Source organism: Streptomyces sp. PL-29 (genome assembly GCF_058344425.1).
Genome location: NZ_CP136996.1, coordinates 2,660,001 through 3,115,117, shown reverse-complemented (window position 1 = coordinate 3,115,117; position 455,117 = coordinate 2,660,001). Strand labels below are relative to the sequence as shown.

At 72.7% G+C, this 455,117-nt stretch carries 396 protein-coding genes, 5 tRNA genes, 8 pseudogenes and 2 riboswitches (1 of these 411 only partly in view); of the genes and pseudogenes, 244 read left to right on the top strand and 165 right to left on the bottom strand.

Going from position 1 to position 455,117, the window contains the following annotated elements:
* The 3 genes from mshA to R4Z63_RS14155 all read left to right on the top strand — a co-directional run.
* Positions 1-1,282, top strand: partial view of a D-inositol-3-phosphate glycosyltransferase gene (gene mshA / locus R4Z63_RS14165; RefSeq protein ID WP_037924673.1) — the 3' portion only. The gene continues 104 nt to the left of window position 1, outside the view; the window shows 1,282 of its 1,386 coding nt (coding positions 105-1,386); the start codon falls outside the window, past its left edge; its stop codon occupies positions 1,280-1,282.
* Complete coding sequence (locus R4Z63_RS14160; protein ID WP_037924675.1) at positions 1,275-1,802, top strand: type III secretion system chaperone family protein; 528 nt, start codon at positions 1,275-1,277, stop codon at positions 1,800-1,802. The genes mshA and R4Z63_RS14160 overlap by 8 nt, the downstream gene beginning before the upstream one ends.
* Positions 1,803-1,875: 73 nt before the next feature.
* Entirely contained in the window at positions 1,876-2,730 is an 855-nt protein-coding gene (locus tag R4Z63_RS14155; protein ID WP_384450395.1) for a DUF4396 domain-containing protein, read from the top strand.
* A 149-nt stretch (positions 2,731-2,879) separates the two neighbouring features.
* Here the strand turns inward: R4Z63_RS14155 and R4Z63_RS14150 are convergent, their stop codons facing one another.
* A complete protein-coding gene (locus R4Z63_RS14150) occupies positions 2,880-4,277 on the bottom strand; it encodes an MDR family MFS transporter (RefSeq protein WP_384450398.1) in 1,398 nt (465 codons plus the stop codon).
* A gap of 152 nt (positions 4,278-4,429) precedes the next feature.
* On the opposite strand from R4Z63_RS14150, the gene R4Z63_RS14145 reads away from it, so the two are divergent.
* Complete coding sequence (locus R4Z63_RS14145; protein WP_030855401.1) at positions 4,430-5,188, top strand: phosphoglyceromutase; 759 nt, start codon at positions 4,430-4,432, stop codon at positions 5,186-5,188.
* 141 nt (positions 5,189-5,329) lie between these two features.
* Here the strand turns inward: R4Z63_RS14145 and R4Z63_RS14140 are convergent, their stop codons facing one another.
* The gene (locus R4Z63_RS14140) at positions 5,330-5,926 is read right to left on the bottom strand and encodes a DUF2867 domain-containing protein (RefSeq protein WP_384450401.1); all 597 of its coding nucleotides are present in this window, start codon (positions 5,924-5,926) and stop codon (positions 5,330-5,332) included.
* A 91-nt stretch (positions 5,927-6,017) separates the two neighbouring features.
* Between R4Z63_RS14140 and R4Z63_RS14135 the strand changes: the two genes are divergently transcribed.
* The gene (locus R4Z63_RS14135; protein ID WP_384450404.1) at positions 6,018-6,578 is read left to right on the top strand and encodes a TetR/AcrR family transcriptional regulator; all 561 of its coding nucleotides are present in this window, start codon (positions 6,018-6,020) and stop codon (positions 6,576-6,578) included.
* A gap of 369 nt (positions 6,579-6,947) precedes the next feature.
* On the opposite strand, the gene phoU is transcribed toward R4Z63_RS14135, so the two are convergent.
* Positions 6,948-7,697 (bottom strand): phosphate signaling complex protein PhoU, encoded by a 750-nt coding sequence (gene phoU / locus R4Z63_RS14130; RefSeq protein WP_491522546.1) that lies wholly within the window; start codon positions 7,695-7,697, stop codon positions 6,948-6,950.
* A 215-nt stretch (positions 7,698-7,912) separates the two neighbouring features.
* On the opposite strand from phoU, the pseudogene phoR reads away from it, so the two are divergent.
* Positions 7,913-9,094, top strand: a pseudogene (phoR, locus tag R4Z63_RS14125) (two-component system sensor histidine kinase PhoR); the annotation flags it as partial.
* 68 nt (positions 9,095-9,162) lie between these two features.
* On the top strand, positions 9,163-9,834 hold the full coding sequence (phoP, locus tag R4Z63_RS14120) for a two-component system response regulator PhoP (RefSeq protein ID WP_465270294.1): 672 nt from the start codon (positions 9,163-9,165) through the stop codon (positions 9,832-9,834).
* A 97-nt stretch (positions 9,835-9,931) separates the two neighbouring features.
* On the opposite strand, the gene R4Z63_RS14115 is transcribed toward phoP, so the two are convergent.
* The gene (locus R4Z63_RS14115; protein WP_037924688.1) at positions 9,932-10,597 is read right to left on the bottom strand and encodes a hypothetical protein; all 666 of its coding nucleotides are present in this window, start codon (positions 10,595-10,597) and stop codon (positions 9,932-9,934) included.
* Positions 10,598-11,220: 623 nt separating this feature from the next.
* Between R4Z63_RS14115 and R4Z63_RS14110 the strand changes: the two genes are divergently transcribed.
* The 6 genes from R4Z63_RS14110 to R4Z63_RS14085 all read left to right on the top strand — a co-directional run bounded on the left by R4Z63_RS14110 (position 11,221) and on the right by R4Z63_RS14085 (position 17,475).
* Positions 11,221-11,703: a CarD family transcriptional regulator gene (locus tag R4Z63_RS14110; protein WP_003953493.1), complete on the top strand. Its 483-nt coding sequence runs from the start codon at positions 11,221-11,223 to the stop codon at positions 11,701-11,703.
* A 310-nt stretch (positions 11,704-12,013) separates the two neighbouring features.
* A complete protein-coding gene (gene ispD, locus R4Z63_RS14105; RefSeq protein ID WP_037924690.1) occupies positions 12,014-12,760 on the top strand; it encodes a 2-C-methyl-D-erythritol 4-phosphate cytidylyltransferase in 747 nt (248 codons plus the stop codon).
* The gene (gene ispF / locus R4Z63_RS14100) at positions 12,750-13,253 is read left to right on the top strand and encodes a 2-C-methyl-D-erythritol 2,4-cyclodiphosphate synthase (RefSeq protein ID WP_037924693.1); all 504 of its coding nucleotides are present in this window, start codon (positions 12,750-12,752) and stop codon (positions 13,251-13,253) included. Before ispD ends, ispF begins: the two co-directional genes overlap by 11 nt.
* A gap of 93 nt (positions 13,254-13,346) precedes the next feature.
* Positions 13,347-14,747, top strand: coding sequence for a cysteine--tRNA ligase (cysS, locus tag R4Z63_RS14095; protein ID WP_384447887.1), 1,401 nt, complete (start codon positions 13,347-13,349; stop codon positions 14,745-14,747).
* A 102-nt stretch (positions 14,748-14,849) separates the two neighbouring features.
* Complete coding sequence (gene rlmB, locus R4Z63_RS14090) at positions 14,850-15,821, top strand: 23S rRNA (guanosine(2251)-2'-O)-methyltransferase RlmB (protein ID WP_384447884.1); 972 nt, start codon at positions 14,850-14,852, stop codon at positions 15,819-15,821.
* Between the two features lie 142 nt (positions 15,822-15,963).
* Complete coding sequence (locus tag R4Z63_RS14085) at positions 15,964-17,475, top strand: DoxX family protein (protein WP_037924698.1); 1,512 nt, start codon at positions 15,964-15,966, stop codon at positions 17,473-17,475.
* 171 nt (positions 17,476-17,646) lie between these two features.
* Here R4Z63_RS14085 and R4Z63_RS14080 read toward each other — a convergent pair whose 3' ends face one another.
* From R4Z63_RS14080 to R4Z63_RS14070, 3 genes are all read right to left on the bottom strand, one after another.
* Positions 17,647-18,405, bottom strand: coding sequence for a nucleotidyltransferase family protein (locus tag R4Z63_RS14080; protein ID WP_037924700.1), 759 nt, complete (start codon positions 18,403-18,405; stop codon positions 17,647-17,649).
* 28 nt (positions 18,406-18,433) lie between these two features.
* Positions 18,434-18,847, bottom strand: coding sequence for a hypothetical protein (locus R4Z63_RS14075; RefSeq protein WP_037924704.1), 414 nt, complete (start codon positions 18,845-18,847; stop codon positions 18,434-18,436).
* Between the two features lie 205 nt (positions 18,848-19,052).
* Positions 19,053-20,141 (bottom strand): ABC transporter ATP-binding protein, encoded by a 1,089-nt coding sequence (locus R4Z63_RS14070; RefSeq protein WP_384447879.1) that lies wholly within the window; start codon positions 20,139-20,141, stop codon positions 19,053-19,055.
* Positions 20,142-20,437: 296 nt separating this feature from the next.
* On the opposite strand from R4Z63_RS14070, the gene R4Z63_RS14065 reads away from it, so the two are divergent.
* Positions 20,438-20,513: transfer RNA gene (locus R4Z63_RS14065), tRNA-Thr, on the top strand.
* A gap of 59 nt (positions 20,514-20,572) precedes the next feature.
* On the opposite strand, the gene R4Z63_RS14060 is transcribed toward R4Z63_RS14065, so the two are convergent.
* On the bottom strand, positions 20,573-21,955 hold the full coding sequence (locus R4Z63_RS14060) for an NAD(P)/FAD-dependent oxidoreductase (protein WP_384447876.1): 1,383 nt from the start codon (positions 21,953-21,955) through the stop codon (positions 20,573-20,575).
* A 289-nt stretch (positions 21,956-22,244) separates the two neighbouring features.
* Between R4Z63_RS14060 and R4Z63_RS14055 the strand changes: the two genes are divergently transcribed.
* The 3 genes and pseudogenes from R4Z63_RS14055 to R4Z63_RS14045 form a co-directional block, all read left to right on the top strand.
* Positions 22,245-22,451, top strand: coding sequence for a hypothetical protein (locus R4Z63_RS14055; RefSeq protein ID WP_384447873.1), 207 nt, complete (start codon positions 22,245-22,247; stop codon positions 22,449-22,451).
* A 262-nt stretch (positions 22,452-22,713) separates the two neighbouring features.
* A complete protein-coding gene (locus R4Z63_RS14050) occupies positions 22,714-23,388 on the top strand; it encodes a pentapeptide repeat-containing protein (RefSeq protein WP_384447870.1) in 675 nt (224 codons plus the stop codon).
* Between the two features lie 216 nt (positions 23,389-23,604).
* A pseudogene (locus R4Z63_RS14045) lies at positions 23,605-24,603 on the top strand (glycoside hydrolase family 26 protein); the annotation flags it as partial.
* Positions 24,604-24,618: 15 nt separating this feature from the next.
* On the opposite strand, the gene R4Z63_RS14040 reads toward R4Z63_RS14045, so the two are convergent.
* From R4Z63_RS14040 to R4Z63_RS14030, 3 genes are read right to left on the bottom strand one after another with little or no spacing between them, the layout of a single operon-like run.
* Complete coding sequence (locus R4Z63_RS14040; protein WP_037924712.1) at positions 24,619-25,122, bottom strand: hypothetical protein; 504 nt, start codon at positions 25,120-25,122, stop codon at positions 24,619-24,621.
* Positions 25,123-25,166: 44 nt separating this feature from the next.
* Positions 25,167-25,790, bottom strand: a complete 624-nt coding sequence (locus R4Z63_RS14035) for a response regulator (RefSeq protein ID WP_037924714.1) — start codon at positions 25,788-25,790, stop codon at positions 25,167-25,169.
* On the bottom strand, positions 25,787-26,983 hold the full coding sequence (locus R4Z63_RS14030) for a sensor histidine kinase (protein ID WP_384447866.1): 1,197 nt from the start codon (positions 26,981-26,983) through the stop codon (positions 25,787-25,789). The genes R4Z63_RS14035 and R4Z63_RS14030 overlap by 4 nt, the downstream gene beginning before the upstream one ends.
* Positions 26,984-27,263: 280 nt before the next feature.
* Here R4Z63_RS14030 and R4Z63_RS14025 point away from each other — a divergent pair, with 280 nt between their 5' ends.
* Together R4Z63_RS14025 and R4Z63_RS14020 are read left to right on the top strand one after the other, a co-directional pair.
* Positions 27,264-27,824 carry a GlcG/HbpS family heme-binding protein gene (locus R4Z63_RS14025; RefSeq protein ID WP_037924715.1) on the top strand — a complete coding sequence of 187 codons (561 nt, stop codon included), beginning with the start codon at positions 27,264-27,266 and terminating at the stop codon, positions 27,822-27,824.
* A gap of 32 nt (positions 27,825-27,856) precedes the next feature.
* Positions 27,857-29,266: a M1 family metallopeptidase gene (locus R4Z63_RS14020; protein ID WP_037924716.1), complete on the top strand. Its 1,410-nt coding sequence runs from the start codon at positions 27,857-27,859 to the stop codon at positions 29,264-29,266.
* A 26-nt stretch (positions 29,267-29,292) separates the two neighbouring features.
* On the opposite strand, the gene R4Z63_RS14015 is transcribed toward R4Z63_RS14020, so the two are convergent.
* Both R4Z63_RS14015 and R4Z63_RS14010 read right to left on the bottom strand, forming a co-directional pair.
* On the bottom strand, positions 29,293-29,817 hold the full coding sequence (locus R4Z63_RS14015) for a GNAT family N-acetyltransferase (protein WP_384447861.1): 525 nt from the start codon (positions 29,815-29,817) through the stop codon (positions 29,293-29,295).
* Positions 29,818-29,905: 88 nt separating this feature from the next.
* Positions 29,906-30,481 carry a TerD family protein gene (locus R4Z63_RS14010; protein WP_037924720.1) on the bottom strand — a complete coding sequence of 192 codons (576 nt, stop codon included), beginning with the start codon at positions 30,479-30,481 and terminating at the stop codon, positions 29,906-29,908.
* Positions 30,482-30,638: 157 nt separating this feature from the next.
* Here R4Z63_RS14010 and arfB point away from each other — a divergent pair, with 157 nt between their 5' ends.
* A complete protein-coding gene (arfB, locus tag R4Z63_RS14005) occupies positions 30,639-31,064 on the top strand; it encodes an alternative ribosome rescue aminoacyl-tRNA hydrolase ArfB (protein WP_037924721.1) in 426 nt (141 codons plus the stop codon).
* Between the two features lie 75 nt (positions 31,065-31,139).
* On the opposite strand, the gene R4Z63_RS14000 is transcribed toward arfB, so the two are convergent.
* Complete coding sequence (locus R4Z63_RS14000; protein WP_384447857.1) at positions 31,140-31,706, bottom strand: flavin reductase family protein; 567 nt, start codon at positions 31,704-31,706, stop codon at positions 31,140-31,142.
* A 302-nt stretch (positions 31,707-32,008) separates the two neighbouring features.
* Between R4Z63_RS14000 and cdgB the strand changes: the two genes are divergently transcribed.
* Together cdgB and R4Z63_RS13990 are read left to right on the top strand one after the other, a co-directional pair.
* Positions 32,009-33,739, top strand: a complete 1,731-nt coding sequence (cdgB, locus tag R4Z63_RS13995) for a diguanylate cyclase CdgB (protein WP_037924724.1) — start codon at positions 32,009-32,011, stop codon at positions 33,737-33,739.
* 68 nt (positions 33,740-33,807) lie between these two features.
* Positions 33,808-34,848 (top strand): CBM35 domain-containing protein, encoded by a 1,041-nt coding sequence (locus R4Z63_RS13990; protein WP_384447853.1) that lies wholly within the window; start codon positions 33,808-33,810, stop codon positions 34,846-34,848.
* Positions 34,849-34,920: 72 nt separating this feature from the next.
* On the opposite strand, the gene R4Z63_RS13985 is transcribed toward R4Z63_RS13990, so the two are convergent.
* The 4 genes from R4Z63_RS13985 to R4Z63_RS13970 form a co-directional block, all read right to left on the bottom strand.
* Entirely contained in the window at positions 34,921-35,379 is a 459-nt protein-coding gene (locus R4Z63_RS13985; protein ID WP_384447851.1) for a hypothetical protein, read from the bottom strand.
* Positions 35,380-35,569: 190 nt separating this feature from the next.
* Complete coding sequence (locus R4Z63_RS13980) at positions 35,570-36,490, bottom strand: 1-phosphofructokinase family hexose kinase (protein WP_384447848.1); 921 nt, start codon at positions 36,488-36,490, stop codon at positions 35,570-35,572.
* A gap of 100 nt (positions 36,491-36,590) precedes the next feature.
* Positions 36,591-37,754 (bottom strand): N-acetylglucosamine-6-phosphate deacetylase, encoded by a 1,164-nt coding sequence (gene nagA, locus R4Z63_RS13975; RefSeq protein ID WP_037924727.1) that lies wholly within the window; start codon positions 37,752-37,754, stop codon positions 36,591-36,593.
* A complete protein-coding gene (locus R4Z63_RS13970) occupies positions 37,754-38,686 on the bottom strand; it encodes an ROK family protein (protein ID WP_384447900.1) in 933 nt (310 codons plus the stop codon). The genes nagA and R4Z63_RS13970 overlap by 1 nt, the downstream gene beginning before the upstream one ends.
* A gap of 176 nt (positions 38,687-38,862) precedes the next feature.
* Between R4Z63_RS13970 and R4Z63_RS13965 the strand changes: the two genes are divergently transcribed.
* From R4Z63_RS13965 to otsB, 3 genes are read left to right on the top strand one after another with little or no spacing between them, the layout of a single operon-like run.
* On the top strand, positions 38,863-40,158 hold the full coding sequence (locus tag R4Z63_RS13965) for an extracellular solute-binding protein (RefSeq protein ID WP_384447844.1): 1,296 nt from the start codon (positions 38,863-38,865) through the stop codon (positions 40,156-40,158).
* 47 nt (positions 40,159-40,205) lie between these two features.
* Positions 40,206-40,442 (top strand): DUF3263 domain-containing protein, encoded by a 237-nt coding sequence (locus R4Z63_RS13960; RefSeq protein WP_037924728.1) that lies wholly within the window; start codon positions 40,206-40,208, stop codon positions 40,440-40,442.
* Between the two features lie 39 nt (positions 40,443-40,481).
* Positions 40,482-41,330: a trehalose-phosphatase gene (gene otsB / locus R4Z63_RS13955; protein WP_037924729.1), complete on the top strand. Its 849-nt coding sequence runs from the start codon at positions 40,482-40,484 to the stop codon at positions 41,328-41,330.
* A 72-nt stretch (positions 41,331-41,402) separates the two neighbouring features.
* On the opposite strand, the gene R4Z63_RS13950 is transcribed toward otsB, so the two are convergent.
* Both R4Z63_RS13950 and R4Z63_RS13945 read right to left on the bottom strand, forming a co-directional pair.
* The gene (locus tag R4Z63_RS13950; RefSeq protein WP_384447841.1) at positions 41,403-42,761 is read right to left on the bottom strand and encodes an alpha,alpha-trehalose-phosphate synthase (UDP-forming); all 1,359 of its coding nucleotides are present in this window, start codon (positions 42,759-42,761) and stop codon (positions 41,403-41,405) included.
* Positions 42,762-42,808: 47 nt separating this feature from the next.
* Positions 42,809-43,786, bottom strand: coding sequence for a glucosyl-3-phosphoglycerate synthase (locus tag R4Z63_RS13945; RefSeq protein ID WP_384447838.1), 978 nt, complete (start codon positions 43,784-43,786; stop codon positions 42,809-42,811).
* A 184-nt stretch (positions 43,787-43,970) separates the two neighbouring features.
* A riboswitch (SAM riboswitch) is annotated at positions 43,971-44,128 on the top strand.
* Between R4Z63_RS13945 and thrC the strand changes: the two genes are divergently transcribed.
* From thrC to R4Z63_RS13910, 7 genes are all read left to right on the top strand, one after another.
* Positions 44,122-45,420, top strand: coding sequence for a threonine synthase (thrC, locus tag R4Z63_RS13940; RefSeq protein WP_384447835.1), 1,299 nt, complete (start codon positions 44,122-44,124; stop codon positions 45,418-45,420). (Overlaps the previous riboswitch by 7 nt.)
* 37 nt (positions 45,421-45,457) lie before the next feature.
* A complete protein-coding gene (locus R4Z63_RS13935) occupies positions 45,458-45,736 on the top strand; it encodes a MoaD/ThiS family protein (protein WP_030854668.1) in 279 nt (92 codons plus the stop codon).
* Positions 45,737-46,121: 385 nt separating this feature from the next.
* Positions 46,122-46,328 (top strand): cold-shock protein, encoded by a 207-nt coding sequence (locus R4Z63_RS13930; protein WP_030009783.1) that lies wholly within the window; start codon positions 46,122-46,124, stop codon positions 46,326-46,328.
* A 436-nt stretch (positions 46,329-46,764) separates the two neighbouring features.
* Positions 46,765-48,384 (top strand): chaperonin GroEL, encoded by a 1,620-nt coding sequence (gene groL, locus R4Z63_RS13925; RefSeq protein ID WP_037924737.1) that lies wholly within the window; start codon positions 46,765-46,767, stop codon positions 48,382-48,384.
* Positions 48,385-48,756: 372 nt separating this feature from the next.
* On the top strand, positions 48,757-49,320 hold the full coding sequence (locus R4Z63_RS13920; protein ID WP_384584685.1) for a hypothetical protein: 564 nt from the start codon (positions 48,757-48,759) through the stop codon (positions 49,318-49,320).
* An 84-nt stretch (positions 49,321-49,404) separates the two neighbouring features.
* Positions 49,405-50,004 carry a phosphoribosylanthranilate isomerase gene (locus R4Z63_RS13915; RefSeq protein ID WP_037924740.1) on the top strand — a complete coding sequence of 200 codons (600 nt, stop codon included), beginning with the start codon at positions 49,405-49,407 and terminating at the stop codon, positions 50,002-50,004.
* Between the two features lie 161 nt (positions 50,005-50,165).
* On the top strand, positions 50,166-50,372 hold the full coding sequence (locus tag R4Z63_RS13910) for a DUF8839 family protein (RefSeq protein ID WP_037924742.1): 207 nt from the start codon (positions 50,166-50,168) through the stop codon (positions 50,370-50,372).
* A 24-nt stretch (positions 50,373-50,396) separates the two neighbouring features.
* On the opposite strand, the gene R4Z63_RS13905 is transcribed toward R4Z63_RS13910, so the two are convergent.
* Both R4Z63_RS13905 and R4Z63_RS13900 read right to left on the bottom strand, forming a co-directional pair.
* Positions 50,397-52,052: a serine/threonine-protein kinase gene (locus tag R4Z63_RS13905; RefSeq protein ID WP_384447826.1), complete on the bottom strand. Its 1,656-nt coding sequence runs from the start codon at positions 52,050-52,052 to the stop codon at positions 50,397-50,399.
* A gap of 113 nt (positions 52,053-52,165) precedes the next feature.
* Entirely contained in the window at positions 52,166-52,519 is a 354-nt protein-coding gene (locus tag R4Z63_RS13900) for a protease inhibitor I9 family protein (RefSeq protein ID WP_384447823.1), read from the bottom strand.
* A 450-nt stretch (positions 52,520-52,969) separates the two neighbouring features.
* Here R4Z63_RS13900 and R4Z63_RS13895 point away from each other — a divergent pair, with 450 nt between their 5' ends.
* Together R4Z63_RS13895 and R4Z63_RS13890 are read left to right on the top strand one after the other, a co-directional pair.
* Positions 52,970-53,113: a hypothetical protein gene (locus tag R4Z63_RS13895; RefSeq protein WP_384447821.1), complete on the top strand. Its 144-nt coding sequence runs from the start codon at positions 52,970-52,972 to the stop codon at positions 53,111-53,113.
* An 87-nt stretch (positions 53,114-53,200) separates the two neighbouring features.
* Entirely contained in the window at positions 53,201-54,601 is a 1,401-nt protein-coding gene (locus R4Z63_RS13890) for an outer membrane protein assembly factor BamB family protein (protein WP_384447818.1), read from the top strand.
* On the opposite strand, the gene R4Z63_RS13885 is transcribed toward R4Z63_RS13890, so the two are convergent.
* Together R4Z63_RS13885 and R4Z63_RS13880 are read right to left on the bottom strand one after the other, a co-directional pair.
* A complete protein-coding gene (locus R4Z63_RS13885) occupies positions 54,588-54,842 on the bottom strand; it encodes a DUF397 domain-containing protein (protein ID WP_384447815.1) in 255 nt (84 codons plus the stop codon). The two genes, R4Z63_RS13890 and R4Z63_RS13885, sit on opposite strands and share 14 nt — an antisense overlap.
* Positions 54,826-55,215, bottom strand: coding sequence for a Scr1 family TA system antitoxin-like transcriptional regulator (locus R4Z63_RS13880; RefSeq protein ID WP_384447897.1), 390 nt, complete (start codon positions 55,213-55,215; stop codon positions 54,826-54,828). The genes R4Z63_RS13885 and R4Z63_RS13880 overlap by 17 nt, the downstream gene beginning before the upstream one ends.
* Before the next feature lie 271 nt (positions 55,216-55,486).
* Here R4Z63_RS13880 and R4Z63_RS13875 point away from each other — a divergent pair, with 271 nt between their 5' ends.
* The 4 genes and pseudogenes from R4Z63_RS13875 to R4Z63_RS13860 all read left to right on the top strand — a co-directional run bounded on the left by R4Z63_RS13875 (position 55,487) and on the right by R4Z63_RS13860 (position 56,609).
* Positions 55,487-55,705, top strand: coding sequence for a hypothetical protein (locus R4Z63_RS13875; protein WP_030854634.1), 219 nt, complete (start codon positions 55,487-55,489; stop codon positions 55,703-55,705).
* Entirely contained in the window at positions 55,702-55,965 is a 264-nt protein-coding gene (locus R4Z63_RS13870) for a hypothetical protein (protein WP_384447812.1), read from the top strand. The genes R4Z63_RS13875 and R4Z63_RS13870 overlap by 4 nt, the downstream gene beginning before the upstream one ends.
* A 26-nt stretch (positions 55,966-55,991) precedes the next feature.
* Positions 55,992-56,048 (top strand): annotated as a pseudogene (locus R4Z63_RS13865) (type II toxin-antitoxin system VapB family antitoxin); the annotation flags it as partial.
* Between the two features lie 147 nt (positions 56,049-56,195).
* Positions 56,196-56,609 (top strand): PIN domain nuclease, encoded by a 414-nt coding sequence (locus R4Z63_RS13860; protein WP_384447809.1) that lies wholly within the window; start codon positions 56,196-56,198, stop codon positions 56,607-56,609.
* Between the two features lie 45 nt (positions 56,610-56,654).
* Here the strand turns inward: R4Z63_RS13860 and R4Z63_RS13855 are convergent, their stop codons facing one another.
* From R4Z63_RS13855 to murQ, 3 genes are all read right to left on the bottom strand, one after another.
* Complete coding sequence (locus tag R4Z63_RS13855; RefSeq protein ID WP_384447806.1) at positions 56,655-57,242, bottom strand: GNAT family N-acetyltransferase; 588 nt, start codon at positions 57,240-57,242, stop codon at positions 56,655-56,657.
* Between the two features lie 142 nt (positions 57,243-57,384).
* Positions 57,385-58,944 (bottom strand): PTS transporter subunit EIIC, encoded by a 1,560-nt coding sequence (locus R4Z63_RS13850; protein WP_384447803.1) that lies wholly within the window; start codon positions 58,942-58,944, stop codon positions 57,385-57,387.
* Between the two features lie 30 nt (positions 58,945-58,974).
* Positions 58,975-59,904, bottom strand: a complete 930-nt coding sequence (murQ, locus tag R4Z63_RS13845) for an N-acetylmuramic acid 6-phosphate etherase (RefSeq protein WP_384447800.1) — start codon at positions 59,902-59,904, stop codon at positions 58,975-58,977.
* Between the two features lie 325 nt (positions 59,905-60,229).
* Between murQ and R4Z63_RS13840 the strand changes: the two genes are divergently transcribed.
* The 4 genes and pseudogenes from R4Z63_RS13840 (at position 60,230) to R4Z63_RS13825 (ending at position 62,915) form a co-directional block, all read left to right on the top strand.
* Positions 60,230-60,604 (top strand): DUF8819 family protein, encoded by a 375-nt coding sequence (locus tag R4Z63_RS13840; RefSeq protein ID WP_031158194.1) that lies wholly within the window; start codon positions 60,230-60,232, stop codon positions 60,602-60,604.
* A 7-nt stretch (positions 60,605-60,611) separates the two neighbouring features.
* A pseudogene (locus R4Z63_RS13835) lies at positions 60,612-60,875 on the top strand (DUF4031 domain-containing protein); the annotation flags it as partial.
* Positions 60,876-61,522: 647 nt separating this feature from the next.
* Positions 61,523-62,428: a helix-turn-helix domain-containing protein gene (locus R4Z63_RS13830; RefSeq protein ID WP_384447796.1), complete on the top strand. Its 906-nt coding sequence runs from the start codon at positions 61,523-61,525 to the stop codon at positions 62,426-62,428.
* Between the two features lie 133 nt (positions 62,429-62,561).
* Positions 62,562-62,915 (top strand): hypothetical protein, encoded by a 354-nt coding sequence (locus R4Z63_RS13825; RefSeq protein ID WP_384447793.1) that lies wholly within the window; start codon positions 62,562-62,564, stop codon positions 62,913-62,915.
* A 9-nt stretch (positions 62,916-62,924) separates the two neighbouring features.
* Here the strand turns inward: R4Z63_RS13825 and R4Z63_RS13820 are convergent, their stop codons facing one another.
* A complete protein-coding gene (locus R4Z63_RS13820; RefSeq protein WP_384447895.1) occupies positions 62,925-64,139 on the bottom strand; it encodes a Cmx/CmrA family chloramphenicol efflux MFS transporter in 1,215 nt (404 codons plus the stop codon).
* Positions 64,140-64,214: 75 nt separating this feature from the next.
* The gene (locus R4Z63_RS13815; protein WP_384447790.1) at positions 64,215-64,889 is read right to left on the bottom strand and encodes an HD domain-containing protein; all 675 of its coding nucleotides are present in this window, start codon (positions 64,887-64,889) and stop codon (positions 64,215-64,217) included.
* A 109-nt stretch (positions 64,890-64,998) separates the two neighbouring features.
* On the opposite strand from R4Z63_RS13815, the gene R4Z63_RS13810 reads away from it, so the two are divergent.
* On the top strand, positions 64,999-65,706 hold the full coding sequence (locus tag R4Z63_RS13810) for a copper homeostasis protein CutC (protein WP_384447787.1): 708 nt from the start codon (positions 64,999-65,001) through the stop codon (positions 65,704-65,706).
* A gap of 148 nt (positions 65,707-65,854) precedes the next feature.
* On the opposite strand, the gene R4Z63_RS13805 is transcribed toward R4Z63_RS13810, so the two are convergent.
* Positions 65,855-67,936: a HelD family protein gene (locus R4Z63_RS13805; protein ID WP_491522545.1), complete on the bottom strand. Its 2,082-nt coding sequence runs from the start codon at positions 67,934-67,936 to the stop codon at positions 65,855-65,857.
* Positions 67,937-68,246: 310 nt separating this feature from the next.
* On the opposite strand from R4Z63_RS13805, the gene R4Z63_RS13800 reads away from it, so the two are divergent.
* Entirely contained in the window at positions 68,247-68,432 is a 186-nt protein-coding gene (locus tag R4Z63_RS13800; RefSeq protein WP_037925395.1) for a hypothetical protein, read from the top strand.
* 56 nt (positions 68,433-68,488) lie between these two features.
* Here the strand turns inward: R4Z63_RS13800 and R4Z63_RS13795 are convergent, their stop codons facing one another.
* A complete protein-coding gene (locus tag R4Z63_RS13795) occupies positions 68,489-69,718 on the bottom strand; it encodes a serine hydrolase domain-containing protein (protein WP_384447784.1) in 1,230 nt (409 codons plus the stop codon).
* Between the two features lie 221 nt (positions 69,719-69,939).
* On the opposite strand from R4Z63_RS13795, the gene R4Z63_RS13790 reads away from it, so the two are divergent.
* Entirely contained in the window at positions 69,940-70,713 is a 774-nt protein-coding gene (locus R4Z63_RS13790; RefSeq protein WP_384447781.1) for a glycosyltransferase 87 family protein, read from the top strand.
* Here R4Z63_RS13790 and R4Z63_RS13785 read toward each other — a convergent pair.
* A complete protein-coding gene (locus R4Z63_RS13785) occupies positions 70,679-72,322 on the bottom strand; it encodes a DNA repair helicase XPB (protein ID WP_037924773.1) in 1,644 nt (547 codons plus the stop codon). The genes R4Z63_RS13790 and R4Z63_RS13785 overlap by 35 nt on opposite strands.
* A gap of 241 nt (positions 72,323-72,563) precedes the next feature.
* On the opposite strand from R4Z63_RS13785, the gene R4Z63_RS13780 reads away from it, so the two are divergent.
* Positions 72,564-73,106: a DoxX family membrane protein gene (locus R4Z63_RS13780; RefSeq protein WP_384447777.1), complete on the top strand. Its 543-nt coding sequence runs from the start codon at positions 72,564-72,566 to the stop codon at positions 73,104-73,106.
* A 43-nt stretch (positions 73,107-73,149) separates the two neighbouring features.
* Here R4Z63_RS13780 and R4Z63_RS13775 read toward each other — a convergent pair whose 3' ends face one another.
* Together R4Z63_RS13775 and R4Z63_RS13770 are read right to left on the bottom strand one after the other, a co-directional pair.
* The gene (locus tag R4Z63_RS13775; protein WP_037924777.1) at positions 73,150-73,749 is read right to left on the bottom strand and encodes a DUF4291 domain-containing protein; all 600 of its coding nucleotides are present in this window, start codon (positions 73,747-73,749) and stop codon (positions 73,150-73,152) included.
* Positions 73,750-73,865: 116 nt separating this feature from the next.
* Positions 73,866-76,301, bottom strand: a complete 2,436-nt coding sequence (locus tag R4Z63_RS13770; protein WP_384447774.1) for a helicase-associated domain-containing protein — start codon at positions 76,299-76,301, stop codon at positions 73,866-73,868.
* Positions 76,302-76,433: 132 nt separating this feature from the next.
* Between R4Z63_RS13770 and R4Z63_RS13765 the strand changes: the two genes are divergently transcribed.
* Both R4Z63_RS13765 and R4Z63_RS13760 read left to right on the top strand, forming a co-directional pair.
* Positions 76,434-77,450, top strand: a complete 1,017-nt coding sequence (locus tag R4Z63_RS13765) for a hypothetical protein (protein ID WP_384447771.1) — start codon at positions 76,434-76,436, stop codon at positions 77,448-77,450.
* Positions 77,451-77,646: 196 nt separating this feature from the next.
* Positions 77,647-78,273, top strand: a complete 627-nt coding sequence (locus tag R4Z63_RS13760; protein ID WP_037924785.1) for an HAD family hydrolase — start codon at positions 77,647-77,649, stop codon at positions 78,271-78,273.
* On the opposite strand, the gene R4Z63_RS13755 is transcribed toward R4Z63_RS13760, so the two are convergent.
* Positions 78,270-78,548 carry a hypothetical protein gene (locus tag R4Z63_RS13755; protein ID WP_384447768.1) on the bottom strand — a complete coding sequence of 93 codons (279 nt, stop codon included), beginning with the start codon at positions 78,546-78,548 and terminating at the stop codon, positions 78,270-78,272. The two genes, R4Z63_RS13760 and R4Z63_RS13755, sit on opposite strands and share 4 nt — an antisense overlap.
* 178 nt (positions 78,549-78,726) lie before the next feature.
* On the opposite strand from R4Z63_RS13755, the gene R4Z63_RS13750 reads away from it, so the two are divergent.
* The gene (locus R4Z63_RS13750) at positions 78,727-79,110 is read left to right on the top strand and encodes a cold-shock protein (protein WP_037924790.1); all 384 of its coding nucleotides are present in this window, start codon (positions 78,727-78,729) and stop codon (positions 79,108-79,110) included.
* An 82-nt stretch (positions 79,111-79,192) separates the two neighbouring features.
* Here R4Z63_RS13750 and R4Z63_RS13745 read toward each other — a convergent pair whose 3' ends face one another.
* The 4 genes from R4Z63_RS13745 to R4Z63_RS13730 form a co-directional block, all read right to left on the bottom strand.
* On the bottom strand, positions 79,193-80,062 hold the full coding sequence (locus R4Z63_RS13745; protein WP_384447764.1) for a 1,4-dihydroxy-6-naphtoate synthase: 870 nt from the start codon (positions 80,060-80,062) through the stop codon (positions 79,193-79,195).
* The gene (locus R4Z63_RS13740; RefSeq protein ID WP_384447761.1) at positions 80,031-80,801 is read right to left on the bottom strand and encodes a futalosine hydrolase; all 771 of its coding nucleotides are present in this window, start codon (positions 80,799-80,801) and stop codon (positions 80,031-80,033) included. Before R4Z63_RS13740 ends, R4Z63_RS13745 begins: the two co-directional genes overlap by 32 nt.
* A gap of 13 nt (positions 80,802-80,814) precedes the next feature.
* Positions 80,815-81,303, bottom strand: a complete 489-nt coding sequence (locus tag R4Z63_RS13735; RefSeq protein WP_037924792.1) for a hypothetical protein — start codon at positions 81,301-81,303, stop codon at positions 80,815-80,817.
* 252 nt (positions 81,304-81,555) lie between these two features.
* Complete coding sequence (locus R4Z63_RS13730; protein ID WP_384447758.1) at positions 81,556-82,932, bottom strand: MFS transporter; 1,377 nt, start codon at positions 82,930-82,932, stop codon at positions 81,556-81,558.
* Between the two features lie 328 nt (positions 82,933-83,260).
* On the opposite strand from R4Z63_RS13730, the gene R4Z63_RS13725 reads away from it, so the two are divergent.
* Positions 83,261-84,184 carry a DUF3027 domain-containing protein gene (locus R4Z63_RS13725; protein ID WP_384447755.1) on the top strand — a complete coding sequence of 308 codons (924 nt, stop codon included), beginning with the start codon at positions 83,261-83,263 and terminating at the stop codon, positions 84,182-84,184.
* A gap of 71 nt (positions 84,185-84,255) precedes the next feature.
* Here the strand turns inward: R4Z63_RS13725 and R4Z63_RS13720 are convergent, their stop codons facing one another.
* Positions 84,256-85,263 (bottom strand): hypothetical protein, encoded by a 1,008-nt coding sequence (locus R4Z63_RS13720; RefSeq protein WP_037924798.1) that lies wholly within the window; start codon positions 85,261-85,263, stop codon positions 84,256-84,258.
* A 76-nt stretch (positions 85,264-85,339) separates the two neighbouring features.
* Here R4Z63_RS13720 and R4Z63_RS13715 point away from each other — a divergent pair, with 76 nt between their 5' ends.
* Positions 85,340-86,044: a GDSL-type esterase/lipase family protein gene (locus R4Z63_RS13715; protein WP_037924799.1), complete on the top strand. Its 705-nt coding sequence runs from the start codon at positions 85,340-85,342 to the stop codon at positions 86,042-86,044.
* Between the two features lie 66 nt (positions 86,045-86,110).
* Here R4Z63_RS13715 and R4Z63_RS13710 read toward each other — a convergent pair whose 3' ends face one another.
* The 3 genes from R4Z63_RS13710 to R4Z63_RS13700 form a co-directional block, all read right to left on the bottom strand.
* A complete protein-coding gene (locus R4Z63_RS13710) occupies positions 86,111-87,100 on the bottom strand; it encodes an aldo/keto reductase (protein ID WP_037924803.1) in 990 nt (329 codons plus the stop codon).
* Between the two features lie 377 nt (positions 87,101-87,477).
* A complete protein-coding gene (locus R4Z63_RS13705; RefSeq protein WP_157840289.1) occupies positions 87,478-87,621 on the bottom strand; it encodes a hypothetical protein in 144 nt (47 codons plus the stop codon).
* Between the two features lie 193 nt (positions 87,622-87,814).
* Positions 87,815-88,120, bottom strand: a complete 306-nt coding sequence (locus R4Z63_RS13700; RefSeq protein ID WP_037924805.1) for a hypothetical protein — start codon at positions 88,118-88,120, stop codon at positions 87,815-87,817.
* Positions 88,121-88,258: 138 nt separating this feature from the next.
* Between R4Z63_RS13700 and R4Z63_RS13695 the strand changes: the two genes are divergently transcribed.
* The 4 genes from R4Z63_RS13695 to R4Z63_RS13680 all read left to right on the top strand — a co-directional run bounded on the left by R4Z63_RS13695 (position 88,259) and on the right by R4Z63_RS13680 (position 93,044).
* On the top strand, positions 88,259-89,251 hold the full coding sequence (locus R4Z63_RS13695; RefSeq protein WP_384447750.1) for a helix-turn-helix domain-containing protein: 993 nt from the start codon (positions 88,259-88,261) through the stop codon (positions 89,249-89,251).
* Positions 89,252-89,576: 325 nt separating this feature from the next.
* Entirely contained in the window at positions 89,577-89,753 is a 177-nt protein-coding gene (locus R4Z63_RS13690; RefSeq protein WP_384447747.1) for a hypothetical protein, read from the top strand.
* Positions 89,754-90,006: 253 nt separating this feature from the next.
* Positions 90,007-91,440, top strand: coding sequence for a C40 family peptidase (locus R4Z63_RS13685; protein WP_384447744.1), 1,434 nt, complete (start codon positions 90,007-90,009; stop codon positions 91,438-91,440).
* A gap of 95 nt (positions 91,441-91,535) precedes the next feature.
* A complete protein-coding gene (locus R4Z63_RS13680; protein WP_384447741.1) occupies positions 91,536-93,044 on the top strand; it encodes an FG-GAP-like repeat-containing protein in 1,509 nt (502 codons plus the stop codon).
* An 87-nt stretch (positions 93,045-93,131) separates the two neighbouring features.
* On the opposite strand, the gene thpR is transcribed toward R4Z63_RS13680, so the two are convergent.
* The 3 genes from thpR to R4Z63_RS13665 all read right to left on the bottom strand — a co-directional run bounded on the left by thpR (position 93,132) and on the right by R4Z63_RS13665 (position 95,630).
* Positions 93,132-93,716, bottom strand: coding sequence for an RNA 2',3'-cyclic phosphodiesterase (thpR, locus tag R4Z63_RS13675; protein WP_384447739.1), 585 nt, complete (start codon positions 93,714-93,716; stop codon positions 93,132-93,134).
* 88 nt (positions 93,717-93,804) lie between these two features.
* The gene (locus R4Z63_RS13670) at positions 93,805-95,166 is read right to left on the bottom strand and encodes an MFS transporter (RefSeq protein ID WP_384447736.1); all 1,362 of its coding nucleotides are present in this window, start codon (positions 95,164-95,166) and stop codon (positions 93,805-93,807) included.
* Between the two features lie 26 nt (positions 95,167-95,192).
* Positions 95,193-95,630 (bottom strand): MarR family winged helix-turn-helix transcriptional regulator, encoded by a 438-nt coding sequence (locus tag R4Z63_RS13665; protein ID WP_030662370.1) that lies wholly within the window; start codon positions 95,628-95,630, stop codon positions 95,193-95,195.
* Positions 95,631-95,780: 150 nt separating this feature from the next.
* On the opposite strand from R4Z63_RS13665, the gene R4Z63_RS13660 reads away from it, so the two are divergent.
* On the top strand, positions 95,781-95,963 hold the full coding sequence (locus R4Z63_RS13660) for a ribbon-helix-helix protein, CopG family (RefSeq protein WP_078556757.1): 183 nt from the start codon (positions 95,781-95,783) through the stop codon (positions 95,961-95,963).
* A gap of 13 nt (positions 95,964-95,976) precedes the next feature.
* On the opposite strand, the gene R4Z63_RS13655 is transcribed toward R4Z63_RS13660, so the two are convergent.
* A complete protein-coding gene (locus tag R4Z63_RS13655; RefSeq protein ID WP_384447732.1) occupies positions 95,977-97,437 on the bottom strand; it encodes an NCS2 family permease in 1,461 nt (486 codons plus the stop codon).
* A 175-nt stretch (positions 97,438-97,612) separates the two neighbouring features.
* Here R4Z63_RS13655 and R4Z63_RS13650 point away from each other — a divergent pair, with 175 nt between their 5' ends.
* Positions 97,613-97,948, top strand: a complete 336-nt coding sequence (locus tag R4Z63_RS13650; RefSeq protein ID WP_037924816.1) for a DUF2530 domain-containing protein — start codon at positions 97,613-97,615, stop codon at positions 97,946-97,948.
* Positions 97,949-98,054: 106 nt separating this feature from the next.
* On the top strand, positions 98,055-100,517 hold the full coding sequence (locus tag R4Z63_RS13645; RefSeq protein ID WP_384447729.1) for a cation-translocating P-type ATPase: 2,463 nt from the start codon (positions 98,055-98,057) through the stop codon (positions 100,515-100,517).
* 15 nt (positions 100,518-100,532) lie between these two features.
* On the opposite strand, the gene R4Z63_RS13640 is transcribed toward R4Z63_RS13645, so the two are convergent.
* The gene (locus R4Z63_RS13640; RefSeq protein ID WP_384447726.1) at positions 100,533-100,949 is read right to left on the bottom strand and encodes a nuclear transport factor 2 family protein; all 417 of its coding nucleotides are present in this window, start codon (positions 100,947-100,949) and stop codon (positions 100,533-100,535) included.
* 113 nt (positions 100,950-101,062) lie between these two features.
* Here R4Z63_RS13640 and R4Z63_RS13635 point away from each other — a divergent pair, with 113 nt between their 5' ends.
* On the top strand, positions 101,063-101,638 hold the full coding sequence (locus R4Z63_RS13635) for a PadR family transcriptional regulator (RefSeq protein WP_384447723.1): 576 nt from the start codon (positions 101,063-101,065) through the stop codon (positions 101,636-101,638).
* Complete coding sequence (locus R4Z63_RS13630; protein WP_037924823.1) at positions 101,625-102,419, top strand: SGNH/GDSL hydrolase family protein; 795 nt, start codon at positions 101,625-101,627, stop codon at positions 102,417-102,419. The genes R4Z63_RS13635 and R4Z63_RS13630 overlap by 14 nt, the downstream gene beginning before the upstream one ends.
* A gap of 37 nt (positions 102,420-102,456) precedes the next feature.
* On the opposite strand, the gene R4Z63_RS13625 is transcribed toward R4Z63_RS13630, so the two are convergent.
* Complete coding sequence (locus R4Z63_RS13625) at positions 102,457-105,585, bottom strand: sacsin N-terminal ATP-binding-like domain-containing protein (RefSeq protein WP_172671365.1); 3,129 nt, start codon at positions 105,583-105,585, stop codon at positions 102,457-102,459.
* Positions 105,586-105,749: 164 nt separating this feature from the next.
* The gene (gene serC / locus R4Z63_RS13620; RefSeq protein ID WP_037924827.1) at positions 105,750-106,868 is read right to left on the bottom strand and encodes a phosphoserine transaminase; all 1,119 of its coding nucleotides are present in this window, start codon (positions 106,866-106,868) and stop codon (positions 105,750-105,752) included.
* 85 nt (positions 106,869-106,953) lie between these two features.
* Between serC and R4Z63_RS13615 the strand changes: the two genes are divergently transcribed.
* Entirely contained in the window at positions 106,954-109,725 is a 2,772-nt protein-coding gene (locus tag R4Z63_RS13615; protein WP_384447718.1) for an FAD-binding and (Fe-S)-binding domain-containing protein, read from the top strand.
* 57 nt (positions 109,726-109,782) lie between these two features.
* Positions 109,783-110,718: an EamA family transporter gene (locus R4Z63_RS13610; protein ID WP_384447715.1), complete on the top strand. Its 936-nt coding sequence runs from the start codon at positions 109,783-109,785 to the stop codon at positions 110,716-110,718.
* Between the two features lie 184 nt (positions 110,719-110,902).
* Here R4Z63_RS13610 and R4Z63_RS13605 read toward each other — a convergent pair whose 3' ends face one another.
* On the bottom strand, positions 110,903-112,525 hold the full coding sequence (locus tag R4Z63_RS13605; RefSeq protein ID WP_384447712.1) for a CocE/NonD family hydrolase: 1,623 nt from the start codon (positions 112,523-112,525) through the stop codon (positions 110,903-110,905).
* 328 nt (positions 112,526-112,853) lie between these two features.
* Between R4Z63_RS13605 and R4Z63_RS13600 the strand changes: the two genes are divergently transcribed.
* The 7 genes from R4Z63_RS13600 to R4Z63_RS13570 all read left to right on the top strand — a co-directional run bounded on the left by R4Z63_RS13600 (position 112,854) and on the right by R4Z63_RS13570 (position 121,824).
* Positions 112,854-113,690, top strand: coding sequence for a TIGR03084 family metal-binding protein (locus tag R4Z63_RS13600; RefSeq protein WP_384447709.1), 837 nt, complete (start codon positions 112,854-112,856; stop codon positions 113,688-113,690).
* Entirely contained in the window at positions 113,690-115,450 is a 1,761-nt protein-coding gene (locus R4Z63_RS13595) for an acyclic terpene utilization AtuA family protein (RefSeq protein ID WP_384447706.1), read from the top strand. Before R4Z63_RS13600 ends, R4Z63_RS13595 begins: the two co-directional genes overlap by 1 nt.
* Positions 115,447-117,045, top strand: a complete 1,599-nt coding sequence (locus R4Z63_RS13590; RefSeq protein WP_384447703.1) for an acyl-CoA carboxylase subunit beta — start codon at positions 115,447-115,449, stop codon at positions 117,043-117,045. Before R4Z63_RS13595 ends, R4Z63_RS13590 begins: the two co-directional genes overlap by 4 nt.
* An 8-nt stretch (positions 117,046-117,053) precedes the next feature.
* Complete coding sequence (locus R4Z63_RS13585; RefSeq protein ID WP_384447700.1) at positions 117,054-118,964, top strand: ATP-binding protein; 1,911 nt, start codon at positions 117,054-117,056, stop codon at positions 118,962-118,964.
* Entirely contained in the window at positions 118,961-120,133 is a 1,173-nt protein-coding gene (locus tag R4Z63_RS13580; RefSeq protein ID WP_384447697.1) for an acyl-CoA dehydrogenase family protein, read from the top strand. The genes R4Z63_RS13585 and R4Z63_RS13580 overlap by 4 nt, the downstream gene beginning before the upstream one ends.
* A gap of 357 nt (positions 120,134-120,490) precedes the next feature.
* The gene (locus R4Z63_RS13575; RefSeq protein ID WP_384447694.1) at positions 120,491-121,228 is read left to right on the top strand and encodes an enoyl-CoA hydratase family protein; all 738 of its coding nucleotides are present in this window, start codon (positions 120,491-120,493) and stop codon (positions 121,226-121,228) included.
* Entirely contained in the window at positions 121,216-121,824 is a 609-nt protein-coding gene (locus tag R4Z63_RS13570) for a TetR/AcrR family transcriptional regulator (RefSeq protein ID WP_052031070.1), read from the top strand. Before R4Z63_RS13575 ends, R4Z63_RS13570 begins: the two co-directional genes overlap by 13 nt.
* A gap of 109 nt (positions 121,825-121,933) precedes the next feature.
* On the opposite strand, the gene R4Z63_RS13565 is transcribed toward R4Z63_RS13570, so the two are convergent.
* Positions 121,934-123,040 carry a citrate synthase 2 gene (locus R4Z63_RS13565; RefSeq protein WP_384452946.1) on the bottom strand — a complete coding sequence of 369 codons (1,107 nt, stop codon included), beginning with the start codon at positions 123,038-123,040 and terminating at the stop codon, positions 121,934-121,936.
* A gap of 200 nt (positions 123,041-123,240) precedes the next feature.
* Here R4Z63_RS13565 and pdxH point away from each other — a divergent pair, with 200 nt between their 5' ends.
* Together pdxH and R4Z63_RS13555 are read left to right on the top strand one after the other, a co-directional pair.
* The gene (gene pdxH, locus R4Z63_RS13560; protein ID WP_384452943.1) at positions 123,241-123,906 is read left to right on the top strand and encodes a pyridoxamine 5'-phosphate oxidase; all 666 of its coding nucleotides are present in this window, start codon (positions 123,241-123,243) and stop codon (positions 123,904-123,906) included.
* A 572-nt stretch (positions 123,907-124,478) separates the two neighbouring features.
* Positions 124,479-125,792, top strand: coding sequence for a PAS domain-containing protein (locus R4Z63_RS13555; protein ID WP_384452940.1), 1,314 nt, complete (start codon positions 124,479-124,481; stop codon positions 125,790-125,792).
* Between the two features lie 83 nt (positions 125,793-125,875).
* Here R4Z63_RS13555 and R4Z63_RS13550 read toward each other — a convergent pair whose 3' ends face one another.
* The gene (locus R4Z63_RS13550; protein ID WP_037924850.1) at positions 125,876-126,631 is read right to left on the bottom strand and encodes an SIS domain-containing protein; all 756 of its coding nucleotides are present in this window, start codon (positions 126,629-126,631) and stop codon (positions 125,876-125,878) included.
* A gap of 210 nt (positions 126,632-126,841) precedes the next feature.
* Here R4Z63_RS13550 and R4Z63_RS13545 point away from each other — a divergent pair, with 210 nt between their 5' ends.
* Positions 126,842-127,534, top strand: a complete 693-nt coding sequence (locus R4Z63_RS13545) for an iron-dependent transcriptional repressor DtxR (RefSeq protein WP_030665907.1) — start codon at positions 126,842-126,844, stop codon at positions 127,532-127,534.
* A 289-nt stretch (positions 127,535-127,823) separates the two neighbouring features.
* Positions 127,824-128,699: an alpha/beta fold hydrolase gene (locus tag R4Z63_RS13540; RefSeq protein ID WP_037924853.1), complete on the top strand. Its 876-nt coding sequence runs from the start codon at positions 127,824-127,826 to the stop codon at positions 128,697-128,699.
* 105 nt (positions 128,700-128,804) lie between these two features.
* On the opposite strand, the gene R4Z63_RS13535 is transcribed toward R4Z63_RS13540, so the two are convergent.
* The 3 genes from R4Z63_RS13535 to R4Z63_RS13525 all read right to left on the bottom strand — a co-directional run bounded on the left by R4Z63_RS13535 (position 128,805) and on the right by R4Z63_RS13525 (position 132,159).
* Complete coding sequence (locus tag R4Z63_RS13535; RefSeq protein WP_384452935.1) at positions 128,805-130,481, bottom strand: transporter; 1,677 nt, start codon at positions 130,479-130,481, stop codon at positions 128,805-128,807.
* On the bottom strand, positions 130,478-131,329 hold the full coding sequence (locus tag R4Z63_RS13530; protein WP_384452932.1) for an ABC transporter ATP-binding protein: 852 nt from the start codon (positions 131,327-131,329) through the stop codon (positions 130,478-130,480). The genes R4Z63_RS13535 and R4Z63_RS13530 overlap by 4 nt, the downstream gene beginning before the upstream one ends.
* A 161-nt stretch (positions 131,330-131,490) precedes the next feature.
* Entirely contained in the window at positions 131,491-132,159 is a 669-nt protein-coding gene (locus R4Z63_RS13525; protein ID WP_236647731.1) for a bifunctional DNA primase/polymerase, read from the bottom strand.
* Positions 132,160-132,394: 235 nt separating this feature from the next.
* Here R4Z63_RS13525 and R4Z63_RS13520 point away from each other — a divergent pair, with 235 nt between their 5' ends.
* Positions 132,395-133,765, top strand: a complete 1,371-nt coding sequence (locus tag R4Z63_RS13520) for an NsdA family TPR-like regulatory protein (RefSeq protein WP_037924863.1) — start codon at positions 132,395-132,397, stop codon at positions 133,763-133,765.
* 234 nt (positions 133,766-133,999) lie between these two features.
* Positions 134,000-135,271, top strand: a complete 1,272-nt coding sequence (locus R4Z63_RS13515) for a hypothetical protein (RefSeq protein ID WP_384452927.1) — start codon at positions 134,000-134,002, stop codon at positions 135,269-135,271.
* A gap of 81 nt (positions 135,272-135,352) precedes the next feature.
* Here the strand turns inward: R4Z63_RS13515 and R4Z63_RS13510 are convergent, their stop codons facing one another.
* Positions 135,353-136,660: an ABC transporter substrate-binding protein gene (locus R4Z63_RS13510; protein ID WP_384452924.1), complete on the bottom strand. Its 1,308-nt coding sequence runs from the start codon at positions 136,658-136,660 to the stop codon at positions 135,353-135,355.
* A gap of 196 nt (positions 136,661-136,856) precedes the next feature.
* On the opposite strand from R4Z63_RS13510, the gene R4Z63_RS13505 reads away from it, so the two are divergent.
* Together R4Z63_RS13505 and purU are read left to right on the top strand one after the other, a co-directional pair.
* Positions 136,857-137,303 carry an SCO4402 family protein gene (locus R4Z63_RS13505; protein ID WP_037924868.1) on the top strand — a complete coding sequence of 149 codons (447 nt, stop codon included), beginning with the start codon at positions 136,857-136,859 and terminating at the stop codon, positions 137,301-137,303.
* Between the two features lie 14 nt (positions 137,304-137,317).
* Positions 137,318-138,202, top strand: coding sequence for a formyltetrahydrofolate deformylase (purU, locus tag R4Z63_RS13500; protein ID WP_037924870.1), 885 nt, complete (start codon positions 137,318-137,320; stop codon positions 138,200-138,202).
* Positions 138,203-138,531: 329 nt separating this feature from the next.
* Here the strand turns inward: purU and R4Z63_RS13495 are convergent, their stop codons facing one another.
* Entirely contained in the window at positions 138,532-139,050 is a 519-nt protein-coding gene (locus R4Z63_RS13495; protein ID WP_037924872.1) for an EF-hand domain-containing protein, read from the bottom strand.
* 301 nt (positions 139,051-139,351) lie between these two features.
* On the opposite strand from R4Z63_RS13495, the gene R4Z63_RS13490 reads away from it, so the two are divergent.
* Both R4Z63_RS13490 and R4Z63_RS13485 read left to right on the top strand, forming a co-directional pair.
* On the top strand, positions 139,352-139,930 hold the full coding sequence (locus tag R4Z63_RS13490; protein WP_037924874.1) for a sigma-70 family RNA polymerase sigma factor: 579 nt from the start codon (positions 139,352-139,354) through the stop codon (positions 139,928-139,930).
* Positions 139,927-141,177 (top strand): maleylpyruvate isomerase N-terminal domain-containing protein, encoded by a 1,251-nt coding sequence (locus tag R4Z63_RS13485; RefSeq protein ID WP_384452919.1) that lies wholly within the window; start codon positions 139,927-139,929, stop codon positions 141,175-141,177. The genes R4Z63_RS13490 and R4Z63_RS13485 overlap by 4 nt, the downstream gene beginning before the upstream one ends.
* Positions 141,178-141,248: 71 nt before the next feature.
* On the opposite strand, the gene R4Z63_RS13480 is transcribed toward R4Z63_RS13485, so the two are convergent.
* Positions 141,249-142,802 carry a class I adenylate-forming enzyme family protein gene (locus tag R4Z63_RS13480; protein WP_384452916.1) on the bottom strand — a complete coding sequence of 518 codons (1,554 nt, stop codon included), beginning with the start codon at positions 142,800-142,802 and terminating at the stop codon, positions 141,249-141,251.
* Between the two features lie 173 nt (positions 142,803-142,975).
* Between R4Z63_RS13480 and R4Z63_RS13475 the strand changes: the two genes are divergently transcribed.
* The 4 genes from R4Z63_RS13475 to R4Z63_RS13460 all read left to right on the top strand — a co-directional run bounded on the left by R4Z63_RS13475 (position 142,976) and on the right by R4Z63_RS13460 (position 147,172).
* Positions 142,976-144,220, top strand: coding sequence for an amidohydrolase family protein (locus R4Z63_RS13475; protein ID WP_384452913.1), 1,245 nt, complete (start codon positions 142,976-142,978; stop codon positions 144,218-144,220).
* Positions 144,220-145,374, top strand: coding sequence for an acyl-CoA dehydrogenase family protein (locus tag R4Z63_RS13470; protein ID WP_384452910.1), 1,155 nt, complete (start codon positions 144,220-144,222; stop codon positions 145,372-145,374). Before R4Z63_RS13475 ends, R4Z63_RS13470 begins: the two co-directional genes overlap by 1 nt.
* A gap of 5 nt (positions 145,375-145,379) precedes the next feature.
* Positions 145,380-146,282, top strand: coding sequence for an acyl-CoA dehydrogenase family protein (locus R4Z63_RS13465; protein WP_384452907.1), 903 nt, complete (start codon positions 145,380-145,382; stop codon positions 146,280-146,282).
* 401 nt (positions 146,283-146,683) lie between these two features.
* A complete protein-coding gene (locus tag R4Z63_RS13460) occupies positions 146,684-147,172 on the top strand; it encodes an ATP-binding protein (protein WP_384452904.1) in 489 nt (162 codons plus the stop codon).
* A gap of 220 nt (positions 147,173-147,392) precedes the next feature.
* On the opposite strand, the gene R4Z63_RS13455 is transcribed toward R4Z63_RS13460, so the two are convergent.
* Both R4Z63_RS13455 and R4Z63_RS13450 read right to left on the bottom strand, forming a co-directional pair.
* Positions 147,393-148,175, bottom strand: coding sequence for a hypothetical protein (locus R4Z63_RS13455; RefSeq protein ID WP_384452901.1), 783 nt, complete (start codon positions 148,173-148,175; stop codon positions 147,393-147,395).
* Positions 148,176-148,252: 77 nt separating this feature from the next.
* A complete protein-coding gene (locus R4Z63_RS13450) occupies positions 148,253-149,179 on the bottom strand; it encodes a cyclase family protein (protein ID WP_384452897.1) in 927 nt (308 codons plus the stop codon).
* Between the two features lie 108 nt (positions 149,180-149,287).
* Between R4Z63_RS13450 and R4Z63_RS13445 the strand changes: the two genes are divergently transcribed.
* The 3 genes from R4Z63_RS13445 to R4Z63_RS13435 are packed head-to-tail and all read left to right on the top strand — an operon-like array spanning position 149,288 to position 152,485.
* Positions 149,288-150,208: an SDR family oxidoreductase gene (locus R4Z63_RS13445; RefSeq protein WP_384452895.1), complete on the top strand. Its 921-nt coding sequence runs from the start codon at positions 149,288-149,290 to the stop codon at positions 150,206-150,208.
* Positions 150,209-150,221: 13 nt separating this feature from the next.
* Entirely contained in the window at positions 150,222-151,421 is a 1,200-nt protein-coding gene (locus R4Z63_RS13440) for an acyl-CoA dehydrogenase family protein (protein WP_384452892.1), read from the top strand.
* The gene (locus R4Z63_RS13435) at positions 151,418-152,485 is read left to right on the top strand and encodes a Zn-dependent alcohol dehydrogenase (protein ID WP_384452889.1); all 1,068 of its coding nucleotides are present in this window, start codon (positions 151,418-151,420) and stop codon (positions 152,483-152,485) included. Before R4Z63_RS13440 ends, R4Z63_RS13435 begins: the two co-directional genes overlap by 4 nt.
* Positions 152,486-152,585: 100 nt before the next feature.
* On the opposite strand, the gene R4Z63_RS13430 is transcribed toward R4Z63_RS13435, so the two are convergent.
* Complete coding sequence (locus tag R4Z63_RS13430) at positions 152,586-153,266, bottom strand: flavin reductase family protein (protein ID WP_384452886.1); 681 nt, start codon at positions 153,264-153,266, stop codon at positions 152,586-152,588.
* A 203-nt stretch (positions 153,267-153,469) separates the two neighbouring features.
* Here R4Z63_RS13430 and R4Z63_RS13425 point away from each other — a divergent pair, with 203 nt between their 5' ends.
* Positions 153,470-154,264, top strand: coding sequence for a VOC family protein (locus R4Z63_RS13425; RefSeq protein ID WP_037924903.1), 795 nt, complete (start codon positions 153,470-153,472; stop codon positions 154,262-154,264).
* 109 nt (positions 154,265-154,373) lie between these two features.
* Here R4Z63_RS13425 and R4Z63_RS13420 read toward each other — a convergent pair whose 3' ends face one another.
* The 3 genes from R4Z63_RS13420 to R4Z63_RS13410 all read right to left on the bottom strand — a co-directional run bounded on the left by R4Z63_RS13420 (position 154,374) and on the right by R4Z63_RS13410 (position 158,868).
* Positions 154,374-155,177: an enoyl-CoA hydratase/isomerase family protein gene (locus R4Z63_RS13420; RefSeq protein WP_384452883.1), complete on the bottom strand. Its 804-nt coding sequence runs from the start codon at positions 155,175-155,177 to the stop codon at positions 154,374-154,376.
* A 43-nt stretch (positions 155,178-155,220) separates the two neighbouring features.
* Positions 155,221-157,455, bottom strand: a complete 2,235-nt coding sequence (locus R4Z63_RS13415; RefSeq protein WP_384452880.1) for an acetate--CoA ligase family protein — start codon at positions 157,453-157,455, stop codon at positions 155,221-155,223.
* Between the two features lie 231 nt (positions 157,456-157,686).
* Positions 157,687-158,868: a flavin-containing monooxygenase gene (locus R4Z63_RS13410; protein ID WP_384452877.1), complete on the bottom strand. Its 1,182-nt coding sequence runs from the start codon at positions 158,866-158,868 to the stop codon at positions 157,687-157,689.
* 193 nt (positions 158,869-159,061) lie between these two features.
* Between R4Z63_RS13410 and R4Z63_RS13405 the strand changes: the two genes are divergently transcribed.
* Both R4Z63_RS13405 and R4Z63_RS13400 read left to right on the top strand, forming a co-directional pair.
* The gene (locus R4Z63_RS13405; RefSeq protein WP_037925423.1) at positions 159,062-159,514 is read left to right on the top strand and encodes a DoxX family membrane protein; all 453 of its coding nucleotides are present in this window, start codon (positions 159,062-159,064) and stop codon (positions 159,512-159,514) included.
* 107 nt (positions 159,515-159,621) lie between these two features.
* Positions 159,622-160,074 carry a Zn-ribbon domain-containing OB-fold protein gene (locus R4Z63_RS13400; RefSeq protein ID WP_384452949.1) on the top strand — a complete coding sequence of 151 codons (453 nt, stop codon included), beginning with the start codon at positions 159,622-159,624 and terminating at the stop codon, positions 160,072-160,074.
* On the opposite strand, the gene R4Z63_RS13395 is transcribed toward R4Z63_RS13400, so the two are convergent.
* Positions 160,023-160,736 carry a pyridoxine/pyridoxamine 5'-phosphate oxidase gene (locus R4Z63_RS13395; protein ID WP_384452874.1) on the bottom strand — a complete coding sequence of 238 codons (714 nt, stop codon included), beginning with the start codon at positions 160,734-160,736 and terminating at the stop codon, positions 160,023-160,025. The genes R4Z63_RS13400 and R4Z63_RS13395 overlap by 52 nt on opposite strands.
* Positions 160,737-160,940: 204 nt before the next feature.
* Between R4Z63_RS13395 and R4Z63_RS13390 the strand changes: the two genes are divergently transcribed.
* Positions 160,941-161,147 (top strand): DUF4287 domain-containing protein, encoded by a 207-nt coding sequence (locus R4Z63_RS13390; RefSeq protein WP_384452871.1) that lies wholly within the window; start codon positions 160,941-160,943, stop codon positions 161,145-161,147.
* A 116-nt stretch (positions 161,148-161,263) separates the two neighbouring features.
* Here R4Z63_RS13390 and R4Z63_RS13385 read toward each other — a convergent pair whose 3' ends face one another.
* Complete coding sequence (locus tag R4Z63_RS13385) at positions 161,264-162,457, bottom strand: acetyl-CoA acetyltransferase (RefSeq protein WP_384452868.1); 1,194 nt, start codon at positions 162,455-162,457, stop codon at positions 161,264-161,266.
* 167 nt (positions 162,458-162,624) lie between these two features.
* Here R4Z63_RS13385 and R4Z63_RS13380 point away from each other — a divergent pair, with 167 nt between their 5' ends.
* Positions 162,625-163,878: an acyl-CoA dehydrogenase family protein gene (locus tag R4Z63_RS13380; protein ID WP_384452865.1), complete on the top strand. Its 1,254-nt coding sequence runs from the start codon at positions 162,625-162,627 to the stop codon at positions 163,876-163,878.
* Complete coding sequence (locus tag R4Z63_RS13375) at positions 163,878-164,360, top strand: nitroreductase family deazaflavin-dependent oxidoreductase (RefSeq protein ID WP_384452862.1); 483 nt, start codon at positions 163,878-163,880, stop codon at positions 164,358-164,360. Before R4Z63_RS13380 ends, R4Z63_RS13375 begins: the two co-directional genes overlap by 1 nt.
* A gap of 71 nt (positions 164,361-164,431) precedes the next feature.
* On the opposite strand, the gene R4Z63_RS13370 is transcribed toward R4Z63_RS13375, so the two are convergent.
* On the bottom strand, positions 164,432-165,079 hold the full coding sequence (locus R4Z63_RS13370; RefSeq protein WP_037924918.1) for a TetR family transcriptional regulator: 648 nt from the start codon (positions 165,077-165,079) through the stop codon (positions 164,432-164,434).
* Between the two features lie 296 nt (positions 165,080-165,375).
* Between R4Z63_RS13370 and R4Z63_RS13365 the strand changes: the two genes are divergently transcribed.
* The 3 genes from R4Z63_RS13365 (at position 165,376) to R4Z63_RS13355 (ending at position 169,346) form a co-directional block, all read left to right on the top strand.
* Complete coding sequence (locus R4Z63_RS13365; protein WP_037924920.1) at positions 165,376-166,170, top strand: VOC family protein; 795 nt, start codon at positions 165,376-165,378, stop codon at positions 166,168-166,170.
* A 208-nt stretch (positions 166,171-166,378) separates the two neighbouring features.
* Positions 166,379-168,784 carry a protein serine/threonine kinase AfsK gene (gene afsK, locus R4Z63_RS13360; protein WP_384452857.1) on the top strand — a complete coding sequence of 802 codons (2,406 nt, stop codon included), beginning with the start codon at positions 166,379-166,381 and terminating at the stop codon, positions 168,782-168,784.
* A 67-nt stretch (positions 168,785-168,851) separates the two neighbouring features.
* Positions 168,852-169,346, top strand: coding sequence for a peptidylprolyl isomerase (locus R4Z63_RS13355; RefSeq protein WP_037924924.1), 495 nt, complete (start codon positions 168,852-168,854; stop codon positions 169,344-169,346).
* A gap of 84 nt (positions 169,347-169,430) precedes the next feature.
* Here the strand turns inward: R4Z63_RS13355 and R4Z63_RS13350 are convergent, their stop codons facing one another.
* From R4Z63_RS13350 to R4Z63_RS13335, 4 genes are all read right to left on the bottom strand, one after another.
* Entirely contained in the window at positions 169,431-170,432 is a 1,002-nt protein-coding gene (locus tag R4Z63_RS13350; protein WP_384452854.1) for a DUF389 domain-containing protein, read from the bottom strand.
* 72 nt (positions 170,433-170,504) lie between these two features.
* Positions 170,505-171,281 (bottom strand): enoyl-CoA hydratase/isomerase family protein, encoded by a 777-nt coding sequence (locus tag R4Z63_RS13345; protein WP_384452851.1) that lies wholly within the window; start codon positions 171,279-171,281, stop codon positions 170,505-170,507.
* A complete protein-coding gene (locus tag R4Z63_RS13340; protein WP_384452848.1) occupies positions 171,278-171,742 on the bottom strand; it encodes a Zn-ribbon domain-containing OB-fold protein in 465 nt (154 codons plus the stop codon). The genes R4Z63_RS13345 and R4Z63_RS13340 overlap by 4 nt, the downstream gene beginning before the upstream one ends.
* Before the next feature lie 7 nt (positions 171,743-171,749).
* On the bottom strand, positions 171,750-172,901 hold the full coding sequence (locus R4Z63_RS13335; protein ID WP_037924930.1) for a lipid-transfer protein: 1,152 nt from the start codon (positions 172,899-172,901) through the stop codon (positions 171,750-171,752).
* A gap of 96 nt (positions 172,902-172,997) precedes the next feature.
* On the opposite strand from R4Z63_RS13335, the gene R4Z63_RS13330 reads away from it, so the two are divergent.
* Positions 172,998-174,662 carry a FadD3 family acyl-CoA ligase gene (locus R4Z63_RS13330; protein ID WP_078556767.1) on the top strand — a complete coding sequence of 555 codons (1,665 nt, stop codon included), beginning with the start codon at positions 172,998-173,000 and terminating at the stop codon, positions 174,660-174,662.
* A 34-nt stretch (positions 174,663-174,696) separates the two neighbouring features.
* Here R4Z63_RS13330 and R4Z63_RS13325 read toward each other — a convergent pair whose 3' ends face one another.
* From R4Z63_RS13325 to afsR, 4 genes are all read right to left on the bottom strand, one after another.
* Positions 174,697-175,485: an LppU/SCO3897 family protein gene (locus R4Z63_RS13325; RefSeq protein ID WP_384452844.1), complete on the bottom strand. Its 789-nt coding sequence runs from the start codon at positions 175,483-175,485 to the stop codon at positions 174,697-174,699.
* 98 nt (positions 175,486-175,583) lie between these two features.
* The gene (locus tag R4Z63_RS13320) at positions 175,584-176,312 is read right to left on the bottom strand and encodes a class I SAM-dependent methyltransferase (protein WP_384452840.1); all 729 of its coding nucleotides are present in this window, start codon (positions 176,310-176,312) and stop codon (positions 175,584-175,586) included.
* Positions 176,313-176,474: 162 nt separating this feature from the next.
* The gene (locus tag R4Z63_RS13315) at positions 176,475-176,666 is read right to left on the bottom strand and encodes a hypothetical protein (RefSeq protein ID WP_037924937.1); all 192 of its coding nucleotides are present in this window, start codon (positions 176,664-176,666) and stop codon (positions 176,475-176,477) included.
* Between the two features lie 173 nt (positions 176,667-176,839).
* The gene (gene afsR / locus R4Z63_RS13310; protein ID WP_384453210.1) at positions 176,840-179,962 is read right to left on the bottom strand and encodes an SARP-family global regulator AfsR; all 3,123 of its coding nucleotides are present in this window, start codon (positions 179,960-179,962) and stop codon (positions 176,840-176,842) included.
* A gap of 130 nt (positions 179,963-180,092) precedes the next feature.
* Here afsR and R4Z63_RS13305 point away from each other — a divergent pair, with 130 nt between their 5' ends.
* On the top strand, positions 180,093-181,325 hold the full coding sequence (locus R4Z63_RS13305; protein WP_037924942.1) for an amidohydrolase family protein: 1,233 nt from the start codon (positions 180,093-180,095) through the stop codon (positions 181,323-181,325).
* Positions 181,326-181,335: 10 nt separating this feature from the next.
* Here R4Z63_RS13305 and R4Z63_RS13300 read toward each other — a convergent pair whose 3' ends face one another.
* Positions 181,336-182,586, bottom strand: coding sequence for an MFS transporter (locus R4Z63_RS13300; RefSeq protein WP_384453206.1), 1,251 nt, complete (start codon positions 182,584-182,586; stop codon positions 181,336-181,338).
* Positions 182,587-182,766: 180 nt separating this feature from the next.
* Between R4Z63_RS13300 and R4Z63_RS13295 the strand changes: the two genes are divergently transcribed.
* Complete coding sequence (locus R4Z63_RS13295) at positions 182,767-183,636, top strand: trypsin-like serine peptidase (RefSeq protein WP_384453203.1); 870 nt, start codon at positions 182,767-182,769, stop codon at positions 183,634-183,636.
* Between the two features lie 8 nt (positions 183,637-183,644).
* Here R4Z63_RS13295 and R4Z63_RS13290 read toward each other — a convergent pair whose 3' ends face one another.
* A complete protein-coding gene (locus tag R4Z63_RS13290) occupies positions 183,645-184,088 on the bottom strand; it encodes an NUDIX hydrolase (RefSeq protein ID WP_304949887.1) in 444 nt (147 codons plus the stop codon).
* A gap of 321 nt (positions 184,089-184,409) precedes the next feature.
* Between R4Z63_RS13290 and R4Z63_RS13285 the strand changes: the two genes are divergently transcribed.
* Complete coding sequence (locus R4Z63_RS13285; protein ID WP_384453199.1) at positions 184,410-185,216, top strand: hypothetical protein; 807 nt, start codon at positions 184,410-184,412, stop codon at positions 185,214-185,216.
* Positions 185,217-185,241: 25 nt separating this feature from the next.
* Here R4Z63_RS13285 and R4Z63_RS13280 read toward each other — a convergent pair.
* Positions 185,242-185,606 (bottom strand): annotated as a pseudogene (locus R4Z63_RS13280) (hypothetical protein).
* Between the two features lie 405 nt (positions 185,607-186,011).
* Between R4Z63_RS13280 and R4Z63_RS13275 the strand changes: the two are divergent.
* From R4Z63_RS13275 to R4Z63_RS13255, 5 genes are all read left to right on the top strand, one after another.
* Positions 186,012-186,959 carry a TIGR03619 family F420-dependent LLM class oxidoreductase gene (locus R4Z63_RS13275; protein WP_384453197.1) on the top strand — a complete coding sequence of 316 codons (948 nt, stop codon included), beginning with the start codon at positions 186,012-186,014 and terminating at the stop codon, positions 186,957-186,959.
* 10 nt (positions 186,960-186,969) lie between these two features.
* Positions 186,970-187,755 (top strand): SDR family NAD(P)-dependent oxidoreductase, encoded by a 786-nt coding sequence (locus tag R4Z63_RS13270; RefSeq protein ID WP_384453195.1) that lies wholly within the window; start codon positions 186,970-186,972, stop codon positions 187,753-187,755.
* Positions 187,756-187,863: 108 nt separating this feature from the next.
* On the top strand, positions 187,864-188,985 hold the full coding sequence (locus R4Z63_RS13265) for an LLM class flavin-dependent oxidoreductase (protein ID WP_037924948.1): 1,122 nt from the start codon (positions 187,864-187,866) through the stop codon (positions 188,983-188,985).
* A gap of 172 nt (positions 188,986-189,157) precedes the next feature.
* Positions 189,158-190,897 (top strand): N-acyl-D-amino-acid deacylase family protein, encoded by a 1,740-nt coding sequence (locus R4Z63_RS13260; protein ID WP_384453192.1) that lies wholly within the window; start codon positions 189,158-189,160, stop codon positions 190,895-190,897.
* Complete coding sequence (locus tag R4Z63_RS13255; RefSeq protein WP_037924953.1) at positions 190,894-192,357, top strand: aldehyde dehydrogenase family protein; 1,464 nt, start codon at positions 190,894-190,896, stop codon at positions 192,355-192,357. The genes R4Z63_RS13260 and R4Z63_RS13255 overlap by 4 nt, the downstream gene beginning before the upstream one ends.
* A gap of 52 nt (positions 192,358-192,409) precedes the next feature.
* On the opposite strand, the gene R4Z63_RS13250 is transcribed toward R4Z63_RS13255, so the two are convergent.
* Together R4Z63_RS13250 and R4Z63_RS13245 are read right to left on the bottom strand one after the other, a co-directional pair.
* A complete protein-coding gene (locus R4Z63_RS13250) occupies positions 192,410-192,871 on the bottom strand; it encodes a hypothetical protein (protein ID WP_384453187.1) in 462 nt (153 codons plus the stop codon).
* Positions 192,872-192,925: 54 nt separating this feature from the next.
* Positions 192,926-194,014, bottom strand: coding sequence for a DNA alkylation repair protein (locus R4Z63_RS13245; protein WP_384453184.1), 1,089 nt, complete (start codon positions 194,012-194,014; stop codon positions 192,926-192,928).
* A gap of 367 nt (positions 194,015-194,381) precedes the next feature.
* On the opposite strand from R4Z63_RS13245, the gene R4Z63_RS13240 reads away from it, so the two are divergent.
* Both R4Z63_RS13240 and R4Z63_RS13235 read left to right on the top strand, forming a co-directional pair.
* Complete coding sequence (locus R4Z63_RS13240; RefSeq protein ID WP_037924959.1) at positions 194,382-195,932, top strand: APC family permease; 1,551 nt, start codon at positions 194,382-194,384, stop codon at positions 195,930-195,932.
* A 220-nt stretch (positions 195,933-196,152) separates the two neighbouring features.
* Complete coding sequence (locus tag R4Z63_RS13235; protein WP_236647736.1) at positions 196,153-196,434, top strand: hypothetical protein; 282 nt, start codon at positions 196,153-196,155, stop codon at positions 196,432-196,434.
* Positions 196,435-196,820: 386 nt separating this feature from the next.
* Here the strand turns inward: R4Z63_RS13235 and R4Z63_RS13230 are convergent, their stop codons facing one another.
* On the bottom strand, positions 196,821-197,336 hold the full coding sequence (locus tag R4Z63_RS13230) for a hypothetical protein (RefSeq protein WP_384453180.1): 516 nt from the start codon (positions 197,334-197,336) through the stop codon (positions 196,821-196,823).
* A 128-nt stretch (positions 197,337-197,464) separates the two neighbouring features.
* On the opposite strand from R4Z63_RS13230, the gene R4Z63_RS13225 reads away from it, so the two are divergent.
* The gene (locus R4Z63_RS13225; protein ID WP_384453178.1) at positions 197,465-198,082 is read left to right on the top strand and encodes a flavodoxin family protein; all 618 of its coding nucleotides are present in this window, start codon (positions 197,465-197,467) and stop codon (positions 198,080-198,082) included.
* Between the two features lie 12 nt (positions 198,083-198,094).
* Here the strand turns inward: R4Z63_RS13225 and R4Z63_RS13220 are convergent, their stop codons facing one another.
* Positions 198,095-198,343, bottom strand: coding sequence for a DUF397 domain-containing protein (locus R4Z63_RS13220; RefSeq protein WP_384453175.1), 249 nt, complete (start codon positions 198,341-198,343; stop codon positions 198,095-198,097).
* Positions 198,340-199,176 carry a helix-turn-helix domain-containing protein gene (locus tag R4Z63_RS13215; protein ID WP_384453172.1) on the bottom strand — a complete coding sequence of 279 codons (837 nt, stop codon included), beginning with the start codon at positions 199,174-199,176 and terminating at the stop codon, positions 198,340-198,342. Before R4Z63_RS13215 ends, R4Z63_RS13220 begins: the two co-directional genes overlap by 4 nt.
* A 136-nt stretch (positions 199,177-199,312) precedes the next feature.
* Here R4Z63_RS13215 and R4Z63_RS13210 point away from each other — a divergent pair, with 136 nt between their 5' ends.
* Positions 199,313-199,783, top strand: a complete 471-nt coding sequence (locus tag R4Z63_RS13210; protein ID WP_384453169.1) for an ATP-binding protein — start codon at positions 199,313-199,315, stop codon at positions 199,781-199,783.
* Between the two features lie 89 nt (positions 199,784-199,872).
* Positions 199,873-203,838: a hypothetical protein gene (locus R4Z63_RS13205; RefSeq protein ID WP_384453166.1), complete on the top strand. Its 3,966-nt coding sequence runs from the start codon at positions 199,873-199,875 to the stop codon at positions 203,836-203,838.
* Positions 203,839-203,937: 99 nt separating this feature from the next.
* Here R4Z63_RS13205 and R4Z63_RS13200 read toward each other — a convergent pair whose 3' ends face one another.
* Both R4Z63_RS13200 and R4Z63_RS13195 read right to left on the bottom strand, forming a co-directional pair.
* The gene (locus tag R4Z63_RS13200) at positions 203,938-204,798 is read right to left on the bottom strand and encodes a TIGR03619 family F420-dependent LLM class oxidoreductase (RefSeq protein WP_037924969.1); all 861 of its coding nucleotides are present in this window, start codon (positions 204,796-204,798) and stop codon (positions 203,938-203,940) included.
* 115 nt (positions 204,799-204,913) lie between these two features.
* Complete coding sequence (locus R4Z63_RS13195; RefSeq protein ID WP_384453213.1) at positions 204,914-206,041, bottom strand: ADP-ribosylglycohydrolase family protein; 1,128 nt, start codon at positions 206,039-206,041, stop codon at positions 204,914-204,916.
* Positions 206,042-206,540: 499 nt separating this feature from the next.
* On the opposite strand from R4Z63_RS13195, the gene R4Z63_RS13190 reads away from it, so the two are divergent.
* The gene (locus R4Z63_RS13190; protein ID WP_384453163.1) at positions 206,541-207,596 is read left to right on the top strand and encodes a tyrosine-protein phosphatase; all 1,056 of its coding nucleotides are present in this window, start codon (positions 206,541-206,543) and stop codon (positions 207,594-207,596) included.
* 57 nt (positions 207,597-207,653) lie between these two features.
* On the opposite strand, the gene R4Z63_RS13185 is transcribed toward R4Z63_RS13190, so the two are convergent.
* Together R4Z63_RS13185 and R4Z63_RS13180 are read right to left on the bottom strand one after the other, a co-directional pair.
* On the bottom strand, positions 207,654-210,242 hold the full coding sequence (locus R4Z63_RS13185; RefSeq protein WP_384453160.1) for a bifunctional FO biosynthesis protein CofGH: 2,589 nt from the start codon (positions 210,240-210,242) through the stop codon (positions 207,654-207,656).
* Positions 210,243-210,282: 40 nt separating this feature from the next.
* A complete protein-coding gene (locus tag R4Z63_RS13180) occupies positions 210,283-211,065 on the bottom strand; it encodes an SDR family oxidoreductase (RefSeq protein WP_384453157.1) in 783 nt (260 codons plus the stop codon).
* A 283-nt stretch (positions 211,066-211,348) separates the two neighbouring features.
* On the opposite strand from R4Z63_RS13180, the gene R4Z63_RS13175 reads away from it, so the two are divergent.
* The 3 genes from R4Z63_RS13175 to R4Z63_RS13165 all read left to right on the top strand — a co-directional run bounded on the left by R4Z63_RS13175 (position 211,349) and on the right by R4Z63_RS13165 (position 213,689).
* A complete protein-coding gene (locus R4Z63_RS13175; protein WP_384453154.1) occupies positions 211,349-212,671 on the top strand; it encodes a diacylglycerol/lipid kinase family protein in 1,323 nt (440 codons plus the stop codon).
* Between the two features lie 140 nt (positions 212,672-212,811).
* Positions 212,812-213,078 (top strand): hypothetical protein, encoded by a 267-nt coding sequence (locus tag R4Z63_RS13170; protein WP_384453152.1) that lies wholly within the window; start codon positions 212,812-212,814, stop codon positions 213,076-213,078.
* Positions 213,078-213,689: a hypothetical protein gene (locus R4Z63_RS13165; RefSeq protein ID WP_384453149.1), complete on the top strand. Its 612-nt coding sequence runs from the start codon at positions 213,078-213,080 to the stop codon at positions 213,687-213,689. Before R4Z63_RS13170 ends, R4Z63_RS13165 begins: the two co-directional genes overlap by 1 nt.
* Here the strand turns inward: R4Z63_RS13165 and R4Z63_RS13160 are convergent.
* Positions 213,667-214,938, bottom strand: a complete 1,272-nt coding sequence (locus tag R4Z63_RS13160; protein ID WP_384453146.1) for an aminotransferase-like domain-containing protein — start codon at positions 214,936-214,938, stop codon at positions 213,667-213,669. The genes R4Z63_RS13165 and R4Z63_RS13160 overlap by 23 nt on opposite strands.
* A gap of 150 nt (positions 214,939-215,088) precedes the next feature.
* Here R4Z63_RS13160 and R4Z63_RS13155 point away from each other — a divergent pair, with 150 nt between their 5' ends.
* Positions 215,089-215,946, top strand: coding sequence for a hypothetical protein (locus tag R4Z63_RS13155; protein ID WP_384453143.1), 858 nt, complete (start codon positions 215,089-215,091; stop codon positions 215,944-215,946).
* A gap of 98 nt (positions 215,947-216,044) precedes the next feature.
* On the opposite strand, the gene R4Z63_RS13150 is transcribed toward R4Z63_RS13155, so the two are convergent.
* From R4Z63_RS13150 to R4Z63_RS13140, 3 genes are all read right to left on the bottom strand, one after another.
* The gene (locus R4Z63_RS13150; protein WP_384453139.1) at positions 216,045-216,254 is read right to left on the bottom strand and encodes a DUF397 domain-containing protein; all 210 of its coding nucleotides are present in this window, start codon (positions 216,252-216,254) and stop codon (positions 216,045-216,047) included.
* 206 nt (positions 216,255-216,460) lie between these two features.
* On the bottom strand, positions 216,461-217,345 hold the full coding sequence (locus R4Z63_RS13145; protein WP_037924985.1) for a helix-turn-helix domain-containing protein: 885 nt from the start codon (positions 217,343-217,345) through the stop codon (positions 216,461-216,463).
* A 312-nt stretch (positions 217,346-217,657) separates the two neighbouring features.
* A complete protein-coding gene (locus R4Z63_RS13140) occupies positions 217,658-218,392 on the bottom strand; it encodes a GOLPH3/VPS74 family protein (RefSeq protein WP_037924988.1) in 735 nt (244 codons plus the stop codon).
* A gap of 749 nt (positions 218,393-219,141) precedes the next feature.
* Between R4Z63_RS13140 and R4Z63_RS13135 the strand changes: the two genes are divergently transcribed.
* The 4 genes from R4Z63_RS13135 to R4Z63_RS13120 all read left to right on the top strand — a co-directional run bounded on the left by R4Z63_RS13135 (position 219,142) and on the right by R4Z63_RS13120 (position 224,824).
* Positions 219,142-220,869, top strand: coding sequence for a D-alanyl-D-alanine carboxypeptidase family protein (locus R4Z63_RS13135; protein WP_384453135.1), 1,728 nt, complete (start codon positions 219,142-219,144; stop codon positions 220,867-220,869).
* Positions 220,870-221,098: 229 nt separating this feature from the next.
* Positions 221,099-222,988, top strand: a complete 1,890-nt coding sequence (locus tag R4Z63_RS13130; RefSeq protein ID WP_384453132.1) for a DUF8823 domain-containing protein — start codon at positions 221,099-221,101, stop codon at positions 222,986-222,988.
* Between the two features lie 108 nt (positions 222,989-223,096).
* Positions 223,097-223,300: a hypothetical protein gene (locus tag R4Z63_RS13125; protein ID WP_236647740.1), complete on the top strand. Its 204-nt coding sequence runs from the start codon at positions 223,097-223,099 to the stop codon at positions 223,298-223,300.
* Between the two features lie 168 nt (positions 223,301-223,468).
* Positions 223,469-224,824, top strand: coding sequence for an ATP-binding protein (locus R4Z63_RS13120; RefSeq protein WP_384453129.1), 1,356 nt, complete (start codon positions 223,469-223,471; stop codon positions 224,822-224,824).
* Positions 224,825-224,895: 71 nt separating this feature from the next.
* On the opposite strand, the gene R4Z63_RS13115 is transcribed toward R4Z63_RS13120, so the two are convergent.
* Positions 224,896-224,968 (bottom strand) — tRNA-Arg (locus R4Z63_RS13115).
* Positions 224,969-225,961: 993 nt separating this feature from the next.
* Here R4Z63_RS13115 and R4Z63_RS13110 point away from each other — a divergent pair.
* Entirely contained in the window at positions 225,962-226,153 is a 192-nt protein-coding gene (locus R4Z63_RS13110; protein ID WP_384453127.1) for a hypothetical protein, read from the top strand.
* Positions 226,150-226,923 carry an AAA family ATPase gene (locus tag R4Z63_RS13105; protein WP_384453124.1) on the top strand — a complete coding sequence of 258 codons (774 nt, stop codon included), beginning with the start codon at positions 226,150-226,152 and terminating at the stop codon, positions 226,921-226,923. The genes R4Z63_RS13110 and R4Z63_RS13105 overlap by 4 nt, the downstream gene beginning before the upstream one ends.
* Positions 226,924-227,103: 180 nt before the next feature.
* On the opposite strand, the gene R4Z63_RS13100 is transcribed toward R4Z63_RS13105, so the two are convergent.
* The gene (locus R4Z63_RS13100) at positions 227,104-228,285 is read right to left on the bottom strand and encodes a hypothetical protein (RefSeq protein WP_491522544.1); all 1,182 of its coding nucleotides are present in this window, start codon (positions 228,283-228,285) and stop codon (positions 227,104-227,106) included.
* 71 nt (positions 228,286-228,356) lie between these two features.
* Positions 228,357-228,764 carry a hypothetical protein gene (locus tag R4Z63_RS13095; RefSeq protein ID WP_491522543.1) on the bottom strand — a complete coding sequence of 136 codons (408 nt, stop codon included), beginning with the start codon at positions 228,762-228,764 and terminating at the stop codon, positions 228,357-228,359.
* 297 nt (positions 228,765-229,061) lie between these two features.
* On the opposite strand from R4Z63_RS13095, the gene R4Z63_RS13090 reads away from it, so the two are divergent.
* Both R4Z63_RS13090 and R4Z63_RS13085 read left to right on the top strand, forming a co-directional pair.
* Entirely contained in the window at positions 229,062-230,000 is a 939-nt protein-coding gene (locus R4Z63_RS13090; protein WP_037925039.1) for a beta-ketoacyl-ACP synthase III, read from the top strand.
* The gene (locus tag R4Z63_RS13085) at positions 229,997-230,770 is read left to right on the top strand and encodes a thioesterase II family protein (RefSeq protein ID WP_384455611.1); all 774 of its coding nucleotides are present in this window, start codon (positions 229,997-229,999) and stop codon (positions 230,768-230,770) included. Before R4Z63_RS13090 ends, R4Z63_RS13085 begins: the two co-directional genes overlap by 4 nt.
* 43 nt (positions 230,771-230,813) lie before the next feature.
* On the opposite strand, the gene R4Z63_RS13080 is transcribed toward R4Z63_RS13085, so the two are convergent.
* A complete protein-coding gene (locus R4Z63_RS13080) occupies positions 230,814-232,091 on the bottom strand; it encodes a M6 family metalloprotease domain-containing protein (protein WP_384455609.1) in 1,278 nt (425 codons plus the stop codon).
* A 274-nt stretch (positions 232,092-232,365) separates the two neighbouring features.
* Here R4Z63_RS13080 and R4Z63_RS13075 point away from each other — a divergent pair, with 274 nt between their 5' ends.
* From R4Z63_RS13075 to R4Z63_RS13065, 3 genes are all read left to right on the top strand, one after another.
* Positions 232,366-233,094 carry a TetR/AcrR family transcriptional regulator gene (locus R4Z63_RS13075; protein WP_384455606.1) on the top strand — a complete coding sequence of 243 codons (729 nt, stop codon included), beginning with the start codon at positions 232,366-232,368 and terminating at the stop codon, positions 233,092-233,094.
* A 62-nt stretch (positions 233,095-233,156) separates the two neighbouring features.
* A complete protein-coding gene (locus tag R4Z63_RS13070) occupies positions 233,157-234,695 on the top strand; it encodes an MFS transporter (protein WP_384455603.1) in 1,539 nt (512 codons plus the stop codon).
* Between the two features lie 170 nt (positions 234,696-234,865).
* Positions 234,866-235,633, top strand: coding sequence for a dioxygenase family protein (locus R4Z63_RS13065; protein WP_384682808.1), 768 nt, complete (start codon positions 234,866-234,868; stop codon positions 235,631-235,633).
* Between the two features lie 50 nt (positions 235,634-235,683).
* Here the strand turns inward: R4Z63_RS13065 and R4Z63_RS13060 are convergent, their stop codons facing one another.
* Positions 235,684-236,223 carry a GNAT family N-acetyltransferase gene (locus R4Z63_RS13060; RefSeq protein ID WP_384455597.1) on the bottom strand — a complete coding sequence of 180 codons (540 nt, stop codon included), beginning with the start codon at positions 236,221-236,223 and terminating at the stop codon, positions 235,684-235,686.
* Between the two features lie 195 nt (positions 236,224-236,418).
* Here R4Z63_RS13060 and R4Z63_RS13055 point away from each other — a divergent pair, with 195 nt between their 5' ends.
* The gene (locus tag R4Z63_RS13055) at positions 236,419-237,396 is read left to right on the top strand and encodes a sigma-70 family RNA polymerase sigma factor (protein WP_037925048.1); all 978 of its coding nucleotides are present in this window, start codon (positions 236,419-236,421) and stop codon (positions 237,394-237,396) included.
* Positions 237,397-237,493: 97 nt separating this feature from the next.
* Here the strand turns inward: R4Z63_RS13055 and R4Z63_RS13050 are convergent, their stop codons facing one another.
* On the bottom strand, positions 237,494-238,480 hold the full coding sequence (locus tag R4Z63_RS13050; protein WP_386505369.1) for a helix-turn-helix transcriptional regulator: 987 nt from the start codon (positions 238,478-238,480) through the stop codon (positions 237,494-237,496).
* 63 nt (positions 238,481-238,543) lie between these two features.
* Here R4Z63_RS13050 and R4Z63_RS13045 point away from each other — a divergent pair, with 63 nt between their 5' ends.
* Positions 238,544-240,115 carry an MFS transporter gene (locus R4Z63_RS13045; RefSeq protein ID WP_078556783.1) on the top strand — a complete coding sequence of 524 codons (1,572 nt, stop codon included), beginning with the start codon at positions 238,544-238,546 and terminating at the stop codon, positions 240,113-240,115.
* Between the two features lie 138 nt (positions 240,116-240,253).
* On the opposite strand, the gene R4Z63_RS13040 is transcribed toward R4Z63_RS13045, so the two are convergent.
* Positions 240,254-241,024 carry a DUF6227 family protein gene (locus tag R4Z63_RS13040; protein ID WP_037925051.1) on the bottom strand — a complete coding sequence of 257 codons (771 nt, stop codon included), beginning with the start codon at positions 241,022-241,024 and terminating at the stop codon, positions 240,254-240,256.
* A gap of 182 nt (positions 241,025-241,206) precedes the next feature.
* Between R4Z63_RS13040 and R4Z63_RS13035 the strand changes: the two genes are divergently transcribed.
* Positions 241,207-241,857, top strand: a complete 651-nt coding sequence (locus R4Z63_RS13035) for a vitamin K epoxide reductase family protein (RefSeq protein WP_384455590.1) — start codon at positions 241,207-241,209, stop codon at positions 241,855-241,857.
* A 115-nt stretch (positions 241,858-241,972) separates the two neighbouring features.
* On the opposite strand, the gene R4Z63_RS13030 is transcribed toward R4Z63_RS13035, so the two are convergent.
* Positions 241,973-242,383, bottom strand: a complete 411-nt coding sequence (locus tag R4Z63_RS13030) for a rodlin (RefSeq protein ID WP_037925054.1) — start codon at positions 242,381-242,383, stop codon at positions 241,973-241,975.
* A 284-nt stretch (positions 242,384-242,667) separates the two neighbouring features.
* Here R4Z63_RS13030 and R4Z63_RS13025 point away from each other — a divergent pair, with 284 nt between their 5' ends.
* Positions 242,668-243,159: a hypothetical protein gene (locus tag R4Z63_RS13025; protein ID WP_384455586.1), complete on the top strand. Its 492-nt coding sequence runs from the start codon at positions 242,668-242,670 to the stop codon at positions 243,157-243,159.
* Between the two features lie 145 nt (positions 243,160-243,304).
* Positions 243,305-243,544, top strand: coding sequence for a chaplin (locus R4Z63_RS13020; protein ID WP_037925056.1), 240 nt, complete (start codon positions 243,305-243,307; stop codon positions 243,542-243,544).
* Positions 243,545-243,617: 73 nt separating this feature from the next.
* Here R4Z63_RS13020 and R4Z63_RS13015 read toward each other — a convergent pair whose 3' ends face one another.
* The 5 genes from R4Z63_RS13015 to R4Z63_RS12995 form a co-directional block, all read right to left on the bottom strand.
* Entirely contained in the window at positions 243,618-243,965 is a 348-nt protein-coding gene (locus tag R4Z63_RS13015) for a hypothetical protein (RefSeq protein ID WP_037925059.1), read from the bottom strand.
* A gap of 179 nt (positions 243,966-244,144) precedes the next feature.
* Positions 244,145-245,305 (bottom strand): chaplin, encoded by a 1,161-nt coding sequence (locus R4Z63_RS13010; protein ID WP_384455583.1) that lies wholly within the window; start codon positions 245,303-245,305, stop codon positions 244,145-244,147.
* A gap of 121 nt (positions 245,306-245,426) precedes the next feature.
* Entirely contained in the window at positions 245,427-245,660 is a 234-nt protein-coding gene (locus R4Z63_RS13005) for a chaplin (RefSeq protein ID WP_037925062.1), read from the bottom strand.
* Between the two features lie 243 nt (positions 245,661-245,903).
* Positions 245,904-246,314 (bottom strand): rodlin, encoded by a 411-nt coding sequence (locus tag R4Z63_RS13000; RefSeq protein ID WP_030767099.1) that lies wholly within the window; start codon positions 246,312-246,314, stop codon positions 245,904-245,906.
* Positions 246,315-246,432: 118 nt separating this feature from the next.
* Positions 246,433-246,687, bottom strand: a complete 255-nt coding sequence (locus tag R4Z63_RS12995; RefSeq protein WP_384456519.1) for a chaplin — start codon at positions 246,685-246,687, stop codon at positions 246,433-246,435.
* 174 nt (positions 246,688-246,861) lie between these two features.
* Here R4Z63_RS12995 and R4Z63_RS12990 point away from each other — a divergent pair, with 174 nt between their 5' ends.
* The 9 genes from R4Z63_RS12990 (at position 246,862) to R4Z63_RS12950 (ending at position 258,325) form a co-directional block, all read left to right on the top strand.
* Entirely contained in the window at positions 246,862-247,953 is a 1,092-nt protein-coding gene (locus R4Z63_RS12990) for a DUF3344 domain-containing protein (protein WP_384456522.1), read from the top strand.
* Between the two features lie 19 nt (positions 247,954-247,972).
* Positions 247,973-249,160 carry a glycosyltransferase gene (locus tag R4Z63_RS12985; protein ID WP_384456525.1) on the top strand — a complete coding sequence of 396 codons (1,188 nt, stop codon included), beginning with the start codon at positions 247,973-247,975 and terminating at the stop codon, positions 249,158-249,160.
* Positions 249,157-250,692 carry an exopolysaccharide biosynthesis polyprenyl glycosylphosphotransferase gene (locus tag R4Z63_RS12980; RefSeq protein WP_370466508.1) on the top strand — a complete coding sequence of 512 codons (1,536 nt, stop codon included), beginning with the start codon at positions 249,157-249,159 and terminating at the stop codon, positions 250,690-250,692. Before R4Z63_RS12985 ends, R4Z63_RS12980 begins: the two co-directional genes overlap by 4 nt.
* Positions 250,692-252,077 carry an O-antigen ligase family protein gene (locus tag R4Z63_RS12975; protein WP_384456528.1) on the top strand — a complete coding sequence of 462 codons (1,386 nt, stop codon included), beginning with the start codon at positions 250,692-250,694 and terminating at the stop codon, positions 252,075-252,077. The genes R4Z63_RS12980 and R4Z63_RS12975 overlap by 1 nt, the downstream gene beginning before the upstream one ends.
* Positions 252,074-254,266, top strand: a complete 2,193-nt coding sequence (murJ, locus tag R4Z63_RS12970) for a murein biosynthesis integral membrane protein MurJ (protein ID WP_491522542.1) — start codon at positions 252,074-252,076, stop codon at positions 254,264-254,266. The genes R4Z63_RS12975 and murJ overlap by 4 nt, the downstream gene beginning before the upstream one ends.
* On the top strand, positions 254,256-255,032 hold the full coding sequence (locus R4Z63_RS12965) for a polysaccharide deacetylase family protein (protein ID WP_037925065.1): 777 nt from the start codon (positions 254,256-254,258) through the stop codon (positions 255,030-255,032). The genes murJ and R4Z63_RS12965 overlap by 11 nt, the downstream gene beginning before the upstream one ends.
* Positions 255,029-256,300 carry a glycosyltransferase gene (locus R4Z63_RS12960; protein ID WP_384450013.1) on the top strand — a complete coding sequence of 424 codons (1,272 nt, stop codon included), beginning with the start codon at positions 255,029-255,031 and terminating at the stop codon, positions 256,298-256,300. Before R4Z63_RS12965 ends, R4Z63_RS12960 begins: the two co-directional genes overlap by 4 nt.
* An 82-nt stretch (positions 256,301-256,382) precedes the next feature.
* On the top strand, positions 256,383-257,186 hold the full coding sequence (locus R4Z63_RS12955) for a YveK family protein (RefSeq protein ID WP_384450016.1): 804 nt from the start codon (positions 256,383-256,385) through the stop codon (positions 257,184-257,186).
* Entirely contained in the window at positions 257,183-258,325 is a 1,143-nt protein-coding gene (locus tag R4Z63_RS12950; protein ID WP_037925067.1) for a GNAT family N-acetyltransferase, read from the top strand. Before R4Z63_RS12955 ends, R4Z63_RS12950 begins: the two co-directional genes overlap by 4 nt.
* A gap of 5 nt (positions 258,326-258,330) precedes the next feature.
* Here the strand turns inward: R4Z63_RS12950 and R4Z63_RS12945 are convergent, their stop codons facing one another.
* Positions 258,331-259,902: a glycoside hydrolase family 26 protein gene (locus R4Z63_RS12945; RefSeq protein ID WP_384450019.1), complete on the bottom strand. Its 1,572-nt coding sequence runs from the start codon at positions 259,900-259,902 to the stop codon at positions 258,331-258,333.
* Between the two features lie 294 nt (positions 259,903-260,196).
* Here R4Z63_RS12945 and R4Z63_RS12940 point away from each other — a divergent pair, with 294 nt between their 5' ends.
* From R4Z63_RS12940 to R4Z63_RS12920, 5 genes are all read left to right on the top strand, one after another.
* Positions 260,197-261,450, top strand: a complete 1,254-nt coding sequence (locus R4Z63_RS12940) for a carboxylate--amine ligase (RefSeq protein ID WP_384450022.1) — start codon at positions 260,197-260,199, stop codon at positions 261,448-261,450.
* Positions 261,451-261,508: 58 nt separating this feature from the next.
* Positions 261,509-262,819, top strand: a complete 1,311-nt coding sequence (locus R4Z63_RS12935; protein WP_384450025.1) for an NAD(P)-binding domain-containing protein — start codon at positions 261,509-261,511, stop codon at positions 262,817-262,819.
* Between the two features lie 26 nt (positions 262,820-262,845).
* Positions 262,846-263,187, top strand: a complete 342-nt coding sequence (locus tag R4Z63_RS12930; protein ID WP_384450028.1) for a hypothetical protein — start codon at positions 262,846-262,848, stop codon at positions 263,185-263,187.
* 12 nt (positions 263,188-263,199) lie between these two features.
* Complete coding sequence (locus R4Z63_RS12925) at positions 263,200-265,287, top strand: SpoIIE family protein phosphatase (protein ID WP_384450031.1); 2,088 nt, start codon at positions 263,200-263,202, stop codon at positions 265,285-265,287.
* 71 nt (positions 265,288-265,358) lie between these two features.
* Positions 265,359-265,532 (top strand): hypothetical protein, encoded by a 174-nt coding sequence (locus R4Z63_RS12920; RefSeq protein WP_172671370.1) that lies wholly within the window; start codon positions 265,359-265,361, stop codon positions 265,530-265,532.
* A gap of 39 nt (positions 265,533-265,571) precedes the next feature.
* On the opposite strand, the gene R4Z63_RS12915 is transcribed toward R4Z63_RS12920, so the two are convergent.
* Entirely contained in the window at positions 265,572-266,009 is a 438-nt protein-coding gene (locus tag R4Z63_RS12915) for a DUF6299 family protein (RefSeq protein WP_384450035.1), read from the bottom strand.
* A 155-nt stretch (positions 266,010-266,164) separates the two neighbouring features.
* Here R4Z63_RS12915 and R4Z63_RS12910 point away from each other — a divergent pair, with 155 nt between their 5' ends.
* The gene (locus tag R4Z63_RS12910; protein WP_384450039.1) at positions 266,165-266,749 is read left to right on the top strand and encodes a DUF4352 domain-containing protein; all 585 of its coding nucleotides are present in this window, start codon (positions 266,165-266,167) and stop codon (positions 266,747-266,749) included.
* Between the two features lie 57 nt (positions 266,750-266,806).
* Entirely contained in the window at positions 266,807-267,301 is a 495-nt protein-coding gene (locus tag R4Z63_RS12905; RefSeq protein ID WP_037925080.1) for a DUF5949 family protein, read from the top strand.
* A gap of 123 nt (positions 267,302-267,424) precedes the next feature.
* Here the strand turns inward: R4Z63_RS12905 and R4Z63_RS12900 are convergent, their stop codons facing one another.
* The 3 genes and pseudogenes from R4Z63_RS12900 to R4Z63_RS12890 all read right to left on the bottom strand — a co-directional run bounded on the left by R4Z63_RS12900 (position 267,425) and on the right by R4Z63_RS12890 (position 270,730).
* Positions 267,425-268,672 (bottom strand): cytochrome P450, encoded by a 1,248-nt coding sequence (locus R4Z63_RS12900; RefSeq protein ID WP_384450044.1) that lies wholly within the window; start codon positions 268,670-268,672, stop codon positions 267,425-267,427.
* A 105-nt stretch (positions 268,673-268,777) separates the two neighbouring features.
* A pseudogene (locus R4Z63_RS12895) lies at positions 268,778-269,921 on the bottom strand (low temperature requirement protein A).
* A 140-nt stretch (positions 269,922-270,061) separates the two neighbouring features.
* Positions 270,062-270,730, bottom strand: a complete 669-nt coding sequence (locus tag R4Z63_RS12890) for a DUF4097 family beta strand repeat-containing protein (protein WP_037925087.1) — start codon at positions 270,728-270,730, stop codon at positions 270,062-270,064.
* A gap of 242 nt (positions 270,731-270,972) precedes the next feature.
* On the opposite strand from R4Z63_RS12890, the gene R4Z63_RS12885 reads away from it, so the two are divergent.
* Together R4Z63_RS12885 and R4Z63_RS12880 are read left to right on the top strand one after the other, a co-directional pair.
* A complete protein-coding gene (locus R4Z63_RS12885; protein WP_384450050.1) occupies positions 270,973-271,719 on the top strand; it encodes a helix-turn-helix domain-containing protein in 747 nt (248 codons plus the stop codon).
* 24 nt (positions 271,720-271,743) lie between these two features.
* A complete protein-coding gene (locus tag R4Z63_RS12880; RefSeq protein WP_491522541.1) occupies positions 271,744-272,100 on the top strand; it encodes a hypothetical protein in 357 nt (118 codons plus the stop codon).
* A gap of 31 nt (positions 272,101-272,131) precedes the next feature.
* Here the strand turns inward: R4Z63_RS12880 and mscL are convergent, their stop codons facing one another.
* The 7 genes from mscL to R4Z63_RS12845 form a co-directional block, all read right to left on the bottom strand.
* Positions 272,132-272,629 (bottom strand): large conductance mechanosensitive channel protein MscL, encoded by a 498-nt coding sequence (gene mscL, locus R4Z63_RS12875; RefSeq protein WP_037925088.1) that lies wholly within the window; start codon positions 272,627-272,629, stop codon positions 272,132-272,134.
* 123 nt (positions 272,630-272,752) lie between these two features.
* Complete coding sequence (locus R4Z63_RS12870; RefSeq protein WP_384450054.1) at positions 272,753-273,334, bottom strand: hypothetical protein; 582 nt, start codon at positions 273,332-273,334, stop codon at positions 272,753-272,755.
* 181 nt (positions 273,335-273,515) lie between these two features.
* The gene (locus R4Z63_RS12865; RefSeq protein WP_384450057.1) at positions 273,516-274,073 is read right to left on the bottom strand and encodes a carboxymuconolactone decarboxylase family protein; all 558 of its coding nucleotides are present in this window, start codon (positions 274,071-274,073) and stop codon (positions 273,516-273,518) included.
* A gap of 83 nt (positions 274,074-274,156) precedes the next feature.
* Entirely contained in the window at positions 274,157-274,990 is an 834-nt protein-coding gene (locus tag R4Z63_RS12860; RefSeq protein ID WP_384450060.1) for an S-methyl-5'-thioadenosine phosphorylase, read from the bottom strand.
* Positions 274,991-275,065: 75 nt separating this feature from the next.
* The gene (locus tag R4Z63_RS12855) at positions 275,066-275,383 is read right to left on the bottom strand and encodes an FmdB family zinc ribbon protein (RefSeq protein ID WP_384450063.1); all 318 of its coding nucleotides are present in this window, start codon (positions 275,381-275,383) and stop codon (positions 275,066-275,068) included.
* A gap of 67 nt (positions 275,384-275,450) precedes the next feature.
* A complete protein-coding gene (locus tag R4Z63_RS12850) occupies positions 275,451-276,869 on the bottom strand; it encodes an MFS transporter (RefSeq protein WP_384450066.1) in 1,419 nt (472 codons plus the stop codon).
* A gap of 446 nt (positions 276,870-277,315) precedes the next feature.
* Entirely contained in the window at positions 277,316-278,887 is a 1,572-nt protein-coding gene (locus R4Z63_RS12845; RefSeq protein WP_384450150.1) for a potassium/proton antiporter, read from the bottom strand.
* A 240-nt stretch (positions 278,888-279,127) separates the two neighbouring features.
* Between R4Z63_RS12845 and R4Z63_RS12840 the strand changes: the two genes are divergently transcribed.
* Complete coding sequence (locus tag R4Z63_RS12840; protein WP_384450069.1) at positions 279,128-282,046, top strand: penicillin acylase family protein; 2,919 nt, start codon at positions 279,128-279,130, stop codon at positions 282,044-282,046.
* Positions 282,047-282,052: 6 nt separating this feature from the next.
* Here R4Z63_RS12840 and R4Z63_RS12835 read toward each other — a convergent pair whose 3' ends face one another.
* Positions 282,053-282,667 (bottom strand): 5-formyltetrahydrofolate cyclo-ligase, encoded by a 615-nt coding sequence (locus tag R4Z63_RS12835; protein ID WP_384450071.1) that lies wholly within the window; start codon positions 282,665-282,667, stop codon positions 282,053-282,055.
* 91 nt (positions 282,668-282,758) lie between these two features.
* Between R4Z63_RS12835 and galU the strand changes: the two genes are divergently transcribed.
* From galU to R4Z63_RS12790, 9 genes are all read left to right on the top strand, one after another.
* Entirely contained in the window at positions 282,759-283,661 is a 903-nt protein-coding gene (galU, locus tag R4Z63_RS12830) for a UTP--glucose-1-phosphate uridylyltransferase GalU (RefSeq protein ID WP_037925115.1), read from the top strand.
* Positions 283,662-283,665: 4 nt separating this feature from the next.
* Entirely contained in the window at positions 283,666-285,036 is a 1,371-nt protein-coding gene (gene glp, locus R4Z63_RS12825; protein ID WP_052031117.1) for a molybdotransferase-like divisome protein Glp, read from the top strand.
* Positions 285,037-285,155: 119 nt separating this feature from the next.
* Positions 285,156-285,635, top strand: coding sequence for a cyclic pyranopterin monophosphate synthase MoaC (gene moaC, locus R4Z63_RS12820; RefSeq protein WP_037925117.1), 480 nt, complete (start codon positions 285,156-285,158; stop codon positions 285,633-285,635).
* A 77-nt stretch (positions 285,636-285,712) separates the two neighbouring features.
* Positions 285,713-286,216, top strand: coding sequence for a MogA/MoaB family molybdenum cofactor biosynthesis protein (locus tag R4Z63_RS12815; RefSeq protein ID WP_037925517.1), 504 nt, complete (start codon positions 285,713-285,715; stop codon positions 286,214-286,216).
* A gap of 17 nt (positions 286,217-286,233) precedes the next feature.
* The gene (locus tag R4Z63_RS12810; RefSeq protein ID WP_384450076.1) at positions 286,234-286,842 is read left to right on the top strand and encodes a GNAT family N-acetyltransferase; all 609 of its coding nucleotides are present in this window, start codon (positions 286,234-286,236) and stop codon (positions 286,840-286,842) included.
* Between the two features lie 187 nt (positions 286,843-287,029).
* The gene (gene sepX / locus R4Z63_RS12805; RefSeq protein ID WP_384450079.1) at positions 287,030-288,079 is read left to right on the top strand and encodes a divisome protein SepX/GlpR; all 1,050 of its coding nucleotides are present in this window, start codon (positions 287,030-287,032) and stop codon (positions 288,077-288,079) included.
* Between the two features lie 78 nt (positions 288,080-288,157).
* Positions 288,158-288,231, top strand: a tRNA-Ala gene (locus R4Z63_RS12800).
* Positions 288,232-288,835: 604 nt separating this feature from the next.
* Positions 288,836-289,648, top strand: a complete 813-nt coding sequence (locus tag R4Z63_RS12795) for a DUF4253 domain-containing protein (protein ID WP_384450082.1) — start codon at positions 288,836-288,838, stop codon at positions 289,646-289,648.
* Between the two features lie 213 nt (positions 289,649-289,861).
* Entirely contained in the window at positions 289,862-291,220 is a 1,359-nt protein-coding gene (locus R4Z63_RS12790) for a CoA transferase (RefSeq protein WP_384450085.1), read from the top strand.
* A gap of 9 nt (positions 291,221-291,229) precedes the next feature.
* Here the strand turns inward: R4Z63_RS12790 and R4Z63_RS12785 are convergent, their stop codons facing one another.
* Positions 291,230-291,736 carry a GNAT family N-acetyltransferase gene (locus R4Z63_RS12785; RefSeq protein ID WP_106967633.1) on the bottom strand — a complete coding sequence of 169 codons (507 nt, stop codon included), beginning with the start codon at positions 291,734-291,736 and terminating at the stop codon, positions 291,230-291,232.
* Positions 291,737-291,774: 38 nt separating this feature from the next.
* On the opposite strand from R4Z63_RS12785, the gene R4Z63_RS12780 reads away from it, so the two are divergent.
* Positions 291,775-292,578: an exodeoxyribonuclease III gene (locus tag R4Z63_RS12780; RefSeq protein WP_384450088.1), complete on the top strand. Its 804-nt coding sequence runs from the start codon at positions 291,775-291,777 to the stop codon at positions 292,576-292,578.
* Here the strand turns inward: R4Z63_RS12780 and R4Z63_RS12775 are convergent.
* Entirely contained in the window at positions 292,560-293,243 is a 684-nt protein-coding gene (locus R4Z63_RS12775) for a MerR family transcriptional regulator (protein WP_037925136.1), read from the bottom strand. The two genes, R4Z63_RS12780 and R4Z63_RS12775, sit on opposite strands and share 19 nt — an antisense overlap.
* A gap of 230 nt (positions 293,244-293,473) precedes the next feature.
* On the opposite strand from R4Z63_RS12775, the gene R4Z63_RS12770 reads away from it, so the two are divergent.
* The 3 genes from R4Z63_RS12770 to R4Z63_RS12760 are packed head-to-tail and all read left to right on the top strand — an operon-like array spanning position 293,474 to position 296,858.
* The gene (locus R4Z63_RS12770) at positions 293,474-295,045 is read left to right on the top strand and encodes a flavin-containing monooxygenase (RefSeq protein ID WP_491522540.1); all 1,572 of its coding nucleotides are present in this window, start codon (positions 293,474-293,476) and stop codon (positions 295,043-295,045) included.
* Entirely contained in the window at positions 295,042-295,977 is a 936-nt protein-coding gene (locus R4Z63_RS12765) for an alpha/beta fold hydrolase (protein ID WP_384450094.1), read from the top strand. Before R4Z63_RS12770 ends, R4Z63_RS12765 begins: the two co-directional genes overlap by 4 nt.
* Entirely contained in the window at positions 295,974-296,858 is an 885-nt protein-coding gene (locus R4Z63_RS12760) for an SDR family oxidoreductase (protein ID WP_037925140.1), read from the top strand. Before R4Z63_RS12765 ends, R4Z63_RS12760 begins: the two co-directional genes overlap by 4 nt.
* A gap of 85 nt (positions 296,859-296,943) precedes the next feature.
* On the opposite strand, the gene R4Z63_RS12755 is transcribed toward R4Z63_RS12760, so the two are convergent.
* Positions 296,944-300,213, bottom strand: a complete 3,270-nt coding sequence (locus R4Z63_RS12755; RefSeq protein ID WP_384450097.1) for a S41 family peptidase — start codon at positions 300,211-300,213, stop codon at positions 296,944-296,946.
* A 151-nt stretch (positions 300,214-300,364) separates the two neighbouring features.
* Here R4Z63_RS12755 and R4Z63_RS12750 point away from each other — a divergent pair, with 151 nt between their 5' ends.
* Together R4Z63_RS12750 and R4Z63_RS12745 are read left to right on the top strand one after the other, a co-directional pair.
* Positions 300,365-300,955, top strand: coding sequence for a TetR/AcrR family transcriptional regulator (locus tag R4Z63_RS12750; protein ID WP_172671371.1), 591 nt, complete (start codon positions 300,365-300,367; stop codon positions 300,953-300,955).
* A gap of 155 nt (positions 300,956-301,110) precedes the next feature.
* A complete protein-coding gene (locus R4Z63_RS12745; protein WP_037925146.1) occupies positions 301,111-303,309 on the top strand; it encodes an MMPL family transporter in 2,199 nt (732 codons plus the stop codon).
* 71 nt (positions 303,310-303,380) lie between these two features.
* Here R4Z63_RS12745 and R4Z63_RS12740 read toward each other — a convergent pair whose 3' ends face one another.
* Positions 303,381-303,788 carry an SsgA family sporulation/cell division regulator gene (locus R4Z63_RS12740; RefSeq protein WP_037925147.1) on the bottom strand — a complete coding sequence of 136 codons (408 nt, stop codon included), beginning with the start codon at positions 303,786-303,788 and terminating at the stop codon, positions 303,381-303,383.
* Positions 303,789-303,955: 167 nt separating this feature from the next.
* Between R4Z63_RS12740 and R4Z63_RS12735 the strand changes: the two genes are divergently transcribed.
* The 4 genes from R4Z63_RS12735 to R4Z63_RS12720 all read left to right on the top strand — a co-directional run bounded on the left by R4Z63_RS12735 (position 303,956) and on the right by R4Z63_RS12720 (position 307,853).
* Positions 303,956-305,017: an energy-coupling factor ABC transporter permease gene (locus R4Z63_RS12735; protein WP_384450102.1), complete on the top strand. Its 1,062-nt coding sequence runs from the start codon at positions 303,956-303,958 to the stop codon at positions 305,015-305,017.
* A gap of 1 nt (position 305,018) precedes the next feature.
* Positions 305,019-305,780, top strand: coding sequence for a cobalt ECF transporter T component CbiQ (gene cbiQ / locus R4Z63_RS12730; RefSeq protein ID WP_384450105.1), 762 nt, complete (start codon positions 305,019-305,021; stop codon positions 305,778-305,780).
* Positions 305,768-306,553, top strand: a complete 786-nt coding sequence (locus R4Z63_RS12725; protein WP_037925150.1) for an energy-coupling factor ABC transporter ATP-binding protein — start codon at positions 305,768-305,770, stop codon at positions 306,551-306,553. The genes cbiQ and R4Z63_RS12725 overlap by 13 nt, the downstream gene beginning before the upstream one ends.
* 142 nt (positions 306,554-306,695) lie before the next feature.
* Complete coding sequence (locus R4Z63_RS12720; protein WP_384450154.1) at positions 306,696-307,853, top strand: serine hydrolase domain-containing protein; 1,158 nt, start codon at positions 306,696-306,698, stop codon at positions 307,851-307,853.
* 130 nt (positions 307,854-307,983) lie between these two features.
* Here the strand turns inward: R4Z63_RS12720 and R4Z63_RS12715 are convergent, their stop codons facing one another.
* Entirely contained in the window at positions 307,984-309,618 is a 1,635-nt protein-coding gene (locus R4Z63_RS12715) for a penicillin-binding transpeptidase domain-containing protein (protein ID WP_384450109.1), read from the bottom strand.
* A 356-nt stretch (positions 309,619-309,974) separates the two neighbouring features.
* On the opposite strand from R4Z63_RS12715, the gene R4Z63_RS12710 reads away from it, so the two are divergent.
* Complete coding sequence (locus R4Z63_RS12710; RefSeq protein ID WP_384450112.1) at positions 309,975-310,238, top strand: hypothetical protein; 264 nt, start codon at positions 309,975-309,977, stop codon at positions 310,236-310,238.
* Positions 310,239-310,579: 341 nt separating this feature from the next.
* Positions 310,580-310,960, top strand: coding sequence for a TIGR03086 family metal-binding protein (locus R4Z63_RS12705; protein ID WP_384450115.1), 381 nt, complete (start codon positions 310,580-310,582; stop codon positions 310,958-310,960).
* Positions 310,961-311,025: 65 nt separating this feature from the next.
* On the opposite strand, the gene R4Z63_RS12700 is transcribed toward R4Z63_RS12705, so the two are convergent.
* Both R4Z63_RS12700 and R4Z63_RS12695 read right to left on the bottom strand, forming a co-directional pair.
* Positions 311,026-311,796 carry a hypothetical protein gene (locus R4Z63_RS12700; RefSeq protein ID WP_384450118.1) on the bottom strand — a complete coding sequence of 257 codons (771 nt, stop codon included), beginning with the start codon at positions 311,794-311,796 and terminating at the stop codon, positions 311,026-311,028.
* Between the two features lie 289 nt (positions 311,797-312,085).
* Complete coding sequence (locus R4Z63_RS12695; RefSeq protein ID WP_384450121.1) at positions 312,086-313,855, bottom strand: dolichyl-phosphate-mannose--protein mannosyltransferase; 1,770 nt, start codon at positions 313,853-313,855, stop codon at positions 312,086-312,088.
* Between the two features lie 77 nt (positions 313,856-313,932).
* Here R4Z63_RS12695 and rsmI point away from each other — a divergent pair, with 77 nt between their 5' ends.
* From rsmI to R4Z63_RS12630, 13 genes are all read left to right on the top strand, one after another.
* Positions 313,933-314,829: a 16S rRNA (cytidine(1402)-2'-O)-methyltransferase gene (rsmI, locus tag R4Z63_RS12690; RefSeq protein ID WP_052031118.1), complete on the top strand. Its 897-nt coding sequence runs from the start codon at positions 313,933-313,935 to the stop codon at positions 314,827-314,829.
* A 160-nt stretch (positions 314,830-314,989) separates the two neighbouring features.
* A complete protein-coding gene (locus tag R4Z63_RS12685; RefSeq protein ID WP_037925161.1) occupies positions 314,990-315,484 on the top strand; it encodes a hypothetical protein in 495 nt (164 codons plus the stop codon).
* Between the two features lie 9 nt (positions 315,485-315,493).
* Positions 315,494-316,375 (top strand): TatD family hydrolase, encoded by an 882-nt coding sequence (locus tag R4Z63_RS12680; RefSeq protein WP_037925164.1) that lies wholly within the window; start codon positions 315,494-315,496, stop codon positions 316,373-316,375.
* A gap of 363 nt (positions 316,376-316,738) precedes the next feature.
* The gene (locus R4Z63_RS12675) at positions 316,739-318,076 is read left to right on the top strand and encodes a resuscitation-promoting factor (protein ID WP_491522631.1); all 1,338 of its coding nucleotides are present in this window, start codon (positions 316,739-316,741) and stop codon (positions 318,074-318,076) included.
* A 35-nt stretch (positions 318,077-318,111) separates the two neighbouring features.
* Positions 318,112-319,023, top strand: a complete 912-nt coding sequence (rsmA, locus tag R4Z63_RS12670) for a 16S rRNA (adenine(1518)-N(6)/adenine(1519)-N(6))-dimethyltransferase RsmA (protein WP_037925167.1) — start codon at positions 318,112-318,114, stop codon at positions 319,021-319,023.
* Entirely contained in the window at positions 319,020-319,946 is a 927-nt protein-coding gene (locus R4Z63_RS12665; RefSeq protein WP_052031119.1) for a 4-(cytidine 5'-diphospho)-2-C-methyl-D-erythritol kinase, read from the top strand. Before rsmA ends, R4Z63_RS12665 begins: the two co-directional genes overlap by 4 nt.
* 120 nt (positions 319,947-320,066) lie before the next feature.
* Positions 320,067-321,398: an acyltransferase family protein gene (locus R4Z63_RS12660; RefSeq protein ID WP_384450130.1), complete on the top strand. Its 1,332-nt coding sequence runs from the start codon at positions 320,067-320,069 to the stop codon at positions 321,396-321,398.
* A 28-nt stretch (positions 321,399-321,426) separates the two neighbouring features.
* Positions 321,427-323,232, top strand: a complete 1,806-nt coding sequence (locus R4Z63_RS12655; protein ID WP_384450133.1) for an ABC-F family ATP-binding cassette domain-containing protein — start codon at positions 321,427-321,429, stop codon at positions 323,230-323,232.
* Between the two features lie 153 nt (positions 323,233-323,385).
* Complete coding sequence (locus tag R4Z63_RS12650) at positions 323,386-325,035, top strand: outer membrane protein assembly factor BamB family protein (protein ID WP_384450136.1); 1,650 nt, start codon at positions 323,386-323,388, stop codon at positions 325,033-325,035.
* A 43-nt stretch (positions 325,036-325,078) separates the two neighbouring features.
* Positions 325,079-326,761 carry an outer membrane protein assembly factor BamB family protein gene (locus tag R4Z63_RS12645; protein WP_384450139.1) on the top strand — a complete coding sequence of 561 codons (1,683 nt, stop codon included), beginning with the start codon at positions 325,079-325,081 and terminating at the stop codon, positions 326,759-326,761.
* 123 nt (positions 326,762-326,884) lie between these two features.
* Positions 326,885-327,577 carry a response regulator transcription factor gene (locus R4Z63_RS12640; RefSeq protein ID WP_037925180.1) on the top strand — a complete coding sequence of 231 codons (693 nt, stop codon included), beginning with the start codon at positions 326,885-326,887 and terminating at the stop codon, positions 327,575-327,577.
* Between the two features lie 112 nt (positions 327,578-327,689).
* Positions 327,690-328,649: a UDP-glucose 4-epimerase GalE gene (gene galE / locus R4Z63_RS12635; RefSeq protein WP_037925183.1), complete on the top strand. Its 960-nt coding sequence runs from the start codon at positions 327,690-327,692 to the stop codon at positions 328,647-328,649.
* A 569-nt stretch (positions 328,650-329,218) separates the two neighbouring features.
* Complete coding sequence (locus tag R4Z63_RS12630) at positions 329,219-329,986, top strand: LuxR C-terminal-related transcriptional regulator (RefSeq protein ID WP_037925185.1); 768 nt, start codon at positions 329,219-329,221, stop codon at positions 329,984-329,986.
* Here the strand turns inward: R4Z63_RS12630 and R4Z63_RS12625 are convergent.
* On the bottom strand, positions 329,945-330,442 hold the full coding sequence (locus R4Z63_RS12625) for a MarR family winged helix-turn-helix transcriptional regulator (protein WP_037925187.1): 498 nt from the start codon (positions 330,440-330,442) through the stop codon (positions 329,945-329,947). The genes R4Z63_RS12630 and R4Z63_RS12625 overlap by 42 nt on opposite strands.
* 161 nt (positions 330,443-330,603) lie before the next feature.
* Between R4Z63_RS12625 and R4Z63_RS12620 the strand changes: the two genes are divergently transcribed.
* On the top strand, positions 330,604-331,461 hold the full coding sequence (locus R4Z63_RS12620) for a trans-aconitate 2-methyltransferase (protein ID WP_384450144.1): 858 nt from the start codon (positions 330,604-330,606) through the stop codon (positions 331,459-331,461).
* Positions 331,462-331,463: 2 nt separating this feature from the next.
* Positions 331,464-331,853 carry a VOC family protein gene (locus R4Z63_RS12615; RefSeq protein ID WP_384450147.1) on the top strand — a complete coding sequence of 130 codons (390 nt, stop codon included), beginning with the start codon at positions 331,464-331,466 and terminating at the stop codon, positions 331,851-331,853.
* 124 nt (positions 331,854-331,977) lie between these two features.
* Here R4Z63_RS12615 and R4Z63_RS12610 read toward each other — a convergent pair whose 3' ends face one another.
* The gene (locus tag R4Z63_RS12610; protein WP_236647765.1) at positions 331,978-332,646 is read right to left on the bottom strand and encodes a TetR/AcrR family transcriptional regulator; all 669 of its coding nucleotides are present in this window, start codon (positions 332,644-332,646) and stop codon (positions 331,978-331,980) included.
* Positions 332,646-333,626 (bottom strand): acyl-CoA desaturase, encoded by a 981-nt coding sequence (locus R4Z63_RS12605; protein WP_384456590.1) that lies wholly within the window; start codon positions 333,624-333,626, stop codon positions 332,646-332,648. Before R4Z63_RS12605 ends, R4Z63_RS12610 begins: the two co-directional genes overlap by 1 nt.
* Positions 333,627-334,001: 375 nt before the next feature.
* Here R4Z63_RS12605 and ppc point away from each other — a divergent pair, with 375 nt between their 5' ends.
* Positions 334,002-336,770: a phosphoenolpyruvate carboxylase gene (gene ppc / locus R4Z63_RS12600; protein WP_052031121.1), complete on the top strand. Its 2,769-nt coding sequence runs from the start codon at positions 334,002-334,004 to the stop codon at positions 336,768-336,770.
* 85 nt (positions 336,771-336,855) lie between these two features.
* On the opposite strand, the gene R4Z63_RS12595 is transcribed toward ppc, so the two are convergent.
* The 6 genes from R4Z63_RS12595 to R4Z63_RS12570 form a co-directional block, all read right to left on the bottom strand.
* Positions 336,856-337,161 (bottom strand): LAVTG motif-containing sortase-dependent surface protein, encoded by a 306-nt coding sequence (locus tag R4Z63_RS12595; protein WP_384448049.1) that lies wholly within the window; start codon positions 337,159-337,161, stop codon positions 336,856-336,858.
* A 98-nt stretch (positions 337,162-337,259) separates the two neighbouring features.
* The gene (gene pth / locus R4Z63_RS12590; RefSeq protein ID WP_384448046.1) at positions 337,260-337,850 is read right to left on the bottom strand and encodes an aminoacyl-tRNA hydrolase; all 591 of its coding nucleotides are present in this window, start codon (positions 337,848-337,850) and stop codon (positions 337,260-337,262) included.
* A gap of 99 nt (positions 337,851-337,949) precedes the next feature.
* Complete coding sequence (locus tag R4Z63_RS12585) at positions 337,950-338,531, bottom strand: 50S ribosomal protein L25/general stress protein Ctc (RefSeq protein ID WP_384448044.1); 582 nt, start codon at positions 338,529-338,531, stop codon at positions 337,950-337,952.
* Positions 338,532-338,720: 189 nt separating this feature from the next.
* Complete coding sequence (locus R4Z63_RS12580) at positions 338,721-339,698, bottom strand: ribose-phosphate diphosphokinase (protein ID WP_037925196.1); 978 nt, start codon at positions 339,696-339,698, stop codon at positions 338,721-338,723.
* A gap of 133 nt (positions 339,699-339,831) precedes the next feature.
* A complete protein-coding gene (gene glmU / locus R4Z63_RS12575) occupies positions 339,832-341,277 on the bottom strand; it encodes a bifunctional UDP-N-acetylglucosamine diphosphorylase/glucosamine-1-phosphate N-acetyltransferase GlmU (protein ID WP_037925198.1) in 1,446 nt (481 codons plus the stop codon).
* A 107-nt stretch (positions 341,278-341,384) separates the two neighbouring features.
* Positions 341,385-341,459 (bottom strand) — tRNA-Gln (locus R4Z63_RS12570).
* A gap of 334 nt (positions 341,460-341,793) precedes the next feature.
* Here R4Z63_RS12570 and R4Z63_RS12565 point away from each other — a divergent pair.
* Positions 341,794-343,071, top strand: a complete 1,278-nt coding sequence (locus R4Z63_RS12565) for a sensor histidine kinase (protein ID WP_384448040.1) — start codon at positions 341,794-341,796, stop codon at positions 343,069-343,071.
* Between the two features lie 75 nt (positions 343,072-343,146).
* On the opposite strand, the gene R4Z63_RS12560 is transcribed toward R4Z63_RS12565, so the two are convergent.
* Positions 343,147-343,659, bottom strand: a complete 513-nt coding sequence (locus tag R4Z63_RS12560; RefSeq protein ID WP_384448037.1) for an SUKH-3 domain-containing protein — start codon at positions 343,657-343,659, stop codon at positions 343,147-343,149.
* A 2-nt stretch (positions 343,660-343,661) separates the two neighbouring features.
* Entirely contained in the window at positions 343,662-344,222 is a 561-nt protein-coding gene (locus R4Z63_RS12555; RefSeq protein WP_384448034.1) for a YwqJ-related putative deaminase, read from the bottom strand.
* Positions 344,223-344,452: 230 nt separating this feature from the next.
* On the opposite strand from R4Z63_RS12555, the gene R4Z63_RS12550 reads away from it, so the two are divergent.
* From R4Z63_RS12550 to R4Z63_RS12540, 3 genes are all read left to right on the top strand, one after another.
* A complete protein-coding gene (locus R4Z63_RS12550; RefSeq protein WP_078556797.1) occupies positions 344,453-345,448 on the top strand; it encodes an SMI1/KNR4 family protein in 996 nt (331 codons plus the stop codon).
* Positions 345,449-345,455: 7 nt separating this feature from the next.
* On the top strand, positions 345,456-348,044 hold the full coding sequence (locus tag R4Z63_RS12545; RefSeq protein WP_491522539.1) for an SUKH-4 family immunity protein: 2,589 nt from the start codon (positions 345,456-345,458) through the stop codon (positions 348,042-348,044).
* A gap of 154 nt (positions 348,045-348,198) precedes the next feature.
* The gene (locus R4Z63_RS12540) at positions 348,199-349,059 is read left to right on the top strand and encodes a DivIVA domain-containing protein (protein WP_384448028.1); all 861 of its coding nucleotides are present in this window, start codon (positions 348,199-348,201) and stop codon (positions 349,057-349,059) included.
* Positions 349,060-349,099: 40 nt separating this feature from the next.
* On the opposite strand, the gene R4Z63_RS12535 is transcribed toward R4Z63_RS12540, so the two are convergent.
* Positions 349,100-349,942, bottom strand: coding sequence for a hypothetical protein (locus R4Z63_RS12535; protein ID WP_384448025.1), 843 nt, complete (start codon positions 349,940-349,942; stop codon positions 349,100-349,102).
* A 72-nt stretch (positions 349,943-350,014) separates the two neighbouring features.
* Positions 350,015-351,628 carry an MFS transporter gene (locus tag R4Z63_RS12530; protein ID WP_384448022.1) on the bottom strand — a complete coding sequence of 538 codons (1,614 nt, stop codon included), beginning with the start codon at positions 351,626-351,628 and terminating at the stop codon, positions 350,015-350,017.
* 341 nt (positions 351,629-351,969) lie between these two features.
* Here R4Z63_RS12530 and R4Z63_RS12525 point away from each other — a divergent pair, with 341 nt between their 5' ends.
* Together R4Z63_RS12525 and R4Z63_RS12520 are read left to right on the top strand one after the other, a co-directional pair.
* On the top strand, positions 351,970-352,746 hold the full coding sequence (locus R4Z63_RS12525) for an ABC transporter ATP-binding protein (RefSeq protein WP_370466695.1): 777 nt from the start codon (positions 351,970-351,972) through the stop codon (positions 352,744-352,746).
* Positions 352,743-355,328, top strand: coding sequence for an ABC transporter permease (locus R4Z63_RS12520; RefSeq protein WP_384448019.1), 2,586 nt, complete (start codon positions 352,743-352,745; stop codon positions 355,326-355,328). The genes R4Z63_RS12525 and R4Z63_RS12520 overlap by 4 nt, the downstream gene beginning before the upstream one ends.
* Positions 355,329-355,421: 93 nt before the next feature.
* On the opposite strand, the gene R4Z63_RS12515 is transcribed toward R4Z63_RS12520, so the two are convergent.
* Positions 355,422-356,837 carry a DUF2079 domain-containing protein gene (locus R4Z63_RS12515; RefSeq protein WP_384448016.1) on the bottom strand — a complete coding sequence of 472 codons (1,416 nt, stop codon included), beginning with the start codon at positions 356,835-356,837 and terminating at the stop codon, positions 355,422-355,424.
* A 243-nt stretch (positions 356,838-357,080) separates the two neighbouring features.
* On the opposite strand from R4Z63_RS12515, the gene mfd reads away from it, so the two are divergent.
* The 3 genes from mfd (at position 357,081) to R4Z63_RS12500 (ending at position 363,011) form a co-directional block, all read left to right on the top strand.
* Positions 357,081-360,614 (top strand): transcription-repair coupling factor, encoded by a 3,534-nt coding sequence (gene mfd / locus R4Z63_RS12510; protein ID WP_384448012.1) that lies wholly within the window; start codon positions 357,081-357,083, stop codon positions 360,612-360,614.
* Between the two features lie 169 nt (positions 360,615-360,783).
* The gene (locus tag R4Z63_RS12505; RefSeq protein ID WP_384448009.1) at positions 360,784-361,413 is read left to right on the top strand and encodes a hypothetical protein; all 630 of its coding nucleotides are present in this window, start codon (positions 360,784-360,786) and stop codon (positions 361,411-361,413) included.
* Positions 361,414-361,469: 56 nt separating this feature from the next.
* Complete coding sequence (locus tag R4Z63_RS12500; protein WP_384448058.1) at positions 361,470-363,011, top strand: protein kinase domain-containing protein; 1,542 nt, start codon at positions 361,470-361,472, stop codon at positions 363,009-363,011.
* Between the two features lie 42 nt (positions 363,012-363,053).
* Here the strand turns inward: R4Z63_RS12500 and R4Z63_RS12495 are convergent, their stop codons facing one another.
* Positions 363,054-365,405, bottom strand: coding sequence for a YfhO family protein (locus R4Z63_RS12495; RefSeq protein ID WP_384448006.1), 2,352 nt, complete (start codon positions 365,403-365,405; stop codon positions 363,054-363,056).
* A gap of 193 nt (positions 365,406-365,598) precedes the next feature.
* Between R4Z63_RS12495 and R4Z63_RS12490 the strand changes: the two genes are divergently transcribed.
* Positions 365,599-366,219, top strand: a complete 621-nt coding sequence (locus R4Z63_RS12490; RefSeq protein ID WP_037925237.1) for a SurA N-terminal domain-containing protein — start codon at positions 365,599-365,601, stop codon at positions 366,217-366,219.
* Positions 366,220-366,247: 28 nt separating this feature from the next.
* Positions 366,248-367,288: a nucleoside triphosphate pyrophosphohydrolase gene (locus R4Z63_RS12485; protein ID WP_384448002.1), complete on the top strand. Its 1,041-nt coding sequence runs from the start codon at positions 366,248-366,250 to the stop codon at positions 367,286-367,288.
* Positions 367,289-367,300: 12 nt separating this feature from the next.
* Here the strand turns inward: R4Z63_RS12485 and R4Z63_RS12480 are convergent, their stop codons facing one another.
* Positions 367,301-368,485, bottom strand: a complete 1,185-nt coding sequence (locus R4Z63_RS12480) for a globin domain-containing protein (RefSeq protein WP_384447999.1) — start codon at positions 368,483-368,485, stop codon at positions 367,301-367,303.
* Between the two features lie 172 nt (positions 368,486-368,657).
* Between R4Z63_RS12480 and R4Z63_RS12475 the strand changes: the two genes are divergently transcribed.
* The 9 genes from R4Z63_RS12475 to R4Z63_RS12435 all read left to right on the top strand — a co-directional run bounded on the left by R4Z63_RS12475 (position 368,658) and on the right by R4Z63_RS12435 (position 379,369).
* Entirely contained in the window at positions 368,658-369,935 is a 1,278-nt protein-coding gene (locus tag R4Z63_RS12475; protein WP_384447996.1) for a cytochrome P450 family protein, read from the top strand.
* Between the two features lie 88 nt (positions 369,936-370,023).
* Positions 370,024-371,067: a LysM peptidoglycan-binding domain-containing protein gene (locus tag R4Z63_RS12470; RefSeq protein ID WP_384447993.1), complete on the top strand. Its 1,044-nt coding sequence runs from the start codon at positions 370,024-370,026 to the stop codon at positions 371,065-371,067.
* A 276-nt stretch (positions 371,068-371,343) separates the two neighbouring features.
* Positions 371,344-371,514, top strand: a riboswitch (cyclic di-AMP (ydaO/yuaA leader).
* 3 nt (positions 371,515-371,517) lie between these two features.
* The gene (locus R4Z63_RS12465; protein ID WP_037925246.1) at positions 371,518-372,225 is read left to right on the top strand and encodes a transglycosylase family protein; all 708 of its coding nucleotides are present in this window, start codon (positions 371,518-371,520) and stop codon (positions 372,223-372,225) included.
* Positions 372,226-372,499: 274 nt separating this feature from the next.
* Positions 372,500-373,786, top strand: coding sequence for a phosphopyruvate hydratase (gene eno / locus R4Z63_RS12460; protein ID WP_030028493.1), 1,287 nt, complete (start codon positions 372,500-372,502; stop codon positions 373,784-373,786).
* An 89-nt stretch (positions 373,787-373,875) separates the two neighbouring features.
* Positions 373,876-374,364 carry an FtsB family cell division protein gene (locus tag R4Z63_RS12455; RefSeq protein WP_037925248.1) on the top strand — a complete coding sequence of 163 codons (489 nt, stop codon included), beginning with the start codon at positions 373,876-373,878 and terminating at the stop codon, positions 374,362-374,364.
* A 49-nt stretch (positions 374,365-374,413) separates the two neighbouring features.
* Complete coding sequence (locus R4Z63_RS12450) at positions 374,414-374,959, top strand: DUF501 domain-containing protein (RefSeq protein WP_037925251.1); 546 nt, start codon at positions 374,414-374,416, stop codon at positions 374,957-374,959.
* Positions 374,956-375,927 carry a Ppx/GppA phosphatase family protein gene (locus R4Z63_RS12445; RefSeq protein ID WP_037925253.1) on the top strand — a complete coding sequence of 324 codons (972 nt, stop codon included), beginning with the start codon at positions 374,956-374,958 and terminating at the stop codon, positions 375,925-375,927. Before R4Z63_RS12450 ends, R4Z63_RS12445 begins: the two co-directional genes overlap by 4 nt.
* A 530-nt stretch (positions 375,928-376,457) precedes the next feature.
* Complete coding sequence (locus tag R4Z63_RS12440; protein ID WP_037925256.1) at positions 376,458-377,843, top strand: NAD(P)/FAD-dependent oxidoreductase; 1,386 nt, start codon at positions 376,458-376,460, stop codon at positions 377,841-377,843.
* Positions 377,844-377,989: 146 nt separating this feature from the next.
* Entirely contained in the window at positions 377,990-379,369 is a 1,380-nt protein-coding gene (locus tag R4Z63_RS12435; RefSeq protein ID WP_384447987.1) for a class I SAM-dependent methyltransferase, read from the top strand.
* Between the two features lie 108 nt (positions 379,370-379,477).
* Here the strand turns inward: R4Z63_RS12435 and R4Z63_RS12430 are convergent, their stop codons facing one another.
* Positions 379,478-382,027: an ABC transporter permease gene (locus R4Z63_RS12430; protein WP_384447984.1), complete on the bottom strand. Its 2,550-nt coding sequence runs from the start codon at positions 382,025-382,027 to the stop codon at positions 379,478-379,480.
* 58 nt (positions 382,028-382,085) lie between these two features.
* Positions 382,086-382,850, bottom strand: a complete 765-nt coding sequence (locus tag R4Z63_RS12425) for an ABC transporter ATP-binding protein (protein WP_106967647.1) — start codon at positions 382,848-382,850, stop codon at positions 382,086-382,088.
* A 430-nt stretch (positions 382,851-383,280) separates the two neighbouring features.
* Between R4Z63_RS12425 and R4Z63_RS12420 the strand changes: the two genes are divergently transcribed.
* Together R4Z63_RS12420 and R4Z63_RS12415 are read left to right on the top strand one after the other, a co-directional pair.
* A tRNA-Leu gene (locus tag R4Z63_RS12420) sits at positions 383,281-383,362 on the top strand.
* 168 nt (positions 383,363-383,530) lie between these two features.
* Complete coding sequence (locus tag R4Z63_RS12415; protein ID WP_384447981.1) at positions 383,531-384,379, top strand: Bax inhibitor-1/YccA family protein; 849 nt, start codon at positions 383,531-383,533, stop codon at positions 384,377-384,379.
* A gap of 120 nt (positions 384,380-384,499) precedes the next feature.
* On the opposite strand, the gene R4Z63_RS12410 is transcribed toward R4Z63_RS12415, so the two are convergent.
* Entirely contained in the window at positions 384,500-384,730 is a 231-nt protein-coding gene (locus R4Z63_RS12410) for a DUF4287 domain-containing protein (RefSeq protein ID WP_030716449.1), read from the bottom strand.
* Positions 384,731-384,830: 100 nt separating this feature from the next.
* Between R4Z63_RS12410 and R4Z63_RS12405 the strand changes: the two genes are divergently transcribed.
* A complete protein-coding gene (locus R4Z63_RS12405; RefSeq protein WP_037925267.1) occupies positions 384,831-385,175 on the top strand; it encodes a hypothetical protein in 345 nt (114 codons plus the stop codon).
* On the opposite strand, the gene R4Z63_RS12400 is transcribed toward R4Z63_RS12405, so the two are convergent.
* The 3 genes from R4Z63_RS12400 to R4Z63_RS12390 all read right to left on the bottom strand — a co-directional run bounded on the left by R4Z63_RS12400 (position 385,159) and on the right by R4Z63_RS12390 (position 389,124).
* Positions 385,159-385,974, bottom strand: coding sequence for a hypothetical protein (locus R4Z63_RS12400; protein WP_063890629.1), 816 nt, complete (start codon positions 385,972-385,974; stop codon positions 385,159-385,161). The genes R4Z63_RS12405 and R4Z63_RS12400 overlap by 17 nt on opposite strands.
* A 739-nt stretch (positions 385,975-386,713) precedes the next feature.
* On the bottom strand, positions 386,714-387,934 hold the full coding sequence (locus tag R4Z63_RS12395; RefSeq protein ID WP_384447977.1) for an acetyl-CoA C-acetyltransferase: 1,221 nt from the start codon (positions 387,932-387,934) through the stop codon (positions 386,714-386,716).
* 173 nt (positions 387,935-388,107) lie between these two features.
* Positions 388,108-389,124 (bottom strand): SGNH/GDSL hydrolase family protein, encoded by a 1,017-nt coding sequence (locus R4Z63_RS12390; protein ID WP_037925274.1) that lies wholly within the window; start codon positions 389,122-389,124, stop codon positions 388,108-388,110.
* 128 nt (positions 389,125-389,252) lie between these two features.
* Here R4Z63_RS12390 and R4Z63_RS12385 point away from each other — a divergent pair, with 128 nt between their 5' ends.
* Positions 389,253-390,638, top strand: coding sequence for a cystathionine beta-synthase (locus tag R4Z63_RS12385; RefSeq protein ID WP_384448055.1), 1,386 nt, complete (start codon positions 389,253-389,255; stop codon positions 390,636-390,638).
* Positions 390,639-391,159: 521 nt separating this feature from the next.
* On the opposite strand, the gene R4Z63_RS12380 is transcribed toward R4Z63_RS12385, so the two are convergent.
* The gene (locus tag R4Z63_RS12380) at positions 391,160-391,537 is read right to left on the bottom strand and encodes a hypothetical protein (protein WP_384447974.1); all 378 of its coding nucleotides are present in this window, start codon (positions 391,535-391,537) and stop codon (positions 391,160-391,162) included.
* Between the two features lie 142 nt (positions 391,538-391,679).
* Here R4Z63_RS12380 and R4Z63_RS12375 point away from each other — a divergent pair, with 142 nt between their 5' ends.
* Positions 391,680-392,522, top strand: a complete 843-nt coding sequence (locus R4Z63_RS12375; protein WP_037925278.1) for a MurR/RpiR family transcriptional regulator — start codon at positions 391,680-391,682, stop codon at positions 392,520-392,522.
* Between the two features lie 3 nt (positions 392,523-392,525).
* Here the strand turns inward: R4Z63_RS12375 and R4Z63_RS12370 are convergent, their stop codons facing one another.
* Entirely contained in the window at positions 392,526-393,698 is a 1,173-nt protein-coding gene (locus R4Z63_RS12370; protein WP_384447970.1) for an FAD-dependent oxidoreductase, read from the bottom strand.
* A 119-nt stretch (positions 393,699-393,817) separates the two neighbouring features.
* Between R4Z63_RS12370 and R4Z63_RS12365 the strand changes: the two genes are divergently transcribed.
* Positions 393,818-394,375 carry a TetR/AcrR family transcriptional regulator gene (locus tag R4Z63_RS12365; protein WP_037925280.1) on the top strand — a complete coding sequence of 186 codons (558 nt, stop codon included), beginning with the start codon at positions 393,818-393,820 and terminating at the stop codon, positions 394,373-394,375.
* 72 nt (positions 394,376-394,447) lie between these two features.
* Here R4Z63_RS12365 and R4Z63_RS12360 read toward each other — a convergent pair whose 3' ends face one another.
* On the bottom strand, positions 394,448-395,800 hold the full coding sequence (locus R4Z63_RS12360) for a type III PLP-dependent enzyme domain-containing protein (protein WP_037925557.1): 1,353 nt from the start codon (positions 395,798-395,800) through the stop codon (positions 394,448-394,450).
* Positions 395,801-395,905: 105 nt separating this feature from the next.
* Here R4Z63_RS12360 and hutU point away from each other — a divergent pair, with 105 nt between their 5' ends.
* From hutU to R4Z63_RS12320, 8 genes are all read left to right on the top strand, one after another.
* Positions 395,906-397,570, top strand: a complete 1,665-nt coding sequence (gene hutU, locus R4Z63_RS12355; RefSeq protein WP_037925282.1) for a urocanate hydratase — start codon at positions 395,906-395,908, stop codon at positions 397,568-397,570.
* 20 nt (positions 397,571-397,590) lie between these two features.
* The gene (locus R4Z63_RS12350; RefSeq protein WP_037925559.1) at positions 397,591-398,781 is read left to right on the top strand and encodes an allantoate amidohydrolase; all 1,191 of its coding nucleotides are present in this window, start codon (positions 397,591-397,593) and stop codon (positions 398,779-398,781) included.
* Positions 398,772-400,139 carry a formimidoylglutamate deiminase gene (locus R4Z63_RS12345; RefSeq protein WP_384447966.1) on the top strand — a complete coding sequence of 456 codons (1,368 nt, stop codon included), beginning with the start codon at positions 398,772-398,774 and terminating at the stop codon, positions 400,137-400,139. Before R4Z63_RS12350 ends, R4Z63_RS12345 begins: the two co-directional genes overlap by 10 nt.
* 83 nt (positions 400,140-400,222) lie before the next feature.
* Complete coding sequence (gene hutI / locus R4Z63_RS12340; protein ID WP_037925287.1) at positions 400,223-401,401, top strand: imidazolonepropionase; 1,179 nt, start codon at positions 400,223-400,225, stop codon at positions 401,399-401,401.
* 113 nt (positions 401,402-401,514) lie between these two features.
* Positions 401,515-402,192 (top strand): LPXTG cell wall anchor domain-containing protein, encoded by a 678-nt coding sequence (locus tag R4Z63_RS12335; protein WP_384447963.1) that lies wholly within the window; start codon positions 401,515-401,517, stop codon positions 402,190-402,192.
* A gap of 16 nt (positions 402,193-402,208) precedes the next feature.
* A complete protein-coding gene (locus tag R4Z63_RS12330; protein ID WP_384447960.1) occupies positions 402,209-403,237 on the top strand; it encodes a COG1470 family protein in 1,029 nt (342 codons plus the stop codon).
* Between the two features lie 5 nt (positions 403,238-403,242).
* A complete protein-coding gene (locus R4Z63_RS12325) occupies positions 403,243-404,367 on the top strand; it encodes a hypothetical protein (protein ID WP_384448052.1) in 1,125 nt (374 codons plus the stop codon).
* Positions 404,364-405,719 (top strand): hypothetical protein, encoded by a 1,356-nt coding sequence (locus tag R4Z63_RS12320; protein ID WP_384447957.1) that lies wholly within the window; start codon positions 404,364-404,366, stop codon positions 405,717-405,719. Before R4Z63_RS12325 ends, R4Z63_RS12320 begins: the two co-directional genes overlap by 4 nt.
* Positions 405,720-405,782: 63 nt before the next feature.
* Here the strand turns inward: R4Z63_RS12320 and R4Z63_RS12315 are convergent, their stop codons facing one another.
* On the bottom strand, positions 405,783-407,303 hold the full coding sequence (locus R4Z63_RS12315; RefSeq protein ID WP_037925292.1) for a peptide MFS transporter: 1,521 nt from the start codon (positions 407,301-407,303) through the stop codon (positions 405,783-405,785).
* Between the two features lie 495 nt (positions 407,304-407,798).
* Here R4Z63_RS12315 and R4Z63_RS12310 point away from each other — a divergent pair, with 495 nt between their 5' ends.
* Together R4Z63_RS12310 and R4Z63_RS12305 are read left to right on the top strand one after the other, a co-directional pair.
* Positions 407,799-408,476 (top strand): response regulator transcription factor, encoded by a 678-nt coding sequence (locus tag R4Z63_RS12310; RefSeq protein ID WP_030961403.1) that lies wholly within the window; start codon positions 407,799-407,801, stop codon positions 408,474-408,476.
* Between the two features lie 146 nt (positions 408,477-408,622).
* Positions 408,623-409,888, top strand: a complete 1,266-nt coding sequence (locus R4Z63_RS12305; protein WP_384447953.1) for an ATP-binding protein — start codon at positions 408,623-408,625, stop codon at positions 409,886-409,888.
* On the opposite strand, the gene R4Z63_RS12300 is transcribed toward R4Z63_RS12305, so the two are convergent.
* Complete coding sequence (locus R4Z63_RS12300; RefSeq protein ID WP_384447950.1) at positions 409,885-411,006, bottom strand: IS630 family transposase; 1,122 nt, start codon at positions 411,004-411,006, stop codon at positions 409,885-409,887. The genes R4Z63_RS12305 and R4Z63_RS12300 overlap by 4 nt on opposite strands.
* A gap of 48 nt (positions 411,007-411,054) precedes the next feature.
* On the bottom strand, positions 411,055-411,582 hold the full coding sequence (locus R4Z63_RS12295; RefSeq protein WP_052031125.1) for a GtrA family protein: 528 nt from the start codon (positions 411,580-411,582) through the stop codon (positions 411,055-411,057).
* Between the two features lie 197 nt (positions 411,583-411,779).
* On the opposite strand from R4Z63_RS12295, the gene R4Z63_RS12290 reads away from it, so the two are divergent.
* The 4 genes from R4Z63_RS12290 (at position 411,780) to R4Z63_RS12275 (ending at position 415,918) form a co-directional block, all read left to right on the top strand.
* Positions 411,780-412,919 (top strand): 5-(carboxyamino)imidazole ribonucleotide synthase, encoded by a 1,140-nt coding sequence (locus R4Z63_RS12290; RefSeq protein ID WP_078556799.1) that lies wholly within the window; start codon positions 411,780-411,782, stop codon positions 412,917-412,919.
* Positions 412,916-413,452: a 5-(carboxyamino)imidazole ribonucleotide mutase gene (gene purE / locus R4Z63_RS12285; RefSeq protein WP_037925298.1), complete on the top strand. Its 537-nt coding sequence runs from the start codon at positions 412,916-412,918 to the stop codon at positions 413,450-413,452. The genes R4Z63_RS12290 and purE overlap by 4 nt, the downstream gene beginning before the upstream one ends.
* Positions 413,449-414,627, top strand: coding sequence for a dipeptidase (locus R4Z63_RS12280; RefSeq protein ID WP_384447945.1), 1,179 nt, complete (start codon positions 413,449-413,451; stop codon positions 414,625-414,627). Before purE ends, R4Z63_RS12280 begins: the two co-directional genes overlap by 4 nt.
* 208 nt (positions 414,628-414,835) lie before the next feature.
* A complete protein-coding gene (locus tag R4Z63_RS12275; RefSeq protein ID WP_384447942.1) occupies positions 414,836-415,918 on the top strand; it encodes a membrane dipeptidase in 1,083 nt (360 codons plus the stop codon).
* A gap of 123 nt (positions 415,919-416,041) precedes the next feature.
* Here R4Z63_RS12275 and R4Z63_RS12270 read toward each other — a convergent pair whose 3' ends face one another.
* Complete coding sequence (locus R4Z63_RS12270; protein WP_037925304.1) at positions 416,042-417,385, bottom strand: UDP-glucose dehydrogenase family protein; 1,344 nt, start codon at positions 417,383-417,385, stop codon at positions 416,042-416,044.
* 202 nt (positions 417,386-417,587) lie between these two features.
* Between R4Z63_RS12270 and R4Z63_RS12265 the strand changes: the two genes are divergently transcribed.
* Both R4Z63_RS12265 and manB read left to right on the top strand, forming a co-directional pair.
* A complete protein-coding gene (locus R4Z63_RS12265) occupies positions 417,588-418,745 on the top strand; it encodes an acyl-CoA dehydrogenase family protein (RefSeq protein ID WP_037925307.1) in 1,158 nt (385 codons plus the stop codon).
* Positions 418,746-419,094: 349 nt separating this feature from the next.
* Positions 419,095-420,177, top strand: coding sequence for a mannose-1-phosphate guanylyltransferase (gene manB, locus R4Z63_RS12260; RefSeq protein WP_384447938.1), 1,083 nt, complete (start codon positions 419,095-419,097; stop codon positions 420,175-420,177).
* A 37-nt stretch (positions 420,178-420,214) separates the two neighbouring features.
* Here manB and R4Z63_RS12255 read toward each other — a convergent pair.
* Positions 420,215-421,530: pseudogene (locus R4Z63_RS12255) on the bottom strand (LCP family protein).
* Positions 421,531-421,635: 105 nt separating this feature from the next.
* Between R4Z63_RS12255 and R4Z63_RS12250 the strand changes: the two are divergent.
* The gene (locus R4Z63_RS12250) at positions 421,636-422,172 is read left to right on the top strand and encodes an acyl-CoA thioesterase (protein ID WP_037925311.1); all 537 of its coding nucleotides are present in this window, start codon (positions 421,636-421,638) and stop codon (positions 422,170-422,172) included.
* Between the two features lie 100 nt (positions 422,173-422,272).
* Here R4Z63_RS12250 and R4Z63_RS12245 read toward each other — a convergent pair whose 3' ends face one another.
* Positions 422,273-423,766 (bottom strand): LCP family protein, encoded by a 1,494-nt coding sequence (locus R4Z63_RS12245; RefSeq protein ID WP_483316549.1) that lies wholly within the window; start codon positions 423,764-423,766, stop codon positions 422,273-422,275.
* Between the two features lie 189 nt (positions 423,767-423,955).
* On the opposite strand from R4Z63_RS12245, the gene R4Z63_RS12240 reads away from it, so the two are divergent.
* Positions 423,956-424,981: a glycosyltransferase family 2 protein gene (locus R4Z63_RS12240; RefSeq protein ID WP_384447931.1), complete on the top strand. Its 1,026-nt coding sequence runs from the start codon at positions 423,956-423,958 to the stop codon at positions 424,979-424,981.
* A gap of 126 nt (positions 424,982-425,107) precedes the next feature.
* Here the strand turns inward: R4Z63_RS12240 and R4Z63_RS12235 are convergent, their stop codons facing one another.
* From R4Z63_RS12235 to R4Z63_RS12225, 3 genes are all read right to left on the bottom strand, one after another.
* A complete protein-coding gene (locus R4Z63_RS12235) occupies positions 425,108-428,605 on the bottom strand; it encodes an LCP family protein (RefSeq protein WP_491522538.1) in 3,498 nt (1,165 codons plus the stop codon).
* Between the two features lie 222 nt (positions 428,606-428,827).
* Positions 428,828-430,069, bottom strand: coding sequence for an LCP family protein (locus tag R4Z63_RS12230; protein WP_384447921.1), 1,242 nt, complete (start codon positions 430,067-430,069; stop codon positions 428,828-428,830).
* Positions 430,070-430,243: 174 nt separating this feature from the next.
* Complete coding sequence (locus R4Z63_RS12225; protein ID WP_037925319.1) at positions 430,244-430,993, bottom strand: TIGR03089 family protein; 750 nt, start codon at positions 430,991-430,993, stop codon at positions 430,244-430,246.
* A 140-nt stretch (positions 430,994-431,133) separates the two neighbouring features.
* Between R4Z63_RS12225 and R4Z63_RS12220 the strand changes: the two genes are divergently transcribed.
* Both R4Z63_RS12220 and R4Z63_RS12215 read left to right on the top strand, forming a co-directional pair.
* Positions 431,134-432,513, top strand: coding sequence for a peptidoglycan recognition protein family protein (locus R4Z63_RS12220; protein ID WP_384447918.1), 1,380 nt, complete (start codon positions 431,134-431,136; stop codon positions 432,511-432,513).
* Between the two features lie 197 nt (positions 432,514-432,710).
* The gene (locus tag R4Z63_RS12215) at positions 432,711-433,709 is read left to right on the top strand and encodes a DNA-3-methyladenine glycosylase family protein (RefSeq protein ID WP_384447916.1); all 999 of its coding nucleotides are present in this window, start codon (positions 432,711-432,713) and stop codon (positions 433,707-433,709) included.
* A 36-nt stretch (positions 433,710-433,745) separates the two neighbouring features.
* On the opposite strand, the gene R4Z63_RS12210 is transcribed toward R4Z63_RS12215, so the two are convergent.
* From R4Z63_RS12210 to R4Z63_RS12200, 3 genes are all read right to left on the bottom strand, one after another.
* Positions 433,746-435,044 carry a coenzyme F420-0:L-glutamate ligase gene (locus tag R4Z63_RS12210; protein ID WP_384447913.1) on the bottom strand — a complete coding sequence of 433 codons (1,299 nt, stop codon included), beginning with the start codon at positions 435,042-435,044 and terminating at the stop codon, positions 433,746-433,748.
* Positions 435,041-436,000 (bottom strand): 2-phospho-L-lactate transferase, encoded by a 960-nt coding sequence (gene cofD / locus R4Z63_RS12205; RefSeq protein ID WP_037925326.1) that lies wholly within the window; start codon positions 435,998-436,000, stop codon positions 435,041-435,043. Before cofD ends, R4Z63_RS12210 begins: the two co-directional genes overlap by 4 nt.
* 183 nt (positions 436,001-436,183) lie before the next feature.
* Positions 436,184-436,726, bottom strand: coding sequence for a cysteine dioxygenase (locus tag R4Z63_RS12200; RefSeq protein ID WP_384447910.1), 543 nt, complete (start codon positions 436,724-436,726; stop codon positions 436,184-436,186).
* A 630-nt stretch (positions 436,727-437,356) separates the two neighbouring features.
* Here R4Z63_RS12200 and R4Z63_RS12195 point away from each other — a divergent pair.
* The 3 genes from R4Z63_RS12195 (at position 437,357) to R4Z63_RS12185 (ending at position 442,972) form a co-directional block, all read left to right on the top strand.
* Positions 437,357-437,620 carry a WhiB family transcriptional regulator gene (locus R4Z63_RS12195; protein WP_003983763.1) on the top strand — a complete coding sequence of 88 codons (264 nt, stop codon included), beginning with the start codon at positions 437,357-437,359 and terminating at the stop codon, positions 437,618-437,620.
* A 238-nt stretch (positions 437,621-437,858) separates the two neighbouring features.
* Positions 437,859-441,491, top strand: coding sequence for a glycosyltransferase (locus R4Z63_RS12190; RefSeq protein WP_384447907.1), 3,633 nt, complete (start codon positions 437,859-437,861; stop codon positions 441,489-441,491).
* Complete coding sequence (locus R4Z63_RS12185; RefSeq protein WP_037925329.1) at positions 441,488-442,972, top strand: DUF5719 family protein; 1,485 nt, start codon at positions 441,488-441,490, stop codon at positions 442,970-442,972. The genes R4Z63_RS12190 and R4Z63_RS12185 overlap by 4 nt, the downstream gene beginning before the upstream one ends.
* A 26-nt stretch (positions 442,973-442,998) precedes the next feature.
* Here R4Z63_RS12185 and R4Z63_RS12180 read toward each other — a convergent pair whose 3' ends face one another.
* Positions 442,999-443,478 (bottom strand): metallopeptidase family protein, encoded by a 480-nt coding sequence (locus R4Z63_RS12180; protein ID WP_370466515.1) that lies wholly within the window; start codon positions 443,476-443,478, stop codon positions 442,999-443,001.
* Positions 443,479-443,568: 90 nt separating this feature from the next.
* On the opposite strand from R4Z63_RS12180, the gene R4Z63_RS12175 reads away from it, so the two are divergent.
* From R4Z63_RS12175 to R4Z63_RS12150, 6 genes and pseudogenes are all read left to right on the top strand, one after another.
* The gene (locus R4Z63_RS12175) at positions 443,569-443,952 is read left to right on the top strand and encodes a DUF3499 domain-containing protein (RefSeq protein ID WP_384447903.1); all 384 of its coding nucleotides are present in this window, start codon (positions 443,569-443,571) and stop codon (positions 443,950-443,952) included.
* A 78-nt stretch (positions 443,953-444,030) separates the two neighbouring features.
* Positions 444,031-445,394, top strand: a pseudogene (locus tag R4Z63_RS12170) (phosphomannomutase/phosphoglucomutase).
* 286 nt (positions 445,395-445,680) lie between these two features.
* Complete coding sequence (locus R4Z63_RS12165; protein ID WP_037925335.1) at positions 445,681-445,863, top strand: Trm112 family protein; 183 nt, start codon at positions 445,681-445,683, stop codon at positions 445,861-445,863.
* Positions 445,864-445,956: 93 nt separating this feature from the next.
* Complete coding sequence (locus R4Z63_RS12160; protein WP_384456440.1) at positions 445,957-447,090, top strand: SIS domain-containing protein; 1,134 nt, start codon at positions 445,957-445,959, stop codon at positions 447,088-447,090.
* 39 nt (positions 447,091-447,129) lie between these two features.
* Positions 447,130-448,290 (top strand): mannose-6-phosphate isomerase, class I, encoded by a 1,161-nt coding sequence (gene manA / locus R4Z63_RS12155; protein ID WP_384456438.1) that lies wholly within the window; start codon positions 447,130-447,132, stop codon positions 448,288-448,290.
* Between the two features lie 72 nt (positions 448,291-448,362).
* Positions 448,363-449,286, top strand: a complete 924-nt coding sequence (locus R4Z63_RS12150) for a cation diffusion facilitator family transporter (protein ID WP_037925340.1) — start codon at positions 448,363-448,365, stop codon at positions 449,284-449,286.
* Positions 449,287-449,361: 75 nt separating this feature from the next.
* On the opposite strand, the gene lepB is transcribed toward R4Z63_RS12150, so the two are convergent.
* Positions 449,362-450,048 carry a signal peptidase I gene (lepB, locus tag R4Z63_RS12145; RefSeq protein ID WP_384456434.1) on the bottom strand — a complete coding sequence of 229 codons (687 nt, stop codon included), beginning with the start codon at positions 450,046-450,048 and terminating at the stop codon, positions 449,362-449,364.
* A 313-nt stretch (positions 450,049-450,361) separates the two neighbouring features.
* On the opposite strand from lepB, the gene ahcY reads away from it, so the two are divergent.
* Positions 450,362-451,798, top strand: a complete 1,437-nt coding sequence (ahcY, locus tag R4Z63_RS12140; protein ID WP_037925342.1) for an adenosylhomocysteinase — start codon at positions 450,362-450,364, stop codon at positions 451,796-451,798.
* 97 nt (positions 451,799-451,895) lie between these two features.
* On the top strand, positions 451,896-452,513 hold the full coding sequence (locus R4Z63_RS12135) for a hypothetical protein (RefSeq protein ID WP_384456432.1): 618 nt from the start codon (positions 451,896-451,898) through the stop codon (positions 452,511-452,513).
* A gap of 14 nt (positions 452,514-452,527) precedes the next feature.
* On the opposite strand, the gene R4Z63_RS12130 is transcribed toward R4Z63_RS12135, so the two are convergent.
* Positions 452,528-453,454, bottom strand: coding sequence for an RDD family protein (locus R4Z63_RS12130; RefSeq protein ID WP_052031129.1), 927 nt, complete (start codon positions 453,452-453,454; stop codon positions 452,528-452,530).
* A 108-nt stretch (positions 453,455-453,562) separates the two neighbouring features.
* Here R4Z63_RS12130 and R4Z63_RS12125 point away from each other — a divergent pair, with 108 nt between their 5' ends.
* Positions 453,563-454,570, top strand: a complete 1,008-nt coding sequence (locus R4Z63_RS12125; RefSeq protein ID WP_037925346.1) for a stage II sporulation protein M — start codon at positions 453,563-453,565, stop codon at positions 454,568-454,570.
* Positions 454,571-455,117: the final 547 nt, after the last annotated feature.

The window sequence follows — 455,117 nt, the reverse complement described above, 5'->3', positions numbered from 1 at the left end:
CGGCCACCACCGCAAACCGCGCCGCGTGGCCATGCTCAGCGTGCACACCTCACCGCTGCACCAGCCCGGCACCGGCGACGCGGGCGGGATGAACGTCTACATCGTGGAGCTGGCCAGGCGGCTCGCCGCGATCAACATCGAGGTCGAGATCTTCACCCGGGCCACCACCGGCGGGCTGCCGCCCGTGGTCGAGCTGGCGCCCGGCGTGCTCGTACGACACGTGGACGCGGGCCCCTACGAGGGCCTCGCCAAGGAGGAGCTCCCGGCCCAGCTGTGCGCCTTCACCCACGGAGTGATGCAGGCCTGGGCCCGCCACCGGCCCGGCCACTACGACCTCGTCCACTCCCACTACTGGCTCTCCGGACACGTGGGCTGGCTCGCCGCCCAGCGCTGGGGCGTCCCCCTCGTGCACGCCATGCACACCATGGCCAAGGTCAAGAACGCGGCGCTGGCCGAGGGCGACAGCCCCGAGCCCGCCGCCCGGGTCATCGGCGAGACGCAGATCGTGTCCGCCGCCGACCGGCTCATCGCCAACACCGCCGAAGAGGCCGACGAGCTCGTGCGGTACTACGAGGCCGACCCCGCCAAGGTGGCCGTCGTGCACCCGGGCGTGAACCTCGACCGGTTCACCGTCGGCGACGGCCGGGCCGCCGCCCGCGCCCGCCTGGGCCTCCCGCAGGACGCCGTCATCCCCCTCTTCGCCGGGCGGATCCAGCCGCTGAAGGCCCCCGACATCCTGCTGCGCGCCGTCGCCGTCCTCGTCGACCGGGACCCCTCACTGCGCCGCCGCCTCTTCGTCCCCGTCGTCGGAGGCCCCAGCGGCAGCGGTCTCGCCAAGCCCGAGGGCCTGCAGAAGCTCGCCGCGAAGCTGGGCATAGCCGACCTCGTGCACTTCCACCCGCCGGTCGCCCAGGACGGGCTCGCGGACTGGTTCCGCGCGGCGTCCGTGCTGGTCATGCCCTCCTACAGCGAGTCCTTCGGGCTCGTCGCAATAGAGGCCCAGGCCACCGGCACCCCGGTGCTGGCCGCCGAGGTCGGCGGGCTGCCCGTCGCCGTCAACGACGGCGTCACCGGCATCCTCGTACCCGGGCACGACCCGGCGGACTACGCGAACCGGCTGCGCCGCTTCGTCGACGATCCCGGGCTCACGGATCGGATGGGCGCGGAGGCCGCGCGGCACGCGCAGTTCTTCGGCTGGGACACCGCGGCGAGCGGCACGGCCGACGTCTACACGGCGGCGATGCACGATCACCGCCGTCGCGTACGCTCCCACCATGGCTGACACCGCCGAGATCGCCGAGATCATCGAGAGCGCGCTGACCGGCGCGGAACTGAGCTGGGAGAGCCCGGCGCCGGGCGCCTACGTCGTCACGCTCCCCGGCACCCGCAAGCTGAGCACCACCTGCTCGATCCGGGTCGGCCGGCACTCCCTGTCGGTCAACGCCTTCGTGATCCGCCACCCCGACGAGAACGAGGCGGGCGTCCACCGCTGGCTGCTGGAGCGCAACCTCAAGCTGTACGGGATGGCGTACGCGGTCGACCGGCTCGGCGACATCTACCTGACGGCCCGCCTGCCGCTCGGGGTCGTCACCCCGGAGGAGCTCGACCGACTGCTCGGCACCGTGCTGGAGGCCGCGGACGGTTCGTTCAACACACTGCTGGAGTTGGGCTTCGCGAGCGCGATCCGGCGCGAGTACGACTGGCGCGTCTCGCGCGGCGAGCCGACCTTCAACCTCGACGCCTTCAAGCACCTGACGCGGCCGCAGGGCGATCAGGCCGGCCCCGGCACTCCGATCGGCTGACACGGAGCACCGAACGGCGGGGGGTGGCGTGTCGGCCCGCCCCGCCGGGGCCGGGCACCCGCACCGTGGCGGGATGAGCGGGAACACAGCCGAAGCACTCATGTACACCTGGTTCGCCCTGGTTCTCCTGTCCGCCGGCTACGTCGCCCACGACGCCTTCACCCGTAACCCCGAGCTCACGGTGATGAAGTGGGGCTGGGTGCTGGTGACCCTCTACATCGGCCCGGTGGGCGCCGCGCTCTACGTGCTGTCCTGCAAGGAACCGCGACCGTGGACCCACGAGCGGTTCGTGGCGCCGCTGTGGAAGCAGGCGCTCGGCTCCACGATCCACTGCGTGGCCGGCGACGCGACCGGCATCATGGTCGCGGCCGTCGTCGCCTCGCTGCTCGGCCTCCCGCCGTGGGCCGACGCCCTGCTTGAGTACGTGGTGGGCTTCGGCTTCGGGCTGCTCGTCTTCCAGGCCCTGTTCATGCGCGACATGCTCGGCGGCAGCTATCCGAGGGCCGTCCGGGCGACGGTGTACGCGGAGTGGCTCTCGATGAACTGCGTGATGGGCGCCATGGTCGCGGTGAACGTGATCGTGCGCAGCCACGTGCCGGGCGCGCAGGACGTCGGTGACGTGCGCTTCTGGGCGACGTTCTCGCTGTCGGTGCTGGCCGGCCTCGGCTTCGCGTACCCGGTCAACGTGTGGCTGGTCGCCAACCACCTCAAGCACGGGATGGGGACGGTACGGGCGCTCGGCGCCGGCGGCGAGCCGCTGCCGCAGCCGGCCGCGGAACGCCCCGACACGGCCATGGACATGGGCATGGACATGGCCATTCCGGAGGCCGGAGTGACGGCGGAGCAGAAGACGGCCATGGCGGTGCTGACGGTCCTCTTCCTCGCCGCCGGGACCCTGCTCGCCGCGATCTTCGGCCAGCTGGCCTGATCCCACCGGCCCTGGCCGATGGCCCCTGCTCGTCCTGCACGGGCCCGCGGCCCTGGGCCCGGCCCGCGGCGAACGGGCCCGTGGCCCGCGCCCGGCTCGCAGCGGCGGGCTCCCGCCCGGCCGCCGGTGCCGAGCGGGCCCGCGGCCGGTCAGCGTGCTCCGGCCCGGCCCCGGCGGTCCGCCCGCGCCGGCCCCGAGGCGGGGAGCGGCTCGGCCGGAGCCGGTGCGGCGTCGGCGGGCGGTGCTTCCGGCGGGGCAGTGGGGGCGCCGCCGGCCGCTGCCGGGGCCGTCCCCCTGTCCTCCTCGGAGAGCCCCCGCATCAGCAGCCAGTAGCCGACCGCCGCCACCGTGCCGAGGGCGCCGGTGGCCGCCCAGAGCCAGTCCGCCCCCCACCGGTCGATCATGAAGCCGGCCATCAGCGGCGCGACCAGCGCGGCCACCGCCCAGGACATCGTGTAGACGCCCTGGTAGCGCCCGCGCCCGTGCACCGGCGAGAGCCGTACGACCAGGCTCATCTGGGTCGGCGAGTTGACGATCTCGGCGAGCGTCCAGACGCACACCGTCAGCGCGTAGGCCCACACCGGTCCGGCGAAGGCCGTCAGCGCGAAGCCGTAGCCGGCCAGCAGTGCCGAGACCACCAGCAGCTTCTGCGGGTCGCGGTGCTCGATGAAGCGGGTGACGGGGATCTGCAGGACGACGATCAGGAAGCCGTTCACGGCGATCACGAGCCCGTAGTCCCAGGGCGAGAACCCGGCGGAGCCCATCGCGACGGGCAGGCCGACCGCCCCCTGCGTGAAGATCAGTGAGATCAGGAACGACAGTCCGACCACACCCATGAACCGCCCGTCCCGCAGCACGGTGCCGAGCCCGATCTCCGCTTCCGAGCCCCCCTTGTCCGAGGATCCGCCGGCTCCGGAGTCGCCGGACCCCGACCCGCCGGACCCGCCGCGCTCGGGCCGGGACTCGGGCAGCTTGGCGTACACCAGCACCGCGCAGGTCAGCGTGAGGGCCGCCTCGCCCAGGAAGCCGGCCAGGTAGCTGTACTCGGCGATCAGGCCGGCCGCGGTCGCACTGACGGCGAAGCCGAGGTTGATGGCCCAGTAGTTGAGCGCGAAGGCCCGTACGCGGTCCTCGGGGCGGACGATGTCGGCCATCATCGCCGCGACCGCCGGGCGGGAGGCGTTCGAGGTCATGCCGACCAGCAGGGCCACCGCGGCAATGGCCGCCGGGTGTTCCATGAAGCCCAGCAGCGCCACCGAGAAGGCGGTCGAGGCCTGGGCCGCCAGCAGCGTGGGGCGCCGCCCCAGCCGGTCGGTCATCACGCCCGCGACGAGCGAGGAGATCACGCCGCCCAGCCCGTGGAGGGCGACCACGAGTCCCGCGAAGGAGGCCGAGTAGCCCCGGTCCAGGGTCAGGTACAAGGTCATGAAGGTGGCGACGAAGGCCCCGAGCCGGTTCACCAGGGTGCTCGTCCACAGCCACCAGAACGCCCGGGGCAGACCCGAGACGCTCTCCCGGGCGGCACGTCTCAGACGGGCAGCGGACATAAGGGATCCCCCCGAGGGTGTAAGTGTCGCAATCGCGAGGTGCACGTTACGAGGGGGTGGGCTCCGGGCGCCAGTCAATTGACCCGCACCGTCAATCGGCGCCGCCGCGCACCGCGCGCGGGCGCGTGCGCGCGTCCATTAGGCTCGTACGCATGGCCGACGCACCGTACAAGCTGATCCTCCTCCGCCACGGCGAGAGCGAATGGAACGCGAAGAACCTGTTCACCGGCTGGGTGGACGTCAACCTCACCGAGAAGGGCGAGAAGGAGGCGGTCCGCGGCGGTGAGCTGCTCAAGGACGCCGGCCTGCTGCCCGACGTGCTGCACACATCCCTCCAGAAGCGCGCCATCCGCACCGCGCAGCTCGCGCTCGAGTCCGCGGACCGCCACTGGATCCCGGTGCACCGCTCCTGGCGCCTGAACGAGCGCCACTACGGCGCGCTGCAGGGCAAGGACAAGGCGCAGACCCTCGCGGAGTTCGGCGAGGAGCAGTTCATGCTGTGGCGCCGCTCCTATGACACCCCGCCGCCGGTGCTCGAGGACGGCACGGAGTTCTCGCAGTCCGAGGACCCGCGCTACGCGTCGATCCCGAACGAGCTGCGTCCGCGCACCGAGTGCCTCAAGGACGTCGTCGAGCGCATGCTGCCGTACTGGTACGACGGCATCGTCCCGGACCTGCTGGCGGGCCGCACGGTCCTGGTGGCCGCGCACGGCAACTCCCTGCGCGGTCTGGTCAAGCACCTCGACAGCATCTCGGACGAGGACATCACCGGCCTGAACATCCCCACCGGCATCCCGCTCGTCTACGAGCTGGACGCGGACTTCAAGCCCCTCAACCCGGGCGGCACCTACCTGGACCCGGCTGCTGCCGCGGCCGCCATCGAGGCCGTCAAGAACCAGGGCAAGAAGTAGCCCTCACGCACGCAACAGCCCCCTACCTGCTGCTTCCCAGCGGGTAGGGGGCTTCTCGGCGTCGTGGGGCCGTCCGGCGCGTCGCCGTACAGGCCGTCCCTGCGGATACGGGCCTTCCCTGCGGAAAGGCCGCTTCTCGGATCAGTCCGGGGCGGGCGCCGCGGATCTCTGCCACTCGGCGCCGATCGAGCGGATGAGGGCCGGGTAGACGCCCAGGTGACGGAAGGGCTTGATGGCCAGCATGTAGGCCGCGCCCAGCAGCCCGTTGGGCTTGACCAGGACGGCCATCTGGCCGCGGTGACCGCCGTTGCCGTCCGGGACCCAGCCGATGTGCATCACCCCGTGCATCGTCTTGTTGGCCGTCTCCGCCGCCCACTCGTCGTGTGTCTGGTAGACGGAGGTGAAGGGGAGCGAGGGGACGTCCGGTCCGCGCTCGCCCTCCCTGAGGTCCGCCGGCAGCCGGTCGCGCAGCGTCGGCACCCTGGAGCGGAGGCCGTCGGCCGGCGCGTCCCAGCCGAGCAGTGCCCCGAGCTTCCACCGGATCGCGAAGAGGGCGCGCCCCGCGCGGGAGGGGACGGGGTGCCCCGCGCCCTGCCGGGTGAACTGGCGCACCAGTCGCGCGAGGTCGTCCGGGCCGCCCGGCGTCGGCAGCGCCCACACGTCCTCGACCCGGAAGTCGCCGGTGATCTCGTGGATCCGCCAGGGTCGGGAGGTGTGGGCGGTGCGGGGGAGTCTCATGAGCAAGCCCCTTCTATACGATGCCGTATAGATCGAGGTTAGCACTCTTCTATACGGCACCGTATAGAAGGGGTGGCGAGGAGGGACCGGCATGGGTGCGACCCGCACACCGCGCGGCAAGTGGATCGAGGAGGGGCTGCGGGCGCTGGCCGCCGGCGGCCCGGAGGCCGTCCGCGTCGAGGTGCTCGCGCAGGCGCTCGGCGTCAGCAAGGGCGGCTTCTACGGGTACTTCGGCAGCCGGGGCGCGCTGCTCATCGAGATGCTCGACACCTGGGAGCGCGAGGTCACCGAGGCGGTGATCGAGCTGGTCGAGAGCGGCGGGGGAGACGCCAGGGCCAGGCTGGACCGGCTGTTCACGATCGTCGCCTCCTACGAGGAGGGGCCGGTGGTCGGCGTCGACGCCGACCTGGCGATCCGCGACTGGGCCCGGCGCGACGAGGCCGTCGCCGAGCGGCTGCGCCGCGCGGACAGCCGGCGTATGGAGTACTTGCGCTCGCTGTTCCGCGCGTTCTGCGCCGACGAGGACGACGTCGAGGTCCGCTCCCTGATCACCTTCTCCCTGCGGATCGGCTCCCACTTCATCGCCGCCGACCACGGCGGCCGCAGCCGCGCGGAGGTCATGGCGCTGACCCGGAAGTGGCTCCTGCGCTAGGGCCTGCCCGGCGGATCGGGGGCGGCCGGGCCCGGCGGCGCCGCCCGGAGGCGCGAAAAAGGCCCCCCGTCCGCGGAATGTCCACGGGCAGGGGGCCCTTGCGCGTGCCGGACCGGGTGGGCCCGGTCAGCCACCGCACTGGCAGGGGGCGCCGGACTGGCAGCCGCAGCCGCAGCCGGAGCCGCAGCCACAGGCCGCGAGCAGCGGGAGCCGGAGCGGCTCGGGCCTCGGCGGCTGCTCCTGCTCCGGGGTGATGGGGACGGGGGGAATCGGGCATGGTTCCTCCTCGGCGAGGCGGTGCCCCGCGGCATGCGGGACTCGTACGACTGACCGCACTCGCCCTCATTCATGCCCAGCTCTACCGGCGCGTCAACGGCGCACGGGGGCTCGAAGTGGCTCGGCGCCGTCGCACACCGCCCCACACCAGGGCGCCGTGCCGGGCTTCACGCCCTCGACCTGGGTCGGCTGCTGGAGCTCGTCGGCGTGCTCGCCCGTCACCAGATAGACCACCCGCTTGGCGACCGACACCGCGTGGTCGGCGAAGCGCTCGTAGTAGCGGCCGAGCAGCGTCACGTCCACCGCCGTCTCGATGCCGTGCTTCCAGCGGTCGTCCATCAGGTGCTGGAACAGCGTGCGGTGCAGCTGGTCCATCTCGTCGTCGTCCTGTTCCAGCTGGAGCGCCAGGTCGACGTCCTTCGTGATGATGACCTCGGCCGCCTTCGCCATCAGGCGCTGCGCCAGCTGCCCCATCTCCAGGATCGTGGCGTGCAGGTCCCGCGGGACGGCGCGGTCCGGGAAGCGCAGCCGGGCGAGCTTCGCCACGTGCTGGGCCAGGTCGCCGCTGCGCTCCAGGTCGGCGCTCATCCGCAGCGAGGTCACGACGATCCGCAGGTCCGTGGCGACGGGCTGCTGGCGGGCCAGCAGCGCGATGGCGCGGGCCTCCAGGTCGTGCTGGAGGTCGTCGACCTTCTGGTCCGCCGCGATGACGCTCTCGGCGAGCTTGAGGTCGGCGTCGAGCATGGACGTCGTGGCACGTCCGATCGCGGAACCGACGAGCCGGGCCATCTCGACCAGGCCCTCCCCGATCGAGTCCAGTTCCTCGTGGTACGCGTCGCGCATGTCTCGTGTCCCTCTCTCGACCTGTTACTGCGGTGATGCCCGGGGCGGGCCGGGGCGGCCTGCTGCCCACGGTGACACGGTGGGCCGCAAACGCGTCCGACTCCGGCACCGCAAGTGAATCAGCCCGGTCGCCAGGGTGAACTCTGGGCGACGACTGTTCGAGGCGCCACCCGAACGGCTGTGGAAGTCTCGTCGCGCCTGCTTAACCTGGATCCATGGACGTGAACGCGGCGGTCGCCGCAGCTGCAGCGATCGCCGGTCTGTGCACCGGCGTCATCGCGATGCTGGCGTTCCGCTGGAGCGAGCGCGACCAGGCCCGCCCCACCCGGAGCTCCATGCGCCCCGACATCAATGCGGTGCTCCCGCCCGGTGTGGACACCGTCCTGTCGGTGCTCCGCTCCTCCGCCGTGGTGCTCGACGAGGGAGACGCCGTCGTCAAGGCCTCGTCCGCCGCCTACGCCCTCGGGCTCGTGCGCGGCGGCAAGCTTGCCGTGGAGCCGATGCTCCACATGGCCCGTGACACCCGTCGCGACGGGGAGATACGCCAGGTCGAGCTGGACCTGCCACGCCGCGGTACCGGTCGGGGCGAGGCCCTCGCGGTGTCGGCGCGCGTCGCCCCGCTCGGCTCCCGCCTGGTGCTGCTCCTGGTCGAGGACCTCACCGAGGCCCGCCGCATCGAGGCCGTCCGCCGTGACTTCGTGGCCAACGTGTCCCACGAGCTGAAGACCCCGGTCGGGGCGATCTCCCTGCTGTCCGAGGCCGTCATGGACGCCGCGGACGACCCCGAGGCGGTCAGCCGCTTCGCCGGCCGCATGCAGATCGAGTCGACCCGGCTGATCAGCCTGGTGCAGGAGCTCATCGACCTGTCCCGGGTGCAGAACGACGACCCGCTGGAGGACGCCGAGCCCGTCCGCGTGGACACGCTGGTCGCCGAGGCCATCGACCGCTGCCGCCATACGGCGTCGTCCAAGCAGATCACCATGGCCGCGGGCGGCACCGCCGACCTGCGCGTCTGGGGCCACCGGGGGCAGCTCGCCGCCGCCCTCGGCAACCTGGTCGAGAACGCCGTCAACTACAGCCCCGCCCGTACCCGCGTCGGCATAGCCGCACGCAGGGTCACGGCCCCCGGAGGAGACCTGATCGAGATCGCCGTGACCGACCAGGGCATCGGCATCCCGGAGAAGGACCGCGAGCGGATCTTCGAGCGCTTCTACCGCGTGGACCCGGCCCGCTCCCGCGCCACGGGGGGCACCGGCCTCGGCCTTGCGATCGTGAAGCACGTGGCCGCCTCGCACGGCGGGGAGGTGTCGGTGTGGAGCTCGGAGGGCCAGGGCTCCACCTTCACCCTGCGGCTCCCCGAAGCGGCCGCGTCGTCCCCGGCGGCCGCGCCCCGCACCCACCCGACCCCAGCCTGAACCACTTCCGCTCCAGCCATCCCTGCCCCGGAGGTCCTTCCGTGACCCGAGTGCTCGTCGTCGAGGATGAGGAATCCTTCAGCGACGCCCTGTCCTACATGCTCCGCAAGGAGGGCTTCGAGGTCGCCATCGCGGCGACCGGCCCCGACGGGCTCGACGAGTTCGAGCGCAACGGCGCCGACCTCGTCCTCCTCGACCTGATGCTCCCCGGTCTGCCCGGCACCGAGGTGTGCCGGCAACTGCGCGGCCGCTCCAACGTGCCCGTGATCATGGTGACCGCTAAGGACAGCGAGATCGACAAGGTCGTCGGGCTGGAGATAGGAGCGGACGACTACGTCACCAAGCCCTTCTCCTCGCGGGAGCTGGTCGCCCGCATCCGCGCGGTCCTGCGCCGCCGCGGCGAGCCGGAGGAGGTCACCCCGGCGGCCCTGGAGGCCGGCCCGGTACGGATGGACGTCGACCGCCATGTGGTCACCGTCGCCGGCGGCAAGGTGGACCTCCCCCTGAAGGAGTTCGACCTGCTGGAGATGCTGCTGCGCAACGCGGGCCGCGTGCTGACCCGCATGCAGCTGATCGACCGGGTCTGGGGCGCCGACTACGTGGGCGACACCAAGACCCTCGACGTCCACGTCAAGCGCCTGCGCGCCAAGATCGAGCCGGACCCGGGAGCCCCGCGCTACCTGGTCACGGTCCGCGGCCTCGGCTACAAGTTCGAGCCGTAGGACGCCCCGCACGGAAACGGAAAGGGCCGCCGTCCGCTGGTGCGGACGGCGGCCCTTTCCGGGTGCGTACGGGTACGGCGTTACTCCGTGGCCCGGATCAGTGGCCCGCGGCGTGCGAGGCGGAGCCCGACGGCGACGCGCCCGCGGCGCCCGAGGGGGACCCGGACGGGGAACCGGAGGCGGCACCCGACGGGGAACCGGACGGCGTGCCCGAGGGGCTGCCGGACGGGCTGCCCGACGCGGCCGGGGCCCCGGACGGGCCGAAGCCCGCGTACATGCCGGCGGCCGGGACCACGAAGGCCTGGAGCTCGACGCCGCCCGTGCTGCTCAGCTGGAAGACGACCTTCTGCACGTCGCCGTTCTTGGCGGCCTCGGAGCCGTTCTCGATCACGGCGGAGGCGTTGTCCTTGCCGCCGAGCACCACGGAGCCGCCGGCCGGCACGGTGATCTTGCCGGAGCCCTCGGCCGGCTTCAGCACGACCTTGCCCTTGCCGTCCGCAAGGGTGATGCCGTCGAGCGTCTGCGCCTCGGTGCCGTTGTTGAAGACGGTCGCCGAGACGACGGCCGGGCCCTTCTGGTCCTTCTCGCCCTGGGTGATGACCAGTGCGTTCTGGATCTCGATGTCGCCCTTGGCGGCGGAGGCGTTGTCCGGCTTGATCTGGAGAGTCTGCGCGTCGTTGCCCGCACCGCATGCGGCCAGCGAGGCGATCGAGAACACGACGGCGGTGGCGGCGAGGGCGCCGCGTCGAAGGCTGCGGCTCACGGCGGCGGCAACTCCTTGGACGAACGGAACGGGTGGGCTCTCCCGGCAACCGCTGGGAGGTATCCCCGGAGCGGCCGGTGTGAAGCCGCTCTAAGGGTGTGTCAGCGGGCTTAGGTTACCGAGCCGCCGCCCCGCCCCCGCACCCGACCCTCCGCAGCGCGGCCGCGACCCCGGGGTTGTCCCCGATCTCGCATTCCGGCCGGTGTTCGCCTCGCCGTTCGCCTCGCCGATCATGGGCCGCTCGCATATCGTGCGGCCGGCGCCCGTTGATCAATTCCGGGATTCCTTCGAAACGCCACTTGGTGATCAATTTCGGATTGGGCCGGAACCGGCTCCCGCGCGCCTGCTCGCCAGCCGAACGGAGCAGTTCGGTTTCGCGACTCCCAACCCGGCAAAACGGGACGTACGTCACACTGATGGAGGTGTGCAGCGGGTGTAGCGTGGCCCTTTCGCCCGGTCCGCGCAGCGCCCCCGACCTGCGAATACCCCCTTCCGGAACCCTTCCGCAGCACGTTCCTGTTGCTGTTGTCAAGCCCCGAGATGTGCCCTGACCTGCGAAAACGCCATTCATAACAGTCAGTTCTCGTGTTACCCTGGATAGCCACGGAAGGGGTACCTGTCACATGACGTTCAAGGTTGGCGACACCGTGGTCTATCCCCATCACGGGGCCGCGCTGATCGAGGCCATTGAGACTCGTCAGATCAAAGGCGTGGACAAGACCTACTTGGTGCTCAAGGTCGCCCAGGGCGACCTGACGGTTCGTGTGCCTGCGGACAACGCGGAGTTCGTCGGCGTTCGCGACGTAGTCGGCCAGGACGGGCTGGACCGGGTCTTCGAGGTGCTTCGTGCACCGTACGCAGAAGAGCCGACGAACTGGTCCCGGCGCTACAAGGCGAATCTGGAGAAGCTCGCTTCTGGCGATGTCATCAAGGTCGCCGAAGTGGTGCGCGACCTGTGGCGTCGGGAGCGCGAGCGCGGGCTCTCCGCGGGCGAGAAGCGCATGCTCGCGAAGGCGCGCCAGATCCTGGTCAGCGAGCTCGCGCTCGCTGAGAACACGAACGAGGACAAGGCCGAGGCCCTCCTCGACGAGGTGCTCGCGTCCTGACGCGAAGCCTCGTGCACGGTGTGCACAGCTTGCCGCGGTGCCCGATGACAAGGTCCCTCCTCCACGAGAGACCTGTTGCCGGGCGCTGCGGCATGTCTGTATCCGTACCTCATCGCGTACCCCGTCTTGCGGTACGCGTACCCCTGACCGCCTGACTCCATCACTGGATCACTGGCGTGCCGGGTCCGGGCGGCCTGCTCGACCGGTCGTCACGGAAGGGGCGAGGGGCGTCGCACCCGGCACCCTTCAGGCCATACCCATGTCGGCCGAAGTCACAAACCTGGCTCGGAAACCTGGCTCGGAGCTACTGATGTCTGACGTAACGCGGCCCCGCCGCACCGCCGCGGTGATCCCGGCCGCCGGCCGCGGGGTACGCCTCGGCCCCGGGGCCCCCAAGGCCCTGCGGGCCCTCGGCGGCACCCCCATGCTCGTGCACGCCGTCCGCGCGATGGCCCGCTCCCGCGCGGTGTCCGTCGTGGTGGTCGTCGCCCCGGCCGGCGAGGCGGCCGAGGTGCGGCTGCTGCTCGGCGAGCAGGCGCTGCCCGAGCGGACCGAGGTCCTGGTCGTCCCCGGCGGGGAGACCCGCCAGGAGTCCGTACGCGCCGGCCTGGATGCGCTGCCGCAGGACGTCACCTCCGTACTCATCCACGACGCGGCCCGCCCGCTCGTCCCCGTGGACACCGTGGACGCCGTCGTCGAGGCCGTGGACCGGGGTGCCCGGGCCGTGGTGCCCGCGCTCCCGCTGGCCGACACCGTCAAGGAGGTCGAGCCCGGCGGACCGGGCGAGCCCGAGCCGGTCGTCGCGACGCCCGAGCGGGCCCGGCTGCGCGCCGTGCAGACCCCGCAGGGCTTCGACCTCGCCACGCTCCTGGAGGCGCACGCCGCCATCGCCGTCGCCGGCGAGGGCGCCACCGACGACGCCGGCATGGTGGAGCGCCTCGGCGTCCCCGTCGTCGTGATCCCGGGACACGAAGAGGCCTTCAAGGTCACCCGCCCGCTCGACCTGGTCCTCGCAGAGGCCGTACTCGCCCGCAGGAGGGCCACCGATGGGTTCTAGTCCCGACGCACCGCTGATCCCGCTCGTCGGGATCGGCACCGACGTGCACGCCTTCGAGGCCGGCCGCGAGCTGTGGTGCGCCGGGCTGCTCTGGGAGGGGGAGGACGGCCTCGCCGGGCACTCCGACGGCGATGTCGCCGCCCACGCCGCCTGTGACGCCCTCTTCTCGGCCGCCGGGGTCGGCGACCTGGGCGCGCACTTCGGCACCTCCCGCCCCGAGTGGTCCGGCGCTGCCGGCGTCACCCTGCTGGCCGAGGCCGCCCGGATCGTGCGTGCGGAGGGCTTCGAGATCGGCAACATCGCCATCCAGGTGATCGGCGTACGCCCGAAGATCGGAAAGCGGCGCGAAGAGGCACAGAAGGCGCTCGCCGCCGCCGCGGGCGCCCCCGTCTCCGTGTCGGGCACCACCACCGACGGACTGGGTCTCACCGGCCGGGCCGAGGGCCTCGCCGCGATCGCCACCGCCCTCGTGTACCGGACGAACCGGGCCTGAACGTCCGCGGAGACGGCACATCTTCGGCAACAAAGCGGCCCCGCGCCCGCAAAGGTCGCGGGGCACTGCTACAGGCCCACTACCCTGGATGCCGTGACTATTCGCCTGTACGACACCAGCGCCCGGCAGATCCGCGACTTCGTCCCGCTCGTTCCGGGCTGCGTCTCGATCTACCTCTGTGGCGCCACCGTGCAGGCGGCCCCGCACATCGGGCACATCCGGTCCTACCTGAACTTCGACGTGATGCGTCGCTGGTTCGCCCACCGCGGCTACGACGTCACCTTCATCCGCAACGTCACCGACATCGACGACAAGATCATCACGAAGTCCGCCGAGCAGGGCCGCCCCTGGTGGTCCATCGGCTACGACAACGAGCAGGCCTTCAACGACGGGTACGACGCCCTCGGCTGCCTGCGGCCCACCTACGAGCCGCGCGCCACCGGGCACGTCCCCGAGATGATCGAGATGATGCGCGGCCTGATCGAGCGCGGCCACGCCTACGAGGCCGACGGCAACGTCTACTTCGACGTGCGCTCGTTCCCCGGCTACCTGAGCCTGTCCAACCAGGAGCTCGACAACCTGCTCCAGCCCTCCGGCGAGGGCGAGACGGGCAAGCGCGACCCGCGCGACTTCGCCATGTGGAAGTCCGCCAAGCCGGGCGAGCCCTCCTGGGAGACCCCGTGGGGCCGCGGCCGTCCGGGCTGGCACCTCGAATGCTCCGCCATGGCGCACAAGTACCTCGGCGAGGCCTTCGACATCCACGGCGGCGGACTCGACCTGGTCTTCCCGCACCACGAGAACGAGATCGCCCAGGCCAAGGCCTTCGGCGACGCGTTCGCGAACTACTGGGTCCACAACGCCTGGGTCACCATGTCCGGCGAGAAGATGTCCAAGTCCCTCGGGAACTCGGTCCTCGTCTCCGAGATGGTGAAGCAGTGGCGCCCGATCGTCCTGCGCTACTACCTCGGCACCCCGCACTACCGGTCGATGATCGAGTACAGCGAGGAGGCGCTGCGCGAGGCCGAGTCCGCATTCGCGCGCATCGAGGGCTTCATCCAGCGCGTCGTGGAGAGGGCCGGCGGCCCCGTCGAGCCGGCGAAGGAGGTCCCGCCCGCCTTCGCCGAGGCCATGGACGACGACCTCGGTGTCCCGCAGGCGCTCGCCATCGTCCACACCACCGTCCGGCAGGGCAACAGCGCGCTCGCGGAGGACGACAAGGACGCGGCCGTCGCCCGTCTGGCCGAGGTGCGGGCCATGCTGGGCGTCCTCGGTCTGGACCCGCTCGACCCGCACTGGGCCGGCGAGGCCGACCGCGGCGAGGAACTCCACGGCGCCGTGGACGCCCTCGTGCGCCTCGTTCTGGAGCAGCGCGAGTCGGCCCGCGCCCGCAAGGACTGGGCGACCGCCGACGCCATCCGCGACCAGCTCCAGCAGTCCGGTCTGGTCATCGAGGACAGCCCGACGGGTCCGCGCTGGACGCTCGGCGCCCGCTGAGCCCCCGGCACCCCGGAGCAGTCCGACTGTGCCGCCCGGCCGTCCGGGCGGCACACTCTTCATACGTACATATCGCAGCACCAACGAAAACAGGTAGAGGTCATGGCCGGGAACAGCCAGCGCAGGAACCGCCGCACGTCCAACAAGAAGGGCGCCACGGTCGGCAGCGGTGGCCAGCGGCGCAGGGGCCTGGAAGGCAAGGGCCCCACGCCCAAGGCCGAGGACCGCAAGGGCCACAAGGCCTTCCGGGTCTCCAACGCCATGGCCCGCCAGGCCGCCAAGCGCCGTCCCGCCCCGCGCCGCGGCGGCCCCAAGGGCGCCAGCGAGATGGTCGTCGGCCGCAACCCGGTCTTCGAGGCGCTGCGCGACGGCGTCCCCGCCACCACCCTGTACGTCCAGCAGTTCATCGACAACGACGAGCGCGTCCGCGAGGCGCTCCAGCTCGCGGGCGAACGCGGCAACATCAACCTGATGGAGGCCCCGCGCCCCGAGCTCGACCGGATGACCAACGGGCTCAACCACCAGGGCCTGGTCCTCCAGGTCCCGCCGTACGAGTACGCGCACCCCGAGGACCTCACCGACGCCGCCTACGACAACGGCGAGGACCCGCTGATCGTCGCCCTCGACGGGGTCACCGACCCGCGCAACCTCGGCGCGATCGTCCGTTCCGTCTCCGCGTTCGGCGGCCACGGCGTGGTCATCCCGGAGCGCCGCGCCGCCGGCATGACCGCCGGTGCCTGGAAGACCTCGGCCGGCACCGCCGCCCGCACGCCGGTCTCCCGGGTCACCAACCTGACTCGCGCCCTGCAGGAGTACAAGAAGGCCGGCATCGCCGTCGTCGGCCTCGCGGCCGAGGGCACGCACGAGGTGCAGGACCTGGAGGCGCTCGCCGGCCCGGTCGTCATCGTCGTCGGCTCCGAGGGCAAGGGCCTGGGCCGCCTCGTCGGCGAGAACTGCGACTACCTCGTGCGCATCCCGATGCCGGGTGGCGCCGAGTCGCTCAATGCCGGTGTCGCCGCGGGCGTCGTGCTGTACGAGGCGGCCCGCCGCCGTGCCGCGCAGCCGCGCGCCTGATCGCCTTGATCCACTTGGCTCAGGGAACGTGACCCGTGAGCGTGCCACCCCGCCCGTTTCGGGCGGGGTGGCTTGATCTTGACGGGTCTCGGACAGATCCCTGATGTCAAGGCAGTGTCCTAAACACTGATCACTCGGTTAGATGAGTGTGGACACCAGAACGTCAGGGTTCGACGACCAGCCCGCGCTGAGCATGGTCAAGGTGCCGTGCGACCCCGCACAGGTCATCGTCAACCACGCCAGCTTCCGCGTGCGGCTCGCACCGAGCCCGAGCGCGCGTCCCAAGCCCGCGAAGGCCCCCGGCCGCGCACCCGTCCTGGGCGGCGCCGTGGTGGCCGCCGCCGGGGCCACCCGCCGCCGGGCCCCCGTGGTCTGGAGCGGCAAGTCCGACACAGGCGACGCCGCCGCGGCCATGGGCGGACTGCTCCAGGCCGTACGCGGCCACGACGCGCACGACGGTGGCGCCACCCAGGTCATCCCGCGCGTCGACCTGGACCACGATCTCGCCGAGGACACCCTGGCCACGCCGACCGTCATCGGCCAGCGCAGCTACGGGGACCCCGCCGAGACGCGCCCCCTGGCCGCCGTACGGGACCTCCCGTACGAGCAGCCGCAGGGACCGGCGGCCGGTCCCGGGCCGGAGTCCCGGCGTCCGGCGGGCGACAACCGCGGTCAGGCGTCCTACTACCCGGGCCGCCGGATGAACCTCGGCGTCGTGCTGCTCCCGCTGCGCGTCTTCCTCGGCTTCATCTCCATCTACGCCGGCATGGGCAAGCTGTGCGACCCCGTCTACTTCGACGGTGGCGAGCGCGGCTCCATGGTCACCTGGCTGCACACCCTGCACCCGTGGGCGCTGGCCGAGCCGCTGCGCGACTTCGCGCTCGCGCACCCGGTGGGGGCCGGCCTCAGCGTGGCCTTCATCCAGGTCATCGTCGGCGTCCTGACGGTCTTCGGCCTGTGGCAGCGACTGGCCGCGAGCTTCGGGGCGCTGCTGTCCGCCGCCCTGCTGATGACGGTGAGCTGGAAGACCGTCCCGGCCTACGACGCGCCCGACATCATCTACCTCGCCGCCTGGAGCCCGCTGATCATCGCGGGCGCCCCGGTCTACTCCCTCGACGGGCGTCTCGCCGGGGAGGCCTGGCGCACCCTCGGGCCGCGCTCCGAGATCTGGCGGCTGCGCCGCCGGGTGCTGCGGCGCGGGGCCATCATGGCGAGCGTCGTGTGTGGACTCACCCTGCTCGTCGGCTCGCTCCTGGGCGGCGCCGTCCGGTCCACCACGGTGGTCACCGTCCCCGGACCCGGCGAGGCCCCCAGCAACTACCTTCCGGGCCGCCCGCTGCCGCAGACGCCGGCCAGGCAGCAGCCCGCGCAGCAGCAGCCGACCCGGGCCGCGTCGCCGACGCCCTCCCCGTCCGAGACCTCGGCCAAGGCCGGGAAGACCGCTTCGGGGGCGCCCTCCCGGGCGACGACGGGCGCGGGTTCCGAGTCGCCCACCGCGACCCGGGGCACGACCGGCAAGCAGCAGACCCCGCGCAGCACTCCCCGCCAGTCGACGGCGCCGAAGTCGCCGTCCTCCTCGTCGGGCAGCAGCACCCGCGGTTCGGGCACCGCTCCGACCAAGCAGCCCGGCCTGATCGGCGGGCTCATCGGCTGAGCCCTCCGCCAGGGGCCGGCACACGGGAGCCCGGTACGCGTGAGCGTGCCGGGCTCCCGTGGCGTGTGCCGCGTGGCGTGTGCCGCGTGGCGTGTGCCGCGTGGCGTGTGCCGCGTGGCGTGTGCGGAGAAGGTGCCGGAGGGCCGGGCGCCGCGAGGGCGGTGCGGGCCCTCAGGAGCCCGTCTGCGCCGCCAACTCGCGTGCGGCCTCGGTGAGGTCCTTGGCCGTGTCGATCGCCCGCCAGTAGGCGCCCTGGGGCAGCGGGAAGCCCGCCAGCCGCCGCTCCCGCGCCAGCCGTGGGAAGGTGGTGCGTTCGTGGTCTCCCAAGTCCGGCAGTAGCGCGGCGAATTCGGGCCCGAAGACGTACACCCCGGCGTTCACCGGGTACGGCGACGGCGGGGCCTCGATGAAGTCCAGTACGTGGCCGTACGCGTTGGTCTCCACCACCCCCCACGGGATCCGCGGCCGGGCCAGTGCGAGCGTCGCGACCGCCCCGCGCTCGGCATGGAAGGCGGCCATTTCACGGAGCGAGAAGCGGGTCCAGACGTCGCCGTTCGTCGCGTACCAGGCCCCTCCGGGGTCCGGCAGGTGCCGTGCGGCGTACTTCAGGCCGCCCCCGCGGCCCAGCGGTTCCTCCTCGACCACCGTGGTCACGCGCAGCGGCAGCGGCGCCTCGGCCAGCCACTCCTGGAGCACCCCGGCGAGGTGCCCGCACGAGACGACGGCGTCGGTGACCCCCTCGGCCGCCAGCCAGGCCAGCTGGTGCCCGATGATCGGCAGCCCGGTCCCCGGGATCTCGACCATCGGCTTGGGGCGGTCGTCGGTGTACGGACGCAGCCGCGAACCCTGGCCGCCCGCCAGGACGACTGCCTGGGCGGGTGGGGCGGGGAACGCGGCTGCGGAGGAGGCGGATCGGGGGTCGTCGGTCATGACGGCCAGCGTAGGGACGCGGCGCGGGTCAGCCCATGGAGGCGACGCCGGCGGCGTACGAGGTGTCGCAGACGGGGCGGGCGAACGACTGGGCCTTCGTCGGGCCGTACGCCTCGACGGCGGCGCGTCCGAGCGCGCGGGCGATCCCCACGCAGTGCTCGGCGAGCGACGGCCGGCGGTTCACCTCCTGCTGCAGGTGGGTCAGGACGTCGTCCGGCCCCTGTCCCTGCTGCAGTTCGCCGACGAGCTGGGTGCGCAGCACCTCGTGGGCGGCGCGTGGCTTCGCGGGCGTCGAGACGCCTTCGGCGGACGCGGTCACGAGCTGGGAGGAGGACGTGTCCGCCCAGGGGACCATGGTGACCGCGAGGGTCCCGGACAGGACCAGGACGACGGGCAGGACCAGGGCGAGGGAACGGCCGATACGGCGGGCAGTGTGGGTCACGAGGGCGAGAGTAGCGCTCGGTGAAGATTTGGCGACATTTAGTCACCCTGTCGGGGGATGGTTCGACGTGGCTTTTCGAATTCCGGGTTGACGGGGCCGCCCGAATGGCCCGCTCTGCCGGGGTTCCTGAGGAGATCCCGTCGGCAACCGACGGCGGAGGGGCGCCCCTTGGCGGGACGCCCCTCCAACCCCCTTGCCGGTACGACTAGTCGGACAGTCGCTGACCGGAGGAGGTGGAGAAGACGTGGATCTCCCCGGCCCGCGGCACGATGTGCAGGCTGGAGCCCTTCTCCGGGACCTGGCGGCCGCCCACGCGGACGACGAGGTCCTGCGAGCCCTCGGCGGCCGAGGTGGAGCCGTAGACGTACCCGTCGGCGCCGAGTTCCTCGACGACGTTCACGGTGATCGTCAGGCCGCCGCTCTCGGCGACGTCGAAGTGCTCCGGGCGGACGCCGACCGTGACGGCCCGGTCGCCCGCGTCGGCCGCGGCGGACAGCGCGGCGCGCGACACCGGAACGACGCTGTCGCCGAACTTCACGCCGCCGTCGGTGATCGGGACCTCGACCAGGTTCATGGCCGGGGAGCCGATGAAGCCGGCGACGAAGAGGTTCGCGGGGCGGTCGTACATGTTGCGCGGGGTGTCGACCTGCTGGAGCAGACCGTCCTTGAGCACGGCCACCCGGTCGCCCATGGTCATGGCCTCGACCTGGTCGTGGGTGACGTAGACGGTGGTGATGCCGAGGTCGCGCTGGAGGGCGGCGATCTGCGTACGCGTCGACACGCGGAGCTTGGCGTCGAGGTTCGACAGCGGCTCGTCCATCAGGAACACCTGCGGCTTGCGCACGATCGCGCGACCCATGGCGACGCGCTGGCGCTGGCCGCCGGAGAGCGCCTTGGGCTTGCGGTCCAGGTACTGGGTGAGGTCGAGCATCTTCGCCGCGTCCTCCACCTTCCTGCGGATGGTGGCCTTGTCCTCGCCGGCGATCTTGAGCGCGAAGCCCATGTTGTCGGCGACGGTCATGTGCGGGTAGAGCGCGTAGTTCTGGAACACCATTGCGATGTCCCGGTCCTTGGGCGGCAGGTGGGTGACGTCGCGGTCACCGATGCGGATGGCGCCGCCGTTGACGTCCTCCAGGCCCGCGAGCATGCGCAGCGAGGTGGACTTGCCGCAGCCGGAGGGGCCGACGAGGACGAGGAACTCGCCGTCCTCGATCTCCAGCTCCAGCTGGTCGACGGCGGGCTTGTCGCCGCCCGGGTACAGACGGGTCGCCTTGTCGAAGGTGACAGAAGCCATGCTGATGAATCCCTTCTACCGGCAGGAACGTGCCGGACGATCCGAGTGGAAGGTCTAGTCCAGAATCCGGACTCCGCCCGACGCTACCCGCCGCCGCCCGTGCTGTCAGCACCGCTCCGCCGTGACTTCGAACTTTGTGCGATCTGTCGGACCCGCCTGCTTTCCTGCCCGCTCACACCCGGTCGGCGGGCGGCATGAGCGGTCACGGGTGCGGGTTCAATGTGATGGCTCGGGCAAACGGGCGCTGTGTAGAGTGATGGCGGCCCCACACGCTGTGCGTTCGGGGGTGGCCCTGTGCCGCCTTAGCTCAGTTGGTAGAGCAACGGCTTTGTAACCCGTAGGTCATCGGTTCGATTCCGATAGGCGGCTCCATTGCAGGTCAGAGGCCCCGGACAGGTCACCGTCCGGGGCCTTCAGCGTGTCTCGGGCCGTCAGTGGCGGCCCGAGACGCGGTCGGCCAGGCGGGCCAGGGGGGCCGTCGTCGAGGTGTGGGTGGCCGCCTCCCGACGGTCCGCCTCGCGGTACGCGGCGTAGAGGGCCTGCACCCCGAGCCAGCGGAAGGGCTCCGGCTCCCAGCGGCGGACCCGGTGATTCACCCACGGCAGACCGGTCAGCCCGGTGGACTCGCCGAGGACCAGGTCGCGCAGGGTGCGGGCGGCCAGGTTGGCGGTGGCGACACCCGAGCCGACGTACCCGCCCGCCCAGCCCACCCCCGTGGCACGGTCCAGGGTGACGGTGGCGCACCAGTCGCGCGGTACGCCGAGGACGCCCGACCACGCGTGGGTGATCTCCGTGCCGGTGAGCACCGGGAAGAAGGAGAAGAGCAGGTCGCGGAGCGAGTCGACGGTGGCCGGCCGGGTCCGGCCGTCGTTGTCGGTGCGCGAGCCGAAGCGGTACGGGACCCCGCGCCCGCCGATCGCGATCCGGTCGTCGGCGGTGCGCTGCGCGTACATGTACGCGTGGGCCATGTCGCCCAGGACCTCGCGGCCCGACCAGCCGAGCCGTGCCCAGGTCTCGGCCGACAGCGGGGCGGTGGCGATCATCGAGGAGTTCATCGGGAGCCACGACCGCTTCTGGCCCTTGAGAGCGGCGGTGAAGCCCTCCGTGCAGCGCAGGACGTGCGGGGCGCGGACCGTGCCGTAGGGGGTGACCGCCTTTCCCGCGGAGATCTCCGTGACCGGGGTGGATTCGTGGATCACCACGCCGAGGCGGTCGCAGGCCTCGGCCAGGCCCCTGACCAGTTTGAGGGGGTGGACGCGGGCGCCGTGCGGGCTCCAGCTGGAGCCGACGGCGTCGGCGATGCCGATGCGGGCGCGGGTGGCGGCGGCGTCGTGGAGCTCGCGGTCGGTCTCGCCGAAGGCGAGCTCGGCGGCGTGGAAGGCCTTCAGCCGGCCGAGCTGGGCGGGGGTGCGGGCGACTTCGAGGACGCCGCCGCGGTGGATGTCGGCGTCGATGCCCTCCCTGACGGCGACGTCGACGACCTCGGTGACGGTCTCGTTCATGGCCTGCTGGAGGCGCTGGGCGGCCTGCCGGCCGTGGAGGGCGGCGAAGCGGTCGCGGCCGGCGATGCCGTTGTAGAGCCAGCCGCCGTTGCGGCCGGAGGCGCCGTAGCCGCAGAACTTCTGCTCCAGGACGGTGACGCGCAGGTCGGGGGCGGCCCGCTTCAGGTAGTAGGCGGTCCACAGGCCGGTGTAGCCGCCGCCGACGATGACGACGTCGGCGGTGGCATGAGCGGTGAGGGGCGCGCGCGGTGGGGTGTCCGGGGTGCCGGGGAGGGTCGCGTACCAGAAGGAGATGCCGCCGTTGATCGTCATGGGGAGTTGCTATCCCTTTTCCCCGCGAGGTGCCAGGGACGGGATGTCGCGCCGCGGGGCGTGATGCGCGGCCCCCTGCCGCTTGCCCTGCGGGCGGCCCGGCCGTGTCTCCCGCAGGATGCTCGGGGCCCCGGGGGCCGGCCTGCGGTCCCGGACCGACCGGGCCGGGCGGGCGGCGTACCGCAGGGGACGCCGCCGAGCCGGGGCGCAGGGCGATAGCGTCGCCGCATGGTCGAGGTCGTGGAGATTCCGGACGGGCTGATCGAGGCCCAGATCGGGTACAACGGGGATGCCGGCCATCGTCAACAACTTCCGCGCGCAGGACGTGCGGTGGCGGTTCGACGTGCTGACCGAGGCGGCGGGCCTGGATCGGGCGCGGGCGCGGGCCTGGACGCTGGGCCGGGTGCGGCAGACCTGCCAGTGGGACGTGGAGGACGGTGAGGAGCGGCTGGACGAGGACCGGCTGGCGGTCGCCCGGCTGCTGCTGGGGCGGTGAACCCGCCGGGGTGGTGAACCCCTGGGGCGCTGCCGCGGTTCGTGGCGCCGAGGCCGGCGATGCCTGCGCCGGCCCGGCGGTGATCCGCGGGCGGCGTACGGGAAGCACGGCGCGAGGCGCGGGTCACGGTGCGCCGATGGACGGGGTTCTCGGCGGAGCCGAAGGCGCGGAGACGGACCGGGTTCCTGGCGGCGCGCGGGGCGGCGGCGGGCCCGGGCCCGGGCCGCGGGCCGATGTCAGTGCGGTCGGCCAGGATGGGGGCATGGTGCGAGACGGGCGGAAGCAGTCGGTGAAGGCAGCGCGGAGGCCGCAGCTGCGGCTGCCGGACCTGGTGCCCTGGCAGGGGCGGGAGCTGGAGACGGACGGGGACTACGAAGGGCTGGAGTTCGCGGACCTGGACCTGGCGGGGCAGGAGGGGGTCGGGGCCCGGTTCATGGACTGCGCGGTACGGCGCTGCACGCTGGACGAGGCGGGTCTGGCGAAGACACGCATCCTGGATTCGGTGCTGGAGGGGGTCCGCGGGGTGGGGACCGACCTGTCGGGGGCCTCGCTGCGGGACGTGGAGCTGGTGGACGCGCGGCTGGGCGGGGTGCAGCTGCACGGGGCCGGTCTGGAGCGGGTGGTGGTCCGGGGCGGCAAGATCGACTACCTGAACCTGCGGACGGCGCGGCTGCGCGACGTGGTCTTCGAGGGGTGCGTGCTGGTGGAGCCGGACTTCGCGGGCGCGGTACTGGAACGGGTGGAGTTCCGGGAGTGTTCGCTGCGCGGGGCGGACTTCAGCGGGGTCCGGATGGCTGAGGTGGATCTGCGGGAGGCCGCCGTACTGGAGATCGCGCGGGGGGTGGAGGCGCTGGCCGGGGCGGTGATCAGTCCGGCGCAGCTGTTCGACCTGGCCCCGGCGCTCGCCTCCCGGCTGGGGGTGCGGGTGGTGCCGTGACCGGGCCCGCGGTCCGGGTGCGGCGCCGTGACGGGGGAGGCGCTCCCGGCCTCCCCGGCTCCCGCCGGGAGGTGTCCGCGGACGGGGAGGCGGCGACGGCGGGGCGGAGGCTGTGGCGAATGGCCGAGCGACCGGGTGTCCGGGCGGGCGGTGCACCGGGGTGGGCGCCTAACGTCGCAGGCGGACACACCGGTGCCCGAGGCCTGTGGAGGTGTCATGTCCCACCGGAGCTGCCGGATCCGATGGCTGGTCGGAGCCTGCGTCAGTGCCGTCGCCGTCACCCTGCTCCTCGTGGTGCCCGCCCCCGGCCCCGGCCCGCGGCTGCCGCGGCAGGGCGCCGGGGGCGGTGCGGGGGCCACCGGGACGGCCCTGGGTGCCTACCTCCACTACGGGTCGCCGGGCGTCGAGCGGATGGCGGAACTCTCGCGCTGGCTCGGCGGTACCGAGCTGCGCGCCGGGCACACGTACCTGCCCGGCGACACCTGGACGAACATCGAGGGGGCGCCGGATTCCCTGCGCAGCTGGGCGCGCTGGCGCAGGGAGAGGGCCGACCGGCTCTTCGTCCTGAACGTGCCCATGCAGGAGGGCAACGAGGCCCGTGTCCCCGACGCCCGGGTCGCGGAGCTGATCCGCGCCGGTGCCCGCGGGGCGAACGACCACCATTTCCGGCGCCTGGCCGACCGGCTGGTCGGCCTCGGCTTGCCGGACGCGGTGATCGTGCTCGGCTGGGAGATGAACGGCTTCGACTACACCCACCGCTGCCGTCCCGACCCCGAGAACTGGAAGGCCTACTGGCGGCGCATCGTGACCGCCATGCGTGCGGTGCAGGGGCAGCGCTTCCGGTTCGACTACGCGCCCAACCGCGGAGCCGACGCGATCGCCTGGACCCGTTGCTATCCCGGTGACGACGTGGTCGACGTCATCGGCATGGACTCCTACGACCAGGAGCCCGGCCGCACCTTCGACGAGCAGGTCACCCAGCCCTACGGGCTCCGGCAGCAGGTCGACTTCGCGAAGGCGCACGGCAAGCGGATCTCGTACCCCGAATGGGGGCTGTTCCGGCACGGCGACAATCCCGAGTACGTGCGGCGCATGCTGGCCTGGTTCGCCGAGCACGAGCCGCTCTACCACAGCATCACCGACTACTGCCCGCACGGCGTGTGGCAGTGCGGGCAGAACCCGCGCTCTGCGCGGGTGTTCCGGGAGGTGCTGTCCGGCGGACGGCCCTGACTACCCGGGAACGCGGGGGAAGCGGGCCTGGAGGGTCCAGACGGCCGGGTTGTCGCCGAGCCCGTCGTGCATGTCGATCAGGTCCGCGAGCAGGTCGTGCAGGAAGTCGCGGGCCTCGCGGCGCAGCAGCCGGTGGCTGAAGGTCAGCGGGGCCTCCTCGGCCGGCATCCAGTCGGCCTCGACGTCGACCCAGCCGAAGCGGCGCTCGAAGAGCATGCGGTCCGTGGACTCGGTGAAGTCGATCTCGGCGTACTGGCGGTTGGCGGAGCGGCTGCCCCGCGGGTCCTGGTCGAGCCGCTCGACGATGTCGCACAGTGCCCAGGCGAAGTCCAGCACCGGAACCCATCCCCAGGCTGTGGATACTTCCCGGTCCGAGTCGGTGTCGGCGAGGTAGACGTCCCCGCAGAACAGGTCGTGGCGCAGCGCGTGGACGTCCGCCGAGCGGTAGTCGGTCTGCGGGGGGTCGGGGAAGCGCCGGGAGAGGGAGTAGCCGATGTCGAGCACGTACCCGATGGTGTCACGGGTGCGGAGGGGGCCCCACCCCGGCGTCAGGAGGGGAGGAGGCGCTGCTCCTTCGCGACCGAGACGGCGCCCGCACGGGTGTCGACGCCGAGCTTGTCGTAGATGCGCCCCAGGTGGGTCTTGACGGTGGCCTCGCTGATGAACAGGGCACGGGCGATGTCGCGGTTGCCGAGGCCGCGGGCCAGCTGCCCGAGGATGTCCAGTTCGCGGTCGGTCAGGGTGGGGCGGCCGCCCCGCATGTGGGCCATGACGCGGCTGGCGACCGGCGCGGAGAGGGTGGTGCGGCCCTGGCCGGCGGAGTGGATCGCGGCGAAGAGCTCCTCGGGGCGCTCGGCCTTGAGCAGGTAGCCGGTGGCGCCCGCGCCGATCGCCCGGGTGATGTCCGCGTCCGTGTCGTAGGTGGTGAGGACCAGGACGTGCGGGGGCCGCGGGAGCGCGGTGATGCGGCGGGTGGCCTCGACGCCGTCGATGCCCTCGCCGAGCTGGAGGTCCATGAGGACCACGTCGGGGCGGAGCCTGGACGCCAGGGCGACCGCCTCCTCGCCGCTGCCGGCCTCGCCGAGTACCTCGATGTCGGGTTCGCTGCCGAGGAGGGCCAGCAGGCCGGCGCGGACCACCACGTGGTCGTCGCAGAGCAGGATCGTCGTCATGGAGCGGGCTCCAGGGGGATGGCCGCGGACAGGACGGTGCCCTCGCCCGGCGTGGATTCGATGGTCAGGGTGCCGCCCAGCTGGCGGACGCGGGCCCGCATCGCCGGGAGGCCGTGTCCGCGCCCGTCGGCGGCGTCGGTGTCGGCGCGGGGCTGGGTGAAGCCGTGGCCGTCGTCGGCGACGTCGAGCACCACCTGGTCTCCGAGGAAGCTCAGCGTGAGCGCGGCCGTACGGGCGGCGGAGTGCTCGCGGACGTTGGCGAGGGCGCCCTGGGCTATCCGCAGCAGGGCCGACTGGACGCGGTCGGGCAGCGGGGCGGGGGCGCCTTCGAGGTGGAAGCGGACCTCGATGCCCGGTCCGGCGTCCAGGCGGCGCAGTGCCTGGGCGAGGCCGGCGCCGTCGGCGAGCTCGGAGGGGGCCAGGTCGTGGACCAGCCGCCGGGCCTCGGCGAGGCCGTGTGCGGCGATGTCGGTGGCGGTGCGGACGTGCGCGCGGGCGGTGGCGGGGTCGGTGTCCCAGGTGCGGTCCGCGGCCTGGAGCAGCATCTGCTGGCTGGACAGGTTCTGGGCGAGGGTGTCGTGGATCTCCATGGACAGCCGCTGGCGTTCCGCGAGGGTGCCTTCGCGGCGTTCGGTGGCGGCCAGTTCCCGGCGGGTCCGGATCAGGTCGTCGATCAGTGCCCGCTGGGCCCGGGCCTGGCGTTCCATGTGGACGAAGACGGCGGTGGCGAGGGCGGCGACGGCGGGCGGCGCCAGGAGCAGGTTGGGATCGAAGGACTTGGACAGCTGGAGCTGGGCGGTCACGACGAAGGCGGTGAGGAGGGCCACCAGGACGATGGCGGGGCGGGGCGGGAGGGTGCGCAGGGCCGTGAAGAAGAGCGGTACGGCGCACCAGGCGAAGCTGGGCGCGAGGACGACGAGGACCACCCAGGTGGTGACCACCAGGCCGAGCCAGAGGAGGCGCCGGCGGGTGGGGGCGGCGCCGAGCGCGGGGCCGAGCACATAGAGCAGGGCCAGGGTGACGCCGAGGGCGATGACCCATGGAGTGCGGGGTTCGCCGGGGTGGCGCAGCAGGAAGCGGGCCACGGAGGCGCCGAGGAGGAGGAAGAAGGCGGTGTGGGCGACCGTCGCCAGCGTGCGGGTGTCGTCGCGCGGCGCGGCGGGTGTCACGGGGTGCTCCTCGGTCGGGGGCATGCGTCCATTGTCGGCTGCGGCGCCGCTCCCCGGGCTCCGCCCCGGGCCCGGGTCACCCAGGTCACCCGGGTCCGACCAGGGAATACCGTGCCGGGGGCGGAGCGCATCGACCGATCGGACGACCCCCGGGTCAGCCGGTGCGGTGGGCGGGGCGAGCCGGTACGGGGACGGGGCGGAGGGGGGACCGGGCACAGGCTTGGAGCAGTGAAGGAGCCGGTCCGACCGGCCCGGAACGAGACCCGATGCCGTCACCGTGCCACCGTTCTCAGGAGCAGCAGAGATGAAGACCCGCACCCGCGTTCTCACCGGTACCGCCCTCGCCGTCGCCCTGGGCGCCGGCGCCTTCGGTGCTGTGAGCGCCAGCGCGAGCCCCGCCGCCACCACCGCCCAGGCCGCCGCCCTCGCGGCGAAGAAGGACGCTCCGAGCGACAAGAACTTCACCACGACGACCCACCTGACCGTCGACGCCGCCACCCGCGCCGCGCAGGCCGCCCTCCAGGCCGCCGCGGCGGAGAACCAGAAGGTGACCGTCGCGGTGGTGGACCGCAACGGCAACACCATCGTCACCCTGCGCGGCGACGGCGCCGGCCCGCAGTCCTACGAGTCGGCGCAGCGCAAGGCCTTCACCGCAGTGTCCTGGAACGCCCCGACCTCGGTGCTCGTGGGCCGGCTGGCCCAGGCCCCGAACCTGAAGGACATCCCCGGCACCCTCTTCCTCGGTGGCGGCACCCCGGTCCAGGCGAACGGCGCCCCCGTGGCCGGCATCGGCGTGGCCGGCGCCCCGAGCGGCGATCTGGACGAGAAGTTCGCGAAGGCCGGCGTGGACGCGCTGAGCAAGTAGGACGCGCGCCGTGGCCGCTTAGGATCGAAGGCGTGGAACACCGCGCGCTTCCCCGCCTCGCCGCCCCCGCCCTCGTCGCCCTGCTCACCGTCACCACGGCGTGCACGGGGGGCCCGGTGCAGGGGCGGCCGGGCGCTTCGGGGCTGCGCGACCCGTACTTCCCCAAGGCCGGCAACGGCGGCTACCAGGTCGAGCACTATGCGCTGGACCTGGACTACGACCCGGCGGACGGGGTGCTGCACGGCAGGGCCGTCATCACGGCGCGTGCCGGACAGGGGCTCAGTTCCTTCAACCTCGACCTGAGCGGCCTGCACGTCGAGGGCGTTGACGTGGACGGTGAGGGCGCCCGTTTCAACCGGACCGGCAACGAGCTGACGGTGCGCCCGGCCGACGACCTGGAGAAGGGCCAGGTCTTCCGGACGGAGGTCGCCTACAGCGGCAGGCCGAGGGCCCTGACGGACGTGGACGGCACCAGAGAGGGCTGGATCGCGGACGAGGACGGCGCGGTCGGCGTCGGTGAGCCGGTCGGCTCGATGACCTGGTTCCCCGGCAACCACCATCCGAGCGACAAGGCCTCGTACGACATCACGATCACCGTCCCGGGCGGCTACGAGGCGGTGTCGAACGGGGAGTTGCGCTCCCGCACCGAAGGCGCCGACGGGCGCACGCGGTTCGCGTGGCACAACCCGGAGCCGATGGCCAGCTACCTGGCCACCGCCGTCGTCGGCCCGTACCGGGTGACCACCGGGAAGACGCCTTCGGGGGTGTCCGTCTACAACGCGGTGTCGCCCGGGGAGGCGGCGGCGAGCGAGCCCGCGCTCAAGCTGCTGCCGGAGATGGTGGAGTGGGGCACCCGCCGGTTCGGCCCGTACCCCTTCGGCACGGCGGGCGCGGTGGTGCTGCCCGCCGGGACGCTCGACTACGCCCTGGAGACGCAGACCAAGCCGGTGTACCCGGGCGCACCCGAAGCCGGGCTGGTGCTGCACGAGTTGGCCCACCAGTGGTTCGGCAACTCCGTCTCGCCGAAGACCTGGAAGGACATGTGGCTCAACGAGGGCTTCGCGACCTATGCCGAGTGGCTGTGGGACGAGGACCACGGCGGGCCCACGGCGCAGCAGCACTTCGACGCCCTCCTGGCCGGTGACACGGACGTCGACGAGGCCGCCGACTCCGGCTGGGACGCCTTCCCGCCGGCCGATCCGCCCGGTCCGAAGGACATCTCCGCGAGCCCGGTGTACCAGCGCGGCGCGATGGTCCTGCACCGGATCCGGCAGGAGGTCGGCGACGAGGGGTTCTTCGCCCTGGTGCGCGGGTGGGCCGCCGACCACCGGCACGGGAACGCGAGCACCGCCGACTTCACCGCCTACGCGCAGGGGAAGACCGGCCATGACCTGACGGAGGTCTGGGACGTGTGGCTGTACGGGACGGCCCGCCCGAAGTAGGCCGTGGCCGGGCGGGAGCGACGCCGCTACGCCGTGCCGAGGGGCTTGCGCAGCACCGTGCAGTCGCGGCCCAGCTCGCGGTCCTTGGCCCGGCGCACGGGGGAGTACCCCTGGGACTGCCAGAACGCCAGGGCCTTGGGGTTGTTGTCCAGTACGGCGATCTGCACGCCGGTGCGTCCGGCGGCTCGGAAGCGGTCCTCGACCAGGGTGGCCACGGCGCGGCCGAATCCCTCGCGGTGCGCGGTGGCGTCGATGAGCAGCAGGCCGATCCACGGGTCGTCGTCCCCCGGGGCGGCGGCCGGGTTGCGGTCGAGGGTGGCGGCGAGGCCGACGAGGCGGCCGGCGCTGCGGGCGAGCAGGATCTCCGCGCTGGCGTGGGCCAGTTCGTCAGCGAGGGAGGCCGCGACCTGTTCGACCGTGATGCGGTTCGGGTCGGGGAAGTCGCCGCTGAGTTCGAAGAAGGCGTGGTTGGTCGAGTAGAGGGCGGCGATCTCGGTCAGGACCGGGCCGGGGAGGGCGCCGTCCACGGGGACCAGCGGTTGGAGGATCACGTGGGGAACGGTAGCGAAGCCCCCTCCCCGGACGGCCGGGAGGGGGCTTCGCCCGCGCTGGTGTCGGTCAGCGCCGGACCGGGCGGACTCAGACGTTGACGCCGAAGTCCTGGGCGATGCCGGTGAGGCCGGAGGCGTAGCCCTGGCCGACCGCGCGGAACTTCCACTCCGCGCCGTTGCGGTAGAGCTCGCCGAAGACCATGGCGGTCTCGGTCGCCGCGTCCTCGGAGAGGTCGTAGCGGGCGATCTCGGAGCCGCCGGCCTGGTTCACCACGCGGATGTAGGCGTTGCGGACCTGGCCGAAGTTCTGGCTGCGGCTCTCGGCGTCGTAGATGGAGACCGGGAAGACGATCTTGTCCACGTCGGCGGGCAGGCCCGCGAGGTTCACCTTGATGGCCTCGTCGTCGCCCGCGCCCTCGCCGGTGCGGTTGTCCCCGGTGTGGACGATGGTCTGGTCCGGGGTGGACTTGTTGTTGAAGAAGACGAAGTGGCCGTCGGAGACGACCTTGCCCATCGCGTTCACGGCGATGGCCGAGGCGTCGAGGTCGAAGTCCACACCGGTCGTGGTGCGGACGTCCCAGCCGAGACCGACCGTGACGGCGGCGAGGCCCGGGGCCTCCTTCGAGAGCGAGACGTTGCCGCCCTTGGACAGGCTGACAGCCATGGGAATGTCCCTTTCCTCATCCAACATGCACGTACAGGCGGTCAAGGTACCGCTGACCCCTATAACGCGACGAGAGGCCGCTCGGGTTCCCGCCGGGGATCGCGGGTCCTGGCAAATGCGGGTGACGCGGGCCGAGCGGGCGCGGATCATAGGGGACATGCCTGGTCCCTATGTCATCCGCGGTTCGGTCGTGCTCCCCGAGGGGGAGCTCTCCTGGCGTTTCTCGCGGTCCTCCGGGCCGGGCGGGCAGCACGTGAACACGTCCGACTCGCGCGTGGAGCTGCTGTTCGACCTGGCGGCGACCAAGGCGCTGCCCGAGGTCTGGAAGGAGCGCGCGCTGGAGCGCCTCGCGGGCCGGCTGGTGGGCGGGGTGGTGAGCGTGCGGGCCTCCGAGCACCGCTCGCAGCTGCGCAACCGGGAGATGGCGCTGGTCCGGTTGGCGTCGCTGCTGGCCGAGGCGACGGCGCCGCCGCCCAGGCAGCGCCGGCCGACGAAGATTCCGCGCGGGATCAACGAGCGGCGGCTGCGGGAGAAGAAGGCGCGGTCCGAGACCAAGCGGGGCCGGACCGGCCGGGACTGGTAGCCGCCGCGGGTCAGGGTCCGAGGACGCCGGCGGCGGGCCGGCGCGGCGCGGGGCCGGGCCGGGCGGGGCCGCGGATCAGCTCAGGTGCCGGTAGCGCCCGCGGAAGTAGGTCAGCGGCGCGGAGTCCGGGGACGGCAGGGCAGCCGTGAGCACCCGACCGATCACCAGGGTGTGGTCGCCCGCCTCGACGCGGTTCTCCGTACGGCATTCCAGGGTGGCGAGGGCGCCGCTGAGCAGGGGCGCGCCGGAGGCCTCGCCGCGCACGTGGGGCAGGTCCGCGAAGAGCAGTCGGTCGCTGATGCGGCCCTTCATGGCGAACCGGCCCGCGATCGGGAGCTGGTGGTCGGCGAGGACGGAGACCGCCCACAGCGGCTGCTCCGCCAGCAGGTCGTCCATGCGGGAGCCCTCGCGCAGGCTCACCAGGACCAGGGGCGGGTCCAGGGACACGGACATGAAGGCGGTCGCCGTCATGCCGATGTCCTCGCCGCGCGGTCCGCCGTCCGCCAGCGGGCTCTCGTGCGCGGTGATCAGGCACACGCCCGCGGCCAGCCGGGACATCGCGGCGCGGAACTCGTCATTGCTCACCCCCTCAGCATGGGGGTTCGCGTCGGGCCGGGCGGGCAGAGGGGTCGTCTTCAGCACGCTGAAACGCTAATCTCGCCCTCCCGTGCGGCACATCGGGCCCTGGTCCGAGTCGTGCCCCCGCCCCTCGGCCTAGGCCCGGGCGTATCGTTTGCTCACGAGAAGGCGGGGGGAGCGCTCCCAGTCCGAACCGTCCCAACGCGTACCGTTATTCATCTCATGTGACTTGACTCACAGAGGGCAAGATTTGTTGACCCTGTGTACCTGCCGCACAGCTCACTGTGATTCAGTGGACGGGACACCGCAACGAAACGCCGATGACAAAACTGGAGTTGCTGTCGAGGTCTCGGGGAGAGCGAGCAATGGAGACCGAGTCGGAGCCGTACGTCCGTCTTGCGACCCTGCGGCAGCTGCACCGGGTGGTGGCCGATCTCAATACGGCCCGGAGCCTGGCGGACACTCTGCAGACCGTCGTGGACGGCATCGTCGTGGGCCTCGGCTATGAGCTCGCCTGTGTCAACCTCGTGCGCCCGGACGGCGATCTGGTCGTCGCCGCCTTCGCCGGAGACCCGGCCGCCGAGGCCCTCATCACCGGTCGCGTCGGCTCCCGCGCCTCCTGGGAGCGCCGCCTGACGATGGGTGAGTGCTGGGACGGGCTCCGCTTCATCCCGCACACGGAGGGCTGGATCCTGCTGGAGGACGACGTCCCCCAGTGGCACACCGACGGCCCCGATCCGCGCTTCGAGGACGAGTGGCACCCCGAGGACCGGCTCTACGCCCCCATGTACGCGTCCGGTGGGGAACTTCTGGGTGTCATTTCGGTGGACAGACCGCGCAACGGCCGCCGCCCCGGCGCGTGGGGCCGCGAGGCGCTGCAGATGTACGCCTTCCAGGCGGCGATTGCGATCAGCAATGCCAGGCTGCGCGCGAACATGCAGCGCGCCCTCGTCCGGCTGGAGCGCGAGCAGCAGGCGCTCCGCGCCAGCGAGGAGTCCTTCCGGCAGGCCTTCGAGTACGCCCCCAGCGGCATGGCCATCGCCGAGATGGGCGGTGACCAGCACGGCCGGCTGCTGCGCACCAACGACGCGCTGTGCCGGCTGCTCGGCAGACCCGCCTCCGTGCTGCGCCGCTACTCCTTCTCCGACCTGGTCCACCCCGAGGACATCGGCACCCTGCTGCGCACCTCCGCCGAGGGCGGCCGCGCCGAGCTGCGCCTGGGCCGCCGGGACGGCACGTACGTATGGGTCTCGCTGCGCAACTCCGTCGTGGCGGACGCCGCGGACGGGCCGCGCTTCCTGCTCACGCACGTCGAGGACATCGAGGAACGCAAGCGGCACGAGCTCCAGCTCGCCCACCGGGCCAGCCACGACTCGCTGACCGGCCTGCCCAACAGCGCCGAGCTGCGGGCCCGGCTCGGCGCGCGGCTGTGCCGCAGGCCGCAGTCCGCCCGGGCCAGCGCCATCGAGGCCCTGGACGCGGCCTTCGAGGGGCGCGACGCGCCCGGCGGGCAGGACGGACACGAGGCCGGGTTCGAGGCGGGTGGTGCGGGTGAGCGCGGGTTTCACCCCGACGGCCCCGACCGCTACACCGCGGCCGATCCCTTCGACTTCCCCGGGGCGCCGACGGCGCCGACGGACGGGCCGTACGACCACCACGTGCACACGGTGGCGCCCGCGGCCGACGTCGACGACGGGACGAAGGGGCTCGCGGTGCTCTTCTGCGACCTCGACGGCTTCAAGTCGATCAACGACCGGTTCGGGCACCACACGGGCGACGCGGTCCTCATCGAGGTGGCCCGGCGCCTGACGACCGGCGTCAGGGACGGTGACACCGTTGCCCGGCTGGGCGGTGACGAATTCGTCGTCCTGGCCGACGGCCTCGGCGCGGCGGACGCCGCGGACCTCGCCGTCCGACTGCGCAACGCGATCATTCCGCCGATCCGCGTGGACGGCCGGGCCGTGCGTGTCGGCGCGAGTTTCGGTATCGGCTGGGCCAGCTGCGGCATGTCCGCGGACGAAGTGCTGCGCTCCGCCGACCAGCGGATGTACATCGAGAAGAGGTCCCGCTCCAAGGCGCACCGCCGGGCGGGCTGAGGCGGTCCGGCGCCCGTGGGTGCACCTGTTCGGGGTAGGCTCCCGGGGGTCGAAAGGAGTGACCTGCGATGACGACGCCCGCGAACAACGGCCCGGACGGTGGGGCGAACAAGCCCGAGGACGACGATCCGTTCGGCTATCTCTACGCGGACGGCCAGGCTGCCGGAGCCACCCCGCCCACGTCGGGCGGCGGGTACGGCTACCCCGGTGCGTCGGTCGGCGGTCACCCCGGTGCACAGCCCGGTGTCCCCCGTACCTCGCACCACCAGGTGCGTACGGTCGGTGACCGGAGGAACGGCGGCCAGCGCGGCCCCGTCCCCCAGCAGCAGGGCCCCGGCTACCAGGCCCAGTACCAGGCCCCCGAGGCGCTCCAGGCGGGCGGCTACGGCGTGCCGCAGCAGCCTCAGCCGCAGCACCAGACCCAGACGCCCGGGTCGGCCGGAAGCCACGGCGGGCACGGTGGGCACGGCGGGGGCTCCTCCAGCCGCCGCGGTCTGCTGATCGCCGCCGTCGCGGTGGTCGGCGCGGTCGCGATCGGCATCGGCGCGGCCCTCGCCTTCGGTGACAAGAACAAGCCCGTGGACAAGGGCCAGGACACCGCCACCGGCAACCAGCAGTCGGCGGCCCCGAAGGACCCGGCCAGCCCCACCCAGAGCGCGCAGCCCTCGCAGGCCCCGCTGCCGAAGGGCGAGGCGGCCGGGGCGGGCATGGTGCTGACCGGCGGCGCGAAGCTGGACAGCACGGTGCCCGGTTCGAAGAGCTCGGGCGGGCAGTACGTCGCGGGCTTCAACCAGACCGGTGCGGCGCTCACCTGGACGGTGGAGGTCCCGGAGGCGGGCGACTACACGCTGTTCGTCAACTACGGCGTCCCCGGCAAGGACGGCAAGGCGACCCTCACGGTCAACGGGCAGACCCCGACCCAGGGGCTGAACCTCGCGAACTTCGCCAAGGCGGCGGACGGCGCCTGGGACAAGGGCTGGACGCGCACCTACGCGTGGATCACGCTCAAGAAGGGTTCGAACTCGATGAAGATCTCGTGCGAGCCCGGCAACCAGTGCGACGTGATCTTCGACCAGCTGGAGCTGGCCTCGGGCCACACCAAGCGCTGACCGTGCCCCGCCGAACGCTTCCGGCCCCGCCGCACCTGCGGCGGGGCCGGAAGCGTTCGAGGTGGCGGCCCGTCAGCCGCAGTGGACCCAGCCGGTGGTCTCGCGGTGTGTGCCCGGCCAGCCGCTGGAGCCGTTCCAGAAGCCCGTGACGTGGCCGGAGAGCATGACGCACTTGCCCGGGGCGGAGACATAGACGGGGCCCGCGTACTGGGTGTAGGTGCGCCGGTTGTCGGCGGACACCTTGCCGTCGCTGGAGCTGATGGCTATCCCCATGCCGTCGGTGACGTTGAACTGGGTGTCGCGGCGGAGGATCGCGCAGTTCTTGCCGGTGGACTTGTTGTAGTAGAGGAACATCACACCGGCGCCGGAGGCGCCCGTGTGGTCGCCCAGCGGGTAGGCGTCCTGCTGGTAGTAACCCGCGCCGCACGAGCCGCCCGAGATCGTCTGGGCCTGGGCTGGCACCGCCGCCAGGGAGGAGACGGCCACTACTCCGGTGGTGATGGCGAGCACCCTGCGAGAGATTCGGTTCATGTCGTTCAACCTTGCATATGTGTAGATCAACAGCGTTCGTGATCATAGTCCGCCGAATCCGGGCGACCGGTCGCTGAGGCACCGTCAAAAATGTTACTCAAGAGATAATTTCAAACGCAGTCAGGCGTTCGGGGTGCGCGTTCAGCGACTCGGCCGCGCGGGCGCCCGGTCGGCCCGCCCGGCGGACGGGTCAGCCGCCGCTGGTGACGCGCACGCTCCGGCGCAGCTCCTCGTAGACGCCGGCGTCGAACTCTCCCGCCACCGGGGCCAGCACCGCGGCCGCCGAGAGGGCCACCGCGCGGGTGAGGCGGTCCGGCCAGTCCAGGCCCTCCGTCAGGGCGGAGAGCAGACCGGCGACGACGGAGTCGCCGGCTCCGGTGGGGTTGCCGGAGAGCGGGCGCGGCGGGGCCGCCTGCCAGGTGCCCTGGGCGGTCGCGGCCAGCAGGCCGGCCGGTCCCAGTGAGGTGACCACGGCGTGCGCGCCGCGGCGGCGGGCGTCGCGGCTGGCGGGGAGCGGGTCGCGGGAGCCGGTCAGCTCGGCCAGTTCGACGGTGTTCGGCTTGATGATCTCGGGGCGGGCGGCGACCCCACGGCGCAGGGCCTCGCCGCTGGTGTCCAGGAGGACGGGGACGCCGGCCGCGCGGGCCGCCCGTACGAGTACCGCGTACGCGCCCACGGGGACGCCCGGCGGGAGGCTGCCGCACAGGGCCACCGCCCGCGCCCCGGCCACGAGCTCTTCGTAGTGCGCGAGGAACCGCGCCCACTCGTCGGCCGTGATCAGCGGGCCCGGCTCGTTGAACTGGGTGGTGTCGCCGGAGGCTTCGTCGACCACGGCCAGGGTGCGGCGGGAGGCGCCCTCGCAGGGCAGCAGTGCGTCCACCACCCCGGGCGAGGCGGCCAGCGTGTCCCGTACGACGGAGCCGACCGGCCCGCCGGCGAAGCCCGTCGCCGTGACCTCGTGGCCGAGCGCGGCCAGGACGCGGGCGACGTTGAGCCCCTTGCCGCCGGGCCGTTCGCTGACGGCCGTGACCCGGTGCGAGGCGTGCGGGAGCAGCCGCGGCACGCGGTAGGTGACGTCGAGTGCGGTGTTGAGCGTCACGGTCAGGATCATGGGTACCCCCGGGTCTGTTGCTGCCGGGATCATGCCAAACACGAGGCGGTCGGCCCAGTCCTACGGGCCGACCGCCTCGTTCCGTCCAGCCGCATGGCCGTCAGGCGGGCCTTCGGAAGGCGGGGCTGACGACCCATTCGCCGCGTCGCATGACGCCCTTGAGGTCGAAGGCGGCGTCCAGAACGACGAGGTCGGCGTACTTGCCGGGCTCCAGCGAGCCGATTTCGTCGTACAGGCCGATCAGCTTGGCCGGGTTGGCGGAGATCGCCTGGACCACGGATTCCACCGGCAGTTCGTCGAGGGTCACCGAGCGCTTGAACGCGGTGTCCAGGGTGAGCGTCGAGCCGGCGATGGAGCCGCCCTCGACGAGCCGGGCCACACCGCTCTTGACCTCCACCTCCAGCGGGCCGAGGTGGTAGGTCCCGTCGCCGAAACCGGCCGCGTCCATGGCGTCGGTGATCAGTGCCACGCGGTGCGCGCCTGCGTGGTGGAAGGCCAGTTCGAGGGCGGCCGGGTGCAGGTGGGTGCCGTCGTTGATGAGCTCGACGGTGATCCGCTCGTCCTCCAGGAGGGCGGCGATCGGGCCGGGTTCGCGGTGCGCGAGCGCGGGCATCGCGTTGAAGAGATGGGTGGCCACGGTCGCGCCCGCGTCGATGGCGGCGCGCGTCTGCTCGTACGAGGCGTCGGTGTGCCCGATCGCGGCGATGACCCCGTGTTCGGCCAGCAGCCGTACCGAGTCCAGGCCGCCCGGCAGTTCGGTGGCCAGGGTGACCATGCGGGCGGTGCCGTGGGCCGCGTCGACGAGCTTGCGGACCTCGGCCGGGTCGGGGTCGCGGAGCAGGTCCTCCTTGTGGGCGCCCTTGCGGCAGGGGTTGATGAACGGCCCCTCGAAGTGGATGCCGGCGATCTCGCCCGCTTGCGTCAGTTCGGCCAGCAGCCCGGCCCGGCGGGCCAGTTCGTCCAGGTCCCCGGTGACGGTGGAGGCGACCAGGGTGGTGGTGCCGTGCGCGCGGTGGGTGCGTACGCCCCGGAGCACGTCCTCGGTGGTGCCCGAGGTGAACGAGGCGCCGCCGCCGCCGTGGTTGTGGATGTCGACGAAGCCGGGGACGATCCAGTGCCCGGTCAGGTCGACGATCTCCGCGTCCTCCCGGGCGCTGCCGGCGATGCGGGCGCCCTCGACGATGACCCGGCCGCCCGCCACGGTCCCGGTGGGGAGTACCACCCTGGCGCCGGAGAGAACAGTGCTGTGTGCGCTTCCGGACATCAGGCCGGTACCTCCGTGGCGAGTAGGTCCCAGGCGAGCAGCCCTGCGCCCAGGCAGCCGGCGGTGTCCCCGAGGGCCGCCGGCACGATGTGGGGGAGCCGCTGGAACGTCACGCGCTCCTCCACGGCCTTCCGTAGTGGTGTGAACAAGGTTTCCCCCGCCTCGGCGAGTCCGCCACCGATGATCAGCGTGCGCGGGTCCAGCAGGGTGATCGCGGTGACCAGCCCGTCGGCGAGGGCTCCCACGGCGGCCAGCCAGACCTCTCGGGCGCGCGCGTCACCGGATGCGACGGCTCTGGCGCAGTCGGCGGCGTCGGCTCCGGGGTCGCCGGAGGCGGCCGCCCAGGCGCGGCTGACGGCGGCGGCGGAGGCGAGGGTCTCCAGGCACCCGCGCTGGCCGCAGCCGCAGTCGGGGCCGCCGGGGCGGACCACGATGTGCCCGATCTCGCCCGCGTACCCGTGGGCGCCGGCCTCGATGCGGCCGGCGATGCCGATGGCGCCGGCGATGCCGGTGCCGAGCGGGACGAAGAGGAAGCGGTCGGCGCCTCGGCCGGCGCCGATGCGGCCCTCGGCCAGTCCGCCCGTGCGCACGTCGTGGCCGAGGGCCACGGGGATGCCGCCGAGCCGCCCGGTGAGCAGCGCGCGCAGCGGGACGTCGCGCCAGCCGAGGTTCGCCGCGTAGACGGCGGTGCCGCTGTCGGCGTCGACGATGCCCGGGACGGCGACGCCGGCGGCCGAGGCGGCCCGTCCGAAGCGTTCCCGGCCGGTGGCGAGGAGCTCGCAGGCGAAGTCCTGGATCGTCTCGACGACGGCGTCGGGGCCCCGCTCGCGGCCGGTGGGGCGGCGCGCCTCGTGCAGCAGGGTGCCGTCGTCGGCGACGAGGGCGGCCTTCATCCCGGTGCCGCCCACATCGAGGGCGATGACGTGTTTCACGGGTTTCACAGAGACAGTCTCGCGTGCTCGGCGGGGAAAGGTCTAGTCCATTGGGAGGGATTGTTGAGTGGCCATACAAATCGGGCGCCCTGGTGGGGGGCCTGATGTGGACGAGCCGCCAAAGTGGTGTAGACCTTACGTGGATCGTACGTACAACAAGGGGTGGATCGATACCTGTGAAGGGCCGTTACCAGAGCCTGGCCGCGTCCGGCGCCGCGCTGTGCCTGACCGCCGTCACGCTGACGGGCTGCGGAGCCATCGGCGGACTCACCGGAGACAACGAGGTGACCCTGCGGGTCGTGGCGGCCGATTACGGGGACACTCCGCAGAACTCCTCGGCCGGCTACTGGAAGGGCCTCGCCGAGGGCTTCCAGAAGGACCACCCCGGCGTCAAGGTCGAGGTCAACGTCTACTCGTGGTCCGAGGTCGACGCCAAGGTCGCCGAGATGGTCAAGGCCGGCAAGGCGCCCGACATCGCCCAGATCGGCGCCTACGCCGACTACGCCGCCGCCGGCAAGCTGTACTCCACGGCCGAGCTGCTCTCGGTGAAGACCGAGGCCGACTTCCTTGCGCCGCTCGCGGACGCCGGGAAGGTCAAGCAGGCCCAGTACGGCATGCCCTTCGTCTCCAGCACCCGGCTGCTCTTCTACAACGAGAAGCTGCTGGCCGACGCCGGAGTGATCGGCAAGGACGGCAAGGGCTGGCAGCCCAGGAGCTGGGCCGACCTGGAGGCCGCGGCGAAGAAGCTCAAGGCCGCGGGCGTGCCCGTCCCCTTCGCGCTGCCGCTGGGCCGCGAAGAGGCGCAGGCCGAGACGATGATGTGGATGCTCGCGGGCGGTGGCGGCTACACCGACAACGAAGAGGGCTACGCCATCGACTCCGCCGACAACGTCAAGTCGCTGGAGTTCCTCCGGGACAAGATGGTCGGCCAGCAGCTCGTCGGGCCCGTCGAGCCCGGCAAGCTGGACCGCCAGGCCGCATTCGAGGCCTTCACCAAGGGCGAGGTCGGCATGCTCAACGGCCACCCGACGCTGATGAAGCAGGCCGAGGCCAAGGGCGTGAAGTTCGGCATGGTGCCGCTGCCGACCTCCGACGGCTCCCCGCAGCCGGCGATGGGCGTCGCCGACTGGGTCATGGCCTTCAAGAACGGCCACCGCGAGCAGTCCGGCGCCTTCCTGGACTACCTGTACCAGCCGGAGAACGTGACGGCCTTCACCGAGAAGTACGACCTGTTGCCCGCCACCACCACCGGCTTCCAGGCGAAGCAGGCCGCCACCGGCCCCGCGGCCCAGCTCAGGCCCTTCCTGACGGCGTTGCCCGGCTCGCGGCTCTACCCGGTCGGCAAGAAGTCCTGGGCGGGCGTCAGCGAGGACATCAAGCAGAAGATCGGCACGGCCGTCCAGCCCGGCGGACAGCCCGCCAAGGTGCTGGAGGAGATCGCCACCGCGGCGCGCGCCGCGGACAAGGGCTGATCCGGGGGACGCCGCCGTCTGTCGGACGGCGGCGTTAATCTGGCCGTATGACGGACGACGGGCAGCTGACGGCCACGGAGGCCGCGGTGCTCGCGTACGAGGGACGCACCTGGCCGGGGCCCGGAGCGAAGGAACGGGCCATACGGGAAGGACTGGGGATGACCCCGGTCCGCTACTACCAGTTGCTCAACGCCCTCATGGACGACCCGCGGGCACTGGCCCACGCCCCGGGCACCGTCAACCGGCTGCGAAGGATCCGCGAGGCCCAGCGAGCCCGGCGATAGCCGTAGCCGTGGACCCGCCGGGCCGTTAGGGTCGTGCGTATGGGGAGCCATCCGCACGATCTGCCGATGCCCGTCACCGCAGCCGGACGCGAGGGACTCGAAGCCCTGCTCCGCGCACCCCGCCGGTCCGTGGTCGCCCTGGACTTCGACGGCACCCTCGCCGACATCGTCCCGGACCCGGACCAGGCCCGGGCACATCCCGACGCCGTTCCCGCGCTCTCGGCGCTCGCCCCCGAGGTGGACTCGGTGGCCGTGGTCACCGGGCGGCCGGCAGGCGTCGCCGTACGCTACGGCGGCTTCGCCGGGGTGCCCGGACTGGAGCACCTCGTCGTCCTCGGCCACTACGGCGCCGAACGCTGGGACGCCGTGACCGGCATAGTCCACGCCCCCGCCGAGCACCCCGGGGTGGCGGCCGTACGGGCCGAGCTGCCCGGATTCCTGGACTCCATCGGGGCCTGGCGCGGCACCTGGATCGAGGAGAAGGGCCGGGCGCTGGCCGTCCACACCCGGCGTGCCGAGGACCCGGCGGCGGCCTTCGCCGCGCTGCGCGAACCCCTCACGGAGCTGGCCGCCCGGCATGGGCTGATGGTCGAGCCGGGGCGGGCGGTGCTGGAGCTGAGGCCCCCGGGCATGGACAAGGGCGTGGCCCTGACGGAGTTCCTGGCGGAGCGGGACGCGGAGACGGTCCTGTACGCCGGGGACGACCTCGGCGACCTGGCCGCGTACTCGGCCGTCGAGAAGCGGAGGGCCGACGGGCTGCCGGGGCTGCTGGTGTGCAGCGGCTCGGCCGAAGTCCCCGAGCTCGCCGCCCGGGCCGACCTCGTCCTGCCGGGGCCGGCCGCCGTCGCATCGTTCCTGGCTTCCCTGGCCGGCGCCGTCCGCCGCTGACGCTCCGCCGTCCGCCGCTGCCGCTCCGCCCGCCTTCCGCCGCCGGCCCGTCCGCCGTCCGCCGGGCGCGGATCAGTCCAAGGCCGCGAGCTGAGCCTTGAACCAGGCCGACGGGGGGAGGGCCGTCGCGGCGGAGGCCAGGCGCTCGGTGCGCTCCGCACGCTCCGCGTCCGGCAGGGACAGCGCCGCGTGCAGCGCCTCCGCCGTCGCCGACACGTCGTACGGGTTCACCGTCAGCGCGTCCTCGCGGAGCTCCTCGTAGGCCCCCGCGCCCGTGGACAGCACCACCGCGCACCCCGCCTCCGACACCACCGGGATCTCCTTCGCCACCAGGTTCATGCCGTCCCGCACCGGGTTCACCAGCGCCACGTCCGCCATCCGGTAGACCGCCAGCGACCGCGCGAAGTCGTCCTTCACCGACACCAGCACCGGCTGCCAGTCCTCCGTACCGAACTCCGTGTTGATCTCCGCCGCCAGCTCCGAGACGGCCGTCGTGTAGTCCCGGTACACCCTGAGGTCCTGCCGCGACGGGTACGCCGAGGCCAGGTGCACCACCCGGCCGCGCCATTCGGGGCGGACCGTCAGCAGCTCCCGGTAGGCCAGCAGGCCCCGCAGGATGTTCTTCGACAGCTCGGTCCGGTCCACCCGGGCGATGGTCCTGCGTCCCGCGACCTCCGCCCGCAGCTCCGCCAGCTTCGCGTCCACCTCCGGCCGGTGCGCCAGCGCCCGCAGCTCGTCCGCGTCCACGCCCAGCGGGAAGACGGCCACCCGCCGCTCGGCGTCCGCGTGCGCGGCGTCCGCGAAGGCGTCGGCCCAGACCCGGGTGTGGAAACCGACGACGTCCGCACCGAGCATCCCCCGCACCAGCTCCTCCCTGACGTCGGCCGGGAGCATGTCCAGGAACTCCCGCGAGGCCCACGGCGTGTGCGTGAAGTGCGCGATCCGCAGATCCGGTCGCAGTTCCCGCAACCGGCCCGGCACCAGCGCCAGGTGGTAGTCCTGGACCAGCACGCGGGCCCCCTGCGCCGCCTCCTCGGCGAGGGCGCGCGCGAAGGCCTCGTTGTACGCGACGTAACCACCCCAGCGGCGGCGGAACTCCGCGTCGAAGACCGGTTCGCGCGGCACGTCGTAGAGGTGGTGGTGGGTGAACCACAGCACCGAATTCGCGATGCCGTTGTACGCGTCGTCGTACACCGTGGGATCGATGTCCAGCATCCGGACGCCTGACTCGGCGACCCCCCGGCGGACCGCCTCCCGGTCCGGCTCCGACAACGCCGCGCAGATCCACAGCGCCCCCGGCTGCTCCGCGAGGGCCGCCGAGAGACCGGAGACGAGTCCGCCCCCGCCGCGCCGGGCGCTGAGCGTGCCGTCGTCGGAGAGGGCGTAGGAGAGCGGGCCGCGGTTGGCCGCGACGAGTACCTGAGAAGCCATGCGCCGAACCTAGCCCGGCCCGCGCTCGCTCAAACGTATGGACACGGTCACGCCACGTGGCGCCGGCCGTACTCCTTCACGCCCACCATCGGCGGCCGCTCCTCGGTGTCCACCGCGTACGTGCGGGGTACGAAGCCCTCCGGCCGCCGCTCGAACTGCGTCAGCTCCGGCCGTACGAGGTGGCCGCGGGAGAGCCGCACCTGGGCCGTGCGGTAGATCGCCGCGGCCATCCTGCCCAGCGCCTGTCCGTCCTGATGGCGGTGGAGTCGTACGCCGACGTCCACCTGGGCCAGCGCGTCCAGCCCGACCGTGTGCAGTGCGTCGACCAGCAGCCCCAGCTCGACGCCGTAGCCGACGGGGAAGGGAAGGCGCTCCAGCAGCGAGCGCCGCACGGCGTACTCGCCGCCCAGCGGCTGGACGAAGCCGGCCAGCTGCGGCCAGTGGAGGTTCAGCAGCGGGCGGGCGACCAGCTCGGTGACCCGCCCGCCCTGGCCCGGTGCCCTGCCGGCGGCGGGCCCGTCGCACTCCGTGCCGAACGGGCGGTCGTACATCGCCTTGACGAACTGCACGCCGGGGTCGGTCAGCAGCGGGCCGACGATTCCGGAGACGAAGGTGGCCGAGAACTCCCGCAGGTCGGCGTCCACGAAGCAGACGACGTCCCCGCTGGTGGCCAGCAGCGAGCGCCACAGCACCTCGCCCTTGCCGGGCAGTGCCGGGATCCTCGGCAGGATCTCGTCGCGGTGCACCACCCGGGCGCCGGCCTTCGCCGCGACCTCGGCGGTCCGGTCGGCCGAGCCGGAGTCGACCACGACCAGTTCGTCGACGAGCGGGAACGGCAGTCCCTCGATCAGCTCACGCCGGATGGCCTCGACGATCGCGCCGACCGTCGCCTCCTCGTCCAGCGCGGGTAGCACCACGCTGACCGTGGTCCCGGCCGCCCGTTTGAGGTCGAGCAACTGGTCGAGCGGTCGGTCGGCGGCGGACCAGGAGCGGTCGGCCAGCCAGCGCTCCACCTCTTCCAGCACTCTCAGCACTCCCTGCGTGTCGGTGTTATCAGCCGTTTTGTGATCCATCTCGCGGTTCGGACGGCTGTCTCAACCGCCCGCCCCTTCGGTTACAGTCTTGAACAACGCGAAGGACCACCGCATGCCGGGGTCCCCGCGGACAAACGCACCGGCGCGCCACAGAGCGCGTGTGCCGGTGCCATACCGCTCATCCAGAGGGGCAGAGGGATACGGCCCGTTGAAGCCCCGGCAACCCTCCAGTCGGTTCTCGCGATCGCGCGTCAGCGCTCGTCAGCGAGGTCCCCGGCTAGGGAAGGTGCCAATTCCGTCTCATGGCGAAATGCGCCATGGGGAAGATGAGGAGAAAGGGCCTCGCCATCATGGCTGCACAGACTGTCGCCACCTCTGTCGATCTCGGACCTGCCACCGGCCTTTCCTGTCGTGAGTGCGGTACCCGCTTCGCACTCGGTCCCATCTTCGCGTGCGCCGAGTGCTTCGGACCTCTGGAAGTCGCCTACGCGCTGCCGACCGGCGACCCCGAGGCCCTGCGCGCCGCGATCGAGGCCGGCCCGAACAACATCTGGCGCTACGCGCCGCTGCTGCCCGTCCCCGCCGACGTGGCCTCCAAGCCCAGCCTGAACCCCGGCTTCACCAAGCTGGTCGACGCGGCCAACCTGGCCAAGGAGTTGGGCGTCACCGGCAAGCTGTACGTCAAGGACGACTCCGGCAACCCGACGCACTCCTTCAAGGACCGCGTCGTGGCCATCGCCGTCGAGGCCGCCCGCGCCTTCGGCTTCACCACCCTGTCGTGTTCTTCCACCGGCAACCTGGCCGGCGCCGTCGGCGCCGCGGCCGCCCGGGCCGGCTTCCGCTCCTGCGTGTTCATCCCGCACGACCTGGAGCAGGGCAAGGTCGTCATGGCCGGTGTGTACGGCGGCGACCTGGTCGGCATCGAGGGCAACTACGACGACGTCAACCGCTTCTGCTCCGAGCTCATCGGCGACCCGCTGGGCGAGGGCTGGGGCTTCGTCAACGTCAACCTCCGCCCGTACTACGGCGAGGGCTCCAAGACCCTGGCGTATGAGATCTGCGAGCAGCTCGGCTGGCAGCTGCCCGACCAGATCGTCATCCCGATCGCGTCCGGCTCGCAGCTGACGAAGATCGACAAGGGGCTGCAGGAGCTCGTCAGGCTGGGCCTCGTCGAGGACAAGCCGTACAAGATCTTCGGCGCTCAGGCCGAGGGCTGCTCCCCGGTCTCGACCGCCTTCAAGGCCGGTCACGACGTGGTCCGCCCGCAGAAGCCGAACACCATCGCCAAGTCCCTCGCGATCGGCAACCCGGCCGACGGCCCGTACGTCCTGGACATCGCGCGCCGCACCGGCGGCTTCGTGGAGGACGTGACCGACGAGCAGGTCGTCGAGGCCATCAAGATCCTCGCGCAGACCGAGGGCATCTTCGCCGAGACCGCGGGCGGCGTGACCGTCGGCGTGACGAAGAAGCTCATCGAGAACGGGCAGCTGGACCCGGCGCTGACCACCGTTGTCCTCAACACCGGCGACGGCCTCAAGACCCTGGAGGCGGTGGCCGCGGACAGCGGGCAGACCGCCACCATCCGCCCCAGCCTGGACGCGTTCCGCGCCGCCGGCCTGGCCTGACCACCCTCCCTCGTACTACCGGAAAGGCAGTAGCGCCATGAGCGTCAACGTCCGCATCCCCACCATCCTGCGCACCTACACCGGCGGTCAGGCCGAGGTCCCGGCCGAGGGCGCGACCCTCGCCGAGGTCATCGAGTCCCTGGAGAAGAACCACCCGGGCATCGCCGCGCGCGTCCTGGACGACCAGGGCAAGCTCCGACGCTTCGTGAACGTCTACGTCAACGACGACGACGTGCGCTTCGAGGGCGGTCTGGCGGCGGTGACGCCGGACGGCGCCGGTGTGTCGATCATCCCGGCCGTCGCGGGCGGCTGCTGACCCTCCCGACAAACCGAAATTACCCCCTCCGCTAAAAGCGGAGGGGGTAATTCTGTTTGATTGGGCACGGTAGAGTTGGGGAAGTCCCCTCCGCTGGACTTGCCCGCTGCATATGAACGGGTCGCGTGAGGGTCGACATCGGGTCAATGTGCGGGCGCGGTATGGGGCTTTGGCGAGATATGTCTGGCCCGAGTTGCCCTGGAAGATGCCAAATTTTCACTCTATTTCAATGTTTCTCGGTGTCCAGATTTCTCGTCGGATTGACCTGTTGCAGACAGCACTCGCGCAGATACATTCAGCCTCGGTCGACGCGTTCCGACGCAAGTTCTGACCCGGGAACGCGAAGTGCGTTCCCGCGCAAGGGCCAGTAATAGGGGAGTTAGGCATGGCTCAGGGCACCGTCAAGTGGTTCAACGCGGAGAAGGGCTACGGCTTCATCGCGGTCGACGGTGGTGCGGATGTGTTCGTCCACTACAGCGCCATCCAGATGGACGGGTACCGCACCCTTGAAGAGGGTCAGCGGGTCGAGTTCGAGATCTCGCAGGGCCAGAAGGGTCCGCAGGCGGACATGGTCAAGCTCGCGCTCGGCTAGTCCCGGAGCATCGACCACCGACGCTCGGTCTTCCGTCGAAGACCCGGAAGACCTACGAGGGGCCCACATCCCGTGTCCGGGATGTGGGCCCCTCGCGTGTCCCCCGTGTGCCCGTGTTCTCCCCGGGGCCGCTTGCGCCCGCCTGTCACTCGACCGCCACCCCCGCATCGAGGCTTCTTCGAAGCCGCTTGCGCCCGCCCGTCACCCGACCGCCACCCCGCGCCGAGGCTTCTTCGAAGCCGCTTGCACTCTCGGGGGTCGAGTGCTAATCATTGGCGTTAGCACTCTACGAGTGAGAGTGCTACTGAAACGAGGACCGGGTCGGTGAGGCCCGCAGGGTCCGGTGGGAAGGAACCGCCGGGCATGCAGGCCGTCCGTCGCGGGCGCGGGCGCGGTCCTGGGAGCAATCCACCGCTGTCCGGGAGGACCACTTCAGATGGCCAAGATCATTGCGTTCGACGAGGAGGCCCGCCGCGGCCTCGAGCGTGGGATGAACCAGCTCGCCGACGCCGTCAAGGTCACCCTTGGCCCCAAGGGTCGCAACGTCGTCCTTGAGAAGAAGTGGGGCGCCCCCACGATCACCAACGATGGTGTTTCCATCGCCAAGGAGATCGAGCTCGAGGACCCGTACGAGAAGATCGGCGCCGAGCTGGTCAAGGAAGTCGCCAAGAAGACGGACGACGTCGCCGGCGACGGCACGACCACCGCCACCGTCCTGGCCCAGGCGCTCGTCCGCGAGGGCCTGCGCAACGTGGCCGCCGGCGCCAACCCGATGGCCCTCAAGCGTGGTATCGAGAAGGCCGTCGAGGCCGTCTCCGCCGCCCTGCTCGCCCAGGCCAAGGATGTCGAGACCAAGGAGCAGATCGCCTCCACGGCCTCCATCTCCGCCGCCGACACCCAGATCGGCGAGCTCATCGCCGAGGCCATGGACAAGGTCGGCAAGGAAGGCGTCATCACCGTCGAGGAGTCCCAGACCTTCGGTCTGGAGCTGGAGCTCACCGAGGGCATGCGCTTCGACAAGGGCTACATCTCGGCGTACTTCGCCACCGACATGGAGCGTATGGAGTCGGCTCTCGACGACCCGTACATCCTGATCGTCAACTCCAAGATCGGCTCGGTCAAGGACCTGCTGCCGCTCCTGGAGAAGGTCATGCAGTCCGGCAAGCCGCTGCTGATCATCGCCGAGGACGTCGAGGGCGAGGCCCTGTCGACCCTGGTCGTCAACAAGATCCGCGGCACCTTCAAGTCCGTCGCCGTCAAGGCCCCGGGCTTCGGCGACCGCCGCAAGGCCATGCTCGGTGACATCGCCATCCTCACGGGCGGCACGGTCATCTCCGAGGAGGTCGGCCTCAAGCTGGAGAACGCCGGTCTCGACCTGCTCGGCCGCGCCCGCAAGGTCGTCATCACCAAGGACGAGACCACCATCGTCGACGGTGCCGGTGACAGCGACCAGGTCGCCGGTCGTGTGAACCAGATCCGCGCCGAGATCGAGAACTCCGACTCGGACTACGACCGCGAGAAGCTCCAGGAGCGCCTCGCGAAGCTGGCCGGCGGCGTGGCCGTCATCAAGGCCGGTGCCGCGACCGAGGTCGAGCTCAAGGAGCGCAAGCACCGCATCGAGGACGCCGTTCGCAACGCGAAGGCGGCCGTCGAGGAGGGCATCGTCGCCGGTGGTGGCGTGGCCCTGCTGCAGGCCTCCGCGGTCTTCGAGAAGCTGGAGCTCGATGGTGACGAGGCGACCGGCGCCAACGCCGTGAAGCTCGCCCTGGAGGCCCCGCTGAAGCAGATCGCCGTCAACGGTGGTCTTGAGGGTGGCGTCGTCGTCGAGAAGGTGCGCAACCTTCCGATCGGTCACGGCCTGAACGCCGCGTCCGGCGAGTACGTCGACATGATCGCCGAGGGCATCATCGACCCGGCGAAGGTCACGCGCTCCGCGCTGCAGAACGCCGCGTCGATCGCCGCGCTGTTCCTGACCACCGAGGCCGTCATCGCCGACAAGCCGGAGAAGGCCGCTGCCGCTCCGGCCGGCATGCCGGGCGGTGACATGGACTTCTGATCGGCCTGCTGGTCGATCGGCTGTTCTCGAACGAGGGCGGCACCCCGACGGGGGTGCCGCCCTCGGGCGTTCCCGGCCGGGACAGTCGGGACGTGGTGTCGAGCGTGAGGTCGAACGGCGCGGGGATGCGCAGCGGCTCGCCGAAGGACACCGTCGTGCGGGCGCGGGCCCCGCCCGGCCCTGGGGGCGCTCCCCTTCGACCGGGTGGCTAAAACCGCTGGCCGGGGTGGGTGGGAGCGTGTGAACGTACGGCCATGGGGAACTCCGTCACACATCCCGTGCCGCACACCGCCGATCCCGCCGGGACGTACGCGAAGGTGCGCCGCCCGTCGGCACCGCCGCCCCGGCGCGACGGGCAGGGATGAGGACGGGGTGGGGAGTTCGCGGGCCTATCCCGTGTTCCGGACCGATGACCTCGGGGAGGCCCACCGCCGGGCCCGGCTGCTGTGCGCGCGGATGAGGCCGCTCGACCCGGAGATGTGGCTGTGCGCGCGGACGGAGACCGTCGCCGAGGCCCGGGGGATGGCGGCGCTGCTGCCGGCCGGCATGTTCGATCCGTCGGACTACTGGGCGGCGGCGGACACCTGGTACCTGGGTGCCGAACTGCCGGGCGACGACCGGGAACTGGCCGCGGCGCTGCCGTTGACGGTCGACGCGTACGCGGCTCCCGGCCCGGTGGAAGCGAAGTTCCTGCGGGTGTTGCGCGGCGGGGCGGCCACGATGCTGTGGCGGGGGGCCTGGCCGGAGGTGCCCGGAATACCGTCCGCGTGCGCCGACCCGACGAACCAGCGGGTGGAGCTGGACCTCAACGAGGCGCATCCCGACGGGCGGCACACGCTCTACGTGCACTTCCGGTCCGCCGACGAGGTGGGCGCCGCCCATCTCGCGGCCCTCGTCGGCGGGGCGGTGCTCGGTCCCGTTCAGGTGGGGCGCTGAGGGGCGGGCGGGTGATCCGGCCGGAGCCGTTCGGCATGCGGGCGGGCCCGGCCCCGGCCCCCCGGGGACGCATAGGCTGGGAGCATGGCTGACCTCTTCGTCAAGATCTGCGGGCTCAGGACCGCGCCGGACGTCGACGCCGCGGTGGCGGCCGGGGCCGACGCCGTCGGCTTCGTGTTCGCACCCGGCAGTCCCCGTACGGTCGACGCCGCCACCGCGCGCGAGCTGGCGGCCCGGGTGCCGGACACGGTGCTGACTGTCGGGGTGTTCCGCGGCCAGTCCGTCGAGGAGGTGCGCCGCTTCGCCGCGGAGAGCGGCGTACGGGGCGTGCAGCTGCACGGCGAGGAGGGCCCCGAGGACTTCGCGGCACTGCGCGCCGAGGGCCGCGTCCTGCTGCGGGCCACCGCGGGGCGCGTGCAGCGCTGCGGTGAGTACGGCGAGGACCTGCTGCTGCTCGACGCCCCCGATCCGGGCTCCGGCAAGCCGTGGAACTGGGGCTCGGCGGACTTCACCGCGCCCGAGGGGCGCTGGCTGCTGGCCGGCGGGCTGAACCCGGGCAACGTGCGCGAGGCGCTCGCGGCCACCGGGGCGTGGGGCGTGGACGTCTCCAGCGGGGTGGAGCGGGAACGCGGAGTGAAGTCGCCGGACCTGATCCGGGCCTTCGTCGGGGCAGCCCGCGGTTAGGGCCTGTCCGGCGGATCGCGGCCGGCGCCCCGGGTCGTGCGCGCACCGGCGGTGGCAACACCACCGGGTGTTGCCATCTCCCTCTGTGCCGCGGCGCATGGGATGCGGCGGACGGGGCACCCGGGCGGTGAGGACGATCCGTCGTTCAGGAGGTGGCAGCGGTGCGCCGTACGCAGGTGCTCGACGTCTTTCCCGCCGGTGATCCCTACGGCAGCCGGCCCGCCGAGGAGTGCGCGGCCCGCTGCCGGGAGCGCGGCCTGCGGGTGACCGTCGTCATGGACCTCGACCGGGACGCCTTCCTCGTCGTGTCACTCGATGCGGACGCGGACGGGGACGCGGACGGGGAGGCGCCGCGGAAGGCGGCGTGAGGCCCCTCGTCAGGAGGCCGCGCGTCAGGAGGCCGCGCGCCAGACCGTCATGTCGGCCCTGATCCAGCTGGGGTCCTTCGACAGGCCCGGGGCCGACTTGATGCCGATGACGAACAGCGCGATGTCACCCGAGGGGTGTTTGACGCAGACCTCGCTGCCGGCCGCCATGACGTGCAGCGTCAGACTGTTCTGCCGGGCGAACTCCAGCTCCTCGCGGCAGGTTTCGAGGTTTCCGGTGCCCGCTTTCCGGGGCATGGAGAACACGCTCGTGTCGCTCTCCATCGTGCAGCCGCTGGCCAGCCCGCACTTCATGCGGATGTCGCCCGTGCGGTCGCCGTCCTCGTGCTGGACGGGTTCGTCGAAGCTGATCGAGTTCTTCTCGTTCAGCTCCAGCCCCGGATAGGGGATCGGCCTGGGCGGCTGGGACGCGCTCGGCGTCGGAGTGGGCGTGGGGGCGGCGGCCCCGGTCGGCAGCGTCGGGCCGGACGACCTGGCCGCGGCCGCCTCGGGTTCGGCCGCCCGGTCCGTCACGTCCATGAGCTTCCAGCCCAGGCCTCCCAGGGTCAGCGCACCCGTCACCGCCGCCACGGCGGCGACCCGCGCGGTTCGCCGCCGCTTGAGCCCGGTGCCCCCCGTTGTCGGCACGGCCACCGCGGCCGGCGTCGCCGCGGATGAGGGCGGGACGGCTCCCGCCGGGGCCGCCGTCGCGTGTCCGGTGCCTCCCGAAGCCGAGCCCCCCGGGGCCGTTCCGCCCGGGGTGGCGCCTGCCGCGGCGGGCCGTGGGACCGGTGTCGGTATCTCCTCGTCCAGGCCGGCCACCTCCCGCCAGACGGCCGGGCCGCCGCCCGCGGCCTCCTCGCCCAGATACGCGCGGCACCAGGCCAGGATCTCCGCCGGGGTGGCCCGCTCCTCCGGTTCGGTGGCCAGGCACAGCGCGAACAGCGGACGCAGCGGCTCCGGCAGTCCGGTCAGGTCGGGCTTCGAGTGCACGATCCGGAACAGCACGGTCATGGACGGCCCGTCCCCGTACAACGGTTTGCCCAGCGCCGCGAACGCCGCGGTCTGCCCCAGCGCGAAGACGTCGGTGGCCGGTGTGGTCTCGCCCGCCAGCCCCTGCTCGGGGGCCATGTACTGGGGTGTGCCGATGGTGCTTCCCGTGGCGGTGGCCGTCAGGCCGGAGGCCTGCGAGATCCCGAAGTCGATGACCCGGGGCCCGTCGGCGGCCAGCAGCACGTTCGACGGCTTCAGATCCCGGTGCACGATGCCTGCACCGTGGACGGCCACGAGGGCTTCGGCCACGCCCGCCATCAGCCACACCACCGCGGCGTCCGGCAGCGGCCCGCGCCGGGCGACGGCCTCCGACAGGGAGGGACCGGGCACGTACACGGTGGCCAGCCAGGGCGGTGTCGCCCCGGGGTCGGCGTCGATCAGCTCGGCGGTGTACGCACCCCGGACCCGCCGGGCGGCCTCCACCTCCCGGCGGAAGCGCCGCCGGAAGGTCGGGTCCTCGGCCAGATCGGGATGGACCACCTTGATCGCGACGGGGCGGCCGCCCCGGGTGTGCGACAGGTAGACACGGCCCATGCCGCCCGACCCGAGCCGCGCGGCGAGCCGGTAGCCGCCGACGGTCTGCGGATCGTCGGCCCGCAGCGGCTGGAACACATCGGTCGCACTGTTCATCGGTCTCCCCCCGCCCCCCCCGGTGACCAACCGGTGGGTTGATCCACGCAACCCTAAGCGCCGGGCGGGTGCGCGAGGGTGCCGGGGAGCCGTCCGCCGCGGCCGCCTTCCGGTCAGCCGGCCGCGCCGGACGGGGACACGCCGCCGTCCTCCCAGACGGACTCCACCCCCGGAAAGCCGCGCAGGGCGGCGACCTGGCCGGGGTTGAGCCGGGCGGCGAAGCCGCGCAGCGCGGTGCGGTAGACGTGGTCGGGGGAGGCCCCGACCATCCGGGCCACCGCCGCCGGATCGACGTCTTGGCGCACGGTGACGATGTACGGGGCTTCGTCGGCGGGGGCCGCACGGGCCACGGGCCCGGCCGGCGCGGCGGCAGCCGCGGCCACGGGCAGGGCGGTGGCGGCGGCCAGCGCGGCGGCGGCCGCGGCCACGTGCAGGGCTCGGCCCGCTCGGCTCAGGAGGATGCGCATGGGGCGAGGCCATCACGGGCCGCGGTGCCGGTCAACGAAGCCCGGGGGTGTGGCGGGCGCACGGCCGGCGCACCGGCCGTGCGCCCCCTGGGGTGGCGGCGGACCGTACGGGTGATCTCGGCGGTCCGGCCGTCGGACGCACCGGCCTCGACCGAGGACCCGGCGGCAGCAGCGGTCAACCCTTTCTGCAACCGGTCCACGCGCCGTGGTGACGGTCCGGCGGGCCGATCGGCCGGGTGGGGGCAGCGGTTCAAGCCGCGCCGGACCACCGCCCGATGCATGGAGTGGCCGCTCCCGCGGAGGTGTTCGACGCCGCGGGCGCGGCTCACCCATGCCGCTTCCACCCCACACCCCGCAAGGGAGCCCGTTTCATGCGCCTGCTCGCTCGCCTCGCCACCGCCGCCCTGCTCGCCGTCCCCCCGGTGGCGGCCGGCGCCGCACGTCACCGGCGTGGCCGCCCTCTACAAGGCGGCGCACCCCAACGCCCGCCCGGCCGAGGTGGCGAACTTCCTGAGGAACGAGGCCACCGAGGACGTCATCCAGAACCTCAGTGACAACGGCCCCGACAAGCTGCTCTTCACCGGCGGCCTGTGACCGGTCAGCACTGACCGGTCCGCGCTGACCGGGACCCGCTGACTGCCCCCGGCGGCGCGGCCGGTTAGGCTCGCGGCCGGGGGGATCATGAACAACAGCACACGCCAGGGCGCGCGTTGGATGCCGCGCGCCCTGTTCGTCGCCGGCACGGCCGTCGCCGCCGTGACCGTCCTGTACCTGCTCCTGCTGGGGCATCTGGCCTTCGTCGACTGGTCCCGCGGCCGCGGTCTGCTGCTCCTCGTCACCCCGGCCCTGGGGGTCCTCGGGTACGTGCTGCTGGCGCGCGGGCGCGGCGGCTCCCGGGGCGCGGCGGTCCGCTGGCTGGCGGCGGCCGTTGCGTTGGCCGCGCTGTGGCCGGCCTGGCAGGGGTACGTGTGGATGCGCGGACCGCAGGCGTACGCATGGACCTGGTGGCAGTCGGAGAACCCGGAGTCGGCGCGCCCCGTCGGCGCCTGGGAGCTCCCCTCGGCGGGGTTCGTACGCGCCCGCACGGACCGACTGGTCCTCTTCAACGGCGAAGGTCGCCGGGCCGGCGGGCGCGCGGCCCCGGAGGGCACGGTCTTCTGTGCCCTGAGCCGGACCACCGCGCACGACGTCGGACTCGTCGCGGCCGCGCGGACCCCGGGCGGCTGCGGCACCCGGGTCTCGGCCGTGGACCTGCGGCAGCAGGAAGAGCTGTGGTCCAAGGACCTTCCGGCGGCCCCGCCCGCCGCCGGGGACGCACCGCCCGTGGCGGTCGTGGACACCACGGCCGTCGTCGTGGCGGACGGCGCCCTCCTCGGCCTGGACCTGCGCGGCGGCGGGGAACGCTGGCGGACACCGGTACCGGCGGGCTGCCGGGCCCGCGCGCTCGACGGCGCCGCCGACCGGGTCCTGTACGTCGAGGACTGCCCGGCCGCCGGCACGGCACGGCTGACGTCCCTGGACGCCCGGACCGGCACGTCGGCCTGGCAGACCCCGCTGCGGGCCGGCCCGGCGGCGGAGCTGCGGCTGCTGTCGGCGCGCCCGATCGCGCTGCGCGCGGGGGACGCGGTACGGCTGTTCGACGACGCCGGGCGCGAGCGCGGTGCCGTGCCCGTGGTGGGCCCCGGGGAGGACCTCCTCGCGGAACCGGGCCCGCTGGTCAGCGGCGGACTGCTGGTGCTCCCGGTGAAGGGCCGGGTCCCGGGGGTTTCGGCGTACTCCCTGCTGGACGGCAGCCGCGTGTGGCACGCCGGGCTCGACGGGGCGACGGTCCTCGGCCTTGCGCAGGGCCGCGCCCCGGGCGGGGTCGACGTGGTGACGTCGACCGCCGCGCGGACCCACCTGTGGCACCTGGACGGCGCCACGGGCCGGACCGGGGCCCGGCCCACGATCCTGCGGGACGTCCCGCTGGGCCGCCGGTTCGAGATCTACCCGACGGGCGTCGAGGGCTACACCTTCGTGAACCTGGACCCGGGGGGCGAACTGCCGTCGTACGTGGCCCTGAAGCGGGTCACAGGCTGGTGATGAACGCCTTCCAGGCGGGGCCGTTGAAGGTGAGGTGAGGGCCGTCCGGCACCTTCGAGTCCCGGACGGGCACGAGGTCGTGCTGCCCGTCGGCGACCTCGACGCAGTTGCCGCCGTCCCCGGCGCTGTGGGTGGACTTCCGCCAGGTGGCCATCTCCAGGCAGTCGCCACCGCTTCCGCCGCTGTAGCTCGACTTGTGCCAGGTGGCCGCCGAAAGGTCGTACTCAGGCGTACTGATCATGTTCGTAATCCTCCGCCACCGACTCGATCAGGGCCAGTGACTTGCGTGGTGACAGCGCGCTGGCCGTGAGTAGATCGTAGGTCAGGGCATGGTGCGTGACCGTGGCTGGATCATCGAACAACTGGCCCATGCCGATGCCTTGAACGTAGGCGAGAGCGGGCGCTTCCTCGAAGGACATCAGCTTCAGAGAGCCCTCCATGGCGGCGTGCGGGCCAGCCCTGAACGGGAGCACCTGCACGATGATCCTGTGCGACCGGATCAGGCCCGCAACGTGCCGCAAGGCCTCGCCAAGCACCGCCTTGTTCTCTCCGACTCGTCGGAGAACCGTCTCGTCGAGGACGCACCACAACAGTGGGGTGGTTGGATCACGCAGCAGCGCGGCACGCGCAAGGCGGTTTTCGACGAGCTCGTCGATGACGGACTTCGCCCGACTCGGCCTGACTCATCCCGGCCCGCTCGCGCGCCACGCGCAGTTCGGCGCCGAGCAGGGCGCGGGGTGAGGAGGAGGGATCGAGGTTCTTGCCTGCCATGGCAACTCCCGGGCCAACAGGTGGGGTTGTTCTCGGTGCTTCCTTGAAAGGCTAGCCAGCCCGTCGCCACGCTGTGTGCAGAACCAGACCACTCAGCGTAGAAAGGCGCAGTACATGGTGCTCACGCCCACGGAACGGATCCAGGCGGCCGAGGAGGCCGTGCGGGAACTGAAGGAGGCCCTCGACGGGGTCGGCGTCGTCTTTCCCTCCCTGGGCGTGGAACGTGTCTCGGCGGCCGGTACGTACGGGCTCCCGCTGGTCGACCTGGGCCGCTGCAACCTGGACACCGCGCTCCGGCTGGCCGCCGTGCTCCACGAGCGGGCCCATCCGTGAGCGAGCGCGACCGGGATCGGGAGTGGTGCGAAGCCGCCCTGGAGGGCTTCTTCGAGGTGGCGGTGAGCTGGGAGTTCGAGTTGGCCTGGAAGCTGTGCTGGCTGGAGAAGGACTTCACCGACGCCGGCTGGAAGGGCGGGCCGCCGGAGCCTGCGCCGCGGGACGGGCGCGGGCTGCTCGGAGCGGCCGACCGGGGGCCGCACGCCGACCGGTCGGCTGACGACCCGGCCCGCCCGGCGGTGGGACGGCCTACAGATTGATCAGACTCGTATGCCTGGAGGCTCCCATGTCGCGCGCCATGGTGGACCTGGATGACGCACTCCTTGCTGAAGCGGCGGAGATCCTGGGCACGACGACGAAGCGAGCGACGATCAACGGGGGCGTTGGCCGAGTTCGTGGCCGCCGCCCGGCGGCGGCGCTTCGTGGAGCTGATGGATGAAGGCGTCTTCGACGACCTGCGCGACCCGGACGTGACGCGGGGTGCGTGGCCGTGACCAAGTACCTGGTCGACGAGGGTGCGTGGGCCCGGATGCATCTGCCGGCGGTCCGGCATCGGCTGATACCGCTTCTGGAGCGGGGCCTTCTCGTGACGCGCACCAGTGTGGCCCTCGGGACTCTGTACAGCCCGCGCAACGCGAAGGATCACGCACGCGGCCGATCCGTACGCCGAGGCTTCGACTGGCTTCCGCTCACCGACGAGATCGGCGAACGTGCCATCGAGGTGCAGGGTCTTCTCGCCCAGAGTGGTGATCGCCTGCGTGCGTCGCTCGCCGACCTGTTGATCGCTGCGACAGCAGAGCGCCATGGGGTGGTGGTCCTCCGCCACGACGCCGACTACGACGGCATCGCCAAGGTGACGGGCCAGCCCGTGGAGTGGGTGGTGGAACAGGGGTCCGTCCCGTAGCCCGGGGCCGGGGCCGGGGCCGGGCGCGGCCCCGGGCTACGGGTGCTACGGGGCGGTGTCCGTGCTCAGGCGGGCGTGGAGGTGCTGGTCGTGCCAGCCGTCCGCGTGGAGGAGGGCGCCGCGCAGGGTGCCTTCCAGGGGGAAACCGGCCTTCGTCGCGACGGCGCAGGAGGCCGGGTTGGCCACGGAGTGGGTGATGCGCACGCGGTGCAGGCCGAGGTCCTCGAAGGCCCAGCGGGCCAGCCGGTCGGCGGCCCGCACCGTGGCGCCGGATCCCCGCCCGGCGGGCAGCAGCCAGTAGAGGATCTCGCCGCTGCCGCCCGCCAGGTCGATGTCGGCCAGGCCGATCAGGCCGACGGCCCGGCCGCCTTCGGGGGCGATCGCCCAGGTCCCGGCCTTCTCCGCCTGCCAGCGCTCGTGCCACAGGGCGATCCGGGCCTCGGCCCCGGCCAGGTCCAGCCGGCTCGGGCGGTTCCAGTGCCGGATGTCCGGGTCGCCGTGGGCCGCGACGAGCGTGGGGGCGTCGTGCGGGGTCCAGGGGCGCAGCAGCATCCCGCCGGGCAGGGCGAGCTCCGGCTGGGCGAGGTCGCGCAGGCGCCCGGCGGGGACCACGGGAGGTATGGAGTCGATCATCGTCCGATCATCCCCGCTGCCTCCCGGAAACGCAGCCGTAGCAGAACGCGGCTGCGAAGAGGGGCGGGGCGGCCGGGGCGCGCTCCGCCCGCCAGTGGCCGGTGTGGTGACCGCGACGCGGCAGGTCTCGGCGGTCGCCGCACTACTGGGGCTTGGCCAGGGCGGGGGCCGTCGCCGGGGCGGCGGGGTCGGCGGGGGTGGCCGGGCCGGTCGGGGCCGGGGAGGCCGGGGTCGGGTCCGGGTCGGTGTTCAGGTCGGCCAGCATCCGGCCGGTGAGGCCGAAGAAGTAGGTGGCGGCGAAGCCCACGACGTAGCCGGTCAGCAGGCCGCCCGCGTAGATCGCGACCGTGACGACCGGGTTCGCGGAACCGTCCAGCAGCGGGAAGAGCGCCCAGCCGGAGGGGCCGATGGCGGTGGACCCGAAGGCGATGCCCAGCTGGCTGAAGAGGCCGACGAAGGCGCCGCCGGCCGCGCCGCCGACGCAGGCGGTGACGAAAGGTCGCCCGAGCGGCAGGGAGACACCGTAGATCAGCGGTTCGCCGACGCCCAGGAAGCCCGCGGGGAGGGCCGACCTGATGGTGGCGCGCAGCGAGCCGTTGCGGGGGAGCCGGCAGTGGACCGCGAGGGCCGCGCCGACCTGGCCCGCACCCGCCATGGCGAGGATCGGCAGTAGGACGGTGTGGCCGGACTGCTCGATGAGCGTGGTGTGGATCGGGATCAGGGCCTGGTGCAGGCCGAGCATCACGAGCGGGAGGAACAGCCCGCCCAGCACCAGCCCCGCGAACGCGCCGCCGGCCGAGAGCAGCCGGTCGGCGAAGGTGCCGATGGCGGCGGACGCCTCACCGGCGAGGAACATCAGGCCGAAGAGGGTGGCCAGGCCGGCGACGAGGACGGTGAGGGTGGGGGTGACCAGGACGTCCAGGGTCTCGGGAACCAGCCGCCGACAGCGCTTCTCGACGTACACGGCGAGCAGGGCGGCGGCGAGCGCGCCCAGGACGCCGCCTTGGCCGGGCCTGAGCTCCGTGCCGAAGGCGGTGATCTTCGCGACGCCGGGGAAGACGATGACGGCGGCGACCGCGCCGCCCAGGATCGGGGTGCCGCCGAACTCCTTGGCGGTGTTGTATCCGACGAACACCGCGATCAGCGACATGAAGCCGGACGCCAGGGCGGTGAGCGCGGGGACCACGCCGGGCAGCCAACCCAGGTTCATGAGGAGGCCGTTGAGTCCGGCGATGATTCCGCAGCCGATGAGGGCCGGGATCAGCGGCACGAAGATGTTCGCGATCCGGCGGAGCATCAGCTTGACGGGGGTGGCGTTGCGCGCCTTCCTGGCCTCCTTCAGGGCCGCTCCCCGGGCGGCCAGCTCGCCCGCGGTGACCGGGTGGGGATCGGCCGGGGCTGGGGGCGCCGCCGAGGGGCCCTGCTCGACCAGGGCCTCGAACTCCGGGGTGACGCGGGCGACGGCTCCCGGGCCGAGGACGATCTGGTAGGTGTCGTCCTCGACCACCCCGAGGACCGCCGGGAGGGCCCGGAGGGCCTCGTCCCGGACGAGGGAGCGGTCGCGCAACGCGATGCGCAGGCGGGTCATGCAGTGCGCGATCGAGGTGACGTTGTCCGGGCCGCCGACGAGGGGCAGGATCGCGGCTGCCGTGGCGCGGTTCTTGTCGGCGGGCTCGGTGGGCTCGGTGGGCTCAGTGGGCATGTGGTGGTCGCCTTGCCGTAGGGGGTGGGGTCAGCGGGTCCGGGTACGGGCGAGCGCCGCGCGGAGGTGGCCGTGGGAGGCGGCGAGAAGTTCGGCGGCGGCGGGGCCGTCGACCTCGCCGAGGACGACGAGGACGGCGTTCTTGACCTCGCCGCCGGTGGCGGCGAGCGCGGCCTCGATCGTCTCGTCGGACGCGCCGGTGGCCAGGGCCACGATGCGGTGGGCGCGGGCGCGCAGCTTCTCGTTGGAGGAGCGCATGTCGACCATGAGGTTCCCGTAGGTCTTGCCCAGCCGGATCATGGTGATGGTCGAGATGAGGTTGAGGACGAGTTTCTGCGCGGTGCCCGCCTTGAGCCGGGTGGAGCCGGTGAGCAGCTCGGGGCCGACGACCACTTCGATGCCGTGGTCGGCTGCGGCGGCGAGCGCGGAGCCGGTGTTGCAGGAGAGGCCGACGGTGAGCGCGCCGCGGGCGCGGGCGGCCTCGACGGCGCCGATCGCGTACGGGGTGCGGCCGGAGGCGGAGATGCCGATGACGGTGTCGTCGGGGCCGATGCGCAGTCCGGCCAGGTCGTCGGCGGCCAGCTGCGGGGAGTCCTCGGCGCCCTCGACCGCCTTGACCATGGCGGAGGGGCCGCCCGCGATCAGGCCGACGACGTCGGCCGGGTCGGTGTTGAAGGTGGGCGGGCACTCGCTGGCGTCCAGGACGCCCATCCGGCCGGCCGTGCCGGCGCCGGCGTAGACGAGACGGCCGCCGCGGGCCATCCGCTCGGCGATCGCGTCGATGGCCGCGGCGATCCGCGGCAGCTGTGCGGCGACGGCGGCCGGGACGGTCGCGTCCTCGGCGTTCATGGTGCGGGCGATGTCGAGGGTGGACAGCCGGTCGATTTCGGCGAGTTCGGGACGGAAGGCCTCGGTGGTCAGTGTCTCCAGCTGGGCACGGACCTCGGAGTGTGCGGTCATGGCGGTGGCCTCCGGGCGGTTCGGCGGTTCGGTGGGGACGGCCCGTGCGGGGGCGCCGGGCGCGCGGGCGGCGGTTTCGGGCGCGGGCACCGGGGTGGGACACGGCGGCGCGGACGCGGGCCCCGCGCGGGAGCCGGCTGCCCGCCGGGTGCGCGCCCGCACGGCCGGGGCTTCGCGGCCCGGGGCCTGGGGCCCGGCGGAGGTCCCTCTCGGCTCCCTCGTCACGCTCGAAAGCTATTTTCCGGCGGGGTGGCGGTCAATCCGCCATTGGGCCCACGGCAGGAGGCCCTTCTTCGCCGGCACCCGGCAGGTCCACAATGGCTGCATGGACCATACGACCCCCCTGGAACAGGCGCTGCACGTCGCCCGCGCACTCGTGCTCGCCGATCTCGCCGCAGGTGAGGTCGCCGATGCCGATGTCGTCTCCCTCGTCGAGGACTCGGTCACGCACCGCCGTTGGTGGGTGGAGCAGTGGCCGGAGGGGGCCGACTACCTTCCGGGGCTCGTCGCCCAGGACGTACAGGACTCGCTGCTGGAGAAGTACGGGCGCTGGCCGCTGTGCCCGGTCTGCACCCACGGCGATCCGCACGCCCTGGACGTGGAGCCGGAGCTGGGACCCGACCCGCACTGGGTGTGCTCGGAGGCGGGTGTGAGGGTGGCCGCGGTCGGCGGCCTCGGTCCCGTCCTCGGCCTCAGGTGAGCCGCCGGTGACCGTCTACATCGACCCGCCGACCTGGCCGGGCCACGGCCGCATGTGGTCCCACCTGGTCAGCGACGTCTCCTACGAGGAGTTGCACGCCTTCGCGGCGGGTATCGGCTGCCCGCCGCGGGCCTTCGAGCGGGACCACTACGACGTGCCCTCGCACCGCTACGCCGACGCGGTCGGGGCGGGAGCCGTCGAGATCGGCAGCAAGGAACTCGTCCGCCGCCTCACCGCGGCCGGTCTGCGCCGTCCGAAGGGCCGCCCGGCTGCCCGGCCCGCGCAGGCCGACCGGGCCGACCGGGCCGACCGGGGGAGCGCGGCGGCCGACGGCGGACGCGCGGCGCCGGGCCGGGGCGGGAGTGCCGGTGACGGCGCGGCGCCCGGTGGCGGTCGCCGGTGAGCCGAGCCCGTCGCCGTCGATCCGCAGGCCGGCCCCACCTCGGGAGATGTCGCCCCCGCGCACCGCGCCGGTGATCGCGTCGTCGAGCCGCCCGACGGCCACCGCGTTGGGTCGGCCCGGGGAGGATCGCCCCACGCACGTCCGCGAGCGCCCGGCCGGGTTCCGAGCCGAGCTTCCCGTCCCGGAATCCGGGATCCGGGGCGGGCGGTGACCGGAACCGGAGCCCGTGCGCCGGGACGCCGGTGGCGGGGACGGTCCCGGAATCCAAGGAACACGGGGAAAGGACCCCACCAAGCCCCACCGGACCCCGCTGTGCCCCACCGATCCCCGGTCCTCCCGCCCGTGGCGCACTCTCACTCGCTTGAGTGAAAAAGGCCAACTCGGCTGGCTTTGGGGCGGGTTGCCTGATCTACGCTCAGCGCGACAGAGCACATCACCGCTGACATGCGTCGGCCCCCGCCGGGAGTGCGAATCCCAGTGCGGGGGCCTGACCACCGAGGAAGACAGCCTTCCCGATGGATACCCAGAACATTAGCGCGCGCCCGCACGCGCAGTCCCGTAACGGCCGGGAAAACCACCCTTCCCGGGGCACCCGCGCGAACACCCGATCCGGCGGCGTCATCCACGACAACTCCCGCCACACCAGCCGCTTCACAGTGATCGGCAACCACCTCGCGCAGCATGCCGAGCTGTCGCTGCTGGCCATCGGCCTGGCCGTGCACATCCAGTCCCTGCCCGGCGGTGCGCCCATCGACATCAGGACCCTCGCGGCCCGGTTCCCCGAGGGCAAGACCCGGATCGCCGCGGCCCTGCGCGAACTGGAGGCCCACGGCTATCTGCGCCGCACCTGCGAACGCACCGGCAACGGCCGCGTCGTCACCCGCACGGTCTCCTGCAACCAGCCGGGCCGGTCCGCCGCCGCTGCCGCGGACGGGCCGAAGCCGGAGCCGAAGCCGCGGGCCCGGCGCCCCGCCCGCCAGGAGGGCGAGCCGCCGCGCCGCGCCCTCCCCGCCGTGCCGCAGCCCGCGTACCGGGCTCCCGATCTCCTCCGGTCCGCCGTCGAGGTCCTGGCCGGACTGCGCCGCGGTGATCCCCGGCTGTTGCTCTCCACCACGGACGTCGAGCACCTCGCGCCCGGAGTTGCGGCCTGGCTGGAGCGCGACCTGCCGCCCAGCGCCGTGCACCACGCCCTGACGGCCGACCTGCCGTCAGAGCCCCTGTACCGCCCGGCCGCCCTCCTGGCCCACCGGCTCGCCGCCCAGCTCCCGCCCGTGCCGCCGTTCCGCGCCCCGGTCGCGCCCCTGGTCGTCAGACACCCCCTGCAGAACTGCGACGCCTGCGACCACGCCTTCCGCGCGGCCGAACCCGGCCGCTGCCGTGACTGCCGGACCGCACCGCCCGGGGCTCACCCCTCCGGGTGAACCGCCGCCGAATCGTCCCGTTCCGCACGCACCGCGCCCTAGGTTCGGCCCCGGAACCCGGGACCTGGCGCTGGCCACCCTGTCCGCGATTACCCACGCCACGCATCCCGACATCGGGGCCATACTCAAAGCGGTGACCAACGTCCTGCGGGACACCCCCGCAGCCCTCGCCAACCCGATCATCGAATTCATCGCGCAAGGCATGGGTAAGCACCCAGCCGCAGCACTCTGGAGGAAACTGGTGGCCGTGGACCTCTCTTTCTACACGTCGCCCCTTTCCGAGGAACTCCGTGACGAGGGCCGCGCCGAGGGTGAGGCGCGGCGTGCGGCCGAGGACGTGCTGGCCGTTCTCGGGGAACGGGGCCTGCAGGTTTCGGGGGCGGCCCGCGAGCGCATCGTCGGCTGCCGTGACGTCGCGACCCTGGGGCGCTGGCTGCGGCGTGCGGTGACCGCGCCCTCGGCCGATGCGATCTTCGGCGACGGGTAGCGGCCTGCGTCAGGTGTGGGCGGGGGCCTCGACGGGGGCGGCGGCGCTCCCGGCGACCACGCGGGTCGCTTGCGGCGGCGTACGGCGGTCCAGGCGCAGGGCGAGGACGGTGAGGGCGATGGCGGTCACGGTCATGGCGGCGCCCGCCCAGGCGGTCGCGGAGAAGCCCAGGCCGGCGTCGATGACGGTGCCGCCGAGCCACGGGCCGCCGGTGTTGCCCAGGTTGAAGGCGGCCGTGGTGGTCGCCCCGGCCAGGGTCGGGGCGGCGCCGGCCACGTTGAACATGCGGGCGTTGAGCGCCGGGGCGGTGAAGAAGGCCGACACGCCGAGCAGGAAGGACAGCGCGATCGCGGCCACCGCGGCCGACGCCAGCAGGGCGAGCAGCGTCAGGAAGGCGGTGGACGCGGTGATGCCCCAGATCATCACGCCGAACAAGTGCGCATCGGCGACCCGGCCGCCGATGGTGGTGCCGACCAGCGCACCGGTCCCGAACAGGGCGAGGATCCATGGGACCCACTTCGAGTCCAGCCCGGCCACGTCCGTGAGCAGCGGCGACAGATAGCTGAAGGCGCAGAAGACGCCGCCCGCGGCCAGTGCGGTGATGCCGACGGCGAGCCACACCTGGCGGTCGCCGTAGATGCGCAGCTCGCGGCGGAGCCGGGGCTTCTCGGTGGGCGGCGGGATGCGGGGGACCAGCGCCAGGATGCCGGCGAGGGCGACGGCTGAGGCCGCGCCGACCGACCAGAACGCGGAGCGCCAGCCGAGGTGCTCGCCGAGGAAGGCGCCGGCCGGGACGCCGAGGACGTTGGCGATGGACAGGCCGCCGATCATCACGGCCATCGCGCGGGCCCGCTGGTCCCTGTCGACCATGGCGATGGCGACAGCCGCGCCGACGGCCCAGAAGCCGGCGCAGGCGAGGGCCGCGACCACGCGGGAGGCGAAGAGGAGCTGGTAGGACGGGGCCAGCGCGCCTGCGACCTGCCCGAGGCCGAAGAGGCTGATGAGGGCGATGAGGGTGGTGCGGCGGGGCAGGCGCAGGGTGGCCACGGCCAGCAGGGGCGCGCCGACGACCATGCCGATGGCGAAGGCGGATATGAGCAGACCCGCCTGCGGGATGCTCACGCCCATGTCGTCGGCAATCGGCGGCAGCAGACCGGAGAGCATGAATTCGCTGGTGCCGAGCGCGAAGACGGACAGTCCCAGGACGTAGACGGCGACGGGCATGCGGGGGCGGGCGGCATCTGCGGGCATGACTGTCACCAACCCGTGCGAACGGGATCAAATTCCCCCCCCGGTGTGTCAGTCGTGTGAACCCCCGGCGGTCAGGGCGGCCAGCTCGGCGGCCAGGTTCGCGCGGGCCGGCGCCTCCCAGTGCGCCGCACCGTGGGGCGTGCGGAAGAGCCGGGGCAGGTCCAGGAGCTGGCGCAGGACGTCGGCCCGGCCGGTGCGGAAGGCGTCGTCGGGGACGAAGCCGTACTCGTGGCGGACGGCGGCGGCGTAGGCGGCGTACGCCTGCGGGCTGCCGGCCAGGACGGCCAGGTCGGCGTCGCAGAGCACCTCGCCGTCGGTGTCGCCGGGGGCGGGATCGTGGGTGACGGTGAGCCGGACCAGGCGGGCCACCTCGGCGGTGCGCGCGGCGTCGATGCCGAGCTCGGGGAGGGCGCGCTCGGCGAGGGCGGCGCTGCGCTCTTCGTTCTCGGAGCGGTCCGGGCGGTAGACGGCGTCGTGGAACCAGGCGGCGAGCCGGACGGCCGCGAGGTCGGCGGCGTGCGGCGCCAGTATGTCGATGTGCGCGAGTACGGCGGCCAGGTGCGCAGTGGTGTGATAGCGGCGCTGCGGCTCCGCCCACGCGCTGAGCAGGCGGTCGGCGTAGGGGGTCGGATCGAGGTCGGCAGGGGCGCCGGCCTGGGCGACGGTGGCCCGCCAGCGGGCGCGGAGGGCCGTGGTGTCGGTGCTCGGAATGCCTGTGTCCATGCGCACATTGTGGGGGTGGCGTGATTGCGCTGGTGGAGCGCGGCCGGAGACCCGTACCCTGGATATTGGACTAGACCTATTTGAGCGTTCTTCCGAAGGATGGGATCGAATGAGCAACCGTGCGCTCCTGGAGGTGATCGCCCTCGACGTGGAGGACGCGGTCGCGGCCCAGGCAGGTGGGGCGGACCGCCTTGAGCTGGTCACCGACATGGCCGCCGACGGCCTCACCCCGGCGCGCGAGGCGTTCGCGGCGATCCGGGCAGCGGTGGACATCCCACTGCGCGTGATGATCCGGAAGGCCGACGGCTTCGCCGCGGGGGACGTCTCCGTCCTGGCGGCGACGGCGCGGCAGCTGCGGGCCGAGGGGGCGCGGGAGTTCGTGCTCGGCTTCCTGGACGCGGACGGTAGCCCCGACCTGGCCGCCGTCGAGGCGGTCGTCGCGGAGCTGGGCGGCTGCGCGTGGACCTTCCACCGGGCGATCGACCGCGCGGCGGACCGGGACCAGCTGCGCAAGGCGCTGGCCGACCTGCCGGGCCTGGACACCTACCTGACCGCGGGGGCCGCGGCCGGGGTCGGCGAGGGGCTGCCGGTGCTGCTCGCGGAGGCGGCGCGGGGCGGCGAGCCGGGGTACGGGCCGCGGATCCTGGTCGGCGGCGGGCTCACGCTCGCGCACCTACCGGTGCTGCAGGCGGGCGGGATCGACGCCTTCCACATCGGCGGTGCCGCACGTCCCGACGGCTGGGGCGGCCCCGTCTCGGCGGCGGCCGTCGCCGAGTGGCGGGCCGTACTGGACGAATCCGGGCCCGCCGGCGCCTGAAACGCGGGGCGCAGGTGCGGGGCACAGGTGCGGGGCACAGGTCCGCGGCCCGGGCCGCGGCGAGGAGGCCTCGCCGTCCCTTGCGGCGCGCGGTCCGAGGCGGCGCCCCGTCCCGTGCGCCCCGTCCCGTGCGCCCCGGGGCCGGCGGTCAGGCAAGGGCCGCCGGGAGGGGTGAGGCGTGGAGGGCCGTCAGGCCCGAGACGGCCCGGGTGAGGCAGACGTACAGGCGGCGCAGGCCGGTCCGCTCGTCCGGTTCGCCGTCGACGATCGCCGCGGGCTCGTCGAGGACCACGTAGTCGTACTCCAGGCCCTTCGCCAGTGACGCCGGGACGAGTGTCAGGCGGGACTGCGCGGTCGTCTCCTCGCCGGGGGACAGGTACGGCAGGTCTGCCGCGAGCAGGGCATCGGCCAGGGCGGGGATCCGGGCGTCCGCCGCGATCAGGCCGATGGAGCCCTCGTGGGTCAGGGACTCGCGACAGGCTTCCACCACCGCCGCCGTCAGGTCGTCCGCCGCGGTCACCCGGAGCGAGCCGGGGGTCTCGCGGACCGAGGAGACCGGGGCCAGGCCCGGGGAGATCGACGGCAGGAGGCGGGAGGCGTAAGCGATCACCTCGCGCGGCACGCGGAAGCCGGCGGTCAGTTCCTCCACCACCGCCTGCGGCTTGCCCAGGTGGGTCAGGGCCTCGTCCCAGCTGCGGGTGGCCCACGGCGTGGTGCCCTGCGCGAGGTCGCCCAGGACCGTCGCCGAGCCGGTCGTGCAGCGCCGGCCCACCGCCCGGTACTGCATGGGGGAGAGGTCCTGCGCCTCGTCGAGGACGACGTGGCCCAGCGAATGGGTGCGTTCCACCAGGTCGGCCGCCTCGTCGATGAGGACCAGGTCGGCCGCCGACCACTTCGCCGACTTCACGCTCCGGAACGGCTTCGGCCACAGCAGGAGCTTCTGTTCGTCCGCGGTCAGGACGTCCTGCGCGTGCTCGGCGAGGAAGTCCGGGTCGCAGAGCAGCCGCAGGACCAGCTTCGCCGGTTCGACGGCCGGCCAGACCTCCTTGACGGCGGCCTTCACGGCCGCGCTGCGGGCGACCGCGTCCTGGACGCGGTCGTCCGGAGCCTCGCCCGCCTGCTCCATGCGCACCAGGACGGCGTGCGCGATGCGCTGCGGGAGGGCCTCGCGGGCGGCGCCGTAGCGGATGTCGCGGTTCTGCAGTTCCTCGACCATCTCCTCCAGCTCGTACGCCGGCACCCGCCAGCGGCGTGAGCCGCGGACCACTACGAGGGGCTCGGTCGGGCGGCCGACGTGCGAGCGCACCGCGCGGCGCAGCACCTCCGCCATGCGGGCGTCGCCCTTGACGACGGCGGTCTCGGCGGGATCGGTGCCGCGGACCTCCAGCCCCTCGCGGGCGACCAGGTCGTCGACGGTGGCCTGCTTGACCTCCAACTCGCCCAGAGCCGGGAGGACCTGCTCGATGTAGTGCAGGAAGGAACGGTTCGGCCCGATGACGAGGGTGCCGGTGCGGGCGAGGCGCTCGCGGTGCGCGTACAGCAGGTACGCCACCCGGTGCAGGCCGACGGCCGTCTTCCCGGTGCCGGGGCCTCCCTGCACGCAGACGGAGCCGGACAGGCCGGAGCGGACGATCTCGTCCTGTTCGGGCTGGATCGTGGCGACGATGTCCCGCATCGGGCCGACGCGCGGGCGCTCGATCTCCTGCTGGAGCAGCTTGCTGACGGCTGCCGCCTCGGCCGGGTCGGACAGGTGCTCGTCCTCGTACGCGGTCAGCTCGCCGCCGGTGTAGCCGAAGCGGCGACGCAGGCCGATGTCCTGCGGGTCCTTCTTGGAGGCCCGGTAGAACGGCTGGGAGACGGGCGCGCGCCAGTCGATGACCATCGGGTCGCCGTCGGCGTCGTGGACGTGGCGGCGGCCGATGTAGAACTGCTCGCCCTCCGCGCCCTCGGCGAGGTCGGCGCCGGGGGCGTGGAGGTAGTCGAGGCGGCCGAAGAAGAGCGGGGTGTGGGCGAGGTCGGCGAGGGCCTTGATGCGGTCGTCGATCTGGGCCTGGAGCACGATCGCGTTGACCCAGTTCGCGGTGACGTCGCGGATGTCGAGGGCCTCGACGTCCTCGCGCATGGCGCGCAGGGCGGAACGCGAGGCGGTGAGGTGGGCCCGTTCGCGGCCGAGCGGGTCGGCGGGCGGGGCCGCGTCGTCGGGGTTGGTCTCGGGGGCGTACGCGGACACGGGAGTGCCTCCAGCTGCTGGTACGGAACAGATGCCCCCGGTTTCCGGCCGGCAGGCGGCTCTCCCCGATGAGGCGGTGGGAGGCGGCAAGAGCGGAGATTCTAGCCAGCGCGGCGCGCCCGCGCGAACGCATTGACCGGGCCGGAAGCCCGCCGCGGCCGGAACCTCCGAACGGGTGTCGTACCCGGGAGTGTCAGACTTCCGGGAGACCCGCCCGGGCCTGGTGTACGCCGGGAGGAGGAGGCCGGGAGCCCTGGAATGGGGCCCCGGGGCCGATGTGGATCCGGTGGCGGCGGAGCACCATGGATTCATGAGCACCGCAACCTTCACCCCGATGCGGGGCAGCCGCCCGAGCGGCGCCACCGCCCTCTCCGACTCCACGCCCCGCCACCGTCTCGGCAGCATGCTGCACGCCGTGAAGGTGTTCGCGACGGCCGCTGTGAGCGTCGTCGTGCTGGGCGAGTACGCCGAGGACGCGGGCGTCATACGCCGCTGAGGCGGTCCTGCGTAACCCCGGCCCCTGCCTCCGCCCTCCGCCCTCCGGCCCCGGTGTCAGGCGTCGATCGCCTGGTAGACCGTGGTCCAGAAGTCGTGGATGAGCTGCGCCGGTGCGGCGGTGGTCAGCCCGACCTGGGTGAGCAGGATGCCCGTGAGCCCGTTCTCCGGGTCGGCGTACACCGAGGTCCCGGTCCCGCCGTCCCAGCCGAACTGGCCGACGGGCGCGTAGTCGCCGCGGTAGGTGCGCACCGCCATTCCGAAGCCCCAGCCGCCCTGCTGCCCCTGGCCGAAGGACACGTGGACGGCGCCCCGGGCCAGGGCCGACCGGGCGGCCTCCTGCTCGGGGGTGAGCCGGTTGGTGGTCATCAGCTCGACGGCGGGCCGGGACAGGATCCGCTCGGCCGCGTGCGTGCCGTGGTGCAGCAGCATCCGGAAGTAGGCGTGGTAGTCGTCCACGGTGGAGACCAGCCCGCCACCGCCCGCCTGGAAGGCGGGAGGCGCGCTGTACTGACCGCCCTCCGCCTCGTCCCAGACGGTGAACTCCCCGGTCCGAGGGTCGGGGGCGTAGCTGGGCGGCAGCCGGTCGATCGTGTCGGCGGGCACGTGGAATCCGGTGTCCTTCATCCCGAGCGGGTCGAGGACGCGCTCGCGCAGGAACGCCTCGAACGGCTTGCCCGTGACGCGTGAGACGAGTACGCCGAGGACGTCGTGGCTGAGGTGGTACTGCCAGTGCTCGCCCGGCTGGCGCATCAGCGGCAGTGCGCCGAGGCGGCGCATCCACTCGTCCTGTTCGGGCAGCGGTACCGCGCCCTGGCTGAAGACGCCTCCTTCGAAGATCGCGTTCATGATCGGGGAGCCCAGTGCCGTCAGGTCGATGCCGAGGCCGAAGGTGGAGGTCAGCAGGTCCCGCACGGTGATCGGGCGCCGGGCGGGCTCGGTGTCGTCGACGGGGCCGTCGATGCGCCGCAGCACCCGGCGGCCGGCGAGTTCGGGCAGCCAGTGGTCCACCGGGTCGTCGAGCCGCAGCGCGCAGTCGTCGAGGAGCGCCATCGAGGCCGCCATGGTGACCGGCTTCGAGGTCGACGCCATACGGAAGATCGTGTCCCGGCTCATCGGCGCGCCGCCCTCGTGGCGCATCGTCCCGATCGCCTCGACGTGCGTCTCCTCACCGCGTCCGATCAGGGCGACCACTCCGGGGATCCTGCCGGAGTCGACGTGTCGTGCCAGCACGTCGCGCACCTTGCGCAGCCCCGCTCCGTGGAAGCCGTCCCTGCTCTTGCCCATGATGAATCTCCCCGTCGCCTCGCGTTCGGAACATGCTGAACGCTTTTGAAGCTACATTGCGTTCACTGATCGGGCAACAAGCTTGAGAGGATCATAAGGGCTTCTCTATAAGGGATATTTGGCAGTCGTTGCAATCAATCTGACGCTGAATGCACTGCGGAATCCCCTTATGCGTTGCAATGAGCTGAGGGTGAACGCGTAGATCCACTAGGGTCACGCGCGTGACCTTGAGCCCCGCTCCCAGCCGCTCGCCGTCGTCCCTCGCCGGTGTGCTGGCGACGGGCTCGCTGCTCGTACTGGGCGTGCTCTGCATCGCCCTGCGCGTCCCGATGGCCGACGACCTGGCCCGGGGCCTCTCCGCCGCCGAATGGCGCCCGCCCGCCGGGTACCCGCCGTTCGCGGCGATCCTGTTCACCCCGGCGGCCTGGCTGCCGACCGGGTTACTGAAAGCCGTGCTCCTCCTCGGCAACGCCGCCCTGCTCGCCCTGCTGATCGCCCTGTCCTGCCGGCTCGCGGGACTGCCGGCCAGGACCGCGCCCGTCCTGGCCGCCACCATCGCCGGTCTGTGGCTGGAGCCGCTGTTCCAGGCCCCGCTCCCCGGTCAGGTCAACCTCGCCCTCGCCTGCCTGGTCCTGTGGGACCTGGCCCGCCCCGGTGCCGCGCTCGGCAAGGGCTTCGCACTGGGAACCGCCGCCGGGATCACCCTGACCCCGGCGGTCCTCGTCCCGTACCTGCTGGCCACCCGCCGGGTGCGGGCCGGACTGACGGCACTGGCCGCCCTGGCCGGCACCGCCCTGCTCGGACGGCTGGTCCTGCCCGAGGAATCCGCCGCGTTCTGGTCCCGGCACCTGGCCGCCACCGGCCGCGCCCTCGTGCTGGACGGGCCGGGCCTGTGGGTCTGGTGCGTCCCGCTGCTCACCGTGCTCGTCGCGCGGGTCCGCACCGCCCGCAACCGGACGGTCAGTCGTTCGCCAGCAGCTCGTCGGCGTCCATGATCCGGTAGGCGTACCCCTGCTCGGCGAGGAACCGCTGCCGGTGCGCGGCGAAGTCCTGGTCGATCGTGTCGCGCGCGACGACCGAGTAGAAACGCGCCTCGTGGCCGTCCGCCTTCGGGCGCAGGACACGGCCCAGGCGCTGCGCCTCCTCCTGGCGCGAACCGAAGGTGCCCGACACCTGGATGGCGACCGTGGCCTCCGGCAGGTCGATGGAGAAGTTCGCGACCTTCGAGACGACCAGCACGCTGATCTCGCCCTCGCGGAAGGCGTCGAAGAGCTTCTCGCGCTGCGCGTTGGAGGTCTCGCCCTTGATGACGGGCGCGCCCAGGTGCTCACCGAGCTCGTCGAGCTGGTCGATGTACTGCCCGATGACGAGGGTCTGCTCGCCCCGGTGCTTGCGCACCAGCGCCTCGGTGACCTTCCGCTTCGTCGCCGTCGTCGCGCAGAAGCGGTACTTCTCCTCCGTCTCGGCGGTCGCGTACGCCAGGCGCTCGGACTCGGTCAGGTTGACCCGGACCTCCACGCAGTCGGCGGGCGCGATGTAGCCCTGCGCCTCGATCTCCTTCCACGGGGCGTCGAACCGCTTCGGCCCGATCAGTGAGAAGACGTCCGACTCCCGCCCGTCCTCGCGCACCAGCGTCGCCGTCAGGCCCAGCCGGCGCCGCGCCTGCAGGTCGGCGGTGAACTTGAAGACCGGCGCGGGCAGCAGGTGCACCTCGTCGTAGACGATCAGGCCCCAGTCCCGGGAGTCGAAGAGCTCCAGGTGCGGGTAGACGCCCTTCCGCTTCGTCGTCAGGACCTGGTACGTGGCGATCGTGACCGGCCGGATCTCCTTGCGGGTGCCGGAGTACTCGCCGATCTCGTCCTCCGTCAGCGACGTCCGCCTGACCAGCTCGTGCTTCCACTGGCGAGCCGACACGGTGTTCGTGACCAGGATCAGCGTGGTCGCCCTGGCCTTCGCCATCGCGCCCGCGCCGACGAGCGTCTTGCCGGCGCCGCAGGGCAGCACGACCACGCCGGAGCCGCCGTGCCAGAAGCCCTCGACGGCCTGCTGCTGGTACGGGCGCAGTGCCCAGCCGTCCTCCGCCAGGTCGATCGGGTGCGCCTCGCCGTCGACGTAGCCGGCGAGGTCCTCGGCGGGCCAGCCCAGCTTGAGCAGCGTCTGCTTGATCTGTCCGCGCTCGGAGGGGTGCACGGCCACGGTGTCCGGGTCGAGCCGCGCCCCGACCAGCGGGGTGATTTTCTTCGACCGCAGGATCTCCTCCAGCACCGGCCGGTCGGTGCTGGTCAGCACCAGGCCGTGCACGGGGTGCTTGGAGAGGGTGAGGCGGCCGTACCGGGCCATGGTCTCGGCGACGTCGACGAGCAGCGCATGCGGCACCGGGTAGCGGGAGTACTCCACGAGCGCGTCGACGACCTGCTCGGCGTCGTGCCCGGCGGCCCGGGCGTTCCACAGCCCGAGCGGGGTGATCCGGTAGGTGTGGATGTGCTCGGGTGCCCGCTCCAGCTCGGCGAACGGAGCGATGGCGCGGCGCGCGGCTCCGGCGAGCTCGTGGTCGACCTCCAGCAGGAGGGTCTTGTCGCTCTGGACGATAAGTGGACCATTCACGCGCGGCGCCCCGTTTCACTCAGGTCAAACCTCCAGTGTGCCGTACGGCGCCGGGGCTGGGAACACGTCGCCCCGGCGGGTCAGCCGCCCAGTCCCGCGCGCAGCAGGCCGGGGACGGGGCCGAACGGGTCGAGGACGCCGCCCCGCGACGTTGCGGCCCGATGATCGCGAAAGTGCTGTCATAGGGTGGCCGTCGCTCAGGCGACCGGGGGGACCGGAACCTCCTGACGAACGGACGCTCATGACCTCCACGCGGTTCGACCGGTCGCGCCTCCTCGACCCCTCGCCGCCCGCCGCCACGGTCGTCCACGACGTCGGCCTGCTCCTGCTGCGTCTCGTCGTCGGCCTCACCATGGCCGCCCACGGCACGATGAAGCTCTTCGGCTGGTTCGGCGGCCCGGGCCTCACCGCGACCGGCAAGGGCTTCTCCACGGCCGGCTATCCCGCCGGGGACGCCATGGCCGTCATCGCCGGTCTTTCCGAAACCCTCGGCGGCCTGGGTCTGGCCCTCGGCCTGCTGACCCCGCTCGCCGGCGCCGCCCTGACCGGCGTCTTCATCAACATCCTCGAGGTCCGCGGCTTCGGTGCCTACTTCCCGCCCAAGGGCGTGGAACTCGAAGTGGTGCTCTTCGCCTCGGTCATCGCCCTCACGCTCACCGGGCCCGGCCGCTATGCCGTCGACCACCACCTCCCGGTACTGCGCGCATCACGGCCCCAGTACTCCCTGCTCGCCCTGCTGGTGGGTGCCGTCGCGGGCTTCGTCGTCCTGCTCATCCGGGACTGACGGCACGGCACGGCACCACCGCACGGCACCGCAGGGCGGGCGCTCACGCGCCCAGGTGCTCCAGCGGACCCGACGGGTAGGGGGTCTCCACCGGCAGCAGGGCGCGGGCCGCGTCCTCGGCCCCCTCCGCGCCCGACCGGAGCAGGCCGTGGATCTCCCGGACCAGCGGGGTCACATCGCGGATGGAGACCGTCCACGCGTCGGCGTACGCCCGCGACGCCGGACCCGACAGGCCCAGCTGGAGCGAGCGGTACGGCAGCGGGTTCAGGTGCAGGTCGCGCTCGGGGTCCCACTGCACGCGGGCGGGCGCCGCGCGCAGCGACTCCTGCCAGGACGCCCGGTCGGCGTGTACGCCCGCCTCGAAGTGCGACAGGCAGGCCCCGCGCAGTGCCCGGTCGAAGCCTTCGCGGGTGATCTCGACCGCCAGTACCGTTTCCTGGTCGGCCTTGGTGGCCCAGCCGCAGCGGTACATCATCCACAGGAACGACGGCTTGATCCACGTCATCCGCTCGCGCTTCCAGGCGGGCGGGAAGCGGTTGTCGCGGGCGGCCGGGACCCCGAGACGGGGTGCGTAGGCCTGGTAGACGGTGAGGGTGGTGTCGGTGTGGGCGGCGCGGATCCGGCGGTGCGGTACGGCTTGCATGACCCCAGCGTGCCGAGCGCCCGGCGGCCCGGCCAGCCGTTTTCCGCACCCGCGAGGGACCGTCACGGGGGCACCGCTCCCGGACCCTCGCGCCCCGATCGCCGCCACGGCTCGTCTCAGAGGTGTTCGTCCGCCAGTTCCGCCACGCCGGTCACGCGGTGCAGGGCGTAGGTGCGGACCTCGTCCGCCGTGTGGTCGTAGCCCGTGACGAAGCCGCCCTCGACGCGCACCGGGGCGATGACCCGCTGGCTCGCGGCGCCGTCCGCGTTCACGTAGCCGATCCACACCGCCGACCCCGTCAGGGCCGCCGCCTGTACCGTCGCCAGCGTCTCCGCCGCGCTCGTGCGCGGGAGATCGCCCGGCACGGCGGCGGCCGGCCCCGGCTCCTTGCGGACCGCCGTCGCCGCCAGGTCGCCCGCACGGATCGCCCGTACGGCCGCCCCGAGCAGCGTCGCGTCCGGCACCGGCGGACCGTCCGGTACCGGTACGGGTGCCGAGCGGGCCGGTGTGCGGTGGGCGTCGGCCCGTGCCACCAGCACGTCGCCGGTACCGGACTCCGCGGCCGGCGCGTACCCCATCGCCCGCAGGCCCTCCAGCAGCGCGGTCGGTTCGGCCCGCGCGGCCAGCACCGTGGGCGCCAATCGGCGCAGCCCCAGCCCCGCCGAGCGCTTGTCCGCCAGGATCTCGCCCAGCATCGCGTCGTCGTCGCAGCGCACGTACGAGGAGGCCGCGCCGACCCGCAGGTGTCCGTGCCGGCGGGCCACGTCGTCGATCAGGTACGCCAGCGGCTGTGGCACCGGCGTACGGCTGTGCTCCTTGAGGAAGGCGTGCAGGTCGGCGGCGGCATGGCCGGCGTCCAGCGCCCGCCGCACCGATCCCGGAGTGAAGCGGTACACCGTCGCCCCGCCCTTGGACTCCACGTCGGCGAGCACCGCGAGGGTGTCCCCGAGCGGGCGGCGCAGCGGTCCCGGCGCCACCGCCGTCAGGTCCGCCTGCAGCAGTACGTGGTCGACCGGCTCCGGCAGCAGCGGTGCCAGGAGCGGCGCCGGGTCCCGGTGTTCCAGCAGGGCCCGGCCGGGCCCCGACAGGGCGCCCCTGCCGGTCACCCCGAGGACCTCCGCCTCGGTCAGCGCCCAGCCCGCCAGCCGGGCCCGCAGGTCGCTCGGCGTGCGCACGGGACGCTCCCACGCGAGCCGCGCCAGCACCGCCTCCGCATCGGGGGAGCCGCCCTCCGGCAGGTCCGCGAGGAGTTCCAGGACGCGCCGGCGCACCTCGGGCGCGGCGGAGCGGTCCAGTTCGGGGCCGAGCGCCGACAGGGTGCGCGCCTTCGCGTCCTGCTCGCCGACCAGGCCGGCCGTACGGGTCGCCGGCAGCCAGGCGGCGGCCAGCGCCGACCACCGTTCGGCGGGCGGCAGTTCGCGCCAGTCGTCGAAGGCCGGGGTGGGCGCGTACCGCTCGTCGGCCTCCCCGTCGCTGGCCAGCAGCCCGGCCGCGTAGGCCAGTTCGATCCAGAACGCCGCGGACGCCTCGGTGGTGTCCAGGGCTGCCGCGGCCCGCTTCAGGTCCCTTACGGACAGCCCGCCCGCCCGCAGCACCGGCGGACCGGTGTGCTCCCAGGACTTCACCAGCTCCTCGACGGTGGCCAGCGCGGCCAGCGCCTGGCCGGCGGCGTTCGCGTCCACGAGCGGTGGCCGGTGCTCGCGGTGCGGGGTCACCGGCGGAGCCACCGGTGAGGTGTCCCGGTGGGCGAGGCCGCCGCGCAGGTGCAGTGCCACCTCCCGCGGCAGGACCACGGTCCGTGCCGTCGCGGGCAACAGCAGACCCCGGTCGCGCAGCCAGCGCACCGGCGGTGCCGGGTTCGGGGTCACCTCTCCGTACGGCGGACCCCACACCAGCCGGCCCAGCACCTGGTGCGCCTCGGCCGGGGCCTCGTCCAGCAGCGCGGACATCCGTTCCGGGTCGGTGAACAGCGCGGTCAGCGCCGTGACCGCGGAGACCGGGTCGTGCGTGGCGGGCAGCCCGGCCGCCGCCACGATCTCCTGCACTCGCGTCGGCGACATCCCGGCGGTGGCCTCGGCGACGGTCGGCCCCAGTCCGGTCGGCGAAGGCCGCTGCGCGGATGGTGCGAGCAGCTCGCGGGCGGTGCGCACCAGACGCAGCCGGTCCTCGGCGCCCCACACCAGGGCCTGGTCGCGCAGGGTGGCCAGGGCCCGGGGGAGCGCGGTACGGGCCCGCTCGTCCTCGCCGCCGGTCAGCAGCCCCTCCAGCACCGGGTACGGGCATGGGTCGGGGGCCACGGCGAGGGCTTCGACCGTCTGCAGGGTGAACCGGTCCAGCCGCTCCAGGGCCCGCACCACCGAGGCCCGGGTCCCGGCGCGCGTGGCGAGCTGGGTCACGTCGCCCGGGACCGGGTTCAGCAGGTCCGGGCGGGAGTGCAGCAGGGCACAGAGCGCGGCGTCGTCGCGGGCGCGCAGCGCCTCGGCGAGGGAGCGCGGGGACGTCGTCCCGGTCCCGTTCTCCGGAGCTCTCGCAGCAGTGCTTGGCTCGGGCACAGTCGCCTCCCGGTCGCGTCGGCCGGTCGTGTCGGCCGGTCCCCATCCGGCCAACGGTATCCGCTGCGCCCGGGGCGGCTCCACGGGTGCACGCGCTACCTTCGGGAGAGGCGGTACGGGAGGAGCCTGGGCGTGGGGATCGAAAGCGACCACCTGGTCTACGAATATCTGAGCGCCGTCGGGGACTTGGCGCAACGACGGCACCTCGCCTCCGGTGACCGGATGAGGCTCGTGGCGGGCCTGCGGGACGAGATCGACCGTCGGCGCGCCAAGTACGACCCGGAGACCCCGGCGGCCGTACGCCGCATCCTGGAACGCATCGGCACGCCCGAGGAGGTCCTGGACGCCCTCGGCTCCCGGCAGGGCGCGGCTTCCGCCGCAGGCCCCGCCGAGCAGGTCCCGTCGGTGCCCGCCCAGCGGGCCGCCGGCCGACTGCGCCTGCCCGGGGTGCCCCCGCCGCGGCCGGCGCCCGAGCAGGAGCCCGAGGCGCAGAACGTGCCGCCGCACCTGGCCGGGCTGGACGAGCTCGGACCGTCCGGCGGCGCCGAGCCCGACTGGTGGCGGATGACGCCCGGCAGCTACGGACGCGGCCCGCAGGTCGAGGGCTTCGCGGGCGGCATCGAGATGCCGGGCCCGTTCGAGAAGGAGCCGGGGCAGGACGCCGAGGAGGAGGCGGCGGGGGCAGCGGGTGCACCCGGGCCGCCGGACTCGCGTACGCGGACCCTCGTACGGTTCCTGCGCGAGCGGCGGCGGGCGAAGGCGGCGGCCGCCGCGGAGGCCGGGGCGCAGCCGGAGGAGGCCACGGCTCCGGCCCGTCCGCGGCCCAACGCCTTCCTGCTGCTGGCCGCGGCGGTCCTCGTCGCCGGTGTCGTCAGCGGGCAGTGGCTGCTGCTCGTCATCGGCTGGCTGCTGCCGTACGCCTCCCGGGTGCTGGGGCCCGCCGAACGCAAGTGGGCCGTCTTCGGGCCGCCCGGAGTGTTCCTCGCGGGCGCCGCGGTGTGGCTATGGGGCCGTACCAACGGCACGTGGGGCGAGAGCCTCGCCGACGACCAGGTCGGCGGCGCGGTTCAGGGGATGTGGCCGTGGCTGCTGCGGGGCGCCGCGCTGGCGTCCGTGCTGTACCTGGTGTGGCGGGCGCGCCGGCGCTGAGGCGACGCCGGGCGAAGGTCTCGAAGTCGAGGCCGCCGGCTGTCGCGTGGTGTCCGGCCTCCGGTCGGGGGCCCTGGTCCCGTATCCCGTCCCGCCGGTAGCCGGGCCCGAAGTCCCGCGCCGCGTCGAAAAGGTTGAACACGAGTTCCGGGAAGGTTCGCCGCACCGTCCACCACCGTCCGCTGCCCTCGGCACAATGGGCGGTATGAACCTCACCGTCGGCTTCGACCTCGACATGACCCTGATCGACTCCCGCCCGGGGATCCACGCCGCCTACCGGGCGCTGTCGGCCGAGACGGGGACGTACATCGACGCCGACGCGGCGGTCACCCGCCTGGGCCCGCCGCTGGACGAGGAGCTGGCGTACTGGTTCCCGCAGGCCGAGATCCCGGCCATGGCGGACCGCTACCGGGAGATCTACCCCGACCACGCCATCGCGCCGACCCCGGCCATGCCCGGCGCCCGCGAGGCCGTCGCCGCCGTCCAGGCGATGGGCGGCCGCGCGATCGTCGTCACCGCCAAGCACGAGCCCAACGCCCGCCTGCACCTGGAGCACCTCGGCATCGAGCCGGACGCGGTGATCGGCTGGCTGTGGGCGGAGGCCAAGGCGGGTGCGCTGCGCGAGCACGGGGCGCAGATCTACGTCGGCGACCACATCGGTGACGTACGCGGTGCCCGGACGGCCGGTGCACTGTCCGTGGCGGTGCCGACCGGCCCGTGCCCGGAGCCGGAACTGCGCGCCGCGGGCGCGGACGTGGTGCTGGCGGACCTCACCGCGCTGCCGCGGTGGCTCGCGGGGTACGTCGCCGTGCAGCCCGTCTAGGGCGTGCGGCCGGGCAGGGCCCGGGGCTCCTGGGAGGCGCGCGCCGCGTTGCGCTGTGCGGCCGCCGAGCGCAGCACGCCCGCGGCGGAGATCGCGAAGCCGACGCCCATCAGCATGCACACGGCCCACGCGTACGACGGGAACGGGTCGGTGCCGAGGAACAGCGGGGCCATCGTGGCCAGAGTGGCCACGGCACCGGCGATGAACACGATGCCGCCGGCCCTGACCAGTCCGTCGCCGGGCCGCGCTTCGTCCGCATGAGGAGTAACAGTCACCTCACCAGGGTAGTTCCCTGGCCGAAGCAGCCGACCGTGAAGGACCGGGGAACGTCTTGTCACCCGGTCCCCGACCATTAGCCTTGAGGTGGCGGGTCACACATGACCCGCTGCGCTGTTGTCCGGAGCCGTTCGCGGCCCTTCGGACCCCCGACGAGCACAAGGACAGAGGACGGACGTGCCTACCGGCAAGGTCAAGTGGTTCAACAGTGAGAAGGGCTTCGGCTTTCTCTCCCGTGACGACGGCGGCGACGTCTTCGTCCACTCGTCGGTGCTCCCCGCCGGGGTCGATGCCCTCAAGCCCGGTCAGCGAGTCGAGTTCGGTGTCGTCGCCGGACAACGCGGTGACCAGGCACTTTCGGTGACCGTGCTGGATCCGGCGCCGTCCGTAGCGGCCGCCCAGCGCCGCAAGCCCGACGAGCTCGCCTCGATCGTGCAGGACCTCACCACCCTGCTGGAGAACATCACCCCGATGCTGGAGCGCGGCCGCTACCCCGACAAGGCGCACGGCACGAAGATCGCCGGTCTGCTGCGCGCGGTGGCCGACCAGCTCGACGTCTGACCGCGTAGGCACCTGCGCCCCGCCCCTCGTACAGGGTTTCCTGCGAGCGGCGGGGCGCCGTCGCGTACGGCGCCCGCACCGGCTACGGGAAGGCGAGCGCGTCCGGCGCGATGGCCGGTACCAGCCCCTCGGCCGCGGCCCTCGTCAGCAGCCCGCGCACTGCCGCGTAGCCGGATTCGCCCAGGTCCGCCGTGAACTCGTTGACGTACAGCCCGATGTGCTGGTCGGCGACGACCGGGTCCAGTTCCTGAGCGTGTGCGCGCACGTACGGGCGGGAGGCCTGCGGGTCGTCCCAGGCCATCCGAACGGAGGCGCGCGCCGATGCGGCCAGCTCGCGCAGCCGCTCCGCCCCCAGCGAGCGCTTCGCGATGATCGCGCCGAGCGGGATCGGCAGGCCGGTGGCGGACTCCCAGTGCTCGCCCATGTCGGCCAGGCAGTGCAGCCCGTAGTCCTGGTAGGTGAACCGGGCCTCGTGGATGACCAGTCCGGCGTCCACCCGGCCGTCGCGCACCGCCGGCATGATCTCGTGGAACGGCAGGACGACCACCTCGCCGACGCCCTCCGGCAGCACGTCCGCCGCCCACAGCCGGAACAGCAGGTAGGCGGTGGAGCGCTCGCTCGGCACCGCGACGGTCCTCCCCACCAGGTCCAGGCCGGGCTCCCGGGTCAGGACCAGCGGTCCGCAGCCGCGCCCGAGCGCACCGCCGCAGGGCAGCAGCGCGTACTCCTCCAGCACCCACGGCAGCACCGCGTACGACACCTTCAGCACGTCCAGTTCGCCGCGCTCGGCCATCCCGTTGGTGATGTCGATGTCCGCGAAGGTGACGTCCAGTGCCGGGGCGCCCGGTACCCGGCCGTGCGCCCATGCGTCGAAGACGAACGTGTCGTTCGGGCAGGGCGAATAGGCGATCTTCAGCGCTTCACCGTCGGCCACGGTGGTGGTGTTGCTCATGGCGTTCTCCCCAGTTCGCGAGTACGGGCCCGAGCACGCGGAAGCCTTCGGCGAGCGCCGCCAGCGCGTCCCCGATCCGCCAGGCGGCACGGTCGCGCGGTCCCACGGTGTTGGACACGGCGCGGATCTCCAGCACGGGCAGGCCGTACGCGGCGGCCGCTTCCGCCACCCCGAAGCCCTCCATGGCCTCGGCACCGGCCAGCGGGTGCCGGGCCGTGAGAGCGGCCGCCCCGTCGGCGGTTCCGGTCACGGTGGACACGGTCAGTACGGGCGCCAGCAGGGCCCCGGTCGCCTCCGCGGCCCGGGCGGCCAGTTCGGCGGGCGGCAGGTGCACGCTGTGCCCGAAGCCCAGCGCCGCCACGTCGAGGAACCCTTCGGGGGTCTGTGCCCCGAGGTCGGCGGCGACGATCGCGTCCGCGACCACCAGGGAGCCGACCGGCGCGGCGGGCGCGAACCCGCCGCCGATGCCGGCGCTGACGACGAGCTCGTACTCGCCGAGGGCCAGCGCCGTGGCCGTGCCCGCGGCGGCCGCCGCGGGACCGACGCCGCCGACGAGCACGTCGAGGGCGATGCCCGGCAGGTCCCGGCGGGTGACGGGGTATCCCGCCCCGGACTGCGTCCGGGGACGCCCCGGGGGGAGCGTGCGCGGCTCGGGACCGGGACTGTCCGGATGAGGGGTCAGACCGGCGAGGACGGAGTCCGACTCCGCCCCCACCGCCGTCACGACGAGCGCGCGCACCGGTGTCGCCCGGTTACTTGAGCTTGAGGTTGAAGGACCAGACGGCAAGCGGCTTGCCGGCCTCGTCGATCTGCAGGAACGCCAGCCTCTTCGAGGTCGGGGCCTCGCCCTGGCCGCCCGTCGCGAAGACGTCGGCGCCGGGGAAGCTGCGGTAGGTGTTCGACGAGGGCTCGGTGATCGGCTGGCCGTCGAGCACCGCCGACCAGCGCTTGCCGTCCTCGACGATCGCCGGCTCGACGCCGAGCCGCAGCGTGTCGCCGCGGCCGTACTCGATGGTCTTGGGGTTCTTCAGGTTCGTGAGGCACTCCTGGACCTCGTCCACGGAGAGCTCCTTGCCGTCGTTGTGGCAAGTGGCCTCGGCGGAAACCGACTCGCTGCCGACCGTCACGGTCGCGAGCGGGGTCGGCTTGTCGCAGGCGGAGAGAAGGAGGAGGCCGGCGGACACGGCTCCGAGGGCCGCGACGCTGCGGCGGGCCCTACCCGAGAAAAGCGGTGCGGTCATGAGCCGAAGGCTATCGGGCCCCTGGGCTGCGCCGCTGCACGGGGTACCGCAGGCCCGCGGCGCGCCGCCGTTCGGCTTCCGGCCGGGTGGCCGTTCGGGGGTGGGCGTGGCGCCCTGTGGCTCCCCACCGGGGCGGGCGTGCCGTCGTCAGGGTTCCACCGGGGGGCGGGCGTGACTCCCGCCGGGAACCGTGCGCGTGTCGTCGCCACCGCGCCCGTACGGGCGCGGCCGCGACGGGCGGGAGCCGGGGGGTCAGGCCACGCTGGGGCGGGACGGGCGTTGCCGGGAGTGGTGGCGAGGGGCCGAGATGACGCCGCGGACTGCCATGGCCGCGCCCAGCGCGACGATCGCCGCCGCCACCGACATGCCCAGTACGCCGTTCAGCGGCAGCGCGATGCCGATCGCCCCGCCCATCACCCACGCCACCTGGAGCAGCGTCTCCGAACGGGCGAACGCGGAGGTCCGCACCGCCTCCGGCACGTCCCGCTGGATCATCGCGTCCAGCGACAGCTTCGCCAGCGCTTGGCAGAAGCCCGCCGTCGCGGCCAGCACCGCCACGAACAGCCCGCTGTAGAAGACGGCCGCCAGCACCGCCACCCCCAGCGTCACGCAGAGCACCGACGCGACGATCGCCTCCGGCGCCCGCGCCCGCAGCCACGCGCCCACCGCCGTCCCGCAGGCGTTGCCCACCCCCGCCGACACGCCGACGATGCCCAGGGACACCGCCGCGCTCTGCCCCGCCAGCGGGTGCTCGCGCAGCAGGAACGCCAGGAAGAAGATCAGGAATCCGGACAGTCCGCGCATCGCCGCGTTCGCCAGCAGCCCGCACAGCACGCTGCGGCTGACCGTCCGCAGCCCCGGCCGCTTCGAGTGCGCCTCGTGCGTCGACAGCCGGGCGCGGCGCTCGCCCTTCGCCTCGTCCACCTTGTGCGGCAGCGTGAACGCGGCGAAGGTGCCGACCAGGAAGACGACGCAGGCCCCGTACAGCGGCCACTGCGGCCCGATCGAGTTCAGCCCGGCAGCCACCGGCGCCGCTGCGCCCGTGGCCAGCAGACCGGCCAGCGTGACCCGGGAGTTCGCCTTGACGAGTGAGAACTTCGGTGGGAGCAGCCGCGGGACCACGGCACTGCGTACGACTCCGTACGACTTGGACGCCACCAGCACGCCCAGTGCCGCCGGATACAGCTGCAGACCCCCCGTGGCCACCGCTCCCGACATGGTCACGGCGAGCAGCGCCCGCGCCAGCATCGCCGCCGCCATCGAGGCCCTGCGGCCGTGCGGCAGCCGGTCCAGCAGCGGACCGATCACCGGGGCCAGCACCGTGAAGGGCGCCATCGTGATCGCCAGGTACAGGGCCACCCGGCCCCGCGCCTCGTCCGTCGGCACGGAGAAGAACACCGTCGACGCCAGTGCCACCGTGATCATCATGTCGCCCGCGCCGTTGATCGCGTGCAGCTCGATCAGCTTGCCCAGGCCCGACTCGCCCGCTCCGTGCGCGTGCGTGGCCCGCCGGATCCCCTTGGCCGGACCGGTGATCGGACGGTGCAGAGCACGCCCGACAGCCCGGCCGGCCCGCCTGGCCGGTCCCGAGCCGTCGTCGGACGACCGTGCGGGTGCCACACTCGACATAGTGCCCCACCCGGGCCCCCGCGGACGCCTCCCGGCGCGTCGCGGAACCGGCGGCTTGTCCGCGAATCGGACCTTGCATGTGTGCCCAGGGCTTGAGAGGAGGTAGCGTGCGTAGCGCGCCACCGGCGGTTGCTCCTGGCCGCGCGCCTCTTCGTGATCCCGCAGAATGGATCGCAGTGGGGTGTGCCCGGAGTCCGATCGGGTGCGGACGTCGACGCGGCCCTCTGGTCCGCTCCGCCCGCGCCTCGTACGGACAGCACCACCGGGTCGTTGTGGACGACAGTACGGACGGCGCACACGTGAGACGGCGTAGGAGAGAACGAGACCAGTGAGTGCTGCGACGACGCGAAGCCGTACCCCGCGTACCCCCGACCGCCTGTGCGTCGAGGCGGTGGAACTCGCCCGCGCGGCCGCCGAGGAGGCCGCCTTCCCCGGTGTGGTGGGCGCGCACGTCTCCGCCGTGGCGGAGGGCGACCGCGTCGTCACCCACTTCTTCGAGTCGAAGGAACCGGGATACCGCGGCTGGCGCTGGGCCGTCACCGTGGCCCGCGCCTCCCGGGCCAAGAACGTCACCCTCGACGAAACGGTGCTGCTCCCCGGCGACGACGCCCTGCTGGCCCCCGAGTGGGTGCCGTGGAGCGACCGGCTGCGCCCCGGCGACATGGGCCCGGGCGACCTGCTGCCCACCGAGGCCGATGACCTGAGGCTGGAGCCGGGCTGGTCGGACGAGGACGCCCCGCCGCCGAACTCCGTGGTCTCCACCGAGATGGCCGAACTCGTCGAGGCGGAGGACGCCGACGTCACCGACCGTGTGACCGTTCCGGCCCGCGGATCCATCACGGCGGTCGCCGAGGAACTCGGCATGCGCCGGGCGCGCGTGCTCTCCCGCTACGGGCTGCACGGCGCGGCCGACCGCTGGGACGAGTCCTTCGGGGCGAAGACCCCGATGGCGCAGGCCGCCCCGGCGTCCTGTGTCTCCTGCGGCTTCCTCGTCGCCGTCGGCGGTTCGCTCGGCCAGGCCTTCGGCGTCTGCGCGAACGAGTTCAGCCCGGCCGACGGACGCCTGGTGTCGCTGTCCTACGGCTGCGGCGGCCACTCCGAGGCCGCGGTCATGCCGGCGCCGCTGCGGCCGGCCCCGCCGGTCCTGGACTCGATGGCCTCGGACGAGTTCGCACTGCGGCCGGCCGCCGACACGGGCTCGGTTCCGGCCCCGGACGCCCAGGCCGCGGACCCGGACCTCGGACACGCGTGACCCCCGCGGGCCCGCGGCGGCGCGGTGCGCGAGGTCCCGCCCCGTCAGTCCCGTCGGCTCCGTCAGCCCCGTCAGTCCTGCGTGCGGCGCCGGAAGAGGCGCTTCGCACCGAAGACCAGGGCCAGGCCGCCCGCGAGGACCAGGGCGCCCTTGCCGAAGCCGCCCGTCGGGCCCGGTGAGGTCGCCGCGTCCGGTGGAGATCCCGGTTGCGGCGAGGCGGAACCGCCGGACGGCGCCGCCGCGGCCACCGGGACCGCGATCACCTTGCTGTTGGTGCCCTCCGAGCCGAACATGAGCGTCGAGCCGTCCACCGTGTAGGTCACCGACTCCGCCTGCCCCTGCCACGGGGCGTTCACCCGCTCGCCCTCGCCTTCCGGCCGGCCGTCCTTCCACGGGTACGTCCGGGCGGTGAAGTAGCCACGCAGGGTCAGCCGGTTCCCGTCCGGGGAGAACGCCCCGTCCGTCACCCACGGGACGGGCGCGACCCGCCGGAAGACGTTGGCCCCGCCCGTCGACAGCTTCGCGGGGCCTTCGTACAGCGCGCCCTTGCTCTGGTCCTTGCTCGCGATGTAGACGCGGCCCGTCACCGGATGGACCATCAGGGACTCGGCGTCGCGCGGCCCGTCCTCGTACCGCACCGTGAACTGCGTTGCCTTGACGGTGACATCACCGAGTCGGCTCGGCTCCTGGAAGCGGTAGATCCACACGTGGTCCCAGGTGCCGCCGCGGTTGTCGCCGATGTCCCCGACGTAGAGCAGGCCGTCCGGGCCCAGCGAGATCGCCTCGATGTCGCGCGGCCTGCCGATCCCCGCCATGGTCACCCGGGCCACCGTGTCGCCGGTGGCCGAGTCCACCGCGTAGACGTAGGGGCCGTCCTCGCTGTCGTTGTGCGTCCAGTAGACGCCCGGATGGATGCGGCTGGCCGCCAGCCCGCTCGACTCCTTGATCCGCGGGTCCGAGATGGTGAACGAGGAGGCGCCGGGGGGCTGCGCGGCGGACGCCGTGCCCGGCAGCACGGCGGCGAGGGCGGCGGCGAGTGCTGCGGCGGCGAGGGCGGCGGACGGCAGGGGCAGGCGCATCCTCCCAGCGTGCCAGTACGTGGCGCGTGTCCGGCGTCACAGAGGCTTCTGTCGCGCGATCCGCGATGATGACCGGATGCGTTTCATGTTCGTCGGCGACTCCATGACCATCGGACGCGCCGGCGACTACACCTGGCGCTACCGGATGTGGCAGCACCTCAACTCGACCTTCGGCGGCCCCTACCGGATCGTCGGCCCGCGCTGCGAGGTCTACGACACCGCCGCCGACGCGCCCATCAGCCACGAGTACGCCGCCCCCGGCTTCCCCGAGCACGCCCGCCGCCACCTCGCCGGCTGGGGCGAGGGCTGGCAGCACATGGCGCCCGTCATGGGCGAGACCGTGGCCGCGCACCGCCCGGACGTCCTGCTGGTCTCCCTGGGCCTGATCGACCTCGGCTTCTACACCGACGCCGGGCAGACCGCCGACAACGTCCGCCGCTTCATAGCGGGCGCCCGCTCCGCCCGCCCCGGCGTCCGCATGGTGCTGCTGCCCGTCATCCCGAACAGCCGCGCAGAGGAGGACGCCCCCTTCGCGGCCGAGGTGGCCCGGTTCAACGAGCTCCTCGCGAAGGCCGTGGCCGACCTCACCACGGACACCTCTCCGATCCTGCTGGCCGCGCGCCCGGCCGCCTACGACATCCACCGGGACACCTACGACGGCACCCACCCCAACGCCTCCGGCGAGCACCGGCTCGCGGGGGAGTTCGCCGCGGTCCTGCACCAGGCCTGGGGCATCGGCGGGCCCTACCGCCCCGGGCACGACGCCGGGCCGGCGTCCTGACGGCCGAAGGGGTGGAGGCGGCCGCCGCCCGAGAGGACGGCGACCACCGTGCGGACGGCTGTTCGACTACCAGGCGAAGGCCTCCGGGGACGGTCCCGGCCCGGGGAAGATCTCGTCCAGGCCGGTCAGCAGTTCCTCGCCGAGCTCCAGTTCCAGCGCGCGCAGAGCACCGTCCAACTGCTCGGCGGTGCGCGGGCCGACGATGGGGCCCGTCACTCCCGGCCGGGTGAGCAGCCAGGCCAGGGCGGTCTCGGCGGGATCCAGGCCGTGCTTGTCGACCAGGTCCTCGTACGCCTGAACCTGGGCCCGTACCGAACTGTTGGCCAGCGCGTCCGCGGAGCGCCCCGACGCGCGGCGGCCGCCCTTGGCCTCCTTCTTGATGACCCCGCCCAGCAGTCCGCCGTGCAGCGGCGACCACGGGATGACCCCGAGGCCGTAGTCCTGGGCGGCCGGGACGACCTCCATCTCGGCCCGCCGTTCGGCGAGGTTGTAGAGGCACTGCTCGCTGACCAGGCCGACCATCCCGCGCCGGGCGGCCGTCTCATTGGCCTGGGCGATCTTGTAGCCGGGGAAGTTGGAGGAGCCGGCGTAGAGGATCTTGCCCTGCTGGATCAGCACGTCGACGGCCTGCCAGATCTCCTCGAAGGGGGTCCGGCGGTCGATGTGGTGGAACTGGTACAGGTCGATGTGGTCGGTCTGGAGCCGCTTGAGGCTGGCCTCGACGGCCCGGCGGATGTTCAGTGCCGACAGGCGGTCCTCGTTGGGCCAGGTCTCGCCCTCACGGGACATGGAGCCGTAGACCTTGGTGGCCAGGACGGTCTTGTCGCGGCGGCCGCCGCCTTGGGCGAACCAGGTTCCGATGATCTCCTCGGTGCGCCCCTTGTTCTCACCCCACCCGTACACATTGGCCGTGTCCACGAAATTCAGACCTGCGGCGAGGGCGGCGTCCAGGATGCCGTGGCTGGTCGGTTCGTCTGTCTGCGGACCGAAGTTCATCGTGCCGAGGACGAGTCGGCTGACCTTGAGTCCGGTGCGTCCGAGCTGCGTGTACTTCATGGGGCACAAGCCAACTGCTTCGAGTCCACTCCAGGCAAGAGCAGGGCGCTCGGCCGCTCCTCGTGTGTCGGCGCGTCCCGGGGCAGCGGGCCGACCGCAGGGCCGGTCACCGGTCCGCTCGCCGATTCTGCGTACGCCGGAGACTCGCCCCGGCGCCGGGTGCCGGGCGCCATCGAGCTGGGGCCGGGCGAGGAGGTGCAGGCCTACTGGCCGGTGGCGGCAGCCACGGCGACGACGAGGAACATCAGCACGAGCACACCGGCCATCACACGGTTTCGGGTCTTGGGGTCCACCCGTCGAGCCTAACGCGGCAGCCCCTGCGTCGTGGACGCAGGGGCTGTGCCGCGAGGGGTGCGCTGCCGGCCGTGGCCGGGCGGTCACTGCCAGCTCATGTCACCGTTCTGGGCGGCGACCGGGGGCTTGGCGGCGGCGATCGGGGCGGCGGAAGCCACCGCCGGGGTGCCCAGGACCAGGGCGAGGGCGACGACCGCGGCGGCCTTGACGAGGCGGGTGGCGTTCATGATGTCCGGTGTCCCTTCGGTTGCCATGAGGCGTGTCGGCGGTGGCTTCCCGGTCGGTCCCGCACCCCGCGGTGGCGCTGTCCCTTTCCGGTGAGACATAGCTAAGCCGCAGCTCAGCGGGGGGAGAAGGGGTATCTGCTGGCCCAAACCGTCCGTGGACGGATGAGGACAGCGGTCGCCGCGCCCCCGGCTGTCAGCCGCTCCGCCGCTCCATCAGGGACACCGGCATCAGCGGGACGCCGACGTCCAGCAGGCGGGCCGCGGGCAGGGCCCGCGCGCCGAGCAGGCGGCGGCAGACCGACTCGGCGTGCCGCTCCGCCTCCTCCAGGGAGTCCGAGAGGAGGTAGAAGCCGAGGGTGAAGTGCTCCGCGGACTGCGGGTGCACCGCCAGGTGCTCCACCCGGTCCCTCGGCCTCAGGCCGGCGCGGGCAGCCTCGCGCAGATCGTCGGGCACTTCCACCGGGGGCACCGTCCGCAGACGGGCATGGACGAGGTACATGCCTCCACCGTCGCGTCGCCGCCCCCGTGCCCGACACCGATCCGGCAGGCCGGTTGCGGCCGTGGACGCATCTGGCCATCCGCCGCTTCTTTGAGATGATCTTTCACAGTGAAGTGCCAACGGGGTGGGGGGAACCACATGTTGACCGAACTGGGCCTCGATGCGAGAGCCGAAGCCGTATACCGCGCCATGCTCATGGAACCCGGGTCGGGTGTCGCCGCGCTCGCCGACGCCGTCGGGATCGGCGAGAGCGGCGTACGCGAGGCCCTGGACCTGCTGAGTGAGCTGGCCCTGGTCCAGCCGTCGGCCGACGACAGCGGGCGGTTGCGGGCCGTCTCCCCGGACATCGGGATGGAGATCCTGATGGCCCGGGGCCAGGCGGAGCTCGCCGCGCAGCAGCAGCGGCTGGAGGCGTCCCGGGCCGCCGCGGCCAGGCTGATCTCCGAGTACTCGGAGCTGCGGCCGGCCGCCCGACACCCCGGCGTGGAGCAGCTCATCGGGCTCGACGCGGTCCGTGACCGACTGGTCGCGCTGACCAGGGAGACGAAGGAGGAGCTGCTGGCGTTCTCGCCGGACGCGACGCTGAGCGAGTCGGCCCTGGCCGCCTCGCGCCCTCTGAACAGAACGCTGCTGGAACGCGGCGTCCGCATGCGCACCCTCTATCTCGACAGCGTGCGCAACAGTCGGCCCTCCGTCGAGCACGCCAACTGGCTCACGGAGCTCGGCGGCCAGGTCCGTACGGCAGCGTCGCTGCCGACCCGGATGCTCATCGTCGACCGCCGGACGGCGCTGATCCCGGTGAGCGACGACTCCGCGGCGGGTGCCGTCGTCCTGAGCGGGCACGGGATGCTGGTCGCCCTCTGCGCGCTCTTCGAGTCGACGTGGGCGACGGCGCAGCCGTTGGCGGAGGTGGCGGTCCTGGGTCCGGACGGGCTGACCTCCCAGCAGGCCGCCGCCGTACGCCTGTTGGCGGAGGGGCACACGGACGAGGCGATAGCCAAGCGGCTGGGGGTCTCCTCGCGTACGGCCCGGCGCATCGCCAACGAGCTGATGGAACGGCTCGGCGCCCGCAGTCGCTTCGAGGCCGGGGCCCGGGCCGTCCAGGAGGGCTGGCTGCCGGCGCGGGCCTGAGGCCCGCAGGCGCCGCTCCGGCAGGCGCCGCACACGAAGGCCGCCCGGCGGGTTCACGAAAGTGGTCCCGCCGGGCGGCCTTTCGCATGCGTGGAGGCAACCGGATCAGGCCACTGTGGACGGGTCCGGCCAAGGCCCTTTCGGGCCAGTTGATCTCTCTTCCGTCCGGCCCTGGCAGCGGCGAATCTAATGCCTGTCAGCGGGGCAGCCGCCCCGGAGGCAAGGACCGAAGGCCCTGAAGCCCCTCAACGGACGCCACCGCGGGACGTCCGAGGGCGATGGGTTCAAGCCACCAGCCATGCATACCGAAAGGACGAACCACGCCATGCGCAAGGGAATGCTCCGGGCCACCGCGGTCGTCGCCCTCACCCTCGGCATCACCTCCGTCGCACCGATGGCCTCCGCCCACGCCCCGGCCCACCCGGTCGCGGTGTCGGGCAGCACGGCCGGTCAGGCGGGCCCCGCCGGAGCCCTGCCGACAGCGGCGACGAGCCGTCCGTAAGGTCCCGTAGCCGGATCGCCCCGCATCACCGCCCGCACCACCGCGTCGCCCCGCGGGACCGCTGTACCTGCAGGACAGCCGTCCGTCCGCCACGTCGCACGCACCGCGCACATCACGCACTGCGCACATCACGCACCGCGCACATCACGCACCGCGACCTCACTTACCGCACATCATGCAGCGCCACCGCCGGTCGAGCCCGCGCTCCCGGCCGTCACCCCAGACCTCGCCCGACCAGAACCGGAGCACAACCATGTCCCGATACGGGTTGAACGCCCGCCATGCCGCCGTAGCCGCCCTCGTCGCCGGGGCCGTCGCCGCCGGCGCCGTCGTCGCCGTCGACACCGCGGCGGTCGCCGCCCCGGCGGCGGTCACCGCCGAGCCGCCCGCCAACCCCGACTACGGCAGCCCCGGCCAGGGCCCCGAGGGGCCGGTCGACGGGGAGTCCCGGGCGACGGCCTTCGCCGCGGAGGCCACCACGAAGATCACCCGCAGTTCGGTGATAGCCCGGGCCAAGAGCTGGGTCGGCATCGGCCTGGTCTACTCCGGCGCCGGCCGTCACGGTGGATACCGCACGGACTGCTCGGGCTTTGTCTCGATGGCCTGGGACCTGGACTTCCAGCCGGCCACCAACACCTTCGCCTCCCGCGGCGTGACCGAGCCGATCACCAAGGCGGAACTAAAGGCGGGCGACGCCCTGCTGGACGACGACGCGGGCTCTGCCGGCCACGTCGTCCTCTTCGAGAAGTGGGCCAACTCCGGCCGCACCCAGTACTGGGGCTTCGACTTCACCCCCAGCGGAGTCCACCACCGCGTCTACGACTACCCGTACTACCCGGGCTACGGCCCCTACCAGCCCGTCCGCTACAAGAACATCGCCGACGACGTGACCACCCCGCCGGCGCCCGCACCCGGCATGACCGACCTCGTCGCCGCCGACATCAACGGCGACGCCGTGGACGACGTGGTCGGCGTCGAGGCCTCGACCGGCAAGCTGTGGCTCTACAAGGGCGCCTCCAACGGCACCATCGCGTCCGGCGGCAGCCGCGTCCTGATCGGCTCGGGCGGCTGGAACGGCATGTCCAACCTGACCGGCGGCGACTTCAACGGCGACGGCCGGGAGGACATCGTCGCGGTGGAGGAGGCCAGCGGAAAGCTGTACCTCTACCCGGGCACCGGCAGCGGCCTGAACTCCCGCAAGGAGATCGGCTCGGGCGGCTGGAACGGCATGTCCGAGCTGATGGGCGGTGACTTCAACGGCGACGGCAGGGCCGATGTCGCGGGCGTCGAGAGGTCCACCGGCAAGTTGTGGCTCTACAAGGGCAACGGCGCCGGATCGATCGGCGGCGGCAGCAGCCGCGTCATGATCGGCAGCGGCGGTTGGAACGGCCTGCACGACCTCGTCGGGATGGACATCGACAACGACGGCAGGACCGATGTCGTCGGCGCCGAGCAGTCCACCGGAAAGCTCTACCTCTACACCAGCAACGGCAGCGGCCTGAACTCCCGCAAGGAGATCGGCTCCGGCGGTTGGAACGGCATGAACGACCTGATCGGCGGCGACTTCACCTCGAACGCGAACGACGATCTCGTCGCCGTCGAGAAGGCCACCGGAAAGCTCTACCTCTACCCGGGCACCGGCACGGGTCTGGGGGCGCGCAAGGAGATCGGCTCCGGGGGCTGGTAGCCCCGCGTCGCGGCGCATCTCCCCGCTCACCTTTCGCAACTCCCCTTCCCTGACACCTTTTCTTGGCACCCTCGTGCCGGTTTGGAAGCACCCCCATGTCTGTTGAGACCACCTCCCCCCTCGCCCGGTTCATGTCCCGCCGGGTCCGGATAGCGACCGGTCTGGTCTGCGCCACCGTCGCCGCGGTGGCCCTCTCGGCCGGCGGCGCGAACGCCGACGGCGGTGCGGAGGACCCGCACGGCGACCTGCCCGAGCTGACCGCCGCCGAGCTGGGCCTGCCCGAGGGCCCGGCCCCCATGGCCATGGCGGCGGCTTCCGGTGACAACCGCCCCGACTTCCAGATGCCGTTCAGGTGCGGGGAGACCTGGCAGGGCGCCTCCCGCTCGTACCACAGCCCCACCGCCCACGCGGTCGACTGGACGCACGGCGGGTCCACGCTCAACTCGCCCGTGGTGGCGAGCGCCGGCGGTGTGGCACAGGTGACCGACCTGGGCAACCGCAGCTACGGCAAGTACGTCGTCATCAACCACGGTGGCGGCTGGTCGACGGTCTACGCTCACCTCAACGGCTTCAGCATCTCCAACGGCGCCACCGTCAAGGCCGGCCAGCAGATCGGCGTCGTCGGCAGCACCGGCAACTCCTCCGGCGCCCACCTGCACTACGAGCAGCGCTACCAGGCGGACGACCAGCGCACGGTGTTCAATGGCAGCCCCTTCAGCGGCAGCGGCTCCTGGTCGAAGGCCCTGACCAGCAAGAACTGCGGCACTCCCACCCCGGAGCCCGGCATCCCCGGTCCCGGCGACCCGTCCCCCGGTACGACCGGCATGACCGACCTGGCCGCGGCCGACCTCAACGGCGACGGCGTGGTCGACGTCGCCGCGGTGGAGGCCTCGACCGGCAAGCTGTGGCTCTACAAGGGCGCCGCCAACGGCACCATCGCGTCCGGCGGCAGCCGCGTCCTGATCGGTACGGGCGGCTGGAACGGCATGTCCAACCTGACCGGCGGCGACTTCAACGGCGACGGCAGGGACGACATCGTCGCGGTGGAGGAGTCCACCGGCAAGCTGTGGCTCTACAAGGGCGCCGACAACTCGACGATCGCGTCCGGCGGCAGCCGCGTGCTGATCGGTACGGGCGGCTGGAACAGCATGTCGAACCTGACCGCCCTCAACCTCAACGGCGACAAGATCGCCGACCTGGCGGCCGTGGAGAAGTCCACCGGCAAGCTCTACCTCTACCCGGGTACGTCGAGCGGCCAGCTCGCCTCCCGCAAGCAGATCGGCTCGGGCGGCTGGAACGGCATGTCCAACCTGACCGGCATGGACCTGAACAACAGCGGCCGTCAGGACCTGGTCGCCGTGGAGAAGTCGACGGGCAAGCTCTTCATGTACCCCGGTGACAAGGGCTACCTGAGCCCGCGCATCCAGATCGGCTCGGGCGGCTGGAACGGCATGTCCGACCTGATCGGCGGCGACCTGCTGAACTCGCAGATGTCCGACGACCTGATCGCCGTCCAGAACTCCACCGGCAAGCTCTTCCTCTACCCGGGGACCGGCTCGGGAGGCCTGGGCGCCCGCAAGGAGATCGGCACCGGGGGCTGGTAGTCACCCGGCGTGAAGACGTGAAGACACGTGAGGCGGACCGTCCCCGCGGGGACGGTCCGCCTCACGGCGTGCGCCGTGCGCAGCGGCTCAGCCGACCAGCGGCCAGGCGCGTACGGTTTCGTAGCGCGGCTGCTCACCCGGCACTCCGCTCACCGGCAGGCTGCTGCGGACCAGGCTGAGCGTGTCCACCTGCCAGGACGTGCCCTCGAAGTCCGCGAGGGCCTCCAGGTAGGGGCGCAGCGGTGTGGGGGCGCCGTGCCCGTGCCCGTGCCCGTGCCGGGGGCCGCGGGTGCGGGCAAGGGTGAGGTGCGGCGTGTACCGGCGGTGCTGCTCCATCGGGATCCCGGCGCGCCGCGCGGCGGCGTCGGCCCGGTCGGCGAGCAGGCGCACGGCGTCGAGCTCGCCGGCGGCGCCGGTCCACAGGGCGCGGTCGCCGAAGTGGCCGCAGCCGTGCAGGCGCAGCGCGAAGGGCGCCGTACGGTGGGCGGCCCGCTCCAGGCGGGCGTGCAGCTCGGGGAGCACGTCGTCGCGCACCTCGCCCATGAAGGCGAGCGTGACGTGCCAGCCCGCTGGCGCGGTCCAGGTCAGCCGGTCGTCGCGCAGCGCGTGCACGGCGGCGGTGAGCTCGGCGACGGCCGCGTCCGGGGGCAGAACGGCGGCGAACAGTCTCATGCGGTGAGCGTAGGCCGTGCGCGCCGCCCCCGCGCGGGTCCGGTCGGGCCCGGCGGGGGTCGGGGGCGGAGCCCCGGGCGGTGGCGGGTCAGGCCACCGTCACCAGTTCGCGGCGTCGGGTGACGGCCGGCACGAAGGCCACCCCGCGGCGGTCGACCCGCAGCCGGAGGTTGCCGACACGGGCCAGGACCACGGCGATGGTCACCGACGCGGCCAGGGAGATGAGAGCGCCCGAGGCCATGCCGACGCGCGCGCCGTAGGTGTCCGTGATCCAGCCCAGCAGCGGGGCGCCCAGCGGAGTGCCGCCGGTGAAGACCATCATGAAGAGGGCCATGACCCGGCCCCGCATCTCGGGGTCGGTGGCCATCTGCACGCTGGAGTTGGCGGTGACGTTGACCGTCAGGCCGAAGACGCCGATGGGCACGAGCAGCGCGGCGAAGAGCCGGAAGCCGGGCGCGAAGGCGGCCACGAGGAGCAGTACGGAGAACAGCGCGGCCGCGGCCACGGGCACCCGCAGGCGGGACTGCCCCCGGCGGGCGGCGAGCAGGGCGCCCGCGAGGGAGCCGGCCGCGATCAGGGTGTTGAAGAGTCCGTAGGTGCCCGCGTCGCCGTGGAAGACGTCGCTCACGAACGCCGAGAGCCAGATCGGGAAGTTGAACCCGAAGGTGCCGACGAAGCCGACGAGCACGATCGGCCAGACCAGCTCGGGTCGGCCGGCGACGTAGCGCAGGCCTTCGCGCAGCTGTCCCTTGGCGCGCGGCCGGGGCTCGACGGGGTGCAGCTCCTTCGTCCGCATCATGAGCAGGCCGGCGATGGGCGCGGCGAAGGACAGGCCGTTGAGCAGGAACGCCCAGCCGGACCCGACGGCGGTGATCAGCACACCCGCGATCGCCGGGCCGACCAGTCGCGCGGACTGGAAGTTGGCCGAGTTGAGGCTGACGGCGTTGGCGACCTGGTCCGTGCCGACCATCTCGGAGACGAAGGTCTGCCGGGCCGGGTTGTCCACGACGGTGACCAGGCCGAGGAGCAGGGCCGCGAGGTAGACGTGCCAGACCTGGACGTGGCCGGCGAGGGTGAGTGCGGCGAGTGCGATGCCGGTCAGGCCCATCGCGCTCTGGGTGGCGAGGAGCAGGGGCCGCTTGGGCAGCCGGTCGGCGAGTACGCCTCCGTAGAGGCCGAGGACCAGCATCGGCAGGAACTGCAGGGCGATGGTGATGCCGACGGCGGAGGCGGAACCGGTCAGGGAGAGGACCAGCCAGTCCTGGGCGATGCGCTGCATCCAGGTGCCGGTGTTCGAGACGACCTGGCCGGTGGCGAAGAGCCGGTAGTTGCGGATCCTCAGCGAGCTGAACATCCCCCGGTTCCTGCCCGGGGGTGCCGCGGTGCGCGCGGCGGTGGTGGGGGTGGATATGTGGCCGGGTGCGGAGTCTGCTCCGTTTCCCGTACTCAAAAGCGTTCGCCTCCTGGCGTCGTTCCTTACAGGTGCGCGAGTTTCTCCAGGACGGGTGCGGCCGCGCGCAGCTTGGCCCATTCGTCCTCGGTCAGCTCTGCCGCGAGCCCGGCCAGGAAGGCGTTGCGCTTGCGGCGGCTCTCTTCGAGCATCGCTTCGGCTTCCTCCGTCTGGCGGACCACCTTCTGGCGGCGGTCGTCGGGGTGCGGTTCCAGCGTGACCAGTCCCTTGGCTTCCAGCAACGCGACGATGCGCGTCATGGACGGTGGCTGGACGTGTTCCCGCCGCGCCAGCTCACCGGGGGTGGCCTGGCCGCAGCGGGCGAGGGTGCCGAGGACCGACATTTCGGTCGGGCTCAGCGACTCGTCGACGCGCTGGTGCTTCAGGCGCCGCCCCAGCCGCATGACGGCGGAGCGGAGGTCGTTCACGGCGGCAGCGTCGTCGCCATGGGAGAGGTCAGGCATGTATTTAGAGTAACTCATTACTCTCGCTAAAGAACACCGGGTTTCCGGTCGCGCGCGGGTGCGTGTCAGGTATGCGCCAAGTCACTCGTACGGGTGAGTCGGCGGCCGAAAGCGACCCGCGCGCGCACCCTGTGCCCCGACTCTTTCGGCATGGGGACACATGTGCTGAGCATGCGCATAGACGGGGAGCTCCTCGACAGGCTCCGGATCCATGCCGCCAAACGCGGAATGAGCGTCCAGGACTATGTGGTCCGGACGCTCATTCGCGACGACTTCGACGAGCGCTTCAAGACGGCCGTCGACGAGACGGAGAAGTTCTACGGGCTGACGTGAGCCCGCCCGTGCGCTAGCCGAGGCCGAGCGCGGGCATCGCGTAGAAGAAGACGAACACCGCCGACACCACGTACATGGCGAGCGGGACCTCGCGGCCCCGGCCGGTCGCCAGGCGCAGCACGCTGAAGGCGATGAACCCGATGCCGATGCCGTTGGTGATCGAGTAGGTGAAGGGCATCATCACCATGGCCAGGAAGGCCGGCACGGCGATGGTGAAGTCGCTCCAGTCGATGTCCTTGATCGATCCCGACAGGATCAGGAAGCCCACCGCGACCAGCGCGGGCGTCGCGGCCTGGGACGGGACCATGGTGGCCAGCGGGGTGAAGAACAGCGCCACGGCGAAGAGGGCGCCCGTCACGACGTTCGCCAGGCCCGTACGGGCACCCTCGCCGACGCCGGCCGTGGACTCCACGAAGCAGGTGGTCGCCGAGGAGGAGCTCGCGCCGCCCGAGGCGACGGCGAGGCCGTCGACGAACAGGACCCGGTTGATGCCGGGGAACTCGCCCGTGCTCTTGTCGATCAGCTTGGCCTCGTCGCCGACGCCCAGGATCGTGCCCATGGCGTCGAAGAAGCAGGACAGCAGCACGGTGAAGACGAACAGGATGCCGGTGAGCAGTCCGACCTTGCCGAAGCCGCCGAACAGGCTGACCTGGCCCACGAGCCCGAAGTCGGGCGCGGCGACCGGGTTGCCGGGCCAGGCCGGGACGGTCAGGCCCCAGCCGGAGTCCGGCAGGTCGGCGGCGAGCTGCACGACGACCGCGACCAGGGTCATGGCCACGATCGAGATCAGGATCGCGCCGGGGACCTTGCGGATCAGCAGGGCGAGGGTGAGCAGGGTGCCGACCGCGAAGATCAGGACGGGCCAGCCGTGCAGGTGGCCGTTGCCGCCGAGCTGCAGCGGGACGGTGGTGTGCGCGGCGTCCGGGATGCGGGAGACGAAGCCCGAGTCGACCAGGCCGATCAGCATGATGAACAAGCCGATGCCGATGGCGATGCCCTTGCGCAGGCCCAGCGGGACGGCGTTCATGACGCGCTCGCGCAGTCCGGTGGCCACCAGCAGCATCACCACGAAGCCGGCCAGCACCACCATGCCCATCGCATCGGGCCAGCTCATGCGCGGGGCGAGCTGGAGGGCCACGACGGTGTTCACGCCGAGGCCCGCGGCGAGGGCGATGGGGACGTTGCCGACGACGCCCATGAGGAGGGTGGTGAAGGCGGCCGTCAGGACGGTGGCCGTCACGAGCTGGCCGCTGTCCAGCTGGTGGCCGTACATGTCCTTCGCGCTGCCCAGGATGATCGGGTTCAGCACGATGATGTACGCCATGGCGAAGAAGGTCGCGAAACCGCCGCGGACCTCACGGGCCACGGTCGAGCCGCGCTCGGAGATCTTGAAGTGGCGGTCCAGCCCGCCGGAGGGCCCTCGGGGGGAAGACTCCGGAGCGGCGGGTGCGGGGGCGGGGGCCGGGGTGCTCATACGGTCCTCATGGGTGGTTCATACGAAGAAAATGGGCCGCGCCCAAACCGTTTCAGTATGAACACATCAGGGAAGGGCCGTCCATCTCCGCGCGTAGACACTGACCTGCCGGGCGGAGGTCCTGGTCGGACGGGTTCCGGACGGGTCCGGGACGGGTCCCGCTTAAACTGGCCGCATGGCGAAATGGACTGCGAAGCATGAGGCGCCCGAGCCCCTGGAGGGCCCCGTCGTCGCGACGGTCACCGGAGGAACGATCCTCTGGTTCGCCCTCTTCGTGGTCCAGCTGCCGTTCTACGGATGGTTCGCCGACCGCGGTCAGCTGTGGTGGGTCTGGACGTGCGCGGCCGGCGGCTTCCTCGGCCTGATCGGCATCTGGTACGTCCGTGGCCGTGAGGCGGCCCTCCGGCGGCACGCCGATACGCAGGCGGCGGAGGCCGCCCACGCCGCGGGGCCGGCGGGGGCGGCCGGGGCCGCGCAGGCCGGCCGGTCGAACGGGGCCGCGGGAGCCTAGGGCTCCGGGCCCGGCCGCGACCAGCGGACGATTCGGGTCATCCCCAAGTCGTATCTTCGGACTTTTCGGCGGGTGGAGCGTTCGAACCCCGCTTACCGTCGAAACCATGACGCATGGGGCGAGGATCGAGCACGACGGGCCGGAGCCGACCGGTGGTCCCGGCACGGCCATCGACGCGGGGACCGAGCTCGACCCCGTACACCCCGTACGGCCGCCGGCACCCCGCTTCACGCCGGGCGGGCTGACCACGGCCGAGGTCGCCGAGCGGGTGGCCCGCGGGGACGTCAACGACGTCCCCGTCCGCTCCTCGCGCTCCACCACCGACATCGTCCGCGGCAACGTCTTCACCCGGTTCAACGCCATCATCGGCGTCCTGTGGGTGGTCATGCTCTTCGTCGCGCCGATCCAGGACAGCCTCTTCGGCTTCGTGATCATCGCGAACACCGGCATCGGCATCATCCAGGAACTGCGCGCGAAGAAGACCCTCGACTCCCTCGCCGTCATCGGCGAGGCCAGGCCCAGCGTCCGCCGCGACGGCCGGACCGCCGAGATCTCCACTTCCGAGATCGTCCTCGGCGACGTCATCGAACTCGGCCCCGGCGACAAGGTGGTCGTCGACGGCTCCGTCGGCGAATCCGACGGCCTGGAGATCGACGAGTCCCTGCTCACCGGCGAGGCCGACCCCGTTCTGAAGAAGCCCGGCGACCAGGTCATGTCCGGCTCCTTCGTGGTCGCCGGCGGCGGCGCGTTCACCGCCACCAAGGTCGGCCGCGAGGCCTACGCCGCCCAGTTGGCCGAAGAGGCCTCCCGGTTCACGCTCGTCCACTCCGAGCTGCGCTCCGGCATCTCCACCATCCTGAAGTACGTCACCTGGATGATGATCCCGACCTCCATCGGCCTGATCATCAGCCAGCTCGTCGTCAAGGAGAACAACCTCGACGACGCCATCGCCCGGACCGTCGGCGGGATCGTGCCGATGATCCCCGAGGGGCTCGTCCTGCTCACCTCCGTGGCCTTCGCGATCGGCGTCATCCGCCTCGGCCGCAAACAGTGCCTCGTGCAGGAACTGCCCGCCATCGAGGGCCTCGCCCGCGTCGATGTGGTCTGCCTCGACAAGACCGGCACCCTCACCGAGGGCGGCATGGACGTCACCGAGCTCCGCCCGCTCGGCGGCGCGGACCCGGAGTACGTCAAGAAGGTGCTCGGTGCCCTCGGTGAGTCCGACCCCCGCCCCAACGCCAGCCTCCAGGCGATCATCGACGCCTACCCCGACAGCGCCGAGTGGCGGTGCACCGAGTCCCTGCCTTTCTCCTCCGCCCGCAAGTACAGCGGCGCCAGCTTCAGCGAGGGCGACGGCGAGAACAACACCTGGCTGCTCGGCGCCCCCGACGTCCTGCTGCCCGCCGGGGACCCCGCCCTCGACGAGATCAACGACCTCAACGAACAGGGCCTGCGGGTCCTGCTGCTCGCCCGCTCTGCCCGGGAGCTGGACGACGAGGCCGTCGCCACCGGAGTCAGGCCGACCGCGCTGGTCGTCCTGGAGCAGCGGCTGCGCCCCGACGCCGCCGACACGCTGCGCTACTTCGAGGAGCAGGACGTCAAGGCGAAGGTCATCTCCGGCGACAACGCGATCTCCGTCGGCGCCGTCGCCGGCAAGCTGGGCCTGCCCGGCGCCCAGAACACCGTCGACGCCCGCACGCTTCCTGCGGAGCAGGCCGAGATGGCAGAGGTCCTGGACGGGAACTCCGTCTTCGGACGTGTCACCCCGCAGCAGAAGCGGGACATGGTCGGCGCCCTGCAGTCCAGGGGCCACACCGTCGCCATGACCGGCGACGGCGTCAACGACGTGCTCGCCCTCAAGGACGCCGACATCGGCGTCTCCATGGGCTCCGGCTCGGAGGCCACCCGCGCGGTCGCACAGATCGTCCTCCTCAACAACAGCTTCTCCACACTGCCGTCGGTGGTCGCCGAGGGCCGCCGGGTCATCGGCAACATCACGCGCGTGGCCACCCTCTTCCTCACGAAGACGGTCTACTCGGTGCTGCTGGCCATCCTGGTGGTCTGCTCGCAGGTCGAGTACCCCTTCCTGCCGCGGCACCTGACCCTGCTGTCCACCCTCACCATCGGGATCCCGGCCTTCTTCCTGGCGCTGGCCCCGAACAAGGAGCGCGCTAAGCCGCACTTCGTGAAAAGGGTGATGCGCTACGCCATCCCCGGCGGCGTGATCGCGGCGACGGCCACCTTCGTCACCTACCTGATCGCACGCCACCACTACACGGGCGCCGAAGCCCTCCCCGCGGAGACCAGTGCCGCGACGCTGACGCTGTTCCTGACCTCGATGTGGGTCCTCGCGATCATCGCGCGCCCGTACACCTGGTGGCGTGCGGCCCTGGTGGGTGCGATGGGTACGGCCTTCCTGATCGTCCTGATCGTGCCGTGGCTCCAGGACTTCTTCCAGCTCAAGCTGGTCGGCACCACGATGCCGTGGACTGCGGTGGCGATCGCGGCGGCCGCCGCGGTCCTCATCGAGTTCACCTTCCGCTGGGTGGACCGCAGGTTCCCGGCCTGACCGCTGCGACGGGGCTCAGGCCAGGCCGTCCGCCTGGAGGCCGGCCAGGACGGCCCGGCCCAGGGTGTGGACCGCGGACTGGGGGCGGACCATCACCGTGAACTCCTTGATCCGGCCCGCCCCGTCGAAGTGCAGCATGTCGATGCCGTGGATCTCCTTGCCGTCCACCGTGGCCCGGAAGGGCAGGACGGACGCCGGCGCCTCGGTGCCGTCCGCGCTGGTCTCGGTCGCGCCGTCGAAGTGGCCGACGTAGCGCAGGTCCTCGAAGACGCGCAGCAGGACCCCGAAGAGCCCCAGCACCATCGGCCTGCCCTCGAACGGGCGGAACTTCACCGGGCTGTACAGCCTGATGTCCTCGGTGAACAGGTGCTCCAGCGCGGAGAGGTCACGCCTCTCCACGGCGGCGCGGAAGCGTTCGGCGGTCTCCCTCACGGACTCCACGGCTCCTCCAGATGCGGATGCGGCTACCACTACTCAAGGAATTGACTACTCAGTTTTATGAGTATCATGCGGGGGAGCGCGAGGAAAAGGAAGGGGCGGTCGCGATGGCCCTGCGGCATGCCGTACTGGCGGCGCTGCTCGACGGTGAGTTCAGCGGCTACGAACTGGCGAAGTCCTTCGACATCGGCGTCGCGAACTTCTGGCACGCCTCCCCCCAGCAGCTCTACACCGAGCTCGCCAGACTGGAGAAGGAAGGCCTGGTCGAGGGCCGGCAGGTGGTCCAGGAAACCCGGCCCAACAAACGCCTCTTCCGGGTCACCGACGCCGGCCGGACCGAACTGGAGGAATTCGCGGCCGCCTCGTCCAAGCCCTCGGTCATCCGCGACGACCTCCTGGTCAAGGTGCAGAACGCCGACCGGATCGGCACCCGGCCCGTGATCGCACAACTGGAGGAACGGGCGTCCGCGGCCGACGCCAAGCTCGAACTCCTCGGCAAGGTCCTGCGCAGGATGCGCGGCGACCTGGACGAGGAGGAGTTCCTGCTCCACGGCGAACGCATCGGCGGCTACCTGACCTGCCTGCGCGGCATCGCCTTCGAACAGGGCCACCGCGACTGGTGCCGCCGCAGCGCGGCGATCCTGCGAGAGCGAGAGGGGCGGACCAGCCGTGCCGAGCACTGACTACCGGCGCTACGTCGCCCTGGGTGACAGCCAGACCGAAGGCCTCGGCGACGGCGACGACACCACGGGCCTGCGCGGCTTCGCCGACCGCTTCGCCGGACACCTGGAGGCCGCGCGCCCCGGCCTGCGCTACGCCAACCTCGCCGTACGCGGACGGCTCGCCGGCCAGGTCCGCGCCGAACAGCTCGGCCCCGCGCTGGCCCTGCGGCCCGACATCGCCACCGTCGTCGCGGGTGTCAACGACGTCCTGCGGCCCCGGTTCGACGCGGCGCGGGTCGCGGGCGAGGTCGAGGAGATGTTCGCCGCGCTCACGGCGGCCGGCGCCCACGTGGCCACCGTCACCTTCCCCGACCTGGGCCGGATCGTGCCGATCGCCCGGCCCCTCGCACCCCGCCTGGGCGACCTCAACGACCGCATCCGCGAGGCGGCCGCCCGGCACGGCGTCACCGTCGCCGAGACCGCCCTGCCGGACGCCGTCGCCGACCCGCGGATGTGGACCACGGACCGGCTGCACGCCAGCTCCCTCGGCCACGAGCGCATCGCCGCCGCCCTCGCCCACGCCGTCGGCCTGCCCGGCAGCGATGACAGCTGGGCGCACCCGCTGCCGCCGCGGGCCGCCCCCGCGCCGGGTGCGGCCGTCGCGGCCGAGTTGCGCTGGGCGGCCGCCTTCCTGGGCCCCTGGCTGGGCCGCCGACTGCGCGGCCGCTCCTCCGGCGACGGCCGGAGCGCCAAGCGCCCCGACCTGCTGCCCCTGGCCGCCGCGAGCGCCGGCGAGCGGTGACCCGACCCGCGTCCCAGCCGGGATGCCGGGACGGCCCTCAGTCGAACCAGCGGTCCCGTGCCAGCTCCGCCGTGCGGGACGGGTCCTCCAGAAGCGCGGCCACCTCGAAGCGGCGCGGCCACTGGCCCGCGGACCAGGCCAGGCCCGCCGCCACGCCCTCCAGGGTGGACGCGTGCAGGGTGCCGTCGGGTGTGCGCCGCCAGTCCAGCTCCGTGCCGCCCGCGACCAGCTCCTCGTGCTCGACATACGTCGCCGGCGTCGCCGGGCCGAGCAGCACCCGCACCGCCTCCGGCACCTCGTGCTCCTCACCCGGCGTCGTCACCTCCGCCGGGACCGTCTCCGACAGCCGGCGCACCTGGAGCAGCTCCGCGAGGTCCGCCGCACGTACCGGGGACACCGGCAGCAGGGGCAGCCCCGCCGCCAGCGGCAGCAGGTCTGGGGCGTCCGCGATCACCGCGTCCGCCGCATCCACGACGACCACCTCGCCGTCCTCCACCGCCCGCAACTCGTCCGGCAGGGTCACCTGCTCGGGGTCGAGATCGGCCAGCGCGTTGTACAGGCCGTGCACCTGCCGGTCGGTCACCTCCCGGTCGGGGTCGGCGAGCCGGCCCAGCAGCTCCGCCGCACCGCCGGGCTCGTCCAGCAGCGCCGGCACGGACGTCCGTACGCCCAGCGCCCGCAGCACCTGCTCGTCCTCGAAACCGGTGGCGTCCGCCGAGGTGTAGAGGCCCTCCAGCAGCGGGTCACCGCCCGCCGCCCGCAGGCCCGCCGGGCGGCGGCCGTCCAGCACCGGGTGGTCGCGCAGCCACCACGCCGTGTACGGGCGCACCGACTGCGTCGTCCCGTCCGGCAGCAGGATCCGCACCGGCTGGGTCAGCGCGTCCCGCAGCGGCGGCTGCGCCAGCATGGCGAGGGCCTGCGGCCAGCAGCCGTCGTCGACGAGGTCCAGGTCGCGCACGGCCACCAGCTCGGTCGCCACCGGCGGGACGGGCAGGTCCGGCAACTGGTCCAGCACGTCCTCGCACCACACGTCCACCGCGTCCAGCAGCCCCGCGTCGTCCGGCTCGGCGTAGTCGCCCTCCCGCGGCTCCAGTTCGTCCGGGTCCAGGACCACGTCGGTGGCGCGCACCAGCTGGAAGGAGGCCAGCACCCCGCAGGCGGTCAGCGGGGCCCCGCCCCACCGCTCGGCCAGCTCGGCGTCCACGAACGGGACCTCGTCCGCGCGGATGACCGAGGCCAGGGGCGATCCCGGCAGCAGCAGTTCACCCGCGGGAGTCAGCTCCCCGTCCTCGTCCGGCAGGGCCAGCGCGCCGAGCCACGGCTCGTCGCCGGGCGCCAGTTCCGCGTCGCGGACCAGCCCGAGGACCACCTCGGCGAGCTCGTCGGCGTCCAGGGTGTCGGCGTCCTCGTCCCAGATCTCCCCGGCGTCCAGGGACGCGGCCACCGCGGCCCGCACCTGCGGGGTCGTCAGGACCGCGCGCGCCGTCGCCGGGAGAGAGCCGAGCTTCTCCAACAGCGGGTGCGCCGCCTCCGGGTGGGCCACCTTCAGCCCCAGCCGGGCCAGGTCCGCGGGCGTGTCCGCGTACGGGAGCAGGACGTGCCGCGGCCCGATCGTCGTACGGCCGTCGGCGAGCGGCACGGGCAGCCCCGACAGGCGGTCGGGGTCCACCCCGGCGAGGCTGTCGTACAGCCGGTACCACCACTCGGGGGTCCGCTCGATGCCCGCGATCCGCTCGATGGCATCGCCCAGCGGGAGCCGGCCCACGCCCAGGGTGCGCAGCTCGGCGCGACGCTCCAGGCCGGCCGGCAGCAGGGTCGGCAGGACCTCCGCGAGGACCCGTACGGTCTCGGCGCCCGCGCCCTCCACCACCTCGGCCTCGAACGGGCGCAGGGCGCCCCGCTCCTCGGCGTGCTCGGGCGGCGCGGCCGGTGCGAGGAACGCCGTACGCGGCAGCCGCTCCAGCACGGCGGCGCGCAGGGCGCCGTCCAGCTCGCCCTTGCCGAGCGGGCCGGGCACCAGGTCCACGAGCCCGGTGCCCACCGGATCCCAGGCGCCGAGGAGTTCGGCGTAGGCGTCGGCGGCACGCTGCACGAGGAAGTCGGTCAGCGGCCCCGGTGCGGGGTGGCGGCGACTGGTGTCCAGCGGCAGGGTCGCGATGAGCAGTGCCGGGATGCCCAGCGGCTCGTCGGTGGGCGTCGGGGCGTGCACCACGGGTGCGGTGGTCGGGCGCAGCGGGGCGCCGTCGGCGTCGACGGGCACGGCCCACGACACCGCCCAGGCGGGCCGGAGCCGTTCCTCGACGGGCCGGTCGGCGAGCAGTGCCTTCTCGATGGCGCCGCCGTGGCGGACGGTGCGCCAGCGGTTGGTCCGCGTGCCGGAGCCGGTGGTGTCCTCGACGACGGTGTAGGCGCCCTCGTCGCGGCGGGTGAGGGTGCGCGAGCCGGCCCGGGTCTCCACGACGACCTCGCACAGTCCGGGCAGGGTTAGCAGCAGGGCGTCGTCGATGCCCGCGAGGAGCCGTTCGACGAGGTCCTCCGCGGCGGCGTCGCGCAGCGGCAGGACCACGACGGTGTCGTAGCCCTCGGGGGCGGTGCCCTCGGCGGGCAGCGGGAGGCGCAGCAGCGGCACGTGACCGTCGCGGCGGCGCAGTTCGTCGCCGAGGCCGGGGCTGCCGACGGCGGCCTCGCGGGCCAGTTCGCGGGCCTCGGCGAGGGACCAGCGGACCCCGCCGTGGCGGCCGAGCACGGCCGGCTCGTCGCAGACGGCGAGAACGGCTGCGAAGCCGACGCCGAAACGGCCCACGCTCTCCGCGGCGGGTTCCCGCTTGGCGGAGGCGCGCAGGGTGCTCAGGGACTCCACGCCCGTCGCGTCCAGCGGGGCGCCGGTGTTGGCGACGGCCAGCAGCGCGCGTCCGGCCTCGCCCTCGTGGAGGGTGAGCCGCAACCGGCCGGGCGCCTCGGCGCGGGCCGCGGCGTCGGCGGCGTTCTGGGCCAGCTCGACGACGAGCCGGTCCCGGTAGCCGCCGAGCGCGAGGTCCTCCTCGGCGTTGGCGTCCTCGCGAAACCGGGCCGGGCCCGCTCCCCAGGCGTCGAGCACGCCGCGCCGCAGCCGGGCCGTGCCGAAGGGGTCCGTGCCGCTCTGGGCCGCCGTCACTCGCACGCTCACGCCGCTGCCTCCAAGAATCGCCCAACGAACTCCTGAAGGTATCGCGTGGCGGGCCGCGCCTCGCCCCTGAGGTGGGCGAACCCGCGGCGGGCGAACCCGGGGACGCGGGAGCCCCCGGTGACGGGACGTCACCGGGGGCTCCCGCGGTACCGGACGGACTCCGGTCAGAGCTTCTCGATCACGTAGTCGATGCAGGCCGTCAGCGCCTGGACGTCCGCGGGGTCGATCGCGGGGAACATCGCGATGCGCAGCTGGTTGCGGCCGAGCTTGCGGTACGGCTCGGTGTCCACGATCCCGTTGGCGCGCAGCACCTTCGCGACGGCCGCCGCGTCGATGTCGTCCGAGAAGTCGATCGTGCCGATGACGGCGGAGCGCTTGTCGGCGTCGGTGACGAACGGCGTCGCGTACTTGGACGTCTCCGCCCAGCCGTACAGGTGGCGCGCACTGGCGGCCGTACGGCCCGTGGTGAACTCCAGGCCGCCCTGGCCGTTCATCCACTCCAACTGCTGGTCCAGCAGGAAGAGCGTGGCCAGCGCCGGGGTGTTGTACGTCTGGTTCTTCAGCGAGTTGTCGATCGCCGTCGGCAGGGAGAAGAACTCCGGGATGTGCCGGCCCGACGCGTGCACCCGGGCCGCGCGCTCCAGGGCCGCCGGGGAGAACGCCGCCAGCCACAGGCCGCCGTCGGAGGCGAAGGACTTCTGCGGCGCGAAGTAGTAGACGTCCGTCTCGGTGATGTCCACCGGCAGACCGCCGGCGCCCGAGGTCGCGTCCACCAGAACGAGGGACCCGGCGTCCGCGCCCGCGACCCGCCGGACCGGTGCGGCGACACCCGTGGAGGTCTCGTTGTGGGTGTACGCGTACACGTCCACACCCGCCTCGGCCACCGGCTCGGGGTGCGTGCCCGGCTCGGAGGAGATCACGGACGGCTCGTCCAGCCACGGCGCCAGCTTCGCCGCCTTGGCGAACTTCGAGGAGAACTCGCCGAAGGTCAGGTGCTGGGACTTCCGCTCGATGAGACCGGCGGTCGCGATGTCCCAGAAGGCGGTGGAGCCGCCGTTGCCCAGGATCACCTCGTAGCCCTCGGGGAGGGAGAAGAGGTCCCGGATGCCCTGGCGCACCGATCCGACCAGGTTCTTGACCGGGGCCTGGCGGTGTGAGGTTCCGAGCAGGGAGGTACCGGTGGCGGCGAGGGCGTCCAGCGCCTCGGTCCGCACCTTGGAGGGGCCCGCGCCGAAGCGTCCGTCGGCGGGCTTGATGTCAGCGGGAATCTGGATCTCAGCCACGAGCGGAGCGTATCGGGTCCGGAGCCACGCTTCGGAAGCGCGTCCACCGGATGAGACGCGGCGGGACGGTGGCAGGCTGGGCTCCGTGACGACACCCGGTGAAGTCGAGCGGACCTTGCGGGCGGAGCTGCGCGGGGAGGTGGACTTCAGCGCCGCGGCACGCGCCCTCGTGACCATGGACGCCTCCAACTACCGGCGCGTCCCCCTCGGCGTCGTCGCCCCGCGCGACGCCGACGACGTCGCGGCCGCACTGCGGGTGTGCGCCGACGCGGGCGTGCCCGTCGTCCCGCGGGGCGGCGGCACCTCCATCGCCGGGCAGGCCACCGGTGTCGGCGTGGTCCTCGACCTCACCCGGCACATGAACGCCCTGCTGTCCGTCGACCCGGCCGCCCGCACCGCCGTCGTCCAGCCGGGCCTGGTCCTCGACCGGCTGCGGGACGCGGTGCGCCCGTACGGACTGACCTTCGGGCCCGACCCCTCCACCCACTCCCGCTGCACCCTGGGCGGCATGATCGGCAACAACGCGTGCGGCGCCCACTCCGTGGCCTGGGGAACCACCGCCGACAACGTCACCGAACTCGCCGTGACCGCCTACGGGGGCGTGCCCCACCGCATCGGCACCGGCTGGCAGGGCGCCCCGGACGGCCTGCGGGACCTCGTCGGCGCGCACCTCGGCCTGCTGCGCACCGGCATGCCGCCCGCCTTCTCGCGGAGGATCTCCGGCTACGGCGCCCTCGACGCGCTGCTGCCCGAACGCGGTGTGCGGCTCGCACCGGCCTTCTGCGGCAGCGAAGGCACCCTCGCCGTGGTCACCGAGGCCGTGGTGCGCCTCGTCGAACTGCCGCCTGCGCCCGTCCTGGCCGTCCTCGGGTACTCCGACGAGAGCGCGGCGGCGGACGCGGCCGCCGGGCTGCTCCCGTACCGGCCGCTCACGGTCGAGGGCATGGCCGAGGACCTGGTGGGCGGGGCCGCCGGCCCGGCGGGCCGGCCCGCGGCACTGCCCCGGGGGCGGGCCTGGCTGTTCGTCGAGATGCCGGACGAGGGCGGGGCGCGGGCCGTCGCCCGCGGCGCGGACGCACTGGACGTGCTGGTGGTCACCGACCCGGCCCGGCAGCGGGCCTTGTGGCGGATCCGCGAGGACGCCGCCGGCACCGCGACCAGGACGCCCGACGGGCGGATGGCCTGGCCCGGTTGGGAGGACTGCGCGGTCCCGCCGGCCCGGCTGGGCGCGTACCTGAGGGAGTTCCGGTCCCTGCTGGCCGCCCACGGGCTGCACGGCACCCCGTACGGGCACTTCGGCGAGGGCTGCGTCCACGCGCGCATCGACTTCGACCTCGCCTCCGCGGCCGGCCGGACCCGCTACCGGGCCTTCTCCGAGGAACTCGCCGATCTCGTCGTCGCCCACGGCGGATCCCTCTCGGGCGAACACGGCGACGGGCAGGCGCGTGCCGAACTCCTGCCGAAGATGTACGGCGACGAGGTGATCCGGCTCTTCGGCGCCTACAAGGACGTGTGGGACCCGGCGGGCGGGATGAACCCGGGGATGCTGGTCAGGCCCGCCCGGCTGGACGAGAACCTCCGCTTCGAGGTCCTCCCGGCCACCCCGTTCGCCGCCGAGGTCGCACGGTGCGTCGGCGTCGCCAAGTGCCGGACCGGCGAGCCGGGCGGACCGGGCGTGATGTGCCCCTCCTACCGGGCCACCGGCGAGGAACAGCACTCCACGCGCGGCCGCGCGCGGCTGCTCCACGAGATGCTCGCCGGGGAGGTCGTCACCGGCGGCTGGCGTTCGCCGGAGGTCGCCGAGGCCCTCGACCTGTGCCTGGGGTGCAAGGGCTGCCGCAGCGACTGCCCGGTCGGCGTCGACATGGCCGCGTACAAGTCGGAGTTCCTGCACCACCACTGGGCCGGCCGCATCCGGCCGGCGGCCCACTACACGCTCGGCGGCCTGCCGGGATGGCTGCGCCTGATCCACCGCCTGCGGGCGGCGGGCGCCGTCAACGCGGCCCTGCGCCTGCTGCCGGTGCCCGTGCCGGGCCTGGCCCGCGAACGGGCCCTGCCGGAACTCGCGAAGCGGCCGTTCACCCGGGGCGCGGGTGCGGCCGGCCCCGTGTCCGGGCCGGCCGTCGTCCTGTGGCCCGACACGTTCACGGAGTACCTCGCCCCCGAGGTCGGCCACGCCGCGCTCCGGGTGCTCCGGGCGGCCGGCCTCGACGTGACCGTCCCCCGCGGCGGCGGCCGGATCTGCTGCGGCCTGACCTACCTCTCCACCGGCCGCCTCGACCGGGCCCGCAAGGTCCTGCGCCGCACCCTGGACACCCTCGGCGAGGTCGCCGGACCCGTCACCGTCCTCGAACCGAGCTGCGCCGCGGCCCTGCGCACCGACCTGCCCGCCCTGCTCCCCGCCGACCCGCGCGCGGCCCGCCTGGCGGCCGCCGTACGCACCGTCGCCGAGACCCTGGAGGAGTACGCGCCCGGCTGGCGGCCGCCCCGTCTGAACCGTCCGCTGGTCGGCCAGACCCACTGCCACCAGCACGCCGTCCTCGGGGACGGCGCCGACCGCCGGCTGCGCGAGCGCGCCGGGCTCGCCGGGGAGCCGGCCGGAGGCTGCTGCGGTCTCGCGGGGAACTTCGGCTTCGAGCCGGGACACCACCAGGTGTCGGTGGCCTGTGCGGAGGAGCAGCTCCTGCCGTCGCTGCGCACGGCCCCGCCGGGCGCGCTGGTCCAGGCGGACGGGTTCTCCTGCCGGACCCAGATCGCCGAGCTGGGCGGAGTGCGGGCCCGTCACCTCGTGGAACTCCTCGCGGAAGGGCTGGCGGCCGAAGAGTCCCACGGGCCCGCAGCCGGCACGCGGCCCTAACGGGCATGTAAGGAAAGAGAAGCGGCGACACTCCTTACGAGGGCTTAGGCTGGCTGCATGCCCGCACCTTCCGCGTCCCCGACGACCAGCCCCGCCGCCGCACACTCCGCCGACCCCTCCGTCCCAGGGGTCCGGTCCCGTTTCGGCCCGGTGGCACTGGTGGTCTCGGCGGGTGTCTCGGTCCAGTTCGGTGCCGCCCTCGCCGTCATGATCATGCCGAGGGCGGGTGCTGCGGGCGTGGTCACCCTGCGCCTCGCGGCCGCCGCGATCGTGCTGCTGCTCCTGTGCCGGCCGAAGGTGCGCGGGTACACGCGCTCCGACTGGGGCACCGTGGTCGCGTTCGGCGTGGCGATGGCCGCCATGAACGGCCTCTTCTACCAGGCCATCGACCGGATCCCGCTCGGGCCGGCGGTCACCCTGGAGGTCCTCGGGCCGCTGGCCCTGTCCGTCGTGGTCTCCCGCCGCCTGGTGAATCTGCTGTGGGCCGGCCTCGCCCTCGGCGGAGTGGCCCTGCTGTCCGGCCACGGAGGCGGCGGCCTCGGCTTCGGCTCCCTCGACCCGCTGGGCGCGGCCTTCGCGCTCGGCGCGGGCGCCATGTGGGCCGCGTACATCGTGTTCAGCGCGCGCACCGGCCGCCGGTTCCCGCAGGCGGACGGACTGGCCCTGGCGATGGCCGCCGCCGCCGTCCTCTCGCTGCCGCTGGGCGTCTACGAAGCGGGCTCGGACCTGCTGGTCCCGAGCACCCTCGCCCTGGGCGTGGGCGTGGCCGTACTGTCGTCCGTCCTGCCCTACACCCTGGAACTCCTGGCGCTGCGACGGATGCCGGCCCCCACCTTCGCGATCCTGATGAGCCTGGAACCCGCCATCGCCGCCACCGCGGGCTTCCTCGTCCTGAACCAGGCCCTGTCGGCGCTGGACGCCCTGGCCATCGCCCTCGTCATCGCGGCCAGCATGGGCGCGGTCCGCTCCCAGATCGGAAAACAGCCCGGCTGAGGGATGGCCGGCCGCCCGGCCGCCGTCCCCGGAGCCGCCCCCGCGCCCCACTCGTACCGGACCGCCGAGATCCCGTTCCCGCTCCGTCCGGAACCCTGCAACCGGAGCTGTGTTCCGTGCGTCATCTGTGGAGCGTGCGCCCGCCCGGACGGCCGCGGGGGACCGGCTGGGCGGGCGCACGGCATCAGCCGAGGGGGAGGTCCAGGCACGACGGGGTGGCCTCCGGCGAGGTGAAGGCCAGCGTCGCGCGGGGCAGGTTGGCGTCGGCGTAGAACGGGTCGCGGGCGTCGATCACCAGCATCAGACGGTGGCCGCGCCGCACGTCGTACGCCGTGGCCTGGAGCTCGATGTCCGCGCTGATCAGGCTGTCCGGCGGTGACTGGAGGTCGCTGAACGGAGCGTGGGTGATGAGGTGGGCCGTGCCGTCCGGGCCCGCATCGAAGAGGTACGCGACGAAGGTGGAGCCCGGGTTCGCGGCCCGGTAGGTCACGCGGAGCCGGGGCGTGCCGCGCAGTCGGACGGTCTCCGCGGCCGGTTCGGCCGTCCAGACGGCGGCGACCGTGCGGTCGATCCCCTCGGCCGGGTAGGCCTTCGGGCGGCCGGCCATCTCCGCGTACCCGGACGCGACGACGCTGTCGGCGACGGTCGCCGGGGTGTCCATCCCGCACAGCACGGTCGCCGTCCATCCGGCCACCGTCTCGGGCCCGAGCCCGCCGTCGCCCGCGAGGTAGAGGCGGTGCAGCCGTTCGGTGGCGGAGGGCCAGGTCGGGCGGGGTTCGAGGGTTCTGCTCCACATGACCTCGCCGAGGAACTGCCCCTCGCCGTCGATGCCGTTGTCGATGCCCTTGAGGTGGTGGTCGAACCAGCGGTGGGCGTCGGTCCAGATCCGGTTCGGCAGGCCGAGGACGCCCGCCGTCTCGGGGCCGGAGTGGTCCCCGACGGAGACGGCGAGCCGCTTGGGCCCGGTGAGCTCGTTGAACATCCTGAGGGTCTGGTTGAGCGGGAAGAGAGTCTCGTGCCAGGCGTGCGAGAAGAAGACCGGAACCCGGCGGCGGTTGAGTTCCTTGACGTGGGTGAGGGGCGAGCGGACCTCGGCCCACCGCAGGACGCCCCGGATGTCGCTGCCGGTCAGCAGGTGGTCGAAGGCGCTCCGCGTCTGTGGGCTCAGCCGGGCCTTCGCCGCCGCTTCGAGCAGGGCCCGCACCGCTGCCACGTGCCGGGTGGAGTTCTCGTGGAAGGCCTCGCCGAGGTCGCCCCAGCTGCTGAGTGCGACCACGGCGTCGACCCGGGTGTCGTGCGCGGCGACCAGCTGGCCGATGCCCGAGCCGTACGAGGCACCGAGGAAGCCGACCTTCGTCACGGGGCCGGTGCTGCGCTCGATCAGGTGGTCCAGGGCGCGGCTGCCGTCGGCCACGTCGAGCGGGCCGGCCACGTCGACCTGTCCCTCGGAGCCGCCGAAGCCGCGGGCCGAGTAGGCGATGACGTCGTAGCCGCGGGCCGCGAACAGCGTGGCCTGCACGGCGTAGACGAGCCAGCCCAGGCTGGTCCAGGGCGAGGGCATGACGATCATCGGGCGGGGCCGGATCCCGGTGTGCCGCCACAGGGCCGCGTCGAGGAGGTCGCCGTCGGCGCCGGTGACCTTGCCGCGGGTGAAGACGCTGCGGGCGCGGGCCTCGGCGACCCCGGCGGCGCGGGCGGGCGGCAGGCCGGTGACGTCGCCGCTCTCCAGCGCGGAGACGAAGGCGCCGAGGGCGGTCGCATCGAGTTCGGGATAGAGGGAGAAGGAGGGTCGGGCGGCTGGGGTCACGTCAGTTCATCCTCTTCGTCGAGTGACACGAACGTGGTCGCCCGCCCGGGCCCGGAGCGGAGCGTTCAGTATCGACGGGACATCCGGTGACGTTTCGCGGGTTTCCGGCTTACGGCCTGAATCGCCCTCCGTGCTCTCCGGCGCGGTCGCGCCGTGAGACCTGCACTCCGTCCCGGTGTGGATCAACTGCCCGCGGATTCAACTGGTTTGGGTCGGGTGGCGAGAAGACGCCACTCGGCGAGGGTCGCTCGAAAAATCATGCAAGCGTGCTTGATTGTTTTCTTGGCTGCTGCCAGTCTTCCCCTCACGCCGAGAAGGGGAGCGCATCGTGCCCGATTCGTCCACCGCCGCCGCCGTCGACGACGCCGTCGCCGTCTTCACCGATCTGCGCGAGGAGGGACGCGAACTCGACGCCCTCGTGGAGCGGTTGCCCGCCCCCCACTGGGCCCGGCCCACTCCCGCGCCCGGCTGGACCATCGCCCACCAGATCGCCCATCTGCACTGGACCGACCGGGCCTCGCTGCTCTCCCTCACCGACGCCACCGGCTTCGGCGCCATGGTCGAGGAAGCACTGAAGGCCCCCGACTCCTTCGTCGACGACGGCGCGCGCGAGGGCGCGGCGCTGCCGCCCGCCGAGCTCCTCAGCCGCTGGCGGGACACGCGCGACGCGCTTGCGCAGGCCCTGGCCAGCGCCTCGTCCGACACCCGATTCCCCTGGTACGGGCCGCCCATGAAGGCCGCCTCGATGGCCGGCGCCCGCCTGATGGAGACCTGGGCGCACGGCCAGGACGTCGCCGACGCGCTCGGAGTGCGCCGCACCCCGACCGCCCGGCTGCGCCATGTGGCGCGCATCGGCGTACGAGCCCGCGACTACGCCCACGCCGTACGCGGACTGCCCGCGCCCGAGGGGGAGTTCCGGGTGGAGCTGGCCGCCCCCGACGGCGCGCGGGTCTGGGCGTACGGGCCGCCGCAGGCCCCGCAGCGGGTCACCGGCCCGGCCCTCGACTTCTGCCTGCTGGTGACCCGGCGCGCCCACCGCGCCGACCTGGCCCTGACGGCGACCGGCCCGGACGCCGAGCGCTGGCTGGACATCGCCCAGGCCTTCGCCGGACCTGCGGGAGCGGGGCGCGAGCCGGGCGCCGGACCGGACCGGGGGACCGCCTGATGAACCGGCGGCCGCTGCGCATCGGCAACGCGTCCGGTTTCTACGGGGACCGCTTCAGTGCCCTGCGCGAGATGCTCACCGGCGGTCCCCTCGATGTGCTGACCGGGGACTACCTGGCCGAGCTGACCCTGCTGATCCTGGGCCGGGACCGCCTGAAGAACCCCGACCTCGGCTACGCCAAGACCTTCCTGCGCCAGTTGGAGGAGGGCCTCGGGCTCGCGCACGAACGGGGCGTACGGATCGTCACGAACGCGGGCGGCCTCCATCCGGCCGGACTCGCCGACGCCGTGCGGAAACTGGCGGCCACGGTGGGTGTGCCCGTCTCCGTGGCCCACGTCGAGGGCGACGACCTCACCGCCCGCCAGGACGGCGCCCTGACGGCCAACGCCTACCTCGGCGGCGCCGGGATCACCGCCTGCCTGCGGGCCGGCGCCGACGTGGTCGTCACCGGCCGGGTCACGGACGCCGCACTGGTCAGCGGCCCGGCGGCCTGGTGGTTCGACTGGACCCCGGAGGACCACGACCGGCTGGCGGGAGCGGTGGTCGCGGGCCATGTCCTGGAATGCGGCACCCAGGCCACCGGCGGCAACTACTCCTTCTTCACCGCCCACGACGTCCAGCGCCCCGGCTTCCCGCTCGCGGAGATCTCCGAGGACGGCTCGGCGGTCATCACCAAACACCCCGGCACCGGCGGAGCCGTCACCACCGGCACCGTCACCGCCCAACTCCTCTACGAGACACAGGGCATCCGCTACCCGGGCCCGGACGTCACGGTCCGCCTGGACACCGTCCGGCTGACCGGCGACGGCGTCGACCGCGTACGCGTCACGGGAACGCGCGGGGAGCGCCCGCCCGCCACCCTCAAGGTGGGCGTGACCCGGCTCGGCGGCTGGCGCAACGAGGTGGTCTTCGTCCTCACCGGCCTCGACATCGAGGCGAAGGCGCAACTGGTCCGCTCCCAGCTCGCCGAGACCCTGGAGGGCGTCGCCGACGCCGTCTGGACCCTGGCCCGAACCGACCACACGGACGCCGACACGGAGGAGGCGGCGAGCGCCCTGCTGCGCCTGGTGGTCCGCGACCCGTCCCCGGACCGGGTCGGCCGGGCCCTGACCTCGACGGCCGTCGAGCTCGCCCTCGGCAGTTACCCGGGCTTCCACGTCACGGCCCCGCCCGGCCCGGCCCAGCCGTACGGGGTCTTCTCCTCGGTCTTCGTCCCCGCGGATCAGGTCCCGCACACCGCGGTCCTCCCGGACGGCACCCGGATGCCGATGACCGTCCCCGTCCCGGCCCCACCGGTGTCCGAGGCACGACGGTCCGGGGGAGGGGCCCCCACCGCAGACGGGCGAGGGCCCTCCGAAGAGGCCGGGGCCGCAGCCCCCGCCGGGTGCCGGGCGGAGTCCCGGGAGACCGTCCGCGCCCCCCTCGGCGTGCTGGCCGGGGCCCGCAGCGGCGACAAGGGCGGCGACGCCAACGTCGGAGTCTGGGTCCGCTCCGACCCTGCCTGGGACTGGCTGCGCGACACCCTGACCGTCGACCGGTTCCGGGCCCTGCTCCCCGAGACCCGCGGCCTCGCCGTGCACCGGCACGAACTCCCGGGACTGCGTGCCCTGAACTTCACGGTCACCGGCATCCTCGGCGACGGTGTCGCCTCCGGCCACCGCTTCGACCCCCAGGCCAAGGCCCTCGGCGAATGGCTGCGCGCCCGCCACCTCGACATCCCCGTCCACCTGCTCCCGCCCCCGGAGGGGACCGGCCCATGACCCGTCTGCGCACCACCGTCGACCCGCACGCCCCCGAGCACACCAGGGCCCGCACGGCCGCGCTGGAGCGCCTCGACGCCCTCGGCGCCGAGCACGCCAAGGCCCTGGAGGGCGGCGGGGACAGGTACACGGCCCGCCACAAGAAACGAGGCAAGCTCCTGGCGCGCGAACGCGTCGAGCTGCTCCTCGACCCCGACACGCCGTTCCTGGAGCTGTCCCCGCTCGCCGCCTGGGGCAGCGACTACCCCGTCGGGGCCTCCATGGTCACCGGCATCGGCACCGTCGAGGGCGTCGAGTGCCTGGTCACCGCCAACGACCCCACCGTCCGCGGCGGCGCGAGCAACCCCTGGACGCTGAAGAAGGCGCTGCGGGCCAACGAGATCGCCCGGCAGAACCGCCTGCCCGTCATCAGCCTCGTGGAGTCCGGCGGGGCCGACCTGCCCTCCCAGAAGGAGATCTTCATCCCGGGCGGCGCGATCTTCCGCGACCTCACCCGGCTCTCCGCGGAGGGCATCCCGACCGTCGCGGTGGTCTTCGGCAACTCCACCGCCGGAGGGGCGTACATCCCCGGCATGTCCGACCACACCATCATGATCAAGGACCGGTCGAAGGTGTTCCTCGGCGGCCCGCCCCTGGTCAAGATGGCCACCGGCGAGGAGAGCGACGACGAGTCCCTCGGCGGGGCCGACATGCACGCCCGCACCTCCGGACTCGCCGACCACTACGCCCTCGACGAGTACGACGCCATCCGCCAGGCCCGCCGCATCGCGGCCCGCCTGAACCACCGCAAGCCCCACCAGGACCCGCCCAAGGCCGAGGAGCCCCTCTACGACCCGGAGGAGCTCCTCGGGATCGTCCCGCCCGACCTGAAGACCCCCTTCGACCCCCGCGAAGTCATCGCCCGCATCGTCGACGCCTCCGACTTCGACGAGTTCAAGCCGCTCTACGGCACCAGCCTCGTCACCGGCTGGGCCACCCTGCACGGCTACCCGGTGGGCATCCTCGCCAACGCACAGGGCGTGCTGTTCAGCCCCGAGTCCCAGAAGGCCGCACAGTTCATCCAGCTCGCCAACCAGCGCGACATCCCGCTCCTGTTCCTCCACAACACCACCGGCTACATGGTCGGCAAGGAGTACGAGCAGGGCGGCATCGTCAAACACGGCTCGATGATGATCAACGCCGTCTCCAACTCGAAGGTCCCGCACCTGTCCGTGCTCATCGGCGCCAGCTACGGCGCGGGCCACTACGGCATGTGCGGCCGCGCCTACGAGCCCCGCTTCCTCTTCGCATGGCCCAGCGCCAAATCCGCCGTCATGGGCCCCCAGCAGCTCGCCGGAGTCCTCTCCATCGTGTCCCGGCAGTCCGCCGCCGCCAAGGGACTTCCCTACGACGAGGAACAGGACGCCGGCATGCGGGCCTTCGTCGAGGCGCAGATCGAGTCCGAGTCCCTCCCGATGTTCCTGTCCGGGCGGCTCTACGACGACGGCGTCATCGACCCGCGCGACACCCGTACCGTCCTCGGCCTGTGCCTGTCGGCCGTCCACAACGCCCCCGTCGAGGGCGCCCGTGGCGGCTTCGGCGTCTTTCGGATGTGAGCCCTCACATGACGCACCTGACCTCCCTCCTCGTCGCCAACCGGGGCGAGATCGCCGTACGGATCTTCCGCACCGCCCGCGATCTCGGCCTGGCCACCGTGGCCGTCCACTCCGACCCGGACGCCGACGCCCTGCACGTCCGCGCGGCCGACGCAGCCGTGCGGCTGCCGGGCGCGGCCCCCGCCGACACCTACCTGCGCGGCGATCTCGTCATCAAAGCCGCGCTTGCCGCCGGGGCGGACGCCGTGCACCCCGGCTACGGCTTCCTGTCCGAGAACGCCGACTTCGCCCGCCAGGTCCAGGACTCCGGGCTCACCTGGGTCGGCCCGCCCCCCGAGGCCATCGAGGCCATGGCCTCCAAGACCCGGGCCAAGCAACTGATGCGCGCCGCCGGCGTCCCGCTCCTCGACCCCGTCGACCCGGCCACCGCCACCCCCGCCGACCTGCCCCTCCTGCTCAAGGCCGCGGCCGGCGGAGGCGGCCGCGGCATGCGCCTGGTCCGCGACCTCGACGCGCTCAAGGAGGCCCTGCACGCCGCGTCGGCCGAAGCGGCCTCCGCCTTCGGCGACGGCGAGGTCTTCGCCGAGCCCTACGTGGAGCGCGGCCGGCACGTCGAGGTACAGATCCTCGCCGACGCCCACGGCACCGTCTGGGCCCTCGGCACCCGCGACTGCTCCCTCCAACGCCGCCACCAGAAGGTCATCGAGGAGGCCCCCGCGCCCGGCCTGCCGGACACCCTGCGCGAGAGCCTCCACACCGCCGCCGTCGCCGCGGCCCGCGCCGTCTCCTACCGGGGCGCGGGCACCGTGGAGTTCCTCGTCACCGCCGACGGGCGCCCGTACTTCCTGGAGATGAACACCCGCCTCCAGGTCGAACACCCCGTCACCGAAGCCGTCTTCGGCCTCGACCTGGTCGCCCTCCAGCTGCGCGTCGCCGAGGGCGCTGCCCTGCCCCCGGCACCCCCGGAGCCCACCGGACACGCCGTCGAGGCCCGGCTCTACGCCGAGGACCCCGCCCAGGACTGGCGCCCCCAGACCGGTGTCCTGCACACCCTGGACATCCCCGGCCGGGTCCGCGTCGACACCGGCTTCGCCGACGGCGACACCGTCGGCGTCCACTACGACCCCATGCTCGCCAAGGTCGTCGCCCATGCCCCCACCCGCGCCGAAGCCGTCCGCGCCCTCGCCCACGCCCTCGCCGGAGCCCGCATCCACGGGCTCACCACCAACCGGGAACTCCTCGTCGGCTCCCTGCGCCACCCCGAGTTCACCGCCGCACACCTCGACACCGGCTTCTACGAGCGCCACCTCACCACCCTCACCGACACCGCCCCGGACGCCGGTACCGCCGCTCTCGCCGCCGCTCTCGCCGAGGCCGCCCCCGCCCCGGACGCGCCTCTCGCCGCCCGCCTCGGCGGCTGGCGCAACCTCCGCTCCCAGCCGCAGACCCGCCGCTACACCGGCGCCGGCACCACGTACGAGGTCCAGTACCACCCCGTCTACCACCCCGGCGTTCGAGTGGTGTCGGCCGAACGACACCTCGTCACCCTCGAAGTCGACGGCATCCGGCGGATGTTCCACGTGAAACGCAATGCGAGCAACACCGAGGTCTACGTCGACTCCCCGCTCGGATCCCACACCCTCACCCCCGTCCCCCGGTTCCCGGACCCCCAGGACCGCACCGAACCGGGCTCCCTGCTCGCCCCCATGCCCGGCACCGTCGTCCGCGTCGCCGAGGGCCTCGCCTCCGGCAGCGCCGTCGCCGCCGGGCAGCCCCTGCTCTGGCTGGAGGCCATGAAGATGGAGCACCGCATCCTCGCTCCGGCCACCGGCACGCTCACCGCGCTCCACGCCGTCACCGGCCAACAGGTCGAATTCGGCGCCCTGCTCGCCGTAGTCCAGGAGGAACCGCAGCCATGAGCCCCACCATCGAGTCCGCCGAACACCGTGCCCTGCGCGCCGCCGTCGCCGCCCTCGGGCAGCGCTACGGCCGCGCCTACCTCGACCGCGTCGCCCGCGAGGGCGGCCACCCCGACGAACTGTGGGCCGAGGCCGCGAAGCTCGGCTACCTCGGCGTCAACCTCCCCGAGGAGTACGGCGGCGGAGGCAGCGGCATCGCCGAACTGGCCATCGTCCTCGAAGAGCTGGGCGCCGCGGGCTGTCCGCTGCTCATGATGGTCGTCTCGCCCGCCATCTGCGGGACCGTCATCGCCCGCTTCGGCACCGACGACCAGAAGCGGAGCTGGCTCCCCGGCCTCGCCGACGGCAGCCGCACCATGGCCTTCGGCATCACCGAACCCGACGCCGGATCCAACTCCCACCGCATCACCACCACGGCCCGCCGCGACGGCGACGACTGGATCCTCACCGGCCGCAAGGTCTTCATCTCCGGCGTCGACATCGCCGACGCCACCCTCATCGTCGGCCGCACCGAGACCGCATCACCCGGCGGGGCCGCACCCACCCTCAAGCCCTGCCTGTTCATCGTCCCGCGCGACACCCCGGGCTTCGGCCGTTCGGCCATCGACATGGAGCTGCAGGCGGCGGAGAAACAGTTCGAACTCACCCTGGACGAGGTGCGCCTGCCCGCCTCGGCCCTGGTCGGCGACGAGGACGCGGGCCTCCTCCAGCTCTTCGCCGGTCTCAACCCCGAACGCATCATGACCGCCGCCTTCGCCATCGGCATGGGCCGCTACGCCCTCGCCCGAGCCGTCGAGTACGCGAAGACCCGCCAGGTGTGGAAGGAGCCGATCGGAGCCCACCAGGCCGTGGCCCACCCGCTGGCCCAGGCCCACATCGAGCTGGAACTGGCCCGCCTCATGACCGGGAAGGCAGCCGCCCTGTACGACGCGGGTGACGACATGGGCGCGGGCGAGGCCGCGAACATGGCGAAGTACGCCGCGGCCGAGGCCTGCGTCCGTGCCGTGGACCAGTCCGTCCACACCCTCGGCGGCAACGGACTCACCCGCGAATACGGCCTGGGCTCACTCATCACCGCCTCCCGCGTGGCCCGTATCGCCCCGGTCAGCCGCGAGATGATCCTCAACTTCGTCTCCCACCAGACCCTTGGCCTCCCCAAGTCGTACTGAGCCCCTGCGGGGCGCTCGGCGGAGTCGGCCCGGTGGTCGCGCGGCCACCGCCCCGCCCACGTCCGGGCGGCCCGCCCGCCGGGCACCGGCCCGCACCGCGCGCGGACCGGCCCGCACAGGGTTCGGCCGGGCTTCGGGGTACTGCCCCGCCCCGCCGGGGTCGGATCCGCCTGTCCGGGGGCGGGTCCGCCTGTCCGAGGCGGCCGGGCCGCGCGCCGACCGTGCTCCGCAGGGGCGAGCCCGGGGCCGGGGCGCGGGCGCGGTCCCGCCCCGGACACCGCCGAACTCCCCACACGGGCCACCGCATAACCTCCCCCCGGAGGACCCGTACACCCCGCCCACCGCTCCGGAGGAGCCATGGCCACACCCGTCCACGCCACAACGGCGGCCGGAGTCACCACCCTGACCCTCGATTCCCCGGCCAACCGCAACGCGCTCTCCGCCGCGCTCGTCGCCGACCTCCGGGCCGCCTTCGCCGCGGCCGCCGCGGACCCCGACGTACGCGCCGTCGTCCTCACGCACACCGGTTCCACCTTCTGCTCCGGCGCCGACCTCACGTCCCCCACCGCCCCGGCCGACTTCGTCGCCCTGCTCCGCGAGATCGCCGAGCTGCCCCAGCCCGTCGTCGCCCGGGTCACGGGACACGTCCGGGCCGGCGGCCTCGGCCTGCTCGGCGTCTGCGACATCGCCGCCGCCGGCCCGACGTCCTCGTACGCCTTCACGGAGACCCACCTGGGTGTGGTCCCCGCCGTCATCTCCGCGCCGCTCCTGCCCCGCCTCGATCCGCGCGCCGCAGCCCGCTACGTCCTGACCGCCGAGGCCTTCGACGCCGCCGAGGCCGCACGGATCGGTCTGCTCACCCTGCACGGGGAGGACGTCGACGAGGCCCTCGCACCTGTCCTCGCGGGCCTGCGCAAGGCCGGACCGCAGGCACTCGCCGCGACCAAACGACTGGTCACCGCACCGGTACGCGCGGCTCTCGCGCGGGACGGAGCCGCCCTCACCGCACTGTCCGCGCACCACTTCGGCTCCGCCGAGGCCCGCGAGGGCATCACCGCCCGCCTCGAACGCCGGGACCCGTCATGGGCACGGTGACGGGCGCGGCGTCCGCCGCAACCGGCCCCAAGCAGGCGCGCAGCCGCGTCACCCGCCGCCACCTGCTGGAGGCGGCCGTGTCCTGCCTGGCCGAGCACGGCTGGGCCGGTTCCACCGTGTCCGTCGTCGCCGAACGCGCCGGTGTCTCCCGCGGAGCCGCCCAGCACCACTTCCCGACCCGCGAGGACCTGTTCACCGCCGCCGTCGAGTACGTGGCCGAGGAACGCTCCACCGCCCTGCGCGACCTCTTCCACGCCGGTCCGGCCGCCCGCCCGGCCGTGGTGGAGGCGCTGGTCGACCTGTACACGGGCGCCCTCTTCCGGGCAGCGCTCCAACTCTGGGTCGCCGCCTCCAACGAGGAGCAGCTCCGCCCGAGGGTCACCGAGCTGGAGGCCCGGGTCGGCCGCGAGACCCATCGCATCGCGGTCGAGCTGCTGGGCGCCGACGAGTCCGTACCCGGCGTACGGGAGACCGTGCAGGGCCTCCTCGACATGGCCCGCGGCCTGGGGCTGGCGAACGTGCTGACCGACGACGCGGCCCGCCGCGACCGTGTCGTGGCCCAGTGGTCGCGCATCCTCGACGCGGCTCTCGGCTGAGCGCACACCAGCGCCCGACAGGCCGCCGGGTCCGGAAGACACCACGGGGGCGCCGCGCCCGGAGTGGTCCGGGGCGCGGCGCCCCCGTGGTGGCGGGAGGCCGGGCCGGTCAGGCGGTCCCGGCGATGTCCGCGTAGCCCTCGATCTCCTGCGGGTCGCGCCGGCCCGGACCGGTGTAGCGGGCCGACGGGCGCACCAGGCGGCCGGTGCGCTTCTGCTCCAGGATGTGCGCCGACCAGCCCGCGGTACGGGCGCAGCTGAACATGGAGGTGAACATGTGCGCCGGGACCTCCGCGAAGTCCAGCATGATCGCGGCCCAGAACTCCACGTTGGTGGCGAGCACCCGGTCGGGGCGGCGCGCGTGCAGCTCCTCCAGGGCGGCCTTCTCCAGGGCGGCCGCCACCTCGTAGCGCGGCGCGTCCAGCTCCTTGGCCGTGCGCCGCAGCACCCGGGCGCGCGGGTCTTCGGCGCGGTAGACGCGGTGCCCGAAGCCCATCAGGCGCTCGCCCTTGTCGAGGGCCTTCTTCACATACGCCACGGCGTCACCGGTGCGCTCGATCTCCTCGATCATGCCGAGCACGCGGGACGGCGCGCCGCCGTGCAGCGGGCCCGACATGGCGCCGACGGCGCCGGAGAGGGCGGCCGCCACGTCCGCACCGGTGGAGGCGATGACGCGGGCGGTGAACGTGGAGGCGTTCATCCCGTGCTCGGCGGCGGAGGTCCAGTAGGCGTCGACGGCCTTGACGTGCTTCGGGTCCGGCTCGCCCCGCCAGCGGATCATGAACCGCTCGACGACGGACTCGGCCTTGTCGATCTCGCGCTGGGGGACCATGGGCAGGCCCTGGCCGCGGGCGGACTGGGCGACGTACGACAGCGCCATCACGGCCGCGCGCGCCAGGTCGTCGCGGGCGGTCTGCACGTCGATGTCCAGCAGCGGTTTCAGACCCCACACGGGGGCGAGCATCGCGAGCGCGGACTGCACGTCGACGCGGATGTCACCGGAGTGGACCGGGATGGGGAAGGGCTCGGCGGCCGGGAGACCTGGGTTGAACGCCCCGTCGACCAGCAGGCCCCAGACGTTCCCGAAGGAGACGTGGCCGACGAGGTCTTCGATGTCGACGCCCCGGTAGCGGAGCGATCCGCCTTCCTTGTCCGGTTCGGCGATCTCGGTCTCGAACGCGACGACCCCTTCGAGCCCGGGTACGAAGTCGGACATCAGGCGGCTCCTCAGATAGTGCGAACACGCGCGGCTCCCGGCGTGACTCGCGGTCCGGCGCGGTCATCCCCGTTGATGCCCGGCAGGGCCGATGGTCATCCGTGCGGGGACCTTCGGACCGGCCCCAAGATTTTGGCCGCTACGCCCCGGCTGCGGAAGCGTGACATACGGCACACCGCCGCGGGTTCACCTGCGGCAGGATGGCCGACGTGACCGATCAGGACATTGACCCCGCAATGATGCGCAAGCAGTACCGCTCGGAGATCGTCCACGAGGAGAGCCTCGCCGAGGACCCCATGGAACAGTTCGCCCGGTGGTTCCAGCAGGCGGCCGACTCGCACCTCTTCGAACCGAACGCCATGGTCGTCTCGACGGCCACCCCCGACGGGCGGCCCAGCTCGCGCACGGTGCTGCTGAAGCAGTTCGACAGCCGGGGGTTCGTGTTCTTCACCAACTACGCGTCCCGCAAGGGGCGGGAGCTCGCGCGGAACCCGCACGTCGCGCTGCTCTTCCCCTGGCACCCCATCGCCCGCCAGGTGATCGTCACCGGTACGGCGGCCCGCATCGGCCGCGACGAGACGGCGGCGTACTTCCGGTCCCGGCCGCACGGCTCGCAGCTGGGCGCCTGGGCCAGCGAGCAGTCGAGCGTGATCGGCTCGCGCGCGGAGCTGGACAGCCGCTACGCCGAGCTCGCGGCGCGCTACCCGGAGGGCGAGCAGGTTCCGGTGCCGCCGGAGTGGGGCGGTCTGCGGGTGGTGCCCCGGGAGATCGAATTCTGGCAGGGCCACGAGAACCGGCTGCACGACCGCCTCCACTACGTGCTGGAGGGTGACGAGAAGTGGCGTCTGGAGCGGCTCTGCCCCTAGGCGTCAGGCGTTCTGTCCCCGGGAGCGTCGTCCGCCCGGAGGGCGGGCGGCCCCGCGGCGTCCGGGGCGTGCGATCGCACGGCGGAGGGCGCCGAGGGGCGGGCGGTGGGCGGGACCTTCGCAACGGGCCCCGGGCCCCGGGGCCCGTCCCGCGGGAGCGTGGACGCAGACGACCCGCGAGCTCGGGTTCCTCTCCTGCAGTGAGAGGAGCCGGCCGGACGTGCCGGCGAGCCCGCGGGTCGGGTGACTGCTTGGGATTGGCGCCGGGCGATCCGCCGGGCACCGCACTGGGTGCGTTGCTGACGACGGGCCCTAGCCCGCAGCCACCTCACGCGTCCGGTTTCCGTACATTTCGGGAACCACCTCCCTTCTCGTGTGCCTCAGAGCCTAGGTAGCCCCGGCGGCGGCCACAACCGTTTTATTTCCCGCGCTCGCCGCCGGACCGTGCGACCGCCCGGTCCGGCCCGACCGGATTTCGTGTCCCCAATCCGGCGAAAGCGGTGTGGTGTGGGTCACGTTCGAGTTCAATGATCTGACGTGCCGCATACGCGAACACCTGCTGGGGGTTCCAGGTGAGTGCTTCCGGACGTGACGAGACCGCCGACGACCTGCTCGCCGCGCTGCTGGACGGGATGGACGCCGCGCTGTGCGCCTTCGATTCCGACGGGGTGATCACCCACTGGAACCGTGAGGCCGAGCGGATCCTGGGCTGGTCGGCCGGGGAGGCCGTCGGGCGCAAGGGATTCGAGGGGTGGGCCGTGCGGGCCGCCGACGCGCAGGACGTGCAGGACAGACTGATGTCCGCCCAGCACGTCCCCGGCCGCCACGTCCACGAATTCGCGCTGCTCACCAAGGACGGCGGGCGGGTCCTGGTACGGACGCAGTCCGCCGGGGTGCCGGGTGCCGACGGCTCGCCCGCGGGGGTGTACTGCGCCTTCAGCGAGGTGCACGCGCAGATCGACCTGGAGCGGTCCATCGCGCTGAGCGAGGCCCTGATGGAGGACGCCTCCTGGGGCGTCGTCCTGGTCGACGTCGACCTGCGGCCCGCCGTGGTCAACACGCACGCCGCGCGGGCCTTCGGGACCACCGGCACCGCCCTGCTCGGTCGGCCCCTCGGGGAACTGCTGACCCAGGGGGTGGAGGAGCTGGAGGGTGCGCTCCAGCACGTGCTCGCGGAGGGGGCGCCGCCCGCGCCGGTCGAGATATGGGTCTCGGTGCGTACGGCGGAGGGCGTGCGGCGCCGGTGCTGGCGGTGCGGGTTCCTGCGGCTGGCCTCGCCGCTCGCGGAGGAACCGGTGCCGCTCGGCGTCGGCTGGCTGATCCAGGACGTCACCGAGGCCCGGCAGGAACAGCTCGATGCCGCGCAGGCGCGGTTCCGGTCCCACCAGCTCCACCGCGCCGGGCGGGCCGCCGCCGAATGCGAGGATCCGGCGGAGGCGGCCGCCGTGCGCCTGGACTTCGCGCTCGCCGGCTTCGCCGAGCACGCGCTGCTGGACGTCCTGGACCCGGCGGTCGACTCCGAGCGGCGCAGGCTCCTGCGGTGCGCCGCGTCGCCGCCCGCACTGCCGGGGCCCGGCTCGATCCCCGTGCGGTACGCGGCCGGGCACCCGGCGCTGCAGGCGCTGGACCGGATCGGCTCGGTGCGCACCAGCGCCCCGCGCGGCGAGGCGGACGCGGAGTGGGCGCGGGCCCGGCAGTGGCCCGAGGACGTGGCGCACGTGCTGTGCACGGTGCTGCGCAGCCGGGGCCGGACCCTGGGGGCGCTGACGTTCCTGCGCGGGCCCTCGCGGGTGGCGTTCGAGCGCGCGGACGCCGCGTACGCGGAGGAGGTGGCGGCTCGGGTCGCGGCGGACCTGGACCTGGCGACGCGCCCGCCGGGTCACTGACGGCGGCGGGCCGGCGGTGGGCGCGGTCGGGGCCGTTTCGTGCGGGCCGGGCGGTCAGGGGCCGCCGGTGTCGGCCGGGGCGGTCAGTGGCGGAAGAAGATCCGGTCGCCGTACTCCTGCATGACGCGGCCGTTCCACTCGTGGCCGCCGTCGACGTTGCCCGAGCGCAGCAGCGGAGGCTCCAGGCCGCGGGCGGCCAGTTCCCCGGCTGCTGTCGCCATGACCGCCTGCATGATCGCGCTGGTGACGACGGTGGAGGCGGGGGCGAAGGGGGCGTCGATGCCGTCGAGGCTCAGTTCGGCGTCGCCGACCGCGATCTTGCTGTCGAGGACGACGTCGCAGTGGTCCTTGAGGAAGGTGCCGGAGGTGTGTCGCGACCTGGTTCCGGTGGCGTACGCGACGGAGGTCACGCCGATGACCTTGAGGCCGATGGCGCGGGCGTTCATGGCCATCTCGACCGGCAGGGCGTTGCGCCCGGAGAGGGAGATGATCACGAGGACGTCGCCCTCGGAGGCGGGGCTGCTGTCGAGGACGGCGCCGGCGAGGCCGTCGACCCGTTCCAGCGCGCTGCCCAGGGTGGCGGGCATGACGTCGACGCCGGCCGTGCCGGGGACGGCCAGGAAGTTCATCAGGGCCAGGCCGCCGGCCCGGTAGACGACGTCCTGTGCGGGCAGCGAGGAGTGTCCGGCGCCGAAGGCGAAGAGGCGGTTGCCGGCTGCGACGGCGTCGGCGACGAGGCTGCCGGCCTCGGCGATGTGCGGGGCCTCCTCGTCCCGTACCCGCTCCAGCAGGCCGATGGCGGCGTCGAAGAACTGACCGGCCAGCTTGCTCTCGCTCATACGCCGATGGCCCTTCCAGAGGTGGGGTGCGTCCGTGTCCGCCGCTCACCGTGCGGTCTGGACCAAGGGCCTGTCAATACGGCCGTCCCTGCCGTGTCCGAAGCGCGGGGCGATGTCCGGGACGGGTCTTGACCCCTTGGCACGGGACGATTGTCGGCCTCATGCGTCAGAATTGGGGCAGGGCCAGCGCACGCAATCCGAGGGGCACGAATGTCCGGACTGATCGATACCACGGAGATGTATCTCCGCACCATCCTCGAGCTGGAAGAGGAAGGCGTGGTACCCATGCGCGCCCGGATCGCCGAAAGGCTGGACCAGAGCGGGCCGACGGTGAGCCAGACGGTGGCGCGCATGGAGCGGGACGGCCTGGTGGCCGTCGCCACCGACCGCCACCTGGAGCTGACCGACGAAGGCCGGCGGCTCGCGACGCGCGTGATGCGCAAGCACCGGCTCGCCGAGTGCCTGCTCGTCGACGTCATCGGGCTGGAGTGGGAGCAGGTCCACGCCGAGGCCTGCCGGTGGGAGCACGTGATGAGCGAGGCGGTGGAGCGGCGGGTGCTGGAGCTGCTCCGCCACCCGACCGAGTCGCCGTACGGGAACCCGATCCCCGGGCTGGAGGAGCTGGGGGAGAAGGCCGAGGCGGAGCCGTTCCTGGAGGACGGCATGATCAGCCTGTCGGAGCTGGACCCGGGCACCGAGGGCAAGACGGTGGTCGTGCGGCGCATCGGGGAGCCGATCCAGACGGACGCCCAGCTGATGTACACGCTGCGCCGGGCGGGCGTACAGCCCGGTTCCGTGGTGAGCGTGACCGAGTCGCCGGGCGGTGTGCTGGTCGGCAGTGGTGGCGAGGCCGCGGAGCTGGAGGCGGAGATCGCCTCGCACGTGTTCGTGGCGAAGCGCTGATCCCGTAGGGTCCCCACCTCTACGGATCGGCCCTCGGCAGGGTTCGGTCCCGGCGCCTCGCGGCGCCGGGACCGGTCCTCCCCGGTGTGACCTGGAGCCCCGAGCTCTCAAGGTCGTCCCCTCGGACCGTCTTCCCCGAGCGGCCCGCCTCCCTGTTGAAAGGATCTCCATCGGCAGCGGCGGTCAATCCTTGAGCAAGGTCACTCGAAAGAGCGGTGTTGTGGGCGAGAACCCCGTTTTCGAATGAGGGTTCGATAATCTGGCGGGGAGCGAAGGGGGTGCATCTGCGGTGGTACAGCGCGTTGATGTGACAGGGGCCCAAGGTGTTCGGCTGGCCGCCTGGCAGTTCCGAGAACCGGTCGCCGAGACAGCTCCCCGCCCCGGAGTGCTGTTACTGCACGGGCTGATGGGGCGCGCCTCCCACTGGGCCGCCACCGCCCGCTGGCTCGGCGAACGCCGCCGCGTCGTGGCCCTGGACCAGCGCGGACACGGTCACAGCGACCGCCCGCCCGACGGCGCCGCCCCGCACACCGCCCTGGGCCGCGAGGCCTTCGTGGCCGACGCCGAAGCCGCCGTGGAACAGCTCGGCCTCGCCCCAGTGACCCTGATCGGCCACTCCATGGGAGCGCTCACCGCCTGGCAGCTCGCCGCCCGCCGCCCCGACCTGGTCGCCGCCCTCGTCATCTGCGACATGCGCGCCTCGGCACTCGGCGCGGCCTCCCAGCGCGATTGGGAGGAGTGGTTCCACCTCTGGCCCCTGCCCTTCCCCACCCAGGACGCCGCCCGCCGCTGGTTCGGCGAGGACGACCCCCGCGTGGAGCGCCCCGACCCCGGCCGCGGCGCCTTCTTCGCCGAGGTCATGCACGAGGCCGCCGACGGCTGGCGCCCGCTCTTCTCCCGCCGCCAGATGCTGACGGCCCGCGAGACCTGGGTCCACGACGCCCACTGGGAGGAGCTGGCCCAGGTCCGCTGCCCGACCCTCGTGGTCCGTGGCCTCGACGGCGAACTGGGCCGCGCCGAGGCCCAGGAGATGGTCCGCGTCCTCCCGGCCGGCCGGTACGCGGAGATCCCCGACGCCGGCCACTACCTCCACTACGACCAGCCCGCGGCCTGGCGCGCGGTCCTGGAACCCTTCCTGGACGACATCCCGGCCCCCGCGCCCTGACCCACCCGGCCCCGACCCAGCCCCCCACCGGGCGTCCCCCGCGCCGGGTCGCCCCTCTCCCGGCCGGATCCGTAGGCCGGTGCGGGAGCGGGGCGCCGGGCGGCGTCAGCCCTTGCTGACCGCCAGGAGGATCTCGGGGAGCTTGCGCGACACCGTGGGGGCCGCGAGCCGCAGGCCCGCCCAGGCAGCCAGCCAGCCCCAGGCGACGCCGACCGGAAGCACCACCCAGGAGACGTCCCGGAGGCCGGCGGTGTTCAGCCAGATCGCCAGGACGATCACCGGCGCGCACACCAGCGCCGACCCCAGCATCCCGCCGGCGATGCCGCCCCAGGCGAGCCCGGCCTGTCCGGGGGCGACGTTCTTGAAGGCGCCGTCCGTCGGGATGGAGTACGGGAAGCGGGCCGAGGCCAGCGCTCCCGTGCAGAGCATCGAGCCCAGCAGCGCGAGGGCCACGCCCACCCCTGCGGGGAAGGCCTGCCAGTCGTCCACCAGGGCGGCGGTGACCGCCGTGACCAGGACCGTGTACGGGACGGTGACCAGCGCCAGCGCCGCCGCACGGGCCCGCAGCTCCACGTACGCCTCACGGGCGTTCGAGATGGTCTGCGCGACCATCCAGAATGCCGAGGTGTCCTGCCCGAACTGGTTGTACATCTGCACGCCGAGCATGCCCGCGCCGAAGCTGCCGAGGTAGACCGACCCGGTGCCCTGCAGCGCGTTGAAGACCGGCACGATCAGGCCGATGGCCAGCGCGGTCACCCAGGCCGACTTGGTCTTCGGGTCACGCGCGACGTAGCGCAGGGTGCGCTGCATGGAGGCGCCCGTCCGCCCGCCCGGCAACAGCGACCAGAAGCCGCCGCCGGCACCACCGCGGTCCTTGACCGGTCCGGAGGCCGCGATCGTCGAACCGTCCGGCGTGACCATCAGCCGGGTCAGGCTGCGCTCCCAGGCCCAGGTCAGGCCGGCCACGGCGGCCACGCTCAGCGCCAGTTGGGCCGCCGCCCGGCCGTACGCGCCCTCGCTGACGGAGTCCACCATGCCGACGGCGGTCGCCGGCGGCAGCCACCGCACCACCGCCTCGACGGGCTCCAGCGTCGACAGGCCCCCCGCCTGGAAGAGGCTCTGGCTGGCGAAGTTGGCCAGCTGCGCGCCCACCGCGATCACCAGGCCGCTGAGGAGCGCCAGATCGCGCCCCTTGCGGCTGGTCAGCAGGCGCACGTTGGCCGTCGCCACGGCCCGCGCCAGGGTGACGCAGCCCAGCAGCAGGAGCGGCACAGCCACCGCGGCGGCCACCGCGCCGGCGGCGCCGCGGGCGACGGCTGCCACCGAGCCGATCGCCAGGCACAGCGTGAACAGCGGCCCGATGCCGACGAGCGAGGCCGCGAGCAGGGCCCGTACCAGAGGACGTGGGCGCAACGGCAGCATCACCAGCCGGCTCGGGTCCAGGGTCTCGTCCCCGGTGGGGAAGAACAGCGGCATGAACGCCCAGCCGAGCGCCAGGATCGCGGCCACGATCACCACGACGGTGCCCGCGTGCGCGTTGCCGCGCAGCAGGCTCAGCCCGAGGGTGATGAAGAAGCCGACCACCAGCGCGAAGGCCAGCGTCGAGAAGTAGGCGGCCTTGCGCTTCGAGGAGCCCTTCAGCCCGTTGCGCAGCAGCGACAGCTTGATGCGGAGGAAGATCGGGGTCAGCGCGGGCGGAGCGGCGGGGACCGCCGTTGCGTCGGAGCTCCGGGAGGTGCCGGAGGCGCCGCCGGTCCCGGCGGGGGCGGCGGGCGCGCTCATCGCGTGACCGTCCCGGAGGTCCCGGGGTTGCCGCCGAGCCAGTCCAGCGACTCCCCGGCCGTGTCCCGCCCGTGCGCGCCGACCAGTTCGAGGAAGGCGGCCTGGAGGGAGGGTGCGGAGCCCCGTACCTCGGCCAGCGGGCCCGCGGCGCGGATGCGGCCGGCGGCCATCACGGCCACCCAGTCGCACAGCGACTCCACCAGCTCCATCACGTGGGAGGAGAAGACGACCGTGGCACCGGACGCGGTGTAACGTTCCAGCACTCCGCGGATGGTCTGCGCCGACACCGGGTCGACACCCTCGAACGGCTCGTCCAGGAAGAGCACTTCGGGATTGTGCAACAGGGCCGCGGCCAGGCCGATCTTCTTGCGCATGCCGGTCGAGTAGTCGACGACCAGCTTGTGCTGCGAACCGGCCAGGTCGAGGATGTCCAGCAGCTGAGTGGCCCGCTTGTCGGTCTCCTCGCCCGGGAGCCCGCGCAGACGGCCCATGTAGCCGAGCAGTTCGCGCCCCGACAGCCGCTCGAAGAGCCGCAGCCCCTCGGGCAGTACGCCGATCCGCGCCTTCACCCCGGCCGGGTCCGTCCACACGTCGTGCCCCGCGACGACGACCCGCCCCAGGTCGGGACGCAGCAGCCCGGTCACCATGGACAGCGTGGTCGTCTTGCCCGCCCCGTTCGGCCCCACGAGGCCGATGAACTTCCCCGCGGGAAGCTCCAGGTCGATGCCGGCGACGGCCACCTGGTCGCCGAACCGCTTCCACAGACCTTCCACGCGCACGGCGGACGGCGCGGTTCGCACCTCGTACGCCGCGTCCGTCCCACCCGTCGCATCGCCCTGGTCCGGCATGCGCCTGCCTCTCGTCACACGTCCCCGTTGGTCGTTCTTCCCTCACGATAGGAGGAGGGGGAGAGGCCCTGTCCGTTACGTATGTCATGAGTTTCCGGGGCAGATCGCACACCGTCGGCCCCGCGCCCGGGACCCCACGCCGCCGGCCCCGCGCCGGGGTCTCAGCCCTGGCGTCGCTTGCGCTCCGCCGCGGCCTCGCTGCCGCACGCGTACGCCAGCGCGTCGATCAGCTCCTCCGTGTCCGGCAGCCACCGGTTCGCGGGCGTGGGCCGGCGCGCCCACTGGACCGCGCCCCGGCCGCCGAAGCGGGTCGGCGGGGCGGCCACGTACTCGCCCTCGCCGCGTGCCGTCAGGTCGATCGCGGACGGCGACCAGCCCAGCTTGCGCACGAGGTCGGCGACCTTGACGCCGGCCCCCGGCAGCACGAAGAACAGCATCCGGTGGTCGGGCGTCAGCGTGACCGGTCCGAGGGTCCGCTGCATGCGCTCCAGCCGGGCCAGCGCCAGGAAGCCGGCCGAGTCCGGCACGTCCAGCGCGTCGAAGGTCCGACCCGTCGGCAGCAGGATCGACGCCCCCGGGTTCTTCCCCCACACCCGGCGCACCTGCACCGCGCTGCCCGTGGCGTGCGCCGCCCAGTCCTTCACCGCCGCGTGCGCGCCGGGCGCCGGGCAGTCCGCGGCCCCGCAGGAACAGAGCTCGCGGCCGTCCCCGGGCTCCAGCCAGGTGCCGGCGAAGACATCCCAGTGCCGTTCTTCCGCGTACCGCACGGCATGGTCCAGCAGCTGCTCTCCGCGCTGCGTGGGGATGGGTGCGGTCTCCGTGACTCCCATGGTCTCTTCCACGACCATCACAACTGCCCGCGTCACCCGTGGTTACGGGCGTCAACCCGCCCGCGCGCGGAGCATCGATCCTGCAAACGGGGCGCACTGATGCACGCGTGGGGGCGCGTAGGAGGCCGGGGCGCTGTCGCTGGGTAGCGACACGACGCAGAGCGGAAGATTCTCCGCACATCAGGCGGGAAGTGATCATTCCAACGGATCCACCCGCGTCCAGCAGGGGGTTTTCATGGCAGCCAGGCCTCTCGTCGCCCGCCAGCCGAACGAACGGCTTCAGGCGCTCATCCAGGAAGCCGGGTGCTCGAACGCCGGGCTCGCCCGGCGCGTCAACATGTGCGGGGCCGAACACGGCCTCGATCTGCGCTACGACAAGACCTCCGTGGCCCGGTGGCTACGCGGCCAGCAGCCGCGCGGCCGGGCTCCCGGCATCATCGCCGAGGCGCTCGGGCGCAAACTCGGCCGGACCGTCACCATCGACGAGATCGGCATGGCCAACGGCAAGAACCTCGCCTCCGGCGTCGGCCTGCAGTTCTCCCCGACCGTCATCGGCGCGATCGAGCAGGTCTGCGAGCTGTGGCGCAGCGACGTCGGACGACGCGACTTCCTCGCGGGCTCCAACGTGGCCGCCTCGGCGCTCGTCGAGCCGAGCCGCGACTGGCTGATCACCGGCGCCGACACCCAGGTGGCGCGCAGCGGCGGCGCACGGGTCGGCATGTCGGATGTGGAGGCGGTACGGGCGACCACCGAGGCCCTCAAGGACCTCGACCACCGCTTCGGCAGCGGCCACGTCCGGCCGGTGGTCGTGCACTACCTCAACTCGGTGGTGTCGGGGCTGATCGGCGGCTCCTACCGGGAACCCGTCGGACGGGCCCTGTTCGCGGCGGTCGCCCGGCTGACGGAGCTGGCCGGCTACATGGCGGTGGACACGGGCCAGCCGGGCCTCGCGCAGCGCTACTACATCCAGGCGCTACGGCTGGCCCAGGCGGCCGGGGACCGCGCGTACGGGGGTTACGTACTGGCGGCGTCCATGAGTCACCTCGCGGCGGAGCTCGGCAACCCGCGGGAGATCGCGCAGTTGGCGCGGGCCGCGCAGGAGGGGACCCGCGGGCAGGTCACCCCGCGGGTCGAGGCCATGTACTACGCCGCCGAGGCGCGCGGGCACGCGCTGCTGGGCGACGCCCGGGCGACGGGGGTGCTGTCGGCGCGTGCGCTGAGCGCGCTGGAGCGGGCGGAGCCGGAGTCGGGCGACGACCCGGTGTGGATCCGGCACTTCGACGAGGCCTACCTCGCCGACGAGTTGGCCCACTGCCACCGCGATCTGGGACAGGCGGACGCGGCGGCCCGGCAGGCCGAGGAGGCCTTGCGCCACCTCCCGGCGGGCAAGGCGCGCCGCCGGGCCATCGGGTTGCTGCTGCTGGCGGCCGCGCAGGTGCAGCAGCGAGAGGTGGAACAGGCCTGCCGGACGGCCACCCAGGCGTCGGAACTGCTGGAGGGGCTGCGCTCGAACCGGGGCGCGGAGTACCTGGAGGACTTCAGGACGAGGCTGGGGCCGTACCGGGAGGAGGAAGCGGTACGGGAATTCGCCGCGCGGGTCGCCTGACGGCTCGCCCGGCGGCGGGTGCGGCGGCGGGTGCGGCGGCCGGGCCGGCCGGTCCGGAGCGCGGACCGGGTACCCGTCCGCGGCGCCGCTGCGCGGGCGCCGCGTGCGGGCCCCCGGGCCTCGATGCCCGGCGGGGCTGGTTCCCGGGGTGCGGGTGGTCTCACGGTGGCGGTGCGTGACCGGGTAGCGTGGCCGGGGTTCCGTACGGTCGGGCGAGTCGGAGAAGGAGTCCCGGTGACGCAGAGCGGACAAGGGGGCGCCCCACAGCCGGGTGCTCCGTGGGGCCCGGACCCGGCGTCCGGGTATCCGGCGTACCCCGAGCAGCCGCAGCCCGGGGCCGCCTACGGTTACCCGCAGGCCTACCCCGGTCAAGAGGCGGCGCCCGGGCACGTGGTCGGGCCCGGCTACGAGGGTCCTGGTGCACCGCACGGCTACGGCTATCCGCCGCTGCCCGAGGCCGCCACCCAGTACATACCGCCCGTCCCGGCCGCTCCCGCGGAGGCCGCGACGCAGTACATACCGCCCGTCCCGCAGTATCCCGGGCACGACGAGGCGGCGACCCAATTCATCCCCCCGGTGTCGGCGGGCCCCGCGGGCCCCGCTCCGGCGGAGGCGGCGACGCAGTACATCCCGCCGGTCCCCTCCGATCCGGGCCCCGGTGCTCCCGCCGCCTCCGCCGTCGAAGGGTTCGACGGCCTGTTCCGCGGTGACGACTCCGCCGGGCACACCCAGCAGCTGCCGCCCGTGCAGGAGCCCGTGCTGCGGGGCCGTCCGCCGCAACGGCCCTACCCGCCGCGCGCGCAGGCCCCCGTACCGCCGCAGGCGCACCAGCCCCACCCGAACCAGCAGTACGCCCCGCCCCCGCCGGCGGACTCCTCCCGCAAGGTCTCGCCCGCGATCATCGGCGCCGTCGTGATCGGTCTCGCCGTCGTCGGTCTCGGCGTGGGCTCGCTGCTCGGCGACGGCAAGCCCCGCAACAGCGACCCGGGCGCCGTGCCCGTCGCGCCGACCGCGAGCGGCGGTTCGGCCCCTGCCGGCGAGGCCCCGGTCGATCCGGCCCGCTCGCAAGCCGTCCAATTGGACAAGCTGCTCGCGGACAGCAACGACAGCCGGGCCGCGGTGATCAAGGCCGTGGAGGACATCAAGGGCTGCGCCAACCTCGACCAGGCGGCCTCGGACCTGCGCGACGCGGCCCGTCAGCGCGAGGAACTCATCACCCGGCTGGAGGAGTTGAAGGTCGACAAGCTGCCCGACCACGCCAGGCTGTCCGCTGCCCTCACCAAGGCCTGGCAGGCCTCGGCGGACGCCGACAACAGCTACGCGGAGTGGGCGGACGAGGTGCACGACGACAAGTGCAAGGGTGGCAAGGCCAAGGCCACCAAGAACGCCTCCGAAGGCAACAAGTCGAGCGGTGAGGCGACCAGGGCCAAGGAGTCGGCCGCGGGCATGTGGAACACGATCGCGGCCAAGTACGGACTCACCAAGCGAGACAAGTCCCAGCTCTGAGCCTCCCCGGGATCTCCCCGGGGCGACTCCGGAGCGACCCGGCCTCCCCGGGCCTTCCCCCGACGCCGGTACGGGCCGCACTCACGCCGTGTGCGGGGATCCCACCAGCGTCGGGGTCATGTCCAGGCTCGGCTCGCCCGGCTGCGCCACGAGACGCCCGGACTGCACGATCTGGAAGGTGACCCGTCCGTTGACGATGCGGGGGAAGCCGGCGACGGCGCGCATGTCCTGGTAGCGCCAGCTCAGGTCCGGGGTGAGGCCGCCGGTCTGCACGGGCTGGGACTCGTTCAGCGAGCGCTTGACCCTGTGGGCGTCGACGACCTCGTCCGGGTCGAGGCGCTTCACGATCTCGCTCAGCACCGTGTACGCGATCCAGGTGGTCTGCGCGCCGGTGTCGTCGGGGTCGACGGTGTCATCGCCGAAGGCGAAGTCGTTGACGACCTTGCGCATCGGCTCCCAGGCGGGATCGGAGGCCACCGGGTACCAGCCCGTGAGGTAGGCGCCCTCGAAGGGGCTCTCCCGGCCGCCCGTGCGGTCCACCAGGGACTGGCTGACACTGCCCAGTACGGAGGAGATCTGCGGCTTCCTGCGCTGCGGTTCGGTGCGGCGGAACGCGTCGAAGAACGTCTCGGTGCGCTCGCCGAGGACCGCGGTCACGCAGCCCCTCTCCTTCTCCTTCTCCTTTTCCTTCTCCTTGCCGGTGCCGGCACCGGTGAGGTGCGCGAGTGCCGCGCTCGCCTGCGGATTGAAGTCGGCGGAGTCCTCGGCGGCCCGGATGTCGGCGGCGTCGGCCATCTTGTTGGCCCGTAGTCCGGCGTTGAGCAGGACCGGCAGCGTGTCGCCCGCGATGGTGTCGGGGCGGACCAGCGCGACCTGGTCGCAGACGCGGCCGAGCTGGTGGCCGGCGCCCGCGATCAGGACCGACTGGCCGCCGTTGACCGGGTAGGAGAGCGGGGACTGGAACTCCTCGGAGGAGACCCCGTAGCCGCCGATGAAGGGAATTCCCTCCACCTCCAGGGGGGCCATGAAGGCGCGTCCGTGCTGGCTGTAGGAGCCCACGACGGCGACGGCCTTCTCCGCGACCGCTTCGCGGGCGCAGTCGGCGGCGCCGCTGGGCGTGTTCTTCTCGTTGCAGGTCAGTACGCGTAGTTTGTGGCCGTTGATTCCACCCTGGGTGTTCACCCAGCGCTCGTAGGCTTTGGCCATTCCGGTCATGCCGGGCATGTTCGTGGCGCCGGTCCCTTCCGGGGCGAACGTCATGACGGTGATGGTGCCGCCGGACCCCCCCGAGCCCCCGGGGAGAGTCCCGCACCCGGCCACGAGGCATGCACCCATCGCCGTGGCCGCGAAGGTGCGGGAGAGGGACACTGCGCGTCGCGAGATGGTCATGTCCAAGCACCATTCCGCCCCACCGGTAACTGTCGAGTGAGACGGACACAACATTCGGTGACGTCGAGGTGAATTGCGGGGGCGCCGTCGCACGCGGGCCCTTCAAGATCGCGCCGAACGGGAACGTACGATCGAAAGCGTGACATTCGCCCAAGGTTCGAAGAACTCTTCCAAACGCGGCGGCCGCTCCTCCACCATGGGCGGCATGCCCCTGAACGACATGCCGTGGTGGCGCTGGCGCAGCAACGTGCGCTCGGCGCTGCACATGCTTTCCGATCCGGCCTTCCACGAGGACACCTGGCTGGCCGGCGGCGAAGGGTACGGCGACGTCACCGACGCCGTCTACCGGCTCGTCGAGGACACCTGGCTCGACAGCTGGTCGGCCGAGAAGTACGTCGGCACGATCTTCCGCGATTCGCAGGAGGCGGCCCTCGTGGACCTCGCCGTGCTGCGCGTGCTCCGGATCCTCCACCAGGTCGGCCCCGACGCACCCGTCTCGGTCTACCTGGAGCACCACGCGTGGCCCGAGGCCGTCCGCGCCGCACGCGAGGCGCACGTACGGCTGGCGCAGGCCGACGGGGACGACCCGGACGTACGGCCCACCTCGCTGGAAGCGTTGAGGATGCTCACCCGCGCGGTGTGAAAGGCTGTGCGGTCATGAGCGACCCGCACAACGAGGCCCAGGCCCAGCAGCAGCCCCAGTACGTCCTGACCGTGTCATGCCCCGACAAGCAGGGCATCGTGCACGCCGTGTCGAGCTACTTGTTCATGACCGGCTGCAACATCGTGGACAGCCAGCAGTTCGGAGACCGGGAGACCGGGCTCTTCTTCATGCGGGTGCACTTCGAGGCCGAGCCTGCGGTGACGGTGGAGAAGCTGCGGGCGAGCTTCGCCGCCATCGGCGACTCCTTCAAGATGGACTGGCAGATCCACCGCTCCGAGGAGCGCATGCGGATCATCCTGATGGTGTCCAAGTTCGGGCACTGCCTCAACGACCTGCTCTTCCGCTCGCGGATCGGGGCGTTGCCGGTCGAGATCGCGGCCGTGGTCTCCAACCACACCGACTTCGCCGAACTGGTCGCCTCCTACGAGGTGCCGTTCGTGCACATCCCGGTGACGAAGGACACCAAGGCCCAGGCGGAGGCCCAGCTGCTGGAACTCGTACGCGCGGAGAACGTCGAGTTGGTCGTGCTGGCGCGGTACATGCAGGTGCTGTCGGACACCCTCTGCAAGGAGCTGAGCGGGCGGATCATCAACATCCACCACTCCTTCCTGCCGAGCTTCAAGGGCGCCAAGCCGTACCACCAGGCGCACGCGCGCGGTGTGAAGCTGATCGGTGCGACCGCTCACTACGTGACGGCGGACCTCGACGAGGGGCCGATCATCGAGCAGGAGGTCGAGCGGGTGGGCCACGAGGTCACCCCGGACCAGCTGGTGGCCGTCGGCCGCGACGTGGAGTGCCAGGCGCTCGCGCGCGCGGTGAAGTGGCACAGCGAGCACCGTGTGCTGCTGAACGGCTCCCGCACCGTCGTCTTCGCCTGACGTACGGGCCGCGCGCGGGTGGTGACCCGCGCGCCGCAGGCGCCGGCGGTCAGGGCCGGCAGACCGGGACGGCCGGCCCGTGACCGGCGGCGGCCGGCACCGGCCCGCAGTGCGCCTGGGCCCGCAGTGCGCCTGGGCCCGCAGTGCGCGGGGCGAGGGCAGGACCGCGCGCCGGGGCGGGGGACCGTGCCCCGGATCCCGGTCCGCGGACCGAGGTACGGCACCACCCGGTCGGCCCGCCGGTCCGTCACCGCCCGGCGGGCGGCGTGGCGTCGGGTACTCCGTCCGCTCGGTACGCTCCGCCGGTCCGCGCGGGCTCGCCGCAGGCGTTACGCGTCGGGGGCCTCCACACCGCAGTACCCCGCGAAGGCGGCCAGGATCTCGTCCTCCGAGATGCGACCGTCGCCGTCGGTGTCCAGGGCGAGTGCCACCTGCTCGGCGATTTCGGGCGGGGTGCCGAGGACGCGCAGCACCCGGGCCGCTGCCTTCGGCGTCGCGCCGGCGCCGTCCTCGTCCGCCACCGCGATCACGGCCCGCAGGAACGGGCGGGCGATCTCCGCGAACCGCTGCGGGTTGTCGCGCAGCCGCTTGGCCGCACCGGTGATGAACTCCTCGCGGGACACCCGCTGGTCCCCGTCGACGTCCGCGATCCCGGCCATGCCCTGCCAGAACGCCTCGGCTCCGCCGAAGACGGCCTGGCCCTTCTCCGACCTTGCGGTGGTACCGAATTCGGCCAGGACGGCCTTCGCGGCCGTGCTGAAGTCCTCCCGGTCGATGAAGCCGGACCCGTCCTGGTCGAAGGTGGCGAATCGGGCGGCGATCTTGCGCTCGTATTCTGCGCTGTCCATATGCGGCGTTCCACCTTCACGTGTGCGTGGGGTTGAGATCAAGACAAGGCAGGAGCGTAAGGCCTCGGTGGCCTGCACGTTAAGCGAAGCGGTCAAGCAGGCGGCCGCATCGAACCCGCGCACGGGGAGCGCGGCGGGGCGCGTACGCGTGTACCCATGTGCCCTCGACCGCACCAACGTTCACGCCCTGCGACGCCCCTATCACGCAGGGCGCACTTCCGAGGGGAGCTTCGGCCAAAACAGGCGCGATCGGCCATGTGCCCACTACATTCGATGCGTCGACACACGGCTGGGGGCACTTATGCCGAAGGACGTACCACCGCGGTGGGACCGCCGCATGCAGCAGCGCCTCGCCCGTGGCGAGGCCGCCGCGCTCGGCGAGCTCTACGACCGGTTCGCCTCGCTCGTGCACAGCCTGGCGCACCGCGTGCTGGGCGACGAGAAGGCGGCGGACCGGATCACCCGCGAAGTCTTCGGCTATATCTGGGAGAACCCGGACGCCTACGACCCCAAGCAGGGCTCCATGCGCTCCTGGGTCGCCCGGATCACCCAGGGGCAGGCAGTGGCCCGGCTGCGCCAGGCCGAACTGGGCCGGGGCTCCCGCGAGGAGCTGGAACAGAAGGTGCGCAGCGCCAACGCCGCCGCCCGCGCCGACTACATCGTCACCTCCATGCCCGCGCCGCTGCGGGCCGCCCTGGAACTCGCGTACTTCAAGCGGCGCGACTACCGGCAGGCCGCCGCCGACCTCCAGATCAGCGAGGACGAAGCGCGCCGCAGGCTCCGTCTCGGGCTCCAGCTGCTGTCGACCGCCAACGCCCTCCCGCAGGAGGACACCGCCCCGCCCGGTTACGGCCCGCGCGAATACGGAACACCCCGATGAACGGCCCCGCCCAGTCGCCCGACGACGGATACGAACGTCCCGGCGGCCAGGCGCGCATACCGGGCCCGCGCGGAGCCGCCGACGACCTCGACCCGGCACACGCGCCCCGCCCCCTGCCGCTGTCGCCGCCGACGGAGCCGGCACCGCCGCCCTCGCACGCCGTGCTGAAGTCCCTGCTCGGCGCGTGGGCTCTCGCCGCGTGCTCGGCCGAGGAGACCCGGGCGGTCGAGGACCACCTCACCGAGTGCGCTCCCTGCGCCGAGGAGGCGCTGCGACTGCGCGACGCGGTCGGGCTGCTGCACCCGGAGGAGAGCCTCGACCTCAAACCCCTGCTGCGCTCGCGGGTCCTGGAAGACTGCCTCGGCAAGCGGCCGGCCCGCATTCCGGTGCCGTCCTGGGCGAGTCCGTACGACACCGAGGCCGCGCGGCTGGACGCACTGCTCCAGGACTTCGGCGACTCCGAGTGGCACACCCCGGTGCGCCTGAAGTGGTTCGAGGAGGAACGCAGCCGGTCGCAGCGGACCACGGTCGCGGGTGTGATCGGACACCTCATGACGGTCGACGGGCTGATCGCCATGGCTCTCGGTCTGGACGACCCGCTGGGCGCGGAGGCGCCGCCGGGAGGTCCGACCGCACGGACGGAGTACTTCTGGGGCGCGTCGCCGTACCCGACGACCCGGCAGGTGCGCGAGCCGTGGCGAGAACAGAGCCACACCCTGGTCCGCACGGTGTCCTTCGCAGGTCGTGGTGTTGCCGAACTCGCCGTGGACTACGGCGGTTTCGCCCTTCCGCTCGGTGACGCCTTCCTGGAGCGGGCCTTCGAGTGCTGGGTGCACGCATGGGACATCGCGGACGCGGTGGACTACCCGTACGAGCCGCCCTCCGGGCCCCACCTGCACGGGATGATCGACCTTGCGGCGCGGCTGCTGCCGGGCGCGCTGGCGCAGCGGCGGCGCGCGGGCCTGGCCGCCCCGGCGCGGGGCCTGGTCGCGGCGGGAAGTCCCGGGCGGACCCTGCACCTGGAGATCGAGGGTGCGGGTGGCGGCGGCTGGGACATCGCGCTGGACTCGCCGGGAGCGATGCCGTCGCCGGAACGCACGGTGGCGGAGATCGCCCTGGACGGCATCGAGTTCTGCCAGCTGGCCGCGGGCCACATCGCCCCGGAGGACGTGGCGGCGGGCCAGCACGGCGACCGCGAGGCGATCCGCGACGTGCTCTTCGCGGCGGCCTCCCTGAGCCGCCTGTAGGGAGTGCGTACCCCCGCACCCAGCGCCTCCGCCCCACCAGCACCCGCCGTGTTCCGCCCCCGCCCCGCCCCCTACGCGTATCGCTCGCGCAGCTTGTACTTCAGGACCTTGCGCAGGGCTTCGTTGCGGGGCAGGGCGGCCAGGAGCTCCAGTTGCTCGGGGAGTTTGTGGGTGGCGAGGCCTTCGGCGCGGAGGTACGACGTGACCTGGGGGAGGGTCAGGGGAGGCGCTCCCTCGGGCTGTTCGACGACCGCGCAGACGCGTTCGCCCCGGCTCTGGTCCGGGAGGCCGATGACCGCCACGTCAGCGACGCCCGGAAGGCGGTGGAGGAGGTCCTCGATCTCCTTGGCGGAGATGTTCTCGCCCTTGCGGATGATGACGTCCTTGCTGCGGCCGGTGAGGACGAGGTAGCCCTCCTGAGTGAGGTGGCCGAGGTCGCCGGTGATCAGGTAGCCGTCGGGGTCGAAGGCTTCGGCGGACTGGCCACCGTCCAGGTAGCCCTGGCAGACCGCCTCGCCGCGCAGTCGCACCTCGCCGTCGGTGTTCGGAGGCAGCGGGGTGCCGTCTGGGGTGGTGATGCGGATGGACATGCCCTCCGGGGGCCGCCCCTCCGTGGTGGCGAGGTGCTCGGGGGTGTCGTCGGGGGCACCCATGGTGATCATGGGGACTTCGGTCATGCCGTAGCCGTGGGTGAGCTGGCAGCCCAGTTCGCGGACCACGGCGTGGTAGATCTCCGGCGGTTTGGGGGCGCCGCCGCCCGCGAGGAGGCGGAGGGTCGGAATGAGGGGGACGTCCGGGTCCTTGCGCTGCTCGGTGAGGAACATCGAGTAGAAGGCGGTCGATCCGCCGGCCACGGTGACCCCGTGGCGGCGGTAGCCGTCGAGGGCGTCCGGCATGGCGAACTTCTCGAAGAGGACCGCGGGAAAGCCGTAGAGCAACAGCATCACGGTGTAGTCCGGTCCGGCGATGTGCGCGAAGGGGAAGGCCATCGAACCGACGTCGCACGGGGTCAGGTGCAGGGAGTGCGCGAGGCAGGAGCCGCCCGCGATGAGGGAGCGGTCGGTGTGCAGGACGCCCTTGGGGTCGGAGGTGGTGCCGGAGGTCCAGTAGATCCAGCGGACGTCGGTGCCGGTGGCGGGTGGTGGGGGCAGTACGTCCGGGTCGCCGTCCGGGAGGGAGTCGTAGGCGTCGAAGACGCCGCGGGCGCCGAGTCGCCGGGCCATGGCGGGGTAGTCGTGGCCGCGCCACACACCGGGTGTCGCGAAGAAGCCCGCCTTGGACTCGCGCAGCGCGAAGCCGACCTCGCGGTCCCGGTAGAAGGGGATGACCGGCGTCTGGACGGCGCCTATCCGGGCCAGGGCGACGGTGAGCAGCACGGTCTCGATGCGGGTGGGGAGCTGCCAGGCGACGACGGTGCCGGGGCGCACTCCCATGTCGTGGAGGCCCGCGGCGACGCGCTCGGCGCGGTCGCGTAGTTCTCCGAAGGTGAGCGTGCGGTCGGCTGCGGGGTCCTCGGCCGCTTCGATGAGGACGGTGGTGTCCGGGGTGAGTGCGGCCCTGCGGGTGACGAGCTCCCACAGGGTGCGGGAGCGGCTCAGTTCTGTCGCGGTCGCGGTGTCCGTCATCCCGGACCTCCCCCTCGCTGTAGCTGACGGTTAGTCAGATCAAGCGCAGAGCGTAGAGCGCGTGCGCTTGTCGGTCCAGGGGTGGCGGGGCTAGCTTGTTTCTGACGATCCATCAGATCGCTTGGACCGGCCCCCTCGGACCGGCCTCGGACCGGCACCGGATTGGGGAGCCCATGGAACTTCCTCGGATCATCAGCGTCGACGACCACGTGATCGAGCCCGCGCACCTGTTCGACGTCTGGCTGCCCGCGAAGTACCGTGACCGCGGCCCCAAGGCGCTCACGGCCGGCATCGGCGAGCTCCAGTACACGGGCGGCAAGTACGTGATCTCCATGGACCCGGACGGCCCGCCGACCGACTGGTGGATCTACGAGGACCTGAAGTTCCCGTACAAGCGCAACATCGCCGCCGTCGGCTTCGACCGCGACGACATGACGCTGGAGGGGATCACCCGTGAGGAGATGCGCCAGGGGTGCTGGGACCCCAAGGCGCGCCTCGCCGACATGGACCTCAACCACGTCGAGGCCTCCCTGTGCTTCCCGACCTTCCCGCGCTTCTGCGGGCAGACCTTCGCCGAGGCGCACGACAAGGAGGTGGCCCTCGCCTGCGTGCGCGCCTACAACGACTGGATGGTCGAGGAGTGGTGCGGCGACAGCGGCGGCCGGCTGATCCCGCTGTGCATCGTCCCGCTGTGGGACATCGACCTGGCGGTGGCCGAGGTCCGGCGCAACGCCGCCCGCGGGGTGCGCGCCGTGACCTTCTCCGAGATACCGACCTACCTGGGGCTTCCGTCGATCCACTCCGGCTACTGGGACCCCTTCTTCGCGGCCTGCCAGGAGACCGGGACGGTGGTCAACATGCACATCGGGTCCAGTTCGCAGATGCCCGCCGCCTCCCCGGACGCGCCGCCCGCCGTCCAGGCCTCGCTCAGCTTCAACAACGCGATGGCCTCGATGATGGACTTCCTCTTCAGCGGCGTGCTGGTGACGTTCCCGAGGCTCAAGTTGGCCTACAGCGAGGGGCAGATGGGTTGGATCCCGTACGCCCTGGAACGTGCGGACGACGTGTGGCGGGAGCACCGGGCGTGGGGCGGGGTGCGCGACCTGATTCCCGAGCCGCCGTCGACGTACTACTACCGGCAGATGTTCTGCTGCTTCTTCCGCGACAAGCACGGGATCGCCTCGCTCGACGTCGTCGGCCGCGACAACGCGACCTTCGAGACCGACTACCCGCACGTCGACTCGACCTTCCCGCACACCAAGGAGGTCGCCCTGGACCACGTGCGGGGGCTGGACGACGAGACCGTCTACAAGCTGATGCGCGGCAACGCCATCCGCATGCTCGACCTCGACCTGGACCGCGGCGCGGACCGCAACCTCGACCGCAGTCCGAACACGGGCGGGAACACGGCCCGCTGATGGACCTGACCTACACCGACGAGGAGCAGGACTTCCGGGCGCGTCTGCACGCGTGGCTCCTCAAGGCCCTGCCCGAGCTGCCCGCCAGGCCATCCCCCGACGACTGGCCCGGCCGGCGCGCCTACGACCTGGGCTGGCAGCGCAGGCTGTACGAGGCCGGGTACGCGGGACTGCACTGGCCGGTGGACGCGGGCGGCCGCGGCGCCACCCCGACCCAGCACCTGATCTTCCTGGAGGAGACGGAGCGGGCCGGGGCCCCGTACGTGGGCGCGAACTTCGTCGGTCTGCTGCACGCCGGCCCGACGGTCGCCGCAGAGGGGACGGCGGAGCAGCGGGCGCGCTGGCTGCCGCCCGTCCTGCGCGGCGAGGAGGTGTGGTGCCAGGGCTTCAGCGAGCCGGACGCGGGCTCCGACCTGGCCGCCCTGCGCACGCGCGCGGTCCGCGACGGTGACGACTACGTGATCAGCGGCTCGAAGATCTGGACCTCGCACGCGGAGGTCGCCGACTGGTGCGAGCTGCTCGTGCGCACGGATCCCGGGGCGCCCAAGCACCGGGGGATCTCCTGGCTGGCCATGCCGATGGACGCGCCGGGGGTGACGGTACGGCCGTTGCGCACGCTCGCCGGATCCACCGAGTTCGCCGAGGTCCTCCTCGACGAGGTGCGCGTCCCGGTGGCCAACCGGGTGGGCGCGGAGAACGACGGCTGGCGGGTCACCATGGTCACGCTGTCCTTCGAGCGGGGCACCGCCTTCGTCGGCGAGGTCGTCGCGTGCCGCCGGACCCTGCGCGAACTGGCCCGGACGGCGAAGGCGAACGGTCGTTGGGACGACCCCGTGCTGCGGCGCCGACTGGGCCGGCTGCACGGCGAGTTCGGCGCGCTGTGGCGGCTGACCCAGTGGAACGTCAGCGAGTCGGAGCGCTCCGGCGGGGTGCCGGGCGTTGGAGGGTCGGTCTTCAAGCTCGCCTACTCGCACGCCCGCCAGGATCTGTACGACGTGGCGGCCGAGGTGCTGGGGGCTTCGGCGCTGTCCCTGGACGAGGAGTGGGTGCAGGGCCGGCTCTCCGGCCTCTCGTACACGATCGCGGCGGGCACCTCGCAGATCCAGCGGAACATCGTCGCCGAGCGGATCCTCGGCCTCCCGAAGGGCCGGTGAGGGGCGTGGACTTCCAGCCGACGCAGGACCAGAGGGACCTGAGGGCGGGCGTACGAGCCCTGCTGGAGGGCCGGTACGGCCGCCGGGAGCTGCGGGCGGCGGTGGAGGCGGGCGCGGCCGTGGACCGCGGGCTGTGGCGCGAGCTGGGGGAGGCGGGCCTCTTCGCGCTGCGGCTGGCGGAGTCCGAGGGCGGAGTGGGGCTGGCGCTGCCGGAGGCGGTGATCGTCTTCGAGGAGGCCGGGCGGGCCCTGGTGCCGGGGCCGCTGGTGGCGACGCACTTGGCGGCCGGGGTGGTGCCGGGGGCCGCGGCGGGAACGGCCGTGGTGACCGCGTTCGACCTGGGCGGGGACCTGGTGGCGTACCTGGGCGAGGCGGACGCGGTGCTGGGGGCGGCCGCGCTCCCGGAGGGTGAGCCGGTGCGGGCGGTGGACCCGCTGACGCCGTTGCACCGGGTGGTGCGACCGGACGGCGTCGACCTGGACGCGTACGTGCCGCAGGGGGCGCTGCTGACGGCCGCGCTCCAGGTCGGGAGCGCGCTGCGGACGCTGGAGCTGGCAGTGCGGTACGCGGGGGAGCGCGAGCAGTTCGGGCAGCCCGTCGGGGCGTTCCAGGCGGTCAAGCACCTGTGCGCGCAGATGCTGGTGCGGGCGGAGGTGGCCCGTACGGCGGTGTACGCGGCGGCCGTGACCGGGGACCGGGGGGAGGCGGCGGGCGCGAAGCTGCTCGCGGACGGGGCGGCCGTGCGCAACGCACGGGACTGTCTGCAGGTGCACGGGGGGATGGGCTTCACCTGGGAGGCGGACGTGCACCTGCATCTGAAGCGGGCCTGGGTGCGGGCCGAGCAGTGGCGGACGGCGGCGGAGGCGGAGGAGCTGCTGGCGGAGGAGCTGCTGGATTCGGCGGGCTGACCGACGGGATGGCCAGGGGGTGACCGGCGGGGTGACCGGCGGGGTGACAGGCCGGGGGAGCGGCGGTGTGTGGCGTGTGACGGGTGGGTCGAGAGGGGCACGGGAGCAACGACGCGGGACGCATGTCCGATTACAGAGAGTTGATATCGGTTTGTGTCCTTCGCCCACCCCGTTACGGCCCGGAGTCGGGCGGCTGCTCCGGTACGCTCCGACGAATGCGAGCGGTTGAGCGGCGTGAGCGTCGCACAGTATGCATCACGCCCACTCCTTCGCGCGTGAATATGCCCGAAGCGCTTGTTGTGGTGACTGTAGGTCAACCATGCTGCTACGGAAGGGGGTCACGTTCGGTGATCCCGTCCTGTCGCGAGGCGAAGTGTCCGCCGGTTCGGATGGTGTGAGCGGTGCAGGTGCTTCAGGTTCAGCTGGAAGTAGGTGTGGATCCGGCCGAAGTCGGCCGGGCCCGACGGTGGGCGCGGTCCCGGCTCGCGGGGTCGGGCATAGGGGATGACGAACCGCTCGCCGAGACGCTGATCCTGCTGATCTCCGAGCTGGTCACGAACGCCGTCGTGCACACGGGCTGTCCGGCCGTGCTGCGCATGCTGTTCGGGGGGCCGGGGGTGCGGGTCGAGGTGGCCGACGCCAGCGACCGTGCGCCGGCCCGCCGGCAGGCGTGCGGCGAGGACACGGGCGGGCGCGGCCTGGAGCTGGTGGACGGACTCGCGGACCGGTGGGGTTGGCAACGCGAGGGTGCCGGCAAGCGGATCTGGTGCGAGGTCGACCGCGGCCACAAGGAGGAGGCGGACGCCGCGACGAGCAGTGCGTCGGACGAAGCCTCCTGCCGCCCTGCCGAAGTTCACACTCCGGGGCGGGAACCGCGCGTGTACCTCTAACGAGGTGTTGACGGTTCGTCACCCGTTGATCACCCTGGTGTCGAGCGATTCGACGCGAGGGGACGCCAAGGACACGCCTTGACGAGTGCGGGTCGCCGGGTGGCGGCTGCCGTGCCGTGCTCGGGGCGTGCATGCGCGCCGCCGCCACCCGCAGTACACCGCGGCGCGCGCCGCGGCCCGGCGATCCGGGTGGCGGAGTGCGGCGGCGCCGGGTCGGAGCTCAGCCGTCGGTGCAGATCACGTCGTAGGGGCGACCCACGGCGATGGTCAGCCGGATGGGGTTCGTGGTGCCGGAGGGGCACTCCTCCTTCGTCTCGACCAGGCCGAGCACCTTCTGCGCGCCCGAGCTGCCGCAGGGGACCTCCTTCGCCTGGGAGGTCACGCAGTCGCCCTTGACGAGCTGGCCGCCGCCGGCTCCCGCGTCGCCGGGGTGGTCGTTGGACAGGTTGCGGCCGCAGACGGTGTTGGTGGGGATGCCGCTCGACGCGCCGCCGTTGTAGGAGATGCTCACCTCGATCATCACGTCGGTGCCCGGCGGGCACTGGATGGAGCCCGGCAGGAAGCTGGCGTCCTTGATGTCGATGGCCTTGAAGGAGGCTCCGGAGTCGGAGCAGCCGGTCCGCTTGTACGCGTCGGCGCCCTTGGAGGGGTCGGGGCCGCCGCAGTCGCCGACCTTCCAGGCGCCGGAGGTGTCGGAGGAGGACTCGGGGGAGCCGGGGTCCTTGGCGGTGGGCTTGGCGGAGGGCGACGCGGACGCGGACACCGAACCGGACGGCTTGCCGTCCTCCTCGCGCAGCACCTTGGAGGCGCCGTAGGCGCCGCCGACGACCAGGGCGAGGACGAGGAAGACGACGAACTTGTTGCTCCCGCGCCGCTGCGGGGCCCCCGGGGTGAAGGGCGGCGGCTGTGGGGGTGGGGGCGCCTGGTACGGGTTGGACATGTGCTTCTCCAGTGCTGGGGGTGGTGAGGAGCGGGGGGTGACGCGAGAACGGTGACGCGTCATGGACACATCATGGTTCCCATCCGGTGCGGGCCCCGGCCGCCGGGTGCTCCCGCCCCCGCCCGCTGCGCGGACGCGTCTCAGAGGACGGCCACCGGGGCCACCGGGGTGCCGGTGCCGCCGACGAACGGCTCGGCCATGGCGGACAGGAGGAAGGCGTACCGGCCTTCTTCCGCACAGGCCGTGGACAACCCCTCCAGGTTCCAGTTCTGGCCCTGGTGCATGCCCATCTCCACCAGGTCCAGGGCGTGGACCGGCAGCCACAGGTTCTCGATCTCCGGCGGGAAGATCTCGAAGGTCAGGGTGTCGTTCGCGACGGCCGCCACGTCCCGCGCGTGGAACCACTCGGGTGTGCGGACGGACAGCCCGGGGGACGGGAAGCCGTAGCCGTGCTTGTCGCCCGCCAGGTAAACCTGGATCTGGCCGGTGCGCACCAGGACGATGTCGCCGGGGCGGACGGCGACCCGGCCGAACTCCTCGGCCTCCGCCAGGTCCGCCGGGGTCACCGCGTGGCCGCCCGGCAGCCGGTCGAGGCCCTTGGCGCGGGCCACGTCCAGGAGCACCCCGCGCGAGACGATGGGGGCGGCCTTGTCGATGCCGCTGAACTCGGCCCGCCCGTGCGCCGTGATGGTGCCCGCCGGTCGGCCGTTGTAGATCCGACCCGAGTGCGAGACGTGGGTGAGGGCGTCCCAGTGGGTGCCCGCCTGGAGGCCCATGCTGACGGCGTCGTCGCTGCACGCCACCGTGCCCGGTCCGAAGAGCTCCTGGTTGATCTGCACCATGGCGTGCAGCGGGTTGATCCGACCGGGGATCATGCCGACCTGGACCCCGTCCTCCTTCAGAGGTAGTGCGAGGGGGATGCGGCGGCCGCTGCGGATCTCCGCGGCCGCGCGCCGCACGACGTCGCCGGTGATCAGGTTCAGGGTGCCGGTCTCGTCGTCGGCGCCCCAGCGCCCCCAGTTGTTGACGCGCTTGGCGATGTCGTGGAACTCGGCGGGCAGGGTCATGGGCTTCGACAGCTCCTTGGGTGAATGCGGCAACGAGGTCTTGTGCACGTGCATCCGGCTACCCATAGAATCTAACGGTCCGTCAGAAAACGCGGGAAGGGGCCGGGCGTGGGGAAGTTCTTGGCAGGCAGGGTCGTCGCCGTCACCGGCGCCGGCCGGGGCATCGGGCGGGCCGTGGCACTCGCCGCGGCCGCCGAGGGCGCCAAGGTCGTCGTCAACGACTACGGCGTCGGCATCGAGGGCGCAGAGCCCACCAGCGAGATAGCCGACGGCGTCGTCAAGGAGATCCTCGCCGCAGGCGGGGAGGCCGTCGCGGTCGCCGACGACATCTCGACCATGGCGGGCGGCCAGCGCGTCGTCGACACCGCCCTCGCGCGGTACGGACGCCTCGACGGGGTCGCCTGCGTCGCCGGCATCCTGCGCGAACGGATGCTGTTCAACATGAGCGAGGAGGAGTGGGACCCGGTTCTCGCCACCCACCTCAAGGGCACCTTCACCGTCTTCCGCGCCGCCTCCGCCGTCATGCGCCGCCAGGGATCGGGCACCCTGATCGGCTTCACCAGCGGCAACCACCAGGGCTCGGTCGCCCAGGCCAACTACAGCGCCGCCAAGGGCGGGATCATCTCCCTCGTCCGCTCCGCGGCCCTGGGCCTGGCCAAGTACGGGGTCACCGCCAACGCGGTCGCGCCCGTCGCCCGCACCCGCATGTCCGCGAACGTCCCCATGGAGCTCAAGGAGATCGGCGAGCCCGAGGACGTCGCGGCGCTGGTCACCTACCTGCTCTCCGACAAGGCCGTCGCCATCGGCGGTGAGCGGATCACCGGGCAGGTCTACACGATCGCCGGCCCGAAGATCGCCGTCTGGGCGCAGCCGCGCGAGCTGCGCGCCGGATACGCCGAAGGCTCCTGGACCCCGGAGAAGATCGCGGACTTCCTGCCCGGGACGGTCGGCACGGACCCCATGCCGATGCTGGCGCAGCTCGACGCCATGGCCAAGGCGGCATCCGCCAAGGACCGTCCCAACGCCTGACGGGGGGCGCGGCATGGATTTCGGCTTCGGGACCGAGGACGAGGAACTGCGCGGACGGGCCCGCGCGTGGCTGGCCGAGCACCTCGTGGGCCCGTACGCGCACGCCGTCGGCCTCGGCGGGCCGGGCAGCGAGCACGAGGGCGTGGAGGCCCGGCGCGCCTGGGAGCGGGAGCTCGGCCGCGGCGGCTGGATCGGACAGGGTTGGGAGGCTCCGGAAGGGACGTACGGGCAGCGGCGGCTCTCACTGACCGGGCAGGTGGTGTGGGCCGAGGAGTACGCGGCGCTGCGCGCCCCCGGCCGGGTCGGCCACATCGGCGAGAACCTCCTCGCGCCCACCCTGATCGCCCACGGCAGCCGGGAGCAGCAGCGCCGCTTCCTGCCCGCCATCGCGCGCGGCGAGGAGCTGTGGTGCCAGGGCTACAGCGAGCCGGGCGCAGGCTCCGACCTGGCGGGCATCCGCACCGCGGCCGTCCGCGACCCGGCCGACGGGCTCTACCGCGTCACCGGGCAGAAGATCTGGACCTCCCTGGCCCGGGAGGCCGACTGGTGCTTCGTCCTCGCCCGCACCGAGCCCGGGTCGAAGCGTCACCGCGGGCTGTCCTTCCTGCTCGTACGGATGGACCAGCCCGGCCGCGTGGAGGTACGGCCGATCCGGCAGATGTCGGGGACCGCGGAGTTCAACGAGGTGTTCTTCGACGGGGCGGTGGCCGCGGAGACCGTCGGCGGGGAGGGCGACGGCTGGACCGTGGCCATGAGCCTGCTCGCCCTGGAACGGGGGGTGTCCACGCTGGTTCAGCAGATCGGCTTCGCGGCCGAGCTGGAACGCGTCCTCGGCCGGTACGCCGCCTCGGGCACGGCCGACCCGGTGGTCCGCGACCGCCTCGTACGGCAGTGGGCCGAGCTGCGCACCATGCGCTGGAACGCGCTGCGGACCCTGGGCGCGCAGGGCGGTCCGGGCGCGCCCAGCGTGGCCAAGCTGCTGTGGGGCGGCTGGCACCGGCGGCTCGGGGAGCTGGCGGTGGAGGTCCGGGGGGCGGCGGCCGCGGCCGGGCCGGGCAGCTGGGCGCCGGAGCTCCCGTACGAGCTCGGACTCGACGAGGAGCAGCGCCTGTTCCTGTTCACCCGCGCCGACACGATCTACGGCGGTTCGGACGAGATCCAGCGCAACATCATCGCCGAGCGCGTGCTCGGCCTGCCGAAGGAGTCCAGGTGAGAGGCGTCGTGTTCGACGGCAAGCAGGCCCGGGTGGTCGACGACCTGGAGGTCCGGGATCCGGGGCCGGGGGAGGTGCTCGTCGCGATCGGCGCGGCCGGACTGTGCCACAGCGACCTGTCGGTGATGGACGGGACGATCCCGTTCCCGCCGCCGGTGGTGCTCGGGCACGAGGGCGCCGGGGTCGTGGAGGCCGTCGGCGAGGGCGTCACGCACGTGGCCCCCGGCGACCACGTGTCGCTGTCCACACTGGCCAACTGCGGGGCGTGCGCGGACTGCGACCGGGGCCGGCCGACGATGTGCCGCAAGGCGATCGGGGCGCCCGGGCAGCCGTTCTCGCGGGGCGGCACGCCCCTCTTCCAGTTCGCCTCGAACTCCGCCTTCGCGGAGAGGACGATCGTCAGGGCCGTGCAGGCGGTGAAGATTCCGGCCGACATCCCGCTGACGTCGGCGGCGCTGATCGGCTGCGGGGTCCTGACCGGGGTGGGCGCGGTCCTCAACCGGGCCCGCGTCGACCACGGCGAGACGGTGGTCGTGATCGGCACCGGCGGCATCGGGCTCAATGTGCTCCAGGGCGCCCGGATCGCCGGCGCCACGACGATCGTGGCGGTCGACGCCAATCCGGCGAAGGAGGTGGTGGCACGAAAGTTCGGGGCCACGCACTTCGTCGACGCGTCCGCGGTCGCCGACTCCTCGGCCGCGGTCCGCGAGATCCTGCCGACCGGCGCGGACCACGCCTTCGAATGCGTGGGCAACGTCACGCTGATCCGCCAGGCCGTGGACCTCCTCGACCGGCACGGTCAGGCGGTGCTGCTCGGCGTCCCCGGCTTCACGGAGGAGGCGTCCTTCCGAGTCTCGTCCATGTATCTCGACAAGACGATCATGGGCTGCCGGTACGGCTCCTCGCGCCCGCAGCGCGACATCGCCCTGTACGCGGAGCTCTACCGGCAGGGCCGGCTGCTGCTGGACGAGCTGGTGACCGAGGTCTACCCGGTCGAGGACTTCGCGAAGGCCGTCGACGACGCCCACCACGGGCGGGTGGCCCGCGGGGTGCTCACCTTCTGAACCGCCGCCGGCGCCGGCCGCCGGTCCGCCCCCGGGGATGGACCGGCAGTCGGCGTTCTGCTGCCGGTGGCGCCGCGCCGGCCGGGCGGTCCGGCGCTCGTCACTCGGCGAGGCGGCCGAAGCGACCCTTGTGGAAGAGGAGCGGATCGCCCTCCCCTGCCGCACCCATGGCCACGACCCGGCCCACGACGATGAGGTGGTCGCCGCCCGTGTGGACGGCGTGGATCCGGCAGTCGATCCATGCGGGCACGGCGGCGAGCCGCGGGGACCCGGTGACGGGGGCCGGGGTGTGGGCCACCCCGGCGAACTTGTCCGCGCCGCTGACGGCGAAGGCCCGACACAGCTCGCTCTGCTCGGCTCCCAGGATGTTGACGCAGAACACCCCGGCGCGGGCGATCCGCGGCCAGGTGGTCGAGGTACGGGCCACCATGAAGGTGACCAGGGGAGGGTCCAGGGACAGCGAGGCGAAGGACTGGCAGGCGAACCCGGCCGGCCCGTCCGTTTCCTGGTCCGCGTTCGCTTCCCGGCCCCCGTCCCGGTCCCGGTCCGCCTCCCCACCGGGCGGCGCGGTGATGACCGTGACACCGCTCGCGAAGTTCCCCAGGACGGTCCGGAACTCGGCCGGACCGACCGGCGCGCGCTCGTCGTCGCCGACGGCCCGCAGATCGGGACGCGGGAGGGCGTCGACGGACTCGGGGTCCCGCTGTGCCGAGGCGGCGGTGGGGGAGCCGGCTGACCTGAGGTATCGGACGACGGTGGCCGCCATCCCTGCGTGTCCCATCACACCTCCGATTGAAACTGACGGTTCGTCAGATGTGAAGGGGTGGGCGGCCACCCCTTCGGTACCGGGCCCGACGCTGGTCACCGCGGACGCACCCGCACGGGTGAAACCGGCCGTCCGGGCGGGGGCGTGGGCGCAGTCGGCGAGGCAGGCTCGGCATCGTGGCAGCGACCCCGTACCGCCGCCGTACCCCGGGAGGGCCCATGCTCGGCACCGACTTCCGCACCGGATCACCCAACTGGCTCGACCTCGGGAGCCCCGACACCGGAGTGGCCGCCGCGTTCTACGGCGCCGTCTTCGGCTGGGAGTTCGTCTCCGCCGGACCTGAGGCCGGCGGGTACGGCTTCTTCCGGCAGGACGGCAAGACCGTCGCCGCCCTCGGACCGCTCACCGAGGAAGGCGCCCGCTCGGCCTGGATGCACCACTTCATGACCCCCGACATCGAGGCCACCACCCAGGCCGTACGGGCGGGCGGCGGGACGGTCCGGACGGAGCCCATGGACGTCATGGGAGAGGGCCGGCTGGCGCAGTTCACCGACCCGCAGGGCGCCGAGTTCGCCTGCTGGCAGCCGGGAAACACCGCCGGCTTCGAGGTCGCCTCCGCCGAGAACACGCTGGTCTGGGCGGAGCTCCACGTACCCGACCCGGTCGCCGACATCGCCTTCTACGCCGGGCTGTTCGGATGGCGCCACGCCGAGATGCAGGTTCCCGGCATGACGTACCGGGTCCTGAGCACCGCCGACGGTGACCTGGCGGACGCCTCCTTCGGAGGGGTCGCACCGCTCGGCGAGGGCGCGGGCGGCGGTGACGGCGGCGACGCCCGCTGGGTGCCCTACTTCCATGTGAGCGACGTCGACGCCACCGCCGCCCGGGCCGAGGAGAGCGGCGGGACCGTCCTGATGCCGGCCGCCGACGTACCGGACGTCGGGCGGATCGGCTGGCTCGCGGACCCCTTCGGCGCGGTGTTCGCGCTGTTGAGGCCCGAACCGCGCAGCTAGTGAGTGCGGTGACCGGGAAGGCTCACCGCCGCACGGCCCCGGCACGGCACCTCGCTGCGTTGTCGGACCGCGCGAGTACGCCGAGGCCCCGGGGCGGAGCCGGCGTTGGTCAGCGGCCCCGGTAGGTGGGCGCGCGGCGCTCCACGAAGCTCGCCACCCCCTCGTTGGCGTCGGCCGTGGTCATGATGATCTCCTGAGCGGCGGCCTCGGCGGCCAGCGCGGCCGCCCGGTCCCCGTCCAGAGAGGCGTTGACCAGTTGCTTGGTCATGGCCAGGGCCCGGGTCGGGCCCTGGGCCAGCCGCTCGGCCCACTCCCGGGCGGCCGCCTCCAGCTCCTCCGCCGGAACCACCCTGTTCACGAGGCCGAGCCGCTCGGCCTCGGCCGCCGGGACAGCGTCGCCGAAGAACATCAACTCCTTCGCCTTCTGCGGGCCGAGCAGGCGGGGCAGCAGGTACGCGCCACCACCGTCCGGGACCAGGCCGCGGCGTACGAACACCTCAATGAAGCGGGCCTCTGCGGCGGCGATGACGAGGTCGCAGGCGAGGGCGAGGTGCGAACCGATGCCGGCGGCCGTGCCGTTGACCGCGGCGATCACCGGCTTCTCGCAGTCGAGCACCGCGGTGATCAGACGCTGCGCGCCGAGGCGGATCATGCGGGCCACGTCCCCGGCGACGCGATCGCCGCCGGTCACGGGGCCGCCGCGCAGATCGGCACCCGCACAGAAGCCCTTGCCGGTGGCGGTCAGGACGACCGCCCGGACGGCGGGGTCGGCGGTGGCCTCGGCGAGCAGCGCGATGACGCGCTCGCGCTGGTCCCAGGTGACGGCGTTCATCGCCTCGGGGCGGTTGAGGACGATCCACGAGACGTTGTTCTCGGTGCGGTGGAGGACATCGTCCTCGGGTGCGGCGGTCATCGCGTAGCTCCCGTTCGGTGCGGCCGGGCCGGCCGGTGCGGCATCAGCGGCAGATGGCGAGGGCGTCCAGGGCGACCGCGCCCTGGCCGCGGGGGAGGACCATCAGCGGGTTGATGTCCAGTTCGGAGAGCTCGTCGCCGAACTCCAGCGCCATGCGCTGCACCCGGAGGACGACCTCCACCAGCGCGTCCGTGTCGGCCGGGGGCGCACCCCGGACGCCCTCCAGGAGGGCGTGGCCGCGCAGCTCCGTGAGCATCGCGCGGGCCTGGTCCTCGCCGAACGGGGGGACGCGGACCGCCGCGTCGTCCAGGACCTCGACGAGGACGCCGCCCAGTCCGACGGTGACGGTCGGCCCGAAGAGGTCGTCCTGGGTGACCCCGACGACCATCTCCACGCCACGTTCCACCATCTGGCAGACCAGGATCCCGTCGAGCGGAACGTTTTCGTACCGCGCGATGTCCGTCAGTTCCCGGTACGCGTCGCGGATCTGGCTCGCGGAGGTCAGGCCGATCTTCACCAGGCCCAGTTCGGTCTTGTGGCCGAGCTGCGGGCCGGAGGCCTTCATCACCACCGGGTAGCCGACCAGCCCGGCGGCCCGTACGGCCGCCGCCGCGCTCGTCACCAACTGCTCGCGGGGCACGCGTATCCCGTAGGCGCGCAGCAGCTGCTTCGCGGCGTGCTCGCTGAGCTGCTGTCCCGGCCGCATGAGGGCCTGCGCCTTGCGGTACGAGGGCGACGGCGTGCGCGGTGCGTCTTCGAAGGGCGAGCGGTAGCGGGTGGTGAAACGGTGGTGGCCGAGGTAGGCGCGTACGGCGGTGATGCAGTTGCCGAAGGTGCGGAAGGTGGCCACCTTGGAGGAGCCGAGGAGGGTGGTGCGGTAGGCGTCCTCGGTGCCGACCGGGGAGCCCCAGATCACGCAGACCAGCTTGTCGGTCTGCTCGGCGGCGTCCACCAGGTCCTGCGCGAGCCTGTCGCTCATCGGCGGGAAGGGGCCGGTGATCGGACAGATGAGGACCCCCACCGAGGGGTCGGCGAGGAGCGCGTCGATGATCTTCCGGCCGCGCCAGTCGCCGACGGGGTGGCCGCCGTTGTCGACGGGGTTGGCGACGTTCAGGTAATGCGGGATCCACTGGTGGAGTTCGTCTTGCTTGGCCTGCGGGAGGGTGGGCAGGGTCAGCCCCGCCTCAGTGGCCAGGTCCGAGAAGTGCGCTCCGGTGCCGCCGGAGATGGAGTACACGACGACGCCGTCGGCCTGCGGCCTGCGGGCCCGGGCGAGGAGGGCCGCCGTGTCCTGGAGCTCGTCGAGGCCGTCGACGCGGATCACGCCGAACTGGCGCATGGCGGCGTCCACGACGGTGTCGGCGCCGGTCAGCTTCCCGGTGTGGGAGGCGGCCATGCGGGCGCCGGTCTCGGTGCGGCCGACCTTGACGGCGACGACGGGGACGCCGTTGCGGGCGGCCCGGTCGGCCGCCAGGAGGAAGGACCGGCCGTCTTTCAGGCCCTCGACGTAGCAGGCGATGGCGCCGACCTCGGGCTGCTGGGCGAAGTAGGAGATGAAGTCGGCGGTTTCCAGGTCGGCCTCGTTGCCCGTGGGCGCCCAGTGGGAGAGGCGGATGCCGAGCTCCTGGAGGGTGTGGACGGGGCGGCCCTGGTGGCCGGACTGGGTGATCAGGGCGATCGCCGGGCCGTCGAGGTCGTCACGGAACTCCTCGAAGGCGTTGAGGTTGGTGTTCGGGCCCAGCAGGCGCAGGCCAGAGCGCTGCACGGCGGCGGCGAGGCGCTCCTGGGCCGCGGCGCCCGCACCGCCGGTCTCCGCGAAGCCGGAGGCGAAGGCGACGGCGAACTTCACCTTGGTGTCGGCGAGTTCCTCGATGACCGGCAGCGGGTCGGAGACCAGCAGGACGGCGAGGTCCACGTGTTCGGGCAGGTCGGCGACGGAGGCGTGGCACGCCAGCCCGAAGACGGCGGGGCGGGTGGGGTGCACCGGGTGGATCCGGGCGCCGACGCGCTCCGCCCAGGCGATGAGCTGGCGGGTGATCCCGGTGTTGGGCCGGCCCTCGGCGTCGGAGGCGCCGACGACCGCGACGGACTGGGGCCGGAAGAACCGGTCCAGGTCGGGCACGTCGGCGTGCAGCGGCCGCCCGCTGACGTCCATGGGGATCGCGTCGTCGGCGGAGGGCGCCGCCGACGAATGGACGGCCGTCCGGGGGGTCTCCCCGCAGGCCTCGACGCGTGCGCGGAAGTCGGTGGTGAGGGTGCCGTGAGTAGATCCAAGCATCGTTCCGCCCGCTCCTGCTCGATGAACCTCGATGGAACTCAATAACTGACGTGTAGTCAGATTACTGAACTGACGTGCCGTCAGGAACAGTGCTGCGCGGGAAAGCTGATGGAGGTGGTGTGGTGAACGGTCGCAGATCGCCGCGGAGCGGGTCCAGAGCGCACTTCCGGCCGAGATCACCCGCCCGGGCACAGCCCGGGGCGCCTGCCGGGCCGCCGCGGCCGGCGGGACTCAGCGGCCGGCCGCCTTGCGCGCCACCGCCTTGGCGATCTTCTCCGCGTCCATGGCCATCTCGCGGAACATCCCGCTGATGGGGTTGGTGAAGCCGGTGAAGTACAGGCCGCGGGCCTCCTCGCAGGTGCGGGCGCCGTGTGCGCGCGGCCGGCCGCGCGCGTCCAGTACGCCGAGGTGGCCGACCAGACCCTCCAGGCTGCGGCGGTAGCCGGTGGCCGCGATCACCGCGTCCGGTGTGATGCGCGAGCCGTCCGCGAGCACCACCTCCGGCCCGTCGAAGGATTCCACGGCGGCCACCGGTTCCACCTTCCCGGTGCGCACCGCCTCGACCAGGCCCACGTCCTGCACCGGGATCGCCCCCTCCTCGACCCTGCTGTACAAGCCCGTGGCGGGGCGCGGGAGCCCGTACGCCGACAGGTCCGGGACGGAGGCCCTGGCCACGAGCGCGCCCAGCCGGTCCACGAGCGGCACCGGCAGCCGCCGGACGAGGATCCCGCTGCGTTGGGCCGGCCAGCCGGCCGTGGAGCGGCGCATGATGTGCGGGGCGGTGCGCACGGCGAGCCGCACCCGGGCAGCGCCGCCCTCGGTGAGGTCGACGGCTATCTCGGCGCCGGTGTTGCCTACGCCGACGACGAGGACGTCCTGGCCCGCGTACGGCTGGGGGTTGCGGTAGTCCGCGGCGTGCAGCAGTCGGCCGCCGTACGACTCCCGGCCCGGCCAGTCGGGCAGTCTGGGCGTGTGGTTGAAGCCGGTGGCGACGACGACGGCCGCGGCGGTCAGCGCCCGCCCGCCGCTGGCGTGCAGGGTCCAGCCGCCCTCCTCCCCGGGGTCGGGCTCGATCCGGGTCACCTCGACGCCGGTCACGAGCTCCAGCTCGTGGAACTCGGCGTACTTCTCCAGATAGCGCACCACGTCGTCGCGGGAGACCCAGCGGCCGAACCGGCGGGGCATCGCCAGGCCCGGAAGGGCCGACAGTCGGCGTGTGGTGTGCAGGTGCAGCCGGTCGTAGTGGCGCCGCCAGGACGCGCCGACGGTGTCGGACTTCTCGACGACCACGGCGCGGATCCCGCGTGCGCGCAGCGCGGCGGCCGCGGCGAGGCCGCCGGGGCCGGCCCCGATGATGTACACGGGCCGGGGCTGGGTGGTCATGTCGACTGCTGGTGTGGGTGCTGCGGGCATGAGGTGTGATCGTATCGCCACGCTGGGTTGATGGGTCTCGGACGAGGAGGGAATCGATTGCGGATCGGTCACGGGCGGGACCTCGCCGTCGCGCGGGGTGGCGGTCGCGACGGGCCGGGGCCTTGCGGTATCGCTCCGTATCCGCTGAACTGACGTACCGTCAGATCCAAGGGTGAGAGGGGTGGGGCTGCCGATGCAGACCGTCTGGCTCAGTGGGGCCGAGTGGCTCGCCGTCCTCCGGATAGGCCTCGGCCTGTGGTGGCTGGAGAGCTGGCGGCACAAGGACAAGAAGGGCTGGTTCGAACGCGGTACCGGCATTGCGTGGGCCGCCGACGTCGCAGACAAGCACCGCTGGACCTTCGTCAGGGGCGGCTTTCAGCGGGTCGTCGCGCCACGGCCGAAGCTGATGGCGTACCTCGTCGTCTCCGCTGAACTCGCCCTCGGGCTGGGCCTGGTGTTCGGCTTTCTGACCCCGGTCGCGCTGGCCGGCGGACTGCTGTTGAACCTCCTCTACCTGGTCCTGATGATCCACGACTGGGCCGAGCAGGGGCAGAACGCGATGATGGCGCTCATCTCGCTCGTCGCACTCCTCGCCCTGTCGTGGCAGACCTGGTCCCTCGACGCGGCGATCGGGCTGTTCCTGTGAGCGGCACCGGCGGCACCGGCGGCACCGGCAGCACCGGCAGCACCGGCAGCGCCAGTGGGACGGGTGGGACGGGTGGGACCGACAGGGCGGCCGGGACCGGCGGCGCCGTGCGCCACGACCTGCCCGAGATCGACGACTTCACCCGCCCCTACTGGCACGCGGCCGGGCAGGGCCGGCTCCTGCTGCGTCGGTGCGGCGACTGCGGACGGGCCCACCACTACCCGCGCGAGTTCTGCCCCCACTGCTGGGCCGGAGAAGACAGGGTGGCCTGGGAGACCGCGAGCGGCCGGGCCACCCTCTACACGTGGTCGGTGATCCACCGCAACGACCTCCCTCCGTTCGGCGCGCGCGTCCCCTACACGGCGGCCGTCGTCGACCTGGCCGAAGGCCCGCGGATGATGACCGAGGTGGTCGACTGCGAGGCGGCCGACCTGCGCATCGGCATGCCCCTGACGGTCACCTTCCGCGAGGCGGCGGACGGGGTGCGGGTCGCGGTCTTCCGGCCCGCTCAGGGCCAGAGCAGCTCGCGCGCCCAGGAGTCGCCCGCCGTGCGCCGGTAGCGCAGACGGATGTGCCTGCGGGCCGCGTCGCCCTGGAAGAACTCCACCTCGACGGGGGCCAGTACGTACCGCGTCCAGGTCGGAGCCGGCGCGTCCGGCTCCGATCCGGCCCGCTCCCAGGCGGCCGTCGAGGCCCGTACCAGCTCCTCCACGGACCCCAACACCTCGCTCTGCCGCCCCGTGAGCGCCGCCGCGAGCGCGCCGCGCGAACGGACCGCCAGGTCCGCCCGGCTCTCCTCCGGGCCGCATGCGGTGACCTCGCCCCGCACCCGGATCTGTCGGCCCACCGACGGCCAGTAGAAACCGAGCGCGGCCTCCGGACGCGCCGCCAACTGCACGCCCTTGGCGCTCGTGGCGTGCGAGGCGAAGTGCCAGCCCCGCGCATCGACGTCGTGCAGCATCAGCGTCCGTAGGTCGGGCCGCCCCTCGCCGTCCACCGTGGCCAGGCTCATCGTGTGCGGCTCCGGCTGCCCGGCCCGAGCGGCGTGCACGAACCACTCCCGGAACAGCGCCACCGGCTCGCCCGGCGCCGCCGCGGTGTCGAACCCGGGGAGCGGGGAGTCCCACACGCGCAGGGCGTTCAGGACGGTACGGAACTCCTCCCCGCCGACCGCGCGGCCCGCCTCGTCACCACTCTTGTCACTGGCTGCGTTGCTGCTCATGGCGCCCAGGCTAAGCGCGACCGGACCCCGGGACGGTGCGGTCACGCGGTCCGGCCGAAGCGGGCGGTGCGCCGGTCGAGGGTCGATCCCGGAGGGGCCGGGCGTGCGGCCCTGCGCGTGACGCAGGTCACGTCGGATCGGCGCTCTGTTTCCGCTCCGCCGACGGTCGTACCTACGACGGCACCGCAACGAAGGAGACACGTCATGGCCGACACCGCGAAGGGCCCCGCCAGCTACTTCCCGTCGATCGAGAAGAAGTACGGCCGACCGATCGCCGAGTGGAAGGACCTCATCAGGTCCTCGCCGCTGACCAGGCACATGGAGCTCGTCTCCTGGCTCAAGACGGAGCACGGCCTGGGCCACGGCCACGCCAACGCCCTCGTGGCCGACACGCTGGCGGAGGACAAGTAGAAGCCCCGGGCGGCTTCGGGAGCGCATCCCGCGGGGCGGGGGCTTGCGGGAGGTGGGGCGGGGGCTTCGGTGGGCGGTGTTGCGCTGGGGCGGTGGTCAGGGACCGGTCGTGTCCCCTACTCCCGCCCCAGCAGTACCGTGCCCGAGGAGCAGAACCAGCCGCCCGTGCCCGACGTCAGGGCGACTTCGGGGAGGCGGCCGCCGGGTTTGGTGACCTGCCCGGCTCCGGCCTCGCCGCGTAGTTGGCGGACGGCCTCGACCAGGAGGAACAGGCCCCGCATGCCCGGGTGACAGGCCGAGAGGCCGCCCCCGTCCGTGTTGACCGGGAGCGCCCCGTCGCGCAGGAGGCGGCCTTTCTCCACGAAGGCCCCGCCGTCGCCCTTCGGGCAGAAGCCGAGGTCCTCCAGGGTCACCAGGGTCATGTAGGTGAAGGCGTCGTAGATCTCCGCGAGGTCCACGTCCGCGGGCGTGAGCCCCGCCCGCTCGAAGGCGATACGGCCCGAGACGGCGGCGGGGGACACGGTGAAGTCCTCCCACTCCGACATGGTGGTGTGGGAGACGGAGGTGCCCGCCCCCAGGATCCACACCGGTGCCTTCGCGGTGTCGGGTACGTGGTCCTCCGAGGTCAGGAGCACCGCGCAGCCGCCGTCCGAGCGGATGCAGCAGTGCAGCTTGGTGAAGGGGTCGGCGATCATCTCGCCGGACAGGACGTCGTCGACGGTGATCGGGTCGCGGAACATCGCGTCGGGGTTGGTCGCCGCGTTCGCCCGGGCCTGGACAGCGACCGAGGCGAGCTGTTCCAGGGTCGTTCCGTACTGGTGCATGTGGCGGCGGGCGGCCATGGCGTACTTGGAGATCAGGGTGTGGCCGTACGGGACCTCGAACTGCTGCGGTCCCCGCGCCCCGAAGGAGAGGTTCGAGGTGCGGCGCCGGGCCTTGATGTCGGCGCGGGCCGTGGAGCCGTAGACCAGTAGGACGGTGTCGGCGTGGCCGGCGGCGATCGCGTCCGCCGCGTGCGCGGCCATGACCTCCCAGGTCGAGCCGCCCACGGAGGTGGAGTCGACCCAGGTGGGGCGCAGGCCGAGGTACTCGGCCACCTCGACCGGGGCGAGCGTGCCGAGGCCGGCCGAGGCGAAGCCGTCGACGGCGGAGCGGTCGAGGCCTGAGTCGGCCAGGGCGCGCCGGGCGGCCTGTGCGTGCAGGGCGTAGGGGGTGGGGCCGTCCACCCGGCCGCAGTCCGAGAGGGCGACGCCGACCACCGCGACCCGTCGGCGGGGCCGGAGGGCGGTTCCAGGTGTGAGTCCAGACATGCGAGAACGGTACATCTGACGTATCGTCAGATACCAGCCCCCGCCGGCTCCACGGGGCCCGCCGCCCACCTTCCCCCGCCCCGGCAGGCCGGGCTCGCCGCCCCCTGTGCATCTGCCGCCCGGCGCCCTAACATGACGGCCCGTCAGATACGGGGAGGAGCCCGACGATGGATGCCGCCTTCACCGCGGAGCAGGACGAGATACGGCGTACCCTGCGCGAGATCCTGGGCAAACGCTGCGGACCCGGCGAGGTCAAGGCCGCCGTCCGCACCACCGCCGGCTATGACGGCGACCTGTGGCAGCAGCTTTCCCGGCAGCTCGGCCTGCCGGGCATCGCCGTCGCCGAGGAGTACGGCGGGGCCGGCTGCGGTCCGGCCGACCTGGCCCTGGCCTGCGAGGAGACCGGACGGGCACTGCTCCCCTCGCCGCTGCTGGCCACCGCCGTGCTGTGCGCGCCCCTGATCGCCGCGCTCGGCAGCGGCGCCCAGCGTTCGGCGCTGCTCCCGGCGCTGGCCTCGGGCGGGCTGACCGCCGCGCTCGCCGTACCGGGTCCGGCGCTGGCCACCGCCCTCGCGCTGACCGGAGAGGACGCCGCGGGCCACTGGTGCGGCGGCGGCCGGGCCGGCGGGGTCCAGGCCCGCGCCGGCGCCGTCGGTGAGGGCTGGCGGTTGTACGGGGAAGTCGCCCAGGTGCTCGACGGGCACAGTGCCCCGCTGCTCCTGGTCGCCGCCCACGCCGGCGGGTTCGCGCACGGCCGCACCCTGCTGTTCCTGGTACGGGAGGATGCGCCCGGCCTCGTGCGGTCCCGGCAGGCCGTGCTCGACGAGACCCGTCCGCAGGCCCGGATCCAGCTGCGGGACGTTCCGGCGGAGTTGCTCGGCGAGCAGGGGCGGGACGCCGACGTGCTCGGGGCCCTCGCCGCGACCGGGCGCACCGCCTCCGCCGTGCTGGCCGCCGAGGCGGTCGGGGCGGCCGGCCGGGCGCTCGCGCGCACCGTGGAGTACGTGCGCGAGCGCGAGCAGTTCGGTCGGACGATCGGCTCCTTCCAGGCCGTCAAGCACCGGCTCGCCGACCTGTACGTGCAGGTGCAGGCGGCCCGCTCGGCGGCCTACTACGCCGCCTGGGACCCGGACCAGGGCGGCCTCGCGCTCGCCCAGGCCCTGGAGGCGCTCAGGGCGGCGGCGGGGGAGGCGATCCAGCTGCACGGCGGCATCGGCTTCACCTGGGAGCACGACGCGCACCTCTACTTCAAGCGGGCGGCCTCCGACGAGCTGCTGTTCGGCCCGGTGCACCGGCTGCGCGCACACGCCGCGGACCGTGCGGGCCTGTTCGCGCCCGCACCGTCCACCGCGGCCGCCGTCGCGCCCGCCGCCGCAGCTCCCGAAGCGTCCCCGCCCGCACCGCAGAAGGTGGCCGTCTGATGGCTCGTGTGGCTCCCGGCGTCAAGCTGATGCAGAAGGTCTCCTCGACCGTGCTGTTCGCCAAGATCGCACCGCACTTCATTCCCGCCGTGGACAAGGCGGTGCACCGGCTCACTCGCGGCAGGGTCATGCTGAGCGCGCGGATGCTGCCGGGCGTGGTCCTCACCGCCAAGGGCGCCCGGAGCGGCGAACCGCGTACCACGCCCCTCGCGTGCATGCCGGAGGACGGCGGGACGAGCTGGATCCTCATCGGGTCCAACTTCGGCCGCCCCGGGCACCCGGCATGGACCGGGAACCTGCTCAAACACCCCGATGCGGAAGTGAGTTGGCGCGGCAGGGACATAGCCGTACGGGCCCGGCTGCTGACGGGTGAGGAGCGCGCCGCGGTGTGGCGGGCGGTGCTGGGGTTCTGGCCGCCGTACGCGACGTACCAGGCACGCATCGAGCGTGAGATCCGGCTGTTCCGCCTGGAGCGTCGCTGATCCCGGGCGGATGGCGGCGTGGTGCCGGCGCGGAGCCGGCCCGGGGCGGCGGACCCGGAGCGGGTCCGCCGTTACCTGGTCGGCTTCTTGCCCGTGATACCGAGGTGGACGAGCAGGGCCAGGTTCGGCTTGAGTTCGGCCTGCTTGACGCCCCAGGTCTGGAAGCCCTTCTGGTGCGAGGCGACCGCGGCCAGCATCGCGACCAGCGAACCGGCCATCGCGGCGGGGCTGACGTCCTTGTCGACCTTGCCCTTGGCCTGGAGCTCCTTCACCGATTCCGTGAGGGAGTTGGTGACCGAGTTCAGGATCTTCATGCGGATCTTGTAGAACCGCTTGTCGCCCTCGGCCGCGCCGAGGTCGACCACACGCAGGATCGCGTCGTTGCGGCGCCAGAACTCCAGGAAGCCGTCGACGAGTTCCTCGGCGGCTGCCCACCCTGACTTGCCGACCCAGGTCCGACCCTCGACGAGCGACGTCAACTGCGCGCCCTCGGCGGCCATGTGCTCGGCGATCTCCAGGACGGCGCCCTCGACGTCCGGGAAGTACTGGTAGAAGGTCGCGGGGGAGGTACCGGCCTTGCGGGCGACGTCGATCACCTTGACGTCGCGGTACGGCGAGGAGCTGAGCATCTCGCTGAGGCAGTCGAGCAGTTTCTGCCGCGTCGCCTGGCCTCGCCGGCCGGCGACACGCCCGTCGACGGTGCGTACTTGTCCTGTCATGCCGTCAGCTTACCGAGGGGGGATCGGCGCGCTATTCGGCCGCCTGCAAATGGGGTTACGGGCTCCCTGGCCTGGGCGGTGCGCCGTCCCGGGCGGCCGCGCAGGCGAATTCCGGCCGGATCCGCCCCGTGGGCGGCCCGTCGTCGCCGCCCGGTCGCGGTCCGGGCGTGTCGCCCCGTTCCGCGGGATTTCCCCCGAATAGTCTTATCAACAGGCTGTGGACAAGTTTTCGGGCGGATCATGGCTGGGAGAGGTGGGAGGGTACACACCCCCGCAGAACGGAAGGAACCAGGCCCATGGCCGCATTCGTGGAAGGCGCACCCTGCTGGGTGGACGCCTCGCTTCCGGACGTCGAGGCGGGCAAGCGGTTCTACGGTGAGCTCTTCGGGTGGACCTTCGCGGACAGCGCGGGGGCCGAATACGGCCACTACACGCAGGCCTACAGCCAGGGCCGCAACGTTGCGGCCCTCGCCCCCAAGCCCGACGGCCGGATGCCGACGGTCTGGGGCGTTTATCTCTACACCGCCGACGCCTACGCCTGCGCCCAGCGCATCCGCGCCGCCGGCGGCCAGATGGTGATGGACCCGATGCCGGTCGGCCCGTACGGCACGGCCGCGATGGCCGCCGACCCCGGCGGGGCCGTCTTCGGACTGTGGCAGCCCGGCACGCACCACGGCTTCGAGGCCCAGCAGGAGCCCTTCACGTACTGCTGGAGCGAGGTCTACACACGGGCGCGCGACGCCGTGGACGTCTTCTACGCGAAGGTCTTCGGCTACGTGCCGCAGGACCAGGACGACGCCGGCGTCGAGTACCGCATCTGGTCGCCGCCGGGCAAGGCGCCCGGCACCGACACCGCCGTCCTCGGGCGCAGCCTGATCACGGACGCCTTCCCGGAGATCATGCCGGCGCACTTCCTCGTCTACTTCGCCGTCCCGGACTGCGACCGGTCCGTGGCCACGGTGCAGCGGCTCGGCGGCCGGGTCACCGCGGACCCGTTCGACACCCCCTACGGCCGGATCGCGGTCGTCGCGGACAATCAGGGAGCGGTCTTCGGGCTCCTGTCGCAGCCCCGCGCCGAGGCGGACGCGTAGGCGCCGCGGACGGATCGCCGGACGGATCGCCGGGCAGATCACACCGGGCTGCTCGCCGTGCCGGGGCCGGACCCCGTTCGGGCCTGACAGAATCGGGGTTGCGCGACCCGGGCTGCGCCCCGGGATGAGACGCTGCACCGGGCAGGGCGCTGTGCCGGTGGGAGCGGGCCCGGTGCGTGGCCCGTACGGGGAGGTGTGGAGGCGAGTGGTGGAGCAGCTGACGCAGCACGACCCGAGACGGATCGGCCCCTTCGAGGTGCTGGGACGGCTCGGCGCCGGCGGCATGGGGCTGGTCTATCTCGCACGGTCCGCGTCCGGACGGCGAGTCGCGATCAAGACGGTGCGCACCGAGCTCGCCGAGGACCAACTCTTCCGCGTGCGGTTCACCCGCGAGGTGGAGGCGGCGCGCGCCGTGTCCGGCTTCTACACCGCGGCCGTGGTCGACGCCGATCCGCGGGCCGCCGTGCCGTGGCTGGCCACCGCGTACGTCCCGGCGCCCTCCCTGGAGGAGATCGTCAACGAGTGCGGGCCCATGCCCGCCCAGGCCGTACGGTGGCTCGCCGCCGGCATCGCCGAGGCCCTGCAGTCCATCCACGGCGCCGGGCTCGTCCACCGCGACCTGAAGCCGTCCAACGTGCTCGTCGTCGAGGACGGCCCGCGCGTGATCGACTTCGGTATCGCGAGCGGTGTCTCGAACACCCGCCTGACCATGACGAACGTCGCCGTCGGCACCCCCGCCTACATGTCGCCCGAGCAGGCGAAGGACTCGCGCAGCGTCAAGGGCGCCAGCGACGTGTTCTCGCTCGGCTCCACGCTGGTCTTCGCAGCGACCGGGCACCCGCCCTACCACGGGGCGAACCCGGTCGAGACGGTCTTCATGCTGCTGCGCGAGGGCCCGAACGTGGAGGGGCTCCCGGAGGAGCTGCGGCCGCTGATCGAATCCTGCATGCAGATGGACGCCTCGCTGCGGCCGACCCCGGCCGATCTGCAGGCGCAGCTGGCCCCGCACCTCTTCGACGGCGGCGACGACAGCGGTACCGCCTCGGCGTGGCTGCCGACGCGGGCCGTCGCGATGATCGAGGCCCGGCGCGCGGGGAACCGCACGGCCGTCGCCGTGCCCGCACCCGGCCGTGACGGCCGGGGCGGCGGCGCCGGGGCCCGCGGGCCCGCGTCCGAGCAGGCCACGCAGCGCCGCCCGCGGGGCGCCGAGGGCTGGGTGGACCCGCGCACCGGCCAGGCCGTGCCGCAGCGTCCGCACCATCCGCCGCGCTCCGCGGTGCCTTCGGGCGAGCCGGTGCGGCTGGGCGGCTCGCCGGTGCCGATCGGGCCCGGCCCGTTCGCGACGGCCTCGGCGTCGGCGGCGCACACCCCCGCCGCGGACGCGGCGACCGGCTGGGTGCGCCCGCCCGACGGGTCGGCGCCCTCCCCGGCCGGTGGACCGGTCACCCCGTCCGTCCCGGGACCGGGCGCGGCCCCGGACAGCGGCCGCTGGCGGCCCTGGCGCTTCCGCATGTCGAACGAGGTCTGGGGCACCCCGGCCGTCGCCGGCAACCTGCTGTACGTGACTTCCTTCGAGGTGCACGCGCTGGACGTGGCCAGCGGCCGCCGCCAGTTCAAGACCCGCGACGTCGCCTGGTCCATGGCCGTCGCCGACGGCCGGATCCACGCCTCCGACGGGCCCTCCCTCTACGCGCTCGACGCCACCGACGGCTCCGAGCGGTGGCGGCTGTCCACCGATGCCTGGGTGTACGCCGTGCGCGCCGAGCACGGCACGGTTGTCACCGCCACGCGCGGCGGTGGTGTACAGGGTTGGGAGGCGTCCAGCGGCCAGAAGCTGTGGGAGCTGACCGGCGCGCAGAGCGACTTCGAGACCCCGGAGGCGGCCCCCGTCCTCCACGAGGGCACGGTGTACGTGTGGCAGGACGCGCGGCTGCGCGCCCTGGACGCCCGCAGCGGCCGGGAGGCCTGGTCGTACCCGATCGGCGACGCCGCCTCCTGCGGGAACGTGCCCGTCCGGGTCGCCCCCGCTCCCGACGGCAACGTGTACGTCGCGGCCGGCACCCGGGTGATCTCCGTGGACCGGGCCTCCGGCCGGGTCCGCTGGCACTTCGAGGCCCCCGCGGTCTTCCTGGCTCCGCCGGCCTTCGCGCCGGGTGCGGCCGTCACGGGCGGCGGGGTCTACCTCGCCGACTACCTGGGCACCGTCTACGCCCTCGACGCGGTCACCGGCCAGGACCGCTGGCGGATCGCGACGGAGTCGCGGCAGTCCTCCGACCCGGTGCTGGTGGTGGGCGGCAACGTCCACCTGGGGGCGGGCAGCGCGCTCTACACGCTCGACGCGGTCACCGGCACCCCGAAGTGGCGGTTCGCGGCGGGCGGCGAGATCACGGGCCTGCCGGCGGTCGCGGACGGCCGGGTGCACTTCGGGTCGGCCGACCACTGCCTGTACACGCTGGACGCGGCGGGCGGCCAGCTCCGCTGGAAGCTGGCCACGGGCGGCGAGATCACGGGCGCCCCGGTCGCGGAGGCGGGCGTGGTGTACGCGTGCAGCAAGGACCGCTGCGTGTACGCCCTGGATGCGGCGAAGGGCACGGGCACCCGTACGGGCGGGTGACCCCGGCGGGGGCCGGGTCGGGCCCCGCCGGGTAGCGCACCGCACCGGGAGTGACAGGATGGACCCCATGAGCAACGTCTACTTCGACATCAACATCAACGGCGCCCCCGCGGGCCGCATCGTCTTCAAGCTGTACGACGACGTCGTCCCGAAGACGGCGCGCAACTTCCGTGAGCTGGCCACCGGCCAGAACGGCTTCGGCTACGCGGGCTCTGGCTTCCACCGCATCATCCCCCAGTTCATGCTCCAGGGCGGTGACTTCACCAACCACAACGGCACCGGCGGCAAGTCCATCTACGGCGAGAAGTTCGAGGACGAGAACTTCCAGCTGAAGCACGACCGCCCCTACCTGCTGTCGATGGCGAACGCCGGCCGCAACACCAACGGCTCGCAGTTCTTCATCACCACGGTCGTCACCTCGTGGCTCGACGGCAAGCACGTCGTCTTCGGCGAGGTCGTCTCGGGCCAGGAGCTCGTCGACCAGATCGAGGCCCTGGGCTCCCAGTCCGGCGCCCCCAAGGGCAAGGTCGAGATCGCCGCTTCCGGCGTCGTCGAGGCCTGATCACACCCGCCTGCCCGGCCGGTCGGCCCCGCCCCCGCTCGGGGGCCGGGGCCGCCGTCGTTTCCCCGTACTCGGGTCCCTGCCTCAGCTGCCGACGTGCCCGGCCTGGATCTGGCGGCCCTGGGTGGTCACCACCACCACCGGCACACCGTCCGGTACCTGCCCCTGGAGGTCGGCCAGGAGCGAGTCGACCGGGGGCAGCTCCCCGGGCGAGCGGACCTGGATGTAGAGGGTCTGGGACTGGGCCGTGACGCTCTGGACGGAGGCGCCGGGCGTTCCGGCCAGCCAGGCCGCGGCGGCGTTCGTGGCGCGTGTGGTCCACAGGTTCACGAGAACGGTACCCACCGTGTTCGCTCCCAGCAGAAGGCCGACCGCGGCGAACAGCAGGCCGAGCGCCAGGTAGGTCCTGCGCGTCGAACCCGTCTCGCCCCGCCGGCCGGCCGTCGCGTATCCGAGCGCGCCGAACACCACCATGCCCGCGAAGACCAGGGCGAGCAGGTTGGAGACGAACAGGACGAACGAGCCCAGGGCCAGCCACCACGCGGCCTGTCCGGCGCAGACGCCGGTCACCACCAGCGGTGGCACCAGCGAGATGGCGATCGCCACCCCGGGCAGGACGGCCGCGACGTCCTTGCGGGCGAGGGCGACAGCGCCGGCGAAGCCGGTGGCGAGCGCGGCGACCAGGTCCAACAGCCCGGGGGAGGTGCGGCTGGAGATCTGGCTGTCCGACAGCAGGTCGAAGGAGGAGGGCACCACCAGCGACGCCAGCATGCCGACGGCCGTCACCAGCAGGCATCCCGAGGCCACGAACAGGAGCGCGGTGGAACGCCTCCGCTGCACCGCGCCCAGTGCGATGCCCATGATCGGCGTGGACAGCGGGGCGATGATCATCGCCCCGATCACCGTGGCGGTGGAGTCGGTCAGCACTCCGCCGGCCGCGATCACCGCCGACAGGAACAGCATGGTCCAGAACGCGGACTGTTTCGCCTGCCGGTCCCCCTGCGACAGGTCGAGGTCCTCCTCCAGATCCTCCAGAGATCTTCGCTGGCGGTCCGGCAGCATGCGGTCACGGAGGGTTCTCAGCACCAGCCGAGTATCACGCGGCGCGGTGCCGGGGCCCTGGGAGACACACGGGAGACCCTCCTTCGGGCGGACGCGTCAGCGCAGTCGGGGTTCGGGGGCCGTGCGGCGGTCCGCGAAGAGTTCCGCCTGTCGTCGTGGTGGCAGGTTCCCCAGGGCGATCAGGGCCGGAGCCTGTGCGAGGGCCTGCTGGAGGGCGGCCTGCTTCGCCGACCACAGGGCCCGTACGGTGCCCTGCACGGCCCGGGTCGGGAAGCCGGCCAGGGTCTGCGCCGCCTGCAAGGCCGCCGGGAGCAGTCCGTCCGGCGCGGCCAGTTCCGAGACCAGGCCGATCTCGTGGGCGCGACGGGCGGAGAGGCGTTCGGCCGTGCCCATCAGGGACATCCGGGCGGCCTCGCCGAAGGGCATGCGCTGTGCCATGTGGACGGCCTCGTAGGCGCTGACCATCCCGTAGGTGGTGTGCGGGTCGAAGAAGGTGGCCGTCTCGGAGGCGATGAGGAACTCCGACTCGCCCAGCAGGTAGAAGGCCCCGCCGCAGGCCATGCCGTTGACGGCGGCGACGACCGGCTTCCACAGGTCGCAGGACTTCGGGCCGATCGCGATCAGAGGGTCGTCGGCGGAGTAGGGGGAGGCGGGCTGCGGCACCTCGGCGCCGCGGTCGATGCCGGTGCAGAAGGCGGCCCTTCCGGCGCCGGTCAGCACGACCGCCCGGACCTCCTCGGCGAAGCGGAGTTCGCGCCACGCCTCGCCCAGCTCGGCGGCGGTGGCCAGGTCGACGGCGTTGTGCCGGTGCTCCCGGTCCAGGGTGACCACCGCGACCCCGGTGGCCCCATCCCGTTCCACGCGCAGCGTCACGACTTCTCCAGGAGCCAGCGGGGCACGGTCATTCCGCCCGTCTCGGTGAAGGTCACCTGGACCCGTGCGCCGATGCGCAGCCGGGCCGGGTCCATGGAGTCGAGGGGGGCGTCGGCGGAGGTCACCAGGTTCCCGGCGAGTCGGATGTGCGGGGCGTCGGCGAGTTCGACGAGGACCACGTTGTACGGGGCCTGCGCGGCGTAGGCGGGCAGCAGCGGCGGGTGGGGCCGGACGTAGGACCAAATGCGGCCGCGGCCGCTCATGCGGCGCCACTCGCTGTCGAAGGACCGGCAGTGCGGGCAACAAGGGCGGGGCGGGAAGCGGAGCCTGCCGCAGGCGGCGCAGGCCTGGACGCGCAGCTCGCCGCGGGCGGCGTACTCCCAGAAGGGGGCGCCGTCCTCGTCGGGCACGGGCAGGAGCAGGGCGTCCGCGGACGCGGCGGCTTCGGGTGCGGGGGTCATCGGCGGGTCAGCTCCTCAGCAGGATCGCGGACGTCGGGACGCCTTCGCCCGCCGTCACCAGGCAGGTCGCGGCGTCCGGCACCTGGGCGGTGGAGGTGCCGCGCAGCTGCTTGACGCCCTCGTTGATCAGGTTGAAGCCGTGTACGTACGCCTCGGACAGTCCGCCGCCGCCGGTGTTGAGGGGAAGCCGGCCGCCGAGCTCCAGGGCGCCGCCCTCGGTGAAGGCGGCGCCCTCGCCGCGCCCGCAGAAGCCGTAGCCCTCCAGGGAGAGCGGGATGAGCGGGGTGAAGGCGTCGTAGATCTGGGCGACGTCCACGTCCTGGGGGCCGAAGTCGGCCTGCTTCCACAGGTGGCGGGCGGCGGTCCAGGCGGGCCCGGACAGGGGGTCGTCGTTCCAGTAGTTGACCATGCCGTGGTGCTGGGCGGGCAGGCCCTGGGCGGCGGAGTGGACGTAGACCGGCCGGTGGCGGCAGTCGCGGGCCCGTTCGGCGGAGACGATCACGCAGGCCAGTGCGCCGTCGGTCTCCAGGCAGTTGTCGAAGAGGCAGAGCGGGTCGCTGATCATGCGGGAGGTCATGTACATCTCGCGGGTCAGCGGGCGTTCGTACATCATCGCGGCGGGGTTCTCGTTGGCCCGGTTGCGGCAGGCCATGGCCACGTTGAAGAGGTGGTCGCGGGTGGCGCCGTACTCGTGCATGTAGCGGCGGGCCAGCATGCCGATCTCGTCGGCGGGGCGGAGCAGGCCGAAGGGCCGGGTCCACTGGCCGGGGGTGGGCAGCTGGACGGCGGTGTTCTTCCAGGGGCGGGGGCCGGAGCCGCGTTTGCGGGAGCGCCAGGCGACCCCGACGGTGGCCTGGCCGGTGGCCACGGCGGCGGCGAGGTGGCCGACCGTGGCACAGGAACCGCCGCCCCCGTAGCCGATCTTGGAGAAGAAGGTGACGTCGCCGGCGCCGATGGCCTTGGCGACCTCGACCTCGTCGGTCTCCTCCATGGTGTAGGAGGAGAAGGCGTCCACCTCGCCGGGGTCGATGCCGGCGTCGGCGAGTGCGGCCAGGATCGCCCGGCAGGCCAGTTCCTTCTCGGACTGCGGCAGTCGTCTGGCGAAGGCGGTCTGGCCGATGCCGACTATCGCCGTAGCGTCCTTGAGCGTTGCCGCCATCGCCACCTCCGGGGAGTGCGCCAGTACTGACAGGCGCGAAGGCTACAGCTAATCTGACGGTTAGTCAGCTACTGGGTTCGCGGGAGGGTGGCACGCATGGGCGACGACGGGCTGCGCGGGCACGTACGCGAGGACGCGCCCGCGGGCGTGGGCGAGGACCCGCGCGGAGACCTGCGCTGGGGCACCATCGCGGGGCTCGTCCGGTCGGCATCGGCACGGTACGGCGACCTCGAAGCCGTCGTCGACGGGCGCGTCCGGATCGGATACGCGCAGCTCGGGGAGCGCGTCGAGCGCGCCGCGGCGGCCTGTGTGGCCGCCGGGGTGGAGCCGGGCGACCGGGTGGCCGTGTGGGCGCCCAACACCCTCGACTGGATCGTCTCCGCGCTCGGCGCGGTCTCGGCGGGTGCCGTCCTGGTCCCCCTCAACACCCGCTACAAGGGCACGGAAGCCGCCTACGTCCTGCGGCGCAGCCGGGCCCGGCTGCTCTTCGTCACCGGCACCTTCCTCGGCACCTCCTACGTCGCCTCGCTGCGTCGGGCCGCCGCCGAGGGGCCCGGCCGGGGGCCCCTGCCCGGACTGCCGCACCTGGAACAGGTCGTCGTCCTCGCCGAGGACGCCCCCGACTCCTTCCGCACCTGGAAGGACTTCCTCGCGGGCGGTGACCGGATCACGTCGGAGGCGGTGCGCGAGCGCGCCGACGCCATCAGCCCCGACGCCCCCTCCGACATCATCTTCACCTCGGGCACCACCGGCAGCCCCAAGGGCGCGGTCATCACCCACGCCCAGTCCCTGCGCTGCTACGACGTGTGGAGCGAGCTCGCGGGACTCCGCGAGGGCGACCGCTACCTGATCGTGAACCCCTTCTTCCACACCTTCGGCTACAAGGCCGGGATCATCGCCTGCCTGATGCGCGGGGCGACGATGGTCCCGCAGCCCGTCTTCAACGCGGACACCGTCCTCGCCAACGTCGCCGCGGAGCGGATCTCCGTGCTGCCCGGGCCGCCAACCCTGCACCAGTCCCTCCTGGACCACCCGCAGCGCGCCCACCACGACCTGTCCGCCCTGCGGCTCGTCGTCACCGGCGCGGCCGTGGTCCCGCTCCGGCTCGTCGAGCGCCTGCGCGGCGAGCTGCGCATCCCCACCGTCCTCACCGCCTACGGGCTCTCCGAGGCGGGAGGCATCGTCACGATGTGCCGTCGGGGCGACCCGGCCGAGGTCGTCTCCGCCACCTCCGGCCGGCCCATCCCGGACACGGAGGTCGCGGTCCTGGACGGCGACGGGCGGCCCCTGCCGGCCGGACGGCCCGGCGAGATCGCGGTCCGCGGCCACCACGTCATGCAGGGCTACTTCGAGGACCCCGACGGGACGGCGGCGGCGATCACCCCGGACGGCTGGCTGCGCACCGGGGACGTGGGCGTCCTCGACGGAGACGGGAACCTGCGCATCACCGACCGGATCAAGGACATGTTCATCGTCGGGGGCTTCAACGCCTACCCGGCCGAGATAGAGCAACTCCTCGGCCTGCACCCGGACATCGCGGACGTGGCGGTCGTCGGGGTGCCCGATCCGCGCCTGGGTGAGGTCGGCAAGGCCTACGCCGTCCGGCGCCCCGGCTCCACACTCACCGCCGACGACCTGATCGCCTGGTCCCGGCGGGAGATGGCCAACTACAAGGTCCCGCGCGCGGTGGAATTCGTCACCGAACTCCCGCGCAACGCCGGTGGCAAGGTCCTCAAACGCGAACTCCGCGCCCGCCCGTGAGGGCCGGGGCCGCCGACCCGGGGCCGGGCCCGGGTCAGCGGGCGTAGGAGCCGATGCCGACCAGGCAGTAGACGTACTGGTTGAGGACGATCGAGCCGCGCAGGTAGCGGTAGGAGAAGGCGTACTGGGTCCTGGGGTTGCCGTTGCACCGGTCCAGGTCCGCGGTGCCGGGGATGCTCTCGATCACCCGGTAGTGCGCGTCGGACGCCGAGCAGGGCACCTCCTCGACGCCGCTGACGCTGCGGGGCGTCGTCGAGTCGGGCAACTGCCCGTTGAGGCAGGTGCCCCGGTCGAACGGTGTGGGTTCGGGGCTCGGGTCCTCGCTCGGCTCCTCGCTCGGCCCGGAGTCGTACGGGGTGGTCTCGGTGGTCTCGGGATCCGATGTCCGGGGTGAGGGGGTGGGGGAGGGGCTCCCGGAGGAGGACCAGGTGGGGGTCGCGTCGCCGGCGGGCTTCGCGTCGTCGCCGCCGTCGCCGTCACGGAGCAGGAAGAAGCCGATGACCAGCAGTGCCGCGACGGCGAGCCCCACCAGGCAGCCGCGCCCGCCGCCCGTCTGCGGGGCCGGCGCGGGCCGCTGCGGTGCCGGGTCCCCCGCGGGCGGGGGAATGATGCCGCCGGCCCCCGCGATCCAGGCCACGCCGGCCCCGGACACGTGGATGCGCAGCCGCACCTCCTCGGTGCCGACCCGGACCTTGACGAGGTCGCCGTGCCGGCAGGGCGGTATCCGCACGCGGACCGGTCCGGACGGCAGCTCCACGGAGACGATCGCGCCGTGGGCGGCCTGCTCCGGAGTGATCGCTATGAGCATGTCCTGTGACGACACCGGCTGCTCCAGGGAGGGGGGTTGGCGCGCAGGACGCCTGGCGGTTCCTCACAGATTGTGCCGGGTGTCCCGATGGTGCCGCAGCCGTTCCGCGACTCTCAGGAGCGGCGGGCCAGCACCAGCCGCCAGCGCGGAGCCCCGTCGGGCCGGCGGCCGAAGTGCTCCAGCGGGACCGTCTCCACCGTGAAGCCGCAGGCCCGCAGGTCGGCACGCACCCCGCTCAGCGGGAAGGTCCGGTAGTACATGACGAACGGTGGCCGCCACACCGCGTTGCGCACCCGCATCGCGGCGTCGAAACCCGCCACCGCCCACCACACCGGAGAGCTCGGCGGGATCGGGGCGCCGATCGGAAAGGCGAAGAGCCCGCCCCCGCGCAGCGCCGCGTGCACCTCCGAGAAGAGGGCGGGCCGTTCGGAGGGCAGGAAGTGGCCGAAGGCCCCGAAGCTGACGGCCAGGTCGTAGCGGTCCGAGAGTTCTGGCGGGAGGGCCCGCGCGTCGGCCCGTACGAAGTCCACCCGGTCGTCGTCCGCGTGCGTGCGCCGGGCCTCGGCGAGCATGCCCGCACTGAGGTCCACCCCGGTGACCCGGTCCCGGCACAGCCGCCGCAGCATGGTGGTTCCGGCACCCGTGCCGCAGCACATGTCCAGGCCGGCGCCGAAACCGCCCTCCCGCTGGGCGAGGGTCTCCTCGACGGCGTCGAGCATCCGGTCCGGCGTGCGGAAGGGGGTGTGGTCGAACTTCGGTGCGAGCAGGTCGTAGCCCCGCTCGACGGAGGAGAGGCCCTGCACTGCCAGTTCGCGGACGCTCGGCCCGTGGGAGGAGAACACGCCTCCAGCCTATGCCCGCCCGGATCCGTCCCGGCATACGTGTGCGGCGGTCGCGGTGGCTCCCCCTCCGGGCCACCGCGACCGCCGTTCCCCCGTTGTTCCCCCCGTTGTTCCCCCGAGCCCCCGTTTCCCCCGTGGGCTCCCCCGTACGTCGTGTGCTGCCTACGGGCGCGGACCGGACGCGTGGTTGTCCAGCGTCCGGATCTCCTCGCCCTCGGACGGGTCGTCGGCCAGCGGCTTGATCTCGATGCCCGACGCGTGGTTGTCCAGGGTCTCGATCTCGGCGCCCGAGGCGTGGTTGTCGAGCGGCTTGACGGTGCCGTCGTTCGGCAGGATGTTCTCGTTCGTCGTCATCGGTTCTCCTGATGGATGGGTGGGACCCGTTCGGCGATTCCCCCGATGACCGCCGAACGGGTGATCCTTCCAAACGGCCCGGATGTCCCCCGACGCACCGGGTCGATGCACCTATCGTGCCGTTCGGCGATAAACGAACGATGAACGCCTCGTTCAACCGGCGTCTTCGCAGGTCAGGCGGCAATCTCTGTGGCCAACAAGGTCTGCACCTCGGCCAGTTCGGCCGAACCGAGCTGCTGGAAGACCGCCTCCGCGTCCCGCCAGCACGCCCGCGCCCGGTCCGTCTGCCCCAGCCGCCGCAGCGCCTTGCCCAGCACCGTCAGCACCGTCGCGCGCCGCCACTCCCCGCCGATGCCGCGCAGTGCGATGGCCTGCTCGGCGTGCGCCGCGGCCAGGGTGGGCCGGCGCGCCGCGAGATGGGCGACGGCGAGCCGGAAGTGGGTGACCCCTTCCCACAGGGGCTGGCGGTTGTCGTGGAAGAGCGCCAGCGCCTCGGTGAGCTGCGTGAGGGCCTCGCCGAGCCGGCCCGCCTCGGTGAGTGCGATGCCGAGCGCGTAGCGGCCGTTGGCCAGCCGTAGGGACAGGCCCATCCGGTCGTAGATGGCGATGCCCTGCTGCGCGAGGTCTATGGCGCTGGTGAGGCGACCCAGTTCCACGTGGATGCGGGAGAGGTTGCACAGGGCGCTCGCCTCGCCGACGTTGTTGCCGTCGGCGCGGAAGTTCTCGATGGCCTCCAGCAGGTACCGCTCGCCGTCCGCGTTCCGCCCCTCGTAGAGCGCGATGATCCCGCGGTCGTTGGGCGCCCAGCAGCTGGGCAGCGGGTCTCCGGCCTCGCGGGCCAGCACCGTGGCCTGGCGGGCTTCGTCGTCGGCCTCGGCGAAGCGGCCGGCGACCAGGTGCACGTTGGTCAGGGTGGTGCGGGCGCGGCCCTCGGCGTAGGGGTCCTTGGCGGCTTGGGCGGCGTCGCGCAGGGCGGCCGCGGCCGACTCGTACTGCTTGGAGTTGGCCCCCGATTCGGCCAGGTCCTTGGCCGCCCACAGCAGGTCGACGGCCCGGCGCAGCACCGGTGAGTCGCCGCCTCGTACGGAGGCCTGGCGTACGCACGCCAGCAGCGGACCTGCCTCGGTGTACAGCCAGTCCAGGGCGGCGCGCGGCTCGGCGAAGACCAGTCCGGGGTAGTGGGTGTCGGACAGGTGCGCGGGCAGCCGGTCGCCGGGGCGTTCCAGGGCGTACACCCCGGAGGCGGTGGCCAGGTAGAAGTCCAGGAGGCGGTCCAGGGCGGCCTCGCGTTCGCTCGGGGGCTGCTCGTCCCGTTCGGCGCAGGCCCGCGCGTAGAGGCGGACGAGGTCGTGGAAGCGGTAGCGGCCGGGCGCGGCGGATTCGAGGAGGGAGCAGTCGACCAAGGCCTCCAGGAGGTCCTCGGTGTCGTACTCGGGCAGGTCGAGGACGGCGGCGGCCGCGGACAGCGAGATGTCCGGGCCGTCGGCCAGGCCGAGGAGGCGGAAGGCGCGCTGCTGGGCCGGTTCCAGCTGGCCGTAGCCGAGCTCGAAGGTGGCCTTGACGGCGAGGTCGCCGGCCTGGAGTTCGTCGAGGCGGCGGCGTTCGTCGGCGAGCTTGGCGGCCAGGACGGAGACGGTCCAGGTGCGGCGGGCCGCCAGCCGGGAGGCGGCGATGCGGATGGCCAGCGGCAGGAAGCCGCAGGCGCCGACGACGTCGAGGGCGGCCTGGCGTTCGGCGCGTACGCCTTCCTCGCCGACGATGCGGGTGAAGAGCTGGAGCGCCTCCTCCGGACTCATCACGTCGAGGTCGACGAGATGCGCCCCGGCGAGGCCGGCCATGCGGACCCGGCTGGTGACGAGGGCGGCGCAGCCGGCGGTGCCGGGCAGCAGCGGGCGGACCTGGGCGGCGTCGCGGGCGTTGTCGAGGAGGACCAGGACGCGGCGGCCGTCGAGGGTGGAGCGGTAGAGGGCGGCCCGTTCGGCCGGGGAGTCGGGGATGGCGGTGTCGGGGGTGCCGAGCGCGCGCAGGAAGGAGCCGAGCACGGCCTCCGGCTCGGCGGGGCGGGCGTCGGTGCCCTGGAGGTCGACGTAGAGCTGGCCGTCGGGGAAGTGCGGGCGGGCGGCGTGGGCGACGTGGACGGCGAGGGTGGTCTTGCCGACGCCGCCGATGCCGGCGAGCGCGGAGACGGCCATGACCTGGTCCTGGGCGCCCCCGGAGAGGATCGTGCCGAGCTCGGTCACGAAGCTGGATCGCCCGGTGAAGTCGGGTACGGTCGCGGGCAATTGGGCGGGCCTCACCTGGGTGGCGGTGGCTGCCGGGGCGGGGTCCTCCGCGCGGGCCAGGTCGGCGTCGGCGTTCAGGATGCGCTGCTGGAGCGCGGCCAGTTCGGGACGCGGGTCGACGCCGAGCTCGTCGGCGAGGAGCCGGCGGGTGTCGGCGTAGACGGCGAGGGCCTCGGCCTGTCGGCCGCTGCGGTAGAGGGCGAGCATGAGCAGCTCGCGCAGCCGTTCGCGCAGCGGGTGGGCCGCGGTGAGGGCGGTGAGCTCGGAGACGGCCTCGGCGTGGTGGCCGACCTCCAGGTCCAGGTCGAGGCGGGCTTCCAGCAGTTGGAGGCGCCATTCGGCGAGCCGGGTGCGCTCGGTCTCGGCGTGCGGGCCGGGGACCCCGGCGAGGGGTTCGCCCTCCCACAGGTCGAGGGCGCGGGCCAGGAGCGTGCGGGCGAGGGAGCGGTCCCCGGCGGCGCGGGCGCCCTCGGCGTCGGCGGCGAGGCTTCGGGCGACGCCGAGGTCGAGGGTGGCTGCGGAGCGCAGCCGGATGGCGTAGCCGCCGGACTCGGTGACGAGCAGGCCCGGGGCGACGACCTTGCGCAGGCGGGAGGCGTAGGTGCGGATGGTGGCGAGGGCCTGCTGCGGCGGGTCCTCGCCCCAGATGGCGTCGATCAGTTCGGGTGCGGTGGCGGTGCGGCCGTCGCGCAGCAGGAGTGCGGCGAGCAGGGCGCGTTGCTGGGGGGTGCCGGAGGGCAGGGCTTCGCCGCCCCGCCAGGCGCGTACGGGCCCGAGGACGGCGAACCGCGACTCGCCCGCCGTGCCGCCTGCGACGGTCTCGGCGGTCTCGGCGGTCGGGGCAGGCCCGGTGGTGCCGCTTGCGGTGGTGGCGTGCCTCTCGCCGGATGCGGCGGCGACCGTCGGCGGTACGGGACCGGTGGGGCGGGCGGCGGTGCCGGCTTCGGACGCGGCGGCAGCCGCACGGGCCTCGGGGTGTTTGCGCGGGTGAGGGATGGCCGGTACGCCGTCCATCTGTCGTCCCCCTGCCTTCCGTCGGTGTAAGGGTCAGTCTGCCCTGTCTGCGCGCACACGTCAGCCCGTCCATGACCGATCCCGGACCAACTAGCTGACGGTTCGTCAGATAAGCGCTACCGTATGAGCCATGGAGACCTTCCCCAAGATCATCTCGGTGGACGACCACACGGTTGAACCTCCCCACGTCTGGAGGGACCGGCTCCCGTCCAGGTACCGCGACACCGGCCCCCGCGTCGTCCGTGCCCCGCTGAAGGAAATGACCTTCCTCGGCGGCAAGTTCGCCCCGGTCATGGGGGCCGCGGGCGACGACGGCCCGATCGGCGACTGGTGGGTGTACGAGGACCTGCACCGGCCGCTCACCCGGCTCGACACCGCCGTCGGGTACGACCGCGACGAGATCACCCTGGAAGTCATCACCTACGAGCAGATGCGCCCCGGCTCCTTCTCGGTTCCCGAGCGGCTCGCCGACATGGACGTCAACCATGTCCAGTCGGCCCTCTGCTTCCCGACCTTCCCCCGCTTCTGCGGCCAGACCTTCACCGAGGCCAAGGACCGTGAGCTGGGACTCCTGTGCGTACGGGCCTACAACGACTGGATGGTGGAGGAGTGGTGCGGCCCCGACGCCCGGGGCCGGCTCATCCCGCTCACCCTCATCCCGCTCTGGGACGCCCGGCTGGCCGCCGAGGAGGTCCGCCGCAACGCGGCGCGCGGCGTGCGCGCGGTCGCCTTCTCGGAGATACCCCCGCACCTGGGCCTGCCGTCCGTGCACACCGACGAGTGGGATCCCTTCCTCCGGGCGTGCGACGAGACCGGCACGGTCATCGCCATGCACATCGGCTCCTCGTCCCGGATGCCGTCCACCTCCGCGGACGCCCCGCCCGCGGTCGGCTCCACCATCACCTTCGCCAACTGCTGTTTCTCCATGGTCGACTGGCTGATGAGCGGCAAGTTCGAGCGCTTCCCCCATCTGAAGATCATGTACGCGGAGGGCCAGATCGGCTGGATCCCGTACATCCTCGAACGCGCGGACGTGGTCTGGGAGGAGAACCGGGGCTGGGGCGGGGTCGCCGACAAGGTGCTCCGTCCGCCGTCCGAGCTCTTCGCGGGGCACGTCTTCGGCTGCTTCTTCGACGACGCCTTCGGTCTGCAGAACCTCGACGCGATCGGCGCCGGCAACGTCCTCTACGAGACGGACTACCCCCACTCCGACTCCACCTGGCCGAAGTCGCGCGAGGTCGGGGAGGCGCAGATGGGGCACCTGGCGCCGGACACGGTGGACCGCATCGTGCGCGGCAACGCGATCGACCTGCTCGGTCTGACCCCGGACGGCCTGTGGGCGGGACCGGGTTCGGGCGGCTGACCCCGGTCGGTCAGGCCGGTGTCCGGCGGGCCGTAACCCCGCCCGTGCCCTCGCCCGTGTCCGTGTCCGTGTCCGCCGGCACGGTCACGAGCAGGAACGAGACGGCCAGGCCGGCCGCTGCGACGGCCGGCAGCAGCAGCGTGACGTCCACGAGGGCGACGAGCCCGGCGCCCAGGGCCAGGGCCAGCGCGTTCGGTACGAAGACCAGGGTGTTGGCGGTGGCGGCGGTCCGGCCCACGGCGGAGTCCGGCACCTCGCGCTGCACGGCGGTCAGCACGGTGATCAGCACGCACGGCAAGCCCGCGCCGATCAGCGCGCTGCACACCAGGGCCGCGGCCTCGTACGGCAGCGCCCGCCCGCCGCACCCCAGCGCGAACAGGGCGGTGCCGGCCGCCGCGAACACGCGTGCCGGCAGGCGCCGCAGCAGCGGGCCCGCGACCAGCCCGCTCAGGACCGAACCCGCACCCTGCACCGCGTACAGCACCCCCACGTGGGCGGGCGGCCGGCCGAGGACATCGTCGGCGACCGCGTAGACCAGCGCGCCGTTGATCCCGGCCAGGAACATCACGGCGGCGGCGGCCGACACCAGCGGGCGCAGCACCGGTGAACCCCACAGCTGCCGGCCGCCTTCCAGGGCCCGGGCGAAGCCGCCCGCCCGGGGGCCCGTGCGCTCGGGTGCGTCCCGGTCCACCCGCAGCAGCAGGAACAGGCCCGCCGCCAGTGCGAACGTCACCGCGTCGAGCAGGGCCACCGAGGCCCCGCCGAACCGGGTGAACAGGGCGGCGCCCGCCAGCGGCGCGAGGAGCTTCATGCTCTCGGCGGCCGTCATCCGCAACCCGTTGAAGTCGCCGAGGAGGCGGACGTCGACCGCCCTCGCCACCAGGGCGGCCTCGGCGGCCTCGTGGAGCGTGCCACAGAGCCCGTAGACGAGGAGCACGGCGAAGAGCAACCACACCCGGGAGGCCGAGTCGACGAGACACAGGGCGGGCAGCAGCGCGGCCATCACGAGGCAGGCGGCCACCAGCAGGGCCCGCCGCGGCAGCCGGTCGGCGAGCACTCCCAGCGCCGGCCCGGCGAGCACCGGCGCCCACAGGGCGAACACCGTCAGGGCCGCGAGGCTGTCCGATCCGGTGAGTGACTTCACCCAGACCCCGGCCACCAGCCACATCGCCGTCGTGCCGAACCCGGACACCACCACCCCGAGCAGGTAGAGGCCCGCATTGCGGTCCCGCAGGACCCGTCCGCTTCCCCCATCGCGCATGGTGCCAGCGTGCTTCTAAGGCATGCCCGCGCGGATCGGGCACCTGCCCTACACAGGCGGGCGCGGCGGAGCCGGCGCCGTGCGGGCGGTGACGGGCCGGTCACACAGGGGTCGTCGGGCGCCTTGCCGCCGGGCCCGCGGCCGGGGCATGCTTCGCCAGGGCACAGCGGAAGGATCATCATGCCGGTGGACAGGCGGAACGTCGTGACGGCACTGCTGTGCGCGGTGGCGGCCCTGGGCGCCTCCGCCGCGGTGGCGAAGCTCGCGCCGCCCCCCGAGGCGTCCGCTCCGGCGCGGGCCGGGGCCGCGCAGTCCACTCCCTCGCCCACGGCCTCCTCGCGCTCGCACGTGCCGAAGCCGCAGCTGTCCGCCCAGCCCGGGACCACCCTGCCGCCGGCCGTCACGCCCCCGCCCGGCGGGCCCGCCGCCTTCACCGGCGCCCTGTTCACCAACGGCCTGGACAGCGACCACTTCTGCACCGCCACCGTGGTGCACAGCCCCGGACGCAACCTCATCGTCACCGCCGGGCACTGCCTGCTCGCCGGGCAGCAGGGCGACGGGACCGCGGTCTTCGCGCCGGCCTACGCCAACGACACCGCCCCGTACGGCACCTGGAAGATCGAGGAGGTCTTCGAGGACGACCGCTGGGCCGAGGGCACCGACGACGACTACGACCTCGCCTTCGCCACGCTCGCCCCCGACGCCCAGGGCCGTGAGATCGAGGACGTGACGGGCGCGGCCGTGCTGGACACCACCGGCCGGGCCGGTGAGGAGGTCACCGTCACCGGCTATCCCGCCGATCGCAAGATCCCCCGTACCTGCACGGCGACCGCCGTCCGCGAGAGCGCGACCCAGCAGCGCTTCGACTGCGCGGACTTCCCGGGCGGCACCAGCGGCAGCGCGTGGATCGCAGGCGACGGCCGGATCATCGGAATCCTCACGGGCGGGGACACCGACGACGTCTCGACCAGCACGGTGCTGGGGGAGTACGCGGCCTCCCTCTACGCCAAGGCCACATCCGGGGCCCCCGCCAACACGCCACGACACTAGGGCGCGGGTCAGGCCAGCAGGCCCAGGTGGACCGGTTCGGGCGGGGTGTCCCTGAGCAGGTCCGACAGGCGGGGCGGCCAGACCGGTTCGCCCAGGGTGGCCAGGCGCTGCGCGGAGAGCCACTGCCAGTGGATGCCGGGCTCCTCCAGGACCGGCTCCCGGTGCGGGCCCGTGGTGAGGTAGATGTGCTCGTGCTGGCGCACCGGTACGCCCTGGTGGGTGAAGTCGTGCTCCCAGGTGCACAGCAGGCGCTCCGGCTCCAGGTCGGTCCACCCGGTCTCCTCGCGCAGCTCGCGCCGCACGCACTCCTCGGGGCTCTCGCCGGGGTCGATACCGCCGCCGGGCGGCAGCCAGTGGATGCCCACCTCCACGTTGTCCTCGCGGAAGAGGAACACCGACCCGGTGGGGGAAAGGATGACAACGCGCGCCGCGTGACGTGGAGTTCGCCTCATCGATTCAGGGTACGTCGGTGATCGGCGCCGGGGGGGCCGGCCCGCCGCTCCCCGTCCGCCCGCAGCCGCCCGCAGCCGACCGCTTCGCGGACACCGCCCGCGCTACTGCCCGCGTCCGCGCCCGCGCCACCGCCGGCGCCGGCGCCGGCGACCGGCGGGCCGCACGGGCGGCCGCCCGGGCAGGTCCGCCGCCCGGGGCGCGGCGCCGAGCGGGCGTGGACCGCCGTGGCCGTGCCGCCGTGTCCGCTTCCCGGCGGGCCATAGGGCGCGCACATCGTGGACAAACCAGGTCTGAAGGTGCGTTGATGTACGGTCGGGTGAATGAGCAAGCACGCCCGAGCACGCTCCCGCCCCGTCCGTACGAACCGCCGTGCGGCCCGTCGCGTCGTCCTCGCCGCCACGCTCGGCCTGGTGGCCTTCACGGCCGGGTGGGTGTACGTGGCCCAGGATCCGGACCGGGCCGCGGGCGCGGCGGGGGCCACGGCGGACTCCCGTCCGCGGCCCGTGGACCGGGTGGTGCGCGACTCCCCGCGCTCGCCCCTGCAGGGCCTGACCGGTATCAGCGAGCAGACCCGGGCGCGGATCCCCGCCGAGTCCCGTCAGCTCATCCTGGTCACCGGCAGGGCGGCGGACTCCTCCGAGTCCACCGCCGCCCTGTACACCCGCCCCGAGGCCGGGGCGGACTGGGTCAAAGCCGCGAGCTGGCCGGCGCGCAACGGCGCCCGGGGCTGGTCGGCGGAGCGCACGTACGGCGACCTGACCTCGCCCCAGGGCGTCTTCGCGCTCACCGACGCGGGCGGCCTGCTGTCGCCGCCGCCGGGCACGCGGCTGCCGTACGACGAGGACCGGGCCTTCGTGGCCACCGGCCGCGGTGTGAACGGGGAGTCCTTGGTGGGCTCCTTCGACTACGTCGTCGCCATCGACTTCAACCGCCGCCCGGGCCGCTCCCCGCTGGACCCGGTCAAGCCGGACGGCGAGGCCAAGGGCGGCAACATCTGGCTGCACGTGGACCACGACGGCCCCTCCCAGGGGTGCGTCGGCATCCCGAAGGAGGCCATGCGTACGGTCCTGGAGACCCTGGACCCGGCGGCGAAGCCGGTCATCGTGATGGGTCCGGAAGGCTTCTGACGGGGCGACCGTCCGGCGCCGGCCGTCAGTCGCCGAGATCCAGGACGCCGACCGGCTCGCCCTCCCCGCGCTTGGGGAAGGTGGTGGCGACGATCGTCCCGTCGGGGCGTTCCGGCGGGGGTGGGTCGCGTGTCGGGCGTGTGTCGCGTCCCAGGTCTCGTGGCGCGCGAGGGTCGGTGCGGCGGGCGGGCGGGCGGGCGGGCGGTCGGGCGGGTCGAGGTCCAGGTTGGTGATGCCTGGCAGGGAGGCCAGGTGCTCCGCCGGGCCGGGCCGGGCGCGGTCGGCTTCGACCAGTGCGCAGGTGGGTGCGTAGAGGAACCAGCCGGCCTCGGCGTGTGTGTGGTGGATGAGCCGGGACGCGAGGGCGCTGCCTTGACCCGCTGCCAGCATCGTCGCCCCATCCAGGATGATGTGCGTTTCCGTCACCTGCCCCTCGCCTCCGCCAGACGCCGGTCCAACTCGTGCTCCAGGTACTGCTGTTGCGACACGGACCGGGCATAGCCGTTCCAGGCGTGCAGCGCGGCTCGGGCAGCTAGGGCGGCGAGTCTGTCCTTGGCTTCTTCGGGATGCGGATGGTGGCGTCGGCCACGGGCGTGCACCTTGCCGTGATGCAAGGGGGCGGTACGCACCCGTACCTGTACTCGTACCCGTCCCCGTAATCCGCGGACGCCGTGGGTCGGATTCGGTGGGGTGGGGGCTGCGGGTCGCCTCCCTCTTGCCTGACGATCCGTCAGGTACCACGATGGCCCGGCACCGGCAGGACGAATCGGCAGACGAAGGTGAGGCGGGTCCGCCATGGCGCGCGTGTTTCCGGAAGGTCGGCTGGTCTACGGGATGCAGCTCCCGGTCCAGTCGCAGAGCACCCTCTACGCCGAACCCTGGGAGGCATCGGCCGGAGCCGCCGATCTCGCCGAGATCGCGCGGGCCGCCGACCGGTCCGGCTTCGGCTACCTGGCCACCTGCGACCACGTGGCGATCCCGCGGCGCCTCGCGGGAGCCATGAGTACCGTCTGGTACGACCCGGTGGCCACCCTCTCCTTCCTCGCCGGGGTCACCGAGCGGGTCCGGCTGCTGAGCCACGTGGCGATACTCGGCCTGCGCCACCCGCTGGTCAGCGCCAAGCAGTACGCCACCCTCGACCACCTCTCCGGCGGCCGGCTGATCCTCGGCGTCGGCGCCGGCCATGTGGCGGAGGAGTTCGAGGTCCTCGGCGCGGACTTCGCGCGCCGCGGCGCCGTGCTCGACGAGACCCTCGACGCGCTGCGGGTGGCGCTCGGGCCCGAGGAGTACCCGGAGTTCGAGGGCGGGCGGTTCTCCTTCCGGGATCTCGGGCAGCGGCCCCGGCCCGCGCAGGAGCGGATCCCCGTCTGGGTGGGCGGCTCCTCGCCCGCCGCCGTCCGCCGGGCCGCCGTCCGCGGGGACGGCTGGCTCCCGCAGGGCGACCCGCGCGACCGGCTCCCGGAGCAGATCGCCCGTATCGCACGGCTGCGCGCGGAGGCCGGTGTCACCGGCCCCTTCGAGGTCGGCGCGATCACCGAGGCGCTGTACGTCGGCGAGCCCGGCTGGGACACCGGCCGCCGCACCCTCACCGGCAAGGCGGAGGCCCTCGCGGAGTCCCTGCGCGAGTACGGGGCGCTCGGCGTGGACCAGATCCAGGTCCGTTTCCGCAGCCGCGACCGCGCCGAGCTCGTCGATCAGATCACCGCCTTCGGGGCCGAAGTGGCCCCGCACCTCAACGACTAGGAGCACGGGCATGGGCAAGCTGGACGGGCGCGTCGTCGTCATCACCGGTGCGGCGCGCGGCCAGGGCGAGCAGGAGGCCCGGCTCTTCGCCGCCGAGGGTGCGAGGGTGCTCCTCGGGGACGTGCTGGACGAGCAGGGCGCGGCCGTGGCCCAGGAGATCGGCGAGGACCGGGCCCGGTACGTGCGGATGGACGTGCGCCGGGAGGGGGACTGGGCGGCGGCCGTCGCCGCCGCGAAGGAGTCCTTCGGTCGGATCGACGGCCTGGTCAACAACGCGGGCATCCTGCGCTTCAACGAGCTGGCCTCGACCCCGCTGGAGGAGTTCCGGCAGGTGGTCGAGGTCAACCAGGTGGGCGCCTTCCTCGGTATCAAGACCGTGGCGCCCGAGATCGAGGCGGCCGGCGGCGGCACCATCGTCAACACCTCCTCCTACACCGGCCTGACGGGCATGGCGTACGTCGGCGCCTATGCCGCGACCAAGGCGGCCGTCTTGGGTCTGACCCGGGTGGCCGCGTTGGAGCTGGCGGGCAGGGGGATCCGGGTCAACGCGATGTGCCCGGGCGCGGTGGACACCCCGATGGCCAATCCCGGCCTGCTGGACCCGGCGAACACCACCGACGAGGCCCGCGAGGCCATGGCGGAGCTCTACCGGCGGGTGGTCCCGATGGGGCGGGTGGGGCAGCCGGAGGAGATCGCCCGGCTGGCGCTCTTCCTGACCGGCGAGGACTCCTCGTACATCACCGGCCAGCCGTTCGTCATCGACGGCGGCTGGATGGCGGGGGTCAGCGTCCTGTAGCCGAGGCCGTCTGATGGAGCGTCAGGTATTGACGCTCCGGGTCCCGCGGTGGAACAGTCGGGGCATCGAATCTGACGCAACGTCAGAAAACAGAGGACGGTGAACCCCTTGGAATTCGGGCTCTTCGTGCAGGGATACGTGCCTGAGGCGCGGTCCAAGGTCGACCCCGAGGCGGAGCACAAGGCGCTGGTCGAGGAGACCGAGTACGTCATCCAGGCCGACAAGTCCGGCTTCAAGTACGCCTGGGCCTCCGAGCACCACTTCCTGGAGGAGTACTCGCACCTGTCGGCGAACGAGGTGTTCCTCGGCTACCTCGCGCACGCCACCGAACGCATCCACCTCGGCTCCGGCATCTTCAACCCGCTCGCCCCGGTGAACCACCCGGTCAAGGTGGCCGAGAAGGTCACCATGCTCGACCACCTCTCCCGGGGCCGCTTCGAGTTCGGCACCGGCCGTGGCGCGGGCAGCCACGAGATCCTCGGCTTCCTGCCCGGTATCGAGGACATGGACGCCACCAAGGAGATCTGGGAGGAGACCATCGCGGAGTTCCCCAAGATGTTCCTCCAGGAGGAGTACGAGGGGTTCCAGGGCAAGCACTGGTCGCTGCCGCCGCGCAAGGTCTTCCCCAAGCCGTACGGCAAGGCCCACCCGGCCATGTGGTACGCCGCCGGGTCGCCCTCCTCCTACGCGATGGCGGCCAGGAAGGGCCTCGGCGTGCTGGGCTTCAGCGTGCAGAAGGTCTCCGACATGGAATGGGTCCTCGACCAGTACAAGACGGCCATCAGGGAGGCGAAGGCGATCGGCGCCTTCGTCAACGACAACGTGATGGTCACCTCCACCGCGATCTGCGCCGAGACCCACGACAAGGCCGTGGAGATCGCCGTCAACGCCACCATGAACCGCTTCCAGTCGCTGGTCTTCCGCTACCACGACACCTTCCCGCGGCCCGAGGCGATCCCCCAGTGGCCCGAGACCCTGCCGGAGTACAACGCGGAGATCATCGAGCTCCTGATTGCCGAGGAGCTCCTCATCTGCGGCGACCCGTCGGAGGTCAGGGCCCAGTGCGAGCGCTGGGAGCAGGCGGGCGCGGACCAGCTCTCCTTCGGCCTGCCGACCGGCGTCTCCTACGAGGACACGATGACCACGATCAAGCTGATCGGCGAGCACGTGATCCCGCACATCGACACCGACCCGGTCCACCGTACGACCCGCTTCCGGCAGTCCGCCTGACCCCTGCGGGGCGCACCAACGGGGACGGCGTCTTCCCGGACCGCCGTCCCGCACCGGGCCCCGGCCGGGCGGCCACCCGCCGGGGCCGTCCCCGGCCCTGCCGGCGTTCGACGCGCGGGCACCGGGGCTCCGGCAGGCCGACCGCACCGCGAACACCGGCAGAAGGGACGTCATGCTCGACCACCTGATCAAGGGCGCGACCGTCGTGGACGGCACCGGCGCCCCCGCCCGCGTCGCCGACCTCGGCATACGCGACGGCCGCATCGCCGTCATCGCCGCGCCCGGCACCGTCACCGAAGGGGCCCGCACCAGCGAGGACGCCACCGGCCTCGTCCTGACCCCCGGCTTCGTCGACCCGCACACGCACTACGACGCCCAGCTCTTCTGGGACCCCTACGCCACGCCCTCCATGAACCACGGCGTCACCACCGTCGCCGGCGGGAACTGCGGCTTCACCCTGGCCCCGCTCAACCCGGCCCGCCCCGAGGACGCCGACTACACCCGCCGCATGATGAGCAAGGTCGAGGGCATGGCCCTCAAGGCCCTTGAAGAGGGCGTCGAATGGACCTGGTCCACCTTCGGCGAATACCTCGACGCCCTGGAGGGCCGGATCGCGGTGAACGCCGGGTTCATGGTCGGGCACTGCGCCCTGCGCCGCCACGTCATGGGCGAGGACGCCGTCGGCGGACAGCCCACCCCCGAGCAGATGCGGCAGATGCTCGACCTCTTCCACGACGCCATGAACGCCGGGGCCTGGGGCCTGTCCACCACCCAGTCCGCCACCCACTCCGACGGCGCGGGCGCGCCCGTCGCCTCCCGCCACGCCCGGCCCGCCGAACTCCTCGCCCTCTCCCGCGCCGTCGCCGAACACGAGGGCACCCAGCTCGAAGCGATCGTCGCCGGCTGCCTCGACCAGTTCTCCGACGAGGAGATCGACCTCTTCGTCGACATGAGCGCCGCCGCCGGACGGCCCCTGAACTGGAACGTCCTCACCATCGACGCCGCCGTCCCCGAACGGGTTCCGCGCCAGCTGATCCCCAGTGAGCGGGCCCGCAAGGCCGGCGGCCGCATCGTCGCGCTCACCATGCCGATCCTCACCCCCATGAACATGTCGCTCGGCACCTTCTGCGCACTGAACCTCATCCCCGGCTGGGGCGAGGTCCTCGGCCTGCCCGTCCCCGAACGGATCGCCCGACTCCGCGACCCCGCCGTACGCGCCGAGATGCTGCGCCGCGCCGACAGCAAGGAGGCCGGCGTCTTCCGCCGCCTCGCCGACTTCGGCCGCTATGTCATCGGCGACACCTACAGCAAGGAGAACGAGGGCCTCTCCGGGCGGGTCGTGAACGACATCGCTGCCGAACGCGGCCAGGACCCCTTCCAGTGCCTGGTGGAGATCTGCGCCAACGACGACCTGCGCACCGTGCTCTGGCCGATGCCCACCGACAACGACCCGGCGAGCTGGGCCCTGCGCGCCGAGACCTGGCAGCACGAGGACGTCCTGCTCGGCGGCTCCGACGCCGGAGCCCACCTGGACCGGATGTGCGGCGCCCCGTACACGACCCGCTTCCTCGGCGACTGCCTGCGCGGCCGCAAGCTCGTGCCGCTGGAGGAGGCGGTACGGATGCTCACGGACGACCCGGCCCGGCTGTTCGGGCTGCGCGAGCGCGGCCGGCTCACCGAGGGCTACCACGCCGACCTGGTCCTCTTCGACCCCGAACGGATCGACGCGGGCCCGGCCACCCTCGTCCATGACCTGCCCGGCGACAGCCCCCGCCTCGACGCCCGGGCCGTCGGCATCGTCTCGGTGCGGGTCAACGGCGTGGAGACCGTCCGCGACGACGAGGTGACCGGGGCGGTCCCCGGCATCGTGCTCCGGTCGGGCCGGGACACGAGGACGGTGAGCACCCGATGACCGCTCAACCCCTCTACATCGGCGGCGAGTGGGTGGAGCCGGCCGGCGGGCACTACGAGGTGGTCAACCCGGCCGACGCGTCGGTGGTCGGGCTCGCCCCCGAGGCCTCGCGCGCACAGGTCGCCGACGCGGCCCGCGCCGCAGCCGAGGCCTTCGACAGCTGGTCGCGCACGACACCGCAGGCCCGGGCGGCGATCCTCGACCGCGCGGCCGACATCATGCAGCGGGAGTTCGAGCCGTGGACGGCCCTCGCGCAGGCGGAGACCGGCGCGCCGACCGGGATCGCACGCGGCATGCAGGTCGGCGTCGGCGTCGCCCGCTTCCGCAGGTACGCCAAGGGCGCCCTGGAGCCCGTCGAGAAGGGGCTGCCGCCCCAGGTCACCGAGGCCGGCCCGATGGGGCGGGCGGGCATCCTGGGCGCGCTGGAGGTCCGCCAGCCGGTCGGCGTGGTCACCTGCATCACCTCCTACAACAACCCGTGGGCGAACCCGGCAGGCAAGGTGGCGCCCGCCCTCGCCATGGGCAACACGGTCGTCGTCAAACCGGCCCCGCAGGACCCGCTGTCCGTCTTCCGGATGGCGCAGGCGCTGCACGAGGCCGGGGTCCCGGCGGGCGTCGTCAACGTCGTGTCCGGGCAGTCGGTGGAGGTCGGCGAGGCCGCCGTGGACTCCCCGCACGTGGACATGGTGTCCTTCACCGGCTCCACCGGCGTCGGACAGCGCATCGCGGAGGTCTGCGGCCGCACGATGAAGCGGCAGCTGATGGAACTCGGCGGCAAGGGCGCGGCCGTCGTCATGGACGACGCCGACCTGGACGCGGCGGTGAGGGGCATCGGCACCACCTTCTCCTTCTACTCCGGCCAGATCTGCACCGCCCCGACCCGGGTCATCGTCCACCGGTCGGTGTACGGGCAGCTCATCGAGAAGCTCACCGGATACCTGTCCTTCATGAAGGTCGGCGACCCGGCGGCGGCCGGGACGGTGGTCGGCCCGGTGATCTCGGCGGCGCACCGCGACCGGGTGGAGTCGTACGTCGAGCTGGGGAAGAAGGAGGGGGCGCGGATCGCGTACGGCGGCGAGCGTCCGGTGGTCGGGGACGGGAAGGGCTTCTACGTGGCCCCGACCCTGCTCGTGGACTGCACGAACGACATGCGGGTGGTCCGCGAGGAGATCTTCGGCCCGGTCGTCGTGGTCGTCCCCTTCGACGGCGATGAGGACGAAGCGGTCCGACTGGCCAACGACAGCGACTTCGGCCTGCTCAGCTACGTGTGGTCCGGTGACGCGGCGCGCGCCTTCCGCATTGCGCGGCGGCTGCGCGCGGGCGGGGTCGGCGTGAACACCATCGGCCGCAACATGGAGGCCCCGTTCGGCGGCTTCAAGCGCAGCGGGGTCGGCCGGGACGTCGGCTCGTACGCCCTGCACGCCTACAGCGAGATCCAGTCGATCGTCTGGACGACGTAGCCCGCGGGCCGGATCCGGCCGGGGCAGGTGGCCCCGGCCGGGCACCGTGTTGCTACGGGTCCTGATCGTCCCCGTCGGCCCACGTGGAGCCGAGGGCCGCAGCGAGTTCGCTGCTGCCCCTCTGGAGCCGGGCGAAGTCCTTCGGGTCGGACCGCTCGATCCGTTGCAGTGCTGCGGCCGCCCGCTCCTCCGGCGGGCTGCCGTCATTGGGCAGCCGCCAGTCGAAGTACAGCCGCAGCGGCCGCCCCTTCACGTCGACGCCGCGCCAGCCGCCCCACACCGCCTCGTCGCCGTCCCGGCGAACCGTCACGTACAGGGCGCCACAGCAGCCCTCCGTGCAGTACGCCTGGGCGAGCCGCAGCTCCCGCGGCTGCGGTCCGGCACGCAGGCCGAAGTGGTCGACCAGATACTCCGGGACCTGCCCGTCCGGCTCGATGCCGTGGCGGAACAGGGCGTAGTCGTGGAGGGAGGTCGTCCGGGAGGTGAGCGCCGGGCGCTCTGCGCGGGCGCTCACCGGGCGGGGTGGGACTCGATTCCGTGGGTCATGCCCCGCAGCATGCCGCAGTGATCATCCGGCGTCCAGCGAGAAGGCCGCCTCGCCGCGCACACGGCCGTTGACCTGGAGCTGCACCAGGTGCTCACCGGAGTGGTAGCGGCGGGTGGTGATCGGCTTGAAGGAGTGCCGCTTGGTGCCGGCCAGGGTTGCGCCGGGGGCCAGCGGGCGGGTGACGAGCTTGAACACCTTGGGGGTGCGGGTGCCGTTCGCCTTGGTGTGGTGCACGACGTAGTCGATCACCAGCTCGGCCGGGAGCTCGCCGGTGTTCGTGACCGCGTAGTCGAAGACGAGGTACTCCCCGACGGCGACCCGCGGGGTGGTCACCACCGGCCCGTGCACGGTGACCGGTACGTCCGGGGCGTGGCCGAGGAGGGTCAGCGCCTCGGGCCGGCCGGCCTTGATCAGGGTGCGCAGGCCGTGCCGTACGACGCGGTCCGTCGTGGCGGCGGGCTCGGCCAGCCAGCGGGCCGCCGTCTCGACGGCGAGGGCGGGGTGGTCCCGGCCGATGTCGTTGAGGTGGTTGGAGACGGACCGGCGGACGTACTCGGACGCGTCGCGGTGGAGGGCGTCCAGTACCGGCAGGGCCGGGCGGGGGTCGGCGACGAACGCGGGCAGCTGCGGGGCCCACGGGAGCCGGGGCCGGGTGCCCTCGCTGGCGAGGCGCCGTACGTGCGGATCCGGGTCCCCGGTCCACGTCCGTACGACGGCCAGCGCGCGGTCGGGGTCGGCGCGCAGGAAGGGCCGCACCGCGGATTCGGCGGTCAGCCGGGAGGTGAGGTCGTGCAGCAGCTCCAGACCGGGCTCGAACACCTCCAGCCCGCGGACGGCCACCGCCTCGTTGACGGGGAAGGTCATCCACCCCTCGAAGGCGGGCTCGGCGAGGGCCGTGCGCACGACGGCCTCGAAGCCGGGCCAGTCCTCGGGGAGGTCGGCGAGGACCGCGTCGCGGACCGCGGCGACCCGGCCGCTGTACGACAGCCCGTCGAGCGCGGTGGCGCAGGCGGTCAGGGCGGGCGCGGACCCGGTGGCGCCGGCCCGCGCCAGCAGGCCGGCCAGGGTGGTGACGGTGTCCGCGCTGAGGAGCTCATCGGCCGTGGGCATGGGGACAGTCTCGCGGATCGCGCGCCCGGCCGAGGACTCCCCGACGGCTCGTCCGGGGCGGCCCGCCCCGGACGAGCCGGGCCGGTGAGCGGGCCCACGGCAAACCGGTCCGCATCCCGCGTTACCGCTGGGCACCGCAAAGTCACGAGGGAAACTTTGGAAAAGTGCAAATCGGACATGCCTGCGGTTTCCGCATCATGAAAGACCCCAGGTCGGACCTGTTGAATTACGGGGAGATGCTGGAGTGAACCTTGCATTAAGCGATCGCAAATCGTCCCGAACTCAAGATTCCAAGGCGTCGAAGACTCTTTACATCCGGACTTCGATCATCCACATGTGGAAAACGCACCATCTAACGTCCTGACTCATGACTCAGCTGGACGTTCGGCCTCAGGCCGGAGACACGGTAAGCGGCGTGGCCGGGGGCGTACGCGGCAAGGGACTCGGCGGCAATTCCGTCGGGCTCGTGGGCAACGCCGTCATCGGCGTATCGACGGTCGCCCCCGTCTACTGCCTGACGGCCACCCTCGGTCCCACGGTCAGCGAGGTCGGCGTCCAGATGCCGGCCGTCTTCCTGGCCGGATTCATCCCCATGCTGCTGGTGGCCTTCGCCTACCGCGCCCTGAACAAAGCGGTCCCCGACTGCGGCACCTCCTTCACCTGGTCGGTGAAGGCCTTCGGCCCCCGCGTCGGCTGGATGTGCGGCTGGGGCCTGCTGGTCGCCACGGTCGTCGTGCTCTCCAACCTCGCCGGCGTGGCCACCAACTTCTTCTACCTCCTCGTGGGCGAACTGAGCGGCAGCGCCGACCTCGCCGCGCTGGACGACAACAAGTTCGTCCACATCCTCACCACCCTGGTCTTCATCGCGATCGCCACCGCGATCAGCTACCGCGGCATCACCGCCACCAAGTGGGTCCAGTACATCCTGGTCGGCCTCCAGCTCACGGTGCTGGCGCTGTTCGCCTACCTGGCCATCACCAAGTCCGACGAGGTCGCGGGCTCGCTCGCCTTCTCGTGGTCCTGGATGAACCCCTTCGCCGTCGAGTCGCTCGCCGCCTTCACGGCCGGCCTCTCCCTCTCGATCTTCATCTACTGGGGCTGGGACGCCTGTCTGTCCGTCAACGAGGAGAGCGTCGGCAGCGCCAAGACGCCCGGCCGCGCGGCGATGCTCGCCATGGTCGTCATCGTCTCCTCGTACCTGGTCGTCGCCATCGCCGCCCAGATGTACGCCGGTGTCGGCACCGAGGGCAACGGCCTCGGCAACGAGCAGACCGCGGACAACGTCTTCGCCACCCTCGCCGAGCCGATCATGGGCTCCGGTCTCGGGGTGTTGCTCTTCGTCGCGGTCCTGGCCTCCGCCGCCGCGAGCCTGCAGACCACCTTCATCCCGGTGGCGCGCACGGTCCTGTCGATGAGCACCTACGAAGCCCTGCCGACCTCCTTCGCCAAGGTCCACCCCCGCTTCAAGACCCCGGGCCGCGCCACCGTCATGGCGGGCATCGCCACCGGCGTCTTCTACACGGTGATGACGCTGGTCAGCGAGAACGTACTGATCGACACGATCTACGCCCTCGGCCTCATGATCTGCTTCTACTACTCGATCACGGCCTTCGCCTGCGTCTGGTTCTTCCGCGCGGACCTGCGCTCCTCGGCCCGCGACCTCCTCGTGAAGGGCATCCTGCCGGGCATCGGCGGCCTCATGCTCGCCGCGGTCTTCTTCCAGACCATGTACGACATGTGGGACCCGGCCTACGGCTCCGGCTCCTCGCTCTTCGGCGTGGGCAGCGTCTTCGTCATCGGAGTGGGCCTGCTCCTCCTGGGCGTGGTCGTCATGCTGATCACCCAGCGCCGCAGCCCGGCCTTCTTCCGCGGCGAGGTCCTGACGAAGTCCACCCCGGCCCTGGTGGTCGAGGACTGACCCCCGCGCCGAACGCACCCGCCGAGTCATCCCCGCGGCCCCGGATCGATTCCCCCGATCCGGGGCCGCCGGCGTTCGCGGCGTTCGCGGCGTTCCCGGCGGCCGGTGCGGCCGGTGCGGCCGAACGGCAGGGGGCGGTGGACCGGCAGGAGCCACTCCAAAGGGGCGGGCCAGGTGGTGACTCCGGGGTGGCGGGGTCGTTGGGCCGGTCATGACTGCCATGAAGCGCACCCTTGCCGCCCTGGTCCTGTCCGGCGGAGCCGCCCTCGCGCTGGTTCCCGGCGCCGCGCACGCCGCCGACGAGCCCTCCGGGGCGGCGCCGCTCGTCGGCCGTGTCGTCGACCTCGCCGACCACCCCGCGCAGACCGTCCAGGACGCCAAGACGGCGGTCGGTGTGACCAAGGGCGCGGTCGGTTCCGCCTCGAAGGCGACCGACAGCTCCCTCGCGGGCGCCGGCACGGCCCTCGACGCCGGGCTGCCGAAGGCCCCGAAGGCCGGCTGAGCCCGGCCCGCGGCCCCGCAGGCGGCGCCGGCCCGATTCAGGCCAGGGGCGAATATCGGCCACATAGGTGCTGAGCTGGGTAAATGCGTTTTCCGGGGCGGGTGGTACGACCTAAGATCGATTCCGCTGACGGCCCCGGACCAGCCGCGCATGCCGCTGCTCGGGGGGAGCGACAGGCTTCGTCGCCGGTCCCGTAGGGCCGCTCAGCCCTTTCCGTCCTACCTACGCTTTCTGCGTGCTCTGCGTGCTCTGCGTGCTCTGCGTGATCGAGAGCGGCCCGTCCGCCTGCGATCAGGCGGACGGGCCGGGGACGTTCTCCGGCCGGTGCCGCTCATGGTGCCGTTGCCGCCGCTGCCCGCGTTGCCCGGGCACGGCCCGGTCTCCTCTCAGGGGCGCCAGCGCGGGGCGTCGTAGCCCGGGTTCGAGGGCTCGGGGAAGTGGAACGGCACGCCGAGGTGGTCGGCCAGGGTGCGGCCCGCCTCGGCGGCGGCCTCGGCCCGGTCGCGGTCCCGGCGGCTGTGGACGGTGGCCAGGTGGCGCTCCCCGGCGGGGTCGTCGGTGATCGCCAGGAGTTTCACGAACCAGTCGTGGACGGTGTCCCCGTCCCAGACCGCCTCGATCGCCGCAACCCGCCCCGGCAGGCCGCTCGTCAGGGCGGACAGGGACTCCAGGTCCAGCGGACTCTCGGGGGTGCGGGCGATCCGGTCGCCGTGGAGGACGTACCGCTCGTGGACCAGCAGCTGGGCCTCGTGCAGACCGACGCCGCGGGCGCGTCCGGCGTCCCACACGAGCTTCACGGCCTGCATCAGGCGGTCCTGGAGGACGTAACCGTCGACCTGGGCGCGGATTCCCGCCGGGAGCGACTCCCAGTGATGCGCGTCCCGCGCCTGCGTGCCCGGCATGTCCGTCCGCTCCCCTCGACAGGTGTCCGGCCGTCAGGATCCCCGGCGGAAGGGCCCGCCGTCGACTGGATTTCACCCCCGACGGGCCGGACGGAATGGCTCCGCAAGCAGCGGGAGTTGCACGGCGCATGACGACCGACATACGTGACGACGCCGAGCGATCGTTCCTCTTCGTCCTCGGCAGCTCCCGCCCGGACGGCAACACCGAGATCCTCGCCCGGGCAGCGGCCGAACAACTGCCCACCGGCATCCCGCAGCGCTGGGTGGACCTCGCGAAGGACCCGCTGCCCGACTTCCAGGACGGCCGGCACGAGGACGGGACCTGGCCCGTGAGCGAGCAGGAGGAGGAACTGCGCCGGGCCACGCTGGAGGCCACCGACATCGTGATCGCCTCGCCGCTGTACTGGTACGCGGTCTCCGCCGGCACCAAGCGCTACCTCGACTACTGGTCCGGCTGGCTGGGAGTACCCGGCATGGACTTCAAGAAGCGGATGGGCGGCCGCACGCTGTGGGGCGTCACGGCGATGGCCGAGGAGAACGAGGCCACCGCGGGCGGGCTGATCACCAGCCTCAACAACACGGCCGCCTACATGGGGATGCGCTTCGGCGGGGTCCTGCTCGGCAACGGCTCCCGGCCCGGCCAGGTGCGCGCCGACGAGCGCGCGCTGACCCGCGCCAAGACCTTCTTCGCGCGCGAGGCCCCGCTCGCCCGGTTCCCCGCGGAGGAGGAGACCGGGGAGCGGTAGCCGCGCCGCCGCTCAGCCGGTGGCGGTGACGCCGCCCAGGAACGCGGTCCAGACGCCGGGGGTGACGGCCAGCTCGGGGCCGGCCGTCACCTTCGAGTCCCGGACGTGCACGGCGCCGGGGCAGGCGGCGACCTCGACGCAGCTGTCGCCCTCGCTGCCGCTGTACGTGGACTTGTGCCAGGAGAGAGCGACCTCGACGCAGTCGTCGCCCTCGCTTCCGCTGTAGCTGCTCTTGAACCATCGCAAGTCGGAGCTGTTCACAGGGAACCTCGCATTCGCATCAACAGGCCCGCGCTGTCCGCCGGATTGAGGGCCTGGATGCGAAGTTTGGCATACCGCTGGTGGAGCACGCTGATGGCTTTCGGGTCGGTGATGACCTGGCCGGTCTTCTGCCCCTCGCTGTAGCCCAGCCACTCGTGTTCATCGGTTTCCAGGAGTTGGAAGGGGCCGTCGGTGCCCGCGTGCACCGGCTGGACCAGCGGCATGATCTGGACGTCCACGTTGGGCAGGTCCCCGCACTCCAGGAGCCGGTCGACCAGCTCCCGCGTGACCTGCGGCCCGCCCGTCCGCCGCTCGATCAGCGCCTGCTCGATGACGAAGCTGAAGAGGGCGTAGGGGGTGCGGTGGAGCAGCTTCTGCCGTTCCAGCCGCACCGCGACACGGGCCTCCGCCTCCTCCGGGGTGGCCAGCGGCGGGACGTTGTCGATGAGGGCACGGGCGTACGACTCCGGCTGGAGGAGCCCCGGCACGGACCGGCACTCGTACGTATTGAGGGTGACGGCCACTTCCTCCAGCTCCGCCCACCGCCGGAACCACGTCGCCAGGCCGCGCCGCCGCGTCAGCTGCCGCGCCGCGATGTCGATGACGCCGAAGGTGTCCAGGACCGCCTCGGTCTTGTTCACGAACTTCTGCGACGGGTGGCGGCGGCCCTGCTCGACGGAGCCGACGTACTGCACCGAGTACCCGATCAGCGGGGCCAGTTGCTCCTGGGTCAGGCCGGCGCGTTTGCGGGAGGCCTTGACCGTCTCGCCGAAGCTGCGCAGGTTGTCGTCCGGCTCGACCTCGCCGTCACCGCTGCCGTCGGCACTCACCATGGCGGTCACCTCCCCGATCCCCGACAGGCAGATTCACGCACGGTGACCGCGTCTGTCCAGGGAGTGGACTCGTACAGTTGGTTTGTACGAGTCCGGGTGGTGTTGAACGAGCCTGGTCGGGCGGGATGTTGGCGCCATGACCGCACCTTCCGGCCGCGCCCGGACCCTCGTACGCGTGTTCACTCAGCGTTTCACCAGCACCCGCCGCGGGGCCCGGCTGGCCCGACAGCTGGCCCTCGTCGAGCTTCATGCCTGGGGCTTCCCCGAATCCACCGCGTTCTCCGCCGACGCCGGGCTCCTCGTGGCCGAGCTCGCCGCCAACGCCGTCCGGCACGGGCGGGTCCCGGGGCGGGACTTCGAGCTGAAGCTGACGCTCCTGGAGGAACTCCTGCGCATCGAGGTCTCCGACGCCCGCCGCGACCGCCGCCCGGTGCTGCGGCCGCACGCCTACGAGGCGGAGGCCGGCTACGGCCTGCGCCTCGTGGACGCCGTCGCCGCCGACTGGGGCGTCACGGACCGCGTCATCGGCAAGACGGTCTGGGCCGAGCTGCCGCGCCGCCGGACGGCCCACCCACCGGGCACGGGTACTCCGGTGCGCCGCCTGTAAACCGGCGGGTAAGCTCCGCATGCCCGTGCGGCCGTGATCGTCACAGGCCCGGGCTCACCGGAACTGGGGGGTTCATGAGATTCCTGCCCATGGGCAGAAGAGCGCAGATCAGACGTGCCAGAGGACGCGGCCTCGCCTCGGGGGCCCTGCTGCTGACGCTGCTGGCCTCGCTCACGGGCCAGGCCGGTACCGCGCTCGCGGTGTCGGCCGAGCCTCCTGCTGCCGCTTCGCTCCGGGAGGAGGCCGGGGCGGGTGCGCCGTCGGCCGCCCCGACAGGCCCGCAGGCGGCACCGAAGAAGGACCCCGCGGCGGAGCGCGAGGCGCAGCGCCAGGCAGAGGTGCGGGCTCTGCAACAGAGCGAGGTGACAGACGTCTGCCCTGCGGAGCTGGCTCCGCGCGCGGTCGTCAACTGCATGATCAAGGGCGGCCAGACCGCATCCTTCGCGCTCACCCTGCCGCAGCAGAAGGACATGGTCCGCTACCGGGCCGTCACGTCCAGGACGTTCGTGGTAACCAAGCTGATCGCGCCGGACGGCACCACGGTGAGCTGCCGACTGATCGAGAGCAGGTACCACTGCCCCACGAACGGTGCGGGGACGTACTCGCTGCAGATCGCGAACAACTACCCCGGGGCTGACGACAGCGACCTGTCCATCTCGTACCTCGCTCTGCTCTCCGCCACGTGCGAGAGCGTGAGCGCCGCCGACAGCAGGCTCGGCGCCCCGAGGGTCATACAGGGGCAGGTGCCGGTCGGCTCGACGGACTGCTACGCCCTGTCCCTTGCAGCGGACGACATGCTGCGCGCCACCGTCCACGAGGGCTATGCCGTCACCACGGACATCTACGACGGTGACGGCAACAAGCTCTGCGTCCCCCCGAACTATTCCTACCTCGACTGCAGGCTCACGGGCGCCGCACCCTTCCGGGTCGTCACCAGCGGTTCGGAGTATCCCTACAAGCTCACCTTCGCACGGCTCTCCAAGCCGGAAGGGTGTCCCGTGGTGGAGCCGCAGGTGTTCGGCACCTCGCCCGACCTGAGCTCCACCGTGCCGTGCAGGCTCATGCGGGCCACGCACTCCGCCCGGTACACCTTCGGCCCCGTCGTCACCGCGTCGTACTACGCGCCTCAGGGACATCTGCTCTCGTCGGACGCGACGTCAAGGCACGACGAATGCTGGCGCGGAACCTGTGACCTGACCGCCGGCGACTACACGTGGGTGAACTACACCCAGGTGCTGGACAGCTCGCCGTACGGCATGGCGTTCCACTCGGCCAAGGAGACCCGCGGCTGCACCACGACCCACGACAACGGACTGGCCACCGGTCCCGTCAACGCCGTCTTCGCTGCACCCGGACAGCGACTGTGCCTGACCCTGCCGACCGCAAGCGGAAACGGCGTCTACCTGCTCAACCCTGCGCCCCTGAACGGACTCCACGTCGTGGTCAACGACGCGTCGGGCAAAGAGCAGTGCGAACTGAACGGCCCTCTCGGTGCCACGTCTGTCACCTGCAAGCTGACCGGCACCGCCCCCTTCAGGGCGGTGCTCAGCGGAACGCCGGGCACGTACGGGCTGACCAGCCACCGGACCGGCGACCACACCGGCTGCGCTGCATGGCCCCGCACCGGCTTCGACGGCTCTGCGGGGGCTCAGATTACGGGGGTAAAGCACGCTTGCCTGAGCATTCCGGCCGACCAGCACTCCACCGCTGAGCTGGTCGACCGCGTTGACGCGGACGGTCGAGGGGGCCTGGTCCAGCTGTTCGACCCGTCGGGTACTGCTGCGTGCACCGGAGTCGTACCCGTCAGCTGCCGACTCGCTCCCGGGGTGTCCTACACGGCGCTGGTGGAGAGCGCCGGAATGTACTCCGTCAAGTTGGCACGGCGGGACGTTTCCCCCGCGGCGACGTGCACGGCCACGGTGTCCACCAAGGTGGGCGGTCCGTCCCTTCCCGTCGTGCTCGGCGCGCCTCTGGACGCCCGCTGCCTGCGTATCGGCGGTGCCGCGACCGACAAGTTCTGGCTGGGCGACCGCATGGCCGGGTGGTACCTGAAGAACATCACCGCCACCTGGCTCACGGTCCTCGACGCGGACGGCAACCTGCTCTGCCAGCAGGCGAACAGCCTCCCGTGCAAGGTGACGGGCTCGACCGCCTACACGGCCGTGCTGTCGGCCCGCCTGTACGCCGACCAGCCCGTCAGCAGCGCCATGGACATATGGAAGGTGGGCACGGCCGCCGGCTGGGCGCCCGAGTGCATGGCCAACTCGGTCTCCGTCGACGGTTTCGCCTTGCGAGGCGGAGTGCTCTCGGAGACGTCGACCGCGCACTGCGCCGTGGTCGACATGAATCCCGGGGAGTCTTTCTACGTCACCGGTTTCACGACCAACGCCGACAAGAACACGCCCGCTCCTGCGCTGAGCCTGCACGACGGCCGCGAGTGGAGTACCGCAGATCCCCAGTACGGCTGTAGGCAGCAGTGGGACCAGTTCAGCGCCTACTGCAAGGCGGACCAGGAGGCCGAGCCTGCGCAGGGCCTCCTGATGCTGAGCGCCGGCAGGACCCCGACGCCGGCCGTCTACGGCATGCGCGGGGCATGTGGCCAGTGTTACGTGCCGGAGATCGAGGCCCCGGCCTCGATCAGCCCCGACACCAGTGCGGCGAACACCCAGACGCGGGCCGTCGTCCGAGGTACCTCGCTCACTCTGAAGACCCGCATGAAGCTGGCGCGTGAGGGAAGCGGTCAGCAGGCGCTCCTGACCCCGCTCGCCGTCAACGCGGACGGCACCGAGCTAACCGTCCAGGTGGACACCAGGGGCCTGGAGCCGGCCGCGTACGATCTGGTTCTCGACGGCGTCGGCTACACGGCCGGGGTGCCCTCGCGTGGATACCTGCCGAAGGCCTACACCGTCACCGAGCCCGTCCCGGCCCCCGCCCCGAAGGGCAGCCGGTTCGTGCCGCACGGCCCGGCACGGTTCCTGGACACCCGTGACGGCACGGGTGCGGCGAAGCGGCGGGTCGGTCCGGGCGGGGTCGTCACCCTGCAGGTCGCGGGCGTGAAGGGCGTTCCGGCCACCGGGGTCACGGCGGTCGTCATGAACGTGACCGCCGTCCAGCCGACCGAGGCCGGTCACGTGATGGTCTACCCGAACGGGCAGGCCGTCCCCAAGGTGTCGAACCTGAACTTCACGCCCGGGCAGATCGTCCCCAATCTGGTGACGGTGCCGGTGGTCAACGGCAAGGTCGACCTGCGCAACAACGCCGGTTCGGTGGACCTGATCGCCGACGTGACGGGCTACTACACCGACCAGGCCGGGGCCGGCTCCGCGCTGAACCCGATCACGCCGGCACGGTTCCTGGACACCCGTGACGGCACGGGTGCGACCAAGCGGCGGGTCGGTCCGGGCGGGGTCGTCACCCTGCAGGTCGCGGGCGTGAAGGGCGTTCCGGCCACCGGGGTCACGGCGGTCGTCATGAACGTGACCGCCGTCCAGCCGACCGAGGCCGGTCACGTCACCGTCTACCCCAATGGGCAGGCGGCCCCGGGCGTGTCCAACCTCAACTTCACGCCCGGGCAGATCGTCCCCAACCTGGTGACGGTGCCGGTGGTGAACGGCAAGGTCGACCTGCGGAACAACTCGGGCTCGGTGGACCTCATCGCCGACGTCACCGGCTACTACGCGGCCGAGGGGTCGGTGTTCTCCGCGGCGGGCCCGGTCCGCCTCCTCGACACCCGTGACGGCACCGGCGCCCGCGCCGGGGCGGTCGGTCCGGGCGGTTCGGTGAGCCTCCAGGTCGCAGGGGCCGCGGGAGTGCCCGCGCAAGGAGTGACCGCCGTCGTCCTGAACGTCACGGTCACCAACCCCACCGAGGCCAGCCACCTGATCGTCCACCCCCACGGGGCCGCACGGCCGGGCGTCTCGAACCTCAACTACATCGCCGGGCGGACCGTCGCCAACCTGGTGGTCGTGCCCGTCGTGGACGGGCGGGTGACGTTCTTCAACAACTCCGGCTCCACCGACGTGATCGCCGACCTGAACGGCTACTTCACGTCCTGAGGATCCGGCAGCGCTGAACCGGGGCCCGTCCGATCGCACGATCGGGCGGGCCCCGCTGCTGTCCGCGGGGACCGGGCGGGGCGGGGCGGGGCGGGGAGGTCAGAGGTACTGGGCGAACCCGTCCAGGGCGCGCAGGGTCTCCGGCTCGGGGGCCGAGGGGAGCTGGAGGACGACCTCCTCGATGCCGAGGTCGGCGTAGTGGGCGAGCTTGCCCGCACTGGGGTGGACGGCGTACGGGACCACCTGGAGGGACTTCGGGTCACGGCCGGCGGTCTCCCACACCTGGCGCAGCACCGGCAGGGACTCGGTCAGGCCGCCGCCGCCGATCGGCAGCCAGCCGTCGGCGTGGTCGGCGATCGCGGCGAAGAGCTTCGGGCCGGCCGCTCCGCCGATCAGGGTGCGGGGCCCGTGCAGGGCCGAGCCGGGGCCTAGTTCGCGCGGGGCCTGGACCGGCTTCGGGTGGGCGCTGCTGGCCCGGACGGAGCAGTACTGGCCCACGTACGCGGTCGGCTCGGGCGCCCACAGGGCGCGCATCAGGGCCATCCGGTCGCGGACCAGGTCGCGGCGGGTGCGCCACTCGACGCCGTGGTCGGCGGCCTCCTCGACGTTCCAGCCGTAGCCGATGCCCAGGGTGAAACGGCCGCCGGAGAGGTGGTCGAGGGTCGCGACCTGTTTCGCCAGGCCGATGCCGTCGTGCTGTGCCACCAGGGTGATGCCGGTGCCCAGGTGCAGCCGCTGGGTGACCGCGGCGGCCTGGCCGAGGGCGATGAAGGGGTCGAGGGTGCGCCCGTACATCTCGGGGAGTTCGCCGCCCATCGGGGCGGGGGTCTCGCGGGAGACCGGGATGTGGGTGTGCTCGGGGAGGTAGAGGCCCGAGAAGCCGCGTTCCTCCAGGCTGCGGGCGAGACGGGCGGGGGAGACGGTGCGGTCGGTGAGGAAGACGGTCGTGGCGATCCGCATGGGTGCTGGCACCTCCGGCAGCCGGGACGTGGGAACGCCACGGTACGGGCTGCCGACCCGCTTGTTGAGGGTGCGTCAGGTCGCGAAGGCCCGTGTCAGCCGCGGACGGCCCGTGTCAGCCGCGGGGGTAGCGGGCCAGCCAGCCGGGGGAGGAGGCGGAGGGGCCGTGGAGGGCCGGGCCCTGGGTCATCTCCAGGGCGAAGTCGTCACACAGCTCCAGGAGGGTGGCACGGCCCTCCAGCTCCGCGAGCCAGGCGGGAGGCAGGGCGGTCTCTCCGTGGAGCGCGCCGAGCAGCGCCCCGCACAGGGTGCCGGAGGCAACGGAGTCGCCGCCGTGGTTGACGGCGAGGCGCAGGCCGTGGGCGACATCCTCGGCGACCAGGGCGCAGTAGACGGCGACGGCGAGGGCGTCCGCGGCGTCGGGTACGGCGTCGGGCGCGGCCAAGCCGGGGGACAGCGCTTCGACGGCGTCGGGGCCGGGCGCGCCCTGGGTGACGGCCGCCGTGGCGCGTTGGAGGGCGTCGGTGACGGGCTGATGTCCGGGGCGGGCTCCCAACAGGCCCAGGGTGCGCTGGATGGCGGCGTCGAGGGAGTCGCCGCGGATGAGGCCGTGGACGAGGACGGCGAGGGCGCCCGCGGCGAGGTGGGCGGTGGGATGGCCGTGGCTCTGGGCGGCGCACTCGACGGCGAGCTGGAGGACGAGGCCGGGTTCCCAGCCGACCAGCAGCCCGAAGGGGGCCGAGCGGACGGCGGCGGCCGGGCCGCGGGCGGCCGGGTTCTTGGGCTGGTCGAAGGGGGCGAGGACGTCGTCTCCGAAGCCGGTCAGGCAGTCGCGGTCGGGGTCGCGGCGGGCGTAGAGCCACTCTTCCTGCGCGAGCCAGCCGTTGTCCTCGCGGCGCTCGTCGGGGCCCCAGTCGTGCTGGGTCGCCGCCCAGCGGCGGTACGCGCGGTGCACGTCGGTGGGCGGGTGCCAGGTGCCGGTGTCCCGGCGGACGTGGGCCCGGATCAGGCCGTCCACGGTGAAGAGGGTGAGCTGGGTGGCGGCGGTCACCCGGCCGCGCCGGCCGTGGGCGACGGCGGGAGCGGTCAGGCCGTCCGGTCCGTGGGCGGTGCGGACGGCGTCGAGGGACAGGCCGGCGAGGGGCGCGCCGAAGGCATCGCCGAGGGCCGCGCCGAGGAGGGTGCCGCGGATGCGGCTGCGGAAGTCCTGCTGCTCGATCCGCCCCCAGAGCCCGGTGGCGATCCCCCGCCCGAGCGTCCGCTCGGCCCCTCCCACGCCGCCCCGTGCCGGGCCGCCGGCCGGGTCGGCGGTGCCGTGCGGGGCGACCGTGCCGCGGCCGCCCGCGGGATCCGGGGCGGGCTTCTCCGCGTCCGGGCCAGGGGTGTTCGTACCGCTCGACGGGGTGTCCGGGCCGGGGAGGGGGGTGCCGGGCGGTGGCGCCTGGTGGGCGTTCTGCCGCCGCTCGCCGTCCGTACCGACCACGTCGTCCACCCCCGGCACCGCGCCCCCCCGCTGACCTGTAATCGCCGCCCCTGCGAAATCCGCACTGTAGTGGACAGGTTCGATCGAAACCGGAAGTGGTACGCCAAGAGGTCCATAAGTGAGCAGAGATCGGCCGGAACGCGAACAGTTCCAGCCGCCGAACGACCGGTGGCACGTTTTGCCACTTGCCTTCGGTGCGGCCGGTTCCGGCCACGCCGCGTTCATCCGACGTTCTCCACGGCCGCCGAGCCTCGACGCCATGAAGAAGGCTCTCCTCGCCGCGACCGTCGTCGCGTCCGCGCTCACCGCGGCCCTGATCACCGCCCCCGCCGCCCACGCCGGCAACCGCTCGGCCATCCCCTTCACCGAGGCCACCGTCACCGCCGGCGCCGACGGCTCCTTCACGCTGGACTGGAAGGCCCCGGGCACCAGGCGGGTCGAGATCAAGGCGAACGGCAAGGTCGTCGCCAGGGGCGGCGCCCAGGGCCGGGCCGTGGTCACGGGCCTGCCCGCCGCCGACCGCCAGTGGTTCGACTTCACACCGCAGCACGGCCACGGCCTGCGCCTCGCCGACCGCCTGATCCAGCTCGACGGCACCGCCAACTTCCGTGACGCCGGCGGCTACCGCACCAGCACCGGGCAGTGGGTGAAGATGGGCGAGGTCTACCGCTCCGACGCCCTCGGCGGGCTCACCGCGAACGACCTCGCCAAGCTCCGGCGCCTGCACATCAGGACCGTCTTCGACCTGCGCACGCAGGACGAGCGCAGCAAGGACGCCGACAAGGTCCCCGCGGGCGCCTCCTACGTCGTCGCCGACGTCTTCGCGGGCTCCGACTCCTTCCGGACCATGCCCCGCACCCCCGACGAGGCCGTCCGGGCCATGGTCGACGCCGAACGGGCGATGGTGTCCGGCGAGGGCGGCACGAAGGCGTACACGCGCGTCTTCGAAGGCATCGAGCACGATCGCGCCCGCGCCCGCTCCGTCCTCTTCCACTGCACCGCCGGTAAGGACCGCACCGGCTGGGCGGGCGCCGCCCTGCTGACCGCCCTCGGTGTGCCCCGCCAGACCGTCGAGGCCGACTACCTGGCCAGCAACGACTACCGCAAAGCCGCCAACGAGGCGATCCTCTCGCACCTGCCCGCCGACCAGGCCGCCGTCTACAAGCCGCTGCTGGACGTGCGGCCCGAGTACCTAAACGCCGGCTACGACGAGGTCGAGGCCGCCTACGGCTCCTTCGACCGCTACCTCAAGGACGGACTCGGCATCGACGCCCGCGAGCTGAAGCAGCTCCGCAAGGACCTGCTCGTCGGCTGACCGTCCGGCGGGGAGGAGAGCCCGCTTCTGCCGAACCCCCTCCCCGCCCTGCCCCGCTCAGTCCAGTACGGGCAGCAGCTCCGGCAGGTGCCCGTCCGACGCGAGGGCCGCCCGCTGCCGCTCCTCGGGCACCTCCCCGTACAGCGTCGTACGGGGCTTCGCGGGACGGCCCGCCGCCTCGGCGACCGCCACCAGGTCCTTGACCGACTTGTACGAGCCGTAACCCGACCCGGCCATGCGGGAGATGGTCTCCTCCATCAGCGTCCCGCCCAGGTCGTTCGCCCCGGAGCGGAGCATCTCGGCCGCGCCCTCCGCCCCCAGCTTCACCCAGCTCGTCTGAATGTTGGGGATGTGCGGGTGCAGCAGGAGCCTGGCCATCGCCGTCACCGCGCGGTTGTCGCGGACGGTGGGACCGGGCCGGGAGATGCCCGCCAGGTACACGGGGGCGTTGGTGTGGATGAACGGGAGCGTCACGAACTCCGTGAAACCGCCGGTCTCCTGCTGGATCCGGGCCAGCGTGCGGAAGTGGCCGAGCCAGTGCCGGGGCTGGTCCACATGCCCGTACATCATCGTCGACGAGGAGCGGATCCCCAGCTCGTGCGCGGTGGCGACGACGTCGATCCAGTCCGCCGCCGGCAGCTTGCCCTTGGTCAGGACCCAGCGCACCTCGTCGTCCAGGATCTCCGCCGCCGTCCCCGGGATCGAGTCCAGCCCGGCCTCCTTGGCCGCCGTCAGCCAGTCCCGTACGGACATGCCCGTGCGGGTCGCGCCGTTGACGACCTCCATCGGGGAGAAGGCGTGCACGTGCATGCCCGGCACCCGCTGCCGGACGGCCCGCGCGATGTCGAAGTACGCCGTCCCCGGCAGGTCGGGGTGGATGCCGCCCTGCATGCACACCTCGACCGCGCCGACGTCCCAGGCCTGGGCGGCCCGGTCGGCGACCTGGTCGAGGGAGAGGGTGTAGGCGTCGGCGTCGGTGCGGCGCTGCGCGAAGGCGCAGAAACGGCAGCCGGTGTAGCAGACGTTGGTGAAGTTGATGTTCCGCGTGACGATGTAGGTGACGTCGTCGCCCACGACCGCCCGGCGCAGGTCGTCGGCGATCCGGCACAGTGCGTCGAGCGCGGGACCGTCCGCGTGCAACAGCGCCAGCGCCTGGGCGTCGGTCAGCCGTGTCGGGTCGTCGGCGGCCTGCGCCAGGGCGGCGCGTACGTCGGTGTCGATGCGCTCCGCCACCATGCCGGGGGCGGCGGCCTCGCGTAGGGCCTCCCAGTCGCCGTAGACGTGGTCGAAGTCCTCGCGCCGGTCGGCGGTGCGGCCCTCGGTGTCGATGGTGGCGTGCAGGTCCGTACGGCCGGTGCCGGCGCCGTACGCGGCGAAGCCCTCGTCGGGTTCCTGCCACGGCCGCCCCTCGACGACCGCCCGCTCGTCGGCGAGCCCGGTCTCCGCGTCGGCCAGGGCCCGCACGTGCGGCAGCAGGCGCGGGTCCAGCCAGGGCTCGCCGCGCTGGAGGAACTCCGGGTAGACGGTCAGGCGTTCGCGCAGCTGGAAGCCGGCGGCTGCGGTCCGGGCGGCCAGCTCCTCGATGTGCGGCCAGGGGCGCTCGGGGTTGACGTGGTCGGGGGTCAGCGGGGACACGCCGCCCCAGTCGTCGATGCCCGCACCGATGAGCAGGGCGTATTCGGCGTCCACCAGGTTCGGCGGGGCCTGGATGCGGGCGCTGGGGCCCAGGACGTGGCGGGCGACGGCAATCGCGGCGGCCAGCTCCTCCAGCTCCGCGTCCGGCATGCCGCGCATGGCGGTGTCCGGCTTGGCGCGGAAGTTCTGGACGATGACCTCCTGGATGCCGTGGTAGCTGCGCTGGACCCGGCGCAGTGCGAAGAAGGCCTCGGCCCGTTCCGCGTAGGACTCGCCGATGCCGATCAGGACGCCGGTGGTGAAGGGGACGTTGGAGCGGCCCGCGTCCTCCAGCACCCGCAGCCGCACGGCCGGTTCCTTGTCGGGGGAGCCGTGGTGAGGACCGCCGGGCTCGGACCACAGGCGGGTGGCGGTGGTCTCCAGCATCATGCCCATGGACGGGGCGACCGGCTTGAGCCGTTGAAGGTCCGACCACGACATGACGCCGGGATTGAGGTGCGGCAGCAGCCCGGTCTCCTCCAGCACCCGGATCGCCATGGCGCGGACGTAGGCGAGGGTGTCGTCGTAGCCGTGCGCGTCGAGCCACTCGCGTGCCTCGGGCCAGCGGTCCTCGGGGCGGTCGCCGAGGGTGAAGAGGGCTTCCTTGCAGCCCATCGCCGCACCCCGGCGGGCGATGTCGAGGACCTCGTCGGGGGAGAGGTACATCCCGTGGCCGCTGCGGCGGAGCTTGCCGGGGACGGTGACGAAGGTGCAGTAGTGGCACGTGTCGCGGCAGAGCCGGGTGAGGGGGATGAACACCTTGCGCGAGTACGTGATGACGCCGGGCCGCCCGGCGGCGGTGAGCCCGGCGTCCCTGACGCGAGCGGCAGAGGCCGAGAGGTCCCGGAGGGCCTCGCCCCGCGCCTGGAGCAGCACGGCCGCTTCGGCCGCGTCGAGCGCGACACCGTCTCGGGCCCGTCGCAGCGCGCGGCGCATCGCGTTTTCGGTCGGAGCGTCACTCGGAGTGGTCATGGGGCGAGCATACGATCCGACGTCCCGGTGGTGGAGAGCGTCATCTCATCAGCTCACCGGCGTTGACCAGCAGTGATTGGCCGGTAATCGCCCGAGCGCGGTCGGAGGCGAGGAAGACGGCGGCGTCGGCGACGTCCCCGTCCGTGGCGAGGTCGGGCAATGCCATGCGCGCGGTGAGACGGGCGCGCACCTCGGCCTCGGGCACGCCCTCGGCGTGGGCGGTGAAGGTGACGAAGGCCTGGACGGGAGGGCCCCACATCCAGCCCGGCAGCACGGTGTTGACACGGATCCGGTGCGGGCCGAGCTCGCGGGCCATCGAGTACATGGCGGAGGTCAGGGCCCCCTTGGAGGCGGCGTAGGCGGCCTGCTGCACCTCGTTGGGCGCCGCGACGGCGGACTGCGTCCCGATGATGACCACGGATCCGCCGCCCTCCTTGAGGGCGGGCAGGCAGGCCCGGGTCATGCGCAGGGTGCCCAGCAGGTTGACGTCGATGATCTGCTGCCAGGTCCCGAAGTCGGCATCCTCCAGCCCACCGAAGTACGAGTCCCAGGCGGCGACGTGCACGACGGCGTCGACGCCCCCGAACCGCTCCACGGCCAGGGCGGCGAGGGCCTCGCACTGCGCCTCGTCTCCGATGTCGGTCGGGCGGTGGGCGGTGTGGGCGCCGCCGGGGTCGATTTCGGCGGCGGACTTGGCCAGACGCGCGGGGGTCCGCGCCCCGAGGACGGCGTTTCCGCCGTCCCGCACCACGGCGGCGGCCACCTGATGTCCGAGCCCGGCCCCGACGCCGGAGATGATGACGGTTTTCCCTCGCAGCAGCACGGTGTACCTCCGGGCGGGCGCAGACGTATCTGACGATCCGTCAGGCTAGGGTGCCTGCGCCCCGGTGGGAAGGGGCGCGCACCGCCCGCGGGGTGCGGCGCGCATCGACGGGTGCCACAGCCGGCCGCCCCGCCCCTCCACCCTGCCGGTACGACTCCGGCCGGCCCGCCGCCGGGCTTCGGCCACGTCGACGGGGCCCGGCGTTCGGGGGATGATCGGAAGGGAACGCATTCCGGCGGGGACGACGCGCCGCGCCGGGCCCCGGTCGGAGGACGTGAGGACCATGGCGCTCGCGCACCCTCCGGGCGCGCCCGCACGCGCCCGGCTGTTCGCGCTGCTGGCACTCCTGTGCGCGCTGGGCGCCGGGGTGGCGCTGGTGGCGGTCGGCGGCGGGCTGGTCGTCGTCGTGGTCGGGGCGGCCGGAGCGGCACTCACCGCCGTGGGCACGTGGTGGGTGGTCGCCCACCGCGGGCCGGTCCGGCTGGCCGGGGGCGTGCTGGCCGTGGCCGCGCCGGTGGCCGTCCTCGTCATCTACGCCCGGGCCGACCTGTGGCCCACGGTGCTGGCCGCCATCGTGCTGTGGGTGGCCGCCGTCGCGTGCGCACGGACGGCGCTGCACGCGGCGCGGCCACCCGCCGGCATGCGGGCCGTCGCCGCCGAGCGCCCCCGGCACCCGGTCCTGATCATGAACCCGAAGTCCGGCGGCGGGAAGGTCGGCCGCTTCGGCCTCGCCGAGAAGGGCGAGGCGCTCGGCGCCCGGGTGGTGCTACTGGACGGCGACGTCACCACGGACGTCGCCGCCGTCGCCCGCCGGGCGGTCGCCGAGGGGGCGGACCTGCTCGGGGTGGCCGGCGGCGACGGCACCCAGGCCCGGGTGGCCGAGGTGGCGGTCGAGTACGGCCTGCCGTTCCTGGTGATCTCCGCAGGGACCAGGAACCACTTCGCCATGGACCTCGGGCTGGACCGCGAGGACCCGGTGCGGTGCCTGGACGCGCTGGCGGACGGCGAGGAGCTCAGCGTCGACCTGGGTTCCGTGGGCGGCCGCGCCTTCGTGAACACGGCCTCCTTCGGCGTCTACGCGGAGGTCGTCCAGCGCCCCGAGTACCGGGACGCCAAGGCGGACTCGGCCCTGAACGCCCTGCCCGACCTGCTCCGCGGCGACGCCGGCCGCACCCTCGACGCGACGGCCGACGGGAAGACCCGCCTGGAGGCCCAGCAGGCCCTGCTGATCAGCAACAACCCCTACTCGTCGCCCGAACCGACGGCCGTGGGCGCCCGCCGGTCCCGCCTCGACCTCGGCGTGCTCGGGGTCGTGGGGCTCCGGGTGGACAACGCCGCCCAGGCGGCCCACATCGCGCTGCGGGGCGCACGGGGGACGGGCCTGCGCATCCTGACCTCCCGGCAGGTCGTCATCGGCTCGGAGGCGGAGAGCATCCCCGTGGCCGTGGACGGCGAGCCCCTGACCCTGCCCACGCCCGTCACCTGCTCCATCCGGCCGGGTGCCCTGCGCGTACGGGTGCCCAGGGACCGCCCCGGAGCTCCGACGGCCGGTCCGCCCATGGAGTGGCGCGACGTCCTCGCGCTGGCCCTCAACCGGCTGTGGTGAGGCAGCGGGACGCCGACCGGCTGTGGTGAAGAGGGCGGGACGGAGTCGCGGCGGACGCGGGGAGTACGCGTGGGCGATCGCCCCGGGATGCCCGGCCTCCGGGGCGGCGTCACAATGGGCCTGAGCCCGGGGAGCGCCTGGTGCGCACGCCGTTGCCGCCGGGCGTGCGCGGAGAGGAGACAGCCGTGGAGGACTTCGACTCCGGGCGGAGCAGCCCCCTTTCACGCCGCGAGGCCGCCGGTCGGCAGTCCGCGCCCGCCCGGCCGCCGCGCCACGGCGGCAGTGCCGTCGAACCGGAACCCGGCCCCGGGACGGCGCGTCCGCGCGTCCCCGGCGGGATCGAGCCCGGGACCGGGACGGCGGCCGAGCCCGAGCGGCCGACCACGCCGGCCGGGGCCGTGTCCTAGTGTCCCCGGCCGGCAGCCCGGAACCCCGCCGGGGTCCCGGGCGGGAGCCCTCCCCGGACCAGGCCTCGGGCGAGGCGTCGGAACGGACTTCGGAACAGCCTTCGGAGCGCACCGCGAAGGGTGCTCCGGACGGCGCTCCGGAGAAGGTCCGCGGCGACTACACGGGCGCCGTCTACGGCTCGCTGCTCGCCGCCTCCGTCGTCGTCGGCGCAGGGACCCTCGGCCCGTTCCCGCGGCTGCAGCTCGTCGTGCTGCTGCTGGGCACCGGCATCGTCTTCTGGGCCGCGCACGTCTTCGCCCGCCTCTTCGGCGCCCGCTTGGCGGGCCGACTGAGCTGGACCGTCATTCGCAGTACGGCCCGGGAGGAGCGCCCGATCATCGAGGCGGCCGTCCCGCCGGCCGCCGCCGCGGCCATCACGCCGCTGTTCGGCCTGGGGCCGCAGGGCATCGCATGGCTGGCACTCCTGGTCGCCCTCGCCGGTCAAGTCGGCTGGGCGACGGTGGCCGCCCGACGCGCCGGCGCCTCCCGTCGGCTGATGGTGATCGCCGGCGCCGTCAACCTCTTCCTCGGCCTGCTCATCGTGCTCCTCAAGGCCGGGCTCCAGCACTAGAGGTCCGCGGCCGCGGCGTCCCGCCGTACTCCGCCAGTGCCGACCCGAGGCGGCCGACCCCCTCGGCGATCTCCCGCGGGGTGTGCGTCGTGAAGGACAGCCGCAGCGTGCGAGGGTCCGGGACGCCCGTGTGGAAGGGGGCGCCGGGGACGAAGGCGACACCGCACGCCACGGCCGTCCTCAACAGGGCCGTCGCGTCGTGGTCCGCCGGGAGTCGCGCCCACACGAACATGCCGCCCTCGGGCAGGTTCCAGCGGCAGTCCGCCGGAAGGGTCCGGCCGAGGGCGTCGTGCAGGGCGTCGCGCCGCTCCCGGTACGCGGCACGCACGGTGCCCAGGTGCGCATCCAGGTCCGCCGTCGCGAGGTAGTGCGCCGCGGCCAACTGATCCACCGTGGAGGTGTGCAGGTCCGCCGCCTGCTTCGCGACCACCGCGGCCCGCAGGAGCGGCTCCGGCGCACGGAGCCAGCCCAGGCGCAGTCCCGGAGCCATCATCTTGGAGAAGCTGCCCAACAGGGCCGTACGGTCCTGCGCACCCGGGTGGGCGGCCAGCCACGGGACGTCGCGGCCCTCGTAGCGCAGCTCCCCGTACGGGTCGTCCTCCACCAGCCACAGGCCGAGCCGGGCCGCCGTCGCCGCGACCGCCGCCCGGCGGTCGGCCGGCAGGGTGCGGCCCGTCGGGTTCTGGAAGGTGGGGATCGTGTAGAGCAGTTTCGGCCGCTCCCGCGCGACGAGGTCCGCGAGCGCGTCCGGCAGGATGCCCTCCCCGTCGCAGGGCACGGGCACCACCCGCGCCCCCGCCAGTCCGAAGCACTGGAGGGCGGCGAGGTAGGTGGGGTTCTCGACCAGCACCACGTCACCCGGCTCGATCAGTGCCGCGGTGACGAGGGTGAGGGCCTGCTGGGAGCCGGAGGTGACCATGACGTCGCCCGGGCCGGTCGGTAGGCCGCGCGCCGTGGCCCGCGCCGCGACGACCGCGCGGAGCTCCGGCGCGCCCTCGGTGGTCGAGTACTGGAGCGCGCGGCGCGCCGACAGCGCGAAGGCGGCGTCGTACGCGGCGCGCAGGCCCTCGGTATCGAAGAGCTCGGGTGCGGGAAGGCCGCCGGCGAAGGAGATGATGCCGGGCCGCTGGGTGAGCGCGAGTATCTCGCGCACCGGGGAGCCCTCGACCGAGGTGGTGCGGGCGGCGAACGCCGGCGGCGCGGCCGCGGTGGCGGTGGGGGTGGCGGTGGTGGTGATGGCAGCGGGCACGGAAGCTCCTCGGGGAGGCGGGTGCGCGCATCGTAGCGAGAGAAGCGTGTAGGTGGCATGAATAATTCGGGGGGTGGACGTCCGTGCTGCCTTTCCGCCGACTCCGGCCACCCTCTCCCAATCTGACGTTGTATCAGCTAGACCGTTCCCATGACCACAGCAGAGCAGGACCCGCAGCAGGACACCCGTGCCGACGACTACGCCGCGCTGGCGGCCGTCGGCCCCTACGGGGTCCGCCCCGGCCACGCGCTGATCACCATGGTGGAACCGCACCCGGGCCACGAGTACGCGTACAACCGCTGGTACGAGGACGACCACTACTACGCGGGCGCCATGGCCATGCCCTGGATGTACGCGGGCCGCCGCTGGGTGGCCACCTGCGAGCTGCAGGAGCTGCGCTACCCGGAGAAGTCGGCCGTCGCCCGGCCGGTGACCGCCGGCTGCTACCTGTCGACGTACTGGATCACCGCGGGCCGCTACGACGAGCACATGAAGTGGACCGTCGCCATCAACAAGCGTCTGAACCGGGACGGCCGCGTCCACCACAACCGGACCCATGTCTTCACGGCCTTCCAGGACCACGCGGCCACCGTCTACCGCGACGGCGCCGCCGGTCCGCGGGACCACCACGCGCTCGACCACCCGTACACCGGGCTGGTGGTGCAGGTCGTCGACGCCGACGGCCCGCAGGGGCGGGCCGAGCTGCTGGAGTGGCTCCGCTCGCGCGCCCTGCCCGAGCGGCTGCACGGCTCCCCGGCGGCGATGGTGACCGTCTTCCGGCCGACACCGCTGCCAGGGGACCGGATGACGTACGTCCAGCAGGTGGAGGGGGTCGACACGCGCCTCACGCTGCTGTGGTTCCTGGAGGAGGATCCCCGGAGCTGTTGGGACCGCTTCACGGGGCTGGACACGGAGGTCGCGGACGCCGGTCTGGGGCGGGTGGAGCTCGTGGCTCCGTTCATCCCGACGGTGCCGGGGACGGACCGGTACGTCGATCAGCTGCGCTGACGTACGCGGGCATGGCCGAGCCCCCTCGGCCAAGACGGCGGGTCGGTCGAGAGGGCTCAAGTCAATTCCGGCGGGACGGTCGGGACGCGTCGTGTCCTTCAGACGAGGCGTCCCAGCCGGCCTTCGGTGACGTCGGCGACGAAGGAGGTCCACGAGGTGGGCGCGAAGGTGAGGGACGGGCCGTCCTGCGCCTTCGAGTCGCGTACGGCGATCGCCTCCATGACGGGGGACTTGACCTCGACGCACGCGCCGTTGGCGGAGTAGGAGGACTTGACCCAGTTGTCGGTGGCGCCCTGGCGAATAGCCATGTTTCTCTCCGGTGAGCGAGTAGTTCCAGTGTCTTGTCGGCCATTTCCGGCTGACCTGATCGACGCTACCGGCAGCCCCTGACGGGTGAAGGGGGCATTCACCCGACCGGGTGGCATATTCCATTCAAGCCTTCTGTGGCCGGGGATCGACGGTGTACGGTGCCGACCCTTTGCCCGCCCGCCGCCCGCCGCCCCGTTCCGCGGGGCTATTCACCCATGTCGGCATATTCGTTGATGATCTGCGAGATGAACTCCCTCGTCTTGTCGACCCCCAGTGCCTGGGCGCGCAGGTGCTCGTACATCACGCTGTACTTCTGGACGTCGTTGGCCTTCTCCAGGTACAGGTCGCTGGTCACGCCCTCGATGTAGACGACCGTCGAGTCGGACGCGTCCGGGAACTCCAGGATCGCGTACTGGCCGTTCACGCCGGGGTGCGCGCCCAGCTCGAAGGGCATCACCTGCACCGTGACGTGCGGCTGCTCCGACTGCTTTATCAAGTACTCAAGCTGTCGGACCATCAGCGGCACGTCGCCCACGTGGCGGCGGAGCGCGGCTTCGTCGATGACCGCCCACAGGCGCAGCGGCCCGAGTTCCGGGTTGTTGTTCTCCGTCTCGGAGAGCCGTTTCTGCCGGTGCATGCGGACCTGGACGCGTTTCTCCACGTCGGCCGGGGCGGTCTCCGGCCATGCGCCGCGGACCAGGGCCTGCGCGTACTCGGTGGTCTGGAGCAGGCCCGGGATCACCAGGGGCTCGTACGTGCGCAGGCTGGCGGCGTCGGTCTCCAGCCCGATGTACACGCTGTACGGGATGTCGCCGAAGGCGTGCCACCAGCCCTGCTGGCGGGAGTCCTTCGCCATCTGCATGAGGGAGTCGATCAGTCGGCGGTCCTCGACCTCGTACACGTCGCACAGGTCGCGGACGTCGCGCTGGCTGATGGAACGGCGGCCGTTCTCCAGCCGGCTGATCTTCGACTGGGAGACGAGGAGGCGCTCGGCGACCTGTTCGGCCGTCATGCCCTTGTCCTCGCGGAGCTTGCGCAGCTCCATGCCCAGTCGGCGGCGTCGGACGGTGGGGTTGACATTGGACGCCACGTGGACGGCACCTCCGCCTTCTTCTGTCGTGCAGCTGTCTCTCTGCGTGTCTGGTGTTCAGCAGACTGCCACCGAAGCGGGCGGCGCCGCTGGGGAACGGCAGGGAAAAACACAGACGCGCGGGGTGGCGGAGCCGGTGTTCCGGCTCCGCCACCCCGCGCGCGGGCGGCCTCCGGACCGGATCCTCGCGGACGCCGGTCCCGGCGGTGGCGCTGCTGTGTGCGGTGGTGCGGTGGTGCGTCGTGCGGTGGTGGAGCTGTGCAGGGGTGGAGCGGGGGGCCCGGGGCCTGCCCGGGCCACACCGGGGGTGGATCAGTGCGCGGCCACGCGCGCCATCGCACCCGTGCGGCGCGGCTGCATCGGGACGCCGCCCGCGGCGGGCCGGGCCTGCGGTGCCGGTGGGCGGTCCCGGCGCGGCTGGGCGGCCACACCGTTCTGGACGTCCATCACGGCGTGCGCCACGAGTCCGCCCATGGGGTCGTGGCGGATCAGGTCCCGCAGCCGGGACCTGGACGAGCGCCCCTCGTTACCGGGGTACAGGTGCTTGCCGAGTCCGACCGCGTGGGCCAGCGCGGCGAGCGCCGCGGTCCGCGGGTCCGGCGGTACGCCGGTGCGGATCGCACTGTCGAGCCGGGCTCGGATCTCCCGGCTGATCTCCGTGTCCGTCGCCTGGTAGCGAGTCGTCGGCAACACGCCGCACATCTGTCCCGCGACGGCGTGAACCATGCCGCAGCGCTCCAGGTGCGCGAGGTAAATCTGGCGCAGCCCCAGCCGGGGTCCGCCGATCCAGTGGACGGCCCGTACCGGGCTGCCGCGCCTGCGCAGCAGTTCCAGTGCGGAGTCCAGAGTCGGATCTCCTGTCGGCCGTGGCATCACCACGGCGATACGATCCCCATCAGGGGCTATCCGTCCTGCCAGAGCCAGCTCCACTAGCTGTGCCCCGGCCAGGCCGAGGTCGAGCGACTGCGGCTGCGCCGTGGTACCCGTGGCCGGGTCCAAGGCGAGCAGCAGAAGCTCCTCCGGAATTGTTCTGCGGCTCCTGCCCATCCATGCCTCCCCGCGTGGATGAGTGACAGGGTGACGCCTCTCACATTCATCTGTCGAGAGCGCGTGGCCGCTTTGTGGGGGAACCCGCAGCTATGTCGTTCTCGTCTGGCACGGGGGCGATGCCCCCGAGACGGGACACTGTTAGACATTCGGACAGCCGAACGTGGCGGCGATGAGGAGGAGCGGTGGCGGGCGAGTCCCCCGACAAGTCGGTAGATGAAGAAACGCCGGGGGCGGCGGAGCCGTCCGCGGACCGCGACCCGAGGCTGTCGGTGTTCCGGCCGAGGGAGTCCGAGGACGGTGCCGACGTCGCCCTTGCGGGCGACGGCGGTGCCGCGGGCAAGGCGGAGGCCGACGCCGAGGCGAAGGCCGAGTCCGGCGGGCGGGATGCGCTGCGTGAGGCGGTGGCGGCCTGGGTCGCCACGTCGGCCGAGGAGCCGGTCGATGCGGATGCGGATGCGGATGCGGATGCGGAAGCCGATGCCGCATCGCGCGAAGCCGACCCGCCGGCGCGGGCGCGGGCTTCCGAGTCCGATTCCACTTCCGATTCGGCTTCCGATTCGGCTTCGGCTTCGGCTTCCGATTCTGCTTCGGTCCCTGCCCCGGCTCCGGCTCGGGAGGCGAAGCCCGCGCCGGGCGACAGCGAGCGTACGGCCGTGTTCCGTGCGGTGCGGCCGGGGGCCGCTGGTGCGGTTTCGGGCGGGCGTCCGGCGGGTGGCGCGGAGGTCGGGGCCGCTGGTGAGCGCGGTGTGAAGCCGGGCTCTGCCGGGGCGGCCGCCGCGTCTGACGAGCCCGCGGACAGCGAGCGTACGGCCGTGTTCCGGGTGCCCAAGGTGGACGCGCGCAAGCCCGACGCCGGGCAGAAGCCGAAGCCCGCCGCCGTGAAGCCGCAACAGCCTTCCGCTCCCCCTTCCGTTTCGCCCCAGGCGCCGGCGCCGGCACCGGAGCCGGCACCGGCACCCGCCGAGGACAGCGAGAGCACCGCCGTCTTCCGTGCCCCGAAGGCCAGCACCTTCGTGCCGCTGCGCACCGACGGTGACGGCACGGCGGCGGCCAAGCCGAAGCCCGGGCCGAAGGACCCGGCCCCGTCGGCCCCACAGGCCCCGTCGGTCTCCGCCGCCGCCTCCACCGCCACCGAGCGCCTGGACCGCGGTGACCGGAGCGAACGGACCACCCAGCAGCCGCTGCCGCCCAAGCCGCCGCTCGACATGCTGGCGGACCTCACGAACAACCCGCCCCCACCGCCGAGCCCGCTGCGCACCGCCGTCCGCCGGTTCAAGATCTACGCGCCGCTCGTCGTGCTCCTGGGGATCATCCTGGCCATCGTGCAGCTGGTGCGCCCGCTGCCCGAACCCAGGCTCGTGATGACCGCGAAGTCCTCGTACACCTTCGAGGGCGCCATGCCGCAGCTGCCCTGGCCCACCGAGGGACAGGCGTACATGGCGGCCGCCGGCCTCGGCACGCTCGGCCAGTCCGGCGAGCAGAAGCCGGTGCCGATCGCGAGCGTCACCAAGTCGATGACGGCCTACATCATCCTGCGCGACCACCCCATCGAGAAGGGTGGGCAGGGCGCGATGATCGACGTGGACAAGACGGCCGAGACCGAGGGCAAGAGGAACGATTCAGTCAACAACGAGTCGACCCTCGACACGGTCAAGGAGGGCGACAAGATCTCCGAGTACGACGCGATCGCCGCCCTCATGATCCCATCGGCCAACAACATCGCGCGGCTGCTCGCGCGCTGGGATGCCGGCTCCCAGGAGGCGTTCGTCAAGAAGATGAACGACACCGCCAAAGAACTCGGCATGACCAACACCACGTACACGGACCCCTCGGGTCTGGACGCGACCACGGTCAGCACCGCCGAGGACCAGGTCAAGCTGGGCCTGAAGCTGGTCGAGATCGAGACGCTGCTCGACATCACCAAGAAGCCGTACTGGGTCGATCCGTCCGGCAAGAGCTGGCGCAACTGGAACGGGCTGACCGGCTCCGGCGGCGCGCTCGGCATCAAGACCGGTACGACGACGAAGGCGGGCGGAAACCTCCTCTTCGCCGCGCAGAAGAAGATCGGCAACACCAACCAGCTGATCGTCGGCGCCGTGCTCGGCCAGCACAAGCCGTCGATCATCGACACCGTGCTCGCCGCGAGCAAGCAGCTGATGAACGGTACGCAGAAGGCCCTCGAAGGTGCGACCGTCGTGAAGAAGGGCGACGTGGTGGGCTATGTCGACGACGGACTCGGCGGCCGGACTCCGGTCGTCGCCACCGCCGACGTGGAGGCCATCGGGTGGGCCTCGCTGAGCGTCACCGTGAAGCTCGCGAACGGTGGCGGCCTGGTGCCGCAGACCGCGAAGGCGGGCACCGAGGTCGGCGTGCTGACCGTCGGCGAGGGCGCCAGCCAGGTCAAGGTGCCGGTGGCGCTGAAGAGCGACCTGACCTCGCCGGGCATCGGCAGCAAGCTGACGCGCATCGGCTGACGGCCGCCCGCGGCTGCGCGTGGCCGTGCGCGGCCAGGCGTCGCCCTCCGCAGCCGTGCGCGGCCGTCGCGGGCACGCGCGCTGATCCGGCGCCCCGGGCAACCCCGGGGCGCCGGTGCGCGTCTAGCGAGTGTCCGCTCGGTCCCGCCGACCGGACGCGACCTGAGGCAGAGGGACCGGGACGCACGGACGCGTGCCGGTGGGGATCCACGTGTTGGGGAGTGCGGCAGTGACCACCGCTGAGCAGCAGGGCCGGCGCGGGGCCGTCATCGCGTCGGCACCCGGTGGCGGCCCGGGGCGCGGCGCCGTGCCGCCGCGGCAGGAGCCGCCCGGGCGGCCGCGGCGGCGCACCCGCGCCCTCGATCCGCTGCGCCGCCACCCGGTGGCGGTCGCCACCCTGCTCGCCGCCGTGCTGCACGTCGTCTGGTTCTTCACCTTCGCCAGCAGCGGCGGCGACCTCGCCGCGCAGGACGCCTGGGCCGAGTTCGTGGGACGCCATCCGGACTCGGCGTACAACCTCGCCTGGTACGGCGGCATGCACCCCGTCTCGTACAGCGTGGTCTCGCCGTACCTCATGCACCTGCTCGGCGTGCGCACCACCATGATGATCGCGGGCACCGTCTCGGCCGGGCTGCTCGCGCTGATCCTGACCCGCTGCCGCGGGGCGGTGCGCGAGCCGCTGTGGCCCGCTCTGGCCGGGACGTACGGGCTGTTCTGCAACGCCCTCTCGGGCCGCGTCACCTTCGGGTTGGGCGCGATGTTCGCCCTCGGCGCGGTCGCGGCGGTCTTCTGCTGGCCCCGCAAGTGGGCGCGGCGGCGCTGGGCCAAGGCCGCGGTGGCGGCCCCGCTGGCCGGGATCGCGACCGCCGCCAGTCCCGTCGCGGGCCTCTTCCTCGGGGTGATCGCGGCCGCGCTGTTCCTGAGCGGGCGGCGCCCGGGTGCGTACGCGCTCGGGCTGGCCCCGGTGGCCGTGGTCGGGCTGTCGGCCTGGCTCTTCCCGTTCTCCGGGACGCAGCCGATGAAGATCGGTTCGGCCGGGCTGCCGTTCCTGTTCGGGCTGCTGATCTTCTTCCTCGTGCCGCGCCGCTGGAAGACGGCCCGGATCGCCTCCGCGGTCTACGCCCTCGGGGTCTTCCTGACCTGGGCGATCGACTCCCAGATCGGCTCGAACGTCACCAGGCTGGTGATGCTGTTCGGCGGCGCCGTGCTGCTGGCGGCCCTCCCGTACGAGGTCCCGCGGTCGCGGCGCTGGTACGGCGTGCTGCTCGCGTTCGTCGGACTGAACGCCTGGATCACCACCAACAGCATCACGGACATCGTCCGCACCACGCCGGTCGCCGCCTGGAACCGGGAGCTGGCCCCGCTCGTGGACCAGCTCCGGAAGGAGGGCGCCGACCGCGGCCGGGTCGAGGTCGTCCCCGTCAGCAGCCACCGCGAGTCCTCCGCCTTCCCGTCGTACGTGAACCTCGCGCGCGGCTGGAACCGGCAGGCCGACCTGGAGCGCAACCCGCTCTTCTACGACGACACCCTCACCGCCGACAGCTACCGGGCCTGGCTGGAGCGCTGGGCCGTGCACTACGTGGTGCTGCCGGCCGACAAGCCCGATTCGGGGGGCGAGGACGAGGCGAAGCTGGTGCGCGCCGGGCTCCCGTACCTCCAGCAGGTGTGGGGCGACGCCAACTGGCAGCTCTTCAAGGTCGACCGGCCGACGGACCTGGTGACGGGGCCCGCCAGCGTGGTGCGGGCGGGCGCCGACCAGCTGGTCCTCGACGTGAAGCAGGCCGGCCGGGTGCGGGTGCGGATCCCGCACTCGCCGTGGCTGGGGCTGGTGGACGGGGCGGGCCGGCCGGTGCCGCCGCCGCAGGAGACGGCGGACTCCAAGGCGCGGGGCGCCGTGCCGAAGGAGTTCGCGAACACGGCCGGCTGCCTGTTCAAGGCGCTCCCGGACGGCGAGGGCGACGTGTGGACGGAGCTGCTGGTCCCGACGCCGGGGGAGTACCGGGTGGCGGCGAAGTACCAGCTGCCGCGGGGCACGCCCTGCCCGGAGGAGGTCATCCCGGCGGCGCTGGGGACGCCCGAGCGCCCGGCTCCGGCTGCCCCGTCCCCCTCCGCTCCCTGACATCTCCGCGTTGATGTCTTTACGCTCCGGTCCGGGTGCGTTGCTCTGTATATCTGCATACGATCCCAGTAGTCCGATTGGGTGCTTCCTGAGGGAGTTGACGACGGGATGACCAAAGAACAGAAGCGGGACGTCCGGGCGGCCATCGCCAAGGCGCAGGAGGCCGCGCAGCCGCCGCGCCCCCCGGGCCACGGCTTCGACGGTCCTGTACGGAGCAAGGTCAAGGGCGGACTGCACACGAAGGCCGCGCTGAAGCGGGCCGGCACTCCGCAGGGTGACCGCATCGGCGAGCGCACCAGTGGCCTGAGCTGACCCCTCGCGGGACGGCGCATCCGTGGTGGCGCAGCCCTTCCGGCAGCCCTTCCGGCTCCTGCCGGGAGGGCTTCGAACGTCCCGGGAGGCGATCTGGCCGGATCGCGCGGGATCAGGCCGGAACCCGCCGGTCGCCCGCCCGGGCGGGCGGATTACCGTGACCTGACCATGAACGAGATGCAGCGCGGAGCGCGGCTGCGGCCGCACCTGCGGCTGCCCGCCTGGACGTCGACCCTGACCTGGAAGGCCACGGTCTTCATCACCCTGATGTGCTGCGGGCTCGCCGCGCTGCTCGGCTGCCTCGTGCACGGCGCCATGACCCGCCAGACGGTCGGCACGGCCCGCGAGAAAGCGCTCTCCAAGCTGGAGCGGACCGTGCAGCTCTACGAGACCGGTGCCCGCCTGCCCCGGGGCGAGGGCATCGACCCGCCCGGCCTGCCCCCGCGACTGCACGCCCTGGCGGCCGACGGGAAGCGCGGCACGGCGGTCGGCACGCACCGCGGGCGCCCGGTGATGTGGGCGGCCGCCCCCGCCGAGGACGGCGCCGCGATCGCCGTGTCCGTGGACTTCCGCGGAGCCGAGCGGACCATCGCCAACCTCGACCGGGCCATCCTCGGCTCCTCGGGCCTGGCCATCGGAATCACCCTCCTCATCGGCGCGGCCGGGGTCGCGCGGATCACCCGGCGCCTGCACGTGACCGCGCAGGTGGCGCGCCGGATCAGCGCCGGCGACCTGGACGCCCGGGTCGGCGACAGGGCGCGCACCAAGGACGAGGTCGCCGCCGTCTCCCGGGCCCTGGACACGATGGCCTCGTCGCTCCAGCGCAAGCTGGAGGCGGAGCAGCGGTTCACGGCGGACGTCGCCCACGAACTCCGCACCCCGCTGACCGGCCTGAACGCGGCCGCCGAGCTCCTGCCGCCGGGCCGCCCGGCCGAGCTCGTACGAGACCGGGTGCAGGCGATGCGCTCGCTGACCGAGGACCTGCTGGAGATCTCCCGCCTGGACACGCGCAGCGAGCGCGTGGAGCTCGACTCGCACGACCTGGCCGACCTGGCGGCCCGCACGATCCTCGCGTCCGGCACGGACACGGCCCTGACGGTGCTGGCCTCCCCGCGGGTGGAGACGGACCGGCGCCGCCTGGAGCGGATCCTGGGCAACCTGGTGGCCAACGCGCACAGCCACGGCGCCGCCCCGGTGACGGTCACGGTGGACGGCCCGACCGTGACCGTCACCGACGCGGGGCCGGGCTATCCGGAGTACCTGATCATGACCGGCCCGCAGCGGTTCCGTACGGAGGGCACGAGCAAGGGCCACGGGCTGGGCCTGACCATCGCCCTCGGCCAGGCACGGGTCCTCGGCGCCACCCTCGCCTTCCGCAACCGGGAGGAGGGCGGCGCCGAGGCGCGCGTCACCCTCCCGGAGCCGTCGGTACCCGAGACCCCTGCGGTACCCGCGGCCCCTGAGCCGCTTCCCGGCCGGGACGGCGACCCGGCTCCCGGCGCATGCGCCCGACGCGGCCGCTGAACCGCCCCCCGTCGCCGTACGACCGCCACGCGAAGAGGACCCCCGCCGTTTCCGGCGGGGGTCCTCGACTGTGCCCTCGGCAGGATTCGAACCTGCGACACCGGCTTTAGGAGAGCCGTGCTCTATCCCCTGAGCTACGAAGGCGGGGGCCTCGGCGGAGACCGCCTCGTGACCGCTGACAGCCTAGCGGATCACCTCGCCCGCGGTCGCCCCGATTGCCGAGCGGTTCGGCCGCTTCCGCATCCTCTGATCGAGCAGCCTGCAGGGATCGCAGCGGCGGTGCCGGCCCCGGCGATCTGCAGGGACAGAACCCCCGTGGCCATGCCGCTGCGGCGAAGACAGAGGCTGTCTTCCGGATCGCTGTTTCTCTCCTTGGGTGAGGAGGAGCCTCTCGGAGTCCAGTCCTGCCATTTGCCACTACAGGATCCATGGTCTGGAGTGAATTGCCGTACGGATTCCTCTAGGCCGCCGGGGCCACGCGGCGCTTCTGCTGGCCGAGCGAGGATCCGTCTCCGTCGCCAAAGAGCGTGAGTTCGCCGTCGGTCGAGCGGACGATGACGTACGAGTCCGCTGTCACCGGTGAAGTTTCCGACTGTGATCTCCACCATGTGGTCGCGCCATGTCGCGTGGGGACCCGTGGTGCGGAACTCCTCGGCGAAGTTCCCGTTCTGGGTGTTGGCTTCGCGGTCGAGGCTCACCTCCCCGTCGGTCCACATGACGAACAGGTCCATGCGGTCTTCGTCGATGTCGTCGCCGTTCACGGTGAAGTAGCCCGAAGCGATGCCCTTGGCGTGCTTCCACGGACCGTGCGGACGGAGACCCCGAGCCTGCGCGAGATGCCCTCCGGGGCGCGGTGGCCACCGGCGGGCCTGCGTGGAGGCCCCGACAGGCCCGCGGCGCGGAGGGGGAGCGGGCGAGGAGGCATCGGGGATCCCGTGGCCCGGAACGGTCCTTGTCGGCCGCAGACCTCTGGGCACGAGGAGTCGCTCGGCGGGAGCATAGGCTTGGCCCGGGTGTTCGTCCGTCGTGACGAGAGGCGAAGCCCGGTCCCGTGCCGCGGTCCTGCACCGCACGGGGCGTCGAGAACCAGTCGAGGACCACCGGCACGTGCCGAAGGCCTTCAGAAGGGTGCAGGTCATGTTTCACCAAGGCCCGGCCGCCGTCGGCGCATCGGCGCGTCGCAGGGGTGACGACCTCACCTGCGGCGGCGGTGTGCCGGGGCGAGGCGACGCATGGTCCACCGGGGCGGTGGACCGGGTTGCGGCGGAGGCCGGCCCGACCGTCTGCGCCGCACAGGACCTCATACCGCACGTCACCCGCGATCTGTGAGCACCCCCATCGCCCCCCAGCACTCGGCAGAGCGGCAACCGGGCGTACAGCAGGCCGGGCACCGGACCGGTTCCGGCCGCTCGCAGGAGCGGACGGCCGCCTGCCCGTCGTGCACGAGGGGAACGAGCGGGCCCGCGCACGACGGACGGCACGCCACCGATCACATACACCCGCGGGGAGTCGTCGACCTGCGCGGCCATGCCGAGTCGGACATCACGCTGTCCTACCCGGGCAACGCGTTGGTCGTCGTCGCGGGACTTCCCGGCAGCGGGAAGAGCACGCTGCTGCGCGCCTGGTCCTCCGCCGCCACTGTCGTCGACCCCCGCGCCACCCGCACCGCCTACGAGGCCCTGACGCCTTCCTGGCTTCCCTACGCGGTCTGCCGGCCCTGGGCCCGGCTGAGGCACATGGGGTGGATGCGCACCGAGATACGGCGGACGCATCCGCTGCTCATCCACGACTGCGGCAGCAGGGCCTGGATGCGCCGGTGGCTGGCCCACCACGCCCACCGAGCCGGCAGGCCCCTGCACATGGTGGTGCTCGATGTCGGCCCCCAGGAGGCGCTGTCGGGCCAGCGCGCCCGCCGGCGCCTGACCTCGCGCCGTGTCTTCGCCACGCACCGGCGGGGTCTGGCGAGACTCCTCGCGGGCGTCGAACAAGGCGGCCTGCCGCCGAGCCTGGGCCTCGACTCCATGGTCCTGCTCGACCGTACTTCGCGTGAGCGCGCCGCCCGGGCGCAATTCGGCGGGAAGTCCACGGGGGCGGGCTGAAACGCCGGGGTGCTCGTGAACCTCGGGCGGTGATCACGGGGTTCCGGGGATTGCGTCAGCCTCCGTTGTCCGTGCGCCGCTCGACGGGCCGTGCCCCGGGGAGCAGCCCGTGCGGCTGCTCCCCGGGGCACGGCCATGAGGCCCGGTCCCGGTCCCGGTCCTGGTCCCGGGCCCGGCGGATCAGTCCTTCTCGTAGAGGCCGAACATGTCGACCACGAGGTGCGTGGGCTCCCAGCCGCGGTTCCAGAAGTCGATGACGCCGGTCGTCCCGGTGCTCGCCTGGACCAGGTTCGGGACGGTCTCGCCCTTCGTCCAGTTCAGGTTGGAGGAGTTGGGCGGGGTCGGCTTCTTCGCGGTCCCGTTCTCGCGCTGGGCCCAGGTGTAGGGGTCCGGGGCGACCGTGAGGTGACCGCTGCCCCGGGTGTCGGTGACCGTGGTGTTCAGGACGAACGCGGTGACCGTCGGATCGCCGTCCGCCAGCGGAAGCCAGCGGAAGTCCTGCCCCGCGACCGGGAAGTCGTACTTACGCGAGTCGTGCAGGCGCGTCGGCGTCGTCGGCAGGTAGGCGGCCTTGCTGCCGGGGCTGTAGTAACCGACGACGTCCACGACCACGTCGGTCGGGTCCCAGGCGCCGTTGCGGATGTTGATCCTGCCGTCGGGGCCCACCGGGACGATCACCGAGTTCGCGATGGTCTGGTTGGCCTTGAAGTTCACGTTCGAGGTGTCCGGCGCCGTCTGTCCGGACGGGTAGACGGTCAGGTGTCCCGCGCCGCGGGGGGCCGTGGCGGTGACGTTGAGGGCCACCGCGGTGACCCCGGAGGCCGGGATCGAGCCGTTGCCGGCCACCTGCAGGCCGAACGTGCTCTGTCCGGCGAGCTGGCCCCAAGTGCCTTGGCCGGTACGGCTGTCGGCGATGCGGAACGGCTCCAGCGAGGTGTAGCCCCCGGCGGTGGCGGAGCGGCTGAAGTACCCGGTGACGTCCGCGAGCAGGTCCACGTCGCCGTAGCTGCGGTTGACGAGTTCCACGTAGCCGTCCGCTCCGACCGGCACGATCGTCATGTTCGGCACGGTCTGGCCCGCGACGAAGTTGACGTTCGAGGTGGTCGGCTGCGCCGTACCCGAAGGGTAGGCCGTGATGTGTCCGGCCGAACGGGGGCTGACGACGGTGACGTTGAGCGCCACGGCGGTCGCGTCGGCCGGGATGCCGCTGTTGCCGCCGACCTTCACGCGGGCGACGCCGTACGGGGCGAGCGGGCGCGAGCTGCCGCCGATGCCGGAGCGGGTGTCGAGCAGCCGGGTCGGTGCGTGCGGGGTGAACTTCGAGCCGGCGGCCTGGACGTCCACGCTGTTGGTGGCGGTCACGTTGTTGTCCTGGTCGGTCAGGGTGACCGTGACCTTGTGGTCTCCGACCTCGGCGAAGGTGTGCTCCGAGGTCAGGAGCTTCGCTCCGGTGACGTGCTCGGTGACGGTCCTGCCGTCGCCCCAGTCGATGTCGACCCGGACGGCGCGCCGGCGGCGGTGGTGATCTGCGAGGCCAGGCTGAAGCCGTGCGCGGACGTGGCCGAGGCGCGCAGGTCGACGGCGAGCCCGGCGTTGCCCTTCGCCGCCTCTGCGGCCCCCGCGGCCTGCGGAGCGGCCGCCTTGCCCGACGCGGACGCGGTCGCGGAGGTGCGGACAGTGCGTTCCGCCGGACTGTGGAAGACGACGGACTTGGCCGCGGCGGCCTTGGCGGCATCCATCGCCGCGGCAGCGCTCCCCTGGCGCTGCGCGGGCTGCTCCGCGGCCTGGGCCGCGGTCGGTACGAAGCCGATGGCTGCCGCTACGACGGCAGCCGAAATCATGACGCGGTGACGCTGCACCGGTCCCCCCTAGATATTGAACGAGTTCAGAAAGTGAAGCGCGTTTAGGCTACACATACCGGTCGGTCGAAGCGAACGTGTTCCCGAAGCGCGCGAACGTACTGTCGATGGGGACGGCGGGGCGGGCGTGGCGGTTGCGCCGTACGTGATCCATTTCCCTGGGCGGCGATCCGCGAAAGTCATATGAATGCGGTCGGCCGGCTGCATAGGCTGACCATCGGTCAACCCGGATCCGGGTCAGGGTCAGGGTCAGGGTCCATGGAACGAGGAGAAGCACTGATGGTCGGGTCCCGCGTCCTTGCCCTCGGGCACTATCAGCCGGCGAAGGTGCTGACCAACGCCGATCTGGAGCAGATGGTCGACACCAGCGACGCATGGATCCAGAGCCGGGTCGGGATCAAGACCCGCCGGGTGGCCGCCGAGGACGAGTCGGTCTCGGATATGGCGGCGAAGGCCGCCGCGAACGCCCTGGCCAACGCGGGGCTGACCGGTGAGGACATCGATTTCGTCATCGTGGCCACCTGCACAGCGCAGGACCGCTCGCCCAACACGGCGGCCCGCGTCGCGGCTGCCGTCGGCGCCAAGGCCCCAGCCGCGATCGACGTGAACACAGCCTGTTCCGGATTCCCGCACGCTATGGCGCTGGCGGACCAGAGCATCCGCACCGGCTCCGCCACGAAGGCCCTGGTCATCGGTGTGGAGAAGCTGACGGACTTCGCCGACTGGACCGACCGCACCACCTGCGTGCTGATCGGCGACGGGGCCGGCGCGGCCGTCGTCGTCGCCTCCGAGGAGTCCCGGATCAGCCCGGTCGTCTGGGGATCCGTACCCGAGATGGGGCACGCCGTGCGCATCGAGGCGCCGTCCCACACCTTCGCCCAGGAAGGGCAGTCGGTGTACCGCTGGGCCACCACCGCCCTGCCGGAGGTCGCGCTCCAGGTGTGCGAGCGGGCCGGGGTCAAGCCCGAGGACCTCGGCGGTGTCGTCCTGCACCAGGCCAACCTGCGGATCATCGAGCCGCTGGCCCGCAAGATCGGCGCGGTCAACGCGGTCATCGCCAAGGACGTCGTGGACTCCGGCAACACCTCCGCCGCCAGCATCCCGCTCGCGCTCTCCAAGCTCGTCGAGCGCGGCGAGATCGAGAAGGGGGCACCCGTACTGCTCTTCGCCTTCGGCGGCGGCCTGTCCTACGCCGGCCAGATCATCCACTGCCCGTGACCGGGACGGACGAGGTGACCGCGATGAAGTCCTCCTCCACCGCCCCCTGGTGGCCGCAGCTGCGGCTCCAGCCGTCCGCCGCGCCCAGGCTGCGCCTGCTGGTGTTCCCGCACTCCGGCGCCGGACCCAACACCCTCTTCCCCCTCGTCGAACCGCTGCCCGACGAGGTCGAGGTGCTCGGGCTCTCACTGCCCGGCAGGGAGCGCCGCTTCGGCGAGACTCCCGGCTGCCGTCTCGACGAGGTGCTCGACTCGGTGGCCGAGGAGGTGCTCGGCCGGGACCCGCTGCCCACCGTGGTCTTCGGCCACAGCCTCGGGGCGCTGCTCGCCGTCCGCGCCGCACAGCTCCTCGGCCCGCACTGCCGGGCCGCTGTCGTCAGCGGCCAGGCCCCCGGCCGGACCCGGCGCCGCGCCCACGCCACCAGCAGCGAGGAGGACGCCGTCCGGCTGCTGCGGGAGGGCGGCGGCACCCCGGAGTGGGTCCTGCACGACCCGGAGATGCTCGCCCACGTCACGCGCGTCCTGCGTGCCGACATCGACCTCAGCCGGGAGGCCGCCGTCGGTTTCGAGGGCGTACGGCTCGACGTGCCCCTCCACGTCATCGGGGGCACGGCCGATCCGCTGGTCCCGCACGAACCGCTGGACGTCTGGGCCGACCACACCACCGGCCACTGCCGGGTGCGCCGTTTCGACGGCGACCACTTCTTCCTCCTCGCCGACGAACACCGCGGCGCGGTGGTGGACATCCTGCGCGAGGCCCTCGCGCACTGAACGGTGTTCCCGGCCCCGGCAGGGCTCCGTGGGCGGACGGTGCCTACGGGCGGATGATGCGGACCTGGTAGCTGCCGTCGCGCAGCTCGCCCACCACCGAGATGCTGATGCCCGCCTTCTCGTCGGTGAAGGTCTCTCCCGGCCGGAACGGTGCGTCCGACAGTTCGGCGTGCACGTTGGGCCGGCGGGTGCAGCCGCCGCTCGCGGTCGAGCTGTCCGACACGATCACGGGGCCGTGTCCGGTGTCCACGTCGGAGTCCACCTTGTAGATCAGCACGCCGGGCCTGCAGACGGCCTCGTCGTTGCCGGCCCGGGTCCGCACCTCCACGGCGTAGCCGACGCTCTCCGACAGCGGGACGAAGGCCAGCTTCATGCCGCCCTCGACCGCCAGCGGGGTCAGGACGTGGTCGCTGGTGCCGGACTTCGACGCGCAGGAGATCTGCGTGCTGTCCAGCCAGCCCAGCTTCCACTTGTGCCAGCCCATCAGGTCGTTGTTGGCACCCCAGTCCTCGCTCATGATGTCCCAGTGCCCGACGGTGTTCCCGCCGTCGGCGGTGTAGAGGTCGGGCAGCCCGAAGACGTGCCCGTTCTCGTGCGGGAGCACCCGGTAGCCGGTCTCCCGGTAGGTCCCGGAGCCGTCGTCCTGCCGGCTGTAGACGAAGGACGTGTTGGACAGCGGGACCCCGTCGGCCATTGGCGCCTCGCCGTTGCCCGAGAAGGTCACCGACAGGACGGTGTCCAGTGCCGACGGCCCCGCGTTCGGCGTGACCAGGATGTTGACCAGGTCGTAGCGGCTGAAGTCCACCTCGGAGTCGGCGGCCCTCGCGATGTGCTCCACGAGCTGCCGGTAGCCCGGCTCGTAGGAGGACCCGCGCTCGATGCCGTACGCCGCGAAGGGCATCGGCATCCGCAGCCAGGTCTTTATCGGGGCCTCGGCCCGGTAGGCCAGCCGACCGTAGGAACTGGTGCGGAACCAGTCCGAGGTCTGGGGGAAGAACTCGGCCAGCCGGTCCAGGGCCGTGCCCTCGCCCTTGGCGTCGGGGAAGTCGATCATCAGGTTCAGCGCCCGGACCTCTCCTGTCGAACGCGAGTACCCCGGCGGGGTCGGCAGGCCCTCGGACATCTGCACGCCCATCGTCCCGGCGATCCGGCACGGCGCGAGCGCCGATTCGACCGTCGTGGCCACGGGCCCCGCCGCCGACTGGCCGCGGCTGGATATCCCTGTGCTCGCCGTCGCCGTGACGCCGATCGCCAGCGCGGTCAGTCCGATGTACGCGCTGGTCAGGCGTGGTCTGCGTATCCGGCGGCGGGTCTGCGTCATGGAGATCGCCCTCGGGTCCGCGGCAGCCGGCCCTGTCCGGTCTGCGCCCTGTGCGCTTCACCCTCCGTCGGGCGCGCCGCGCCCGCGCGCCGGGAGAGGCCAAAGGGTGAAGCGCCCCCGCAGCGGCGTGACCCGGTTCACACCGAGGGGTGAAATAACCGGGGAGCTGTTCCCCGTTTGCATGGGAGTCCCGCCAAGCGGGGAACGGCTCCCCGTTTGGCGGGCCGGCCCATAGATCCCGCATCACTCGTCACCGCCCGGGGAGGCACCGGAAATGCAGAGCACCGCCACGGCCGCCGCGGCGTCCCCGTCCGCCGCGGCGGACGGGTGTCCGGCGGCCCCGCAGTCCGGCCGGTCCCGCGGCTCCCGCGAGGGCGGCGGCCCGCCGCGCCCGCGCGCCGACGCCGTCCGCAATCGCGAGCGGATCCTGGCGGCGGCCCGCGAGGCCTTCGTCGAGTTCGGTGCGGCGGCCCCGCTCGACGAGGTGGCCCGCCGGGCGGGCATCGGCAACGCCACCCTCTACCGGCACTTCCCCGACCGCGACGCACTCGTCCACCAGGTCGTCCTCTTCACCACGGAGCGGGTCGCGGCCTCGGCCGAGGCCTCTCTGGCCGAGGAGCCCGACCCCTTCGCCGCGCTGTGCCGGTTCACGCACGCCGCTGCCGACGAGCGGATCGGCGCCCTGTGCCCGATGCTCGCCGACGGCTTCGACCGCGACCACCCCGAACTCCTCGCGGCGCGCACCGCCTTGGCGGAGGCTGTGGAGACCCTGCTGGCCGCGGGCCAGCAGGCCGGACTGGTCCGCGCGGACATCGGCGTCGGCGACCTGATGGTCGCCCTCTCCCAGCTCAGCCGCCCCCTCCCGGGTACCGCCTGCTTCGACACCGACCGCTTCGCCCACCGTCATCTCCAGCTCTTCCTCGACGGGCTGCGGGCCCCGGCCCGCTCCGAACTGCCCGGTTCGGCAGCCACTTTGGAAGACCTCACGCTGAAAACCATGTGACACCGCAAAAGCTTACGAACTAGCCTTTTCCAGTCATTCCGCACAGTGAAACGGGTACTCCCATGCCGAAATCAGCCGCGACACTCCCGTCGGCTCCCGACCCCAGTCGCTGGAAGGCTCTCGTCTTCATAGCCCTGGCCCAGCTGATGGTCGTCCTCGACGCGACCATCGTGAACATCGCCCTCCCCTCGGCCCAGACCGACCTCGGCATCTCCGACGGCAACCGCCAGTGGGTCATCACCGCCTACGCGCTCGCCTTCGGCGGACTGCTCCTCTTCGGTGGCCGCATCGCCGACAAGTGGGGCCGCAAGAACGCCTTCGTCCTCGGTCTTGCCGGCTTCGCCCTGGCCTCCGCGCTCGGCGGCGCCGCGAACGGCGAAGCCATGATGCTCGGCGCCCGCGCCCTCCAGGGCGCCTTCGGCGCACTGCTCGCACCGGCGGCCCTGTCCCTGCTGGCGGTGATGTTCACCGACGCCAAGGAGCGGGCCAAGGCCTTCGGCATCTACGGCGCGATCGCGGGCGGCGGCGGCGCCGTCGGCCTGATCCTCGGCGGCTTCCTCACCGAGTACCTCAACTGGCGCTGGACGTTCTTCGTCAACATCCCGTTCGCGGTCGTCGCGGCCGTGGGTGCCTGGATGGTCATCCGCGAGCCCGCCGGCTCCCGCAACCGCGCCCCCCTGGACATCCCGGGCGTGGTCCTGTCCACCACCGGCCTCGTGGCCCTGGTGTACGGATTCACCCGCGCCGAGTCGGCCGGCTGGTCGGACCAGGTCACCGTGGCCATGTTCATCGCCTCGGCGGCCCTGCTGGCGGCGTTCGTCTTCGTCGAGTCCAAGGTGCAGTCCCCGCTGCTGCCGCTGCGCGTCCTGCTGGAGCGCAACCGCGGTGGTGTCTACCTCTCGCTCGGCCTGGCCGTCATCGCGATGTTCGGCCTGTTCCTCTTCCTCACCTACTACCTCCAGGTCGTGAAGGGCTTCTCGCCGGTCAAGACCGGCTTCGCCTTCCTGCCGATGATCGCGGGCATGATCCTGGGCTCCACCCAGATCGGCGCCCGCCTGATGACCCGAGTCGCTCCGCGCCTGCTGATGGGCCCGGGCTTCCTGGTCGCCGCCGCCGGAATGCTGCTGCTGACCCAGCTGGAGGTCGGATCCTCCTACCCCGCGCTGATCCTGCCGGCCCAGCTGCTGCTCGGCCTCGGCATGGGCACGGCCTTCATGCCGGCCATGTCGCTGTCCACGCACGGGGTGAACCCGGCCGACGCCGGTGTCGCCTCCGCCATGGTCAACACCTCGCAGCAGGTCGGCGGCGCCATCGGTACGGCGCTGCTGAACACCATCGCCGCCTCGGCGACCACCGCCTACCTGACCGACCACGCGGCCGAGGCCGCGGGCGGCGGGGCCGCGGCCCGGCTGGTGCAGGCCCAGGCCATGGTCGAGGGCTACGCCTCCGCCATCTGGTGGGCGGTGGGCATCCTGGCCGCCAGCGCGGCGATCGCCCTGACCCTGATCAACACCGGCCGTCCGGGTGCGGGCGACCCGATGGCCTCCGGGTCCGACTCCGCCGAGGACGCCGGTGTCAAGGTCCCGGTGATCGCGCACTGAGCAGGGCCGGGTAGCCCGCGGAATGACTGGACACCCCGCTTGGTTCAAATTTGAACCAAGCGGGGTTAGTCTTTTCGAGGCAGCCCTGTACGACGACGGAGGAGCGCCCCCTCATGAACCCGGCTCCCGGACCCCAGGCCCCGACGGGCGCGAGCCCCCAGACAACGCGCATGCCGGCGCTGTACCTCAGCCACGGGGCGCCGCCGCTCGCCGACGATCCGGTCTGGCCGGGCGAACTGGCCGCCTGGTCGGCCGACCTGCCCCGCCCCACCGCGATACTCATCGCCTCCGCCCACTGGGAGGAGGCCCCCCTGGCCCTCGGTGCCACCGCATCCGCCCCGCTGGTCCACGACTTCTGGGGCTTCCCCGAGCACTACTACCGGGTCCGCTACGACGCCCCGGGTGCCCCCGCGCTCGCCGCCTCGGTCCGGGCCCTGTTGCGGGCCCCGGGTGCCCCGGTCCAAGACATCCCGGACCGCGGCCTGGACCACGGCGCGTACGTCCCGCTGGTGGAGATGTACCCGGAGGCCGACATACCGGTCCTCCAGATGTCCCTGCCGACGCTGGATCCGCGCCGCCTGATGGACATCGGCCGCAGGCTCGCGCCCTTGCGCGACGAGGGCGTCCTCATCGTCGGCAGCGGCTTCTTCACCCACAATCTCGCCGCGCTGCGCCACACGGGCCCGGGTGTCCCCGCCTGGTCGGCGGAGTTCGACGCGTGGGGCCGAGAGGCGCTGGCCGCCGGCGACATCGACTCCCTGCTGGACTTCGAGGCCCGGTCCCCGTCCGGCCGGCTGGCCCACCCCCGGACGGAGCACTTCGCCCCGCTCTTCGTCACCCTCGGCGCCGCCGACGCCACCGGCGACCTCACGAAGCGCCGCGACCCGGTCGACGGCTTCTGGATGGGCCTGTCGAAGCGCAGCCTCCAGTTCGGTTGAGGGGCGTCCCGCCGGGGCGCCGTCCGAGTCCCCCGGGCCGCCGCCCGGCTTCACCGGGGCGGGTGCTCGCCGGTCGGTCCCAGCCGCTTCTCGTACCACCGCACGTCCCAGTAGCGGCCGAACTTCCACCCCGCTTCCGTGAACTCGCCGATCCGGCGGAAGCCGAAGCGCTCGTGGAGGCGTACCGAGGCGTCGTTCGGCAGGGCGACACCGGCGAACACGCGGTGCACCGGCTCCTTCTCCAGTGCGGCGAAGAGCGCCCCGTACAGGAGGGTGCCCACCCCCCGCCCCACCGCGTGCGGGGCGAGGTACACGCTGGCCTCCACCGATGTGGCATACGCCGGCTTCGGACGGAACGGACTGGTGGTGGCGTATCCGGCCATGCGCTCGCCAGTCCAGGCAACCAGAAGCCTGTGAGGGCCGTCTTCAGGATGGGAGTGCAGCCAAGGGCGACGCTGTTCCGGAGTGAACGCGGTGGTGTCGAACGTGATGGCGGTCTCTCGGACGTAGTGGTTGTACAGGTCCGTGAGCGACGTCAGATCGGCCTCCGTTCCGGGTCTGACCTGCACCTCTTCGTGATCGTGCGACATTCGTCCCCCTCTCGTGGCGGGGCAGGATACTGCAAGATCTCGAAAATGAGGGACCAACGTGGGAATTCTGTCCCGATTCCAGTCGTTGTTTCCTTCGGAAGCGGGCACTCGGGAGAGTGTCCGAGGGCGTACCACCGCACCACGGTGGCCGTCCGGCAGCCGCACCGCGACCGAACTCATCGCAAGGGAGCACGCATGGCAACCCGCGCCGTCGCCCGCCGTCAGTCCACGAGCAGCGCACGCGCTGTGGGCGGGGAGATCGCAGACCGCGACCTGGTCGGCATGTACCTGGACGAGATCGCGCGCACCCCGCTCCTCGACGCCGCCAGGGAAGTGGAGCTCTCCCAGATCATCGAGGCCGGTGTCTACGCCCAGCAGATCCTCGACGGCGCGATAGAGCGTGACGGGGACCGGCCCGCCCGCGAGGAGCTGGAGGCGCTGGCCGCCGAAGGGGAGCGCGCCAAAGAGGTCTTCATCCGCTCCAACCTCCGCCTCGTCGTCGCCGTCGCCCGGCGCTATCCGCGCAGCGGCCTGCCCCTCCTCGACCTGATCCAGGAGGGCAACGCGGGCCTGGTCCGCGCGGTGGAGAAGTTCGACTACACCAAGGGCTTCAAGTTCTCCACGTATGCCACGTGGTGGATCCGCCAGGCCATCACCCGGTCCATCGCCGACCAGTCCCGCACCATCCGCCTCCCCGTCCACCTCGTCGAGGAGCTCGGCCGGATCCGCCGGGTCCAGCGCGAGTTCAACCGCGAGAACGGCCGAGACCCGGAGCACGCCGAGATCGCGGCCGAGCTGGACTCGACGGAGAAGCGCGTCGGCGACGTACTGGACTGGGCCCGCGACCCGGTCAGCCTGAACATGTCGGTGGACGACGAGGGCGACACGCAGTTCGGCGACCTCCTGGAGGACACCTCGGCGATCTCCCCCGAGCAGTCCGTGCTCTCGCTGCTGCGCAGCGAGGAGCTGGAGGACCTGCTAGGCAGGCTCGACCAGCGCACCGCGTCGATCATCAAGATGCGGTACGGCATCGACGACGGCCGCGAGCGGACCCTCACCGAGGTCGGCAAGCAGCACGGCCTGACCCGGGAGCGGATCCGCCAGATCGAGAAGCACGCCCTGCTGGAGCTGAAGCGGATGGCGCGCGACACCGGCTTCGACGCCGTGGCCTAGCCGCCCGCCGCCGAACCCCCTGAACGAGCCCCGGTGCCTATCCCCCCCAGGCGCCGGGGCTCCCTCGTTCTCCGGGCGCCGCTCGCGCCAGGCGCCGTTATCCGGGCGTCACCGCCGACGCGAGCCGCGCGGCCAGCGCACCGGCCGCCGTCCGCAGCGCCGCCGGCTCCCGCACCGTGAAGTCCAGCCCCGTCAGGGCCAACCGGGCCGCCAGCCACTCCGGCGCGTCCCGGCTCTCGAAGCGGACCACGGCCGCCCCGGTCCCGCCCGCCCCGGTCCCGCCCGCCCCGGTCCCGCCCGGCAGGGCGGCCGCCCGCAGCCACTCCGGCAGCTCGGCCGCTCCCGCCTCGAAGACGACCTCCACCGCGTACGTCCGTGCGCCGTGCGCGCCGAGCCCCCGCCGTACGAACTCCTCCGCGTCCATCGGCAGCTCCCGCGGCGCGAACCGGGCCCCCGTCGCGAACGCCTCGTCCACCCGGTCCACCCGGAAGGTCCGCCAGTCCTCCCGCTCCATGTCGTAGGCCACCAGGTACCACCGGCTTCCCGTGCTGACCAGCCGATACGGCTCCACCAGCCGCCGTGACCGGGCCCCGTCCCGCGCCCGGTAGGCGAACCGGAGCCGCTCCGGCCCGGCCACCGCCGACGCCATCGTCGTCAGCGTCCGCGGGTCCACGCTCGCCCCGTCCCCCCGCGTCAGCGCGATCGTGGCCGACTGCAGCGTGCTCACCCGGCGGCGCAGCCGGGACGGCAGGACCTGCTCCAGCTTCGCCAGCGCGCGTACGGAGGCCTCCTCGACCCCTTCGATCGCGTGCCCGGCTCCCGCCCGCAGCCCCACCGCGATCGCCACGGCCTCCTCGTCGTCCAGCAGCAGCGGCGGCATCGCCGCGCCCGCCACCAGCCGGTAGCCGCCCTCGGAGCCGAGCGTGGCCTCCACCGGGTAGCCCAGCTCCCGCAGCCGCTCGATGTCGCGCCGGATGGTCCGCGCACTCACTCGCAGCCGCTGCGCCAGCTCGCTGCCGGGCCATTCGCGCGGGGTCTGGAGGAGGGACAGCAGGGACAGGAGCCGTGCCGGTGTGTCGGTCATGTGATCCAGGCTGCCAGCGAAAGAGGACATGAACTGACCTATATCCCGTCTAGGTTTCTCCTCATGACCACCGAGACGCCCCAGACAGCGCCCGAAAGAGAGAACGGGCCCATACGAGAAGAGCGGAACGGCGCAGCCCACGACGCACCCAGCTCACCCCCCGACCGCCGCCGCTGGCTGGCGCTCGCCATCGTGATGACCGCGGCCTTCATGGACCTGGTCGACGTGACCATCGTCAACATCGCGATCCCCACCATGCGCCAGAACTTCGGCGCCTCGACCAGCGCGATCCAGTGGATCACCGCAGGCTACGCGCTCGCGTTCGCCGCAGGGCTCATCACCGGCGGCCGTCTCGGTGACATCTACGGACGCAAGCGCCTCTTCCTCATCGGCATAGCCGGCTTCACCGCCGCCTCGCTGCTCTGCGGCATCGCGGCCGACCCGGCCATGCTCGTCGCCTCCCGCATCCTCCAGGGCGGCATGGCCGCCATGATGGTGCCGCAGGTGCTGGCCATCATCCACGTCACCTTCCCCCCGCAGGAACGCGGCAAGGTCTTCGGGATGTTCGGCGCGATCGTGGGCCTGGGCGCCGTCTCCGGTCCCATGCTCGGCGCGCTGCTCACCCAGTGGAACCTCTTCGGTCTCGAATGGCGCCCGATCTTCCTGATCAACCTGCCCGTCGGTATCGCGGGCGTGATCCTGGGCCGCAAGTTCATCAGCGAGTCCAAGGCCCCCCAGGCCCTGCGGCTGGACCTGGTCGGTGTCGTCCTCGCGACCCTCGCCCTCGTCATGCTGATCTTCCCGCTCACCGAGGGCCGTGAGAACGGCTGGCCGCTGTGGGGCTTCGTCTGCATGGCCGTGGCGCCGTTGGTCTTCGCCGCGTTCATCGCGTACGAGAAGTACAAGATCAAGAAGGACGGCTCCCCGCTCGTCGAGCTCTCCCTCTTCAAGGTCAAGAGCTTCGCCGGCGGCATCGCCGTCCAGCTGACCTTCGGCATCGCGACCGGGATCTTCTTCCTGGTCTGGACGCTCTACATGCAGATGGGCCTCGGCTGGAGCGCCCTGCGGGCCGGCACCACCGGAATCCCCTTCTCCATCGCCGTCTCCGTGGCCGCCGGCCTCTCGGTCGAGAAGCTCGTCCCGCGCTTCGGTCGCAAGGTGCTCCAGGCGGGCGCCCTGGTCATGGCCGCCGGACTGCTCCTGTACATCTGGGAGTCCGCGCACTACGGCATGGAGATCGCCTCCTGGCAGATGGCCGCCCCGCTGATCCTCATGGGTGCCGGCATGGGCCTCATCGTCGCCCCGCTCAACGACACCACGCTGTCCGAGGTGCCGCGCCGGGACGCGGGCTCGGCCTCCGGGCTGATCAACACCACCGGTCAGATGGGCAACGCACTGGGCCTGGCCCTGACGTCCGTGGTCTTCTTCGGGCTGATCGAGGACGACACGCTCTTCGGCCCGCCCTACGTCGAGGCCTTCCGCGGCGCGCTCTGGTGGGTCGTGGGCGTGCTGGTGGTCATCTCCGTGGTGATGTTCATGCTGCCGCGCAGGGCGATCCCGATGGAGGAGCGCGAAGGTGCCGCCGAGCACACCGAGCACACCGGGAACGCCACCGAGAAGGTGCCCGCCCTCTAGGGTCCGGCCCCGGTTCTCCGGCCCGGACGGGCCCACCCGCCCCGGTTGGGCCCGTCCGCCGTCCCGTCCCGCCTCGCCCCGTGGGCCCCAGGACACCCCGGCGCGGCCGGGGCGGGGGAACGGCGTGCGGGAGGGGACTCAGCCGACGCGGGCGCGGAACTCCATCGCCCCGCGCGCGGCCGCCTCGCTGTCGTACACCTCGCACATGTGCCGCCCGTCGGGGGTGGCCGTGTGCTCGACCTCCCACAGGCTCAGCTCGGTCCCGTCCAGCAGCACGAAGCCGTGCTCGTACAGATGGAAGCCCGCGTCCCGCCCGGTCGGCAGGGCCTGCCGGGTGCCGAACGCCTGAGTGATCCGGTGCGCGTACGCCGCGCGCAGCAGCGCCGCCACCCGCTCACCGGGCCGGTCCGGGTTCTCCGCGCGGCGCAGCACCCGGCGTGCGTGGTCGGCGGAGTCCTCCACCACGTACTCACGGTGCCGGGGCACCGGCGCCGAGGAGGCGAACAGCGCACCGAGCCCCGACGCGTCGTCGTACGGCTCCTCCTCACCCGCGAGCGGCACCGGATCGGGGGCCGCCCCCACGGCCGACTCCCCGAACAGCCGGGCCACCGCCAGGCGGGTCTCCGCCCTCGTCGCGAAGACCTCGTGCCGCGGGTCCCGGTCTCCCTCCAGCCGGCAGGACAGCTCCCACAGCGAGACCGCACCGCCGTCGGGCAGCAGATAGGTGTGGCGGTGCGTCTCCCGCCAGACGCCCGCCGCCGGGCCGTGGTGGGTGGTGCAGAGCGAAGAGCTGTGGGCGAGCGCCGTACCGAGGCGCTCCACCAGCCGGTCGGGCAGGTCGAAGGAGTTGAGGGCGCGACCGAGGAGTCGGTCGAGGTGCGCCTCGGTTGTCTCGTACGGATCGCTCAAGGGGGGCTCCAGGCCGTCGCAGCTTGTCACTTCGCGGAAGCTCAACGTAACCCCTGGCTCTGACATCACGTCCGGGGTTCGGTAAAACGTCCGGGAAGCATCGGAGGTTCCCGCCACACCTTCAGGTCAACCTGCGTACGGATGGGCACGATTGGCCCCACTCTGGGTGGAGGAGGGGGAGTATGGGCCGCATGGCAACGAACACAGTGGACGTCCCGCGCCGGCAGGTACGGCCCCGCGGCGCAGACGCAGACGAACAGGCCCCCGCAACAAGGGGTTTGGCCTGGCTGCTGGCCCTCACCGGAGCTGCCGGGCTACTGGCTTCCTGGGTGATCACCCTCGACAAGTTCCTCCTGCTGGAGGACCCGGACTTCAAGCCCGCCTGCAGCCTCAACCCGGTGGTCTCCTGCGGCAGCGTGATGCAGAGCGAGCAGGCGCAGGCCTTCGGCTTCCCCAACCCGATGCTGGGGCTGGCCGCCTACGCCGTCGTGGTCTGCGTCGGCGTGGGCCTGCTGGCGGGTGCCCGCTACCGCGGCTGGTTCTGGCTCGCACTGAACGCCGGCATGCTCTTCGGCACCGGCTTCTGCAGCTGGCTCATGGTGCAGTCGCTCTACGAGATCAACGCCCTCTGCCTGTGGTGCTGCCTGGCCTGGGTGGCGACCCTGCTGATGTTCTGGGCGGTCACCGCGCACAACGTCCGTACGGGCGTGCTTCCCGCCCCCGGTCCGCTGCGGGTCCTCTTCACCGAGTTCGGCTGGGCTCCGCCGGCCCTGCACACCGGGGTGATCGGGATGCTGGTCCTCACCCGGTGGTGGGACTTCTGGACCGGCTGAGCGCCGCGCGGGCGGCACGTGCGAGGGCCCCGGCAGCTGGACGCTGCCGGGGCCCTGTCACGCACTGCCGCGGGCTCGTCGGCCCGGACCCCCGCGCGGGGCAGGGGGGCGGAAATCAGCTGCCGACGGAGGCGTTGCCGGACAGGACCGGGATGTTGTCCAGGATGTGCGAGAGCGGCTCGTCGCCCTTGGCCTGGGTGGAGTTCTCGGTGCACTGCTGGTTCTGCGGGTTGGACAGGACGTTGATGTCCTGGACACCGATGTTGAGCGCGGCGACCAGCGACTGGGCGTTGATCTTCGCGGGCAGGCCGACGCAGGGCTTGTTCAGGGAGCCCTGGACCAGGCTGAGCTGCGGGCTCTGGTCGCCGTGGGTCTTCTGGTTGCCGTAGATCTGCTGGGCACCATTGCCGTTGACGGTGTTGACCCCGTTGTCGTTGCCGATGGCCATGGCCGGGGCAGCGGCAGCAGCGCCCGCGCCGACGGCAACGGCGGAAACCGCGGCGGCGGTCATGAACTTCTTGAACATCTTGATCCTTCTGTCGCACGAGTGCCCGCTGATGGAGCGCCCTGGTCAACTGGCCGGTCAGGGCGTTGGTTCCGCTGCTTCACTCAAACGGCCTGCGCGTCCCGATGTTTTCCCCAGCCCGGGTGAGCCGCCTGCGGACACGTGCGCGAAGCCCGTACGCGGCCCCAGTCGCGCCGGTTCCTGTTGCGCTCCGTACGAGGTGTTCCCACGGTGAGTCAAGGAGCGATCCGAACCGGACCGCTCCCGTGTCCCCGTGTCCCCGTGTCCCACCCGAAGGAACCTCCATGCACCGCACGAAGCCGTCCCGCGCCCGTCTTCTGCTCCCCTCGGCGCTCGCCGTCGTCATACTGACCGGCGCGGCGGCACCCGCGAGTGCGGTCGACTCCGGGGCCGGGGCGGCTGCCCGCAAGGCGGCTCCGGCCGGCCCGATCGACGACCTCCTCAACGGACTTCTTGAGCAGATCAAGGCCCTGCTGCCGGCGGGCGTCACCCTGCCGGAGATCAAGCTCCCGGAGATCGAACTGCCGGAGATCGAGCTGCCCGAGATCACGTTGCCGGAGATCAACCTGCCGAGCCTCCCGGGGGTGCAGCTCCCCGAGATCCCGGGGGTCGAACTCCCCGAGCTGCCGCTCACCCCGCCCGCGCTGCCGGATCCGGCAGCGCCCGGGGAGCTGGTGCCGGAGGTCCCCGACGTGCAGATCCCCGACGTGCAGATCCCCGACGTGCAGATCCCTGACGTCCAGCTCCCGGAGACAGAGCTCCCGGCCCTCCCGTGACGGGCCCGAAACGGCAACACGGTGACGGCGATTGAGCCGAATAGGTCGGATCGTGCCCGAAGCCGTGTCGTCCGGGAGCGCGGAACGTTTCGCTCGGTGTGAGCCCCGGAGCGGGGCGGAACGTCGAACAGAAGGTGCACCTCCCATGAACTCTGCCAAGAAGGCCGCCCTGGTCCTGGCCACCGCTGGTATCGCCGCGGCCGGTGCCGCCGGCTCCGCCGTCGCCGACTCGTCGGCCGAGGGCGCGGCCGTGGGTTCCCCCGGCGTCCTCTCCGGCAACCTGCTCCAGGTCCCGGTCCACGTCCCGGTCAACGTCTGCGGCAACACCGTGAACGTGATCGCCCTGCTGAACCCGGCGTTCGGCAACACCTGCGTCAACGACTGACGTAGCGCGCACAACCGACCGTGGGCGCCCCGGCCTTGCCGGTGGCGCCCACGGTCTTGTCAGCGGAGGCGGTTCAGCCCTGGCCGCCGTTGAGCTGTACGCCGCCCAGCATCGGCGACGCCTGGGTGGCGCCGTTCGCGAGGCCGAGGACGGTGCCCGGGACGTCGTTGCGGACCTTGTTGACCTTCTGGGCCGTGCCCACGACCTTGTTGACGGTGTCTCCCTGCTCGGCCAGCCCGTTGCCCACGGTCTGCGGAAGGTTCTCGGTCACGGGGGCCATGGAGTCCAGCGTCTGGGTCACGCCGCCGGTCAGGCTCATGGGGGGCATCGCAGCCGTCGGCTCGGCGGCGAACGCGGTACCGGAGGCGCCGAGGGCGGCGACGGAGCCGACGACGACAGCGGCGACCTTCGTGAGCTTCATTATCGAAATCCTCTTCTTTCGTGGACAGAGGCATCAGCGGCGACCGGCGCGCCGCTTTCGCCTTGCGTAACGATTCCCGGGCGCACTGGAAACGCGAACGCGCGGGTACATGACAGCGGCCGGAGAATCCGATGAGGGATTCTCCGGCCGATATTTCTTCCGATTACCGGCATTGCCGGTCAGGCGATGCGCGAGCGCCGGTACAGAATGGCGCCGCCCAGGATCAGGGCCGAGGCGAGGGCCGCCGCGGCCGCGGGCTGACCCGCGCCGGTCTCCGCCAGTACGGGCGCACCCGCCGGAGCGGTGGCCGGGGCCGGCAGCGGTGCGGGCGCCGGTGCGGGCGCCGGCGGTACGTGGACCGGGGCGCCGCCGGAGGGGAAGGCCGGAGGCTGATCCGCCGGCGGCGCGACCTCGGGGGCCGGGGCGGGAGCGGGTGCGGGTGCCGGGGCGGCCTCCGGGCCTGGGGCGGGAGCGGGTGCCGGGGCGGCCTCGGGGGCGGGAGCCGGGCGGATCACGGGCTGGCTGCCGTGCGGCGGAGCGGGCGGCACCTCCTCCTCGGCCGCGGGCGCCGGAGCGGGGAGCGTGTGCGGGGCCTCCTCGGCCGGGGGCTGCGGTGCGGGGAGCGGGACGGGCTGCTCCGCGGGCGGTACCGGAAGCTCCTGGACCGGCTCCGGGACGGGCAGCGGGGCCGGGCGGTCCTCCACCGGTTCCGGCTTCGGGTGCGGGCGCCCGGGCGCGGGCGGGGCGTGGTGCGCCGGAGGAGCGGGGTGGTCGTCGCACTCCTCCTCCTGGTTCCGGTCCTCGCCGGGGCCGCCGTAGCCGCCCTCGTGACGGGGCTCCTCGTGGCGGGGCTTGGCGTGACGGGGTCCCTCCTTCCGGGGGGCCTGCGGTCCCTGCTCCTCCTGCCGCGGCACCTCCGGCCGTGCCACCTCCTGGCGCGGCACCTCGTACCGCCGCGGTTCGTGGCGCTGCTCCGGTACTGCGTGGCGGCCCGCGCGCTCGTCGAGGTAGCGCTCGAAGGCCTCGGCCTGTTCGGGGCTGAGGTAGCGCGCGTAGTCGTGGCTCCCGTCCGCGTGCGATCCGCCGCCGGTGACGCAGGTGTTCCCCATCGCGGGGTTGAGGGCCGCACCGCCGTCCACGCTGTTGCCGCACACGTTCGGGGAGAACGTGATGGGTACCGAGACGCTGTTGCCGGCCAGCACCCCCGGCGAATGCGAGGCCTCGGCCGTCGCGCCGGTGTGCGCGTAGGCCGCCCCGGTCGCGATCGACAACAGGCTCGACGCGGCTGCCGCCGTGAGCATGCCCTTGCCCAGTACTTGTCGGCTCAGTACCTGTCGCATGGGTCCTTCCCTGTCTACCGGCGGGCGCCGGTGGTGAATCGCAGGTGGCCTCGGAGTGCACCGCCGTGCACTCCGAGGCCACCTGCGAGGAGGTCTGCCCTTGCGGGCGCACGCGCCTGCGTCAGGCGTTGACGCAGGTGTTGCCGAACGCGGGGTTCAGCAGCCCGACGAGGTTCACGGTGTTGCCGCAGACGTTGACCGGGATGTGGACCGGGACCTGGCCCAGGTTGCCGGAGAGGACGCCCGGGGAGCCCACGGCCTTGCCGTCGGCCACCGAGTCGGCCATGGCGGGGGAGGCGGCACCGGCGGCCATCAGAGCGCCGGCGGCCAGCACCACTGCCTTCTTGTACGTCATTTTCTTTCTGATTCCTTCCCGCAGAGGCGTATCCGCTGCAGAATCAACAACGAGCAGCCGAGAGAAAAGAAACCGCGCTTTTTCGGCGAGTGTCCGGTAATTCACCCCGATGCCCCGACGGAATTCGGGCGGCCGATCGGGCGGTGAATTCGAATCGTCGTGTTCCGGGTTGCGGATGCGCCGGGCATGCGGCGAGGCCGCCGCGACCCGAAGGTGCGACGGCCTCGCGGGGCGCGGGTGCGATCAGCTGCCGGCGGAGGCGTTGCCGGAGAGGATCGGGATGTTGCTGAGGATGTGCGAGAGAGCCTCGTCGCCCTTGGCCTGGGTGGAGTTCTCGGTGCACTGCTGGTTCTGCGGGCTGGACAGGACCGGGATGTCCTGGACGCCGACGTTGACCAGGGCCAGCACGGACTGGACGTTGGCCTTGGCGGGGAGCGCGATGCAGGGCTTGTTGAAGGAGCCCTGGATGAGCGCCATCTGCGGGCTCATGTTGCCGTAGGTGGCCTGGTTGCCGTAGATCTGGGCGGAGTTGTTGCCGTTGACGGTGTTGATGCCGTTGTCGTTGCCGACGGCCATCGCCTGCGGGGCCATCGCGGCACCCATGCCCACGACCGAGGCGGCAACCGCGGCCGAGGCCATCATCTTCTTGATCATTGTCGTCCCTTTTTTGCAGGATTGCCCGGTAGCGGAGCACTCGGATCAACGGCGGCGCCCCGACGGGGGTTGCGTGGCTTCACCCGGATGCAGCCGTTTCGGGCGGCGCGGTTGACGTTCAGGCGTTCACGCAGGTGTTGCCGAACGTCGGGTTGAGCGCGCCGACCAGGTTCGCCGTCAGGCCGCAGACGTTCACGGGGACGTGGACCGGGACCTGGGCCAGGTTGCCGCTCGCCACACCGGGGGAGCCGGCGGCGATGCCCTCGGCGGTCGCGCCGCCCCCGCCGTGCGCCGAGGCGATGCCCGCGCCGCCCATCAGCACGGCGACGCCCACGGCGGCGACGGTGGTGCCGCGCACCAGCCTCTTCTTCATCTGCGTATTTCCTTTCGGTTCGAACAATGGTGCACCTCATAACGACCCGTCCGTTGCGAGGGTGCGTGTTATCGCCCAAAAGGCCGTACGAGCGAGTCCGACGTGATTTCCAGCCCGATTTCTGACAAAGTTCACTCCTGTTTTGTCCCCTTGATCGAAAATGGAGACAGGGTCATGGGTTCCTCCGGCAGAATCCTCGGCGCACTCGGCCTGCTGTCCTGCCTCGCACTTTCCGTGAACGCCCCCGCGCTGGCGGCCCCGGCTCCCGCGCCCAAGGAGCTGCCCCGGATTCCGTTCACCCAGCGTTACCAGGCCGTGCAGCACGGCGGGCTGGTCCGTGCCTCCAACTCCGGCATCAGCTGCCGCAGGGAGAAGTCCCCGCAGGCGGAGCCGTGCGCCGAGGTCAAGCGGGGCGCGGCAGGGGTCAACGGCGAGTTCGAGATGTTCTACAGCGAGGTCGACAAGAACCCGGACACCTACAACTCCACCCGGGCCGAGCTCAAGGTCCCGCAGGGCGCGAAGGTCTCGTACGCCCGGCTCTACTGGGGCGGAAACCTGCGGGTGGGCGAGCAGAAGCCGCCGGAGGACAACGGACGGGTGCTGGTCGCCGAGCCGGGCGGGGCCTACAAGGAGGTGCTCGCCGACACGGTGATCGGCCACCGTACGGACGCGGGCAGCGACGCCTACCAGGCCTCCGCGGACGTGACCCCGCTGGTGCGCAGGGGTGGCGCCGGGATGTGGACGGTCTCCCAGCTGAACATCGCCATGGGCCACTCCGAGGTCGGCGCCTGGGGCGGCTGGACGCTCGTCGTCGCCTACGAGCACCCGCAGGAGCCGCTGCGCCGGCTTTCGCTGTGGGACGGCTTCGAGTCGCTCGTGGCCCGGGCCGGTGACGGGACGGTCGAGATCGGTGGCCTGGAGGTACCGGCCGGGGCGGCGGGGCGAGTCGGTGTGGTCGCGTACGACGGGGACCGGGGCGTCCTCGGCGACTCACTCACCGTAACGTCCGATAGCGGTCGCCGGGTGAGCATCAGCGACGGCGAAAACCCTTTCAATGACCTCATGAATTCCACGATCACGGAATTCGACGGTCAATCTTTCGTGCGACAGCCGGATCATATGAATAATCTCGGATATGACGCGGACGTGTTCGACCTCAGTCCCGCGCTGTCCGGTGGTGCCCGCAGCCTGAACTTCAGGTTCACGGGCGAAAGTCAGGGTCATTTCCTCGGTGTGCTCTTCGTTCAGACAGACGCGCGCCGCTGAACGCAGGAGACCACTCCACGTGCCCACGCACTCCCGGGCAGCACAGCCCACGACCGTCCTCCACCTCGTACAGCCCGTCGACGGCGGTGTCGCCAGGGTCGTCACCGACCTGGTCCGCGCCCAGACCGCGGAGGGGATCCGCGCCGTCGTCGGCTGTCCGCCCGGCGGCGCGCTCGGCGACGCGGTCCGCTCGGCCGGGGCCGAGGTGCTCACCTGGCGGGCCCGCCGGGCCCCCGGCCCCGGACTCCCCGCCGAACTGGCCGGCGCCCGCGCGCTGCTGCGCCACGTACGGCCCGACCTGCTGCACGCCCACAGCGCCAAGGCCGGACTGGCCGGACGGCTCGCCGCGCGTGGGACACTGCCCACCGTTTTCCAGCCCCACGCCTGGTCCTTCGACGCCGTCGGCGGAGCCACCGCCGCGCTCGCCCTGCGCTGGGAGAGGTACGGCGCCCGCTGGGCCGACCGGGTGCTCTGCGTCAGCGAGGCCGAACGCCGCGCGGGCGAGAGCGAGGGCATCACCGCCCACTGGACGGTGATCCGCAACGGTGTGGACCTCGACCACTTCCGGCCCGGCGCACCCGACCCCAACCAGGACCGCGCGCAATCCCGCGCGGCACTGCCGCTGCCCGCCTCCTTCCCGTCCGGCGGGCCGCTGGCCGTCTGCGTCGGCCGGATCTGCGCCCAGAAGGGCCAGGACGTCCTGCTGCGCGCCTGGCCGGAGGTGCTCGCGACGGTCCCCACGGCCCGCCTCGCCCTCGTCGGCGACGGTCCCGACACCGAACGGCTGCGGCGTACCGCCCCGTCCGGTGTGCACTTCGCCGGAGCCGCCGCCGACATCCGACCGTGGCTTCGGGCCGCCGATCTCGTTGTACTGCCGTCGCGGTGGGAGGGCATGGCGCTCGCCCCGCTCGAAGCAATGGCCTGTGGCCGACCGGTCCTGGTCTCCGACGTCAGCGGTGCCCGGGAGAGCCTGCCGCCCGGCCAGGGACGCCAGTGCTTGGTGCCGCCGGAGGACCCGACGGCCCTGGCCAAGGCCCTGGGGCGGCTCCTCGCCGAGCCGCGGCTCCTCGCCGAACTCGGTGAGCAGGCCCGGCAGTACGCCCGGACCGACTTCGACGTGCGGCGGACCACGGACGCGGTCAGCAGCCTGTACCACGAACTGCTGGGCAGGCCCCGGCCCTTGAACCAGGAGCGCATCAGCCGATGACGATGGACAGCGCACCCGCCCGGCACACCGGACAGGGCGGCACAGGGCACGGTGGCAGCGCCTTCGCGCCCGCGCCCCACGCGGCAGCCCGCCGGTCCGCGACCGCCATCCACCCGCCCCGCGGGCCCCGGGTCGACCGGGCCCGGTCCGCCGTACGCCCGCAGCGCGTCCGCCCCCGCAGCCGGGCGCTCCCCCTGCTCACCGCCGACGCGCTCGCCGCCGTGGTCACCGCCGCCGCCCTGCCCGGTCCCGCGCTGCCCGTCCCGGCGGCCGCGCCGGCCGCCGCCGCACTGCCCGTACTGCTCGTCGCCCTGCACGCGCAGGCCGGCCTGTACCGGCCACGGCTCGCCCCCTCCGCCCTCCTCGAACTGCCCGCACTGGTGGCGCGCTCCGCCGTCCTGTGGTGCGCGGCGGCCGCCGTCGCCGCCGCCCTCGACCCCGCGCGCGCCATGGGCTGGAGCGTGCTGCTCACCGCCGTGTGCCTGCAGGCCGTACTGGTCTGCGCGGGCCGCGGGCTCGCCAACCAGCTGCACCGCCGGGCCGCCGTGCGCCAGCCCGCCTCCGCCCTCGTCGTCGGCCCCGGAGCCGGGGCGGGCGCGGTGGCCGCCGCCCTGCACGGCCACCCCGAGTTCGGCCTGCGCCCGGTCGGGCTCGCCGACACCGCTGCTCCCGCCGACGGCGACGGGGGCGCCCTCCCGCTCCTGTCCACCCACGAGGACATCCGGCGCGCGGTCATCCAGAACTCCGTCCGGCACGCGGTGTTCACCCGCCCGCCCGAAGCCGACGAGCGCACCGCCTCGCTGGTCCGGCTCTTCCACGACCACGGCTGCCGGCTGTGGCTCGCGGACCCGTCCGGCACCGCCAAGGTCACCGGCATGCGGCTGGCCCACCCCGCCGACCAGCTGTGGGGCTACGCCGTGCAGCCGCTGCTGCCGCGCCCGGCCCGGCCGCTGGAGCGCTGGGCCAAGCGGATCATCGACTCCGCGCTCGCGCTGGTCGCCCTGGTGGCCGCCGCCCCCGTGATGCTGCTCTGCGCGGCAGCCGTACGGCTCTGGGACGGGCCCGGGGTGATCTTCCGGCAGGAGCGGGTCGGCCTCTACGGCCGCCCCTTCACCCTGCTGAAGTTCCGTACGCTGCGCGCCGACGCGCACGAGTCGGCCACCCGCTGGACCGTGGCCGGGGACTGCCGGATGAGCGCGGTCGGCTCCTTCCTGCGCAAGTCCTCCCTCGACGAGCTGCCCCAGCTGTGGAACGTCGTACGGGGCGACATGAGCCTGGTCGGCCCCCGCCCCGAACGGCCCTTCTTCGTCGCCAAGTTCTCCACCGTCCACCCCGGCTACGAGGCCCGCCACCGGATGCCCGTCGGCATCACCGGCCTCGCCCAGATCAACGGCCTGCGCGGGGACACCTCCATCGAGGACCGGGCCCGCTTCGACAACCACTACATCGACACCTGGTCGCTGTGGCAGGACCTGTGGATCCTCGCCCGCACGGCCGCCTCCTTCTTCCGCTTCCGGCTGGGAGGCAGCTGATGAGCCTCGCCGCTCCCGGACACTGGACCCGCCCGGACGTGCCGGGCACACTGCGCCGCCACTGGCCGCTGCTGCCGCTCGCCGCGACCGTGCTGCTCCTGCTCGCTCCGCTCCCGGCCGGGGACGTGACCGCCTCCGGCAAGGTCGGCCCCGCCGACGCCGCCTCCCTGCTGCTGGTCCTCGTCTGCGCCGTGCAGGCACTGCGCGGCCGGGTGCGGGCGCTGACGCCGCTGGGCGCCGTCGTCCTCGGCGCGCCGGCCGTCGGCCTCGCGGTCGCGACGGTGACCGCCGGTGACCCGTACGCCGCCCTGCCGGGCTTCGTCCGCTACCTCCAGGTCTTCGTGCTGGTCCCGGCGGCCGTGGTGCTGCTCGTGCGCGACGCACGGGAGTTCCGGCTCGCGGCCGGCTGCTTCGTGGTCCTGGCCCTGGTGCAGGGCGCGGTGGGGGTCGTCCAGTACGCGACCCACACCGGCGCCTCCTACCAGGGCGAGGACGTCCGGGCCGTGGGCACCTTCGGCCCCGGCGACGTCATGGGCATGGCCACGGTCGTCGCCTACGGGCTGATCGTCGCGACCGCGGCCGCGCTCGCCCCCGGAGCGCCCTCCCGGCTGCGGCGGACCGCCGCGGGCTGCGCCCTGCTGCTCGTCCTGCCGCTGGTGCTGTCGTTCAGCCGCGGTGCCTGGATCGCCACCCTCGGCGCGGCGCTGCTGGTGATGGCGCTGGCCGGGATCCGGCGGGCGCTCACGGTGCTCGCCGCGCTGGCCGCCGCGGGGGTGGTCCTGGTGGGCGGACTCGGAGTCGGCTCCGAGATGGTCGCCGAGCGGCTGAACTCCATCACCCAGGTCTCCAGCGCCCCCGACCAGTCGGTGACCGACCGCTACACGATGTGGGCCGCCGCCGAGTCGATGTGGCGCGAGCGGCCGGCGGTGGGCGTGGGCCTCAAGGGCTTCCCCGCCCACCGCGACGGCCACGCCTCGCTCGGGCTCTCCTCCGGCAGCGACACCGCCGGAGCGGGCCAGGCGTACATCCGCCAGCCGCTGCTCTCCCCGCACAACATGTACCTGCTGATCCTGAGCGAGCAGGGGCTGATCGGGCTGGTCGCGCTGGCGGGCGGCTGGGCGGTCCTGCTGGTCGCGGGGCTGCGGCGGCTCGCCTCCGGTGCCGGGGCGCGGACGCGGGACTGCGGGCTGATCGCGACCGGGCTGTTCGTGTGGCAGCTGACCGACTTCCTCTACGCGGACATCGGCGGCCCGTCCACCGTCCTGACGGGGGTGATCGTCGGCCTGGCGGCCTGGTGGGCCCTGCCCTCCCCGGGCGGTGCGGATCCGCTGCGCGGCGCCCTCCCCGGCCCGGGGGCCGTCCCCGAGAGTTCGAGCGGCCGGTGACGGACACCACGCCCTGGCGGCCCGCCTCCGGCCCTCCGGCCGGGGCGGGCCACACCCGCGTCCCGGCCGCCCCCGCGCCGACCGCGCCGTTCGGCGAACCCGCAGGGCGGGAGGACTCGTCCGGCCCTGCCGGGTACGTGCCGGACGCGCCCGCACCCGCGGCCGGGGGCCCCGGCGAGCCCGGCCCGGGGTTCGTCACCGGAGGCCTGCCGGGCGGCGGGGCCGCCGCGCGGGGGCCGCACTTCGGTGCCGCCGGCTATCCCGGCGGGGCCCCGGCCGGACTCGGGGTGCGGGTGGCGGCCCGCACCACGACCGCATCCGCCAACGCCCCCGGAGCCCGGGGGCCGGCCGACGGGCTCGGCGAGGTCCGCAGTCAGGACGCGTCCGCCCGATCGGGCGGGGGGCAGCTGCGCGCCGTGCCCGGCCGGGGCGCGGCCTCCGGCCCCGCCGGCCCCGGGAGCCGGCGGTTCGGCGGCGTCCGCCGCGACGCCGCCGAACCGCCCGCTCCCGCCACCTCCCGCGCGAGCCGGTTCCGGCGGGCCCGCAGCCGGGGCGGTCCGGCCGCGTCCGCCGCGGGCGGAGGGGCGCCGCTCGGACGGTTCCTGGCCAAGGCCGCCGCCGTGACCGCCGGGCTCACCGCCGCCGGGGCCCTGTTCGGGCTGGTGCGCGACCAGACCATCGCGCACCTCTTCGGCGCCGGTCACGCCAGCGACGCCTTCCTCATCGCCTGGACCCTCCCGGAAATGGCCTCGACGCTGCTGATCGAGGACGCCATGGCGCTGCTGATGGTCCCGGCCTTCAGCCACGCCCTGGCCCGGCGGGCGGCCGGCCGGGCCGGGCTGACCCGCAGGGAGGCCCGCGCCCAGGACCCCGTACGGATGCTGGTCGGGGCGACCCTGCCACGGCTCGTCGTGTTCCTGGCCGTCGTCGCCGCCCTCCTCGTCGTCGCCGCTCCGGCCGTCGTCGCCGTGCTCGCGCCCGGCCTGCCCGACCCCGCACTGGCCGTCGAGTGCACCCGTCTGACCGCGCTGACCGTGCTCTCCTTCGGCATCGCCGGCTACTTCAGCGCCGCGCTGCGCGCGCACCGCTCCTTCCTGCCGCCCGCCGCGATCTACGTCTCGTACAACATCGGCATCATCGGCACGATGGTGGCCCTCCACTCCCTGTGGGGTGTGCGGGCCGCCGCCGCGGGCGTCGCCGTCGGCGGGCTGCTGATGGCGCTCGTCCAACTCCCCGCCTTCATCCGCAACGTGGGCTTCGGACCGCCCCGGGTCAGACGGGCCGCCGCCCCGCGCAGCCAGCGCGACCGCGACCGCCCCACCCTCATCGCGTTCGGGGTCATCGCCCCCGTCGTCCTCTTCGCCGTCTTCCGCCAGTCGCAGGTGCTGGTCGAGCGGTTCCTGGCCGCTTCGCTCCCCTCCGGGGCGATCTCCCACCTCAACTACGCGCAGAAGGTCGCGCAGATGCCGATGGTGCTGTCGCTGATGATCTGCACCGTCACCTTTCCCGTCGTCGCCCAGGCGATGGCCGGCGGCGAGCGGGAGAAGGCCCGCCGGCGCGTGGAGCGCGACCTGGCGCTGGCCTCGCTCGCCGTCCTGATGGGCTCCGCGCTCGTCATCGGCTACGCCCCCCAGATCATCCAGGTCCTCTTCGAACGGGGCGCCTTTTCCCATGAGGACACCCTCGCCACCGCCTCCGTCATGCGGGTCTACGGACTCGGACTGCTCGGCCACTGCCTCGTCGGGGCGCTGTCCCGGCCCTTCTTCTCGACCGCCCGGCCCACCTGGTTCCCGGCGCTCGCGATGAGTGCCGGACTACTCGTCAACATCGTGGCCGGAGCCTTCGCCGTCCGCTGGTGGGGCACGTACGGGATCGCCGCCGCCAACGCCGCGGGCATCTCCACCGCCGCCGCCCTGCTGCTCACCGGTCTGGGCCCGCGGATCATCGACATCCACGTCCGCCGGGTCGCCGCCGGCATCGGGCGGCTCGCGGTGGCTGCCGCCGCCGCATGCGCCACCGGCTGGATCGCCGGGCCGATGATCCCCGATCCGCTGCTCAGCGCCGGCCTCGGCTGCCTGCTGGTACCGGCCATGTTCGGCGCCACCGGCACAGCCATACGCGCCCTCGAAGTCACCGCCCTGCCCGATCAGATCTCCCAGTTCACGCAGAGGTTCCGCAATGCCCGCTGACACCGACACGGCCCCCGCCGCCGTGGGGGTACCCGCCCGCCGGACCGCATCGCCCTGGGTCCTGATGTACCACTCGGTCGCCGAGTTCACCGACCCCGCCGAGGACCCGTACGGGATCACCGTCACCCCGCGCGCCCTGGAGGCCCAGCTGCTGTGGCTGCGCTCCCGGGGCCTGCGCGGGGTGTCGGTCGGCGAGCTGCTGCGGGCCCGGGCGGCCGGACACGGAGCCGGGCTCGTCGGCCTGACCTTCGACGACGGCTACACCGACTTCCTGACCCGTGCGCTGCCGCTGCTCCAGCGCCATGACTGCACCGCGACCCTCTTCGTGCTGCCCGGCCGGCTCGGCGTGGACAACGTGTGGGACCCGCTGGGGCCGCGCAAGTCCCTGCTCACGGCCGAGGGAATCCGCCAGGTCGCCGCTGCCGGACAGGAGATCGGCTCGCACGGCCTGCTCCACCAGGACCTCACCGCGGCCGCCGACGACGTGCTCCAGCAGGAACTGCGCGGCAGCCGTGACCTGTTGCGGGAGCTGACCGGAACCGTGCCCGAGGGCTTCTGCTACCCCTACGGCCACCTCGACGCCCGCGTCGTCGACGCGACACGGGCGGCCGGCTACGGATACGCCTGCGCCATCGACCCCGGCCGGCTCGCCGGCCCGCACGCCCTGCCGCGCACGCACGTCAGCCAGGCCGACGGCGCCACCCGGCTGCGGGTCAAGCAGGTGCGCCACCGGGTCGCGGTGCTGCGCCGGGCGGTGCACCGGTGAAGCCGATCGAGGAGGTCAAGGCCCTGCACGTCATCACCGGCCTCGGTGTCGGCGGCGCGGAGCAGCAACTGCGGCTGATGCTGCGTCACATGCCGATGCGGTGCGACGTGCTGACGCTGACCAATCCCGGACCGGTGGCCGAGGGGCTGCGGGCCGACGGCGTACGGGTCGTGCACCTCGGGATGCGCGGCAACCGGGACCTGGGGGCGCTGCCGCGACTCGTGCGGTTCATCCGGCGCGGCCAGTACGACCTCGTGCACACGCACCTGTACCGGGCCTGCGTGTACGGGCGCCTCGCGGCCCGGCTCGCGGGCACCGGCGCGACCGTCGCCACCGAGCACTCCCTCGGCGAGGGCGAGATCGAGGGCCGGCCGCTCTCGGGCGGGGTGCGCGCGCTGTACCTGGCCAGCGAACGCCTGGGCGCGGCGACCGTGGCGGTGTCGGACACCGTGGCCGCCCGGCTGGAGGGATGGGGGGTGCCGGCCGCGCGGGTTCACGTCGTACCCAATGGGATCGAGGCCGTCCGCTTCCATTTCGACGAGGCTGTCCGCCGGGCGACCCGGGCCCGCACCGGGCTGCCCGAGCGGGCCTTCGTGGTCGGCGGGGTCGGCCGGCTGGTCCCGGGCAAGCGGTTCGACGTGTTGGTGCGGGCCATCGCCGCGCTGCCGGGCGCACACCTGCTGCTGGTCGGGGACGGCCCGCAGCGGGCGGGGCTGCGCCGGTTGGCCGCCGAGCTCGGCGCACAGAGCCGTGTCCACCTGCTGGGGGAGCGGGACCCCCTGGGCGACAGCGCGGACGGCCGCACCCCCGGCATCCCGGCCCTGCTGGCCGCCATGGACGTCTTCGTCTCACCGTCGCGGGAGGAGGCCTTCGGGCTCGCCGTCGTCGAGGCCCTGGCCGCCGGACTTCCCGTCCTGCACGTGACCTGCCCGGCCATCGATGACCTGCCCGCGTCCGAGGCCCCCGGAGCGCGCCGGATCGGGACCGGCACCGAGGAGTTGGTCGCGGCGCTGCGCGGCCACATGGAGGCGGGTGCGCGCCGACTGCCCCCGCCCCCGGTGGTGCGCCGCTACGACATCGCCCGCAGTGCACGTCGGCTGCTGGACGTGTACGACCTCGCCCTCTCGACCGCGCCGGGCCCGAGGGGGCCGGACCCTGCCCCGGACCGGGGCCCGGGCTCCGCCCCGGAGCCCGCCCCGGGACCGGCGGCGGGACTGACGGTGCCCGGCCCCGGCACCCCGCGGCGCACCCCGGGCCCCCGTGGCTGATCCCCACCCCCGAAGGGGTCCCGGAAGGGGTCCCGGCCGGGACCCGCAGGAACCCACCTCCCTCCAGGAAGCGAGCACGCACATGGCCGACACCGCCGAGACGAAGATCGAGAAGGCAGAGAAGACAGCGAAGACCGAGAAGAGCGGGACGTCCGAGAAGAAGCCGGAGCGCAAGGCCGACCACCGTTCCGGAAAGAGGCCCAGGAGGCGCCTCACCCGGCCCCCGGTGTGGTGGCCGCTGCCCGCCTGCGCCGTGCTGGGGCTCGCCGCCGGCGGGGCGTACGGGCTGATCAAGGCTCCCGAGTATGCCGCGACCAGCTATGTCGTCGCCGTTCCCGACGACACCACCCAGCCCGCCACCGCCCTCGGCTTCGCGCAGGCGTACGCCCGTATCGCCACCAGCAGCTCCACCCTCGCCTACGCGCAGCCCCGGGCGGGCATCACCGCGCGCGAGCTGCGCACCCAGGTGCGGGCCGAAACCTCCCCCGAGTCCCCCATGATTGCCATCACCGGCACGTCCAAGAGCCCCGGCGAGGCAGCCGACATCGCGAACGCCGTCGCCGACGCCCTGTCGCTGAGCAGCAACCAGGCCGCGAAGAACACCGGCGTGCAGCTCCTGCTCTTCAACCAGGCCGTGGCCCCCACCGACCCTGCCTCCCCGTCCGCCGCCGTCAGCGGTGCCGTCGGGCTCTGCGCCGGCGGGCTGCTGGGCGGGCTGTGGCTGCTCGCCCGGCCCGGCCGCGCCCGGCGCCCGGAGGAGGGCTTGGCCGGGCCCGCGGCCGGCCCGGCGGCGGAGCGCGTGACCGGGGCCCCGGCCGAGGAGTACGCCACCCTTCCCGCCCAGGGTGAGCCGGCCTCGGTCAAGGAGAAGGAGTCCGTGCGATGAAGCCGGGCTCCGCCGGGGCCCTGTCGGTGACGCTGTGCCGAGACCCCCGGCAGTTCGCCGCGCTGGAGGAGCCGTGGAACCGGCTCGTCCGCGCCTGTCCCACCGCCACCCCCTTCCAGAGCCACGCCTGGCTGCACTCCTGGTGGCTGTCGTACGGCAAGGAGGGCCGGCTCCGAATCGTCCTCGTCCGGCGCGGCGGGGAACTGGTCGGCGCGGCCGCCCTGATGCTCGTACACCGGCCGATCCCGCTGCTGGTCCCCCTCGGCGGTCCGATCACCGACTACTTCGACGTGCTCGTGGCCGACGAGCACGCCGACCAGGTCGTCCCGGCGCTGGCCCAGGGGCTGCACCGGGCCGCGCGCGGTGCCGTGGTCGACCTGCGGGAAGTGCGCCCCGGGGCCGCCGCCGAGGAGCTGTACCGGCAGTGGCCCGGGATCGGCAGCAGGCTCGCCGACTCCACGTGCATGGAGCTGCCGACGCTGCCGTTCGATGAACTGGTCAAGCGCATGCCGGCATCCGGCGCCCAGCGGGTGCGGGCGAAGCTGCGCAAGACCGACGCGGCGGGCATCGAGGAGCACGAGGCCACCGAGCAGGAGGTGCCGCGCGCGGTACGGAACTTGCTGCGGCTGCACGAGAAGCAGTGGCGCGGCCGCGGGGTGACGCCGGAGCACCTGCGCCCCCGTTTCGCCGAGCACCTCACCCGGGCCACCCGCCGGATGGTGCGGGCCGGCCAGGGCCGGCTCACGGAGTTCCGGCTGGACGGCAAGGTGGTGGCGGCCAACGTCACGCTGCTGTCCGCGGGGCTCAGCGGCGGCTACCTCTACGGCGCGGACCCGGACCTGCGGGCGCGCAAGGTGGACGTGGCGACGCTGCTGCTGCGCTACGAGGCCGGGCGGGCGCTGGCGGAGGGCCGGCCGGTGGTGAGCTTCCTGCGGGGTAACGAGCCCTACAAGAACCACTGGCGGCCGGCGACGGTCGTCAACCAGCGCTTCCTGATGGCCACGACCGCGCTCGCGCCCCTGCTGCGACTGCACGAGTCGCAGCTGACGGGGCGCGAGCGGGCGGTGGACGCGCTGCGCGAGGCGCTGCCGGCCGCCAGGGACTGGCGGGCGCGGCTCAACGAACTGCGGGTGCGATGACCCGGCTAGAAGGGCCAGAAGCCGGAGCCGTCCCCCAGGTCGATCTTGAAGCAGACCGACTGCTTGCCGACGAGCTTGGACAGCCATTCGCCGAGGTTGACCGGCACGCACCACTGCCGGCTGCCGAGGGGAGGCTGCTGCGGCTGGGGCGCGGGCTTGACCGGCGTGGGCTGGGGCTTCGGTACGACCGGGCCCGGCGTGACGGGCGCCGTGGCCACGGGAGAGGGCGTCACGGGCGAGGGCCTGGGCACTTCGGGGCTGGGGGTGACGGGCTCGGGGGCCTCCGGGCTCGGTGCGACGGGGGAGGGCACGAGCGGGCTCGGGGTCACCGGAAGCGGCACCTCGGGGCTCGGCACGGCCGGGCTCGGTTCCACCGGGGAGGGCTCGGTGGCCTCCGGGGTCGGGACCTGCGGGGTCGGGACGTCCGGGGTCGGGACCTGCGGGGTCGGGACCTGCGGGGTCGGGACCTGAGGCGTCGGGACCTGCGGGGTCGGGACCTGAGGTGTGGGAACGCCCGGCGTCGGCACCACGGGCGTGGGCACGACCGGTGTGGGCACCACCGGGGTCGGGACCACCGGAGTCGGGACCACCGGGCCGGGCGCCTCGGGCGTCAGCGCGTCTCGGAACACCTTCGTGGACGCGGGGTTCTGCTTGCACTGCCACACACCGTGCGGGCAGTAGTCGGTGATCGTGTGGTAGAGCGGTTTGTGCTGCGCGATCCACTGGAGCATGCGTCGCACGTACTCCGGGTTGTCACCGCGCCGGAACAGGCCCCACTCGGGGTACGAGATCGCCTTGCCGTGGGCCCGTGCGAAGTCGACGTGCTGCTGGAGCCCGTACGGCTGGGAGATCTGGTCGTCGAAGGTCTGGCCGGGCCCCTGGTCGTAGGAGTCCATCCCGATGATGTCGACGTAGCCGTCGCCCGGATAGCACTTGGTCCAGCCGATCGCGTCCGTACCGCGGTTCGGGGCGAAGTCGAACTTGAACTCCTGGCCGGGCACGGAGCGCATCACGGTGACGACGCGCCGCCAGTACAGCTTCCAGTTCGCCGGATCGGGACGGCACCGGTGGGTGTAGGTGACGCCGTTCATCTCCCAGCCGAGCACGATCACCGTGTCCGGGACACCGAGCGACACCAGCCGCTGGGCCAGCCTGCGGAAGTGCTCGTCGTGCTCGCCCCGCGCGCCCGCCCGGATCAGCTGGGCCACCTGCTGGTCGGGCACCCGCGCCTCGTTGCGCGCCTGCATGGGCACGTTGAGGACGAACATCCGGTCGTCGTCCGCCAGACGCCAGCGCGCCCAGTCCTCCAGGAAGGAGACCCGGCCCTCGATGCCGGCCCACTGGTCTCCGGGGAGATAGGTGTGGCCGACCCGGATCTCCCGGCCGCCCAGCCAGCGCGAGAGGTGCGGGATGCGGGCCACCCCACTGGGGCCGTAGTCGAGATAGGCGCCCATGGCGGTGCCGGAGTCCTTGATCCGGTCCTCGTCGGGCGCCGCGAGGGCGGCCCCGGTGGCGAGCAGTCCGGCCGTGACCGTGCCGATGCAGGTGCCCGCCAGTCGGCGGCGTGGTCTGGGCATGGCGTCTCCCGAGCTTTCCTGAATCGGTGTGCTTGTCCAAGACGTTAGGCATCAGATCTGACGAACGGCCTGTTCGGTGACTGCCGCCTAGGCCATTAGCAGCTGCACACCACTCCCGCTTGGTCCGACTAGGTGAAAGACACCGTTGCCATGCACGCGCATCTCAACCATGTGCCCGCCGTTGTGCTCAGACTCGACCGCAATCCGTTCCACCACGGAACCCTCGGCGCCGTCAGATCCCTTGGCCGCAAGGGCGTGGAGGTCCATGCCGTCGTCGAGGCCGGAGGAGGTCCCATGGTGCGTTCGCGGTACCTGCGCGCCGTGCATCCCGGGCCTGCCGGCGGGCTGGACCCGGAGGCCCCCGAAGCCCTGCTGGAGTGCCTGACCAGGGTGTCGGAACTGATCGGCCGTCCGGCCGTGCTCATCGCGATGGACGACCTGAGCGCCATCGCCGTGTCCCGGGTCGCGCCGCTGCTCCGCGAGCGCTTCCGGATCCCCCATCAGCCCGACAACCTGCCCGCCAGGGTGGCCGACAAGGCCGAGCTGTCGCGGCTGTGCGCGCGCTGGGACGTCCCGCACCCGGAGACCGTGGTCCCGGCGAGCGGGGCCGAGGCGGCGGACGCGGCCTGGCGGCTGGGCCTGCCGGTGGTCGCCAAGTGGAGCCGGCCGTGGCTGCTGCCCACCGGGGCGGACGGGCTGCGCAGCACCACGCTCGTGCAGACCACCGCCGAAGCGCGCCGGTTGTACGAGCGCTCCGCGGAGGCGGGGAGCAGGCTGCTGCTCCAGCGGTTCCTGCCGGCCGGGCCCGACACCGACTGGTTCTTCCACGGCGCCTTCACCCACGGCGGGCGTCCGCTGCTCGCCGGTTCGGGTCGCAAGGAGCTGTCCTGGCCGGTGCGCACGGGGCTGACGGCGGTGGGGCGCTGGCTGCCCGACCCGGCGGTGGAGGAGGCGGCACTGCGGCTCGCCGAACGACTCGGCTACCAGGGCATCCTGGACCTGGACTTCCGCCGGGACGAGCGCGGGGTCTTCCGGCTGGTGGACTTCAACCCGCGCCCCGGCGCGCAGTTCAGGCTGTTCACGGACGCGACGGGAATGGACGTGGTCCAGGCGATGTACCTGGATCTGACGGGCCAGCAGGTCCCGCAGCCCTCGGGCGGCGCCGGCCGCGTCTTCGTCGCGGAGAACTACGCGCTGCTGGCGGCGGTCCGTGGCCGGTCCCTGCCGCGGCGCCGGCCGGCGACGGCCCCCGCGCCCCCGAGGACGGGAGCGGCTGCCGAGCGGGGGCAGGTCGAGCCCGCCTGGTTCGCGTCGGACGACGTCCGGCCGTTCCTGTCCATGCTCGCGGCGTTCCTGGGACGCGGCGCGGCCAAGGGGGCCCGGGTCCTGCGGGGTGTCCCGGCGCAGGGCCGCCGCACCGCGCGCGCGGTCGTCCGCGCGCCGCGGCAGCGCGGGCGGGAGCAGCCGGGCACGGCCTCCGCCGGGTCGGTCTCCCGCCCCGCCCCGCCGGAGGCGTCGGCCGAGCCGGACGAACTGGTGACCCGTTGACCGGGCCCGGACCGGCGGTCGGGGCCGGGCGGGTGTCCAAGGTGTTGGAGGAGCGACCGTGACTCGGACCGACGATCTCGTGGTGATCGGAGCCGGCCCGTACGGGCTGTCGATCGCCGCCCACGCGGCCGCCGCGGGGCTCGGCGTACGGCTGTTGGGGCGGCCCATGGCCGCGTGGCGCGACCACATGCCCGAGGGCATGTACCTGAAGTCGGAGCCCTGGTCCTCCAACCTGTCCGCGCCGGACGGGCGGCACACCCTGGCCGAGTACTGCGCCTCCCGGGGAACGGTCTCGGAACACGGCACTCCGCTGCCCATCGGCACGTTCAGCGCGTACGGGATGTGGTTCGCCCGGCACGCAGGGCCGCCGGTGGAGGAGGTGACCGTCACGGAGGTGACCCCGGAGGGGGAGGGTTTTCGCGTCCGCACCGCCGAGGGACCGCCCCTGCTCGCCCGCACGGTCGCCGTCGCGGTCGGGGTGATGCCCTTCACCCAGTACCCCGAGGCGCTGGCGGACCTCCCGCCCGCCCACTACTCGCACAGCAGCGGCCACCGGGACCTGTCCGGCTTCGCCGGCCATGACGTCGCCGTGCTCGGAGCCGGGCAGGCGGCGCTGGAGACCGCCGCCCTGCTGGCCGAGCGGGGGGCCCGGCCGTGCCTGGTCGCCCGGCGCTCCCGGCTGAACTGGAACACCGTCCCGCAGCCCCTGGCCAGGCCTGCGCTGCGCGCTCTGCGCGAGCCGCACAGCGGTCTCGGCACGGGTTGGCGCAGCTGGGTGTGGTCGGAACTGCCGTGGGCGGTGCGCCGGCTGCCCGCGCACACCCGGGAGCGGATCGCGGCGACCGCGCTGGGCCCGGCCGGCGCCTGGTGGCTGCGGGACCGTTTCGAGCGGCGGGTGCCGGCGCTCCTCGGGCACCGGCTGCACCGGGCGGTGGCGGCGGGCGAGCGGACCCGGCTCGGGCTGACCACACCGGCGGGTGAATCCACGGTCCTGGACGTCTCCCACGTCATCGCGGCCACCGGCTTCGTCCCCGACCTGGCCCGGTTGGGGATGCTCGACGCCCCCCTGCGCGCCGCGCTGCGGACCGTGGGCGGCGGCAGGGCCCCGGAACTGGGCCCCGGCTTCGAGTCCTCATGGCCCGGACTGTTCTTCGCCGGGCTGTTGGCGGCTCCCTCATTCGGCCCTTCCATGCGATTCGTGCACGGAGCGGGCTTCACGGCGGGGAGACTGGTGGCAGGAGTCCGCAAACGCCTCGGTGCCCGGCGTCCGCGGCCGGGCCCGCCCGGTGTCGCCCGATGGGACCGGGTCGCTTCCCCCGGGCCGGGCCCGGGGGTGCCCCCGGGGCATCCGAAGACGTACCTGCGGTGAGAACCGCGGTCAGATAGGGGTCCGTGATGAGTGCGGAGCGAGCACAGGGCCGCGGCTGGGTACGCATTCCCGCCAGCCGCGGCGAACAGTCCGCCACGTCCGGGCCCGCCGGGCACGACCGTCCCGCGTACCCGGGCTCCTATCCGGGCCCGCATGCGGGCTCCTATCCGAGCCAGCATTCGGGCGGGTACGCGGGTCCGTACCCGGGCGGGTACGCGGGTTCGTACGCGACGGCCGCCGCCACCGACCCGGCCACGATCTACCTCTCCGTCGTCCGGCGCTGGCGGGAGGCCGGGCGCACTCTTCCGGGGCACCCCGACGAGGAGTGGGAGCGGCTGATCTCCCAGCCCTGCTGGCCCGGCCGTTAGGAGGCGCGGACGGTGGCAGCGGCGGAGCGCGACGCACCCGGGCCGGCCCGGCGGACCCCCGTGACCGATGCCGGGGAGCGGCTCGCGCTGAACGGCATGGGCAGCTTCGAGTGGGACCTGGACTCGGGGACGGTGGCGCTGGACGCGGCCGCCATGGCCGTGTTCGACGTGGAGCCGGGGGAGTACGACGGAACCCCGGAGAGCGCCGCGCAGCGCGTCCGGCCCGAGGACGCGGCCCGGCTCCGCGAGACCATCGCCGGGGTGCTGGCGGAGGGCGGGGAGACCTTCGGCGCGTACTTCACCGTGCACAGGCGGGACGGCAGGGACCAGTGGACGCACACCACGGGCCGCGTGGTGCGGGGCACCGAGGGACAGCCCCCGCACATCGCCGGGATCGTCCGGGACGCTGCCGCCGAGCTGGCCCACGCGACGCTGCTGCGCAAGCTGGAGGCGGCGCGCGCCCAGCAGACCACGATCGTGCAGCGGACCACCGAGGCCCTGTCGCGGGCGGTGACGGTCGACGACGTCACGGCAGCGCTGACCGGCGCGGGCGCGCTGGAGCGGCTCGGAGCCGACGGGCTGGCCCTAGGGCTGGTCGAGGGCGGCACCATGAAGATCATCGCGCTGAGCGGGGAGTCGCTGGAGATCCTCAGCGAGCGCAGGTTCACCCGGATGGACGGGTCGCTGCCGCTCTCGCACGCGGTGCTGACCCGGCAGGCACGTTTCGTCACCTCGCTCACCGAGCTCGGCGAAGAGTTCCCGCTGCTCGCGGACTACCTCGGCCGCATCCGGTTCGACGCCGCCGCCTACCTGCCGCTGATCGCCCAGGCCAAGGCCATCGGCGGGCTGGTCCTCTTCTACCGGCACCGCGAGGAGTTCAGTCCGGAGGAGCGCAACCTGTGCCTGGGCCTGGCGGGCATCGTCGCCCAGTCGCTCCAGCGGGCGCTGCTCTTCGACCAGGAGCGGGAGTTCGCGACGGGCCTGCAGGCGGCCATGCTGCCGCGCCGGATCCCGGAGATCTCCGGCGGGGAGATCGCGGTCCGCTACCACGCCGCGTGGAGCGGGCGGGAGGTCGGCGGCGACTGGTACGACGTGATCGCACTGCCCCGCAACCGGGTCGGCATCGTGGTGGGCGACGTCCAGGGCCATGACACGCACGCCGCGGCCATCATGGGCCAGCTGCGGATCGCGCTGCGGGCGTACGCCGGGGAGGGACACCCGCCGTCCACCGTGCTGGCGCGGGCTTCGCGCTTCCTCGCCGAACTGGACACCGAGCGCTTCGCCACCTGCCTGTACGCGCAGGTGGACCTGGAGACCGGCGGCGTACGCGCGGTCCGGGCGGGCCACCTCGGCCCGCTGATCCGCCACACGGACGGGCGAACGGGCTGGCCCAACGTCCGCGGCGGCCTGCCGCTGGGCCTGGCCTCAGCCTTCGAGCAGGAGGATTTCCCGGAGACCCAGCTCGACCTGGTCCCGGGCGAGACGCTCGTCCTGTGCACCGACGGCCTCGTGGAGGAGCCCGGCACGGCCATCACCGCCGGCATGGACGCTCTCGCCCACGCGGTGCGCAGCGGCCCGCAGGACGCCGGGGCGCTCGCCGACCACCTCTCGGACCGGCTGTGGGAGCGCTGGGGCTCCGGCGACGACGTGGCCCTGCTGGTGCTGCGCAGGGCCCCCGACCCCGGCACCCACCGGGCGCCGCGCATCCACCAGTACATCCACCAGGCGGATCCCGAAGGCCTCCGTGAGGCCCGCTACGCCCTGCGCCAGGCCCTGCGCGACTGGGGTGTGCCGGAGCTCGCCGACGACGTGGAGGTGGCGGCGGGGGAGCTGCTGGTCAATGCCCTCCTGCACACCGATGGCGGGGCGGTGCTGACCATGGAGGTGCTGCCGGAGCCGGTGCGGCGGATCCGGCTGTGGGTCAAGGACCGCTCCAGCGTGTGGCCGCGCCGGCGAAGCCCGGGCGAGGCGGCCACCACGGGGCGCGGGCTGCTGCTGGTGGACGCCCTGGCCGCGCACTGGGGCGTGGAGTCCCGGGGCGACGGCAAGGCGGTGTGGTGCGAGTTCGACATCGGCGACAGCTCCCGGAGCGCCGGGTGACTGGCCGTACACGCCGAGTTGTGGGCGGCGGTGGCCGGGGCGATGATGCCGACCATGGAACGGAACGCGCTGTGCGCAGGCTGAGCCGGGGTGCCGTGACCGGCATCCTCGCCGCGCTCCTGCTGGCCGCGGGAGTGCCGACGGCCGTGGACTGGACGACGGGACGACCGCACGCGGACCCCGGGTGCCAGGCGGTGGCCTTCATGTCGATGACGGGCGTCGCGCCCGAGTGCCGGTCCCGGTAGCGGCGGCTACCGGGAAGGCGCCGGGGCTGCGCACGGGCCTCAGTGCCTGCGGACCTCGACGTCTTGCCGGTCCTGGGCGACGGTGCTGACCGACCTCGGCATCAGGCCCGAGAGCCGGACCTCCTGGAGCTCGGCGGTGACCACCGCGCGGCCCGGGCGCACGTCCACCCAGCGGCCGGGGGCCGTGGCCACCCACCGGCGCTCCTTGCCGTCGCAGACGGGCTGCTCCGCCCCGATGCTCAGCCGGCCGCCCTCGTGTTCGACGGTCGCCTTGATCTGCATCGCCCCCGAGGGTGAAGCCTGCTCGCAGTGGTAGGACCCGGAAAGGGTGACGGTGCCGTCGCCCGCGACGTACGCGTCGTGATGCACGGAAATACCTTGACTGAAAACGGTGGCGCCGGCCGGGGCACAGAACAGCGTGGTGGCGGCCAGTGCGGAGAAGGCCGCGAGGGCCATTCGGCGGGGGGAGATGCGCATTCTTCCTCCAGAGGGTGCGGACGGCGGTATTCCGCCGGAACGCATTGTGCTGGCAGGTGGCCGTACGCGTTCGCTCCCCGGACTCGTGTCGGTGTGTGCATTTGCCTGCCCGGGGGCGTGAAACTGGCCGCAATACGTCCCCGAAGGGATCTTGCATGCGCCAGCCCGCCCTCCCCGCCCTCGCCCTCCTCCCGCTGCTGCTGTTCGGTGCCTCCGCCTGCCAGGGCGCTCGCGAGGGAGTCGCCCTTGCCCCGGCCGCGGCCCCGGCCGTCCCGGTGGACGACGGGGCTCCCGGGGGCGAGGAGGGTCCCGTACGGCCGGTCGCGAAGGACGCCCATGTGGGTGACGCCCTGCGGGTGCACGGCACGCAGGTGGGCCGCCACCTGGAGGTCGTGCTCGGTGCGTACGTGGATCCGGCGATCAGTGCCGACAAGAACTTCGCCCCGCCCGCCGGCAAGCGCTGGGTGGCCGCCTCGATGTCGTTCGTCAACGTGGGCGGTGCCTCGTACGGGGCTCTCGGACGCATGTGGGCGCACGACGGCGCGGGGCAGCGCCACCCGGTGGTGCCCACCGGTGAGCTGACGACCGGCAAACCCATCGTCTTCGATTCCCTGGAGGTCGGTGAGCGGGCAGAGGGGTGGGTGGTGTTCGAAATCCCAGAAAACGCGCGCATTGTGCGGCTGGAATACCAGGACACGAACATCCGGGCGAATGTCGGAGAGGGATTCTGGGCTGTCTAGCCCGCCCGGGTGAAAGGCCGTGAAAGGCCCGGGCGCGCGACCACTAGGGTGCGGCGCATGACTTCTACTCAAGCCGAAATCGACCGGTCCCAGCTCGGCACCCTTTCGGTGCTCGCCTGGATCGGCGACCCCTCCGAGGCACACGACATCCCGTACCTCCTCGCCTACACCCTGGGCGACGGCCCGGGCGGCCGGGAGGCCGGGGAGGTGGCGGCTCGCGGGCTGCTGGAGGAGATCGGCCTGCCCATCGGTGACGTCGTCATGGACGGCACCCGCAACCCCGCCGGCTTCCCGGTGCAGATCCTGCTGGAGGGCAACCAGATCGCGCTCACCCTGCCCGGGATGAACGCACAGTGCACTGCCCCCGACGAGTGGGTCGCCGCGGCCGACGAGAGCGGGCAGGTGTACTTCCTCTTCGCCACGCGCGCCTGGCCCGAGGCGGTCCCGGGGCGGCCCGTCGACGCGACGACCCTCCAGGCCTTCGCGGGCGACGAGGAGGTCCTCACGGCCAGCGCCCACTGCGTGCTCTCCGTGCGGCGCCTGCAGAAGTAGCCGGCCGCCCCACCGCTCCGGCCGCCGGGCTCCCAGCCTGCCCGGTGGCCGGGCCCCTCCCGCGGGCTCCCGCCGGGTCTCGGCCCGGGCCCCTTTCCCCGGATCTCCGCCCGGAGTCCTCCGTCAGGGCCGCTCGAAGACGAATCCGAGCGAGCGGACCCGATTGTCGAAGCTGGAACCCGCCAGGTCCGGCAGGCCCACCGCGCGCAGCCCGACCGGCCGGGTCAGCAGCTCGCGGAAGAGCGCCTTCATCTCCACCCGGGCCAGGTGCGCACCCAGGCAGAAATGCGGTCCGCCGCCGCCGAAGCCCAGGTGCGGATTGGGCGAGCGGGTGATCACGAAGGCGTCCGGGTCGGGGAAGACCGACGCGTCGCGGTTGGCGGAGGCGTAGTACAGGACCACCTTCTCGCCCGGCCGGAAGACGCGGCCGCCCATGGTGTGCTCGGCGGTCACCGTCCGGCGGAACTGGATGATCGGCGTCGAGTGCCGGATGATCTCGTCCACCGCGCCGTCCGCGTACGTCTCGAAGTCCGACATCAGCAGGTCCCGTTGGCCGGGGTGGTCGGTCAGCAGGGTCAGCCCGTGGGTGATGGCGTTGCGGGTGGTCTCCACCCCGGCGACCATCAGGAGCGAGAAGAAGGCGCCGAGTTGGCGGGCCCCGAGGGCCTGTCCGTCGACGTTCGCGCAGACCAGCGCCGAGATCAGATCGTCGGCCGGGTTCTTGCGCCGCTCCCTGCCGATGCCCGCCACCATCCGCTGCATCCGGGCGAGCGCGCGCAGCCCGCGGCCGGGCATCCGCAGCCGGGAGAGCAGGCCGCGTTCCACGCCGATGTTCTCGGAGGCATGGTTGACCCGGTCGGCGATCTCGGCGCGGAAGCGCTCAGGGATGCCCATCATGTTGCAGATGACCTCCAGCGGCAGCCGGGAGGCCACCGCCGAGACGAACTCGTCGGGCCGGTCGGCCAGTACGTCGTCCACGATGCGGGCGGCCACGGCGTGGATGTCGGCCTCGGCCGCAGCCAGCAGGCGGGGAGTGAAGGCCCGCTGGACGATCCGGCGGAGCCTGGCGTGGTCCGGGCCGTCCAGGTTGACCATGGAGTCGCCGAACAGGGCCCGCACCCAGCGGGCCGGTTCGGGAGTGGTCACTCCGGGGGCACTGGCGAAGACCTTGGGGAGCCGGCTGGCCTCCTGCACGTGGGCGTGTCGGACGAGGGCCCAGTGGCCGGCCCCCTCGGGCACGAACACGGGGCCTTCGGCGGCGCGCAGGCGGGCGAAGACGGCGAGCCGGTGTGCGGGCGGCTGCTGCCAGAAGCCCGGCTCGGCCAGTTCCCCGCCGGGTCCGGTGCCGTGGCGTTGCGCCGGGAGTGTCATGGCCGTGCCTCCAGTCGGTGCGGTGCGGTGTGTCCTGCTCGTCCTGCTCGTCCTGCGCTGAGAACGGCGGCGGGGGCGCGGGAGTGACGGTCGGGCCGCCGCCCGCTACAGGACCTCGGCGCCGGACCGCTCGGCCAGGATCAGGCCGACGGTGACCGTGACCACCGCGACGAGTCCCGCGTAGAGGACGGCGTAGGCGCCCGTCCAGATGCAGGCGAGGGTGACCACGGCGGAGACCGGGAGCACCAGCTGCTGGGCGAGGCCGCGCTTGAAGTGGCGCGAGTGCAGCAGCCACACCATGAAGAGGAAGGCCGCGGCCGGGACCATGACGGATGCGTTGGCGGAGACCTGGGAGATGTGCGCCTTGCCGACCGCGTGCTCGACCACGACCTCGATGCCCGCGCCGATCGCCGCACCGGAAGCGAAGATCAGCAGGTGGCCGTAGCCCCACGGGATGGCCTCCCGGTTGGAGGTCAGGTGCTGGTGCATCGGCACGGCGAAGTAGATCCACCACGCGGCGAACACGATCAGCAGCCCGCCGGCGGCGATGGGGAGCAGCAGGTCGAGGGCTTCGTGCTCGTCGAGCGCGGACTTCACGGCCACCGTGCTCGCCGCGATCGTCTCGCCGAGCACGATGATGGTGAACAGCCCGTACCGCTCGACGATGTGGTGGGCGTGCCAGGGCGTCTGGTGCCCGCGCTCGGCGATCACCGGGACCATCAGCTCGGCCGCGACCAGCACCAGGAACAGCCAGCGCTTGGCGCCGTCGGGCGCGAAGAGGAGCCCCACCCAGCCGGCCTGGCAGATCACCAGCCCGGCCGCGTACGTCAGGGCGGCGGTGCGGGCGGCGCCGCTCTCCCCGGCGGCGGCCCGCAGCCACTGCGCCGTCAGCGCCACGCGCATGATGATGTAGCCGACGACGGCGATCGCCCAGTCGTTCTCGTCGAAGGCTTCGCCCACCCCTGCCGCGTAGACGAGGACGCCGGCGATCTGGACGAGCGTCGCGATCCGGTACGGCACGTCGTCGCAGTCGTAGGCGGAGGCGAACCAGGTGAAGTTCATCCAGGCCCACCACACGCCGAAGAACACGAAGAAGTAGCCGATCACCCCGGTACCGGGATGGCCCTCCGCGAGTGCGTGCACGAGCCGGGCTCCGGCCTGCGCGACAGCCACGACGAAGCAGAGGTCGAAGAACAGCTCCAGCGGGGTCGCGGGCGCGGTGGCCCTCGTCTCGGCTGCGGGCGGTCATCGGGGTGTAGGCCATACGGTCAGGAGAGCAGGGTGGTGACGCGCCGCAGCTCAGGCGCGCTGCCCGGGGGGCCGCTGTGCCCCGGGCGGCCGTCCGGGCCGGTCACGCCGGTCACACCGGGCTGCTCGGGCCGCTGCGGGTCAGAGGCTGCGGGCGGCGATGTCGCCGTAGGCGGTGGTGGCGTGGAGGGTGAGGTCTCGGCCGCTGCCGTCGTGGGTGAGGGCGTTGCGTATCCGGCCGTAGGAGGTGCCCGCGTCGAGGGTGGCACGGGTTCCGCGGGCGGCGCCGACGGAGATGTCGCCGGCCTGCGTCCGCAGGACGACCGTGCCGCGGACGGCCTCGGTGACGTGCACGCCGCCCTTCTGGGTGGTGATCTCCGCGGAGCCGCCGAGACGGCCGACCGTGATGTCCCCGGCCTGGAGGGCGAGTCGGGCGCCCGCGGTCTCGTCGAGCTTGATCGCGCCGTGGGCGCTGTCGATGGTGACGTCCCCGAGCCGGCCGACGCCCCGAATCTCGGCACTGGCGGTCCTGGCCTCGACGCGGGAGCCCGTGGGAAGCCTGACGGTCACCTCGACCGATCCGGAGCCGCCGAGGATCCGGTTCCTCGGCGCAGCGGCGGCGATCCGCAGGATGCCGTCTGCGTACGCGACGGTGGTCCGTTCGGCGGCCGTCACATCGCGGCCCCTGGAGGCGTCGGCCGGGAGGATCTCGACGGTGGTGTCGGCGCGGTCGGCGGCGATGAAGCGGAGGCGTCCGACGGGGATGTCGAGGACGGCGGCGATCGGGGCGGCGGTGGTGAACTTCTGCATGGTGCTTCTCCGTTCTCCGTCAGCGGCGCCCTGCGGCCCGCTGTTTCCGATAGGAGAAAAGCTACGTTGCGTTTGTAGTTTCGACAATCACGCGATTGCATGCGGCCTCTATGTAAGCAGCTCAGAGGCCCTATTTCGTTGCAACTGCTTCGAGATGAAAGCTAAGGGGGTGGCGCTGCGTTGCAATGAGATGGAGGTGAACGCTAGGGTGGAGATTCCACGGGATGCAGAGGGAGGCCGCGATGCCGGGAGGCAGGCTTACGCAGCAGGAGCGCCGGCAGATCGCCCTGGGGGTGGCCGACGGCCTCGCCTATGCCGAGATCGCCAGGCGCTTGGACCGTCCGACCTCCACGGTCACCCGCGAGGTCATGCGCAACGGCGGCCCCTCCGGCTATCGGGCGGACCAGGCCCACCGTGCCACCGAGCGCCGCGCCCGCCGGCGCCGCACCGCCGTCCCCCCGAGCGCGGATCCGGTCGTCCTGCCGCACGGCCGCGATCCCGGAGCGGTGGCCGCGTACGAAGAGCAGTTCACCACGGTGATGATGCAGTCGGGCCTGTCGAACAAGATGACCGCGCGGGTGATGGTCTGTCTCCTTACCGCCGATTCCGGCAGCATGACCGCCGCCGAGCTCGTCCGGCGCCTCCAGGTCAGTCCGGCGTCCATCTCCAAGTCGATCGCCTTCCTGGAGGGGCAGGCTCTCGTCCGCCGGGAGCGTGACGAGGGCCGCCGGGAGCGCTACGTCATCGACGAGAACCTCTGGTACCAGTCGATGGTCACAAGCGTCCGCTCCCTCAACCAGCAGGTCGACATCGCCCGGCAGGGTGCCGGTGTCCTCGGCCCCGGTACCCCGGCCGCCGTCCGCCTGGAGAACGTCGCCCGCTTCCTCGACTTCGTCGCCGAAAGCCTCGCCCGCGCCGCGGAGCAGGCCCGAGACATCCTTCATGTGAAGGGGGAGGAGCCCTCGGGCGGCGCCGACGGCGAGGTGTGACCGGGCGAGGTGTGGCCGGGCGGCGTGAACGCGTGGAACGTGGACGCGAGCCGAGGCCGGGAGGGCGTCGAGGACGGGCCGTCGCGCGACGCCGGCGATGTGGCCGGTCCCGGCCGGCGCAACCGCAGGCCCGGCGAGGGCGACGGGCGGCCCGTACCCTGGTGGCATGAGCAGCACCCCCGACCCCGACCCGCAGCCCCCGCGCGCTCCGCCCCCGAGGCCCGGCAGTCCAGGCCGAAGCCGCGGATCGTCTTCGACGACCCGCTGGACCAGCAGTCGTCGGACGACACCGACCGGGGCTGGGGCGAGCGGCCGCCCACCGGAGGAAGCGCGGCCGATCTGGCCCGCTTCCTCGACGAGAAGCCACCGCACCACATCTGACCGGACGGGGCGGCCGGTGCTGCCGGCGCGGTCAGAAGCCGTTGCGCGAACCCGCCTGGCCGCCGACACTGCCGCCCGTGCGCTGCGCGACCAGGGTGTCCCGGATCTCCTTGAGGACCTCCAGCTCGGTGATCTCGACGATCTCCTGGGCCCCCTCGCGGGCCTTGCGGCGGTCCTCCATGCGCGCCAGGTACTTCGACATCGGCAGCACCATCAGGAAGTACACGACCGCCGCGGTGATCACAAAGGTCAGCGTGGCGTTGAGCACCGACCCCCAGAGGATCTCGACACCGGTCGGCTGGCCGTCGGGGCCGATTTCGCACGGCGCCTTCAGGCAGGACTTGTAGCCTTCCAAGCTCTTCGTGCCCACCGCGCCCACCACGGGGCTGATGATCCCCTTGACCACGGAGTTCACGATGTTCGTGAACGCGGCGCCGATCACCACGGCCACCGCCAGGTCGATCACGTTGCCGCGCATCAGGAAGGCCTTGAAGCCCGCCAGCACGCTTTCCTTCTTGTTCTCGCTCATCGCTGAGCCCTTCTCTGCGGAAGCCAAACACGGAGCCAACGGTTCCGAAAGCTACGGCAGTCCGGGCGAGGTCTGTCCAATCGGTCTTCACTTTGAGGTGAATTGACTGATCGTGCGTACGGATCAGCACAGCGTCACCGCCAGCCGCGCCGTCGCGCCGGCGCCCACCAGGTCCCGCGCGGTGTCCCTCGGTACGGACAGCACGACCAGCGCCCCGCCGTCCCCAACACCCTGTTCCGGATCGGGTACTTCGGCGACCGTGGCCCCTGCCGCCACCACCCTGGGTTGCTGCGCCCGCTCGGCCGCCACCACGTCCACCCGGTCCCCGGGCCGCAGCAGTCGCACCGTCGCGCCGTCCGCGATGCGCACCGGCGCCGAGACCAGCCGCACCACCGTCGGCGGCGGTTTCACCTCGGACGGCGGCTCGCCCCGGGAGGCCTGGGCCTCGGTCCCTCCCACGGCGAGTGCTGCCGCCACGACGGCCAGGGAGGCCGAGGCGGCCCGCCGCCGGCGCCGCAGGGCCCGACGCAGCCGCCCGGGGCCCCGCCCCACACGGAGTGGCGGGAACGGCGGGACGGGACGCGACGGAGGACACGCGGAGGAGGCTCGTGGCGATGCCGGGGAGAAGCCCGGAGCGGAGGGCGGAGGGGTGGCCGGGCAGGAGGTCGTGGACGAGGCCGAAGAGGCTGCGGAGGTACGGGACATGACGAGCACCACCAGACGGAGTGAGTTCCTGTGCCCGGACTCGCCGCCCGGACACACTCCACCATCCGGCCTGCGCCCGCATCCCGCTCGGGCCTGTGGACCGTCCCCAGCCTGTGGAAAACCCTGTCACCCGACCGAGTGGCGAACCCCCGTCCACACCGTCCTCGGTGGCGGGTGGACCTCAGCGCTTCGCCGGCACCTGGCAGGACTCCGAGAAACCCTGGCTGGTCAGGCCGAAGGCGCTGTTGATGCGTGAGCGCCAGTTCTCCAGCGCGACCACCGCCGTCAGTTCGACGAACGCCGCCTCCCCGAGCCGTGCGATCAGCGCCGCGGCCAGTTCGTCGGTGACCGTGGGCTCGGTCTCGGTCATGGCCTCGGCGTACTCCATGACCAACAGCTCCAGCTCGGTGAACACCTCACGGGCCTCCCGCCATTGCGGAACCCGCTCGATCTTCTCCGGCGCCATCCCCAGTTCGTGGCCCTCCCAATAGCCGAAGTCCATGCACCACGAGCAGTTGATGCGGGCCGCCGACGCCATCACGGCGAGGTGCTTCAGGCCGGCGTCCAGCGCGTTCCATCCGGCCGCCCGCTGTTCCAGGCGGACGTAGGTGAACAGCACGCGCGGGTTGTGCCCGTAGGCCTGTCCGGGGTCGAGCACCTTGCCGTAGGTGCGGCGCGAGTACCAGGCGCCGACGCGCATCAGCAGGGTGCGGGGCGGGGTGAGCGAGATACGCGGCATGACTGTCATCTCCCGGAGCGGTCTGTCCGAATGGGCCTTCACGGAGGAAGACCGGACAGCCGCCCCGGATGTGACAGCGCGGACTACGGAAGCTCGATGCCCAGGTCCCAGCCGTCCAGCGCGTGCGTGCACAGGCAGTCGCGGGTCGCCGTGGCCGGCAGCGCCGCCACCGCGTCGAAGAGGACCTCGCGCAGGCGGCCGACGTTCTCGCCGAACACCTTGAGCACCTCCGTGTGGGACACGCCCTCACCGGTCTCGGCACCCGCGTCCAGGTCTGTCACCAGAGCCATCGAGGTGTAGCAGAGCCCCAGCTCACGGGCGAGGATCGCCTCCGGGTGCCCGGTCATGCCGATCACCGACCAGCCCGCCGAGGCGTACCAGCGGGACTCCGCACGCGTCGAGAAGCGCGGCCCTTCGACGACGACCATGGTGCCGCCGTCCACCGGCTCCCAGTCCCGGCCGCGGGCTGCGGCCACCGCCACGGAACGGCCCACCGGACAGTACGGGTCGGCGAAGGTGGTGTGCACGACGTTCGGAACGGATCCGTCCGGCAGTGCCACCCCGTCGAAGAAGGTCTGCACGCGGCTCTGCGTGCGGTCGACCAGCTGGTCGGGCACGAGCAGCGTGCCCGGCCCGTACTCGGGCCGCAGGCCGCCGACGGCGCACGGGCCGAGCACCTGGCGGACGCCGACCGAGCGCAGGGCCCAGAGGTTCGCCCGGTAGTTGATCTTGTTCGGCGGGACCGTGTGGCTGCGCCCGTGCCGGGGCAGGAAGGCCACCGCGCGGCCGGCGAGCTCGCCCATGTACAGGGAGTCGCTGGGAGGCCCGTACGGGGTCTCCACCTGGATCTCGGAGACGTCCTCCAGGAAGGAGTAGAAGCCCGAGCCGCCGATGACACCGATCTCTGCGTTCACCATGCCGCTCACCCTAACCGGGCACGCCGGAGGCCCCGCAGCCCGGTGGGGGCGTGCGGGGCCTCGGGAAGGAGCGGGTCAGGCGGCCGACGTGGAGCTGCTGCTCGTGCTCGACGACGTCGAGGAGGACGAAGCGGCGGGAGCGGCGGCGGCGGTCGACGTCGAGGACGACGACGTGCTCGACGCGGGCTTCGAGGCAGGGGTGCTGCTCGACGAGGCGCCACGGCTGTCGTTCCGGTAGAAACCGGAGCCCTTGAAGACGATGCCGACCGCGGAGAACACCTTCTTCAGGCGTCCGTCGCAGTTCGGGCACACGGTCAGCGCGTCATCGGTGAACTTCTGCACGGCCTCAAGGCCCTCACCGCACTCGGTGCACTGGTACTGGTAGGTCGGCACGAATTTCCTCCTGGCACTCTGACTCAATGAGTGCTAACGACGCTCCATGGTGACGTATTCCGGCGGATCAGTCCACCGTCACCGGCACGCGGTGACCCATCCCACGCTCGTTCACCCGGATACGGGGCGCCGCAGACGGGCCGGCCGCAGCGCCGATCTCGGCGCGGCCCGGGACCTCGGCACGGGCCGCGGTCCCGCTGCCGGACGCGGCCTCGGTACCGGACCCCGCCTCGGCACCGGGCGCGGACGCGTTCACGATCCGGCTCGGAGCCTTCGGGGCCAGCTTGGCGCGCAGCGTCAGCAGGGTGGCCAGCGCCAGGGCGGTGGCCGCCATCGGCACCATGAAGCCGGACGAGGATCCGTGCGCGTCGGTCAGGCGGCCGGCCAGGATGACCGCGATGGCCTGCCCGAAGGCGATCGAACCGGTCAGCCAGGTGAAGGCCTCGGTCCGGGCGTTCGCCGGAACCAGCTGCTCGACCATCGTGTAGCCGGTGATCAGGGCCGGGGCGATGAACAGGCCCACCACCAGGCCGAGCGCGCCCAGCAGGATGACCGAGTGCGCGGCCCACAGCACGGACGCGGCGGCGGTGAGGCCGACGTACCCCAGGATCAGTCGGCGGCGCGGGCCGATCTTCCAGGCGATGGCGCCCATGGCGATGCCGGCGGTCATGTTGCCGGCGGCGAAGACGCCGTAGAGCAGGCCGTTGGCGCCGGGGTTGCCGATCTCGTTGGAGAAGGCGGCGAGCGAGACCTGCATGCCGCCGAAGACGGCGCCGATCCCGAGGAAGGCGAAGATCAGCACGCGCAGGCCCGGGTAGGACAGCGCGAAGGCGCGCTTCCCGCCGGTGGTCGACGGGGTGTGCGTGCTGGGCTGGGAGGCGCGGCGGGCCGCGAAGAGCAGGCCGCCGAGCAGCGTCAGGGTGGCCTCGGTGGCCAGACCGGCCGCCGGGTGGACGCCGGTGCACAGGGCGGTTGCCAGGACCGGGCCGACGACGAAGGTGAACTCGTCGGTGACGGATTCGAAGGCGGCGGCCGTCGGGAGCAGCGGTGAGCCCTCCAGCCTGGCGGCCCAGCGCGCCCGGACCATCGGTCCGACCTGCGGTACGGAGGCGCCGGTGGGTACGGCGGCCAGCGCCAGCGCCCAGACGGGGGCGCCGGCCAGCGCCAGGGCCGTCAGGCCGCTCACGGCGGCGGCGTGCGCGAGGACCACCGGCACCAGTACGGCGCTCTGGCCGAACCGGTCGGTGAAGATGCCCATCAGCGGGGCGGAGAGGGCCATCGAGATGCCGGTGACGGCGGCGACGATGCCGGCGCTGCCGTAAGAACCGGTGGTGTGCTGCACCAGCAGCAGGATGCTGATGGTCAGCATGCCGAAGGGGAGCCGGGCTGCGAAGCCGGGGAGGACGAAGCCCAGGGCGCCAGGTGTGCGCAGGAGCTGTCCGTATCCGGGGCGGGCGGACGTGTCGGTCGTGACCGCGGATGTCACGGCCTTGCCTTTCCGCTGCCTGGTAGAACTCCCCGTCTGCGGACGGTGCCGTGCTTTGTGAGCGGTCGCACCCGTACGTGTTGGGAGCCCCGAGAGCTGTCCTCTTGCGCAGAACCGAGTGATACCTGGGCGCCCCTTGCGGGAGGGAGCCACGGCCGCTTTGCGGTCGCGCCAGCTCTGCGTCAGGCAGAGTTGGTTCGATCTGTTGTGCCTTCATCGTACAGGGGACGCCGGTATCACGCCCTGTGATTGCCCCGACAATCCGTGTCTTCACCTGCGATTGGCGGGAACTTCGCAGATGAAGGACCTCGCATATGCTGACAAAGGCCGTCGGATCTCCCCGAATGCGCCCGGATGAGAACGCTGCTCCGGGGCCGGTCCGGCGGATCGGGGTCGCCCGGCCGCGATCCGCCCGACGGCCCTGGCCGCGATCCGCCGGACCGGCCCTAGGGGGAGCCGGATCCGTTTCCGGTCCCGAGCCAGCCCGCCAGCTTCCCGCCCCGGGCCACCGCCCGCAGCCGTGCCTCTGCGGCGTCCCGGACCGGGTCCGTGGCCACCACCAGCAGCTCGTCACCCCGCCGCAGCACGGTGGACGGCGCCGGTACGAAGCTCCTGGCGTCCCGCACGACCAGCGTGACCGATGCCCCGGGCGGCAGCCTCAGTTCGCTGACCTCGACGCCGTGCATCCGTGAGGCCGGCGGGATGGCGAAGGACAGCAGGTGCCCGCGCAGCTTCTCCAGCGGCGCCGACTCGATGCCGAGGTCGGACGCGGTCTCCATGCCCCGCCCGAGGTCCAGCTTGCGCGCCAGCCAGGGCAGGGTCGGCCCCTGCACCAGGGTGTAGACGACGACCAGCACGAAGACGATGTTGAAGACGCGGTCGCTGCCCTCGATCCCGGACACCATGGGGATGGTCGCCAGGATGATGGGCACGGCGCCGCGCAGGCCCGCCCACGACATCAGGACCTGCTCCTGCCACGGGATGCGGAAGGGCAGCAGGCTGACGAAGACCTCCAGGGGCCGCGCCACCGTCGTCAGCACCAGGCCGATGATGACCGCGGGCCAGAAGTCGCGGACCAGCTCGTGCGGCGTGACGAGCAGGCCCAGCAGCACGAACATGCCGATCTGGGCGATCCAGCCGAGCCCGTCGGCGAAGCCGCGCGTGGCGGGCCAGTGCGGGAGCTTGGCGTTGCCCAGGACGACCGCCGCCAGGTACACGGCGAGGAAGCCGGACCCGTGCGCCATCGCGCCGGCCGCGTACGCCACGATCGCGATGGCCATCACGGCGATCGGGTAGAGGCCGGATGCGGGCAGAGCCACGTGCCGCAGGGCGTAGGCGCCGAGGAAGCCCACGGCCAGACCGATCGTGGCGCCGATCGCGAGCTCCAGGGCGATCTTGCCGAGCAGGACGTACCACGCGTCCGCCGGGCCCACTGCGGAGAGCGCGACCACGAGGATCACGACGGGTGCGTCGTTGAAGCCGGACTCGGCCTCCAGGACGCCCGTGATCCGGGACGGCAGGGGCACCTTGCGCAGCACGGAGAAGACGGCCGCCGCGTCGGTCGAGGAGACGACCGCCCCGATCAGCAGCGCCTGGCGCCATTCGAGTCCGACGAGGTAGTGCGCCCCCGCCGCCGTCACGCTCACACTGATCGCCACACCCACCAGGGAGAGCATGATCGCGGCCGGCAGGGCCGGCTTGATCTCTTTCCACTTGGTGCCCAGACCGCCCTCGGCGAGGATCACGACGAGGGCGGCGTAGCCGATGACCTGTGTCAGCTCGGCATTGTCGAAGACGACGTTCCCGATGCCGTCCTGGCCTATGGCGACGCCTATGCCGAGGTAGATGAGCAGGCTGGGCAGGCCGCTGCGCGACGAGACCCGCACGGCGGCCACGGCGACGAGCAGTACGAGCGAGCAGACCAGCAGAAGCTCATTGAGCGTGTGGACAGTCAGCGGGCGGCCCTCCTCAATGCGCCCGGCGGATCGGTCCTCCCGGCGGCAAGTTCGGCAAGTAATTCGTTACCTTACCTAATCTTTGACGCGCCCTTTACGCGATAACCACATTGTGAAACGGCTGTTCTCCGCTGTCCTCGGGACCGCGGGACCCATGGAAGATCCATTCAGGGCCGCCTCCCGGGCCGCCCTGCGCCCATGCCCTCCACACAGCCTCCACCCCTGGCGGATCAACGGAGTCGGTCCTGCGCCTATGGTTGCTCCCAGCACTCCCAGGACCACCCTGCCCCTCTAAGGACAGCGATGCCCGCCAACGAAACCGCTCCTCCCACCAAGAAGAAGGGACGACGCGCCCGTCTGATCGTGCTCGTACTGGTCCTGGGACTCGTCGCGGGCCTCGGCTACGGGGCGTACTGGAGCGTGGACAGCGTGCGCGCCTCCTTCCCCCAGACGACCGGCTCCCTCGACGTGCCCGGCCTGAAGGGGGCGGTCGAGGTGAAGCGCGATGCCAACGGCATTCCCCAGCTCTACGCGGACAGCGACGACGACCTCTTCCGCGCGCAGGGCTTCGTGCACGCGCAGGACCGCTTCTGGGAGATGGACGTACGCCGCCACATGACCGCGGGGCGGCTGTCGGAGATGTTCGGCGCCGGCCAGGTCGAGACCGACGCCTTCCTGCGCACCCTGGGCTGGCGCCAGGTCGCGCAGGAGGAGTACGACACCAAGCTCTCCGCCGAGACGAAGAAGAACCTGCAGTCCTACGCCGACGGGGTCAACGCGTACCTGAAGGGCAAGTCCGGCAAGACCCTGTCCGTCGAGCACGCGGCCCTCAAGCTCAGCGACGGCTACCAGCCCGAGCAGTGGTCGCCGGTGGACTCGGTGGCCTGGCTCAAGGCGATGGCCTGGGACCTGCGCGGCAACATGCAGGACGAGATCGACCGGTCGCTGATGGCGAGCAAGCTCTCGCAGGAGCAGATCGCCGAGCTCTACCCGCCCTACCCGTTCGACCGGAACAAGCCGGTCGTCGAGGGCGGCAAGGTCGACGGCGGCAAGTACACCCCCCAGGGCCAGACCGGAAACTCGGGCTCGGGCAGCGGCTCCGGCAGTGGTTCCGGCTCCGGCAGTGGTTCCGGCTCCGGCAGTGGTTCCGGCTCCGGCAGTGGTTCCGGTTCCGGCTCCGGCGGTGCCGTCGCCAACCGGGCCTCCACCGCCCCGGCCGCCGGTGAGGCCACCGGCCTCGCCGGCAACGCCACCGCCCAGGGCGCCACCGTGGGCCTGCGCACCCAGCTGAGCGCCCTCGCCGACACCCTGGAGAAGGTTCCGGCCATCCTCGGCCCCAACGGCAGCGGCATCGGCTCGAACTCCTGGGTCATCTCGGGCAAGTACACGACCACCGGCAAGCCGCTGCTCGCCAACGACCCGCACCTGTCGCCGCAACTGCCCTCGGTCTGGTACCAAATGGGCCTGCACTGCCGTGCCGTCTCGGCCGAGTGCAAGTACGACGTGGCCGGCTACACCTTCTCCGGGATGCCCGGCGTGGTCATCGGCCACAACACCGACATCGCCTGGGGCATGACCAACCTCGGCGCCGACGTCACCGACCTCTACCTCGAACAGATCAAGCCCGAGGGCTACGTCTACGACAACCGGGTGCTCCCCTTCACCTCCCGCGAAGAGGTGATCAAGATCGCGGGCGGCAGCAGCAAGAAGATCACCGTCCGCACCACCAACAACGGTCCGCTCGTCTCGGACCGTAGCGAGGAGCTCGCCACGGTGGGCACCCGCGCCCCGGTCGACAGCTCCGCCCCCGACCGCGGCGACGGCTACGCCATCGCCCTGCGCTGGACCGCGCTGGACCCGGGCAGGACGATGGACGCGGTCTTCAAGCTCAACCAGGCCAAGAACTTCGACGACTTCCGCAAGGCGGCCGCCGACTTCGACGTCCCCTCCCAGAACCTGATCTACGCCGACAACAAGGGCGCCAACGGCAACATCGGCTACCAGGCCCCCGGCCGCATCCCGCTGCGCGGCCAGGGCGACGGCCGGATGCCCGCCCCGGGCTGGGACTCCAAGTACGCCTGGAAGGGCGGCCGAGACGGCAACACCGGCTACATCCCGCAGAACGAGCTGCCCTGGGACCAGAACCCGGCGCGCGGCTACATCGTCACCGCCAACCAGGCCGTCGCGGAGAACGGGACCGGCGCGGGCAAGTACCCGCACCTGCTGACCACCGACTGGGGCTACGGCGCCCGCAGCCAGCGGATCAACGACCTCATCGAGGCGAAGATCAAGGATGGCGGGAAGATCTCGACCGACGACATGCGCACCATGCAGATGGACAACAGCAGCGAGATCGCCGCGCTGCTGACCCCGATGCTGGCGAAGATCGAGGTGTCGGACCCGGGCGTGCGCGCCGCGCAGAAGCTGCTGGACGGCTGGAACTACACCCAGGAGTCCGACTCGGCGGCCGCCGCCTACTTCAACGCGGTCTGGCGCAACGTCCTCAAGCTGGCCTTCGGCGACAAGATGCCCAAGGAACTGCGGATCGAGGGCAGCTGCATGAACGTCCTGGGCAACGGCACCGGCCCGGCCGACGACCTCGCCAAGACCGTCCGCGAATGCGGAACCCGCGACGCCGGCTCGGCGCAGCCCGACGGCGGCGACCGCTGGTTCGAGGTGGTCCGCCGCCTGGTCAAGGACGAGAAGTCGCCGTGGTGGAGCGTCCCCGCCAAGGGCCTGAACAAGCCGGCCACCACCACCCGTGACGAGCTGTTCGCCCGGGCCATGGCGGACGCCCGCTGGGAGCTCACCGCCAAGCTCGGCAAGGACCAGTCCACCTGGAGCTGGGGCCGGCTGCACCAGCTCAACCTGAAGAACCAGACGATCGGCACCGAGGGCCCCGGCTTCCTGCAGTGGCTCCTCAACCGCGGCCCGTGGAACGTGGGCGGCGGCGAGGCGACCGTCAACGCCACCGGCTGGAACGCCTCCAGTGGCTACGGGATCACCTGGGTGCCGTCGATGCGGATGGTCGTCAACCTCAGCGACCTCGACAAGTCCCGCTGGATCAACCTCACGGGCGCCTCGGGTCACGCGTACAACTCGCACTACACGGACCAGACGCAGATGTGGGCCACGGGCGAGCTGCTGGAGTGGCCCTTCGGCAAGGAGGCCGTCGACAAGGCCACGGTCGACACCCTGACCCTGCGGCCGGCCGGGTCGTGAGCCGGGTCACGGGCTGAAGCGGCGCACCCCCGACGGGGTGGCCACCGCCTGGACGGGGTGGTCGTGCGGTTCCTCCGGGACCCGCGCGACCACCTCGTCGTCGTAGAGGAGCACGACCAGCGCCGGATGCGCCCCGGCGCGCTCCAGCCGCCCCAGTACCCGGTCGTAGCTGCCCCCGCCGCGGCCGAGCCGCATACCGCGCCCGTCCACCGCGAGCCCGGGCAGCAGCACCGCGTCGGCCTCCGTCACCGCGTCCGGTCCGAGCGCCGGGCCGGAGGGCTCCAGCAGCCGCATCTTCCCCGGGTGGGCGGCCTCGGCGAGGCTGCCGGGACCCTCGTACGCCGCCCAGTCGAGGTCGTTGTCGGGCAGCAGGAGGGGGAGCAGTACCCGCTTGCCGGCCGCGCGCAGGGCATCGAGGAGTGCGCGGGTGCCCGGCTCGCCGCCGACCGAGACGTACGCCGCCACCGTGCGCGCAGTGGCCAGTTCGGGCAGTTGGAGGGCGGTGACGGCCAGCGCCGCGGCCGCCGTGCGGCGGGCTTCGGGGGTCAAGGCGCGACGGGCCGCGAGGAGTTCCCGGCGCAGCTCGGACTTGGCGGACGTGGTGGGCGGGGTCTCTGCCACGGGAATCAGCTGTCCTTCGCATCAGGGCATAAATGGATCTGTCTGCCGTGACCTCGTCGGGTGTTCGACAGGACCCACTATCGTTCTGGCCATGACTATGTTGCACCCCGTGATCAAGAAGGCCGTCATTCCGGCCGCTGGCCTCGGTACCCGCTTCCTCCCGGCGACCAAGGCGACCCCGAAGGAAATGCTCCCGGTTGTGGACAAGCCGGCCATCCAGTACGTGGTCGAGGAGGCCGTCGCGGCCGGGCTCGACGACGTCCTCATGATCACAGGGCGTAACAAGCGTGCCCTGGAGGACCACTTCGACCGCAACTACGAGCTGGAGTCGGCCCTCACCGCCAAGGGCGACGACGACCGGCTGAAGAAGGTCCAGGAGTCCAGCGACCTCGCGACCATGCACTACGTCCGCCAGGGCGACCCGCGGGGCCTCGGCCACGCGGTGCTGTGCGCCGAGCCGCACGTCGGCCGCGAGCCCTTCGCCGTCCTCCTCGGCGACGACCTCATCGACCCGCGCGACCCCCTGCTGCGCCAGATGGCCGACATCCACGCCCGCACCGGCGGCACCGTCATCGCCCTGATGGAGGTCGACCCGGCCAACGTCCACCTCTACGGCTGCGCCGCCGTCGAGGCCACCGACGAGAAGGACGTGGTCCGCATCACCGGCCTCGTCGAGAAGCCGGAACCCCAGGACGCCCCCAGCAACTACGCGGTGATCGGACGCTACGTCCTCAACCCCGCGATCTTCGACATACTGCGGGAGACCGAGCCGGGCCGCGGTGGGGAGATCCAGCTCACCGACGCCCTGCAGAAGCTGGCCGCCGACGAGAGCGTGGGCGGCCCGGTGCACGGCGTGGTCTTCCGGGGCCGTCGCTACGACACCGGGGACCGCGGCGACTACCTGCGGGCCATCGTCCGCCTCGCGTGCGAGCGCGAGGACCTGGGCCCCGAGTTCCGCACCTGGCTTCACCGTTACGTCACGGAGGAGATGTAGCACCTTGAGCAGTTCCGCACCGCAGGACACCGGCCACCGTCTGTGGTCCGTGGACGAGCACCTCGCGGACGTCCTCGGGGCCGTCCGGCCGCTGGAGCCGATCGAGCTCCAGCTGCCGGACGCCCAGGGCTGTGTCCTGGTCGAGGACGTCACCGTGCCCGTCGCCCTCCCGCCCTTCGACAACAGCTCCATGGACGGCTACGCCGTCCGCACGGCCGACGTCCAGGGCGCCAGCGAGGAGTTCCCCGCGGTGCTGACGGTGATCGGGGACGTCGCGGCGGGCAGCGGTGAGCTGCCCACCGTGGGCCCCGGTGAGGCCGCCAGGATCATGACCGGCGCCCCGATGCCACCCGGCGCGGAAGCCGTCGTGCCGGTGGAGTGGACCGACGGCGGCACCGGAGGCGGGGCCGCCGCCGGGATGACCCCGGCCAGCTCCGCCCCCGAGCGGTCGGCCGGAGAGGTGCGCGTGCACCGCGCCGCCGAGCCGCGGGCACACGTCCGCGCCCGCGGCAGCGACGTCCAGGCGGGCGACCTCGCCCTCGCCGCCGGAACGGTCCTCGGCCCGCCCCAGATCGCCCTGCTGGCCGCCATCGGACGCGGCACCGTCCGGGTGCGCCCCCGCCCGCGGGTGGTGGTCCTGTCCACCGGCAGCGAGCTGGTCCAGCCCGGCGAGCCGCTCGCCGCCGGCACGATCTACGACTCCAACAGCTTTGCGCTGGCGGCGGCCGCGCGGGACGCCGGAGCCATCGCCTACCGGGTCGGGGCCGTCGCGGACGACGCGGACACCCTGCGCTCCACCATCGAGGACCAGCTCATCCGGGCCGACCTGCTGGTCACCACAGGCGGCGTCAGCGTCGGCGCCTACGACGTGGTCAAGGAGGCGCTCTCCCCGGCCGGCTCGCCCGCCGCGCCCGGCCTGTCCGGCCCGGGCGAGGACGACGCCGACGTGGACGCGACCCGGATCGACTTCCGCAAGCTCGCCATGCAGCCCGGCAAGCCGCAGGGCTTCGGCACGATCGGCCCGGACCACACCCCGCTGCTGGCACTGCCCGGGAACCCCGTCTCCTCCTACGTCTCCTTCGAACTGTTCGTGCGCCCGGCGATCCGCGCCCTCATGGGGCTGCCGGAGTCCGAGGTCCGGCGGCCGAGCGTGCGGGCCGTGCTGAGGGCCGACAAGGCGCTCGGCTCCCCGGCCGGCCGCCGCCAGTTCCTGCGCGGGAAGTACGACGCCGGGAGCGGCACGGTCAGCCCCGTCGGTGGATCCGGGTCCCACCTGATCGCCGCACTGGCGCACGCCGACTCCCTGATGGTCGTACCGGAGGACGTCACCTCGGTGGAGCCCGGCACCGAGCTGGAAGTGATCCTGCTCGGCTGAGCCGGGCGTCCGTTCCCGCCCGCCCGGACCGTTCCCCCGGCCCGCCCCTCCGGCGGCCCGTGCGGGTAGCGTGTGTCGCACCACACAGGCCCGCGGGCCCAGAGCGGAGCGGCACAGCAATGAGTACCGAGAGCAGGCTCACCCACATCGACGAGGCCGGCGCGGCCCGGATGGTCGACGTCTCCGCCAAGGACGTCACCACCCGGACGGCGCGCGCCAGCGGGCGCGTACTCGTCTCCCCGCGGGTGATCGAGCTGCTGCGCGGCGAGGGCGTGCCCAAGGGGGACGCCCTCGCCACGGCGCGCATCGCGGGGATCATGGGAGCGAAGAAGACCCCGGACCTGATCCCGCTGTGCCACCCCCTGGCCGTCTCGGGCGTGAAGGTCGACCTGTCGGTCGCCGACGACGCCGTGGAGATCCTCGCCACCGTCAGGACGACCGACCGCACGGGCGTCGAGATGGAGGCGCTGACCGCCGTCGCGGTCGCCGGACTCACCGTGATCGACATGGTGAAGGCCGTCGACAAGGGCGCGGTCATCACGGACGTCCGGGTGGAGGAGAAGACCGGCGGCAAGTCCGGCGACTGGGTGCGCTCGTGAACGCCCCGCGCGGCGGGGAGGTGCACAGCCACCACGCGGCGGGCGAGCAGGAGACCGGTGCGGCTCCGGACGGGTCCCTGGGCAGGGCGCTCGTCGTCACCGCCTCCAATCGGGCCTCGCAGGGCGTGTACGCCGACCGGGGCGGCCCGCTGCTCGCGGAGGCGCTGGAGAAGCTCGGCTTCAGGGTGGACGGCCCCCGGGTCGTCCCGGACGGCGATCCCGTCGAACAGGCGCTGCGCGAGGGCGTGTCCGCCGCGTACGACGTGATCCTGACCACGGGTGGCACCGGGATCTCGCCGACCGACCGCACCCCGGACGCCACCGCGCGGGTGCTGGACTACGAGGTCCCCGGCATCCCCCAGGCCATCCGCGCCGAGGGCCTGGCGAAGGTGCCGACCGCGGCCCTGTCCCGGGGCCTGGCCGGTGTCGCCGGGCGCACCCTGATCGTCAACCTGCCCGGTTCCACGGGCGGGGTGCGTGACGGCCTGGCGGTCCTGTCCCGCATCCTGCCGCACGCGGTGGACCAGATCCGGGGCGGGGACCACCCCAGACCTGCGGGACCCACCGGGAGCGCGAGCTGAACGGCCCCACCTGGCCGGTGGTCCTGACCGACGGCGACGTCACGCTCCGGCCGATACGACTGCGCGACCAGAAGGACTGGCGCGAGGTCAACCAGCGCAACCGCGACTGGCTGCGGCCGTGGGAGGCCACGATCCCGCCGCCGGCGCCGTGGGGGCCGGTGATCCAGCGGCCCACGTACCGCCAGATGGTCCGCCACCTGCGGGCGGAGGCGAACGCGGGCCGGATGCTGCCCTTCGTCATCGAGTACCAGGGGCGGCTGGTGGGCCAGTTGACGGTCGCCGGGATCACCTGGGGCTCGATGTGCGCGGCGCACATCGGCTACTGGGTGGACCGCGACGTGGCCGGCCGCGGCGTGATGCCGACGGCGGTCGCGATGGCGGTCGACCACTGCTTCCGGAAGGTCGGCCTGCACCGGATCGAGGTGTGCATCCGCCCCGAGAACGGGCCGAGCCGGCGAGTCGTGGAGAAGCTGAGGCTGCGCGAGGAGGGGCTGCGCCCGCGGTACCTCCACATCGACGGGGCCTGGCGCGACCACCTCGTGTACGCGATCACCGCGGAGGAGGTGCCGGAGGGTCTGCTGCGCCGCTGGCACCGGGCGCGCCACTCGCAGTCCCCGCCGAAATAGGGAGGTACGGCGGAAGCCGCCGCCCGCGATAAACGAATATCTGTTCGAATTAATGCCCCGAGGTAACCGATTCGCCCATAACCTGATCCGAAGAATCACAAAAAAAGTCCGTGATATCAGCGAGATCGCGCGACACGCCGGCCCAATTGGCCGATCCCCTCGCCCGCGCCCCTCTACGGTGTGAGGTGTGAGCAGCAGCGGCCTCATCTACGCAGTCATTGTCGGGGCCTGGGCCGCCTACTTGGTGCCCATGTGGCTCCGGAGGCAGGACGAGCTGAACGAGGCCCGTCCGACGGAACGCTTCTCCACTGCCATTCGGCTGCTTTCCGGCCGGGCGGGAATGGAGCGCCGTTACGCCAAGGGACTGCGTGAGCGCGGTGACGAAGAGGCGGAGCCCCAGCCCCACGCGGACCCGGACGCCGCGACGGAGACGGTCGATTCCGTCGACGCCGACGCCCGGGCCCTCGGCGTGTCCCCGACCAGGGCGGAGCCGCGCGCCGCAGCCGCCGAGCGGGAGCAGCGGGCGGAGCGTGCCCGGCGCGAGAAGCGCCTCCGGGTCCTCGCGCGCCGCCGGCGCACCACCGCACTCCTCTTCCTGGTCTTCACCGCGGGCGCCGTCGTCGCGGCGGTGGGCGGCCTGCGCTACCTGTGGGCCCCCGCCGTGCCCGCCCTTCTGCTGAGTGCGTACATCGGCCACCTGCGGGTCCAGGAACGGCGGCGCTACGCCTTCACCATGGACCGGCGGCGTGCCGAGGCGGCCGCGCGGCAGCTGCGCGAGGACCGCCCGCGCCGTCGCCACCCCGAGGAGGGCGCCGACGCGGCGGGCGAACCGGACCCCGCTCCACCGGTCTCCCCCCAGGAGGCCGGACGGCGCGCGCTGGTCGAGCAGACCGACCACGCCGAGTGGGTGGACCAGCAGCGCGAGCGTGAACGCGGCCCCGCCCGCGGCGACAGCTGGGAGCCGGTCCCGGTCCCGCTGCCGACGTACGTGACGGCCCCGGTCGCCCCCCGGGCCACCGGTCCTGTGACCCCGGACGCCTGGAGCGCGACCCGCTCCAGCACGGCCGAGCCGACCGAGCCGCGCCTGCGCGCCCAGCCGGCGGTACCCGCCCCGGCGCCCGCCGAGGACGACGCGCAGGAGCGGACCGCCCAGCGCCCCCGCGGCCAGGGCCGTGGCCGCACCCCGCTGTTCGACCAGTACGAGAGCGAGGGCCGCCCGCGCGCCGCGAACGAGTGATCGGTGACCTGCGCGGACCCTCGCGGGAACGCGTTTTGGAGCACCGGCGCAGGGGTGCTAATGTTTCACACGTCGCAAGGGCCTGTGGCGCAGTCTGGTAGCGCACCTCGTTCGCATCGAGGGGGTCTGGGGTTCAAATCCCCACAGGTCCACAGACGACAGTTCTTGAGTAGCTCTCAGGAATCGTCACGAGATCCCGTTCCGCCGAAAGGCGGGGCGGGATCTCGGCGTTTCCGGGCTTGCCGGGCGGAATGGGCGCCGATGGCCCACCGGGGGCAGCGTCTTCTTCTGCGTTGCTCCGGCGAGCGAGCAGTGATCACTGACTTCGTGGCGGCTGGTTTCGCCGTGCGGGAGACCACGTCGTTCAGCCATCGGGTTGCCGTCAGTCCTCGCGACTGCCCCGCGCGGATGCCCCCCGGCCGCAGTCGCAGCTCACCTGCCTCACCGCCGAGCGGTGCGACGAGGGCCTTCGCGGTTCGGCCACCGATGCCCCGGCGGAGCTGCTCGCCCGGCCCGTTCCTGTCGTGGCACGTTACGACGTGGTCGTGCTCTCCCACTCCTGAGCACCCGGGTCTGTCGAGGCGGTGTCCGCATCACGGGCGGGGGCCTTTCCTGGGCGCGGCCATCCCGAGAGCCCGTTTCGAGGCGTCAGGCGGTCGTGTGGAGGGCCGGCCTTCCGGGTGCGGGAGCCGGCCGTGTGAGGTGGCGGGTCCGGCCGTCGGGAGCGTTGTCGGATCTCTCCCCTACTGTCTTCGCATGGTGACGGAGACGAACAACCTGCCCCGGCTCGCGGATGACGCGGGCCGGCGGGCGCTCGGGCTCGACCTTCCCTCGGGGAGGCTGCTGAACGAGACCTACCAAGGACCCTGGCCGTATCCGCTGATGTGGCTGGCCGATGCGCGTGCCGTGCCCGGGCAGTGGTCCGCACAGTCCGCCGCGCGCCGAGCGGCGGACCTCGTGCCGGTGCTGGTGGACGTCGGCGGCCCGTCGGGAGACCCGGAGGGGTGGGACCTGATGTGCGGAAACCTGTCCTATCCGGAGGACCTGGGAGCCGACGAGATGCTGTCCTACCACTGGTCGGAGCTCCGCGAGAAGTCCGGGGGAGCGGTGGCCCGTTTCGACGCGCCGTGGCCGGGACTCGCCGGGGCGGTGTCGTCCGACGTCGATCCCGAGGTGCAGGCAGCCCAATTGGCCGATGTCCTGTCGGGTGATGACTCCTGGTTGGCAGAGCCGCGCCTCGCCCTGGTGTCCGCCGAATGCAACGCCGACATACCCGCGGCCGTCGGCTGGTCCGGCGCGCTGCATCACGAGGACGACGCCGGTGTCCTCAGCGCCGTCCTGCGCAGTTGGGACGAGCGCTTCGGCACCCGGGTCGTGGCGCTCACCGCGAACCGGCTCGTCCTCTCGGTCGCCGCGCCGCCCACCACGCTGGAGGAGGCGGTGGCCGTGGCCGCGGAGCACGCCGCCTTCTGTCCTGACGACCTCGACCGGAATCCACACGGCACGCTGGAGGCGTACGCCGCCCGCGAACTCCTCGGGCGGCGCACCTGGGTCCACCACTGGGACTGATCGGACGTGCGAGGGGGGAAGCCCTGCCGCAGGCGGCCGAGGGCGTCCCGCACGCTCGATCGGGGGCGCTCGTGAACGTCCCGCGGACGCCGGTTCCCGAGTAGCTCTCAGGGATTGTCGCGGGATCCCGTTCCGCCGAAAGGCGGTGCAGGAGCACGGTGTTGTGCGAGGAGTACGGCTACTTCCGGCCGACTTCGGGGCGAAGATACGTCCATGACGATCGGTTGTGAACGGGACGGCGCGACGGCCCAGGCCTGGCAGGCCCTCGGCGGCGCAGCGGAACGGGTGGACCGGGTCCGGTTCGAGGGAGCCGGCAACCTTGGGGAAGGGCCGCTGCCGGTGCGTGAGTTGGCGCGTGCCACCGTCGCGGTCTGCGGGCTGGCGGCGGCGGAGCTGGCCGCGGTGCGGGCCGCGGGGGCGGCGGGGGACGTCGGGCCTGCCACGGTCCACGAGGCCGCGGTGGCCACCGCCTTCGTCAGCGAACGCCATCTGCGGGTCGCCGGCCGGCCCACGGTGACGTTCGCTCCGCTGTCCGGCTTCTGGCGGGCCGCGGACGGCTGGGTCCGTACGCACGCCAACTACCCCCACCACGAGGCCGCGCTCGTACGGGCGCTGGGGCTGCCCTCCGCGACGCCGGAGGCACTGCGCGCCACAGTGGCCGGACGGACGGCCGTCGGGGTGCAGGAGGCCGTGTACGGGGCCGGCGGTCTCGCCGTCGCCGTGGCGTCGCGCTACGGGGATCCGCAGCCGCTGGTGGAGGTCGTGGGCGCCGCGGCGGCTCGGGGGCGGGCGCTCGGCGGGGCTCCTCCGGGCCGGCCCGCCGCCGGGGTCCGGGTGCTGGACCTGACGCGGGTCATCGCCGGGCCCGTCGCCACGCGCACGCTCGGCCTGCTGGGCGCGGACGTGCTGCGGATCGACGCACCGGGGCTGCCGGAGGCGGACGACGCGTACGCGGACACCGGCTTCGGCAAGCGGTCGGCGCTGCTGGACCTGGCGCGGGCCGCCGACCGGTCGGCCTTCGAGGACCTGCTGGCGGGGGCCGATGTGGTGGTGACCGGGTACCGGCCGGGGGCGCTGGAGCGCTACGGGCTCGGGGTGCGGGACCTGCTGGAGCGGCGGCCGGGGCTGGTGGTGGCCGAGCTGTGCGCTTGGGGGTGGCGGGCGCCGGAGCCGTGGGCCGGGCGGCGGGGCTTCGACTCGCTGGTGCAGGCCGGCTACGGGATCGCCGCCGCGTGCGCGGGCCCGGACGGGACCCCCGGGGTGCTGCCGGCGCAGGCGCTGGACCACGGGACCGGATACCTGATGGCGGCCGGGGTGCTGCGGGCGCTGGCCGGGGGCGGCGGGCGGGGGATGCGGTTCTCCCTGGCCGGGACGGCTTCGTGGCTGGTCAGGGGGCTGGCCGGGGCCCGGGCGCGGGACGGTGCGGGGGCGCCGCAGTACGCGGCCGAGCCGTGGCTGCGAGAGACCGGGTCGGGGTACGGGGTGCTGCGGCACGCGGCCAGCCCCTTCGGGGAGTGGGCCGCGGGCCCGTCCCGCTGGGGGACGGACCGGGCCGCCTGGCTCCCGCGGTAGGGCGGCGCCTCAGGTGCGGGCCGGCTGCTGGAGCGGCTTGGCCATGCAGCGGCTGGACTCGTGGAAGCGGTAGAAGCCGAACTTCGGCGAGGGGGTATAGCCCTCGGAGAGGTAGAGGGCGATCGCCTCCGGCTGGCGGTCGCCCGTTTCGAGGACCATCCGCCGGCGTCCGGCCGCGCGGGCGTCCGCCTCCAGGGCCGCGAGGATGCGGCGGGCCAGGCCGAGGCCGCGGGCCTCCGGGACGACGTACATCCGCTTGAGTTCGGCGTCGCCGTCCGAGTAGCCCTCGTCGTTCTGCTCCTGGCTGCGCCAGCCCCCGGTCGCCACCGGGGCGCCGGTCGTGTCGTACGCCACGATGTACAGGCCCCTCGGCGGGGCGAACATCGCCGGGTCCATGAAGGTGGCGTCGCCCTCGCCCTGGTAGCGCTCCTGGTATTCGAGCTGCACCCGGTCGTCGAGCTTGACCGCGTCCGGGTGGTCGTACGGCACGGTGCGGAGGTCGATCCCATGAGACATCCGAACATCGTACGGAACCCTCCCGCTATGGTGCAGGGATGCTCACTGTGACCTCCGTGAATGTGAATGGGATCCGGGCCGCCGCCAAGAAGGGCTTCGGGGCGTGGCTCGCGGGATCCGACGCCGACGTGGTCTGCCTGCAGGAGGTACGGGCCGAGGAGGGGCAGATCCCGGCCGAGATCCGCTCGCCCGAGGGCTGGCACACCGTCTTCGCGCCGGCCGCCGCCAAGGGGCGGGCCGGGGTCGCGCTGTACACGCGGCGTGCGCCGGAGCGGGTGCGGGTCGGGTTCGGGAGCGAGGAGTTCGACACCTCCGGCCGGTACCTGGAGATCGACCTGCCCGGTGTGACCGTGGCCAGCCTCTACCTGCCCTCCGGCGAGGCGGGCACGGAGAAGCAGGACGAGAAGTACCGCTTCATGGGGGAGTTCCTGGCCTACCTCGCCGAGCTGAAGGTCCGGGCCGCAGCCGACGGGCGCGAGGTCGTGGTCTGCGGCGACTGGAACATCTGCCACCAGGAGGCTGACCTCAAGAACTGGAAGACCAACCGCAAGAGCGCCGGTTTCCTCCCCGAGGAGCGCGCCTGGCTGGGCACGGTCTACTCGGAGGCCGGCTACGTCGACGTGGTGCGCGCGCTGCACCCCGGCACCGAGGGCCCGTACTCCTGGTGGTCCTACCGGGGCCGCGCCTTCGACAACGACGCCGGCTGGCGCATCGACCTCCAGGTGGCGACCCCGGGGCTGGCCGCGAAGGCCGTGAAGGCCTTCGTCGAGCGGGCCGAGACGCACCCGGAGCGCTGGTCCGACCACGCGCCCGTGACCGTCGTCTACGAGCTCGGCGTCTGATCGGAGGGCGGGGCGGTGGACGCCAGCAGGCGGTCCATCGCCATCGTCAGCTCGGCCTCGACCACGCTCGTGGCGAGCGGGCGCAGCCGGGTGAGTGCCTCGGGCGCGATGTGGTCCGAGATCAGCCCGGCGAACAGCAGCGCCATGGCGTCCGCGTGTTCGCGGACCCGGCGCCCCGTCTCCAGGACGGCGGCCAGCGGCACCCCCTCGCGGACCAGCGCCGAGGAGACGTCCAGCAGCCGGCGGCTGACGTGCACGATGGTGTCGCCGTCGACGGCGAGGTAGCCGAGTTCGAGGGAGGCCGCCAGGTTCTCCGGGGTGACCTCGCCCTCGAAGTAGTCGGCCAGTTCCTCCGGGGTGAGCCGGACCGGGGTCTCCTCCGACCAGCCGATGCCGAGCAGCTCACCCAGCTGGCCGGCGTCACGGCCGCTTTCGAAGGCGGCGGTCAGCTCGGCGATGCCGCCGAGGGTGTGGCCGCGCTCCAGCAGGCCGGCGATGGTGCGCAGCCGGGCCAGGTGGTGGTCGTCGTACCAGGCGATGCGGCCCTCGCGGCGGGGCGGTGGCAGCAGTTTGCGCTCCCGGTAGAAGCGCAGGGTGCGCACCGGGATGCCGGCCGCCGCGGCCAGTTCCTCGGTGCGGTACTCGCGCACCGGCTTCGCTTGCATCTCATCCTTCGCCACGGACGCAGCCTATGGCGTACCAACGGTAACTTTCCGGGTCCGCCCCCTACCCATGAGTACGGAGCTGCTCTACCCTCCCGATTGTGCCAGTGATTGCTGGCAGTGTTTCGATGATGTGGTGCGTTGCGGCGTTGCGTGGCTGGAACTGCGGATGAGGCGGAAGGCGGCGGGCATGGGCGGCAAGGGCGGGCGCGAGGGGGCGCGAGCACGTACGGGTGGCGGTGATCGGGTCCGGGTTCGGCGGACTCGGGGCCGCCGTACGGCTGCGGCGCGAGGGGATCACGGACTTCGTCGTACTGGAACGGGCGGACTCGGTCGGGGGAACCTGGCGGGACAACAGCTATCCGGGATGCGCCTGCGACGTCCCGTCCCACCTGTACTCCTTCTCCTTCGCGCCGAACCCGGACTGGCCGCGGACCTTCTCCGGGCAGCCCGCCATCCGCGCGTACCTGGAGCACGTCGCGGACACCTTCGGCCTGCGCCGGCACATCCGGCTCGACTCCGAGGTCCTGATGATGCGCTGGGACGCGGACGAGCTGCGCTGGGAGATCGAGACCGCACGGGGCGAGCTGACCGCCGACGTGGTGGTCTCGGCGACCGGGCCGCTGTCGGAGCCGAAGCTGCCGGAGGTGCCGGGACTCGCCGGGTTCCCCGGCAAGGTCTTCCACTCCGCGCGCTGGGACCACGACTACGACCTCGCCGGCAAGCGCGTCGCCGTGATCGGCACGGGAGCCTCCGCGATCCAGATCGTGCCGGCCATCGCCCCCGAGGTGGAGCGCCTGACGCTCTTCCAGCGCACCCCGCCGTGGGTGATGCCGCGTACCGACCGGGCGATCTCGGCCGTGGAACGCTGGCTGCACCGGCAGCTGCCCTTCACCCGCGCCGCCCGCCGGGGGCTGCTGTGGGGCATCCGGGAACTCCAGGTCAGCGCCTTCACCAAGCGGCCGAACCGGCTCGGACTCGTCGAGGCGCTCGCGAAGGCGAACATCGCCCGGTCGATCAAGGACCCGCAGCTGCGCGCCAAGCTGACGCCGTCCTACCGGATCGGCTGCAAGCGGATCCTGCTCTCCAGCGAGTACTACCCCGCGCTGGCCCAGCCCCATGTGGACCTGGTCGCCTCCGGGCTGAAGGAGGTCCGGGGCTCGGTCCTGGTCGCGGCCGACGGGACCGAGACCGAGGCCGACGCGATCGTCTTCGGTACGGGTTTCCACGTCACGGACATGCCGATCGCCGACCGGGTGGTGGGTGCGGACGGCAGGACCCTGGCCGAGCACTGGAAGGACGGGATGCAGTCGCTGCGCGGGGCGACCGCGGCCGGCTTCCCGAACTGGATGACGATCATCGGACCGAACACCGGGCTCGGGAACAGCTCGATGATCCTCATGATCGAGTCCCAGCTGAACTACATGGCCGACTACCTGCGGCAGTTGGGCGTGCTGGGAGGCAGGGTCGCCCTCGCCGCGCGCCCCTCGGCCGTGAACCAATGGAACCGGCAGGTGCAGACCCGGATGGAGCGGACGGTCTGGAACACCGGCGGCTGCACCAGCTGGTACCTCGATGCGAACGGGCGCAACACGACGGTTTGGCCGGGCACGACCGGTGAGTTCCGTCGCGAGACGCGCAGCGTCGACCTGGGGGAGTACGAGGTCGTCCGGGTACGGGAGCGCGATCGGGTCGCGGCGGCGCCCCCGGCCACCGCTACCGCGCCCGCCACCTCCACCGCGCCCGCCGCTGACGCCGCGCCAGCCTCCGCACCGCTCGCCGCGCAGGCGGAGGGCGCCGCGTGAGCCGGCCGGCGCACGTCACCTCCGGTCCCTACGCCCCACCCGCCGCCCGCCGCGAACTCGTCGCCGTCTCCGCCGACGGGGCCCGCCTGCACGTCGAGGTGCACGGGGACGAGGGGGCGCCGGCCGTGGTGCTGGCCCACGGCTGGACCTGCTCCACGGCGTTCTGGGCCGCGCAGATACGGGCCCTGGCCGCCACCCACCGGGTCATCGCCTACGACCAGCGCGGACACGGGCGCAGCCCCGCCGCCCGGGAGCACAGCACCACCGCGCTCGCCGACGACCTCGTGGCGGTGCTCGGCGCCACCCTCGCCCCAGGGGAGCGCGCGGTCGTCGCGGGGCACTCCATGGGCGGCATGACGATCATGGCGGCCGCGGCCCGGCCGGAGTTCGCCGAGCACGCCGCGGCCGCACTGCTGTGCAGTACCGGTAGCTCCGGACTGGTCGAGCGGGCCACGGTGCTGCCGGGGCGCCCCGGGCGCGTGCGGACGCGCATCACCGGCGCGGTCCTCGGATCGCGCGCCCCGCTCGGGCCCGTCACGCCGGTCGCCCGTACGGTCCTCAAGTACGCCACCATGGGCCCCGGTTCCGCGCCCGACCGGGTCGAGGCGTGTGCCCGTATCGTCCACGCCTGCCCCACCGGGGTGCGGCACGCCTGGTCCCGGGTACTGGCCGGGCTGGATCTGGACGCCGACGTGGCACGGCTGACCGTCCCCACCGCCGTGATCGGCGGCAGCGACGACCGGCTCACTCCGGTCGTCCACGCCCGCGGGCTCGCTGCGGCGCTGCCCCACTGCGTGGGCCTCACCGTGCTCACCGGCATGGGGCACATGACCCCGGTCGAGGCCCCCGAAGCCGTCACCCACGTCCTGCGCGAGCTGTCCGCGCGCTATCTCGACGATCTCGACACCACCGAGAAGGAGAAGACACCGTGAGTGCTCGCAGGAGTCTGGAAGGCCGGGTCGCCGTCGTCACCGGGGCCGCCCGAGGGGTCGGCGAGCTGCTCGCCCGTAAACTGTCGGCCCGCGGCGCGCGGATCGCGCTCGTCGGCCTGGAGCCGGAGGCCCTCAAGGAGGTCTCCGAGCGCCTGCACACCGACAGCGCGCACTGGTACGCCGACGTCACCGACCACGAGGCGATGGCGCGCGTCGCGCAGGAGGTCGCGGAGCGCTTCGGGAAGGTCGACGTCGTCGTCGCCAACGCGGGCGTCGCCGCGGGCGGCCCGTTCGCCGACTCCGACCCCGACGCCTGGCGCCGGGTGATCGAGGTCAACCTGATCGGCGGGGCCGTCACCGCCCGGGCCTTCTTGCCCGCGCTGACGGACAGCCGCGGCTACTTCCTGCAGATCGCCTCGCTCGCCGCCATCACCCCGGCGCCGATGATGACCGCCTACTGCGCCTCCAAGTCCGGCGTCGAGGCGTTCGCCCACTGCCTGCGTGCCGAAGTCGGCCACAAGGGCGTGGGGGTGGGGGTCGGCTACCTCTCCTGGACCGACACGGACATGGTGCGCGGCGCCGACCGGGACGAGGTCATGCGGGAGCTGCGCCAGCGGCTGCCGTGGCCGTCCAACCGCACCTACCCTCTGGGTCCCGCCGTCGACCGGATCGTCGCGGGCATCGAGCGGCGCTCGCCGCACGTGTACGCGCAGTGGTGGCTGCGCGGGATGCAAGGGGTGCGCGGCTACCTGCCCGGGATCATCGCGACCGTCGGGCAGCGCGAGATGAAGCGCTTCGAGCCCCGGCTGTCCGGCGTCTCCAGGGGCCTGGTCGGGGCGGGTGGCGCCGCGGACGAGCAGGAGCGCGCGCAGAGCCGTTGACCGGGATGCCCCCCGGGGCGCGGCCGTCACCGCGGGCCGGCGCCCCCTCCGAACCGGTCCGGAGGGGGCGCCGGCGGCTGCCCGTTCACTCTCTGGGCGGCAGCTTCGGACGCCGCCGGTCAGGTACGTCCGTGTAACCGGGCGGCATCGCGGCCGGGTCCTGTTCGAGCAGTTCCAGTGCCAGGTGCACGGCGTCGTCCATCCCGGCGTGCCTGCCCTCGGCCCAGTCGAGCGGGGTGCGCAGGACCTCGAAGTCCGGTTCCACCCCGTGGTTCTCCACCGACCATCCGTACTCCGGGAACCAGGCGGCGTTCATCGGCACCGTGATCACCGTGCCGTCGCCGAGGGTGTGGCGGCCGGTCATGCCGACCACCCCGCCCCAGGTGCGCTGGCCCACCACCGGTCCCAGGCCGAGCAGCTTGAAGGCCGCGGTGATCATGTCCCCGTCCGAGGAGGTCGCCTCGTCGGCCAGTGCCACGATCGGGCCGCGGGGGGCGTTGGAGGCGTAGCTGACGGGTTGTGCGTCGCGGGTCAGGTCCCAGCCGAGGATGGAGCGGGTGAGCTTCTCCACCACCAGTTCGCTGATGTGGCCGCCCGCGTTGCCGCGTACGTCCACGATCAGCGCGGGACGGGACATCTCCATGCGCAGGTCGCGGTTGAACTGCGCCCAGCCCGAGCCGCCCATGTCGGGGATGTGGAGGTAGCCGCACCGGCCGCCGCTGAGCTCCCGGACCACCTGGCGCCGTTTGGACACCCAGTCCTGGTAGCGCAGCGGTCGCTCGTCGATCAGCGGGATGACGGCGACCCGGCGGGAGCGGCCGGAGCCCTCCGACGGCTGGAAGGTGAGCTCGACCGTCGTCCCGCCCGCTCCCGCCAGCAGCGGGTAGGGGCCGGCGACGGGGTCCACGGGCCGGCCGTCCACGTGGGTGAGCACCGCGCCCTCCCGGATGCCGGTTCCGGCCAACGGGGAGCGGGCCTTGGAGTCGGAGGACTCGCCGGGCAGGATCTTGCTCACCACCCATGTCCCGTCCCGGGGGACGAGGTTGGCGCCGAGCAGGCCGATGGCCCGCTGGTAGTGCGGGGGGCCCTCGTTGCGGCGGGCGGGCGAGACGTAGGCGTGCGAGGTGCCGAGCTCGCCGAGGACCTCGCGCAGCAGGTCGGCGAACTCGTCAGGGGAGGCGACGCGTTCGACCAGGGGGCGGTACTGGCGCAGTACGCCGTCCCAGTCGATGCCGCACAGGTTCGGCTCCCAGAAGTAGGCGCGGATGATCCGCCCGGCCTCCTCGAAGGCCTGGCGCCACTCGGCCGCCGGGTCCACCTCGTGCAGGATGCGCCGCAGGTCGAGGTAGACCGTCGAGTCGCTGTCGCCCGACTCGGTGGCGGGGACCGCGCGCAGGTCGCCGTCGTCGTGGACCACCAGCCGGGTCCCGTCGCCGCTGACCGCGAACCAGTCCAGTCCCGAGGCCAGTTCGCTCTTGCGGGCCTTGGTCAGGTCGAAGTGCTCCAGCGTGGGTTTGCCGCTGAGGTCGTTGGGGTTGGCGAAGGTCTCGCCGAGCGCGCCCGAGATCGGCCAGCGCAGCCACACCAGCCCGCCGCCGTGCACCGGGTAGAGGGCGGAGTACTTCGAGGCGCTCACCGGGAACGGGGTGACCCGGCTCTCCAGCCCCTCCACCTCCACGGTCACGGCGCCGTTGTCGCCGGGGGTCTCCGCATCGCCCTCGGCCGGATCCAGTCCGCCCGCCGCGGGCCGTCCCTCGGCCGAGAGCGCGAAGGGCGAGGGGGTCGCGGAGGACAGCGGCACCAGGTACGGGCGGCAGCCCAGCGGGAAGGACAGGTCGCCGGTGTGCACGTCGTAGACCGGGTCGAAACCGCGCCAGGACAGGAAGGCCAAGTAGCGCCCGTCCCGGGTGAAGACGGGATTCTCGTCGGCGAAGCGGCCGTTGGTGACGTCGACGACGGTGCGCGCGCCGGGCCCGGAGATGCGGGCCATCTTGATCTGTCGCAGTGAGCGCCCGATGCCCGGGTGCGACCAGGTCAGCCAGGCGCCGTCCGGGGAGAAGGCAAGGTCGGTGACGGGGCCGTTGATGGACCGGATCAGCTCGGTCACCCGGCCCTCGGACTCCTCCGTGGCGTCGACGAGCAGCAGCCGCCCGTCGTTCGAGGCGATGGCCAGGCGCTCCCCGTCGGGGTCGGAGAGCAGTTCGGTCACGCGCCCCAGTTCGCCCGCGGCCAGCCGGCGCGGCCGCCGCTCCCCGGAGGCCCGGGGCAGGTAGGCGATCTCGATCGCGTCCTCGCCCTCGGCGTCGGTGACGTAGGCGACCTGCCCGCCGCTGCCGAGCATCTCCGGCAGCCGCACCCGCACCCCAGGGGTGTCGGCGATGGTCCGGGCCGGCCCGTCGCGGTGGGTCAGCCAGTACAGGCTGCCGCGCACCACGACGGCGCTGGCCCGCCCGGTGGCGTCCACGGAGAGCGAGTCGACGTGGCTGGCGGCCGGCACCTGGTAGACCCGCCGGCCGGCGCGGGGGCCGCCGAGGCGGACCTGGAGCTTGCGCGGGACGGCGTCGGGGGCCAGGGACTCGACGAGCCAGAGGTCCCCGGCGCACTGGTAGACGACCCGGGTGCCGTCGCTGGAGGCGTGCCGGGCGTAGAACTCGTCGTGGTCGGTGTGGCGGCGCAGGTCGGTGCCGTCGGTCGAGCAGGAGTAGAGGTTGCCGATGCCCTCGTGGTCGGAGAGGAAGGCGATCCGGCCGTCCACGAACATCGCGGTGTCCAGGTGGCCTTCGAGCTCCTCCAGCAGCTGGCGCCCGTGCAGCCAGAGCCGGCCCATGGCGCCGCCCCGGTAGCGCTTCCAGGCGGCGGGCTCGTGCGGTGGCTTGCCGGTCAGCAGCAGGCTGCGGTGCTCGCCGCCGATGTCGGCCACCTGGATGTCGGAGACGGGGCCCCAGGGCAGACGACCGCCGGGGCTGCCGTCGGTCGGCAGTTTGTAGGCCCAGGAGAAGTAGGAGAAGGGCTGTTCGTGCGAGGAGACGGCGAGGATGTTGCCGTCGGGGTCCCAGCCGCAGACGCGGGTGTCGGTGGCGCCCCAGTGGGTCAGCTGCCGGGCGGGGCCGCCGTCGACGGGCGCCAGGTGGATCTCGGGGTCGAGGCTGCGCCAGGTGGTGAAGGCGATGTGCCGGCCGTCGGGGGAGAAGCGGGGGTGGCCGACCCGGGTCCGGTCGACGGTGATCCGCCATGCGCGTCCGGGGGTGTGGCCTTCGGGGACCAGCGGGGCGACCCAGAGGTCGTCCTCGGTGGCGAAACACAGGAGGTCGTCGTGCAGGTGCGGGAACCGGAGGTACGCGACGTCGTGACTCACCCCCCAATGCTTTCCGCGGGAGGGGGCCCCGGCAACTCGTACTGGTGACCCATGCCACCCCCTAAAACGAAACGGAACGGTTTCGTTTCGCTTGAGGGAGGGGTATCGTCGTAAGCGTACGGAACAGTTTCGTTCGGATGGAGGCGCGGAGATGACCGAGGCGATGTCGGCCCGGCGCAGCCGGATCACCCCCGAACGGCAGGCCGAACTGCACGAGGCGGTCCTCGACCTCCTGCGTGACGTCGGCTACGAGGCGTTGACCATGGACGCGGTCGCCGCCCGTACGAAGTCCAGCAAGGCCACCCTCTACCGCCAGTGGGGGAGCAAGCCGGAGCTGGTCGCCAAGGCCCTGCGATGCACGCAGCCCGTTTCGCTGCGCGAGATCGACACGGGCAGCCTGCGCGGGGACTTCGCGCTCATGGTGGAGCACTCGGACGACGCGCAGATGGCCAAGGACACCGCGCTGATGCGGGGTCTGGCCCATGCCGTCCACGAGAGCCCGGAGCTCCACAAGGCGCTGCGGGACCTGCTGGTCGACCCGGAGATCACCGGGCTGCAGGTGATGCTGCAGCGCGCGGTGGACCGGGGCGAGATCGCCCCGGGGTGCCCGGCCCTGGGGTTCGTACCGCACATGCTCATCGGGGCGTTCATCGCGCTCCCGCTGATCGAGGACCGGCCGGTGGACCGGGCGTTCCTCGGTGACTTCATCGACGCCGTGGTGTTCCCCGCCCTCGGCGTCTGAACCTCCCCGGTTCAGCACGGTCCCCGTCCCGTCCCCAGCCCATGGCAACGATGCCGCCCTGCTGCTCCTGACACGCCGCTCTCGTCGTCGGGCCGGCTCACCACGCCCTGATCCCTACGGATCCATCCCACGACCTGAACGGGAGAACCACCGACGTGGCCACCTTCCTTTACCGACTCGGCCGGGGCGCCTTCAGGCGCCGCGGGCTCGTCGCCCTTCTCTGGGTGGCGCTGTTGTTCGCCGCCGGCTTCGGCGCGGCCACCGCGGCCGCTCCCACCTCCGGATCGTTCTCGATACCCGGCACGGAGGCCCAGCGGGCCTTCGACCTGCTGGACAAGAAGTTCCCGGGCATGGCCGCCGACGGCGCCACCGCGCGCATCGTCGTCAAGGCCCCCGAAGGCGCGAAGGTCACCGACCCCGGCCCCAAGGCCGAGGTCGAGAAGATCGTCAACGGACTGAAGACCGGTCCGGGCGCGGAGCAGATCGCCTCCGTGGCCAACCCCTACGAGGCTCAGGCGGTCAGCCAGGACGCCTCCACGGCCTACATCAGCGCCAAGTACACCGTCAGCGGCATGGAGCTGCAGGACGCCACCCGCGACGCGCTCAAGGAATCGGGCGGCGACGCGAAGGCCGCGGGCCTGAACGTCCAGATCGGCGGTGACGCGCTGATGGTGGCCCCCGAGACCGGCTCCGGCGAGATCATCGGCATCCTCGTCGCCGCGATCGTCCTCGTGATCACGTTCGGTTCGCTGGTCGCGGCCGGCCTGCCGCTGCTGACCGCGATCGTCGGCGTGGGCATCGGCGTCTCCTCCATCACCGCGCTCGCCAACGTGCTGGACCTCGGCAACACCACCGCCACCCTCGCCACGATGATCGGCCTCGCGGTCGGCATCGACTACGCCCTGTTCATCGTCTCCCGCTACCGCGCGGAGCTCGCCGACGGACGCGACCGGGACGAGGCTGCGGGCCGGGCGACCGGAACTGCCGGTTCCGCCGTCGTCTTCGCCGGTCTGACCGTGGTCATCGCCCTCGTGGGCCTCGCCGTGGTCAACATCCCGATGCTGACCAAGATGGGCGTCGCGGCAGCGGGCACCGTGGTCATCGCCGTGCTCGTCGCGCTCACCCTGGTCCCGGCCATCCTCGGCTTCGCGGGCGGGAAGGTCCTGCCGGCGGGCGAGAAGAGCAAGCTGTTCGGCAAGGGCAGGCCCGCTTCCGAGAAGAAGGCCAACGGCGGCACCCGCTGGGCTCGCTTCGTCCTGCGCCGCCCCGTCATGGTGCTGCTGGCCGGTGTGATCGGCCTCGGGGTCGTCGCCATTCCGGCGAGCAAGCTGGAGATGGGCCTGCCGGACGACGGTGCCCAGCCGGTCTCCACCACCCAGCGTCAGGCGTACGACCTGCTGTCGGAGGGCTTCGGCCCCGGCTTCAACGGACCGCTGCTGGTGGTCGTCGACGGGGACAAGGCCCTGGCGGACGCCACGGTCGACCGGGTCAAGGGCCTGAAGGGCGTCGCGGCGGTCACCCCGCCGACCGCCAACGAGGCCGGTGACGCCTCGGTGATCACGGTCATCCCGAAGGACCGTCCGTCCTCCGCCCAGACCGAGAACCTGGTCCACGAGATCCGCGACGGCAGCGGCGACGACGTCCTCGTGACCGGTGCCACCGCGATGAACATCGACTTCTCGCAGAAGATGAACGACGCGCTGCTGCCCTACCTGGCCCTCGTCGTCGGCCTCGCCTTCCTGCTGCTGATGCTCGTCTTCCGCTCGATCCTGGTCCCGCTCAAGGCGGCCCTCGGCTTCCTGCTGTCGGTCGTCGCGGCCCTCGGCGCGGTCGTCGCGGTCTTCCAGTGGGGCTGGCTCGGTTCGGTCTTCGGGGTGGAGCAGACCGGTCCGATCATGTCGATGATGCCGATCTTCATGGTCGGCGTGGTCTTCGGACTCGCCATGGACTACGAGGTCTTCCTCGTCACCCGCATGCGGGAGGCGTACGTCCACGGCGAGCGCCCCGGCCAGGCGGTCGTGACCGGCTTCCAGTACAGCGCCCGGGTCGTGGTGGCCGCAGCGGTCATCATGATCGCGGTGTTCGCGGGCTTCATCGGGGCCAGCGAGCAGATGGTCAAGATGATCGGCTTCGGCCTGGCCGTCGCGGTCTTCTTCGACGCCTTCGTGGTCCGCATGGCCATCGTCCCGGCGGTGCTCGCGCTGCTCGGCCACAAGGCCTGGTGGCTGCCGGCGTGGCTGGACCGCGTACTGCCGAACGTGGACGTGGAGGGCGAGAGCCTGCGCCGGCACCTCGCCGCCGAGTCCGCGCAGGACGAGGGCCCGGACAAGGACCGCGAGCTGGTCAACGCCTGACCGGTCCGACGATCCGCGCGGCCCGGCCCCGTACCCCGACCACCGGGAGTACGGGGCCGGGCCCGTTGCCGCTAGCGGGTGGCGGAGGCGGTGGAGGCCGCGTAGGTGCGCCGCAGGAAGCGGCGCAGCGCGGCGATGTCGAACTGGACCACGGCGACGCCCTCGGGGGAGTGGAACTCCACGACCGCCTGGACGCGGCCGCAGGGCCAGACGCGCACGTCCCCGGTGCCCGTCGGCGCCTGGAGGCCCGCCTCCAGCAGGGCCCGGGGGAAGACCCACTCGTTGTCGGTGCCCTCGGGGGACAGGTCGGCCGGGAAGACGATCCGTACGGCCAGCGGCTCGGCGGGGGCGAAACGCAGAGCGACGGGGATGGCCCGGTAGAGGGGGTCGTCGGTGATCACACGGGCGCGGACCCGCTCTTCGACGGGGGCCGCGGTCGCCGTCGCGGTCGCTGGGGGATTCTCGGCGGTGGCAGACATCGACCAGACTCCTCGAATCGGAACAAATCCGTCCGTTTGCCCTCCAGCCTCGCACATTCCCACGAAAATGCGCGCCTCTCTTTGTGATGCGCCCGCTCTTGCCAACGGTTTGCAACTGGGCACTATTCTTGAACGGTTCAGGCCGTAGAAGAAGCGGAGCCCACTCCATGCATGTGCCCGACGGATTCGTCAACGCACCCGTCTCGGTGGCCGCCGGAGTGGCGGCGGCCGCGGCGGTGGCCGTCAGCCTCCGCGGCGCCCGCCGCGAACTCGACGAGCGGACCGCGCCGCTCGCCGGCCTCGTCGCCGCCTTCATCTTCGCCGTCCAGATGCTGAACTTCCCGGTCGCCGCCGGCACCAGCGGCCACCTGCTGGGCGGCGCGCTCGCCGCGATACTCGTCGGCCCCTACACCGGCGTGCTGTGTGTGTCCGTCGTCCTGCTCATGCAGGGCATCCTCTTCGCCGACGGCGGCCTGACCGCCCTCGGCGTGAACATCACCGTCATGGGCGTCGTCACCGTCGTCACCGCGCACCTGGTCTTCCGCGGGCTGCTCCGCCTCCTGCCGCCCGGCCGCCGTTCCGTGACCGTGGCGGGATTCGCGGCCGCCCTGCTCTCCGTGCCCGCCGCGGCCGCCGCCTTCACGGCCGTCTACGCCGTCGGGGGCACCACCGACGTGCCGCTCGGCAAGGTCCTCACCGCCATGGTCGGCGTGCACGTCCTCATCGGCATCGGCGAGGCCCTCATCACCGCGGCGACCGTCGGCGCCGTGATCGCCGTACGTCCCGACCTGGTGCACGGGGCCCGCGGCCTGGCCGCGCCGCTGAAGCTGCGCGTCGACGGCGCGCTCATCGACGCGCCGGCCGGCCCCGCGCCCACCGCCGCGGTGGCCGCGGCCGGCTCGGCCAAGAAGGTGTGGGCGACCGGCCTGGTCACCGCGCTCGTCCTCGCCGGGTTCGTCTCCTTCTATGCCTCCGCCAGCCCCGACGGCCTGGAGAAGGTCGCCGCCGACCAGGGCATCGACCAGAAGGTCGAGGAGCACGCCGCCGCCGGCTCCCCGCTCGCCGACTACAGCGTCAAGGACGTCGATGACGCCCGCCTGTCCGGGGGCCTCGCCGGAGTCATCGGCGTCGGGATCACCGTGGCCGCCGGCACCGGGATCTTCTGGGTCGTGCGCCGCCGCACGTCCCACGAGTCGACCGCCGCCGCCACCTCCGCCCCGGTCGCCTGACATGGGTGCGGGCCACGCCCACCGGCTCTACCGCCCGGGCAGCTCCCCGGTCCACGCCCTGCCCCCGCACTGCAAGCTCGCCGCGGCCTTCGGCTTCGTCGTGGTCGTCGTGTCCACTCCGCGGGAGGCGGTGTGGGCCTTCGGCCTGTACGCACTGCTGCTCGCCGGCGTCGCGGCCGCGGCCCGGATCCCGGCCGGATTCCTGCTGCGCCGGCTGCTGATCGAGATCCCCTTCGTCGCCTTCGCCGTGCTCATGCCCTTCGTGGCCGAGGGCGAGCGGGTCGAGGTCCTCGGCATGTCGCTCAGCGTCTCCGGCCTGTGGGGCGCCTGGAACGTCCTCGCCAAGGGAACCCTCGGCGTGGCCGCGTCCGTCCTGCTCGCCTCGACCACCGAGCTGCGGGCCCTCCTGCTGGGACTCCAGCGACTCAAGCTGCCGCCGATGCTCGTCCAGATCGCCACCTTCATGATCCGCTACGGCGACGTGATCGGCGACGAGCTGCGCCGGATGTCCATCGCCCGTCGCTCGCGCGGCTTCGAGGCCAGCGGGATCCGGCACTGGGGAGTGCTCGCCAAGACGGCCGGCGCCTTGTTCATCCGGTCCTACGAACGCGGCGAGCGGGTCTACCTGGCGATGGTCAGCCGCGGCTACGCCGGTTCCATGCCGGTCATCGACGAGGCCGTGGCCACGCGGAGCCAGTGGGCCTACGCCGCCGTGCTCCCGGTGACGGCACTCGCCGTCTGTCTGATGGGATGGACTCTGTGACCAGTACCCCCTCGCCCGCCCCGTCGCTCGAAGTCGCCGGGCTCGCCTACGCCTATCCGGACGGACACCAGGCCCTGTACGGCGTCGACCTGACCGTCGCACGCGGCGAGCGCGTCGCCCTGCTCGGCCCCAACGGCGCCGGCAAGACCACGCTCGTGCTGCACCTCAACGGCATCCTCGGCGGCGGCGTCGGCTCGGTGGCCGTGGCCGGGCTTCCGGTGGAGAAGCGGAACCTGGCGGAGATCCGGCGCCGGGTGGGGATCGTCTTCCAGGACCCTGACGACCAGCTGTTCATGCCGACCGTGCGGGAGGACGTGGCCTTCGGCCCGGCCGCGGCCGGGATGCGGGGCGCGGAGCTGGACGAGCGGGTCACGGCCGCCCTGGAGCAGGTCGGCATGGCCGACTTCGCCGACCGGCCGCCGCACCACCTCTCCTTCGGGCAGCGCCGCCGCGTCGCGGTGGCGACCGTACTGGCCATGCGGCCGGAGATCCTGGTCCTGGACGAGCCGTCGTCCAATCTGGACCCGGCCTCCCGCCGCGAACTCGCCGACATCCTGCGCGCGCTCGACGTGACCGTGCTGATGGTGACGCACGACCTGCCGTACGCGCTGGAGCTGTGCCCGCGCTCGGTGGTCCTCAGTGAGGGGGTCATCGCGGCGGACGGCAGCACCCAGGACCTGCTGTGCGACGAGGAACTGATGCGGGCCCACCGGCTGGAACTGCCCTTCGGCTTCGACCCCCGCACGCCCCTGCTGACGCGCCCCTCGGGCTGACGCACCCCCTCGCCCCGGCGGATCGCTCCCGCGGACCCGGGAGGCGGGACCCGGGAAGCCGGACCGTACGGTGGGTGTTGCGCTGTGGCGTAAGAAGCAGGAACAGGCGCCGTCGGCGCCGCGGCAGGTGGTGGGAGCGGACGTGGAAGTCCACGGGACGGTGGCGGAGGGCTTCGAGCCCGTCAGGGACGCCTTCGCGCGCAACTTCGAGGTGCTCGGCGACCGGGGCGCGGCCGTCGCCGTCTACCGGGACGGCCGCAAGGTCGTCGACTTGTGGGGCGGCACCCGGGACGCCGACGGCACCGAGCCGTGGGCCGAGGACACCGCGCAGATCGTCCGCTCCGCCACCAAGGGCGTGGCCGCCGCGGTCCCGCTGCTCCTGCACCAGCGCGGGCTGCTCGACCTGGACGCGCCGGTCGGCGAGCACTGGCCGGAGTTCAAGACCGGCGGCAAGGAGAAGGTCCTCGTACGGGACCTGCTCGCGCACCGCGCGGGCGTTCCGGCCCTGGACCGGGGGCTGACCGCCGCCGAGGCCGCGGACGGGGTGTCCGGGCCGCGTGCGGTCGCCGCGCAGCACCCCTTCTGGGAGCCGGGCACCGGGCACGGCTACCACGCCCAGACCTACGGCTGGCTGCTGTCCGAGCTGGTGCTCCGGGTGACCGGGCGCACGCTGGGCTCCGTCCTGGCCGAGGACATCGCCGAGCCGCTCGGCGTGGACTTCTGGATCGGGCTGCCGGAAGGCCAGGCCGGGCGGGTGGGCCGGGTGGCGCCCGTCGAGCCGCCGGAGCGCGCCGGACTGCTGAGGACCAGGCCCCGCAGAAACGTTTCCGAGGCCTATGCCGACCCCGACTCCCTCACCCGCCGCGCCTTCGCCGCCATCGATCCGCTGCCGGACGAGAACGCCCCCGCGTACCGGGCCGCCGAGCTCCCCGCCTCGAACGGCATCGGCACGGCCCGCGCCCTGGCCCGGTTCTACGGGGCCACCATCGGCGCGGTCGGGGACGGCCCGCGGCTCTTCACCCCCGCCACCACCGCGCTCGCCGCCCGCGAGCACTCCGCGGGACCGGACCGGGTACTGGTCGTGAACACCCGCTTCGGCGCCGGATACATGCTGCACGGCCCGGCCTCGCCGCTGCTCTCACCCGCCTCCTTCGGCCACCCCGGCCGCGGCGGCTCCCTGGCCTTCGCCGACCCGGACGCCGGCATCGGCTTCGGCTACGTCACCAACGCCCTGGCCACGTCGGTCACCGCCGACCCCCGGGCCCAGTCCCTGGTCCGGGCCCTGAAGTCAGCCCTCTGAGGGCCGCGCCGGACCCGCACGCACCTCGGCCCCGGCAGCCCCGGCGGCCCCGGCGCGTGCCGGACGAGCTCGCCCGGCACGCGCCGCCCGGGCGCGCCGCACCGCCACCCGGGTGAGCCGGGGCCCGATGTCAGCCCGCGTTCAGCACCTGGGCGACGATCGGGCCGGCGGCCTCGCCGCCGTGGCCGCCACCCTCGACCATCGCGGCCGCGGCCACGTCGCCGCTGAAGCCGGTGAACCAGCTGTCCGGGCTGTCATCGGCGCCGCCGACCTCGGCCGAGCCGGTCTTCGCGCCCTTGTCCGAGCCGTGGACGGGGGCCATCGCCTCGCGTGCGGTGCCGCTGGTCGCCGTCAGCCTCATCATGGAGACGAGCTGCTGCTGCACGGAGGACTTCATCCGGCGCTGGGCCGTGGCGATCGTCCGGCCGTCCAGCTCCGGCGAGACGAGCAGCGGCTGGCGGAAGACGCCGGTGCGGGCGGTGGCGGTGATGGACGCGACGTTCAGCGGGTTCATGGTGATCCGGCCCTGCCCGATGTACGCGGCCGCGGCCTCGGCCCCCGTGGCCGGCGGGACCTTCCCGTCGGTGGACCTGACGCCCGTCTTCCAGTCCAGGCCGATGCCGAAGACCTCCGTGGCCTCCCTGGGCAGCGCGGAGTCGTCGTCGACGGGCTTGATCTGCTTGATGAAGGCGGTGTTGCAGGAGCGGGCGAAGGAGGTCGCGAACCTTGTGCCCGCCGGGAGCTCGAAGTTCTTCAGGTTGTGGAAGGCGCGGCCGCCCCAGGACACCTCCTTCGGACACTCCGCGGGCTTGTCGGCGGCGACCAGGCCGCGGTCCAGCAGCATCGCCCCCGTCACGATCTTCATCGTGGAGCCGGGTGCCCGGTTGCCCTGCATCGCCGCGTTGAAGCCGTCCGTGCGGTGGTTCGCGACGGCCAGGATGTGCCCGTTGCTCGGCTTGACGGCGACCACCGAGGCCTCCGGGAACCGGGCGACCGCCCGCTCGGCCGCCGCCTGCACCGTCGCGTCCAGGTAGGTCTTAAGGGTGCTGGGCTCGCCTTCGACGAGGGTCAGCAGGGTCCGCTTCGGTGCGTCCGCCGCGGCCGGCTCGATCCACACCTCGGCCCCGGCTCTGCCGCCCGCCTTGCTGCCGTAGTTCTGGCGCAGCTCGTCGAGGATCTGGCGCAGGGAGGGGTACTTCTCCGCCGTCAGCTCCTCGCCGTTGCGGTCCACGGCCTTGACGGGCGGGTTCGCGGCGGCGCCCGCGCGCAGCTTCTCGTCCTTGCCCAGCTGAGGGTGGATCACCGAGGGCTGCCAGTCGACCAGAGGCCTACCGGTGGTCAGCCCGCGTACGACGGTCAGCTGGGAGTCGTAGCCGAGGGGCTTGGTCGTGCCCTCGTAGGTGATCTCCGCCTCGACCCTGAAGGGCACGGTGGTGCCGTTCGCCGGGCCGGGAGTGATCACGGCCTTGGAGACGTACGCCTTGGTCCTGAAATCCTCGACCGCGCTCTGGGCGGCGGCGGCGTTGTTGGTCAGGTCGGCCGCTCCCCGCTCGTCCCCGGCGGCCCAGGCGGCCAGGAACGCCGTGGCGACCTTCTCGGCCTCCTTCTCGCCGACCGGCCCGCTGCCCCTGCCGGACCGGACGGACGCGTCCGGGTCCGCTCCCTCACCGCTGTCGTCGACCAGGGTGTACACCCCGTAGCTGGCGCCGCCGAGCATCGCCAGGAATACACCGCCGATGACGGCGCCTTTGGCTGCCCCGTTCACTCGTTCGTCCTCCCCCGTGGTCACACTTCTCTGAACGTGTTCAAAGAGCCTTGGTGTCGACCTTACTCTGCGGAGTCGTATGGTGTGCGCTCGTTACCGGACCATCACACCCGGAGGGCAGCTTCCCGGATCCTCCCGGTGGCGCCCTCGGCGCTGCCGATCGGGCCCCGCACACCGGATCGAACCGGGTCGAAGTGCACGGGCCGGGGCCGTGTTCTAGCGTCGAAAGGGCGAGGGCGACCGATGCGCCGAGCCGGTCGCCCGCCCCGGAGGTCCCCGCTCCGCGCCGCCGCCCCCGCCCGTGGTCCGGCGCATCCGCGGATCGCGTGACCGACCGAGAGAGCAGGTGCATCCGCATGCGTCCGTCGGCCCGTATCCCCAGCATCCTCGCCGGCCTGGCCCTCGCCGTCGGCGGCGCCGCCGCCCTGGCCCCGTCCGCCCAGGCGGACGCGAAGGCCTGCGAGCAGTACGTCGCCCAGCACGCCCCGAAGGCCACGAACGGCGCCGCGGAGGCCTGCTACGAGGGGCAGATCGGCAACCAGGCGAGCTGTGCGTCGAGCCTCGTCGCGGCCGGCGCGGGCAAGGACGCGGCGAACTCGGCCTGCGAAGCGTCCCGCTGACCCCGGACCGGTACGAACGGCGGGCCCGGCACCTGTCGGTGCCGGGCCCGCCGTTGCCCGAAGCGGTTCCGCTCACGCGAAAACCGGCAGCAGGTGTCCACCACTGCGCGAGGCGGTCCCGTCCGGGGTGCTCGATGCGGACGGTCCGGCGAGCTGCCGTCGCGCAGGGGGGCACCCGGGCGGTTCACCGCGCGTCCCGCCCAGATGCGGACAGAAGCTGTCCGCAAGGGGGTGCACTCTGGGGTTGCCGGCGCACTCCGCGCCTCTGACCGGGGCTGGGGGCGCTGTTCGACTTCGGGTATCCGGCCCGGGCGTACCTCTGAAGGAAAGGCGCGATCACCATGTCCCTGTTCGTCCAGGACCACATCGGCGACCGCCGGCCCGGCGAGGTCTACGCCGAGGGTGCGAAGGAGGCCCTGGCCGCGTGGCAGGCCGAGGGCGCGTTCCGGCGGCAGATGCCGCTGCCCGGCGGCGGCCTGGGCCCGCGGCTGGCCGACCTGCACCTCCTGGAGGCGGTCCTGCACGGCTGGGACCTCGCCACCGCCACCGACCAGGACCGCACCGGCGACCCGGACGCCGTAGCAGCGGTCTTCCGGACCTGGTACGGCAACTACCCCGATGAGATCCGCGGCGCGACCGGCATGTTCGGCCCCTCCGAGGACGCCCCGGAAGACGCCCCCGCGCTCGACCGCGTCGCCGCGTACTTCGGCCGCACCCTCTGACTCCCCGAGCCACCGGCTCCGTGAACAAAGCCGGTCGGGCCGCCGGTGTCCGGTCCGGTCGTGCTTCAGGTCTTCTTCTGCCCTGCGCACGTGAGGTTCGCGTTGCGCTCGACCGGGTACCGGCCCACCTCCGTCGCGCCCTCCACCGGCCCCTTGAGGCCGGGTGCAGGCCCCGCATTGAGGTTCGTCAGCGCGCTGTCGGCGGAGGCGGGGAGCAGGAACACGTAGATCCAAAAGCGTTTGCCGTCGTCGCGTTCGTCCTCCCCCACCCCGAAGGTGGCGGTCTGCCAAGCCGCCTCCCCCTTGACCTGCACTGCTCGCTGGAGATTGGAGAGCCCGTTTAGGCCCGGTGCGCCATCGGCGTCGTAGGTGTTGGTCACCCAGAGGCCGTGTCCGCTCGGGATCTCGCCGGTGCCCGAGACCGTGATGCAGCTGTCGATCCCGACCGTGACGCCGGGGCTGACAGCTCCCCCTCCGATTCTCGTCACTGCGATGTGTCCGGCGGGCGCCTTCGGGTCCTCGACGCTGCCGGCGGAACGCACCGAGGCGTTGCCCGCCTCCGTGGGCCAAACCCCCGGCCACACCAAGATGGCGACGGTGGCGAACAGCGCGCCCACGGCCACGGCCAGCAACACGCGTGCCCGTGTCGGGTGCGTCGTCGGGTCGACCCGCACCCAGGTGAAGAAGACGGTTGCTCCGCCCAAGATCAGAGCGGCCGCCGTTCCGAGCCAAGCGGGGATGTCCCCGTAGACGTTCGCCAGCAGGGTGGCTGCGGCGATCAAGGCCGCTGCCACCTGAGCGCCGGCGCTGACCTTGTCGGTTGTTGATGTACTCACGTTCGTGGTTCTAGCGACCCGTGTCTGTGGGCCGCTGAGGAACCATGGACCTGTGGCGCTTATGTGACCGAACCGCTACTGATCATCTCGAGCGCTCGCAAAGCAGTACGAAGGGCGCGTCGCCTGTGTTCAGTCCGCCGAAGACGAGCCGCTTGGTCAGGGCGGGCCGTCCGGGTCGCCACGGCGTCGCGTCGGGCACCGGCACGTCCCGGAATGCGGGGTCCTCGGTGGCCGACGGACAGCGAGAGGGCGCAGCCGTCGGCCGCGCCCTCGAGGTGTTCCCTCCCTGCTAGACCCAGGTGTCCAGCCACATGCGGCCGCGCCAGGAGTCCATGGGCAAGGTCTCGCCGGTGTAGATCGGCCAGAAGTAGATGAAGTTCCACACGATCAACAGGACCAGGACGCCCGCGCCGATCGCGCCCAGGGCCCTGCGGCGTTCCGAGGAGCCGGCCGGTCCCAGCAGGGCGCCGATCATCATCGCCACCGCCAGGCACAGGTACGGGACGAAGACCACCGCGTAGAAGTAGAAGATCGTCCGCTCCTGGTAGTTGAACCAGGGCAGCAGGCCCGCGCCCAGCGCGCACGCGATCGCGCCCGCCCTCCAGTCGCGGCGGAAGAACCACCGCCACAGCACGTACAGCAGCGCGAAGCAGCCCGCCCACCACAGCAGCGGCGTGCCCAGGGCCAGGACCTCGCGGGCGCACTTGCCGGCCGCCGTCGCCGGGCAGCCGTCGGTGCCCGGTTCGGGGGACTCGTAGAAGTAGGAGACGGGCCGGCCCAGCACCAGCCAGCTCCACGGATTGGACTCGTAGGTGTGGCCCGAGGTCAGGCCCACGTGGAAGCTGTAGACCTCGGTCTCGTAGTGCCAGAGGCTGCGCACCCATTCCGGCAGGAACGACAACGAGCTGCCCTGGTCGTTCTTGGCCGCCCAGTCGCGCAGGTAGCCGCCCTTGCCGTTGTCCGGGCTGAAGATCCAGCCCGACCAGGAGGCCACGTACGTGACGATCGCGACCGGCACGGTCGAGACGAAGGCGGGCAGCGCGTCACGGCGCAGCATCGCCGCGTACGGGGCGCCAGCGCCCGCGGTGCGGCGGGCGGCGGCGTCCCACAAGACGGTCAGGACGCCGAAGAAAGCCAGGGCGATGAAGCCGTTCCACTTGGTGCCGGCGGCCAGCCCCAGGCAGACCCCGGCCAGGATCCGGTACGGGCGCCAGCCCAGCCGCAGCGTCTCGGCGATCCGCGCGTCGGGCCGGGTCCGGCCCTCCTCGTCCACCGGCAGCGCGTCCGCGAGCCGGGTCCTGGCCCGGTCGCGGTCGATGAGCAGCGCCCCGAAGGCGGCGAGCACGAAGAACATCAGCACCAGGTCGAGCAGTGCCGTGCGGCTCATCACCAGGTGCAGGCCGTCCACCGCCAGCAGTGCGCCCGCGAGGCAGCCGAGGAAGGTCGAACGGAAGAGGCGCCGCCCGATCCGGCACAGCATCAGCACCGACAGGGTGCCGAGCACGGCGGTCATGAACCGCCAGCCGAAGGGCGTGAGGCCGAACATCCACTCGCCGAGCCCGATCACCCACTTGCCGACGGGCGGGTGCACGACGTAGCCCGGGTCCGCCGGCAGGGCGACCCCGTCCGGGTTGGCGAGGATCGACTTGTCGATGTCCTTGGGCCAGTTCGCCTCGTAGCCCTGCCTGATCGTGGCCCAGGCGTCCTTGGCGTAGTACGTCTCGTCGAATATCACCGCCTTCGGGCTGCCCAGGTGCACGAACCGCAGCACGCCCGCGACCAGCGCCACCAGCAGCGGCCCGGCCCAGGCCATGATGCGCTGCCAGGTTCCCCACACCTGCGGTGGGAGCCCGAAGGTCATCCACAGCTGCCGGGACGGCTTCGTGTACGGGGGCACCAGGCGGGTGCGGACGTCCGCGCGGGGCGACGCGGCGGCGGCCGGCGCGTAGCCGAAGCCGCGCAGGCGGCGCAGCCAGGTGGGCGGCTCTTCTTCGCCGCCCGCCGTCGCGGAGGGCAGTGCCCCCGCGGGGCTGGGCGGTGGCGTCGCGGTACTGGTCACCGGCACATCGTAGGGAAGAGATCTGTGTGTGCCCCAGTGGCGTGGGTGACGAGCCGCAGGGCTGAGAGGATGGGCGGGTGACAACTGACCAGCCCCGCGGTACCGAGCCCACTTCCCCGGCAGGCGTCCTCGTCCTCGCCGGCACCCCCATCGGCGATCTCGCCGACGCCCCGCCGCGGCTGGCCGCGGAGCTGGAGCGGGCCGATATCGTCGCCGCCGAGGACACCCGGCGGCTGCGCCGGCTGACCCAGGGGCTCGGCGTGCACACCACGGGGCGCGTCGTGTCCTACTTCGAGGGCAACGAGTCGGCCCGCACCCCCGAACTGGTCGAGGCCCTCTCCGGCGGCGCCCGCGTGCTGCTGGTGACCGACGCCGGCATGCCGTCCGTCTCCGACCCCGGATACCGGCTGGTCGCGGCAGCCGTGGAGAAGGACATCAAGGTCACCGCGGTCCCCGGGCCGTCCGCCGTGCTCACCGCGCTCGCGCTGTCCGGGCTGCCCGTGGACCGGTTCTGCTTCGAGGGCTTCCTGCCGCGCAAGGCGGGCGAGCGCCTCGGCCGGCTGCGCGAGGTCGCGGGCGAGCGCCGCACACTGGTCTACTTCGAGGCCCCGCACCGGCTCGACGACACCCTGGTGGCGATGGCCGAGGTCTTCGGCGCCGAGCGGCGGGCCGCGGTCTGCCGCGAGCTCACGAAGACCTACGAGGAGGTCAGGCGCGGCGGCCTCGGCGAGCTCGCCGCCTGGGCCGCCGAAGGGGTGCGCGGGGAGATCACCGTCGTGGTGGAGGGCGCCCCCGACGCCGAGCCGGGCGACGTGGACGACGAGGAGCTCGTACGCAGGGTGCGGGTGCGCGAGGAGGCGGGGGAGCGCCGCAAGGAGGCCATCGCGGCCGTCGCGGCCGAGGCCGGGGTACCCAAGCGCGACGTCTTCGACGCGGTGGTGGCGGCAAAGAATGCGGCACGAAAGGCGCCATGAACCGGTAAAGGGCTAACCTGAAAGGCAAAGCTCAGACCGTGCGCCGGGCGCTTTGGGCATGAGTCGCCCAAAGGCCGTCCAACACTGGACAGGACCTGATGCGCTCCCGCCCGAAGAGGCGTCCACTGGCAAAGGCACCAGTGGAACAAGAGGAGCTGGCATGAGTGAGATCGCAGACACCCCGGTACCCGTCCAGGCCTCGGCACCCGCACGTTTCTCCAGCCCCGACGTGCACACCGTGCAGGAGGCGTATTCCTTCGCGTGCATGCGCTGCGCGTACGGCTGGGAGCAGGAGTACCGGATCGAGCACCACGTCGACGGCCGCGGCGAACCGTTCATCATGTACACGGTCGACGGCGAGCGGGTGCCCTCCCCGCTGTCCAACCCCAGCTGCATGAACTGCGGCGGGCACGTCGTACGGATCATGCGGGCGGGGCAGGTCTCCTCGGTGCTCGGGACGATCGACCGCCTCTACCACCACCGCATAGCGCCCGGGATCGCCGGGCCGGTGCCGGCGGGAGCGAACGTCCCGCGCACTCCGGGGCCCCGCAGGTCCGCCGAGCGCCACGACGCCCCCGGCCCCGTCGCCGTCGGCGACGACGAGAAGCGCGGGGGCCTGCTCTCCCGGCTGAAGGGGTTCCTGCGCCGGTCATAGGATCGGCCCATGAGCCCTTCCTCCACATCCAAGGACGCACCTCCGCCGCTGCCCGAACCGCTCCGGGTGGCGGTGGCGGACTCGCACACCCACCTGGACATGCAGGCGGGAACCGTCGAGGAGGGCCTCGCCAAGGCCGCCTCGGTCGGCGTGACCACCGTGGTCCAGGTCGGCTGCGACGTGAAGGGCTCCCGGTGGGCCGCCGAGACCGCGGCCGCGTACGACAACGTCCACGCGGCCGTGGCCCTACACCCCAACGAGGCCCCGCGCATCGTGCACGGCGATCCGGACGGCTGGTCCCGCCAGGGCGCCCGGACCGGCGGCGGCGAGGCCGCCCTGGACGACGCCCTCGCCGAGATCGAGGCCCTGGCCGCCCTCGGCCACGTCAAGGCTGTCGGCGAGACCGGCCTCGACTTCTTCCGCACCGGGCCCGAGGGCGTGGCCGCGCAGGAGCGTTCCTTCCGCGCCCACATCGAGATCGCCAAGCGGCAGGGCAAGGCCCTCGTCATCCACGACCGCGACGCCCACGCCGACGTGCTGCGCGTCCTGCGCGAGGAGGGCGCCCCCGAGCGGACCGTCTTCCACTGCTACTCGGGAGACGCCGACATGGCCCGCGAGTGCGCCGCCGCCGGCTACTACCTGTCCTTCGCCGGAACCGTCACCTTCAAGAACGCCGCGCCGCTGCGCGAGGCGCTGGCCGTGGCCCCGCTGGAACTGGTCCTCGTCGAGACGGACGCGCCCTACCTGACCCCCGCGCCCTACCGCGGACGGCCCAACGCGCCGTACCTCATTCCGCTGACGGTGCGCGCGATGGCCGCGGTCCGCGGAATCGACGAGGACGCGATGGCCACCGCCCTGGCGGCCAACACGTCCCGCGCCTTCGACTACTGACCGCCCCACCCCGGACGGGCACGTAGGGTAGTCATACGACTTTGTTCCGTAATGACTCCTCGGCTAGGGTGCCGTGCCGCAACCAGCGGGTGCCGGACCACCAGGGGAGCGAGCGTCGTGAGCGATACGCAGGGCAGCCACCTCCGAGGCGCTCCCGTCCCGGACGGGTACGGGGGCGGATCCCCGGCCTGGCCGGCCTGGCCGGTCTGGCCCGCCGCCGAAGCCGGTCCGGTCGGTCCCGCTCCCGGCGACCCCGGTCCGGTCGACGCCGGTCCGGTCGACGCCGGACCCTCGTCGTGGGAGACGGAACCGGCCGTCCCCCTCCCCGCCCCGCGCGCCGAGGACCAGGACGGTGAAGGGCCCGTGCCGGTACCCGCCCCAGGAACGGGCCGCCGCCGCGCCCCCACGCCCACCCCCACCATCGCCGACGTCGGGGCGCTCGCCCCCGGCCGACGGGCCCGCGGCCGCACCTCCCTCGACGAGCCCCCGGCCGGCACCGGCCGCCGCCGCGGCCCCGCCGCACCGGCTCTCCCCGCCCCTCCGCACGCCGGGACGGGACACGGCCGCCGCCGCGCCACCGGACCGGTACTCCCCGGTCCCCCCGCATCCGGTGCCGACTGGCGGCGGATCGTGCCCCAGGCCCTGGTCGTCGCCTTCCTGGCCGGTGGCACGACCGCGTTCGTCGCCGCGGACAAGTCGGTACGCCTCACCGTCGACGGAGTCCCGAGGCACCTGCACACCTTCGCCGGGGACGTGGAGGAACTGCTCGCCGCGGAAGGGCTCGACGTCGGCCCCCACGACCTCGTGGCCCCCGCCCCGGGCGAACCCCTCGACGACGGCGAGGAGATCGTCGTCCGCTACGGCCGCCCCCTGCGCCTGACCCTCGACGGACAGCAGCGCCAGGTGTGGACCACCGCCCGCACCGTCGAAGGCGCCCTGCGCCAGTTCGGCATCCGTGCCGAGGGCGCCCACCTCTCCGCCCCGCGCACCGCCCCCGTACCGCGCTCCGGCCTGACCCTCAGCGTCCGTACCGAGCGGAGCGTCACCTTCATGGCCGACGGCCGCGAACGCACCGTCCGCACCAACGCCGCCACCGTCCAGGAGGCCCTCGACCAGGCGGGCATCACCCTCCGGGACCAGGACACCACCTCCGTGCCGCCCACTGCCTTCCCGCGCGACGGCCAGACCGTCACCGTGCTCCGCATCACCGGCACCCGAGAGGTCCGCGAGGAGCGCATTCCCTTCGGGACCGAGCGGGTCGATGACGCCGAGCTCTTCGCCGGGACCGAGATCGTCGAGCGGGCCGGCCGGCCCGGGGTGCGCAGGGTCACCTACAGCCTGCGCACCGTCAACGGGGTCCGGCAGAAGCCCCGAGCCATCGCCGACGAGGTCGTGCGCGAGCCCGTCACCCAGTACGTCAGGATCGGCACCCGGCCCCTGCCCCGCTCCGTCGCCGGCGCGGACGGCCTCAACTGGGCGGCCCTCGCCCAGTGCGAGTCCGGCGGCCGGCCCTCCGCCACCGACGCCTCGGGGACGTACGGCGGCCTGTACCAGTTCGACGTGCGCACCTGGCAGGGTCTGGGCGGCAGCGGCCGCCCGCAGGACGCCCCGGCCGCGGAACAGACCTACCGGGCGAAGAAGCTCTACGTGCAGCGGGGGGCGAGCCCGTGGCCCCACTGCGGCCGCAGGCTCACGTCGTAGTCGGGACCACTCGGCCGATCTGAGACGCTTTACCGGTGAGCACCGCAGAGCAGCAGCCCGATAACCCCGCGCCCAGCGCCCCCGACGCCCTTCTGGGCCCCGCCGACGTCCGGGAACTGGCCGCCGCCCTCGGCGTACGCCCGACGAAGCAGAAGGGGCAGAACTTCGTCATCGACGCCAACACGGTGCGCCGGATCGTGCGCACCGCCGAGGTCCGCCCGGACGACGTGGTCGTCGAGGTCGGCCCCGGGCTGGGCTCGCTGACGCTCGCGCTGCTGGAGGCCGCCGACCGGGTCGTCGCCGTCGAGATCGACGACATCCTGGCGGCCGCCCTGCCCGCAACCATCGAGGCCCGCATGCCCGCGAAGAAGGACCGCTTCGCGCTGGTCCACTCCGACGCGATGCTGGTCACCGAACTGCCCGGCCCGGCACCGACCGCACTGGTCGCGAACCTGCCCTACAACGTGGCCGTACCCGTCCTGCTGACCATGCTCGACCGCTTCCCGAGCATCGAGCGGACCCTCGTCATGGTCCAGGCCGAGGTCGCCGACCGGCTGGCCGCCGAGCCCGGCAGCAAGGTCTACGGCGTGCCCTCCGTCAAGGCCGGCTGGTACGCGCACGTCAAGCGCGCCGGAGCCATCGGCCGCAAGGTCTTCTGGCCCGCGCCCAACGTCGACTCCGGCCTGGTCTCCCTCGTGCGCCGCACCGAGCCGGTCAGGACGAGCGCCACGAAGGAAGAGGTCTTCGCGGTCGTCGACGCGGCGTTCGCGCAGCGCCGCAAGACCCTGCGCGCCGCGCTGGCCGGCTGGGCCGGATCGGCGGCGGGCGCGGAGGCCGCGCTGGTCGCCGCGGGCGTCTCCCCGCAGGCCCGCGGCGAGTCCCTGACGGTGGAGGAGTTCGCCGCGATCGCCGAGCACAAGCCCGCCCCGGAGAGGCCCGCACTGTGAGCACGCGCCCCGAGAGCACCCGTACGACGCCCGTCACCGTGCGGGTCCCCGCGAAGGTCAACGTCCAGCTGGCCGTGGGCGCGGCCCGCCCCGACGGCTACCACGACCTGGCCAACGTCTTCCTCGCCGTGTCCCTCTTCGACGAGGTGACGGCGACCCCGGCCGAGGCGCTCACGGTGACCTGCGAGGGCCCGGACGCCGACAAGGTCCCGCTGGACCGCACCAACCTCGCGGCGCGGGCGGCCGAGATCCTCGCCGCCCGGGCCGGCCTCGAACCGCGGGTCCACCTGCACATCGCCAAGAGCATCCCCGTCGCGGGCGGCATGGCCGGCGGCAGCGCCGACGGCGCTGCCGCCCTGCTGGCCTGCGATGCCCTGTGGGGCCTGGACACCCCGCGCGGGGAGCTCCTCGACATCTGCGCGGAGCTCGGCAGCGACGTCCCGTTCAGCCTGGTCGGCGGCGCCGCGCTCGGCACCGGCCGCGGCGAGGTGCTCACCCCGGTGACGGCCGGCTCCTTCCACTGGGTGTTCGCGGTGGCCGACGGCGGCCTGTCCACCCCGGCCGTCTTCCGCGAGTTCGACCGCCTCACCGCCGATGTCGCGGTCCCGGAGCCCGGGGCCTCGCCGGACCTTCTCGCCGCCCTCGCCTCCGGAGACCCGGACGCCCTGGCCGCCACCCTGGCCAACGACCTCCAGCCGGCCGCCCTCTCGCTGCGGCCGTCCCTGCGGGCGACGCTGGACGCGGGCCTCGGCGCCGGCGCCCTCGCCGCCCTGGTCTCCGGCTCGGGCCCCACCACGGCCTTCCTCGTCGCCGATGGGGAAGCCGCCGCCAAGGTCGCGGCAGCCCTGGTCGCCTCGGGCACCTGCCGCGCCACCCACACGGCCTGGTCCCCCGCTCCGGGAGCCACGGTCCTGCCGTCCTGACCCCCGGCTGCGCGACCCGGCTGCGCGACCCGGCTGCGCGACCCGGCTCCGGCCTACTCAGGCCGGAGTTGAGTATCCGCACCCTGTCGGGAGACGCCCGGCCGGGGCCACCGTGGGGTCATGACAGTCAGTGCGCGAACCATGGCCGCCGCCACCCCAGCCGACCGCGACCGGTACGTCGACCTGCTGCGCGTCGCCTCGCTCGGCACCGTCATCACCGGGCACTGGCTGATGGCCGCCGTCGGCGGCGACGGCATAGGGAACCTGCTCGCCCTCGTGCCGGCCCTCCAGGTGCTCACCTGGGGGCTGCAGGTCATGCCCGTCTTCTTCTTCGTCGGCGGCTTCTCGCACGCCCTGTCCTACCGCTCCCTGGCCCGCCGCACCGAAGGGCCCGTCTACGCCGCCTTCCTGCGGGCTCGGCTGCGCCGGCTGCTGCGGCCCACCCTCGTCTTCGTCCTGGTGTGGGCCGCCGTCGCGCTCGCCGTGCAGCTCGCCGGCCGCGGCGACGGCACGCTGACCGGTGCCGCCCTGCGGCTGGTCACCCAGCCGCTGTGGTTCATCGGGATCTACCTGGCCATGGTCGCCCTCACCCCGCCACTGCTCAGGCTGCACGAGCGCCACGGCTGGGCGGCCTTCGCCGCCCTCGCCGGCGCCGCCGCGCTCGTCGACGTCCTGCGCTTCGCATTCGGCGTCCCGTACGTGGAGTTCCTGAACTTCGCCCTGGTCTGGCTCGCCGTCCACCAGCTCGGCTTCCTGCGGGCCGACGGACGCATCCGCCGCCCCGCCGCCCTCGCCGCCGCCGGCCTCGCCGGGGCCGCGCTGCTGGTGGCCTTCGGCCCGTACCCGCTGTCCATGGTCGGGATGCCCGGAGAGAAGGTCTCCAACATGGCACCGCCCACCATGGCCCTGCTGTGCCACGGACTGTGGCTCGTCGGGGCCGTGCAGCTCGCCGCCCGGCCCGCCGCCGCCCGGCTGGCGCGGCCCCGCGTGTGGCGTGCGGTCGTCGCCGCGAACGGCGTCGCCATGACCGCCTTCCTCTGGCACCTCACCGCGATGCTCGCCGTGTACGGGGCCCAGCTCGCCCTCGGCATGGACCTGCCGGAACCCGCCACCGCCGCCTGGTGGGCGCAGGTCCCCGTACGGATCTTGGCGGCGGCCGCGCTGACTGGTGTGTTGGTCGCCCTGCTGCGCCGCTTCGAGGCCCCCGCACCGGCCGGCCCGGCCGCTCTCGCAGGAGCCGCCGCGGGCCCCGTTGCCGCCTTCGGGATCACCCTGTGCCTGCTCGGCGTCCTGGGCCTGTCCATGACCGGGCTGGGGGGCCTCCTCGACGGCCACAGCGCCACGCTCGTCGCCCTCCCGGTCACCGCGCCCGCCGCGATCGCCATGGCACTGGGCGGCGCCTGGCTGGTGGAACGGTCAGCCCCGGCCCGGAGGGTTAGGCTGAGGGGCTGATCCACACCCCTTCCCTGGAGCGCGTCTGATGGCCGTCAATCTGGTCAATGTCGAGGCAGTCAGCAAGGTGTACGGCACACGTACTCTGCTGGACGGTATCTCCCTCGGCGTGTCCGAGGGAGACCGGATCGGCGTCGTCGGCCGCAACGGCGACGGCAAGACCACCCTCATCCGGATGCTCGCCAAACTGGAGGAGCCCGACAGCGGGCGCGTCACCCAGTCCGGCGGCCTGCGCATGGGCGTCCTCACCCAGCACGACTCCCTCGACCCCGCGGCGACCGTCCGCCACGAGATCATCGGCGACATGGCCGACCACGAGTGGGCCGGTAACGCCAAGATCCGCGACGTCCTCACCGGACTCTTCGGCGGCCTCGACCTGCCCGGCTTCAACCAGGGCCTCGACACCGTCATCGGCCCGCTCTCCGGCGGCGAGCGCCGCCGCATCGCCCTGGCCAGGCTCCTCATCGCCGACCAGGACCTGCTGATCCTCGACGAGCCCACCAACCACCTCGACGTCGAGGGCATCGCCTGGCTGGCCGGCCACCTCCAGGCGCGCCGCTCCGCGCTCGTCTGCGTCACCCACGACCGCTGGTTCCTCGACCAGGTCTGCACCCGCATGTGGGACGTCCAGCGCGGCGAGGTCTTCGAGTACGAAGGCGGCTACAGCGACTACGTCTTCGCCCGCGCCGAGCGCGAGCGCATCGCCGCCACCGAAGAGGCCAAGCGGCAGAACCTGATGCGCAAGGAGCTTGCCTGGCTGCGTCGCGGCGCCCCCGCCCGCACCTCCAAGCCGCGCTACCGCATCGAGGCCGCCAACGAGCTCATCGCCGACGTCCCGCCGCCGCGCGACAAGTCCGAGCTGATGCGCTTCGCCAACGCCCGCCTCGGAAAGACCGTCTTCGACCTTGAGGACGTCACCGTCCAGGCCGGCCCCAAGACCCTCCTCAAGCACCTCACCTGGCACCTGGGCCCCGGCGACCGCGTCGGTCTCGTCGGTGTCAACGGCGCCGGCAAGACCTCCCTGCTGCGCGCCCTCGCCGAGGCCGCCCGCACCCAGGGCGAGGCCCAGCCCGCCGCGGGCCGGGTCATCGTCGGCAAGACCGTCAAGCTGGCCTACCTCTCCCAGGAGGTCGGCGAACTCGACCCGTCCCTGCGGGTCCTGGAGGCCGTCCAGCGCGTCCGCGACCGCGTCGACCTCGGCAAGGGCCGCGAGATGACGGCGGGCCAGCTGTGCGAGCAGTTCGGCTTCACCAAGGAGAAGCAGTGGACGCCGGTCGGCGACCTCTCCGGCGGCGAGCGCCGCCGCCTGCAGATCCTGCGCCTGCTGATGGACGAGCCCAATGTCCTCTTCCTCGACGAGCCCACCAACGACCTCGACATCGAGACCCTGACCCAGCTGGAGGACCTCCTCGACGGCTGGCCCGGCTCGATGATCGTGATCTCCCACGACCGGTTCTTCATCGAGCGCACCACCGACACCGTGATGGCGCTGCTCGGCGACGCGAGCCTGCGCATGCTGCCGCGGGGACTGGACGAGTACCTGGAACGCCGTCAGAGGATGGTCGAGGCGGCCGCCCCGGCGCCCGCGCCGGCCGCCGCCGCAGCGGCCAAGTCCACCTCGTCGGGCGACTCGCGCGCGGCGAAGAAGGAACTGCAGAAGATCGAGCGGCAGCTCAACAAGCTGGCCGACCGCGAGGGGAACCTGCACGCCCAGATCGCCGAACACTCCACCGACTACGACAAGGTGGCCAAACTCGACGCGGAGTTGCGCGAACTTCTCTCCGACCGCGACGCATTGGAGATGCGCTGGCTGGAGCTCGCCGAGGAGGCGTAGATTCCGCGGGTCTCCGGGGCGAACTGCCCCGATAACGGCGGCGTCACGGGCCGGTCCTCCCTTGGGAACAGGGGGCGGACCGGTCCGTTGTATGCGCGGCGTCAGTGATAGAAAGGTCAAACTCCCGCCCCCTCCGAAGCCGAAAGTGCGCTGATGACCGAGCCGCCCCAGCCGCCGAACCAGCCGCCGACACCTTCCGGTTACGGACACCTGCCCGGCCCGCCGCAGCAGGGCCACGGCTTCCCGCCGCCGGGCGAGAACCCCTACGCGCAAGCGCCCGCACACCCGCCGCAGCCCGGCTACGCGCCGCAGCCCGGCTACGCGCCGCAGCCGCCCACCGTCCCGGCCTACCCGGCCCACGGCCTGCAGTCGCCCCCGCCCGGCGCGCCCGGCCAGCCGCCGAGGAAGAAGCTGCCCCTGCTCATCGCGGCCTCCGTCGCGGCCGCGCTCGTCCTCGGCGGCGTCGGCTACCTCGCCTTCGGCACCGGGGACGAAGACCCCGGGCAGCCCGTCGCCCAGGAGTCCGGCGACGCGAAGCCCTCCGGCTCCCCGTCCGTGGACGTCGGCGACGGCAGCGGCCCCGGCGGCAACCAGCAGACCGACCTCAACGCCGGCCGCAAGCAGGGCGAGGACAAGGTCCTCTGGCTCAAGACCACCAAGATCGACGGTCCAGGGGCCGGAGTGGGCACCCACGGCCAGTGGGTCGTGGGCGACACCGTGGCCAAGACCGTCGGCAAGACGATCAAGGGCTACTCGGTCGCCGATGGCAAGGAGAAGTGGACGATCACCTTCCCTGCCGACATCTGCGGCGTGACCCGGAAGACCACCGACGACGGCAAGACCGTCGTGCTGTACGAGAACGGTCCGTCGGAGACCGCCGACTGCAACCAGATGCGCATGGTCGACCTCAAGGCGGGCAAGGAGGGCTGGTCGAAGGAGGTGTCCAAGGAGAGCGCCTTCGACATGTTCCTCGACCCCAGCCTGGCCATGACCGGGGACACCGTCACCGTCAACCGGCTCACCCGGGCCACCGCCTTCCGGATCAGCACCGGTGAGAAGCTCTTCGGCAGCCCTGCCGAGGGCTGCGTGCCGGGCGCCTACGCCGCCGGAAACGGCAAGTTGATCGGCGTCGCTACCTGCTACGACAAGGACAGCATCGTCGAGGTCCAGGACGCCGACCCGGTCACCGGCAAGAAGACGTGGACCTACCGGCTCCCCAAGGGCTGGAAGGTGGCCCGCGTCTACGGGGTCGACCCGATCGTCCTCCACCTCACGAACGCCACCACCAAGGAGAGCTCCGTCGTGGTCCTCGGCCCCGATGGCAAGCAGCGCACCACGCTCTCCGGCGAGGGCAGCTTCTCGACCGAGTGCGGCGTGAGCCGCGACGACTCCCTGCAGGGCTGTGCCACCGCCGTCGTCGACGCGGGCACCCTCTACCTGCCCACCAGGACCGCCCCCGGCAAGGCCAACGAGATCGTCGCCTTCGACCTGAACACCGGCAAGGCCAAGTGGCGCGTCCCGGCGGGCGAGGGCCGCACCCTGGAGCCGCTCAAGGCGGCGAACGGACAGCTGATCGCCTACCGCAGGGCCGAAACCCGCCAGGGCGGCGAGGTCGTCGCGATCCCCGCCGACGGCAGCACCCCGACCGCGCTCCTGCGCCACCCCTCGGGCCCCTCCGCCCCGATCGAGAGCTCCTTCTACTCCCCGGACGTCGACTACTCCGACGGGCGCTTCTTCATCTCCACGACCCGACTGGTCGCCCAGGACAAGGACGAGAAGCTCCTGATGGTCTTCGGCAAGTGAACACCCGCCCAACGCGCCGTCCACCGAGAGGCAACAGCAACCGATGAGCACCCCGCCGCCCCCCAGCCAGCCGCCGTCCGGCGGCTTCGGAGCGCCGCAGGATCCCCCGCCCGGCGGGTTCGGAGCGCCGATGCCGCCCGCCGGACCGCCCTCGCCGCCCGCCGCCCCGCATCCGCAGGCCGGGCAGCCCGCGTACGGCTACCCGCAGGCCGACCCCGGCTACGGCTATCCGCAGCAGCCCGCCGCGCCCGCGCCGTACGCCGCGCCCGCACCCCCCGCGCCCCCGGCCGGCGGGGGCGACAAGCGCACCCAGCTGATGATCGTAGGCGCGGCCCTCCTGGCCATCGTCCTGATCGTCGGCGGCGGCCTCTGGTACGCCTCGGGCGACGGCGGCGGGACCACCGCGCAGGGCGACCCGGGCGCCTCCCAGGGCGGCGACAAGAACCAGCCCGCCGCGGCCGGCAGCGAGAAGGTCCCCGCCAACCCCAAGTCGAAGACCCTCTACAACCACCCGGCGCCCACGGTGACCGACCTGGTGTCCGTCAACGGCTCGTGGCTGACCGACACCACCTACGTCAAGTCCGACGTGTCGAAGGTCGTCGGCTACAACCTCGTCGACGGCGGCAAGAAGTGGGAGGTCCCGCTCACGGGCGAGATCTGCGGCGCCACCCACCACGTCAGCGAGAACAAGACGGCGGTCCTCTTCAGGCCCACCCCGTCCACCGCCGAGAACAAGTACCCGCCGTGCACCGAGGTCGGCGTCATCGACCTGGAGGCCGGCAAGCTGGCCTGGTCCGGCAACATCAAGAGCGCCAACGGCGGCGACAAGCCCGTCCAGTTCTCCGAGATCACCCTCAGCGGCAAGACCGTCGCCGCGGCCGGCGTCTCCGGCGGCGGCGCCGCCTGGAACCTCGCCGACGGCAAGAACCTGTGGCAGCCGAAGGTCGACGGCGACAGCTGCCGTGACACCGGATACGCCGGAGGCGAGGCCCTCGCCGCCATCCGCAAGTGCGGCCGGCACCCCAACTACACGCTGCACGCCCAGCTCCTCGACCCCGCCACGGGCGCGCCCACCGGCTCCTACAAGCTCTCGCCGGGCATCGAGTACGCGCACATCGTCTCCACCCAGCCGTTCGTCGTGGCGGCCGACGTCGGCGACAACGCCAAGGGCGGCAAGGGCGTCAGCGACCTGTTCGTCGTCGACCCCAAGGGTGAGCTGAAGGCGCGCATCCCGCTCGCCGCCGGCACCTTCGCCGCCAAGTGCGGCTCCACCGACGTCGAGAAGTGCTCCAACATGGTCGTCGGCAACGGCAAGATCTACGTGCCCGCCGCAGAGCACCAGGGCCAGTCGCCCACCGGCCGCACCAACGAACTGCTCTCCTTCGACCTGGAGACCGGAAAGCAGACCACCGACCGGGCCGACGCGGGCGAGCGGTACACCATGTTTCCGCTGCGCATGGACGGGCCGAACATCATCGCCTACAAGGTCCCCCCGTACGACAAGGGCGGCCAGATCGTCAGCATCGACGGCACGACGATGAAGGAGACCCTCCTGATGGAGAACCCGGCCGACAGGGACGTCCGGCGCGCCGAGACCTCCTTCTCGCCCGAGTTCTCCTCCGAGCTGCGCTACCGCAACGGCAAGCTCTTCATGTCGAAGCAGAACGTCAGCAAGCCGTACTCGACCGACCCGGAATACCTGTTCGTGTCCTTCACCGCGAGCTGACCCGCACAGCACCGCCCGAAGCCCCCGGTCCGTACCGATCGGGGGCTTCTGCGCGGTATCCCCCTCGCACCGTCGAACAAGCGTGTAGCTTGCCGGGTCAGAAGGGTGGGGGTGGATTCCTCGATGGGCGTACGGGTCGTGGTGGTCGACGACCACCGGCTGCTGGCCGAGGCGCTGGCCTCTGCCCTGAAGCTGCGCGGCCACCGGGTGCTGGCGGCCGCGGCCCCGGCGGCCGGCGCCGCCGAGCTGGTCATCAGCCGCGCCCCCGAGGTCTGCCTCCTCGGTACGGCCGCACCCGCCGAGCCCGGGGCCTTCGAGCCCGTGGTGCGCATCAGGCGGGAGCGCCCGCAGATCGCCGTGGTCGTCCTCGGCCCGGTGCCCAGCCCGCGCGGGATCGCCGCCGCCTTCGCCGCCGGCGCCTGCGGCTACGTACGCCAGGACGAGCGCATCGAGGGTGTGGAGCGGGCGCTGGCCAAGGCGCGGGCGGGCGAGTCGGCGATCGCCCCGCAACTGCTCCAGGGCGCCTTCGCGGAACTCCTGAACCCCGCGGCCCAGCCCGACGACGAAGGCAGCAGGCTGCTCCGGCTGCTGACTCCGCGCGAGGTGGAGGTCCTGGTGCGGGTCGCCGAGGGAGAGGACACCCGGCTGATCGCCGCCGGCATGGAGATCGCGCCGAGCACCGCCCGTACGCACGTCCAGCGGGTGCTGATGAAGCTGGGGGTCGGATCGCGGCTGGAGGCGGCCGCACTGGCCGCCCGTACCGGCCTGCTCGACCGGGCCCTGCCCGGGCCGTCGTCCGCCCCACCGCAGGGCTGACCGGGACGGCGGCCGGGAGCCGCCGATTTCCCCCGCGGGCGCCGCATCGGGTAAGCCAGTGCCCAAGCGCGCACCCACGCGCGCGTGGTCCCCCGCGAGAGGCAGTAGGCGAGTGAGCAAGTACCTGGTAACCGGTGGCGCCGGATACGTCGGCAGCGTGGTCGCGGCCCACCTCCTGGAGGCCGGCCACGAGGTGACCGTCCTCGACGACCTCAGCACCGGCTTCCGCGTCGGCGTCCCCGACGGCGCCGCGTTCATCGAGGGCCGGATCCAGGACGCCGCCCGCCACATCGACCCCTCCTACGACGCCGTGCTGCACTTCGCCGCCTCCTCGCAGGTCGGCGAGTCCGTCGTGAACCCGGGCAAGTACTGGGAGAACAACGTCGGCGGGACCCTCGCCCTGCTGGCCGCGATGCGCGAGGCCGGCGTGCGCAGGCTCGTCTTCTCCTCCACCGCCGCCACCTACGGCGAGCCGGCCGAGGGCCTGCTGACCGAGGCCTCGGTGACCGCGCCGACCAACCCCTACGGCGCCTCCAAGCTCGCCGTCGACCACATGATCGCGGGGGAGTGCGTCGCGCACGGCCTGGCCGCGGTGTCCCTGCGCTACTTCAACGTGGCCGGCGCCTACGGCGCGTTCGGTGAGCGGCACAGCCCCGAGACGCACCTGATCCCGCTGGTCCTCCAGGTCGCGCTCGGCGAGCGCGAGTCGATCTCGGTGTTCGGCGAGGACTACCCGACCCCGGACGGCACCTGCGTGCGCGACTACATCCACGTCGCCGACCTGGCGGAGGCCCATCTGGCCGCCCTGCGCGCCGCCACCCCCGGAGAGCACCTGATCTGCAACCTGGGCAACGGCAGCGGCTTCTCGGTCCGCGAGGTCATCGAGACCGTCCGCAAGGTCACCGGGCGGGAGATCCCCGAGGTCGTCGCCCCGCGCCGGGCCGGCGACCCGGCGATGTTGGTGGCATCCGCCCGCACGGCACACGAGCGCCTCGGCTGGACCCCGAGCCGCTCGGACCTGACCGGCATCATCCGCGACGCGTGGAACTTCGCGCGCACGCACACCGCCTGACCGGGTCTCCTTCCGCCCCGGGGCTCCTCTTCCTGCTCCGCGGGGAAGGAGCCGGCCGCCGGCCCCGGCGCGTCGCGTCGGCCGACCCGTCCGTGCGGCGGTCGCGCCGGACCCGGGCGCCCGGCAGGGGCGCCCGGGTCCGGCACGCGCCCGCTGGGGGCGTGTGGGGCCGAGCCGTGCGCTGCGGCCGTGCGCAGCGCGCGGGCGCCCGGCGTGCACGCGCCGGGTGAAATGCCCCCCGTGCACCTGCCAGTGGCACGCGCCCGTGCGCCGGGCGTCCCACAGCCGCCGGTTCAGGCGATTTCAAGCCACGGCTGAGCCCCCGCGGAAGCCGCACCCCCGAAATCTGCGGGGAAAACTTCTGCTATTCGGCCAACTGCGAGCCGCCCCCGGCCCTACGCTGATGCGTGACACCGGTGGGGGCCGGTGTTGATTCAGGGGTCGAGACACGTCGGGTACGTCGTCCGGTCCGGGGTAGTGCAGATATGTCTCGGCGGCGGCCGGGCTGCGGATCACCCGGTCCTGGCGCCGTACCCGCCGTCGTCCGTTCCCCTACCCTTGGGGGTTTTGTGGTTCGTATCCGGGTTCTCGTCGTCGACGATCACCGCATCTTCGCCGAATCGCTCGCAGCCGCGCTCGCCGCCGAACCGGACGTGGACGTGTCCGCGGCCGGCAGCGGTCCCGCCGCGCTGCGCTGCCTCGAACGCGCGGTGGCCGAGGGCCGCCGTTTTGACGTCCTGCTGGTCGACGCCGACCTCGGCGCGGTCGCCGGGGCCGTGCCTGCCCAGCGGGAGCCGGGGGCCGGGCCGCCGCAGCCCGGCTCGGACGGGATCGCGCTGGTGGCCGGGGTGCGGGTGGCCCACCCCGGGGTCCGCACCGTGGTCCTCGCCGAGCGTGACGACCCACGTCGGGCCGCTCTCGCCCTCCAGGCCGGAGCCTCGGGGTGGGTGGCCAAGGACTGCTCCCTCTCGCGCCTGCTGGCCGTCGTCCGCGGGGTCCTGCGGGAGGAGACCCACCTCCCGCCCGCGCTGCTCACCGGAGTGCTGCGGGAGCTGACCGCGGCGCGCAAGCACCGCACGGACAGCGAACGGCTCGTGGAGTCCCTCACCCCGCGCGAGCACGAGGTGCTGCGCTGCATGGTGGCGGGGCTGGGCCGCAAGGACGTGGCGGCGCGGCTGTTCCTGTCCCCGCACACGGTCCGCACCCACATGCAGAACGTCCTGGGCAAGCTCGGTGTGCACTCCACGCTGGCCGCGGTGGCGCTGGCCCGGCGGGCCGGCGTACGGCCCGCCGACCTAGCCGGGGATGTTGTCGAACGGAGCGGTCAACTGGCGTAGCAGTCCGGCGAGATCGCCGCGCTGACTCTGCGAGAGCTGGGCCAGGATCGCCCGTTCCTGGGCCAGCAGCCCGGCGAGGGCCTGGTCGGCGCGGTCCCGCCCCTCGGGCGTGAGCCGGACCAGGACCCCGCGGCGGTCGCTGGGGTCCGGGAGCCGTTCGACGAGGCCCTTCTTGGCGAGCCGGTCGATGCGGTTGGTCATGGTGCCGGAGGTGACCAGGGTCTGGGTCAGCAGCTGGCCGGGGGAGAGCTGGTAGGGGGCGCCGGCGCGGCGCAGCGACGTCAGGACGTCGAACTCCCAGGGTTCCAGGCCATGCTCGGCGAAGGCCAGCCTGCGGGCGCGGTCGAGATGGCGCGCGAGCCTGCTGACGCGGCTCAGTACCTCGAGCGGTTCCACGTCGAGGTCAGGGCGCTCCCGCCGCCATGCCGCCACCAGTCGGTCGACCTCGTCCTCCATGCCGATCAGTGTAAGGGGTCTGTCGATGTGAAGTCTCTTCATCCCAAGTATCTCGATTGCGAGCATCTTGATATCGAGATATAAATGAACTGAGCATGGGGCATGGAGGGGGCCGGAACGGATTCCGCTTCCGATCGCCCCGCCAGCAGGGAGGCTCGAACATGTATTCCGATACCGTGCGTGCAGGGACCCCCACGTCCACCGCGCATCCCGCGCCCACCTGGGACCCCCAGCAGTACCTCCGGCACGCGGGCCACCGCACACGGCCCTTCCTCGACCTGCTCACCCGCATACCCGAGCTCCCCACCAGCCCCGCCCGCATCGCCGACCTCGGCTGCGGCCCCGGAAACGTCACCGCTCTGCTCGCCACCCGTTGGTCCGAGGCCTCCATCACGGGGTTCGACCTCTCGCCGGAAATGCTCCAGCGTGCCACCGAGCAGTACGCCGGCCCCACCGCCGGCGGCGGCAGCCTCGACTTCCGCCACGGCGACATCGCCGGCTGGCTCCCCGAGGAGCCCTACGACCTGATCGTCTCCAACGCCGCCCTCCAGTGGGTTCCCGGTCACCCCGGCTCGTTCGGCGCCTGGATCAACGGCCTGCGCCCCGGCGGCACCCTCGCCTTCCAGATCCCCGGCAACTTCACCGCCCCCAGCCATGCCCTGCTCGCGGAGCTCTGCGACACCCCGCGCTGGCGGTCCCGCCTCGCCGGCCACGGCGCCCGCTACATCCACCTCCTCGAACCCGCCGAATACCTCGCCCGGTTCACCGAGCTCGGCTGCACCGCCGACGTCTGGGAGACCACCTACCACCAGCTCCTGCACGGACCCGACCCGGTGCTCGACTGGGTCAAGGGCACCGCCCTGCGACCCGTCCTCACCGCTCTCGGCGACGACCGGAAAGCCGTCGACGCCTTCCTCACCGAATACCGTGACCGGCTCCGCACGGCCTACCCGAGCGGGCCGCGCGGAACCGTCTTCCCGTTCCGAAGGATCTTCGCCGTAGCCCGCAAGGAGGCCTGACCATGCTCACCGCAGTCGACCACGTCCAACTCGCCGCGCCGCCGGACTCGGAGGACCGGCTCCGCGCCTACTACGCCGATGTCCTGGGCATGACCGAGATCCCCAAACCGCCCGTCCTCGCCGCCCGCGGAGGTTGCTGGTTCGCCGCCGGCCCCGTACAGCTGCACCTCGGCGTCGAGCAGGACTTCCGGCCCGCCCGCAAGGCGCACCCCGGACTGAGGGTCACCGGCATCGCGGAGTACGCGCGCAGACTGGAGGAGCGGGGCGCCAAGGTCGTCTGGGACGAGAACCTCCCGGGCCACCACCGCTTCTACTCCGAGGACCCCGTCGGTAACCGGCTGGAGTTCCTGGAACCCTTCGACACGGGCACGGACGGCACGCCCGACCGGTAGGCACCACCGCACGACACGACGGCGCCTCGTCACCGGATCACCGGTGACGAGGCGCCGTCGTACCCCCAGGGGCGGGCCTCACCGGATCCGGTCCCGGTCGCGGCCCCGGTCCGCAGGGAAATCCCTAGCTCTTGCGGCGGCCCACCAGCTGCGGCTTCGACTCCAGCCCGTCCAGCCCGTGCCACGCCAGGTTCACCAGATGCGCCGCCACCTCGGCCTTCTTCGGCCGGCGCACATCCAGCCACCACTGCCCCGTCAGCGCCACCATCCCGACCAGCGCCTGCGCGTACAGCGGAGCCAGCTTCGGATCGAAGCCCCGGGCCTTGAACTCCAGCCCCAAGATGTCCTCCACCTGCGTGGCGATGTCGCTGATCAGCGACGCGAACGTACCCGTCGACTGCGCGACCGGGGAGTCGCGCACCAGAATCCGGAAACCGTCCGTGTACGACTCGATGTAGTCCAGCAGCGCGAACGCCGCCTGCTCCAGCAGCTCCCGCGGATGCCCGGCCGTCAGGGCCCCCGTCACCCCGTCCAGCAGCTGGCGCATCTCCCGGTCCACGACGACCGCGTACAGCCCCTCCTTGCCGCCGAAGTGCTCGTACACCACCGGCTTGGACACCCCGGCCTTCGCCGCGATCTCCTCCACCGACGTGCCCTCGAAGCCCTTCTCCGCGAACAGGGTCCGGCCGATGTCCAGCAATTGCTGGCGCCGCTCCGCGCCCGTCATCCGGACCCGGCGGCCACGCCTGGGCTTGTCGCTGCTGGAACCACCGTCGATCGCCACGTTCCCCATCATGCCGCGTTCGGCCGGTTTTCCCTGCGCCGGGCATCGATCCGGGACGCCGACGGCCACCGGACGTCCGTGGCCCACCCCAGCTGCTCGAACCAGCGGATCAGTCGCGCACTCGAATCCACCTGCCCCCGCAGCACACCGTGGCGCGCCGACGTCGGATCCGCGTGGTGCAGGTTGTGCCACGACTCACCGCACGACAGCACCGCCAGCCACCACACGTTGCCGGACCGGTCCCGCGACCTGAACGGCCGCTTGCCCACGGCGTGACAGATCGAATTGATCGACCACGTCACATGGTGCAACAGCGCCACCCGCACCAGAGAACCCCAGAAGAACGCCGTGAACGCCCCCCACCACGACATCGTCACCAGCCCTCCCACCAGCGGCGGAAGCGCCAGGGAGAAGATCGTCCACCAGATGAAGTCCCGCGAGATGCGCCGGATCGCCGGATCCTTGATCAGATCAGGGGCGTACTTCTGCTGATCCGTCTGCTCCTCGTCGAACAGCCACCCGATGTGAGCCCACCACAGGCCCTTCATCAGCGCCGGCACCGTCTCACCGAACCGCCAGGGCGAATGCGGGTCACCTTCGTGGTCCGAGAACTTGTGGTGCTTGCGGTGGTCCGCGACCCACCGCACCAGCGGACCCTCCACCGCCATCGACCCCATCACCGCGAGCACGATCCTCAGCGGCCGCTTCGCCTTGAAGGAACCGTGCGTGAAATAGCGGTGGAACCCGATGGTGATCCCGTGGCAGGCCAGGAAGTACATGAACACCATCAGGCCCAGGTCCAGCCAGCTCACCCCCCAGCCCCAGGCCAGCGGCACCGCCGCCAGCAGCGCCACGAAGGGAACGGTGATGAACAGCAGCAGGGCGACCTGCTCGATCGACCGCTTGTTCTCGCCGCCCAGCGTCGCGGACGGCACAGGAGTCTGCGAGGGCGCGGAGGCACCCTCGATCAGATCGGGACTTGTGGTCATGGGTGTGTCCCCTGGGGGGTGAGGGAAGTCGGCAGGCACGCCGGTCACGCAGACCCTACGGGCCCGTAACCTACGGCATCGTAAGTATGGCAAAGCCCGGGCCCCGGACAAGAGGAGCGCGACCAGGACAACCGGAGCGCAGCCGCGCCCCCCACCGGCCGCCGAACCCCCGGCGACTCGGCCAGTGAGACGTTTGCCCAGGCACACGCATCGGACACCTATCCTGTTCCCCGTCGGACAGCGCGGTCCGCACGGGCAGCCCGAGCCACACCTCAAGGGCGGCGGTCCCCCGGACGGAGTCCGGAAGGGGCCACGCCGCGCACGGCCGGGAGCCCACCGCCCAGTAGCGCTCGAACACTGCAAGGAGCCGCACCTGTGAGCAGTGCTGACAAGGCCCCCCTGGCCACCCAGCAGGCCCCCGTCACCCCGGCCGCCACCGCCAACGCGGAACTGCGCGCGGACATCCGCCGCCTCGGCGACCTCCTCGGGGAGACCCTCGTACGCCAGGAAGGCCAGGACCTGCTCGACCTCGTCGAACGCGTCCGAGCCCTCACCCGCACCGACGGTGAAGCCGCCGCAGCCCTCCTCGGCGACACCGACCTGGAGACCGCCGCCAAGCTCGTCCGCGCCTTCTCCACCTACTTCCACCTCGCCAACATCACCGAGCAGGTCCACCGCGGCAAGGAACTGCGCGCCCACCGCGCCACCGAGGGCGGCCTCCTCGCCCGCACCGCCGACATGCTCAAGGACGCCGACCCCGAGCACCTGCGCGAAACGGTCAAGAACCTCAACGTCCGTCCCGTCTTCACCGCGCACCCCACCGAGGCGGCCCGCCGCAGCGTCCTCAACAAGCTGCGCCGCATCGCGGCCCTCCTGGAGGAACCCGTCACCGGCGCCGGCGACCGCCGCCGCCACGACCTGCGCCTCGCCGAGAACATCGACCTCGTCTGGCAGACCGACGAGCTCCGCGTCGTCCGCCCCGAGCCCGCCGACGAGGCCCGCAACGCCATCTACTACCTCGACGAACTCCACGCCGGCGCCGTCGGCGACGTCCTGGAGGACCTCGCCGCCGAACTGCGCCGCGTCGGCATCGAACTGCCCGCCGGCACCCGCCCCCTCACCTTCGGCACCTGGATCGGCGGCGACCGCGACGGCAACCCCAACGTCACCCCCGACGTCACCCGCGACGTGCTGATCCTCCAGCACGAACACGGCATCACCGACGCCCTCGAACTCGTCGACTTCCTGCGCGGCCTGCTGTCCAACTCCATCCGCTACACCGGAGCCACCGAGGAACTCCTCGCCTCCCTCCAGGCCGACCTCGAACGCCTCCCCGAGATCAGCCCCCGCTACAAGCGGCTCAACGCCGAAGAGCCCTACCGGCTCAAGGCCACCTGCATCCGCCAGAAGCTCCTCAACACCCGCGAGCGCCTCGCCAAGGGCATCCCCCACGAGGAAGGCCGCGACTACCTCGGCACCTCCGAGCTCCTCACCGACCTCACCCTCATCCAGACCTCCCTGCGCGAGCACCGCGGCGGCCTCTTCGCGGACGGCCACATGGACCGCACCATCCGCACCCTCGCCGCCTTCGGCCTGCAGCTCGCCACCATGGACGTACGCGAACACGCCGACGCCCACCACCACGCCCTCGGCCAGCTCTTCGACCGGCTCGGCGAGGAGTCCTGGCGCTACGCCGACATGCCGCGCGACTACCGCCAGAAGCTCCTCGCCAAGGAACTCCGCTCCCGCCGCCCGCTGGCCCCCACCCCGGCACCCCTCGACGCCGCCGGCGCCAAGACCCTCGGCGTCTTCGCCGCCGTCAAGGACGCCTTCGAGAAGTTCGGCCCCGAGGTCATCGAGTCCTACATCATCTCGATGTGCCAGGGCGCCGACGACGTCTTCGCCGCCGCCGTCCTCGCCCGCGAAGCCGGCCTCCTCGACCTCCACGCCGGCTGGGCCAGGATCGGCATCGTCCCGCTCCTGGAGACCACCGACGAGCTCCGCGCGGCCGACGTCATCCTCGACGACATGCTCGCCGACCCCTCCTACCGGCGCCTGGTCTCCCTCCGCGGCGACGTCCAGGAGGTCATGCTCGGCTACTCCGACTCCTCCAAGTTCGGCGGCATCACCACCAGCCAGTGGGAGATCCACCGCGCCCAGCGCCGGCTGCGCGACGTCGCCCACCGCTACGGCGTCCGGCTGCGCCTCTTCCACGGCCGCGGCGGCACCGTCGGCCGCGGTGGCGGCCCCTCCCACGACGCGATCCTCGCCCAGCCCTGGGGCACCCTCGAAGGCGAGATCAAGGTCACCGAACAGGGCGAGGTCATCTCCGACAAGTACCTCGTGCCCTCCCTCGCCCGCGAGAACCTCGAACTGACCGTCGCCGCCACCCTGCAGGCCTCCGCCCTGCACACCGCGCCCCGCCAGTCCGACGAAGCCCTCGCCCGCTGGGACGCGGCGATGGACACCGTCTCCGACGCCGCCCACGCCGCCTACCGCGCACTCGTCGAAGACCCCGACCTGCCCGCCTACTTCTTCGCCGCCACCCCCGTCGACCAGCTCGCCGACCTCCACCTCGGCTCCCGGCCCTCCCGCCGCCCCGACTCCGGAGCCGGCCTCGACGGCCTGCGCGCCATCCCGTGGGTCTTCGGCTGGACCCAGTCCCGCCAGATCGTCCCCGGCTGGTACGGCGTCGGCTCCGGCCTCAAGGCCCTGCGGGAGGCCGGCCACGAGGACGCCCTCACCGAGATGGGCGAACGCTGGCACTTCTTCCGCAACTTCCTGTCCAACGTCGAGATGACACTGGCCAAGACCGACCTGCGGATCGCCCGCCACTACGTCGACACCCTCGTCCCCGACCACCTGAGGCACGTCTTCACCCGCATCGAGGCCGAGCACGAGCTCACCGTCCGCGAGGTCCTGCGCATCACCGGAGGCGAGCAGCTCCTCGACTCCCACCCCGTGCTCCAGCAGACCTTCGCCGTACGCGACGCCTACCTCGACCCCATCTCCTACCTCCAGGTCTCCCTCCTGGCCCGCCAGCGCGCCGCCGCCGCCCGCGGCGAGGAAGCCGACCCGCTCCTCTCCCGGGCCCTGCTCCTCACCGTCAACGGCGTCGCCGCAGGCCTGCGCAACACCGGCTGACCCGGTCGCCGTACGTACCCGAAAGGGGGTCCCCCGCGCCCACCGGCGCGGGGGACCCCCTTTCGTCAGCCTCGTACTACGGGGCTCAGCCCTGGGCGCCCGAGCGGCGACGGCGGACCATCAGGAAGGCGCCGGCCGCGACCAACGCCGCCGCCATCGCGGCGAGCAGCCCGACCGGGGCGTCCGAACCGGTCTTCGCCAGGTCGCCCCCGGTCGTACCGCCGGAGGCCGGGGTCGACGCGGAAGGAGCGGGGGAGGACGCGGACGAGGAGGGCGATGTGCTCGCCGAGGACGACGGGCCTGCGCTCGTGCTCGCCGAGGTCGACGCCGAGGCCGACGCACTGGCACTGGCCGAGGTCGAGGCCGAGGTGGAGGCCGACGGCGCCAGCATGCTGACGCGACGCCGCCCCGGTCAAGAGCCAGATGTCTATCTTTGCTATGGTCCGACCCGCTCCGGGCCGCTTGTCCTATGTGAAGATGCCGGAACCGCTACCCGTTGTACGCCGACTGCGCGCGCTCCAGACCCTCCGAGACCAGGCACTCCACCGCGTCCGCCGCCCGGTCCACGAACCAGTCCAGCTCCTTGCGCTCCGTGGACGAGAAGTCCTTCAGCACGAAGTCCGCGACCTGCATCCGGCCCGGCGGCCGCCCGATGCCGCACCGCACCCGGTGGTAGTCCGCACCCATCGACTTGGTCATCGACTTCAGACCGTTGTGCCCGTTGTCCCCGCCGCCCAGTTTCAGACGCAGCGTCGGATAGTCGATGTCCAGCTCGTCGTGCACCGCCACGATCCGCTCCAACGGCACCTTGTAGAAGTCCCGCAGGGCCGTCACCGGCCCACCCGAAAGATTCATGAACGACATCGGCTTGGCGAGCACCACCCGCCGGTTCGCCGGCCCCGGCGGACCCATCCGGCCCTCGACCACCTGCGCCCGCGCCCTGTGCGCCTTGAACTTCCCGCCGATCCGCTCCGCCAGCAGATCGACCACCATGAACCCGATGTTGTGTCGGTTCCCGGCGTACTCCGCACCCGGATTGCCCAGACCCACGATCAGCCAGGGCGCCGCGTCGTCCGACATCAAAAGCTCCTTACCGCCTAGAACGAAGACGACCGCCGTCCCGCTCCAGTGGAGCCGGACGGCGGTCGGTCAGCAACTGCTGAGAGCGGGGGGCGAGGCTCAGGCCTCGGTGGCCTCGGCCTCGGCGGCCGGCTCCTCGGCCTGCGGGGCGACGACCTGCAGGACGGCGGTCTCGCCGTCGACGGCCAGGCTGGTGCCCGCCGGCAGCTTCAGGTCGGAGGCGTGCACGGTCGCACCGGCCTCCAGGCCCGCGATCGAGACGGTGATCTCGGTCGGGATGTGGGTGGCCTCGGTCTCGACGGAGACCGAGGTCAGCAGGGTCTCCAGCAGGTTGCCACCGGCAGCCAGCTCGCCCTCGGTCACGACCGGAACCTCGACGGTGACCTTCTCGCCCTTCTTGACGATCAGGAAGTCGACGTGGTTGATGACCGGCTTCAGCGGGTGGCGCTGCACGGCCTTCGGGATGACCAGCTCGGTGCCGTCGCCCGCGATGTCCAGGGAGAGCAGGACGTTCGGGGTCTTCAGCGCCATCATCAGGCCGTGGGCCTCGACGTTGACGTGCTTCGGGGCCGTGCCGTGGCCGTAGATGACACCCGGGGTCAGGGCGTCGCGGCGGGCCTGGCGGGCAGAGCCCTTGCCGAAGGTGTCGCGCAGGGTGGCGGAAAGCTTGACCTCGGACATGCTCACTCCTCGTGGGGTGACGGAAAACGGAACTGGAGTCACCCGGCCGAAACGGCCTGCTACGAAGAGCGCGTCGATAACGGAGTGCCCGCACACGAAAGTGCGGCCTCCCTCGCCGAGCAACTTCATGAGTCTACCCGGCGGGAAGGCCGCACTTCAAAAGGATCTACGCGGCGACCGCTCCTGCTGCTACTGCTGCTCCTCGAACAGGCTCGTCACCGAACCGTCCTCGAAGACCTCACGCACCGCACGCGCGATCATCGGGGCGATCGACAGCACCGTGATCTTGTCGAGCTCCAGGTCCGACGGGTCCGGCAGCGTGTTCGTGAAGACGAACTCGCTCACCTTCGAGTTCTTCAGGCGGTCGGCCGCGGGACCCGACAGGATGCCGTGCGTCGCCGTCACGATCACGTCCTCCGCACCGTGCGCGAACAGCGCCTCGGCCGCGGCGCAGATCGTGCCACCGGTGTCGATCATGTCGTCGACCAGGACGCAGACCCGCCCCTTGACCTCACCGACGACCTCGTGGACGGTCACCTGGTTGGCGACGTCCTTGTCGCGGCGCTTGTGCACGATCGCCAGCGGCGCGTCCAGCCGGTCGCACCAGCGGTCCGCCACCCGCACGCGGCCGGCGTCCGGGGACACGACCGTCAGCTTCGTGCGGTCCACCTTCGTGCCCACGTAGTCCGCGAGCACGTTCAGCGCCGAGAGGTGGTCCACCGGGCCGTCGAAGAAGCCCTGGATCTGGTCCGTGTGCAGGTCGACCGTCAGGATGCGGTCCGCGCCCGAGGTCTTGAGCAGGTCCGCCACCAGACGCGCCGAGATCGGCTCGCGGCCCTTGTGCTTCTTGTCCTGGCGGGCGTACCCGTAGGACGGGATGATCACGGTGATGGAACGCGCCGACGCGCGCTTCAGCGCGTCGATCATGATCAGCTGCTCCATGATCCACTTGTTGATCGGAGCCGTGTGGCTCTGGATCAGGAAGCAGTCCGCGCCACGCGCCGACTCCTGGAAGCGGACGTAGATCTCACCGTTCGCGAAGTCGAAAGCCTTGGTCGGCACGAGGCCGACTCCCAGCTGGTGCGCGACCTCCTCGGCCAGCTCGGGGTGGGCGCGGCCGGAGAAGAGCATCAGCTTCTTCTCGCCGGTCGTCTTGATCCCGGTCACAGCACTGTCTCCTCAGACGTGTTGAAGCTGCTCGCCCCCGTGTGCGTCCGTCCCGCACACGGTGAGCCAGCCGAATTGCGTGCGGCTACCACGGTACGCCGTTCGAGACGTACCTGTTTCCGGTCGGTTCACCTCAAGGGCGCCCGGAGTCCTCCGAGGCCGCCGACTGCGCAGCCGTGGCGGCGGCACTTCCCGGACGCTTGCGGGCGACCCAGCCCTCGATATTCCGCTGCTGGCCACGGGCCACGGCCAGCGCACCGGGCGGTACGTCCTTCGTGATCACGGACCCGGCGGCCGTGTAGGCCCCGTCCCCGATGGTGACGGGTGCCACAAACATGTTGTCCGAACCCGTCTTGCAGTGCGAGCCGACCGTGGTGTGGTGCTTGTGCTCGCCGTCGTAGTTCACGAAGACGCTCGCCGCGCCGATGTTCGTGTACTCGCCGATCGTCGCGTCGCCCACGTACGACAGGTGCGGCACCTTGGTGCCCTCGCCGATCGTCGCGTTCTTCATCTCGACGTACGTGCCGGCCTTGGCCTTCGCCCCGAGCGTGGTGCCCGGACGCAGGTACGCGAACGGTCCCACGCTCGCGTGCGGGCCCACGACCGCGCTCTCGGCCACCGTGTTGTCTACGCGGGCGCCCGCGCCGACCCGGGTGTCCCGCAGGCGCGTGTTGGGGCCCACCTCGGCACCCTCGGCGATGTGCGTGGCCCCCAGGAGCTGCGTGCCGGGGTGCACGACCGCGTCCTGCCCGAAGGTCACCGTCACGTCCACGAAGGTGCCGGCCGGGTCGACGATCGTCACGCCCGCGAGCATCGCCTGCTCCAGCAGGCGCGCGTTCAGCAGGGCACGGGCCTCCGCGAGCTGCACGCGGTTGTTGATCCCCAGGATCTGGCGGTGGTCGCTGCCCACGGCCGCGCCGACTCGGTGCCCGGCCTCGCGCAGGATGCCGAGGACGTCGGTGAGGTACTCCTCGCCCTGGCTGTTGTCGGTGCGGACCTTGCCGAGCGCATCGGCCAGCAGAGCGCCGTCGAAGGCGAAGACGCCCGAGTTGATCTCGCGGATCGCGCGCTGGGAGTCGGTGGCGTCCTTGTGCTCGACGATCGCGGTCACCGCGCCGCCGGCGTCGCGGACGATGCGGCCGTAGCCGGTGGCGTCCGGCACCTCGGCGGTGAGTACGGTGACGGCGTTGCCGTCGGCGGCGTGCGTCCGCGCCAGCCGGTCCAGGGTCTCCCCGGTCAGTAGCGGGGTGTCGCCGCAGACGACGATCACGGTGCCGTCGACCGGCCCGCCGAGCTCTTCGAGGGCCATCCGGACGGCGTGGCCGGTGCCGTTCTGCTCGTACTGGATCGCGGTGCGGACGTCGGCGTCGATGCCGGCGAGGTGCGCGGTGACCTGTTCCCGGGCGTGCCCGACGACCACGACGAGGTGTTCGGGGTCCAGCTCGCGGGAGGCGGCGACGACGTGACCGACGAGCGAGCGCCCGCAGATCTCGTGCAGGACCTTCGGTGTGGCCGACTTCATGCGGGTGCCCTCACCCGCTGCGAGTACGACGACGGCTGCCGGGCGGTTGGCGCTCACGGGTGTGCCCTTCGGCTTCGGGAGTGGACCCGTGAAGGATACCGGGGCGTCAACGCCGTGAAACGAGGACGGGTCCCGACCTCTGCGGTCAGGACCCGAAGGCGTTGTGGCTCCCCTGCCAGGGCTCGAACCTGGAACAAATCATCCAAAGTGACCCGTGTTGCCAATTACACCACAGGGGATAGTCAATGTGAGTGAACCGGACATTTCGTCACTTGGTTCAATCCGCGGACCCCACTATGCCGCACCCGGCGCCCTCAATGCGACGGTACAACGCGCAACCTGCGGACACGCGGACGATCGGGCATCCCCGGTACTCCGCCCCGGTGTTCTTCCGGAGAGGGGGGAGCGCGTCGTCGCCGGGGCGGCGCGGGATCCCGGTCACGCCCTCGATCGTCGTCCGGAATGCGGGACTCGAGTCTCATGATGCGGGTGGTTCGCTCGCGTCCGCGACCGCGTGCCGTCCGCCGGAATTCTGTCGGTGGTCTGGAGGGACGCCTGCGTACGCTGGACGGCATGACCAGTACGGGGGAAGTGGAAGGCCGTGCCGCGCCGCCTTTGTGGTGGGCGCGGCGCCGGGATGCCGTGATGGACGTGGCGTTGGCCGGCGTGTCCGCTGCGGAGTGCGCGTGGGAGGGGGTGTCCTTCGCCCACGACGCGGGGATCCCGGTGGCCGTCGGCGTGCTGTTCGGCGCCGTGGTGGGGTCCACGCTGGTGCTGCGGCGGCGCTGGCCGATCGCGGTGGTGCTGGTGGGGATCGCCGTGGCGCCGGCCGAAATGGGGTTCCTGCTCTCTTTGGCGGGCCTGTACTCGCTCGCCTCGTCGGAGGTGCCCCGGCGGATCACGGCCGCGCTCGCCTCGATGTCGATGGTCGCGACCTTCGTCGTGATGTACCTGAAGACGCGGGGGGACGTGGAGGTCGGTCCAGCGTTCGTGGTCGCGCTGTCCGGGTTCGTCGCGGTGACGCTGACCGTGCCGCCGGTGCTGCTGGGGCTCTACGTCGGGGCCCGGCGCCGGTTGATGGAGAGCCTGCAGGAGCGGGCCGACTCGCTGGAACGGGAGCTTTCCCTGCTGGCGGACCGGGCCGAGGAGCGGGCCGAGTGGGCGCGCACCGAGGAGCGGACCCGAATCGCGCGGGAGATGCACGACGTGGTCGCGCACCGGGTATCGCTGATGGTCGTGCATGCGGCCGCGCTGGAGGCGGTGGCGGTCAAGGATCCCGCACGGGCGGCGAAGAACGCGGCGCTGGTGGGGGACATGGGGCGGCAGGCGCTGACGGAGCTGCGGGAGATGCTCGGCGTGCTGCGGGCGGCGCCGCCGAAGGCGGCCGTGGCGGCCACCGCCGCGCCGGTGGGTCCGGTGGCGCCGGTGGTGCCGGTGGCGCTCGTGGGCGGCGCGGACGAGGGTCCTTCGCTGGAGGAGATCGAGGCGTTGGTCGGCCAGTCGCGGGCGGCCGGGATGGCCGTCGAGATGGTCGTGCAGGGCGAGGGGGCGGCGTACGCGGCGGAGGTGGAGCAGACGGCGTACCGGGTGGTGCAGGAGGCGCTCACCAACTGCCACAAGCACGCTCCGGGGGCGCGGGTCGTCGTGCGGCTGGCGCACCGGCAGGGCGAGGTGGCGATGCAGGTGGAGAACGGGCCGTGCGAGGGGCAGGCCGACGCGGTGGGGCTGCCGAGCGGCGGGAACGGGCTGGTCGGCATGCGGGAACGGGTGCTCGGGCTGGGCGGCGTGTTCGTGTCCGGTCCGACGGACGCGGGTGGCTTCCGCGTCTCGGCAGTCCTCCCGCTCCGCTAGTGCCCTGGCCGGAAGGTGTACCGGTTCGCGGTGTCCCATGTGGTGCAGCGCACGGTGGAGGGCCGCAGCGTGGGGTTACGGCGCCGTGGTGAGGCGTGTCGGCTGGAGGCCGGTCAGGAGCAGGGTCAGGGCCTCGTCGAGCGTGGAGCCGAGGTACCAGTCGCCGGTGTGGTCGATGCCGTAGACGCGGCCTTCGCGGTCGAGGGCGAGGTGGGACCCCCCGTCGGCCTCGACGCCGAGGGGGCAGAGCTGAGTGGACAGGGCCCGCCCCAGGTCGGCGAAGGTGCGTGCGAGGTGCAGCCCGGTGAGGGGGTCGATCCGTACCGGGGTCGGGGCGATCTGCCGGCCGGGTCCGCGGGCGGTGACGGTGAGGCCGCCGAACTCCGCCCAGGCCTCGACGGCTGCGGGGAAGACCGTGTGCCGGTGGCCGGCGGGGGTGGTGTGGTCGCGGAGGGCGTCGGCCCAGTACTCGGCCTGCTTGGCGTCCCAGCGGCCCGGTTCCCAGCCGGCGGTCCGCAGCGCGGAGTCCACCGCGGCCGGGAAGCGGGTGGTCGAGGAGCGGTCGTAGGAAGCGGAGGTGGTGGTCATGGCTACTCGGCTGGGGTGAGGTCGACGGGACGTACGCCGAAGTGGGCGAGGAGGGCGTCGCAGGAGCGGCAGGGGGGTGCGTAGCTGCCGTGGAGGGGGTCGCCGTCCTCGCGGATGCGCCGGGCGGTGATCTTTGCGTGCTTGAGGGAGCGGCGGGCCTCGCCGGGCGAGAGGGGCTTGCGGGAGGCGCGCCGGGAGCGGGCGGCCTCGACGGCGGACAGGTGGCGGGAGAGCAGTATCGCTTCGGGGCACCGTCCGGTGAAACGTTCGCGCTGGCCGCTGGTCAGGGTGTCCAGGAAATCCTGGACGAGGGGGTGGAGCGCGGGTGCCTGGTCGCCCTTGCCGGCGGTGCCGGTGAGGGTCTCGCCGCGCACGGACAGCGCGGCGGCGACGGTGGGCAGGATGCCGTCCCGGCGGAAGCGCAGGACGGGTGGGGTGGGCCGGCCGTCGCTGCTGCTCCAGCGCAGGCGGGGGTCGCCGGTGTGGCCGCCCGCTTCGGCGGGCGAGCCGGCCGCGTCGGCGGTGCCGTCGCCCGGTTCCGTACGTGTTGCCGTGTTCTGCATGGTCGCGCTTTCCCTCCCGTGGCGGCGGTGGTGACCGCTTTCGCGCACGCCCCCGTGCTGCGGGGACAGCCTGCCAAATGTCATCTGTCATACGGAAGCGGGGTCGAATTTTCGTATCAATTCGGATGTTCCTGACCGTCGGGCTGGTGTGCGGGTCGCGGGCAGGGGAGCCTCTTGCCCCAGCGCATAGGCTGTGGTGAACCAGCCAGATCCAGCAGGGGGCTACCGCCATGACGACAGGTCGGCTCGGGCAGCAGGCCGCGCCACCCAACGCCGCTTACTCGGGGCAGGTCGTGCATTTCCCGGACCCGGTCCGGGCAGCTCGGCATCCCCACGGAGTGCGGATGGACGGCGCCGGGCATCCGGACTTCTCCGCCTACGCGCGTGCGGCGGTGGAGATCGCCGAACCGCCCGAGGGTTTCGGCGTGGACGAGTTGAGGCTGACGGACTACGTGTCCGCGAACGCGGCGATGAAGGCCGCGGGGCACGCGTTGTGGGACACCGTCGGTCCGGTGGCGACCCCGCACGGCTGGACCTGGCACCACGTTGCGGGTTCGCGGCGCATGGAGCTGGTCCCGGTCGAGGTGAAGGCGCTGCTGCGGCATCACGCGGGTCTGGCGACGGCTCCGGTGGACCACGAGAAGCGCGGGACGCGGCCGTTGCAGGAGGTGCGTCCGGTGCACATGGGGCTCCCGAAGTCCGTGGTGTCGGTGTCCGAGAGCCAGGTGCAGGGTGTCGAGGAGGACCTCGGCTATCGGCTGCCGGAGGCCTACCGCTCGTTCCTGAAGGCGGCGGGCGGCTGCGCGCCGGTGGGCGCCGGCCTGGACGTGGACCTGGGCCTGTTGGTGGACCAGCCGTTCTTCACGGTGCGTGAGGAGGCGGCGGTCAACGACCTCGTCTACGTCAACAAGTGCCTGCGCGACCACCTGACGAAGGACTACCTGTGCGTGGGCTTCGCGCAAGGCGGGCTGCTCGCGCTGAAGGTACGGGGCGAGGGCACCGGATCGGTGTGGTTCTCCCCGTACGACGACGCCCGCGACCGGGACGGATGGTCGGTCCAGGAGCGTGTGGAGCGGCTGTTGCTGCCGTGCGGCGTTGATTTCGACGCCTTTCTGGAGCGGTTGGCGGGCAACCCGCCGGAACTGGAGACGGTGGCCGGTCTGATGGTGGACGGCGGATTCGCACGTTCGGTTCCGGTGGCGCGTGCCGGTTCGGATGAAGGGTGACGGCGCGGTGGTGACGTTTGCGCAGGCGCAGGAGCGCGCCGAGGAGTGGATCAACGGGGACGTGCCCGCGTACCAGCACCGGGAGGTGCGGGTACGGGAGTTCGGGCTCGGGTTCGTGGTGTGGGCGGAGGACCGCGCGGCGGGTCCGGTGTCGGGGGGCGGCCGGCAGCGGCTGGTCATCGCCCGGGACAGCGGTGAGGTGACGTTGTGGCCGGGACTGCCGGTGGGCGAGGTGATCCGCCGGTACGAGGAGGAGTACGGGGCCGTGGCATCGGCCGCGGCTTCGGAGGCTTCCGTTCCGCCGCCGCGGATCGACTCGGAGCAGACGTCGTTCATGCTGAGTCCGCCGGAGTGGTTGCAGGAGGCGGCGGACCGGGCGGGGATCGCGCCCCGGCCGGCCGCGGCTTCGGTGCCGTCGTCCGGCTCCTCCGCGGCTCCGGCGGCGCCCGCCGCCACCGATGCGGGGGCGGGTGCTGGTCCGGTGTCCGACGCCGATGCGGCATCCGCACCGGAAGAGTCCGGTTCGGCGGCGGCTCCGGGCGCCGCGGACGCGGTGCCGTTGCGGCGCGGGGGCGAGATCCCGTACGAGCCGACGGCCAGTGACGGTGTACCGGCGACGGCGGCGGCCGTGCCGACCGGGGCCACGCCGTGGGCGGGTACCGATGTGAACTCCGGCTCGGACGAGGCATCCGTGCCGCTGCCGGCGACCGTGTTCGCGCCACCGCTGTCCGGGTCGGACCTGGAAGACGCGCCGCGGTCGTCCGGGGCCTCCGAGGCGAAGACGACCCTGATGCCGGGCGGCAGCCAGCTGCCGAGGACCGCCGTCGTGCCCGCGCTGGGGTCTTCGCCGCAGGAGATCGCGGACGCGCCGACGGACAAGGCCCCGGTCTCGCGGCCGGACGCGGAAGGGGACTCGGCCGCGTCCCGGCCTGCTGCGCCTTCCGGGCCTTCTGGTCCGCCGGCGCCTCCTGGTCCGCCGGGGGTTCCGGGGTCGTTGGGGCGTGGGTTGGATCATGCGGCGACGATGTTGGCGGGTCCTGCGGTGACGGGTCAGCCGCCGGCGCCTCCGGGTCCGCCGGGGGTTCCGGGTGCGGGTGGGTCGCAGTCTTCTGGGCCTTCTGGTCTGCCGGCGCCTCCTGGTCCGCCGGGGGTTCCGGGGTCGTTGGGGCGTGGGTTGGATCATGCGGCGACGATGTTGGCGGGTCCTGCGGTGACGGGTCAGCCGCCGGCGCCTCCGGGTCCGCCGGGGGTTCCGGGTGCGGGTGGGTCGCAGTCTTCTGGGCCTTCTGGTCCGCCGGCGCCTCCTGGTCCGCCGGGGGTTCCGGGGTCGTTGGGGCGTGGGTTGGATCATGCGGCGACGATGTTGGCGGGTCCTGCGGTGACGGGTCAGCCGCCGGCGCCTCCGGGTCCGCCCGGCGTCCCCGGTGCGGGTGCGTCGCAGCCTCCCGGCCCGCCGGGAGCGCCCGGTGTTCCCGGCGGGCCCGGTGCACCGGGTGCACCCGGTGACGGAGCCCACCACGCCGCGACGATGCTCGCGGGTCCCGGCGTACCGCAGCCCCCCGGTCCCCCCGGTCCGCCGCCCGGCGCGCCCGCGGGGCAGCCGCAGGCCCCGACGGGTGCGCCCACGGTCGGCCCCGGCTACCAGGCGGTCCTGCGCTACCGTGCGCCCGACGGTTCCGAGCAGCAGCTCATCCGCCGCTCGGCGCCCGGCACCCCGCACCCGGAGTGGCAGATCCTCTACGAGCTGCGCGCGATGAACGTGCCGCCGCAGCAGGTCCTGGAGCTGCACACCGAGCTGGAGTCCTGTGAGCTGCCCGGCGGGTACTGCGCCCGCATGATCCGGGAGACGTGGCCGCAGGTGCGGATCACCAGCGTGGCTCCGTACGGGCAGGACCACGCGGGCCGGCAGCAGGGCATGCGGCACCTGCTCACCCACCAGGGCGAACTGCACCAGGTCGCCGACGGTCCGGCGCGCCCCGCGCCGGTGCGTGCGCCGCTGCCGCAGGTTCCGCTGCAGCCGGCGATTCCCTTGGAGGCGATCGGGCAGGAGCTGGCGGCGGCGTTCGGTCCGCAGGGCGTGTTCCGTTTCGACCAGCGGGCGGTGTCCCGCCAGGGTGTGCCGGAGATCGTGGCGCAGACGCTGATGTGGGCGGGACTGCCGGTCGATTTCGGGCCGTTCTTCTGGGCGCAGGCGGTGCCGGGGCAGCCGGTGCCGACGCTGGCCGAGCTGGCGGCGCAGCGGCAGGTGCAGCCGGCGTCGGACGCGGGCTCGTACCTGGTCATCGGTAGTGATTTCGGCAAGGCGCTGTGCGTGCAGTACGGGACCGCGCACATCGTGGCGGTGCCGGTGGAGGGCGGTCCGGGCGGTGCTCCGGTGCCGCCGCAGTTCGTGAACTCCAGCCTGCCGCAGTTCGTGCGTTCGATGGCGATGCTGGGTCACATGTGGCGGTTGCGGCAGCATCTGACGCCGGAGCAGGCGGGCCGCTGGACCGTCGATTTCCAGGCGAATCTGGCGGGGCTCGACAGCGCGGCGCTGGCGTCGCCGGAGAGCTGGTGGTCAGTGCTGCTGGAGCAGATGTGGGACGGGTTGTTGTGACGTCCGCCGGATCGCGTGGTCGCGTGATCCGGTGAGTGGCCGGGTCGGGACCCTCGGAGGGGGCTCGGCCCGGCCATTCGGGCTTCAGGGGTCAAAATGGCGCATCCTTGACGGGAATCCCCGCGAGAGAGGCGCATCCAGGATGAGTGCACCCATGGCGACCGTGCGAGGTCGTGGCTACCGCATGGAAGAGGTCGACCGGTATCTCGCCCGGCTCTCCGGGAGCCGTGACGAGGCCTGGGAGCGGGTGGCGCGGCTGACGGTCCTGGCCAAGCAGATGGAGGCGGAGGCGGCGCGGCTGCGTGAGCTGGTGGCCGGGCTCGCCCCGCAGACGTACGACGAGCTGGGCGAACGCGCCCGACGGATCCTGCTGCTGGCGGAGGAGGAGGCCGAGGCCGTACGGGCGGAGGCGCGGGCGGACGCGTCCGCGACGCTGGAGGCAGCCGGGGCGCGTGCCGAGCGGGTGGCGGAACTGGCGCGGGGCGATGCGGAGGCGGTGCGCGGGCAGACCGAGGTCCGGGCGCGACAGGGGCTGTTGCGGGCGGAGCGGGAGGCAGACGACCTGCGGGCCGGGGCGCGCCAGGACGCGGCCGCGTGGCGGGCGGACGCGGCGGCGGTGCTGGCGCAGGTGCGGCGGCGGGCGGAGGCGGCGCGGGTGGAGCGCGAGCGGGAGCAGGGGGAGCGCTGGGAGGCGGCGGACCGCGCATTGGCGGTGCAGGGGGCGGAACTGGAGGCGCGCCACGCGGAGTCGGAGCGGCATGCGGAGTCCGGGCTGGCGGAGGCGCGGCGGGCGCACGCGCAGGCGGAGGAGGCCGCGCGGCACGGTCAGGAGGACGCGGAGGCGCGGGCGGCGGAGCTGGTGGCACAGGCGCGGGTGGCCCAGGAACGGATCGCGCGGGAGACGGAGCGGGTGCTGCGGGAGCATGCGGAGGCGCAGGAGGAGATGCGGGCGCACATGGCACATGTGCGGGCCAGTCTGTCGGCGCTGACGGGGCGGGCCCCGGCGGAGGGCTGAGACCGTCGCCGCGTCGCCGTGGTCGGGCCGCACCACGCCCCTAGCGGTCCGCGGCGGGCAGTGCCGGGACGGTGGGGCCCTCGTAGCGGTACGGGTCGCTGCGCAGGCCGCGGGCTGTGACCACCAGGGTGAAGGGTGGTTTCGCCGACGGCGGGAGGGTGGCCGTCAGGGCGCCGGTCAGAGGGTCGGGGCGTGCGTCCAGCGGGGTGTCGTCGAGGGTGAGGCGGGCTTCGGTGAAGCCGCCGCCCTCGACCGTGAGGCGGTCGCCGGAGACCGAGGCCGCGGTGATGACCGGGTTGGCCCGGGTGGCCAGCTTGTTGACGAGGTAGGCGCCGGCCGGTGCGCCCGTCAGGGCCCAGATTTCCTCGGGGAGGCGGGGGAGGCCCGCACCCACGTCGGCGAGGAAGAAGAGGACGACGTAGAGCATCGTGACCGCGCTGAAGGCGACGTACTGGAGGTCGACGAGGTCGGTGCGTCCGCTGTCGTTCGCGATGAGCTCCCGCAGCGGCCGGCGGCCCGACCGGGTCGGCGGGGCGGCCGGTTTGGCGAGGCTGCCGCGTTCCACGCGCAGGCCGACGACGGTCTTGGCGGCGATCATCGCCACGTACGGGCCGCCGAGCAGCGGCAGGTACACCGTGGCCAGTGTGGACAGCGGGCCGTCCGAGCCGCGGAACCAGCTCACGCCGCCGCCCGCGGTGAGGCCGTAGCCGAGGATGGCGAGCAGCAGCCAGACCAGGATCACCGTCCACGCCAGGGCGAGCGCGGTCGAGGTGGAGAGCCGGCCGTCGCGGCCGGTGACGAAGGCCGGGCTGGTGCGCAGCCGCAGGCCGATCGGGCCGGCCAGCGCGGCCAGTAACAGCAGTGCGTACAGTGCGGATGCCATGGTCTCCCCCGGATGACGGTGCTGCGTACGAGGGTCGCCCGCTGCCCTGGCCATGACAAGGCGGTTCTCCGGCTACTCGTCGCGCAGTTCCGGCAGGACCGGGAACCGGCGGGGCGCCAGCAGGAGCAGGACGAGGAGCGCGGCCACGGCGGCGGCCGTCGCGCCGAGGAAGATGTGCTCCACGGCGGCGGCCACGGCTTCGCGCAGATGGTCGGCGGCGGCCCCGGGGAGCAGGCCCGGGTGTGCCAGGGCCTCGGCCACGTCGTCGAGGTGGCGCGGGAGCCCCGGTACGGGGGCGTCGGCCAGACGGGCGGCGACGGTGGCGTTGGCGACGGCGGCGAGCAGGGCGGCGCCCACGCTCTGGCCGACCTGACGGCAGAAGAGCACCGAGGCGGTGGTGGTGCCGCGTTCGGCCCAGCCGACGGTGGACTGGACGCCGACGATCAGCGGGAGCTGGAAGAGGCCGAGGGCGGCGCCGAGCAGCAGCATGATCAGCGCCGGCTGCCAGGGCCGGGCGGGGTGGGGGAGCAGGGTGAAGGAGCCGAGCACGGCCGCGGCCAGGGCGATGCCGACGGCCGCGGTGTCGCGGAAGCCGATGCGCCGGTAGACGTGCTGGCTCAGGGCGGCGGTGACGGGCCAGCTGAGGGTCATCACGGACATGACGAGTCCGGCGCCGACAGGTCCGAGGCCGAGCACGGACTGGGCGTAGGTCGGCATGAAGACCATCGGGGCGACCATCAGCAGGCCCAGGGCGCCCATGGCCAGGTTGACGGCTGCGAGGGTGCGCCGGCGCCACACCCAGCCGGGCAGCACCGGTTCCTCGGCCCGCCGTTCCACCCGGACGACCACCACGGCCGCGACGGCGCTCGCGCCGAGCAGTCCCAGGGAGGGCGCCGACAGCCAGGGCCAGGCGACCCCGCCCTGGACGAGGGCGAAGAGGAGGAGTCCGCCGCAGCAGAAGACGCCGAGGGCGCCCGCCCAGTCGACGGGGCCGCGGCGGCCGGGTGAGCGGACGGGCTCGGTCAGGTGACGGGTGATCATCCACAGGGCGAGGGCGGCCAGCGGCAGGTTGATCAGGAAGATCCACCGCCAGTGGGCGGAGGAGGCGAGCAGGCCGCCGAGGGCGGGGCCGGCCACGGCCGAGGCGGCCCAGACGCCGGACATGCGGGCCTGGATCCTCGGGCGCTCCCTCAGCGGGTACAGGTCGGCGGCCAGGGTCTGGACGGTGCCCTGGAGGGCGCCGCCGCCGAGGCCCTGGACGATCCGGAAGGCGATGAGGGCGGCCATGTTCCAGGCGGACGCGCACAGCAGTGAGCCCAGGAGGAAGAGGCCGATGCCGAAGAGCAGCACGGGCTTGCGGCCGAAGGTGTCGGACAGTTTGCCGTAGACCGGCAGGGTGACGGTGACGGCGAGCAGGTAGCCGGAGAAGAGCCAGGAGAAGACGGAGAAGCCGCCGAGGTCGCCGACGATCTGGGGGACGGCGGTGGCGACGACGGTGCTGTCGAGGGCGACGAGGGCCATGCCGAGCATCAGCGAGGCGACCACGGGGGCCGGGGGACGTCCGGCCGGTCCGACGGTCCGTCCGTCGGGCGTGCCATGGGCCGAAACGGCCGCACCGGGCGAGGCGCCGGCACGCCCTGCGGGGAGGTCGCCCGGACCTCCGCCCGTGCTGTCCGCTGTCGGCACCGAGATTCCTTCCCCTTGCACGTAGATGCGGGGGACACCATCTCACCGCCGCCCTGCGGGCGATATCCCTCAGGCCGTGTAGTCCGAAGGGCGGACAACCCCTAGGGGTCCCTCCGCACTGTGGGCCAGGGGTCTTTCCTCCCGGCGGAGGAGGTGGGGGCGCCGGGCGTCTTCTTGACTGGAACGTACGAACCCGGGGGCGCGGGTGGGGTTAACCCCCGGGTGGATACGGCTACGGGCACCAGCGCGCCGAGGGTCCCGCCGCCGCAGACTTCATCACGGCGACGCAGGTACGCAGACGCACAGACACGCGAAGAAGGAGACAGACCGTGACAACGGCAATGACCGAAACCAGGCACGGGGGTACTGGAGGGCATGCTGCCGTCGCGGCCCGGGCGCGGAAGGTCGTCAAGGCCTACGGCTCCGGGGAGACGCGTGTCGTCGCCCTCGACGAGGTGGACGTGGACATCATGCGCGGCCAGTTCACCGCGATCATGGGTCCGTCGGGTTCCGGCAAGTCCACGCTGATGCACTGCCTCGCCGGTCTCGACACGGTCACCAGCGGGCAGATCCACCTGGACGACACCGAGATCACCGGGCTGAAGGACAAGAAGCTGACGAGGCTGCGCCGCGACCGGATCGGCTTCATCTTCCAGGCCTTCAATCTGCTGCCCACGCTCAACGCCCTGGAGAACATCACGCTCCCCATGGACATCGCGGGCCGCAAGCCCGAGGCGGAGTGGCTCAACCGGGTGGTGGAGACCGTGGGCCTCTCCGGCCGTCTGGGGCACCGGCCGACCGAGCTGTCCGGCGGCCAGCAGCAGCGCGTGGCGGTGGCCCGCGCCCTCGCCGCCCGCCCCGAGATCATCTTCGGTGACGAGCCGACCGGAAACCTGGACTCCCGCGCCGGCGCCGAGGTCCTCGGCTTCCTGCGCCGTTCGGTGGACGAGCTCGGTCAGACCATCGTGATGGTCACCCACGACCCCGTCGCCGCCTCCTACGCCGACCGCGTCATCTTCCTCGCCGACGGCCGGATCGTCGACGAGATGCACGCGCCCACCGCCGACCAGGTCCTGGACCGGATGAAGGACTTCGACGCGCGCGGGCGGACCTCATGAGCAACACGGTCCTGAAGACCTCGCGGCGCAACTTCGTCGCGCACAAGGGGCGGATGGCGCTCTCGGCCGTCGCGGTCCTGCTCTCCGTCGCCTTCGTCTGCGGCACGCTGGTGTTCACCGACACCATGAACACCACCTTCGACAAGCTGTTCGCCGTCACCAGTTCCGACGTGACGGTCAGCCCCAAGGACGCCGAGGGCGGGGACGAGGCCCCCGACCGGGGCAAGCCCGAGATGCTGGCGGGCTCGGTGGTCGAGCAGGTCGGTAAGGCCGAGGGCGTCAAGAGCGCCGAGGGCGGCGTCGTCTCGACGGCCGTCACGGTGGTCAACGCCAAGAACGAGAACATGGGCTCGACCACCGGCGCGCCGACCATCGCGGGCAACTGGAGCGACAACGAGCTCAAGTCCATGAAGATCACCTCGGGTCGGGCGCCGCGCGGCCCCACCGAGATGATGGTCGACGCCGACACCGCGAAGAAGCACGACCTGAAGCTCGGTGACGAGTTGCGCACCATCGCCGTCACCGGCGACACCCGCGCCACGATCACCGGCATCGCCACCTTCACCGTGACCAACCCGGGCGCGGCCATCGTCTACTTCGACACGGCCACCGCGCAGCGGGCGCTGCTCGGCTCGCCCGACTCCTTCACGCACGTCAATGTCACCGCCGAGGACGGGGTGAGCGACGAGCAGCTCAAGGCGAACGTGGCGAAGGCCGTCGGCGCGGACACCTACACCCTGCAGACCGCCAAGGAAGCCGCGGACGAGAACCGCAAGGACGTCGGCGCCTTCCTCGACGTCATGAAGTACGTCATGCTCGGCTTCGCCGGCATCGCCTTCCTCGTCGGTATCTTCCTGATCTTCAACACCTTCTCCATGCTGGTCGCCCAGCGCACCCGCGAGATCGGCCTGATGCGTGCCATCGGCGCCGACAGCGGGCAGGTCCTGCAGTCCGTGGTCGTCGAGGCCCTCCTGCTCGGCGTGGTCGGTTCGGTCCTCGGTGTGGCGGCGGGCGTGGGCCTGGCCGTCGGCCTCATGGCTCTCATGGGTCAGATGGGCATGCACCTGTCCACCGACGACCTGACCATCGCCTGGACCACTCCCGTCGCGGGCATCGTCCTCGGCGTGATCGTGACCGTCGTCTCCGCCTTCGTCCCGGCCCGCCGAGCCGGCAAGGTCTCCCCGATGGCGGCACTGCGCGAGTCCGGCACCCCGGGGGACAAGAAGGCCGGCCGGGTCCGGGCCGTCCTCGGCCTGGTCCTCACCGCCGTCGGCGGCGGCGCCCTCTACCTCGCCGCCGCCGCCGAGAAGGCCGCGGCCGGATCCCTCTGGCTGGGCCTGGGCGTCGTCCTCACCCTGATCGGCTTCATCGTGATCGGCCCGCTGCTCGCCGCGGGCGTGGTGCGGGTGCTCTCCGGTGTGGTCCTGCGGCCCTTCGGTTCCGTGGGCCGGCTCGCGGAGCGCAACGCCCTGCGCAACCCGCGCCGCACCGGCGCCACCGCCGCCGCGCTGATGATCGGCCTCGCGCTGGTCGCCTGCCTGTCGGTGGTCGGCTCCTCGATGGTGGCCTCCGCGACCGATGAGCTCGACAAGTCGGTCGGCGCGGACTACATCGTCGCCTCCGAGGCCCGCCAGCCCGTCCTGCCGCAGGCCGAGCAGGCGCTGCGCGCCACCGCCGGCCTCGACCACGTCACCGCCTACCGCCTGGTGGACGTCAAGCTCACCGCGCCCGACGGAACCACCGAGGAGACCGGCCTCGGCGCGACCGACCCGACGTACGCCAAGGACATCCGGCGCAAGATGACGGCCGGCGAGCACGCGGCGGCCTACGGCGCGGGCTCCATGTCGGTCGGCTCCCTCTACGCCACCGCGCACGGCATCGAGCTCGGTGACGAGATGACGGTCGCCTTCACCGGCGGCAGCACGGTCACGCTGAAGGTCGCGGCGATCACCAGCGACGAGGGCAACCTCGACAAGGGCATGAAGTACATCAGCACCGAGACCGCCCGGGCCAACCTGCCGGCGGACCGGATGCCGCTGCCCTTCATGCTGCTGGCCACCGCGAAGGACGGGCAGTCCGACGCGGCGGCGTACCAGTCGGTCAAGGAGGCCATGGGCGACTACCCGCAGTACGTCGTGCGCGACCAGGCCGACTACAAGCAGGCGCTGAAGGACCAGGTCGGCCAGCTGCTGAACATGGTCTACGGCCTCCTCGGCCTCGCCATCGTCGTCGCGGTCCTGGGCGTCGTGAACACCCTGGCCCTGTCGGTGGTCGAGCGGACCCGCGAGATCGGCCTGATGCGCGCCATCGGCCTCTCCCGCCGCCAGCTGCGCCGCATGATCCGCCTGGAGTCGGTGGTCATCGCCCTCTTCGGCGCCCTGCTCGGTCTCGGGCTGGGCATGGGCTGGGGGGCCACCGCGCAGCAGCTGCTGGCGCTGGAGGGCCTGAAGGTCCTGGAGATCCCGTGGCCGACGATCATCGGAGTGTTCGCCGCGTCCGCGTTCGTGGGTCTGTTCGCCGCACTGGTCCCGGCCTTCCGGGCGGGACGGATGAACGTCCTGAACGCGATCGCGAGCGAGTAGCCGGCGCCGGGTTCGTACGGGGGTGGGCACAGGCCCGGGACTCACCGTCCCGGGCCTGTGCCCTTGCCGTGTCCGCCGGTGCGGCCGGTCGGTTCAACCGGCGGTGTTGCGCTGCATCAGGACGACTCCTCCGGCCTCGCCCACCAGCGTGTACCGCTCGCCGGGGTGGAGCTGGGAGGCGTAGTGGGTCGGGTCCTCGCCGGCCCACTTGCTGCCGTTGTCGATGGTGATCCAGTCCGGCACCACGCCCTTGCTGCCCCCGATCCACAGGACCCGGCAGCGGGAGGTCAGCCGGGTCAGCGGGGTGGTGTCCGCCTCCACGGTGGCCCCGTCGGGGATCCGGCTCAGGAGCGCTTCGATCGCGACGACGCGGTCGGGCTTCGCGTACGTGGCCGCCTCCGTGAGCTTGGCGGTCGGCATGCCGGTCATGGCCAGCGCGAGGGAGGCGGCGAGCACCGCCGTGGGCAGTTGCAGGGCGTAGGAGCGCAGCCAGGGCCGTTCGCCGCGCCGGACGATGTCGATGGCGTCGACCAGGGCGAGGGCGACGACGGGCATCAGTACGGCGCTGTAGTGCCAGTCGGTGGACCAGTAGTGGTCGTCCCCGGACAGGAACCGCCAGCCGAGGGTGGGCGCGGCCACCAGCAGCAGCGGCGAGCGCAGGGCGAGCAGGCCGGAGGTGGGGATCAGCACCCATCCCAGCGTCGCCAGCTTGGTGCCGGTGCCGGCGAGGGGTCCCGCCCCGTCGATCTTGTGCCAGTAGCCGTAGCCGTCGGTCGCGAAGGACGGTATGACGACCGTGAACACCAGTACGGCCGCCAGGCAGGCGGCCGCGGCGATGCCGAGCGCGGTCAGGGCGGTCCGCCGGTCGGTGGTGCGGCTGCGCCAGGCCACCACGACCGCCAGCGCGGCCAGCGTGAAGCCGAGGTCCTCCTTGACGAGAAGCAGCGGCAGCCCCCACAGCAGGGCGGTCCGCCAGCGCCCGGCCAGGACCGCCTCCAGGGCGAAGGCCAGCAGCGGCACGGCGAAAGCGATCTCGTGGAAGTCGAACTCCACCGCCCGCTGGACGCCCCAGGACAGGCCGTACGCGACACCGACGGCGATGCCGCGGCCCCGGCCGAGGAGCCGTGCGGCCGCCCGGGTGACGGGGACGGCGGAGAGCGCGAACAGCGCGGCCTGTACGACCAGCAGGGTGACGGGCCCGGGGAAGACCCGGTAGACGGGGGCGACGAGCGCGATGATCGGGCTGAAGTGGTCCCCGAGGATGTTGGCCCCCGGCCCCTTCAGGTCGGCGACGGGCTCCTGGAGGTGGGCGTACGCGCGAATCGCCTGCTCGAAGATCCCCAGATCCCATGAGGGCCAGTCCATGCGCCGGAACCGGCCGACGGACAGGACGAGGTAGACGAGGAACAGCCCGGAGGCCACCAGCCAGGGTCCGCCCCGGCGGACCGGTTCCGCCCTCGAAGGGGCCTGGGCCGCCGGCGCCGGGCGGGCTATGGCATCGCTCGTCACGGACTCGTGCTCCTCGGCCGTTCGGCGTGAACTCCTGCGGGAAGGACGCGGCGAGCTCAGGTGGTGGTTACGTGGACATCGTAGAGCGGGAGCGACGCCTCCAGGATGACGAGGAGCCGCGCCCGCGCCGTGACCCGAATCCCTCGCGCGTCGGTGCGGGCGCCGTCGTAGGGTGGGAACCCCCGGCCCGTACGACGTGTCGGGTCCTTCGCGTTGCCCCCTCACCGGACGGAAAGCCGCCTCATGAGCCTGCACGGACTGCTCGACGCCGTCACCCGGGACGCCGCACTCACCGAGGCGGTCACCGCGGCCGGTGACGGCAACCGCATGCACGTGGACCTCGTCGGACCGGCCGCCGCACGCCCCTTCGCGATCGCCGCGCTGGCCCGGCAGACCGGGCGGACCGTCCTGGCGGTCACCGCCACCGGGCGCGAGGCCGAGGACCTGGCCGCCGCGCTGCGCTCCCTGCTGCCGCCCGACGAGGTGGCCGACTACCCGTCCTGGGAGACGCTGCCGCACGAGCGGCTCAGCCCGCGCAGCGACACCATGGGGCGCCGGCTGGCCGTACTGCGCCGCCTGGTGCACCCCAGCAAGGACGACCCGGCCGCGGGTCCCGTGAGCGTGATCGTGGCGCCCATCCGTTCCGTGCTCCAGCCTCAGGTCAAGGGCCTGGCCGAGCTGGTCCCGGTGAGCCTGCGCCAGGGCGCGACCGCCGATCTCGGAGAGGTCACCGAGGCCCTGTCGGCGGCCGCGTACGCACGCGTCGAGCTGGTGGAGAAGCGCGGTGAGTTCGCCGTGCGCGGAGGCATCCTCGATGTCTTCCCGCCCACCGAGGAACACCCGCTGCGCGTGGAGTTCTGGGGTGACGAGGTCGAGGAGATCCGCTACTTCAAGGTCGCCGACCAGCGGTCCCTGGAGATCGCCGAGCACGGCCTGTGGGCGCCGCCCTGCCGCGAGCTGCTGCTGACGGACGCGGTGCGGGAGAGGGCCCTGGCCCTCGCCGAGGCGCACCCGGAGCTCGGCGAGCTGCTGGGCCGGATCGCCGAGGGGATCGCGGTGGAGGGCATGGAGTCCCTCGCCCCGGTCCTCGTCGACGACATGGAGCTGCTGATCGACGTGCTGCCCGCCGGGGCGATGGCCGTCGTCTGCGACCCGGAGCGGGTACGCACCCGCGCCGCGGACCTCGTCGCGACCAGCCAGGAGTTCCTGATGGCGTCCTGGGCGGCCACCGCAGGCGGCGGCGAGGCCCCCATCGACGTCGGCGCCGCCTCGCTGCGCGGTATCGCCGACGTCCGCGACCAGGCCCGCGAGCTCGGCATGATGTGGTGGTCGATCTCCCCGTTCGCCGCCGACGGGGACGCCTCCGGCGGCGACACGCTCACGCTCGGCATGCACGCCCCGGAGGCCTACCGCGGCGACACCGCCCGCGCGCTGGCCGACACCAAGGGCTGGATCGCCGACGGCTGGCACACCGTCTACCTCACCGAGGGCCACGGCCCGGCCGCCCGCACCGTCGAGGTGCTCGCCGGCGAGGGCATCGCCGCCCGGCTGGAGCCGGATCTGGGAGCCCTGGAGCCGAGCCTGGTCCACGTGGCCTGCGGCTCGGTCGACAACGGCTTCGTCGACCCGGTCCTGCGCCTGGCCGTGCTCACCGAGACCGACCTGACCGGGCAGCGGACCGCGACGAAGGACCTCGGCCGGATGCCGACCCGCCGCCGCAAGACGATCGACCCGCTGACCCTGGAGGCCGGCGACTACATCGTCCACGAGCAGCACGGCGTCGGCCGCTACGTGGAGATGGTTCAGCGCACGGTGCAGGGCGCCACCCGCGAGTACCTGCTGGTGGAGTACGCGCCGGCCAAGCGCGGGCAGCCCGGCGACCGCCTCTACATCCCCACCGACCAGCTGGAGCAGGTCACCAAGTACGTCGGCGGAGAGGCCCCGACACTGCACCGGCTCGGCGGCGCCGACTGGACCAAGACCAAGGCGCGCGCGAAGAAGGCGGTCAAGGAGATCGCCGGCGACCTCATCAAGCTCTACAGCGCCCGCATGGCGGCGCCCGGGCACACCTTCGGACCCGACACCCCCTGGCAGCGCGAGCTGGAGGACGCCTTCCCGTACGCGGAGACGCCCGACCAGCTCACCACCATCGCCGAGGTCAAGGAGGACATGGAGAAGTCGGTTCCGATGGACCGGCTGATCTGCGGCGACGTCGGCTACGGCAAGACCGAGATCGCGGTCCGGGCCGCCTTCAAGGCCGTCCAGGACGGCAAGCAGGTCGCCGTCCTGGTGCCGACCACGCTCCTCGTGCAGCAGCACTTCGGCACCTTCTCCGAGCGCTACAGCCAGTTCCCGGTCAACGTGAAGGCGCTGTCCCGCTTTCAGAGCGAGACCGAGTCGAAGGCCACCCTGGAGGGGCTCAAAGAGGGCTCCGTGGACGTGGTCATCGGCACCCACCGGCTGTTCTCTCAGGAGACGCGGTTCAAGGACCTGGGCCTGGTCATCGTCGACGAGGAGCAGCGCTTCGGCGTCGAGCACAAGGAGCAGCTGAAGAAGCTCCGGGCCAACGTCGACGTGCTGACGATGTCGGCGACGCCGATCCCGCGCACCCTGGAGATGGCGGTGACCGGCATCCGCGAGATGTCGACGATCACCACCCCGCCGGAGGAGCGCCATCCGGTGCTCACCTTCGTCGGCCCGTACGAGGAGAAGCAGATCGGCGCGGCCATCCGCCGTGAACTCCTGCGCGAGGGCCAGTGCTTCTACATCCACAACCGGGTCGAGTCCATCGACCGGGCGGCGGCCAAGCTGCGCGAGATCGTGCCCGAGGCGCGGATCGCGACGGCGCACGGCCAGATGTCGGAGCAGGCGCTGGAGCAGGTCGTCGTCGACTTCTGGGAGAAGAAGTTCGACGTCCTCGTCTCCACCACCATCGTCGAGTCCGGCATCGACATCTCCAACGCCAACACCCTCATCGTCGAGCGCGGCGACAACTTCGGCCTCTCGCAGCTGCACCAGCTGCGCGGCCGGGTCGGCCGCGGCCGCGAGCGCGGGTACGCGTACTTCCTGTACCCGCCGGAGAAGCCGCTGACGGAGACCGCGCACGAGCGGCTCGCGACGATCGCCCAGCACACCGAGATGGGCGCCGGCATGTACGTGGCGATGAAGGACCTGGAGATCCGCGGCGCGGGCAACCTGCTCGGCGGCGAGCAGTCCGGTCACATCGCGGGCGTCGGCTTCGACCTCTACATCCGCATGGTGGGCGAGGCGGTGGCCGACTACCGGGCCGCCGTCGAGGGCGCGGCGGAGGAGGAGCCGCCGCTGGAGGTCAAGATCGAGCTGCCGGTCGACGCGCACGTCCCGCACGACTACGCGCCGGGCGAGCGGCTGCGTCTCCAGGCCTACCGGTCCATCGCCTCGGCCGCCTCCGAGGCCGACATCAAGGCCGTGCGCGAGGAACTCACCGACCGCTACGGCAAGCTCCCGGAGCCGGTGGAGAACCTCCTGTTGGTGGCCGGGCTGCGGATGCTGGCCCGGGCCTGCGGGGTCGGCGACATCACTCTCCAGGGCAACAACATCCGCTTCGGCCCGGTCGAGTTGCGCGAGTCGCAGGAGCTGCGCCTGGGGCGCCTGTACCCGGGATCGGTACTCAAGCCCGCCACCTCGCAGGTGCTGGTCCCCCGCCCCAAGACGGGCAGGATCGGCGGCAAGCCGGTGGTCGGCCGGGAACTGCTCGCCTGGACCGGCGAGTTCCTCACCACCATCCTCGGCTCGTAGGGGCCGGCTGCCGCGGCGGGGGAGCGGGGGCTCCCCCGCCCGCGGCCGCCGCCGCGGCGGGGCCGTGCTGCGACCCTGCAACGGTTGCGCGCATCCCCTCACTGATGGCCGGGAACGCTGTATACCCTCAGACCCGAAACCTCTTCCGCACGGCCCGTCAGGAGCAGCGATGCACGGCCCCGGCCTTCCGCCGCAGCCCGCCCCACAGCCCACCCCGGGCGGCGTGGTGACACTGCGCGTGGTGTTCATGCTGCTGCCCGTCCTGAGCTGCGGCTTCCTGGCGTGGGGCTCGATGCTGCGGCTCGCGCTGGTCACCCGCAAGTCCCGGGACTGGGCGCTGCTGGTGCTCAGCGGCGTGCTGGCCGTCGCCTGGATGACGCTGATCGAGATCGACCCCACCCCCGACGTCAACGGCTGGCAGGGCAACCTCGGCGCCGGTGGCTCGATCCTGACGGGCTTCGCGACCTGCGTGTACTTCCTCGTCGCCGACATCAAGCACCACGAGGCCCTGCGCTCCGCGGCGCCCGGGCCCTGGTACCCGGGGCAGCCCGCGCCCTTCAACCAGCCGCAGCAGACCTCGCCCTCCTACGGCTACCCGCACGCCCAGGCCCCCACCGTGATCTCGGGCCGGACCCCGGCCGTCCCGCAGGTGCCGCCGCAGCCGACCCCGCCCCCGCGCATCGGGCAGGTCCGCGCCGAACTCGACGAGCTCAGTGAGCTGCTGCGCAAGCAGACCCCGCCGCCGGGCAGCCCGCGCCAGGACCCGAACCAGACCGCCTTCGGGGACCCGCAGCTGTGACCGACCGCCTCATCGGAGACCGCTACCAGCTGGCGAGCGTCCTCGGACAGGGCGGCATGGGCCAGGTGTGGACGGCCTACGACCGGCGCCTGGACCGGCGGGTCGCCGTCAAGCTGCTGCGCCCCGACAAGGTCGCCGGCCCGGGCACGGTCGCCGAGGAGCTGCGCCGCCGCTTCGTGCGCGAGTGCCGGGTCACGGCTCAGGTGGACCACCCGGGCCTGGTCACCGTCCACGACGCGGGCAGTGACGGCGACGAGCTGTTCCTCGTCATGGGCTACGTCGAGGGCTCCGACCTCGCCGACCACCTCGCCGCCCACAGCCCGTACCCGTGGCAGTGGGCGGTCGCGGTCGTCGCACAGCTGTGCTCGGTCCTGTCGGCCGTGCACGCCGTGCCGATCGTCCACCGTGACCTGAAGCCGCGCAACGTGATGGTCCGCCCGGACGGCACCGTCCTGGTCCTCGACCTCGGCGTGGCCTCCGTCATGGACACCGACACCACCCGCCTCACCAGTACCGGCACCCCCATCGGCAGTCCCGCGTACATGGCACCCGAGCAGGCGATGAGCGGTGCGGTGGGCCCTTACACCGACCTGTACGCGCTCGGCGTCCTCCTCTACGAACTCCTCAGCGGAAACGTCCCCTTCGCCGGGTCCACCGCCCTGGGCGTGCTGCACCGACACCTGTACGAGGCCCCGGTGCCGGTCCGCCCGCAGCGCCCGGAGGTCCCGCAGGAGCTGGAGGCGCTCCTGATGCGTCTGCTCGCCAAGGACCCGCAGGACCGGCCGTCCTCGGCGCAGGAGGTCTACGAGGCACTCGCGCCGCTGCTCCCGGTACGCGACGGCCGCGGCGCGGCCGGCCCGCTCGACCCGACCCGGCCGTTCGTACGGCCGCAGGCGCCCTGGCCGGACCGGGCCGCGGTGGTCCCGCCGCGGCCGACCGCCCCGCCGGTGTCCCCGCCGACGGGAACGCCCGTGCCGTCCGCGTCCGTGTACGCCCCGACGCCGACGCCGACGCCGACGAGCACTCCCGCGCCGGTACCGGTTCCGCGGAAGCCCGACATCCCGGGCGCGGTGGACCAGGCCCGCACGCTCCTGGACCAGGGATTGCTCACACAGGCCGTCGACATCCTCGGCGGCATCCTCCCGGCGGCCGCCGCCGAGCACGGCGAGCACTCACCGGTCGTCCGCTCCCTGCGCAAGCAGTACGCGGCCACCCTGATGGACGACGGGCAATACCGCCGCGCCCTGCCCGAACTGCGGCGTCTCGCAGAGGAGTTCCCGGCCGGCGACCTTCAGTCGCTGCGGTTCCGCTACGACGCGGCCCAGTGCCTGGAGCAGCTCGGCGAGCCGGCCGCCGCCCTGGCGGAGTACCGCGCGCTGCTCCCGTACTTCGAGAACCGCTACGCCAACCCGGACCAGACCCTGCCGCTGGAGATCCGCCGCCGGATCGCGCACCTGCTGCTCTCCCTCGGCGACCGCCCGGCGGCCCACGACACCCTGGCCCGGCTGCTGTTCGACGCGGAACGCCTGCACGGACCGGCCCACCCCTTCCCGTCGGAGATACGCCGCACCCTCCAGTGGCTCAGCCAGGTCCGCTGACGTCCGGTCCGCCGGCAGGATCGGTCACGCCGGCATGACCGGTCAGGCCGCCCGACGGACGCGCCGGGTCCGCAGGGCGGTGGCGGCCAGCAACGCCAGCGCCGCCGCCGCGACCGACAGGCCGGGGAGCAAACCGGGAGGCCGGAAGGAGCAGTCGACCTGTGCGGTGCCGGGGGTGAGAGGGACGGCGACCAGGCCCAGGTGTGCCGAAGCGGGCCGGTCGTTGCAGGTCCAGCCGGCGATCGCGGGGACGGAGAGGACCGCAGTGCCCGTGCTGCCCGCGGGCAGATCGGCCCGGATGCCGAAGGAGCCGACCCGGACCGAGGTCGCGGCCGTGGCGCGCAGGGCGGCCACCGCCGCGTCGAGGCGGGTGCGGTCCAGGCAGGACAGGGCCCACCCCGGCGGAGGGGCGGCGTCGAAGACGAGCGCCGAGGAGGCACCACGGGAGACGCCCATCGGCTGCAGGGCCGCGCGGTTGCGGGGGGCGTCGCCACGCAGGCGGAAGGCCGGGCCGTCGGCGAGGCGGGCCGTCGCGTTGTACTCCGGCGCCCACAGGTAGGCCTCGGTACCCGCACGGCACACCCCGGGTGCGAGCGGGTCCTCGTACACGCGGGCGCCGAGCAGCAGTTCCTGGTTGGCGAAGGGCGAGTCGCCGTAGGCGAGGGGTGCGCCGGGCGGGCGGGTCGTCACCAGCGGGGGCACCTCGGCGCGCAGCACCGAGCCGTCCGGCCGCAGGCGGGCGCCGACCGCGAAGACGGCGTCGGTGACGGGGTTGTCGATGCTTTGGACGTTGCGGCCGCGCGAGGTCCAGCCGGCGCCGAGCGCCGCCATCGTCCGGGTGAACACGGCGGGGGTGTGGCTGCTGTAGTAGGAGCCGCCCTCCCCGCCGAGCAGCAGCGGGTCGTTGCCCGACAGGGCGGGCCGGCTCGGGTCGGTGCGGTACGTGGGCCAGCCCTCGGCGGCCGCGAGGGCCCGGGCGCGCGCGGTGTGGCCCTGCCCCCAGGACGGGTAGTCGTCGAGGGCGGCCAGTTTGCCCCGGTGGCCGAAGGCGGTGGTCGCCGCCGCCTGCGCGAGCAGCACCAAGGCCAGCAGCGCGGCCGCCGGGAGCGCCAGGCGGCGGTGGCCCAGCGCCCACCAGGCGGCGCCGGCAGCTGCCAGACCGGCGGTGAACAGCGCGTACCCCCACGGCGTGGTCAGCGTGCTGTGGCCGGCCCACAGCGCGGCGGCCGCCAGCAGGCCCGTGCCCGCGGCCAGCGCGGGCGCCCGCGGCAGGCCGCCCTCCAGTGCGGTCCATGCGGCGATGACGGCGATCCCGGCCAGGACGAAGGTCTGCCGGTACGGGCTGCCGTTCGGGGTGGCGAACAGGTGCCAGGCCAGGTGGGTCGGCGCCCACTGGAGGGAGAGCGCCACGGCCGCCGTCAACCCCGTCCACCACAGCCGGCCGCGCAGTGGGACCGAACGGTGGAAGGGCAGCGCGGCGACCAACAGCAGGGTGCCGCCGGCGACGAACACGGCGGGGGAGGAGAAGGAGTACGTACCCGGCAGCAGCCGTGCGAAGAGGTCCGCCCAGGGCACCGGCCGGAACTCCCTGGCCCATCCCGGGTGGGCCCGGCCCGAGCTGAGGAACAACGGCAGCAGCACCGGCGCCGTCAGCGCGATGCCCAGCAGGGTCAGCGCGGCCGCCCGGGCGATCACCGCGATCCGGGTCCGCAAGCCCTCCCGGGTCAGCACCACCCGTACCAGCAGGACCAGCGCGGCGCCGAGGGTGGCCATGTAGGCGGTGTAGAAGTTCGCCGTCCAGCACACGGCGACGACCAGCGGGGTGAGCAGCACCCGCCGCCCGCGCAGGGCCCATTCACCGGTCAGGCACAGCAGGGGGAAGGCGATCAGCCCGTCCAGCCACATCGGGTTGTAGGAGGCTTCGATCACCGACCAACCGCACAGTGCGTACGAGGCCCCGAGCAGTCCGGCCGCCCACCACGGCCCCCGGTGGAGGGTGCGCAGCAGCCAGGCCATGGCCGCCGCCGCGGTCACCGTCTTGAGCACGGTGACGACGTACACGGCCAGGTCGATGTCGGCGCGCGGGAAGAGGGCGACGAGGACGGAGAGCGGGCTGGCCAGGTAGGTGCCGAGGTCGGGCAGGAAGCTCGTGCCGTATCCGGACTGCCAGTTGACCAGCAGCCCGCCCTGCGCACGGCCGTGCAGGAGGTCCCACAGGTGCGCGTGGAAGGGTACGAACTGATTGCCGAGGTCGTTGACGCTGCGGTGGCGCGATCCGTAGGGGAAGACCCGGGCGGCGGCGTCCCCGGCGCACACGGCCACCGCCGTGAGCAGGGCGGCGAGCGCCGAGCCGGACAGACTGCGGCGGCGCGGCGAGCGGTGCGGTGTCCACATGGTGGGCCGACCCTGGCAGCACCGGAGGACGCGGGGATGGCCACCAAGTGGCTGCGACACGAACAGACACGTACCCCGGACACCCCGCGAATCGTTGGTTGAACGGGTGGCCCGGGCCACCCTTACTGCATACCATCGATCACCGCACGGCCCTTGTGCATGGACGCACAATCTCCCGGCCCTGGAGGCTCCTTTGCACCGTCGCACTGCGCTCTCCGTCTCCGCCGCCCTGCTCGCGGCGGCGCCCCTGCTGTCCGCCTGCTCGGGCGAGACCCGGCCCGGCACCGCGGCCGTCGTCGGCGGTGAACGGATCACCACCTCCGCGCTCCAGGCTCAGGTGGGCGACGTGCGCGCCGCCCAGAACCGGTCCGAGCAGGCCGCCACACTGATCGCCAACACCCCGCAGCTGGAGCGGATCAAGCTCGGCAAGATGATCCAGCTGCGGGTGCTGGAGCGGGCGGCGAAGGATGCGGGCATCTCGGTCACGACCAAGGAGGTCGAGGACGCCCGCACGGCCCAGGAGGGCGACAGGGGCGCGGCGGCGCTGGAACAGCTGGCCCTGCAGGCCCGTGTCCCGCTGGCGCCCGGGCAGATCGACGAGGACCTGCGCTTCCGGCTGCTGCTCGACAAGCTGAGCGAGCGCTTCGGCGAGGAGAGGATCATCGAGCCGCTCACCCGGGCCGCGGAGGCCCTCCACATCGAGGTGAACCCACGCTACGGGGCCTGGGACGCCAAGCAGGTCGGCCTCGGCCCGGCGGACACGGCGTGGATCACCCAGCGGACCCGGCCCGAGCAGGAACCCGCCGGAGCCTGACCCCTCCCGGCGGAGGTAGGTTCGGAGGGTGACCGACCACTCCCAGCCCACCGCCGCCGAGCCCACCGGCCGTATCGTCCTGCTGACCACCAGCCACCGGGTCGCCCCCGGGGTGCTGTCCTGGCCGGCGTGGCAGACCCTGCACGCCGCCGACCGGGTGCTGTGCGCCGACCCCGGCCACCCGCAGCTGCCCTACCTGCGGGAGGCGGGCGTCGACGTCGAGCACGCGGCCGCGGATGCGCACGAGCTGGTGGCGGCCTGCGCGGGCGGTCGTACGGTGGTGGTGCTCCCGAGCGGCGAGGGCGACCAGCGGCTCACCGACGGCCTGGCCCGGCTGGCCGGCTCCGGCCGGGTCTCCATGCCCGACCTGGAACTGCTGCCCGGCTCCTACGACCTGCCGGGCGCGCGCCTGCTCGACCTGGTCCAGGTGATGGACCGAGTCCGTCGGGAATGCCCGTGGACCTCCCGACAGACGCACCGGGGCCTGGCCAAGTACGCGATCGAGGAGGCGTACGAACTCGTCGAGGCGATCGAGGACGGGGACCGGGAGGAGCTGCGCGAGGAGCTCGGCGACGTCCTGCTCCAGGTGGTCTTCCACGCCCGGATCGCCGAGGAGGGCGTTCCGGCGGGTGAGGCCGGCGATGACGGCGAGGCCGGCGGGGAGGGCCTGGGAGCCTTCTCCATCGACGACGTGGCCGGCTCCCTGGTGCAGAAGCTGATCCACCGCCATCCGCACGTCTTCGGCGACGCGGAGGCCGAGACCCCAGAGGACGTCCACGCGCACTGGCAGCGCACCAAGGCGGTGGAGAAGCAGCGGGAGTCGGTCACCGACGGGATCCCGGTGGGCCAGCCGGGCCTGGCGCTCGCGGCCAAACTCGCGGGCAGGGCCCGTACCGGCGGCGTGGCGGTGGAGCTGCCCCGCGGCGAGGGCATCGGCTACGAACTGCTGCAACTGGCCGCGCGCGCCGAGGCGGAGGGCGTCGACCCCGAGACCGCGCTGCGGGCGGCGGCCCGCGTCTACCGGGACGCGATCCGAGCTGCCGAGGGCCTCGGAGCCCCCGCGCGGTAGCCGCCGGGCCCCTCAGTTCTCCTTCGGGGCGCGGGCCGACGGGTCGTGCCAGTGCGGTGCCGGGCGGTCGAGGAACCATTCGCCGAAGCCCAGCGGGCGGCCCCGGGGCCCGCTGCCGGTGGCCGCGGCCGGTACGCCGTCGTGGAAGACGCGGGCGGGGCGGGCACCGAGCTCCGCCAGGACCCGCGCGGTCTGGTCGACGAACCGCGGCGGCCCGCTGAGGTAGACGTCCTGGTCGGGCCACAGGCCCCGGTTGCTCAGCGCCGTCGCGAGCCGGCCGGTGGCCTCGTTGCGGTGCCGGCCGGGCGCGGGCGTGATGTAGGTGACGTCGAGCCAGCCGCACGAGCTGCCGTACCGGTCGATGAGCGGCCGGTCGTAGAGGTGTGCGCCGTCCCGGGCCACCACGAAGAGCCGCACGTCCTGATGGGGAGGCCGGTCCGCGAGCTCCTCCAGCATGGCCCGGATCGGCGCCCAGCCGGTGCCGGCGGCGATCAGGCTGACCGGGCGGTCCGTGCGGCGGAAGGTCAGCCGGCCGCCGGCGGCGCCGAGTTTCAGGACGTCGCCGGGCCGTGTCTCGCGGACCAGGGCGGTGCTGAGCCGCCCGCGGTCGATCCGGCTGACGTGCAGGTCCACGGTGCCGTCCGGGCGGGGGGCGTTGCCGATGGAGTAGGTGCGCCAGGTCCGGGGCACCCGCTCGCTGCTCACGCTCGTGTACTGGCCGGGCAGGTAGGGGAAGGGAGCGTGCGGCCTGAGGGTCAGCACGCCGATGTCCTGACCGTACTGGAGGTGGCGCACGACCTCGGCGTCCCACCACGGCGGGTCCTCGCTCGCGTCGGCCCCGGCGAGCATGGCGTCGGCGATCAGTTGGTAGGCCTCGGTCCAGGCCTTCTCCGCCTGCGGGGTCCAGGCGTCGCCGGAGGTCTCGGCGAGTGCGGCGAGCAGGCTGGAGCCCACGACCGCGTAGTGCTCGGGGCGGACCAGGAACTTGCGGTGGTCGCGTCCCAGGTCGTGCAGGTAGGGGCCGAGGGCCTCGTCGTCCAGACGGGAGACGACGTGGGTGAGTGCGGCGAAGAGCCGGTCCCGCTGGCGTTCCATGTCGTCGGAGGAGAGCGGGAAGAGCTCGCGGACTCCGGGGTTGTGCCAGAAGAGGTGTGAGTAGAAGAACTTGACCGCGTGCTCGGCCCGTCTCTCCACCACCGCGAAACTGCTTTTCAAGATCCTCACATCCACACAACCGAAAGTAGGAGTGCCGGACCGGGCGAGGTCAAGTGTGGTCCGATCTGCGGACAGCCGCGACGAAGGAGTCATATGGGATGGCGGGTCGCGGCTCGCGCCGGACCGCCGCTGCGCGGCGGCTACTGTCGAGGACATGCACGATCAGTCGTCCCCTCCCTCCGTCGGCGCGGCGCCCGAACTCTTCACGTGGGAGTTCGCGACCGACCCCTATCCGGCCTACGCGTGGCTGCGCGAGAACGCGCCGGTGCACCGCACCAAGCTCCCCAGCGGGGTCGAGGCCTGGCTGGTCACCCGGTACGCCGACGCCCGGCAGGCCCTCGCCGACCAGCGGCTCAGCAAGAATCCGGCGCACCACGCCGAGCCCGCGCACGCCAAGGGCAAGACCGGGATCCCGGGGGAGCGCAAGGCGGAGCTGATGACGCATCTGCTGAACATCGACCCACCGGACCACACCCGGCTGCGGCGCCTGGTGTCCAAGGCGTTCACCCCGCGCAGGGTCGCCGAGTTCACCCCGCGGGTCCAGGCGCTCACCGACCAGCTGATCGACCGGTTCGCGGGGCGGGGAGAGGCGGATCTCATCCACGAGTTCGCCTTCCCCCTCCCCATCTACGCCATCTGCGAGATGCTCGGGGTACCGCGCGAGGACCAGGACGACTTCCGCGACTGGGCCGGGATGATGATCCGCCACGGGGGCGGGCCGCGCGGCGGTGTGGCCCGGTCGGTGAAGCAGATGCGGACCTATCTCGGCGAGCTCATCCATCGCAAAAGGGACGATCTGGGTGATGACCTGATCTCCGACCTGATCCGGGCGAGCGATCACGGCGACCACCTCACGGAGGGCGAGGCCACGGCGATGGCCTTCATCCTGCTCTTCGCCGGCTTCGAGACGACCGTGAACCTCATCGGCAACGGCATCCACTCCCTCTTCATGAACCCCGTCCAGCGCGAGCGCCTGCAGGCATCCCTGGCCGCCGGCGAGCGCGGGCTGCTGGCCACGGGGGTCGAGGAACTCCTGCGCTATGACGGCCCCGTGGAGCTGGCGACGTGGCGGTTCGCCACGCAGCCGCTCACCCTGGGCGGCGAGCGGATCGAGACCGGCGATCCGGTCCTGGTCGTCCTGGCGGCGGCTGACCGGGACCCCGGGCGATTCGTCGATCCGGACACCCTCGACCTCTCCCGGACCGACAACCAGCACCTCGGCTACGGCCACGGCATCCACTACTGCCTGGGTGCGCCACTTGCCCGCCTGGAGGGGCAGACCGCCCTCGCCACCCTGCTGACGCGCCTGCCCGATCTGGAACTTGCAGTTCCACCCCAAGACCTGCGCTGGCGCGGGGGGTTGATCATGCGAGGGCTGCGTACCCTTCCCGTTCGCTTCACGACTCAAAACACTTGCGCGACATCTGATTAAAAGTCAGATTCGGCTTGAACTTGTGACAATCGTTCGGAGGCCGCTAGGTTCTGCCGTTACCCCGCTGTTATGCGAAAGGTGATCCCTCATGCTCTCCGGGAACGGCCGTCACAGACGCCCCCGCCAGGTCCCCGCGCTGGTCGTCACGGCCGGTGTCACCGGCTCCGCGCTCGCCATGCCGCTGCTGGCCGCCACGAGCGCGACCGCCGCAGACACCGCCACATGGGACAAGGTGGCCGAGTGCGAGAGCGGCGGCACGTGGAGCGCCAACTTCGGCAGTGGCGCGTACGGCGGGCTCCAGTTCACCCAGCAGCAGTGGCAGGATGCCGGCGGCCTGGACTTCGCCGAGCGGGCCGACCTCGCGAGCCGCTCCCAGCAGATAGCCGTGGCCGAGCGCGTACTGGCCGCCCAGGGTCCGCAGGCCTGGCCGCTGTGCGCCGCCTCGGCCGGACTGGACCAGCAGGGTCCGGCGGCCGTCGTCGATCCCGGTCTGCCCGGTAGCACCGGCGCGGTGGGTCCCGCGCCGTCGCGCCCCGACGACACCGTTCCCTCCACCACGGGCGGCAAGCCCGCCACGGACTTCGGGCTCTCGACCGCGGAGACCCCCAGCCCCTCGGGTTCCCCCTTCCTGATACCCGACGCGCCGTCCGTCGGACTGCCCGTCATGCCCGCGCCCGACGTCCCGACGACGCCTCCGGCCGACCCGGGCACCCCGGGCACCCCGGACGTCCCGGCCGACCCGACGGCCCCGCCGGCGACTCCCGGCGACCCGACGGCCCCGACCCTTCCCGCGGACCCGACGGCACCCACGACCCCGCCGGTCTCCCCGGGGCCGTCCCCGGCCGACCCGGCGAACCCCGCGACCCCGGCGACCCCGGCCGCCCCGGGTGCCACTCCCGCCGAGGGCAACGGCAAGCACCGCGGTGCGCCGTCTCCCGAGGAGGGTGTGCCGTCTGATGCCGCGTCGGCCCCCGTCTATACGGTGCAGGAGGGCGACAGCCTGGCGGCCATCGCGGATGCCAAGGGAGTGAAGGGCGGCTGGAGCGGTCTTTATGCGGCCAACGAGCAGGTCATCGGCAATGATGCCAACCTGATCAAGCCTGGGCAGAACCTGGATCTAACCGCCCAATAAGGACAGTTGGTTCGCCCGGTAAGGCCTGATTGTCTGTTTTCTGCAAGTGAGACATGTGTCTCTTCCGGTCAACTGGCGTGTCCCGCCCCGGGGGTTCCGCAAACCCCGTCCTCACCTGCGCAAACGCCCCTGCGGGGAGCGCAAGTAGGGGCCGTTTCTCCCCGATGCTCCTGGTTGAGCATCGGGGAGGGACATGTCTACCTTCTGATTCGCCCGCCACCGCGGGCTCCTTCGACCGCATCGCCGAATCCTGCCGGCGGACGGGGGGAACAGTCGTCGCGTCAAGCGCCGAAGGCAGGAGCGGGGGAACCAAGGTAGGTGCCGCGAGCGGCCGTTGAGAGACGGCCGGCGAGCGGCTTGGGGTTAAGCGGGGCGCAAGGTCGCACCGCCGGGCACTCACAGGCTCGAACCCGACAGCTCACCTCGCAGGCGTCGGTGAGGAGAAACCTCATGCTGCTTTCCGGCAAGGGCAAGCACCGTCGCGGCTCCAAGGCCGCTCGCATCGTCACGCTCGCCGGTGTCGCCGGTGTGGCCGTCGCCGCCCCGCTGATGACCGCGGGGGCCGCCAGCGCCGCCACCGCGTCCGAGTGGGACAAGGTCGCGCAGTGCGAGTCCGGTGGCAACTGGTCCATCAACACCGGCAACGGCTACTACGGCGGGCTGCAGTTCTCGTCCTCCACCTGGGCCGCTTTCGGGGGCAAGTCGTACGCCCCGCAGGCCAACAAGGCCTCCAAGGCGCAGCAGATAGCCGTCGCCGAGAAGGTCCTCAAGAAGCAGGGCAAGGGCGCCTGGCCGCACTGTGGCAAGGGCCTGTCGAACTCCTCCTACACCGGTGGCGGCTCCACCGAGGCCCCGGCCTCCACCAAGCCGAAGGCCCAGCCGAAGAAGACCGAGACGAAGAAGACCGAGACCAAGGCCGCGCCGAAGAAGGACACCAAGCGCGCCGAGGTCCCGACCACCCGCTCCGAGCGCGCCGCGGCTCCGGTCGCGCCGAAGACCGGCAACGGCTCCTACGAGGTCAAGCCGGGCGACACGCTGGGCACCATCGCCGAGGCCAACGGCGTCAAGGGCGGCTGGCAGCAGCTCTTCGAGCTGAACAAGGACATCGTCTCGGACGCCGACCTGATCTTCCCGGGCCAGAAGCTGAAGCTCAGCTGAACGTCGCGGCAAGAGCCGCACACGCGTACGCAACGCACAGAATTCCCACCGCCCGGCGCCCCTTCCCCCCACGCGCCGGGCGGCGGTGTGTGCGGTCCCGTCGGCTGATGATCAAGGGTTGTATGTCCCGGAAGGCGGGTATTCGGTCCCTTTTTCGTCCCAGGGGTCGGGCGGTCGGCCGGTCGAACCCCGGAAGCCGGTTAGGCTCTAGGCGGCAAGGCCATCCCACGGCCTGACACGCCACCGCACACCCAGCGTCACATCCCAGAAGGAGATGCTCGTGCCGTCCATCGACGTCGTCGTAGCCCGGGAAATCCTGGACTCCCGAGGCAACCCCACGGTCGAGGTCGAGGTGGGCCTCGACGACGGCAGCACCGGCCGTGCTGCCGTTCCGTCCGGCGCCTCCACCGGTGCATTCGAGGCCATCGAGCTCCGTGACGGTGACCCCAACCGTTACATGGGCAAGGGTGTCGAGAAGGCCGTCCTCGCCGTCATCGAGCAGATCGGCCCGGAGCTCGTCGGCTACGACGCCACCGAGCAGCGCCTGATCGACCAGGCGATGTTCGACCTGGACGCCACCGACAACAAGGGCTCGCTCGGCGCCAACGCCATCCTCGGCGTCTCGCTCGCCGTCGCGCACGCCGCGTCCGAGGCCTCGGACCTCCCGCTGTTCCGCTACCTCGGCGGTCCGAACGCGCACCTGCTGCCCGTTCCGATGATGAACATCCTCAACGGTGGGTCGCACGCCGACTCCAACGTCGACATCCAGGAGTTCATGATCGCGCCGATCGGTGCGGAGTCCTTCTCCGAGGCGCTGCGCTGGGGTGCCGAGGTCTATCACACCCTCAAGAAGGTCCTGCACACCAAGGGCCTCTCCACCGGTCTGGGCGACGAGGGCGGCTTCGCCCCGAACCTGGAGTCCAACCGCGCCGCGCTCGACCTCATCATCGAGGCCATCAAGCAGGCCGGCTACACCCCGGGCAAGGACATCGCGCTCGCCCTCGACGTCGCCGCGTCCGAGTTCTACAAGGACGGCAAGTACGAGTTCGAGGGCCAGTCCCGCTCGGCTGCCGAGATGACCGACTACTACGCCGAGCTCGTCGAGGCGTACCCGCTGGTCTCCATCGAGGACCCGCTGTTCGAGGACGACTGGGCCGGATGGAAGACCATCACCGACCGCCTGGGCGCCAAGGTCCAGATCGTCGGCGACGACCTCTTCGTCACCAACCCGGAGCGCCTGGCCCGCGGCATCGAGGAGGGCTCCGCGAACGCCCTGCTCGTGAAGGTGAACCAGATCGGTTCGCTGACCGAGACCCTCGACGCCGTCGAGATGGCCCAGCGCAACGGCTTCAAGTGCATGATGTCGCACCGTTCCGGCGAGACCGAGGACGTCACCATCGCCGACCTCGCCGTCGCCGTGAACTGCGGTCAGATCAAGACCGGCGCCCCGGCCCGCTCGGACCGCGTCGCCAAGTACAACCAGCTGCTGCGCATCGAGGAGATCCTCGACGACGCCGCGGTGTACGCGGGCCGCAGCGCCTTCCCGCGCTTCAAGGGCTAATCACGCTCTGCCTCCGTACGTCCCCGCACTCGGTCCCGTACCGTGTGCGGGGACGTATTGCGTAGTGCGTACAAAGGGGAGGCGGACCCATGGCCGGGAACCGGGATCGGTTCTCCACCTTCTCCACGGCGACGCGGCTGAGGCAGCTCGGCGAGCGGACCGCGGCCCACGTCTACCGCTCGCAGTCGCGCCGGCAGGTGCGCCGCAGCCGTCTCACGGGCAGGGCCGCCCTCCTGGTGCTCGTGCTCTGTACCCTGGTCGTCGCCCTCGCGTATCCGATGCGCCAGTACGTCTCCCAGCGTTCGGAGATCGCGGAGCAGCAGCGGGCCGCCGCGGCCGCGCGGGACCGCCTGGAGCGGCTCCGCGATGAGAAGGCCCGCTGGCAGGACGACGCCTACGCGGAGCAGCAGGCGCGCAGGCACCTGCACTTCCTGCGTCCGGGGGAGGTCGGCTACATCATGGCCGACCCCGGGGCCCGGCCCCCGGAGCAGCACCGGACCGGCCAGGCCGGCTCCGACCGCCCCTGGTACTCGAACGTCTGGGACGGCGTCGACAAGGCCGACCGCCCGGGCGACTAGTGAGTACCGCAGCACCCATCCGACGAGAACGAAGAGACTCCCTCCAGGCATGCAGACGCCCCCGCCCCAGACCGACCGGACCGAGCCGACCGACGCGGACATCGAGGCGTTCGAGCAGCAGCTCGGCCGCCCGCCGCGCGGGTTGCGCGCCATCGCGCACCGCTGCCCCTGCGGGCAGCCCGACGTGGTGGAGACCGCCCCGCGGCTGCCCGACGGCACCCCCTTCCCGACGCTGTACTACCTGACGTGCCCGCGCGCGGCCTCCGCCATCGGCACGCTGGAGGCCAACGGCGTGATGAAGGAGATGCAGGCGCGCCTCGCCGAGGACCCGGAGCTCGCCGCCGCCTACCGGGCCGCGCATGAGGACTACATCCGGCGCCGCGACGCCATCGAGGTGCTCCAGGGCTTCCCGAGCGCCGGCGGCATGCCGGACCGGGTCAAGTGCCTGCACGTGCTTGTCGGGCACTCGCTGGCCGCCGGCCCCGGTGTGAACCCCTTCGGCGACGAGGCCCTCGCGATGCTGCCCGAGTGGTGGGCCAAGGGCGCCTGCGTCACCCCGTGCGGGGAGAAGAAGAAGGAGGAGGAGTCCCAGTGACCCGTGTCGCGGGCATCGACTGCGGTACGAACTCCATCAGGCTGCTCGTCGCGGACTGCGACCCCGCCACGGGTGAGCTGGTCGAGCTCGACCGACGGATGATCATCGTCCGGCTCGGCCAGGGCGTCGACAAGACCGGGCGGCTGGCCCCGGAGGCGCTGGAGCGCACCTTCGCCGCGTGCCGCGAGTACGCGGCGGTCATCAAGGAGTTCGGGGCGGAGCGGGTGCGCTTCGTGGCGACCTCCGCCTCCCGTGACGCGGAGAACCGGGACGAGTTCGTGCGCGGTGTCGTGGAGATCCTGGGCGTCGAGCCCGAGGTGATCTCCGGCGACGAGGAGGCGGAGTTCTCCTTCACCGGCGCCACCCGGGAGCTGACCGCGCACGAGCACCTGGAGCGGCCGTTCCTGGTGGTCGACATCGGCGGCGGCTCGACCGAGTTCGTGGTCGGCGACGACCACGTCCGGGCCGCCCGCTCCGTGGACGTGGGCTGCGTCCGGATGACCGAGCGCCACCTGGTGGTGGACGGGGTCGTCACCGACCCGCCGACCGAGAAGCAGGTCGCCGCCGTCCGTGCCGACATCGAGGCCGCGCTGGACCTGGCGGCCGAAACCGTTCCGCTGGCCGAGGCGCGCACCCTGGTGGGCCTGGCGGGCTCGGTGACCACCATCGCCGGCATCGCGCTCGGGCTGCCCGAGTACCGGTCGTCGGAGATCCACCACGCCCGGCTCTCCTACGAGCAGGTCCGCGAGATCACCGAGCGGATGCTGACCGCCACCCACGACGAGCGCGCGGCGATTCCCGTGATGCACCCGGGCCGGGTCGACGTGATCGGCGCGGGCGCGCTGGTCCTGCTGGCCGTCATGGAGCGCACCGGCGCCTCGGAGGTCGTGGTCTCCGAGCACGACATCCTCGACGGGATCGCGATCAAGACCGCGGAAGAGGCCGAGGCGGCCGAGCGGCTGTCCTGACCTGCCGAACCCCTGAATCGTGGCGCTCCGGTCGACCGGCCGGGGCGTCACGGTCGTTCCGGGTCGTCCGGGCGGGCTACCGCAACGAGCCATGGCCTGGCCCGCGATGACCGGAGGAATCATCTGGTCCATCGGCCAAACGACCTTCGAACCAGGGTGTGAGGGGTGTCGAGGGCCATGATCGGAAAAAAGTTCGTGAAGTTCTTCACAAGGAAAAGGGTGCGACTGGGTCACCGGAAGGGCCCTTCGGGGCCTTCCGGAGGCCTCGGGGTCCCTTTTGTCGCGCGTTCGTGTGATCGGCGGAGGCGGCGGGTTCCGTGTCGGAGATAAGGACGAAACCCGGTGGTCTACTCCGGTCAAAGCCTCGGAGGCCAGTTCAGGACGGGTGAACAACGACTCCCGACACCTCTTGGTTCCCGTTGCGCGTCATGACGTCCGTCACGTGGGCGGCGGAGTGTAGCAGAGGCCCTCTCGGTCCTTGTGAAGGGGCTCACGAGCAACACCCCAATGGGTGCTGGATACTCGTTCTCATGAGCACCACGGAGCGTCCCAGGATCCTCGTTGTAGGAGGTGGGTACGTAGGCCTGTACGCAGCCAAGCGCATCATGAAGAAGATGCGCTACGGCGAGGCGACCGTCACGGTCGTCGACCCGCGCTCGTACATGACCTACCAGCCCTTCCTCCCCGAAGTGGCCGCAGGCAGCATCTCGCCGCGGCACGTCGTCGTCCCGCTGCGACGCGTGCTGCCCAAGGCTGAGGTCCTCACCGGCCGGGTCACCACCATCGACCAGGACCGCAAGGTCGCCGTCGTCACGCCGCTGGTCGGCGAGGCGTACGAGCTGCCCTTCGACTACCTGGTGATCGCCCTCGGCGCCGTCTCCCGCACCTTCCCGATCCCCGGTCTCGCAGAGCAGGGCATCGGCATGAAGGGCGTCGAGGAGGGCATCGGCCTGCGCAACCACGTGCTGGAGCAGCTCGACAAGGCCGAGTCCACGACGGACGAGAACGTCCGCCGCAAGGCCCTCACCTTCGTCTTCGTCGGCGGCGGCTTCGCCGGGGCCGAGACGATCGGCGAGGTCGAGGACATGGCCCGCGACGCCGCGAAGTACTACTCCACGATCAAGCGCGAGGACATGCGCTTCATCCTGGTCGACGCGGCCGACAAGATCCTCCCCGAGGTCGGGCCCAAGCTCGGCACCTGGGGCCGCGAGCACCTTGAGTCCCGCGGCATCGAGATCTACCTCAACACCTCCATGGACTCCTGCGTGGACGGCCACGTGGTGCTGAAGAACGGCCTTGAGGTCGACTCCAACACCATCGTGTGGACCGCCGGCGTCAAGCCCAACCCGGCGCTGGCCCGCTTCGGCCTGCCGCTGGGCCCGCGCGGCCACGTCGACACCGCCCCGACCCTCCAGGTCCAGGGCACCGACTACATCTGGGCCGCGGGCGACAACGCCCAGGTCCCGGACGTCGCCGCCCGCAAGGCCGGCGTCGAGAACGCCTGGTGCCCGCCGAACGCCCAGCACGCGCTGCGCCAGGCCAAGGTCCTCGGCGACAACGTGGTCTCGGGCATGCGGGGCTTCCCGCAGGCCGAGTACGCGCACTCCAACAAGGGTGCTGTGGCGGGCCTCGGCCTCCACAAGGGCGTGGCGATGATCGTCATGGGCAAGATGAAGATCAAGCTCAAGGGCCGGCTCGCCTGGTACATGCACCGTGGCTACCACGGCATGGCCATGCCGACCTGGAACCGCAAGATCCGCGTCTTCGCCGACTGGACCCTCGGCATGTTCCTCAAGCGCGAGGTCGTCTCCCTCGGCGCGCTGGAGACCCCGCGCGAGGAGTTCTACGAGGCCGCCAAGCCGGCGCCGGCCCCGGCCGCCGCCGCTGCCCCGGCCGAGAAGGCCAAGGCCTCCTGACCCTGCGCCGGGAGCCCGGCCGCTGAGCCGGCCGCATGTACGACCCCGAAGGGGCCGCCCGCCATCCGTGGTGCGGGCGGCCCCTTCGGCGTACCCGGGGCCGTGGAGGGGTAGACGGATGGGTCGGAACTTTGTGGAGGTGCGCCATGACCGACGCCGCTCCGCGGCTGGCCGCTCTTGCCGAGACCCTGCTGGGCGGCCCCCTGCCCGTGCGCATCCGCGCGTGGGACGGAACCGAGGCCGGGCCGCCCGACGGTCCCGTGCTCGTCGTCCGGGGCCGCCGCGCCCTGCGCCGGATCCTGTGGAAGCCCGGGGAGCTGGGCCTGGCCCGGGCCTGGGTGGCCGGCGACCTGACCGTCGAAGGCGACCTGTTCGAGCTGTTGGACCGGGTGGGGGGCGTGCTCTGGCAGCGGGACCGGGAGCCCGCCGCCCCGCCCGCCTCCCGCCCGGGCGCGCTGCGCCCGCGCCTGCCCCGGAGGGTCTCCGCCGCCGCGGACACCGCGGCGGCCACCGCGGCGCTGCTGGGCGACGCCGAGGCGCGGAGCGCCGTGCGGGACCTCGTCGCCCTGGCCAGGCCCTGGCCGGCGCCCGCGCCGCCCGCGGAGGAGGCGGCCCGGCGCGGCGGCCCCCGGCACACCAGGCGCCGCGACCGGCAAGCCATCAGCCACCACTACGACGTCGGCAACGCCTTCTACGAGCGGGTCCTCGGCCCCTCCATGGTGTACTCCTGCGCCTACTGGACGCCCGGCTCGACCCTGGAACGGGCCCAGCACGACAAGCTCGACCTGGTCTGCCGCAAGCTCGGCCTCAAGCCCGGGGACCGGCTCCTCGACGTCGGCTGCGGCTGGGGCTCCATGGCCCTGCACGCGGCCCGCGCGTACGGAGCGCGCGTCACCGGGGTCACGCTCTCGCGCGAACAGGCCCTGTACGCCCGCAAGAAGGCCGCGGACGAGGGCCTGGCCGATCTGGTCGAGATCCGGATCCAGGACTACCGGGACGTCAAGGACGGCCCCTACGACGCGATTTCCTCCATCGGGATGGCCGAACACGTCGGCGCCGAGCGCTACCGCGACTACGCGCGCACCCTGCACGCCCTGCTGCGCCCGGGCGGCCTGTTGCTCAACCACCAGATCGCCCGCCCCCCGGAGGCGGACGAGGCGGCCTACCGGGTGGACGCGTTCATCGACGCGTACGTCTTCCCCGACGGCGAACTCACCCCGGTCGGCACCACGGTCGGCGAGCTGGAGCGGGCCGGATTCGAGGTCCGCGACGTCGAGGCGCTGCGCGAGCACTACGCCCTGACCCTGCGGGCCTGGGTGGCGCGGCTGGAGCAGCACTGGGACGAGGCCGTGGCGCTCACCTCGGCCGGCCGGGCCCGGGTCTGGCAGCTCTACATGGCCGCCTCCGCGCTCGGCTTCGAACGGGGCCGCCTGGGGGTCAACCAGGTGCTCGCCGTGCGCTCCGCGCCGCGCGGGGACTCGGGGCTGCCGTTGCGGCTGCGGACCTGGGGTGCGCAGCCGGCTTAGGGACTCCCCGGCGGATCGCGGCCGGATCGTTCCTGCACGGACGACGGGAGGGCCCCGGGGCGCGTCGTGCCGCCCCGGGGCCCTCCCGTGTCCGCGTTCCGCGTCCCGCTACTCGGTCTTGATGGCGGTCAGCATGTTCAGGCGGGCGGCGCTGCGGGCCGGCCACATGGCGGCCAGGACGCCGACCACGGCGGCCAGCAGGAGGAAGATCCCGATCCGGTCCCACGGGAGGACCAACGCGTAGCCGGGCATGGCGTTGGCCAGCGTGGAGCCGACGGCCCAGGCGAGGAAGACGCCGATGACGACGCCGAGGGCGGCACCGAAGAGCGAGATGACCACGGCCTCAAGGCGGATCATGTTCTTGACGCGGCTTCGGTCGAGGCCGATGGCCCGCAGCATGCCGATCTCCTGGGTCCGCTCGAAGACGGACATGGCCAGGGTGTTGACCACGCCGAGCACCGAGATGACCAGGGCCATGCCGAGCAGGCCGTACATGATGTTCAGCATCGTGTTGATCATGCCGCCCATCTCGTTGCGCATGTCCTGCTGGGTGGCGACGGTGATGGCCGGGTTCTTGCCGAGGGCGTCGACGACCTTCTGCTGGGCGGCCTTGGAGGCGCCGCCGTCGACGTTGACGTACACCTCGGGGATGTACATGTCCTCGCTGTGCTCGGTGAGGATCCTGTTGTCGATGACGTAGGGGGAGAGCAGCCCGTCCATGTCCTTGAAGACCGCGCCGACCTTGACGGACGCTTCCCGGCCGTCGTCGTACTTCACCTTGAGCGCGGTGCCGACGGTGAGGTTCTGCTTCCTGGCCGTCTTCTCGGCGACGGCGACCTCGCCCTTGCCGAGGCTGTCGAGCGAGCCGCTGAGCACCTCGATGTTGAGGAGCTGACCGATGGTGGCCGGGTCGACGCCGGAGGCGGACCGGAAGTCGCCGTCGACCAGGAAATAGCCGGCCGACTGCGGGGAGACCGCCTTGATACCGGGGGCCTTGGCCAGGGTCTCGGCCACCGACTCGTCGAGGCTGCCCGCGTCGGCGGACATGGAGACCCGGTAGTCGGCCTTGAGCTTCTCGGTGCTCATGCGGTCGACGACCTTGCCGACGGTGACACCGAGCACCGACAGCGTGGTGACCAGGGTCAGGCCGATGGCCAGGGACGCGGCCGTGACGGCGGTGCGGCGCGGGTTGCGGACGGCGTTCTGGGCGGCCAGCTTGCCGGGGACGCCGAACACCTTCTGCAGTAGCGGACGGACCGCACCGATGATCGGCTTGGAGAGCAGCGGCAGCAGCACGATCATGCCGATCAGCATGAAGAAGGCGCCGCCGCCCATGGTCATGCGGCCGGTGTTGCCGCCCGTGGACACGCCCAGGAGGACCAGGCCGATGCCGCCGAGGCTGATGACCGAGCCGAGGATGTTGCGCACGAGCAGGGACTTCGAGGTGGCCGGCAGGTGGGCGCTGCCCATGGCGGCGACCGGGGCGATCCGGCCGGTGCGCCAGGCCGGCAGCAGGGCGGCGACGGTGGTGACGACGACGCCGATGACGAGCGCGGCGATGACGGTGCCCGGTGCGATCACCAGGGCGCCGCCCGGCAGCTTGGCGCCGAGGGAGCCGATGACGGTGCGAATCGCGGCTGCCAGGCCGATGCCGCCCGCCAGGCCGACGGCGGCCGACAGGGCGCCGACGACGAGGGCCTCGCTGAGGACGGAGCGCATGACCTGGCCGCGGTGGGCGCCGACGGCGCGCAGCAGGGCCAGCTCCTTGGTGCGCTGGGTGACCAGCATGGTGAAGGTGTTGTAGATCAGGAAGATGCCGACGAAGAGCGAGATGCCGGCGAAGACGAGCAGCATCGTGCTGAGGTTGCCGAGGCCCTTCTCGATCTGCTTGGCCTGTTCGGCGGCGAGCGCCGCACCGGTCTGCGCCTTGGTGTTCTTGTCGAGCAGCGGCTTGATGTCGGCGAGCAGCTTGTCGGCGGAGGCGCCGTTCTTCGCGGCGACCGACAGCTCCGTGAAGTATCCGGGCTTGAGGTAGAGCTCCTGGGCGACCTTGGTCTCGAAGAGCACCAGGCTGCCGCCGGCCTGGACGGCGCCGTCCTCGGTGGTGAAGACGCCGGCGAGGGAGTACTCCTTGACCGGGCCGTTGGTGGCGACGCGGACCCGGTCGCCCACCGCGTAGCCGCCCTGGTCGGCGGTCTCCTTGTCGAGGGCGACCTCGTCGGCCCGCGCCGGGCCGGTGCCCTGCGTGAAGACGTAGTGCGGGTCCTTGCCGTCCTTGACGGGCGTGTAGTTGGCGCCCTGGTTGGACCAGCCCGAGCCGATCAGCCGGCCGTTCTCGTCGCCGACGCCCGCGAAGCCCGAGACGCGGCCGGAGACGGAGTCGACGCCCGGGAGCGCCCTGATCCTGTCGAGGGTCTGCTGGCTGAGGCCGGGCTCGCCCTCCTTCTCGCCCTGCTCGTTGCGGCCCTGGCCGTACGAGGTGATCGAGACGGCGACGCCCTCGTAGCTCTTGGCGGACTGGCCGGAGAGGGACTTCTTGAGGGTGTCGGTGAAGACGAGGGTGCCGGATACGAAGGCGACGCCGAGGGTGACGGCGAGCACCGTCATCAGCAGCCGGGCCTTGTGCGCGAGGACGTTGCGCAGGGCGGTACGGAACATGGAAGGTCTCAGTCCTGGGGCTGGAGGTCTTGGAGGAAGGGCCGGGTCGGGACCGGCGTCAGCTGGTACGGCCCTTGGCGTCGAAGGCCTTCATGCGGTCCAGCACGCCGTCGGCGGTGGGCGCGTGCATCTCGGCGACGATCTGGCCGTCGGCGAGGAAGATGACGCGGTCGGCGTAGGAGGCGGCGACGGGGTCGTGGGTGACCATCACGACGGTCTGGCCGAGCTCGCGGACGGAGTTGCGTAGGAAGCCGAGGACCTCCGCGCCGGCGCGGGAGTCCAGGTTTCCGGTCGGCTCGTCACCGAAGATGATCTCGGGGCGGGAGGCGAGGGCGCGGGCCACCGCCACGCGCTGCTGCTGGCCGCCGGAGAGCTGGGTGGGCCGGTGGCCCAGGCGGCCGGAGAGGCCCACCATGTCCACCACGGTGTCCAGCCACTGCTGGTCGGGCTTGCGGCCGGCGATGTCCATGGGGAGCGTGATGTTCTCCAGGGCCGTCAGCGTGGGCAGCAGGTTGAAGGCCTGGAAGATGAAGCCGATCTTGTCTCGGCGCAGCTGCGTGAGCTGCTTGTCCTTCAGGGAGCCCAGCTCGGTCTCGCCGATGCGGACGGAGCCCGAGGAGAAGGTGTCCAGGCCGGCGACGCAGTGCATCAGGGTGGACTTGCCGGAGCCCGAGGGGCCCATGATCGCGGTGAACTGTCCCTGGCCGAAGTCCACGGAGACGTTGTCGAGGGCGACCACCTGGGTCTCGCCCTGGCCGTACACCTTGGAGAGGCCGGTGGCGCGGGCGGCCACGGCCTGAGTGGTGTGCGGGGCGTGGTTCATGGTGGTCACGGGACGGCTCCTCGGTCTGTTGTGCGGGACTCCTCCATCCTCACCTCGCCCTTACCCGCCCCGGATCAGCCGCCGTGCCTGTTCCCGGGCCCACTCCAGACTGACGGCGGACGGCCGCGCCTCCTCCTCTGGTATGACGGGAGCTCCGGCACGAGGGGACGGGACCCTGGTCGGTGGAGGCGCGCCCGGGGTGGCGCGGAGGGTGGCGCACGGGGTGGCGCGGGCCGTCGAAATCCCGTCATTCCCGTACAGGTGGTGATCGGTGTCCAGAGCGGGCCGACCGTGCGTTCTGGGGCCTGACGTACCCTCAAGCGCCAATAAAATCAGACAACATCGGATGGACGGCCGGTCGGCGGCGAGTGTCTTCCGGATAGGCTCGGCACAGCGTTCAAGGCTTTTTCCACGGGGGCCGCCATACCCTGCCCGGATGGTGGAATGCAGACACGGCGAGCTTAAACCTCGCTGGCCTTCGGGTCGTGCCGGTTCAAGTCCGGCTCCGGGCACTCCGTAGCTCTGGCGAGGACTTCTGGCGGCTCCGATGAAGCCGCCGCTTTTATCCCCTGCGCCCCGCCGTGGCTTCTCCTAAGATCCTCCTCCAGCAGTAGGGTGCTTTCTTTGCGAGCACATTACTCTTGTTGCAAGGCCGCGCTCGGTGGCCACGGAGGAGTGAGATGAGGAGCAGTAACCCGGTCTTCTCGCGACGGGGGTTCAGCCGCGACAACGGTGGCTACGCGGGCTTTGACGCGCAGCACCAGCAGGCCGGGACCAACCCGTACGCGACGAACCCCTACGCAGCCGACCCGGCCACGGGTATGCCGCAGGCGCCGGCGCGCACCCATGCGATGACCATGGACGACGTCGTGAGCCGTACGGCCATGACGCTCGGCACGCTCATCGTGACGGCGACCCTCTCCTGGGTGCTGCTGCCCGTCGACCCGGCCAATCTCAACACGTCGTACGCGATCGGCATCGGCGCCGCCCTGGTGGCGTTCGTCCTCGCGATGGTCCAGTCGTTCAAGCAGAAGGCCGCCCCGGGCCTGATCCTGGCCTACGCCGCGTTCGAGGGCGTGTTCCTCGGCGTGATCAGCGCGGCCACCAGCACCTACTTCGGTGCTGGTGTGGTCATCCAGGCGGTGCTGGGCACGATGTGCGTCTTCGCCGCCGTGCTCTTCGCGTACAAGATGGGCTGGATCCGGGTCACCCGCCGCTTCTACGGCTTCGTGATGGCCGCGGCCCTGGGCTTCGTCCTCCTCATGGCCGTGAACATGCTGTTCGCGGTCTTCGGCGGCGGTGACGGCCTCGGGTTCCGCAGCGGCGGCCTCGGCCTGCTGTTCGGTGCCATCGGCGTCATCCTCGGCGCCTGCTTCCTCGCCCTCGACTTCAAGCAGGTCGAGGACGGCGTGGCGTACGGCGCACCGCGCGAGGAGGCCTGGCTGGCGGCCTTCGGCCTCACCATGACCCTGGTGTGGATCTACATCGAGATGCTGCGCATCTTCCAGATCCTCTCGGGCGACGACTAGGAGCACCTGCGGGCCGCCCGGCCCGCGGTGAGGCCCACACGGCACGGGGAAGGCCCCGCGAGCGACCGCTCGCGGGGCCTTCCCCGTGCGTGGAGCGACCACGGGGGTCGGGGAAGGGGGTCAGCCGAACCGGCGTGCGGCCCGGCGCAGGTCGTACTCGTGGATGATCGCCTTGGCCTGGCCGTACGACAGCTCGTGTGCGCCGCGCAGCCAGCTCACCTTCTCCTCGAACCGGACGAGGGAGGGGCCTTCGTCAACGGTGCGGAGCCAGTCGGACACCTCACGACCGGTGGTCTGGGGGATTCTGTCGATCATGTTGCGGTGGGTCTGCTCGGAGAACTCTACGGACATGGGCGCCTCCGGAATGTTGCCGTGCTGTTCTCTTCACGCCACCGTGCCGGAGAGTTCGCCCGTTGGCAATGGTGCCCGGGCGGCGCGTAGGGTCGGCCGAGTGCTTGATACATCGCCTCTGAGCGTCGCCGTGGAACGTTTCGCCGACCGGCTGCGGGCCGCCCCGCAGAGCCGCCTCCAGCAGGGAGCGGCCGCCGTGGCGCTGGAGCTGGCCCGCGAGCTCTCCGTGCGGGCACAGCGGCTGGAGTCGCCCGGTGCGGCGCCGCGCGAGATGCCGGACGCGGGCATCTTCGTCGTCGGGGACCAGGTGGCGGTGGCCGGACTCGACCTCGCCCAGGCCCTGCGTGACGGATCGGGCACCCGGGGCAGCACGAAGGCCCCGTCCGAGATGCTGGACGAGGCCCTTCGACTGGTGGAGCAGGCGGAGATCAGAGCGACGCGATGACGCGGTCCGCGAGGATGTAGACGTTGCTGTCGGGGTCCTCGGAGTCGCCGCAGGAGAAGGTCAGGGCGTAGGCGCCGGAGATCCCCGAGCCGCCCAGCAGCACCGGTGCGGTGCCCGAGCGCAGCGCCTCGGCGAGCCGCTCGGCCGTCTCCCGGTGCCCCGGGGTCATGCACAGCGTCGTGCCGTCGGTGAAGACGTAGACGTCGAGCGTGCCCAGCGGGCCGGGACGGACGTCCGCGAGAGCCGTACGGGCCTCGGCGAGCTCCTCCAGGCGGTTCACGGTGCGCTCGTGGTCCGCGCCGGGGTGCGAGGCCTGGACCGGTACGAAGTCCGGGTGCGAGGGGTGGCGCCGGCGGGCGGCGGCCAGCTCTGCGGAGTCCTCCGGGTACCCGGGAAGCTCGTCCAGCGCCTCCTCACCCATGACCGGCTCCAGGCCGACCAGGTCGGCCTGCCGGGGCAGGAAGACCGGGCTGTCCTCGCCGAGCCCGGACAGCCCGCCCAGCAGCGAAGGCGCGTCGGCGGCGTCGCGGGCTTCCTGCGCGGCCCAGAAGGCGCGCGCCTCGGCCAGCTCGCGCTCGCGCTCCTCGGCCAGGGCTTCGGCCACGGCGGCTCGTATCTCCGCGGCGGGGGACTCGACGGCGTTGCGGGCGTGCGGGACGGTCGTGCCGCGGGCGTGGACCGGCACCGCCAGCTCACTGCGCAGGGCGGCGACCTGCTTGCGCAGACCGTGGACGGCGTGCAGAGCAGCAGCGCCCACGGCCGTGGCAGCGGCCGTGGTCAGCAGCAGGGCAAGAGACATGGCGCTCACTGACTAACTCCTGAGGTGATTCGATCCCCCGACTTCCTACATCAGAGTGTCCCGGCCTGGGAATGGCGTGCAGTGCATTACGTCACGAAATGGACAGGGCCTTCGTCACACCTTGCACCCCTGTGCAGGTTCTGACCTGCGTAAACGTCGATCCCCCAGGACATAGGTCACATCCTGGGGGAGATTCGGTCACAGGTAGGCCGCGAGCGGATTAGAAACGGCGTCAGTACGGGCCAAGGGCCCTTGCGGCGCCTGACCCCGTTCTTGATCCAGTAGTCGGAGCCCTACGTTCGGCTAAGGTCGGCCGCGGCCCTGACCCTGTACCCCGGCTCAGCTCAGCCGCTTCGGATTGTGGTCGCGCTGGGCTTCGCCACCGCTGCGGGCAGGTGCCGACCTCGTTCCTCGGCCGACCCCTACCCTCCGCTACGGCTCAGCTCAGCCGCTTCGGATTGTGGTCGCGCTGGGCTTCGCCACCGCTGTGGGCAGGTGCCGACCTCGTTCCTCGGCCGACCCCTACCCTCCGCTACGGCTCAGCTCAGCCGCTTCGGATTGTGGTCGCGCTGGGCTTCGCCACCGCTGCGGGCAGGTGCCGACCTCGTTCCTCGGCCGACCCCTACCCTCCGCTACGGCTCAGCTCAGCCGCTTCGGATTGTGGTCGCGCTGGGCTTCGCCACCGCTGCGGGCAGGTGCCGACCTCGTTCCTCGGCCGACCCCTACCCTCCGCTACGGCTCAGCTCAGCCGCTCGATGACCATCGCCATGCCCTGGCCGCCGCCCACGCACATCGTCTCCAGGCCGAACTGCTTGTCGTGGAACTGCAGGCTGTTGATCAGCGTGCCGGTCAGGCGGGCGCCGGTCATCCCGAAGGGGTGACCCACGGCGATGGCCCCGCCGTTGACGTTCAGCTTCTCAAGGGGGATCTCCAGATCCCGGTACGACGGGATGACCTGGGCCGCGAAGGCCTCGTTGATCTCGAAGAGGTCGATGTCGCCGACCGTCAGGCCGGCCCGCTTCAGGGCCTGCTTCGACGCCTCGACCGGGCCCAGGCCCATGATCTCGGGGGAGAGGCCGGTGACGCCGGTGGAGACGATCCGGGCCAGCGGGGTCAGACCCAGCTCGCGGGCCTTGGTGTCGCTCATGATGACCAGCGCGGCGGCGCCGTCGTTCAGCGGGCAGCAGTTGCCGGCCGTGACCAGGCCGTCGGGCCGGAAGACCGGCTTGAGGCCCTGCACGCCCTCCAGGGTCACACCGGCGCGCGGGCCGTCGTCGGTGGAGACCACCGTGCCGTCCGGGGTGGTCACCGGGGTGATCTCGCGTGCCCAGAAGCCGTTCTTGATGGCTTCCTCGGCCAGGTTCTGGGAGCGGACGCCGAACTCGTCCATGTCCTGGCGGGTCACGCCCTTGAGGCGGGCGAGGTTCTCCGCGGTCTGGCCCATGGAGATGTAGGCGTCGGGGACGAGGCCGTCCTCGCGGGGGTCGTGCCAGGACGAGCCCTCGCTCCCGGCGACGGCGGCCGTACGGGCCTCCGCGTCCGCGAAGAGCGGGTTGTGGGTGTCCGGCCAGGAGTCCGAGCTGCCCTTCGCGAAGCGCGACACCGTCTCCACGCCCGCGGAGATGAACACGTCGCCCTCGCCCGCCTTGATGGCGTGCAGGGCCATCCGCGAGGTCTGCAGGGAGGAGGAGCAGTACCGGGTGATGGTCGTGCCCGGGAGGAAGTCCATGCCCATCTGCACGGCCACGATGCGGGCCAGGTTGTTGCCCTGCTCGCCGCCCGGGAGGCCGCAGCCCAGCATCAGGTCGTCGATCGCGCGCGGGTCCAGCTCGGGGACCTTGGCGAGCGCGGCCTGGATGATCGTCGCGGTCAGGTCGTCCGGGCGGATGTCCTTGAGGGATCCCTTGACGGCGCGCCCGATGGGAGAGCGTGCGGTGGAAACGATGACGGCTTCGGGCATCGGGACTCCAAGGGGTGCGTCGTTGCGGGGACCGGATGCGAAGTTACCGCCCCGTATGGTCGAGGTCACCGGCCCGGGGGTGTGATGCCGGTCGCTCCGGCCGGCCTCCCCGGCCGGGGGCCGCCCCCCCCAAGGGTGCGCCTCCCCGGCGTGAGCCGTGGGGAACCGCCCGGTTACGGGGCGAGCTCCGCCGTGTCCGGGGCGGCGGGGGCCGGATCCTCGCCCGGCACCCGCCGGCGCCGGCGGTGCTTGAGCAGGACCCAGGGACCGCGGGCCGCCGTGACCTCGGTACCCGCCTGGCCCGCGGCGGCCGACGCGGCCTTCGCCACCGGCAGCATGTCCTCGTCCCGCGACACGTCCAGCCGGTCCGACTCCGGCCACAGCCCGAGCGCGGCGCACAGCGTCGGCAGCACGGCCATCGCGGCCGTCGCGTAGCCCTCCGCCGACGGGTGATAGGAGTCCGGGCCGAACATCTCGCGCGGGTTCGCGGCGAACTCGGGGCCCAGCAGGTCCCCCATCGAGACCGTACGGGCGCCCAGCGCGACCACTCCTATGGTCTGCGCGGCGGCCAGTTGCCGGGACACCCGGCGCGCGAGCCAGCGCAGCGGCTGGTACACCGGCTCGATCGTGCCCAGGTCCGGGCAGGTTCCCACGACGACCTCGGAACCCGCCAGGCGCAGCCGGCGCACGGCCGACGTCAGCAGCCGCACCGATTGGGTCGGCGGCATCCGGCGGGTCACGTCGTTCGCGCCGATCATGATCACGCAAACGTCCGGTGGGGGTGCGTCCGGGTCCAGCAGCAGCCCCACCTGGCGGTCCAGGTCGTCCGACATGGCACCCGACAGGGCGACGTTGCGCAGCTCGACCGGCCGCTCCGCGACCGCCGCGAGCCCCGAGGCCAGCAGCGCCGCAGGAGTCTGCCGGGCCCGCCGGACCCCGAGCCCGGCGGCCGTGGAATCGCCCAGCATGCCCAGCCGCAGCGGGCCCGGGCTCTGCTCCGGGCCGCCGAACTCGCTCCCGTACAGTCCGTCCGCGCGCGGCGGGTCCGGGAGCCCGGATCCCACCGTGCGTTTGGCGAACTGCACCTCCGCCAGCACCAGCCCGACCGCGGCGGCCCCGACGAGTCCGAGGCCGCCTCCGCCGTACGCCGCCCCCGCCGCGATCCGGCGGGCTGTTCTCGCCCTGGACATCCCTCAGGCCACCTCCTCGCGTCTCATTGACCCCTACCTGCCCCGTACAAGCGGTCGGTCAATCCCTTTCCGCATACCCTGGCCGGACCTCCCGGAGAACCCGTGGAGTCCCCTCCTTGGAGAACATGGTGCAATTCCACGACTCGATGATCAGCCTCGTCGGCAACACCCCGCTGGTGAAGCTCAACCGTGTGACCGAAGGCCTGCAGGCCACCGTCCTTGCGAAGGTCGAGTACTTCAATCCCGGTGGATCCGTGAAGGACCGGATCGCCGTACGGATGATCGAGGCCGCCGAGCAGAGCGGAGCCCTCAAGCCCGGTGGCACCATCGTGGAGCCGACCAGCGGCAACACGGGGGTAGGACTCGCCATCGTGGCCCAGCAGAAGGGCTACAAGTGCATCTTCGTCTGCCCTGACAAGGTGTCCATGGACAAGATCAACGTGCTGCGCGCCTACGGCGCCGACGTGGTCGTCTGCCCGACCGCCGTCGATCCCGAGCACCCGGACTCGTACTACAACGTGTCCGACCGCCTCGTGCGCGAGACCCCCGGTGCCTGGAAGCCCGACCAGTACAGCAACCCGAACAACCCCCGTTCGCACTACGAGACCACCGGTCCGGAGCTGTGGGAGCAGACGGAGGGGAAGATCACCCACTTCGTCGCGGGCGTTGGCACGGGCGGCACGATCTCCGGCACCGGCAACTACCTCAAGGAGGTCAGCGGCGGGAAGGTCAAGGTCATCGGCGCCGACCCGGAGGGCTCGGTCTACTCCGGCGGCTCCGGCCGCCCCTACCTCGTCGAGGGTGTCGGCGAGGACTTCTGGCCGACCGCCTACGACCCGAACGTCACCGACGAGATCATCGCCGTGTCCGACAAGGACTCCTTCCAGATGACCCGCCGGCTGGCCAAGGAGGAGGGCCTCCTGGTCGGCGGCTCCTGCGGCATGGCCGTCGTGGCCGCGCTCAAGGTCGCCGAGGGCCTCGGCCCGGACGACGTGGTCGTCGTCCTGCTGCCGGACAGCGGCCGCGGCTACATGAGCAAGATCTTCAGCGACGAGTGGATGGCGGGACACGGCTTCCTGGAGGAGGCCGGGCCGGCCGCCCGCATCGGCGACGTGCTGGACGACAAGGAGGGCGGCATCCCCTCCCTCGTCCACATGCACCCCGAGGAGACCGTCGGCGAGGCCATCGAGGTCCTGCGCGAGTACGGCGTCTCCCAGATGCCGATCGTCAAGCCCGGCGCCGGCCACCCCGACGTGATGGCGGCCGAGGTCATCGGCTCCGTGGTCGAGAAGGAGCTGCTCGCGGCGCTGTTCGCACAGCGCGCCTCGCTCTCCGACCCGCTGGAGAAGCACATGAGCTCGCCGCTGCCGCAGGTCGGCTCGGGCGAGCCGGTGTCCGAGCTGATGGCGGTGCTCGGCGAGGCCGACGCGGCGATCGTGCTGGTCGAGGGCAAGCCCACCGGTGTGGTGAGCCGCCAGGACCTCCTCGCCTTCCTGGCGAAGACCTCGAAGTAGCCCGCGGCCCGCCCGGGGACGGGGCGAGGGGCCACGGCCCGCCGCCCGCCCCGGGCACCGGCGTTTTCCGGCCGTCGCGCAAACGGTACGGGCCGGACACGTGACAGCAGCACGGCCTTAACACGGCTCCGGCACAGTGGTGGTTGTCGGCAGGGAGCCCGGGAGACCGGACCAGGCCGGCATCACCGACGGTGTTCGCACACCCTCCGGAGCGGCTCCCGGACAGGCGAACACCACGGACGCGGACGGCCCTGACCCGGCCGTGTCCCGCGTGGGGACCGCCGTCGTCCCGCCCCTCGTCCGCGAGGGTGCGGCGGTCCCCACGCACCACCTCCCGCTCGTCCGGGCCCGGCCCGCTTCCGGGGACCCCTGTGCAGCCTCCCGACGCCGGCCGCGCTCGAAGGCCGCCCGTGCCCTGCGGTGTCCCGCACCCGCCCTCATCGCCCCGAACGCCCCGGCGTACGCCCTCTGCGCAGGTGCGCGCCTCGTGTGCGGCGGAGGCCGCGTCCCGGACGGGGCGGTCAGTCCGCCTCGACGGGCCGGGCGCGCCGCAGGTGCGCGGCATGGACGAAGTTCACCCCCACGATGCCGGCCCAGGCCACCACCAGCCCCTTGAAGCCCGCCTGCGTGGCGCCGATGGCCGACAGCGGGATCGCCAGCACCAGCGTGATGATCGCGAAGCCGAAGCGCTCGCCGAAGTTGCCCTCCACCGGGCCGCCGTACGGGCTCGCGCCGCGGGCCGCGGCCAGGCGTTCCTCGGCGAGCCGGCGCCTGACCTGGGTGTCGACCTTCTCGACGAAGGAGTCCACCAGTGCGGCCTCGTATTCCGGTCCCAGCTCCCGCCGGGCCTTCACGGTCGCGTCGAGTTGCTTCTTCAGCTCTTGGGCGTGGGTGTCCATGCCCTCACCGTAGGAAGGGCCGCCTGCCCCGGCACTGGGGCTGGCCCCCGTATCCGCATCGCGGGCACCGGCTTGCCCCGCTGCATAACCGCATGCAGAGTGCTCCGTGACTGAATAAATCACCGGGACGGAGGGGGACGGTATGAGCGACAGCCCGGCGGCGCGGCTCCAGGCGCTGTTCGAGGGGCACCGGCTGACGCCGACCCAGCGGCGGATCGCGCACTGCATGGTGCGCGGGGCGGCGGAGGTCCCGTTCCTGTCGAGCGTCGAGCTCGCCGAGCTGGCCGGGGTGAGCCAGCCCTCGGTGACCCGGTTCGCCGTGGCGCTCGGCTTCGACGGCTACCCGGCGCTGCGCAGGCACCTGCGCGAGGTGGCTCCGGCCGAGCGGGCCGCCGCGCCCGGCGAGGACTCCTCCAACGAGTACCAGCAGGCCGTGCTGGGCGAGATCGAGAACCTGCGGCAGCTCGCCGAGATGCTCGCCGACCCCGCGCCGGTCGAGGAGGCGGGGCGGCTGCTCGCGGCCTCGACCCCGCTGCCGGTGCTCGGCCTGCGGGCGGCCTCCTCGCAGGCGCGTGGGTTCGCGTACTTCGCCGCCAAGGTGCATCCGGACGTACGCCTCCTCGACGAGGGCGGCTCGATGATGGAGGACCGCATCGACGCGGCCCTCTACGAGGGCGCCACGGCCCTGCTGTGCTTCGCGCTGCCCCGCCACCCGCGGGAGGTCGTGGACACGCTGGAACGCGCACGGAAGGCCGGCCTGACCGTGGTGACGGTCGCGGACTCGGCCTTCGCCCCGGTGGCCCGCCACTCCGACCTCCTGATCCCCGCCCCGGTCGGCACCGGCCTGGCCTTCGACACGGCGTGCGCGCCGATGCTGCTGGGCCGGGTGCTGCTGGAGGCGATGGCGGACGCCCTGCCCGACGCCCAGGCCCGGCTGGAGGCCTTCGACGCCCGGGCCGCGGCCCGGGGGCTGTTCGTGGAGTGAGCCTCAGCGGTAGTCGAGCTCGGCCAGCTCGGTGGCGAGGCGCACGCGCAGCGCCGGGATGCGGGCGAGCAGGGGCAGCAGGGTGTTGCGCACGGCGCGCAGCGCCCCGTTCCGGGTGGTCGCGACGCGGGTCATCCGGTCGGTGAGGGCCACCACGCGCAGGGCCACGGGGCGGCGCGCGGCCTCGTAGCCGTCGAGGTCGCCGCCGGCCAGGGCGCGGCCGAGGGCGTGGCCGTCCTGGATGCCGGTGTTCATGCCCTGCCCGCCGGCCGGGCTGTGCACGTGGGCGGCATCCCCGGCGAGGAGCAGGCGCCCGGCGCGGTAGCGGTCGGCGACGCGGTGGTGGATCCGGAACCGGGAGGACCAGACGAGTTCGCGGACGGCCGCCCCGTCGGGGACGCGTTCCTCCAGCAGGCCCCGGACGAAGGCGAGGTCCGGCTCGGCGGGGGCCTCGGCGACAGTGGCGACGATCCGGTAGCGCCCGCAGGTCCCGGAGGTCTCCCCGGGCAGCGGGGCGATCACCATGAGGCCCGCCGCGCCGAAGACGAGCGAGACCTCCCGCGGGCCCGGAGCCCAGTCCATGACCACGTCGGCGAGGACGAAGGACTCCCCGTACGCGCTGCCCTCGAAGGCGATGCCCGCGGCCGCGCGGACCGCGCTGTGCATCCCGTCGGCGCCGACGACGTGCGCGGCGCGCAGGGTCTCGCCGGTGGCGGTGGTCAGGGTGGCCCCGTCCGCGTCCTGGGTGACGCCGGTCACCTCGTACGGGCGGTGGACGTCGCCGCCGAGCGCCCGCAGGCGGCGCAGGAGGACGGCCTCGGTCTCGTACTGGGGAACCATCAGCGCGTAGGGGTGGGCCGTGGGGAGGCGGTCGAAGTCGACGGCCGCGAGCGGGCGGGCGCCGTCGCGGATCCGGAACCGGGAGACGGGCAGGCCGCGGCCGACGAGGTCGGCGGTCAGCGCCCCGCTCGGGTCGAGCTCGTCGAGGACCTCCAGGGTGCGGGCGTGGACGACCGCGGCCCGGGAGGTGTTGGCACCCTCGCCCTGCCGGTCGAGGAGCACGAAGTCGACGCCGGCCTCGGCCAAAGTCACGGCGAGGGCGAGGCCGGTGGGGCCGGCGCCGACGACGGCGACTTCGGTGCGGGCGGGGAGCGGGAGTGCGGCGGTGCTGGTCATGAAGGCCTCCTCCGGCATGCCAACGTTTGTTGGCCAACGGCTGTTGACATCAGGATGCGCCTGCCCCGCTCACATGTCAACGGTTGTTGGCACACGCTTGTTGGCCTACGGTTGTTGACATGACAGAGCGACGCTCATCCGACCGGACCCGGGGTGTGATCCTGCGCGCCGCGCGCGAGCGGTTCGCCGCCCAGGGGTACGAGCGCACGACCATCCGGGCGGTGGCCTCGGACGCCGGGATCGACCCGTCGATGGTCATGCGGTACTTCGGCAGCAAGGAGCAGCTCTTCGGCGCCGCCCTGGCGGTGGACCTGCGCCTGCCTGATCTGGGCGCCGTGCCGGCCGGGGAACTTCCCGCCGTCCTCGTGCGCCACTTCGTGCAGCGGTGGGAGGGCGACCCGGCCGACGACGCCCTGCTGGTGCTGCTGCGCTCGGCGGTCACCAACGAGCAGGCCGCGGACCGGATGCGGGAGATCTTCGCGGCGCAGGTCGCTCCGGCGCTGGCGGCGGCCCTCGGCCCCGAACGGGCGGCCCGCGTCGCCGGACTGGTCGCCGGCCAGCTGCTGGGCCTGGCCCTGACCCGCTACCTGCTGCGGCTGCCCGCGGTCACCGCGCTGAGCCCGGACGACCTGGTCGCGGGCCTGGCCCCGGCGCTGGCGGCCGTCCTGGCCGGGTGAGGCGGGGCGGGGGCCCGCGCCCGTCCGCGACGGCGGCCCGCTGCAGCAGTGCGCCGCGCAGACGGCGGCCCGCTACAGCAGCGCGTCGCGCAGGGCGCCGCCCGCCTCCGCCACGATGTCCGCGGCGGACTGCGCCGGCCTGGCGAGGCTGAAGCGGACCCGGCCCCGCGGGGTCACCGTGAAGCCGTGGACCGCCGGGCGCGGCAGGCTGTTGTAGCCGTAGTGGGCCGTGAAGAAGTACGCGCCGGTGTCCGGGATGCCGATCAGGTCGCCAGGGGCGAGCGGCGGCAGCTCGCGGGCCGCGGCGAGCAGGTCCCCCGCGAAGCAGGCCGGGCCGGCGACGTCCTGCGCCACCGGGCCGCCGGCCTTCGGGGCCCCCTTCGCGTCGTACGGCAGGATCCGCACCGGCCAGGTCGCCGGGGCGTAGGCGGTGCGGGTCGCCAGCTGGACACCGGCGTGGGTGAGCGCGATCGGCCGGGAGCCGCTGCTCTTGGTGTACTCCACCCGGGCCAGCACCAGGCCGTGTTTGGCCAGCAGGGACCGGCCGAACTCGGTGACCAGACCGTACGACCCGTCGAAGAGCGCCGGTACCGCCTCGCGCAGGACGGCCACGTACCGGGCGTAGGTCGGGGTCACCTCGTCGGAGGCGAAGTTGACCGGGAGCCCGCCGCCGATGTCGAGGGTGTCGATCCGGCGCCGCCCGGCCGCCGCGTTGATCTCCTCGGCCAGCACGTGCAGGTCCCGCACGCCCTGCGCGATCAGCTCCAGTGGGACGCCCTGCGAGCCCGAGTGGATGTGCAGGCGGGTCAGCCACGGCCGGTCCAGGAAGGCCCGTACGAGCCACTCGCGCGCCCCGGGATCGCGCAGGGCGACGCCGAACTTCGAGGTCGACGTCGCCGTCGACAGCGCGGCGACGGCGCCCGCGCCGGTCTGCGGGTTGATCCGGACGCCGATCGGTGACGTCGTGGGCGCCGCGGCGACGAGGGCGTCGAGGCGTTCCAGCTCCTGGCCGTTGTCGGCGTTGACGGCGATGCCCAGTGCCAGTGCCTCGCGCAGCTCGGCCGTGGTCTTGGCGGGGGAGTCCAGGACGGTGCGGGCGGCGGGGACCCCGGCGGCTCGGGCCAGTGCCAGCTCGCCGGGGCTGGCGACCTCGCAGCCGAGCCCGGCGTCGGCGAGCAGCCGCAGCACCGGGACGAGCGGGGCGGCCTTCACCGCGAAGGCGTGCAGGACGGCCGTACCGGGTGCCAGGGCATCCGCGAAGGCGTGGGTCAGGGCGGCGGCCGAGGCCCTGATCCGGTCGGTGTCCAGCAGACAGACCAGGGGCTCCGAGGAGTCGGCGCCGCCCACCAGCCCCTGCTCGACGGCGGCCCGTACGACCAGATCCCGGCGCTCGGCGGCGCCCTCGCCCTCCGTGTCTGCGGCCATGTCAGCCATCCCATCATCCGGCGTGGCCGACCGCAGCTGTTGACTGAATCTATTCAGAGAGCGAGTATGTGAATGAAATCAACCACATCGGAGGAGGCACCCGCCATGTCAGGACCCCGCCCCGTACGCGCCGCGCGCGGCACCGAGCTCAGCGCCCTGGGATGGCAGCAGGAGGCCGCGCTGCGGATGCTCCAGAACAACCTCGACCCCGAGGTCGCCGAGCACCCCGACAAGCTGGTCGTCTACGGCGGCACCGGCAAGGCGGCCCGCGACTGGCGCTCCTACGACGCCATGGTCCGCACCCTGCGGACCCTCAAGCAGGACGAGACGATGCTCGTCCAGTCCGGCCGCCCGGTCGGCGTCATGCAGACCCACGAGTGGGCGCCGCGCGTCCTGCTCGCCAACTCCAACCTGGTCGGCGACTGGGCCAACTGGGAGGAGTTCCGCCGCCTGGAGCACCTCGGCCTGACCATGTACGGTCAGATGACCGCCGGCTCGTGGATCTACATCGGCACCCAGGGCATCCTCCAGGGCACCTACGAGACCTTCGCAGCCGTCGCGGCCAAGAAGTTCGGCGGCACCCTCGCCGGTACGATCACCCTCACCGCCGGCCTCGGCGGCATGGGCGGCGCCCAGCCGCTGGCCGTCACGATGAACGACGGCGTCGCCATCTGCATCGACGTCGACCCGCGCGCCATCGAGCGCCGCATCGAGCACCGCTACCTGGACGTCAAGGCCGACGACCTGCGCCACGCCCTCCAGCTGGCCGTCGAGGCCCGCGACGCCCGCAAGCCGCTCTCCATCGGCCTGCTCGGCAACGCCGCCGAACTGCTCCCGCAGATGCTCGCCGAGGGCGCCCCGATCGACATCGTGACGGACCAGACCTCCGCCCACGACCCGCTGTCCTACCTGCCCGTCGGCGTCGACTTCGACGACATGGCCTCCGCCGCGGCCAAGGACCCGGCCGGCTTCACCACCCGGGCCCGCGCGTCCATGGCCAAGCACGTCGAGGCCATGGTCGGCTTCATGGACGCCGGCGCCGAGGTCTTCGACTACGGCAACTCCATCCGCGGCGAGGCCCAGCTGGCCGGCTACGACCGCGCCTTCGCCTTCCCCGGCTTCGTCCCGGCCTACATCCGCCCGCTGTTCTGCGAGGGCAAGGGTCCCTTCCGCTGGGCCGCCCTGTCCGGCGAGGCCTCCGACATCCACAAGACCGACAAGGCGATGCTCGAACTCTTCCCCGAGAACGAGTCCCTGCACCGCTGGATCAAGATGGCCGGCGAGCGCGTCCACTTCCAGGGCCTGCCCGCGCGCATCTGCTGGCTCGGCTACGGCGAACGCGACAAGGCGGGCGAGCGCTTCAACGAGATGGTCGCCGACGGCACGCTCGCCGCGCCCCTCGCGATCGGCCGCGACCACCTCGACTGCGGCTCGGTGGCCTCCCCGTACCGCGAGACCGAGGCCATGCTCGACGGCTCCGACGCCATCGCCGACTGGCCGCTGCTCAACGCCATGGTCAACGTCGCCTCCGGCGCCTCCTGGGTCTCCATCCACCACGGCGGCGGCGTCGGCATGGGCCGCTCCATCCACGCGGGCCAGGTGACGGTCGCCGACGGCACCGCGCTGGCCGGCGAGAAGATCCGCCGCGTCCTCACCAACGACCCGGGCATGGGCGTCATCCGCCACGTCGACGCCGGCTACGACATCGCCGAGACGGTCGCCGACGAGCGCGGGGTCCGCGTCCCGATGCGCGAGGGCGACGACGCGTGACCAGCGTTTCCTTCCACCAGATGTGGGCCGACCTCGCGCCCGTCGGCCGCAGCGCCGACACCGGCGGCTACCGCCGCTACGCCTGGAGCGGGGCCGACGCCGACTGTCGGACCTGGTTCCAGGAGCAGGCCGAGGCGCGCGGACTCGCCTACGAGACCGACCGCAACGGAAACCAGTGGGCCTGGCTCGGCGACCCCCTCGCCGGGGACGCCGTGGTCACCGGCTCACACCTGGACTCCGTCCCCGACGGCGGGGCCTTCGACGGCCCCCTCGGCGTGGTCTCCTCCTTCGCGGCCCTGGACGAACTCCGCAGGAGGGGCGCGGAGTTCTCCAGGCCGCTGGCCATCACCAACTTCGGCGACGAGGAGGGCGCCCGCTTCGGGCTCGCCTGCGTCGGCTCCCGGCTCACCGCCGGCCAGCTGACCAAGGAGAAGGCCCACGAGCTGCGCGACGCCGACGGCGTCAGCCTGCCGCAGGCCATGGAGGCCGCCGGGTACGACCCCGAGGCGATCGGTGCCGACCCCGAACGGCTCGGCCGGATCGGCGCGTTCGTCGAGCTGCACGTCGAACAGGGCCGCGCCCTGGACCTGTCCGGGGACCGGGTGGGCATCGCCTCGGCGATCTGGCCGCACGGCCGCTGGCGGTTCGACTTCCGCGGCGAGGCGAACCACGCTGGCACCACCCGCCTGGTGGACCGGCGCGACCCGATGCTGACGTACGCGGCGACCGTCCTGGCTGCCCGTACGGAGGCGGCCCTCGCCGGTGCCGTGGCCACCTTCGGGAAGATCTCCGTCGAACCCAACGGGGTCAACGCCATTCCGTCGCTGGTGCGCGGCTGGCTCGACTCCCGCGCCGCCGACCAGGCCACCCTCGACACGGTCGTCACCGCCATCGAGAAGGCCGCCCGCGAGCGCGCCGACCAGGATGGCGTCGACCTCGGGATCGTCCGGGAGTCCTTCACCCCGGTCGTCGAGTTCGAGCACGCCCTGCGCGACGAGATGAACCGGATCCTGGGCGGGTCCGTCCCCGTCCTGGGCACCGGGGCGGGACACGACGCCGGAATCCTCTCCGCCGCGGTCCCGACCGCCATGCTGTTCGTGCGCAACCCGACCGGCGTCTCCCACTCCCCGCGGGAGTTCGCCGCAGAGGACGACTGCGTGGCCGGTGTCCTCGCCCTCGCCGACGTACTGGAGGGCCTGGCATGCCGCTGACGACGTACTGGCTGGAGCACGCCTGGCTCGGCACCCGCCCCCGGCCGACACCGGGTGGCACCCCCGTCGAGCAGGGCGTCGCCCTGGAGGTCACCGAGGACGGGCGGATCGGCGCCCTGCGCACCGGGGTCGCCAGCCCGCCGCCCGGCGCGGAGCCGCTGCGCGGCCTGACGGTCCCGGGCCTGGCCAACGCGCACAGCCACGCCTTCCACCGGGCCCTGCGCGGCGTCGTCCAGATCGGCTCCGGCACCTTCTGGACCTGGCGCGAGCTCATGTACGAGGTCGCCCAGAACCTCACCCCCGACAGCTACTTCGCGCTCGCCCGCGCCGCGTACGCCGAGATGGCGCTGGCCGGCATCACCCATGTCGGCGAGTTCCACTACGTCCACCACGCGCCCGGCGGCACCCCGTACACCGACCCCAACGCCATGGGCGAGGCCCTGATCGAGGCCGCCGCCGCGGCGGGCATCCGCATCACCCTCCTCGACACCGCCTACCTCTCGTCCGGGTTCGGCGAGGCCCCCAACGCCCACCAGCGGCGCTTCTCGGACGGCACCGCCGACGCCTGGGCCGCACGCGTCTCGGCCCTCAAGCCCCGCGGTCACGCCCGGATCGGCGCGGCCGTCCACTCGGTGCGGGCCGTACCCGCGGACCAGCTGGCCACCGTCGCCCACTGGGCCGCGGAGCGGCAGGCCCCGCTGCACGTGCACCTCTCCGAGCAGACCGCCGAGAACGAGGCCTGCCAAGCCGCGCACGGCCGCACCCCGAGCCAACTGCTGGCCGACCACGGGGTGCTCGGCCCGCGCACCACCGGCGTCCACAACACCCACCTCACGGACGCGGACATCGCCCTGCTCGGCGCCACCGGCACCGGCACCTGCATGTGCCCCACCACCGAACGCGACCTCGCCGACGGCATCGGCCCGGCCACCCGGCTCCAGCGGGCGGGCAGCCCGCTCTCCCTGGGCAGCGACAGCCACGCCGTGATCGACCTGCTCGAAGAGGCCCGTGCGATGGAGCTGAACGAGCGCCTGCGCAGCCGCACCCGGGGCCACTGGACGGCCGACGCGCTGCTCACCGCCGCCACCGGCGACGGGCACGCGGCGCTGGGGCTGCCCGACGCGGGCCGCCTGGAGGCGGGCGCGCTCGCGGACTTCACCACGATCGCGCTGGACTCCGTCCGCACCGCCGGCCCGCCGCCGCGGTTCGGCGCCGAGACGGCGGTCTTCGCCGCCACCGCCGCGGACGTCCGCCACACGGTGGTCGGCGGCCGCCACGTCGTCCGCGACGGCCACCACACCCTGGTCGAGGACGTACCGTCCGCCCTGTCCGAAGCGATCGCGGCCCTCCGCGGCTGACCCGGCCCGCCCCCGCCCCTTCCCCGCTTCCCGGGGCTCCGGAAGGAGCGGCGCGGGGGCGGGCGAGTTCTGAGAGGAACCCAGTGACCACCACGGCCATCACCCACATCGCCGCCCTCGTCACCAACGACCCGTCCGTCGGCGACGGCAGCCCCCTCGGCCTGATCGAGAACGCCGCCCTCGTCATCGACGGTGACACGGTCGCCTGGGTCGGTCCCGCGGACAAGGCTCCGGCCGCCGACACCGCGTACGACGCGCAGGGCCGCGCCGTCATCCCCGGCTTCGTCGACAGCCACAGCCACCTCGTCTTCGCCGGGGACCGCACGCAGGAGTTCAACGCCCGGATGTCCGGCCGCGCCTACTCCGCCGGAGGCATCCGCACCACCGTCGCCGCGACCCGCGCCGCCTCCGACGCCGCGCTGGAGGCCAACCTCGTCCGCCACCTCGACGAGGCCCGCCGCCAGGGCACCACCACCTTCGAGACCAAGTCCGGCTACGGCCTCACCGTCGCCGACGAGGCCCGCGCCCTGCGCATCGCCGCCGCGCACACCGACGAGGTCACCTACCTCGGCGCGCACATCGTCTCCCCGGACTACGCCGACGACCCCGCCGGCTACGTCGACCTCGTCACCGGCGAGATGCTGGCGGCCTGCGCCCCCTACGCGCGCTGGGTCGACGTCTTCTGCGAGAAGGGCGCCTTCGACGGCGAACAGGCCCGCGCGATCCTCACCGCGGGCGCCGCCGCCGGGCTCATCCCGCGCGTCCACGCCAACCAGCTCTCCCACGGGCCCGGCGTGCAGCTCGCCGTCGAGCTGCGGGCCGCGTCCGCCGACCACTGCACCCACCTCACCGACGCCGACGTCGACGCCCTCGCCCAGGCGGCGGACACCACGGTCGCCACCCTGCTGCCCGGCGCCGAGTTCTCCACCCGCGCCCAGTGGCCCGACGCCCGCCGCCTGATCGACGCGGGTGCGACCGTCGCCCTGTCCACGGACTGCAACCCCGGCTCCTCCTACACGAGTTCCATGCCCTTCTGCATCGCGCTCGCCGTCCGCGACATGCGGATGACCCCCGACGAGGCCCTGTGGTCGGCGACCGCCGGCGGCGCCCGCGCGCTGCGCCGTGCGGACATCGGCGTCCTGACCCCGGGGGCCCGTGCCGACCTGGCCCTGCTGGACGCCCCCAGCCACGTCCACCTGGCCTACCGGCCGGGCGTGCCGCTGGTTTCCGAGGTGTGGCACCGGGGCGTCCGCGCCTCCTGACGCACGGCCGATCCGGGCCTGTCCTTTGTCTTCCCTCCGCAAGGCCCCCGGCGTACCTTGAGCCACCGATCTGATGTGCCGTCAGGTATTTGTGGCCCGAGGGGAAGACGAAGGTGTCCGACCGCAAACGCTCCACCGCGCTCGCGCTGGCCTCCGCGCTGGCCGGATCGGCGGTGCTGTTCGCCGCCCCCACCGCCCACGCCGCGGTCGTCGACGTGGCCTACGACTGCAAGACCCCGATCGGGGACAAGTCGGCGGTGTCGCCCATCGCCATCAAGGCCGTCAAGGCGGGCGACGGCTACACACTGACGATGTCCTTCCAGAAGGGCGTCTCGTCCAGCCCCATCGAGCTGGGCAAGGGCGCCATGAGCCCCAGCGCCGTCATCGTCGTCGGCGGGGCCGAGAAGGCCTCCGTACCGGTCGCCGGGCCGTCCAACCCCGAGGCCGTACCGCCCGACACCCCCATCAAGATCACCGACCTCTCGGGCACCTACACGCCGGGGAAGACCGGCAGGGTCACCTTCACCGCAGGCGTGCTCACCATCAAGGCGATGGGCACCACGACCACCTGCACCCCCGGCAACCACCCCGGGCCCTCCCTCGAACTGGACGTCACCGCCCCGGGCGGGGCCGGCACGCCGTCCGGCGGCGACTCCCCGCCCGACACCCTCCCGCAGACCGGACCGACCGATTCGGCCCTCGCCCTCGGCACCCTCGGCGGCACCGTGATGCTCACCGGCGCGGCCGGAGTGCTCTGGCTGACCCGGCGCGGCCGGCGGGCCCGGTCCTGAACGGGGCACCCCGGCCATGCCCGTACCGCACACCCCCCGGACCGTCCGCCGCCTCCTGGCCCTGCTCGCGGCGGCCGCACTGCACACGGTCCCCGCCGTGCCCGCGGCCGCCGACGCACCGGGCTGGACCGCCGAACCCGCCGCCGGAGCGGCCGCGGCCCGGCCCGGCGGCGCCCGCCCGTACTTCTACCTGGAGGGCGCCCCCGCCACCGTGCTGGAGGACCGCCTCGCCCTGACCAACACCACCGACCGGGAACACACCGTCACCCTGCGCGGATCCGACGCCGTCGACGGCGTCCCCGCGGTGCCCCCGGCCGCTCCCGCCCCCGGTGCGGGCGGCGCCGGGTCCTGGTTCAGCTTCGGCGCCGGGGCCACCGTGACGATCCCGCCCCGCACCCGCGCGGTGGTCCCGTTCACCGTCACCGTGCCGCCCACGGCACCGCCCGGCGACCACCCCGCCGCCGTGATCGCCGCCGAAGCGGGCCGGGAGGCGGGCGTACGGGTCCACCTGCGGGTCTCCGGCCCCACCCTGGCGGCCCTCACCGTCGAGGACGTCGCCATACGGGGCCGGGGCACGGCCGCGGTCGTCGCCTACACCCTGGTCAACCGCGGCAACGTGGCCCTCGTCCCCGAGCTGTACCTCCGCGCCGAGGGCGCCTTCGGCGAGCTTCCAGGCCGCGGGCCGCGCCCCGTTCCGGTCGAACTGCCGCCCGGCCGGAGGGTCGAATTGACCGAGCCCTGGCCCGGCGCCCCGGTCTTCGACCGGGTGCGCGTCACCGTCACCGCCACCGCCCCGGGCGGCGCCGCGTCCACCGCGTCCGCGTCGGCCTGGTGCGTGCCCTGGCGGGCCGCCGGCCGGACCGGTCTCGGCCTGCTCGGCCTCGGCGGGACCGCGCTGGTCACGCTGACCCTCGTACGCGGCCGGCGGCGCCTGCGACGGGGGCCGGCGGACGGCGGGGCCGACGGCGCCGGTGGCGGACCCGGCGGGAAGCCCGGAGCGGCGACCCCCGCACCGGAACACGAACTGACGGGAGCCTCCAGGTGAGCGCCATGGTCGGCGGCACAGCACGGGGCAGGGCCGGCGGCACCACCCGGTCCCTGCTCGCGGCGCTCGCGGCATGCATCCTCGTACTCCTTCCCGCCGCCCCCTCCGCCGCGGACGGGGCAGAACCCACCGCCGCTCTCTCCCTCCAGGAGGCCGCCCGGGGCAGCGAGATCACCGTGACCGGCACCGGCTGGCGGGCCAGGACCCTCGTGATGCTGCTGGTCTGTGGGCAGAACATGATCGGCGGCACCAACAGCTGCGCCAACGCCGACGGGGCGGCCGTCTCCGTCGCCGAGGACGGGCACTTCGCGGCCCGGCTGCCCGTGGCACCCCCGCCGAAGCCCTGCCCGTGCGTCGTCAACGTCACCTCCGTCAACGGGGACGGGGCCACGGTCGCCGTCCCCCTGAAGATCACCGGCCATCCGGTGGCCGAACTGCCGGCCGCATCCGGCACGGGCCGCCTCGCCCTGCTCACCGGGGTCCGGCTGGAGGGCGAGGACGGCGTCCTGACCTGGTTCGGAGCCCCACCCGCCCGGAAGTTCAAGGTCACCGTCGGCAACCTCGGCACGGCCCCCGTCAAGGACCCCGTCTTCCAGCTCGGCACCGCCCACGGCGTGTTCGCACCGCTGTGGGAGGAGGCCCGCTGGAAGGGGACCGTCCCGCCCGGCGGCACGGCGGAGGTCGCGCTCGACGTCGTCCTGCCCGCGGGGGCCCACGGCGACTACACGGTCTCCCTCAAGTACGGCGAGACCGTCATGGCCACCCAGCCCTGGGGCGTGGCCCGCCCCTACGGGGTCGTGCTCTTCTGGGGCCTGCTCCTCGTGGTGGTCCCGGCCGCCCTCTTCCGCATCGGCATGGCCGTCGTCGACAGGGTCCGGCCGCACACCGCGGGCGGCGCCGGACACCGCCGGGGCGCACGACGGGCCGGGGCCGCGGCCGCGGTGACGGCCCGGCTTCCCCGGCTCCCGCGTCCGCGCCCGGCCGGGCCGGCCCGTAGCGGGCGGCCGGAGCAGCCCTCCGCGACCTCCACGGCGGTCCTGCCGTGGTTCACCCCGGACAACGCGCCGGAGACGCCACCCCAGACGTCCGCACCGTCTGAGAACCGTTCGACGACGAAGGGACCATCGTGAAGAACCGACGGAGGGCGACCGCGGCCCTGGTCGCGCTGCTGCTCGGCGGCGCGGGCCTCGCCATCACGGCTCCAACCGCCCAGGCCGCCGAGGCCACGTTCAAGGTCAGGTGCGTGCCGCCGGCCGGCGGCGGCTCCCCGGTGGAGGGCGAGACCACCGCGAAGATCACCGCACCGGCCGCGGCCAAGGTCGGCGACGAGGTCGACGTGTCCTGGGAGACGCTCAAGCCGGCCTCGAACAACACCGACCTGATGGACATCCCGAAGGACTCCGTCCAGCCCACCGGCTGGATCACCGTGGGCGGCGGTGGCGGGGAGCTGAAGGTCGTCGGGGAGAAGAAGAACCCGCCGATCCCGAAGAAGGCCCCCATGCAGATGTCCACGATGAAGGGCAAGCTCAAGCTCACCAAGGCCGGCCGGATCACCCTGACGCCCGGCAGGTACGACGTCGCCGTCACCTTCTCCTTCGGCACCTTCGTCACCAAGTGCGCGCCGGTCGGCGAGGTCGCCGGCGGAGCGGCCATCGACGTGTCGGGCGACTCCAGCGCGGGCACGACCACCGGCGGCACCACCACCGCCGGCGGAACGGCGAACGGCGGCACCACCGGCGGCACCACGTCGGGCGGCACCACCGGCGGCACCACGTCGGGCGGCACCACGTCGGGCGGCTCCACCACCGGCGGCTCCACCGCCTCGGGCGGCAGCGGCGGCGGAGGCGGTCAGAGCGACTTCCCGGGCACGGCGGTCGAGGTGACCTTCGACTGCGGGGCGGTCGTCCCGGGCGGGATCAAGACCCCCGTCACGATCAACGCCAGGAAGAACGGCGGCAGCTACGGCCTCACCGTCAAGACCGCCAAGGGCGCGATGGCGGCGCCCATGGCCCTGCCCGCGGGCGCCCTCAAGCCCTCGATGGACGTCAGGCTCGGCGGGGCGGACAGCGGCACGGTCAAGGTCTCCGGCCCGGCCAACGCCGAGCCGATCCCGGACAAGGCCCCGGTCAGCCTCAGCGACATGACCGGCACCTACACACCCGGCGGGTCCGGCCGGGTGACGCTCAGCCCGGACCGGCTGACCATCGACGTCACGATGGCCCCCGGCTCCACGCCCATCAACGTCCCCTGCCGGGCGACGAGCAGCGGCGTCTCGCTGGAACTGGACACCACCGCCCAGCCGGGCGGCTCCGGCTCCGCGACCGGCACCACCGGCAGCACCGCCTCGGGCGGCCTGGCCGAGACCGGCGCGCGGGACGGCGGCGGCGTCAAGGCCCTCGCGCTGATCGCCGGCACGGTGATCCTGCTCGGCGGCGCGGTGTTCACCTTCACCCCGTGGCGCCGCCTGCGCGGCACCCGCTGACACGGGAACGGCCCGGCACACCTTCCGGTGTGCCGGGCCGTCGTCCCGCCGGAGCGGGACGGGTCAGTTCATGCCGCCCATCAGCATGTTGACCTTCTTGCGGTACATGAAGATCGCGACACCGGCGAGGACGGCGGCGAACGCCTGGAAGAGGATCACGCCGACACCGTTCAGCTGGACGTCGGCCAGGCTGAGCAGACCGGTGACGCAGTCACCGGCGGTGACCGCCAGGAACCAGACGCCCATCATCTGGGAGCCGTACTTCTGCGGCGCCATCTTCGTGGTGACCGACAGGCCGACCGGGGAGAGGCACAGCTCGGCGAGCGTGTGCATCAGGAAGATCAGCACCAGCCACCACATGGTGACCTTGGTGTCGTTGCCGGCGGTCTGGCTCAGCGGGATGGCGAAGACGAAGAACGAGGCACCGACGATGATCAGGGCCGTGGAGAACTTCGCGATGGTGCTGGGCTCGCGGTTGCGGCGGGCCAGCGCCACCCACACGGCGGCGAAGACCGGGGCCAGGGCCACCACGAAGAGCGGGTTCAGCGACTGGAAGATCGTGGTCGGGACCTCCCAGCCGAACAGGCTGCGCTCGGAGTTCTTGTCACCGAACAGCGAGAGGGTCGAACCGCCCTGGTCGTAGATCATCCAGAAGACGGCGGCGGCCACGAAGAACCAGATGTAGGCGCTCATCCGGGTCTGCTCGCCGGGGCTGAGGTCCTTGTCCCGCTTGATGCGGGCCAGGACGGCGACCGGGATGACCAGACCGGCGATGGTGATCGGGTACAGCGCCCACTTGATGGTGAACATGTCCGCCGCGACCACGGCGCCGTAGAAGACGGCGACGACGGCGAGGACGGCCAGGGCCTTGGTGATCACGGCCTTGCGCTCGGCCGGGCTCAGCGGGTTCGGGACGATGCTGCTCTTCGGGCTCAGGGTGCGGCCGGCCAGCAGGAAGACGGCCAGGCCGATGCCCATTCCGACGGCGGCGAGCGCGAAGCCGAGGTGCCAGTTCACCGTCTCGCCGACGATGCCGATGCCGACCGGGGCGAGGAGGGCACCCACGTTGATGCCGATGTAGAAGATCGTGAAGCCGCTGTCGCGACGTGGGTCGTCCGCGTCCTTGTACAGGTGGCCGACCATCGTGGAGATGTTGGCCTTCAGCAGACCGGAGCCGACCGCGACCAGCAGCAGACCGACGAAGAACGCCAGCTGGCCGGGGACGGCGAGTGCCACGTGGCCTGCCATGATGACGAAGCTGGCGATGGCGACCGTCTTGCGGGCGCCCCAGACGCGGTCACCGAACCAGCCGCCGGGCATGGCCATCAGGTAGACCATGGCCACGTACACGGAGTAGATCGCCGTGGCCGTCGCCGCGGTGAAGCCGAGGCCGCCGCCCTGGCTGCCGGTCGCGGCGTCGACGCCGCCGGAGACCAGGTACAGAACGAGAAGCGCACGCATGCCGTAGTAGGAGAAGCGCTCCCACATCTCGGTCATGAACAGCGTGGCCAGGCCGATCGGGTGGCCGAGGACGGTCTTCTCGTGAGCGGGGCTCGGTGAGGCCGTCGTCAGGCTGGAAGCCATGGTCGATCCTTGCTTGCTCGGGACGCTTCGGCTTCGTGAGCCCATCCGCGCCCGGTGGGGGGTGGCCGGCACCGGCGGACGGAGTCCCGCCCCACGCCCCGGGGGTCTCGCCCCCGTCGAACAGGGGGTGAGGGGAATCCGCTACCGGGATCCACGCCCACCCGCGCACCATCACGCGAGGGGCCCGGCCAACAGGTCATTCACGTCGAGTCCGGCCGGTTCGGTCCCTCTGGGGGGCCGCCCGTCCGGTTCAGGACAGAAACAGAGACCCATGTGCTGCTTTTCGGCACAAAGGTCCCTGAGGTATTGCATCAGGCGTCTCGCCACCATACGACACGACACTGCGGCATATGAAAGGACTTGAGAGATGGATCACAAGGTGAGTCGGGAACCGTTCGGCCATATTCGAAGGCGTTCAGCAGCTCATAAGACCAGATCGGAAGGGGCGTGCACGCAGGCCTCTCGACCAGGTCGCCTCGGACTACCATCACCCACATGACGCGTGTACTGCTCGCCGAGGACGACGCATCCATCTCGGAGCCCCTGGCCCGCGCCCTGCGCCGGGAGGGGTACGAGGTCGAGGTCCGGGAGGACGGCCCCACCGCCCTGGACGCGGGACTTCAGGGAGGAGTCGACCTCGTCGTCCTGGACCTGGGCCTGCCGGGCATGGACGGACTCGAAGTCGCCCGCAGACTGCGCGCCGAAGGCCACGGCTTCCCGATCCTGGTCCTCACCGCCCGGGCGGACGAGGTCGACACGGTCGTCGGCCTCGACGCGGGCGCCGACGACTACGTGACCAAGCCCTTCCGCCTGGCCGAGCTCCTGGCCCGGGTCCGGGCCCTGCTCCGGCGCGGCGCCACCGAGGCCGCCCAGCCCCCCGCCACCCACGGCGTACGGATCGACGTCGAGTCGCACCGTGCCTGGATGGGCGAGGAGGAGCTCCAGCTCACTGCCAAGGAGTTCGACCTGCTGCGCGTCCTGGTGCGCGACGCCGGCCGCGTCGTTACCCGGGACCAGCTCATGCGGGAGGTCTGGGACACCACCTGGTGGTCCTCCACCAAGACCCTCGATATGCACATCTCCTGGCTGCGCAAGAAGCTGGGCGACGACGCCGCCAACCCGCGCTACATCGCCACCGTCCGCGGCGTCGGCTTCCGCTTCGAGAAGAGCTGACCCCCGGGGCCTTCCTCCCGGATCCGGCCGGGCCCGCGTGCTCCGCCGCGCCCGCTCACCGCGTCGTCCCCCTCCTCCGCCTGACGACCGGGCGCACCGGACCCCGCCCCCCGATCCGGCCTGATCCGGAAGAAAGGCCCCAGCCCATGCGCCGCCGCCTCATCCAGTCCACGCTCGCCGTGGTGCTCGTGGTGATCGCCGTCTTCGGGGTCTCCCTCGTCATTGTGGAGACCCGGACCATCACCAGCAGCGCCCAGGACCGGGTCGAGGCCGAGGCGCTGCGCCTGGTGGGCATCGTCGAGGCGAACGTCCTTGAGAAGAAGCCCAACGACCCCTCCACCCTCGCCGAGCAGCTCGACGCCGGCCACTTCGCGCGCATCACGATCCCCGGGCAGCCGGCCCTGGAAGTGGGCGTGCCGATCCCCGACAGCGTCGTGCGCGGCACCGCGCGCGGCGAACAGGGCGAGATCGTCGTCGTGGAGGAGGCCCGCGCCACCGTGACGAGGGAGGTCGTACGGACCCTGGCCGTCGTCGGCGCGGTGGCCCTGCTGGCCGTCGTGGCGGCCGTACTGCTCGCCGTACGGCAGGCGAACCGGCTGGCCTCCCCGCTCACCGACCTCGCCGAGACCGCGGAGCGGCTCGGCTCGGGCGACCCGCGGCCCCGGCACAAGCGTTACGGGGTACCCGAGCTCGACCGGGTCGCGGACGTGCTGGACTCCAGCGCCGAACGGATCGGCCGGATGCTCACCGCCGAGCGACGCCTCGCGGCCGACGCCTCCCACCAGCTGCGCACCCCGCTCACGGCGCTGTCGATGCGACTGGAGGAGATCACGGTCACCGACGACCTGGAGACCGTACGGGAAGAGGCCACGATCGCCCTGACCCAGGTCGAGCGGCTCACCGACGTGGTGCAGCGGCTGCTCACGAACTCGCGGGACCCGCGCACGGGCTCCGCGGTCCCCTTCGACCTCGACGAGGTCGTCAAACAGCAGGTGGAGGAGTGGCGGCCGGCCTACCGCAGCGCGGGACGGGCCATCGTGCGCTCCGGGAAGCAGGGCGTACGGGCCGTCGGCACCCCCGGCGCGGTCTCCCAGGTCCTGGCCACCCTCGTGGAGAACGCCCTGATGCACGGCGGCGGCACCGTCGCCCTGCGCACCAGGGTGATCGGCAACCAGGCGGTGCTGGAGGTCACGGACGAGGGCCCGGGTGTCCCGCCCGACCTCGGGAACCGCATCTTCGAGCGGGCCATCAGCGGCCGGAACTCCACCGGGATCGGCCTCGCGGTCGCCCGGGACCTCGCCGAGGCCGACGGCGGGCGCCTGGAGCTGCTCCAAACGCAGCCCCCGGTGTTCGCGCTGTTCCTCAGCCGTACGGCCCCGCCGCCCGCCGAGCGCGAGAAGACGGTGCGCTAGTGTCCTGCGCCGGAGATCCGTCGGCAGAAACGGGCGAGGGAGTCGAGGATCTCCTCGGCAGTCTTGGTCCAGATGAACGGCTTGGGGTCTTCGTTCCAGTTCTTGACCCACTTACGGATGTCCGCTTCGAGGGCCTGGACGTTCTTGTGGGCGCCGCGGCGGATCATCTGGTCGGCCAGGAAGCCGAACCACCGCTCGACCTGGTTGATCCACGAGGAGCCGGTCGGGGTGAAATGCAACTGGAAGCGGGGGTGTTTGGCCAGCCATGTCCTGATCGCCGGGGTCTTGTGGGTGCCGTAGTTGTCACAGATCAGGTGGACCTGGAGATGGGCGGGCACCTCTTTGTCGATCTTGATCAGGAACTTCTTGAACTCGGCCGCCCGGTGTCGGCGGTGCAGGGCGCTGATGACCTCACCGGTGGCGACGTCGAACGCGGCGAACAGGGTGGTCAGGCCGTTGCGCACGTAGTCGTGGGTCCGCCGCTCGGGCATGCCGGGCATTATCGGCAGCACCGGCTGGGACCGGTCCAGGGCCTGGATCTGGGACTTCTCGTCCACCGAGAGCACCACCGCGCCCTCGGGCGGGTTGAAGTACAGACCCACGACGTCGTAGACCTTCTCCACGAACAGCGGGTCCGTCGACAGCTTGAACGTGTCCGTCAGATGCGGCTTGAGCTGGAACTTCCGCCAGATCCGGCCCACTGTGGACTTGGACAGGCCGCTGCGGTCCGCCATCGACTTGCGCGACCAGTGGGTGGCGTTCTTCGGGAGTTCCTCCAGCGTGGTGGCCACGACCGCCTCGACTTGGTCGACGCTGATGGTGGGCGGGCGGCCTGGTCGCGGCTCGTCAACGAGCCCGTCCAGCCGCTCGGCGAGGAACCGCCGCCGCCACTTGCGGACCGTGTCCGCGGTGACCCGCAGATCCCTGGCGACCGCGACGATCGGCGGCACCTCCGGCCCCGCGCACGCCAGCACAATCCGTGCGCGCAGGGCCAGAGCCTGGGCCGACGTTGCCCGACGTGTCCACCGCTCCAACGCCGCCCGCTCATCAGTAGAGAGCAGCAACGGCTCGAGCTTCGGGCCCCGACGAGGAGCAGACGCACCAGCAGCAGAAGTCACATACCAACTAACGATCAACTACTGGCGCAGGACACTAGACCAGGACGGCTAGTTGTTCGCGGGCTCCGGCAGCGGCTCGGACCTGCGCTCCGGCCGGGGCAGCGGCGCCGGTGCCGCTTCGGCGGCGGGCGGGGGGACGGGCGGCAGGGCCTTGAAGACCCAGGTCCGGTACGACCAGAAGCGGAAGACGGTGGCCGTACCGATCCCGATGAACTTGAAGACGTTGCTGGCGAGCGGGCCGTCCCAGCCGAAGCCGTAGGTGGCGGTGTAGAGCACGCCGTTCTCGATGACCAGGCCGAGCGCGCTGAAGCCGGCGAAGAGCGCCATTTCGCGGGTGCGGCCGCGCTGGGCGCGGTCCCGGTAGGCGAAGTAGCGGAAGCCGAGGTAGTTCGTGGCGATGGCCACGGTGGTGGCTATCACGCTCGCGCGGACCACCTGGAGGTCGGTGGTGCTGCGGATCAGGTTGAAGACACCCAGGTTGACCAGGACCCCCAGTCCGCCGACCGCCCCGAACTTGGCCACCTCGCGCACGAGGCCCCGTACGCGTGCGAGGACCGATCCGCGCTGCGTGGTCATCAGTAGGCCAGTCCTGTCGGTCACCGCCCCCTCACGGGGCGTCCGGTCTCCGTCAACCCACCCATGCTAAGTCTCCTCCCCGCGCTCCGTCTGTGCCTTCCCGCACCGTGCGACGCACGGCACATCGGGGGCGATGCCGGAGGGACACCCCCGGGGCCACGTCCGGATGGCGGAATACCGGCGGATACCCTGGAGGAGTGACGTTCCCGGTAGTCGGCATGGTCGGCGGCGGTCAGCTCGCCCGCATGACCCACGAGGCGGGTATCCCCCTCGGCATCAGATTCAAGCTCCTCAGTGACACACCACAGGACTCGGCGGCCCAGGTCGTGAGCGAGGTCGTCATCGGCGACTATCGCGACCTGGAGACGTTGCGTGCCTTCGCGCACGGCTGTGACGTGATCACCTTCGACCACGAGCATGTACCCACGGAGCACCTTCGGGCCCTGGAAGCGGACGGCATCCCCGTCCGCCCGGGGCCCGACGCCTTGGTACACGCCCAGGACAAGGGGGTGATGCGCGCCAAACTCGACGAGATCGGCGCGCCCAGCCCCCGCCACCGGATCGTGAGCGATCCGGCGGACGTGACCGCCTTCGCGGACGAGGTGGGCGGCTTCCCCGTCATCCTCAAGACCGTGCGCGGCGGCTACGACGGCAAAGGGGTGTGGTTCGTCCGCACCCCGCAGGACGCCGAGGCCCCGTTCAAGGCGGGCGTCCCGGTCCTCGCCGAGGAGAAGGTGGACTTCGTCCGCGAGCTCGCGGCGAACATCGTCCGCTCCCCGCACGGGCAGGCGGTCGCCTATCCCGTCGTCGAGTCCCGCCAGGTGGACGGGGTCTGCGACACGGTGATCGCTCCCGCGCCGGACCTCTCCGAGGAGCTGGCCGGCGAGGCCCAGGCCCTCGCCCTGCGCATCGCGCAGGAACTCGGCGTGACCGGTCACCTGGCCGTGGAGCTGTTCGAGACCACCGACGGCCGGATCCTCGTCAACGAACTGGCGATGCGTCCGCACAACAGCGGTCACTGGACCCAGGACGGGGCCGTGACCTCCCAGTTCGCCAACCACGTGCGCGCGGTCCTGGACCTGCCGCTGGGCGACCCGCGCGCCCGCGCCCCGTGGACCGTCATGGCGAACGTGCTGGGCGGGGACTACCCCGACATGTACGCGGCCTACCTGCACTGCATGGCCCACGACCCCCAGCTGAAGATCCACATGTACGGCAAGGACGTGAAACACGGTCGCAAGGTCGGCCACGTCAACACCTACGGCGACGACCTGGACGATGTGCTGGAGCGCGCACGCCACGCCGCCGACTACCTCAGAGGAACGGTCACGGAATGAGCACCACCGCCGCAGGCCCCGTCATCGGCATCGTCATGGGGTCCGACTCGGACTGGCCCGTGATGGAGGCCGCCGCCCAGGCCCTCGACGAGTTCGAGATCCCCTACGAGGTCGACGTCGTCTCCGCCCACCGGATGCCGCGCGAGATGATCGAGTACGGGGAGCAGGCCGCCGAGCGCGGCCTGAAGGCGATCATCGCGGGCGCGGGCGGAGCCGCCCACCTGCCCGGCATGCTCGCCTCGGTCACCCCGCTGCCGGTCATCGGCGTGCCGGTGCCGCTGAAGCACCTCGACGGCATGGACTCCCTGCTGTCGATCGTCCAGATGCCGGCCGGGGTTCCCGTCGCCACCGTCTCGGTCGCCGGCGCGCGCAACGCGGGCCTGCTGGCCGTACGGATGCTGGCCGCCCACGACACGGAGCTGTTGGCCCGGATGCGCGACTTCCAGCAGGAGCTCCGCGACCAGGCCACCGAGAAGGGCAAGCGGCTGCGCACCAAGGTCGCGAACTCGGAGTCCTTCGGGTTCGGCAAGTGAGCGCGGCGCAGCGCCTGGCGGAGGCGCGCGAGCTGCTGGCCGAGCACCCCGTCGTGGACGGTCACAACGACCTGCCCTGGGCGCTGCGCCAGCAGGTGCGCTACGACCTCGCGCAGCGGGACATCGCGGGCGACCAGTCCGCACACCTGCACACCGACATCCCCCGGCTGCGCGCCGGGGGGGTCGGGGCCCAGTTCTGGTCGGTCTACGTCAGGTCCGACTACGCGGGCGACGAAGCGGTCAGCGCCACCCTGGAGCAGATCGACGCCGTGGCCCAGCTGATCGACCGCTATCCCGGCGACCTGGTGCGGGCGCTGACGGCGGACGACATGGAGCAGGCCCGAGCCGGCGGCCGGATCGCCTCGCTGATGGGCGCCGAGGGCGGCCACTCCATCAACAACTCGCTCGCCACGCTGCGCGCCCTGCACCGGCTGGGCGTGCGGTACATGACGCTCACCCACAACGACACCATCGACTGGGCGGACTCGGCGACCGACGAGCCCCGGCACGGCGGCCTGACCGCATTCGGCCGCGAGGTCGTCCGCGAGATGAACCGCGTCGGCATGCTGGTGGACCTCTCGCACGTCGCCGAGACGACGATGCGGGACGCCCTCGCCGTCTCGTCCGCGCCGGTGGTCTTCTCGCACTCCTCGGCGCGCGCGGTCTGTGACCACCCGCGCAACATCCCCGACGACGTGCTGGCGCTGCTTCCGGCCAATGGCGGGGTGGCGATGGCCACCTTCGTGCCGAAGTTCATCCTGCCGGAGGCGGTCGAGTGGACCCTCGCCGCGGACGAGAACCTGCGGACGCACGGCTTCCACCACCTGGACACCACCCCTGCGGCGATGGCCCTGCACCGGGCGTTCGAGGCGGACCGTCCGCGGCCGGTGGCCACGGCCGCCACCGTGGCCGACCACCTGGACCACATGCGGGAGGTGGCCGGCGTCGACCACATCGGCATCGGCGGGGACTACGACGGGACGGCCTTCACCCCGTCCGGCCTGGACGACGTGGCCGGCTATCCGAACCTGGTCGCCGAACTCCTGGCGCGCGGCTGGTCCAGGGCCGACCTGGCGAAGCTGACCTGGTCCAACGCGGTCCGCGCGCTGCGCGACGCGGAAGCGGTGGCGCGCGACCTGTCGGCGACCCGGGGACCGTCGAACGCGGTGATCTAGGGCCCGTCCGGCAGATCGGGGGGCGGGCGCGCCGCCGGGTTCGCCGGGCCGCGGCACCGGTGCGGTACGGCCCCCGTCACCGCCCCAGTGCGGTGACGGGGTGTGACCGAGGTTCACTCGAACGCCGCACCTACCGGGCGTCCGCGGCGTGGCACGTGTCACGGTGTCAGCACCTCTCCCTGCTGCCGCCGAGACCGGAGCGAACGCCATGGCCGACCTGCAGGATGAACCCCACTCCGCGGGCATCGGGGCCCAGGACCTCCCGGCCCCCGCCGGACCCGAGACGAGGGCGAGCGCTCTCGAACGGGCCGCCGCGCTGCTGTCCGCCCACCCCGTGGCCGACGGGTGCAACACCCTGGTGTGGACCCTGCGTCAGAGCCCGTACCACGACATCGAGACCTCCGAAGCGGGCGTCGACACCGACATCCCGCGGCTGCGCGCGGGGGGAGTGGGGGCCCAGTTCTGGTCCCTGCTCGTGCCGCCGGAGGCCCCGTCCCGCGAGGACGCGGCCGGCGACTGGGCGGTCGCCGACACCCTGGAGCAGATCGATGCCGCGCTGACCTTGGTCCGCCGCTACCCCGACAGCCTCCGCCTCGCGCTCAGCGCCGACGACATGGCGGACGCCCGCAACCGCGGCCGCATCGCCTCGTTCCTCGGCCCCGTGCCGGGCCGGACGCTGACCGGTTCGCTGGGCGCGCTGCGCGCCTTTCACGCGCTGGGCGTACGGGCTCTGGCGCCGGCGGGAGCGCCCTGGGCGCAGGAGACGCTGACGGCCTTCGGTCACGAGGTCGTGCGGGAGGCGAACCGGCTGGGGATCCTGCTGGACCTCACGGGATGCGTGCCGGCGGTGGCCCGCCGGCTCACGGAGGCATCCAAGGCTCCGGTGGTTATCTCGAACACGGCGGCTGCGGCGCTGAACCCGCATCCGGGGAACGTGCCCGACGAGGTGCTCGCCCTGCTGCGCGAGGCGAACGGCCTCGCGATGGTCACCTTCGACGCCGCGCGCACTGGGGACTCCCTGCACGCGGTGGCGGACCACCTCGACCACGTACGGGCGGTCGCGGGCCCCGAGGGCGTCGGACTGGGAGCGGCCTTCGGAACCGAGCCGCCGGGCCCCCGCCCAACCGGTCTGACCGACCCCTCGGGCTATCCGCGGCTGATCGCGGAACTCCTGGACCGCGGCTGGCCGGAGTCCGATCTCGCCCTGCTCACCTGGGGCAACGCCCTCCGCGTGGTCCGCGACGCGGAATTCACCGCGCGCCGCCACCCCGGCCCTACCGCCCCCGTCTAGAGCCTGGCCGGCGGATCAAGGCGCGGTACTCGGGCACCCCCCGGCGACGCCTCCGGGCCCGGGGGTACGCGTCCGGGGGGCACGCGCCGCGCCGGGCGGACCCGCGCAGCCTCCCCGCAGGGGTCAGGCCCGGGGCCGGCCCATCGCCCGGTAGGTCCAGCCGGCGGCACGCCACCGCACCGGGTCCAGCGCGTTGCGACCGTCCAGCACGAGCCGGTCGGTGACGACGGAGGCGAGCTCCGCCGGGTCGAGGTCGCGGAACTCGCGCCACTCGGTGAGGTGGAGGACCACCTCCGCGCCCCGGGCCGCCGCGAGCGCGGAGTCCGCGTACCCGAGGGTCGGGAAGACCTGCCGGGCGTTGTCCATGCCCTTGGGGTCGTAGACGGTGACCTGGCCGCCCTGCAGGTGGATCTGGCCCGCCACGTTCAGGGCGGGCGAGTCGCGCACGTCGTCCGAGTCGGGCTTGAAGGTGGCGCCGAGTACGGCGACCCGCTTGCCGAGGAAGGACCCGCCGACGGCCTCGCGGGCCAGCTCCACCATGTGGCCGCGCCGCCGCATGTTGATGGAGTCCACCTCGCGCAGGAAGGTCAGTGCCTGGTCCGCGCCCAGCTCGCCTGCCCGGGCCATGAAGGCCCGGATGTCCTTGGGCAGGCAGCCGCCGCCGAAGCCGATTCCGGCGCGCAGGAACTTCGCGCCGATCCGCTCGTCGTAGCCGATGGCCTCCGCCAGCTTGACCACGTCACCGCCGGCGGCCTCACAGACCTCCGCCATCGCGTTGATGAAGGAGATCTTGGTGGCGAGGAAGGAGTTGGCGGCGGTCTTCACCAGCTCGGAGGTCGGGAAGTCGGTGACGACCAGCGGGGACCCCTCCGACACGGGGGTTTCGTACACCTCGCGCAGCAGCTTCTCGCCGCGCTCGCCCTGGACGCCGATGACGATCCGGTCGGGGTGCAGGGTGTCCTGGACGGCGAAGCCCTCCCGAAGGAACTCCGGGTTCCAGGCCAGCTCCACGCCGTCGCCCGCCGGGGCCAGCTCCGTCAGCTTCGCCGCCAGCCGCTGCGCGGAACCGACCGGCACCGTGGACTTGCCCACGACCAGCACCGGTCGCGTCAGGTGCGGGGCCAGCGAGGCCATCGCGGAGTCGACGTAGGACATGTCGCACGCGTACTCGCCGTGCTTCTGCGGAGTGTTCACGCAGACGAAGTGGACGTCGCCGAAGGCGCCCACCTCCTCGTAGGAGGTGGTGAACCGCAGCCGCCCGGTCGAGCCGGGCAGTCCGGCCACGTGCTTGGCCAGGAGTTCCTCCAGGCCGGGCTCGTACATCGGCACCCGGCCCGCGGCCAACATCTCGATCTTCTCCGGCACCACGTCCAGGCCCAGCACCTCGAAGCCCAGCTCCGCCATCGCCGCGGCGTGGGTCGCGCCGAGGTAGCCGGTGCCGATCACAGTGATCCTGAGGGGGGCCATGGGTGCTCCAGAGGTGCGGGGCCGTGTGCGGCCACTGAGCATAGTCGGGCCGACACACGGGGACGTTCCCCAGGAGCACCGTCTCTGTCACGCAGCTCACGTGGCCTTTCCATATCGCCATCCGTGACCGGGACACTAAACTTGGGTTACTTAACGGTAGTTAGCATCACGTATCGCGTATCACCCTGGGGAGTGAGAGATCTTGGCGGGTTCTGCCGACTTCGACCTGTACCGCCCGGCCGAGGAGCACGACATGCTCCGCGAGTCGGTCCGCTCGCTCGCCGAGGCGAAGATCCTGCCGTTCGCAGCCGCCGTCGACGAGGAGTCCCGCTTCCCGCAGGAGGCCCTCGACGCGCTGGTCGCCAACGACCTGCACGCCGTCCACGTGCCCGAGAGCTACGGCGGTGCGGGCGCCGACGCCCTCGCCACCGTGATCGTGATCGAGGAAGTGGCCCGCGTCTGCGCCTCCTCCTCCCTCATTCCGGCCGTGAACAAGCTCGGCTCCCTCCCGGTGATCCTCTCCGGCTCCGAGGAGCTCAAGGCCAAGTACCTCGGCCCGCTCGCCAAGGGCGACGCGATGTTCTCGTACGCCCTTTCCGAGCCGGACGCGGGCTCCGACGCCGCCGGCATGAAGACCCGCGCCGTCCGCGACGGGGACTTCTGGGTGCTCAACGGCGTCAAGCGCTGGATCACCAACGCGGGCGTCTCCGAGTACTACACGGTCATGGCCGTCACCGACCCCGAGAAGCGCTCCAAGGGCATCAGCGCCTTCGTCGTCGAGAAGTCCGACGAGGGCGTGTCCTTCGGCGCCCCGGAGAAGAAGCTCGGCATCAAGGGCTCCCCGACCCGCGAGGTCTACCTCGACAACGTCCGGATCCCCGCCGACCGCATGATCGGCGCCGAGGGCACCGGCTTCGCCACCGCGATGAAGACCCTCGACCACACCCGCATCACGATCGCCGCCCAGGCGCTCGGCATCGCCCAGGGCGCCCTGGACTACGCCAAGGGGTACGTCCAGGAGCGCAAGCAGTTCGGCAAGCCGATCGGCGACTTCCAGGGCGTGCAGTTCATGCTCGCGGACATGGCCATGAAGATCGAGGCCGCCCGCCAGCTGACCTACGCGGCCGCCGCCAAGTCCGAGCGCGTCGACTCCGACCTGACCTTCTTCGGTGCCGCGGCCAAGTGCTACGCCTCCGACGTGGCCATGGAGGTCACCACGGACGCCGTCCAGCTCCTCGGCGGCTACGGCTACACCCGTGACTACCCGGTGGAGCGCATGATGCGCGACGCCAAGATCACGCAGATTTATGAAGGCACGAACCAGGTTCAGCGGATCGTCATGGCGAGGAACCTGCCGTAGCCGCAGGGCTCCGGCCAGCGTGAACCAGGACGACCCCCGGCCACGGCCGGGGGTCGTCCTGTACGGGATCCGCCGCGGCGGAGCACCCCTCGGGCTCGCCGTCGCCGGGTTCGTCCCGGTACGGGGCGCCTGCGGAGGGACCGGCTCCGGGCGGCCCGGGCGGCAACTGCCCGCCCCCACCGGTCCGTTCACTCCCTGGCAGGGTGAACACCCGGTCATTCCATGACATACCGAGCGCGGAGCCCGTGCGGTGCGCGCGCAGTTCGACACATCCGGCACCGGCCTGAGGGCGCCCCCGGATGGGCTAAATTTGGACCTTCGTACGCCGGAATCGGTTGGGGAGAACGCAATGACGGAAGCGATCCTGCTGGTCGGCGGACAGGGGACACGGCTGCGTCCCGTGACGGTGAACACGCCCAAGCCCATGGTCCCCACGGCAGGCGTCCCGTTCCTCGCGCACCAGATAGCCAGGGCCGCCGCCGCCGGTGTCACCCACATCGTCATGGCCACCTGCTACCTCGCCGAGGTCTTCGAGCCCTACTTCGGGGACGGTTCCGATTTCGGTCTCAGCCTGGAGTACGTGGTCGAGGACGAGCCCCTGGGAACCGGCGGCGCCATCCGCAACGCCGGGCAGCGCCTGACCGGCGGCCCCGACTCCTCCGTCCTCGTCTTCAACGGCGACATCCTCACCGGCCTGGACATCCGTGGCCTCGTGGACGCGCACGAGGCGGCCGACGCCGACGTCTCCCTACACCTGGTGCGGGTCGAGGACCCGCGTGCCTTCGGCCTCGTCCCCACCGACCCCGACGGGCGGGTGCTCGCCTTCACCGAGAAGCCGCAGACGCCTGAGGAGATCATCACCGACCAGATCAACGCCGGCTGCTACGTCTTCCGCCGCAGCGTCATCGACTCCATCCCGGCCGGCCGCCCGGTCTCCGTCGAGCGCGAGACCTTCCCGGGCCTGCTCGCCTCCGGTGCCACGCTGCACGGAGTCACTGAGAACACCTACTGGATGGACCTCGGCAAGCCCGAGTCCATCATCCAGGCCTCGGCCGACCTCGTCCGCGGCGTCGTCCCCTCCCCGGCCGTTCCCGGCCGCCGCGGCGAGTCCCTGGTGCTGCCCGGCGCGCAGGTCGCCGCCGGAGCCAAGCTGTCGGGCGGCACCGTCGTCGGCGCCGGCGCCCGGATCGAGGCCGGTGCGGACGTCCAGGGCACCATCGTGCTCGGCGACGCGTTCATCGGCCCCGACGCGCAGGTGAACGCCAGCCTGATCGGCGCCCGCGCCCGTGTGGGTGCGCGGACCGTGCTGGACGGCGTCGTCGTCGGTGACGGCGCCGTCGTCGGCGCCGACAACGAACTGCGGGCCGGCGCCCGGGTGTGGTGCGAGGCGGAGCTGCCCGCCGCCGCCATCCGCTTCTCCCCGGACGCCTGAAGCCCGGCCCGGGGAGGCGGGCGGGTCGCCGCCGCGGTCAGTTGCCGCGGACGGTGACCTTCTCGTCGTTCTGGATCTGCTTCACCAGCTGCTGCACCTTCGCCTTGTCCCAGACGAGGTTGCCGCCGCGCTGGCCGGAGATCGGGATGTTCATCGACACACCGTCACCACCGTTGACGCCCTTCATCGCGAAGAACATCTGGCCCATGTCGTACAGGCTCATGTCCTTGTCGACGATGAGGGTGTCCAGGCCTGCACCGAGCATCGGGTAGAGCGCGAACGGGTTCAGGATCGTGGAGGGGGTCGCGGCCTGGTTGGCGAGCGCCGCCAGGAACTTCTGCTGGTTCTTCGTCCGCTGGAGGTCCGACTCGGCGAAGGCGTAGCGGGTCCGTACGAAGGCCAGCGACTGCTCGCCGTTCAGCGTCTGCCTGCCCGCCTTGAAGTCGGCGCCCGACTTCTCGTCCTTGAAGCCCTGCTCGATGTCGAGTTCGACGCCGCCCAGCGCATCCACGATGTTCGCGAAGCCGGCGAATCCGATCTCCGCGTAATGGTCGATCCGCAGCCCCGTGTTGTGCTCGACCGTCCGCACCAGCAGCTCGGGGGCCGTCCTCCGCGTACGCCGCGTTCAGCTTGACCCGCCGCCCCGTCCCGGCGAACTTCTTGCCGGACTCGGAGCCGACGAAGGAGGGGATCTCCACGTCCGAGTCGCGCGGCAGCGAGACCATCGTGTTCCCGCTGGAGCACTTCGCCAGGATCATCATCGAGTCGGTCCGCTTGCCCTCGGCCGAGCCGGTGTGGAGCTTCTTCTTCTCCTCGTCGGACATGCCCTCACGGCTGTCCGAGCCCACGATCAGGTACGTCGTGCAGTCGCCCTCCTTCGGCCGCTCGATGACCTTGGAGAGGTCCACCTCGCGGCGCACCTTGGAATCGGCCCAGAAGTAGGTGGAGACGGACGTCACGAGGAGCGCGGAGCCCAGCACGATCGAGCCGATCTTGATGCGCTTGCGCCAGTCCGGGGCCGGACCGGGCGCGCGCCCGGGGCCTCCGGGGCCCGACGGTCCGCCGGGACCCTGCGGCCGGCCCGGGGGCGCCGCCCGAGGGCGAGCCGTACACCTGGCCGGTGTTGTAGCCGCTGTCGAAACCGCCGTACGCGTCGTGGCCGCCGGCCTGCTGCTGGGGGACGCCGGGCGGCGGCCCGGCCGGGCGCTGCGGCCGCGGCGGCGCGGGCTGCGGGGGCCTGGGCGGCTGCTGGGGCTGCCGCTGGATGTGCCGCATCCGCTGCACGCCTTCGGGCTGCGGACGCGCGCTGCCGCGTCCGTAGGCGTCGTCACGACCTTCTGGCCAGTCATTCATGGGCCAAGGATGCCCGGCCGGGCAGCGCCTCCGACAGCCCGGGGGAGATTCCGTACCGGTGCTGTTGCAGAGCTGATGCCTCCACGACCCAACTAAGGTGTCCGTATGACACAGATACCGGGCGAGCTGCCCGGGAAGCCGACCGCCGCCTCCCGGACGACCCTCAGCCACATCATGACCGCCAACGACACCAACCTCCTCGGCACGGTGCACGGTGGCGTCATCATGAAGCTGGTCGACGACGCCGCAGGCGCCGTGGCGGGCCGTCACTCCGGCGGTGCGGCGGTCACCGCCTCCATGGACGAGATGGCCTTCCTCGCCCCCGTGCGGGTGGGTGACCTCGTCCACGTGAAGGCCCAGTGCAACTGGACCGGCCGCTCCTCCATGGAGATCGGTGTGCGCGTCCTGGCCGAGCGGTGGAACGAGTCCACCCCCGCCACCCAGGTCGGCAGCGCCTACCTGGTCTTCACCGCGGTGGACTCCGACGGCAAGCCCCGCCGGGTCCCGCCGGTGCTCCCGGAGACGGAGCAGGACGAGCGCCGCTACCAGGAGGCCCAGATTCGCCGCACCCACCGGCTCGCCCGCCGCCAGGCCATCGTGGCCCTGCGCGAGGAGCGCGCCGCCCAGGGCTTCGACGACTGACCTGCGACGACTGAGCTGCCGGGGCCCGTACGGCGCGGGCCCGGGACGGCGGCGCCCGCGGACCCTCCGGGGTCTCCGGCGGCCCGGGGCGGGAGCCTCCTCAGCCGCCGCAGACCACCTGATCGCCGCTGACGACACCGAGGGAGCCCTGGTAGGGGTCCTCCGCGCGCACCGGCACCACCTTGCGGTAGTCGGTGCCCGCGATCACGGTGACCGTCCGGCCCTGCCCGGCGACCGCCCGCAGCTCACTGCCCGGGAGCGCCGTCGCCACCGACCGCGCCGAGCGGTCCCAGCGGGGGTCGTAGGTGATCACCGTGCGCTTGACGTCGCGGCTCGCGCCGTTGCCCGGGGCCCGCGTGGTGTCGAAACCGGTGGCGCGCAGCGCGGAGTCGACGCGCCCGCCCAGCCCGTCGATCCGGGTCCCGTTCTCCACCTGGACCCGGACCTGCGCGGGGGGTACATCCACCGGTACCGCCGCGGGGCGGCCGGCGGCCCCCTTCCCGGTCCGGGCCGGGGCCAGCGGCCGGTCCTCGCGCAGCGCCTCGAAGAGCTTGGCGGCCTTCGGCTCGTCCCACTTCACGGTGGACCCGATGCCCTTGACGCGGAAGGAGGGGCTGCCGATCGGCACCGAGGCGAACTCGGAGGAGGAGGGGGTGAAGCCCCGCATCGCCTGCCCGAGCGCCAGCAGCTGTTCCGAGCCGAAGCCCCGGTCGGCGCGGACCGAGCCCAGCAGGGTGGAACTGAGCTCCTTGAACTTGACCGGGTTCAGCAGCACCCCGCCGGCGGTCGCCTGCTTGATCAGCGCGGCGACGAACCGCTGCTGGCGCTGCATCCGGCCGAGGTCGGAGGCACCGTCGACATGGCGCGAGCGCACGTACTGAAGGGCCTGCCCGCCGGTCAGCCGATGGGTGCCGGGCAGCAGGTCGAGGCCGGTGTTCGGGTCGCGCATGGTCTTGGCGGTGCAGATCTCCACGCCGCCCATGGCGTCGACCGTCTTCATGAAGCTGGTGAAGTCGACCTCCAGGTAGTGGTCGATCTTCACCCGGGTCATGTTCTCGACCGTCCGCACGGTGAGGTTGGGCCCGCCCTCCGCGTACGCCGCGTTCAGCCGCACGGGGTGCGGCTTGTGCTCCTTGCCGGTGACGAGGTCATGGTGCGCGGGCACCTCGGCGTAGCTGTCGCGGGGCAGGCTGACGACGCTCGCCCGCTCCTTGTCCGCCGACAGGTGCACCAGCATGATCGTGTCCGTGCAGTGGCAGGGCGCCCCGCCCAGGCGGTACTCGCGCTTCTCCTCGGGGCTGATCTTCTCCCGGCCGTCGGTGCCCACCAGCAGGAAGTTGATGCCGTGTCCGGCCTGCGGGCGGTTCTTCATGTCCTTGAACGGGTCCACCCGCTCGATCCCGGTGTCCAATCCGGTCATCACGGCGTGCCCGATGGCCCCGGAGCCCAGCACCGCCACCGACAGCCCGGCCGCGATCCGCAGCCCCCAGCGGGGCCGGCCCTCCCGGGGCCGGGCCGGTCCGCCGCCGCCGCGCCGCACGCGCTGCGGCCGGGGCGGGCCGGCGGGACGGATGGGGCGGTGCGGTTGGGGCACGGTGGACACCTCCGCGGGAGCACAGGGATACCGGTCGAAGGACGGGCCGGCCTTCGGGTGGCTCAGCCGGCTGATTCGACAGAACAGTAGGCCCATACGATCAGCCTCTGTCCTTACCGGTCGCTCGGCGCGCACCCGGTTCCCCCGTACGCGGTAACGTGACACCGATACCCGACCTTGAAGGACCACATGCCCGCCCAGCAGCCCGCAGTCTCGGTGATCATGCCGGTGCTCGACGAGGAGCACTACCTCCGCGAGTCCGTCCGCCACATCCTGGAACAGGAGTACGCGGGCGAGATGGAGGTGGTGATCGCACTCGGGCCGTCCACGGACCGCACCGACGAGATCGCCGCCGAACTCGTCGCCGAGGATCCCCGAGTCCACACCGTCCCGAATCCCACCGGCCGGACCCCGGCGGCGCTTAACGCCGCGATCAAGGCCTCGCGTCACCCGATCGTGGTACGCGTCGACGGCCACGGCATGCTCTCACCGAACTACATCGCCACCGCCGTCCGCCTTCTGGAGGAGACCGGTGCGCAGAACGTCGGCGGGATCATGCACGCCGAGGGCGAGAACGCCTGGGAGGAGGCCGTCGCCGCCGCGATGACCTCGAAGATCGGCGTCGGTAACGCCCCCTTCCACACCGGTGGTCGGGCCGGCCCGGCCGAGACCGTCTACCTCGGCGTCTTCCGCCGCGAGGCGCTGGAGCAGCAGGGCGGTTACAACGAGGAGTTCATCCGCGCCCAGGACTGGGAGCTGAACTTCCGCATCCGCGAAGCCGGCGGGCTGATCTGGTTCTCGCCCGAGCTGAAGGTCCAGTACCGTCCGCGCCGCTCGGTCAGGGCGCTGGCCAAGCAGTACAAGGACTACGGCCGGTGGCGGCACGTGGTGGCCCGCTACCACTCGGGCTCCATCAACCTGCGCTACCTGGCCCCGCCGGCCCTCGTCTGTGCGATCGCCGCGGGCGTGGTCGTGGGCGTGACCGTCAGCCCGCTGGGCTTCGCCGTGCCGGCCGGCTACCTCGCGGCCATCGCCGCGGGCTCCGTCCCGGCGGGCAGGGGGCTGTCGCCGAAGGCCCGGGTGCAGATCCCCCTCGCCCTGGCGACCATGCACCTGTCCTGGGGCTTCGGCTTCCTGACCAGCCCGCGCGCCCTGGCCGACAAGCTCATCGCGAGCCGCCGCCCGGCCGTGGTCCCCGGTGTCCCGCAGGCCTGAGGCACAGCAGCTCCTGTCGTCGAAGCAGCGCCGTCCGGGCGGGACTTCGACGGCAGGGACCGAGGGGCCCGGCGGGGAGAGCGCGCTCGTGCGCGGCCTCCCCACCGGGCCCCTCCTGTGTGCCCGCTACCAGGTGAAGCCGGGCTGGACCGCCATGCAGGCCTGGTCGTTGTCGCCGTTGAGCGCGTGGGCGGAGTCCGGCGCCTTGGTCGGGGCCGGCGGCGGCGGGGTGGGCGTGGCGCCGGTCCGCCAGTCCTTGCCGACGAACACGACGATCCCGGCGACCTGGTCGGACCTCTGCACCGAGCCGGCGGGCAGGCCGAGCGCGGTGGCCACGGCGGCCGCGTCGGCCGCCTGGGCGTCGGTGGCGTAGCGGACCACCGAGGTGTCCTCGGCGCCCGTCCGGTTGTCGGCGACGGCCTTGGTGAATCCCTTGCCGGTGAGCAGGGCGGCGACCTCGCTCGCCCGGCCCTTCGCGACGGCCTGGGCGCCGTCCTTGCCCCCGGTCGCGTTCCGGACGGCCACCGCGATCTTCGCGGGCGGCGCGGTCGTGGCGGCGGCCGCCGGTGCCGAGGTCGCCGGCTGGGCCGGGGCGGAGGGCGACGCGGGCGTGCCCGGGGTCGCGGTGGCCGCCGGGTTGCCCGAGCCCTGGCCGTCGAGGGGGATGTCCTCGCGGACCATCCGGAACAGGTCCTCGGCCTCGCCCGGCTTGGGCTCGACACGGCCGTCCAGGCCGGGCTTGGAGCTGTAGACCCAGGGCATGGTGGTCATGGTGATCCGGCCCGGCGGGACCTTCTTCAGCTCCATGCTGAGGTCGAACAGTTTGTCGATCTTGTTCAGGCCGGTGTCCACCACCATCGCCTCGATCGCCGCCTGGGCCAGGCTGTTGAGCTTGACCGGGTTGCTGAGCTTGGCGTTCTTGCGGAACTCCCGGGCCATCGAGTTCATGTACTGGTGCTGGGCGTGGGTACGGCCTATGTCGGTGCCGTCCTCGAAGCCGTACCGGGTGCGCAGCCACTGCAGGGCCGTCTCGCCCTGGATGACGCTCGTGCCCTTGGGCAGCTTCAGGCCGGAGCCCTTGCCGTCCCGGGTGCGGGAGTGCACGTTCTGCTCGACGCAGACCGGGACACCGCCGATGGCGTCGGCCATGCGGACCACGCCCTTGAAGTCGATCATCATGAAGTGATCGATGGGGATCTTGGTCAGTTCGGTCCAGGCGGCGACCGTGCAGCCCGGCCCACCGCGCTGGATCGACTCGTTCGTCTGGACGAGGCCCTTGCTGGCCGGGTGCACCGTCCCGCCCGGCTCGGTGCACTTGGGCATCATCAGCATCGTGTCGCGGGGCATCGAGACCACGGACATGTTGCTGCGGTCCGCGGACAGGTGCACCAGCATCTGGACGTCCGCGAGCGGCGGGCCGTCGAAGGTGTCCTTGGCTCCGCCGAGGGCCTGGTTCTCCGCGTCGTCGCGCGCGTCGGAACCGATGAGCAGGATGTTCAGCGGGGTCTGCCCGAAGGCGTTGGGCTTGGAACCGCCCAGCTTGTTCTCGCCGAGGTTCAGCGCGTCCGTCTGGATGCTGCCGTTCAGGTGCCGGTAGTAGAGGTAGCCGGCCGCCGCCGTCCCGAGTATGAGCAGGGACAGGATCGCGGAGACCCAGCGCAGCACGCGCCGGCGGCTCCTCGCGGGGGGACGGGTGCCGGCCGTGCGGGTCGGATCCGAGCCGTTCCGCTGGCGGGGCACCGTGCCGGGCGCGCCGGCCCCGCCGTCGGGTATGTCCCCGTCGGCCTGGGCGCCCGCCCCCTCCTCCCGCACGTCGCTGTGCCTCACGCGCATCCCCCTCAAAGGTCCTACTTGGTCATGGCTGTCCCGGTGCGACCGGGCACGTACCGCTACTTGGCGCAGACGGACTTGTCGGCCTGCGCCTGCTGGACGTCCTTGGACAGCTCCTGCGGCACCGGCGGCGCCAGCGGGGAACCCGCCTGCTGGAAGTCCGGACCCAGGGTCAGCTTCATCGGGGGTCTTCGCCGCCGCGTCCGCCGTGCCCATCTTCAGCGCGGTGGCCGGGAGTCCCAGGGCGTCCGCGAGCGCGCGGGCCTGGGCGGCCTGGTTGGGGGCGTACTCCAGCTGCGTGGCGTCCACCTTCGACGGGGCGTTGCCCTCGTTGCTGGCCTTTGACATCCCCTTGGTGTTCTGCAGCCAGTTCAGCGTGCCGGAGGCGGCGCCCTTGGGGCCGCCGCCGTTGTAGATGTTCACCCGTACATCCCCGGCGGGCGCCCGGTCGCCCTGGAGCAGCGCGTCCTGCTTGGCCTTCGCGTCGGCGTCGGCCGCGTCCTTGGCGGCCTGCTCCTTCTTCTCGACCTCCGTGAGCGAGACGTCCCCCCGGATCATCTGCAACAGGGGATCGGCCAGCGCCTTGTTGACCACCACGGTCGCCTTGCGGTTCGCGGGCTCGGCCGGGTTGTCAAGGACCGGCAGGGTGGTGAAGGTGATGTTCTTGAGGTCGATGTCCTTCAACTCGCTGGCGAGATCGGTGAGTTTGCCGATGGAACCCAAGCCCGGGTCCACGGTCAGCGACTTGGTGGCCGCCTCCGCCAGCGAGAAGAACTTCTTCGGACTGGTCAGCGTCTCCTTGGACTTCATCTCGCGCATCATCGAACCGAGGAACTGCTGCTGGGTCTTGATGCGGTCCAGGTCGCTCTGGTTGCCGAAGGCGTGCCGGGTCCGCACGAAGGCCAGCGCCTGCTCGCCCTCCAGCCGGTGCTCGCCCTCGGAGAGCTTCAGCTTGGAGTCCTTGTCGTCGACGGCCTTCTCCAGGCACACGGGCACGCCGCCCACCGCGGTGCTCAGGGTCTTCACCGCGTTGAAGTCGACCATCATGAAGTTGTCGACCTCGATGCCGGTGACCTCCTTGACCGTGCGCATCGTGCAGCCCGCGTCGCGGCCCTCCTGGCCCAGGCTGGTATTGAAGCGTGTGCCCTTCGTGCCGCGGATGGTCTTGGTGGTGCCGTCCGGCTGCTTCGTCGGGCAGTCGGGGATGTTGGTGATCAGGTCGCGGGGGATGGACAGCGCGGTGGCGTTGGAGCGGTCCTTGGCGATGTGGAAGAGGATCGTGGTGTCGGCGTGACCGACGCTGTCCTTGTCGCCGTACCCCTCGTTGCCCGCACCACTGCGCTTGTCGGTGCCGATGACCAGGATGTTGATGGCCTGGTCCTTCTTGAACCCGCCGGTGCCCGCGCCCGCGATGTCGGTGACGCTGAGGTTGCCGTTGAGGTGGTCGTAGTAGAGGTACGCGGCGGCGGCGCCGCCGACCAGCAGCAGGGCCAGGCTGCCGCTGGTGATCAGCAGGGCCTTCTTGCGCCGTCCGCCACCGCCGCCGCCCTTGCGCGAGCGGCCGCTCCTGCGGCCGCCGGGCGGGGCGTCGCCACGGCGCGGCTTGGGTACGCCGGGGGAGGGCGCGGTGGGGGCGGTGGGGGCCGACGAGGATCTACGGGGCGCGGCGACCTTGGGCCGCTCTCGCGCTGCGGAGTCGTTCAGTTGCAGCTCGTAGTGGCCGGTGCGGGGATTGAGCACCCACTGGTCTGCGGGGTCGATCTCGTCCGCCCGCCCACGGCTTTGCGCATCCACGGTTGCTCGAATCCTCCGTCGGGTGCCTCGCGACGCGCCTCCCCAAGGCGCACGGTCAACGATCCGGCTGCTGGTACCCGGTCTCCGGTCCGGCCGGGCACCGGATCGCTCACCTTATCCGTCCTGTTCGGCCGCAAACCATGGTGGTGACACATTCCACTCCCCTTATAACGGGGTGAACAGCCCATTCCACTCGGTCCGGTCGCCGGCTTTTGGATTGCTTTACCGGCACCCGGTGTGCCCTGCGGTCGTTCCTGTGAAGGTAGGGATGGGCGCGGAGGGGGTCGGGGTTCCCTCGCCGGCAGAATTCCCTTCCGGAGCGGCGTCCGTTGCCGTCGCGGCCGGGGTCGGGGCGGCGTTCCCGGGGGTCCGAGGCCGCGCCGAGGCCGTCGCCCCGGGCGGGGTCACCGTCAGCGGCCCGTCCTCCCTCAGCTGTCGGAACAGTCGCCCGGCGTCGGGCTCCACCAGTTCGTCCCGGTTGGGGTCGGGGGCGTAGGGGCGGCGCGGCACCGTCAGGAACGTCATGCGATCGGTCGGTATGTCCCGTATACCTCGGACGAGTTCGTACATGTCGCGCAGCGACGCCAGCCCGGGGTCGGTGGTCAGCGAGGAGGTGGCGGCGCTCAGCAGCGGGTACAGCCGTGCCGGGTTCAGCAGGACGCCGTTGCTCTGCACCTTCTTGACGAGCGAGCCGAGGAACTGCTGCTGACGCTCCATCCGTTCGGTGTCGCTGCCGTTGCCCAGGCTGTGCCGGGCCCGGACGAACCCCAGTGCCTGCTCGCCCCGCAGGGTCTGCCGGCCGGCGGGCAGCTTCAGCTTGGCCTGCACGTCGTCGATCGGCTGGGTGAGGCAGACGTCCACCCCGCCGACGGCGTCGACCATCCGCTTGAACCCGCTGAAGTCGATGACCATGTGGTGGTCGATGCGAATACCCGTGAGCTTCTCCACCGTCCGGATCGTGCAGGCGGCCCCGCCCCACTCGAACGCCCAGTTGAACTGAGCGAAGGAGCCCCCGGTGCGGCTTCCGTCCGGCTGCAGGCAGGAGGGGATCTCCGTCATCAGGTCCCGGGGGATCGACACGGCGGTCGCGCTCCGGCGCTCCTTCGGCAGGTGCAGCAGGATGGTGGTGTCCGAGCGCTGGGTGCCCTTGTCCTGCCCGTAGCCGGCGTTGCCCCTGCCCGCACGCGAGTCGGAGCCGATCAGCAGGATGTTCTGGGCGCCCGTGGCGAGGCGCGCCGGGCGTTCGCGCTCGTAGCGCTCCAGCTCGGCAGCGGCGGAGGTGTCCTCGGTGATGTTCGCGTCGAGCTTGCCGTAGAGCCACCACCCGGTGGCCGCCCCCGCCAGCACCAGCAGTGCGAGCCCCAGGCCGATCCAGCGCAGCAACCGGTGCCTGCGGTCCCGCGGAGGCCGTCGCCCGCCTCCGGCCGCATCGGTGCCGTCCGGTATGCCTGAGCTGTCCGTCACTGGCGTGTGTCCCCTCGCCGCTGCGAGCAGCCGTACGGGTGAGCACGGCCACTGCCGATCCTGCCCCCGGGGTGCCGGAGCGGCCCGGGGGCGGGGTCGTGTCTAGGGCCGTACGGGTGACAGATCAGCCGTTCCCGACATTGATCGGTCCGGGTGACGGAGCGCGCCCCGGTATCAGGCCGTGTGGGTGACGCGCTCGCTCTCGGTGCGCTGGGCCAGCGCCTCGGCGGACAGCCGCTCCAGGTTCCGGCAGAGCACCACGGAGGCCCCCGCGGCCAGTGCGGCGTACAGCCCCGCGGACAGCCCTTCCCAGGTGTCGTAGCCGAGGCCGGTCAGGATCCGCGACCCCTCGCCGAGGCCGAGCCCGGCCGCGTCCTCGCGGGCCCGGGCGACCAGCGCCGTGTGCGAGAGCTCCTCGCCGCCGACGACCAGCGCGGGACCCTCGGGCTGCACCGGGACGAAGGGGGCGAAGCGGTCGCCCTGTCCCGGCACCTCCACCGCGTAGTCCGCGAACCCCGCCGGAGGCTGCGGGAAGCGCCCGCCCAGCGGCCGCAGGGCCAGCGCCACCCGCTCGCCGTCGCACTCCAGCGCTCGTTCCAGCGTGTCCGGACCGCTGACGACGAGATCGGCGTCACCCGGTTCCCCGCCCACCGAGGCGACGACCCCGACCGCGTCGCAGGCGAGCAGCCACACGGCGCTCTGCCAGTGCGCGGGCAGCAGCAGCGCGAGCCGGTCCCCGGGCTCGGCTCCCAGGTCGCCCTGGAGCAGGTTCGCGGTCTTGGCCACCCAATTGGCGAAGGTCGCGACGGACAATTCGACGCGTTCGCCGGTGGCGTCGTCGTAGAAGGTGACGAGCGGGCGGCCCGGATCGGCCGCGAGCGCGGATTGCAGCAGGTCGGCAGGGGTGCGGTCAGTGGCGTTCACCCGGCACAGGGTACGCGGGCGCCCTCCTCCGTACGGGGGGCGCCGGTACCTCCGTACGGAGGAGGGGTGTCCGCGGGGCAGCGGACGGAGCATCAGATCTCGGATGGCGCCCCGCGGTGAGCGTGCCCACCATCCTTGTCATGCGTGGATTCCTTGCTTCCTCGATCGGCGTCGCGACGGCCGCCGCACTGGCCCTGCCCCTCGCGCTCCCGACTCCAGCACTCGCCGAAACCGTCCCCGTAACCCCGGCCGGGTCCACCCAGTCGCTGCCGCTCGTCCCCATGGGGGCCGCGGCGGACCGCATGCCCGGCGTCCCCGGGATGAGCGCCTCGCCCCGCGGCCCGGAGACGCAGGGGCTGCCCGCCCGTGAGGTCAGGACGTTCTCCCTCGTCGGTGTCGTCTGGGACGACGTCACCACCCAGCTCAACGGCCGCGTCCAGGTCCGTACGCGTTCCGTCCGGACCGCCACCTGGTCCGACTGGCAGGACGTCGAGGTCCACAACAGCGAGCACGCGGCCGACCCCGACGCGGTGGAGCGCGACTCCGGCCGGGTGCGCGGCGCCACCGCCCCCCTGTGGGTCGGTGAGTCCGACGGCGTGGAGGTCCGCGTCCAGGCGGAACCGGACGCCCCGGCCACTCCGGAGGGCACCGGGCTCCCCTCGGGCATGCGCATCGAACTCGTCGACCCGGGCGCGCAGGTGCCGGCCGGGTCCACCGACGGCAAGAACAGCAGCCCGGCCGACGACAAGGGCGAGGTGGTCGCGCCCGGCCTGACCATGGAGATGGCGGAGGCCTCCGCGGCGAACGTGCCGCACGCCCCGCTCGGCGCGAACGAGATCACCGAGCTCAACAAGGCCGACTCCACCGCCGACGCCGTCTTCGCCGGCGAACTCACCGCGGCAGCCGCCCCCTACATCGGGCCGCGCCCGCGGATCGTCACCCGCAGGGGGTGGGGCGCGGACGAGTCCCTGCGCGAGAAGGCCTTCGCCTACACGCGCACCGTCAAGGCGGCGTTCGTCCACCACAGCGCCTCCGGCAACAACTACGCCTGCAAGGACGCCCCGGCGGTGCTGCGCAGCCTGTACCGCTACCACGTGGTCAGCAGCGGCTGGCGCGACTTCGGCTACAACTTCGCCGTCGACAAGTGCGGCACGGTCTACGAGGGCCGCGCGGGCGGTGTCTCCAAGCCGGTCCTCGGAGCGCACACCATGGGCTTCAACACGGACAGCATGGGCGTGGCGGTGCTCGGCACCTTCACGAACTCGGCGCCGCCGGCGGCCGCCGTCGACGCGGTCGCCCGCCTCACCGCCTGGAAGCTCGGCCTCTTCGGCCGGGACCCGCGCGCCAAGACCACCCTCAAGTCGGGTGGCGGCAACCGCTACCCGAAGGGCAGGAACGTCTCGATGAACGTCATCTCGGGCCACCGGGACGGCTTCGCGACGGAATGCCCCGGCAGGCAGCTGTACGGCAAGCTCCCCACTACCCGCACCTCCTCGGCCAAGCTCCAGGGCCGCCCGTAGTCCCCGGGGCGGGCCGGCCGGCGGGCTCCGCCCGGAACCCGACGGCCCCGCCGCCCCGCCCCGCCCCGCCCCGCCCCGACCCGCCCCGGGCATGGCGGGCGGGGCCGCAACACGGTTGCCGCGTCCGCGTCCGTGGCTTCGCCCGCGGACGAAGCCACGGCTCCGGGGCGGGCCGGCCGGCGGGCTACGCTCGACCCATGGCCGGCCGCTTCGACCCCCTCGACCGGACCGCCGTGCGCGGCGGCCGCACCGACGTGCCCCCGGGCCGAGGCCGAGCCGCCGGCGCGGGTGCGAAGGAACGCCGCTGGCCCCCCGACGGGCCCGTCGACCTCGGCCTTACGCTCGGTCCGCTCCGCCGCGGCCCCGCCGACCCCACCTTCCGCACCACGCCCGACGGCTCCGTCTGGCGCGCCACCCGCACCCCCGACGGGCCCGCCACCCTCCGGGTCTCCCGGACCGGCACGGAGATCGAGGCCGAGGCATGGGGAGCCGGCGGTGCCTGGCTGCTCGACCAGCTGCCCGCACTGCTCGGTGCGGGCGACGACCCGGCGGTCTTCGTGCCGCGCCACCGCCTCGTGCACGCCAGCCACCGCCGCCGCCCGGGCCTGCGCCTGACGCGTACCGGCCTGGTGCTGGAGTCCCTGATTCCCACGGTGCTGGAACAGAAGGTCACCGCCGACGAGGCGTACCGGGCCTGGCGCCGACTCGTACAGCAGTACGGCGAGCCCGCGCCCGGCCCCCATGGGCAGAACCTGCACGTCATGCCCGACCCCCGCACCTGGGCGATGATCCCGTCCTGGGACTGGCACCGGGCCGGTGTCGACGCCAAGCGCTCCGACACCATCGTCCGGGCCGTACGCGTCGCGAACCGTCTGGAGGAGGCGGCGGCCATGGACCTGGCCGAGGCCGCGCGCCGGCTGGAGGCCGTGCCCGGCATCGGCCCGTGGACCTCAGCCGAGACCCTCCAGCGCAGCAATGGCCACCCCGACGCCGTCACCACCGGCGATCTGCACCTGCCCGGCATCATCGGCTTCGCCCTCGCCGGCGACCGCGACGCCGACGACGCCGCCATGCTGGAACTCCTCGCGCCGTACGCCGGCCAGCGCCACCGGGCGGCCCGCCTCGTCCTCCTCGCGGGCCGCACCCCGCCCCGCCGCACCCCCCGCATGCCCCGCGGCGACATCGGCCGCTTCTGAGGGGCAGGGCAGGGGGAGGAGGGGGCACGGCGGTCGTCAGCGGACCGCGACGAAGTCCTCCGCGGAGCGGCTCGGCCGCTGCGGCGGGGCCGCCGCCGGGTGGCCCACCGCCACCGCCCCCATCGGATCCCAGTCCGGCGGCAGCTCCAGGACCTCCCGCACCACGTCCCGGCAGAACATGGTCGAGGACACCCACGCCGATCCCAGCCGCTCACCGGCCAGCGCGACCAGCAGGTTCTGCACGCCGGCGCCCATGGCCACCACGAACATCTCCCGCTCAGCGGCGTCCCGCCGGGCGTGCCCGTAGTGGTGCGCCCCGTCCATCACCAGACACGGCACCACCAGGTACGGGGCGGCCCGCAGCACGTCCCCGCGCCGCACCCGCTTCGCGATGGACTCCTCGGACCTGCCGTCCGACCGCAGGTCCGCGATCCATGCGTCGCGCATCGCGTCGAGCAACCGCAGCCGTGCGGGCTCGGACTCCAGCAGCACGAACCGCCACGGCGTCGTGTGGTGGGGTGCCGGGGCGGTCACGGCCGCCGCCACCGCCCGCCGCACCGCGCCCGGGTCCACCGGCTCCGCCGTGAAGGCCCGTACGGTGCGGCGCTGCGTCACGGCTTCCCGTACCGCCTCCGAGGTGCCCAGCCGGAACATGTCGTCGGCCGGCGTGCGCACCAGGTCCCGCGCCGTCGCCCCCTCGCCCAGGACGTGCGCCAGTCCGCGCACGACGGCCACCGGCAGGCCGGCGGCCTTGCCCTTGACCAGATCGCCGGCGGCGGCGAGCTCGTCCGCCGTCGCCACCACGGTCGCGCTGAGCGGGTTGCCGTGGGCGTCGGTGGCGCCGCGCAGGTCGTCCAGGACCCGCACGCCGGCCGAGCCGATGGCGACGTCCGTCAGCCCGTTGCGCCACGGCCGCCCGAAGGTGTCCGTGACGACCACGCCCACGTCCACGCAGAGCGCGTCGCGCACTCCGGCGCGGATCGCGGCGGCCGAGGCGTCCGGATCCTCCGGGAGCAACAGCACGGTGCCGGGGGCGGTGTTGGAGGCGTCCACACCGGCCGCGGCCATCACCAGGCCCTGCCGGTTCTCGACGATCCGCAGGGTGCCCCGCCGCGCGACCACCCGTACGGTTTCCGCGTCGACGGCGGCCTCGCGCGACTCCGCCCGTACGATCCGCCCCTCGGCCTTGGACACGATCTTCGAGGTGACGAGCAGGACGTCGCCGTCGCACAGATCGGGGGCGGCCGTCGTGATCAGCTTGGCCAGGTCGTCGCCCGGCCTGACCTCCGGTATCCCGTCGACGGCCCGCACCTCGTACGAGGGGGCCGCCGTCACCGGGAGGCCTCCGCCAGCTCCAGCGCGGCCCGGGCCATCACGGCGGTGGCCGCCAGGTCGGTCATCATCAGCGGCACCGCGCGGCAGGTGATGCCGGCCGCCTCGACCTCGGCGACGGCGTCCGCGTCGGAGGTGTCGACGAGCCAGGCGTCGAGCAGTTCGGTCCCGTAGTGCAGGGCGACCGCGGCGGCGGTGGACTCGACGCCCACCGCGGCGAGCACCTTGTCGGCCATCCCGCGCACGGGCGCGCCGCCGACGATGGGGGAGAGGCCCACGACGGGGGCCCGGGCGGCGGCGACGGCGTCCCGGATGCCGGGCACGGCGAGGATCGTGCCGACCGAGACCACGGGGTTGGACGGCGGGAAGACGATCACGTCGGCCGCGGCGATGGCCTCCAGCACGCCGGGCGCGGGCTTGGCCTGCTCGGCTCCCACGGGTACGACGGCCTCCGCGTCCACCGAGGCGCGCAGCCGGACCCAGTACTCCTGGAAGTGGATGACCCGGCGCTCGCCCGTTCCGGCCTCGGTGATCGCGACGTGGGTCTCGACGCGGTCGTCGGACATCGGCAGCAGCCGCACCCCGGGCTGCCAGCGGTCGCAGAGTGCCTCGGTGACGGCACTGAGCGGGTAGCCGGCGCCGAGCATCTGCGTGCGGACGATGTGGGTGGCGAAGTCGCGGTCCCCGAGGCCGAACCAGGTGGGTCCGACCCCGTAGGCGGCGAGCTCCTCCTTGACGGTGAAGGACTCGTCGGTGCGGCCCCACCCCTGGTCCTCGTTGATGCCACCGCCGAGGGTGTACATCACCGTGTCCAGGTCGGGGCAGACCTTGAGCCCGAAGAGGTGAATGTCGTCACCGGTGTTGCCGATGACCGTGATGTCCGCGTCGGGCACCGCCGACTTGAGTCCGCGAAGGAACCGGGCGCCGCCTATACCGCCGGCCAGAACAACAATGCGCATGCAGACAGTCTGTCAGCCGAAGGCTGTCATGCGAGGGGTGGTGGTCGGGCGGCGGGTGGGACTGTCAGCCGAAGGCTGTCATGCGAGGGGTGGTGGTCGGGCGGCGGGTGGGACTGTCAGCCGAAGGCTGTCATGGGAGGGGTGGTGGTCGGGCGGCGGGTGGGAGCCGCGGGCCGGTCGTGCTCAGGCGGGGACGGACTCGGACTCGGACGCGGACGCGGCCGGGGAGCAGTTGTGCATCGGCATCTGGGTGAGCCCGGGGAAGTAGACGTGCAGGCTGACCGCGCCTTCGAGGGTGTCGTTGACGACCTCGTGGGTGTAGCCGGGGGCGAAGACGCGCTGGCCGCCGGCGCGGTGGGTGAGCCGTCCGCGGGAGGTGTGTTCGGTGAGCTCGCCCTCCAGGACCGTCAGGACGCCGGAGGAGGCGCCGTGGTCGTGCAGGCCGCTTCCCTGGCCGGGGACCCAGCTGAGCAGCCAGACCTCGTAGCCGGGGCCGGTGCGCAGCCGGTGGTACCAGCGGGTGGTGGCGTCGTACTGGACGAGGTGCTGCCAGGAGGCGCGGTCCTCGGCGATGGAGCGGGCCAGGCCGACGAACTCGGCGACGGTGGCCGGATGTTCGCGGGCCGGCTGGAGGAGGTGCTGGACGGCGAGGATGTCGCCGGCGATCTGCAGGTCGCTTTCGACGGTCGCGGGGGCGGCGGTCGTGCTGGTGGTGGTGCTGTTCATCGGGGTGTACCTCGACGGATGTCAGTTGTGCTGGCGGTTGCTGTGGGGGGGAGGGCTGGAGCTCTGGGGAGCCGGGGCTCCACGGGCATCAACAGCAGCAACAGCAGCAGCGAACCTGGGCAGCGCACAGGAACCCACGAATGGGGGTCCGGGTGGTGGCTGCGGGCGCTGACATGCGAATAAGGAGAACGGGTGAGGGGTCCGGCTGTCAACTCAATGTCTGGTTTGGGGGAAAAGTTTCACCTCATCCGGTTGTCGCGCATGGAGAAAGGTTTGTGCAGTCGGCGGCGGGGCATGCGGCGCTGCATCGGAAGTCAAACCTGATCCGGCCATGTCGTGACCTGAATGTGATCTGCGCCGCTCTTCGGGATGCGCCGCAACCTCGTGTCGGGGTGGCGCGTGCATTACGGGTGAAGGTGACATCTGATGGCGCCGATGGCATGTGTCACGATTTTTGGCGATATGAACACTTTCTGCATAGGCTTGGTTCCGCAGAGTGAATAAGGGGCCCGATAGCAGATCCCGGCTTGACTGCCCCGGAGCCACGCACTTGTAATTTCACTCGTGTCGTTACGTAGCTATGAGTGACGACGTGACCACGGGGACGCACCAACAGAGCGAGGGGCGCACATGACCGAGCTGTTTCAGGAACTGCTGGTCGAGGAAGCGGACGAGGAGCTCGGATGGCAGGAGCGCGCCCTGTGCGCCCAGACCGACCCCGAATCCTTCTTTCCCGAGAAGGGCGGCTCCACCCGCGAGGCCAAGAAGGTCTGCCTCGCCTGTGAGGTCCGCTCCGAATGCCTTGAGTACGCCCTCGCCAACGACGAGCGATTCGGTATCTGGGGCGGCCTGTCCGAGCGCGAGCGCCGCCGCCTGAAAAAGGCGGCCGTCTGACACCGCCGGAGCCCCACCGGCCCGGCACCCGCAGTACCCCGCACGACATATCCGAACATCGGAGCACGGCGTCGAACGCGACGCACGGCCGAACACAGAGCACCGCACACGGTCCGCCTCCTGCACCTTCCCCGCAGGAGGCGGACCGCTGCTGTGGCAGCCGTTAGGGTGGGGCGCTGTCCAGCAGCCTCCGAGGGCACACCACCCCCGGACCCCCGGCCGGAGGGCCCGTACCGCGATGTCCCTGCACAGCCAGTCGACGGCCTCCTACCAGGCGCCCGTCACACCCGAGTTCCCCCGGCACGTCGTCACCGCGGTCCTCGTGGCCCACGACGGCGCCCGCTGGCTGCCCCGGACGCTCGCCGGCCTCCTCGGCCAGGAACGCCCCGCCCAGAGCCACGTCGCCGCCGACACCGGCAGCGCCGACGACTCCGCCCGGCTGCTCACCGAGGCCCTCGGCGACGACCGCGTCCTGCACCTCGCCCGCCGCACCGGATTCGGCACCGCCGTCGACGAATCCGCCCGCACCGCCGGCACCCTGACCCCCGAGGACCTCCCGTACCTCAAGCGCCCCAGCGGCTGGGACCCGGTCAGCCGCACCTGGCGCGACGACGCCTACGACCTCCCCGACCTGCCCCACGGCGAACCCGTCCAGTGGCTCTGGCTCCTCCACGACGACAGCGCCCCCGAACCCGACGCCCTCGCCGAACTGCTCCGCGTCGCCGACGAGAACCCCGACGCCGCGATCATCGGCCCCAAGCTCCGCGGCTGGTACGACAACAAGCAGCTCCTCGAAGCCGGCGTCACCATCGCCCGCAGCGGCCGCCGCTGGACCGGGCTCGACCGCCGCGAACAGGACCAGGGCCAGCACGACCAGGTCCGCCCCGTCCTGTCCGTGTCCACCGCCGGCATGCTCGTGCGCCGCGACGTCTACGAAGAGCTCGGCGGCTTCGACCGGCGCCTGCCCCTCATGCGCGACGACGTCGACCTGTGCTGGCGCGCCCAGAGCGCCGGCCACACCGTCCTGGTCGCCCCGGACGCCGTCCTGCGCCATGCCGAGGCCTCCGCCCGCGAACGCCGCACCGTCGACTGCGCCGGCCGCACCACCGCCAGCCCGCACCGCGTCGACAAGGCCGGCGCCGTCTACACGATCCTCGCCAACAGCTCCGGCCGCGCCCTGCCCTACGTCCTGCTGCGCGTCCTGTTCGGCACCGTGCTGCGTACCCTCGCCTACCTCGTCGGCAAGGCCCCCGGCCAGGCCGTCGACGAGATCACCGGCCTCCTCGCCACACTGCTGCGCCCCGGCCGCCTCCTCGCCGCCCGCAGGGCCCGCCGCCGCCCCGCCGTCCCCGCCTCCGAACTGCGCCGGCTCTTCCCCCCGCCGGGAGCCTCCCTGCGGGCCAACGCCGACCAGCTCGCCGGCTACTTCGGCGGCGACCGCCACACCGCCGCCGCCCCCGCCGGCCGGCACGGTGGCGGCAGCATCCTGAACGCGCCCGGCGAGGACGGCCCCTACGAGGAGACCGAGCGCTTCGCGCGCCTCAAGCGGATCGCCCGCAACCCGGCGCCCCTCCTCTTCGGCCTCCTCCTCCTGGTCTCCCTCGCCGCCTGCCGCGCCCTGATCGGCGGAGGATCCCTCATGGGCGGCGCCCTGCTGCCCGCCCCCGCCGGCGGCCTGGACCTGTGGAGCATCCACACCGACGGCTGGCACCCCGTGGGCACCGGCTCCACCGCCGCCGCCCCGCCCTACCTCGCCGTCCTCGGCGCCCTCTCCACCCTGCTCCTCGGCTCCACCCAGGCCGCCCTGACCCTCCTGCTCGTCGGCTCCGTCCCGCTGGCCGGCCTCACCGCCTACTTCGCCTCCCGGCCGCTCGTCGAGTCCCGGCTGCTGCGCGCCTGGGCCGCCACCGCCTACGCCTTCCTCCCCGCCGTCACCGGCGCCCTCGCCGGCGGCCGCCTCGGCACCGCCGTCCTCGCCCTCGTGCTCCCCCTCATCGCCCGCTCCGCGATCGCCGCCTTCGGCCTCGGCGAGCCGGCGGCCACCGCCGAACAGCGGGGCGGCTGGCGCGCGGTGTGGACCTACACGCTCCTGCTGACCCTCGCCACCGCCTTCACCCCGGCCGTCTGGCCGCTCGCCGTCCTCCTCGGCGCCGCCGCGCTCGTCCTGCGCCGCGCGCAGTGGAAGACGTACGGCCTGCGGCTGCTCGCCACCCTCACCGTCCCCCTCGTCGTCCTCGCCCCCTGGTCGCTCGGCCTGCTCACCCACCCGGGCCGCCTCCTCCAGGAGGCCGGACTGCCCTACGGAGCCGGCTCCGCGGGCGCGCTGGACCTGCTCGGCATCAGCCCCGGCGGTCCCGGCACCGGCGCGCGCCTGATCCTCGCCGGCATCGTCCTGGCCGCCCTGGCCGCCCTGCTCCGCGCCGACCGGCAGTTCGCCGTCCGCACCGCCTGGGCCACCGCCCTGGCCGCCCTCCTCCTTGCGGTCCTCGCCAACCGCACCGCCTGGGCCGGACCGGCCACCCTCGTGTACGGGGCCGCCCTCCTCGCTGCCGCCATGGTCGGCGCGGACGGCGCCAAGGACCGCGTCGCCGCCCGCAACTTCGGCTGGCGCCAGCCACTGGCCGCGCTGATCGCCCTCGCCGCCGCCGCGGGCCCGCTGATCGCCGCGGCCACCTGGACGCTCGCCGGCGCCGACGGCCCGCTCCAGCGGCGCGACCCGGTGCAGGTACCGGCCTTCGTCGCCGACGCCGGCGACGACGACAACCAGACCCGCACCCTGCTCCTCGACCTCGACGGCCCCGCCAAGGTCTCCTACAGCCTCGTCCGCGGCCCGGGCGGCCGCCTCGGCGACGCCGAGATCGCCGCCCGGACCGGCGACGACCCCCGGCTCGACAAGGTCGTCTCCAACCTCGTCGCAGGCTCCGGCGCCGACCAGTCCAGCCAGCTCAGCGCCTATGCCATCCGCTTCGTGATGTTCCGCCCCGGCGGTCCCGAGGAGATCCGCCGGGTCCTCGACGCCACCCCGGGCCTGAGCCGCCGCCACCAGCAGGACGGCACCGCGCTGTGGGGCGTCGAGCCCTGGCTGCCGCGCGCCGTCATCGTCTCCGCCCAGCCGGGCGAGGCCCCGATTCCGGTCGCCGCGGGCCCCGTCGAGGTTCACGGCAAGATCCCCGCGGGCGAGGCGGGCCGCGTCCTGCGCATCGCCGACCGGGCCGACGGCGGCTGGCAGGCCACCCTCGACGGCAAGCCGCTCGCGTCGAAGACCCTCGACGGCTGGGCCCAGGGCTTCGAGCTCCCCGCCGGCGGAGGCAGCCTCGACCTCGTCCACGAGACGTCCCTGCTGCGGACCGCCTGGAACTGGACCCAGGGCCTGCTCGCCCTGGTCCTGCTGGTCATGGCTCTGCCCGGCCGACGGGCCGAGCTCGACGACGACCTGCCCGAGGAGGAGGTCGCGACCGCCTCGGGGCCCGGCCCCGGCGAAGCCTCGGAGGGCCGCCGCGCCCGCAGGCTCCGCGCCGAGGCCGAGGCGGACACCGCCCCCGGACCGGTGGAGACCGCGGCCGCCGCCGACCCCTACGCCCAGATTCCCGCGCAGCCGGCGTACGGCGAGGACTCCTATGCCTATCAGGCCTACGGAGACCCGAGCGGCTACGCGTACGAGCCCCAGCAGCCCCAGCAGCCCCAGGAGCAGTACCCGTACGAGCAGTACCCCGGGTACGACCAGCAGCAGGACAGCGCCGCCTACGAGACCCCCTACCCGCAGCACCACCCACAGCAGTACCCCTACCCGTACGAGCCCCACGAGCAGTACCCACCGCACGACGTCCACGCACAGCACGACCCGCGTCCCGACGGGAGCCCCCAGCAGTGAAGCAGCGCGCACCCCTGACGCTGGCGGCCGTGGTCGCGGCACTGGCCGCCCTCACCGGCGCGGCCGCCCTCACCGCGCCCGCCCCCGCGGGCGGGGCCCCCGACGCCAAGGCGGCGGCCTCGGCCCGGATGCCGGTCGAGCGATCCCTCCTGGTGTGCCCGGGGCCCAGCTCCTCGGACATCGCCGAGACCACGTACACCTCCTTCACGCCGGGTTCCCCCGCCGGCCAGGGCAAGGGCTCGGCCCGGCTGCTCGGCGCGACCAAGGACGCCAAACCCGTCCTGGAACCCAAAGAGCCCGGCAAGCCGGTCGGCGCCACGGCCAGTGGTGCCGACGCCCCCGCACTCACCGGCAGCGCCGACGGGGTCCTCGCCCCCGGCTGGACGGCCCAGCTGACCACCAGGATCTCGGTCGGCCGGGCCCGGGGCCTGCTCGGCGTCGGCTGCACGGAGCCCGGCACCGACTTCTGGTTCCCCGGGGTCAGCACCGCCAAGGGGCGCGAGGACTACGTCCACCTCACCAACCCCGACGACGCGGCCGCCGTCGTCGACATCGCGCTCTTCGGCCCCGACGGTGCGGCCAAGACCGACGCGGGCGCCGGCGAGAACATCCGCGTCGACCCGAAGTCCACCAAGACCGTCCTGCTCTCCTCCCTCCTCCCGGCCACCCAGCTCGCCGACGCCACCGCCCACGTGACGACCCGGGCCGGTCGGGTGGGCGCCTCCGTGCAGGTCTCCGAGGAGAGCGTCGGCGCCGACTGGCTGCCCGCCTCCACCGACCCGGCGGGCTCGCTGGTGCTGCCCGGCATCCCGGCGGACGCCGCCTCCGTACGGCTGGTCGCCTTCGTGCCCGGCGAGGAGGACGCGGACCTGAAGCTGCGCCTGGCCGGACCGGGCGGCGCCATCAGCCCGGCGGGCAGTGAGCAGCTGCACGTCAAGGCGGGCATGACGGCGGTCATGGACCTTAAGGACCTGACCCGGGGCGAGCCGGGCTCGCTGCTGCTGGCCCCGGCGGACGCCAAGAAGACCACACCGCTGGTCGCCGCGGTCCGAGTGGTCCGCGGCAGCGGCGCCAAGCAGGAGCTCGGCTTCATCCCGGCCACCGGGCCGGTCGGCGATCGGGCCACCGTGGCCGACAACCGGCCCGAGGAGAACACCACCCTGCTGTCGCTGACCGCGCCGGGCGCTGATGCGAAGGTCAGGGTGACGGCGTCCCCGGGCACCGCAGGAGGCGAGCCCGCCTCCCAGGAGGTCACGGTCAAGGCAGGCACCACCCAGACGCTGACCCTGGCCCCCGCGGGCGGAAAGGGCTCCTACGCCCTCACCGTCGAAACCCTCTCGGGCGGCCCGGTCCACGCGGCCCGCACCCTCTCCCTCCCGAACGACGGCATCGCGATGTTCACCGTCCAGGCGCTCTCCGACGACCACTCCACGGTGTCGGTCCCCGAGGCCGAGCAGGACCTCTCCGTCCTGACCAGGTGATGGGCCGGGACCCCGCCGCGGCCGGATCAGTCCTGGCCGTAGCGGGGGTCCACCGTCTCCGGAGTGAGTCCGAGCAGCTCCGCCACCTGCTCCACCACGATCTCGTGCACCAGCAGCGCCTTCTCGTCGCGCGTCTTCGTACGGATCTCCACCGGCCGCCGGAAGACCATGATCCGGGCCGGCCGTCCCGGCCGGGACTCCGACACCGCACCGAGCGGCACCGCCTCGTCGTTCCAGCCGCCGTCGGCACCGCCCGGAGGCCCCGGCACGTCGCCGACCAGGAACTCCACCTCGGACAGCTGCGGCCAGCGCCGCTCCAACCGCTCCACGGAGTCCCGCACAAGATCCCCGAACAGCTCCGCCCGGCTCGCCGCCAGGGGTACCTGGGGAGGGGCCAGCGGACCGCGCATCCCGCGCCCGTGCCGGTCCCGCCGACGCGTTCTGGGCTCGACGGGGACCCCCGCGGGAGGCTCGGCGGGGCAGGGGGGAAGAGGCGTGTCCGTCACCCCCGCAGGGTAGCTCCGAGCACGACACGGGGGAGTGAGCAGCGGTGGAGTCGTCGCGGCCCGGTCAAGAGTGCGGTACCGTCCAACGTCGTGAGCCTTGTACGTCGCTGTTCGCGCACCGCGTGCGGCCGCCCTGCCGTCGCGACACTGACGTACGTCTACGCCGATTCGACCGCAGTTCTCGGCCCGCTCGCCACATACGCCGAACCCCACTGCTACGACCTGTGCGCCGAGCACTCGGAGCGCCTGACGGCCCCGCGGGGCTGGGAGGTCGTCCGTCTGTCCGACGGGTCCGGTCCGTCGCGCCCCAGCGGCGACGACCTCGAAGCCCTGGCCAACGCCGTTCGCGAAGCCGCGCGCCCGCCGGCCCGTCCGGCCGGTCCCGGCGGATCCGGCACGTCCGGCAAGGGCGGCCAGAGCACCGGCGAGACCCGCCGCGGACACCTGCGCGTCCTCAGATCGCCGGATTCCTGACGCTCGGGCCATCTGCGGAACAGCTGTGGGTTCAAGGTAGGTTTTGCCGAACCGCACAGAACCTCAGGAGGGCAGGCAGTGGCCGCAGATCTTTCGAACATCGTCAAGGCGTATGACGTGCGTGGCGTTGTGCCGGACGAGTGGGACGAGTCGCTGGCGGAGCTGTTCGGTGGTGCTTTCGTCGAGGTCGTGGGTGGGTCGGCGATCGTGGTGGGGCATGACATGCGTCCGTCGTCGCCGGGGTTGTCGGCGGCTTTTGCGGGGTGCTGCGGCGCGGGTGTGGATGTGACGTTGATCGGTTTGTGTTCGACGGATCAGTTGTATTACGCGTCGGGTGCGATGGGTCTGCCGGGTGCGATGTTCACGGCGTCGCATAATCCGGCGCGGTACAACGGGATCAAGATGTGTCGTGCGGGTGCGGGCCGGGTGGGTCAGGACACGGGGTTGTCGCAGATCGGGTGTTGGTGGAGGGGTGGCTGGACGGGGGTGTTCCGGAGGTTCCGGCGGGGACGGTGCCGGGGACGGTGACGGAGCGGGACTCCCTGAAGGGGTATGCGGAGCATCTGCGGTCTTTGGTGGATCTGGCGTCGATCCGTCCGTTGAAGGTGGTTGTGGACGCGGGTAACGGCATGGGCGGTCACACCGTCCCGACGGTGTTCGAGGGTCTGCCGTTGGAGGTGACGGAGATGTACTTCGAGCTGGACGGGACGTTCCCGAACCATGAGGCGAATCCGTTGGATCCGAAGAACATCGTGGATCTGCAGGCGCGGTGGTGGCGGAGGGTGCGGATCTGGGATCGCCTTCGACGGGGACGCGGACCGTTGTTTCATCGTGGACGAGCGTGGTGTGGGTGTGTCGCCGTCGGCGATCACGGCTCTGGTGGCGTCGCGTGAGCTGGCGCGTCATGGTGGGTCGGGCACGGTGATCCACAATCTGATCACGTCGTGGTCGGTGCCGGAGGTGGTGCGGGAGTGCGGTGGGACGCCGGTGCGTACCCGGGTGGGTCATTCCTTCATCAAGGAGGAGATGGCGAGGACGGGTGCGATCTTCGGTGGTGAGCATTCGGCGCACTACTACTTCAAGGACTTCTGGAACGCGGATACGGGATGCTGGCGGCGTTGCATGTGTTGGCGGCTCTGGGGGGTCAGGACGGTCCGTTGTCGGAGTTGGTGGCGTCGTATGACCGGTATGAGGGGTCGGGGGAGATCAATTCGACGGTGGCGGACCAGGCGGGCCGGTTGGTTGCGGTGCGGGAGGCGTTCGCGGGTCGTGAGGGTGTGGAGCTGGATGAGTTGGATGGTTTGACGGTGACGGGTGCGGGGTGGTGGTTCAACGTGCGTGCTTCGAACACGGAGCCGTTGCTGCGGTTGAACGTTGAGGCTCGTGACGTGGACACGCTGTCCCGGGTCCGGGACGAGGCCCTGGCCCTGATCCGGGCCTGACCCCCGGCCCGGGGGCCCTGCCGGGGGCCGGGCCCCTTCCGACCCCCGGGCCCGCGCCCTCCGACCCGAGCCGGACCCCCGGCCCCGCCCTGAGTCCCTCCCCACCCCGGCCGGGCGGGCCCCGGGGCGCGGATCCGGCGGAGCGGAGATCCGCAACACCCGCCCCAGCGGTCCCGGCGCCCCCGCGCAGCCGGCCTCCCACCCCCGCCCGCCCCAAGCCGCACCGGCGGAGCCCCAGCGGTACGCTGACCACGCCCCACCCGCATCCCCGAAGGGAACCCACCCCATGCCGCTCGAAGCCGGCCTCCTGCAGATCCTGGCCTGCCCCGCCTGCCACGCGCCCCTCGAGGACAAGACGGCCGACGAGACCCCCGAGCTGCTCTGCACGGGCCAGGACTGCGGTCTCGCCTACCCGGTCCGCGACGGCATCCCGGTCCTGCTCGTGGACGAGGCCCGCCGACCCGCCTGACCGGCACCACCGCACCATCCGCAGATCACCGCACGACACCCGCACCGCAACACGCGCAGACAGGTTCCCGTCACCCAACAGCCGGAGGCCGCCATGCTCGACGAGTCGCTCCTCGACGCACCGGACGATCTCGCCCGCGTCGACCGACGGGGCCTGCTCCGCGGCGCGGCCGAGGCCGGGGCCAGGGTCCGTACGGCGGCCCGGCACGCGAGCGAGGCGGGCATCGCCACCCTGCGCCCCGACGGCCGCCCGCGCGCGGTCCTGATCGCCGGGCCCGGCACCGCCGCCACCGGGGTCGCCGACCTGCTCGGAGCTTTCGCCGGCGCCTCCGCGCCGGTGATCCGCCTCGACCCCACCGGGGTCGCCCACGCCGCCGGGGCACTGCGCTGGTCCCTGCCCGGCTGGGCCGGGTCCGTCGACCTGCTGCTGGTGACCACCACCGACGGCACCGAGCCCGGGCTCGCCCTGCTCGCCGAGCAGGCCTACCGGCGCGGCTGCACCGTCGTCGCCGTCGCCCCCGAACGCTCACCGCTGAGCGAGGCGGTGGACGGCGCGCATGGCCTCCTCGTACCGATGGCCAAGGCCCCGTACCAGGAGTTCGACGAGTCCGCAGCCGCGGGCCCGGGCGCCCTGTGGGCCCTGCTGACACCCCTGCTGCTGCTCCTCGACAAGGTCGGCCTGATCACCGCGGCCCCCGACACCCTCCAGCTCGTCGCCGACCGGCTCGACCGGACGGCCGAACGCTGCGGGCCCGCCATTGCCACCTACTCCAACCCGGCCAAGACCCTCGCCGCCGAGCTCGCGGACTCGCTGCCGCTCATCTGGACCGAGGGAACCGGCGCCGGCCCCGCCGGCCGCCGCTTCGCCGCCACCCTCGCCGAGCTCGCCGGCCGCCCCGCGCTGGCCGCCGCGCTCCCCGAGGCACTGCCCGCCCACGGTGTCCTGCTCGCCGGCGACTTCGCCGCAGGTGCCGACCCCGACGACTTCTTCCGGGACCGGGTCGAAGAGCCCCAGGCCCTTCGCGCCCGTGTCGTTCTGCTGCGGGACCGGCCGGCCGGCGGCCTCACCGCCGCCCCCGCCGCACGCGAGCTCGCCCTCAGCCACGACACGGCGATCAGCGAGCTCGAACCGGAGGAAGGCGCCGAGCTGGAGCAGCTCGCCGAGCTGCTCGCCGTCACGGACTTCGCCACCGCCTACCTGGCGCTGGCGTCCGGGGGACACGGCTGACAACCGCGCACGTGCCCGGATCTCTCCAGGAAGACGACGATGGACCGCCTGACCAACACGATCCGCCCCTACGCCTGGGGATCCACCACGGCCCTGCCCGCGCTCCTCGGTGTCGAACCCACCGGTGAGCCGCAGGCCGAGCTGTGGATGGGAGCCCACCCGGGCGCCCCGTCGCGCGTCGACCGCGGTGCCGGGGTCAGGACGCTCGCGGAGGTCATCGCCGCCGACCCCGTGGGGGAGCTCGGTGCCGCCACCGTGGCCAAGTTCGGCCCCAGGCTGCCCTTCCTCTTCAAGATCCTCGCCGCCGGCGCTCCGCTCTCCCTCCAGGTCCACCCCGACGAGACCCAGGCGAAGGCGGGATTCGAGGACGAGGAGCGGCGCGGCATCCCGATCGACGCGGCGCACCGCAACTACAAGGACCCCCACCACAAGCCCGAGATGATCTGCGCGATCACCACCTTCGAGGGGCTGTGCGGCTTCCGCTCCCCGCGGGCGTCCGCGGACCTCTTCGAAGGGCTGGGCGTGGGCTCCCTCAAGCCGTACGCCGACCTGCTGCGCGCGCACCCCGAAGAGGCCGCGCTGCGCGAGGTGCTGACCGCCGTACTGAGCGCGGACCGCGAGCAGATGGCCCGTACGGTCGCCGAGACCGCGGCCGCCGCCGAGCGCCTGGGCGGCGAGTACGCCACGTACGCCGCCCTGGTCCACGAGTACCCGGGGGACCCCGGCGTCATCGCGGCGATGCTGCTCAACCACGTCCGACTCCAGCCCGGCGAGGCGCTGTTCCTCGGCGCGGGGGTTCCGCACGCCTACTTCGACGGCCTCGGCGTCGAACTGCTGGCCAACTCGGACAACGTGCTGCGCGCCGGTCTCACCCCCAAGCACGTGGACGTGCCCGAGCTGCTGAAGATCGTGAGGTTCGAGCCGAGCGACCCGACCGTCATGCGCCCCGAGGGGGACGGCGGCGAGGAGGTCTACGAGGCCCCCGTCGACGAGTTCCGGCTCTCCCGCTTCCTCCTCGCGCCCGGTGGCACCCCGCAGGTGCTCCCGGACGGCGCCCCGCAGATCCTGCTGTGCACGGCGGGCTCCGTGCAGGCCGGTGAACTGGCCCTGTCGCCGGGCGGATCGGCCTTCGTACCGGCGGGCGAAAAGGTCGAACTGGTCGGAAACGGAACGGTCTTCCGGGCCACCGTGGCCGTCTGACGCGGCGTCGGTGCCCGGGGCTGCAACAATGTGCGGCCGTAGTCACCGGCCCAGGAAGGACACCCCGCACCCATGAGCGCGTCGGGCGGTACCAAGGCGATCGTGGCGGCCCTCGCCGCCAACCTCGCCATCGCTGTAGCCAAATTCGTGGCGTTCCTCTTCAGCGGCTCGTCGTCGATGCTCGCGGAGAGCGTCCACTCGGTGGCCGACTCCGGGAACCAGGGCCTGCTCCTGCTCGGAGGGAAGAAGGCCCAGCGCGAGGCGACACCGCAACACCCCTTCGGGTACGGGCGCGAGCGCTACATCTACGCCTTCCTCGTGTCCATCGTGCTCTTCACCGTCGGTGGCATGTTCGCCATCTACGAGGGCTACGAGAAGATCCACGACCCGCACCCGATCGAGGCCTGGTACTGGCCGGTTGGCGTCCTGGTCTTCGCGATCATCGCCGAGTCCTTCTCCTTCCGTACCGCCATCAAGGAATCCAACGAGATCCGCGGCAAGCTCACGTGGACCCAGTTCATCCGGCGGGCCAAGGCCCCCGAACTGCCGGTCGTCCTCCTGGAGGACTTCGGCGCCCTCATCGGCCTGGTCCTGGCCCTCGGCGGCGTCGGCCTCGCCCTGCTGACCGGCGACGGTGTCTGGGACGGCATCGGCACCCTGTGCATCGGCGTCCTGCTCATCGTCATCGCGATCGTCCTGGCCGCGGAGACCAAGTCCCTGCTGCTCGGTGAGGCCGCCGGCGTCGAAGAGGTCGAGAAGATCAAGGCCGCGGCCGTCGACGGGGACGTCGTCACCCGCGTCATCCACATGCGCACCCTGCACCTCGGCCCCGAAGAGCTCCTCGTCGCGGCCAAGATCGCCGTCGAGGGCAACGACACCGCGGCCGAGGTGGCGGACGCGATCAACGCCGCCGAAGCGCGCATCCGCGAGGCGGTCCCGATCGCCCGGGTGATCTACCTGGAGCCGGACATCTACCGCCCCGAAGCCGCGAAGTAGTCCCGGGCGGTTCCCGTCCGTGCGCCGGAGGCCCCCGTGGGCAGCCCGCGGGGGCCTCCGGCGCACGTGCAGGGACTACGGCACGTCCACCTGCGTGGCGCCCCAGACGGGCCCGGGCGACTCGGCCGGCCTGCGCCGCCGGACCACGAGCGAGGCGATCCCCAGCCCGAGTGACAGAGGCAGGAGGCAGATCCCGGCGGACAGGGGCAGGCCGAGGACCACCATCAGCGGGGACTCCTCGTGCATCCCGGAATCGACCCCGGTCACCGCGGCCAGCGGCAGCGTCCCCCGGTGGTGTTCCGGATGGAACCGGGAGTCCTGGGAGTTGCCGCGGTTGTCGCCCAGCACGAACATGCGTCCCTGCGGCACCGAGACGGCGAAGCCCACTCCGCCGGCCCCGGCTTCGCCATCGGGCACGTACGGCTCGTCGAGGGGCTTTCCGTTGAGGGCCAGCGTCCGGTCGCCCATCGTGTAGGCGATGTGGTCCCCGCCCAGCGCCACCACACGTCCGACGAACGGGCCGTCGTACCCCCACTCGGCCGGGTCGTAGGTGACCACGTCACCGCGCCGGACCTCACCGTGGTCCTTCTCCATCAGAAGCAAGCTCCCGACGGGGATCGTGGGCAGCATGTTGTCGCCGAACTGCTTCACCGGGGTGAACCGGACGCGCATGTACGCCAGCGGACCGGCGATCAGCATGACGCCGAGCACCAGCAGGGCGATCGCCCAGATCCCCCGACGCCGTCCAGGCCTGCGTGCCATGAATCCCCCATCCCTCCCACCAGTACGAACGGCTGGAAGATTACGGTCTGGCCGAAAAGGCGCATCGGGTGGGGGTGAGACCGGACGCCACGCCATCCGGGCCGGCCCAGTTCTCCGTCCGACTGGGGCCGCCGCCGCCGATCGGTGTAGATTCGTGGGCAGTGTCAGGCGTCGCTGCTGATGGCGGGTCGGGCGGTCCCTGCGACCGGCCGAGGGGAGAGAGGACCCCCGACGGACTGTGCCCGGTGTCCCGTCCCCAGGACGGCGCACGGAACAGCCGTACCCACCTCTCGAACCATGAGGAGCAGCACCCATGGACTTCAAGGTCGCAGACCTCTCCCTCGCCGCCTTCGGCCGCAAGGAGATCACCCTGGCGGAGCACGAGATGCCGGGTCTGATGTCGATCCGCCGGGAGTACGCCGAGGCGCAGCCCCTGGCCGGCGCCCGCATCACCGGCTCGCTGCACATGACCGTGCAGACGGCCGTGCTCATCGAGACCCTCGTCGCCCTCGGCGCCGACGTCCGCTGGGCCTCCTGCAACATCTTCTCCACCCAGGACCACGCTGCCGCCGCCATCGCGGTGGGCCCGAACGGCACTCCGGAGAACCCGCAGGGCGTCCCGGTCTTCGCCTGGAAGGGCGAGACGCTGGAGGAGTACTGGTGGTGCACGGAGCAGGCGCTGACCTGGCCGAACACCTCCACCGGCGGCCCGAACATGATCCTCGACGACGGTGGTGACGCCACCCTCCTCGTCCACAAGGGCGTCGAGTTCGAAAAGGCCGGCGAAGCCCCGGACCCGTCCACCGCGGACTCCGAGGAGTACGCGCACATCCTCACCCTGCTGAACCGCACCCTCGGCGAGAACCCGCAGAAGTGGACGCAGCTCGCGTCCGAGATCCGCGGCGTGACCGAGGAGACCACCACCGGTGTGCACCGTCTCTACGAGATGATGCAGGCCGGTGACCTGCTCTTCCCGGCGATCAATGTGAACGACGCCGTCACCAAGTCGAAGTTCGACAACAAGTACGGCTGCCGCCACTCCCTGATCGACGGCATCAACCGCGCCACGGACGTCCTCATCGGCGGCAAGGTCGCCGTCGTCTTCGGCTACGGCGACGTCGGCAAGGGCTGCGCCGAGTCCCTCCGCGGCCAGGGCGCGCGCGTCATCGTCACCGAGATCGACCCGATCTGCGCCCTCCAGGCGGCCATGGACGGCTACCAGGTCGCCACGCTGGACGACGTCGTCGAGACGGCCGACATCTTCATCACCACGACCGGCAACAAGGACATCATCATGGCCTCGGACATGGCCAAGATGAAGCACCAGGCCATCGTCGGCAACATCGGCCACTTCGACAACGAGATCGACATGGCCGGCCTGGCCAAGGTCGACGGCATCGTCAAGGACGAGGTCAAGCCGCAGGTCCACACCTGGACGTTCCCCGACGGCAAGGTCCTGATCGTCCTGTCCGAGGGCCGCCTGCTGAACCTCGGCAACGCGACCGGCCACCCGTCCTTCGTCATGTCGAACTCCTTCGCGGACCAGACCCTGGCCCAGATCGAGCTCTTCACCAAGCCGGAGGAGTACCCGACCGACGTCTACGTGCTCCCCAAGCACCTCGACGAGAAGGTCGCCCGGCTGCACCTCGACGCCCTCGGCGTCAAGCTCACCACCCTCCGCCCGGAGCAGGCCGCCTACATCGGCGTCAAGGTCGAGGGCCCGTACAAGCCGGACCACTACCGCTACTGATCACCAGCCGATCAGCGGCGGACGGACCTGAAGCAGGCCCCCGGCACCCGTGCCGGGGGCCTGCCCCGTATCCCCGATCCGAAGAAGTGTGCGCACCATGCCCCGCGGCCGATACTCGCTCCACGACCCGCACGACCACGCCCCGCTCGGCGAGGAGCACTTCCACTGCGCCCCCGGCCCCTCCGGCTGGCGCTACGTCTCCCAGCTGACCGCCCCGGACGGCGAGCACCGCGGCTCCGTCGACCTCGCGATCGACGAACTCGGCCGGCCCATCCGCGTGGAGGTCAACGCCGCGAGCTGGCAGGTCCGTGGAGCCGCCCTCGACGGCGTCACCTGGGTCCGCACCGACCCCACCGGAACCGAGGCCGCCGAGGGCAACATCGCCGCCCCCGGCTTCACCGGCACGTCTCCGGCCTTCCTGATCGCCACGGCCCGGCTGCTGCGCCCGGCCCCCGGCGCGCCCGCCACCCGTGTCCGGCTGCTCGCCCTCACCGACCCGGTCCTGGCCCCGCGTACGGTCGACCAGGCCTGGGCCCTGGTGGGCCGCGAGGAGCACCCCACGGACAGCGGCCCGCTCCTGGTGGACGAGTACCGCGTCACGGCCCTGGACACCGGCGAGGTCCACACCGTCCACATCGCCGGCGATGTGGTCCTCTCCGCCCCGGGCATCGAACTGGAGCACCTCGAAACCCCGCCCTCGGCCTTCGAGGAGTGATGACCCCTCCGCCCTCAGGCGGGCGGAGCGAACCCGCCGGCCCGCGGAACCTCCGCGGGAGGCGTCGGCGCCACGGGCGCGGGTGTGACGTACGGGGTCGGGGAGGGGGCCGGCGTCGGGGGCACGGCAGCGGTCGGTACCGGCCCGAAGCCGGTCACGGCCGACGGGACGGGTGGGGCCGCGGCAGCGGAGGCCGCGTGGAAGGCACGGGCGGCATCGCGCGACTGGCGCTCATGGACCACGGCCATCAGGAAGGCCGCGGCCGGCACCCCTGCCGGCGGCGGCGCACCCGTACGCGCCACGAGGTCGTCCGCGAGCCGCGCCGCCATCGCCGCACCCACGTGCGGATCCAGCTGGTTCATCCGCGTCAGGTACTGGCGGATCGCCAGCCACAGCCCGTCCGGCACGGCTGACAGGTCCAGCTGGGTGAACCGCCCGGCCAGCCACGGCGGTGGCGCCGGTACCGGCATCACCCGCGCTCCCGGCACCCGCTCCCGAACCACCAGGGTCCCCGCGAAGACGTCTCCGAGCCGCCGCCCGCGCACCGACACCAGCGAGGCGATGGCCGCGACCGCGCCGAAGGTCAGCAGCAGCTCCACCACCCCGAGGGCGCCGCGCACCAGCGCGTGCCGGAACCGGATCGGCCCGCCGTCGTCGCGCACCACCCGCAGCCCGCAGGCGAGCTTGCCCAGAGATCGCCCGTGGGACAGCGTCTCCACCGCGATCGGGATGCCGACCAGCAGCAACACGAAGCTCGCCACCGCGACGGCGGCTTGGGCGGCCGGGTCCAGCGAGGCCGTCGCCATGGTCAGCCCGACCCCGATGAGCACGTAGGCGGTGACGTAGACGGCCAGGTCCAGGAGGATGGCCAGCGCGCGGCTGGGCAGCCTCGCAGGCCGCAGCCCCAGGACGACCGCGTCCCCCGTCACCAGTTCGCTCACCGCAGCACCTCTCACGTGACCTGCCCCGCCCCTACCGCATCAAGTCTGCCAAGCTGACCACACTAGGAATAGGCAGCGGCCAGGGGGCCTGGCAGGGGAGCGCACCGGATGGATCTCGACGTCTTCGTCACGGCACACCGCGCGGAGTGGGCCCGCCTGGAGCAGCTCCTGGGCCGCGGTCGCAAGCTCACGGGCGAGGAGGCCGACGAGCTCGTCGCGCTCTACCAGCGCACCTCGACGCACCTCTCCCTCATCCAGTCCAGTGCCCCCGACCCCATGCTCACCGGCCGGCTCACCCAGCTCGTCGCCCGGGCCCGCGCCACGGTCACGGGCACCCGCCGCGCGAGCTGGCGCGACGCCGCCCTCTTCTTCGCCGTCGGCTTCCCGGCCGCGGTCTACCGCAGCCGCCGCTGGTGGATACCGACGGCGCTGCTCTCCACTGCGCTCGGCGTCCTCATCGGCTGGTGGATAGCGACGCACCCCGAGGTCCAGGGCGCCATCGCGGCCCCCGAACACCTGAAGGAGCTCACGGAGCCGGGCGGCGAGTACGAGACGTACTACTCCAGCAACCCCGCGGGCTCCTTCGCCGCCCAGGTCTGGACGAACAACGCCCAGGCGGCTGCGATGTGCCTCGTCCTCGGAGCCTTCCTGGGGATCCCGGTGCTGTGGATCCTCTTCCTGAACATGGCCAACCTCGGGGTGGGCCTCGGCCTGATGGCCTCCGCAGGCCGGCTCGACGTCTTCCTCGGCCTGATCCTGCCGCACGGCCTGCTCGAACTGACCGCCGTCTTCGTGGCGGCGGGCACCGGCCTGCGGCTGGGCTGGACGGTCATCGACCCGGGTCCCCGCACCCGCCGCACGGCCCTCGCCGAGCAGGGCCGTGCGGCTCTCGGCATGGCCATCGGCCTCGCGGCGGTCCTGTTCGTCTCCGGTCTGATCGAAGGCTTCGTCACCCCCTCGGGCCTCCCGACCTGGGCACGCATCACGATCGGCGTGGCCGCCGAGGCGGCGTTCCTGCTCTACGTCTTCGTCCTGGGCGGCAGGGCCGCCCGCGCCGGCGAGCACGGCGACGTCGCGGCCGCCGACCGCACGGCAACGCTCCCGACCGCCGCCTGATGTGCGTACAAGCCTGCTGAGCTGCTAGTCTCCTCGTCGTCCCGCAAACGCCGTTGACACGGAACGAGCGGGGAGGTAGATTCGAACGGTTGCCTCGAACTGGACAAGTTCGGCAGCGACGGTTTAAACTCTCTCTCACCCCCATGGACCTCAAGATCCAATCGGGGTACGTCCGACTTTCCATTTCAGGAATTCGAAGCCGGGGAAATCCGGTGGAAAACTTCTGATAGAGTCGGAACTGCCGGAAAGGGAAACGCGAAAGCGGAAACCTGGAAAGCGCCGAGGAAATCGGACACGAAAGAGTCTGATAGAGTCGGAAACGCAAGACAGCAGAACGAAAGCCCGGAGGAAAGCCGCAGTGAGTGTCGCTGGGGTGAGTACAAAGGAAGCGTCCGTTCCTTGAGAACTCAACAGCGTGCCAAAAATCAACGCCAGAAGTTGATACCCCGTCCACTTCGGTGGATGAGGTTCCTTTGAAAAAGTCCTGTTCGGCCTTCGGGTGCGGGCAGGCAATTAAACACAGCGAGGACGTTGTGGTCAGTCGGTC

Excerpts from the sequence above, each read along its gene's own strand:
- R4Z63_RS14160 (WP_037924675.1), top strand. The coding sequence starts at position 1,275 with ATGGCTGACACCGCCGAGATCGCCGAGATCATCGAGAGCGCGCTGACC.
- R4Z63_RS14155 (WP_384450395.1), top strand. The coding sequence starts at position 1,876 with ATGAGCGGGAACACAGCCGAAGCACTCATGTACACCTGGTTCGCCCTG.
- R4Z63_RS14150 (WP_384450398.1), bottom strand. The coding sequence starts at position 4,277 with ATGTCCGCTGCCCGTCTGAGACGTGCCGCCCGGGAGAGCGTCTCGGGT.
- R4Z63_RS14145 (WP_030855401.1), top strand. The coding sequence starts at position 4,430 with ATGGCCGACGCACCGTACAAGCTGATCCTCCTCCGCCACGGCGAGAGC.
- R4Z63_RS14140 (WP_384450401.1), bottom strand. The coding sequence starts at position 5,926 with ATGAGACTCCCCCGCACCGCCCACACCTCCCGACCCTGGCGGATCCAC.
- R4Z63_RS14135 (WP_384450404.1), top strand. The coding sequence starts at position 6,018 with ATGGGTGCGACCCGCACACCGCGCGGCAAGTGGATCGAGGAGGGGCTG.
- phoU (WP_491522546.1), bottom strand. The coding sequence starts at position 7,697 with ATGCGCGACGCGTACCACGAGGAACTGGACTCGATCGGGGAGGGCCTG.
- R4Z63_RS14110 (WP_003953493.1), top strand. The coding sequence starts at position 11,221 with ATGACGTTCAAGGTTGGCGACACCGTGGTCTATCCCCATCACGGGGCC.
- ispD (WP_037924690.1), top strand. The coding sequence starts at position 12,014 with ATGTCTGACGTAACGCGGCCCCGCCGCACCGCCGCGGTGATCCCGGCC.
- ispF (WP_037924693.1), top strand. The coding sequence starts at position 12,750 with ATGGGTTCTAGTCCCGACGCACCGCTGATCCCGCTCGTCGGGATCGGC.
- rlmB (WP_384447884.1), top strand. The coding sequence starts at position 14,850 with ATGGCCGGGAACAGCCAGCGCAGGAACCGCCGCACGTCCAACAAGAAG.
- R4Z63_RS14085 (WP_037924698.1), top strand. The coding sequence starts at position 15,964 with ATGAGTGTGGACACCAGAACGTCAGGGTTCGACGACCAGCCCGCGCTG.
- R4Z63_RS14080 (WP_037924700.1), bottom strand. The coding sequence starts at position 18,405 with ATGACCGACGACCCCCGATCCGCCTCCTCCGCAGCCGCGTTCCCCGCC.
- R4Z63_RS14070 (WP_384447879.1), bottom strand. The coding sequence starts at position 20,141 with ATGGCTTCTGTCACCTTCGACAAGGCGACCCGTCTGTACCCGGGCGGC.
- R4Z63_RS14060 (WP_384447876.1), bottom strand. The coding sequence starts at position 21,955 with ATGACGATCAACGGCGGCATCTCCTTCTGGTACGCGACCCTCCCCGGC.
- R4Z63_RS14055 (WP_384447873.1), top strand. The coding sequence starts at position 22,245 with ATGCCGGCCATCGTCAACAACTTCCGCGCGCAGGACGTGCGGTGGCGG.
- R4Z63_RS14050 (WP_384447870.1), top strand. The coding sequence starts at position 22,714 with ATGGTGCGAGACGGGCGGAAGCAGTCGGTGAAGGCAGCGCGGAGGCCG.
- R4Z63_RS14035 (WP_037924714.1), bottom strand. The coding sequence starts at position 25,790 with ATGACGACGATCCTGCTCTGCGACGACCACGTGGTGGTCCGCGCCGGC.
- R4Z63_RS14030 (WP_384447866.1), bottom strand. The coding sequence starts at position 26,983 with ATGCCCCCGACCGAGGAGCACCCCGTGACACCCGCCGCGCCGCGCGAC.
- R4Z63_RS14025 (WP_037924715.1), top strand. The coding sequence starts at position 27,264 with ATGAAGACCCGCACCCGCGTTCTCACCGGTACCGCCCTCGCCGTCGCC.
- R4Z63_RS14010 (WP_037924720.1), bottom strand. The coding sequence starts at position 30,481 with ATGGCTGTCAGCCTGTCCAAGGGCGGCAACGTCTCGCTCTCGAAGGAG.
- arfB (WP_037924721.1), top strand. The coding sequence starts at position 30,639 with ATGCCTGGTCCCTATGTCATCCGCGGTTCGGTCGTGCTCCCCGAGGGG.
- cdgB (WP_037924724.1), top strand. The coding sequence starts at position 32,009 with ATGGAGACCGAGTCGGAGCCGTACGTCCGTCTTGCGACCCTGCGGCAG.
- R4Z63_RS13990 (WP_384447853.1), top strand. The coding sequence starts at position 33,808 with ATGACGACGCCCGCGAACAACGGCCCGGACGGTGGGGCGAACAAGCCC.
- R4Z63_RS13985 (WP_384447851.1), bottom strand. The coding sequence starts at position 35,379 with ATGAACCGAATCTCTCGCAGGGTGCTCGCCATCACCACCGGAGTAGTG.
- R4Z63_RS13980 (WP_384447848.1), bottom strand. The coding sequence starts at position 36,490 with ATGATCCTGACCGTGACGCTCAACACCGCACTCGACGTCACCTACCGC.
- nagA (WP_037924727.1), bottom strand. The coding sequence starts at position 37,754 with ATGTCCGGAAGCGCACACAGCACTGTTCTCTCCGGCGCCAGGGTGGTA.
- R4Z63_RS13960 (WP_037924728.1), top strand. The coding sequence starts at position 40,206 with ATGACGGACGACGGGCAGCTGACGGCCACGGAGGCCGCGGTGCTCGCG.
- otsB (WP_037924729.1), top strand. The coding sequence starts at position 40,482 with ATGGGGAGCCATCCGCACGATCTGCCGATGCCCGTCACCGCAGCCGGA.
- R4Z63_RS13950 (WP_384447841.1), bottom strand. The coding sequence starts at position 42,761 with ATGGCTTCTCAGGTACTCGTCGCGGCCAACCGCGGCCCGCTCTCCTAC.
- thrC (WP_384447835.1), top strand. The coding sequence starts at position 44,122 with ATGAGGAGAAAGGGCCTCGCCATCATGGCTGCACAGACTGTCGCCACC.
- R4Z63_RS13935 (WP_030854668.1), top strand. The coding sequence starts at position 45,458 with ATGAGCGTCAACGTCCGCATCCCCACCATCCTGCGCACCTACACCGGC.
- R4Z63_RS13930 (WP_030009783.1), top strand. The coding sequence starts at position 46,122 with ATGGCTCAGGGCACCGTCAAGTGGTTCAACGCGGAGAAGGGCTACGGC.
- groL (WP_037924737.1), top strand. The coding sequence starts at position 46,765 with ATGGCCAAGATCATTGCGTTCGACGAGGAGGCCCGCCGCGGCCTCGAG.
- R4Z63_RS13915 (WP_037924740.1), top strand. The coding sequence starts at position 49,405 with ATGGCTGACCTCTTCGTCAAGATCTGCGGGCTCAGGACCGCGCCGGAC.
- R4Z63_RS13905 (WP_384447826.1), bottom strand. The coding sequence starts at position 52,052 with ATGAACAGTGCGACCGATGTGTTCCAGCCGCTGCGGGCCGACGATCCG.
- R4Z63_RS13900 (WP_384447823.1), bottom strand. The coding sequence starts at position 52,519 with ATGCGCATCCTCCTGAGCCGAGCGGGCCGAGCCCTGCACGTGGCCGCG.
- R4Z63_RS13890 (WP_384447818.1), top strand. The coding sequence starts at position 53,201 with ATGAACAACAGCACACGCCAGGGCGCGCGTTGGATGCCGCGCGCCCTG.
- R4Z63_RS13885 (WP_384447815.1), bottom strand. The coding sequence starts at position 54,842 with ATGATCAGTACGCCTGAGTACGACCTTTCGGCGGCCACCTGGCACAAG.
- R4Z63_RS13875 (WP_030854634.1), top strand. The coding sequence starts at position 55,487 with ATGGTGCTCACGCCCACGGAACGGATCCAGGCGGCCGAGGAGGCCGTG.
- R4Z63_RS13855 (WP_384447806.1), bottom strand. The coding sequence starts at position 57,242 with ATGATCGACTCCATACCTCCCGTGGTCCCCGCCGGGCGCCTGCGCGAC.
- R4Z63_RS13850 (WP_384447803.1), bottom strand. The coding sequence starts at position 58,944 with ATGCCCACTGAGCCCACCGAGCCCACCGAGCCCGCCGACAAGAACCGC.
- murQ (WP_384447800.1), bottom strand. The coding sequence starts at position 59,904 with ATGACCGCACACTCCGAGGTCCGTGCCCAGCTGGAGACACTGACCACC.
- R4Z63_RS13840 (WP_031158194.1), top strand. The coding sequence starts at position 60,230 with ATGGACCATACGACCCCCCTGGAACAGGCGCTGCACGTCGCCCGCGCA.
- R4Z63_RS13830 (WP_384447796.1), top strand. The coding sequence starts at position 61,523 with ATGGATACCCAGAACATTAGCGCGCGCCCGCACGCGCAGTCCCGTAAC.
- R4Z63_RS13820 (WP_384447895.1), bottom strand. The coding sequence starts at position 64,139 with ATGCCCGTCGCCGTCTACGTCCTGGGACTGTCCGTCTTCGCGCTCGGC.
- R4Z63_RS13815 (WP_384447790.1), bottom strand. The coding sequence starts at position 64,889 with ATGGACACAGGCATTCCGAGCACCGACACCACGGCCCTCCGCGCCCGC.
- R4Z63_RS13810 (WP_384447787.1), top strand. The coding sequence starts at position 64,999 with ATGAGCAACCGTGCGCTCCTGGAGGTGATCGCCCTCGACGTGGAGGAC.
- R4Z63_RS13800 (WP_037925395.1), top strand. The coding sequence starts at position 68,247 with ATGAGCACCGCAACCTTCACCCCGATGCGGGGCAGCCGCCCGAGCGGC.
- R4Z63_RS13795 (WP_384447784.1), bottom strand. The coding sequence starts at position 69,718 with ATGGGCAAGAGCAGGGACGGCTTCCACGGAGCGGGGCTGCGCAAGGTG.
- R4Z63_RS13780 (WP_384447777.1), top strand. The coding sequence starts at position 72,564 with ATGACCTCCACGCGGTTCGACCGGTCGCGCCTCCTCGACCCCTCGCCG.
- R4Z63_RS13775 (WP_037924777.1), bottom strand. The coding sequence starts at position 73,749 with ATGCAAGCCGTACCGCACCGCCGGATCCGCGCCGCCCACACCGACACC.
- R4Z63_RS13760 (WP_037924785.1), top strand. The coding sequence starts at position 77,647 with ATGGGCGGTATGAACCTCACCGTCGGCTTCGACCTCGACATGACCCTG.
- R4Z63_RS13745 (WP_384447764.1), bottom strand. The coding sequence starts at position 80,062 with ATGAGCAACACCACCACCGTGGCCGACGGTGAAGCGCTGAAGATCGCC.
- R4Z63_RS13735 (WP_037924792.1), bottom strand. The coding sequence starts at position 81,303 with ATGACCGCACCGCTTTTCTCGGGTAGGGCCCGCCGCAGCGTCGCGGCC.
- R4Z63_RS13730 (WP_384447758.1), bottom strand. The coding sequence starts at position 82,932 with ATGTCGAGTGTGGCACCCGCACGGTCGTCCGACGACGGCTCGGGACCG.
- R4Z63_RS13720 (WP_037924798.1), bottom strand. The coding sequence starts at position 85,263 with ATGCGCCTGCCCCTGCCGTCCGCCGCCCTCGCCGCCGCAGCACTCGCC.
- R4Z63_RS13715 (WP_037924799.1), top strand. The coding sequence starts at position 85,340 with ATGCGTTTCATGTTCGTCGGCGACTCCATGACCATCGGACGCGCCGGC.
- R4Z63_RS13710 (WP_037924803.1), bottom strand. The coding sequence starts at position 87,100 with ATGAAGTACACGCAGCTCGGACGCACCGGACTCAAGGTCAGCCGACTC.
- R4Z63_RS13705 (WP_157840289.1), bottom strand. The coding sequence starts at position 87,621 with ATGAACGCCACCCGCCTCGTCAAGGCCGCCGCGGTCGTCGCCCTCGCC.
- R4Z63_RS13700 (WP_037924805.1), bottom strand. The coding sequence starts at position 88,120 with ATGTACCTCGTCCATGCCCGTCTGCGGACGGTGCCCCCGGTGGAAGTG.
- R4Z63_RS13695 (WP_384447750.1), top strand. The coding sequence starts at position 88,259 with ATGTTGACCGAACTGGGCCTCGATGCGAGAGCCGAAGCCGTATACCGC.
- R4Z63_RS13690 (WP_384447747.1), top strand. The coding sequence starts at position 89,577 with ATGCGCAAGGGAATGCTCCGGGCCACCGCGGTCGTCGCCCTCACCCTC.
- R4Z63_RS13685 (WP_384447744.1), top strand. The coding sequence starts at position 90,007 with ATGTCCCGATACGGGTTGAACGCCCGCCATGCCGCCGTAGCCGCCCTC.
- R4Z63_RS13680 (WP_384447741.1), top strand. The coding sequence starts at position 91,536 with ATGTCTGTTGAGACCACCTCCCCCCTCGCCCGGTTCATGTCCCGCCGG.
- thpR (WP_384447739.1), bottom strand. The coding sequence starts at position 93,716 with ATGAGACTGTTCGCCGCCGTTCTGCCCCCGGACGCGGCCGTCGCCGAG.
- R4Z63_RS13665 (WP_030662370.1), bottom strand. The coding sequence starts at position 95,630 with ATGCCTGACCTCTCCCATGGCGACGACGCTGCCGCCGTGAACGACCTC.
- R4Z63_RS13660 (WP_078556757.1), top strand. The coding sequence starts at position 95,781 with ATGGGGACACATGTGCTGAGCATGCGCATAGACGGGGAGCTCCTCGAC.
- R4Z63_RS13655 (WP_384447732.1), bottom strand. The coding sequence starts at position 97,437 with ATGAGCACCCCGGCCCCCGCCCCCGCACCCGCCGCTCCGGAGTCTTCC.
- R4Z63_RS13650 (WP_037924816.1), top strand. The coding sequence starts at position 97,613 with ATGGCGAAATGGACTGCGAAGCATGAGGCGCCCGAGCCCCTGGAGGGC.
- R4Z63_RS13645 (WP_384447729.1), top strand. The coding sequence starts at position 98,055 with ATGACGCATGGGGCGAGGATCGAGCACGACGGGCCGGAGCCGACCGGT.
- R4Z63_RS13635 (WP_384447723.1), top strand. The coding sequence starts at position 101,063 with ATGGCCCTGCGGCATGCCGTACTGGCGGCGCTGCTCGACGGTGAGTTC.
- R4Z63_RS13610 (WP_384447715.1), top strand. The coding sequence starts at position 109,783 with ATGCCCGCACCTTCCGCGTCCCCGACGACCAGCCCCGCCGCCGCACAC.
- R4Z63_RS13595 (WP_384447706.1), top strand. The coding sequence starts at position 113,690 with ATGAACCGGCGGCCGCTGCGCATCGGCAACGCGTCCGGTTTCTACGGG.
- R4Z63_RS13590 (WP_384447703.1), top strand. The coding sequence starts at position 115,447 with ATGACCCGTCTGCGCACCACCGTCGACCCGCACGCCCCCGAGCACACC.
- R4Z63_RS13585 (WP_384447700.1), top strand. The coding sequence starts at position 117,054 with ATGACGCACCTGACCTCCCTCCTCGTCGCCAACCGGGGCGAGATCGCC.
- R4Z63_RS13580 (WP_384447697.1), top strand. The coding sequence starts at position 118,961 with ATGAGCCCCACCATCGAGTCCGCCGAACACCGTGCCCTGCGCGCCGCC.
- R4Z63_RS13575 (WP_384447694.1), top strand. The coding sequence starts at position 120,491 with ATGGCCACACCCGTCCACGCCACAACGGCGGCCGGAGTCACCACCCTG.
- R4Z63_RS13570 (WP_052031070.1), top strand. The coding sequence starts at position 121,216 with ATGGGCACGGTGACGGGCGCGGCGTCCGCCGCAACCGGCCCCAAGCAG.
- R4Z63_RS13565 (WP_384452946.1), bottom strand. The coding sequence starts at position 123,040 with ATGTCCGACTTCGTACCCGGGCTCGAAGGGGTCGTCGCGTTCGAGACC.
- pdxH (WP_384452943.1), top strand. The coding sequence starts at position 123,241 with ATGGCCGACGTGACCGATCAGGACATTGACCCCGCAATGATGCGCAAG.
- R4Z63_RS13550 (WP_037924850.1), bottom strand. The coding sequence starts at position 126,631 with ATGAGCGAGAGCAAGCTGGCCGGTCAGTTCTTCGACGCCGCCATCGGC.
- R4Z63_RS13545 (WP_030665907.1), top strand. The coding sequence starts at position 126,842 with ATGTCCGGACTGATCGATACCACGGAGATGTATCTCCGCACCATCCTC.
- R4Z63_RS13535 (WP_384452935.1), bottom strand. The coding sequence starts at position 130,481 with ATGAGCGCGCCCGCCGCCCCCGCCGGGACCGGCGGCGCCTCCGGCACC.
- R4Z63_RS13530 (WP_384452932.1), bottom strand. The coding sequence starts at position 131,329 with ATGCCGGACCAGGGCGATGCGACGGGTGGGACGGACGCGGCGTACGAG.
- R4Z63_RS13525 (WP_236647731.1), bottom strand. The coding sequence starts at position 132,159 with ATGGGAGTCACGGAGACCGCACCCATCCCCACGCAGCGCGGAGAGCAG.
- R4Z63_RS13520 (WP_037924863.1), top strand. The coding sequence starts at position 132,395 with ATGGCAGCCAGGCCTCTCGTCGCCCGCCAGCCGAACGAACGGCTTCAG.
- R4Z63_RS13510 (WP_384452924.1), bottom strand. The coding sequence starts at position 136,660 with ATGACCATCTCGCGACGCGCAGTGTCCCTCTCCCGCACCTTCGCGGCC.
- R4Z63_RS13505 (WP_037924868.1), top strand. The coding sequence starts at position 136,857 with ATGGGCGGCATGCCCCTGAACGACATGCCGTGGTGGCGCTGGCGCAGC.
- purU (WP_037924870.1), top strand. The coding sequence starts at position 137,318 with ATGAGCGACCCGCACAACGAGGCCCAGGCCCAGCAGCAGCCCCAGTAC.
- R4Z63_RS13495 (WP_037924872.1), bottom strand. The coding sequence starts at position 139,050 with ATGGACAGCGCAGAATACGAGCGCAAGATCGCCGCCCGATTCGCCACC.
- R4Z63_RS13490 (WP_037924874.1), top strand. The coding sequence starts at position 139,352 with ATGCCGAAGGACGTACCACCGCGGTGGGACCGCCGCATGCAGCAGCGC.
- R4Z63_RS13485 (WP_384452919.1), top strand. The coding sequence starts at position 139,927 with ATGAACGGCCCCGCCCAGTCGCCCGACGACGGATACGAACGTCCCGGC.
- R4Z63_RS13480 (WP_384452916.1), bottom strand. The coding sequence starts at position 142,802 with ATGACGGACACCGCGACCGCGACAGAACTGAGCCGCTCCCGCACCCTG.
- R4Z63_RS13475 (WP_384452913.1), top strand. The coding sequence starts at position 142,976 with ATGGAACTTCCTCGGATCATCAGCGTCGACGACCACGTGATCGAGCCC.
- R4Z63_RS13470 (WP_384452910.1), top strand. The coding sequence starts at position 144,220 with ATGGACCTGACCTACACCGACGAGGAGCAGGACTTCCGGGCGCGTCTG.
- R4Z63_RS13455 (WP_384452901.1), bottom strand. The coding sequence starts at position 148,175 with ATGACGCGTCACCGTTCTCGCGTCACCCCCCGCTCCTCACCACCCCCA.
- R4Z63_RS13450 (WP_384452897.1), bottom strand. The coding sequence starts at position 149,179 with ATGACCCTGCCCGCCGAGTTCCACGACATCGCCAAGCGCGTCAACAAC.
- R4Z63_RS13440 (WP_384452892.1), top strand. The coding sequence starts at position 150,222 with ATGGATTTCGGCTTCGGGACCGAGGACGAGGAACTGCGCGGACGGGCC.
- R4Z63_RS13430 (WP_384452886.1), bottom strand. The coding sequence starts at position 153,266 with ATGGGACACGCAGGGATGGCGGCCACCGTCGTCCGATACCTCAGGTCA.
- R4Z63_RS13425 (WP_037924903.1), top strand. The coding sequence starts at position 153,470 with ATGCTCGGCACCGACTTCCGCACCGGATCACCCAACTGGCTCGACCTC.
- R4Z63_RS13420 (WP_384452883.1), bottom strand. The coding sequence starts at position 155,177 with ATGACCGCCGCACCCGAGGACGATGTCCTCCACCGCACCGAGAACAAC.
- R4Z63_RS13415 (WP_384452880.1), bottom strand. The coding sequence starts at position 157,455 with ATGCTTGGATCTACTCACGGCACCCTCACCACCGACTTCCGCGCACGC.
- R4Z63_RS13410 (WP_384452877.1), bottom strand. The coding sequence starts at position 158,868 with ATGCCCGCAGCACCCACACCAGCAGTCGACATGACCACCCAGCCCCGG.
- R4Z63_RS13405 (WP_037925423.1), top strand. The coding sequence starts at position 159,062 with ATGCAGACCGTCTGGCTCAGTGGGGCCGAGTGGCTCGCCGTCCTCCGG.
- R4Z63_RS13395 (WP_384452874.1), bottom strand. The coding sequence starts at position 160,736 with ATGAGCAGCAACGCAGCCAGTGACAAGAGTGGTGACGAGGCGGGCCGC.
- R4Z63_RS13390 (WP_384452871.1), top strand. The coding sequence starts at position 160,941 with ATGGCCGACACCGCGAAGGGCCCCGCCAGCTACTTCCCGTCGATCGAG.
- R4Z63_RS13385 (WP_384452868.1), bottom strand. The coding sequence starts at position 162,457 with ATGTCTGGACTCACACCTGGAACCGCCCTCCGGCCCCGCCGACGGGTC.
- R4Z63_RS13380 (WP_384452865.1), top strand. The coding sequence starts at position 162,625 with ATGGATGCCGCCTTCACCGCGGAGCAGGACGAGATACGGCGTACCCTG.
- R4Z63_RS13375 (WP_384452862.1), top strand. The coding sequence starts at position 163,878 with ATGGCTCGTGTGGCTCCCGGCGTCAAGCTGATGCAGAAGGTCTCCTCG.
- R4Z63_RS13370 (WP_037924918.1), bottom strand. The coding sequence starts at position 165,079 with ATGACAGGACAAGTACGCACCGTCGACGGGCGTGTCGCCGGCCGGCGA.
- R4Z63_RS13365 (WP_037924920.1), top strand. The coding sequence starts at position 165,376 with ATGGCCGCATTCGTGGAAGGCGCACCCTGCTGGGTGGACGCCTCGCTT.
- R4Z63_RS13355 (WP_037924924.1), top strand. The coding sequence starts at position 168,852 with ATGAGCAACGTCTACTTCGACATCAACATCAACGGCGCCCCCGCGGGC.
- R4Z63_RS13340 (WP_384452848.1), bottom strand. The coding sequence starts at position 171,742 with ATGACCCCCGCACCCGAAGCCGCCGCGTCCGCGGACGCCCTGCTCCTG.
- R4Z63_RS13335 (WP_037924930.1), bottom strand. The coding sequence starts at position 172,901 with ATGGCGGCAACGCTCAAGGACGCTACGGCGATAGTCGGCATCGGCCAG.
- R4Z63_RS13330 (WP_078556767.1), top strand. The coding sequence starts at position 172,998 with ATGGGCGACGACGGGCTGCGCGGGCACGTACGCGAGGACGCGCCCGCG.
- R4Z63_RS13315 (WP_037924937.1), bottom strand. The coding sequence starts at position 176,666 with ATGACGACGAACGAGAACATCCTGCCGAACGACGGCACCGTCAAGCCG.
- afsR (WP_384453210.1), bottom strand. The coding sequence starts at position 179,962 with ATGGACGGCGTACCGGCCATCCCTCACCCGCGCAAACACCCCGAGGCC.
- R4Z63_RS13305 (WP_037924942.1), top strand. The coding sequence starts at position 180,093 with ATGGAGACCTTCCCCAAGATCATCTCGGTGGACGACCACACGGTTGAA.
- R4Z63_RS13300 (WP_384453206.1), bottom strand. The coding sequence starts at position 182,586 with ATGCGCGATGGGGGAAGCGGACGGGTCCTGCGGGACCGCAATGCGGGC.
- R4Z63_RS13295 (WP_384453203.1), top strand. The coding sequence starts at position 182,767 with ATGCCGGTGGACAGGCGGAACGTCGTGACGGCACTGCTGTGCGCGGTG.
- R4Z63_RS13290 (WP_304949887.1), bottom strand. The coding sequence starts at position 184,088 with ATGAGGCGAACTCCACGTCACGCGGCGCGCGTTGTCATCCTTTCCCCC.
- R4Z63_RS13285 (WP_384453199.1), top strand. The coding sequence starts at position 184,410 with ATGAGCAAGCACGCCCGAGCACGCTCCCGCCCCGTCCGTACGAACCGC.
- R4Z63_RS13275 (WP_384453197.1), top strand. The coding sequence starts at position 186,012 with ATGGCGCGCGTGTTTCCGGAAGGTCGGCTGGTCTACGGGATGCAGCTC.
- R4Z63_RS13270 (WP_384453195.1), top strand. The coding sequence starts at position 186,970 with ATGGGCAAGCTGGACGGGCGCGTCGTCGTCATCACCGGTGCGGCGCGC.
- R4Z63_RS13260 (WP_384453192.1), top strand. The coding sequence starts at position 189,158 with ATGCTCGACCACCTGATCAAGGGCGCGACCGTCGTGGACGGCACCGGC.
- R4Z63_RS13255 (WP_037924953.1), top strand. The coding sequence starts at position 190,894 with ATGACCGCTCAACCCCTCTACATCGGCGGCGAGTGGGTGGAGCCGGCC.
- R4Z63_RS13245 (WP_384453184.1), bottom strand. The coding sequence starts at position 194,014 with ATGCCCACGGCCGATGAGCTCCTCAGCGCGGACACCGTCACCACCCTG.
- R4Z63_RS13240 (WP_037924959.1), top strand. The coding sequence starts at position 194,382 with ATGACTCAGCTGGACGTTCGGCCTCAGGCCGGAGACACGGTAAGCGGC.
- R4Z63_RS13235 (WP_236647736.1), top strand. The coding sequence starts at position 196,153 with ATGAAGCGCACCCTTGCCGCCCTGGTCCTGTCCGGCGGAGCCGCCCTC.
- R4Z63_RS13230 (WP_384453180.1), bottom strand. The coding sequence starts at position 197,336 with ATGCCGGGCACGCAGGCGCGGGACGCGCATCACTGGGAGTCGCTCCCG.
- R4Z63_RS13225 (WP_384453178.1), top strand. The coding sequence starts at position 197,465 with ATGACGACCGACATACGTGACGACGCCGAGCGATCGTTCCTCTTCGTC.
- R4Z63_RS13215 (WP_384453172.1), bottom strand. The coding sequence starts at position 199,176 with ATGGTGAGTGCCGACGGCAGCGGTGACGGCGAGGTCGAGCCGGACGAC.
- R4Z63_RS13210 (WP_384453169.1), top strand. The coding sequence starts at position 199,313 with ATGACCGCACCTTCCGGCCGCGCCCGGACCCTCGTACGCGTGTTCACT.
- R4Z63_RS13205 (WP_384453166.1), top strand. The coding sequence starts at position 199,873 with ATGGGCAGAAGAGCGCAGATCAGACGTGCCAGAGGACGCGGCCTCGCC.
- R4Z63_RS13200 (WP_037924969.1), bottom strand. The coding sequence starts at position 204,798 with ATGCGGATCGCCACGACCGTCTTCCTCACCGACCGCACCGTCTCCCCC.
- R4Z63_RS13190 (WP_384453163.1), top strand. The coding sequence starts at position 206,541 with ATGAAGAAGGCTCTCCTCGCCGCGACCGTCGTCGCGTCCGCGCTCACC.
- R4Z63_RS13185 (WP_384453160.1), bottom strand. The coding sequence starts at position 210,242 with ATGACCACTCCGAGTGACGCTCCGACCGAAAACGCGATGCGCCGCGCG.
- R4Z63_RS13175 (WP_384453154.1), top strand. The coding sequence starts at position 211,349 with ATGGCGCTCGCGCACCCTCCGGGCGCGCCCGCACGCGCCCGGCTGTTC.
- R4Z63_RS13155 (WP_384453143.1), top strand. The coding sequence starts at position 215,089 with ATGACCACAGCAGAGCAGGACCCGCAGCAGGACACCCGTGCCGACGAC.
- R4Z63_RS13150 (WP_384453139.1), bottom strand. The coding sequence starts at position 216,254 with ATGGCTATTCGCCAGGGCGCCACCGACAACTGGGTCAAGTCCTCCTAC.
- R4Z63_RS13140 (WP_037924988.1), bottom strand. The coding sequence starts at position 218,392 with ATGGGCAGGAGCCGCAGAACAATTCCGGAGGAGCTTCTGCTGCTCGCC.
- R4Z63_RS13125 (WP_236647740.1), top strand. The coding sequence starts at position 223,097 with ATGACCAAAGAACAGAAGCGGGACGTCCGGGCGGCCATCGCCAAGGCG.
- R4Z63_RS13120 (WP_384453129.1), top strand. The coding sequence starts at position 223,469 with ATGAACGAGATGCAGCGCGGAGCGCGGCTGCGGCCGCACCTGCGGCTG.
- R4Z63_RS13110 (WP_384453127.1), top strand. The coding sequence starts at position 225,962 with ATGTTTCACCAAGGCCCGGCCGCCGTCGGCGCATCGGCGCGTCGCAGG.
- R4Z63_RS13095 (WP_491522543.1), bottom strand. The coding sequence starts at position 228,764 with ATGATTTCGGCTGCCGTCGTAGCGGCAGCCATCGGCTTCGTACCGACC.
- R4Z63_RS13090 (WP_037925039.1), top strand. The coding sequence starts at position 229,062 with ATGGTCGGGTCCCGCGTCCTTGCCCTCGGGCACTATCAGCCGGCGAAG.
- R4Z63_RS13080 (WP_384455609.1), bottom strand. The coding sequence starts at position 232,091 with ATGACGCAGACCCGCCGCCGGATACGCAGACCACGCCTGACCAGCGCG.
- R4Z63_RS13075 (WP_384455606.1), top strand. The coding sequence starts at position 232,366 with ATGCAGAGCACCGCCACGGCCGCCGCGGCGTCCCCGTCCGCCGCGGCG.
- R4Z63_RS13070 (WP_384455603.1), top strand. The coding sequence starts at position 233,157 with ATGCCGAAATCAGCCGCGACACTCCCGTCGGCTCCCGACCCCAGTCGC.
- R4Z63_RS13065 (WP_384682808.1), top strand. The coding sequence starts at position 234,866 with ATGCCGGCGCTGTACCTCAGCCACGGGGCGCCGCCGCTCGCCGACGAT.
- R4Z63_RS13060 (WP_384455597.1), bottom strand. The coding sequence starts at position 236,223 with ATGTCGCACGATCACGAAGAGGTGCAGGTCAGACCCGGAACGGAGGCC.
- R4Z63_RS13055 (WP_037925048.1), top strand. The coding sequence starts at position 236,419 with ATGGCAACCCGCGCCGTCGCCCGCCGTCAGTCCACGAGCAGCGCACGC.
- R4Z63_RS13050 (WP_386505369.1), bottom strand. The coding sequence starts at position 238,480 with ATGACCGACACACCGGCACGGCTCCTGTCCCTGCTGTCCCTCCTCCAG.
- R4Z63_RS13045 (WP_078556783.1), top strand. The coding sequence starts at position 238,544 with ATGACCACCGAGACGCCCCAGACAGCGCCCGAAAGAGAGAACGGGCCC.
- R4Z63_RS13035 (WP_384455590.1), top strand. The coding sequence starts at position 241,207 with ATGGGCCGCATGGCAACGAACACAGTGGACGTCCCGCGCCGGCAGGTA.
- R4Z63_RS13030 (WP_037925054.1), bottom strand. The coding sequence starts at position 242,383 with ATGTTCAAGAAGTTCATGACCGCCGCCGCGGTTTCCGCCGTTGCCGTC.
- R4Z63_RS13025 (WP_384455586.1), top strand. The coding sequence starts at position 242,668 with ATGCACCGCACGAAGCCGTCCCGCGCCCGTCTTCTGCTCCCCTCGGCG.
- R4Z63_RS13020 (WP_037925056.1), top strand. The coding sequence starts at position 243,305 with ATGAACTCTGCCAAGAAGGCCGCCCTGGTCCTGGCCACCGCTGGTATC.
- R4Z63_RS13015 (WP_037925059.1), bottom strand. The coding sequence starts at position 243,965 with ATGAAGCTCACGAAGGTCGCCGCTGTCGTCGTCGGCTCCGTCGCCGCC.
- R4Z63_RS13010 (WP_384455583.1), bottom strand. The coding sequence starts at position 245,305 with ATGCGACAGGTACTGAGCCGACAAGTACTGGGCAAGGGCATGCTCACG.
- R4Z63_RS13005 (WP_037925062.1), bottom strand. The coding sequence starts at position 245,660 with ATGACGTACAAGAAGGCAGTGGTGCTGGCCGCCGGCGCTCTGATGGCC.
- R4Z63_RS13000 (WP_030767099.1), bottom strand. The coding sequence starts at position 246,314 with ATGATCAAGAAGATGATGGCCTCGGCCGCGGTTGCCGCCTCGGTCGTG.
- R4Z63_RS12995 (WP_384456519.1), bottom strand. The coding sequence starts at position 246,687 with ATGAAGAAGAGGCTGGTGCGCGGCACCACCGTCGCCGCCGTGGGCGTC.
- R4Z63_RS12990 (WP_384456522.1), top strand. The coding sequence starts at position 246,862 with ATGGGTTCCTCCGGCAGAATCCTCGGCGCACTCGGCCTGCTGTCCTGC.
- R4Z63_RS12980 (WP_370466508.1), top strand. The coding sequence starts at position 249,157 with ATGACGATGGACAGCGCACCCGCCCGGCACACCGGACAGGGCGGCACA.
- R4Z63_RS12975 (WP_384456528.1), top strand. The coding sequence starts at position 250,692 with ATGAGCCTCGCCGCTCCCGGACACTGGACCCGCCCGGACGTGCCGGGC.
- R4Z63_RS12965 (WP_037925065.1), top strand. The coding sequence starts at position 254,256 with ATGCCCGCTGACACCGACACGGCCCCCGCCGCCGTGGGGGTACCCGCC.
- R4Z63_RS12955 (WP_384450016.1), top strand. The coding sequence starts at position 256,383 with ATGGCCGACACCGCCGAGACGAAGATCGAGAAGGCAGAGAAGACAGCG.
- R4Z63_RS12950 (WP_037925067.1), top strand. The coding sequence starts at position 257,183 with ATGAAGCCGGGCTCCGCCGGGGCCCTGTCGGTGACGCTGTGCCGAGAC.
- R4Z63_RS12945 (WP_384450019.1), bottom strand. The coding sequence starts at position 259,902 with ATGCCCAGACCACGCCGCCGACTGGCGGGCACCTGCATCGGCACGGTC.
- R4Z63_RS12940 (WP_384450022.1), top strand. The coding sequence starts at position 260,197 with ATGGTGCGTTCGCGGTACCTGCGCGCCGTGCATCCCGGGCCTGCCGGC.
- R4Z63_RS12930 (WP_384450028.1), top strand. The coding sequence starts at position 262,846 with ATGAGTGCGGAGCGAGCACAGGGCCGCGGCTGGGTACGCATTCCCGCC.
- R4Z63_RS12915 (WP_384450035.1), bottom strand. The coding sequence starts at position 266,009 with ATGCGCATCTCCCCCCGCCGAATGGCCCTCGCGGCCTTCTCCGCACTG.
- R4Z63_RS12910 (WP_384450039.1), top strand. The coding sequence starts at position 266,165 with ATGCGCCAGCCCGCCCTCCCCGCCCTCGCCCTCCTCCCGCTGCTGCTG.
- R4Z63_RS12905 (WP_037925080.1), top strand. The coding sequence starts at position 266,807 with ATGACTTCTACTCAAGCCGAAATCGACCGGTCCCAGCTCGGCACCCTT.
- R4Z63_RS12900 (WP_384450044.1), bottom strand. The coding sequence starts at position 268,672 with ATGACACTCCCGGCGCAACGCCACGGCACCGGACCCGGCGGGGAACTG.
- R4Z63_RS12890 (WP_037925087.1), bottom strand. The coding sequence starts at position 270,730 with ATGCAGAAGTTCACCACCGCCGCCCCGATCGCCGCCGTCCTCGACATC.
- R4Z63_RS12885 (WP_384450050.1), top strand. The coding sequence starts at position 270,973 with ATGCCGGGAGGCAGGCTTACGCAGCAGGAGCGCCGGCAGATCGCCCTG.
- mscL (WP_037925088.1), bottom strand. The coding sequence starts at position 272,629 with ATGAGCGAGAACAAGAAGGAAAGCGTGCTGGCGGGCTTCAAGGCCTTC.
- R4Z63_RS12870 (WP_384450054.1), bottom strand. The coding sequence starts at position 273,334 with ATGTCCCGTACCTCCGCAGCCTCTTCGGCCTCGTCCACGACCTCCTGC.
- R4Z63_RS12865 (WP_384450057.1), bottom strand. The coding sequence starts at position 274,073 with ATGCCGCGTATCTCGCTCACCCCGCCCCGCACCCTGCTGATGCGCGTC.
- R4Z63_RS12860 (WP_384450060.1), bottom strand. The coding sequence starts at position 274,990 with ATGGTGAACGCAGAGATCGGTGTCATCGGCGGCTCGGGCTTCTACTCC.
- R4Z63_RS12840 (WP_384450069.1), top strand. The coding sequence starts at position 279,128 with ATGCCCGCCAACGAAACCGCTCCTCCCACCAAGAAGAAGGGACGACGC.
- galU (WP_037925115.1), top strand. The coding sequence starts at position 282,759 with ATGACTATGTTGCACCCCGTGATCAAGAAGGCCGTCATTCCGGCCGCT.
- moaC (WP_037925117.1), top strand. The coding sequence starts at position 285,156 with ATGAGTACCGAGAGCAGGCTCACCCACATCGACGAGGCCGGCGCGGCC.
- R4Z63_RS12795 (WP_384450082.1), top strand. The coding sequence starts at position 288,836 with ATGGTGACGGAGACGAACAACCTGCCCCGGCTCGCGGATGACGCGGGC.
- R4Z63_RS12790 (WP_384450085.1), top strand. The coding sequence starts at position 289,862 with ATGACGATCGGTTGTGAACGGGACGGCGCGACGGCCCAGGCCTGGCAG.
- R4Z63_RS12785 (WP_106967633.1), bottom strand. The coding sequence starts at position 291,736 with ATGTCTCATGGGATCGACCTCCGCACCGTGCCGTACGACCACCCGGAC.
- R4Z63_RS12780 (WP_384450088.1), top strand. The coding sequence starts at position 291,775 with ATGCTCACTGTGACCTCCGTGAATGTGAATGGGATCCGGGCCGCCGCC.
- R4Z63_RS12775 (WP_037925136.1), bottom strand. The coding sequence starts at position 293,243 with ATGCAAGCGAAGCCGGTGCGCGAGTACCGCACCGAGGAACTGGCCGCG.
- R4Z63_RS12750 (WP_172671371.1), top strand. The coding sequence starts at position 300,365 with ATGACCGAGGCGATGTCGGCCCGGCGCAGCCGGATCACCCCCGAACGG.
- R4Z63_RS12740 (WP_037925147.1), bottom strand. The coding sequence starts at position 303,788 with ATGTCTGCCACCGCCGAGAATCCCCCAGCGACCGCGACGGCGACCGCG.
- R4Z63_RS12735 (WP_384450102.1), top strand. The coding sequence starts at position 303,956 with ATGCATGTGCCCGACGGATTCGTCAACGCACCCGTCTCGGTGGCCGCC.
- cbiQ (WP_384450105.1), top strand. The coding sequence starts at position 305,019 with ATGGGTGCGGGCCACGCCCACCGGCTCTACCGCCCGGGCAGCTCCCCG.
- R4Z63_RS12725 (WP_037925150.1), top strand. The coding sequence starts at position 305,768 with ATGGACTCTGTGACCAGTACCCCCTCGCCCGCCCCGTCGCTCGAAGTC.
- R4Z63_RS12710 (WP_384450112.1), top strand. The coding sequence starts at position 309,975 with ATGCGTCCGTCGGCCCGTATCCCCAGCATCCTCGCCGGCCTGGCCCTC.
- R4Z63_RS12705 (WP_384450115.1), top strand. The coding sequence starts at position 310,580 with ATGTCCCTGTTCGTCCAGGACCACATCGGCGACCGCCGGCCCGGCGAG.
- R4Z63_RS12685 (WP_037925161.1), top strand. The coding sequence starts at position 314,990 with ATGAGTGAGATCGCAGACACCCCGGTACCCGTCCAGGCCTCGGCACCC.
- R4Z63_RS12680 (WP_037925164.1), top strand. The coding sequence starts at position 315,494 with ATGAGCCCTTCCTCCACATCCAAGGACGCACCTCCGCCGCTGCCCGAA.
- R4Z63_RS12660 (WP_384450130.1), top strand. The coding sequence starts at position 320,067 with ATGACAGTCAGTGCGCGAACCATGGCCGCCGCCACCCCAGCCGACCGC.
- R4Z63_RS12655 (WP_384450133.1), top strand. The coding sequence starts at position 321,427 with ATGGCCGTCAATCTGGTCAATGTCGAGGCAGTCAGCAAGGTGTACGGC.
- R4Z63_RS12650 (WP_384450136.1), top strand. The coding sequence starts at position 323,386 with ATGACCGAGCCGCCCCAGCCGCCGAACCAGCCGCCGACACCTTCCGGT.
- R4Z63_RS12645 (WP_384450139.1), top strand. The coding sequence starts at position 325,079 with ATGAGCACCCCGCCGCCCCCCAGCCAGCCGCCGTCCGGCGGCTTCGGA.
- R4Z63_RS12640 (WP_037925180.1), top strand. The coding sequence starts at position 326,885 with ATGGGCGTACGGGTCGTGGTGGTCGACGACCACCGGCTGCTGGCCGAG.
- R4Z63_RS12625 (WP_037925187.1), bottom strand. The coding sequence starts at position 330,442 with ATGGAGGACGAGGTCGACCGACTGGTGGCGGCATGGCGGCGGGAGCGC.
- R4Z63_RS12620 (WP_384450144.1), top strand. The coding sequence starts at position 330,604 with ATGTATTCCGATACCGTGCGTGCAGGGACCCCCACGTCCACCGCGCAT.
- R4Z63_RS12615 (WP_384450147.1), top strand. The coding sequence starts at position 331,464 with ATGCTCACCGCAGTCGACCACGTCCAACTCGCCGCGCCGCCGGACTCG.
- R4Z63_RS12610 (WP_236647765.1), bottom strand. The coding sequence starts at position 332,646 with ATGGGGAACGTGGCGATCGACGGTGGTTCCAGCAGCGACAAGCCCAGG.
- R4Z63_RS12605 (WP_384456590.1), bottom strand. The coding sequence starts at position 333,626 with ATGACCACAAGTCCCGATCTGATCGAGGGTGCCTCCGCGCCCTCGCAG.
- R4Z63_RS12595 (WP_384448049.1), bottom strand. The coding sequence starts at position 337,161 with ATGCTGGCGCCGTCGGCCTCCACCTCGGCCTCGACCTCGGCCAGTGCC.
- pth (WP_384448046.1), bottom strand. The coding sequence starts at position 337,850 with ATGTCGGACGACGCGGCGCCCTGGCTGATCGTGGGTCTGGGCAATCCG.
- R4Z63_RS12585 (WP_384448044.1), bottom strand. The coding sequence starts at position 338,531 with ATGTCCGAGGTCAAGCTTTCCGCCACCCTGCGCGACACCTTCGGCAAG.
- R4Z63_RS12565 (WP_384448040.1), top strand. The coding sequence starts at position 341,794 with ATGACCAGTACGGGGGAAGTGGAAGGCCGTGCCGCGCCGCCTTTGTGG.
- R4Z63_RS12560 (WP_384448037.1), bottom strand. The coding sequence starts at position 343,659 with ATGACCACCACCTCCGCTTCCTACGACCGCTCCTCGACCACCCGCTTC.
- R4Z63_RS12555 (WP_384448034.1), bottom strand. The coding sequence starts at position 344,222 with ATGCAGAACACGGCAACACGTACGGAACCGGGCGACGGCACCGCCGAC.
- R4Z63_RS12550 (WP_078556797.1), top strand. The coding sequence starts at position 344,453 with ATGACGACAGGTCGGCTCGGGCAGCAGGCCGCGCCACCCAACGCCGCT.
- R4Z63_RS12540 (WP_384448028.1), top strand. The coding sequence starts at position 348,199 with ATGGCGACCGTGCGAGGTCGTGGCTACCGCATGGAAGAGGTCGACCGG.
- R4Z63_RS12535 (WP_384448025.1), bottom strand. The coding sequence starts at position 349,942 with ATGGCATCCGCACTGTACGCACTGCTGTTACTGGCCGCGCTGGCCGGC.
- R4Z63_RS12525 (WP_370466695.1), top strand. The coding sequence starts at position 351,970 with ATGACCGAAACCAGGCACGGGGGTACTGGAGGGCATGCTGCCGTCGCG.
- R4Z63_RS12520 (WP_384448019.1), top strand. The coding sequence starts at position 352,743 with ATGAGCAACACGGTCCTGAAGACCTCGCGGCGCAACTTCGTCGCGCAC.
- mfd (WP_384448012.1), top strand. The coding sequence starts at position 357,081 with ATGAGCCTGCACGGACTGCTCGACGCCGTCACCCGGGACGCCGCACTC.
- R4Z63_RS12505 (WP_384448009.1), top strand. The coding sequence starts at position 360,784 with ATGCACGGCCCCGGCCTTCCGCCGCAGCCCGCCCCACAGCCCACCCCG.
- R4Z63_RS12500 (WP_384448058.1), top strand. The coding sequence starts at position 361,470 with ATGGGCCAGGTGTGGACGGCCTACGACCGGCGCCTGGACCGGCGGGTC.
- R4Z63_RS12495 (WP_384448006.1), bottom strand. The coding sequence starts at position 365,405 with ATGTGGACACCGCACCGCTCGCCGCGCCGCCGCAGTCTGTCCGGCTCG.
- R4Z63_RS12475 (WP_384447996.1), top strand. The coding sequence starts at position 368,658 with ATGCACGATCAGTCGTCCCCTCCCTCCGTCGGCGCGGCGCCCGAACTC.
- R4Z63_RS12470 (WP_384447993.1), top strand. The coding sequence starts at position 370,024 with ATGCTCTCCGGGAACGGCCGTCACAGACGCCCCCGCCAGGTCCCCGCG.
- R4Z63_RS12465 (WP_037925246.1), top strand. The coding sequence starts at position 371,518 with ATGCTGCTTTCCGGCAAGGGCAAGCACCGTCGCGGCTCCAAGGCCGCT.
- eno (WP_030028493.1), top strand. The coding sequence starts at position 372,500 with ATGCTCGTGCCGTCCATCGACGTCGTCGTAGCCCGGGAAATCCTGGAC.
- R4Z63_RS12455 (WP_037925248.1), top strand. The coding sequence starts at position 373,876 with ATGGCCGGGAACCGGGATCGGTTCTCCACCTTCTCCACGGCGACGCGG.
- R4Z63_RS12450 (WP_037925251.1), top strand. The coding sequence starts at position 374,414 with ATGCAGACGCCCCCGCCCCAGACCGACCGGACCGAGCCGACCGACGCG.
- R4Z63_RS12440 (WP_037925256.1), top strand. The coding sequence starts at position 376,458 with ATGAGCACCACGGAGCGTCCCAGGATCCTCGTTGTAGGAGGTGGGTAC.
- R4Z63_RS12435 (WP_384447987.1), top strand. The coding sequence starts at position 377,990 with ATGACCGACGCCGCTCCGCGGCTGGCCGCTCTTGCCGAGACCCTGCTG.
- R4Z63_RS12430 (WP_384447984.1), bottom strand. The coding sequence starts at position 382,027 with ATGTTCCGTACCGCCCTGCGCAACGTCCTCGCGCACAAGGCCCGGCTG.
- R4Z63_RS12425 (WP_106967647.1), bottom strand. The coding sequence starts at position 382,850 with ATGAACCACGCCCCGCACACCACTCAGGCCGTGGCCGCCCGCGCCACC.
- R4Z63_RS12415 (WP_384447981.1), top strand. The coding sequence starts at position 383,531 with ATGAGGAGCAGTAACCCGGTCTTCTCGCGACGGGGGTTCAGCCGCGAC.
- R4Z63_RS12410 (WP_030716449.1), bottom strand. The coding sequence starts at position 384,730 with ATGTCCGTAGAGTTCTCCGAGCAGACCCACCGCAACATGATCGACAGA.
- R4Z63_RS12400 (WP_063890629.1), bottom strand. The coding sequence starts at position 385,974 with ATGTCTCTTGCCCTGCTGCTGACCACGGCCGCTGCCACGGCCGTGGGC.
- R4Z63_RS12395 (WP_384447977.1), bottom strand. The coding sequence starts at position 387,934 with ATGCCCGAAGCCGTCATCGTTTCCACCGCACGCTCTCCCATCGGGCGC.
- R4Z63_RS12390 (WP_037925274.1), bottom strand. The coding sequence starts at position 389,124 with ATGTCCAGGGCGAGAACAGCCCGCCGGATCGCGGCGGGGGCGGCGTAC.
- R4Z63_RS12380 (WP_384447974.1), bottom strand. The coding sequence starts at position 391,537 with ATGGACACCCACGCCCAAGAGCTGAAGAAGCAACTCGACGCGACCGTG.
- R4Z63_RS12375 (WP_037925278.1), top strand. The coding sequence starts at position 391,680 with ATGAGCGACAGCCCGGCGGCGCGGCTCCAGGCGCTGTTCGAGGGGCAC.
- R4Z63_RS12370 (WP_384447970.1), bottom strand. The coding sequence starts at position 393,698 with ATGACCAGCACCGCCGCACTCCCGCTCCCCGCCCGCACCGAAGTCGCC.
- R4Z63_RS12365 (WP_037925280.1), top strand. The coding sequence starts at position 393,818 with ATGACAGAGCGACGCTCATCCGACCGGACCCGGGGTGTGATCCTGCGC.
- R4Z63_RS12360 (WP_037925557.1), bottom strand. The coding sequence starts at position 395,800 with ATGGCCGCAGACACGGAGGGCGAGGGCGCCGCCGAGCGCCGGGATCTG.
- hutU (WP_037925282.1), top strand. The coding sequence starts at position 395,906 with ATGTCAGGACCCCGCCCCGTACGCGCCGCGCGCGGCACCGAGCTCAGC.
- R4Z63_RS12350 (WP_037925559.1), top strand. The coding sequence starts at position 397,591 with ATGTGGGCCGACCTCGCGCCCGTCGGCCGCAGCGCCGACACCGGCGGC.
- R4Z63_RS12345 (WP_384447966.1), top strand. The coding sequence starts at position 398,772 with ATGCCGCTGACGACGTACTGGCTGGAGCACGCCTGGCTCGGCACCCGC.
- R4Z63_RS12330 (WP_384447960.1), top strand. The coding sequence starts at position 402,209 with ATGCCCGTACCGCACACCCCCCGGACCGTCCGCCGCCTCCTGGCCCTG.
- R4Z63_RS12325 (WP_384448052.1), top strand. The coding sequence starts at position 403,243 with ATGGTCGGCGGCACAGCACGGGGCAGGGCCGGCGGCACCACCCGGTCC.
- R4Z63_RS12315 (WP_037925292.1), bottom strand. The coding sequence starts at position 407,303 with ATGGCTTCCAGCCTGACGACGGCCTCACCGAGCCCCGCTCACGAGAAG.
- R4Z63_RS12310 (WP_030961403.1), top strand. The coding sequence starts at position 407,799 with ATGACGCGTGTACTGCTCGCCGAGGACGACGCATCCATCTCGGAGCCC.
- R4Z63_RS12305 (WP_384447953.1), top strand. The coding sequence starts at position 408,623 with ATGCGCCGCCGCCTCATCCAGTCCACGCTCGCCGTGGTGCTCGTGGTG.
- R4Z63_RS12295 (WP_052031125.1), bottom strand. The coding sequence starts at position 411,582 with ATGACCACGCAGCGCGGATCGGTCCTCGCACGCGTACGGGGCCTCGTG.
- purE (WP_037925298.1), top strand. The coding sequence starts at position 412,916 with ATGAGCACCACCGCCGCAGGCCCCGTCATCGGCATCGTCATGGGGTCC.
- R4Z63_RS12275 (WP_384447942.1), top strand. The coding sequence starts at position 414,836 with ATGGCCGACCTGCAGGATGAACCCCACTCCGCGGGCATCGGGGCCCAG.
- R4Z63_RS12270 (WP_037925304.1), bottom strand. The coding sequence starts at position 417,385 with ATGGCCCCCCTCAGGATCACTGTGATCGGCACCGGCTACCTCGGCGCG.
- manB (WP_384447938.1), top strand. The coding sequence starts at position 419,095 with ATGACGGAAGCGATCCTGCTGGTCGGCGGACAGGGGACACGGCTGCGT.
- R4Z63_RS12250 (WP_037925311.1), top strand. The coding sequence starts at position 421,636 with ATGACACAGATACCGGGCGAGCTGCCCGGGAAGCCGACCGCCGCCTCC.
- R4Z63_RS12240 (WP_384447931.1), top strand. The coding sequence starts at position 423,956 with ATGCCCGCCCAGCAGCCCGCAGTCTCGGTGATCATGCCGGTGCTCGAC.
- R4Z63_RS12220 (WP_384447918.1), top strand. The coding sequence starts at position 431,134 with ATGCGTGGATTCCTTGCTTCCTCGATCGGCGTCGCGACGGCCGCCGCA.
- R4Z63_RS12215 (WP_384447916.1), top strand. The coding sequence starts at position 432,711 with ATGGCCGGCCGCTTCGACCCCCTCGACCGGACCGCCGTGCGCGGCGGC.
- cofD (WP_037925326.1), bottom strand. The coding sequence starts at position 436,000 with ATGCGCATTGTTGTTCTGGCCGGCGGTATAGGCGGCGCCCGGTTCCTT.
- R4Z63_RS12200 (WP_384447910.1), bottom strand. The coding sequence starts at position 436,726 with ATGAACAGCACCACCACCAGCACGACCGCCGCCCCCGCGACCGTCGAA.
- R4Z63_RS12195 (WP_003983763.1), top strand. The coding sequence starts at position 437,357 with ATGACCGAGCTGTTTCAGGAACTGCTGGTCGAGGAAGCGGACGAGGAG.
- R4Z63_RS12190 (WP_384447907.1), top strand. The coding sequence starts at position 437,859 with ATGTCCCTGCACAGCCAGTCGACGGCCTCCTACCAGGCGCCCGTCACA.
- R4Z63_RS12165 (WP_037925335.1), top strand. The coding sequence starts at position 445,681 with ATGCCGCTCGAAGCCGGCCTCCTGCAGATCCTGGCCTGCCCCGCCTGC.
- R4Z63_RS12160 (WP_384456440.1), top strand. The coding sequence starts at position 445,957 with ATGCTCGACGAGTCGCTCCTCGACGCACCGGACGATCTCGCCCGCGTC.
- manA (WP_384456438.1), top strand. The coding sequence starts at position 447,130 with ATGGACCGCCTGACCAACACGATCCGCCCCTACGCCTGGGGATCCACC.
- R4Z63_RS12150 (WP_037925340.1), top strand. The coding sequence starts at position 448,363 with ATGAGCGCGTCGGGCGGTACCAAGGCGATCGTGGCGGCCCTCGCCGCC.
- lepB (WP_384456434.1), bottom strand. The coding sequence starts at position 450,048 with ATGGCACGCAGGCCTGGACGGCGTCGGGGGATCTGGGCGATCGCCCTG.
- ahcY (WP_037925342.1), top strand. The coding sequence starts at position 450,362 with ATGGACTTCAAGGTCGCAGACCTCTCCCTCGCCGCCTTCGGCCGCAAG.
- R4Z63_RS12135 (WP_384456432.1), top strand. The coding sequence starts at position 451,896 with ATGCCCCGCGGCCGATACTCGCTCCACGACCCGCACGACCACGCCCCG.
- R4Z63_RS12125 (WP_037925346.1), top strand. The coding sequence starts at position 453,563 with ATGGATCTCGACGTCTTCGTCACGGCACACCGCGCGGAGTGGGCCCGC.